This window comes from Caproicibacterium sp. BJN0003 (assembly GCF_026314295.1).
Classification (GTDB): Bacteria; Bacillota; Clostridia; order Oscillospirales; family Acutalibacteraceae; genus Caproicibacterium.
Genome location: NZ_CP111108.1, coordinates 1 through 461,373 on the forward strand (window position 1 = coordinate 1; position 461,373 = coordinate 461,373).

Annotated in this window: 426 protein-coding genes, 4 tRNA genes, 3 pseudogenes, 2 riboswitches and 3 other annotated features (1 of these 438 only partly in view); of the genes and pseudogenes, 276 read left to right on the forward strand and 157 right to left on the reverse strand. The window is 43.7% G+C overall.

Going from position 1 to position 461,373, the window contains the following annotated elements; translation table 11 throughout:
• The first annotated feature begins 45 nt into the window (after positions 1-45).
• The 18 genes from dnaA (at position 46) to OP489_RS00090 (ending at position 16,939) form a co-directional block, all read left to right on the forward strand.
• Positions 46-1,356 carry a chromosomal replication initiator protein DnaA gene (dnaA, locus tag OP489_RS00005; protein WP_266162299.1) on the forward strand — a complete coding sequence of 437 codons (1,311 nt, stop codon included), beginning with the start codon at positions 46-48 and terminating at the stop codon, positions 1,354-1,356.
• 328 nt (positions 1,357-1,684) lie between these two features.
• Entirely contained in the window at positions 1,685-2,788 is a 1,104-nt protein-coding gene (gene dnaN / locus OP489_RS00010; RefSeq protein WP_266162301.1) for a DNA polymerase III subunit beta, read from the forward strand.
• A gap of 14 nt (positions 2,789-2,802) precedes the next feature.
• Positions 2,803-3,024, forward strand: a complete 222-nt coding sequence (locus OP489_RS00015) for an RNA-binding S4 domain-containing protein (RefSeq protein WP_266162303.1) — start codon at positions 2,803-2,805, stop codon at positions 3,022-3,024.
• Positions 3,021-4,109, forward strand: coding sequence for a DNA replication/repair protein RecF (gene recF, locus OP489_RS00020; RefSeq protein WP_266162304.1), 1,089 nt, complete (start codon positions 3,021-3,023; stop codon positions 4,107-4,109). Before OP489_RS00015 ends, recF begins: the two co-directional genes overlap by 4 nt.
• Positions 4,094-4,372: an extracellular matrix regulator RemB gene (gene remB, locus OP489_RS00025; RefSeq protein WP_266162305.1), complete on the forward strand. Its 279-nt coding sequence runs from the start codon at positions 4,094-4,096 to the stop codon at positions 4,370-4,372. The genes recF and remB overlap by 16 nt, the downstream gene beginning before the upstream one ends.
• A gap of 50 nt (positions 4,373-4,422) precedes the next feature.
• On the forward strand, positions 4,423-5,061 hold the full coding sequence (locus OP489_RS00030) for a hypothetical protein (RefSeq protein ID WP_266162306.1): 639 nt from the start codon (positions 4,423-4,425) through the stop codon (positions 5,059-5,061).
• Positions 5,062-5,389: 328 nt separating this feature from the next.
• Positions 5,390-7,327, forward strand: a complete 1,938-nt coding sequence (gene gyrB / locus OP489_RS00035; RefSeq protein ID WP_266162307.1) for a DNA topoisomerase (ATP-hydrolyzing) subunit B — start codon at positions 5,390-5,392, stop codon at positions 7,325-7,327.
• 31 nt (positions 7,328-7,358) lie between these two features.
• A complete protein-coding gene (locus tag OP489_RS00040; protein ID WP_266162308.1) occupies positions 7,359-8,072 on the forward strand; it encodes a hypothetical protein in 714 nt (237 codons plus the stop codon).
• Between the two features lie 33 nt (positions 8,073-8,105).
• The gene (locus tag OP489_RS00045) at positions 8,106-8,648 is read left to right on the forward strand and encodes a hypothetical protein (protein ID WP_266162309.1); all 543 of its coding nucleotides are present in this window, start codon (positions 8,106-8,108) and stop codon (positions 8,646-8,648) included.
• A 13-nt stretch (positions 8,649-8,661) separates the two neighbouring features.
• Positions 8,662-9,048: a YcxB family protein gene (locus OP489_RS00050; protein ID WP_266162310.1), complete on the forward strand. Its 387-nt coding sequence runs from the start codon at positions 8,662-8,664 to the stop codon at positions 9,046-9,048.
• Positions 9,049-9,065: 17 nt separating this feature from the next.
• Positions 9,066-11,567: a DNA gyrase subunit A gene (gene gyrA / locus OP489_RS00055; protein ID WP_266162311.1), complete on the forward strand. Its 2,502-nt coding sequence runs from the start codon at positions 9,066-9,068 to the stop codon at positions 11,565-11,567.
• 1 nt (position 11,568) lies between these two features.
• Positions 11,569-12,165, forward strand: coding sequence for a lysozyme inhibitor LprI family protein (locus OP489_RS00060; RefSeq protein WP_266162313.1), 597 nt, complete (start codon positions 11,569-11,571; stop codon positions 12,163-12,165).
• Positions 12,162-12,707 carry an NUDIX domain-containing protein gene (locus tag OP489_RS00065; RefSeq protein WP_266162315.1) on the forward strand — a complete coding sequence of 182 codons (546 nt, stop codon included), beginning with the start codon at positions 12,162-12,164 and terminating at the stop codon, positions 12,705-12,707. The genes OP489_RS00060 and OP489_RS00065 overlap by 4 nt, the downstream gene beginning before the upstream one ends.
• Before the next feature lie 38 nt (positions 12,708-12,745).
• Positions 12,746-13,369 (forward strand): hypothetical protein, encoded by a 624-nt coding sequence (locus OP489_RS00070; RefSeq protein WP_266162317.1) that lies wholly within the window; start codon positions 12,746-12,748, stop codon positions 13,367-13,369.
• A gap of 141 nt (positions 13,370-13,510) precedes the next feature.
• Complete coding sequence (locus OP489_RS00075) at positions 13,511-14,077, forward strand: GNAT family N-acetyltransferase (protein ID WP_266162319.1); 567 nt, start codon at positions 13,511-13,513, stop codon at positions 14,075-14,077.
• Positions 14,078-14,126: 49 nt separating this feature from the next.
• Entirely contained in the window at positions 14,127-15,071 is a 945-nt protein-coding gene (locus OP489_RS00080; RefSeq protein WP_266162321.1) for a GDSL-type esterase/lipase family protein, read from the forward strand.
• A 52-nt stretch (positions 15,072-15,123) separates the two neighbouring features.
• Positions 15,124-16,083: a tRNA glutamyl-Q(34) synthetase GluQRS gene (gene gluQRS / locus OP489_RS00085; protein WP_266162323.1), complete on the forward strand. Its 960-nt coding sequence runs from the start codon at positions 15,124-15,126 to the stop codon at positions 16,081-16,083.
• Between the two features lie 25 nt (positions 16,084-16,108).
• The gene (locus OP489_RS00090; protein WP_266162325.1) at positions 16,109-16,939 is read left to right on the forward strand and encodes a CorA family divalent cation transporter; all 831 of its coding nucleotides are present in this window, start codon (positions 16,109-16,111) and stop codon (positions 16,937-16,939) included.
• A gap of 4 nt (positions 16,940-16,943) precedes the next feature.
• Here OP489_RS00090 and OP489_RS00095 read toward each other — a convergent pair whose 3' ends face one another.
• The 15 genes from OP489_RS00095 to OP489_RS00165 all read right to left on the reverse strand — a co-directional run bounded on the left by OP489_RS00095 (position 16,944) and on the right by OP489_RS00165 (position 30,128).
• A complete protein-coding gene (locus OP489_RS00095; RefSeq protein WP_266162327.1) occupies positions 16,944-17,714 on the reverse strand; it encodes an SDR family NAD(P)-dependent oxidoreductase in 771 nt (256 codons plus the stop codon).
• 116 nt (positions 17,715-17,830) lie between these two features.
• Positions 17,831-18,340 (reverse strand): CarD family transcriptional regulator, encoded by a 510-nt coding sequence (locus OP489_RS00100; RefSeq protein WP_266162329.1) that lies wholly within the window; start codon positions 18,338-18,340, stop codon positions 17,831-17,833.
• Between the two features lie 230 nt (positions 18,341-18,570).
• Positions 18,571-19,203 (reverse strand): bifunctional 4-hydroxy-2-oxoglutarate aldolase/2-dehydro-3-deoxy-phosphogluconate aldolase, encoded by a 633-nt coding sequence (locus OP489_RS00105; RefSeq protein WP_266162330.1) that lies wholly within the window; start codon positions 19,201-19,203, stop codon positions 18,571-18,573.
• Positions 19,204-19,220: 17 nt separating this feature from the next.
• Entirely contained in the window at positions 19,221-20,177 is a 957-nt protein-coding gene (locus tag OP489_RS00110) for a sugar kinase (RefSeq protein ID WP_266162332.1), read from the reverse strand.
• 90 nt (positions 20,178-20,267) lie between these two features.
• The gene (gene kduI / locus OP489_RS00115) at positions 20,268-21,110 is read right to left on the reverse strand and encodes a 5-dehydro-4-deoxy-D-glucuronate isomerase (protein WP_266163542.1); all 843 of its coding nucleotides are present in this window, start codon (positions 21,108-21,110) and stop codon (positions 20,268-20,270) included.
• Positions 21,111-21,132: 22 nt separating this feature from the next.
• Positions 21,133-21,492, reverse strand: coding sequence for a VOC family protein (locus tag OP489_RS00120; RefSeq protein ID WP_266162334.1), 360 nt, complete (start codon positions 21,490-21,492; stop codon positions 21,133-21,135).
• A gap of 12 nt (positions 21,493-21,504) precedes the next feature.
• The gene (locus OP489_RS00125; protein ID WP_266162336.1) at positions 21,505-22,266 is read right to left on the reverse strand and encodes an SDR family oxidoreductase; all 762 of its coding nucleotides are present in this window, start codon (positions 22,264-22,266) and stop codon (positions 21,505-21,507) included.
• A 12-nt stretch (positions 22,267-22,278) separates the two neighbouring features.
• Positions 22,279-23,295, reverse strand: coding sequence for a zinc-dependent alcohol dehydrogenase (locus OP489_RS00130; RefSeq protein WP_266162338.1), 1,017 nt, complete (start codon positions 23,293-23,295; stop codon positions 22,279-22,281).
• 33 nt (positions 23,296-23,328) lie between these two features.
• Entirely contained in the window at positions 23,329-24,300 is a 972-nt protein-coding gene (locus tag OP489_RS00135) for a C-terminal binding protein (RefSeq protein ID WP_266162340.1), read from the reverse strand.
• Between the two features lie 25 nt (positions 24,301-24,325).
• Positions 24,326-25,633, reverse strand: a complete 1,308-nt coding sequence (locus tag OP489_RS00140) for a TRAP transporter large permease (RefSeq protein ID WP_266162342.1) — start codon at positions 25,631-25,633, stop codon at positions 24,326-24,328.
• A complete protein-coding gene (locus tag OP489_RS00145) occupies positions 25,630-26,163 on the reverse strand; it encodes a TRAP transporter small permease (protein ID WP_266162344.1) in 534 nt (177 codons plus the stop codon). The genes OP489_RS00140 and OP489_RS00145 overlap by 4 nt, the downstream gene beginning before the upstream one ends.
• An 87-nt stretch (positions 26,164-26,250) precedes the next feature.
• Positions 26,251-27,336, reverse strand: a complete 1,086-nt coding sequence (locus OP489_RS00150) for a TRAP transporter substrate-binding protein (protein ID WP_266162346.1) — start codon at positions 27,334-27,336, stop codon at positions 26,251-26,253.
• Between the two features lie 131 nt (positions 27,337-27,467).
• Positions 27,468-28,502 carry a LacI family DNA-binding transcriptional regulator gene (locus OP489_RS00155; protein ID WP_266162348.1) on the reverse strand — a complete coding sequence of 345 codons (1,035 nt, stop codon included), beginning with the start codon at positions 28,500-28,502 and terminating at the stop codon, positions 27,468-27,470.
• A gap of 222 nt (positions 28,503-28,724) precedes the next feature.
• Complete coding sequence (locus OP489_RS00160; RefSeq protein WP_266162350.1) at positions 28,725-29,411, reverse strand: FadR/GntR family transcriptional regulator; 687 nt, start codon at positions 29,409-29,411, stop codon at positions 28,725-28,727.
• 27 nt (positions 29,412-29,438) lie between these two features.
• Positions 29,439-30,128: a hypothetical protein gene (locus OP489_RS00165; protein WP_266162352.1), complete on the reverse strand. Its 690-nt coding sequence runs from the start codon at positions 30,126-30,128 to the stop codon at positions 29,439-29,441.
• 259 nt (positions 30,129-30,387) lie between these two features.
• Between OP489_RS00165 and OP489_RS00170 the strand changes: the two genes are divergently transcribed.
• A complete protein-coding gene (locus OP489_RS00170; protein ID WP_266162354.1) occupies positions 30,388-30,822 on the forward strand; it encodes a hypothetical protein in 435 nt (144 codons plus the stop codon).
• 90 nt (positions 30,823-30,912) lie between these two features.
• Positions 30,913-30,989, forward strand: a tRNA-Arg gene (locus OP489_RS00175).
• Between the two features lie 116 nt (positions 30,990-31,105).
• On the opposite strand, the gene OP489_RS00180 is transcribed toward OP489_RS00175, so the two are convergent.
• Positions 31,106-32,815 (reverse strand): EAL domain-containing response regulator, encoded by a 1,710-nt coding sequence (locus OP489_RS00180; RefSeq protein WP_266162355.1) that lies wholly within the window; start codon positions 32,813-32,815, stop codon positions 31,106-31,108.
• A 507-nt stretch (positions 32,816-33,322) separates the two neighbouring features.
• On the opposite strand from OP489_RS00180, the gene OP489_RS00185 reads away from it, so the two are divergent.
• The 9 genes from OP489_RS00185 to rpe all read left to right on the forward strand — a co-directional run bounded on the left by OP489_RS00185 (position 33,323) and on the right by rpe (position 41,506).
• On the forward strand, positions 33,323-33,532 hold the full coding sequence (locus OP489_RS00185; RefSeq protein WP_266162357.1) for a FeoA family protein: 210 nt from the start codon (positions 33,323-33,325) through the stop codon (positions 33,530-33,532).
• Between the two features lie 40 nt (positions 33,533-33,572).
• Entirely contained in the window at positions 33,573-33,794 is a 222-nt protein-coding gene (locus OP489_RS00190; RefSeq protein WP_266162359.1) for a FeoA family protein, read from the forward strand.
• An 85-nt stretch (positions 33,795-33,879) separates the two neighbouring features.
• A complete protein-coding gene (gene feoB, locus OP489_RS00195) occupies positions 33,880-36,300 on the forward strand; it encodes a ferrous iron transport protein B (protein WP_266162361.1) in 2,421 nt (806 codons plus the stop codon).
• A 27-nt stretch (positions 36,301-36,327) separates the two neighbouring features.
• On the forward strand, positions 36,328-36,510 hold the full coding sequence (locus OP489_RS00200; protein ID WP_266162363.1) for a FeoB-associated Cys-rich membrane protein: 183 nt from the start codon (positions 36,328-36,330) through the stop codon (positions 36,508-36,510).
• Positions 36,511-36,968: 458 nt separating this feature from the next.
• Positions 36,969-37,397 (forward strand): 50S ribosomal protein L13, encoded by a 429-nt coding sequence (gene rplM, locus OP489_RS00205; protein ID WP_266162365.1) that lies wholly within the window; start codon positions 36,969-36,971, stop codon positions 37,395-37,397.
• Between the two features lie 17 nt (positions 37,398-37,414).
• Positions 37,415-37,816, forward strand: a complete 402-nt coding sequence (gene rpsI / locus OP489_RS00210; RefSeq protein ID WP_266162367.1) for a 30S ribosomal protein S9 — start codon at positions 37,415-37,417, stop codon at positions 37,814-37,816.
• 1,038 nt (positions 37,817-38,854) lie between these two features.
• Positions 38,855-40,060 (forward strand): 3D domain-containing protein, encoded by a 1,206-nt coding sequence (locus tag OP489_RS00215; RefSeq protein WP_266162369.1) that lies wholly within the window; start codon positions 38,855-38,857, stop codon positions 40,058-40,060.
• 192 nt (positions 40,061-40,252) lie between these two features.
• Positions 40,253-40,633, forward strand: coding sequence for a hypothetical protein (locus tag OP489_RS00220; protein WP_266162371.1), 381 nt, complete (start codon positions 40,253-40,255; stop codon positions 40,631-40,633).
• A gap of 222 nt (positions 40,634-40,855) precedes the next feature.
• Positions 40,856-41,506, forward strand: coding sequence for a ribulose-phosphate 3-epimerase (gene rpe, locus OP489_RS00225; RefSeq protein WP_266162373.1), 651 nt, complete (start codon positions 40,856-40,858; stop codon positions 41,504-41,506).
• 120 nt (positions 41,507-41,626) lie between these two features.
• Here rpe and OP489_RS00230 read toward each other — a convergent pair whose 3' ends face one another.
• On the reverse strand, positions 41,627-42,094 hold the full coding sequence (locus OP489_RS00230; RefSeq protein WP_266162375.1) for a hypothetical protein: 468 nt from the start codon (positions 42,092-42,094) through the stop codon (positions 41,627-41,629).
• 256 nt (positions 42,095-42,350) lie between these two features.
• Between OP489_RS00230 and OP489_RS00235 the strand changes: the two genes are divergently transcribed.
• The 12 genes from OP489_RS00235 to OP489_RS00290 all read left to right on the forward strand — a co-directional run bounded on the left by OP489_RS00235 (position 42,351) and on the right by OP489_RS00290 (position 53,891).
• On the forward strand, positions 42,351-42,881 hold the full coding sequence (locus OP489_RS00235) for a stage V sporulation T C-terminal domain-containing protein (protein WP_266162377.1): 531 nt from the start codon (positions 42,351-42,353) through the stop codon (positions 42,879-42,881).
• Positions 42,882-43,070: 189 nt separating this feature from the next.
• Positions 43,071-43,559, forward strand: a complete 489-nt coding sequence (gene rimP / locus OP489_RS00240; protein ID WP_266162379.1) for a ribosome maturation factor RimP — start codon at positions 43,071-43,073, stop codon at positions 43,557-43,559.
• Between the two features lie 3 nt (positions 43,560-43,562).
• The gene (nusA, locus tag OP489_RS00245; RefSeq protein ID WP_266162381.1) at positions 43,563-44,663 is read left to right on the forward strand and encodes a transcription termination factor NusA; all 1,101 of its coding nucleotides are present in this window, start codon (positions 43,563-43,565) and stop codon (positions 44,661-44,663) included.
• 54 nt (positions 44,664-44,717) lie between these two features.
• Positions 44,718-44,987 carry an RNase P modulator RnpM gene (gene rnpM / locus OP489_RS00250; RefSeq protein WP_266162383.1) on the forward strand — a complete coding sequence of 90 codons (270 nt, stop codon included), beginning with the start codon at positions 44,718-44,720 and terminating at the stop codon, positions 44,985-44,987.
• Positions 44,980-45,303, forward strand: a complete 324-nt coding sequence (locus OP489_RS00255; protein ID WP_266162385.1) for a L7Ae/L30e/S12e/Gadd45 family ribosomal protein — start codon at positions 44,980-44,982, stop codon at positions 45,301-45,303. Before rnpM ends, OP489_RS00255 begins: the two co-directional genes overlap by 8 nt.
• A complete protein-coding gene (gene infB / locus OP489_RS00260; RefSeq protein WP_266162387.1) occupies positions 45,300-47,831 on the forward strand; it encodes a translation initiation factor IF-2 in 2,532 nt (843 codons plus the stop codon). The genes OP489_RS00255 and infB overlap by 4 nt, the downstream gene beginning before the upstream one ends.
• Before the next feature lie 92 nt (positions 47,832-47,923).
• Positions 47,924-48,289 (forward strand): 30S ribosome-binding factor RbfA, encoded by a 366-nt coding sequence (gene rbfA / locus OP489_RS00265; RefSeq protein ID WP_266162388.1) that lies wholly within the window; start codon positions 47,924-47,926, stop codon positions 48,287-48,289.
• The gene (locus OP489_RS00270) at positions 48,270-49,226 is read left to right on the forward strand and encodes a DHH family phosphoesterase (RefSeq protein ID WP_266162390.1); all 957 of its coding nucleotides are present in this window, start codon (positions 48,270-48,272) and stop codon (positions 49,224-49,226) included. Before rbfA ends, OP489_RS00270 begins: the two co-directional genes overlap by 20 nt.
• Entirely contained in the window at positions 49,223-50,131 is a 909-nt protein-coding gene (gene truB / locus OP489_RS00275; protein WP_266162391.1) for a tRNA pseudouridine(55) synthase TruB, read from the forward strand. The genes OP489_RS00270 and truB overlap by 4 nt, the downstream gene beginning before the upstream one ends.
• Positions 50,128-51,048 (forward strand): riboflavin biosynthesis protein RibF, encoded by a 921-nt coding sequence (ribF, locus tag OP489_RS00280; RefSeq protein WP_266162393.1) that lies wholly within the window; start codon positions 50,128-50,130, stop codon positions 51,046-51,048. Before truB ends, ribF begins: the two co-directional genes overlap by 4 nt.
• A 129-nt stretch (positions 51,049-51,177) precedes the next feature.
• Complete coding sequence (gene rpsO / locus OP489_RS00285) at positions 51,178-51,441, forward strand: 30S ribosomal protein S15 (protein WP_180341767.1); 264 nt, start codon at positions 51,178-51,180, stop codon at positions 51,439-51,441.
• 239 nt (positions 51,442-51,680) lie between these two features.
• Positions 51,681-53,891 carry a polyribonucleotide nucleotidyltransferase gene (locus tag OP489_RS00290; protein WP_266162395.1) on the forward strand — a complete coding sequence of 737 codons (2,211 nt, stop codon included), beginning with the start codon at positions 51,681-51,683 and terminating at the stop codon, positions 53,889-53,891.
• Positions 53,892-53,945: 54 nt separating this feature from the next.
• Here the strand turns inward: OP489_RS00290 and OP489_RS00295 are convergent, their stop codons facing one another.
• Entirely contained in the window at positions 53,946-54,167 is a 222-nt protein-coding gene (locus OP489_RS00295) for a DUF378 domain-containing protein (RefSeq protein ID WP_266162396.1), read from the reverse strand.
• 186 nt (positions 54,168-54,353) lie between these two features.
• Here OP489_RS00295 and proB point away from each other — a divergent pair, with 186 nt between their 5' ends.
• Both proB and OP489_RS00305 read left to right on the forward strand, forming a co-directional pair.
• Positions 54,354-55,160 (forward strand): glutamate 5-kinase, encoded by an 807-nt coding sequence (gene proB / locus OP489_RS00300; protein ID WP_266162397.1) that lies wholly within the window; start codon positions 54,354-54,356, stop codon positions 55,158-55,160.
• Entirely contained in the window at positions 55,157-56,404 is a 1,248-nt protein-coding gene (locus tag OP489_RS00305) for a glutamate-5-semialdehyde dehydrogenase (RefSeq protein WP_266162398.1), read from the forward strand. The genes proB and OP489_RS00305 overlap by 4 nt, the downstream gene beginning before the upstream one ends.
• A gap of 4 nt (positions 56,405-56,408) precedes the next feature.
• Here OP489_RS00305 and OP489_RS00310 read toward each other — a convergent pair whose 3' ends face one another.
• From OP489_RS00310 to OP489_RS00320, 3 genes are read right to left on the reverse strand one after another with little or no spacing between them, the layout of a single operon-like run.
• Positions 56,409-56,816, reverse strand: a complete 408-nt coding sequence (locus OP489_RS00310; protein ID WP_266162399.1) for a hypothetical protein — start codon at positions 56,814-56,816, stop codon at positions 56,409-56,411.
• Positions 56,817-56,852: 36 nt separating this feature from the next.
• The gene (locus OP489_RS00315; RefSeq protein WP_266162400.1) at positions 56,853-57,311 is read right to left on the reverse strand and encodes a hypothetical protein; all 459 of its coding nucleotides are present in this window, start codon (positions 57,309-57,311) and stop codon (positions 56,853-56,855) included.
• Between the two features lies 1 nt (position 57,312).
• A complete protein-coding gene (locus tag OP489_RS00320; protein ID WP_266162401.1) occupies positions 57,313-57,522 on the reverse strand; it encodes a hypothetical protein in 210 nt (69 codons plus the stop codon).
• A gap of 79 nt (positions 57,523-57,601) precedes the next feature.
• Between OP489_RS00320 and OP489_RS00325 the strand changes: the two genes are divergently transcribed.
• From OP489_RS00325 to OP489_RS00345, 5 genes are all read left to right on the forward strand, one after another.
• Positions 57,602-58,066 (forward strand): metallophosphoesterase family protein, encoded by a 465-nt coding sequence (locus tag OP489_RS00325; protein ID WP_266162402.1) that lies wholly within the window; start codon positions 57,602-57,604, stop codon positions 58,064-58,066.
• 108 nt (positions 58,067-58,174) lie between these two features.
• Positions 58,175-59,869, forward strand: a complete 1,695-nt coding sequence (locus OP489_RS00330) for a phospho-sugar mutase (protein ID WP_266162403.1) — start codon at positions 58,175-58,177, stop codon at positions 59,867-59,869.
• 310 nt (positions 59,870-60,179) lie between these two features.
• Positions 60,180-60,536 carry a stage V sporulation protein AE gene (gene spoVAE / locus OP489_RS00335; protein WP_180341757.1) on the forward strand — a complete coding sequence of 119 codons (357 nt, stop codon included), beginning with the start codon at positions 60,180-60,182 and terminating at the stop codon, positions 60,534-60,536.
• 159 nt (positions 60,537-60,695) lie between these two features.
• A complete protein-coding gene (locus tag OP489_RS00340; protein ID WP_266162404.1) occupies positions 60,696-62,096 on the forward strand; it encodes a sugar transferase in 1,401 nt (466 codons plus the stop codon).
• Positions 62,077-63,120, forward strand: coding sequence for an LCP family protein (locus OP489_RS00345; RefSeq protein WP_266162405.1), 1,044 nt, complete (start codon positions 62,077-62,079; stop codon positions 63,118-63,120). Before OP489_RS00340 ends, OP489_RS00345 begins: the two co-directional genes overlap by 20 nt.
• Before the next feature lie 130 nt (positions 63,121-63,250).
• Here the strand turns inward: OP489_RS00345 and OP489_RS00350 are convergent, their stop codons facing one another.
• Positions 63,251-63,403 (reverse strand): hypothetical protein, encoded by a 153-nt coding sequence (locus OP489_RS00350; RefSeq protein ID WP_266162406.1) that lies wholly within the window; start codon positions 63,401-63,403, stop codon positions 63,251-63,253.
• 135 nt (positions 63,404-63,538) lie between these two features.
• Complete coding sequence (rpsT, locus tag OP489_RS00355; RefSeq protein WP_266162407.1) at positions 63,539-63,802, reverse strand: 30S ribosomal protein S20; 264 nt, start codon at positions 63,800-63,802, stop codon at positions 63,539-63,541.
• 155 nt (positions 63,803-63,957) lie between these two features.
• On the opposite strand from rpsT, the gene gpr reads away from it, so the two are divergent.
• Positions 63,958-64,755, forward strand: coding sequence for a GPR endopeptidase (gene gpr, locus OP489_RS00360; protein WP_266162408.1), 798 nt, complete (start codon positions 63,958-63,960; stop codon positions 64,753-64,755).
• Between the two features lie 2 nt (positions 64,756-64,757).
• Here the strand turns inward: gpr and spoIIP are convergent, their stop codons facing one another.
• Complete coding sequence (spoIIP, locus tag OP489_RS00365) at positions 64,758-65,840, reverse strand: stage II sporulation protein P (RefSeq protein ID WP_266162409.1); 1,083 nt, start codon at positions 65,838-65,840, stop codon at positions 64,758-64,760.
• Between the two features lie 74 nt (positions 65,841-65,914).
• On the opposite strand from spoIIP, the gene OP489_RS00370 reads away from it, so the two are divergent.
• The 3 genes from OP489_RS00370 to lepA all read left to right on the forward strand — a co-directional run bounded on the left by OP489_RS00370 (position 65,915) and on the right by lepA (position 68,359).
• Positions 65,915-66,157, forward strand: a complete 243-nt coding sequence (locus OP489_RS00370; protein WP_266162410.1) for a hypothetical protein — start codon at positions 65,915-65,917, stop codon at positions 66,155-66,157.
• An 18-nt stretch (positions 66,158-66,175) separates the two neighbouring features.
• Positions 66,176-66,439: a hypothetical protein gene (locus OP489_RS00375; protein WP_266162411.1), complete on the forward strand. Its 264-nt coding sequence runs from the start codon at positions 66,176-66,178 to the stop codon at positions 66,437-66,439.
• A gap of 108 nt (positions 66,440-66,547) precedes the next feature.
• Positions 66,548-68,359 carry a translation elongation factor 4 gene (lepA, locus tag OP489_RS00380; RefSeq protein ID WP_266162412.1) on the forward strand — a complete coding sequence of 604 codons (1,812 nt, stop codon included), beginning with the start codon at positions 66,548-66,550 and terminating at the stop codon, positions 68,357-68,359.
• A gap of 172 nt (positions 68,360-68,531) precedes the next feature.
• Here the strand turns inward: lepA and OP489_RS00385 are convergent, their stop codons facing one another.
• Complete coding sequence (locus OP489_RS00385) at positions 68,532-69,890, reverse strand: sodium-dependent transporter (RefSeq protein WP_266162413.1); 1,359 nt, start codon at positions 69,888-69,890, stop codon at positions 68,532-68,534.
• Positions 69,891-70,034: 144 nt separating this feature from the next.
• On the opposite strand from OP489_RS00385, the gene mfd reads away from it, so the two are divergent.
• From mfd to hisS, 13 genes are all read left to right on the forward strand, one after another.
• Positions 70,035-73,499 carry a transcription-repair coupling factor gene (gene mfd, locus OP489_RS00390; protein ID WP_266162414.1) on the forward strand — a complete coding sequence of 1,155 codons (3,465 nt, stop codon included), beginning with the start codon at positions 70,035-70,037 and terminating at the stop codon, positions 73,497-73,499.
• Between the two features lie 144 nt (positions 73,500-73,643).
• On the forward strand, positions 73,644-74,150 hold the full coding sequence (locus OP489_RS00395; RefSeq protein WP_266162415.1) for a cell division protein ZapA: 507 nt from the start codon (positions 73,644-73,646) through the stop codon (positions 74,148-74,150).
• Positions 74,137-76,209 (forward strand): peptidase U32 family protein, encoded by a 2,073-nt coding sequence (locus OP489_RS00400; RefSeq protein ID WP_266162416.1) that lies wholly within the window; start codon positions 74,137-74,139, stop codon positions 76,207-76,209. The genes OP489_RS00395 and OP489_RS00400 overlap by 14 nt, the downstream gene beginning before the upstream one ends.
• Entirely contained in the window at positions 76,206-76,646 is a 441-nt protein-coding gene (gene dut / locus OP489_RS00405; RefSeq protein ID WP_266162417.1) for a dUTP diphosphatase, read from the forward strand. The genes OP489_RS00400 and dut overlap by 4 nt, the downstream gene beginning before the upstream one ends.
• Before the next feature lie 53 nt (positions 76,647-76,699).
• The gene (locus tag OP489_RS00410; RefSeq protein ID WP_266162418.1) at positions 76,700-76,966 is read left to right on the forward strand and encodes a DUF4321 domain-containing protein; all 267 of its coding nucleotides are present in this window, start codon (positions 76,700-76,702) and stop codon (positions 76,964-76,966) included.
• A 127-nt stretch (positions 76,967-77,093) separates the two neighbouring features.
• Positions 77,094-77,660 carry a Maf family protein gene (locus OP489_RS00415; RefSeq protein ID WP_266162419.1) on the forward strand — a complete coding sequence of 189 codons (567 nt, stop codon included), beginning with the start codon at positions 77,094-77,096 and terminating at the stop codon, positions 77,658-77,660.
• Between the two features lie 26 nt (positions 77,661-77,686).
• Positions 77,687-78,736: a rod shape-determining protein gene (locus OP489_RS00420; protein WP_266162420.1), complete on the forward strand. Its 1,050-nt coding sequence runs from the start codon at positions 77,687-77,689 to the stop codon at positions 78,734-78,736.
• Between the two features lie 100 nt (positions 78,737-78,836).
• The gene (gene mreC / locus OP489_RS00425) at positions 78,837-79,730 is read left to right on the forward strand and encodes a rod shape-determining protein MreC (RefSeq protein WP_266162421.1); all 894 of its coding nucleotides are present in this window, start codon (positions 78,837-78,839) and stop codon (positions 79,728-79,730) included.
• Positions 79,727-80,242: a rod shape-determining protein MreD gene (gene mreD, locus OP489_RS00430; RefSeq protein ID WP_266162422.1), complete on the forward strand. Its 516-nt coding sequence runs from the start codon at positions 79,727-79,729 to the stop codon at positions 80,240-80,242. The genes mreC and mreD overlap by 4 nt, the downstream gene beginning before the upstream one ends.
• Positions 80,243-80,272: 30 nt before the next feature.
• Positions 80,273-82,276, forward strand: coding sequence for a penicillin-binding transpeptidase domain-containing protein (locus OP489_RS00435; protein ID WP_266162423.1), 2,004 nt, complete (start codon positions 80,273-80,275; stop codon positions 82,274-82,276).
• 144 nt (positions 82,277-82,420) lie between these two features.
• The gene (locus OP489_RS00440; protein WP_266162424.1) at positions 82,421-83,164 is read left to right on the forward strand and encodes an AAA family ATPase; all 744 of its coding nucleotides are present in this window, start codon (positions 82,421-82,423) and stop codon (positions 83,162-83,164) included.
• Positions 83,165-83,205: 41 nt separating this feature from the next.
• Positions 83,206-83,610 (forward strand): methylglyoxal synthase, encoded by a 405-nt coding sequence (mgsA, locus tag OP489_RS00445; protein ID WP_266162425.1) that lies wholly within the window; start codon positions 83,206-83,208, stop codon positions 83,608-83,610.
• A 215-nt stretch (positions 83,611-83,825) separates the two neighbouring features.
• Positions 83,826-85,088, forward strand: a complete 1,263-nt coding sequence (gene hisS, locus OP489_RS00450) for a histidine--tRNA ligase (protein WP_266162426.1) — start codon at positions 83,826-83,828, stop codon at positions 85,086-85,088.
• 100 nt (positions 85,089-85,188) lie between these two features.
• On the opposite strand, the gene mgtA is transcribed toward hisS, so the two are convergent.
• Entirely contained in the window at positions 85,189-87,852 is a 2,664-nt protein-coding gene (mgtA, locus tag OP489_RS00455) for a magnesium-translocating P-type ATPase (protein ID WP_266163543.1), read from the reverse strand.
• A gap of 343 nt (positions 87,853-88,195) precedes the next feature.
• Positions 88,196-88,357: riboswitch (M-box (ykoK) riboswitch) on the reverse strand.
• A gap of 494 nt (positions 88,358-88,851) precedes the next feature.
• Between mgtA and OP489_RS00460 the strand changes: the two genes are divergently transcribed.
• The 5 genes from OP489_RS00460 (at position 88,852) to OP489_RS00480 (ending at position 93,791) form a co-directional block, all read left to right on the forward strand.
• On the forward strand, positions 88,852-89,712 hold the full coding sequence (locus OP489_RS00460) for a DUF6282 family protein (RefSeq protein ID WP_266162427.1): 861 nt from the start codon (positions 88,852-88,854) through the stop codon (positions 89,710-89,712).
• 19 nt (positions 89,713-89,731) lie between these two features.
• Positions 89,732-90,739, forward strand: coding sequence for a TRAP transporter substrate-binding protein (locus OP489_RS00465; RefSeq protein WP_266162428.1), 1,008 nt, complete (start codon positions 89,732-89,734; stop codon positions 90,737-90,739).
• Between the two features lie 76 nt (positions 90,740-90,815).
• The gene (locus tag OP489_RS00470) at positions 90,816-91,316 is read left to right on the forward strand and encodes a TRAP transporter small permease (RefSeq protein WP_266162429.1); all 501 of its coding nucleotides are present in this window, start codon (positions 90,816-90,818) and stop codon (positions 91,314-91,316) included.
• On the forward strand, positions 91,313-92,602 hold the full coding sequence (locus OP489_RS00475; protein WP_266162430.1) for a TRAP transporter large permease: 1,290 nt from the start codon (positions 91,313-91,315) through the stop codon (positions 92,600-92,602). Before OP489_RS00470 ends, OP489_RS00475 begins: the two co-directional genes overlap by 4 nt.
• Positions 92,603-92,825: 223 nt before the next feature.
• A complete protein-coding gene (locus OP489_RS00480) occupies positions 92,826-93,791 on the forward strand; it encodes a LysR family transcriptional regulator (RefSeq protein WP_266162431.1) in 966 nt (321 codons plus the stop codon).
• A 367-nt stretch (positions 93,792-94,158) separates the two neighbouring features.
• Here OP489_RS00480 and ilvC read toward each other — a convergent pair whose 3' ends face one another.
• From ilvC to OP489_RS00500, 4 genes are all read right to left on the reverse strand, one after another.
• Positions 94,159-95,166 (reverse strand): ketol-acid reductoisomerase, encoded by a 1,008-nt coding sequence (gene ilvC / locus OP489_RS00485; RefSeq protein WP_266162432.1) that lies wholly within the window; start codon positions 95,164-95,166, stop codon positions 94,159-94,161.
• Between the two features lie 79 nt (positions 95,167-95,245).
• Positions 95,246-95,749, reverse strand: coding sequence for an acetolactate synthase small subunit (gene ilvN / locus OP489_RS00490; RefSeq protein ID WP_266162433.1), 504 nt, complete (start codon positions 95,747-95,749; stop codon positions 95,246-95,248).
• 15 nt (positions 95,750-95,764) lie between these two features.
• Complete coding sequence (gene ilvB, locus OP489_RS00495) at positions 95,765-97,387, reverse strand: biosynthetic-type acetolactate synthase large subunit (protein ID WP_266162434.1); 1,623 nt, start codon at positions 97,385-97,387, stop codon at positions 95,765-95,767.
• A gap of 197 nt (positions 97,388-97,584) precedes the next feature.
• Positions 97,585-97,962, reverse strand: a complete 378-nt coding sequence (locus OP489_RS00500) for a thioesterase family protein (protein WP_266162435.1) — start codon at positions 97,960-97,962, stop codon at positions 97,585-97,587.
• A 73-nt stretch (positions 97,963-98,035) separates the two neighbouring features.
• On the opposite strand from OP489_RS00500, the gene OP489_RS00505 reads away from it, so the two are divergent.
• The 6 genes from OP489_RS00505 to OP489_RS00530 all read left to right on the forward strand — a co-directional run bounded on the left by OP489_RS00505 (position 98,036) and on the right by OP489_RS00530 (position 102,418).
• Positions 98,036-98,551 (forward strand): GNAT family N-acetyltransferase, encoded by a 516-nt coding sequence (locus OP489_RS00505; RefSeq protein ID WP_266162436.1) that lies wholly within the window; start codon positions 98,036-98,038, stop codon positions 98,549-98,551.
• A 97-nt stretch (positions 98,552-98,648) separates the two neighbouring features.
• A complete protein-coding gene (gene ychF / locus OP489_RS00510) occupies positions 98,649-99,743 on the forward strand; it encodes a redox-regulated ATPase YchF (RefSeq protein WP_266162437.1) in 1,095 nt (364 codons plus the stop codon).
• A 95-nt stretch (positions 99,744-99,838) separates the two neighbouring features.
• Entirely contained in the window at positions 99,839-100,378 is a 540-nt protein-coding gene (rbr, locus tag OP489_RS00515) for a rubrerythrin (protein WP_180341723.1), read from the forward strand.
• Between the two features lie 276 nt (positions 100,379-100,654).
• Complete coding sequence (locus tag OP489_RS00520; protein WP_266162438.1) at positions 100,655-100,858, forward strand: hypothetical protein; 204 nt, start codon at positions 100,655-100,657, stop codon at positions 100,856-100,858.
• Positions 100,855-101,136 (forward strand): LuxR C-terminal-related transcriptional regulator, encoded by a 282-nt coding sequence (locus OP489_RS00525; RefSeq protein ID WP_266162439.1) that lies wholly within the window; start codon positions 100,855-100,857, stop codon positions 101,134-101,136. The genes OP489_RS00520 and OP489_RS00525 overlap by 4 nt, the downstream gene beginning before the upstream one ends.
• Positions 101,137-101,251: 115 nt before the next feature.
• Positions 101,252-102,418 carry a hypothetical protein gene (locus OP489_RS00530; RefSeq protein WP_266162440.1) on the forward strand — a complete coding sequence of 389 codons (1,167 nt, stop codon included), beginning with the start codon at positions 101,252-101,254 and terminating at the stop codon, positions 102,416-102,418.
• A gap of 124 nt (positions 102,419-102,542) precedes the next feature.
• On the opposite strand, the gene OP489_RS00535 is transcribed toward OP489_RS00530, so the two are convergent.
• Positions 102,543-103,706: a hypothetical protein gene (locus OP489_RS00535; protein WP_266162441.1), complete on the reverse strand. Its 1,164-nt coding sequence runs from the start codon at positions 103,704-103,706 to the stop codon at positions 102,543-102,545.
• Positions 103,707-103,890: 184 nt separating this feature from the next.
• Between OP489_RS00535 and OP489_RS00540 the strand changes: the two genes are divergently transcribed.
• From OP489_RS00540 to OP489_RS00555, 4 genes are all read left to right on the forward strand, one after another.
• A complete protein-coding gene (locus tag OP489_RS00540) occupies positions 103,891-104,139 on the forward strand; it encodes a Smr/MutS family protein (protein WP_266162442.1) in 249 nt (82 codons plus the stop codon).
• A gap of 12 nt (positions 104,140-104,151) precedes the next feature.
• On the forward strand, positions 104,152-104,853 hold the full coding sequence (locus OP489_RS00545; protein ID WP_266162443.1) for an ABC transporter ATP-binding protein: 702 nt from the start codon (positions 104,152-104,154) through the stop codon (positions 104,851-104,853).
• Between the two features lies 1 nt (position 104,854).
• Positions 104,855-108,349, forward strand: coding sequence for an FtsX-like permease family protein (locus OP489_RS00550; protein WP_266162444.1), 3,495 nt, complete (start codon positions 104,855-104,857; stop codon positions 108,347-108,349).
• 117 nt (positions 108,350-108,466) lie between these two features.
• Positions 108,467-108,901, forward strand: a complete 435-nt coding sequence (locus OP489_RS00555) for a hypothetical protein (protein WP_266162445.1) — start codon at positions 108,467-108,469, stop codon at positions 108,899-108,901.
• A gap of 69 nt (positions 108,902-108,970) precedes the next feature.
• On the opposite strand, the gene mgtE is transcribed toward OP489_RS00555, so the two are convergent.
• Complete coding sequence (mgtE, locus tag OP489_RS00560) at positions 108,971-110,329, reverse strand: magnesium transporter (protein WP_266162446.1); 1,359 nt, start codon at positions 110,327-110,329, stop codon at positions 108,971-108,973.
• Between the two features lie 462 nt (positions 110,330-110,791).
• Between mgtE and aspS the strand changes: the two genes are divergently transcribed.
• The 9 genes and pseudogenes from aspS (at position 110,792) to OP489_RS00605 (ending at position 119,524) form a co-directional block, all read left to right on the forward strand.
• Positions 110,792-112,570: an aspartate--tRNA ligase gene (aspS, locus tag OP489_RS00565; RefSeq protein WP_266162447.1), complete on the forward strand. Its 1,779-nt coding sequence runs from the start codon at positions 110,792-110,794 to the stop codon at positions 112,568-112,570.
• A 63-nt stretch (positions 112,571-112,633) separates the two neighbouring features.
• On the forward strand, positions 112,634-113,290 hold the full coding sequence (locus OP489_RS00570) for an epoxyqueuosine reductase QueH (RefSeq protein ID WP_416232456.1): 657 nt from the start codon (positions 112,634-112,636) through the stop codon (positions 113,288-113,290).
• A 41-nt stretch (positions 113,291-113,331) separates the two neighbouring features.
• Positions 113,332-113,787: a winged helix-turn-helix transcriptional regulator gene (locus OP489_RS00575; protein ID WP_266162448.1), complete on the forward strand. Its 456-nt coding sequence runs from the start codon at positions 113,332-113,334 to the stop codon at positions 113,785-113,787.
• 205 nt (positions 113,788-113,992) lie between these two features.
• A complete protein-coding gene (locus OP489_RS00580; RefSeq protein WP_266162449.1) occupies positions 113,993-116,293 on the forward strand; it encodes an anaerobic ribonucleoside triphosphate reductase in 2,301 nt (766 codons plus the stop codon).
• An 88-nt stretch (positions 116,294-116,381) separates the two neighbouring features.
• Positions 116,382-116,501: pseudogene (gene nrdD, locus OP489_RS00585) on the forward strand (anaerobic ribonucleoside-triphosphate reductase); the annotation flags it as partial.
• Positions 116,488-117,006 (forward strand): anaerobic ribonucleoside-triphosphate reductase activating protein, encoded by a 519-nt coding sequence (gene nrdG, locus OP489_RS00590; RefSeq protein WP_266162451.1) that lies wholly within the window; start codon positions 116,488-116,490, stop codon positions 117,004-117,006. The pseudogene nrdD and the gene nrdG, both read left to right, overlap by 14 nt.
• Before the next feature lie 183 nt (positions 117,007-117,189).
• A complete protein-coding gene (locus OP489_RS00595; protein WP_266162452.1) occupies positions 117,190-117,624 on the forward strand; it encodes a cell wall hydrolase in 435 nt (144 codons plus the stop codon).
• A 15-nt stretch (positions 117,625-117,639) separates the two neighbouring features.
• Positions 117,640-118,074, forward strand: coding sequence for a hypothetical protein (locus tag OP489_RS00600; protein ID WP_266162453.1), 435 nt, complete (start codon positions 117,640-117,642; stop codon positions 118,072-118,074).
• Positions 118,075-118,240: 166 nt separating this feature from the next.
• Positions 118,241-119,524 carry a chloride channel protein gene (locus OP489_RS00605; protein ID WP_266162454.1) on the forward strand — a complete coding sequence of 428 codons (1,284 nt, stop codon included), beginning with the start codon at positions 118,241-118,243 and terminating at the stop codon, positions 119,522-119,524.
• 44 nt (positions 119,525-119,568) lie between these two features.
• On the opposite strand, the gene OP489_RS00610 is transcribed toward OP489_RS00605, so the two are convergent.
• From OP489_RS00610 to OP489_RS00625, 4 genes are read right to left on the reverse strand one after another with little or no spacing between them, the layout of a single operon-like run.
• Positions 119,569-120,990 (reverse strand): DUF4340 domain-containing protein, encoded by a 1,422-nt coding sequence (locus OP489_RS00610; protein WP_266162455.1) that lies wholly within the window; start codon positions 120,988-120,990, stop codon positions 119,569-119,571.
• Positions 120,991-122,571, reverse strand: coding sequence for a Gldg family protein (locus OP489_RS00615; protein WP_266162456.1), 1,581 nt, complete (start codon positions 122,569-122,571; stop codon positions 120,991-120,993).
• 13 nt (positions 122,572-122,584) lie between these two features.
• The gene (locus OP489_RS00620; RefSeq protein WP_266162457.1) at positions 122,585-123,289 is read right to left on the reverse strand and encodes an ABC transporter permease subunit; all 705 of its coding nucleotides are present in this window, start codon (positions 123,287-123,289) and stop codon (positions 122,585-122,587) included.
• Positions 123,286-124,308, reverse strand: a complete 1,023-nt coding sequence (locus OP489_RS00625; RefSeq protein WP_266162458.1) for an ATP-binding cassette domain-containing protein — start codon at positions 124,306-124,308, stop codon at positions 123,286-123,288. The genes OP489_RS00620 and OP489_RS00625 overlap by 4 nt, the downstream gene beginning before the upstream one ends.
• 199 nt (positions 124,309-124,507) lie before the next feature.
• Between OP489_RS00625 and OP489_RS00630 the strand changes: the two genes are divergently transcribed.
• Positions 124,508-125,779, forward strand: coding sequence for a DUF1015 domain-containing protein (locus OP489_RS00630; RefSeq protein WP_266162459.1), 1,272 nt, complete (start codon positions 124,508-124,510; stop codon positions 125,777-125,779).
• Between the two features lie 63 nt (positions 125,780-125,842).
• Here OP489_RS00630 and OP489_RS00635 read toward each other — a convergent pair whose 3' ends face one another.
• Complete coding sequence (locus OP489_RS00635; RefSeq protein WP_266162460.1) at positions 125,843-126,328, reverse strand: hypothetical protein; 486 nt, start codon at positions 126,326-126,328, stop codon at positions 125,843-125,845.
• A 183-nt stretch (positions 126,329-126,511) separates the two neighbouring features.
• On the opposite strand from OP489_RS00635, the gene OP489_RS00640 reads away from it, so the two are divergent.
• Together OP489_RS00640 and OP489_RS00645 are read left to right on the forward strand one after the other, a co-directional pair.
• The gene (locus tag OP489_RS00640) at positions 126,512-128,410 is read left to right on the forward strand and encodes a glycine betaine ABC transporter substrate-binding protein (protein ID WP_266162461.1); all 1,899 of its coding nucleotides are present in this window, start codon (positions 126,512-126,514) and stop codon (positions 128,408-128,410) included.
• On the forward strand, positions 128,397-129,623 hold the full coding sequence (locus OP489_RS00645; protein WP_266162462.1) for a quaternary amine ABC transporter ATP-binding protein: 1,227 nt from the start codon (positions 128,397-128,399) through the stop codon (positions 129,621-129,623). Before OP489_RS00640 ends, OP489_RS00645 begins: the two co-directional genes overlap by 14 nt.
• Positions 129,624-129,717: 94 nt before the next feature.
• Here OP489_RS00645 and OP489_RS00650 read toward each other — a convergent pair whose 3' ends face one another.
• The 8 genes from OP489_RS00650 to OP489_RS00685 all read right to left on the reverse strand — a co-directional run bounded on the left by OP489_RS00650 (position 129,718) and on the right by OP489_RS00685 (position 139,888).
• On the reverse strand, positions 129,718-130,083 hold the full coding sequence (locus OP489_RS00650) for a metal-dependent transcriptional regulator (RefSeq protein WP_266162463.1): 366 nt from the start codon (positions 130,081-130,083) through the stop codon (positions 129,718-129,720).
• A 67-nt stretch (positions 130,084-130,150) separates the two neighbouring features.
• Complete coding sequence (locus OP489_RS00655) at positions 130,151-131,215, reverse strand: galactose ABC transporter substrate-binding protein (protein WP_266162464.1); 1,065 nt, start codon at positions 131,213-131,215, stop codon at positions 130,151-130,153.
• Between the two features lie 36 nt (positions 131,216-131,251).
• Positions 131,252-132,229, reverse strand: coding sequence for a substrate-binding domain-containing protein (locus tag OP489_RS00660; protein WP_266162465.1), 978 nt, complete (start codon positions 132,227-132,229; stop codon positions 131,252-131,254).
• Entirely contained in the window at positions 132,226-134,055 is a 1,830-nt protein-coding gene (locus OP489_RS00665) for a cache domain-containing sensor histidine kinase (RefSeq protein ID WP_266162466.1), read from the reverse strand. The genes OP489_RS00660 and OP489_RS00665 overlap by 4 nt, the downstream gene beginning before the upstream one ends.
• Positions 134,052-135,701, reverse strand: coding sequence for a response regulator transcription factor (locus tag OP489_RS00670; RefSeq protein ID WP_266162467.1), 1,650 nt, complete (start codon positions 135,699-135,701; stop codon positions 134,052-134,054). Before OP489_RS00670 ends, OP489_RS00665 begins: the two co-directional genes overlap by 4 nt.
• Positions 135,702-135,877: 176 nt before the next feature.
• Complete coding sequence (gene mglC, locus OP489_RS00675; RefSeq protein WP_266162468.1) at positions 135,878-137,125, reverse strand: galactose/methyl galactoside ABC transporter permease MglC; 1,248 nt, start codon at positions 137,123-137,125, stop codon at positions 135,878-135,880.
• A 51-nt stretch (positions 137,126-137,176) separates the two neighbouring features.
• Positions 137,177-138,679, reverse strand: a complete 1,503-nt coding sequence (locus tag OP489_RS00680) for a sugar ABC transporter ATP-binding protein (protein ID WP_266162469.1) — start codon at positions 138,677-138,679, stop codon at positions 137,177-137,179.
• Positions 138,680-138,781: 102 nt separating this feature from the next.
• Entirely contained in the window at positions 138,782-139,888 is a 1,107-nt protein-coding gene (locus OP489_RS00685) for a galactose ABC transporter substrate-binding protein (protein WP_266162470.1), read from the reverse strand.
• 417 nt (positions 139,889-140,305) lie between these two features.
• On the opposite strand from OP489_RS00685, the gene OP489_RS00690 reads away from it, so the two are divergent.
• Both OP489_RS00690 and OP489_RS00695 read left to right on the forward strand, forming a co-directional pair.
• Complete coding sequence (locus tag OP489_RS00690) at positions 140,306-141,154, forward strand: ABC transporter ATP-binding protein (RefSeq protein ID WP_266162471.1); 849 nt, start codon at positions 140,306-140,308, stop codon at positions 141,152-141,154.
• Positions 141,151-141,798, forward strand: coding sequence for an ABC-2 transporter permease (locus tag OP489_RS00695; protein ID WP_266162472.1), 648 nt, complete (start codon positions 141,151-141,153; stop codon positions 141,796-141,798). The genes OP489_RS00690 and OP489_RS00695 overlap by 4 nt, the downstream gene beginning before the upstream one ends.
• Positions 141,799-141,874: 76 nt before the next feature.
• Here the strand turns inward: OP489_RS00695 and OP489_RS00700 are convergent, their stop codons facing one another.
• Together OP489_RS00700 and rlmB are read right to left on the reverse strand one after the other, a co-directional pair.
• Entirely contained in the window at positions 141,875-144,892 is a 3,018-nt protein-coding gene (locus OP489_RS00700) for a hypothetical protein (RefSeq protein ID WP_266162473.1), read from the reverse strand.
• A 15-nt stretch (positions 144,893-144,907) separates the two neighbouring features.
• The gene (gene rlmB / locus OP489_RS00705; protein ID WP_266162474.1) at positions 144,908-145,699 is read right to left on the reverse strand and encodes a 23S rRNA (guanosine(2251)-2'-O)-methyltransferase RlmB; all 792 of its coding nucleotides are present in this window, start codon (positions 145,697-145,699) and stop codon (positions 144,908-144,910) included.
• 428 nt (positions 145,700-146,127) lie between these two features.
• On the opposite strand from rlmB, the gene OP489_RS00710 reads away from it, so the two are divergent.
• The 3 genes from OP489_RS00710 (at position 146,128) to OP489_RS00720 (ending at position 148,615) form a co-directional block, all read left to right on the forward strand.
• Positions 146,128-146,961, forward strand: coding sequence for a DNA-3-methyladenine glycosylase family protein (locus OP489_RS00710; protein ID WP_266162475.1), 834 nt, complete (start codon positions 146,128-146,130; stop codon positions 146,959-146,961).
• An 88-nt stretch (positions 146,962-147,049) separates the two neighbouring features.
• Positions 147,050-147,988 carry a class II fructose-1,6-bisphosphate aldolase gene (fba, locus tag OP489_RS00715; protein WP_180341685.1) on the forward strand — a complete coding sequence of 313 codons (939 nt, stop codon included), beginning with the start codon at positions 147,050-147,052 and terminating at the stop codon, positions 147,986-147,988.
• Between the two features lie 159 nt (positions 147,989-148,147).
• Positions 148,148-148,615 carry a DUF4358 domain-containing protein gene (locus OP489_RS00720; RefSeq protein WP_266162476.1) on the forward strand — a complete coding sequence of 156 codons (468 nt, stop codon included), beginning with the start codon at positions 148,148-148,150 and terminating at the stop codon, positions 148,613-148,615.
• Positions 148,616-148,762: 147 nt separating this feature from the next.
• Here OP489_RS00720 and OP489_RS00725 read toward each other — a convergent pair whose 3' ends face one another.
• Positions 148,763-149,773, reverse strand: coding sequence for a GGGtGRT protein (locus OP489_RS00725; protein WP_266162477.1), 1,011 nt, complete (start codon positions 149,771-149,773; stop codon positions 148,763-148,765).
• A gap of 28 nt (positions 149,774-149,801) precedes the next feature.
• Positions 149,802-150,494, reverse strand: coding sequence for an iron-sulfur cluster assembly scaffold protein (locus tag OP489_RS00730; protein ID WP_266162478.1), 693 nt, complete (start codon positions 150,492-150,494; stop codon positions 149,802-149,804).
• Between the two features lie 370 nt (positions 150,495-150,864).
• On the opposite strand from OP489_RS00730, the gene OP489_RS00735 reads away from it, so the two are divergent.
• The 23 genes and pseudogenes from OP489_RS00735 to OP489_RS00845 all read left to right on the forward strand — a co-directional run bounded on the left by OP489_RS00735 (position 150,865) and on the right by OP489_RS00845 (position 177,612).
• Positions 150,865-151,380 (forward strand): hypothetical protein, encoded by a 516-nt coding sequence (locus OP489_RS00735; protein ID WP_266162479.1) that lies wholly within the window; start codon positions 150,865-150,867, stop codon positions 151,378-151,380.
• Positions 151,381-151,551: 171 nt separating this feature from the next.
• Positions 151,552-154,326 carry a preprotein translocase subunit SecA gene (gene secA, locus OP489_RS00740; RefSeq protein ID WP_266162480.1) on the forward strand — a complete coding sequence of 925 codons (2,775 nt, stop codon included), beginning with the start codon at positions 151,552-151,554 and terminating at the stop codon, positions 154,324-154,326.
• A 224-nt stretch (positions 154,327-154,550) separates the two neighbouring features.
• A complete protein-coding gene (locus tag OP489_RS00745; protein WP_266162481.1) occupies positions 154,551-156,617 on the forward strand; it encodes an elongation factor G in 2,067 nt (688 codons plus the stop codon).
• 146 nt (positions 156,618-156,763) lie between these two features.
• Entirely contained in the window at positions 156,764-157,219 is a 456-nt protein-coding gene (locus OP489_RS00750) for a DUF4830 domain-containing protein (protein WP_266162482.1), read from the forward strand.
• A gap of 70 nt (positions 157,220-157,289) precedes the next feature.
• Entirely contained in the window at positions 157,290-158,006 is a 717-nt protein-coding gene (locus OP489_RS00755) for a pseudouridine synthase (protein WP_266162483.1), read from the forward strand.
• 213 nt (positions 158,007-158,219) lie between these two features.
• Positions 158,220-159,305 carry a PucR family transcriptional regulator gene (locus OP489_RS00760; RefSeq protein WP_266162484.1) on the forward strand — a complete coding sequence of 362 codons (1,086 nt, stop codon included), beginning with the start codon at positions 158,220-158,222 and terminating at the stop codon, positions 159,303-159,305.
• 190 nt (positions 159,306-159,495) lie between these two features.
• Positions 159,496-160,176 carry a cell division ATP-binding protein FtsE gene (gene ftsE, locus OP489_RS00765; protein ID WP_180341676.1) on the forward strand — a complete coding sequence of 227 codons (681 nt, stop codon included), beginning with the start codon at positions 159,496-159,498 and terminating at the stop codon, positions 160,174-160,176.
• The gene (gene ftsX, locus OP489_RS00770) at positions 160,173-161,081 is read left to right on the forward strand and encodes a permease-like cell division protein FtsX (RefSeq protein WP_266162485.1); all 909 of its coding nucleotides are present in this window, start codon (positions 160,173-160,175) and stop codon (positions 161,079-161,081) included. Before ftsE ends, ftsX begins: the two co-directional genes overlap by 4 nt.
• Positions 161,071-162,252: a murein hydrolase activator EnvC family protein gene (locus OP489_RS00775; protein ID WP_266162486.1), complete on the forward strand. Its 1,182-nt coding sequence runs from the start codon at positions 161,071-161,073 to the stop codon at positions 162,250-162,252. Before ftsX ends, OP489_RS00775 begins: the two co-directional genes overlap by 11 nt.
• Positions 162,253-162,446: 194 nt before the next feature.
• Positions 162,447-162,932 (forward strand): transcription elongation factor GreA, encoded by a 486-nt coding sequence (gene greA / locus OP489_RS00780; protein ID WP_266163449.1) that lies wholly within the window; start codon positions 162,447-162,449, stop codon positions 162,930-162,932.
• 105 nt (positions 162,933-163,037) lie between these two features.
• Positions 163,038-164,534 carry a lysine--tRNA ligase gene (gene lysS / locus OP489_RS00785; RefSeq protein ID WP_266162487.1) on the forward strand — a complete coding sequence of 499 codons (1,497 nt, stop codon included), beginning with the start codon at positions 163,038-163,040 and terminating at the stop codon, positions 164,532-164,534.
• A gap of 277 nt (positions 164,535-164,811) precedes the next feature.
• The gene (locus OP489_RS00790; RefSeq protein ID WP_416232466.1) at positions 164,812-165,381 is read left to right on the forward strand and encodes a GNAT family N-acetyltransferase; all 570 of its coding nucleotides are present in this window, start codon (positions 164,812-164,814) and stop codon (positions 165,379-165,381) included.
• Between the two features lie 205 nt (positions 165,382-165,586).
• The gene (locus OP489_RS00795) at positions 165,587-166,993 is read left to right on the forward strand and encodes a zinc-ribbon domain-containing protein (RefSeq protein WP_266162489.1); all 1,407 of its coding nucleotides are present in this window, start codon (positions 165,587-165,589) and stop codon (positions 166,991-166,993) included.
• Positions 166,980-167,159, forward strand: coding sequence for a hypothetical protein (locus tag OP489_RS00800; protein WP_266162490.1), 180 nt, complete (start codon positions 166,980-166,982; stop codon positions 167,157-167,159). The genes OP489_RS00795 and OP489_RS00800 overlap by 14 nt, the downstream gene beginning before the upstream one ends.
• A gap of 516 nt (positions 167,160-167,675) precedes the next feature.
• Positions 167,676-168,497 carry a ParA family protein gene (locus OP489_RS00805; RefSeq protein ID WP_266162491.1) on the forward strand — a complete coding sequence of 274 codons (822 nt, stop codon included), beginning with the start codon at positions 167,676-167,678 and terminating at the stop codon, positions 168,495-168,497.
• On the forward strand, positions 168,457-169,395 hold the full coding sequence (locus OP489_RS00810) for a ParB/RepB/Spo0J family partition protein (protein WP_266162492.1): 939 nt from the start codon (positions 168,457-168,459) through the stop codon (positions 169,393-169,395). The genes OP489_RS00805 and OP489_RS00810 overlap by 41 nt, the downstream gene beginning before the upstream one ends.
• Positions 169,396-169,639: 244 nt before the next feature.
• Complete coding sequence (locus tag OP489_RS00815) at positions 169,640-170,314, forward strand: hypothetical protein (RefSeq protein ID WP_266162493.1); 675 nt, start codon at positions 169,640-169,642, stop codon at positions 170,312-170,314.
• A gap of 85 nt (positions 170,315-170,399) precedes the next feature.
• Positions 170,400-174,648, forward strand: a pseudogene (locus OP489_RS00820) (SpaA isopeptide-forming pilin-related protein).
• 160 nt (positions 174,649-174,808) lie between these two features.
• The gene (locus OP489_RS00825; protein WP_266162494.1) at positions 174,809-175,102 is read left to right on the forward strand and encodes a hypothetical protein; all 294 of its coding nucleotides are present in this window, start codon (positions 174,809-174,811) and stop codon (positions 175,100-175,102) included.
• Complete coding sequence (locus tag OP489_RS00830; RefSeq protein WP_266162495.1) at positions 175,103-175,702, forward strand: hypothetical protein; 600 nt, start codon at positions 175,103-175,105, stop codon at positions 175,700-175,702.
• Between the two features lie 11 nt (positions 175,703-175,713).
• Positions 175,714-177,216, forward strand: a complete 1,503-nt coding sequence (locus OP489_RS00835) for a hypothetical protein (protein WP_416232457.1) — start codon at positions 175,714-175,716, stop codon at positions 177,214-177,216.
• A gap of 26 nt (positions 177,217-177,242) precedes the next feature.
• Positions 177,243-177,464, forward strand: a complete 222-nt coding sequence (locus OP489_RS00840; protein WP_266162496.1) for a YwbE family protein — start codon at positions 177,243-177,245, stop codon at positions 177,462-177,464.
• Positions 177,445-177,612, forward strand: coding sequence for a hypothetical protein (locus OP489_RS00845; protein WP_266162497.1), 168 nt, complete (start codon positions 177,445-177,447; stop codon positions 177,610-177,612). Before OP489_RS00840 ends, OP489_RS00845 begins: the two co-directional genes overlap by 20 nt.
• 132 nt (positions 177,613-177,744) lie before the next feature.
• Here the strand turns inward: OP489_RS00845 and OP489_RS00850 are convergent, their stop codons facing one another.
• Together OP489_RS00850 and OP489_RS00855 are read right to left on the reverse strand one after the other, a co-directional pair.
• Positions 177,745-178,269, reverse strand: a complete 525-nt coding sequence (locus OP489_RS00850; RefSeq protein ID WP_266162498.1) for an ImmA/IrrE family metallo-endopeptidase — start codon at positions 178,267-178,269, stop codon at positions 177,745-177,747.
• Positions 178,270-178,326: 57 nt separating this feature from the next.
• On the reverse strand, positions 178,327-178,734 hold the full coding sequence (locus OP489_RS00855; RefSeq protein WP_266162499.1) for a helix-turn-helix domain-containing protein: 408 nt from the start codon (positions 178,732-178,734) through the stop codon (positions 178,327-178,329).
• A 154-nt stretch (positions 178,735-178,888) separates the two neighbouring features.
• Here OP489_RS00855 and OP489_RS00860 point away from each other — a divergent pair, with 154 nt between their 5' ends.
• The 11 genes from OP489_RS00860 (at position 178,889) to OP489_RS00910 (ending at position 185,245) form a co-directional block, all read left to right on the forward strand.
• Positions 178,889-180,130 carry a DNA polymerase Y family protein gene (locus tag OP489_RS00860; protein ID WP_266162500.1) on the forward strand — a complete coding sequence of 414 codons (1,242 nt, stop codon included), beginning with the start codon at positions 178,889-178,891 and terminating at the stop codon, positions 180,128-180,130.
• Between the two features lie 15 nt (positions 180,131-180,145).
• Positions 180,146-180,442: a hypothetical protein gene (locus OP489_RS00865; protein ID WP_266162501.1), complete on the forward strand. Its 297-nt coding sequence runs from the start codon at positions 180,146-180,148 to the stop codon at positions 180,440-180,442.
• Between the two features lie 4 nt (positions 180,443-180,446).
• Positions 180,447-180,701: a hypothetical protein gene (locus OP489_RS00870; protein ID WP_266162502.1), complete on the forward strand. Its 255-nt coding sequence runs from the start codon at positions 180,447-180,449 to the stop codon at positions 180,699-180,701.
• 14 nt (positions 180,702-180,715) lie between these two features.
• Entirely contained in the window at positions 180,716-181,444 is a 729-nt protein-coding gene (locus tag OP489_RS00875; RefSeq protein WP_266162503.1) for an ImmA/IrrE family metallo-endopeptidase, read from the forward strand.
• Position 181,445: 1 nt separating this feature from the next.
• Positions 181,446-181,685, forward strand: coding sequence for a hypothetical protein (locus OP489_RS00880; protein WP_266162504.1), 240 nt, complete (start codon positions 181,446-181,448; stop codon positions 181,683-181,685).
• Positions 181,686-181,994: 309 nt separating this feature from the next.
• Entirely contained in the window at positions 181,995-182,540 is a 546-nt protein-coding gene (locus OP489_RS00885) for a hypothetical protein (RefSeq protein ID WP_266162505.1), read from the forward strand.
• 99 nt (positions 182,541-182,639) lie between these two features.
• Positions 182,640-183,209: a type II toxin-antitoxin system PemK/MazF family toxin gene (locus OP489_RS00890; RefSeq protein WP_266162506.1), complete on the forward strand. Its 570-nt coding sequence runs from the start codon at positions 182,640-182,642 to the stop codon at positions 183,207-183,209.
• Positions 183,199-183,426 carry an excisionase gene (locus tag OP489_RS00895; protein ID WP_266162507.1) on the forward strand — a complete coding sequence of 76 codons (228 nt, stop codon included), beginning with the start codon at positions 183,199-183,201 and terminating at the stop codon, positions 183,424-183,426. Before OP489_RS00890 ends, OP489_RS00895 begins: the two co-directional genes overlap by 11 nt.
• Before the next feature lie 95 nt (positions 183,427-183,521).
• Positions 183,522-183,746: an excisionase gene (locus OP489_RS00900; protein ID WP_266162508.1), complete on the forward strand. Its 225-nt coding sequence runs from the start codon at positions 183,522-183,524 to the stop codon at positions 183,744-183,746.
• Positions 183,747-183,757: 11 nt separating this feature from the next.
• A complete protein-coding gene (locus OP489_RS00905; protein WP_266162509.1) occupies positions 183,758-183,997 on the forward strand; it encodes an excisionase in 240 nt (79 codons plus the stop codon).
• Between the two features lie 12 nt (positions 183,998-184,009).
• The gene (locus OP489_RS00910) at positions 184,010-185,245 is read left to right on the forward strand and encodes a site-specific integrase (RefSeq protein WP_266162510.1); all 1,236 of its coding nucleotides are present in this window, start codon (positions 184,010-184,012) and stop codon (positions 185,243-185,245) included.
• 546 nt (positions 185,246-185,791) lie between these two features.
• Here the strand turns inward: OP489_RS00910 and OP489_RS00915 are convergent.
• The 5 genes from OP489_RS00915 to OP489_RS00935 all read right to left on the reverse strand — a co-directional run bounded on the left by OP489_RS00915 (position 185,792) and on the right by OP489_RS00935 (position 191,671).
• Entirely contained in the window at positions 185,792-186,754 is a 963-nt protein-coding gene (locus tag OP489_RS00915; protein ID WP_266162511.1) for a carbohydrate kinase family protein, read from the reverse strand.
• Between the two features lie 89 nt (positions 186,755-186,843).
• Positions 186,844-187,797, reverse strand: a complete 954-nt coding sequence (locus tag OP489_RS00920) for an ABC transporter permease (RefSeq protein WP_266162512.1) — start codon at positions 187,795-187,797, stop codon at positions 186,844-186,846.
• Positions 187,794-189,302 carry a sugar ABC transporter ATP-binding protein gene (locus tag OP489_RS00925; protein ID WP_266162513.1) on the reverse strand — a complete coding sequence of 503 codons (1,509 nt, stop codon included), beginning with the start codon at positions 189,300-189,302 and terminating at the stop codon, positions 187,794-187,796. Before OP489_RS00925 ends, OP489_RS00920 begins: the two co-directional genes overlap by 4 nt.
• Before the next feature lie 269 nt (positions 189,303-189,571).
• Positions 189,572-190,582 carry a sugar ABC transporter substrate-binding protein gene (locus OP489_RS00930; protein ID WP_180341669.1) on the reverse strand — a complete coding sequence of 337 codons (1,011 nt, stop codon included), beginning with the start codon at positions 190,580-190,582 and terminating at the stop codon, positions 189,572-189,574.
• A 42-nt stretch (positions 190,583-190,624) separates the two neighbouring features.
• Positions 190,625-191,671, reverse strand: a complete 1,047-nt coding sequence (locus OP489_RS00935) for an NAD(P)-dependent alcohol dehydrogenase (RefSeq protein ID WP_266162514.1) — start codon at positions 191,669-191,671, stop codon at positions 190,625-190,627.
• 393 nt (positions 191,672-192,064) lie between these two features.
• Here OP489_RS00935 and OP489_RS00940 point away from each other — a divergent pair, with 393 nt between their 5' ends.
• Positions 192,065-193,195, forward strand: a complete 1,131-nt coding sequence (locus tag OP489_RS00940; protein ID WP_266162515.1) for an ROK family transcriptional regulator — start codon at positions 192,065-192,067, stop codon at positions 193,193-193,195.
• A gap of 69 nt (positions 193,196-193,264) precedes the next feature.
• Here OP489_RS00940 and OP489_RS00945 read toward each other — a convergent pair whose 3' ends face one another.
• Positions 193,265-196,351, reverse strand: a complete 3,087-nt coding sequence (locus OP489_RS00945; protein WP_266162516.1) for a BTAD domain-containing putative transcriptional regulator — start codon at positions 196,349-196,351, stop codon at positions 193,265-193,267.
• 145 nt (positions 196,352-196,496) lie between these two features.
• Here OP489_RS00945 and ftcD (OP489_RS00950) point away from each other — a divergent pair, with 145 nt between their 5' ends.
• A complete protein-coding gene (gene ftcD, locus OP489_RS00950; protein WP_266162517.1) occupies positions 196,497-197,393 on the forward strand; it encodes a glutamate formimidoyltransferase in 897 nt (298 codons plus the stop codon).
• A 268-nt stretch (positions 197,394-197,661) separates the two neighbouring features.
• Here the strand turns inward: ftcD (OP489_RS00950) and OP489_RS00955 are convergent, their stop codons facing one another.
• From OP489_RS00955 to gltS, 6 genes are all read right to left on the reverse strand, one after another.
• Positions 197,662-198,168, reverse strand: coding sequence for a folate family ECF transporter S component (locus OP489_RS00955; protein ID WP_266162518.1), 507 nt, complete (start codon positions 198,166-198,168; stop codon positions 197,662-197,664).
• 132 nt (positions 198,169-198,300) lie between these two features.
• Positions 198,301-199,965, reverse strand: a complete 1,665-nt coding sequence (locus tag OP489_RS00960) for a formate--tetrahydrofolate ligase (RefSeq protein ID WP_416232458.1) — start codon at positions 199,963-199,965, stop codon at positions 198,301-198,303.
• Between the two features lie 131 nt (positions 199,966-200,096).
• Positions 200,097-200,714, reverse strand: coding sequence for a HutD family protein (locus OP489_RS00965; RefSeq protein ID WP_266162519.1), 618 nt, complete (start codon positions 200,712-200,714; stop codon positions 200,097-200,099).
• 30 nt (positions 200,715-200,744) lie between these two features.
• Complete coding sequence (locus OP489_RS00970; RefSeq protein ID WP_266162520.1) at positions 200,745-201,371, reverse strand: cyclodeaminase/cyclohydrolase family protein; 627 nt, start codon at positions 201,369-201,371, stop codon at positions 200,745-200,747.
• 22 nt (positions 201,372-201,393) lie between these two features.
• Positions 201,394-202,296 (reverse strand): glutamate formimidoyltransferase, encoded by a 903-nt coding sequence (ftcD, locus tag OP489_RS00975; protein WP_266162521.1) that lies wholly within the window; start codon positions 202,294-202,296, stop codon positions 201,394-201,396.
• A 56-nt stretch (positions 202,297-202,352) separates the two neighbouring features.
• Positions 202,353-203,594 carry a sodium/glutamate symporter gene (gene gltS, locus OP489_RS00980; protein WP_266162522.1) on the reverse strand — a complete coding sequence of 414 codons (1,242 nt, stop codon included), beginning with the start codon at positions 203,592-203,594 and terminating at the stop codon, positions 202,353-202,355.
• 417 nt (positions 203,595-204,011) lie between these two features.
• Here gltS and ilvD point away from each other — a divergent pair, with 417 nt between their 5' ends.
• Positions 204,012-205,658 (forward strand): dihydroxy-acid dehydratase, encoded by a 1,647-nt coding sequence (gene ilvD, locus OP489_RS00985; protein WP_266162523.1) that lies wholly within the window; start codon positions 204,012-204,014, stop codon positions 205,656-205,658.
• Between the two features lie 123 nt (positions 205,659-205,781).
• Here ilvD and OP489_RS00990 read toward each other — a convergent pair whose 3' ends face one another.
• Positions 205,782-206,417: a Crp/Fnr family transcriptional regulator gene (locus OP489_RS00990; RefSeq protein ID WP_266162524.1), complete on the reverse strand. Its 636-nt coding sequence runs from the start codon at positions 206,415-206,417 to the stop codon at positions 205,782-205,784.
• 108 nt (positions 206,418-206,525) lie between these two features.
• Here OP489_RS00990 and leuC point away from each other — a divergent pair, with 108 nt between their 5' ends.
• From leuC to OP489_RS01020, 6 genes are all read left to right on the forward strand, one after another.
• Positions 206,526-207,797, forward strand: coding sequence for a 3-isopropylmalate dehydratase large subunit (leuC, locus tag OP489_RS00995; RefSeq protein WP_266162525.1), 1,272 nt, complete (start codon positions 206,526-206,528; stop codon positions 207,795-207,797).
• An 18-nt stretch (positions 207,798-207,815) separates the two neighbouring features.
• The gene (leuD, locus tag OP489_RS01000) at positions 207,816-208,301 is read left to right on the forward strand and encodes a 3-isopropylmalate dehydratase small subunit (protein ID WP_266162526.1); all 486 of its coding nucleotides are present in this window, start codon (positions 207,816-207,818) and stop codon (positions 208,299-208,301) included.
• Between the two features lie 178 nt (positions 208,302-208,479).
• On the forward strand, positions 208,480-209,169 hold the full coding sequence (locus OP489_RS01005) for a response regulator transcription factor (protein ID WP_180341655.1): 690 nt from the start codon (positions 208,480-208,482) through the stop codon (positions 209,167-209,169).
• The gene (locus OP489_RS01010) at positions 209,153-210,757 is read left to right on the forward strand and encodes an ATP-binding protein (RefSeq protein ID WP_266162527.1); all 1,605 of its coding nucleotides are present in this window, start codon (positions 209,153-209,155) and stop codon (positions 210,755-210,757) included. The genes OP489_RS01005 and OP489_RS01010 overlap by 17 nt, the downstream gene beginning before the upstream one ends.
• A complete protein-coding gene (locus tag OP489_RS01015) occupies positions 210,754-212,865 on the forward strand; it encodes a S1C family serine protease (protein WP_266162528.1) in 2,112 nt (703 codons plus the stop codon). Before OP489_RS01010 ends, OP489_RS01015 begins: the two co-directional genes overlap by 4 nt.
• A gap of 227 nt (positions 212,866-213,092) precedes the next feature.
• On the forward strand, positions 213,093-214,061 hold the full coding sequence (locus OP489_RS01020; protein WP_266162529.1) for a LysR family transcriptional regulator: 969 nt from the start codon (positions 213,093-213,095) through the stop codon (positions 214,059-214,061).
• Between the two features lie 72 nt (positions 214,062-214,133).
• On the opposite strand, the gene OP489_RS01025 is transcribed toward OP489_RS01020, so the two are convergent.
• On the reverse strand, positions 214,134-215,006 hold the full coding sequence (locus OP489_RS01025) for a DegV family protein (RefSeq protein WP_266162530.1): 873 nt from the start codon (positions 215,004-215,006) through the stop codon (positions 214,134-214,136).
• Positions 215,007-215,187: 181 nt separating this feature from the next.
• Here OP489_RS01025 and OP489_RS01030 point away from each other — a divergent pair, with 181 nt between their 5' ends.
• The 16 genes from OP489_RS01030 (at position 215,188) to hflX (ending at position 226,335) form a co-directional block, all read left to right on the forward strand.
• Positions 215,188-215,493: a hypothetical protein gene (locus tag OP489_RS01030; RefSeq protein WP_266162531.1), complete on the forward strand. Its 306-nt coding sequence runs from the start codon at positions 215,188-215,190 to the stop codon at positions 215,491-215,493.
• Complete coding sequence (locus OP489_RS01035; protein ID WP_266162532.1) at positions 215,453-216,724, forward strand: PBSX family phage terminase large subunit; 1,272 nt, start codon at positions 215,453-215,455, stop codon at positions 216,722-216,724. The genes OP489_RS01030 and OP489_RS01035 overlap by 41 nt, the downstream gene beginning before the upstream one ends.
• A complete protein-coding gene (locus tag OP489_RS01040; protein WP_266162533.1) occupies positions 216,721-217,866 on the forward strand; it encodes a serine/threonine protein phosphatase in 1,146 nt (381 codons plus the stop codon). Before OP489_RS01035 ends, OP489_RS01040 begins: the two co-directional genes overlap by 4 nt.
• Positions 217,859-218,728, forward strand: a complete 870-nt coding sequence (locus tag OP489_RS01045; RefSeq protein ID WP_266162534.1) for a hypothetical protein — start codon at positions 217,859-217,861, stop codon at positions 218,726-218,728. Before OP489_RS01040 ends, OP489_RS01045 begins: the two co-directional genes overlap by 8 nt.
• Before the next feature lie 27 nt (positions 218,729-218,755).
• Positions 218,756-219,100: a hypothetical protein gene (locus OP489_RS01050; RefSeq protein ID WP_266162535.1), complete on the forward strand. Its 345-nt coding sequence runs from the start codon at positions 218,756-218,758 to the stop codon at positions 219,098-219,100.
• A 20-nt stretch (positions 219,101-219,120) separates the two neighbouring features.
• On the forward strand, positions 219,121-220,134 hold the full coding sequence (locus OP489_RS01055; protein ID WP_266162536.1) for a phage major capsid protein: 1,014 nt from the start codon (positions 219,121-219,123) through the stop codon (positions 220,132-220,134).
• A gap of 3 nt (positions 220,135-220,137) precedes the next feature.
• Positions 220,138-220,473 carry a hypothetical protein gene (locus OP489_RS01060; RefSeq protein WP_266162537.1) on the forward strand — a complete coding sequence of 112 codons (336 nt, stop codon included), beginning with the start codon at positions 220,138-220,140 and terminating at the stop codon, positions 220,471-220,473.
• Positions 220,470-220,769, forward strand: coding sequence for a hypothetical protein (locus tag OP489_RS01065; RefSeq protein WP_266162538.1), 300 nt, complete (start codon positions 220,470-220,472; stop codon positions 220,767-220,769). Before OP489_RS01060 ends, OP489_RS01065 begins: the two co-directional genes overlap by 4 nt.
• A gap of 87 nt (positions 220,770-220,856) precedes the next feature.
• Positions 220,857-221,369, forward strand: coding sequence for a hypothetical protein (locus OP489_RS01070; RefSeq protein WP_266162539.1), 513 nt, complete (start codon positions 220,857-220,859; stop codon positions 221,367-221,369).
• The gene (locus tag OP489_RS01075; protein ID WP_266162540.1) at positions 221,369-222,253 is read left to right on the forward strand and encodes a hypothetical protein; all 885 of its coding nucleotides are present in this window, start codon (positions 221,369-221,371) and stop codon (positions 222,251-222,253) included. Before OP489_RS01070 ends, OP489_RS01075 begins: the two co-directional genes overlap by 1 nt.
• Entirely contained in the window at positions 222,244-222,579 is a 336-nt protein-coding gene (locus tag OP489_RS01080) for a hypothetical protein (RefSeq protein WP_266162541.1), read from the forward strand. The genes OP489_RS01075 and OP489_RS01080 overlap by 10 nt, the downstream gene beginning before the upstream one ends.
• A gap of 4 nt (positions 222,580-222,583) precedes the next feature.
• Positions 222,584-222,916: a hypothetical protein gene (locus tag OP489_RS01085; RefSeq protein WP_266162542.1), complete on the forward strand. Its 333-nt coding sequence runs from the start codon at positions 222,584-222,586 to the stop codon at positions 222,914-222,916.
• Entirely contained in the window at positions 222,916-223,968 is a 1,053-nt protein-coding gene (locus tag OP489_RS01090; protein ID WP_266162543.1) for a baseplate J/gp47 family protein, read from the forward strand. Before OP489_RS01085 ends, OP489_RS01090 begins: the two co-directional genes overlap by 1 nt.
• Before the next feature lie 2 nt (positions 223,969-223,970).
• Positions 223,971-224,537, forward strand: a complete 567-nt coding sequence (locus OP489_RS01095; protein WP_266162544.1) for a hypothetical protein — start codon at positions 223,971-223,973, stop codon at positions 224,535-224,537.
• Between the two features lie 15 nt (positions 224,538-224,552).
• Positions 224,553-225,008: a hypothetical protein gene (locus OP489_RS01100; protein WP_266162545.1), complete on the forward strand. Its 456-nt coding sequence runs from the start codon at positions 224,553-224,555 to the stop codon at positions 225,006-225,008.
• 64 nt (positions 225,009-225,072) lie between these two features.
• On the forward strand, positions 225,073-226,335 hold the full coding sequence (gene hflX / locus OP489_RS01105) for a GTPase HflX (RefSeq protein ID WP_266162546.1): 1,263 nt from the start codon (positions 225,073-225,075) through the stop codon (positions 226,333-226,335).
• Positions 226,336-226,494: 159 nt separating this feature from the next.
• Here the strand turns inward: hflX and OP489_RS01110 are convergent, their stop codons facing one another.
• Positions 226,495-226,995, reverse strand: coding sequence for a flavin reductase family protein (locus OP489_RS01110; RefSeq protein ID WP_266162547.1), 501 nt, complete (start codon positions 226,993-226,995; stop codon positions 226,495-226,497).
• A gap of 248 nt (positions 226,996-227,243) precedes the next feature.
• Here OP489_RS01110 and OP489_RS01115 point away from each other — a divergent pair, with 248 nt between their 5' ends.
• The 7 genes from OP489_RS01115 to argF all read left to right on the forward strand — a co-directional run bounded on the left by OP489_RS01115 (position 227,244) and on the right by argF (position 235,284).
• A complete protein-coding gene (locus OP489_RS01115; protein ID WP_266162548.1) occupies positions 227,244-228,491 on the forward strand; it encodes an argininosuccinate synthase in 1,248 nt (415 codons plus the stop codon).
• A gap of 118 nt (positions 228,492-228,609) precedes the next feature.
• Positions 228,610-229,977, forward strand: a complete 1,368-nt coding sequence (gene argH, locus OP489_RS01120; RefSeq protein WP_266162549.1) for an argininosuccinate lyase — start codon at positions 228,610-228,612, stop codon at positions 229,975-229,977.
• Between the two features lie 50 nt (positions 229,978-230,027).
• The gene (argC, locus tag OP489_RS01125) at positions 230,028-231,068 is read left to right on the forward strand and encodes an N-acetyl-gamma-glutamyl-phosphate reductase (RefSeq protein ID WP_266162550.1); all 1,041 of its coding nucleotides are present in this window, start codon (positions 230,028-230,030) and stop codon (positions 231,066-231,068) included.
• 13 nt (positions 231,069-231,081) lie between these two features.
• Positions 231,082-232,296 (forward strand): bifunctional glutamate N-acetyltransferase/amino-acid acetyltransferase ArgJ, encoded by a 1,215-nt coding sequence (gene argJ, locus OP489_RS01130; RefSeq protein WP_266162551.1) that lies wholly within the window; start codon positions 231,082-231,084, stop codon positions 232,294-232,296.
• Positions 232,297-232,315: 19 nt separating this feature from the next.
• Entirely contained in the window at positions 232,316-233,173 is an 858-nt protein-coding gene (gene argB, locus OP489_RS01135; RefSeq protein ID WP_266162552.1) for an acetylglutamate kinase, read from the forward strand.
• A gap of 17 nt (positions 233,174-233,190) precedes the next feature.
• Positions 233,191-234,360, forward strand: coding sequence for an aspartate aminotransferase family protein (locus tag OP489_RS01140; RefSeq protein ID WP_266162553.1), 1,170 nt, complete (start codon positions 233,191-233,193; stop codon positions 234,358-234,360).
• A 21-nt stretch (positions 234,361-234,381) separates the two neighbouring features.
• The gene (argF, locus tag OP489_RS01145; RefSeq protein WP_266162554.1) at positions 234,382-235,284 is read left to right on the forward strand and encodes an ornithine carbamoyltransferase; all 903 of its coding nucleotides are present in this window, start codon (positions 234,382-234,384) and stop codon (positions 235,282-235,284) included.
• Between the two features lie 75 nt (positions 235,285-235,359).
• Here argF and OP489_RS01150 read toward each other — a convergent pair whose 3' ends face one another.
• The 3 genes from OP489_RS01150 to OP489_RS01160 all read right to left on the reverse strand — a co-directional run bounded on the left by OP489_RS01150 (position 235,360) and on the right by OP489_RS01160 (position 238,949).
• Positions 235,360-236,595, reverse strand: a complete 1,236-nt coding sequence (locus OP489_RS01150) for a hypothetical protein (protein ID WP_266162555.1) — start codon at positions 236,593-236,595, stop codon at positions 235,360-235,362.
• Positions 236,596-236,770: 175 nt separating this feature from the next.
• The gene (locus OP489_RS01155; protein ID WP_266162556.1) at positions 236,771-237,964 is read right to left on the reverse strand and encodes a pyridoxal phosphate-dependent aminotransferase; all 1,194 of its coding nucleotides are present in this window, start codon (positions 237,962-237,964) and stop codon (positions 236,771-236,773) included.
• 13 nt (positions 237,965-237,977) lie between these two features.
• A complete protein-coding gene (locus tag OP489_RS01160) occupies positions 237,978-238,949 on the reverse strand; it encodes a hydroxyacid dehydrogenase (RefSeq protein WP_266162557.1) in 972 nt (323 codons plus the stop codon).
• 336 nt (positions 238,950-239,285) lie between these two features.
• Here OP489_RS01160 and OP489_RS01165 point away from each other — a divergent pair, with 336 nt between their 5' ends.
• The 13 genes from OP489_RS01165 to OP489_RS01225 all read left to right on the forward strand — a co-directional run bounded on the left by OP489_RS01165 (position 239,286) and on the right by OP489_RS01225 (position 250,735).
• Entirely contained in the window at positions 239,286-240,437 is a 1,152-nt protein-coding gene (locus tag OP489_RS01165; RefSeq protein WP_266162558.1) for a PucR family transcriptional regulator, read from the forward strand.
• A 617-nt stretch (positions 240,438-241,054) separates the two neighbouring features.
• On the forward strand, positions 241,055-242,212 hold the full coding sequence (locus tag OP489_RS01170) for an ABC transporter substrate-binding protein (RefSeq protein ID WP_266162559.1): 1,158 nt from the start codon (positions 241,055-241,057) through the stop codon (positions 242,210-242,212).
• Positions 242,213-242,305: 93 nt separating this feature from the next.
• Entirely contained in the window at positions 242,306-243,196 is an 891-nt protein-coding gene (locus OP489_RS01175) for a branched-chain amino acid ABC transporter permease (protein ID WP_266162560.1), read from the forward strand.
• Between the two features lie 14 nt (positions 243,197-243,210).
• The gene (locus OP489_RS01180; protein WP_266162561.1) at positions 243,211-244,299 is read left to right on the forward strand and encodes a branched-chain amino acid ABC transporter permease; all 1,089 of its coding nucleotides are present in this window, start codon (positions 243,211-243,213) and stop codon (positions 244,297-244,299) included.
• 19 nt (positions 244,300-244,318) lie between these two features.
• Positions 244,319-245,104: an ABC transporter ATP-binding protein gene (locus tag OP489_RS01185; protein ID WP_266162562.1), complete on the forward strand. Its 786-nt coding sequence runs from the start codon at positions 244,319-244,321 to the stop codon at positions 245,102-245,104.
• Positions 245,097-245,804, forward strand: coding sequence for an ABC transporter ATP-binding protein (locus tag OP489_RS01190; RefSeq protein WP_266163451.1), 708 nt, complete (start codon positions 245,097-245,099; stop codon positions 245,802-245,804). Before OP489_RS01185 ends, OP489_RS01190 begins: the two co-directional genes overlap by 8 nt.
• A gap of 17 nt (positions 245,805-245,821) precedes the next feature.
• Positions 245,822-246,652: a dipicolinate synthase subunit DpsA gene (locus OP489_RS01195; protein WP_266162563.1), complete on the forward strand. Its 831-nt coding sequence runs from the start codon at positions 245,822-245,824 to the stop codon at positions 246,650-246,652.
• The gene (locus OP489_RS01200; protein WP_416232459.1) at positions 246,649-246,978 is read left to right on the forward strand and encodes a (2Fe-2S)-binding protein; all 330 of its coding nucleotides are present in this window, start codon (positions 246,649-246,651) and stop codon (positions 246,976-246,978) included. Before OP489_RS01195 ends, OP489_RS01200 begins: the two co-directional genes overlap by 4 nt.
• Complete coding sequence (locus OP489_RS01205) at positions 246,975-248,111, forward strand: NAD(P)/FAD-dependent oxidoreductase (protein ID WP_266162565.1); 1,137 nt, start codon at positions 246,975-246,977, stop codon at positions 248,109-248,111. The genes OP489_RS01200 and OP489_RS01205 overlap by 4 nt, the downstream gene beginning before the upstream one ends.
• Positions 248,108-248,638: a 4Fe-4S binding protein gene (locus tag OP489_RS01210; protein ID WP_266162566.1), complete on the forward strand. Its 531-nt coding sequence runs from the start codon at positions 248,108-248,110 to the stop codon at positions 248,636-248,638. The genes OP489_RS01205 and OP489_RS01210 overlap by 4 nt, the downstream gene beginning before the upstream one ends.
• Before the next feature lie 5 nt (positions 248,639-248,643).
• Complete coding sequence (locus OP489_RS01215; RefSeq protein ID WP_180341615.1) at positions 248,644-248,922, forward strand: (2Fe-2S)-binding protein; 279 nt, start codon at positions 248,644-248,646, stop codon at positions 248,920-248,922.
• On the forward strand, positions 248,912-250,075 hold the full coding sequence (locus OP489_RS01220; protein WP_266162567.1) for an NAD(P)/FAD-dependent oxidoreductase: 1,164 nt from the start codon (positions 248,912-248,914) through the stop codon (positions 250,073-250,075). Before OP489_RS01215 ends, OP489_RS01220 begins: the two co-directional genes overlap by 11 nt.
• Before the next feature lie 27 nt (positions 250,076-250,102).
• Positions 250,103-250,735, forward strand: a complete 633-nt coding sequence (locus tag OP489_RS01225; RefSeq protein ID WP_266162568.1) for an AAA family ATPase — start codon at positions 250,103-250,105, stop codon at positions 250,733-250,735.
• A gap of 91 nt (positions 250,736-250,826) precedes the next feature.
• Here OP489_RS01225 and OP489_RS01230 read toward each other — a convergent pair whose 3' ends face one another.
• The 3 genes from OP489_RS01230 to OP489_RS01240 all read right to left on the reverse strand — a co-directional run bounded on the left by OP489_RS01230 (position 250,827) and on the right by OP489_RS01240 (position 254,926).
• Positions 250,827-251,606: a TatD family hydrolase gene (locus OP489_RS01230; protein WP_266162569.1), complete on the reverse strand. Its 780-nt coding sequence runs from the start codon at positions 251,604-251,606 to the stop codon at positions 250,827-250,829.
• Positions 251,603-253,531 carry a methionine--tRNA ligase gene (gene metG / locus OP489_RS01235; protein ID WP_266162570.1) on the reverse strand — a complete coding sequence of 643 codons (1,929 nt, stop codon included), beginning with the start codon at positions 253,529-253,531 and terminating at the stop codon, positions 251,603-251,605. Before metG ends, OP489_RS01230 begins: the two co-directional genes overlap by 4 nt.
• Before the next feature lie 177 nt (positions 253,532-253,708).
• Positions 253,709-254,926, reverse strand: coding sequence for an LCP family protein (locus tag OP489_RS01240; protein ID WP_266162571.1), 1,218 nt, complete (start codon positions 254,924-254,926; stop codon positions 253,709-253,711).
• Positions 254,927-255,066: 140 nt separating this feature from the next.
• Positions 255,067-255,334: a binding site (T-box leader), on the forward strand.
• A 158-nt stretch (positions 255,335-255,492) separates the two neighbouring features.
• On the opposite strand from OP489_RS01240, the gene OP489_RS01245 reads away from it, so the two are divergent.
• From OP489_RS01245 to OP489_RS01255, 3 genes are read left to right on the forward strand one after another with little or no spacing between them, the layout of a single operon-like run.
• The gene (locus OP489_RS01245; RefSeq protein ID WP_266162572.1) at positions 255,493-256,518 is read left to right on the forward strand and encodes an ABC transporter substrate-binding protein; all 1,026 of its coding nucleotides are present in this window, start codon (positions 255,493-255,495) and stop codon (positions 256,516-256,518) included.
• A gap of 52 nt (positions 256,519-256,570) precedes the next feature.
• Positions 256,571-257,488, forward strand: coding sequence for an ABC transporter permease (locus tag OP489_RS01250; RefSeq protein WP_266162573.1), 918 nt, complete (start codon positions 256,571-256,573; stop codon positions 257,486-257,488).
• Between the two features lie 4 nt (positions 257,489-257,492).
• Complete coding sequence (locus tag OP489_RS01255; RefSeq protein WP_266163452.1) at positions 257,493-258,266, forward strand: ABC transporter ATP-binding protein; 774 nt, start codon at positions 257,493-257,495, stop codon at positions 258,264-258,266.
• An 84-nt stretch (positions 258,267-258,350) separates the two neighbouring features.
• Here OP489_RS01255 and OP489_RS01260 read toward each other — a convergent pair whose 3' ends face one another.
• From OP489_RS01260 to OP489_RS01285, 6 genes are all read right to left on the reverse strand, one after another.
• Positions 258,351-260,228: a serine hydrolase gene (locus OP489_RS01260; protein ID WP_266162574.1), complete on the reverse strand. Its 1,878-nt coding sequence runs from the start codon at positions 260,226-260,228 to the stop codon at positions 258,351-258,353.
• The gene (locus OP489_RS01265; RefSeq protein ID WP_266162575.1) at positions 260,225-260,707 is read right to left on the reverse strand and encodes a hypothetical protein; all 483 of its coding nucleotides are present in this window, start codon (positions 260,705-260,707) and stop codon (positions 260,225-260,227) included. Before OP489_RS01265 ends, OP489_RS01260 begins: the two co-directional genes overlap by 4 nt.
• A 31-nt stretch (positions 260,708-260,738) precedes the next feature.
• Positions 260,739-262,025: a competence/damage-inducible protein A gene (locus OP489_RS01270; protein ID WP_266162576.1), complete on the reverse strand. Its 1,287-nt coding sequence runs from the start codon at positions 262,023-262,025 to the stop codon at positions 260,739-260,741.
• Between the two features lie 62 nt (positions 262,026-262,087).
• Entirely contained in the window at positions 262,088-263,260 is a 1,173-nt protein-coding gene (gene thiI / locus OP489_RS01275) for a tRNA uracil 4-sulfurtransferase ThiI (protein ID WP_266162577.1), read from the reverse strand.
• Positions 263,261-263,305: 45 nt separating this feature from the next.
• Positions 263,306-264,439 carry a cysteine desulfurase family protein gene (locus OP489_RS01280; RefSeq protein ID WP_266162578.1) on the reverse strand — a complete coding sequence of 378 codons (1,134 nt, stop codon included), beginning with the start codon at positions 264,437-264,439 and terminating at the stop codon, positions 263,306-263,308.
• A gap of 282 nt (positions 264,440-264,721) precedes the next feature.
• A complete protein-coding gene (locus OP489_RS01285) occupies positions 264,722-265,900 on the reverse strand; it encodes an MGDG synthase family glycosyltransferase (protein WP_266163453.1) in 1,179 nt (392 codons plus the stop codon).
• A 220-nt stretch (positions 265,901-266,120) separates the two neighbouring features.
• Here OP489_RS01285 and OP489_RS01290 point away from each other — a divergent pair, with 220 nt between their 5' ends.
• The 5 genes from OP489_RS01290 to spoVAD all read left to right on the forward strand — a co-directional run bounded on the left by OP489_RS01290 (position 266,121) and on the right by spoVAD (position 272,260).
• Positions 266,121-267,623, forward strand: coding sequence for a VanW family protein (locus tag OP489_RS01290; protein WP_266162579.1), 1,503 nt, complete (start codon positions 266,121-266,123; stop codon positions 267,621-267,623).
• Positions 267,624-267,798: 175 nt separating this feature from the next.
• Positions 267,799-268,794: a glycosyltransferase family 2 protein gene (locus OP489_RS01295; protein WP_266162580.1), complete on the forward strand. Its 996-nt coding sequence runs from the start codon at positions 267,799-267,801 to the stop codon at positions 268,792-268,794.
• Between the two features lie 11 nt (positions 268,795-268,805).
• The gene (locus OP489_RS01300; protein ID WP_266162581.1) at positions 268,806-270,716 is read left to right on the forward strand and encodes an NAD(+) synthase; all 1,911 of its coding nucleotides are present in this window, start codon (positions 268,806-268,808) and stop codon (positions 270,714-270,716) included.
• 74 nt (positions 270,717-270,790) lie between these two features.
• A complete protein-coding gene (spoVAC, locus tag OP489_RS01305; protein ID WP_266162582.1) occupies positions 270,791-271,234 on the forward strand; it encodes a stage V sporulation protein AC in 444 nt (147 codons plus the stop codon).
• A gap of 15 nt (positions 271,235-271,249) precedes the next feature.
• Positions 271,250-272,260 carry a stage V sporulation protein AD gene (gene spoVAD, locus OP489_RS01310; RefSeq protein WP_266162583.1) on the forward strand — a complete coding sequence of 337 codons (1,011 nt, stop codon included), beginning with the start codon at positions 271,250-271,252 and terminating at the stop codon, positions 272,258-272,260.
• Between the two features lie 95 nt (positions 272,261-272,355).
• Here the strand turns inward: spoVAD and OP489_RS01315 are convergent, their stop codons facing one another.
• The gene (locus OP489_RS01315; protein ID WP_266162584.1) at positions 272,356-273,882 is read right to left on the reverse strand and encodes a phosphomannomutase/phosphoglucomutase; all 1,527 of its coding nucleotides are present in this window, start codon (positions 273,880-273,882) and stop codon (positions 272,356-272,358) included.
• Positions 273,883-274,025: 143 nt separating this feature from the next.
• Between OP489_RS01315 and OP489_RS01320 the strand changes: the two genes are divergently transcribed.
• Entirely contained in the window at positions 274,026-274,934 is a 909-nt protein-coding gene (locus OP489_RS01320) for a ComEC/Rec2 family competence protein (protein ID WP_266162585.1), read from the forward strand.
• A gap of 42 nt (positions 274,935-274,976) precedes the next feature.
• Here the strand turns inward: OP489_RS01320 and OP489_RS01325 are convergent, their stop codons facing one another.
• Entirely contained in the window at positions 274,977-275,954 is a 978-nt protein-coding gene (locus tag OP489_RS01325) for a hypothetical protein (RefSeq protein WP_266162586.1), read from the reverse strand.
• A gap of 204 nt (positions 275,955-276,158) precedes the next feature.
• Between OP489_RS01325 and OP489_RS01330 the strand changes: the two genes are divergently transcribed.
• Complete coding sequence (locus OP489_RS01330; RefSeq protein ID WP_266162587.1) at positions 276,159-277,001, forward strand: DegV family protein; 843 nt, start codon at positions 276,159-276,161, stop codon at positions 276,999-277,001.
• Between the two features lie 41 nt (positions 277,002-277,042).
• Here OP489_RS01330 and dusB read toward each other — a convergent pair whose 3' ends face one another.
• Positions 277,043-278,026, reverse strand: a complete 984-nt coding sequence (gene dusB / locus OP489_RS01335) for a tRNA dihydrouridine synthase DusB (RefSeq protein ID WP_266162588.1) — start codon at positions 278,024-278,026, stop codon at positions 277,043-277,045.
• Positions 278,027-278,143: 117 nt separating this feature from the next.
• On the opposite strand from dusB, the gene polA reads away from it, so the two are divergent.
• The 10 genes from polA to OP489_RS01385 all read left to right on the forward strand — a co-directional run bounded on the left by polA (position 278,144) and on the right by OP489_RS01385 (position 289,934).
• Positions 278,144-280,768 (forward strand): DNA polymerase I, encoded by a 2,625-nt coding sequence (gene polA, locus OP489_RS01340; RefSeq protein ID WP_266162589.1) that lies wholly within the window; start codon positions 278,144-278,146, stop codon positions 280,766-280,768.
• A 10-nt stretch (positions 280,769-280,778) separates the two neighbouring features.
• The gene (locus OP489_RS01345) at positions 280,779-281,609 is read left to right on the forward strand and encodes a putative RNA methyltransferase (protein WP_266162590.1); all 831 of its coding nucleotides are present in this window, start codon (positions 280,779-280,781) and stop codon (positions 281,607-281,609) included.
• A gap of 13 nt (positions 281,610-281,622) precedes the next feature.
• Complete coding sequence (rimI, locus tag OP489_RS01350; protein WP_266162591.1) at positions 281,623-282,069, forward strand: ribosomal protein S18-alanine N-acetyltransferase; 447 nt, start codon at positions 281,623-281,625, stop codon at positions 282,067-282,069.
• A 134-nt stretch (positions 282,070-282,203) separates the two neighbouring features.
• Positions 282,204-283,028, forward strand: coding sequence for a helix-turn-helix domain-containing protein (locus OP489_RS01355; RefSeq protein ID WP_266162592.1), 825 nt, complete (start codon positions 282,204-282,206; stop codon positions 283,026-283,028).
• Positions 283,029-283,135: 107 nt separating this feature from the next.
• On the forward strand, positions 283,136-284,140 hold the full coding sequence (gene tsaD, locus OP489_RS01360; protein ID WP_266162593.1) for a tRNA (adenosine(37)-N6)-threonylcarbamoyltransferase complex transferase subunit TsaD: 1,005 nt from the start codon (positions 283,136-283,138) through the stop codon (positions 284,138-284,140).
• Between the two features lie 147 nt (positions 284,141-284,287).
• On the forward strand, positions 284,288-286,051 hold the full coding sequence (locus OP489_RS01365; protein ID WP_266162594.1) for a phosphoenolpyruvate carboxykinase (GTP): 1,764 nt from the start codon (positions 284,288-284,290) through the stop codon (positions 286,049-286,051).
• A 436-nt stretch (positions 286,052-286,487) separates the two neighbouring features.
• On the forward strand, positions 286,488-287,885 hold the full coding sequence (locus OP489_RS01370) for an NCS2 family permease (protein ID WP_416232467.1): 1,398 nt from the start codon (positions 286,488-286,490) through the stop codon (positions 287,883-287,885).
• Between the two features lie 151 nt (positions 287,886-288,036).
• Positions 288,037-288,753: a 16S rRNA (uracil(1498)-N(3))-methyltransferase gene (locus tag OP489_RS01375; protein WP_266162596.1), complete on the forward strand. Its 717-nt coding sequence runs from the start codon at positions 288,037-288,039 to the stop codon at positions 288,751-288,753.
• A gap of 11 nt (positions 288,754-288,764) precedes the next feature.
• Positions 288,765-289,469 carry an elongation factor P 5-aminopentanone reductase gene (gene ymfI / locus OP489_RS01380; RefSeq protein WP_266162597.1) on the forward strand — a complete coding sequence of 235 codons (705 nt, stop codon included), beginning with the start codon at positions 288,765-288,767 and terminating at the stop codon, positions 289,467-289,469.
• A gap of 78 nt (positions 289,470-289,547) precedes the next feature.
• The gene (locus OP489_RS01385) at positions 289,548-289,934 is read left to right on the forward strand and encodes a desulfoferrodoxin family protein (protein ID WP_266162598.1); all 387 of its coding nucleotides are present in this window, start codon (positions 289,548-289,550) and stop codon (positions 289,932-289,934) included.
• 49 nt (positions 289,935-289,983) lie between these two features.
• Here the strand turns inward: OP489_RS01385 and OP489_RS01390 are convergent, their stop codons facing one another.
• The 5 genes from OP489_RS01390 to OP489_RS01410 form a co-directional block, all read right to left on the reverse strand.
• On the reverse strand, positions 289,984-290,877 hold the full coding sequence (locus tag OP489_RS01390) for a YhfC family glutamic-type intramembrane protease (protein WP_266162599.1): 894 nt from the start codon (positions 290,875-290,877) through the stop codon (positions 289,984-289,986).
• A 156-nt stretch (positions 290,878-291,033) separates the two neighbouring features.
• Positions 291,034-292,548, reverse strand: coding sequence for a 2,3-bisphosphoglycerate-independent phosphoglycerate mutase (gene gpmI / locus OP489_RS01395; RefSeq protein ID WP_266162600.1), 1,515 nt, complete (start codon positions 292,546-292,548; stop codon positions 291,034-291,036).
• Positions 292,549-292,648: 100 nt separating this feature from the next.
• On the reverse strand, positions 292,649-293,419 hold the full coding sequence (gene tpiA / locus OP489_RS01400) for a triose-phosphate isomerase (RefSeq protein ID WP_266162601.1): 771 nt from the start codon (positions 293,417-293,419) through the stop codon (positions 292,649-292,651).
• 23 nt (positions 293,420-293,442) lie between these two features.
• The gene (locus tag OP489_RS01405; protein ID WP_323135410.1) at positions 293,443-294,639 is read right to left on the reverse strand and encodes a phosphoglycerate kinase; all 1,197 of its coding nucleotides are present in this window, start codon (positions 294,637-294,639) and stop codon (positions 293,443-293,445) included.
• Positions 294,640-294,834: 195 nt separating this feature from the next.
• Positions 294,835-295,338: a tRNA (cytidine(34)-2'-O)-methyltransferase gene (locus OP489_RS01410; RefSeq protein WP_266162602.1), complete on the reverse strand. Its 504-nt coding sequence runs from the start codon at positions 295,336-295,338 to the stop codon at positions 294,835-294,837.
• A gap of 153 nt (positions 295,339-295,491) precedes the next feature.
• Between OP489_RS01410 and OP489_RS01415 the strand changes: the two genes are divergently transcribed.
• From OP489_RS01415 to OP489_RS01435, 5 genes are all read left to right on the forward strand, one after another.
• Positions 295,492-295,674: a hypothetical protein gene (locus tag OP489_RS01415; RefSeq protein ID WP_266162603.1), complete on the forward strand. Its 183-nt coding sequence runs from the start codon at positions 295,492-295,494 to the stop codon at positions 295,672-295,674.
• Positions 295,675-295,916: 242 nt separating this feature from the next.
• On the forward strand, positions 295,917-297,560 hold the full coding sequence (locus tag OP489_RS01420; protein WP_266162604.1) for an MORN repeat-containing protein: 1,644 nt from the start codon (positions 295,917-295,919) through the stop codon (positions 297,558-297,560).
• A 24-nt stretch (positions 297,561-297,584) separates the two neighbouring features.
• Complete coding sequence (locus OP489_RS01425; protein ID WP_266162605.1) at positions 297,585-298,868, forward strand: MBL fold metallo-hydrolase; 1,284 nt, start codon at positions 297,585-297,587, stop codon at positions 298,866-298,868.
• Between the two features lie 43 nt (positions 298,869-298,911).
• The gene (locus OP489_RS01430) at positions 298,912-300,294 is read left to right on the forward strand and encodes an MBOAT family O-acyltransferase (protein WP_266162606.1); all 1,383 of its coding nucleotides are present in this window, start codon (positions 298,912-298,914) and stop codon (positions 300,292-300,294) included.
• Positions 300,295-300,306: 12 nt separating this feature from the next.
• Positions 300,307-301,512 carry a DHHW family protein gene (locus tag OP489_RS01435; protein WP_266162607.1) on the forward strand — a complete coding sequence of 402 codons (1,206 nt, stop codon included), beginning with the start codon at positions 300,307-300,309 and terminating at the stop codon, positions 301,510-301,512.
• Between the two features lie 50 nt (positions 301,513-301,562).
• Here the strand turns inward: OP489_RS01435 and spoIID are convergent, their stop codons facing one another.
• The gene (gene spoIID / locus OP489_RS01440; RefSeq protein ID WP_266162608.1) at positions 301,563-302,606 is read right to left on the reverse strand and encodes a stage II sporulation protein D; all 1,044 of its coding nucleotides are present in this window, start codon (positions 302,604-302,606) and stop codon (positions 301,563-301,565) included.
• 423 nt (positions 302,607-303,029) lie between these two features.
• Between spoIID and OP489_RS01445 the strand changes: the two genes are divergently transcribed.
• Positions 303,030-303,890 carry a hypothetical protein gene (locus OP489_RS01445; protein WP_266162609.1) on the forward strand — a complete coding sequence of 287 codons (861 nt, stop codon included), beginning with the start codon at positions 303,030-303,032 and terminating at the stop codon, positions 303,888-303,890.
• A 116-nt stretch (positions 303,891-304,006) separates the two neighbouring features.
• Positions 304,007-305,023 (forward strand): type I glyceraldehyde-3-phosphate dehydrogenase, encoded by a 1,017-nt coding sequence (gap, locus tag OP489_RS01450; RefSeq protein WP_266162610.1) that lies wholly within the window; start codon positions 304,007-304,009, stop codon positions 305,021-305,023.
• 269 nt (positions 305,024-305,292) lie between these two features.
• Here gap and OP489_RS01455 read toward each other — a convergent pair whose 3' ends face one another.
• The 3 genes from OP489_RS01455 to OP489_RS01465 all read right to left on the reverse strand — a co-directional run bounded on the left by OP489_RS01455 (position 305,293) and on the right by OP489_RS01465 (position 307,727).
• Positions 305,293-306,069, reverse strand: coding sequence for a divalent metal cation transporter (locus tag OP489_RS01455; protein WP_266162611.1), 777 nt, complete (start codon positions 306,067-306,069; stop codon positions 305,293-305,295).
• Positions 305,975-306,595, reverse strand: coding sequence for a divalent metal cation transporter (locus tag OP489_RS01460; RefSeq protein ID WP_266162612.1), 621 nt, complete (start codon positions 306,593-306,595; stop codon positions 305,975-305,977). The genes OP489_RS01455 and OP489_RS01460 overlap by 95 nt, the downstream gene beginning before the upstream one ends.
• A gap of 160 nt (positions 306,596-306,755) precedes the next feature.
• Positions 306,756-307,727, reverse strand: a complete 972-nt coding sequence (locus OP489_RS01465) for a dihydrodipicolinate synthase family protein (RefSeq protein ID WP_266162613.1) — start codon at positions 307,725-307,727, stop codon at positions 306,756-306,758.
• A 325-nt stretch (positions 307,728-308,052) separates the two neighbouring features.
• On the opposite strand from OP489_RS01465, the gene OP489_RS01470 reads away from it, so the two are divergent.
• The 16 genes from OP489_RS01470 to glgA all read left to right on the forward strand — a co-directional run bounded on the left by OP489_RS01470 (position 308,053) and on the right by glgA (position 327,031).
• Positions 308,053-309,051, forward strand: a complete 999-nt coding sequence (locus tag OP489_RS01470) for a LacI family DNA-binding transcriptional regulator (RefSeq protein ID WP_266162614.1) — start codon at positions 308,053-308,055, stop codon at positions 309,049-309,051.
• Positions 309,052-309,776: 725 nt separating this feature from the next.
• Complete coding sequence (gene ggt / locus OP489_RS01475; RefSeq protein ID WP_266162615.1) at positions 309,777-311,561, forward strand: gamma-glutamyltransferase; 1,785 nt, start codon at positions 309,777-309,779, stop codon at positions 311,559-311,561.
• An 88-nt stretch (positions 311,562-311,649) separates the two neighbouring features.
• Positions 311,650-312,300, forward strand: coding sequence for a DUF6305 family protein (locus OP489_RS01480; protein ID WP_266162616.1), 651 nt, complete (start codon positions 311,650-311,652; stop codon positions 312,298-312,300).
• A gap of 102 nt (positions 312,301-312,402) precedes the next feature.
• Positions 312,403-313,671: a TRAP transporter large permease subunit gene (locus tag OP489_RS01485; RefSeq protein ID WP_266162617.1), complete on the forward strand. Its 1,269-nt coding sequence runs from the start codon at positions 312,403-312,405 to the stop codon at positions 313,669-313,671.
• Positions 313,672-313,689: 18 nt separating this feature from the next.
• Positions 313,690-313,839 carry a hypothetical protein gene (locus OP489_RS01490; protein ID WP_266162618.1) on the forward strand — a complete coding sequence of 50 codons (150 nt, stop codon included), beginning with the start codon at positions 313,690-313,692 and terminating at the stop codon, positions 313,837-313,839.
• A gap of 19 nt (positions 313,840-313,858) precedes the next feature.
• Entirely contained in the window at positions 313,859-315,010 is a 1,152-nt protein-coding gene (locus OP489_RS01495; RefSeq protein WP_266162619.1) for a succinylglutamate desuccinylase, read from the forward strand.
• A 234-nt stretch (positions 315,011-315,244) separates the two neighbouring features.
• The gene (locus OP489_RS01500; RefSeq protein ID WP_266162620.1) at positions 315,245-316,024 is read left to right on the forward strand and encodes a succinylglutamate desuccinylase/aspartoacylase family protein; all 780 of its coding nucleotides are present in this window, start codon (positions 315,245-315,247) and stop codon (positions 316,022-316,024) included.
• The gene (pgsB, locus tag OP489_RS01505) at positions 316,021-317,172 is read left to right on the forward strand and encodes a poly-gamma-glutamate synthase PgsB (RefSeq protein WP_266162621.1); all 1,152 of its coding nucleotides are present in this window, start codon (positions 316,021-316,023) and stop codon (positions 317,170-317,172) included. Before OP489_RS01500 ends, pgsB begins: the two co-directional genes overlap by 4 nt.
• On the forward strand, positions 317,162-317,596 hold the full coding sequence (gene pgsC, locus OP489_RS01510; protein ID WP_266162622.1) for a poly-gamma-glutamate biosynthesis protein PgsC: 435 nt from the start codon (positions 317,162-317,164) through the stop codon (positions 317,594-317,596). Before pgsB ends, pgsC begins: the two co-directional genes overlap by 11 nt.
• A gap of 10 nt (positions 317,597-317,606) precedes the next feature.
• Entirely contained in the window at positions 317,607-318,671 is a 1,065-nt protein-coding gene (gene pgsW / locus OP489_RS01515; RefSeq protein WP_266162623.1) for a poly-gamma-glutamate system protein, read from the forward strand.
• On the forward strand, positions 318,668-320,062 hold the full coding sequence (locus OP489_RS01520; RefSeq protein ID WP_266162624.1) for a sensor histidine kinase: 1,395 nt from the start codon (positions 318,668-318,670) through the stop codon (positions 320,060-320,062). Before pgsW ends, OP489_RS01520 begins: the two co-directional genes overlap by 4 nt.
• Positions 320,055-320,726 (forward strand): response regulator, encoded by a 672-nt coding sequence (locus tag OP489_RS01525; protein WP_266162625.1) that lies wholly within the window; start codon positions 320,055-320,057, stop codon positions 320,724-320,726. Before OP489_RS01520 ends, OP489_RS01525 begins: the two co-directional genes overlap by 8 nt.
• A 425-nt stretch (positions 320,727-321,151) precedes the next feature.
• Positions 321,152-323,173, forward strand: coding sequence for a 1,4-alpha-glucan branching protein GlgB (gene glgB, locus OP489_RS01530; protein WP_266162626.1), 2,022 nt, complete (start codon positions 321,152-321,154; stop codon positions 323,171-323,173).
• Between the two features lie 17 nt (positions 323,174-323,190).
• Positions 323,191-324,414 carry a glucose-1-phosphate adenylyltransferase gene (locus OP489_RS01535; protein WP_266162627.1) on the forward strand — a complete coding sequence of 408 codons (1,224 nt, stop codon included), beginning with the start codon at positions 323,191-323,193 and terminating at the stop codon, positions 324,412-324,414.
• Positions 324,411-325,529 carry a glucose-1-phosphate adenylyltransferase subunit GlgD gene (glgD, locus tag OP489_RS01540; protein ID WP_266162628.1) on the forward strand — a complete coding sequence of 373 codons (1,119 nt, stop codon included), beginning with the start codon at positions 324,411-324,413 and terminating at the stop codon, positions 325,527-325,529. The genes OP489_RS01535 and glgD overlap by 4 nt, the downstream gene beginning before the upstream one ends.
• 74 nt (positions 325,530-325,603) lie before the next feature.
• Positions 325,604-327,031, forward strand: a complete 1,428-nt coding sequence (gene glgA, locus OP489_RS01545; RefSeq protein WP_266162629.1) for a glycogen synthase GlgA — start codon at positions 325,604-325,606, stop codon at positions 327,029-327,031.
• Positions 327,032-327,119: 88 nt separating this feature from the next.
• Here the strand turns inward: glgA and OP489_RS01550 are convergent, their stop codons facing one another.
• Entirely contained in the window at positions 327,120-327,833 is a 714-nt protein-coding gene (locus OP489_RS01550) for a YczE/YyaS/YitT family protein (protein ID WP_266162630.1), read from the reverse strand.
• A 121-nt stretch (positions 327,834-327,954) separates the two neighbouring features.
• Complete coding sequence (locus tag OP489_RS01555) at positions 327,955-328,638, reverse strand: helix-turn-helix domain-containing protein (protein ID WP_266162631.1); 684 nt, start codon at positions 328,636-328,638, stop codon at positions 327,955-327,957.
• Positions 328,639-328,757: 119 nt separating this feature from the next.
• On the opposite strand from OP489_RS01555, the gene OP489_RS01560 reads away from it, so the two are divergent.
• The 5 genes from OP489_RS01560 (at position 328,758) to OP489_RS01580 (ending at position 334,770) form a co-directional block, all read left to right on the forward strand.
• Positions 328,758-329,513: a histidine phosphatase family protein gene (locus tag OP489_RS01560; protein ID WP_266162632.1), complete on the forward strand. Its 756-nt coding sequence runs from the start codon at positions 328,758-328,760 to the stop codon at positions 329,511-329,513.
• 41 nt (positions 329,514-329,554) lie between these two features.
• Positions 329,555-329,784: a binding site (T-box leader), on the forward strand.
• Positions 329,785-329,908: 124 nt separating this feature from the next.
• Entirely contained in the window at positions 329,909-331,642 is a 1,734-nt protein-coding gene (gene leuA, locus OP489_RS01565) for a 2-isopropylmalate synthase (RefSeq protein ID WP_266162633.1), read from the forward strand.
• The gene (gene leuB, locus OP489_RS01570) at positions 331,639-332,709 is read left to right on the forward strand and encodes a 3-isopropylmalate dehydrogenase (RefSeq protein ID WP_266162634.1); all 1,071 of its coding nucleotides are present in this window, start codon (positions 331,639-331,641) and stop codon (positions 332,707-332,709) included. The genes leuA and leuB overlap by 4 nt, the downstream gene beginning before the upstream one ends.
• Positions 332,710-332,809: 100 nt before the next feature.
• Complete coding sequence (locus OP489_RS01575) at positions 332,810-333,832, forward strand: alpha-hydroxy-acid oxidizing protein (protein ID WP_266162635.1); 1,023 nt, start codon at positions 332,810-332,812, stop codon at positions 333,830-333,832.
• A gap of 56 nt (positions 333,833-333,888) precedes the next feature.
• A complete protein-coding gene (locus OP489_RS01580; RefSeq protein ID WP_266162636.1) occupies positions 333,889-334,770 on the forward strand; it encodes a DUF6612 family protein in 882 nt (293 codons plus the stop codon).
• Positions 334,771-334,824: 54 nt separating this feature from the next.
• On the opposite strand, the gene OP489_RS01585 is transcribed toward OP489_RS01580, so the two are convergent.
• The 6 genes from OP489_RS01585 to OP489_RS01610 form a co-directional block, all read right to left on the reverse strand.
• Positions 334,825-335,313 (reverse strand): deoxycytidylate deaminase, encoded by a 489-nt coding sequence (locus tag OP489_RS01585; protein ID WP_266162637.1) that lies wholly within the window; start codon positions 335,311-335,313, stop codon positions 334,825-334,827.
• A gap of 15 nt (positions 335,314-335,328) precedes the next feature.
• The gene (locus OP489_RS01590; RefSeq protein WP_266162638.1) at positions 335,329-335,523 is read right to left on the reverse strand and encodes a hypothetical protein; all 195 of its coding nucleotides are present in this window, start codon (positions 335,521-335,523) and stop codon (positions 335,329-335,331) included.
• The gene (rsmA, locus tag OP489_RS01595; RefSeq protein ID WP_266162639.1) at positions 335,520-336,383 is read right to left on the reverse strand and encodes a 16S rRNA (adenine(1518)-N(6)/adenine(1519)-N(6))-dimethyltransferase RsmA; all 864 of its coding nucleotides are present in this window, start codon (positions 336,381-336,383) and stop codon (positions 335,520-335,522) included. The genes OP489_RS01590 and rsmA overlap by 4 nt, the downstream gene beginning before the upstream one ends.
• Positions 336,384-336,413: 30 nt before the next feature.
• A complete protein-coding gene (argS, locus tag OP489_RS01600) occupies positions 336,414-338,108 on the reverse strand; it encodes an arginine--tRNA ligase (RefSeq protein ID WP_266162640.1) in 1,695 nt (564 codons plus the stop codon).
• Positions 338,101-338,538: a DUF1934 domain-containing protein gene (locus OP489_RS01605; RefSeq protein ID WP_180341533.1), complete on the reverse strand. Its 438-nt coding sequence runs from the start codon at positions 338,536-338,538 to the stop codon at positions 338,101-338,103. The genes argS and OP489_RS01605 overlap by 8 nt, the downstream gene beginning before the upstream one ends.
• A gap of 102 nt (positions 338,539-338,640) precedes the next feature.
• A complete protein-coding gene (locus OP489_RS01610) occupies positions 338,641-339,717 on the reverse strand; it encodes a D-alanine--D-alanine ligase family protein (protein ID WP_266162641.1) in 1,077 nt (358 codons plus the stop codon).
• A 261-nt stretch (positions 339,718-339,978) separates the two neighbouring features.
• On the opposite strand from OP489_RS01610, the gene mltG reads away from it, so the two are divergent.
• The 9 genes from mltG (at position 339,979) to rplL (ending at position 345,363) form a co-directional block, all read left to right on the forward strand.
• Positions 339,979-340,740 (forward strand): endolytic transglycosylase MltG, encoded by a 762-nt coding sequence (gene mltG / locus OP489_RS01615; protein ID WP_266162642.1) that lies wholly within the window; start codon positions 339,979-339,981, stop codon positions 340,738-340,740.
• A 167-nt stretch (positions 340,741-340,907) separates the two neighbouring features.
• Complete coding sequence (locus tag OP489_RS01620) at positions 340,908-341,726, forward strand: hypothetical protein (RefSeq protein WP_266162643.1); 819 nt, start codon at positions 340,908-340,910, stop codon at positions 341,724-341,726.
• A 153-nt stretch (positions 341,727-341,879) separates the two neighbouring features.
• On the forward strand, positions 341,880-342,029 hold the full coding sequence (rpmG, locus tag OP489_RS01625) for a 50S ribosomal protein L33 (protein ID WP_180341529.1): 150 nt from the start codon (positions 341,880-341,882) through the stop codon (positions 342,027-342,029).
• 15 nt (positions 342,030-342,044) lie between these two features.
• Entirely contained in the window at positions 342,045-342,281 is a 237-nt protein-coding gene (gene secE / locus OP489_RS01630) for a preprotein translocase subunit SecE (protein ID WP_266162644.1), read from the forward strand.
• Between the two features lie 15 nt (positions 342,282-342,296).
• Positions 342,297-342,818, forward strand: a complete 522-nt coding sequence (nusG, locus tag OP489_RS01635; RefSeq protein ID WP_180341527.1) for a transcription termination/antitermination protein NusG — start codon at positions 342,297-342,299, stop codon at positions 342,816-342,818.
• Positions 342,819-342,970: 152 nt separating this feature from the next.
• The gene (rplK, locus tag OP489_RS01640; RefSeq protein ID WP_180341526.1) at positions 342,971-343,396 is read left to right on the forward strand and encodes a 50S ribosomal protein L11; all 426 of its coding nucleotides are present in this window, start codon (positions 342,971-342,973) and stop codon (positions 343,394-343,396) included.
• A 74-nt stretch (positions 343,397-343,470) separates the two neighbouring features.
• Positions 343,471-344,163, forward strand: a complete 693-nt coding sequence (rplA, locus tag OP489_RS01645; protein WP_266162645.1) for a 50S ribosomal protein L1 — start codon at positions 343,471-343,473, stop codon at positions 344,161-344,163.
• 41 nt (positions 344,164-344,204) lie between these two features.
• Positions 344,205-344,363, forward strand: a sequence feature (ribosomal protein L10 leader region).
• A gap of 27 nt (positions 344,364-344,390) precedes the next feature.
• The gene (gene rplJ / locus OP489_RS01650) at positions 344,391-344,933 is read left to right on the forward strand and encodes a 50S ribosomal protein L10 (RefSeq protein WP_180341524.1); all 543 of its coding nucleotides are present in this window, start codon (positions 344,391-344,393) and stop codon (positions 344,931-344,933) included.
• A 49-nt stretch (positions 344,934-344,982) separates the two neighbouring features.
• On the forward strand, positions 344,983-345,363 hold the full coding sequence (gene rplL, locus OP489_RS01655; RefSeq protein WP_266162646.1) for a 50S ribosomal protein L7/L12: 381 nt from the start codon (positions 344,983-344,985) through the stop codon (positions 345,361-345,363).
• 125 nt (positions 345,364-345,488) lie between these two features.
• On the opposite strand, the gene OP489_RS01660 is transcribed toward rplL, so the two are convergent.
• Positions 345,489-345,875 (reverse strand): VOC family protein, encoded by a 387-nt coding sequence (locus tag OP489_RS01660; protein WP_266162647.1) that lies wholly within the window; start codon positions 345,873-345,875, stop codon positions 345,489-345,491.
• Between the two features lie 51 nt (positions 345,876-345,926).
• On the reverse strand, positions 345,927-347,279 hold the full coding sequence (locus OP489_RS01665; protein WP_266162648.1) for a D-alanyl-D-alanine carboxypeptidase family protein: 1,353 nt from the start codon (positions 347,277-347,279) through the stop codon (positions 345,927-345,929).
• A gap of 117 nt (positions 347,280-347,396) precedes the next feature.
• On the opposite strand from OP489_RS01665, the gene OP489_RS01670 reads away from it, so the two are divergent.
• Positions 347,397-348,542 carry an exonuclease SbcCD subunit D gene (locus tag OP489_RS01670; RefSeq protein ID WP_266162649.1) on the forward strand — a complete coding sequence of 382 codons (1,146 nt, stop codon included), beginning with the start codon at positions 347,397-347,399 and terminating at the stop codon, positions 348,540-348,542.
• Complete coding sequence (locus OP489_RS01675) at positions 348,539-350,962, forward strand: AAA family ATPase (RefSeq protein WP_266162650.1); 2,424 nt, start codon at positions 348,539-348,541, stop codon at positions 350,960-350,962. The genes OP489_RS01670 and OP489_RS01675 overlap by 4 nt, the downstream gene beginning before the upstream one ends.
• A 60-nt stretch (positions 350,963-351,022) precedes the next feature.
• On the opposite strand, the gene recG is transcribed toward OP489_RS01675, so the two are convergent.
• The 4 genes from recG to rny all read right to left on the reverse strand — a co-directional run bounded on the left by recG (position 351,023) and on the right by rny (position 357,384).
• Entirely contained in the window at positions 351,023-353,047 is a 2,025-nt protein-coding gene (gene recG, locus OP489_RS01680) for an ATP-dependent DNA helicase RecG (RefSeq protein WP_266162651.1), read from the reverse strand.
• Positions 353,048-353,084: 37 nt separating this feature from the next.
• Entirely contained in the window at positions 353,085-354,764 is a 1,680-nt protein-coding gene (locus tag OP489_RS01685) for a DAK2 domain-containing protein (protein ID WP_266162652.1), read from the reverse strand.
• A 138-nt stretch (positions 354,765-354,902) separates the two neighbouring features.
• Positions 354,903-355,670: a TIGR00282 family metallophosphoesterase gene (locus tag OP489_RS01690; RefSeq protein WP_266162653.1), complete on the reverse strand. Its 768-nt coding sequence runs from the start codon at positions 355,668-355,670 to the stop codon at positions 354,903-354,905.
• A 160-nt stretch (positions 355,671-355,830) separates the two neighbouring features.
• Positions 355,831-357,384 (reverse strand): ribonuclease Y, encoded by a 1,554-nt coding sequence (gene rny, locus OP489_RS01695; protein ID WP_266162654.1) that lies wholly within the window; start codon positions 357,382-357,384, stop codon positions 355,831-355,833.
• 154 nt (positions 357,385-357,538) lie between these two features.
• On the opposite strand from rny, the gene OP489_RS01700 reads away from it, so the two are divergent.
• The 8 genes from OP489_RS01700 (at position 357,539) to OP489_RS01735 (ending at position 365,801) form a co-directional block, all read left to right on the forward strand.
• Entirely contained in the window at positions 357,539-357,664 is a 126-nt protein-coding gene (locus OP489_RS01700) for a hypothetical protein (RefSeq protein ID WP_266162655.1), read from the forward strand.
• Between the two features lie 304 nt (positions 357,665-357,968).
• Positions 357,969-359,879, forward strand: a complete 1,911-nt coding sequence (gene thrS, locus OP489_RS01705) for a threonine--tRNA ligase (protein ID WP_266162656.1) — start codon at positions 357,969-357,971, stop codon at positions 359,877-359,879.
• Between the two features lie 444 nt (positions 359,880-360,323).
• A tRNA-Gly gene (locus OP489_RS01710) sits at positions 360,324-360,397 on the forward strand.
• 224 nt (positions 360,398-360,621) lie between these two features.
• A riboswitch (Fluoride riboswitch) is annotated at positions 360,622-360,681 on the forward strand.
• A gap of 50 nt (positions 360,682-360,731) precedes the next feature.
• Positions 360,732-361,115: a fluoride efflux transporter CrcB gene (gene crcB / locus OP489_RS01715; RefSeq protein ID WP_266162657.1), complete on the forward strand. Its 384-nt coding sequence runs from the start codon at positions 360,732-360,734 to the stop codon at positions 361,113-361,115.
• A gap of 201 nt (positions 361,116-361,316) precedes the next feature.
• Complete coding sequence (locus tag OP489_RS01720) at positions 361,317-362,099, forward strand: ABC transporter ATP-binding protein (RefSeq protein ID WP_266162658.1); 783 nt, start codon at positions 361,317-361,319, stop codon at positions 362,097-362,099.
• Entirely contained in the window at positions 362,089-364,110 is a 2,022-nt protein-coding gene (locus OP489_RS01725; protein ID WP_266162659.1) for an FtsX-like permease family protein, read from the forward strand. Before OP489_RS01720 ends, OP489_RS01725 begins: the two co-directional genes overlap by 11 nt.
• A 6-nt stretch (positions 364,111-364,116) precedes the next feature.
• Positions 364,117-364,791 (forward strand): response regulator transcription factor, encoded by a 675-nt coding sequence (locus tag OP489_RS01730; RefSeq protein WP_266162660.1) that lies wholly within the window; start codon positions 364,117-364,119, stop codon positions 364,789-364,791.
• Complete coding sequence (locus OP489_RS01735) at positions 364,788-365,801, forward strand: sensor histidine kinase (protein ID WP_266162661.1); 1,014 nt, start codon at positions 364,788-364,790, stop codon at positions 365,799-365,801. Before OP489_RS01730 ends, OP489_RS01735 begins: the two co-directional genes overlap by 4 nt.
• A 278-nt stretch (positions 365,802-366,079) precedes the next feature.
• Here OP489_RS01735 and OP489_RS01740 read toward each other — a convergent pair whose 3' ends face one another.
• Complete coding sequence (locus tag OP489_RS01740; protein ID WP_266162662.1) at positions 366,080-367,381, reverse strand: hypothetical protein; 1,302 nt, start codon at positions 367,379-367,381, stop codon at positions 366,080-366,082.
• Between the two features lie 406 nt (positions 367,382-367,787).
• Here OP489_RS01740 and OP489_RS01745 point away from each other — a divergent pair, with 406 nt between their 5' ends.
• The 4 genes from OP489_RS01745 to OP489_RS01760 all read left to right on the forward strand — a co-directional run bounded on the left by OP489_RS01745 (position 367,788) and on the right by OP489_RS01760 (position 372,061).
• Entirely contained in the window at positions 367,788-369,233 is a 1,446-nt protein-coding gene (locus OP489_RS01745; RefSeq protein WP_266162663.1) for a M20 family metallopeptidase, read from the forward strand.
• A 93-nt stretch (positions 369,234-369,326) separates the two neighbouring features.
• Positions 369,327-370,598: an SLC13 family permease gene (locus tag OP489_RS01750; RefSeq protein WP_266163455.1), complete on the forward strand. Its 1,272-nt coding sequence runs from the start codon at positions 369,327-369,329 to the stop codon at positions 370,596-370,598.
• Between the two features lie 388 nt (positions 370,599-370,986).
• On the forward strand, positions 370,987-371,370 hold the full coding sequence (locus tag OP489_RS01755) for a desulfoferrodoxin family protein (RefSeq protein WP_416232460.1): 384 nt from the start codon (positions 370,987-370,989) through the stop codon (positions 371,368-371,370).
• 178 nt (positions 371,371-371,548) lie between these two features.
• Positions 371,549-372,061, forward strand: a complete 513-nt coding sequence (locus tag OP489_RS01760; RefSeq protein WP_266162664.1) for an O-acetyl-ADP-ribose deacetylase — start codon at positions 371,549-371,551, stop codon at positions 372,059-372,061.
• Between the two features lie 13 nt (positions 372,062-372,074).
• Here the strand turns inward: OP489_RS01760 and OP489_RS01765 are convergent, their stop codons facing one another.
• From OP489_RS01765 to OP489_RS01780, 4 genes are all read right to left on the reverse strand, one after another.
• On the reverse strand, positions 372,075-374,582 hold the full coding sequence (locus tag OP489_RS01765) for a cation-translocating P-type ATPase (protein WP_266162665.1): 2,508 nt from the start codon (positions 374,580-374,582) through the stop codon (positions 372,075-372,077).
• A 172-nt stretch (positions 374,583-374,754) separates the two neighbouring features.
• The gene (locus OP489_RS01770; RefSeq protein WP_266162666.1) at positions 374,755-377,022 is read right to left on the reverse strand and encodes a hydratase; all 2,268 of its coding nucleotides are present in this window, start codon (positions 377,020-377,022) and stop codon (positions 374,755-374,757) included.
• A 70-nt stretch (positions 377,023-377,092) separates the two neighbouring features.
• Positions 377,093-378,406, reverse strand: a complete 1,314-nt coding sequence (locus tag OP489_RS01775) for an SLC13 family permease (protein ID WP_266162667.1) — start codon at positions 378,404-378,406, stop codon at positions 377,093-377,095.
• Between the two features lie 16 nt (positions 378,407-378,422).
• Entirely contained in the window at positions 378,423-379,283 is an 861-nt protein-coding gene (locus tag OP489_RS01780) for a DUF6282 family protein (protein WP_266162668.1), read from the reverse strand.
• A 248-nt stretch (positions 379,284-379,531) separates the two neighbouring features.
• On the opposite strand from OP489_RS01780, the gene OP489_RS01785 reads away from it, so the two are divergent.
• A complete protein-coding gene (locus OP489_RS01785; RefSeq protein ID WP_266162669.1) occupies positions 379,532-380,443 on the forward strand; it encodes a LysR family transcriptional regulator in 912 nt (303 codons plus the stop codon).
• Between the two features lie 167 nt (positions 380,444-380,610).
• Here the strand turns inward: OP489_RS01785 and OP489_RS01790 are convergent, their stop codons facing one another.
• The 3 genes from OP489_RS01790 to OP489_RS01800 form a co-directional block, all read right to left on the reverse strand.
• Positions 380,611-381,339, reverse strand: coding sequence for an ABC transporter permease (locus OP489_RS01790; RefSeq protein WP_266162670.1), 729 nt, complete (start codon positions 381,337-381,339; stop codon positions 380,611-380,613).
• Positions 381,332-382,186 carry an ATP-binding cassette domain-containing protein gene (locus OP489_RS01795; protein ID WP_266162671.1) on the reverse strand — a complete coding sequence of 285 codons (855 nt, stop codon included), beginning with the start codon at positions 382,184-382,186 and terminating at the stop codon, positions 381,332-381,334. Before OP489_RS01795 ends, OP489_RS01790 begins: the two co-directional genes overlap by 8 nt.
• A gap of 226 nt (positions 382,187-382,412) precedes the next feature.
• Positions 382,413-383,714, reverse strand: a complete 1,302-nt coding sequence (locus OP489_RS01800; RefSeq protein WP_323135411.1) for a Na+/H+ antiporter NhaC family protein — start codon at positions 383,712-383,714, stop codon at positions 382,413-382,415.
• Positions 383,715-383,818: 104 nt separating this feature from the next.
• Here OP489_RS01800 and OP489_RS01805 point away from each other — a divergent pair, with 104 nt between their 5' ends.
• Entirely contained in the window at positions 383,819-384,748 is a 930-nt protein-coding gene (locus OP489_RS01805; RefSeq protein ID WP_266162673.1) for a LysR family transcriptional regulator, read from the forward strand.
• Between the two features lie 52 nt (positions 384,749-384,800).
• On the opposite strand, the gene OP489_RS01810 is transcribed toward OP489_RS01805, so the two are convergent.
• From OP489_RS01810 to OP489_RS01820, 3 genes are all read right to left on the reverse strand, one after another.
• Positions 384,801-385,934, reverse strand: coding sequence for a muconate/chloromuconate family cycloisomerase (locus OP489_RS01810; RefSeq protein WP_266162674.1), 1,134 nt, complete (start codon positions 385,932-385,934; stop codon positions 384,801-384,803).
• A gap of 173 nt (positions 385,935-386,107) precedes the next feature.
• Positions 386,108-386,416: an AzlD domain-containing protein gene (locus OP489_RS01815; RefSeq protein ID WP_180341450.1), complete on the reverse strand. Its 309-nt coding sequence runs from the start codon at positions 386,414-386,416 to the stop codon at positions 386,108-386,110.
• Positions 386,413-387,159, reverse strand: a complete 747-nt coding sequence (locus tag OP489_RS01820; RefSeq protein WP_266162675.1) for an AzlC family ABC transporter permease — start codon at positions 387,157-387,159, stop codon at positions 386,413-386,415. The genes OP489_RS01815 and OP489_RS01820 overlap by 4 nt, the downstream gene beginning before the upstream one ends.
• Before the next feature lie 97 nt (positions 387,160-387,256).
• Between OP489_RS01820 and OP489_RS01825 the strand changes: the two genes are divergently transcribed.
• Positions 387,257-388,141 (forward strand): LysR family transcriptional regulator, encoded by an 885-nt coding sequence (locus OP489_RS01825; protein WP_266162676.1) that lies wholly within the window; start codon positions 387,257-387,259, stop codon positions 388,139-388,141.
• An 8-nt stretch (positions 388,142-388,149) separates the two neighbouring features.
• Here OP489_RS01825 and asnB read toward each other — a convergent pair whose 3' ends face one another.
• Positions 388,150-390,006, reverse strand: a complete 1,857-nt coding sequence (gene asnB / locus OP489_RS01830; protein ID WP_266162677.1) for an asparagine synthase (glutamine-hydrolyzing) — start codon at positions 390,004-390,006, stop codon at positions 388,150-388,152.
• Between the two features lie 215 nt (positions 390,007-390,221).
• Here asnB and OP489_RS01835 point away from each other — a divergent pair, with 215 nt between their 5' ends.
• Positions 390,222-390,677, forward strand: a complete 456-nt coding sequence (locus OP489_RS01835; RefSeq protein WP_266162678.1) for a spore coat protein — start codon at positions 390,222-390,224, stop codon at positions 390,675-390,677.
• Between the two features lie 130 nt (positions 390,678-390,807).
• Here the strand turns inward: OP489_RS01835 and OP489_RS01840 are convergent, their stop codons facing one another.
• The 3 genes from OP489_RS01840 to OP489_RS01850 all read right to left on the reverse strand — a co-directional run bounded on the left by OP489_RS01840 (position 390,808) and on the right by OP489_RS01850 (position 392,566).
• Positions 390,808-391,167 (reverse strand): NifB/NifX family molybdenum-iron cluster-binding protein, encoded by a 360-nt coding sequence (locus tag OP489_RS01840; protein WP_266162679.1) that lies wholly within the window; start codon positions 391,165-391,167, stop codon positions 390,808-390,810.
• Positions 391,168-391,250: 83 nt separating this feature from the next.
• Positions 391,251-392,084 (reverse strand): MBL fold metallo-hydrolase, encoded by an 834-nt coding sequence (locus tag OP489_RS01845; protein WP_266162680.1) that lies wholly within the window; start codon positions 392,082-392,084, stop codon positions 391,251-391,253.
• A gap of 53 nt (positions 392,085-392,137) precedes the next feature.
• Positions 392,138-392,566: a DUF134 domain-containing protein gene (locus OP489_RS01850; protein WP_266162681.1), complete on the reverse strand. Its 429-nt coding sequence runs from the start codon at positions 392,564-392,566 to the stop codon at positions 392,138-392,140.
• 247 nt (positions 392,567-392,813) lie between these two features.
• Here OP489_RS01850 and trxA point away from each other — a divergent pair, with 247 nt between their 5' ends.
• Together trxA and OP489_RS01860 are read left to right on the forward strand one after the other, a co-directional pair.
• Positions 392,814-393,188 (forward strand): thioredoxin, encoded by a 375-nt coding sequence (gene trxA / locus OP489_RS01855; RefSeq protein WP_323135412.1) that lies wholly within the window; start codon positions 392,814-392,816, stop codon positions 393,186-393,188.
• A 50-nt stretch (positions 393,189-393,238) separates the two neighbouring features.
• The gene (locus OP489_RS01860; RefSeq protein WP_266162683.1) at positions 393,239-395,698 is read left to right on the forward strand and encodes an FAD-dependent oxidoreductase; all 2,460 of its coding nucleotides are present in this window, start codon (positions 393,239-393,241) and stop codon (positions 395,696-395,698) included.
• 145 nt (positions 395,699-395,843) lie between these two features.
• Here the strand turns inward: OP489_RS01860 and OP489_RS01865 are convergent, their stop codons facing one another.
• Positions 395,844-396,530 (reverse strand): Crp/Fnr family transcriptional regulator, encoded by a 687-nt coding sequence (locus OP489_RS01865; RefSeq protein ID WP_266162684.1) that lies wholly within the window; start codon positions 396,528-396,530, stop codon positions 395,844-395,846.
• A gap of 320 nt (positions 396,531-396,850) precedes the next feature.
• Here OP489_RS01865 and OP489_RS01870 point away from each other — a divergent pair, with 320 nt between their 5' ends.
• From OP489_RS01870 to OP489_RS01910, 9 genes are all read left to right on the forward strand, one after another.
• A complete protein-coding gene (locus OP489_RS01870) occupies positions 396,851-397,360 on the forward strand; it encodes an RNA polymerase sigma factor (protein ID WP_266162685.1) in 510 nt (169 codons plus the stop codon).
• Between the two features lie 2 nt (positions 397,361-397,362).
• The gene (locus OP489_RS01875) at positions 397,363-398,151 is read left to right on the forward strand and encodes a hypothetical protein (protein WP_266162686.1); all 789 of its coding nucleotides are present in this window, start codon (positions 397,363-397,365) and stop codon (positions 398,149-398,151) included.
• Between the two features lie 19 nt (positions 398,152-398,170).
• Positions 398,171-399,052 carry an ABC transporter ATP-binding protein gene (locus OP489_RS01880; protein WP_266162687.1) on the forward strand — a complete coding sequence of 294 codons (882 nt, stop codon included), beginning with the start codon at positions 398,171-398,173 and terminating at the stop codon, positions 399,050-399,052.
• A 56-nt stretch (positions 399,053-399,108) separates the two neighbouring features.
• A complete protein-coding gene (locus OP489_RS01885) occupies positions 399,109-400,344 on the forward strand; it encodes an ABC transporter permease (protein WP_266162688.1) in 1,236 nt (411 codons plus the stop codon).
• A 140-nt stretch (positions 400,345-400,484) separates the two neighbouring features.
• Positions 400,485-400,784: a hypothetical protein gene (locus tag OP489_RS01890; protein WP_266162689.1), complete on the forward strand. Its 300-nt coding sequence runs from the start codon at positions 400,485-400,487 to the stop codon at positions 400,782-400,784.
• 1 nt (position 400,785) lies between these two features.
• Complete coding sequence (locus tag OP489_RS01895) at positions 400,786-400,980, forward strand: helix-turn-helix transcriptional regulator (protein ID WP_266162690.1); 195 nt, start codon at positions 400,786-400,788, stop codon at positions 400,978-400,980.
• Between the two features lie 528 nt (positions 400,981-401,508).
• On the forward strand, positions 401,509-403,056 hold the full coding sequence (locus OP489_RS01900) for an AbgT family transporter (protein WP_266162691.1): 1,548 nt from the start codon (positions 401,509-401,511) through the stop codon (positions 403,054-403,056).
• 120 nt (positions 403,057-403,176) lie between these two features.
• A complete protein-coding gene (locus OP489_RS01905; protein WP_266162692.1) occupies positions 403,177-404,391 on the forward strand; it encodes a M24 family metallopeptidase in 1,215 nt (404 codons plus the stop codon).
• Positions 404,392-404,445: 54 nt separating this feature from the next.
• On the forward strand, positions 404,446-405,453 hold the full coding sequence (locus OP489_RS01910) for a uroporphyrinogen decarboxylase family protein (protein WP_266162693.1): 1,008 nt from the start codon (positions 404,446-404,448) through the stop codon (positions 405,451-405,453).
• Here the strand turns inward: OP489_RS01910 and OP489_RS01915 are convergent.
• Positions 405,450-406,442, reverse strand: coding sequence for a LysR family transcriptional regulator (locus OP489_RS01915; protein ID WP_266162694.1), 993 nt, complete (start codon positions 406,440-406,442; stop codon positions 405,450-405,452). The two genes, OP489_RS01910 and OP489_RS01915, sit on opposite strands and share 4 nt — an antisense overlap.
• A gap of 76 nt (positions 406,443-406,518) precedes the next feature.
• On the opposite strand from OP489_RS01915, the gene OP489_RS01920 reads away from it, so the two are divergent.
• Positions 406,519-407,826, forward strand: coding sequence for a serine dehydratase subunit alpha family protein (locus tag OP489_RS01920; RefSeq protein WP_266162695.1), 1,308 nt, complete (start codon positions 406,519-406,521; stop codon positions 407,824-407,826).
• 234 nt (positions 407,827-408,060) lie between these two features.
• Here OP489_RS01920 and OP489_RS01925 read toward each other — a convergent pair whose 3' ends face one another.
• Entirely contained in the window at positions 408,061-408,633 is a 573-nt protein-coding gene (locus OP489_RS01925) for a helix-turn-helix domain-containing protein (RefSeq protein WP_266162696.1), read from the reverse strand.
• Positions 408,634-409,493: 860 nt separating this feature from the next.
• Here OP489_RS01925 and OP489_RS01930 point away from each other — a divergent pair.
• The 3 genes from OP489_RS01930 to OP489_RS01940 all read left to right on the forward strand — a co-directional run bounded on the left by OP489_RS01930 (position 409,494) and on the right by OP489_RS01940 (position 412,731).
• Positions 409,494-411,449, forward strand: coding sequence for an asparagine synthase-related protein (locus OP489_RS01930; RefSeq protein WP_266162697.1), 1,956 nt, complete (start codon positions 409,494-409,496; stop codon positions 411,447-411,449).
• 111 nt (positions 411,450-411,560) lie between these two features.
• A complete protein-coding gene (locus OP489_RS01935) occupies positions 411,561-412,466 on the forward strand; it encodes a hypothetical protein (RefSeq protein WP_266162698.1) in 906 nt (301 codons plus the stop codon).
• On the forward strand, positions 412,453-412,731 hold the full coding sequence (locus OP489_RS01940; RefSeq protein WP_266162699.1) for a lasso peptide biosynthesis PqqD family chaperone: 279 nt from the start codon (positions 412,453-412,455) through the stop codon (positions 412,729-412,731). Before OP489_RS01935 ends, OP489_RS01940 begins: the two co-directional genes overlap by 14 nt.
• Positions 412,732-412,975: 244 nt before the next feature.
• On the opposite strand, the gene OP489_RS01945 is transcribed toward OP489_RS01940, so the two are convergent.
• From OP489_RS01945 to OP489_RS01960, 4 genes are all read right to left on the reverse strand, one after another.
• Positions 412,976-414,763 (reverse strand): ABC transporter ATP-binding protein, encoded by a 1,788-nt coding sequence (locus tag OP489_RS01945; protein WP_266162700.1) that lies wholly within the window; start codon positions 414,761-414,763, stop codon positions 412,976-412,978.
• The gene (locus OP489_RS01950; protein WP_266162701.1) at positions 414,760-415,953 is read right to left on the reverse strand and encodes a nucleotidyltransferase family protein; all 1,194 of its coding nucleotides are present in this window, start codon (positions 415,951-415,953) and stop codon (positions 414,760-414,762) included. Before OP489_RS01950 ends, OP489_RS01945 begins: the two co-directional genes overlap by 4 nt.
• Complete coding sequence (locus OP489_RS01955) at positions 415,950-416,360, reverse strand: lasso peptide biosynthesis B2 protein (protein ID WP_266162702.1); 411 nt, start codon at positions 416,358-416,360, stop codon at positions 415,950-415,952. The genes OP489_RS01950 and OP489_RS01955 overlap by 4 nt, the downstream gene beginning before the upstream one ends.
• Before the next feature lie 674 nt (positions 416,361-417,034).
• Positions 417,035-417,123, reverse strand: a tRNA-Ser gene (locus OP489_RS01960).
• A gap of 194 nt (positions 417,124-417,317) precedes the next feature.
• Here OP489_RS01960 and OP489_RS01965 point away from each other — a divergent pair.
• Positions 417,318-418,556, forward strand: coding sequence for an ATP-binding protein (locus OP489_RS01965; protein WP_266162703.1), 1,239 nt, complete (start codon positions 417,318-417,320; stop codon positions 418,554-418,556).
• A gap of 23 nt (positions 418,557-418,579) precedes the next feature.
• Entirely contained in the window at positions 418,580-419,503 is a 924-nt protein-coding gene (locus OP489_RS01970) for an ABC transporter substrate-binding protein (protein ID WP_266162704.1), read from the forward strand.
• Between the two features lie 126 nt (positions 419,504-419,629).
• Here the strand turns inward: OP489_RS01970 and trpS are convergent, their stop codons facing one another.
• Both trpS and OP489_RS01980 read right to left on the reverse strand, forming a co-directional pair.
• Positions 419,630-420,664 (reverse strand): tryptophan--tRNA ligase, encoded by a 1,035-nt coding sequence (trpS, locus tag OP489_RS01975; RefSeq protein WP_266162705.1) that lies wholly within the window; start codon positions 420,662-420,664, stop codon positions 419,630-419,632.
• A gap of 39 nt (positions 420,665-420,703) precedes the next feature.
• Positions 420,704-421,897, reverse strand: coding sequence for a PLP-dependent aminotransferase family protein (locus OP489_RS01980; protein WP_266162706.1), 1,194 nt, complete (start codon positions 421,895-421,897; stop codon positions 420,704-420,706).
• 245 nt (positions 421,898-422,142) lie between these two features.
• Here OP489_RS01980 and OP489_RS01985 point away from each other — a divergent pair, with 245 nt between their 5' ends.
• Both OP489_RS01985 and OP489_RS01990 read left to right on the forward strand, forming a co-directional pair.
• The gene (locus tag OP489_RS01985; RefSeq protein WP_266162707.1) at positions 422,143-424,242 is read left to right on the forward strand and encodes a SpoIIE family protein phosphatase; all 2,100 of its coding nucleotides are present in this window, start codon (positions 422,143-422,145) and stop codon (positions 424,240-424,242) included.
• Positions 424,243-424,318: 76 nt separating this feature from the next.
• Positions 424,319-425,059, forward strand: a complete 741-nt coding sequence (locus OP489_RS01990; RefSeq protein WP_266162708.1) for a hypothetical protein — start codon at positions 424,319-424,321, stop codon at positions 425,057-425,059.
• Between the two features lie 76 nt (positions 425,060-425,135).
• On the opposite strand, the gene OP489_RS01995 is transcribed toward OP489_RS01990, so the two are convergent.
• On the reverse strand, positions 425,136-426,350 hold the full coding sequence (locus tag OP489_RS01995) for an AI-2E family transporter (RefSeq protein ID WP_266162709.1): 1,215 nt from the start codon (positions 426,348-426,350) through the stop codon (positions 425,136-425,138).
• A gap of 142 nt (positions 426,351-426,492) precedes the next feature.
• Between OP489_RS01995 and OP489_RS02000 the strand changes: the two genes are divergently transcribed.
• Positions 426,493-427,110, forward strand: a complete 618-nt coding sequence (locus OP489_RS02000; RefSeq protein ID WP_266162710.1) for a DUF308 domain-containing protein — start codon at positions 426,493-426,495, stop codon at positions 427,108-427,110.
• A gap of 84 nt (positions 427,111-427,194) precedes the next feature.
• Here the strand turns inward: OP489_RS02000 and OP489_RS02005 are convergent, their stop codons facing one another.
• From OP489_RS02005 to OP489_RS02020, 4 genes are all read right to left on the reverse strand, one after another.
• Positions 427,195-428,292 carry a radical SAM protein gene (locus tag OP489_RS02005; protein WP_266162711.1) on the reverse strand — a complete coding sequence of 366 codons (1,098 nt, stop codon included), beginning with the start codon at positions 428,290-428,292 and terminating at the stop codon, positions 427,195-427,197.
• Positions 428,293-428,369: 77 nt separating this feature from the next.
• On the reverse strand, positions 428,370-429,101 hold the full coding sequence (locus OP489_RS02010) for a DUF975 family protein (protein ID WP_323135431.1): 732 nt from the start codon (positions 429,099-429,101) through the stop codon (positions 428,370-428,372).
• A gap of 233 nt (positions 429,102-429,334) precedes the next feature.
• Entirely contained in the window at positions 429,335-430,717 is a 1,383-nt protein-coding gene (locus OP489_RS02015) for a glycine--tRNA ligase (protein ID WP_266162712.1), read from the reverse strand.
• Positions 430,718-430,733: 16 nt separating this feature from the next.
• Positions 430,734-431,153 carry a GtrA family protein gene (locus OP489_RS02020; protein ID WP_266162713.1) on the reverse strand — a complete coding sequence of 140 codons (420 nt, stop codon included), beginning with the start codon at positions 431,151-431,153 and terminating at the stop codon, positions 430,734-430,736.
• Between the two features lie 157 nt (positions 431,154-431,310).
• Here OP489_RS02020 and OP489_RS02025 point away from each other — a divergent pair.
• Positions 431,311-431,386 (forward strand) — tRNA-Pro (locus OP489_RS02025).
• Positions 431,387-431,915: 529 nt separating this feature from the next.
• Positions 431,916-432,152, forward strand: coding sequence for a hypothetical protein (locus OP489_RS02030; RefSeq protein ID WP_266162714.1), 237 nt, complete (start codon positions 431,916-431,918; stop codon positions 432,150-432,152).
• A gap of 140 nt (positions 432,153-432,292) precedes the next feature.
• On the opposite strand, the gene msrB is transcribed toward OP489_RS02030, so the two are convergent.
• The 5 genes and pseudogenes from msrB to OP489_RS02055 form a co-directional block, all read right to left on the reverse strand.
• Positions 432,293-433,243 carry a peptide-methionine (R)-S-oxide reductase MsrB gene (gene msrB, locus OP489_RS02035; RefSeq protein WP_266162715.1) on the reverse strand — a complete coding sequence of 317 codons (951 nt, stop codon included), beginning with the start codon at positions 433,241-433,243 and terminating at the stop codon, positions 432,293-432,295.
• Between the two features lie 219 nt (positions 433,244-433,462).
• Positions 433,463-433,705 (reverse strand): annotated as a pseudogene (locus OP489_RS02040) (IS1595 family transposase); the annotation flags it as partial.
• 166 nt (positions 433,706-433,871) lie between these two features.
• Positions 433,872-435,044 (reverse strand): M20 metallopeptidase family protein, encoded by a 1,173-nt coding sequence (locus OP489_RS02045; protein ID WP_266162716.1) that lies wholly within the window; start codon positions 435,042-435,044, stop codon positions 433,872-433,874.
• Positions 435,045-435,092: 48 nt separating this feature from the next.
• Entirely contained in the window at positions 435,093-436,508 is a 1,416-nt protein-coding gene (locus tag OP489_RS02050) for a M20 family metallopeptidase (RefSeq protein WP_266162717.1), read from the reverse strand.
• A 27-nt stretch (positions 436,509-436,535) separates the two neighbouring features.
• Entirely contained in the window at positions 436,536-437,933 is a 1,398-nt protein-coding gene (locus OP489_RS02055) for a sodium/glutamate symporter (RefSeq protein ID WP_266162718.1), read from the reverse strand.
• Positions 437,934-438,137: 204 nt separating this feature from the next.
• Between OP489_RS02055 and OP489_RS02060 the strand changes: the two genes are divergently transcribed.
• The gene (locus OP489_RS02060; RefSeq protein ID WP_266162719.1) at positions 438,138-439,448 is read left to right on the forward strand and encodes a hypothetical protein; all 1,311 of its coding nucleotides are present in this window, start codon (positions 438,138-438,140) and stop codon (positions 439,446-439,448) included.
• A gap of 65 nt (positions 439,449-439,513) precedes the next feature.
• On the opposite strand, the gene OP489_RS02065 is transcribed toward OP489_RS02060, so the two are convergent.
• Complete coding sequence (locus OP489_RS02065; protein WP_323135413.1) at positions 439,514-440,017, reverse strand: metal-dependent transcriptional regulator; 504 nt, start codon at positions 440,015-440,017, stop codon at positions 439,514-439,516.
• Between the two features lie 109 nt (positions 440,018-440,126).
• Here OP489_RS02065 and OP489_RS02070 point away from each other — a divergent pair, with 109 nt between their 5' ends.
• Positions 440,127-440,360, forward strand: a complete 234-nt coding sequence (locus OP489_RS02070) for a FeoA family protein (RefSeq protein ID WP_180341370.1) — start codon at positions 440,127-440,129, stop codon at positions 440,358-440,360.
• Positions 440,361-440,379: 19 nt separating this feature from the next.
• A complete protein-coding gene (locus OP489_RS02075; protein ID WP_266162721.1) occupies positions 440,380-441,864 on the forward strand; it encodes a ferrous iron transporter B in 1,485 nt (494 codons plus the stop codon).
• 35 nt (positions 441,865-441,899) lie between these two features.
• On the opposite strand, the gene OP489_RS02080 is transcribed toward OP489_RS02075, so the two are convergent.
• From OP489_RS02080 to OP489_RS02165, 18 genes are all read right to left on the reverse strand, one after another.
• Positions 441,900-442,853 carry a hypothetical protein gene (locus OP489_RS02080; RefSeq protein WP_266162722.1) on the reverse strand — a complete coding sequence of 318 codons (954 nt, stop codon included), beginning with the start codon at positions 442,851-442,853 and terminating at the stop codon, positions 441,900-441,902.
• 369 nt (positions 442,854-443,222) lie between these two features.
• Entirely contained in the window at positions 443,223-444,149 is a 927-nt protein-coding gene (locus OP489_RS02085; protein WP_266162723.1) for a glycosyltransferase family 2 protein, read from the reverse strand.
• Between the two features lie 2 nt (positions 444,150-444,151).
• Complete coding sequence (locus tag OP489_RS02090) at positions 444,152-445,993, reverse strand: DUF6020 family protein (protein WP_266162724.1); 1,842 nt, start codon at positions 445,991-445,993, stop codon at positions 444,152-444,154.
• A gap of 434 nt (positions 445,994-446,427) precedes the next feature.
• Positions 446,428-447,510: a glycosyltransferase gene (locus tag OP489_RS02095; RefSeq protein WP_266162725.1), complete on the reverse strand. Its 1,083-nt coding sequence runs from the start codon at positions 447,508-447,510 to the stop codon at positions 446,428-446,430.
• Positions 447,507-449,234: a hypothetical protein gene (locus tag OP489_RS02100; RefSeq protein ID WP_266162726.1), complete on the reverse strand. Its 1,728-nt coding sequence runs from the start codon at positions 449,232-449,234 to the stop codon at positions 447,507-447,509. The genes OP489_RS02095 and OP489_RS02100 overlap by 4 nt, the downstream gene beginning before the upstream one ends.
• Before the next feature lie 346 nt (positions 449,235-449,580).
• A complete protein-coding gene (locus OP489_RS02105; protein ID WP_266162727.1) occupies positions 449,581-450,045 on the reverse strand; it encodes a phage holin family protein in 465 nt (154 codons plus the stop codon).
• Between the two features lie 15 nt (positions 450,046-450,060).
• Complete coding sequence (locus tag OP489_RS02110; protein ID WP_266162728.1) at positions 450,061-451,116, reverse strand: GH25 family lysozyme; 1,056 nt, start codon at positions 451,114-451,116, stop codon at positions 450,061-450,063.
• A 14-nt stretch (positions 451,117-451,130) separates the two neighbouring features.
• Entirely contained in the window at positions 451,131-452,012 is an 882-nt protein-coding gene (locus OP489_RS02115; RefSeq protein WP_266162729.1) for a hypothetical protein, read from the reverse strand.
• Positions 452,013-452,027: 15 nt separating this feature from the next.
• Positions 452,028-453,005 (reverse strand): hypothetical protein, encoded by a 978-nt coding sequence (locus OP489_RS02120; RefSeq protein WP_266162730.1) that lies wholly within the window; start codon positions 453,003-453,005, stop codon positions 452,028-452,030.
• Positions 453,005-453,139, reverse strand: a complete 135-nt coding sequence (locus OP489_RS02125) for a hypothetical protein (protein ID WP_266162731.1) — start codon at positions 453,137-453,139, stop codon at positions 453,005-453,007. The genes OP489_RS02120 and OP489_RS02125 overlap by 1 nt, the downstream gene beginning before the upstream one ends.
• Positions 453,139-453,498, reverse strand: a complete 360-nt coding sequence (locus tag OP489_RS02130; RefSeq protein WP_266162732.1) for a hypothetical protein — start codon at positions 453,496-453,498, stop codon at positions 453,139-453,141. The genes OP489_RS02125 and OP489_RS02130 overlap by 1 nt, the downstream gene beginning before the upstream one ends.
• A 16-nt stretch (positions 453,499-453,514) precedes the next feature.
• Complete coding sequence (locus OP489_RS02135; RefSeq protein WP_266162733.1) at positions 453,515-455,071, reverse strand: siphovirus ReqiPepy6 Gp37-like family protein; 1,557 nt, start codon at positions 455,069-455,071, stop codon at positions 453,515-453,517.
• Between the two features lie 3 nt (positions 455,072-455,074).
• Complete coding sequence (locus OP489_RS02140; RefSeq protein ID WP_266162734.1) at positions 455,075-455,935, reverse strand: phage distal tail protein; 861 nt, start codon at positions 455,933-455,935, stop codon at positions 455,075-455,077.
• On the reverse strand, positions 455,928-459,443 hold the full coding sequence (locus OP489_RS02145) for a tape measure protein (RefSeq protein ID WP_266162735.1): 3,516 nt from the start codon (positions 459,441-459,443) through the stop codon (positions 455,928-455,930). Before OP489_RS02145 ends, OP489_RS02140 begins: the two co-directional genes overlap by 8 nt.
• A 57-nt stretch (positions 459,444-459,500) precedes the next feature.
• Entirely contained in the window at positions 459,501-460,091 is a 591-nt protein-coding gene (locus OP489_RS02150; protein WP_266162736.1) for a bacteriophage Gp15 family protein, read from the reverse strand.
• Positions 460,088-460,552 (reverse strand): DUF6673 family protein, encoded by a 465-nt coding sequence (locus tag OP489_RS02155; RefSeq protein ID WP_266162737.1) that lies wholly within the window; start codon positions 460,550-460,552, stop codon positions 460,088-460,090. The genes OP489_RS02150 and OP489_RS02155 overlap by 4 nt, the downstream gene beginning before the upstream one ends.
• A gap of 17 nt (positions 460,553-460,569) precedes the next feature.
• On the reverse strand, positions 460,570-461,088 hold the full coding sequence (locus tag OP489_RS02160; protein WP_266162738.1) for a hypothetical protein: 519 nt from the start codon (positions 461,086-461,088) through the stop codon (positions 460,570-460,572).
• A 1-nt stretch (position 461,089) separates the two neighbouring features.
• Positions 461,090-461,373 carry the 3' portion of a hypothetical protein gene (locus OP489_RS02165; protein ID WP_266162739.1) on the reverse strand. The gene runs 148 nt beyond the window's last position, so 284 of the gene's 432 nt are visible here — the last part of the coding sequence; its start codon lies beyond the right edge, outside the window; its stop codon occupies positions 461,090-461,092.

Here is a 461,373-nt window from a genome sequence, read left to right on the forward strand (position 1 = left end):
ATGGCAATTTTCCGCCTTACGAAGTATATGGAGGAAAAAAATCGAATGGATTTTACACCCGAAACCTGGGAATTGATCTGTAATTACTGTCGTTCCCAAATCACTGAAGTAGCCTATACAACGTGGATCAGCCGAATTGAACCGATCAATCTTGATTTTTCAACGGGAACCGCCACGCTGAAAGTTCCAAATGAATTTCATAAACAAACCATTCTGCATTATTATGCGGATCTTTTAAAGGACGCTTTTCAGCAGGTCTTTAACGGACAAACCATCAATCTCGACCTTCAGACTCTTGACGAGATAAAAGAAGCAAAGCCACAAGAGGACAAGCTCCCGATGGATGATTATGAATATACATTTGAATCCTTTATTGTTGGTTCCAGCAATAAATTTGCCCATGCTGCCTGCATGGCAGTTGCCACTCAGCCAGCCTCCCGCTATAATCCGCTTTTTATCTATGGAAATTCCGGACTTGGAAAAACACATTTGCTTTATGCAATCTGTAACCGAATCAAAAAAGATCATCCGGAAATGAACATTCTCTACATAAAGGGTGATGATTTTACCAATGAGCTGATTGAGGCAATCCGCCGCGGAAATACGGCTCAGTTTCATAACTTTTACCGCAATGCGGATATTCTTCTGGTCGATGATATTCAGTTTATTGCTGGCAAGGAATCCACCCAGGAAGAATTCTTCCATACCTTCAATACTCTTTACGAAGCAAAAAAGCAGATCGTTCTAACGAGTGATCGTCCTCCAAAAGAAATTGCAACTTTGGAGGATCGTCTGCGCAGCCGTTTTGAATGGGGACTAACAGCGGATATTCAGCCACCTGATTTTGAAACACGAATTGCAATCATCAAGCGAAAAGAAGAATTATTAGATATTCATCTGGACGATACAGTCGAAGAATATATTGCAAATCAGCTTAAAAGTAATATTCGTCAGCTGGAAGGCGCCGTCAAAAAGATGAAAGCATATTCCATCATCGATGTGCCGCCAAATATTTCGACCGCAAGAGCGGCTATCAGTGATATTATCACAAATTCTCAGCCGGTTTCCGTCACCGTCGAAAAAATTATTGACGAAGTTGCAAGAACTTATGGAGCTGTTCCGGAAGATATCCGTTCCGGAAAGAGAAATTCCAATATCAGTAAAGCACGCCAGGTTGCCATGTATGTGATTAAAGAAGTTCTTGGAATGTCCACTTCTGAAATCGGCGATGAATTTGGAGGAAGAGATCATTCTACTGTAGTCTATGCAATTCAGCAAGTCGAAAAAAATCAGGAAAAAAACAGTCAGTTTAAAGCAACGGTCAACGACATCATTAAAAATATTCGCGACCGATAAATTTTTTCTATGCTTAAAAATCGGTTTAAAATCTGTAGAACCCTGTTAATACCCTGTGAAAAACAGAGAAAAGCCCTCTTCCAACTTTTCACAGATTTCTAAACTTTTTTTTAACTTTCCCCAACCAATTTTCCACCACTTATTTTTTATTTGCAGTTTTTAAACTTTGTCCACATTTCTTCTACCGGCTGATTTTTAAAAAGTAGATCCAAAAAATTCAGTTGTTATCTGTGTTTCTTCTTACTTTCCACAAATCAACCGCCCCTACTTCTTTTACTAAAATTAAATGAATAGAAAAGAATGATTATCTTAAACGGAGGCTTTCTTCATGAAATTCACCTGCGAAAAACAAAAGCTTGTGGAAGCTGTCTCAAATATTCAACGAGCTGTTTCCGTAAAAAGTTCGATTCCTGCTCTGGAAGGAATCTTCTTAAAAGCAAAAAGTACTTCTATTTTTCTCTGCGGTTATGATCTGGAACTTGGCATGACAACCGAAATCCCAGCAACAGTATCAGAACCGGGAGAGATTGTTCTTTCTGCAAAATTATTTGGCGATATTGTTCGTCGTTTACCGGATGACGGTGTGCATGTAGAAATTGATGATCACAATGTTACTTCCATCAAAAGCGGACAAAGTAATTTTTCAATTGTGGGAATTCCAGCAGAAGAATATCCGGAGTTACCTTCTCTCTCAGAAGAAAAAAGCGTTAAAATTGGTTCTTCTGTTCTAAAAAGTATGATCAGACAAACTCTTTTTGCAGTTTCTGAAAACGATGCAAAACCAGTTCATACCGGTACTCTTTTCGATTTGAGTGAAGGAAAACTTCGTCTTGTCTCTGTTGATGGATATCGTCTTGCCATGCGGGAAGAAGCAGTCCGCGGAGAAGAAGAGATGAACTTTGTTGTTCCCGGAAAAACACTGCAGGAAATTATGAAACTTCTACCGGATGACGACAGCGAAGCAGAACTGCTCGTTGGAAGCCGTCATATTCTTTCAAAGATTGGTAACTATACAGTCATTTCTCGTTTGTTGGAAGGTTCTTTTCTTGATTATCGTGCTGCAATTCCAGCAAACAGCACTTGTGAAATCAAAGTAAAGACACGTGAATTCATCGACAGCGTCGAACGTGTTTCTCTTGTGATCACGGATCGTCTTAAGAGTCCACTTCACTGCATTTTTGATAATAATGAGATCAAACTTTCCTGTTCTACTCCACTCGGCCGTGCAAGCGATCAGTTTTCGGCAGAAATTGAGGGAGATTCTATGGACATGGGCTTTAACAATCGTTATCTTCTTGATGCTCTGCGTAATGTGGACAGCGATTTAGTAAAAATTCAGCTTTGTGGTCCGCTTTCTCCTATGAAGGTAGTCCCAGTTGAGGGGAATAATTTTCTATTTTTGGTTTTACCGGTTCGCATGAAGTCTGAATAAGAAGAGGAGTCAAGATGACTGAAAAAAAATTAGTCCCGATTGATACATCTTTTATCAGGTTGGATTCCCTTTTAAAATTTGTGGGAGCAGTTGATACCGGTGGCCGCGCAAAATATTTGATTCAGAATGGAGAAGTTTCTGTCAATCATGAGATTTGTACGATGCGCGGAAAAAAGCTTCACTCAGGAGATACTGTAGAATTTCAGAAAAATCTTTATGAGGTATGTGAAAAGTGAAAGTTCTTTCCCTAAAAACAGAACATTTTCGAAATCTCTCATCAGATTTATTTGTTCCTGGTGAGGGAGTCAATGTTCTTTATGGGGAAAATGCGCAGGGAAAAACAAATCTTCTGGAAGCTTTGTGGCTTTTTACCGGGGGAAAAAGTTTTCGCGGCGTAAAAGATTCTGAATTGATCTCTTATGGAGAGCAGGAAGCTTCTTTAATTCTTCATTTTTACAGTGAAGAACGGGAACAGACTGCTGAAATTAAAATTTTTAAAAAAAAGAGACAAGCTTTTCTCAATGAAATTCTTCTGCGTTCTCCTGGACTTCTTGTTGGAAAAATTGGAGCAGTGATTTTTTCTCCCGAACATATTTCACTTGTGAGAGAAGGTCCAAATTTGCGCCGTAATTTTTTGGATGCGGCAATTTGTCAGATCAGACCTGGATATGTGAGAATTCTCAATCGTTACTCCAGAACGCTCAATCAGAGAAATGCACTCTTAAAGGATTCTTTTCGTCATCCGGAACTTTTAGATACGATTTCAATTTGGGATGAACGTCTTTCGACAGATGGAGAGATTATAATAAAAGAGAGAGAATCCTATGTAGAATCCATGAAAGATCCTCTTTCTGAGATTTATGAAGGACTCAGCAGCGGAAAAGAATTTCTTAAAGTTCAATATAAGCGGAGTGCTGAAAATCTTTTGGAGGCACTTTTAAAAAATAGAAAACAAGATCTTCAGGTTGGTTATACCACTTGTGGACCTCATCGGGACGATCTGGAAATCTTTTTGGATGGTAAAAATGTGAGAATGTTTGCTTCTCAGGGACAAAAGAGAAGTGTTGTACTTTCTTTGAAACTGGCAGAAGCTGCACTTTTAAAGCAATATTCCGGAGAAAAACCGATCATTCTTCTCGATGATGTTTTGAGTGAACTGGATCATACCAGACAAGAATATCTTTTGAATCATCTTTCAGACTGTCAGGTTATTATTACTTGCTGCGATCCCGGACAGGCAAAAAATCTGAAAAATGGATTTCTTTTTCAGGTAGAAAACGGAATTTTGGAAAGGAAAAAAGCAGAATGTACCTCCATTTAGGGCAAAATACAATTATTCACAGCAAAGACATTGTTGGTATTTTTGATTTGGATGTCTGTACAGTTTCCAAAATTACAAGAGAGATGCTTACAGAAAAAGAAAAACAGAATCATATTGTGACTGTCTCACAGGAGCTTCCAAAAAGCTTTGTTCTGTGCAGCAGAAAGAAAAATAAAAAATTTGATTTTGAAGAAGTTATCTATCTTTCTCAGCTAAATTCGGCAACTCTTTTAAAGAGAATGGAATCTATAAAAGATAATTAGATTTTATAAAATTGATCAATATTCAAGGCAATCAAAGGAGAGAAAAATTTATGGCAACTTTACACCGGACAAAATGCCCATATTGTGGAAAAAAACTAAATTTTTTTCTGGCATGGACATTGAAAAAAGAAGGCGAATACCGTTGTACAGCCTGTAAAGGAATTTCTAATATTATCGTAGAGCCTTTTACACGTATTTTAGCAATCATTGCAATTGCTGTTTCTGCTCTGCTTTTTATTGTTTTTGGATTGATTTTGAATCATATTACATTTTGGCTTGTTTTTTCTGTTATTCTTTTATTTTTTCTTTTCTTTTTGCTGAGTAGTTTTACCATTCATCTCGAACGTCCGACCGTTAGGCGGCATAGAAGAGCTTATCATCCAGAATCAGTCAATTCGGAACCACTTTATTTGGATGAAAAAGAGCAGCCTCATTTTGATGAAGAAGAATCCGGATTTACAAAACAAATGGATTCTATTATTCTTCCAGAACCAGAGAAAACAAATGAATCGGATCAAACAATTCAAATAAGTCCTATTAAAGAAGCAGATTCCGTAAAATTAAAACCCAGTTTGCCTCGTCATTATCGACAAAAAGTAAATACTGCTTTTCAGGATGAGACAATTCGCCGCCAGATGCAGAACCCTTACGGAGAGTACATGAAAAATGATGATAAAAAAGAACCATAAAATTTGTCCTTATTGTGGAACAGAATTTACTATGAAGGAAAGAAAAACACTTTTAAGAGAAAAAAGCTTTTTTTGTGTGCATTGCAAAAAAAAATGTACCGTGATTTATAAAAAGCAAATGACCGTCTATTTTCTTTTGGCTTTTCTCCTGCTTTGTCTTCTGAATTGCTTATTGATATGGACAACAATGAATTTCATTTTGATGGCGACTGTTACTTTTTTTTGTGTCGCCGCCGTTTATGAATGCAGAATTTTTCTCATCAGAATTGTAAAAGTATCGCAAAAAGAATAAATGATGCTTTTTAGTTGAGGAACAGGAGGATCAGAATTGGAAATCAATCAAGTAACGCAGACACAAGAAGCTTATGATGAAAATCAGATTCAGGTGTTGGAAGGTCTAGAAGCTGTACGGAAACGTCCGGGAATGTATATTGGATCAACCGGAGAAAGAGGACTTCATCACCTTGTTTATGAAATCGTAGATAACTCGGTGGATGAAGCACTGGCAGGATATTGTAATCAGATCGATGTTATCATCGAGCCGGGAAATATTATTTGTGTAAAAGATAATGGACGTGGAATCCCGGTCGGAATTCAAAAAAAGACAGGTTTGCCCGCTTTGACGGTCGTCTTTACTGTGCTGCATGCCGGCGGAAAATTCGGCGGCGGCGGATATAAAGTAGCGAGTGGTCTGCATGGTGTTGGTGCTTCTGTTGTAAATGCACTTTCGACCTGGTTGGAAGTAGAAGTCTATCATAAAGGAAAAGTTTATTTTCAACGGTTTGAACGCGGCAAAATAGTTGAAAATATGAGTATAAAAGGGGATTGTCCAAAAGAGAAAACCGGCACAACAGTTCGTTTTCTTGCTGATCCCGAAATTTTTAGAGATACAACTGAATATCAATATGAAGTTCTGCAGAAAAGACTGCGGGAACAGGCTTTTCTAAATGCTGGAATTAATATTATCCTCACAGATGAGAGAAATCCTGAAAATAAAATTCAAAATCAATTTTGTTATGAGGGCGGTCTTTCCAGCTTTGTTCAATTTCTGAATAAAGAAAAAGAGCCGGTCCATCCGGATATTATCCATTTTTCAGCTCCTGCACCAGATGGAAATTCCAATGCCGAAGTTGCGATGCAGTATACGGATTCCTATAACGAAATGATGCTCTCTTTTGCAAATGATGTTCATACAACGGATGGCGGTACTCATGAAGAAGGCTTTAAACGTGCACTTACCCGTGTTATGAACGATTATGCGAGGACGCACAATATTTTGAAAGATAGTGACGAAAATCTCAAGGGCGACGATGTCCGGGAAGGTTTGACAGTTATTATCAGCGTAAAAATAAAAGATGCGCAGTTTGAAAGTCAGACAAAAGCAAAACTTGGAAATACCGAAATTGCAACGCTTGTTAATAATTTAGTCAGCGATAAACTTTCTACTTATCTGGAAGAACATCCGAATGTTGCAAAGGCAATTTTTGAAAAAGCAATGGCAGCTTCCCGTGCAAGAGAAGCTGCAAGAAAAGCCAGAGATCTTGTCAGAAGAAAATCCGCTTTGGAAAGTGCTTCTCTGCCTGGAAAGCTTGCAGATTGTCAGAGTCGAAATCCGGAAGAGACTGAAATTTATATCGTCGAAGGTGATTCCGCCGGCGGCTCTGCAAAAGGCGGTCGGGATCGGAAATATCAGGCAATCCTGCCTCTTTGGGGCAAAATGCTGAATGTTGAAAAAGCACGTCTTGATAAAGTTTACGGCAATGAAAAACTGATGCCGGTCGTTACTGCGTTAGGTACCGGAATTGGAGAAGAATTTGATATTTCAAAATTGAGATATGGAAAAATCATTATCATGGCTGATGCTGATGTTGATGGATCTCATATCCGTACCTTGCTTTTGACCTTCTTTTTCCGTTTTATGAAGCCACTGGTTGAACAGGGACATATCTATCTTGCTCAGCCGCCGCTCTATCGGCTTACGAAAAATAAGCAGCATTATTATGCTTATTCTGATGAAGAACGTGACCGATATATGAAACAGCTTGGTCAAACTGAAATTCAGCGATATAAAGGCTTGGGCGAAATGGACGCCGAACAGCTTTGGGATACTACAATGAATCCTGAGACTCGGATTATGCTGAGGGTAGAAGTGGAAGATGCCGCTGCTGCCGATGAAGCATTTACAATTTTAATGGGAGATAAAGTAGAACCACGCCGCGAATTTATTGAACAGAATGCAAAATATGTTCAAAATCTTGATGTCTAAATAAGAGGAATAAGAGGAGGGAATATTTTAAATGGAAGAAAAGAAAATTCCACAGGAAGATTCCACAGAAAAACCTAAAAAAGTGGAAACAGCAGAAGATGTTTTAAAGAGAATCGAAGAAAATTATGATTTAGATGAAGATCTGGATGAAACTTCGGATGATGAAGAAGACGAAGAAAATCAGGAAGAATTGCAGGAATCTTCAGAACAGCAGGAAAATGGGGAGGAAGAAGTAGAAGAAACAGATCCTCCAATTCTTGATCTCTCTTATGAGGTCAATCAGAAAGAAATGAGCACTTCATTAATTCGCAGCAATTTTTCGGGAGGAAATCTTATTATGTCAATTGTCGCCTGTACAATTGGCGGAATTGGATTTATTTATTATTTTATCAAAGCTATTAGCAGCGGAATTAATAATTATTATCTTCTTTCATTAATGTGCCTTGGAATTATTTTTATTGCAACTATTTTTCAGATTTATATGATTAATTCTCATGTAAAAAAGATGAATGATAAATTTCCATTTCGCATGAGAGTTTATTCTGATCGGATCGAAATGGGTCCAAAAGAAAATGCTTTTGTTATGGAAATGAATGGGCAGTATCAAAGCGAGATTTATAAAGAAATCATGATTATTTATGTGAAACGCAGTATTGTGATTCTTCCAAAACGCTGCTGCGATGAAGAGACTTTTGAAAAAATTTATGAGATCGTAAAAGCGGGCACGAAACCCCGCAAAAAATAAATGACAAAGAGATTTTTAGGAGATCCACTTTTAGTGCTTCGACAGACTTGTTCCCGCGAAGATTATGTAAAAGCTTTTGTGCGATGGGAAAATAATCTTTCTATTTGGCATCGCCGAGAATTGACTTCTTTTTTAATGCTTGGGATTGCAGTAATTTTGACCGCCGGAATTCCAATTTATCGTCTTTGGTCGGTCACCTTTTTTATTCCAGGCCTCCTTATTCTGCTTGCTTTAATGGGAAGCTTCTACTTTTGGAAGCTAAAACCGAAAGAAATCGAACAATGGGGACAATCCACTTTTCAGGAAAATGCGTTATTGGGACTTTCTACGCAGTATTTTTTCTATTTTGAAGGGATTTTCTTTGAGAATGATTATGAAGAAGTTCGTGAATATTGGTCTGATTTTGAAAAATGTGTGGAGGATGATCAATATTTTATTCTTTCCGGCGGAATGGAACGAGGTCTTTTGATTCTTTGCAAAAAAGAAATGACGAAACAAGATTTTATAAAGACCAGACAATGTCTCAGACAGGCATTTGGTCCACGTTATTTTAAAAATAAGATTGATAAAAGATAAAGGGGGAAAAATTTTGAAGATTACTGTGAGCTATCGTCCCACGGCACAGGATTGGGCAGATTATAGAGCCGGACTTTGTCTTACAGGTCAAGGAACGATTATTTCATGGTTTCTCAAAAATTTTGTTCTTTATTGGGTAAAAAAACATGCGATGGAATGGTACGATCTTCATAAAGATCAGATATTTGCCTATCGAATGACTTTTTCCGAAAAATCGATTCTCATTGAAACGGATCGTTATCGGGGAAATATTCCGAAAAATTTGTTCAGCTTTTTCTGGGCAAATGATAAAGTCTTAATTTTATTTACCGGACAGCAGGAATCTCGGTTTGTCCCCCGCAGGGCCTTTACTGAGCAAGAGTGGAATCAGATCGAAAAAGTTTATTTAGAGAGTGAATAATAGGAGGGTATCCGTTGATGGATGATTTAGAGCAGCAAAAACAAAATATTATACCGGTTGATCTGGAAAAGGAAATTCGAAAGTCTTTTTTGGATTATTCTATGTCGGTAATCGTCAGCCGTGCCCTACCGGATGTGCGGGATGGATTGAAGCCGGTTCATCGCCGAATTCTTTATACAATGTATGAAGCGGGATTAACACCAGATAAAGCCTATAAAAAATGTGCAGCAACAGTCGGTGATGTTTTGGGAAAATATCATCCTCATGGAGATGCTTCCGTTTATGATGCTTTAGTGCGTCTGGCACAGGACTTTTCTATGCGTTATATGTTGGTGGATGGGCACGGAAACTTTGGTTCTGTTGATGGAGACCCACCGGCTGCCTATCGTTATACAGAAGCTAGAATGAGTAAAGTTGCAGTAGAGATGCTGCAGGATATTGATAAAAATACCGTTGATTTTTGTCCAAACTACGATGATAGCCGAAAAGAACCAACCGTTCTGCCCAGCCATTTTCCAAACCTTTTGGTTAATGGTTCAACTGGAATTGCCGTTGGTATGGCAACCAATATTCCACCTCATAATATGGGAGAAGTCATCGACGGCATGTGTGCATTGATCGATGATCCTGAAATTGAGCTGGAAGGCTTGATGCAGTATATTAAGGGCCCTGATTTTCCGACTTCCGGCATTATTATGGGCAGAACTGGGATTCGTGCAGCTTATGCAACAGGCCGCGGCAGAATTATTGTTCGTGCAAGAGCAGAAATTGTAGAAGAAAAGAACAATAGATTTTCCATTGTTGTAACGGAGCTTCCCTATCAGGTCAATAAAGCAAGACTCATCGAATCTATTGCAGATCTGGTCAAAGATAAAAGAATCGAAGGAATCTCCAATGTAGAAGATCATTCTGACCGCAATGGTATGCATATGACGATTACGATTAAAAGGGATGCATCTCCGCAAATTGTTTTGAATCAGCTTTATTCCTTTACCCAGATGCAGACAACATTTGGAGTTAATATGTTGGCAATTGTCAACGGAGAACCAAAATGTCTGACTTTAAAACAGCTTTTGGAAGAATATATTAAGTTCCAGAAAGAAGTCGTTATTCGCAGAACTAAATATGAACTTGAAAAAGCGATGGCAAGAGCTCATATTTTGGAAGGTCTCAAAATTGCAGTTGACAATATTGATGAGATCATTTCAATTATTCGTTCCAGCAAAGATCGTTCTACTGCCCGCACAAGAATGACCGAACGATTCGGCTTAGATGATATTCAAACACAGGCAATCGTGCAGATGCCTTTGGGCGCACTTACCGGTTTGGAACGTCAAAAACTGGAAGAAGAACTCTCTGCTATTGAAGTAAAGGTTGAAGACCTAAAGGATATTTTGGCGCACGATGAGCGTGTCAGCTCAATTGTAAAAGAAGAAGCACTCAAAATTAAACAAAAGTATGCTGATGAACGCAAAACAGAGATTATGGCGGTTTCTGGAGAAGTGGATATTGAAGATCTAATTCCAGAGGAAGAATGCGTTTTGACCATGACCCAGTTTGGATATGTAAAGCGTCTTGCTACAGATACTTATCATATTCAAAATCGAGGTGGTCGTGGAATCAGCGGCATGACTCGTCGCGAAGAGGATGTTGCCACCGAAATGTTTGTCTGCGGCAGTCATGACTATGTGTTGTTCTTTACAAATTTTGGCAAAGTGTATCGACTCAAGTGCTATGAGATTCCGGAAGGCAGCCGTACGGCAAAAGGCGTTAATATTGCAAATTTGCTGCCGATTACACAAGACGAACGGGTTACCTCAATGATTCGAGTTCCATCGTTTGATTTTGGTAAATACCTTTGCATGGTGACGAAAAACGGGATCATTAAAAGAACGGAACTTTCTGCTTTTGATACCGCGAGAAAAGGCGGATTAATTGCATTGACTCTTGAAGACGGCGACGAACTTTCATGGGTGCGTTTGACAGATGGAGATAGTGATCTTTTGGTCGGAACATATCTCGGTATGGCAATTCGGTTTAATGAAAATGATGTGCGTCCCATGGGAAGAACTGCTCGCGGAGTTAAGGCAATTAACCTCAAAGAGAGTGACTATGTAATCGGAATGAGTACGCTCAGAGAGGGTGCTTATATTCTTACGGTAAGCGAGACCGGTTTTGGACGGCTTTCTCCGATCGACGATTATCGGCTTCAGACAAGAGGCGGAAAAGGACTTACCAACTATCATATTGATGATTATGGTTGTGTTGCCGCAATTAAAACGGTCGATCTCCATGATGATATTATTTTGATTGCTTCTGATGGAATTATTATTCGAATTCCAGCAGAGAGTATCCGAATTTGTGCAAGACCTAGTAAAGGAGTTCGTTTGATGCGTTTGATCAACGAAAGCAAAGTCGTTACAATCGCAAGAACCGCTCATGAAGAGGATGAAGAAATCGACGAATTACCCCAAGATGACGCAGATTCTTCAGAAGAAGACTGCGAAAAGGAAGAGTAAAATGAAATTGAAAGAAAGACTTTTTGTACTTTTCTTAAGCTGCATTTTGTGTGTATCCCTTTCGGGCTGTGGTGAGGCTGTAAAAACGACTTCTTCCAGTGCCGCTCAAACGACGTCGTCAACACAGAGCGCGGTTTCAACTGTTTTAAGTGAAGGCGAAACTGTGAGAAGCAATGCTTCTTCCCAAGCACTTAGCCCGTTTGAACAGAAGTTTTCACAAAATCCAATCGATGCAGATTATCAAGCTGACAGCAAAAAAGCATTGAGTATGGTGGATATGGTCGCACTGGCAGACCGCTATTCAGAAATTTGGCTCAATGAAGAAACCGCTGCCTATGATTTTTTGCTCGAAAAATCTTCTGAGAATGACAAAGAAGCAGTTAAGAAAGAACAGGAAGATTGGGTCAATCAAAAGAGTCAGGATCTTTCTCAGATTCAAACACAGACTTCCAGTATGGGAAATATGGCTAATTTGGAATATTCCAGCCGTACACTTTCGTATTATAAAAATAAAACGAAGGCACTCTATGAAAAAATTTATCAGATAGATCCGAACTTTTCCTATCATTATGCTGGAAAAGGAGCGGCCGTGGGATGAAATTACAGGAGATTACCAAAGAAGAGAAAATCCTTTACGAAGGACATATTCTAAAAATGCACGTTGATACTGTTGTTTTAGAGAATGGCAGAACGGTAAAGCGAGAATGTGTGGATCATCCTGGAGGAGTCAGCGTTGCTGCACTGACCGAAAAAAATGAGATGCTTTTTGTAAGACAGTTTCGCTATCCATATCGACAGATAGTTTTGGAAGCACCTGCCGGAAAATTAGAGCCGGGAGAAGATCCATTTGAAGCGGTCAAGCGTGAGCTTCGAGAAGAGACCGGTTCTGAAGGAAAACAGTATCTTGAATTGGGAGAGATTTTTCCCTCTCCCGGATATACAAATGAGAGGCTTCATCTTTATGCCTGTCGGATTAATTCCACCGGAGAACAGAATCTGGATGAAGATGAATTTTTGGAGGTAGAACGGATTCCAATAGAAAAAGCAGAGAAAATGGTGGAACAAGGAAAGATCCCAGACGCAAAAACACAGATTCTGATATTGAGAGTACTTACACTTTTGAAAAATAAAAAAATTTAGAGAGAATATCGGGATAAAACGCTGGGAGGCTCTAAAATATGGAACGGCAGGAAATCATTCAGCAACTCAAAAATGCGGAAAAATATTTTTCTTCCCATGAAGAGCTTTTTTCGAAAATGCGGAAAGAACAAGAAAATCTTACGATTTTGCAAGAGAAAAGACAATATATAAAAAATATCCCTAGAAAATATTTTTGGATGTTTTGTGTCTCTGTTTATTTGCTGTTGATTTTATTTTTGGCTCCATGGATTTCAACGGTTCTCAATGATGTTGATCAAAACTTTACCCCACTCAAATGTAATAATGTATTTACATGGGCTGGACTTGGAATTCTTGGAATTTTTGTTTTAACAAAACTTATTTTTGCACTGGTTGAGAGACTGGTATTTAAAAAATCTCTGGTTGAATGGGAAAAGAAAATTGAGAACGAGCAACAGAAAATAAAACCTTTAGAGGAAAAAATCCATCAAATTTTTGATTTTTATCAAACAGAGAGCAAAACAATTTGTCTTATTCCAGAATCGGATTGTGACCCGGCAATTATTCGGCAGATCATTTCAATGTTCGAACTTGATAATGTAGATTCCATAAAAGATGCTCTCGACGAAATTCATCGAAAAGAAAAATTGGAACTAAAAGAACAGGTAGAAAAAATATTATAAAATGATTCTTGATTTTGAAAAAGCAGGGGGTTATCTCTGCTTTTTTCTTTTTGTAAAATGATATTTGAAAAGTAGATTTTTGTCGAAAGATAGATTATAATAAATAAAAATCTATCAATCTTTTAAGAAAAGAGAAAGCAAATGATCCGAATTGCAAGGGTGGAAGATGCGCCGAAGTTTGCAGAAATTTATCGGCCATATGTGGAAAAAAGTGTGGTTTCTTTTGAAACGGAAGCACCGGATGCAGCGGAATTCTGCCGTCGAATCAAAGAAACCGAAAAAGATTATCCATGGATTGTTTTAAAAGAAAACGGGAAAATTTTAGGATATGCTTATGCACATCGCTATCGGGAACGAAAGGCTTATGATTGGGCAGTGGAATCCAGTATTTATCTTGCAGATGAGGCGAAGCATCAAAAAATAGGGGATCGGCTTTATAGAAGTTTAATGGATATTTTGAAAAAGCAAGGGGTCCTTCTTGTGTATGCTTTTATTACGAGTCCAAATCCTGAAAGTGAGAATTTTCATCTGAGATTTGGGTTTCAAAGAGAATCCCTCCAGAAAAAAATTGCTTACAAAAACGGCGCTTTTCGTGATTTAGCAGTGATGAGATATCAGATAGGGCCGTTTCCAGAAGTTCCGCAGCCGTTGGTTCCTTTTGAAGTTTTGAGAAAAAATCCAACATTTCGGTTAGAAGAAATTTTTTGATTTAATAAAATAAGATAAAAAGCGGGACAAAAACAGGAGGCATTTTTTTATGGACGAGGAAAAAAAAGATTCAGAAGAACAAGCTCAAAAAGAAAAAGCAAAACCCGCTAAAAATGAAAATTTGAAGAAACAAGACGAAAATGAGGCTTGGAAAAAAGTTTTGAAGCAGGACGAAAGAAATTTTGAAGAAAAATATGATTTTTGCCCGACAGAGAACCCCGAAAATAAAGCGGAACAAGTAATCCGTCATGGAAAAAAATCCACTGCAAAAGAAAAATACCGCAGAAAAGTTTTAAAAAGAAGAGTTTTAATCGTTGTAATATGCATTTTAATTTTATTGCTCCTTATTTTGCTTTTTACAAAAGCATGCCATCAAGGCAATGAATCCCCTCAAAAAGTGGATGCAGTATCTTCGCAGTCGGAAGAACCGGTCTCTCAGCCTTTTGATTCGATGATCAATTCCGATAGCAGCAACATTTTTGACCATGCAGCCTTTTTGGGGAATTCTTTGCTAGAAGATCTCAATACATATGGTTTGGTTGGAAACAGTGATTGCTTTTTTAAAAAAGGATTAAATGTTTCTACAGCAATGGATGAGACGATGGTGGGACATAATATTCCGGTTGTAGAGGAACTTAATAACGGAAAAAATTATGACCGAGTCTATTTGGTCTTTGGAGAGAACGAACTTGGCTGGTCCAGCCGCGATACCTTTATTTCAGAATATAAAACTTTGATTCAAAAGGTTAGAGAATACCAGCCAAATGCAAAAATCTATCTGACTTCTCTCTTTCCAGTAGCGAAAGCAGTCAGTGATAATCCAGATGAACGAAATCTTACCAATTCTGCAGTAGACAGCGCCAATGAGGAGCTAAAGGAAATCGCCAAAGATACAGAATGCACCTTTGTTGATGTTGCATCTGCCGTTAAAAATTCCGAAGGGGCTTTGCCGGACGATGCCAGCACGGATGGAATTCATCCCAATATGGAATAATGCCAGAAATGGGTAGATTATTTGGTGAACCTCGGGTAAAGAAGGGTTGAATTTGGATTCAACAGAAAATCTTATTTTGCGGGGAAGATTTGCACCGACGCCGAGCGGAAGAATGCATTTGGGAAATCTCTTCTGCGCACTTTTAAGTTGGCTTTCCATTCGCTCTAAAAATGGAATTTGGGTGCTTCGGCAGGAAGATTTGGACCCGGAGCGAACTAGCCGAAAATTTGCAGAACAATTGGAAGAGGACCTTTTATGGTTGGGACTTTCTTTTTCTGAAGGTGGAACAAAAGGCGGAAAATATGCACCGTATTTTCAAAGCGAATGCGAAAAAATCTATCGGAGAGTATTTTTAAAGCTGCAGCAAAGCGCAAAAATTTATCCTTGTTTTTGTACGCGCTCACAGCTTCATGGTGCAAACGCCCCCCATCTTTCAGATGGACGTGTCGTTTATGATGGTCGCTGTAAAACGCTTTCACCGGAAGAAATTGATCAAAAAATGAAAAAACATTCACCAGCTTATCGAATTGAAGTGCCGGATGAAGAAATTTCGTTTGAAGACGGCTGCCTTGGAGAATGCCGCGAGAATCTTGCGCGAGAGTTTGGCGACTTTGTTGTACGGCGTTCTGATGGCGGTTTTGCTTATCAGCTTGCGGTTGTTGTGGATGATATCCGCATGAAAGTGACGGAGATCGTGCGGGGGCAGGATCTTCTTTCTTCCACTGCACCGCAGATCTACCTTTATCGGCTTTTAAAAGCACCTGTGCCGCGCTTTTATCATATTCCGGTGTTACTTTCCCCAGACGGAGAACGCCTCTCTAAAAGAGATCATGATGTAAGTCTCGAAACGCTGCGCAAAAAATATACCGCCCCAGAGATTCTGGGACGGCTTGCATATCTGGCAGGTCAGTTAAAAGAGCCGAAAGCAATCTCTGCAGAAGAATTGGCGGCACATTTTGACTGGAGTCGTGTTCCGCGGGAAAATTTAAGAATTCCGGCGGGACTTTTCTAATTTTGGAAAAAGGAAGATAAAATTCATGATGACGATTTTTAAATCCGGAAATCCGGAAGCTTTGGAGCCTTATATTGGAGAAGAGCTGCAGAAAAGAATTCATTCTGCAAGGCATATTTGTGCGTTGCTTCCGGACAACGCCTATTATCTTACCTTTTTCTGGCGCGATATAAAAAATTGCAAAAAGAACGAAGAAAGGCAGCATTTTTATTGCAGCCAAGAAAGATTGATCTATTTAGGGGAAAGTGTTCGGTGTATTTCAATTTTAAAAGAAATGCCGCAGGAATGGGACCCCTTTTATCAGCTTTCGGAATTTTTTTTCCAGTTAACCGCCGATGATTTGGACACGCTCCAACGTTTTGAAAATTCTATCAGTGAACTGGAAACAGGGCTTTTGGAAACACAGAAACCCGTAGAAGGAGCGGTTTCCCGCATTGTCGAAATGCGCAGGGAACTTTTAAAGATAAAAAGATATTATGAGCAACTGCAAACTATCATTGACCGTCTGGCGGAAAATGAAAATGGGATTATCCCGAAAGAAAGCAGCCATCGTTTTGATGTTTTAAGTAAAAGAATAGAAACCCTCAAAAAGTTTGTGCTGGATCTGCGTGAGCTTTTGACTCAGACAAGAGAAGCATATCAGTCAAAAATTGATATCGAGCAGAACCAGATCATGAAAGTATTCACGGTTCTAACAGCGGTATTTCTCCCACTGACGTTGATTGTCGGCTGGTTCGGAATGAATGTGAAGATGCCGGAATATAGTTGGACTTATGGGTATCCGTATGTGATTGTTCTGAGTATCGTGGTTTGTGGAATTTGCGGATGGATTTTCAAGAAGAAAAAATGGTTCTAAAAAATCAGATTCTGCGAATTAAAGACCACATTCCCATCATCAGTTCATGCGGAATGAATTTTGCAGTGATTCGGTGCAGAAAACAGACCGGCCCGGGAGTAGAGACCGCAAAACCAAGCTTTGCATCCTGAAATGCCCATTTGACGACGGTCTTTTCCTTGGAGGCAAGCGGAAAACTGTGAATATAGGAGCTGTTCTGCGTTTTCTTTGCAGTATCGATAAATTCGGTATCCTTTACCCAATAAGGGCAGATAGCTGTCACAGAGATTCTGCGGGAGAAAAGCTCAACACGCAGGGCACGGCTGTAACGATATAAAAAAGCTTTGCTGGCAGCATAGACATTGAGATAAGGAAACGGCTGAAACGCCGCAGTGGAACAAATCTCAAGGATATGGCTGCCTTTTTTCATAAATGGAAGAACGCCCTGCGTCATCGAGACGGCAGCACGGCAATTAAGATCGATCATTGTTTCACAGTCTTCGAGAGAAAGTTCACGATAGCTTCCGATTTTTCCCATGCCGGCGGCGTTGATCAAAAATTCTACCTCGGGATTTTCCTTTTTTAAAAGGGCAGTGACTTTTCGAATGGATTCCTTCTCTGTTAGATCGAGAGGCAAAATCCGCAGGGGTGTGCTGCAGCCGATCTGCAGTTCCCGCAAACGATTTTCCCGCCGGGCAATCACCCAGATTTCGTTTAAACATTCTTTTCTGTCTAAGATTTTTACAAATTCTTTTCCGAGCCCGCTGGAGGCTCCTGTAACGATTGCAATTTTCAAAGAACCCCACCCCTTTTTAACGATAATCGAATTATAGCACAAACAAGAAAATGAAAAAAGGAAAGCCTGCAGAAATTTTCTGCAGACTTTCTGTTTTTATTTATTTTATAATCAAATTAAGCGTTGACGACGGAGCGGATATAAGAATCTACTTTTTCGGGAGCAATCTCAAGAGAATAAGAAATTTCTTCCCGAATCAACTTTTCGGCAGATTTTAAAACGGTCTCGTCTGTAGAAGAAATCTTTTTTCCATCTTTCTGAAGGTTTTGTTTCCGCAGGAAGATACACCGCACCATGCAGATCAGCTTTTGGGGAATACATTCACGGATAATTTTAGAAAAACAGGCATTTCGCTCATTTTTGTCTTCAATCCAGTCTATCTTTTCACCGGTCGCTCCGGTCAAAATATCTTCAATTTCCTGTTTCTTAATAATCGGGCGAATCTTTTTGGTCAGATCTTCATTTTTAATTGGAAGAAAGATCTTTGAAGAATGATCGACCGGATTCAGAATATAGTAGGACTGTGCCGGAGAGGAAGATGAATACCGAAGCTTTTCAATCCCCTCGATTAAACAAACACCGTTATTCCCATAAACGACAGGATCCCCTTTTTGAAATTGCTGCATGAAATAATCTATCTCCTTTAATGAATCAGTGGCAAATGTTATTTTGCACGAAAAATAAATTCCTATATATACATTATAACGGATCTCAACGAATTTCTCAAAGGACAAATTGAACAAATTTATCCTTTTTTAAATAATAATTTCTAAAACAGAAAAAACAGTCATTTAAAAATGACTGTTTTCTCTGTTTTGATTTTATTTTTTAAGGAGGAAAAAAGAAAATCGCAGTTTTATCTGACTTCGTCCCGCAGCGCTGCAGCTTCTTTTGCAAGTCGTTCGATCTCTTCAAAATTTCCGGCTTTTAAGAGATCGCTCGGAACAATCCATGTTCCACCACAGGCTAATACGTTTTTCTGGGACAGATAGTCTTTCACATTATTAGGCTTTACGCCGCCTGTCGGCATAAAGCGCATAGAAGCATAGGGACCGGAGAGTGCTTTGAGCATTGCTACTCCGCCTACAACTTCCGATGGGAATAATTTTACAAGATCTAATCCTTCGCGCATACAGGCTTCTACTTCGGAAGGAGTGGCACACCCCGGAATTACCGGAATGTTTTTTTCTTTGCACCAGCGAACGGTTTCAAGATTTGTGCCCGGGCTGATGATCACTTTTGCGCCGGCGTCCACCGCCTGCCGTGCAAGGGAGGGAGTTAGGACGGTTCCGGCACAAAGGAACAGATCGGGAACTTCTTTAGAGATCGCACGGATAGACGCTTCGGCGGCTTCGCTGCGAAAAGTGATCTCTGCGGCGGGGAGTCCACCGTTTTTGAGCGCTTTAGCGAGCGGGACTGCATGAGCCGCCGTATCAATTTTAACAACGGGGACGATTCCCACCTTTTGCAGAGTTTCATAAATATTCATTTGGGAATAATCTCCTTTCAGAAGCTTTTCGGTTGATTTTCTGTCATAAAACGGCTGAGTTCTTCCCGAGTGGGAAGTCCTTCGTTGTCACTGACGTTCATGATTTGAATTACACCAATGGCATTGCCACGCAGAATGGCTTTTTCGAGGGGAAGTCCCTCTAAAACAGCACTGATGACGCCGGCTGCAAAACCATCTCCTGCGCCGACTGTATCCACAATCTTTTTAGGGATATAGGCCGGAACATGGAGCTTTTGCTCTTTTGTAATTGCCCATGCTCCATCTGAGCCAGTCTTGACAATTACTGTTTTTGCACCGTTTTGAAGATAAAAATCTCCAATTTTGGCGGGGTCATCACTGCCGCAAAGTATTTTTCCTTCATTCTCTCCCGGCATCACATAGTCTGCCATCGAGGCGAGATGATTGATGCTTTGTACCATTGTTTCACGGTCTTTCCATAACTGCTCACGCAGATTCGGATCGAAAAAGATCGGGATGCCGGCTTCCTTTGCTTTTTTCATTAAGCAAAGTGTCGTCTGATGAGCAGATTCCGAGATCGCCGGAAGGATGCCGGTCAGATGAATTGCGTCCCACTTTTTTAAGTCGAGCCCTTTTACGTCATCGGGACAGATCGTGGAAGCCGCTGAGTTTTTGCGGTAATAATAAATATCCGGATCACCATGGACGGTCTTGCTTTTGAGCATAAATCCGGTAGCATGATCGTCCGAAGTTACTGTCAGAGAGGTATCAATACCATTCTGATTCATAACTTTGATAATCTGGCGACCAAAGGGATCACGGCCGAGTTTTGTAAGATAACCAACGGTATGCCCTAATCTGGTAAGACCTACGGCTACGTTAAATTCCGCACCGGCGACCGATGTGGAAAAATGCCTGACATCTTCAAGGAGCGCTTCTTCCTCGGCGATAAAGAGCCCCATTGGCTCCCCAGAAGTCAGAATTTTTTTGTTCATTCGATGAAAACACCTCACAAGCAGAATCTCAAAAATGAAATGACTGCTTTAATATTGCAGGAAATCGCTTCGTTCTTTTTATCAGAAAAATTATCGCATATCTGGAATCGCAATATCATCCATATCATCGAACGCTTTGTTTTCGCCGCCCATTGCCCAAATAAAGGTATAATTAGAGGTTCCACAGCCAGCGTGAATCGACCATGCGGGAGAGATCACAGCATCATAATTCTGCATGACGATATGGCGGGTTTCCTGCGGCTGTCCCATCATGTGAAAAACGACGTTGTCTTTTGGAATGTTAAAGTAGGTATAAACCTCCATGCGGCGCTCATGAGTATGGGCGGGCATGGTGTTCCAGACGCTGCCGGGCGCTAACTGGGTAAGACCCATGGAAAGCTGACAGGTTTCCAGAACATCCGGATGAATAAACTGATTGATGACGCGCTTGTTTGCAGTTTCTTCACTGCCGCAGGGGCGCTTGTTTGCTTGGTCAAAAGAAATAAAAGTTGTTTTGCAGGGTTTATGTGCCGGAGCGGAAACCAGATAAAATCTTGCGGGATCTTTCGGATCAGCGCTCTGGAAGGTGACTTCTTTTGTTCCCATGGTAATGTAGAGGCAGTCCTCAAATCCCATGGGATAGCTTTTGCCGTCGGCAGTGATCGAGCCTTTACCGCCCAAATTAAAGACACCGGCTTCACGGCGCTCCAGAAAATAATGGGTGCCGAAATTTTTCCAAATATCGATGCCCTGATCAATGGAGACTTTCTGATTGACAGGGTAGATCCCGAGGACGACCATGCGGTCAACATGGGAATAAGTAGCGGTAACCTGATCTGGAACATAAAGATTTTGAATCAAAAATTCATTCCGCAGCTCGTCGGTTGTATAGCGTTTGACGTCGCGCGGATTTGTGCTGTAACGAATATCCATCATAAATAACCTCCTTGATCCATTATTTTCTGCGAACAAGGTGGAAGGCAAATCCGGCAATATCCTCTGCAAAATAGATGGTATTGAGTTTGCCGTCGGGGCCGTAGTTCGCGGAGCTTTCGTTAAATTTGATGCCCTTTTCTTCGAGATACTTGCGCGCTTTTTCCGGGTCATCCGTGCGGATCGCGATGTGTCCAAGCTTCCCGAGGAAGGGGGACTTCATCACTTCAAACTGCTCGTTAACAAAGATAGAGCCGTCTGTTTCCCTTGTGGGAAATCCAAAAAGAGCGTTTAAAAGAGCAGCTGTTTTTTTGGCTTCTTCGGCATTTCCCTGATTGATGCCGATATGTGCCATTTCGAAATTGAAATCTTTCGCTTCCATTTAAAGTCCTCCTTATTTTGCCAAATAGCCGCCGTCCAGCGGAATCACGGCGCCGCTTATATAATTGGAGGCGTCGCTTGCTAAAAATACCGCAAGGCCCTTCATATCTTCAGGGGTGCCCCAGCGACCGGCTGGAATTCGGGCCAAAATTTCAGTATTGCGGCCATTGTCATTAATGAGGGCAGTATTCATCTCGGTTGCCATATAACCGGGAGCAATGGCATTCACCTGAATATTTTTGCCTGCCCATTCATTGGAGAGTGCTTTTGTCAGCTGAGCAACAGCACCCTTGCTGGCAGCGTAGGCCGGGACGGTAAATCCACCGAAGAAACTCAGCATGGAAGCCATGTTAATAATTTTTCCGCTGCCTTGTTTGAGCATTTCACGTCCTGAGAGCTGACAGAGCACAAAAACAGCGTTCAAGTTCACATTAATAACGGTATCCCAATCTTCCAGGGTAAAGTCTTCACAGTGATTTCTGCGCTGAACACCGGCGTCGTTTAAAAGAATATCAATTTTACCGCCAAGCATTTTTAATGCTTCCTGAAACATAGCGGGAATTTTGTCGCGCTCCCCTAAATCTGCACGGATTCCTGCAACGTCAAGCCCTTTTGCACGCAGTTCTTCGGCAGTTTTCAAAACACCTGCGGAAGAACCGACAATTACGACTTTTGCGCCTGCTTCGGCAAGACCTTCTGCCATGCCGCGGCCCAATCCCCTGGTACCACCGGTAACCAGAGCGGTTTTTCCGCTCAAATCAAACATATTTTTCATAATAGCCTCCACTTAGTCAAAACAAAACATTACTTTAATCGCGCCGCTGCCCTTAGTGGTAACAAGGTCAAATCCTTTTTGTGCCTCGCTTACCGGAAGAACATGAGTGATGATTTTTTCAAACCCGGGATCTTCCGCTACAATCTTTGCTGCAATAGCAAAATCTTTTTTGCGGTAAACCCTTGTGAACTGAATGTTTGTCTCTTTAAACATGCCTTTAATAAGCGGCAAAGTGGCAGGCTTTGCGTAAGCGGCAATAATCAAAATGGTGCCGCGTACCTTTACTGCATCAAGAAGGAGACTTGCAACCGGCTGCACGCCTGCACAGTCGATTACCCAGTCAAAACCGTTTCCATCGGTGCGGTCTTTACAGTAAGCTTCCATATCTTTCGGAAGCTTTGTGGGATCGACCACTTCAAATCCCATGGAACGGGCGTACTCAGCACGCAGAGAATCGGTCTCCATCATCAGAATGGAAGAGGCACCGAAAACGCGCAGGGTCATCGCAGTAGCAAGACCGATGGTGCCGCAGCCAAAGACGAGAGCGTTATCTCCGGGGCGGAAATCGCGTTCCCGCAAAGCATGAACACAGACAGCGACCGGCTCCACAAAAGCGCCCATCTTATTGGAGACTTTATCGGAAAGAGGAATGATACTTTCTTTCGGAGCTTCTACGTATTCGGCGAAACCGCCGTCACAGTCGATCCCAACAAGTCCCAGCGTGTTGCAGACGTGCATATTGCCGGTTTTGCAGGGTTCACATTTGCCACAGGAAAGCAGCGGATAAACGGTGACCCGTGTTCCTTTTTTGATTCCGGGTACGTCGTCGCTTTCGAGCGTGCCGGAAAATTCGTGACCCATAATCAGCGGTGCTTTTGCACGGGGATGGGTGCCGTGATAAATATTTTGATCGGTGCCGCAGATTCCTGCATGCGAAACTTTTATAAGTGCCCAACCTTCGCGGGGCTGAGGTTTTGGTACATCTCGGACACTAATGGTATTGGCCCCTTCATAAACGATTGCTTTCATTTTAGAACGTGTACTCCTTTCAGAGAGAGATACTTAAATGTGATTGATTGGATAACGAACCGGCTCTCCGTTTAAGAAGCGAACGGCCTCTTCGGCACATTTGCGTTTAAGCTCCAGAGCAGCCTCTTCTGAATACCAAGCCATATGGGGAGTAATGATCAGATTCGGATGTTTAAAGAGCGGGCTATTGTGATCGAGTGGTTCTTTATTGACAACGTCGATTCCGGCGCCTGAGAGCTTTTTGGAAGTGAGCGCTTCGTCCAACGCATCTTCATCCACAAGCCCTCCGCGGGAAACATTGATAAAATAGGAACCATCTTTCATTTTCGCAAATGCTTCTTTGTTCATCATATGGTGATTTCCAGCATTTAACGAGCAGTGCATCGAGATGACATCAGACTGTTTTAAGAGTTCATCAAGAGAAGCACAGTAGGTAATATCCTGCGGAAAATGACGGCTGGGGCTCTTATAATCAGGGTCAAATGCAATGATCTTGCAGCCCAGAGCTTTTACTCGTTTGGCAAATTCAGAGCCGATCCGGCCGGTGCCGACGATGCCAACTGTTAACGTTGAGAGACGGTGAACCGGAATGGACTCTGCATAATTCCAGGCACCCTCCTTAGTACGGTTGCCGAGAAGCCATGCTTTGCGCACACAGGCGAGCATCAAAGTCAATGCGTGGTCGGCGACCTCGTTCATACCGTAATCCGGCACGTTGCAGATTTGAACACCGTATTTGTCGGCATCTTCCAAATTGACATTATCGACGCCAACGCCGTAACGCACAATCATTTTCAGCGACGGAACGCCTTTAAAAACTTTTTCGTTCATCGGTGCATATTGGTTTAAAAAACATACGGCACCCTGACATTCTTTAATCACTTCGTCTTCGGTGTGGCAGTGCAGCCATTTAAAACCGCAGCCTGCCTTATCAAAAACGGATTTTTCCATATCGATATTGTTGTGATCACAGTCACAAATGATAATTTTAGGATTTTGTTCCATGATACTGTTCCTTTCCAAAAAGAGATTACGCGATCAGACCAAGTGCAGAGGGGATTGTCAGAGATAATCCCGGAATGAAGGTGACCATCATCAGCGTGATCACCACGACCGCGAAGAACGGCAGCAGCAGACGGATAACCTGTTCGATCTTGACATTGCCGATCTTGCAGCCTGCGAATAGGATTGCACCGACCGGAGGAGTGATCGTGCCGACACAAAGGTTCATAACCATCATCAGTCCGAAATGAACGACACTCATGCCCCAGCCCTGTACGATTGGGAGGAAGATCGGGGTAAAGATCAGGACTGCCGGGGTCGGATCCATGAAAGTACCGACAATCAGAAGGATGAAGTTCATGATAAGCAGAATGACGACCGGATTGTTGCTGATTCCTAAAAGTCCATGTGCGATCATCTGCGGAATCTTGGTGAAGGACATAACCCATGACATAATGGAGGAAACGCAGACCAAAAATTCTACGATTGCGGTAGTTTTAACAGAATCAAGCAGAATTTTGGGAAGATCACGAATTTTCAGGTTACGATAGATAAAGCTCAGAATTAAAGAATAGACAACGGCGATTGCAGAACCTTCGGTTGCGGTGAATACACCGCCGAGGATACCGCCGATGACGATAACAATCAGAAGCAAACTTGGGATGCCCTGCCAGAGAGTTTTGAGAACTTCTTTAACATTGTAACGTTCCGTATCGATATAACCGCGCTTTTTGGCCATAAATCCGGTAAGAACCATACAAGCAACGCCCCAGAGAATACCAGGAATATAACCTGCCATAAAGAGGGCAGCGATGGAAACGGAACCGGCAACTGTGGAATAAACGATCATGATATTGCTTGGAGGGATCATCATGCCCGTAGGGCCGGAAGCAATGTTAACGGCTGCGGAGAATTCTTTGGAATAGCCTTCTTTTTCTTCCATTGGGCCGAGAATAGAGCCCATAGCGGAAGCAGCAGCAACGCCGGAACCTGAAATTGCGCCGAAGAGCATATTTGCGACGATGTTTGTCTGTGCAAGGCTGCCGGGCAGACGATGCGCAATTAACTTTGCACAGCCGATTAGTCGCTTGGCGATACCGCCGTTATTCATGATATTGCCCGCTAAGACAAAGAATGGAATGGCGAGCAAAGAGAATGAATTGGCGCCGGTAAACATTCGCTGTGAAGCGGTAATCATTGCCTTATCAAAAGGAAGAATCACCATGATGGCAGCGGCGGAACTAATTCCGATGGAAAGACCAATCGGGAAGCCGAGACAAAGGGTGATAACAATGCCGACGACCATAATCAATGCGGCAAGTGTAGCGCTGTTCATGTATCAGATTCCCCCTTTCCTGTGGTTGGAGCCGGCTTTGCGGCAACTTTTTGATGATATTCGACAACTGCGAGGCAGATGTTATAGACTGCATAAAACAGCATTACAAAGCCGCAGATCGGAATTGCTATGTAAATGATTCCCATGGGGATTTGCAAAGAAGCATCTACTGTGGTCATTTGTTTGAGTGCGCCCTGATAACCGCCGACAATCATAATGCCCCAAGAGAAAATGAGCAAAACAAGATTGGTAAGAATCTCGACGACTAGATAAGGCGTCGGGGATAATTTGTCTTTGATTACCGTGATGTTCAGATGCTCACGCAGACCAAAAACATAGGCACTGCCGAACATGATCATCCAAACGAAAAGGTACTGTGCGAGTCCTTCGGAAATAGCACTCGGCTTGTTGAAAAAGTAGCGTGTGATTACCTGATAGGTAACAAGGATCGTCATAATGGCAAGAATGATAATGTTGCACCATTCCATAATCTTGTCAATGACCCTTTTTACCGCTGTAAAAGCATGCATTGATGTAGAACCTCCTGTTCTCTTTTCCCTCTTTAGCAGAAGAGACCCGCAGGAGCCTGCGGGCCTCTTTTGACATTCTCAAAAGGGTTATTTCAGCTTCTGAATTTCTTGATAGATAGATTTTGTCATATCACTGCGGTTGGAAACACTGTCGATCAGGGGCTTCATAGCATCCTGGAAAGGTTTAATATCAACGGTGGTGATGGTGACACCGAGTTCATTCTTGCACTTTGTGAGATACTCATCGCGGAGTTTCGCAGAAAGGTTGAACATCGTATCAACGGATTCGTTAGCAACTTTCTTCAGAGCCTTTGCATCATCTTCGGACATGCCCTTAAAGAGGCTGGAGCTGATAATCAGTTCATCAGGGATCATCAGATGATTTGTCTCGGAGAAAAAGGGAGCAACTTCGTATTGTTTCAAATCAACATAAGTAATGATATTGTTCTCAGCGCCGTCCAGAGTACCTGCCTGAATTGCAGAGTAAACATCGCCCTGGCTCATCGGGGTTCCTACGCCGCCCATGTATTTGAGCATCTGAACCATGGTATCGGACTGCATAACACGAATCTTTTTACCGGAGAGATCAGCTGGGGTTTTTACCGGAGCACTCTTTGTGTAGATGCAGCGAGCTCCAAGGCTATAAGCTGCAAGAACATCAAATCCTGCACTCTCAGTTGTTGCATACAAATCATCAAGTGCGCCAGACTGGAACAGTTTCTTCTGATGATCGATAGAATCGAACATGTAAGGGCAGCCGATAACCGCAAAGTCAGGGTTTACATTTTCTACCATGGAGTTTGCGACAATTGCCATATCGATTGCACCATTTTCGACTAGTTCCAAAGAATCCTTCTGGCTGCCGAGCAGTTCATTCGGATAAACTTCAATGGAATAACGGCCATCAGTTGCATCATAAAGCTTATCGCTCATCTCAACAACAGTCTTAGCCTCCGGGTTATCAGCTGACTGATTGAAAGAACACTTGAGGACGGTTTTTCCGACCTTCGTGCCGGTCGCAGCGCCGGAAGCACTGGATGAAGTAGCAGCCGCTTTGGAAGCGGTACCGGAAGCTGCTGCAGAAGAACTGCTGGAGCTTCCGCCGCAGCCTGCAAGACTAAATGTCATGCCTGCTGCCAACGCAAGAGCAAGGATCGATTTTCTTTTGAACATTCTGTATTCCTCCCATAAATAAATGATTTATGCTGACTGGTACGTTACCAGTAAACAACCATTAAAAAACCACTATGGAACCGGTTCCATAAAATTTAAAAAAAAATCAAAATAAAAATTTTTTGATTTTTTTAAGAAGAAACAGTGGAACCGCGGATTTCAAGTTTATTGGGAAGCTCTTCATAAACCGGGTCTTTGGGACCTTTCCCAGCAATACGCTCGAGAAGAAGCTGAGCGGCGTGTTCTCCAACCAATCTGGAATCCTGGGTAATTGTGGTGATCCCAGGTGGAATCAAATCGGCCCAGCCCCAATTATCAAATCCGCAGACGCCAAAATTGGCACCAATCGAAATTTTCAAAGTCTGTACAGCGTTAAGAACGCGCAAAAGCGTTACACCGTTTACTGCAAAGAGCGCAATTCGTTCTTTTGGATATTTGTTGCAAAACTGCTGAACCTTCTCGGTACAGTCTGCTTCTTTTTCCAAAGAGAAAGTATAAGTGTTTTCCTCACCGGAATATCCAAATACTTCATGGAGCGCATCACAAAATCCTTGATAACGGAGAATTCGAGGGGCAATCATTCCGTTGCCTGGAGTAAAAAAGGCAACTTGCTCATAACCTAGCTGTTTTAAATAAGAAATGCAGTTATATGTAATGTGGTAATTCTCTGTCGCAACGGTATCAATGATACCGGGTGCCGAAAGGCATCGATCAGCGAGAACGAGAGGAACTTTTTGTCGTTTTAATTCCAAAAGATAGGGATCATTTTGTCCGGTGGTGTTGATAATTAACCCATCCACCTGATTTTCCAAAAGATTTTGAATCGCACAGCGTTCGTTTTCCGGATCATCGCCGCTGTCTACAAGGAGCAGCTGATAGCCAACTTGCGTGCAGACACTGTTGATTCCTTTTACTAGAATAGAAGAAAAGGGGCTGCTGATATCACTGACGAGACAACCCAGCATTTTGCTATTGCGGGATTTTAAGCTTTGGGCAATTCGATTTGGACGGTAATTGAGTTCTTGAATCACCTTTGCAATCCGAACTCTGGTTTCGTCAGATAAAGCATCGTACCGACCGTTAAGATAGCGGGAGACAGTCGTCTTAGAAACGCCTGCCAGCGAAGCAACATGATCAATGGTAACTTTTTTTCCGTCCGTTGTCACATTTGCTTCCTTCTTTCTACTCCCCCGTACTTTCAAATTCATCATATATTGATGAAACCGGTTTGTCAATATATTTTATGCAAATTGACTCAAAATCGTCAATTGAGCAAGATATTAATAAAAATATTGTGCAGTTTTAACACTGAGCTCTTACATCAAGGGGGATAAGTTGTCCTACCAATTAAAGAAGCATAAAAAGACTCTGACCAAAATTGTCAGAGTTTAGGGGGTTGGCTCGTTTGGAAATAGATATTGACGATTTGTCGCTAGATGTAAAATCATAGCATAACGGGCACCGTAAGGGTCGTGGCGAGAAATTGCGTTTACCAGCGCTCGATGGTACCGAATCGTATCGCCTTTGAGACTGTTTTTTGTTAAATCGATGTTTAGAGTTGCTGACGAATGAATCACCGGGACCAATGTACTGACTACTTGATTATGGCTGGCCTGGGCAATTCGCCGATGAAATTCCACGTCGGCCTGCTGATATGGTTCTTCTTTTTCGATCAGTTCCTGTACCGTATCGCATTGCTGTTCAATTATCCGCAGTTCCCGGGCTGTGGCACGGATTGCCGCAAGTTCAGCAATGTCTGGTTCCAACATCAGACGGACATCTAAAAGATCCAAAGCGAGCTGCTGATCGTGTTTTAAAAAAGTAAGCCCGAGAGGATCACTTGAGACTCCCTGCCGGGGTGAGATAAATGTACCGGATCCTTGCCGAACGACTAAAACGTTTTGGGAGATCAGCGCTTTTACCGCCTCACGAACAGTGCCGCGGCCAACGTTAAGTCTACGGCAAAGCTCTGATTCGGTTGGCAGACGGTCGCCAGGTTTCATATCATTTTTTAGAATCATATCAATGATTTGTTTTTGCACAGCCGCACTAAGCGGTGGGGTTCCCTGTTTCAATCATTTTCCTTCTTTCGATGATGACTTTCAGATTATTTTTTCCACAGTCAGTATGGAGGTCGGTCGAAAAATATGCAGTAAAGGTTTTAGGTCCTTATCTTTTAATCTAGCTCGGTTTTCCATCATGATGCAGCAGTCCATCCAAAACAGATAGAGACATTTTTCAAAAGGGGTACAGAGAAATGCCGGCGTAAATTCAGCAGGAATCAGATAAAAAGAAAGTTTACGCTTTTTAAAGCCATGAAAAGAACTTTCTATCCGTTTATTTCCATAGATTACCTGCAGCGGCGGTGGGAATCCGGGAAGAGAGCATACAAAGATTTCGGTTCCGTTTTCAGGGATAGACGGCTCTGCGGCAGTGGAATTATAATGAAACGGAGAATCATGGAAGGAAAGCTCTCCAGAAAGGCCGCGGGTGAGATCTTTTGAGATAAAAACCCGCCGCTCTTTTCCAAGGGAGTCTTGTCGGAACCAATCAAGAAGTTTTTCCTGGTCAAAATGAAAAATAATGTTTCCACCATGAAAACTGCATGAAACCGGAAAAATTGTCTCCGCATTTTCTGGAAGAATATTTTTTTCACTGCGGACATTTGTGCGCAGAACTCGGTGCCATTTATTGCGGAATTCTTCTGCAAAGCTGCAGCGCTGCATCCATTTTGAAGAAAAAAGTTCCGTTGCCGATTGGAATGCATCTTCATAATTTTGCTGGATTTCCATTTTTATCTCCTCGTTTTTATAACTTGTATAATAGGATAATGTATCACAACTTTCAAAAAATTTCTACATGTTTACTGAAATTTCAAGGATAAAATCATTTTTTTCCTAAAATGATAATACATTCCATAAAAATGAATTCGATTAAAATCCCAACAAAATCATGTTTTTGGGAAGATGCTCTTCCTTGCTTTTCTTCTGAAAAATCATTATAATGAAACTATTCTCCATATGAATATGAATTTTAAAGGAGAGACTTTCTATGACAAAATCACCACGACAGATTCGCATCGCATCGGTTGTCTTTGAAGCTGTTTTTTTGGTCTTTCTTTTTGTACCAGCTGCTTTTGAAAAAAACAATGCACTGACAACGCCGGAAATTGCAGTCTATGCTTTGGCAAATCGTTTTTTTGAGTGCGATTTTTTTCTGTTTGTTGCATTTACGATTCCAGTTGTAATTTGGCTGATTTTATTTTTAGTGAAACCTTTGCGCAAGGCATTTGGAGTCTGTGTATTTTTATCTGCTTTTCAGGGGATTTTTATGGCCTGCTTTTTTAGCTCTATTCGGCTGATCATTCCACAAGTAAATTGGATTCAGTATGTGCTTTCTTATCTGCCGATTGCTTGTATGATTCTGCTGATTTTAGGCTTTTTACTGTCATGGGAGGGAAAGCCCGTTGACAAAAAACAAATTTGAGCCGTATAATGAATACTTAAAGGAAGAAGCCTTTATAGCGAAAATTGACAGATCATTCGAATAATTTATTTTGTCTTTAATAATGTATTTGTCTTCGTAGCTCAGCTGGATAGAGCGACCGCCTCCTAAGCGGTAGGCCAGCGGTTCAAATCCGCTCGAGGACGCCAAAAACAAAGCCGCAAGCCTTGATGATTCAAAGTTTGCGGCTTTGTTAGCTTTATTTTCATGTTTTATAAAAGCCATAAACGGTTCCTATAGCGATGGGATATGTTTTAAAAATTTATTAGCAATTGGGAGGAATCGATGGGATTTCTATATCTGAATTATTTAGAAGTTTGGTAAATTCATCGACCGGCATAGGTTTTGCATAATAGTATCCCTGCGCATAGTTGCATCCGAGTTTACATAAAAAGTCAGCTTGCTCTTTGCTTTCAACACCCTCCGCAACGACCTGTAAATTAATCCATTTTGCAAGACTGATAATAAATTCCAAAATATTATGTTTGTTTTTTTGTAATGCTCCTTTTTTGATGGAGTTCATAAAGCGCATATCCAGTTTTAAAATATCAATCGGAAGCTCAGAGAGCATGTTTAAAGAAGAATATCCGGTTCCGAAATCGTCCATTTCAATTAAAAATCCAATTTTTTTGAGCTCATTGACAACGCTTATTAATTGTCCAGCATTTTCTGTATAAGCAGTTTCTGTAATTTCAAGATGGAGTTGACTCGGTTGAAGTTCATGTCTTTTAACGATGTTCCAGATAATTTCCGGAAGGTTTTCTTGATAAATGTCTTTTCGGGAAACATTTACGGAAACCTGAATATGCGGTAAGCCTTTTTGATTCCAGCTTTCCAAAATTTCGCAGGTGTGGTTCCAGACATATTCGTCTAGTTCCGTAATAAACCCGGTATGCTCAAAAAGCGGAATGAATTCACCTGGATTCAGTGCGCCAAGTTTTGGGTGGGTCCAGCGCACAAGAGCTTCTGCACCAACAATTTTTTCATTGGTCAGATCGTATTTTGGTTGCAGAAAGACTTGAAATCGATTCTTTTCTAAGGATGATTTCATTTCATCTATAATCTGCTGTTCCCGAACAAGACGTTGGCGAATAGAGTCATCATAGTAAGCGTAGGATTTTTCATAATGTCCCTTTACACTTTCAGCTGCCAAGAGAGCACGGTCACACATAATCGGAACAGGAGTTTGTAGATTCTTTATTAAGTACACCCCAAATTTCAGAGAAATCTTCATGTTCAAGGGAAATTGATTTAATTCTTTTTGAGCTGCGTCAATAAATGAATGCATATTTTCGTCATCTGCGCATTTTGGAACTAAAATCATAAAGTGATCTTCACTGTGGCGTGCGCAGATTCCGTGAAGTTGAAGGGAATCATGCTGTAAAATTTTTGCAATATACTGCAAAAGCTCATCACCTGTAGCAGAACCAAAGCTATCATTTACCAATTTAAAACGTTCAATGTCAGTAGCAACCAAAGTAAAAGGTGTTGTTGGATTGGAGCCTAAAATTTCTGTCGCATGACGATAAAAAGCGTCTTTGGTATAAATACCGGTGAGCGTATCGCGTTCAATATGCCCAATACAAAGATTGGATTGATATAATTCAATCAAATTGGAAAGTCTGCGGCGCAAGATTTTTGGGTTATAAGGGGTGGAAATAAAATCTCTTGCCCCCATTTGCAGTGCTTTTATTTCACTATCCTCTTTGTTGTCCTGGGAAATCACAATCACCGGAATAGCGGCCATTTCTGGATTTTTGGACATTTCTTTTAAGACATCATAGCCATTCATAATCGGCATAATCGGGTCCAAAAGAACGGCAGAGATGGTTCCTTTTTGTGAACGTAGAGTAGCAAGAGCGGATCTGCCATTCTCTGCTTCTATAATCTCGTAAAAATCAGAAAGAAACCTGCTTAGAATTTTTCGATTAATTTTTTGATTGTCTACAATCAGAATTTTCAATTTTGGTTTCATTAGTTCTCTCCCATTTTTCATTCTGCCATTCGTGTAAAAGCAGAAAAATTTCTCCCTACATAGAAATCTTAGCCGTTCAATCTTATCAGCATAAAATACAAATTCTTAATTTTTGATAGGAGATTTTTATGAAAAAATAATTGCCTAATTGCATTATAATTCAACTTATAAAACGAATCAATCTTTTAGAAAACGTTTAACAGAGATAACTTTATAATTTGTATTTTAATTTTTATAAGCCAAGATTTACCCTTTTAAATTCCATATTTAGTATACTACTTTCTTTATTACGATTACAATATAATACCATTAAATGGAATTTTAAAAAATATTGTAAAATCGCACAACATTATATTAGATTACGTTAACTTAAGATTGCATAGTCCTAAAATTGTAAAAGCAAGACTTAATTTTGAAAAAATTCCATTGACTTTTCAATTAGCATATGCTAATATAGCATTTAGTTAGCGAATGCTAACAACGGACAACAGAAAGGGAGCGGTAAAAATGCCATTAACGCTTGCGAACATTGGAGAACGAAACACGATCAAACGAATTGGAGGAAAACCCGAGGTCAAAAAGCATTTGGAAAATTTGGGATTTGTGGTTGGAGGAAATGTGACGGTTATCACCACGATGGGTGGCAACGTGATTGTCAATGTGAAAGAAGCAAGAATTGCAATCAGCCAGGAAATGGCACAGAAGGTCATGGTTTAAAGAGCAGCAGTCTATTTACTGAAAGGAAGGGATAGCAAAAATGAAAACATTGAGAGAAGCAAAGGTCGGAGATACCGTTACGGTAGTAAAACTTCATGGAGAAGGTGCAATTAAGCGGCGCATTATGGATATGGGGATTACCAAAGGGCAGCAGATTCATATCCGCAAAGTTGCACCGCTTGGAGACCCAATAGAGGTCACTGTGCGAAACTATGAACTCTCTCTTCGAAAAGCAGATATCGGAATGATTGAAGTCGAATAAATCAAATGACCAGAAAGGGGAACGCCCCTATTTTTTTAGAACAGTTAATTAGCATATGCTAATTATGAAAGAGAGGAATATGGACATGACATTGAGAATTGCCTTAGCGGGAAACCCAAACTGTGGCAAAACAACATTATTCAATGGGTTGACCGGTTCTAATCAGTTCGTCGGCAACTGGCCGGGAGTAACGGTTGAAAAAAAAGAAGGAAAATTAAAAAAGCACGAAGATGTGATCATCACTGATTTGCCGGGAATTTATTCGCTTTCTCCTTATACGTTGGAAGAAGTGGTTGCGCGTAACTATTTGGTAGGAGAAAGGCCGAATGCAATTTTAAATATTATTGATGGGACCAATTTGGAACGGAACCTTTATCTGACCACGCAGCTTGTTGAATTAGGGATTCCGGTTGTAGTGGCTATTAATATGACGGATCTGGTAAAAAAGAACGGGGACAAAATCAATTTACAGGAACTTTCGAGAGAACTTGGCTGTAAAATCGTTGAGATCTCCGCTTTAAAAGGAACGGGTATCATGGAAGCCGCAGAAGCAGCGATTTATGCGGCAAAGAATTCAAAAACAATTCCGATGCATACTTTTTCGGGAGCGGTAGAACATGCGCTGGCCCATATTGAAGAGGCTGCTTTAAATAGTGTTCCGGCAGAACAGCAAAGATGGTATGCAATTAAGATTTTTGAGCGCGATGATAAAGTGCTTGCACAGCTAAAATTAGGAAAAGAAGTTTTGGATCATATTGAACAGGACATTAAGGCCGCAGAAGAAGAATGCGATGACGATGCCGAAAGTATTATCACGAACGAACGCTATTTGTACATCGCATCGATTCTAAAAGGCTGCTATCATAAGAAGAGCGCAGGAAAGCTTTCAATTTCCGATAAAATTGATAAGGTCGTTACGAACCGTTTTGCGGCACTGCCAATTTTTGCAGTTGTAATGTTCCTTGTTTATTTTGTCTCTATTACAACGATCGGCGGCTGGGCAAATGATTGGGTAAATAATGGTGTCTTTGGAGACGGCTGGCATCTATTTGGAGTGGGAACTTCCTCTTATGAAGAAGCAAAGGATGTTTATCAGGAACCGGGTGCCATCAAAGAAGCTTTTGAAGCTGCCGCGGAAGATGCAGGTAAGGACCCACAAGAAGCAGTTGACTTGACAACGACCGCGTATATTCGCAATGAGGATGATGGAAGTATTGATCAGGAAATTCCGGTAAATTATGATACCTATATGGCAGCTGCAGATAAAGAAGAGCCGGATCCGGCCAACTATGGCATTTGGGTACCGGGACTTCCTTCGCTAATCAAGAGCGGATTGGACAGCGTGAATTGTGCGGATTGGCTGGAAGGACTGATCCTGAACGGAATTGTGGCTGGCGTTGGAGCGGTCTTGGGATTCGTTCCGCAGATGCTGGTTTTGTTTTTCTTCCTTGCTTTTCTGGAAGCTTGCGGATATATGTCCAGAATTGCGTTTGTAATGGACCGGATTTTCCGTAGATTTGGCCTTTCTGGAAAGTCATTTATTCCAATGCTGATTGGTACAGGCTGTGGTGTCCCGGGAATTATGGCCTCCCGTACGATCGAAAATGAAAGAGACCGCAGAATGACGATCATGACGACGACATTCATTCCATGCAGCGCAAAATTGCCGATTATTGCTTTGATTGCAGGTGCACTGTTTAATGGAGCGCCTTGGGTAGCACCGAGTGCGTATTTTGTTGGAATCTTTGCCATCATTCTTTCTGGCATTATGCTGAAAAAGACGAAAATGTTTTCCGGAGATCCGGCTCCATTTGTTATGGAACTGCCAGCCTATCACTGGCCGACTGTTTCTAATTTGCTCCATTCCATGTGGGAGCGTGCCTCTTCCTTTATTAGAAAAGCCGGTACCGTGATCTTGTTGGCAACTATTTTAGTTTGGTTCACTTCAAACTTTGGTTGGGTGGATGGTTCTTTTGGAATGGTTGAGGAAGCCGACAGCATGCTTGCGGCGTTTGGCTCTGTAATCTGTGTAATCTTTGCACCGCTTGGTTGGGGCAACTGGCAGGCAACCGTTGCAACATTGACCGGACTAATGGCGAAAGAAAATGTGGTTGGAACCATGGGCGTTTTGTTTGGAGGATTTGACGAAGTTGCAGAAAACGGCTGGCAAATTTGGAACAATATGCAGTCTACCTTTACTTCGCTTTCTGCCTATTCGTTCTTAGTCTTTAATCTTCTTTGTGCCCCATGCTTTGCAGCAATGGGTGCTATTAAGCGCGAAATGAATAGCACAAAATGGACCTTTTTTGCAATTGGATATCAATGTGTATTCGCCTATGCAGTTTCACTTTGCATCTATCAGCTTGGGATGCTTTTCTCGGGAGCCGGAAATTTAGTTGGCTCCGTTGCGGCGTTTGCGATTGTGGCGCTTTTCCTTTATATGTTGATTCGTCCCTATCAGGAATCTAATACACTACGACAGCCCAATGTACGGGTACACACGTAAAATTAAAAAAGGCAGGAGGAATTTAAAATGTTTGAGTGGTTTGTAAGCAATTTGGCAACCATCGTGATTTTGATAGCTCTGGTATTAGTTGTAGCAGCGATCGTTTTTAAGATGATCAAAGATCACAAAAGAGGGAAATCCTCCTGTGGCTGTGGTTGTGCTAACTGTCCGATGAGCAGAGAATGTCACCGCAAGACGACAGAAAAATAAAAAGTACAGAGCAAATCCTCCAATAAAAGGCGCAAAATTTTCAAAAGTCATAAAAAATGCTAAAATACGATTTAATTTGTAAATCATAATTTCAAATTAAAACAGTAAATAAATATAAAATTGGAATTTGTGATTTTAACTTTTACAGGAATCGTCAGAAGAAAATACAATGCCTAAAGAATTGATCATTCAATACTGCTCCCGTTTATTTTAAAAATGAAAGCATAGAATACTCATGTAAATGGCTGAAAACAAGAGAAAATCAAAGAAAGTACGAAACTAAATAAAAAAATCCGAGAAATTGGCTTGACTTTCTGAAACTGCTGTGTTACTATCATACATGCAATTCCTCTGCGCAGGATTTTTTGCGCGCTTTTTTACTTAATTTAAAAGAGCAAGAAGCAGCCCCGCTGGGGCGGGGCGATTGTAAATATAATTTCTGAACTGGAGGTTCTGTTATGTCCACTTATATGCCGAAGGCAGAGGCTGTCGAGCGCAAGTGGTATGTGATTGATGCAGCGGGAAAACCCCTTGGCCGTGTTGCTTCACAGGCAGCTCTTTTGCTGCGTGGAAAGCATAAGACGACTTTTGCTCCCCATGTAGACTGCGGTGATCACGTAATCATCGTCAACTGCGCAAAAGCAGTGCTCACCGGAAATAAACTTGAGCAGAAACATTATTATCATCATACCGGCTATATCGGCCATCTGAAAGATGTCAAATATGACACCATGATGCGGGAAGAACCCTGCAAAGCCATGGAGTTGGCCGTTAAGGGAATGCTGCCGAAGAATACCATCGGTCGTACTTCCATCAACCGTCTTCGTCTATTCGAAGGGGAACAGCACGGACATATTGCCCAGCAGCCAACTGCATGGGAATTTTAAGGGAGGAGGACTGAACTATGTACGAGAAAGCACCTTATTTTTATGGTACCGGTCGCCGCAAGAGCAGCGTTGCCCGAGTTCGTTTGTATAAGGGCACCGGAAAGGTCACAATTAATGATCGCAGTATTGATGATTACTTTGGCCTTGATACACTGAAGGTCATTGTTCGCCAGCCTCTCGCGCTGACAGAACTCAATGATAAATTTGATATCGTCTGCCGTGTTGCCGGCGGCGGTGTTTCCGGACAGGCCGGGGCAATTCGCCACGGCGTTGCCCGCGCATTGCTCCAGTATGAGGATGGAAGCCTTCGTTCTGCTTTGAAAAAGGCCGGTTTCCTGACTCGTGATCCGAGAATGAAAGAACGTAAGAAGTACGGCCTCAAAGCTGCACGTCGTGCTCCGCAGTTCTCAAAGAGATAAATTGCATCTTTCAACGCTGTTTTACAGTGCAAAAAAATCCTTCCGAATATTTTCGGAAGGATTTTTTATTTTCCCTTTTTTCGCCATGTTATTCGAAAAGTTAGGATTAAAATGGGGCTGTAATAAATTTAGACACAGATATTGTGAATAAAATCGTCAGCGTTTTTTCAAAAATGAAATTTGTTTATTAGAAGTAAAAATCAAGAAAATCCGCTGAAAAACAGAAAAAAGCGTCAAATCAAATCACCCTTTTAAAGGCAAAAGTAAAAAATCTCATCTCGAAAATTATGGAAGAATAAAGTCCAAAATTAAAATAAAAACAGCAATAGTCGGAAAATCACCCACAATCAACAGACTTTTTTTGATTTACTGCGATAACTCTATTATTTTTTTTACATTATATATGTTTAAATACATATATATAATTACTTCTTAAAAAATGAAGTTTAAAAGGGAAAAAATAGGAGGACAAATTGTAAAGGGATTGACTGTTTCCAAAAAATGTAAGAAAAAATTTTTAGAATTTGGTGACAAGGGATATGCCATTACAATTCTAGGAATAGTGGACAACCCCTATTTTGGCGGTATAGAGTGTGGAGGTTATACTTTGATGTAAAGCGATTTGCTTTACACTTGATTAGAAAGGACCTTCTGTATTAGAAAGGTCTTCCCTTTTACTTGTAAAAATGATAAATGGAAGAACAAGTAAAAAGCGGGGACCCAAACGTAATTTCCCCTCCACATCAGCCACTAAAATCACAAAAAATTGGGATTGAAATGATTATGTTAACTTTATTACAAAATGGTTACAAGCAAATTCTTACATAATGCACAGAAAGTAAATCCAACAAATCCCATTTTAACCACTTTTCTCGAAAAAAAAGGAGCCCTTTCGACTGGAAACGGGGGGGAGCCTTTGTACATAATGCTCAAATTCAGAACTTTTTGAAATTTGACAATGAGCATTTTTATTCGTATCATGAGACCCATAAACCTGTTGAGCAGTTGGTAAGTTATCAGAAAAGGGTGATTAAGATAATGCTGAAACCAATCAAGATGATTGCTGCGCTGAGTGCGGCACTAGTAATATCGGGAACGGCGATGACCGGTACGGTATTTGCGACAACTCACAATGCGGTCGTTACTGTGAATGGCAAAAGCACAACCCTCCGAATGCTGCAAAACGGAGAGACTCAGTCCATTCTACAGATGGCCGGTGTAGAACTTGCCCCAATGGATCGTGTGGATCGCGAGACGAATACAAATGGTGACATTCTTTTGAATGTAACAACCGGGCGGGCTGTGAGTGTGCAGGACGGAAATAAATTTTCTTCTTTGGTGGTTAACGATGGAACTACGGTAGAAGAAGTTTTGAATCAGTTGGGAGCGGATCCGATTGGCGAGTCCGATACGGTCACTCCTGGATTGCAAGAAAAAGTTCAGGATGATATGCAGATCACCGTTGAAAGACGACAGCATGTTTCAGTTTCGGTTGACGGTGAGACAAAAGATATTTTGGTTTTAAAAAATGAAACCGCGGTACAGGCGCTTCGTGAAGCGGGCATCAATCTTGGAAAAGATGATGAGTTGAATTTACCTTCCAATAAGCCTCTCGAAGAAAATGCACAAGTTGTTATAAACCGGATTACATATCAGGAAACCACCGAGACCAGAGCACTGGACTTTACGACCTCGGAACAAGAGGACGCAAGTTTAGCCAAAGGAACCAGACAGGTTCAAACGGCTGGTCAGAAAGGCGAAGCCTCTGTAGTGGTTCGTACCAAGTATGTAAATGGACAACAGGATTCTCAACAGGAATTGTCCTCTACCGTGACTAAACAGCCAGTTAATGAAGTGGTCCTTGTAGGAACAAAAGTGCAGGCTTCTCAGCCGACACAAAACGCTTCTTATTCCGGAAACTCAGGAGGCAATACCATTGCGGGTCTCTCTTATTCAAGAGTGATCAGTGGCGTATGTACGGCTTATACAAACGATGGAATATGCAGCACCGGAGTTCCGACCATGGTTGGACGGGTTGCAGTTAATCCGGCAGTGATTCCTTATGGCACGCGGATGTATATTACTTCTGCAGACGGCAGCTATGTTTACGGCTATGCAGTGGCCGCCGATACCGGTGGATTTGTTTCTAACGGAAGCGGTGTTATGATTGACCTTTATATGAATACCATGGGTGAATGCACTAGCTTTGGCCGCAGATCAATGAATATCTATTTTCTCAATTAAATCATAGGCAGTAAGGCTTTGATAAAAAGCTTTGCTGCTTTTTTATTAGTTAATCATAATACAAGAGGGACAGATTTGTCCCTTGAAGAATAAAATAATGAGAAAAAGATAAAAAATCTATTGCAGATTAAGAACATTTGTGCTAATATAAGAATCAAGGATTTGAACAAATGTTTGAGGTGAAAAATGAAAATGTCTATAATTTTTGGTGGGATTTTGTTTTTGATATCATTGCGGTTAGCACTGCATTATCATCCAAAAGGAAAAGTGGAACGGTTGATGATTGGGCTGGTGGCAGCAATGTCGCTTTTTGCGTTCGCTTTCGGAGAGGGAAACTTTCTGTATTTTTTAATAGAAGGAACTTTTTCGGGAGTCGTAATTTGTTGCACCAGAAAAGTTTTGAGGGACGAAGCTAAAATGCGTATGTACCGTTACTGCGTCGAGCAGTACACAAAACAGGAAAAAACCAGGCAGGCACGTGTTGCTGTGCGCAGCAGAATGCAGGAAGATCGCGTTGCGGCAGCATATTTTGGGGGCCATTCTGAATTGACCTTTTTTGGACGTTGCGCGTAGAATGCATTTGCACGGAATAGTGATTTTCGCATAGACTGAGGGTGCGGGAGGCAGCTGCCTTTTCCCCCGCTTATTATAGATGAGAGCTCAGCTTTCGTACGGTGATTGGTACGAAGGCTGGGCTTTCTCATTTAGCGGATTGCCCTGATAGATCTTCCTTTTTTGGGAAAGATGGTGTATGATAAAAAAATAAATGCAGTAAAATTTTGGAGGAATTGAAGCATGCTGATAGCACCATCTATTTTATCGGCTGATTTTGCAAAACTAGGAGAAGAAGTCGAAGCGATTACGAAGGGCGGAGCGGATTGGATTCATATTGATGTGATGGATGGACACTTTGTGCCAAATATCACAATCGGGCCGTGTGTTGTAGGAGCAATCCGTTCCCATACGAATTTACATTTTGATACACACTTGATGATTGATCATCCTGAGAGATATGTACCGCAGTTTTTAAAAGCCGGAAGTGACCGGATCTGTTTCCATTTGGAAGCGGCACAAGATCCGGCAGCAACCTTGGAAAAGATTCATGAGGGCGGCGCAAAAACTGGAATTGCTTTAAAGCCCGGGACCCCGGTGGAAAAAGTGTATCCCTATTTGGATAAGACCGATATGGTATTGATCATGACGGTTGAGCCTGGTTTTGGCGGGCAGAAATTTATGGCGGATATGATGGATAAGGTGAAAGCAATTAAAGAAAAATGTCCGCAGATGTTGATCCAAATTGACGGCGGGGTCAATTTGGAAACGATTGGGGCCGCAGCACGTGCCGGCGTTGATGTTTGTGTGGCGGGAACTGCAGTCTTTGGAAAAACAGATTATGCAGCTGCGATTCATGAACTAAAAGAGAAAGCACATGAAGCGCTCCTTTAAAAATAATGAAAAGCCGTCCCTTTCTTAGAAAAGGACGGCTTTTTTATTTCTTCAGCTTTTGCGCTGTAATATCAATCAAAAGCTCCCTGCTTTATTAATTAGCAGGGAGCTTTTTGTAATTTAATATTTTGTGTTTTTAAAGAGCGTGTCTGCAGCGGCTTTATCTGAAATGGTCCCTTTTGCGTAAAGAACAGTGCCGCTGATCCTTGAAAGCCGGTAGTAAAGATCACCGCCCTGAGCAGTCATCGTAGTGTATGTATCGGAGTTTGTCTCTTTAATTTCCAACCCGGCGCGGGAAGAATAAGCATCGCGCATCTGTGAGTAAAAATCCTTTGCATCACTTTCTTCTTTAAATTGAACGAAAGCCATTTGCAGAGAAGAATCACTTTGCTGTGTACCTGCCAGGTAAGCATCCAGTTTGGAAGATGATGAAATGTCTTGGCTGCTTACGGTATATCCGGCAGATTCTGCCGCTGATTTGATCTCATCAGATGAGAGCGCTGTTCGTGCGGAACCGCATCCGCTAAAAAGAAGAGCTGCCGATAGAAAAAGCGGAGCCACAATCTTAAAAAATGACTTTTTGATCATTGAGAAACCTCCAAGTTTTTTAAAATGAAATCCGAAAAAATAATAATTTTATTTTATTCTTTTTTCAGCCCAAATGCAAGATAAGAGAAGCTTTTCGGATGAAATCAAAGAGATTTGTCCGAATCGACATTTATTTCCAGATCATGTTAAGCAAAAATTCGGCATAGCAGGGAAAATATTGCAGATACTAGTTCCTGTAATAACCACAAACATTTCTTTTTCAAAATTGAAAAAGATTCATAGGAGGTAATCGTCGGTGAAAGCAACAGGAATTGTAAGAAGAATTGATGATCTGGGACGGGTGGTAATCCCAAAGGAAATCCGGCGTACGCTGCGAATTCGCGAAGGGGACGCATTGGAAATTTATACAGATAATACTGGTGGTGTAATCTTTCGCAAATATTCTCCAATAGGAGATCTTTCTCAAACGGCAGATCAATATGCTGAAGTTCTGTTTCAGACCTCTGGGCATCCGGTTCTCATCTGTGACAGAGACCATGTGGTGGCAGCAGCGGGCGTTTCTCGTAGAGAGTTTTTGGAGCGCCGCGTTTCTGCGGAACTGGAGGACTGCATGCAGAATCGCCGCCCCTATCTTTCACAGTCAAAAGACGGAATTCGGCCAGTAGAGGGAATGGACTATCATGCGGATACTGCATGCCCAATTCTTGTACAGAGTGATGTAAATGGCGCAGTGGTACTTTTGGGAGGAGAGGCCCCTGCAGATGAGACAGAGAAAAAATTAACACAGACCGTGGCAGCGCTCCTTGCAAAACAGATGGAAGCGTAAAGAAAAAGAGAAAAAACCTGTTGTGCAGGAAAAATTATTAGAAACATGGATTTTCTAAGGCGGAATGCCATTTCAATGGTAAAAAAGCCTTGCTTTTTAAAGAAGGCTGTGCTATACTCAAAACGTAATATTTTGTAGGATGAAAGAGTGGGGCGACCCGCTCTTTTGTTTGCATTAGAGGTGTATCACTTGGCAGCAAAGAAAAAAGGCGGTATTGCACAACAGGTTCGCAGCTTTGTAGAGCCTTATGCCCGTGAGTTAGGACTGACTGTCTGGGATGTTCGATATTTAAAAGAGGGAGCAGATTGGTTCCTGCGTATCTTTATCGATAAAAAGGGCGGCGTTTCAATTGATGACTGCGTTGACCTGACCCATGCGATCAACGATCCTTTGGATGAATTGGACCCGGTATCCGAGGCTTATACGCTGGAAGTGTGTTCCCCAGGAATTGACCGCGAGCTGACTCGCCCTGAGCATTTTGCAGCTTATCTGGGAGAACCGGTTCGCGTGCGCCTGTTTCATACACTGCCTTCAGGGGAAAGAGAACTTTCCGGAATCTTAAAGAATTTCGAAGGGGAAAATGTGACCCTGCAGCTTTCGGATGATACCGATTTTATATTTTCCAAAAAAGATGCTTCATGGGTGAAGCTCGACGATGACGCTATTGGAGGGAACTAAAGCATGAATAACGAGATCATGGAGGCTTTAAAAATTTTAGAAAAAGAGCGGGGCCTCCCCATGGATTATATGCTGGATCGAATTGAAAAGGCAATTACCACGGCGTGTAAAAACAGCTATGGAAACGAGAACGCAAAAGCAGTTCTTGATGAAAAAAGCGGCGAGTTTAAGGTAACTCTGCGTAAAACCGTTGTAGAAAACGTAGAGCAGCCGGGCACCCAGATCACATTGGAAAAAGCACGTGCAATCGATCCCACAGTAGGAATCGGTGATGAAGTAGAAGTTTCTGTTAAAACGAAGGAATTTGGAAGAATTGCTGCCCAGACTGCCCGGAATATTATTCGGCAGGGAATTAGAGACGGAGAGCGCGGTCAAATGCTGCAGGAGTTCCAGTCAAAACGGCAGGAACTTGTTACCGCCCTGGTTGATCGGGTAGATCCCCGCTCCGGTGCTGTCTCTTTGCGGATTGGCCGTAGTGAGGCAACTCTTCCCCGCAGTGAAATGGTCGGAAATGAGCAGTTTCGTGAGGGCGAGCATATTAAAGTGTATGTGGTGGATGTCCGTGATACAGAACGTGGACCAAGAGCAATTCTTTCCCGCACACATCCTGATCTTGTGAAACGCCTTTTTGAGATGGAAGTTCCGGAGATTTACGATGGAACCGTTGAAATCAAGGCGGTTTCCCGCGAAGCTGGTTCCCGTACGAAGTTGGCAGTCATGTCTCATAACCCCGATGTGGATGCGGTAGGTACCTGCATCGGCGCGAGAGGTGCAAGAGTCAATGCGATTGTCGATGAGCTTTCCGGAGAGAAAATTGATATTGTCGAGTATAGTGATGATCCCAAAAAGTTTATTGCCAATGCACTTTCTCCGGCGAATGTTCTCGATGTCGAAATCTCAGAAGACGGTTCGCATTCTTGCCGCGTAACGGTGCCGGATGGCCAGCTTTCTTTGGCAATCGGCAATAAAGGACAGAATGCCCGCCTTGCAGTAAAGCTGACTGGGTGGAAGATCGATATTAAGCCGGAAAGTGGATTCTATGGAGAGAATCCACTGGAACATCAAGAAAAGCCTGCAGAAGATCAAACTGCAGAGAATGAATAAAGAAAATTCTTAAAACATAAGTGAGCAAATCAATTCCCCAAAAGGAGGTCTCCCATGCGTCCAAAAAGAATCCCCATGCGTATGTGTACCGGCTGCGGTGAGATGAAACCTAAAAAAGAGCTGGTACGTGTTGTAAAATCACCGGAGGGTGAAGTTTCTCTGGATCTCACCGGAAAAAAACCGGGCCGAGGTGCATACGTTTGCAAAAGTGCCGAATGTTTGCGTAAGGCGAGAAAATCCCGGCGCTTTGAAAAGGCATTTTCCATGAAAATTCCGGATGAGATTTATGACGCCATGGAGAAGGAGTTGACGGAGAATGAGTGATAGACTGCTCCCCTTTCTAGGGCTTGCCCGCCGTGCGGGAAAGCTGAGTTTGGGGCATGATCCGGCGTTGGATCAGATCCGTCATGGAAAGGCAAGGCTGGTTCTTTTAGCATCCGATTTATCGGAAAGGACTGCAGCTAGCATCCGCGAAGAAGCGGATATGATGAAAATCAGCGTTCGGCCTTTACGGGAGAATATGGATGAAATCGGCAGCGCGCTTGGCCGACGCACCGGTGTAATTGCAGTAAACGATGCCGGTTTTGCAAAGAAGTTAGAGACGCTGTGCGCAACCGATGAGGAGGAATGTAATTTATGATGATTAAATACAGAGTTCGCGAGGTAGCAAAAGACTTGAATGTTCCGAATAAGGATGTTCTGGACGTCCTTGAAAAATATACCGAAGGGCAGAAAAAATACATGACTGCTCTGACAGAACCGGAATTGGACATTGTGTTTGAATCTTTCACACAAAAACATTCCTCAGAAAATCTAGATGAATATTTTGCCCAGAGAGATCTGAAAAAATCAAAAGAACCCGAAAAAGAGGCGAAAAACGTGCAGCCAAAAGCCAATGCACCACAAACAGAAGAAAAAGCCACACCTCGTCCGGTCGCACAAAAGCCGGGAAAGATCACACCGGTAGCTCCCCGCAATGATCATTTTGTCAACCGCAATAATCAGCAGAACGGAAGACCGAACCGCGAGGGAAATGACCGTCCGCCTTTCCGTAACAATAATAACAACAATAGCAATAATAACAGACGCCGGGACGACAAAAGGGAGCTTTCTCCTGCACAGAAAATGGCGCAACAGAGGCGCCCGATGCAGAATCGCCCTTCTACACAGGTACAGTCGGATCAGCCAATTTCACATCCTGAAGCACGGATTGTAGATACCCGTGCCCATACGGTCGAACTGGATAAATACAACGAAAAGTATGATCGTCTGGCAAGCGACAGATTTAAGACCGACAACATGGTCCATAAACAAAAGCTTACCCAGAAACGGAACCAGTATCGTAAGCCCAGAGGGGCCCGTCGTGAGACAGAAGCAGAGCGTATGCGCCGAATTGCATTGGATCGTAAAAACAAACCGATCACCGTGCAGATTCCAGAAGAGATCACCGTTGGAGAACTCGCAATGCGTCTGAAGGCAACTGCCGCAGAAGTTATCAAAAAGCTGATCGGCTTAGGCGTTATGGCCGGCATCAATGATACCATCGATTTTGATACTGCTTCTCTTGCTGCAATGGAATTCCATGCGAAGGTGGAAAAAGAAGTTGTTGTCACGATCGAAGAGCAGATCATTGACGACAGCGAAGATAAAGATGACCAGTTGGTTCCCCGTGCACCTGTTGTAGTCGTTATGGGGCATGTCGACCATGGTAAGACGAGCTTGTTGGATGCGATTCGTCATACCAATGTGACGGAAAATGAAGCCGGCGGCATTACACAGCATATCGGCGCTTATCAGGTCAAATTGGGAAAACGGGATGTTACCTTCCTTGATACACCGGGTCATGAGGCGTTTACGACCATGCGTGCCCGTGGTGCACAGGTAACGGATATTGCAGTTTTGGTAGTCGCTGCGGATGATGGTATTATGCCGCAGACAATCGAAGCAATTCACCATGCAAAAGCGGCAAAAGTTTCGATCATTGTTGCAATCAATAAAATGGATAAACCCGGAGCCAATCCGGATCGAGTTCTCAAGCAGCTCACAGAATATGAACTGGTTCCGGAAGAGTGGGGCGGCGATACCCCCTGCATTCGGGTTTCAGCAAAGCAGAAGACCGGCATTAAGGATCTTTTGGAAATGATCCTTCTTGTTGCCGATATGAAAGAACTCAAAGCGAATCCTGACCGTGCTGCTAAAGGAACTGTCATTGAAGCACGTCTGGATAAAGGGCGTGGACCGATTGCGACCATGTTGGTACAAAACGGTACGCTTCGTATCGGAGATATTATTGTTGCCGGAACAACGGTCGGCCGTGTGCGCGCAATGACCAATTTCTGCGGCAGACCGATTGAGCAGGCAGGACCCAGTGTCCCAGTGGAGATCACCGGTCTTGATGATGTTCCAACAGGTGGAGATATCTTTAATGCTGTTTCGGATGAACGGCTTGCCCGTCAGTTGGTGGAACAGCGCCGTACTGCTCAAAAAGAAGAGACCTTTAATGCACGGACCAAAGTTACGTTGGATAATCTCTTTGAGCAGATGCAGGAAGGCGATATGAAAGAACTGCAGATCATTGTAAAAGCAGATGTACAAGGGTCTGTAGAAGCAGTTCGCCAGTCATTGGAGAAACTCAGCAATAGTGAAGTGCGTGTAAATGTAATTCACGGCGGCGTCGGTGCGATCAACGAAAGCGATGTTATGCTTGCAACGGCCAGCAACGCAATTGTTGTAGGATTTAATGTCCGTCCGGACCCGGTAGCGGAGGAAAATGCAAAGCAGAACGGCGTAGAAATGCGGCTTTACCGCGTAATTTATGACTGTATTGCGGATGTGCAGTCTGCAATGAAGGGAATGCTTGCTCCGAAAGTACGCGAGATTCAGCTGGGCCGTGCCGAGTGCCGTGAGGTTTATAAGATCAGCAGTGTCGGTACTGTAATTGGTGCACATGTAATGAGCGGAAAGGTTTTACGTTCGGCACAGATTCGTGTTGTCCGTGACGGAATCGTCATTACAGAGGATCAAATTTCCTCTCTGCGCCGGTTTAAAGATGATGTAAAAGAAGTAGCCGAAGGCTATGACTGCGGTATTTGCCTTGAGAAGTTCAATGATGTAAAGGTCGGCGATATTCTCGAAGCTTTCCAGATGGAAGAATATCGCGAGGAATAAAAGGGAAAACCAACAAGAAGGGACCGCCCTGCGCCTGATTTGTGGTGCGGCGGATCCCTTTTTGCAAGATTAAGAAAGGAGGCTTTGCCTCAATGCCAAGCCATCGTATGGGACGCACGACGGAGGATATCCGCCGGGAGCTGACTGCAATTTTCCGTGAACTCAAAGACCCGAGGGTAACTTCTACCCTCCTTTCAATTGTGCGGGTAGAAGTTACCTCTGATCTTTCATATTGTACGGTTTACGTCAGTGATATGGAAGGACTTCCCCGTGCCAAACGTGCCGTTGAAGGACTAAAATCCGCCTCCGGATTTATTCGCCGTGAATTGGGAGAACGGCTCTATTTGCGTCATGTTCCGGCACTGCTTTTTAAAGCAACAGATTCGATTGAATACAGTGCGCACATCTCAAAAATGCTCAATGATTTGGAGGAAAAAGATGACCATCACGCTGAATGAAGCTGCCGCTTTTTTAAAAAGTCGGGAGGATATTCTGATTCTTTGCCACGCTTCTCCTGATGGCGATACTTTGGGCTCTGGGGCAGCGCTTTGCCTTGCTCTGCGCAGCCTTGGGAAAAGAGCACAGGTTCGCTGCAGTGATAAGATCGGGAAAAAGTTTGAATTTCTGTTTCAAGAACTTCCGGAGCAGGATTTTATCCCTAAAACCATCGTTGCCGTCGATGTGGCGGACGAAAAGCTTTTGGAAGAACCGCTTTTGTCTCAATGGGGCGGAAAAGTGGAACTTTGTATTGACCATCATCCCAGCAATATGCACTATGCAAAACAGTATTATGTGGATCCTAAGGCAGCAGCAACCTGTGAGATCATTTATGATCTGCTTAAATATCTAGAAGTTCCGCTTACTTTGCCGATTGCAACTGCAATTTATACCGGAATTTCTACCGATACCGGCTGTTTTCGGTATATTAACGTGACTCCGAAAACGCACCGAATTGCGGCAAAGCTTTTGGAGTGCCATGTAGAGGCATCAACAATCAATCATTTGATGTTTGAAACAAAAAGCCGTGACCGAATTCGTCTGGAACAGCAGGTTTTGGGAACTTTGGAGTTTTTCTCTCAAAATAGAATTGCAGTGATTGAAATCGCTAGAAAAATGGTGGAAGCTTCGGGGATTTCAGAAGAAGAAACCGAAGGCTTAGCTTCCCTCCCGAGACAGATCGAAGGAGTTCGGATCGGGGTTACTTTAAGGGAAAAAGCAGATGGTTCCGTTAAGATTTCTCTGCGTGCCCTGCACCCGCTCAATGCCTCCAATATCTGTGCGAAATTTGGCGGCGGCGGTCATCCGGGGGCTGCCGGCTGTTCGCTCGAGTGTTCTTTGGAAGAAGCGAAAAAACAGATTGTCAGTGCCTGCGAAGAAGCGTTGGATTCAGAATGAATGGTGTATTTATCCTTGATAAACCGGAAACGTTCACTTCATTTGATGCAGTTGCAGTGATGCGCCACCTTTTGGGAGAGCGGAAAATTGGACATACCGGAACACTTGACCCTATGGCGACCGGCGTTTTACCGCTGCTTTTGGGGAAAGGAACCCGGGCGATTCCTTTTTTAGAAGAGCGGCCAAAAACCTATCGTGCAGAATTTTTGCTTGGAAAGCGAACCGATACGCTGGATCGTACCGGGCAGTTTCTCCAGGCAGATGAAAAATCGGTGTCCGAAGAAACTTTGCGGGAGACCATGCAAACTTTTGAAGGAGAAATTTTGCAGGTGCCGCCAATGTACAGCGCAATCCGAAAAAATGGAGTGCGGCTTTATGATTTGGCAAGGCAGGGGGTCGAAGTGGAACGCTCTGCCCGCCCGGTTACAATCTATCGGCTAAAGCTTTTGGAATATGATGAAAAAACCCGGAGCGGCGCTCTGGAACTCACCTGTTCAAAAGGGACTTACGTCCGAACGTTGATTGATGATATAGGGAAAAAATCCGGATGCTGCGGCGGAGTGATGGTGAATCTGAGAAGGCTTGCGGCTGCTGGATTTTCGATTGATATGGCGACCCCGCTTTTAGAAGCAAAAACAATGAAAAAAGAAGAACTTTTAAAAAAAGTGCTGCCCATAGAAGCTCTTTTTAGGGAATATCCTAAAGTCATTGTAAGTAAAGCGCAGGCAAAGCGCTTTTTAAACGGAGGCTGGCTTGACCCCAAACGTTTTGGAGAACAAAAATTTCCAAAAGACACTCCTCTTCGGATAAAAAGTCCCGAAGGACAGTTTCTAGGGCTGGGAGAATGGCAGGAAGACGCTCTTCGGGTGTTGAAAATTTTTATGGATCAGGAGGAACTCAAATGAAGGTATATGAATCGCTGAAAGAATCCCCGGTGGCTACTGCGGTGGCATTGGGCTCATTCGATGGGATTCATCTGGGGCATCAGAAGGTAATCGCTCAGACAATGGATTTGCCTGGACTTTTGCCGACTGTGCTGACCTTTGCGGAAAATCCTCTTTGTGATCTTGGTGGACATGCCGGCGGAGAATTAATTACCAGGCAGCAGAAAATTCAGATTCTGGAGTCTCTAGGCGTAGAACAGCTTTACATTTTAGAATTTCGGGATATCATGCACTTTTCTCCGGAAGAGTTTGTTGATGAAATTCTGCAAAAAGTCTGCCATGCAAAAAAAGTGTGCTGTGGCTTTAATTATACATTTGGTGCCGGAGGGCGCGGCACGGAAAAGACTTTGGAAATCCTCTGCGAAAAGCGCGGAATCGAAACTGCGGTGGTGCCGGCGGTGCTGGAAGGCGGCGAACCGATCAGCAGCACGAGAATCCGCGGCCTTGTGTCAAAGGGCAATATGGGAGAGGCCGCGAGACTTTTAGGGCGTCCCTATGGGTATTTCGGTACCGTCTGTCACGGAAGGCGTTTAGGGCATTCTTTGGGAACACCCACCCTGAATCAAAGGGTGCCCCAAAGTTTTGTTCTGCCTCGGTTTGGAGTTTATGTATCACGTGTCTGGTTTGATGGAAAACATTACTGCGGTGTGACGAATGTAGGAATTAAACCGACAGTTGGTTCAAAAGAGGTGCTGGCAGAAACATGGATGCCACTTTATGAAGGTCCGGATCTCTATGGAAAAGAGATTCAAACCGATTTATTGCATTTTCAGCGCCCGGAACAAAAATTTCCGAGTATCGAAGCTTTGAAGGAGCAAATTCAGAAAGATGGAAAAGCGGCACTGGAGTTTTATGCCCGAAATCGGAATTTTTCTTGATAATCGAAAAACTCTGTGTTATACTAAATCCTGCACCCCATTTCTCGGAGAATCGCGTCTGCCCCAAAAAGGGAAGCCACATGGCGTTTCTCTGCGAATGCGGGAATTTTAAAAAAGGTGGAAAAAACAATGCTGAAAGCAGAAAAACAAGAAATCATCAAAGAATACGCTGTCCATGAGGGCGATACAGGTTCTCCGGAAGTTCAGATCGCTGTTTTGACAAAGCGCATTAACGATCTTACCGAGCATCTGCGCACTCATAACAAGGATCATCATAGCCGCCGCGGCTTGCTGAAGATGGTCGGTCGTCGTCGTAATCTGCTCAATTATCTGCAGAAAAATGACATTGAGCGCTATCGTACCATTATTGCAAAACTTGGAATTCGTAAATAATCAAAAGAATTTAAAAGCCTGCCTTCTAAAAAAGGGCAGGCTTTTTTGTATGTTTTACCATAAAAAATAATTACCTTAGATTAATTGGAAAAAAATGAGTGGCAAAAGCGTCAAAAACAATCGGAAATTTTGCAAAATAGGCTATAAATTTTTTAAAATGTGTGCTAATATTATGAAATATAAATGAATAATCTATTAATTGGCAGTCTGAGGAAGCTGGCCGCGGGAAGGAAACGCACATGTTTGAAAATTTTAAAGTTTTTGAAACCGAATTTGCCGGTCGCCCACTACGGGTAGAGACCGGAAAGATGGCTCAGCTTGCTAACGGTGCCTGCATGGTTCGCTACGGAGATACTGCGGTCCTTTGTACGGCAACCGCCAGCCCAAAGCCCAGGGAAGGAATGGACTTTTTTCCACTGTCCGTGGATTTTGAAGAAAAACTTTATTCGGTCGGCCGAATTCCGGGCTCATTTTTGCGCCGGGAAAATAAGCCCCCGGAGAAGGCAATCCTCGCAAGCCGTTTGATTGACCGCTCCATTCGTCCCCTTTTCCCGAAGGATATGCGCAATGATGTAACAGTTGTCTGCACTGTAATGAGCGTAGACCAGGATTGTTCACCGGAAATTACGGCATTGGTAGGGGCTTCGATCGCACTTTCTATTTCCGATATTCCGTGGAAAGGGCCAATCTCTGCCGTATCGGTTGGACTAATTGATGGACAATACATTTTAAATCCGACCAGCAAGCAGCGCGAACAAAGCCGTATGGCGGTCACCGTTTCTTCTACCGCTGAGAGAATCCCTATGATTGAGGCAGGTGCTAAGATCGTTTCTGATGAAGAAATGTACGAAGGAATTGCTTTTGGGCATGAAGAGAATAAAAAGATTGTCACTTTTATTGAGTCAATTCAGGACGAAATTGGAAAAGTAAAATTCACATATGAGGCAGTTCATGCAAGCGATGAAATGCAAAAGGATGTTATGGATTATGCCGGTGAAGCGATAAAGGCTGCACTGGATACCAATGATAAGAATGTACGAGACGCCCGGTTGGAACCTATTTATGACGATGTTTTTGGGCATTTTGCAGAGAAGTATCCGGACAGCGAAAAGCAGCTTGACGAATGTCTCTATAAAACACAAAAGTATATTGTGCGGCGCTGGCTTTTGGATGAGCAAAAGCGCGTGGATGGACGAGGCATGGATGAAATGCGTCCGCTTAATGCCGAGATTGACCTTTTACCGCGCGTTCACGGCAGTGGTATGTTTACCCGCGGTCAGACGCAAGTACTGACAGCTCTGACGTTGGGCTCTGCGAGCGATGCACAGCTTCTGGACGATATTGGGGAAGAAAAAGAAAAGCGTTATATGCACCAATATAATTTCCCGAGCTACAGTACCGGCGAAACAAAGCCGAGCCGGGGTCCCGGACGTCGGGAAATCGGACATGGCGCATTGGCGGAAAAAGCTCTTTTGCCCGTGATTCCTTCGCAGGATGAATTTCCGTATACTTATCGTTTGGTGAGCGAGGTGCTTTCGAGCAATGGCTCTACCAGTCAGGCGTCTATCTGTGCGAGCACATTGGCATTGATGGCGGCAGGTGTCCCAATTAAGGCACCGGTAGCCGGAATCTCCTGCGGCCTTATTACGGAAGGCGAGCGCTGGATGACAATGGTGGATATTCAAGGGTTGGAAGACTTTTTCGGCGATATGGACTTTAAAGTAGCCGGAACCAAAGAAGGAATCACCGCCATCCAGATGGATCTTAAAATTAATGGCCTGACCCTTGCAATGGTAAAAGAAGCACTTTATAAGACCCATAAAGCGCGCAATTACATTATTGATGAGGTGATTTTGAAGGCAATTTCAGCTCCTAGAAAAGAACTTTCTCCTTATGCACCTAAGATGATGAGTACTCAAATCCCGGTCGATAAGATTCGTGAAGTAATCGGTACCGGCGGAAAAGTAATCCATCAAATCTGCGATGAATGTGATGTAAAGATGGATGTACAGGAAGACGGCCATATTTTTGTGACTGGCCTTAGCTATGATAATCTCAAGCGCGCAATGACGATCATTGACACAATCGTACATGATCCGGAACCCGGTGCAATCTATAACGGCAAAGTGACCAGATTAATGGATTTCGGCGCTTTTGTAGAAATTGCTCCCGGAAAAGAGGGGCTTGTGCATATTTCACAGCTTGATGTAAAACATACAGATAAAGTGACGGATGTCGTAAAGGTTGGAGATATTGTGATGGTAAAAGTGCTCGGCACTGATGACCGCGGAAGACTGAACCTATCGCGCAGAGAGGCATTGATTGAAGTCGAGGGGCTTGTGCCGGAGAATAATCTTTCAGAAGAACAGCAGAATCGGCGTCCACCCCGCCGTGATGACCATCGCCCCGGACGTCCTGGAGGGCGCCCATTTCACCGTGAACACGAATAAATAATAAAAAAGCGGAGAACGTTTTGTTCCCCGCTTTTTTAGAAAAGATAAAACTTAGGCTTGATGCGCGTGATGGTACTCATCACTTTCAGTGTGGGTATGAAATAAGAGAGAGATACAGTAAACTGCACACAGCGCAATTAGAATATAAACGGTTCTGGCGGGCCATGTTCCAGCACCGCCGAAGAGCAATGCAACTAGGTCTACTCCAAAAATTCCAACACTGCCCCAGTTAAGACCGCCGATAATTACCAGACAAAGCGCAAATGTTTCCATTGTTTTCTACCTCCTTTATGGGAATAGATTTTCCAAAGGTTAGAAATTTTATACATTTTTTAAATTCATTTTTTAAGAAAAAATAAAATTGTAAAAATATTTATAGACTGGATTTTTTTCAAACTGTAAAATGTGATATAATAATATTTAATAAATTGATTTAAAAACAGAGGGGGTACCTCCAAAATGTCGAAGATTACGCAGGCAAAACGGATTGTTCTGAAAGTCGGCACCAGTACGCTGACTTACGAAAACGGCAGCCTGAACCTCAGGCGCTTTGAAAGACTCTGCAAGGTGCTGAGCGGACTTTGCAACGAGGGGCGGGAGATCATTTTGGTCACCAGCGGAGCGATGGGAGTCGGCGTCGGCAAAATGGGACTTTCCAAAAAGCCGGAAGAGACGGAAAAACGTCAGGCGGTAGCAGCTGTTGGACAGTGTGAGCTGATGTTCATGTATGATAAATTTTTTGGAGAATATAATCATATTGTGGGGCAGGTTCTTTTAACCCGCGATGTGGTGGAGTATCCGCACAGCAAAAAGAACACCGAAAATACATTTGAAGCATTGCTCCAGATGGGTGTGATTCCGATTGTAAATGAGAATGATTCCGTTGCGGTAGACGAATTGGTCGGTAAAAAATTTGGGGATAACGATACGCTTTCTGCTACGGTCGCGGTACTGACAAAAGCGGATCTTCTGATTATTTTAACCGATATAGACGGCCTTTATGACGCAAATCCTCAAACAAATCCGAATGCGAAAAAGATTCCGGTGGTAAAAGGAGTTACGCCCCAGGTAGAGGCTCTGGCGGGCGGTGCAGGCAGCAATCTTGGTACGGGAGGCATGGCGACCAAAATTGCCGCAGCAAAAATTTCTACCGAAAAAAAGATTCCATGCGTAGTAATGTCCGGCGGAGATCCAGAAGATATTTATCGTCTGCTTGATGGAAAACCTTTGGGAACTGTCTTTTATGAGGAGGGAGCGGCAGAATGAGCAAAACGCTTCTCGAAATGGGAAAAGCTGCAAAGGAAGCAGCAAGAATCCTTGCCAATGCGGGTCCTAAAAAAGATCAGGCGCTTTTGAAGATCGCAGACGCTTTGGAAAACAATCAGAAAAAACTTTTAGAAGAGAATCAGAAAGATTTAAAAGCTGCAAAAGAAAGCGGGATGACCGAGGCGCTTCTTGACCGGCTTACTTTAACGGTTCAACGAGTTCACGAAATGGCAGAGGGCGTACGAAAAGTAGCGGCTCAGAAAGACCCGATCGGCTCGGTTGTAGAAGGTGAAGTCCGTCCAAACGGTCTTGAGATTCGGCGGGTAAGAGTGCCGTTGGGCGTGATCGGAATTATCTTTGAGGCACGCCCAAATGTCACTTCTGATGCGGCAGCACTTTGTTTAAAGGCCGGAAATGCTGTAATCCTGCGCGGAGGGCGCGAGGCAATCCACAGTAACCTATGTGTAGCCGATTTGATGAGAGAAGCGGTAAAAGAAGCAGGTTTGCCGCAGGACAGCATTCAAATAGTAGAGGATACCTCACATGAGAGTGCAAACGAGATGATGAATCTTACAGGTTATTTGGATGTCCTGATTCCCCGCGGAGGCAGAGGCCTGATTCAAATGGTGGTAAAAAATGCGCGGGTCCCGGTGATCGAAACCGGCGCCGGAAACTGCCATGTTTACGTAGATGATTCCGCTGATCTCGATATGGCAGCCAATATTATTTATAATGCGAAGACCAGCCGCCCCAGCGTCTGCAATGCGATTGAGACGATCCTTGTCCATGAAAAAGTGGCGGAGGAAGCGCTGCCGAAAATCAAGGTGCTCCTCGATCGAAAGCATGTGGAGCTGCGCGGCTGTCCAAAAACGAGAGAAATCCTCGGCGACAGTGTGATTCCCGCAACGGAAGAAGACTGGGATACCGAGTATGATGATTATATTTTGGCAGTGAAAGTTGTAAAAAATATGGAAGAAGCACTTTCCCATATTGCGCGTTATAGCACTGGCCACAGCGAATGTATCGTGACGGAAAGCTATGAGCATGCCCGAGAGTTTACACAGCGGGTCGATAGTGCTGCTGTTTATGTAAATGCCTCTACCCGCTTTACCGACGGTGGAGAGTTTGGACTGGGTGCAGAAATTGGGATCAGTACGCAAAAACTCCACGCCCGAGGACCTATGGGCGTGGAGCAATTGACAAGTACGAAGTTTTTGATTTTTGGGAATGGGCAGGTTCGTTAAAGCTTTATAACAGCATATAAAGAAATGCCAAAAGAAGACTCGGATCGCTTTTTTCTTCCATCAGGAGAAGAAGAATGGATAAAAGAAGATTTCGTTCTCCATCCTTTAAAATAGCCGAGAAGGCGCTTTCCTGTGGCTCAGAAGACGTATCTAAGTTTGGAGGGCTCTCAGATACAGAGGAATGCTCAGAAACGTTAGAGGCAGGCCTCTTTTGTTGCTGGACGTTTCCGGCGGGTTCTTCTGCTCTTTGCTGCGGATATGACTGTCCGGCATTATTATTATGAGGGGAAGCGACAGGGATAGAATTGGGTGCCGAAAAATGGGCATTTTGGATGCGGCTTGCTTGCCGCTGCATTTCCTGTGCACGCCGGATCGCTTCCTGCTGAAGTTTTTGAAAGTTATCCGTTTCCAAATCCGCCGTCTCCTTTTTTTGAAAATTTTTTGAATTTTACAGTATTCCACCTAGATTACCTAGGATTCCGGAATTCTTCAGCGCCGGAAGCATGCGCATCATTTGCAGAAGGCGAACTGCTTCATCCAGCTTTTTTTGGCGCGCTTCTGAGAGCATGGGGCGCAGTGCATGCAATAGACGAGTACTGTTGTCTTCGGTCTGAAAACTTTGCATCATTGGTGCAAGCTTTGCGATGAGTCCTAGTGTGTTCATATCGAGTCCGCCTAAGATTCCCGCAAGATTTCCAAAGGAGGGTCCATTCGCCGGAGGCCCGCTGGTGCCGGATGAAGGGGCAGGACCTGAAGAAACAGAAGGCGCAGTAGAAACTGGATTTTGCTGTGAGGACTGCTGCGAAGCAGAGTTTCCTCCTCCCATGGAATTAAGAACACTCTGCACCTGTGACATTATATTAGGGTCTTTCAGCATGGCAGAGAGTTTTTGCGAGAGATCATCCATTTTATTTGCCTCCGAATTTTTTCATGAGTTCCTTCGCCTGCGGCGTGGAGAGCAATTGTTCCAAAGCAACTTTATTATGCAGAATGCTTTGCACTTTTTGTGCGTCTTCTTTAGAGAGCTTCTGCATCATTTGCTGTACTTTTTGTTGACCATTGGTATTATTTCCGGCAGAACTATTTTGATTGGGGCGGTTTTGGTTATTTCGATTCATTTTTTCAACCCCTTTCCTGTAGAATATATATGAGCCTGCATGATAAAATATGATGAATTACGAAGGAGGGTTCGGGCGGATGAGAATTCTTGTCGTTTCTGATACACACCGCGACAGCTGGTCTTTGCAGGAGGCAATTTTGAGGCAGCCAAAGGCCGAAGTGGTGATCCATTTGGGAGACGGCGCAGACGAAGCAGAAATGATAAAGCATAAATTCCCTGAAAAACAGTTTTATATGGTGCGTGGGAACTGTGACTGGAGCTGCAATCTTCCGATGGAGCAGATCGTAACGATTGAAGGAAAACGGATCTTTTTTACCCACGGCTATGCGCAGAATGTAAAGTATGGATTATACCAATTGAAGAGCGAAGCGAGAGAACAGGGCGCAGATGTGGCTCTGTTTGGACATACACACGAAAGCATGACCGATTATGAGGACGGGCTTTATTTGATGAATCCCGGCTCTTTACATGGAATGGATGCGACTTATGGGATTCTTGACTTGACTCCCGCGGGAATCGTAACCAATATTATTCGGCTGTAATGCCGGTTTCGTTGACAGAAATACGCAATCATGCTATTCTTTTGGAAAAATCAAGAATAAAAAACTTTTTTAGTTTGGTAATTTAAATGAAAACGGGAGGAACCGACCATGAAGGAATATGACAGATGGCTCAGCCGGAATCTGGAAGATCCCGATCTGACAGAAGAACTAAAAAAAATTAAGAATCAGCCGGAAGAAATCAACGACCGGTTTTACCGGGATTTGGAATTTGGTACCGCTGGGCTGCGGGGTGTTTTAGGAGCAGGGACGAACCGTATGAACATTTATACGGTCCGTAAGGCGACACAGGGACTTGCAAATTATCTTTTAAAACATCAGGGAAAATCGGCGGCAATCGCTTACGACAGCCGCATTAAGAGCACGCTTTTCGCAAAAGAGACTGCGTCGGTGCTGGCGGCAAATGGAATTAAAGCTTATATTTATCCGTGGCTTTCCCCTACCCCAACGCTTTCCTTTGCAGTGCGCTATCTTCATTGTGATGCCGGCGTCTGTGTGACCGCAAGTCACAACCCTGCCAAATATAACGGCTATAAAGTATATGGTTCTGATGGCTGCCAGATTACAGCAAAGATGGCAGACGATGTGATGAACGAGATTGAAGCACTCGACCTTTTTGAAGATCCAAAGACTATGAATTTTGAGGATGGATTAAAAGAGGGATGCATCAGCTATATGGGCGAGGATGTGATTGAATCTTTCCTGCAAAAGGTGGAAGCGGAACGAATCCTTTCAGACGACTGCGACAATCTGAAAGTCGTTTACACACCGCTTAACGGAACTGGACTTGTCTGCGTAAAGGAGATTCTGCGCCGTATCGGAGTCAAGAATGTCACGGTCGTTCCGGAGCAGGAAAAACCCGATGGCAACTTCCCTACCTGTCCATTCCCGAATCCGGAGATCCGCGAGGCACTTGCAACCGGACTAGCACTCTGCGAAAAAGTGCAGCCGGATCTGCTTGTTGCTACAGATCCGGATTGTGACCGCTGCGGAATTGCGGTCAATCAGCAGGGGGAGTTCCATCTGATGAGTGGAAATGAAGTCGGTGTTTTGCTGCTTGATTTTATTGCCCATGTCAAAAAAGAACGCGGAATTCTGCCAAAAAATCCGGTGGCGGTCACTACGATCGTCAGCACAGATATGGTGGATCCTGTTGCAAAAAAATATGGCATTGAGCTGCATCGCGTGCTTACCGGCTTTAAAAACATTGGGGATCAGATTGCCTCTTTGGAAGAAAAAGGCGAAGAAGATCGCTATCTTCTTGGATTTGAAGAGAGCTATGGATATCTTTCCGGCGGATATGTGCGTGATAAAGATGCTGTTAATGCGAGCATGCTGATCTGCGAAATGGCAAGTTGGTATAAGAAAAAAAATATGACGCTTTTAGATGCGATGGAAGCACTCTATCGCGAGCATGGATTCTATCGGAACGATTTGCTGAATTTTGCTTTTGAAGGCGAAGACGGCATGAAGCAGATGAAGAAAATCATGGATCACCTGCGGGAAGAGCCGCCGAGATCACTGGGAGGATTCCCGATATCTTGCTGGAGCGATTATGAGATGCGCATCCGCCATGATAAAGACGGTGAAACCCCGATTGACTTGCCAAAATCAAATGTGTTGGAGTTCCGTATGGAAGGTGACTGCAAGATTATTGTGCGTCCTTCCGGGACAGAACCCAAGATCAAAGTTTATCTTTCTGCAAAAGGAAAAGACTTGCAGGAGGGGATTAAGTTGATCGAAATTTTGAAAAAAGCGGGAACGGATTTGATTCAGCCAAAATAATTTGGTAGAAATGATATAATTTGTGTACGAAATAATAAATTTCTGTGAATTATACGAAACTTGATTGACATAATTGTTTAGACAAGATATAATCAAAAACAATACAGGACTGGACCAACGGGGTCCGCGTGATATATTTGAATGAGCGCCGTGCATTTTTTTGCACATCTTGCTTTCTAGGAGTAAGAAGGATCTGTATGAGACGAGAGGCTGAGGGTTTTTTCTCTCAGCCTCTTTTTCTGTAAAAAAGAATTTTTGTTTTAGGATAAGCGAAAACACCTTGGCAAATACTAACGCTGAGGTGAATAAAATGGATATTTTACGTGCTTTTTTAGTAGGCGGTTTGATCTGTGTTGTTGGACAGCTTCTCATTGATTTTACCAAACTGACACCGGCGAGAATTTTGGTGAGCTTTGTTGTGGCGGGCGTTGTGCTGGGTGGATTGGGAATTTATGAGCCGCTTGTTAATTGGGCGGGCGCCGGAGCGACAGTGCCGCTCACTGGGTTCGGATATCTGATGGCAAAAGGAACGCTTCAGGCAGTGCGGCTTTATGGCCCACTCGGAATTATTACCGGAGGATTGACGGCTGGTGCCGCAGGAATTGCGGGCGCAGTTATATGCGGATTTTTGGCAGCGCTCTTTGCACGGCCTGGGGATAAAAGCTGAAAATGTATGGGAAAGCGGGGCTAAAAGAAAATGACAACTTGAATTTTTGGATAAAGATATTGTAAAAGTTTGTCGTGTTTGGTATAATAAAAAATGTTTATTAATTGTCGGCCCCGTTTATAGATGGGCCGGACTCGTTTCTTTTAGGGAGGTTTTCCTTTGCGAATCCTGAAAAAATGCGAGGCCACCATTGTACTTCTGTTGAAGCTTTTTCTGTTTGCAGCATTATTTTTGATTTTCTTTGTGATTTTTGGACAAGAAAATCCCTGGCTTTGGCACCCTTCCCGTACAGCGGCTGTAACGATGATTACATTTACGCTTTTTGGCGGACTGATGATTGTAATTTACGGCGGTTTTCGGATTGGTGAACAAAAGAGCAAGGAGCTTGCACGTTCGATGGTACTGGCTGCCCTGATGACAGATTTGGTGACCCATTTAATGCTCTGCATTATGAATACAAATGATGGAAATAACTCTTCATTTGTATATGAGAACCCACAGCTTTTACTTTTGGTGTTCCTTCTGCAGATCCCCGTAATTGTTCTTTGGACTTATTTTGGAAACTTTATTTATTTTACCATTAATCCTACAGAGGATTGCTGTGTCATAACCGGCGCAAAGGGTGTAGGCGACTTATTGCCAAAAATTGGACGCTATCATAAAAGATACCGTATTAATCAGGTGATTTCGTTTAGTAATCCAGACGTGCTCCAGCTTATTGACCAGAATGATACTGTGTTTCTCTATGAGGTTCCCCCGGAGGAACGAGCTTATTTGGTAGAATACTGTTATGCTGCCAATAAAAACATCTATTATGATTTTGAAATTCGCGATGTTGTTTCTTTGGGGGCAAAAGCCACCACTATGGATGATACACCGATGGTGACGTTTCAGGTAAAAACGCTTACCTTGGAACAGCGCTTTGTGAAAAGAACCATGGACTTGATCCTTTCTATTATCGCGATGGTTATCACAAGTCCTTTGATGCTCGCTAGTGCAATTGCAATTAAAGTCTGCGACGGCGGTCATATTATTTTTAAACAAAAAAGAATGACAAAAGATGGAAGAGTCTTTTCTGTTTATAAATTTCGTACCATGCGGGAGGAAAATTGTGTAAATCGTTCTGTAACAGAGGATGATGAACGTATTACCTCTCCCGGAAAGTTTCTGCGCAAAACCAGAATGGACGAGTTGCCGCAGATTTTTAATATTATTAAGGGAGATATGAGTATTGTCGGGCCGCGGCCTGAGATGCTGGAAAATGTTGAAAAATATACGAATGCTTTACCGGAGTTCCAATATCGGCTGCGTGTAAAAGCTGGATTGACCGGACTCGCACAGATTCAGGGAAAGTATAATACTTCACCCAAAGATAAACTGATGATGGATCTTATGTATATTCAGCAGTATAGTATTTGGCAGGATCTGAAGCTGATTTTCCAGACGCTCACGATTTTTCTAAAAGCTTCTGAAAGTACGGAAGCCTTTAAAAAATCACCGCAAATAGTCAAGACCAAAAATGAGAAAAAAGGTGAAAAAGATGAGTCAGAATCGCAATAATCGGTCTTATCGGCCCGATACATACGAATCCCGTTCTTCATCAAAGCGAAAAAAGATGCCGATTTCAGCGGGCAGAGCAGTGCTTTTAACGCTTTCAATTTTGTTTGTTGTATTGGGAACCATTACTGTGGTTGCTTACCAGTATATGTTTGCACCACTTACCGTTAAGGCGATTGACCGCAGTGCTTCGGCATTGGGCATTGCCTCAAATGCGCAGGACGATATGAAAGAAACCGGTGTGACTAATATCGCTTTATTTGGTGTGGATTCCAGAGACGAAAGCTCCGACGATGGCCGTTCAGATTCGATGATCATTCTCTCCATCGATAAAACACATTCTAAAGTGAAACTAACCTCCATTTTACGCGATAGCTATGTGCCGATTGATGGTCATGGAAAAGAGAAAATTACGCATGCTTATGCTTATGGCGGGGCTCCTCTTGCAATTCGCACTTTAAATGAGAATTACAATATGGATATTCAGGATTATGTGACAGTTAATTTTGCACAATTTGCGGATCTGATTGATTCCGTCGGTGGAATTGATATGGATATCTCTGATACCGAAATGAAGGAAATGAATGATGTAATCTGGGGTTCAGAAACCGAACAGGAGAGAAATACTCAGATGATTAAAACAACAGGTCAACAGCATTTAAACGGCAATCAGGCAGTTGTTTATGCTCGAATCCGTGAAGATGACAGCGATAATGCCCGTGCAGACCGTCAGCAAAAAGTGCTCGGCTATCTTTTGGACAAAGTAGAAGCAATGCCTATGACGGAATATCCAGCGCTGGTGCGCACCGCTATGGGAATGTGCGAGACAAGTCTTTCTCAGGATACCATTTTGAGTTATGTGCCATTCTTGGGCAGTAAACCGTCGTTAGAGAAAATTACAGTCCCAGATATTAAGTATGAGACTGATGTACAGTCTGGTATTTATGGGGATGCCGGATGGGTTTGGCGCTATAATTTGAGCAATGCCGGCAAACGAATTCGTTCTTTTATTTATAACGAGACATAAGAAAGAAAATAAAAAGCTGCTGCTCCAATTTGGAGTGGCAGCTTTTTTGCAGCCGTTTTTGTAAGGATGAAAAAGGCCCTGCATCGAAATTTTTCCGATGCAGGGCCAAAATTGAAAATACTGATTTAAATTACTGGATGGAGCAGTCTAAATAATGATCCAACTCTTCTTCATCTTTTTTCTTTTTTTCAAAGAAGAGGACCACTGCGACAGTGGCAGCGGCAATCGCTGAAACTGCTGAGATAATTGCGATCAGTACAGAGTATTTATTTTCTGTTCTCATAATGGACACCTCCCGATAGTCGATTCATTTCTTTTATCATATCCATTTGATGGAGAAAAGTCAAGTGTTCGTTGTCGAGGGAAAAAAGCAAAAAGAAAAAGCAAAGCCAAAGCTCTGCTTTTAGATTCTTTTAAATCAAGCATTTACAGCATTCAGCTTGCGATTCAAGCTGGACTTTTTGCGGGCAGCGGTATTCTTTTTCAAAATGCCCTTTGCAGCTGCTTGGTCGATAGCTTTTACGGCGACACGCACGGCCTCGGCACGATCTTCTGCTTTGGCGTCAACGGCGGCATTTGCTTTCTTTATATCGGTCTTAAGTTCAGAATTAATCGACTTGTTGATCATCGTTTTTGTAGCGATAACCTTTACGCGCTTCTTCGCGGATTTAATGTTCGGCATAGTTGCACCTCCTTTTACGGTCGTCACATATTATTAATGATAGCATTGTGACCATGAAAAAGCAAGCAAATTTCTCGAAAAACATTGGTTTTTGAAAAAATAATCTACAAAAATCCGCACAGACTATAAAAAACAAAGACAGGAGGAAGATTTTAATGGCATATCGAACAGATCTTGCAATGGAACGCAACGGAAAAACAACACAAAAAGAAAATTTGCGTGGATTCCCAGTGCGCAGATCAAAAGAAGGAGAAGTCTGTTATGTGACGATTGAAGCACCACGGATTGGTGGTGGAGATGATGAAGAAGCGTCTCTAAGACGGCTGATAACGGACGAGCTGCAGAAACTTTTACCCCCAAAAGGAGAAATTTTGGTAGCAGGCCTCGGAAATGCAGATATGACGCCGGATGCACTTGGTCCTATTTGTGCAGATCAAGTTTTTGCGACTCGTCATATCAAAGGTGCAGTCGCACACGAAGTCGGTTTAGGAGAGCTGCGTTCGGTCGCAGTGGTAAAGCCCGGTGTTTTGGGAACGACGGGAATTGAAACAGCGGAACTTTTGCGCGCATTAGTACAAAAGATTCATCCGGTGGCGGTAATCGCCGTGGATGCACTGGCGGCAGGCAGACTGCATCGGCTTTGCAAAACGATACAGATTTCTACCGGCGGAATCGCACCTGGTTCCGGCGTGCGCAATGATAGGCCGCGCCTTGATGAAGAAACAATAGGGGCTCCGGTGATTGGACTTGGTGTGCCGACTGTGGTGGATGCAGCGACACTCTGCGAGGACCTCTGCACCGGAGAGGTAGAAGGTGCCGGCACTATGATGGTAACGCCCCGCGGCATTGATTCGCTTGTGTCACGTGCGGCAGGACTTTTGGCGCTTGCAATCAACTGTGCGGCAAATGATTCGATCGATCCCGAAACGTATGAACAGCTTATGCTTGCTTAAAATTATCCCGCATCCTGTGCTATTTTTGAAAGTTCCTGTGAAAGCACTTGACCAAAGAGATGGCCGGAATAAACCGCTTCATCCAGTGTGTTTACCTCTGTGCCGAATTCACAGAGCAGAGAACCGTTGGTGAGTTCTTCATTGTAGCGGCGGTTGGTAAAATCGAGTGGACGCATCAGTTTTGAAAATTGTGCGCCGCCTGATTCCAGACGAACTGCTAACTTTAGATTTTCCGCCCAGTTTGGAAAATTGAGCGTGCCGTCGTCGCATCCTGAAATGATCATGACCTGTGCAGCCCGTTTTCCATTGATGATAGCGGTTGGTTTATAGCGGATTCCATCCTTTGTCGTCATGGAATCTCGATGAATGTCCAGTGTTACCTGAATGCTGGGATATTGAGCAAGATTTTTTTGAACGGTAGCACAGCTGCGGTCATAACAGCCATCATAATTAGGGCTGTCGTGGATTGTGGTATCATGGATGACGCCGATCCCTGCTGCTTTTAATTCTTCGGCAATGGCATCCCCTACCGCCACAACGCTGAGAGTTGGATCATCGCTGCTGGTAACGCCCGCATATGCTTCGCAGGTGTGTGTATGGTAGATCAATACCATTGGGCTGCCGTCTTTATGAATGTTCAGAGTCGTTTTTTGTGAAAGAACATCTGCTACATCAACGGAATTCCCGGCAGTTGAATTTTTGATAAAGATTCCATTTTGCTCTGTTCCACCTTGAGAAAGATCAGTTTCGAGAATGTTTCCGTCTAAAAGAGAATCAGAAAGGGAATCCGAAGGAAGACTTCCAGAAGCAGCTTCAGAAGATTCATTAGTTGCTGCTGATGACTTGTCTGAAGAAACGCCGGAATTAGAGGAAACCGGCGGAATATAAACGGATTGAGGCAAAGAATTAAGTGCCTCCGGTTCATGTGGATTGACGACTTCATGATAAAAACCCAGCGGCAGAGCCGTATCTGCAGCGGCAACGGCAGCCTGCTGAGCGGAAAATTCCGGCAGCCTCGAAAACACACAGGCGAAGGAAAAAATAGCTAGGAGTGCGGTTCCGGCTGTACGAAGGTATTTGCCCAATAAGAATCCCTCCCTGTCCTTGTTTTGTTGGAGTATATGGGAAAACTGGGGAAAATATGAATGGGGGAATGGAAATGCGGTCTACTTGGAAAATCGTTTTATGCTCTTGCGGAATAACCCTTTTAGTGCTGGGAACAGGACTTTTGCTGATGACGGTGGACGTAAATTGTCGATGGATTGGTTTTGGGGATGCACATACGCTTTATCTTGACAGGGTGCGTCCCATGACAAAACGCCTCGGACCCCTTTCTTTCGCAACAGATGTATGGTATGATCAATTTGTTGAATTGATATGTCCGGAATCACTGGAATCCTGAAAGAAAGAAGGCGGCAGAATGAAAAAGCAGGCGGAAATTGGGGCTTTCGCTTTTGGTACTTTTATGATGTCGCCTTTTTCTGCTGCGGCTGCTGCTCTCGAGGCACCGAAAGATAGCTCTAGAGACCTGCTTTTAAATACGTTCGGAATTTTAGGCTGGATTTTACTTTTGGTGATTTTGGTCGGGACAATGATTGTGGCGGTTAAAAACCCGTTGAGCCGTCAAGGATTTGTTGCTCGCCGCCGTTATCATCGTCCGCAGAGAAAAATCCGTAAAAAATAAAAAAGACGGAACTGCAAGAGAAGAAAGGCAGTTCCGTTTTTTTAAGGTTTATGGTATAATAAAATTTACTTTAATGATTCATTTTAAAAAGAAAAGGAGCGGTGATCTTTGAAAATCCCACGGGAAAGAATCCGCAATTTCAGTATTATCGCACATATTGACCATGGCAAGAGCACACTTGCCGATCGAATTTTGGAGCAGACAAAATCGGTCCCTCTGCGCGAGATGGAAGATCAGATCTTGGACGATATGGATCTGGAGCGTGAGCGCGGGATTACCATCAAGGCACATGCGGTTACGCTGGTCTATACAGCAAAAGATGGGCTCGATTATGTCTTTAATTTGATCGACACCCCCGGTCATGTAGACTTTAATTATGAAGTCAGCCGATCCTTGACTGCGTGCGAAGGCGCAGTCCTTGTTGTGGACGCTTCACAGGGCATTGAGGCACAAACACTTGCCAATACTTATCTCGCGGTAGACGCCGGATTAGAGATCGTACCGGTCATCAACAAGATTGATTTGCCGAGCGCCGATCCCGAACGGGTAAAAGCTGAGATCGAAGATGTGATTGGAATCCCCGCAGAGGATGCACCCTGTATCAGCGCAAAGCTGGGGACAAACATTCCCGCAGTTATGGAGCAGATCGTTTCACTGATTCCGCCACCGCAGGGAGATGAAACGGCACCGCTGCGGGCACTGATCTTCGATAGCTATTACGATGCATATAAAGGCGTGGTAGCGCATATCCGTATCATGTCCGGCACCGTAAAGAACGGCGATGTAATCCGTGTAATGTCTACCGGCGGCGAATTTACCGTAGTGGAATGCGGCTATATGCGCGCGACTTCTTTTGAAAATGCAGGGGAACTGCAGGCAGGCGAAGTGGGGTATCTGACCGCTTCCATTAAAGAAGTGCGTGAAGCCAGGGTAGGCGATACTATCACGCTGAGAGACAATCCTGCAAAGGAGCCGCTGCCTGGCTACCGAGCAGCTCAGCCGATGGTTTTCTGCGGTATTTACCCCGCAGACGGCGCAAAATATCCGGATTTGCGAGATGCACTCGAAAAGCTGCAGCTCAATGACGCCGCGCTTTCCTTTGAACCAGAGACCAGTGTCGCGCTTGGCTTTGGATTTCGGTGCGGTTTCTTAGGGCTTCTGCATATGGAGATTATTCAGGAACGGCTGGAGCGGGAATATCATCTTGATTTGGTCACGACAGCGCCCAGCGTTATTTATGAAATTGTCAAAACGGATGGACAAACGGTTTATATTGACAATCCGACAAATTATCCAGATCCTTCTCTGATTGCCGAAGCACGCGAACCTATGACGGATGCACATATTTATTCGCCCAGCGAGTATGTAGGCAATATTATGGAACTATGCCAAGATCGGCGCGGTGTCTTTCAAGATATGCAGTATCTGGATACGGACCGGGTCGATATTCATTACATTTTGCCGTTAAACGAAATTATTTATGACTTTTTTGACGCACTTAAAAGTAAAACCCGCGGTTATGCGAGCTTTGATTATGAGGTAAAGGGCTATCAAAAGAGCAGCCTTGTCAAACTCGATATTATGCTCAACGGCGAAGTCGTGGATGCACTTTCTTTTATTATTCATTCCGATAAAGCTTATTCACGTGCGAGGAAAATGGCAGAAAAACTCAAGGATAAAATTCCTCGCCAACTTTTTGAAATTCCGATTCAGGCTTGTGTTGGCGGGCGTATTATCGCAAGAGAAACGGTTAAGGCGATGCGTAAAGATGTTCTTGCAAAATGTTACGGCGGTGATATCAGCCGTAAGAAAAAGCTTCTGGAAAAGCAGAAGGAAGGCAAGAAGAAGATGCGCAAACTTGGCACGGTAGAAGTCCCGCAGGAAGCATTTATGGCAGTCTTAAAATTGGATGATGATTAAAAACTGCTTGACTGAGAAATCCTATATGGGATTTAATAATAAGTTTAAAAAGCCCTGCATGTAAAAATGCGGGGCACTTGTGTTGCCGTTTAATCCCATGTTTTAGATAACAAAAAACCGCCCCCAAATTATGAGGACGGCTCAAATTACTAAGAATGCATTTTGGAAAAAATTAGATTGTGATGATTCCCAGAGCACTCATAACGCTGGAAATAAGAATTGCTACGATACAGACCGGAGCGATCCAGCGAATTGTTGCATTGTACATTTTCTTTTCCCGGAATTTTCCGGAAAGGCTGATTTCGTCTTCCACAAACTTTGGACCAACAACATGACCAATGCAGATGCAGGTAAGCAGAGCAACGATTGGCATCAGAACACTGTTGCTGATAAAATCAAAGAAGTCCAGAATATCCATACCAATGATCTGAACCATTGACCAAGGGCCAAATCCCAGAGAGGATGGAATCCCAATGGCAATTGCACCCAAAAGAACAACCAGACAGGTTCCGCGACGTTCCCACCCGAGTTTGTCCTGGAAAATGGAAACGACAGTTTCCATCAACGAGATCGAAGAAGTTAATGCTGCAAATAAAACCAACAAGAAAAAGAGAATACCGGCAACAGTACCAAAGCCCATATTCGCAAAAACTTGCGGAAGAGCTTGGAACATTAAACCAGGACCTGCTTTTTTAGGAGCTTCTCCTGTAAAGGCGAAGACAGCCGGAATAATCATCAGGCCGGCGATAAAAGCAATGCCGGTATCGAAAATATCAATCTGACGGGCAGACTGCACAAGGTCTACATCCCGCTTCATATAGGAGCCATAAGTAATCATGATGCCCATAGCAAGACTCAAAGAATAGAAAAGCTGTCCCATAGCACCGAGAACGGTATTGATGGAGAATTTGCTGAAATCGGGCAGCAGATAATATTTAACACCCTCCATCGCACCGGGCAAAGTGACAGAGTAGATTGCTACTGCAACGGACAAAACGACCAGTACCGGCATCAGAATTCGACTGGCTTTTTCAACACCTTTTTGTACACCGAACAGAACAATGATTGCGGTGAGGCCGATAAAGAACAAGAACCAGAGAACCGGTTCAATTGGTTCACTGATAAAGTTGCCGAAGAATTTTGCCCCAGCAGCTTCATTCCCCTGACCAGCAATGTAGACCGCCAGATATTTCATGACCCAGCCGCCGATTACGCTGTAGTAAGGCAGAATGATGATTGGCACCAGAGAAGTAAGAACACCCAGAAATTTAAATTTCTTGTTGATAGCGCCATAGGCTTCGATCGCAGAAAGACCGGTTTTCCGCCCGATTGCAATTTCTGTGATCATCAGCACAAAACCAAAGGTGACCGCAAGAATAATGTAAACAAACAGGAAAATACCGCCGCCGTATTTTGCGGCAAGATATGGGAAACGCCAAATGTTCCCCAGGCCGACTGCACTGCCCGCTGCAGCTAATACAAATCCGACTTTACCGGAAAAAGTGCTGCGGGTTTTTGTTTCTTGATTCATAAGATCTATTTACCCCCTCATTTGAAAAAAAATTAAAATGCTAATTTAGCACTTTAAATTTTTGAATAGATAAAATTATTATAGCATTTATTTTGACGAAAAACAATCGATTCTCCCTAAAAATGCAAAACAGGAGCAAATTTTATGAAACTTTTAACCAATGCTTTTCAAAATCTTCCCGAATACACGGCTTTAATAACAGCTTTAAGAGAAAAAAGGACTCCGATTGCCTGTACAGGACTTACTGGAATTCACAAGGCGGCACTGATTAGTGCACTCTGTGAGCAGAGTGAAAAACCAGCAATCGTCGTTTGTGGGGATGAGAGTGAAGGGAATCGCCTGCAGTCCGATCTGGAATCATTGGGAATCGAGACCCTTTTTTATCCTGCAAGAGATTTTACATTTCTCAGTGGAACTGCTTCTCACGAATATGAGCATCAAAGGATCGGAGTGCTTTCTCGCTTTTTGGAAGGATCCTGTAAGGTCTTGGTTTGCAGCATCGAGGGGGCTTTACAGCTTACCCTGCCGCCGGAAGTTTTAAAAAATCATACCAAAAAATTTTGCTCCGGAGAGGACGTTTCTCCGGAATCTTTGGAATCTTTGCTTTTGTCCTGTGGTTATGAACGGGCAGAACAGGTGGATGGCTCCGGGCAATTTTCCCGCCGTGGTGGGATCTTGGATCTTTATCCGCCGGAGTCTGTTTCTCCGCTGCGAATTGAATTTTGGGGAGATCAAATTGATACCATCTCTCATTTTGATGCGGTTACTCAAAGACGTACGGATTCTGTTGAAGAGGTAACCATTGTGCCGGCGGTAGAAGCTTTAACCGACCATCCAAAAATTTTTGCGAAGACGCTCCAAAAGTTGATGTCATCTCTACGCGGAAAAGCAGCCCCAAAGCAAAAGGTAGTTTTAAAAGAACAGATTGATGGGCTTATGAATGGAATTCGGCTTTCCTGTATGGATAAATTTCTCCCGATTTTGTATCCGCAGAAAGCAACGCTGCTTTCTTATCTGCCGGAGGATGGATTTCTCTTTTTAAGCGAACCGGCGCGGCAAAAGGAGCGTCTGCGCGCGCTTACCACACAGTGGGGAGAAGATTTGAAAGCATATCTCGCAGAAGGAACGCTCTGCCGTACCCTTGACTCATTTTCTATTTCCTATGAAGATTTGCTTTCTAAAGCAGAGAACAGCAGTTCCGTATTCTTGGATGTTTTTGCTCATGGCAGCTATGATGTACCGCTTCGCGTCCTTTTAAATTTTACAGCGCGACAGTTAGCAGCTTGGGGCGGCTCTATGGAGCTTTTGCAGGAGGACCTTTCGGCGATGCTTCATCAAGGAGAGGCTTGTATAGTCCTAGCGGGTACTGAGCGCAGTGCAAAAACAGTTGCTTCTGATTTGGCAGCACTTAACATGCCGGCTTATTATTCCGAACAACCAACAGAAGTTCAAAAAAATATGATTGCGGTGATGCCGGGAACTCTTTCTGCAGGCATGGAATGGCCTGGGATCGCATTGGGAATCATTACCCACGGAAAACTGATGCAGGGAAATCATCAGCGTGTAAACAGCAAAAAAGATCCGAATAGGCAGGCAATCAGTTCCCTTTCAGAGCTTTCCGTCGGGGATTACGTGGTACACGATATCCACGGAATCGGCGTCTTTGATGGAATCCATAAAATTGATACACACGGAATTGTCAAAGATTATATCAAGATTCGCTATGCTAAAAATGATATTCTCTATGTGCCTGTTACACAGCTCGATTTGGTGAGCCGGTATATCGGGCCCAGAGAGGATTCTACGGTAAAGCTCAGCCGTCTAGGCGGCAGTGATTGGCAAAAAGCCAAGACGCGAGTGCGCAGTGCTGTAAAAGATATGGCGAAAGAGCTGATCAAGCTTTATGCTGCGAGAATGCAGGCCAAAGGGCATGCTTTTTCCAAAGATACCGACTGGCAGCGGGATTTTGAATCCCATTTTGAATTTGATGAGACGCAGGATCAACTGCGCTGTATTGAAGAAATCAAAGAGGATATGGAACGTCCTGTGCCAATGGATCGACTGCTTTGCGGAGATGTTGGATTTGGAAAGACCGAAGTGGCACTGCGCGCAGCGTTCAAATGTGTTACAGATGGGAAGCAATGTGCCCTTTTGGTGCCGACTACAATTCTTGCTTGGCAGCATTATCAGACGGTGACGAGGCGAATGGAAGGGTTCCCTGTCACGATCGAACTGCTGTCGCGCTTTCGTACGCCGAAGCAGCAGGAAGAAATTTTACAGAAATTGAAGCGCGGGGAAGTTGACCTGATTATTGGAACGCACAGATTGATCAGTAAGGATGTAAAATTCCGGGATTTAGGGCTGGTCATTATTGATGAGGAACAGCGATTTGGTGTCGCACAGAAGGAAAAATTAAAAAAGCTTTGTAATAATGTCGATGTGCTGACCCTTTCGGCAACGCCGATTCCCCGTACGCTTAATATGGCGATGTCTGGAATACGGGATATGAGCGTAATCGAAGAAGCGCCTCATGACCGTCATCCGGTACAGACCTATGTATTGGAATATGATGCGGGAGTTCTCGGGGAAGCAGTGCGTCGGGAGCTTCGCCGCGGCGGACAGGTTTATTGGCTGCATAATGACGTAGCTTCGATCACTCGGGTGGCCGCTTCTTTAAAGCAGCGGATTCCCGAAGCTAGGATTGGGATCGGGCACGGAAAAATGAGTGAGCAGGAGCTTTCAGAGCAATGGCGTCAACTAATTGATCATGAGATCGATGTACTTGTCTGCACAACCATTATTGAGACCGGTGTAGATGTGCCGAATGTCAATACCCTGATTATTGATAATGCAGATCGAATGGGGCTTTCACAGCTGCATCAGATTCGCGGCAGAGTCGGCAGATCAAATAGGCGCGCCTATGCTTATCTGACCTTCCGGAAAAATAAAGTTCTCTCAGAGATTGCGCAGAAACGACTTTCGGCTATTCGGGAATTTACGGAATTTGGTTCCGGCTTTAAAATTGCCATGCGGGATCTGGAAATTCGTGGAGCGGGCTCTATCCTTGGCGGAGAACAGCATGGGCACATGGAAGCGGTAGGCTATGATATGTATTTAAAATTGCTTTCGGATGCAATCGCGGCGGAAAAAGGAGAAGTACCTCAAACAGACGAAGAGTGTGTAGTTGACTTGCAGGTGGAGGCACATATCCCGGAAAGCTATATCGAAAGTCTTTCCGGCAGATTGGAAATGTACCGCCGCATTGCAGATATCCGCAGCGAAGAGGACGCAATGGATGTGACGGACGAGTTGATCGACCGTTACGGGGATGCGCCAAAGAGTGTCGGTGGATTGATACAAGTGGCACTTTTGCGCAATCAAGCAGGAAAAATGGGATTTTCCGAGATTAAACAGCAAAATGGCGGCTTGTATTTTTACAGCAAAACGCTCGATATGAAATGGATCGGAGAAATCTCTGATCTCTTTAAGGGAAGAGTGCTGGTCGGTGCCGGCGAAAAGCCGTATGTCAGCTTGAAATTGCAGCCCGGAGACGAAATTCTGGTGGCCCTTAAAAAAGCCCTTTTGGTAGAGAAAAAAACAAAAAATTGAAATTTATGCAGACTAGACGGAGGGAACGATCCGTGATACAATAAAATCATCCGTAGGCAGTGAAAATCTGATTTTTCTGCAAATCTTTTTGTAAGGATTATTTCTTGCAAAGGAGTAGGATTTTTGGGAAAGGAGAGCCTTCTCATGAGCAAAAACAGTGTCCGGTTAAATATTTGCGGAATTGAATGTGTGGTCGGAGCGATGGACAGCGAAACCTATGTAAAAGGAATCGCAAAGGAAGTTGCCGATACGATTGAACATCTTTCGCAAGAGAATGAACACGCTTCCGCAACGGTAACCGCTACGGTGGCGGCGCTTTCGTACTGTGATGACTATAAAAAAGCTGCGGCTGATGCAGAAAAGCTGCGCGCTCAGATTAAGGACTATCTGGCAGATACTTCCCGTGCCCGCCTAGAAGCGGAAGAAGCTCAAAAAGAGATTGGACGGCTGAAAAAAGAGGTCGCATCTCTGCGCGCCCGTTTAGGTGAAAAACCGGTTGACCAGCCTGCTCCTCGAGCCAATGCACCGATTCAGCGAACCGGGGCTTATACAAAGACAAACGAAGAGATACCGGAGCAGGAAGGCTTTGTAAACCTGTTCCAAAAAACAGGCTCTAAAAGGAGTAAAGAGGACAAGCATGATAAAACCTGAGGTTCTTGCACCCGCCGGAAAAATGGAAACCCTGATTGCTGCGGTACGAGGCGGTGCCGATGCGGTATATCTTGGTGCGCAGAGCTTTTCTGCGCGGGCAGGCGCCCAAAATTTTACAAAAGATGAACTCTCAGAAGCGGTTAAACTTTGTCATCAGCGGGGAGTACGAGTTCATTTAACCGTCAATACATTGCTACATGAAGAAGAATTGCCGCAGGCGCTGGAACTTGTAGAGTTTGCTTGCTCTTTGCCGGTAGATGCCGTTTTGGTGCAGGATTTAGGGCTTTTTTATCTTCTTAGAAAATGCTGCCCAAATTTGCCGCTTCATGCGAGTACGCAGATGAGTATTCATACTCCCGCAGGAGTTCGATTCTGTAAAAAGATTGGATTTGAGCGGGTGGTTCTTTCGAGAGAAATGAGTCTTTCGGAAATTGCCGCCTGTAAAAAAGAAAATCCGCAGATCGATCTGGAGGCGTTTGTGCATGGTGCTCTGTGCATGAGTGTTTCCGGACAGTGCTATTTTAGTGCCATGCTTGGTTCCCGCAGCGGAAATCGAGGCCAGTGCGCACAAACCTGCCGGCTGCCGTTTTCTGCACCGGGTGGAACCGGACATGATCTGAGCTTAAAAGATCTTTCCATGATTTCGCGGGTCTCTGATTTAACAAAAGCCGGCGTGATGAGCCTTAAAATAGAAGGACGAATGAAGCGCCCTGAATATGTTGCGGCCTCTTCCCGTGCCTGCCGATTTGCAGCAGACGGAGAGAAAATTCCGCAGGAGCTCCAAACTGATTTAGAGCAGGTCTTTTCGAGAAGCGGTTTTACAACCGGATTCCCGGATGGCAGGCGTGATCGTTCCATGTTTGGGACAAGGCAACCGGAAGATTCCCAAAAAGCGAAGGCGGTTTTTCCAAAACTGCATGAGCTTTATAAAGGGGAATATCCGCGGGTGCCGGTTTCTTTTTTTCTAAAGATCAAGAAGAACGTTCCGGTGATCCTTTTAGCAGAGGATGAAAATGGGCATCGGGCAAAAGTAGACGGCCCTATCCCGGAAGATGCAAAAATAAGAGCAATTTCGGAAGAACGCTGCAAAGAGCAGCTTTGTAAAACCGGTGGTTCTCCCTTCTTTGTTAAAAAGATTTCTACCGAAATTGAAGAGGGTCTTTCGGTCCCAATGAAAGAGCTCAATGCTTTGCGGCGCCAAACCCTTGAAATTTTACTTGATGAGAGAGCGGATTTTCCTAAAATTCCGTTTGAATATAGATTCCCTCAAAAAATGCCCCATCACGCAGAAAAGGCTTCTTTTCGGGCACATTTTCCGACCGGAGAAGTTCCGCAGGAAGCAGATTGCTGTGAATTGATCTATGTTCCGTGCGGTGTACCGCAGGAGACCCTTATCGCTCTGCAAAAGCGGGGCTTTCGAGTGGGGATTGAGCTTCCGCGGGGAATGTTTGGAATCGAAGAACAGCTGAGAAAAGAATTGCAGGAAGCAAAAAAAATCGGAATTCTAGATGTCTTTGCGGGAACACTCAATGCAGTGGCGTTGTCGCAGGAAGAAGGAATGAGGATTCACGGCGGATATTCACTGAATGTTTTTAATACACAAGCACTCAACTTTTTGAAAGAAGAGGAACTTTGTGATACGGAATTGAGCTTTGAACTTTCTTTGCAGCAGGCATGCAGCTTAGGAGGACAACTTCCCCGAGGAACGATGGTTTATGGACGGCAGGCATTGATGCTGACTCGGTGCTGTCCAATCGCAAACGGCGGCTGTCCGGGAAGGAAAAATCCATGGGGCGGCTGCGGGGACCCGCGGACACTTATTGACCGTAAAGAAATTGAGTTTCCTGTTAGCTGTGTAGGAGCGTGCAGCGAAGTTTATAATTCGGTTCCGCTTTCGCTTCTTGGCAGACAAAGAGAACTTTCCAATTTGGATTTTGTTTCTGTACGTTTTACGACGGAGACTATAGAGGAAGAATGTAACATTTTGGCGCATTTAAAAGAGGATAAGCCGATTTTAGGTGCGCTGACCCGTGGACTATCTTATCGAGGTGTTTTATGAAACTGGTATTTAAAAAATTAAATGAACAGGCGATTTTGCCTACTAGAGGAACAAAAGATTCTGCAGGGCTGGATCTTTATGCTTGTATGGAAGAACCGGTCACGATTGCGCCTGGAGCGCTCTGTCGCATTCCCACAGGTGTAGCGGTAGCTTTGCCGGAAAATAGTGTTGGCTTGATCTGCGGGCGCAGCGGATTGGGAGTTCGCCATGGGATTACCCCCTCGAACAGTGTCGGCGTGATCGATTCCGACTATCGCGGAGAGTTGATCGTCGGGCTTTGTAATGTTGGCAGCGAGCCATGGACCATTGCGCCGAATGAGCGTTTTGCACAGCTTTTGGTGCTCCCGGTTTTGATGCTGGAGCCGGAATTTCGGGAGAAACTAGATGAGACCGTCCGCGGAGATCATGGGTTTGGTTCTACGGGAACTTCTGTCTGAAAATACGGTTTTGGCAGAGTTTAATCATATTTTAAGGAGTTCCATCATTTGTTATGAAGAAAAAATTATTACGCACAATCCTTTTGATTGTGATATTGCTTTTGGCAATTGTGCTCGGAAAAGTCGGCGGAGATTCAGCGCTCACCATCCCGTGGGTTTCCTTTCTCGGTGCCGGAGCCAGCTTTGGATTGGAACCGACAGTTGTTGATCTTTATATTTTAAAGTTTACGTTTGGACTCACTGTCAACATTAATGTTTTACAGGCAATTTTGATTTTGGTTGGCATTCTCCTTTATTCTCATATTAAGATTCATGAATAAAGAATAAAATAGAAAGATAAAATAGAAAATATTCGACCGGATTTTCGGTTTTCATCATTTAGAATAAAAACGAATTGTAAAGGAAAAAATTCTTTTTACAATTTTGTCCTGAAAGGAGTACTTTTTGATGTTCATATTGGCCTCTTCTTCTCCAAGACGTTCTGATTTGCTGCATCAGGCAGGCTATGACTTTGAGGTAATCCCGGCGCAGGTAAATGAAGCCTGCCCGCATGGAACCCCTCCAATGCAGCGGGTAGAACAACTGGCACGCCGTAAAGCAATCGCAGTTGCGAAACAGCATCCTGGAGATGCGGTCCTTGCCGCAGATACGCTGGTGGCTTTTAAAGGGAGAATCCTTGGAAAGCCCCAAACCCCCGAAATGGCAAAAAAGATGCTCGAACTGCTTTCCGGGCAGGTGCATCAGGTCTATACGGCATTCTGTTTAATTGCAAATAACGAGGTTTATGAGGATAAAGACTGTACGAGTGTAGAATTTTATCGGATTGAACCGGAGGAAATTGAAGCTTATATCGCTTCGGGCGAACCCCTGGATAAAGCAGGTGCATATGGAATTCAGGGGCGCGGCGCCGTTTTTGTAAAACGAATTGATGGAAGTTTTACCAGCGTGGTTGGACTTCCGCTTGGAAAAATTCATAGGATTCTGAAAAAGGTTGGAATCCATCCTGAAAAGTAGGATAAGGGAAAGGAGCTTCTCCAATTATGCGCTTGAAGAATATTGCGATTGATCTTGGTACGGTCAATACGCTTGTTTATGGAAAAGGCAAGGGAATTATATTGAGAGAGCCATCGGTTGTTGCGGTGGATGTCGAAAGCGATGTTGTGCTGGCAGTCGGAGAAAAAGCACGGGAGATGATCGGCCGCACGCCGGATACCATTGAGGCTGTTTGTCCGCTTCATGACGGTGTCATCGCAGATTTTGACATTACTGCGACCATGCTCAAACATTTTATTCAGGAGACTTTGGGGAAGCCTTCTCATTTTTCCAAACCTAAAATCGTAATTTGTGTGCCATCCGGGGTTACCGGAGTAGAACGCCGTGCAGTGGAAGATGCGATGGCGGATGCCGGTGTGCGTCAGGTAGAAATCATGACGGAACCGATGGCTGCTGCGATGGGCGCAGGGTTGCCGGTGATGGACCCGATCGGCTCTATGGTTGTGGATATTGGCGGTGGGACAAGTGAAGTAGCGGTGATTTCTCTTGGAGACATTGTTACAAGTACCAGCGTTCGGGTAGCGGGAAATAAATTTGATGAATCCATTAGCCAATATGTGAAAGATAAATATAATCTTTTGATCGGCGAGCGCACGGCAGAAGAATTAAAATTACAGATCGGTTCGGCCTATCCTACTGAGGAATCAAATGGTCTTTCGCTGAAGGTTAAAGGGAGAAATCTTGCAGATGGTCTGCCTGCTTATATTACGATTACAGCTGCTGAAATTCGCGAGGCGATCTCTGACCCGCTCTCTGAAATTATTGATGCGGTTCGCAATACGCTGCAGAAGACGGAACCGGAGCTTGCGGCAGATGTCATTGACCATGGAATCACACTTACAGGCGGCGGTGCACTGCTGCGAGGGATCGACGAATTAATCAAGACAGAGACTTCCCTGCCGGTTCGGATTGCGGATTCCCCTTTGGATTGTGTGGCGCTTGGGGCGGGGATGCGTTTGCAGGGAATTGAGCAGGCAGAACGGCAGAAGCAACAGCCGGAGCCGAAGAAAAGCGAGCCGAATGATTCGAAAGAATGAGAATTCGAAAAAGCAGAAAGACTTCGGACAAACAAGGATCCGCAGATCTTTTCTGCTTTTCTTTTTCCGACTTTTATGATGAAAGAAGGAGGCGGCGGAATTGAAAAAAGAATCTCACAAAAAAGGTCTTGGAAAACTTCTAATGGTATGTGCTTTAATGGGCTGTTTGATGCTCTCTACCGCCGCATTTAGTTCCAGCGGTGTTGGAGGCGTTGTTAATTTGCTCTTGATGCCAATGCAGCGAGTGAGTGCCGCTTTGTCAGAGCAAATGACTGCAAACGCAGAGGAAACAGCAGCCTCAAAAGAAGATCTTCTCAGTGAAAATAAGGACCTCAAGGCACAGATTAATGATTTGAACCGTCAGCTGATCAATTATGATACGCTTAAAAGAGAAAACGAAGAATATAAAAAATATCTGGGGCTTAAAGAAGAAAATCAGGACTATCAGCTTTTGGCAGCAGAAGTGATTGCAAAAGATCCGGATGACTTGTATGGAAGTATCACGATCGATCAGGGATCTAGAGATGGGGTCTCCAAAAACGATCCGGTCATAACAGATGCAGGACTTCTCGGTTGGGTGAGCGAGGTGTTCCCCACTTCCAGCCGCGTGACAACGCTGTTCCATGCGGATGCAAAATTTGGGGCCCGTGACAGCCAAACGCAGGAAACAGGAATTATGAGTTGTACAGTTCAATCAGCAGATGAAGGATATCTTCGAATGAATTATTTGGATTCCACAACAAAGGTGCAGGAAGGCGACTTGGTCGTTACGAGCGGTCTTGCAGTAGAAAGCGGATTTGGGGGGCTTTTCCCCAGAAATCTGACGGTGGGAACGGTGAAGTCTGTTAGCCGCAGTGAATCAGATGCCTCCCTTTATGCACTTGTGCAGCCTGCAGTAGATTTAAAGAACCCAAAAGATGTGATGGTGATCACTAATTTTGCAGGAAAAAGTGCAGCCGGAGAAGATACGGCTTCCTCAGGAGGAAACTCATGAGACGGGCAGGAGTTCTACGGGGAATGGCTTATGGCGCCGAATTTTTGCTCTTGTATCTATTGCAGCAGGTTCCAGGACTTTTTCCGGAAATATCTCATTCTCTGCCGGTACTTTTGATTCCGGCGGTCGTTACAGCAGCCTTCTTTGAAGAGGAAGTGCCGGCAATGGTCTGCGGCCTCTTCTGTGGGTTGCTGATGGATTTTGGCAGCGGCAGCTTTTTGGGAGCAAAAGCATTGGAATTTGCGGTTGGCGGATATTGCGTGAGCTTTCTCGCCAGTCAATTTTTAAAGACAAATCTTTTGAGCGCTGTCGTTTCCACTTTGGCGTTGGGAGGAATATTAGCACTTTTACAATGGATTTTTACCGCCCTTTTTCCAGGAAATTCTGGGAGTGGGTATCTGTTGTTTTATCATCTTTTGCCGCGGGTACTCTATACGGCAATATTTGCAGTGCCTCTTTATTATTTGAATCGGTTTTTAGCGACAAGGCTGAGAGCACCTGCTGATATTTAATAAAGAATTTCAGAAAGGAAGTGGGATCACTTGAGGTTGTGGAAAAAACAGTTGTCCAGAAAAAAAGTTTGTATGGGACTTCTTATTTTAGTCTGCGGTATTTTTGCCGTTCGGCTGATAGAGTGGCAATTTGTGGATGGACAAGAGCTTTCGGCTCTTGCGGAACAATCAGTCAGCACAACACAAACGATTCCCACTGCCCGGGGAGAAATTGTGGATATTAATGGAGTCGGGCTGGCAACCAATAAGATTTCTTATGAGATCCGGTTTAATTTGGGAGAAATGTCGGCGGCATCGATTAATAAAATTACAGGAAAATTGATTTCGCTTTTAAAAATGCGCGGAGAATCATGGAATGATACTCTGCCTATTTTATATCAAAACGGGGAATATGAGTTTCAAGCAGGTGCAGAAGATGCGATTACATATTTAAAATCCGATCAGTTCTTGAAAGTAGGACAAGATGCCGACCCTCAGACTTGTATCGATGCGCTTTCAAAACGATATTTCGCGGGGAGTGGAAACGATGCTTCAGAGTATACTCCTGAGCAATTGCGCGATATCTTGTCCGTGCGTTACGGCATGACAATGAGCGGATTTTCTCTGGGGGTTCCGTATATCTTTTCCAGCAAGGTCAGTCAGGAAACAGTAGCAATCATCAATGAGAACAGTGATGATTTGCCTGGCGTATCTACACAAATCACATCGGTCCGGCAATATCCCGAGCCAACTTTGATGCCTCATATTTTAGGAAATCTGGGGGCGCTTTCTGAAAAGCAGTATGAATCTTTAAAATCAGAAGGATATACGCTCAATGATACAATCGGAAAATTTGGAATTGAAGCTGCGATGGAATCCACACTGCGGGGTTCCGCAGGAGAAAAGAAGATTGAGTACAACAGCAACGGAGAAGTTCAGCAGGAGACTGTGACCAAAGAGCCGCAGGCGGGAAATACCGTGTTTCTTACCATTGATTCCAAAGTACAGAAGATTGCCGCCGATTCGCTTGCCAAAAATGTACAGGCGGCACATGCGACGACCAAAGATTGTGTCGGCGGCGGAGTGGTAGCACTGAGAGTTTCTGATTTTTCGGTGCTGGCTGCTGCAAGTTATCCGACTTATGATCTTTCTCAATACAGTAACGCTTCTTATTTTAATTCTCTTTTAAAAGACTCTTCCAATCCGCAAGTCGATAGGGCTTTCGGAAGCGCATTTACCCCTGGCTCTGTTTTTAAACCATGCGTTGCACTGGCAGCTTTGCAAGAAGGAGCCATTACGGATACAACGAAAATTGTTTGTAATCATGTTTATGATCGTTTTAAGCCGAGCTTGATTTTGACCTGTATGGGGTGGCACGGCCCTATGGATGTTCGTTCTGCCTTGGCACAGTCTTGCAACGTGTTCTTTTGTGAGACTGGATATCGCTTGGGAATCACAAGCATGGATCTGTATGCGAAAAAACTGGGACTCGGAGTAAAAACCGGAGTAGAGATCGATGAAACGGAGGGAACACTTGCCGGCCCGGAATCCAGAACCGCTGCGGGTGGAACCTGGTACGACGGCGATACCGTACAGGCGGCAATCGGGCAGAGCGATAATCAGTTTTCTCCGGCTCAGCTTGCCGATTATGTTGCAACCATTGCAAATAACGGAACTCGAAAAAAAGTACATTTGGTTGATCATGTAACCGATTATAGCCGTCAGAACACCATTTCTTCAACACAAGGAGAGACACTAGTGGATAATTCTGATTACAGTTATCTTTCTGCAGAAAATTTAAAGACAGTACAAGAAGGAATGAGAGAAGTCGTGACTTCCGGTACTGCAAGGACACTCTTTTCTAACTATAAGATTGCGATTGCCGCTAAAACCGGAACGGCAGAAACAAACGGCAGCGATAACGTTACGTTTATCGCCTATGCGCCTTATGATAATCCTCAAATCGCCGTGGCGGTGGTGCTGCCGCATGGTGCAGCAGGCACTTATGCTCAAAATATTGCAAAAGATATTTTTGACGCATACTTTCAATCATGAATTTGTTAAAAAAAGTCTTGAGGTAGAATAAAAAACAGTTATTTTGACTGTATTTTAGCTTGTATTAACAAATATATGTTGATTTTAGATAAAAAAATTGACTATTTAAGAGTCTTGTGATACTATGAAAATGAGGTTTTTAATATGGGAGCAGTAACAGTTATTACATCGGGAAAAGGTGGCGCAGGAAAATCCACCACAACAGCGCATGTTGGTCTGGCATTGGCAGCAAGAGGGCGTCGAGTGCTTTTAGTTGATTGTGATGCGGGGCTAGGATGTCTTGATTTGCTTCTCAATATTGCGCAGGAGCAGGTCTTTGATCTTTCCGATGTGGTTTCCGGTACTGCCACACCTGCACAGGCGATTTATCCCAGTCCTTATCAGGAAGGCCTTTATTTGATGCCGGCTCCATTTCGGGAAGAAGACTTGGTCAGCCCTGAAATCATGCGGGAGCTTATCGGTGCCATCGCATGTTATTTTGATCATGTGTTGATTGATTGTCCTGCGGGGATCGGGGCGGGTTTTCGCAGTGCTGTTTCGGCGGCAGACAGGGCCCTGGTAGTCAGTACCCCGGATAAAGTTTGCACATTGGCTTCTTTTAAAACCCGTGCGCAGCTTTTAGAAGCAGGTATAACAGAACAAAGGCTTGTGATCAATCGGTTTTCATCTTCTTTTTTTCGAAAATCGGGATTTTTTACCGATGTAGATGATATGATTGACCAGACTGGAATCCAGTTGATTGCAGTAATTCCGGAGGATGAGGAGCTTCGTGCAGCAGCGGTGCGCAGATTGCCTCCGCAGAAATGCCCTGCAGCATTAGCTTTTGCTCGACTTGCCATGAGGCTAGAGGGACATGAGGTTCCGCTGCCGCCTCTGCAAAAATTTTAAAAATATCGAAAAATAACAAATGATATAGGAGAGTGTTAAAAATGAATATTGCATTGATCGCACACGATGCAAAAAAAGAATTGATGGTCCAGTTTTGTATTGCATACTGTGGGATTTTAAGCCGTCATGATTTATGTGCTACTGGTACGACAGGAAAGCTGGTCAGCGATGCGACTGGTCTTAAAATACAACGTTTTTTAAGCGGGAGTCAGGGCGGAGATCAGCAGATTTCTGCGCGAATTGCTTGCAATGAAGTGGATATGCTGTTGTTTTTTAGAGACCCGCTTTCTGCAAAACCGCATGAACCCAATGATAATAATATGCTTCGTCTCTGTGATACTCATAATATTCCGGTTGCTACAAATATTGCAACGGCGGAAGTTTTGATTCATGGTTTGGAGCGCGGCGATTTGGATTGGCGCAATATTGTAAATCCATCCCGCTGATTTTATCAGTGGGCCTCTTTGTGCGAATCATTAAAAAAGTCCCGCCTTTGCCGTATCTCTCCGGCAGGGCGGGATTTCTGCTTTTCTTTTAGAGAAAGCTGTTTTCGGAACGGTCGATTTATGGTATAATAAAAAATAATATTTTTATTTGATAGGAAGGCCGAGGCTTTTATAGCTTTTGATGGCTTTTGAAATGATGCAGGAGGAAAATTCTTATGGAACTGATTACGCAGGCACCTCGCGGAACGGAAGATATCTTGCCGGGACAGAGCGAAAAATGGCAAACAGTAGAATCGGTTGCACGAAATGAAGCTGAAAAGAATGGGTTTTCAGAGATTCGTACACCGGTTTTTGAACATACAGAACTTTTTTTGCGCAGTGTAGGAGAAACTACCGATGTGGTGCAAAAAGAGATGTATACATTTAAAGATAAAGGTAACCGCAGCATTACCCTTCGCCCGGAGGGAACAGCCGGTGCCGTGCGTGCTTTTTTGGAGCATGGCTTACTTTCTGCCGGAATGCCGCAAAAGTTCTATTATCTGACCAGCTGCTATCGCTATGAAAAAGCGCAGAAAGGCAGACTGCGGGAATTTCATCAGTTTGGAATCGAGATGTTTGGTTCCAATTCTCCTCTTTCGGATGCCGAAGTGATCGGCGTTGGATATTCTGTTTTGCAGAGACTTGGAATTGACGGCATTTCGCTTGCGATTAATTCAATTGGCTGCCCTACTTGCCGAGCAGCTTATACAAAGGCACTGAAAGAATATTTTTCTGCTCGCAAAGGAGAACTATGTGAAACCTGCTTGTCTCGTCTTGAACGGAATCCGATGCGGATTTTGGACTGCAAAGAGAAAGAATGCCAGGAGATCGCAGCAAATGCGCCGAAGATTTTGGATTTCCTTTGTGAGGATTGCCAGAAACATTTTGATGGGGTAAAGCATGCGCTGGAGGCAATGGGGATTTCTTATACCATTGATCCTTCTATTGTCCGCGGATTAGATTACTATACAAATACCGTTTTTGAATTTCTCTATAAAGGAATGGCGATTTGTGCCGGCGGCCGTTATAACGGGCTTGTAGAAGAAATGGGAGGAACTCCGACACCTGCATTGGGATTTGGAATGGGACTCGAACGCGTAATCCTTGCGATGGAAGAGCAGAAGGTTGAATTTCCACCGAAGAAACGTTGTGATCTTTTCTTAGCATCTCTTGGGGATGCAGCACGGGAGAAGTCATTCCTTTTGGCGCAGAAGTGCAAGGAATCCGGTCTTTATGCCGAATTTGATGAGATTGGGCGTGGACTCAAGGCACAGATGAAATATGCCGATAAAATTGGGGCACGGTTCAGCCTTGTTCTAGGCGATAATGAGATCGAGAGCGGCCGGGTCATGATTAAGAATATGGCAAACGGAGAAAAAACGGAAGTTTCTCTGGGAGATGAGTTCTTAAAAGAATTCTGTGTCTTGGAAAACAGCTGATTGTATCGACGCGAATATCATTAAATTCATTTTTATTGATTTAATTAATTATAAAAAAGCCCACGCGAATTTCGCGTGGGCTTTTTTATTCTGAAATACCTTAAAGTAACTCTCCATATCTTTTAATATATAATTTTTTGACAATGGTCGCGAGTATCATATAACCGAGAACAATCGCGGAAAGCCATGCAAAATAAATCGGGGGGAGGGGAGAAAATCCTAAAAATGTTCCCAAAGGAGTAGATACGATCAGTGTTGCCGTTAAAATGGCAAATGCGGTTAGGGACAGCACAGGCGCAGAAGCACGGCTTTGTAAAAATGGAATTTTAGGGGTGCGGATCATGTGAACCACTAAAGATTGGCTCCACATGGATTCCACAAACCATCCGGATTGAAAAGTCGAGATATAAAGTAGTTTTAAGGAGGGATCCGTAATTTGAGGAAAGAGCTGTCCGCCGCAGATCATCGGACAAATAACAAAATACATGAGAAGGTAGGTGGCAATATCAAATACCGAGCTGGTAGGTCCAATCCATAGCATGAATTTGCTGATAGAAGAAGCATCCCATTTTCGTGGCTTTTGCAGATATTCCCGATCTACATTGTCCCAAGGAATCGCGGTGCAGGAAATATCATAAATGAGGTTCAAAAGTAATAGCTGAATCGAGGCCATTGGAAGAAAAGGAAGAAACGCACTGGCGGCCAAAACGGAAAACATGTTCCCGAAATTAGAAGAAGCAGTCATCTTGATATATTTTATCATGTTTGCGTATGTTTTTCTTCCCTCAATGATTCCGTCTTCCAAAACCATCAAGTCTTTTTCCAACATAATAACATTTGCAGATTCTTTTGCGATATCTACAGCAGTATCAACAGAAATGCCTACATCGGCAACTTTCATGGCGGCAGCGTCGTTAATGCCATCCCCCATATATCCGGTGACATGACCATTATCGCGGAAAATTTGGATCACACGTGCTTTCTGAGTGGGAGACAGTTTTGCAAAGACCATTGTCTTTTCTGCTTTTTGGGCAAGCTCAGCATCTGTCATATTGTCGAGATCTTTTCCTAAAAGCATACGATTATCAGGAATCCCCACCTGACGGCAGATACTGCAGGTAACTTTTTCATTATCTCCGGTCAAAATTTTGACTGCAACACCGTGTTCGTTAAGGGCACGAATTGCTTTGGCAGTTGTCTTTTTCGGTGGATCTAAAAAGGCAAGAAATCCAATCAGAACCATGTTGTCTTCGTCTGCTGCTGAAAATTCACCCACTGGGGCAGGATTTGTTTTGTGCGCGACCGCAATCACACGCATGCCGGAGGCGTTTAGTTCGTCAGACTTGGAAATGACGAAGGAACGGACTTCTTTTGTCAGCGGTTTCACTGTCCCGTTAAGTTCAGCATAGGAACAGCATTTGAGCATTTCTTCAATGGCACCCTTTGTAATCATTTGCGTTTTTCCGTTTTTATCCGAGACCACAACGCTCATTCTACGACGGTTAAAGTCAAATGGGATTTCATCCACTTTTCGATAGTCTTTTTCGATGGGGACAGGCTCTAATTCATTCTGCTTTGAGATAATTGCAAGATCGATTAGATTTTTAAGCCCTGTTTGAAAGTAGCTGTTTAAAAAAGCATGACGCAGTACACGGGAGTCTTCATTGCCCTCAATATCCAGATGGGACTCTAAAATCACGCGGTCCTGTGTGAGAGTTCCGGTTTTATCAGTGCAGAGCAAATCGATAGAGCCTAAATTCTGAATGGAATTAAGACTTTTGATGATTACCTTTTTTTGACTCATTGCAACAGCACCTTTTGCAAGGCAGGTAGTCACAATCATGGGCAGCATTTCCGGTGTAAGACCTACTGCAACGGAAATTGCGAATAAAAATGCTTTGAGCCAGTCACCCTTTGTAAATCCATTAATGAAAAGGACAATCGGTACCATAACCAGCATAAAACGCAGAAGAACCCATGAAACAGAGTTGACTCCTTTTTCAAAACTGGTTTTTGGCGGTTTTTCCGTCAGACTTTTTGCGATGCGGCCGAGCATGGTATCATTCCCGGTAGCAACCACAACAGCTTTTGAGCTTCCGCTGATCACGGTGCTTCCCATAAAAGCAAGATTCGAAATTTCCGTCAAAGAGTTCTGCTCACTTACAGGAGCGCCATATTTTTCAACCGGCTGGCTTTCCCCAGTTAGGGCGGATTGGCTGATAAACAGGTCTTTTGCTGAGAGAATCCGCAGATCGGCTGGGATCATATCGCCGGCGGAAAGATAAATTAAGTCGCCGACTACTACATCTTCCAGGGGAATTTCGTGTTTGCCGGAGTCCTGCCGCTCGACGCAAGTCGTTGTATGGATCATTTTGGAGAGGCTTGCAGCCGCGTTTCCACTTTTCGTTTCTTGAATAAAGCGCAGGACTCCAGAAATCATGACCATCGTTACGATGATAATGACGGTTGTATAATTTTGCTCACCGGGTTCTGTAAAAAGAATATCAGTAAATACCGAGATAATGGCAAGCGTAAATAAAATTGCTGTAAAAGGGTTGATAAAAGCGCTGCAAATTCTTTTAAAAAGAGATTGCTTCTTTTTATGCATGACGATGTTGCTGCCAAAAGATTTTCTTGCGGCTTCAACCTCTTCTTCATTTAATCCAGCAGCCTCGGTACCAAGCGTTTGCAAGACTTCTGCTTCATCGTGAGTTGAAGCAAATAAAAGACGATTTTTAACTTCTGTACTACACGAATCTGCCATAGAAAGATTTTTTTTCGTTAAAACTGTTTTTAGATTTTTTTTCATCGCTCGTACCTCCATTTTTTCAAATTGACATGTGCTAAAAGGAGGAAGTATGGCACTTTTTATAGGACGGAGGATCAGCTACAGAGAAGAATGAAATCATGGTTTGACTTTTTCATGATTTTCATTTGTGATGTAGGCCATCCGTCGGGGACTGTGCCGCTGCTACTCCCAGAGTCCATTCTTCTCACCTCCGTTTAAATCAAAGATTGTTTTCAATTTTTAAAGATGTCAAAACATGCTAAAAAATAAAAAGCTCCCATATATTCGGTCAAGAATATATGGGAGTGTAAAAAAGCACTTCTGACTTCTTCGTTTGAGCTTTAGCTTTGCAGGGCAGTGAAACTGTATTATGCTACACCTTAGGTTCGATATAGCTTGCTCCAACCTTCTCCATGGTGTCTCCACCACTCTGCGGCAACAATCCATATCCCTGCAAAAACCTCACCTACCGAATCTTACTTATTATAAGTATATTCAAATATGATGTCAATGGTTTTTGACATTTTTTTAAACATTAGAAAAATTTTATACTTTTCTGTCCAAAAAGATCTCCGGCGGAAAATGGTGACTGCCGATAAGAAAGGGCTCCAAGATTGTCTAAAAGGGAGTTAATCATAATGTACAAACATTCGGGTCCTTTATTAGGTAATTATTTTTTATAAACGAGAAACAAAATGCTTTAAAAAAAATAATCAATAAATATCATGAGAAAATTACAGCAATATTATACGAAAACCTTGAAAATAAATTTCACAAAAATCCTATATTTACTATTTATTATATAAAATATGGGCTAAATGGAAACAAATAAACAAGGAGTTTCTTGTGAATATTCTGAAAATACTTGTTTTACCTTGTTAAAACGCGATGATATACTTTAGCCAACAAAGCAAGAATCAGGCCGGCCTCCTGCTTCTTTGGAAATAGATTCCATAATGGAGGAAGCAGATAGGTGTGAAAAATTTTGATGATAAAGCAAGTGAATTAATGAAGGGAGGGTATGATTTACATATTCATACATTACCCTCGGTGTTTCCGCGGTCGCTGGATTGCTTTCAGCTGGTAAAAGAAGCCAGCGAAGCGGGAATGAAAGGAGTTGTTTTAAAGAGCCACTATGAATCAACAGTTGCTCGTGCCATCTTGGTGAATCAGTATGGACACGCCGAAGCAAAGGCGTATGGTGCCGTTGCGTTAAATTGGCCCGTAGGGGGACTAAACGTTTACGCAGTGGAAAATGCACTCAGATTTGGAGCCAAAATTATCTGGATGCCAACACGGGATGCGGCCAACAGTTTGACTTTTGGAAATATGTCGGGAGACTTTTTTGATCGCCCAGGAATTACGATTCTTGACCAGAAAGGTCATCTTAAAAATTGTGTCTATGAGATTATGGATGTTGTTAAACGGTATAATGCAACGTTGGCAAGTGGGCATTTAAGTCCGGAAGAATCCGTTATTCTCTGCAAAGAAGGTAGACGCAGAGGGGTTCGCATGGTTTTGACACATCCGGAGTTTTCCCGTACGATTGTTCCGGCGGAGATTCAGGAGGAACTTGCCAAAGAAGGAGTTTTCATTGAGAAGGTTTGGCTTAATGTCGTTCAGAAATCCGTATCGATCGAGCAAATGGTGAGTACCATTCGCCGAATTGGTTCGGGCAGTGCATTTATTACAACAGATCGTGGACAAAAAGGAAGTCCGCATCCGACGATCGAAATGCATCGGTTTGTTTGTGCGCTGCTGGAACAAGGATTGAAGGATTCTGAGATCCGGGATTTAATTCATAATGTTCCGGAGGTTATTTTAGGGTTAGAGTAGAAATGGGGGAAAATCGAAAATGAAACGTTTCATTGCCGCAGTAGTGGTATCTGCTATGGTGTTTAGTCTGGTTGGATGTGGAGAGACAAGTTCTGCTCCGAAAACAGTACTCAGCATCGGCTATACGACTGCTTCGAATCCAAATGATCCTTATGCGCTCACTGCGCAGAAGTTTAAAGAAGTTGTGGAAGAAAAAACACAGGGGCGCATTACGGTGAACGATTATCCGAGCAGTCAGCTTGGTTCGGAACCGGAAATGTGGGAAGGAATGCAGATTGGCACCTGTGATATGGCCGTTATGACAAACGCGTATGTTTCTACTTATGTTTTGGCAAACGGCGCTTTGGATCTTCCATTTATTTTTTCCGATTCCAAACAGGCAAGAAAAATCTTGGACGGCGATTATGGACAGAAGCTGGCAAAAAATGTAGAGAGTGCAGGGGTAACAGTTCTGGGATGGTCTGAAGGTGGGTTCCGTCAGCTGGCCACGGGCAAAAGAAGCATTAAGGAGCCGTCCGATCTTGCGGGAATGAAAATTCGCTGCATGGAGACAAAAACATATCTTGCAGCTTATGCTGCTCTGGGGGTTAATGCGACCCCGATGGCGTGGAGCGAAGTCTTGACCGCTTTACAGCAGGGAACCATTGACGGGTGCGATGCACCATTGAGTGTGCTGTATACAAATGGATTCCCGGATGTCAGCAAATACATCAATAATGTAAATTTGTTTTATTCCCCATTGCCGATCTGTATTTCGAGCAGAGTCTTGGAATCTTTCTCTGAAGAGGATCAGCAGATTATTCGCGAAGCTGCACAAGAAGCCGTTGCTACCGTTCGCAAAAACAATGATGATTCTGCGGAAACGATGGAAAAGGATTTGATCTCCAAAGGAATGACCGTGGTTCCCACTAATGAGGTGGATTCAAAGGCCTTCCAGGAAGCCGCAAAGCCTGTCTATCAAAAAATGGAATCTTATATTGGCGGAACATGGGTTTCAGATTTGGAGAAGGAAGTTGGAAGCAAATGATGATTTTGAAAGGGCTTTTGCAGGGCAGCGCAAAAATCAGAAATTCTGATCAGAATGAGAAGGGGTGGAAATGTAAATGAAAGGGTTAAAACGCGTTTCTCATAGGATTAATCAAGCGGTCAGCTATACGGGAATCGGAATGTTTGTGGTGCTTGTTTTGGCATGTGTTATGCAGGTGTTCTTCCGCTTTGTGCTGAATAATTCGCTTTCGTGGACAGAAGAATTGGCAAGATATTTATTTGTTTGGATGCATCTGATCGGCGCATCTCTTTTGATTGAGGATAACGGGCATGCGACTGTGACGGTGATTCTGGACCTTCTTCACGGCAAGGCACGCAAAGCCGTCAATATCCTAATAGAGGCAATCATTTTGATTGACGGCACTTTGATGCTTTATTCCGGAGTGATTGTATCTTATCGCTCCCGTACAAACGTCAGTACGGCCATGTCGATCCCGATGTGGGTGATCAATTTGTCGGTAGCCGTAAGCGGCGCACTTCTGATGTTTCAGGCCATTGTGCAGATTGCGGTTTATCTTTCTGATAAAGCAGAAAAGAAGGAGGGGACTGCAGAATGACACTCGTATTTATTATCTTGTTTGGACTAATGCTGGTCGGAGTTCCAGTCGCATTCGCAATTATTTCTTCCGGCGTCGCATATCTTGCCACCAATGGAATGAGTATCCTTACTCTTTCTCAGCGCTTGATTTATGGGCTGAATTCTTTTACGCTTCTGGCAGTTCCACTGTTCATTTTGGTAGGAAATCTGATGGATTTTGGCGGGATTTCCAAGCGCCTGACCGATTGGGCTAAGAGCCTTTTGGGGTGGATGCCGGGCGGACTCGGGATCGTAACGGTTTTTAGCTGTGCCATTTTTGCGGCATTGACCGGTTCCGGCCCGGCAACAGTTGCAGCAATCGGCAGTATCATGCTGCCCTCTATGCTCAAGTCCGGCTATTCCAAAGAGAGCAGCGCCGGTTTGGTTGCTGCGGCAGGTGCTCTGGGACCCATTATTCCTCCGAGTATTCCGATGATTATTTACGGCGTTACCATGAGTTTGTCCATTCCGGCGATGTTCGCTGCCGGAATTGTTCCCGGCCTTTTAATTGCAGTTGTTCTTTGTTTGGTCAATGTTTATTTTTCTTTTAAAAATCCCGAAGTTCGTAAACGGGCGGGCGAGGTAAAATTTGATTTTAAATATTCTCTTAAAATGTTCTGGAAAGCTTTGGGTGCTCTCGGATTGCCAGTTCTGATTTTAGGCGGCATTTACGGCGGGATTTTTACGCCGACTGAATCCGCTGCTGTCGGTATCGTTTATGCGCTGATCCTCGGATTTGCACTTAAGGAACTCAAAATCAAAGACATGCCGAAAATTCTGATTTCTTCTCTTAAAACTTCCACAATGGTAAACTTTATCATTGCGGCCGCATCTTTGTTCTCTTGGGTGGTTTCCAGATCTCAGGTTGGAAAAGTGATTTCGAAAGGCTTCATCAGCATGGTTGGTGGAAACAAAAATGTTTATCTTATTTTGTTAATCCTGATCTTACTGGTTGTTGGATGCTTAATGGATAACGTGGCTGCCACATTAATCCTTGCTCCAATTTTAATCCCGATTGGCGTTTCTCTCGGATGCAATCCGCTTCATTTAGGCGTACTGTTCTGCATTTGCCTTGTAGTCGGTTTTGTAACGCCTCCGTTCGGATACAATCTTTTTACGGCTGTTTCTGTATCGGGACTTAAATTCAATCAGGTTGTCAAAGGAGTTATCCCATATGTGATAACAGAAGTGGTTTTGCTGGTACCTTTGGCATTTTTCCCAGACATTATTTTATGTTTGCCGCGTGCCATGGGATTTAGTTATTAAAGAATTTTAAAAAGCAATCGATACAAATCATATACATATATAAAGGAATAAAAAGGCAGTGCCCTGTTTTTATGCAGGCACTGCTTTTTCTAAAGGATTTCGCAGGCAAAAATCGTGACGATTTCTTATGATTGCGGATGATCAAAAATGATAGTATGATGAAATAAAGAAGTTTTATTTGCATGAATGAAAAGGAGCTAATTCATATGGAAGGGGATTCTTCATGAAAACAGGATATGAAATCTTTTTGATAACGGCAGAGGAGAAAAATATTTCCCGTGCCGCAGAAAGAGCATTTGTTACCCAGCAATGTGTCAGTGACCATATCAAGCGGCTGGAAAAAGAATATGGGGTTCAACTTTTTGAACGGAGGCCGAAGTTTAAGCTGACGCCGGCAGGAGAAGTGATGCTTCAGAATGTTAGAAATATTCAGATCCTAGAAAAACGAATGAACAGTGATTTAAAAGATATGGCACATGGAGAAGTTGGAAAATTTACACTTGGAATCAGTACATCCCGAGCACCGGTGATTCTTCCGGCGGTTTTGTCACACTATCATGAAGCTTTTCCGAAGGTGAAAATTTCTTTTTGTATAGAGGATACGCAAGTTTTAGAGGAAAGACTGCTGCGTGGGGATATTGATCTTTTTATCGGTGTGAATACAGACCCAAATCCTGAATTTTGCATTCAAACGATTGCTTTAGATGAAATTGTGTTGGTGATTTCTTCGGAACTTCTGCATAGCTATTTTCGTGTGGAAGAGATTAAAATGATGCAGAAAGGGGTGGATATGGAAAGGTTCTGTGATGTTCCTTTTACGCTTAGTTTTAAAACAGGAAAAGTAAATCGAGTGATTCAAGAATACCTGAATGACAGAAAGCTTCAGCTAAAGGTCATGTATAATATCAGCGATAGTGAGACGCAAATCCTTCTTTGTGCAGAGGGAATCTGCGCATCACTCTGCCCCAAAATGCTGCTCACGACTGCCTATCGACATAATCTCACCTGTAGTGAAAATAAAAAGCTTTACATGTTGCCCATTAATCATTTGGACCGAAAATTGCACATCGATCTAGTGACGCACAGCCATATGAGTCAGCCGATGTATGTTCGTGTATTTATTGAAACATTGAGAAAAGAGGTTGCGGAAATTTCCAAAAGAAATTTTTTAGCGATTGGACAAGATTAGTTGTTTAAAAATGTAGAAAACTTAAAATACAATAGATTTTAAAAGTTAGTCAGTTTTTCATCCCATTTTTTGACGGGATCCAGAGAGCTCTTTTCGCCGCTGTTCAAAAAATATTAGAGCATTACCATAGAATAATTTCATTTCTCCTGCATTTGCACTTTATACCAATTAGAAAAATTCAGATAAATAGGCAGAGTAGAATCCGCGTGCAACTTGAGCATTTAAGAGCCCTGCACCTTTTTGTCTAGCATAAAAAATACCCCTTCCATACAAACAATTAAAAAAAGGAAGACTCCCAATACCAATTTGGTACAGGAGCCTTCCTTTTTCACTTTATATAGCGAATTATGCCGCAAATTTTAAAAAATTAGTCGGCGTATTTATCGTCGTTCCAAGCGTACATTTTACGCAGCTCTTTACCGACTTTTTCCAGCTGGTGAGAAGCAGCTCTTTCACGGCATGCGTTAAAGTGTGCACGGCCGCCTGCTTTGTTCTCTGCAATCCATTTGGAAGCAAAGGTGCCATCCTGGATCTCGGTAAGAATTTGCTTCATCTCGGCTTTCGTTTCTGGAGTGACAAGACGTTTGCCAGTCTCATAATCGCCGAACTCAGCAGTGTCGGAGATGGAGTAGCGCATGAAGCTGAAGCCGCCGGTGTAAATCAGATCGACAATCAGTTTCATCTCATGGATACATTCGAAGTAAGCATTCTCTGCCGGATAACCAGCCTCAACCAGTGTTTCAAATCCAGCCTGCATCAAAGCGGTAACCCCGCCGCAGAGGACTGCCTGCTCACCGAACAGATCAGTTTCAGTTTCAATCTTAAAGGTGGTTTCCATCAGAGCTGCACGAGCTGCGCCCAAACCTGCGCCATAAGCCAGTGCGGTGTCGAGGCAGTGACCGGAAGCATCCTGGTAAACCGCAACCAGAGCCGGGGTGCCTTTGCCTTCGACAAACTCAGAACGGACGGTGTGACCCGGTGCCTTCGGAGCGATCATAAAAACATCAATGTTCTTAGGCGGGACGATCTGTTTAAAGTGGATGTTAAAGCCATGGGCAAAGGCAAGTGCTTTCCCTTCAGTCAAGTAGGGAGCGATGTCTTTCTTATAAATATCCGCCTGCTTTTCATCAGGAGTCAGCATCATAATGATATCTGCCTTCTGGGTGGCTTCTGCAGTGGTCATAACATCAAAGCCCATCTCTTTTACATGATCCCAGCGCCGGCTGCCTTTATAGAGGCCGACAATTACATTTACACCGCTGTCACGCAAGTTTAGAGCGTGAGCATGACCCTGGCTGCCGTAGCCAATAATTGCAACGGTCTTCCCCTTGAGAACGTTGATGTCGCAGTCTGCGTCGTAATAGATCTTTGGCATATGTTTTTTCCTCCTTGCCTTTCTCAGGCTTAAAATTTATAAACGGAACTCTGAAAAGAGTTGGGTTAACGTAAAAGAATCAGGGATTTACTTTACTCCTTGTGATTTGAGCACCCTTTTCAATTGCGATTGCACCGGTTCGGACAATTTCTTTAATTCCATAGGGATGTACCAAATCAATCAAAGTTTGGGTATTTTCCTGTGTATCCGAAATTTCCAAGGTCAGGCTGCTGGGCGCCACATCTATAATCCGAGCTTTCATTAGCTCAGCAATCTTCATCAGGTCGATCCGGTCCTGTGTGCGGCAATTGACCTTGATGAGAGATAACTCTCGGGAAAGAAAATTGCCGGGCGTTAACACTTTTACCTTAATAACCTGAATCAGCTTATTTAATTGTTTTTCCACCTGCTCGATGATGGATTCATCGCCGTCCACTACGATTGTAATGCGGGAGATGGTGGAGTCTTCCGTAACGCCCACCGCAAGAGAATCAATATTGAATCCCCGCCGGGCAAAAAGGCTGACCACTTTTGAGAGCAGGCCAGGCTGGTTTTCGACCAGTACAGAAAGTGTAGATTTCATTAAAACTGCCCTCCTTTAAATACTTGGGGTATCCGGATCAACTCGGCATACCAAAATATAGGGATCAGGACTTTTGAGCATTCGTGCGGCGGCTTCTTTCGCTTCTCGGTTGGAAAAAGCGTATTCTGCTTTGATTCCATAGCTTTTTGCCAAAAGAACAAAATCCGGTTCGCCGCCTTTTAACTGTGTTGCAATATAGTGGCTGTGATAAAGTTTATCTTGAAATTCTTTGACCATACCAAGAGTACCATTTTGCATGATGATAATTTTAATTGGAATTTGATACTGCATGATGGTGCCAAGTTCGCACATTGCCATCTGAAAGGAGCCGTCTCCGCAGACGGCGACAACCTCTCGGTGAGGCTTTGCGAGTTTTGCACCGATTGCCGCTGGAATGGAATATCCCATGGTGCCAAGGCCACCGCTTGTTAGAAATCTGCCCAGCTTTACATTAAAATTGCGTGCCGACCAAATTTGATTTTGCCCTACATCAGCGACAAGAATCGCATTTTCTTCCATCATAGAAGAAAGGTCGCGGATAAAGACCCGGGGTTCTACCGCATCCTCCCGGGGGACTCCACGGAGCGGATACTGATTTTTAAGCTCTAAGACTTCTTCTTTCCACTCTTCCGGAACCGTATCAGTGATTTCTTCTGCCATCGTGTGCAGAACACCACGGATATCGCCGACAATCGGAATATCTACCTGCATATTCTTTCCAATTTCTGCGGGGTCAATGTCAATATGAATAATCACGGCTTTATTGGCGATTTGTTCCGGAGAACTAACAGCACGGTCCCCCACTCTTGCGCCGCATAGAATTACCAAGTCGGCTTTTTTTAGTGCCCGATTGGCGCTTTCTCTGCCGTGGGTTCCGATCATTCCGAGATAATGATCACTATTCATCGGAATTACGCCGATCCCCATCATGGTTGCACAGACGGGAATTCCGCTGTTTGTTGCAAAGGCAATCATTTCTTCTCTGGCGCCCGAAAGCACCACGCCGCCGCCGCAGCAGAGGATGGGGCGCTTTGCTTTACCGATAGCAGTGAGCGCTTTTTTGATCTGCATAATATGTCCCTGGGTGCGGGGCTTATAACCACGGATCTGTGCTTTTTCCGGATAGTGGAAATCTTCTACCATCTGGTTTTGAATATCGGTGGGAATATCGATCAAAACGGGACCGGGACGTCCGGTAGAGGCAATATAGAATGCTTCTTTAAAGATATGGGTTAGATCATTTGCGTCTTTTACAAGATAACTGTGCTTTGTAAAACTTTCACAGGCACCGGTAATGTCGGCTTCCTGAAAAACATCGCGCCCCAAAAGCCATGAATTCACCTGGCCGGTGATAATGATCAGTGGAATTGAATCCATATAAGCAGTTGCAATGCCGGTAATTAAATTAGTTGCACCGGGGCCGGAGGTCGCAACACAAACACCAATCTTTCCGCTGGAGCGGGCATATCCGCTGGCCTCGTGTGCCGCATTCTGTTCTTCCCGACAGAGAATATGCTGGATCTCAGATTCGAAAAGGCAATCATAAAAAGGGCAGATTGCGGCGCCCGGATAACCGAAAACAAGATTAACATTTTCTTTTTCCAGACACTTTACCATAATCTGTGCGCCGCTAAACATAAATATTTCCTCCTCTTTTGCTGATAAACCGCTAAAATATTCTTAATAAAAAAGCCGATCCGGAGAAAGGATCGGCAAAACTTTTTCCGAATTTAATTAGTAATTATACGATAGAATAACAAGAAGGTCAATAAAAAGTTTAGCAATTTAACTCGGAAAATTTATTTTTTAAATTATTTTTTTCAAAATGGTATTTTTTATAGCTTGGAATCGGCTTTTTCCTGGAAACGGTTGGAAAAAACGGAAACGCGCTGATGAACTCCAGTGGCAACTTCACCTTTATTATCACTCGCAGTCAAAGAGAAATCGAAAAAGCGTCCCTCATGTTTTGTTAAAACTGCCGTTACGGTAATTTCGGCACCTAAAGGAGAGGGGGCATTGTGATTGACTGTGATGGAACAGCCGACCGTTGTGGAGCCCTCGTCCAAATATTTGGCAGCGAGATTCATGGAAGCGTTCTCAAAAAGGGCAGCCAGAGTTGGAGTGGCAAGTACCCGCAGACTGCCGGATCCAACATTTACAGCGAGCATATCTTCGGTTACGGTTTTTGTGATGGTCAATTTTGTTTCTTGCATTGTAATCCCTCCTAGAATCATGTTATACTTACTATATCATATTTTCTGAAAAAGGGACAAGGAGAACTGTAAATTGGAGCTGCAAATTGTAAAAGCAGAAGAGGAAGATTTACCTCAGGTTGCTGCTTTAGCAAAAGAAATCTGGGAAGAACATTTTACGCCGATTATCGGAGAAAAACAGGTGGCATATATGGTGGAAAAATTTCAGTCTCTCACCGCGATGCGCCGCCAGACGAAAATGGAAGGATACCGCTATTATCGTTTCTTAAAAGAGAGAGTGCTGATTGGCTATACGGGAGTTGCGGTGAATCCTGGTGACGAAGAACGGCTTTTTTTAAGTAAACTGTATCTTAAAAAAGAAGAAAGAGGACAAGGCTTTTCCACCAGAGCTTTTGATTTTCTCGAAGATCTTTGCCGAAAAGAAGGACGCCGGTCGATTTGGCTTACTGTCAATAAATACAATAAAATTCCCCTTGCAGTTTACCAGCATCGCGGATTTCAGATTACCGACAGCGTTGTCACCGATATTGGCGGCGGATTTGTGATGGATGACTACATAATGGAGAAGATTATCTCAAAAACAAAATAAAACATGCAGAAAAATAATAATTATTATTAAATTTACATTGACTTTCCAAATTCTTCATGATATTATAAAAAACGAAAAGACAAAGAGGGATCACCGTATGAAATTAGGAATTGTAGGACTGCCGAACGTAGGAAAGAGCACCTTGTTCAACGCGATTACAAATGCAGGAGCACAGAGCGCAAACTACCCGTTTTGTACTATCGAGCCGAATATTGGGGTCGTGGCGGTACCGGATAAGCGTCTTAACTGGCTTTCGGATCTTTATCATCCGAAGAAGTTTACGCCGGCTAGCATTGAGTTTGTAGATATTGCGGGCCTTGTAAAAGGAGCCAGCAAAGGTGAAGGACTCGGCAATAAATTTCTTGCCAACATTCGAGAAGTGGATGCAATCGTCCACGTTGTCCGCTGTTTTGAAGATGACGATATTGTTCATGTAGAGGGCAGCATTGATCCGAAGCGTGATATTGAAACGATTAATGTGGAATTAATTCTTTCGGATTTGGAAGTCTTGGACCGCCGAATTGATAAGACCCAGAAGATGATTAAAGCAGATAAAAAATACCAGATTGAACTTGACTTTTTTAAACGGGTCAAAGAAGCTTTAGATGCTGGAAAACCTGCACGCAGTGTCGAATGTAACGAAGATGAAGCGGCGCTTCTTTCCACCGTCAATCTTTTGACCAATAAACCAATTATCTATGCTGCCAATATGAGTGAGGCGGATTTTAAAGCTGATATTCATCAGAATCATTTCCTTGCAGAAGTCGAAACGATTGCAAATGAGGAGCATGCGGCGGTATTGCCGATCTGTGCAGAGATGGAAGCAGAAATGGGCGATATGGAGCCTGACGAAAAAGAGTTGTTCCTTGCGGATTTGGGGTTAAAGGAATCTGGGCTGGATCGTCTGATTCGCGCCTGCTATTCCCTCTTAGGCTTGATCAGCTTTTTGACTGCCGGAGAACCCGAAGTTCGTGCATGGACCATTAAAAAAGGAACAAAAGCACCGCAGGCTGCGGGAAAGATTCATACGGATTTTGAGCGTGGCTTTATCCGTGCCGAGATTGTTTCTTTTAAAGATTTGGTGGAGTGTGGTTCCATTGCCGCGGCAAAAGAGAAAGGTCTCTACCGCAGTGAAGGCAAAGACTATGTGATGCAAGACGGAGATGTAGTCCTTTTTAGGTTTAATGTTTAAGGAATTCTTTTTTTGGCAATTCTTTTTGAGGAAAAGAAAATTTTTCTTTTCTTTAGAATTTGCATAAATCAAAATGAAATTAGGAGGTAATTCGTATGGAATTCAAAGGAAGTAGAACAGAAGCAAATCTGGCGGCTGCATTTGCCGGCGAGAGTCAGGCACGTAATAAATATACTTACTATGCAAGCCGGGCAAAAAAAGATGGATATGAGCAAATTGCAGCCATCTTTGAAGAAACAGCCAATAATGAAAAAGAGCATGCAAAACTTTGGTTTAAACTTCTTCATAATGGTGAGATCCCGGATACCATGACCAATTTGGCCGATGCGGCTGCCGGTGAAAATTACGAATGGACCGATATGTATAAGCATTTTGCAGAGGAAGCTGATAAAGAAGGTTTTGCGCAAATTGCACAGACGATGCGTGACATTGCGACGGTTGAAAAATCACATGAGGAGCGCTATCGCAAGCTGCTTTCTAATTTGAAAGAGGATATCGTTTTCAAATGCGACGAAGAAACAGTCTGGGTATGTCGGAACTGTGGTTATATTTATGTTGGCAAAGAAGCTCCAAAAGTATGCCCTGCTTGTAAGCATCCACAAGCTTATTTTGAGCGCCGCGCAGTTAACTATTAATTGATAAATTGAATTTTTAATCTTACAAAACTTACAAAAACCGGCAAACCATTTTTGGCTTGCCGGTTTTTCTTGTATTTCCATGAAAAAACAGACAGAAAATTAGCACTAAATTTGTGAATATTTAATCCAATGTCCCATTTTTGGGACATGACCCCAAATTGAAAGAATAAATGTTCGAATAATTATTGCGCTTGTCCGCAGAAGCTCATAGAATAAAAAGAGGAGAGAAAATTTACCCGACCGAGAAATTCAGGAAAGCGAGTGGATAAACGAATGGATTATTTAGCATTATCAAACGAATACTTAGGCGAGGCCCAAAAACTGAAGGAGGCAATCGTACCGATTAAAAATCGACTGAAACAGAAAAGGCTTGGCTTTGAAGAAACGATTTTTCTGCAGCGGCGGCAGGCAATGCTTTATCAGATGTATCTGGAGTGCCGGTTTACCGGTCTCTATTTGAAAAGGCATTACGCATGAGGACAAAGCTGCTTAGTCTGGAGGCCCTAAAAAAGGGAATCGCAGCACAGGAGCCGGAACAGGAAGACCCCAGAAGAGAAAGGCTTTGTCAAACAGTAAAACTTGCGATGGAGGAGGAACTGACTGAGCGGCAGAGAGAATGTCTTTGGCGCCGATGTGAGGGTGAAGCAATTAAAAAGATAGCGGAAGATCTGGAGATTACACCGCCGACAGTCGAAAAACATATCGGCGCAGGTTTGCGCCGTCTACAGCGGATTTTTCGCTATTATCCTTTCTAGGAAATTCGACTTTTTAGAACAAGAAAGGCGGTAGACAAATTGTGTAAACAAGGCTATAATGAAAACAATTCTAATTTGTTAAAAAAATACAAAATTAATTTTGGAGTGTGAAACTATGAAGTCTAAAAAGATTCTCGCAGCCTTAATGGCGGGTGCAGTGGCGCTTTGCAGTTCAGGCTGTACGATCGGAGGGGACAAGTCCTGGTGTGCAAAATCGGGAGATACCCAACTTCCGGCAGGCGTTTATATTTATGAACTTTTCAGTGCTTATAATCAGGCAAAAACAAAGGCGGGATATACCACCTATATGGATATGAAAGCCCAAACAATTGATGGCAAAGATGCATTTACATGGACGAAAGATACCGCTAAGAATAGCATTAATCAGATCTTTGTCATTGATGATATGATGAAAGACCTGAATCTGACCCTTTCTGATGATGATAATAAAACAATTAGCACGGAGATGGACTCTGCTTGGAATGGCTCTTCTTCCAATGCAGGCTATGGTTCCACCTTGGAGAAATATAATATTGCAAAGTCGTCTTTCCAGATTGCCTATGCTGAATATTATGTCAAGTATGAGAAGGTCTTTGAAGCAATCTATGGACAAGGCGGAAGCAAAGAAATCAGCGCAGACGATCAGAAGGCATATTTTGAAAAGAACTTTGCTTCTTTTGAGATGGTTCCTGTTTCTCTTTATAGCATGGATTCCTCAACCGGATCTTACAGTGTTATGAGTGATGATGATAAAGCAAAGATCAAAGCAGAGCTGGAAGGTTATGCAAATGAAGTAAAAAGCGGCAAAAAGTCCATGTCTGATGTGGGAACGGATTATATGAATGCACACTCCGATACCGTTACCGCTTCCCCGTATCAGGATGTAACAACAGATTTGGAAACCAGCGGACTTCCCACAGACGTGGTTACAGGGATTCAGAATATGAACGGCGGAGATGTACAGGTGCTTGATATTGGTTCCTATTATATCCTTGTCAGCAAGCGCGATATTAAGACCCAAACAGATACAGAACTGCAGAAAGAGCAGACAAAACTTTCTGTTTTAAATGGACTCAAAGGGGACGAATTCCAGCAGGACATTGAACAGAAAGCGGAAAATTATACGAATGCAACCTATAATATAGCCTGCATCAATGCGTATACGCCGGATCTGTTCTATACAGCTCCATCCAGCAGTGCGGCAGCTTCTTCGGAAGATACTTCTTCAGAAGGTACCTCAAGTACTTCTGATGCGGTAAGCAGTACCAGCTCTGCAGCATAACAAAAGAGGACGAATATGGAGCTAGCCTCTATATTATAATGTATAACGGATTTTTATAAAAGGCAGCGGCACAAGTAGAAATGCTTGTGCCGCTGCCTTTTTATTTTAAAATCACTTTGTCAATTTAGAATAGGACGACCATATCTCCGCGGACTGCACAATCCCCTTCATAACTTTGTGTCTTTCCGGTTTTTAGATCATAAAGAGAATAAAAAACAAAGGTACTTTTTTCATCCGTCATTTCATAGCGGGCTAAAAGGTAACGGTCATCAAGGCAGGTGATAAAATTCCCCATTTCAGTGTTGTAACAGGCATCTACTGAACTGTGGAGAATTCCTTTTACATGAATTCCATCTTTGCCGTGACTAATTTGAAAAACCCGACATTCCCCGTCAATCTGAAATTGTGCATCTTTCTCATTCCCGGCAAGAGTTAGGTTCGCGGCAACTGTTTTATGTCCGGTTTCTTTATCAACCGCAATCAGCCGTTGGTCATTTTTGGGAAAATATAAGGCGCGGAAATAGAGAGATTTTTCGTCCTGACCGGCATAACGAACAAGCCCGTCGGTACCGGCGCGAAGAATGCATTCCATCGGCAATTCACTTTTTCCATAATGAATTGCATCCAATATTTCGCTTTGCATCCCAAGCCAAACAGAATCAGAAATATCATCTCCAAGCCATCGCTTATCCTGATAGCATTTTCGTTTGTCTTCCTCTGTACCATGAGGCTGCAGCAAAAGAAGCTGCGGAATTTCTCCGCCGATAAATGGAATCAGCGCTGCACCCGCACAGATCCGCTTATCCCGAATGCTCCGGCAGCGGCTGGTTTCCAAATCGTAAAGATAAGCCGCCCGAGAGTTTCCGGTATGCAGCTGATATTCATGAAACAGCGCTTCGTCCCGATCGTTTTCTTCCACGTAAAAAAGAATGTGGGATTCATCAATCGCAAAACTACCGGAGTAATTTCCTGCAAAAGTCACCTGATCAAAATTCTTTTCTTTGCCTTCTTTACTCAGACGCAGAACCCATGCTTCTCCACTGCCGTTTTCCATTACAACGAGAAAATCAGTGGGAAACGAAAAGTAGTGCATCATATAGCCAGGTTTTTGTACCAGATAATTTGCGAGTAGATCTTCTTTTTGGGTGGCACTGTTGTAGCGCAAAAGGAAAAGACTCTGTTTGCCGTCCTCTATTTTTTCTTCCGCATAATAGATTAGATCACCGCAGATATCGATCAAAACATCATTGCAGTTTGTAAAAATGTTGCGTAGGTCAATCAATTTCATGTTCTGCGGTGCTCCTTTCTAAAAACTTACTTTTCTATTTTATCCTACCTTTCTATCTTTTTCAAGCAAATGGGAAGGACTTTTCCTGAGAAAGTCAAAAGCCCCTTTGAGATAAAAAAGTTCATACACTTTTTATCTTAAATGTGTATAATAATATCAATATGCGAAAGGGGCATCATTTATAATGGTAGAGCGAGGAAGCGGCCCGGTGGTGGAACTGGATTTTCATAATACACTGGTCAAAGACGCACAGCGGGAGTTGACCTCTTATCTTTCTCATGCGCCGAATTCTGTCCGCGAGGTGCGCGTAATTCACGGGTATCACGGCGGGACGGCTCTTCGAGATATGATTCGTTACCATTTTCATCACCCTCGCATCAAGACAAAGATGATCGCGCTAAACCCCGGGGAGACCCGACTGATTTTAAAATAACGGGAGAATCATATGGCTTTTGTAGAATTTCATGATGTGACCAAGTTTTATCAAATGGGTGAAGTTTCAATCCATGCGGCGGACGGTGTTGATTTTTCCATCGAAAAAGGAGAGTTTGTTATTATCGTTGGTCCAAGCGGTGCGGGAAAGACTACCGTGCTCAATATGCTGGGGGGCATGGATTCTTGTACGAGTGGAGAGATCCTTTTAGATGGGAAAAATATCAGCAGTTATAATCAAAAACAGCTTACGCAGTACCGGCGATACGATGTAGGGTTCGTTTTTCAGTTTTATAATCTGGTGCAGAATCTGACGGCGCTCGAAAATGTAGAATTGGCGTCTCAAATCTGTAAGGATCCGCTGGATGCGATGGAAGTTTTGCGGGAAGTGGGACTCGAAGAGCGGGCGGATAATTTTCCGGCACAGCTTTCGGGCGGCGAGCAGCAGCGGGTTGCGATTGCCCGCGCTCTTGCAAAAAATCCAAAGTTGCTGCTCTGTGATGAGCCGACCGGCGCACTGGATTACCGCACCGGAAAGGCAGTCCTTCAGCTTTTACAGGATACCTGCCGCAATACCGGGAGAACCGTGATTGTCATTACGCATAATCAGGCATTTACTGCCCTTGCAGATCGGGTGATTCATATTCATTCAGGAAAAGTTCAGAAAATGGAGCTGAACGAAAATCCAATGAGCGCTGAAAGGATTGAATGGTGAGATGAAAGCTTTCAGAACTGAAATCCGCCGTTCCATTTCGCGGTCAAAGGGTCGATTTTTTGCGATCTTACTAATCGTAGCGTTGGGTGCAGGATTTTATGCCGGCTTGCGGTCAACGGCACCGGATATGCGCAGAACGGTTGACCAATATATGAAAGACGGCAACCTGATGGACCTTCAGCTTTTGTCCACCATGGGATTTTCGGATTCGGATGTGGAAGCTGTTTCTCAGGTCGAAGGCGTCGAAGCGGTAATGCCGACCTATTATACCGATGCCGTCACAACGGTAGATCAGAAAGATATTACGATTAGAATTCATGCGCTCCCACCGTTGGGGGCAGAAGATACGTCGACGGAATCGATGAACCGTCCGACTTTGGTCGAAGGACGCTGGCCGCAGAACAGCGGAGAATGTGTTGTTGAAAAAGGGAAAGACATCAAGAATAGTATCGAGTTAGGCTCAACCATTACAATGCAGTCCTGTACAGGCGGGCTTTCGGATACCTTGAAGACAGATACGTTTACAGTGGTTGGCTATGTGAATTCTTCGTATTACGTTAGCTTTTCAGTCGGGACGACAACCATTGGGAATGGTCAGCTTGACCGCTACGCCTTTATTTTGCCGGAAGATTTTAAAAGCAGTGCTTATTCGACGCTCTATCTCAAGGTAAAGGGCGCAGATTCAGTCAGCACTTTTTCAGATCGGTATGATGAGATTGTCGGTGCGGTGAGTGATCATCTGGAGGACATCCGGGAGTCGCGGCAGGATGATCGCTTGCAGGAAGTAAAATCAGATGCAGAGCAGACACTTTCCGATGCTCAGAAAAAATATGATGATGCAAAGGCCGATACGGATACGCAGCTAAATGAAGCGCAGCAGAAGCTTTTGGATGGGGCGGCGCAGATTGCCAAAAATGAGCAAACACTGGAAGATGCAGAAGCAAAGCTTGCTGCAGGGAAGCAGGAGTATGAGAGTGGACTTGCGGCTTATCAGGAAAAAGCGGCGGAGATGATTCCGCAGCTAAATGCTGCGCAGGACCAGATTGATGCAGGGAAAGAAACCCTAGCAGAAAAAAAGCAGCAGTTAGAGGATGCAAAGAAAAAGCTGGAAGAAGGAAAAGATCAATTCTTTCAGGCAGAACAGCTGGTGCAAAGTATTCCGCAGCTGGAAACCGGCATCAAGCAGGCACAGCAGACAATCAATGATCTAACCGCAAAACAGAAACCTTTGGAAGCTCAAGTCGCGGGGCTAAAAGCCCAGGCAGAAACGCTTAATGCACAGATAAATGCGCTGGATCCAAAAGCTTCTGATTACGAAAATCAAAAAACGAAACTGCAAAATCAACTCGATCAGGTAAATGCAGGGCTTTCTGAGGGGGAAAGCGGTTTGCAGCAAGTGAATGACGGGATAACCGCCGCAAATTCCGAACTGCAAAATTTTAGTGCCCTTCTTGTGCAGGCAAATACGCTTTCTCCACAGCTCGATTCTATGAGGGCACAGCAGACTTCTGCGGAGCAACAGATTTTAGAGGGACAAGAAGCGATCACTTCCGCCGAAACGGAGATCGCTGAGAATCAACAGAAAGTAGATTCCGGATGGGAACAGCTTTCTGCGGCAAAAGAAAAACTTGACAGCGCTCAAAAAGAGATTTCTGCAAATGAAACACGTTTGGCACAGGGAAGACAGCAGTTGGAAGAAGCCAAAAACAAGCTTTCTGATGGACAGAAATCTTATGACGATGCAAAAAAAGAGGCAGAAGAAAAGCTTTTAAATGCGAAACAGGAACTCGACGACGGGAAAGCAAAATTAGATGGACTGAAAGCGCCTACATGGTATATCCTTGACCGCCACAAGAATCTTGGATTTGCAAGCTTTGAAAGCGATGCAGATCGAATGGATTCCATTTCCACCGTGTTTCCGGGTCTATTCTTTTTAGTTGCGGCGCTTGTCGCACTTACAACAATGACCCGTATGGTGGAAGAGGAGCGGGTCCTTATCGGAACCTATTTTTCTTTGGGATATTCTAAACATACAATCCTGAAAAAATATCTGTTCTATGCGGCAGTTGCAGGAGTGGTAGGCTGTGCAGTGGGAATTCCTTTAGGAATGTATGTTTTGCCGCCGATTTGTTGGAACAGCTATCGCCTGATTTATGTTGCACCGCCTGCGATTTTGGAGTTTAACCTTAAGTATACGGCGATCGGATTTTTTGCTTCTTTGGGAACTTCTTTGGGGGCGACTGCTTTTGCAGTGGTTTCTTCTCTGAAAGAATCCCCAGCCTCTCTGATGCTGCCAAAGGCACCGTCGCCTGGAAAGCGAATCCTCCTTGAGCGGATTCATCCGATTTGGCGCCGTATGAAATTTACCAGCAAAGTGACTGCGCGGAATATGTTTCGCTATAAGCGGCGTCTCATTATGACGATTGTTGGAATTGCCGGCGCGACGGGGCTTCTTTTGACCGGATATGGAATTAAAGACAGTATTTCCGACATCATTACGAATCAGTATAATGTGCTTTATTCTTATAACGTGGTGGCACATCTGAAAGACGGGAACGTTTCTGAGGAAGCGAAAAAAGTTTTGGAAGATCCCCAAAAGACTTCCGGCTGGATGAAAGATGAGCGCCGTAATATTGATATTGACAATGAAAGCGGAAAGAGCATTTCCGGCTACCTTTTTGTACCGGAAACAGCGGATGAACTTCCGAATTTTGTGAACCTGCGTTTGAGAAAAACCCATGAACAAGTGCCTTTTGGAAGCAATAGCGTTGTTCTTACTGAAAAAGCTGCCGGTCAACTGGGGGTTTCTGTGGGCGGAAAAGTAATCATTAAAAATAATGAGGGAAAAGAAGTTTCGTTTACGGTAACTGGAATTACGGAAAACTATCTTTATCATTTCCTTTATATTGATCCTGTGCTTTATGAATCTGTCACAGGAGATCAGCCTCAATACAATGAATTGTGTATCGAAGCGAATGCTCCGGATAGTGTTGCACAGAAAGCTTATAGCGATGAGCTTTTAAGTAGCGATGGAATTTCTATTGTTACGTTTTTGAGGGATACAACAAAAGCATTCGAGAAGATGATCGAATCGCTGAATAATATTATTTTGGTTCTGATTTTCTGTGCTGGGATGCTGGCGTTTATCGTCCTTTACAATCTGACGAATATCAATATCACAGAGCGACAGCGGGAACTTGCGACCATTAAAGTCTTGGGATTCTATGATCGTGAAGTCAGTGCTTATATTTATCGGGAGACCAGCTGGCTGACAATCTTAGGGTGCGGAGCAGGACTGCTTTTGGGAATTTTAATGCACGCTTATGTCATTACAACGGTAGAAATAGATGTGGTGATGTTTGGCCGTGAAATTGCACCGCAAAGCTTTCTCTATAGTGCTCTCTTAACCCTACTTTTCTCTGTGATTGTTGATTTGTTTATGAACCGAAAACTCAAACGAATTAATATGGTGGAATCTTTAAAATCGGTTGATTAAATAGAATAAAAAATAAAAAGCTGAAACAACTTGACTTGGAGGAAAAGTGTTTCGGCTTTTTTGCATAAAGAGCGCTCCAAACGGGAACTTTACAGAAAAAAGGAGCGTGAAAGCAATATGAATGGAGACGCAGAACTGCTGAACTTTATTTATCAGAATTCACAGATGGGGGTGGAAACACTGGGGCAACTGATTCCCATGGTGAAAGATTCTCCGGAATTTGAGAAACAACTCGAAGGACAGAAACGGGAGTATGATTCGATTCATAAAGAGGTAAAATTACTTCTCGAGAACCACGGAAAAGAGGAAAAAGGGCTGGGTGCTTTTGAAAAAATTCGCACTTATCTGATGGTGAATTTGGAAACCCTGACTGATCGTTCGGTATCTCATATTGCCGAAATGCTGATGATCGGCAGCAATATGGGGGTAATTGATGCAATCAAAAATCTCAAAAAATATGAGAGCGGAGTTTCTCCAGAAATAAAAAGTCTAATGGAGCGCCTGAGAAAATTTGAAGAGAATAACGTGGAACGTCTTAAAAAATATCTGTAAGGATCAAAAATAAAAAAACGGCATCGGAAAAAATTCCGGTGCCGTTTTAAGTGTAGCTATAAATAATTTTTATACGTGAAGAAGTTGTGCTGCAATCGAGAAATAAATAATCAAGGAAACCGCATCCACAATCGTCGTAATCAGCGGTGCCGCCATCAGGGCAGGATCCAGATGCAGTGCCTTTGCAATCATTGGCAGTACACCACCGATGGATTTTGCCATGATAACGGTGCAGATCATGGCAAGAGATATGGTCAGTGCAATTAAAGGCTGGTCAGGATAAAGAATGATCAGACGAATAAAATTGATTGCGCTTAAAATAACGCCCACCATGATACTGACTCGAATTTCTTTCCAGAGAACTTTCCAGAAGTCGTGCATTTGGACTTCTCCAAGTGCCATGCTGCGAATGATGATGGTACTCGACTGACTGCCGGCATTGCCGCCGGTATCGGTAAGCATCGGGATAAAGGAGACCAGGATCGGCATTGCCGAAAATGCAGCCTCGTAGTTATTAAGAATGGACCCGTTAATCATGCCGGAAACCATCAGAATCAGAAGCCATACAATTCGGTTTTTAGCGAGGCGAAAAACGCCGGTTTTGAGATAGGGCGTCTCTTCTGGCGCCATAGCGCCCATGACCTGCATATCTTCGGTGGCCTCTTGCTCCATGACGTCCATAGCGTCGTCAACGGTGATAATGCCTACCAGACGGTTTTCTTTATCGACTACCGGCATGGAAAGAAGGTCGTATTTACTAAAATTATTGGCGACATCTTCTCGATCATCTGTTGTGGTGGCTTTGATGATATCTTCGTCCATCAGTTCTTCGATCGGACAGTCGTCATTTGAAAGCAATAAATCTTTTACAGTAACAATTCCCTGCAGGATTCGCTGATCATCGATCACATAGCAGGTATAAATAGTTTCACTATCTTCTCCTGTACGGCGGATTTTGCGGATGGAATCTTTGACTGTCATATTCCGCCGCAAATCCATAAATTCGGCGGTCATAATGCTGCCGGCAGAATTTTCCGGATACTGCAGGAATTTATTGATCAGCGTACGGGTATCTTTAGAAGCGACTTTTAAAACACGTTTGACCATGTTGGCCGGCAGTTCTTCGACCATATCCACTGCATCGTCAACCGAAAGGTCTTCCAGAATTTCGTGCAGCTCCTGGTCGGTAATGGATTCCACCAAATATTGTTGGGTATCCGATTCCAAATTGGAAAAAACTTCGGCTGCTACCTCTTTTGGCAGGGTACGGAATGCAACAATCGATTTTTCAGCCGGTAATTTTTCCAACAGTTCAGCAATATCTACTTCGTTTATATCGTCGAGCAGTTTGCGTACGGCTGCAAAGTTGCGCTGGCTTAAAAATTCCAGGAGCTGATTTTTGAGTTCTTCATTGTTAGAAATGTCCATATGGGAGGTCCCTCCTTCGCTTTTTTAAGTAAAGAGACAGAGAACCCCAAACAGCGAAAAAATAGCTATGCGCAAATCACTTTTTAAAAATTGCGCACAGCCATAACGAGCCCTTATGGAAAACGAACACCAAAGCCGATGATTCATTAAAAAATCAATCGAGCTAAAATGGTCGTCCATAAAGGAACGTCATCGTCATTTTGGGCGCTTCGGTCATAGATGTCCACTTGGTGCTCCTCCTTATTTTAAATTTTTTTGAATCTCTGCATGAACACTCTTATTATAACACACAGTCTTTTAAAATGTATATAAAATCGTGCAAAATTTTAAAAAAACAGAGTTGAGAAAAGCAGAATTTTGAAAAGTTGATTTCTTTCTGAAGACGGCTGTGCTATAATAAAAAATGATTTAGAAATGCAGGACTTTTAAAAAAAGATCTGCAATCTTGGAGGGTTATAAACCATGGCAGAATTTATGACAGGCTTAAAACGAAGCTGTTACTGCGGTGAAGTGCGCCTGAGTGATGTTGGAAAAAAAATTACGGTTTGCGGCTGGTGTCAGCGTCAGCGCGATTTGGGACAACTGATTTTTATTGATTTAAGAGACCGGACTGGTATTTTGCAGCTGGCTTTTGATGAGAGCTGTGATCGGGATGTATTCCAAAAAGCATTTTCCGTGCGTGCAGAATATGTGTTGGCGGCAGTCGGCGTTGTACGGGAGCGAACCAGCAAAAATAAAGAAATTTCTACCGGCGATGTGGAATTAGAAGTGCAGGAGCTGCGTATCTTTTCGAAGAGTGAAACGCCGCCTTTTGCGATTGAAGAAAATTCCAATGTAAAAGAAGATACTCGCCTAAAATATCGTTATCTGGATTTGCGCCGTCCGGATATGCAGAAGAAAATTATCGGCCGTCATCGGATTGTTAAAGTCGCACACGATTATTATGATGAAAACGGCTTTGTTGAGATTGAAACGCCGGACCTGATTAAATCCACCCCGGAAGGCGCAAGAGATTATCTGGTTCCTTCCCGGATGTTCCCCGGCAATTTCTTTGCATTGCCGCAGAGCCCACAGCTTTATAAACAGCTTTTAATGCTTTCAGGATTTGACCGCTATATGCAAATTGCCCGCTGTTTCCGCGATGAAGATCTGCGTGCAGACCGTCAGCCGGAATTTACGCAGATCGACTTTGAGATGAGCTTTGTCAATCAGGAAGATGTCATGGGGATTGCAGAGGGCTTTATCGAGAAAGTTTACCGTGAAATTCTTGGAATTAAAATCCCGCTGCCGCTGCGCAGAATGACATGGCAAGAAGGAATGGAGCGTTTTGGCTCCGATAAGCCGGACCTGCGTTTCGGAATGGAACTAACTGATGTGAGTGAATGCCTGAAAGACACGGAATTTAAAGTGTTCTCCGGTGCACTGAAGACCGGAAGCGTTCGCGGAATCAATCTGAAGGGACAGGCGCAGGCACTTTCCCGCAAAGAAATTGATAAACTGGGCGAATGGGTGAAGTCTTATGGAGCAAAGGGTCTTGCATGGACTCGCCTTGCTGAAAAAGAGACAAGCAGCTTTGAAAAGTTTTTGAAGGCAGAAGAAGTCGAGGCGCTGCGTAAAAAGATGGATGCACAGCCCGGAGATGTACTGTTCTTTGTTGCCGATCCGAAAAACAAAGTGGTCTTTGATACGTTGGGCGCTCTGCGCTGTGAGCTTGCGCACAGATTTAACCTGATTGATGACAGCAAGCCATGCCTTTTGTGGATTACTGATTTTCCGCTCTTTGAGTACAGCGAAGAAGAGGGAAGATTCATGGCAATGCACCATCCGTTTACGATGCCGAATCCACAGGATCTTGATCGGCTCGAAAGCGATCCTGGTTCGGTGCGTGCATTAGCTTATGATATGGTTTTGAACGGAAATGAAGTCGGCGGCGGTTCCATCAGAATCAATGATTCCGAACTGCAGCGCCGCATGTTTAAAGCACTTGGATTTACACCTGAAGAAGCACAGCGCCGGTTTGGATTCTTGATTGATGCGTTCCGCTATGGAGCACCGCCGCACGGTGGTATGGCCTTTGGCCTTGACCGCCTTGTCATGCTGATGCTGAACTGCGATTCTATTCGTGATGTGATTGCGTTCCCGAAGGTTGCTTCTTCTGCAGAACTGATGTCGGAAGCACCTACCGAAGTCGATCAAAAACAGCTGAACGAACTTGGAATTCAGGTTGTAAAACAAAAATAAAGCCGATTTTTCCGAACCTTTTTTGGAGAGAGGCCGGATCATTTCAGAATAGAGGGATTGATTTTGGCGCCAAAAGAAAATTATCAGTTGGTTCTGGATCGAACCTTGCAGAACTTAAATGGCAGAAAAAAGCTGCTCCTTCATGGGTGCTGTGCTCCCTGCAGCAGTTATGTTCTGGAATATCTCAGCCGCTATTTTGCGATTACGCTTTATTATTATAATCCGAATATTTCTCCAAAAGAGGAGTATGAAAAGCGGGTACGGGAAGTAAAGCACCTATTAAAGGAGATGCCGTTTTCGAGCCCTGTGGAATTTTTGGAAGGTCCTTATGACCCGGAATGCTTTTTTGAAATGGCGAAAGGGATGGAAAGTCTCCCAGAGGGCGGCGAACGGTGCCATAGATGCTATCGTCTGCGCTTGCTTCAGGCGGCACAGGTCGCTAAGGAAAACGGCTTTGATTATTTTACAACGACCCTTTCAATCAGCCCATATAAAGATGCGCAAGCTTTAAATGCGATCGGAAAAGAACTCAGCGAAAAAATTGGGATTCCTTATCTTTTTAGTGACTTTAAAAAGCGCGGAGGATATAGCCGAAGTATTGCCCTTTCTAAGGAATATCACCTTTATCGGCAAAACTACTGTGGCTGTGTCTTTTCTGCAGCGCAGGCAGAGAAAAAAAGAGAAGAAAAAGCAATTTTACAGAATGCTCAGTCCGAATAATTTTAGAAGCTGAATGAAGATTATAAGGAGAAGGATCACATATGAAAAAAGATAAAGAAAAAAAGAAAAAGCGCAGCCGAGAAGAAACGGCTTCTTCTAAATCTTCCAAAGACCTAAAAAAGCAGGCGGTACAACAGGAAAAGCAACCGGTTGTTTCTCCTAAAGAAGAGGAAAAAGTTTCGGAAAATGCGGATAATGCAGATTCCCTTTTGGCACTGGCTCTTTCAAAAGTCGGAGGAAAGTGGAAGCTCCGTATTCTTTTGGCACTGGAGAATTCCGCACAAGACGCTTTGCGCTATGGAGAAATCAAAAATATAGTTTCCGGTATCACAGATATGATGCTCAGCCAAAGTCTGCGGGAGTTGACTGCAGATGGACTGATTGAGCGCAGACAATACCAGGAGATTCCGCCAAAGGTTGAGTATCGGCTGAGCCCCTCTGCAAAAGGGGCTGTTCCAGCTGCTCAACAGATGGCAGAATGGGCAAAAACTTTTTAAAAATAATCTCCATTAAGATCCGCAGGCGCTAATCAAAAGCGTTTGCGGATCTTTTTAATAATCGCTCCTACTTTAAAATAGCACAATATATAGATTTATAAACAAAAATATGTCAATATAAAGTGTCATACTGCTTGACTTCCTAAAAGAGCAGTGCTAAAATACAAACTAGTACAGATGAAACAGGAGAGGAGATTTTCGGGAAATGGTCAAGGAAATTATTAAGAGGAATGGCAGCAAAGTAACTTTTAATGCGGATAAAATCCGTACAGCGATCAAAAAAGCGAATGATGCAGTGTCGTCAGAGACAATGACTCCAAAGGCACTGGATGCATTAACTGCTTCGGTACTCAATTCTCTTTCTGAAAAAGAAATACCAAATGTAGAAAAAATTCAAGATTTAGTAGAGGAAAAGCTGATCAAGGCAGATTATGCGCAAACGGCAAAAGCATATATCCTTTATCGGGCGGAGCACACAAAGATTCGTCAGGCCGAAGGGGATTTGATGAATATTTACCGGCAGCTGACCTTTCAGGATGCGAAAGATGCGGATATCAAGCGTGAGAACGCCAATATTGATGCAGATACAGCCATGGGGACGATGCTTAAATACGGCAGTGAAGGCAGTAAATACTTTGTCAACAATTATATTCTGCCAAAAGATATCGCTGCGGCACATATGAATGGAGACATTCATATTCACGATGAAGATTTTTATATGCTGACCGAGACCTGCTGCCAGATCGATCTGCTGAAACTTTTTAAGAACGGATTTTGCACTGGACACGGCAACCTGCGGGAGCCGAACGATATTCGTTCCTATGCGGCCCTTGCCTGCATTGCGATTCAGGCAAATCAGAACGAGATGCACGGTGGACAATCTGTTCCGAATTTTGATTATTCAATGGCGCCTGGTGTTGCTAAAACATACCGAAAATCTTATTTCTATGGGCTGAAAAATTATTTTGAAATTGCTTTTGGGATGAATCAGCAGGATGCGCAGCTCTTGGTTGAAGATTTGAAAAAGAATCTTATGGAAACAATTTCTATGAGCAACGGAGAAAAAATGGAGAAAGCTCTTTGTGATTATCTGCCGCGCCATCAGGAAGAGAATGGATTCCAGAAAATTTCTGAGGAGGAAGCCAAAAAAGCAAACGCTTTTGCAGTGAAGTCCGCATTATCCGATACAGATCGAGCGACTTATCAGGCAATGGAAGCTTTGATCCACAATCTTAACACCATGAATTCCCGCGCAGGTGCACAGGTACCGTTCTCCAGCCTGAATTACGGAACGGATACAAGTCCCGAAGGGCGTATGGTCATGAAAAACCTGCTCAAAGCAACCGAGGCGGGGCTTGGCGCTGGTGAGACGCCGATTTTCCCGGTGCAGATTTTTAAAGTAAAAGATGGCGTCAATTATTCCAAAGGCGACCCCAATTACGATCTTTTCCGGGAATCAATGAAATGCAGCGCAAAGCGCCTGTTCCCCAATTTCAGCTTTCTGGATGCTCCTTTTAACCTTCAGTATTATGATGGAAGCTATGACAGCGAAGTCGCTTATATGGGCTGCCGTACCCGTGTAATGGGAAATGTGCATGACCGCACAAAGGAAGTTACCTGCGGAAGAGGAAACTTAAGCTTTACCAGTATTAATCTGCCGAGAATCGGAATTGAATCGAAAGGCAGCGAAAAGAAGTTCTTTGAGATTTTGGATCAGCGGATTGACCTTGTGATCCGTCAGCTGCTGCACCGCTTTAAGATTCAGTGCAGCAAAAAAGTTTATCACTATCCGTTCCTGATGGGACAGGGGATCTGGCTGGATTCCGAGAAGCTTGGGCCTGAGGATAGTGTTGCGGAAGTTTTAAAGCATGGAACACTTTCAGTTGGCTTTATTGGGTTGGCAGAATCGTTGGTCGCTCTTACCGGAAAACACCACGGAGAAAGTGCAGAGAGCCAAAAGGTGGGACTAAAGATTATTTCTCATATGAGGCAGCGCATGGATGAGGAAAGCGAGAAAACGCATCTCAATTTTACACTTCTTGCAACGCCGGCAGAGGGACTTTCCGGAAGATTTGTGAAGATTGATAAGGTGAAATACGGAGTGATTCCAGGCGTTACCGATCGGGAATATTATACCAACAGCTTTCATGTGCCGGTTTATTATCCGATCAGTGCTTTTAAAAAGATTCAAACCGAGGCCCCTTACCATGCGATGACGAATGCGGGACATATCTCTTACGTCGAACTCGACGGCGATACCTGCAAGAATCTGGATGCTTTTGAATCGGTGATTCGCTGCATGAAGGAATCGGGAGTCGGTTATGGCAGTGTCAACCATCCTGTAGACCGTGACCCGATTTGTGGGTATAATGGTGTCATTGATAATGTTTGTCCGCGCTGCGGCCGCCGTGAAGGAGAGCCGGTCAGTGTTGAACGTCTTAAGGAACTGCGCAAGAAATATCCGGATATGCCGATTATTCCGGGCTGCGGCTGCGATGGATGTTAATAGATCAAATAATTAAATTTCTATATTTTTAAAGGAGGAAATTACGATGACTGGAACAACACAAACAGAAGCAGTCAGAGAAGTAGGAGAGGGCGTTGGATTTGAGCGGATTCGCAGGATTACAGGATATCTTGTGGGAACACTTGACCGTTGGAACGATGCAAAACTCGCAGAAGAGCGTGATCGGGTAAAGCATGGACTCAAATAAGCTGATTCGATTAGCCGGCGTAGAACCGGAATCGATTGTAGATGGGCGAGGATTTCGCTATGTGATTTTTGTACAGGGATGTCCTCACCACTGCCCCGGCTGCCATAATCCACAGACTCATTCGTTTGAAGGCGGTATTCTGGAATCCCCTGAAAGATTTCTCAGTGAGATGAAGGAAAATCCTTTGCTGCGGGGCGTTACTTTTTCCGGCGGAGAGCCATTTTGTCAAGCAGAGGCACTTTCTCATTTGGCAAAAAAGATCAAAGAGGAGACGAATCTTGATTTGACCGTCTTTTCCGGCTGGACTTATGAAGAGCTGTTAGCCAAAAAAGATTACTGGACGGATCAGCTGCTTGCTCTTTCAGATTATCTGATTGATGGGCCCTTTATTAAGGAACAGATGGATCTTTCCCTGCAGTTTCGCGGCAGCAGCAATCAGCGAGTGATCGATTTAAATGCGACTAGAAAAGCGGGCTGTGTAGTACTTGACAATTTAGATGAATAGAAAACGGTTGCAAAAACTTTTTCTTATGAAAAGCGGTGCAGTGAAAGCTGCACCGCTTTTTTTGTGTGTGAAAATGGCTGTATGAAAGCGACTTTTTTATTGGTTGATGTTGTTGGGACACGCATAGAGAGGGAAAGAATTCGCATAAGAATAAAAGGAACTTTTTGAAAGGGGGAAAAGCGAATGGCATTTTCCGATCGGGAAATTTTGGCACGAATCATTGAGTGCGAAGCCGGTGGCGAAGGAGAAACCGGGATGAAAGCGGTTGCTTGTATCGTGATGAACCGGGTGCAAATTACCTATGGGGAATATGCAAGCTTACATACGATTCGGGCGGTCGTTTATCAAAAAGGACAATTTGTTTGTGTGCGCGAAACCCTTTATGGAGCGCAGAATCTGCAGAATATTTACAATATGCGTCCAACTGGTGTCCATTATAATATTGCAGATTGGGCAATCGCGGGGAACCGATTGAATAGTCTTGGATTTGCGCTGTGGTATTTTAATCCATATAACCCGGTCTGTAAAGCCAACTTTCCCTCAAATGTTGGAAGATTTGCAATCCGTATCGGTGATCATTGCTTTTATAATCCGACACCTGTTTATGCAACAACCTAAAAGGAGGCACTCTCTATGGCTAATACGACAAATAACCAGTCTAGCCAAGTCGCTGGCAGCAGCCGTCAGAAGCAAGTAGAACAATATGATTGGCATCAAGGGTCTAGTGAAAGTGTAAAGGAACTACTCCAGAATAACCGATTTTATCTTCCGCCACAGGAAAAGTTTGACTCGGAAGAAATGCGCGGTACCGTGCAAAAGACGCTTTCTGAAAACATCGGTGAATATATCGTTGCCGAGTTCTTGATCGGAACCGATCTAATTATGCGTAAGCAGGGAGTGCTTGTTCATGTAGGACGTACTTTTATCACTATTTTTGATGATCAGTCCGATTTCTTTATTACCTGCGATATTTTCTCTATCAAGTTTGTTTATTTCTATCAGCCCGGAAAACGGCCTCAGCATAATTTTAATCATCTACGGGATAATCAACAGCGTAGGTTAATTTAAATTTTATTTGTATTTGTATAAAAAGGCAAAGTCTTTTATTTTGGAAAGACTTCGCCTTTTTTTAATGGAAAAAATGCTGAATCAAAAGGATAGATGTGGAATACTTGTTTTTTACGGAAGACTACTCTATAATAAATTTAGAACTTATTAAAGGGGATGCGAGTTTTTGCGGATTAGAGAGGAGCATAAAGAATATTTGAAGGAAAAGACCCATCATGTAAAAGAATATATGGGAATCTTTTTTCGCTGGGTATTTTTAAGTGTGATTATTGGAGTTTTTATTGGCGGTTTGGTCGGAACGCTTTTTTATTACGCACTCGAATGGTGCACAGATACAAGAAGTACGCATGAATGGCTGCTGTATTTTTTGCCTCTGGGCGGCCTTCTGATTGTTTGGTTATATCGTTCCTGCGGTGTAGAGAAAAGCCGTGGGACGAATTTGATACTGCTATCTATTCGAGAGAAAGAACCATTGCCTGCTAAAATGGCACCGCTGATTTTTATTTCGACCAGTATCACTCATTTATTTGGCGGTTCTGCCGGCAGAGAAGGCGCTGCATTGCAAATCGGCGGCAGCTTAGGCTATCGCTTGGGACGTTTAATGAAGTTGGACGAGAATGCACTGCATGTGGTAACCATGTGTGGAATGGGCTCTGTTTTTTCAGCGCTGTTTGGAATGCCGGTAGTTGCGGCTGTTTTTGCGCTGGAGATAACCAGTGTTGGGGTAATGTATTATTCGGCATTGGTCCCAGTTTGTATTTCCTGCTTACTGGCATCTGGAATTGCAGAGAGCTTTGGTGCGATTCCAACTCATTTTGTACTGAACGCATCGGAGGAAGGGATAAGTTTGCTTCCGGCGTTGCAGATTGCGGTTCTTGCAGGACTCTGTGCTTTGGTCGCAATTCTATTTTGCAGAACGCTTCGTCTCTTTGGAAAGCTTTATCAGCGCTTTTTTCCGAATCCGTATATCCGCGTAGCAGTCGGAGGAGTTCTTGTTATTTTGGTGACGCTTTTGACAGGCGTTCATGATTATGAGGGGGCCGGCGGCGATATTATTGAGCGTGCAATCGGAGGCGAGGCCAGACCGGAAGCGTTTCTATTAAAAATTATTTTGACAGGACTCACCTTAGGCGCAGGGTTTAAAGGCGGCGAAATTGTGCCAAGTTTTTATATTGGTGCAACCTTCGGCTGTTGGATGGGTGGCCTTTTAGGGATTGACCCAGGGATTGGTGCAGCAGTCGGTCTAGTTTGCCTATTCTGTGGCGTAGTGAACTGCCCGATTACAGCTTTGTTTTTAAGCTGTTCTCTTTTTGGATATGATACAGCCCCGTATTTCTTTCTTGCATGTGCAATTTCGTACATGCTGTCTGGTTATACAGGTCTTTATTCCGAACAGACTATTCTGTATGGAAAATTCCATGCAAAGTTTATCAATAAAAAAGCAGAATAAAAAAAGGCACTCTCCTATTGATTACAACGAGGAGAGTGCCTTTTTTATTTGCAGGAGGTAAGCGCTTCGATTACAGGGGTAAAATCAGAACGGTCTAAGTTGCCAAAAACAGTACCGTTTACGGCCACTGTTTCCTGTGAGTCGGAGACTTTATAAAAGGTATAAATAGTTTTGCTGCCGTCATATCCGGTTAGCGTGAAAGTCCATTCTGGCGTTCCGGAAATAGGAGATCCTTCGTCGGTAATTTTCAGATTCTGAAAACTGCTCCAGAAAGAAAGGTAATTGTCACTGCTCGAAAGTGTGGTTCCATTTAAAGAATAAGTGTACTTATAAGTGGAATTATCTTCCGTAGAACTGTTTTCATCAATTTCACGGGCTGCAGAAAAGTTATAGACGGAGCTGTTTCCTTCCGCTTTCAAAGAAGCGGTGTCTTCCTGCTTTTGAGAGATCGGATTTAGCTGCCGATAGGTCAAAGCAGAAGCAGTAATCCAAGAAGCTCCGCTAGCAGAAAGCTGATAAATAACCGGTCGGTCGTCCATCATCAGAGCATAGCGACTGTCGGCGAGATTCCCGATTTTAAAGGTGTGGCTTTCGCCGTTGATCGTAAAGGAAACGACGGAAGCAGGGGAATCAAGGCCATAGCTTTTTAGCTGATCTGTTGTGGGATTCATTACGGTAACGCTGACAGCGGAAGTGTCCCCTAGTTGATTCCCAAGAGCGGCGATCTTATCGTGGTCGCCCGGCTGTCCGTTTACTGTATAGCTATCTCCGGAGGAAGTAGGCAAAATTTCAATCGTGCCGTTTTTATTTTTAAGATTCAACTTTTGAACGGAGACGGAACTTGATGCAGAAGTAAGATTTGTAAGCTGCTTTGAGAGAAAAATCGATTTATCCCCAAGGATGGCATCTTCAATTCCGGCAATATAAATAGTATCGCTGCCTTCAAGCTGTACATATCGGCTGGATTCCGAAAGCGGTGGTTGACCGCCAATCAAAAGGGTGGCACTGGATCCGTCCTCATAAGTCATTTTCATGGTTGCCAGCGGATTTTCCAAACCAAATCCGGAAGTGCCCGAAGAGCCGGAAGATATATCGATCGCTTTAGAGGCGGAGAGCGCACAGCCATTTTGTGCTGCTGCTTTTACAGCAGTAGAATCAAGATCATAACCGGCGAGCTCTTTGATTGTAAAGACAGGATCGGTGCTGCCGCCGGATGATGCGGACTGTGCTGCTTCGGTTGCTGATTCGTCACGGACTAACGTATAACTGCCGTTGGAATTTTGCACCTCTATCTGTTTCAGGTTAGAAAGGCCTTGATTCAAAAGCGAAATTTCGGTGGTGGAAACAGAGGAAGAAGCAGAATTGCCTGAACGGTTTCCTGAAAAGTTCAGAGCAGCAATTACAGCGATCAAAGCCACCGCCAAAATTCCAAGGATCACAAATTTGTTTTTGGGGGAGGATTTCACTTATAGACGCCTCCTCTTGCGGTAAACCACAATTCCGGCAACGGCAAAGCACATTGGAATCAGGAAGGTAAAGACACCGACTCCCAAGAAATTAATTACACCGGTAGGAATCGAAATATCCATGGTGTTTGTTTGTACGGATTTTGTGGGGATCGTGCCGCTGTCATTGCTGCCGGTCATGTAGCGTGCAAGATCAGCGGTCCAGGTTGAATTATTAAAGGTACTGGAGTTAACAATCCCATCTACAAAGAAAGGCGAACTGCCAAGGGCTACTACGTTTGCGTGATAATCATTTCCGTTAGAAGAAACAGTGCTCTGTGCGAGAACGGCAATATCAAATGCCTGTTGGTTGTTTTTCTCCTCACCGGTTGCCTGCTGATCCATGCTCAACGCGTAACAGGTGGATGAAGTTTTCATGAGCGAATAGGTTTTAATTCCGTTTTGCTCGGAGAAAAGTAAATTAAAAGGAACGCTCGCAGGAGCAATCAAGAGGTTGTAGGAATGGTTGCTGTTAAGCGTTACACTGTTCTGCGCCTGTGCCAAAAGATAAGTCGGGTCTTGGCTCAAATATTTTTGTGAGTTGCTTTCAGCAACGTAATTGCGCTGCGGTTCAATCCCCCATTCTTTTAAGAGAGAAGTCAGGTTCGGCATGGCGGATTGATTGGGATAGAATGTTACCGCAAGACCACGGTCGACAGCACGGGAAGAATCTTTCAAATAAGACTGCAGTTTTTCGACTTCATCCGCTGTCAGATCGTTTGAAGGAGTTGCGAGAATAATTAATTGAGTATTGTCTGGGATTGCATCCGTCAAAAGATTGAAAGATTTTGTTTCAAAGTTGCTGCCAGAGAGAATTTTTCCCATTGCGGTAGTATCCAACTGTTCCTGGTGTCCTGTATCAATGGCAACAATGGGCAAAGTGTTTGCATTTACATTGTTGATTGCACTGGCTAGTGTAGAATCCACCAGAGAATAAATGGCGGTAGAACCGGTGTAATCAGAGCTGATATTGAATAAGTCGGTATAAGCGATATGGCGATATCGGCTCGAAGTTTTAATAATGATATCTCCGGCGGAAAGCTTTTCGCTGGAATATCCGGAAGCAAAGCTGGGGTCGGTGTCGAGATCCTTATATGAAATCTTGATATTGGGATTCATCTCTGCCATTTTGGCGCAGAGATTTGCAACTTGGCTGTATTTGATGCCATAGTTTGAGAGAATCTGATCCCCTTTTACTTGAGCTTCCGAAGCTAAAATATAAATATCAGTTTCCTGAGAAACATTTTTCACAACATCTTTTGTGGTGTCGCTTAGAGAATTAAGACCGCCTGTTGTCATATCTAAATTGAGGCTGGGATATTTTTGAACAAGGGTGCTGGCAAGAATATTCACCAATACCAAAACGATAAGAAGTCCAACGGTGAATACATTGGCCGCGGTTCCATGGCGAAATTTCGGAGAGCGCAGAGTCTCTTTTAAAGGCTTGTGAAAGGCTTTCTTTTGTGCCTTGACCGCTTCTTTTTTTGCTTTCTTAGCTGCCTTCTTTACTGCTTTTTCTTGAGGATCTTTTGTACTTTTCATCGAGTACACCTCCTTAGTTCCAGCGGCGGCCTTCGAGACGACGTGCCGTCAGGAAGAGAAAAGCCGCAGCGACCGACAGGAAAAAGACCAGCGAAGAAAGGTCAAAGACGCCGGAAGTAAATGTTTTATAACGGGTGTTAAAGGAAATCCAGTTAATAATCTGAGTAACGACTGAATTGCTGACGATCGAACCAATTTGATCGATCACCATCAAAAAGACTGCAACCCCCATCGAACTGATGGCGGCGACAATCTGATTTTCAGTCAGCGAAGAGAGAAACATACTGATAGCGATCATGGCGGCGCCATAAAAAAGGGTGCCGAGGATGTCGCCAAAAATAATTGCCCAGTTAGGCGATGAAAAAATACCAATTACGAAGGCGGGAATTAGAGACCCTACTAGAGAAACGGCAAACACCAATAATGCTGCCAAAAATTTTCCGAAAGCGATTGCATAGGTGCCGACCGGTGCTGTTAAAAGTGCCTGATCGGTTTTGTTCTTTCGCTCTTCACTGAAGCTTCGCATCGTAATGATCGGAATGACCAGCATGTTAAAAAGAAACATGGAACTGTATACACTGGAGATATAAGTAGAAGTCTGCAAAAGCAAAACATTGTAATAAAAAAATCCATAGAGCGCCAACAAAACGCCGATACAGACATAGGCAATCGGAGAATGAAAATAGGAATTCAGTTCCCTTTTAAAAATGGCTTTCATTCTTTATCGCTCCCTTCTTTAGAATCGGCAGAAGCATCCGCAGCGGCGGAAGATACAGATGGAGAATCATTTTTTGGCAGTAAATGTCCATCATCATATTCACCGCTTGTCAGGCGCAGAAAGACTTCTTCCAGACTCTGCTCATGAGAATGAAGCTCCAAAATAGGCCAATCCTGCTCTTTGCAGAGAGAAAAAATCTCCTTGCGAGCGTCGTCTTTTTCTTCGATTGAGAAAAGGCAAGTGCCGTTTTCCCGACGTTCGGAGCAGACCGCCACTTTTACGGAAGGCAGCTTTCGTAAAGCGGAAAGCGATTCGTCACGCGGCGCTTGTAGAATCAGCTGTAAATGAGGCTCTTCCATATTTTCAGAGAGTGATTCCGGATTTCCATCAGCTACAAGACGCCCGTGATTGATGACGAGAATTCGAGAACAGGTCGCTTCAATTTCCGGGAGAATATGGGAAGAAAGCAATACGGTATGTTCTTTTCCAAGCTCTTTAATAAAATTTCGGATCTCAATAATTTGCTTTGGATCAAGCCCGACAGTGGGTTCATCCAAAATTAAGAGCGGAGGATCACCGAGCAGTGCCTGTGCAAGTCCTACCCGCTGACGATATCCTTTGGAAAGGTTCGCAATCAGCCGGGAGGAGACATCCCAAATACCGGATTCTTTGCAGATCTTTTCAATATGTTCTTCTTTTGGCATCCGAATTTTTTTGAGGTCAAAGATAAAGCTGAGATATTCGCGCACGGTCATATCCATATAGAGCGGGGGCATTTCCGGAAGATATCCAATCAGCGATTTTGCTTGGTTGGGTTCGTCCAGAATATTATGACCGCCAATAAGAACCGTTCCGTCGGTTGCAGAAAGGTATCCGGTCAAAATATTCATGGTGGTGGATTTTCCTGCACCATTTGGACCTAAAAAGCCGACGACACCACTGCCTTCCACTGAAAAGGTGATATCGTCGAGGGCCGTAAAAAGGCCATATCGTTTGGAAAGGTGACTGACGTTAATCAATCTGGAATTCACTCCTTTTTGATGTGGGGAAGCTTTATAAAAGTTTCGGACACAGATTAGTTTCTATTATAAAAATACTATCTGAACATTATGTGAAGATTCCGTGATTCCTAAAGTTGGGTTTTGCTTGACGGAAACAGTGTCACCGTTTAAAATAGAGTGTATAAAAGTTCAAAAAACAGTAGGAGGGTTACAGTGTATGGCAATTATCAAACCATTTCGAGCACTTCGCTATACAGATAAGGCAGGGGAAATTGCGGAATTAACCTGTCCACCTTATGATATCATCAGTGAGGAGCAGCGAAAAGCCTATCTTGACGAAAATTCCAAAAATGTGATTCGTCTGGAACTGCCCAAAGGTGAAGATCCTTATGGAGAGGCCGGACGCACGCTTGATACATGGCTCAAAGACGGCATCCTCCGCGAGGATACTCAGCCCGGAATTTATATTTATGAGGAAGAATTTAAAGCTTACGGTGAAACAAAGAAAATTAAGGGCCTGATTTGTCGGGTTAAGCTGATTGAATTTGATAAAGGCGTCATTTTACCGCATGAAGAGACGCTCAGCAAGGCAAAAGAGGATCGCTTCCATTTGATGAAGGCGACATATTGTAACTTTAGCCAAATTTATTCCCTTTATATGGATGAACAGCACAAAACGAAATCCAGAATCGATGCACTTTCTAAGGATACACCGCGGTATGAATTTTCTGATGGAAACGTGACGCACCGGATGTGGATCGTCAATGATCCGGTGGCGATCGAGGCAATTTGCGACGATTTTTCTATGAGAAAACTCTATATTGCAGACGGTCATCACCGCTATGAAACAGCGCTTAATTTCCGTAACTGGTGCCGGGAGCAGGGTGTGATTTCACCGGAACCGGATTATTGCATGATGATGCTGGTGGATATGGAGAATGAAGGCCTAGTCGTTTTCCCGACCCATCGTTTAATCCATGACCTTCCGAATTTTGATGAGAAAAAGCTTCTAAAGGACTGTGAGCAGGAATTTCGAGTGACCTCTTACGAAAGGACCGACAAAATTCAGGCAACGTTGACTGAGTGCTATCAAAAGGGCGAAAAAGCGTTTGCTTGCTACTGCGGCGGCGAAAGCTGGAATCTGCTTGTCTTAAAGGATCCTGCCGTGATGAAAACTTATCTGCCGGAAAAATCTAAGGCAAGTCAGGAGCTTGATGTTGCTGTGCTCCATACGATGATTCTTGAAAAGTATCTTGGAATCGACAAGGAAAATATGGCAAAGCAGATTAATCTATCTTATACTCGTGATCTGGATGAAGCACTCGAAAGTGTGCGGCAGAAAAAGAGCCAGTGTGCATTTTTGATGAATCCTACCCGTGTAACGGAGATTCGTGACGTAGCGGCTGCCGGAGAAAAAATGCCCCAAAAATCCACTTATTTTTATCCGAAGCTGATTACCGGCCTTGCGATGAACAAGATGGATTTCTAATCATGAAAAAATAAAAAGTCTCTAAAGAGCGTGTGTCGATTTTGGCACATGCTTTTTTATTTTTTAGCCTTTGTCAGATGATTTTGAAGTCTCTTCCCAATAATCCGACATGGTAAATCCGGGGACTTCGGTGACCTCCCGCCCTAAAAATTCAGGCGGAATAAACGCATTTGCATCTTCTGTTGAAGAAAATTCTACTTCTGCATAGCAGAAAGAAGTTAGTTTCCCAGAATCGACTACGCTGTATTCTAGCTTTTTTCCATCGGGCAGCGCATAGACGGTGTAATCTTTTCTTACCATCTCACGGGAAAGAAGTCCACAGAGTTCGGTGAACTGCTGCTCTGTAAGATCAGTCTCCACTTCGGTACGGCATAAAGTGCCCTTTCCTTTAATGCAGAGCCGAAAGGTAGGAACGTTATTCGCAACTTGTTTTTTCCGAATGCGCACAGTCGGCTTTGTACAGAGATAGCCTTGGTAAACAACTGCTTGTTCCAAAATGGGAAGTCCCTGAGGTTTTTGTTCCATTAAAAATTTTCGCTCAATTTCCATTTTTTGTCTCATCCTCTTCCTTTTGATAAATCGATTATACACACCCCATCAAAAAGGTACAAGATTGTTTTAAAACTTCTAATTTTGAACAATTTTTAAATAAAAATGGAAAATAATATTAAGACAAAATTTTATGGTATAATTAAATAATACCATTTAATTTTTTTAAAAGGAGGAGAAAAAATGAAAAGAGTGCTGTCGGTACTGTTGACTGCCATTTTGGCTGTAGGAATTTGCGTACAATTTACTGGATGCGGCAATTCTTCCAGCAGCAAAGGAGAAATTAAATTTGCAGATGTTGGCTGGGACAGTGTCCGTTTTAACAATGCGGTCGCGGGTTTGATTGCGCAATCCGGGTATGGGTATACATGGTCGGAGACTTCCGGTTCTACACCGATTATGCATGAGGCACTCACAAAAGGTGAGATTGATGTGAACATGGAAGAGTGGACCGATAATATTCAAAGCTATGCGACTGATTTAAAAGCCGGTCTCTTTCAGGAGATGGGAACGAATTTTGATGATAATATTCAGGGGTTCTATGTGCCGCGCTATGTGATCGAAGGTGACGCCTCACGTGGGATCGAGCCTATGGCGCCGGATTTGAAAACGGTGCAGGACCTGAAAAAGTATGCGAGTCTTTTTAAAGACCCTGAAGACCCTTCTAAGGGCAGAATTTATGGGGCAATTCCCGGGTGGGAAGTAAATGAAATCATGAAGAAAAAGGTTTCATTTAATGGCCTTGATGCTATGTATAATTATTTTCAGCCCGGTTCGGATTCGGCACTTTCGGCAGCGTTTACTTCTGCTTATCAAAAAGGAGAGCCCATTGTCGGCTATTATTGGAGTCCCACATGGCTTTTGGGAAAGCTTGATATGGTGCTTTTGGGGGATGTTCCTTATACAGATGCTGCGAGCTATAAAGAGGGACGTACAGCTTGCCCATCCGTCGATGTAACGATTGCGACAAGCAATTTATTTGCAAACAATCCGAACAATGCAGACTACTGTTCTTTTTTAAAACGTTATCGTACTTCAAGTGCGCTGATTAACGAGGCACTTGCTTATATGCAGGACAACCCTGGTGTCAGCTATACGGATACTGCTAAATGGTTCTTAACGAAGCACCAGGATTTGGTTAATCAATGGGTACAAGATCCTGACAAAGCGGAAGCGGTAAAGGCTTCACTGGGGCTGACAGAAAAAAAGAAAAATTATTTTTTGCAGTTCCCATTTCAGCTTCCGATTGATGTTACCTCTTTTGATACTTCGGTTAAATCGTTTGCCTCGTCGGGCGCTGCTTTCTTTAATGCACAGAAGAACGGAATTAACAGTTTGATTTCTGCCATTTCTGGAATTCTTTCAATTATTCCATGGTGGCTGATGATGGCCTTGGTATTTGTTGCCGGCTGGAAAATGAACCATAAGATTCGTACCGGTGTTTTATATGCAGTCTTGCTCTCTGTGATTGGTATGATCGGATTATGGGATATGATGTATGAGACGCTTTCCATTGTAATTGCTTCTGTACTGATTTCACTTTTGCTGGGGTTGCCTATCGGAGTTTTAATTTCGGGCAGTGACCGTGCCAATCGAATTGTTCGGCCAATTCTGGATACGATGCAGACCATGCCTGTCTTCGTTTATTTGATTCCGGCAGTCCTGTTTTATGGATTGGGAAAAGCGCCGGCAGTTATTGCAACTTTGGTTTATGCGATTGTGCCGGTTATTAGACTCACTAGCCACGGAATTCGTCAGGTTGATCCTGAAGTGGTGGAGGCAGCAAAGTCATTTGGCTCTACCCGTATGCAGACTTTATGGAAAGTGCAGATCCCGCAGGCAATGCCAACCATTTTAACCGGTGTCAATCAGACGCTGATGATGGCGATGTCTATGGTGGTCACTTGTTCTATGATCGGGGCTTCCGGACTTGGAATGGAAGTTTTGATCAGTGTCAACCGGATTGAGATTGGACGTGGCTTGTTGGCAGGCAGTGCGGTTGTTATCGTTGCAATTTTGATGGATCGCATGACGCAGGGAATACTCAAGAAAGGGGAGAAAAAGACAGATGGCAAACAATGATTTAATAATTCAGGAGAACCAGATGGAAGAATCCCCTCAAAGTGAGGATATTATTCGGGTTAGTCATCTAACGAAACTTTATGGAGCGAATAAGCAGGAAGCTGCCAAGATGGCGGAAGCCGGCGCCGGAAAAAATGAAATTTTTGAAAAAACCGGTGTGACTATGGCTTTGTGGGATGTTAGCTTTTCAGTCAAGAAGAACAGCATCTTTGTAATTATTGGTCTGTCGGGTTCTGGAAAGTCTACACTTGTTAGGACGCTCAATATGCTGCATAAGCCCACTTCTGGAAAAGTGATTTTTGAAGATAGCAAAATTGGCGAGTTTGGGAAAAAGGATCTAATTAATTATCGTCGGGATAAAATTTCAATGGTATTTCAGAATTTTGGGCTGATGTCACACCGCGATGTAATGGGAAATGTCGCTTATGGACTGGAGGTAAAAGGCGTTTCTCGGGTGGAGCGGGAACGCAAAGCTGCCGAAATGATAGAGATGGTTGGATTAAAGGGGTTGGAACATTCCTCTATCAATGATCTTTCCGGCGGCATGAAACAACGCGTGGGAATTGCCCGAGCACTTGCAAATGATCCGGAAGTTCTTCTGATGGACGAACCATTTTCCGCTTTGGACCCATTAGTTCGAAAAGATATGCAGTTTGAACTTTTATCGATTCAGCGCAAGCTTAAAAAGACGGTTATTTTTATCACGCACGATATTGATGAAGCGTTTAAGCTTGGAGATCAAGTCGCCATTATGCGAGACGGGCGTCTGATTCAAATCGGAACACCGGAGGAAATGAGCGCTCATCCGGCAGATGACTATGTGCGTGAATTTATTGGCAGCGCCGATAAGACAAAGGTTCTTACGGTAAAGCATATCATGATGACTCCCTCTTGTGTTGTGCGGCTGAAGGACAGCCCGCAGTTTGCAATTCAGGAAATGAAAAGGAACGGGACTTCTACTGCGTATGTGGTTGATCATGAAATTAAATTGCAGGGGATCGTTAACATCGAGGGTGCAGTCAGAAGCAGCCGAGAGCGTCTTTCTCTTGCAGAGGTACAGCTTCATGATGTAGAGACGACAACACCGGATACTTTGATTAGCGATATTATGCCGGTAGCTGCTAAGGCAAAATATCCGCTTGCGGTTTTAGGCGAAGACGGAAGACTTTTGGGAATTGTAACAAAAGCTTCTGTGCTTTCTTCCATGTTGTAAAGAAGAGAAACAAATCCCCCAATCGTAGAAAAATAAAACTACGGTTGGGGGATTTGTGATGTTAAAAAGGAATATAAGGAAATTTAGCGAACCTTTATTTCTGCGAAAAATGTTCTTGTAGACGCGCAAAGGTTTCTTCACTGATATCATGTTCAATTCGGCAGGCATCGGCTGCGGCAACCTCTGGAGTTACGTCGATAGAGATCAAAAAATTTGTTAAAAAACGATGCCGCGCATAAATATTATCTGCAATTTTTTCACCGGAACTGGTCAGGGTAATCTGCCCGTCTTCTGCCATTGTCAAGTGACCTGCTTTTCGAAGAACTGAAACAGCTCTACAGACACTTGGCTTTGAAAAATTCATCTCTCGTGCAATATCGACAGAGTGAACATTTCCGGTACGTTCCTGAAGAATCAGGATGGTTTCCAGATAGTTTTCTCCGGATTCCTGAATTTTCATCTGTACTCCCACCTTTTTATAAAAAATTTTTATACTATTTTATCACACTTGAATGATTTTTACAAGTTCAACCAACTGAGGAAGATGACGTAGTAGTTTCTAAATTTTGAGCGGTTATAATGGAATGCGGAATACGCACATACTGACCATCTGTAACCGGATAAGACTGGGAAGGATCGCCGTCGGCTGAAAGGATACAAGCCATTCCGACAATGGTTTCGGCCTGCGCGTCGGCGTCATTTTTAATGGTTCCGTAAAGAGACCCATCCCGAATGGCATCCAAAGCCGGTTCAATTGCATCAATTCCTACCACCAAAGGTCCGCCGTTTGAATACAAAAGATTTTTCTTCTTGAGTGCCTCGATTGCGCCCAACGCCATATCGTCATTATTGGAGATAACGACTTCAATCTGATCGCCTAAGCCACTGTCCAACCATTGCTGCATCTTAGAAGAAGCCTGATTGCGCTGCCAGTTTGCAGAGGCATTCGCAAGCTTTTCCATAGGGACACCGCCGTCTGTGATTGATTTTACAGAATACTCGGTTCTCAACACGGAATCCTGATGAACAGGTTCCCCTTCCAACATCACATACTGCAACTTTCCATCCCCATTTTTGTCAATGGAGGGGTTCCTTTTAAGCGCATCCAAAACCATTTGCCCCTGTAGCATGCCGGACTGTTTGGCATCAGTGCCTACATAATAGGCTTTATTCCACATTTGCAGATCCTCTTGAACCGGTTCACGGTTAAAAAAGATAATCGGAATATTGGCACGCTGGGCTTTATCAATAATGACTGCCGAGACGGTGCGGTCTACTTCGTTTACACAGATCACATTGTAGGCTTGATTAATGAAGTTATCAACCTGATCATTTTGAATAGACTGATTGTCTTTTCCATCCGCAATGGTAAGAATGATTTTCTTTCCCAGAAGAGACTCCTGTTTTTTAGCATACTGTTCCATATTATCACAGAGTGAGGAAATAAAAGCGTCATCCATACGATAGGCAGCAATGCCGATTCGAATTGTTTCAATGGACTGAGATGATTTTTTGTTGTCTGAACAGCCGCAGATAGAGAGAAAAAGTCCGGTCACAATCAGTAAAGGAATGGTACGTTTCCAGAATCTCATAGTAGAAGCCTCCTTTTTCACGAGAATTAGTTGCAATTATTGGGAGAATGGAAAGAGCAGACGTTGATTTTCTTTCGTATAGAGATCCTCTCCGTTTACAATGGAATAATCAATGACGGTGTTCTGTAAAGATTGTTTATTTAGGATATTTACAGCTTTCTGTAGACCAAGATAGCCGATATTAAATTCATTTTGAACGCCCAGAGCAGAAATAACATGATCTTCCAGATAGGAGACTACCTGACGAGTAGAGCCGACGCCAAAAATTTGTACAGAGGTAACGCCGGAGGGGGATAACTCTTGTTCTGCTTTGGCCACAAGCTCGGATGTGTCGCTGTCAAACGCAGCGACTTTGCTCACCGATGGTCCGTGCAAAAGGGTAAGCAGTTGATTATAAGCTTCAGTAGAATCTTCCGGAAGAGGCCATTCTACGAATGAAACGTTTTCTTCCTGCAGCTTTGATTTAGCCCCCTGATAACGTTCAGCGCAACTGGTCCTGGAAAGATTGCGACTTACAAGCGCAATCGGCTTTTCAGCTTTTGCCGGATCATTTAGCATTCGCTCGGATAATGTTTCTCCTAAAGCGGTATTATCACAGCGAATATAAGGAATATCATCAGCGCCTGCAATCTCGGAATCAATTGTAACAACGGGAACTGAACGGGCAGCTTTTCGAATTGGTTCCTCCAGGTCTTCCGAATTAACGGGGGCGATCACAATGGCGTCTGCGCCGTTTTCCACTTCACGTTCCAGCATCTGAATTTGTTCTTGCACATCATCTTCTTTGGAAAGATAAACCGGGGTGAGTTCTACTTTATAATCAGATGCCGCCTGCGTAATTCCCTGCTCCATTTTAGACCAAGTCTCTCCTTTTTTTCCGCCCGCAAGAAAAGAAATTTTTCGGATCTCCGGTTGGGACTGAGAAAAAGTAATGCCTTGGGAAATAATTGCGAGAAAGATCAGAAAAAAGATAAGAATGACTGAAAAGATAATGAGACTGCGATGCTTTTTCAAACGGGATCGCCCCCTTCTCCGGTCACTTCGGCGATAGTTTTAATGGGAAGATGAATCCTTGCAAGTGTTCCTTCGTCCGGTTGGCTCAGAATTTTTAGGCCATATTCTTTTCCAAAATAAAGCTGAATGCGCTCGTTGACATTTCTTAAGCCAACACCGGAACCTTTTCCTGTCTTTGGCTTTTGAGCGCTGTCCAGAAGAAGAGACTGTGCTTGCTCTGGGGGCATACCGGGGCCATTATCCACGACATCGATAAAGAGATCTTTTTCTTTTCGGTAAGCACGGATATGAATTTCGCCATCGCCGTCCATAAATTCCATGCCATGATAAATTGCATTTTCCACAAGTGGCTGGACGATCAGTTTAATAGTTGCACAGGAAAGAACTTCGGGCTCTGCTTCCATCGTATAGATAAATTTATTTTTATAGCGTGTTTTCTGAATGGTCAGATAATTACGCACATGCTCCAGTTCATCCTTTACCGAAATCACGGTTTTTCCTTTGGAGAGGCTAATGCGGAACAGTTTAGCGAGTGCGGTGACCATTTCAATTGCGCCGTCATAGTGTTCATTTTCGATCATCCAGACAATGGAATCCAGGGTATTGTAAAGAAAATGCGGATTGATTTGGGCCTGCAGTGCATCCATTTCACTTTTACGTTTACTTTCCTGTTCGGCAACGATGTCATCCATCAGCTTTCGCATCTGTTCTGCCATCGAACGAAGTGCGGAACCTAAATGGCGTACTTCATAAGAACCTCCAATAGAAATCGGTGCAGAAAGATTTCCTTTTTCCAATTCTCGAACGGATTGTTCCAATTCTTTAATTGGGTTTGCAATTCTTGAGGATAAAAACAAGTTTGCAGAAGCCAAAAGAAAAATGGTAAAGAATGCAAAAAACCAGATATAAGTTTGCAGTTCTGTATAATTGGCAGTGATATCTTTTATTGGAACAACGCCGACGATTTTCCAACCGGTATATCCAACCGTTTTTACCGAGACCATGCGCTCTTCGTTTTCAAAAATTTCTGTATGATTTCCGTCACTGTAAGTTGCAGCGGCCAAGTTGTTTTCGTGAATTAGGTTGGAATAAATTAACTGCTGGCGGGGATGGTAGATGATTTCGCCGTCATTGCTGATTAAATAAATATAGCCTGATTCTCCTAAATCTGCATTTTTGCAGATCTGTTCAATTCCGCTGAAATTCATATCGACTAGAAGAACGCCGTGGTAAATAGAACCGCTGCGGGTCAATTCTACCGAGCGGCTAAGAGAGACGACCCATCGATAAGGATTATTCGAATCCACAAAAAGATTCTGTACATGCGGCACCGAAAAATGTACATTTTCAATTTTTTCCTTAGCGCTTTGAAACCAATCCTGATCTTTTACGTTAACGTTGCTCTTTAGCTGCTGCAGTGGTTCGGAGGATAAAACAGTACCGTCATCTGAAAAAAGAGAGACTGAAACCAGAAGATCGCTGTAAGTATTGTAGAAAAGCGTCATGTCCTTATTGACGGCGTCCATATCGGAAGCAGTATCCAAATTTGCGCTTTTGATGACGCGGTAGTACATGGAATCAGAAACACGCATAATGTTGTGCAGATAATTATCAAGATTTAGGTTGATTCCGCTTAAAACTCGCTGATTGTCTTCGGAAATCATTTTTTCATTGGTTTTTGTGAAGCGAGCAGAAAGAGTCAGTGTGACAACGATCATGCCTGCAATCGCAACCAGAGTAAAAGTGAGCGAGAGCGTAAACTGAAGGCTTCGCTTTTTTAAAAGATGTCCAAATTTATCGAGTAATTTGTGTAGACGCTGCTTCATGATTCAGCACTCCGATTATTCGAAGGATGTTCTTGATTGGAGCGATACTTAGAGGGCGAAACGCCAAACCGTTTTTTAAAAACATAGCTGAAATAGTTGGACTCTGTATAGCCCACTTTTTCCGCAATCATATAGGTCTTATCGTTGGTCGTATCGAGAAGATTGAGTGCATTTTGGAGTCGGACATCTGTTAGATAGGAAACAAAGCTCTGTTCTGTTTCGCGTTTAAAAACCGTTGAAAAATAAGCGGGACTCACATGCAGAAAAGAGCAAAGAGTTTCAACAGAAATGGATGGATTGCTGTAATGCTCCTGAATAAACTGTTGAGCGTTCTGTGCCAGAAGCTTCGAAGAATCTACACGTTCCCGCTTAATACAGGCGCTGAGTGTTAAACAGTGTTCCGTTAGCCAGCTTTTCATGGCCGCAGGTGTGTGCAGAGAAGAGAGCGCGTTCAGAAAATCCATATCTTTTCCAAAAATATCTTCTGGAGAGATGGCATAATCGTGTGTGATTTTCATGAGAGTCGTGATGACCTCCATGATGTAAATCTGATACTGCGTCATTGAGAGCGGCTGCTTTTCCAGTTTGGAAAATAAATAGTTGAGTACCTGACGAATTTCATTTTCACTGCCAAGTTTGATAGCACTGATCACAGTGCGCTCTTCTTCTTCGCCAAACTGCAGTTGCATTGAAGTGTTGGGCTCTACGTCCTTAATATAATTTGCGCGGCTGTATCCGTGAATACAACCATAGTCTAAAGCATTCTGGGCTTCCCGATAAGAAAAATGGAGATTAGAAAGGCTGTAGGGACTTCCGATTCCGGCAAAAATTCGCATGCCCAGGATAGATTCCCCTCTTTTGCAAATTTCATTTAATCGGCTGACGGCAACGCCGATGGAGCCAGGTTCAGAAAAATCAAAGAGCAGCGCTACATCTTCAGAATAAAGAAAAGATTGAAATTGGCAATAGGAACCCAAAATTTCCTCGGCGGTACGCAGCAACGAAATTGGGACCAGTTCTTCTTTTCCATGCAGTGCAGAAGGAATACTGTTTTCTGTTTGGTGAGAATTGAGATCAGCGTGAATCAGACCGACTGCCCAGCAGGAGCGGTCGGTAGAAAGCTGAAACAGCTTTGCTTGCGATTCAAGCCGTGACTTTGAAACGCGGCCTTCCAAAAGGCTTACAAAGAACTGCTCCTTAATGACCGGAAGGCTCTCTTCATAATGACGACGCAGTGTCTCTACATCTCGCCGACTTGCGGATTCATCGTCCAGACGAACTTTTAAACGCTGTAAAGCTTTTGTAAGATCGGCCGCATTTACCGGCTTTAAAAGATATTCCACTACGTTTAGTTGGATGGCTTTTTGTGCGTATTCAAAATCATCATAGCCGGAGAGAATAATAAATTTAACAGAGGGGAGCAAAGCTGCCGCTTTAGCAGCCATCTCTAATCCACTCATAAAAGGCATACGAATATCGGTTAAAATAACGTCTGGATGCAGCCGCTCTGCCATTTCCAATGCTTCCAGACCATTTTCAGCGGCGCCGGCGATCTCAAATCCAAGAGACTGCCACGCAATTTTCCGAATAATACCTTCCCGGATCTCTTCCTCATCATCCGCGAGGATAATACGATAGTATGACATTTTCAGTCTCCTAATAATGTATAAAAAATTCAGTCAGAAAAGTTTATTTTTCTCTATTTTATCATTAGTCTTCCTTTTCTGCAATTGTAGCTTTTCTTATAAATTTTATTTTAGAGTATAAAAAAGGCGAAGCCAAAGCTTCGCCTTCTAAGAGATTTTTGAAAAAGAGGAAAAGATTATCTTCTGCGGTATTTGCCCATATCAATTGCAACAGCAACGGCAATAATAATGCCTTTGATCACTTGCTGCCACATGGGGCTGACACCGATGAACTGAAGACCATATTGAATAACGGTAAAGATCAGAACGCCGGAGACAATGCCGCCGATCTTGCCAATGCCGCCGTTTAAGGATACACCGCCGACCACGCAGGCGGCGATTGCATCCAACTCGTAGCCGTTGCCGTAGTTATTGGTAGCGCCTGCTGTACGGGCAGCTTCCAGGACACCTGCAATGCCATAAAGGAATGCTGCCAAAATAAAGATCAGCATAATGGTTTTAAAAACATTTACGCCGGAAACGACAGCAGCTTCACGGTTGCCGCCGACTGCATAAACATTTTTGCCAAACACTGTTTTGTTCAAAACGAACCAAATGATTACGCAGGTGATGAGTGCAATCGGAATCAGTACTGAAATGCCTACAAAGGTGCTTCCACCAATATTTTGGAAGATCTTTTTCTGGCCAATTACAGTAAAGTCCGGACGAACACCACCGATTGGCTGAGAGTTATTCGGCGGCATATCGAAATAAAGGCTACATGCACCATAGATCATAACCTGAGTAGCTAGTGTTGCAATGAAGGGGTGCATATCAAATTTTGCAACAAGGAATCCGTTTAAAACACCGAACAGAACGCAGGCAGCTACCGCAGCCAAAATTGGCACAATAACCGGAAGTGCCGGTAGATTCGGGAAAAAGCGGTTTGCATAAGTTGCGGTCTGCAGCATGGAGGTGGAAAGCACAGCGGCTAAGCCAACCATACGGCCTGCAGAAAGGTCGGTACCTGCAATTAACAGCGTAAAGCAGATGCCTAGTGCGATGATCAGACGGGGGGAAGCCTGTGTCATAATATCAAGCAAAACCTGATATTTCATGAAACGAGGTTCCTTGATCATGATAAATACGACTAGCGCCAGAAGAGCAATCATAATCGCATTATTTGTTAGGAATGTTTTTGCGTTTGATTTGGTGAATTCAACAGGAACACTGTGCTGATCTTTTCGTAGCAGCTGAGAAATTCCATATGCGCTGGTAGCGATGCCAACCAGCAAAATGTACACCCAAAGATCGTAAACTTGATCCTTTGGTGCGGCAACTGCAACAATGATAGAAATTAGAATCATTGCAGCACCTATTGACGCAAAAATTGTTGCATATTTTTTGCGAGTGATTGTGTTTGTGGCTTTTGCGGTTGCTCCCATATTGGACCTCACTTCCTTTTCCATTTTGTGCAATGGGAAATCACAGAAATTTTACATGAACTTCGTTGCAAGTTCCATTACTTTTATCGAGTCGCATTCATTTGCATGCAGAATTCCTGTTACACGACCCTCGCACATAACCATGATCCGGTCAGACATTCCAAGTAACTCTGGCATTTCGGAGGAGATCATGATTACCGATTTTCCTTCTTTAATTAACTGTTGCATAATTGTGTAGATTTCATATTTTGCACCGACGTCGATTCCTCGAGTAGGCTCATCCAAAATTAAAATATCCGGATCGGTTAAAAGCCATCGAGCAATTAGAACTTTTTGCTGATTGCCGCCGGAGAGATTTTGCATCTGTTCCGCCATGCTTGGAGTCTTTGTACGCATAGAAGCATTGCTGTCCGTTGCAGCTTTTTTGCGCGCAAAATCATTAATTACGCCGTGATGAACCAATTTCCCTTCATTTTCTGTAGCGAGTACAGTATTGTCCAATACCGAAAGAGTGGGAAAAATTCCGGTAGAGCGACGTTCTTCTGTCAAAAGTGCAAAACCGTGCTTCATGGCATCTCGTGGACTTTTGATTTTGATTTCTTTGCCGTCTTTATAAATTGTCCCGGAAGCAATCTGACGCAGTCCAAAAATTGCCTCTACGGTCTCGGTACGCTGTGCGCCAACAAGGCCGCCGATCCCAAAAATTTCACCGCGATGAACTTCAAAGCTGACATGCTGAAAAGAACGCGGCAGAGGGGAGCAGATATCATCAACTTTAAAAACAACATCTGTACCCGGAGTGTACTCCTTAGGTGGAAAACGATTGGTCATATCACGACCGACCATTCGGCTGATAATCAGATCAGTGGTTAATTCGTTTGCCGGCCAAGTACCAACGCATTGACCGTCTCGCATGATGGTTACTTCGTCGGAAATCTTTAAAATCTCTTCCATTTTGTGCGAGATATAGATGATCGCGCGTCCTTCCGATTGAAGCTTTTTAATGATCTTAAACAAATGTGCCGTTTCGTTCTCCGTTAAGGAGGAGGTAGGTTCATCCATGATAATGATCTTTGAATTATAGCTGACTGCTTTTGCAATCTCAACCAACTGCAGCGTCGAAGCAGAAAGATTTCCTGCCAAGGTTTTGGGATTTACATCCAGATCGACTTCTTTAAAAAGTTCCTTGGTCTTTTCATACATGGCTTTATGATCAACCGCAGGTCCTCTCTTTGGGAAGCGTCCCAGCCAGATGTTTTCCATGACCGGCCGAAACCGGATCGGATGCAGTTCCTGGTGGATCATGGAAATCCCAAGATCCAGTGCCTGCTTGGAACTGTTGATCTTTTGGGGCTTTCCATCTAGAATGATCTCTCCGCTGTCTTCTGCATAGATGCCGAATAAGCATTTCATCAATGTGGATTTTCCGGCTCCATTTTCACCCATTAGTGCGTGTACACTGCCGGGACGAACTTTTAAACTGACGTTGTCCAACGCCTTTACTCCGGGGAACTCTTTGGTGATATTGTTCATTTCCAGTACATATTCACCCATCAGCGATCCTCCTTCTCTTATAAAATAACGGGGAACGGAAAGCGCCTGCTTTCGCGTTCCCCGTGGACAGACTTAGATAGAAAATTCAGTCAATGCTGAATTTTAGAGATAATCTTTGTAGTTATCAGCAGTAACCTTTACATAGTTAATCCAAACGTAATGTCCATCTGTTTGCTCTTTGCCGGTAGCATCATAGAGTTTGTAGCCAACGTTTTCTTCATTGATCGTTTTACCCTGTGCAGCAGCAGCAGCAATATTGACAGTTGCTTTTGCCTGGTTCTTTGCATCATTCAGAACAGTGCCCAGCATGGAACCATCTTTCATTGCTTCCAAAGCAGGAGCCGTTGCATCGACGCCGACAACCGGAATATACTTGGAGCTGTCGCCGGTGTTGTAGCCTTGTGCTTTCAAAGCTTCAATTGCGCCCAGTGCCATATCATCGTTGTTTGCAAGGATTGCTTCGATCTTATCAAGACCGACAGACGTGATCCAAGTGTTCATCAGGTTTGTTGCCTGTGCTTTATCCCACATTGCGGTATCTTTTGCAAGAGCCTCGGTCTGGAATCCAGCAGCTTCAATAGCAGCCGGAGCGGCCTGAGAACGAAGGGTTGCATCCTGATGTCCGGGTTCGCCCTGGAGCATTACATACTGAATTTTGCCGTCTTTATTTTTATCAGCCTCTTTATGAGCCTTAAAGTAATCGGCAATAATTTCACCGGACATGGTGCCGGACTGTTTTGCATCCGCACCGACATAATATGCTTTGTCATAAGAGGCAATATCGGTATCGGAAGGCTGACGGTTTAAGAATACGATTGGCAGGCTGGCAGCTTTTGCTTTTTCGATCAAAGGAGCAGCGGCAGTCAGATCAACAGGGTTGATTGCCAGTGCATTAACGCCCTTAGTAATGTAAGTATCGACTTGTTCACTCTGGGTAGCTTGCTTGTTCTGGGAGTCCACCAGATCAAGTTTTGCACCGATTTCATTTGCGCGGGCAGTCATTGCATTACGGACGCCGGTCATAAACGTATCATCGAATTTGTAGATACAAGAACCGATGTAAACGTCTTTTGCGCTGGCGGTAGATGCGGCGCCGGAAGCCGCACCAGATCCGGATGCAGCTGCTGAGCTGCTGGTGCTGCTGCCACAGCCGGTTGTAGCGGCTGCGATCATGGCAGCTGCCATGAGTACTGCGAGAATCTTTTTCATACAAAAACCTCCTGTTTTTCTTTTGGCTTTTGAGAAACCACTTGTACCTTTGCACAAATATTGATGTTTCTCCGCCTTACTATTGGATAGTATAATTGGAATTGCGGACAGAATCTATAGGATTTTCTTTCGAAAAGCATCAAATATCTTTTCAAATGAGGCAAATTTTAAAAAGATAAATAAGAATTTTTGTATAAAGTGTTTAAATGGGTCTGCAAAATGAAAATAAAATAATTTTTAATCAACGAAATAAAAAAGAAAAGTGAAGGGAATGGGCTCCTTTGTGCGCTTAAAATTGGAACGATTCAAAAAACAGATCAATTTGTCGAAAAAGTCTGCTATTTTTTCTTGACTTTTAAAAGGGCACGAGTATAATTAGTCTTACAAGTAATACCGAATTGGAAAGGGGAGACTAGAATGTCAGTTTTATCGGTTTCGGGACTTTCGAAATCTTATCCGTCTTTTTCGTTAAAAAATGTTAGTTTTGAACTGCAAGAGGGTGCCATTACCGGATTCATTGGGAGAAATGGTGCAGGAAAAACCACAACTCTAAAGTCTTTGCTTAATTTTGTTCATCCGGACAAGGGGGAGATTCAATTTTTTGGACAGTCCTTTCAGGAGCATGAATTTGAAATTAAGCAGAAAATCGGTTTTGTTTCTGGGGGGATTTCTTTTTATCCGAAAAAGAAACTGCGTACCATTACTTCGGTTACAAAAAGATTTTATCCACAGTGGGATGAAGCGGCTTATAAAGAATATTTAAAACGCTTTGAACTGGATGAAGATAAAGTGCCGGATTCCCTTTCGGCAGGCATGAAAGTAAAATATTCTTTGGCACTGGCACTTTCTCATCGGGCAAAACTGCTGCTCCTCGATGAACCTACCAGTGGACTGGATCCGGTTTCTAGAGATGATTTGCTGGATGTGTTTTTAAATCTTGTCGAAGAGGACGGCGTTACGATTTTGTTTTCGACCCATATCACCTCTGATTTGGAAAAATGTGCAGAAGAGATTCTCTATTTAAGAAGAGGGGAAATAATTGGAAGGGGAAAATTAAAAGAATTTCAAAATCAATTTGTTCTCTGCAATTTTTCCAAAGAGCAAATGACAGAATCATTAAAACCATACCTTGCGGGATATAAGCGCGAAAAACAAGGATTCAGTGCCCTTTTTTATAAAGATCATCTGCCAGAGGGCAATTTTGATTACTATCCGGCGGATTTGGAATCCATTATGATTCATTTGGAAAAGGGGGAATTCGCATGAAAAATTTGATTTATAAAGAGATCAAGATTGCACTGCATCCCACAGCTCCTTTGTTTTTACTGCTGTCAGCGCTGCTGCTGATACCGAATTATCCTTATGAAGTTATTTTCTTTTATACCTGCTTAGCTGTCTTCTTTCATTGCCTTAGCGGGCGGGAAAATCATGATATTGAATATTCATTGTTGCTGCCGATTCAAAAAAAATCTATTGTACAGGCAAGATTTCTGTTTGTGATCCTTTTGCAGATGATACAAGTTTTAGTGTCGATTCCGTTTGTGTTTTTAAGAAACTATTTAATTCCGGAAGGCAATCAAGCGGGGATGGATGCGAATGTAGCGCTTTTTGGGAATGTATTTTTCTTGATGGGGATTTTTAACCTAATCTTTTTTGTGCTTTATTATCGGAAACCCGATAAAGTGGGAAAAGCTTTTGGAATTTCCAGCATTATATTTTTTGCGGTAATGGTGATTTTGGAGGTACTCGTTTTTGCAGTGCCGTTTTTTCGCGATCAGCTGAATACGAGAGATCCCATGTATCTGTCCCAGAAACTGATCATGTTGTTGGTTGGGTTCGTACTTTATGTAATTTTCACAGGAATTGCTTACCGAAAATCAGTCTCTACTTTCGAAAAATTAGATTTTTAAAATATAAGAAGCTGAAAAAAGGTCCTGTGTCGTTCTAATGACACAGGACCTTTTGGTTGTTCCTATTTTAAAAAGATTAGGGCTTGCGTAGCTTTGGTACAAGCCAAATCACCATTGCCCAGAAAAATTCATAGACAATCAGGCTCATGGTAGAAATTTGCTGTAAACCCGAATAGCAGGTAAGTAATGCTACCATTATGAAACCGAGTACAACAGCGACATTTTGAAGAACAATGGCAATGGAGATATTTCCACGCTCTCGCACACAGGCGGTCACCAGACGCATCAGTGCTGTAGGACGCCCCTTTGTAGCAATCATGGCTGGTTTCTCATTACATGCCTCGCGGGTACGGCTAACATAAAGTGCCCCTAAGCGTTCCGGCAGGACTCGAATGCCATGTGGATCCAAGCCGAAAAGTTCGGCCAGAAAAGTTGGGGTGATATTTGGGTCACAATTGCGTAAAATCAAAGAGATTCCATTATTTTCCATTCTGCGCAATTCCTGAAGGCGACGGCGGTCACAGCTATAGGTGATGATCAGCATAGCAATTAATTCTCCGCCAATTGCAAGATAAACCAGCTTTTTTCCGCCCTGAATATATTTTTGTTCAATAGCTTCTTCAGGTGGCTCAATTTTATGAGCAGAGAGCAGTTCACGGTTTCCAACAAAAACTCGATGACCATTAATCCAACCACTCAAGCCCTGCCCGTCTGTATAAGAAAATTTTTCAACTTCCGGCAGCTTTTTGTGCTGTGTATGAATTACTTGATCAAACAAAGAAGAAAGCGGAGAATGAGCGGCAATCATCAGTGCTGCTGCCTCCATAAGAGAATCGTCAATGGAAGTGTTTTTAAAAGTTTTGATTCCATTTAGGATCACTGTATTTTTGGGGAACAGATCCTGAGAATCCATCATCACTGCATTTGATTCGCAGAAATGCTGAACAGCAGGAAATCCGATTACCATGCCGCCGCACTGAGCAGCGATTCGGCTGATTCTTGCAAGAGGAAGATTTACGGCCAGCAAATTCATAAAAGGAGTCGTAATACAAGTTGCCGCTGCAAATGCAGTAAATGCGGTCGCAACATCTTTTGTCAGAACTAAAGTAATAATACAGAGGACCAAACTTGCCAGAAAAGCAACAGGTGCAATCGTTTGATTGGCACGATCGCTTGGGTCGTCTTCGTAAGAAAGACGAAGAAAATGTGATAAGAAATTGGTTTCGGTCTGGTAAGCAATCACGGGGGTATCCATTGTACAGCCGTCTGCCAACTGTAAGCCGGTATTATAGTCTTCAAACAACGTCACGGCATATTTTTTATCCGGCGAAACGACAAAGTGAAAGTTCTTGTTAATCCGTTTGATCATGCTGAATTTTCCTAATGTATTGAGAAACAATGCAGCGGTTGCTACGCTTGCATAAAGATTGAGAGAACCAGAGGAAAAACGTGTCTGCATGAAAAACGCCAGAATGGATTGAACAAGAGCGGCAATTGCAGCGATCGCAACCGCACTATCCGAATTGGCATGAAATCGGAACAGTGCTTTTAGTCCGTTCCAAATGGTTGCTCCGCAGAATGCAAAGGCAACCGTAGTAAAGATTACATTACAGATAAGGTAAACAGTAATGTTCAGCCGTTCGAAACTAAAGAATCCGAATTCACCAAGCCAGCCAAAGATCAGCAGCAGGATGGTCGAAATTCCGGTAACACCCAAGCGCAAAGAAAGTTTTCTTAAATTTGCATTTAAATCATGAAAAATGGCAGGAGCATCATTGCTGTTGCTGTAATCTTCTACTTCTTGGGCCTCTTTGGGCAATGTTTCTTCCGATGGATCATTTTCCGGTTCGTCCATGCCTGAAAGATGGAAAAGAGAGCGTTTTTTTTTCTTTGGCTTTTGGGAGGGCTGAGAAGTCTGTCTCGGTTTGTCGTCCGCTTTGATAGGTTCTGTCAGTTTTTGCTGGGCTGGCTTTTCTTTCGGAACTTCAATGGACGGAATCGGCACAGGGATAGAGACCTCTTTTTTAGAAGGCTCAATTGGATCGATTTTTTCCCGGTCTTTTCTGCGGGCTGATAAAAAATCAACGGCATCATCCTGCGGCATGCCATTTTTAGAATAAGTTTTGGCCGCTTCTTTTAGAGGGAAAGAAAGATCGTCAACCTCAATAAAATGAATGGGAGCAGTGTTATAGCGGTAAGAAACTTTTTTATTAACAGGTTTAATTGCAAAATCTGAGACCAAGAGAGGAGAGGCTTCTTCCCGTACCGGCTCTGGCCGCGTGACGGGTTCTTCCACTTTTGGCGCAGAAGACTCTTTATGAGGCAGCGGGGAGGCTATTGTGGGCTCTTTTACCGGAACTGGTTTTTGATTAACAGAATCGGAAGTTGTTAAAGGCATCGTCGGTTTATGAAAAACTGGCTTTTCCGTTGTGGCTGTTTTGGCTTTTGCAGCTTTTTCTTCGATGGGCTTATACTGCATTTTGGAACCACGTTTAGCAGCGGCTTCCTGAATCTCTTTCAAGCTGATTGCAGTGGTAATGGAAAAAATATCTTCCTGCTCAGGATCTTGTACGACTTTTTCAACTCGTTTGCGGCGCTCCTGATGAAGCTTGCGAAATCGTTCTTCAAGCTCGGGATCGCGTTCTTTTGCACGTTTAGGATCGAACAAATAAGAAAAAGTCCCTGTAGCGCCTTTCGGATTTTCTTCCGGACGGATCGGCTTAAAAGACATGGTCTCTTCATATTCCCGTTGATATTCTTCGCGGGATTTTAATTTTAGGCCATAATAAATATCATTTTCGCCGGAAGTTATTTGGTCCTTAGAATTTTTTTTCTTTTTCTTTTTCTGGCTTTGTGTCTCATTTTGCTTTTCCACAGGCGCTTTTGAAAGCGTTGGAGTTGGCTTTTGAGAGGATGGGCTTTCGCTTCCTTTTGCATAAGGATTGCGGGAGATCTCTTCTAAAGGTACTTTATGAGTCGAACTTTCTGCTTTTGGAGCAGGAGCGGCCGACTTTTTGGCGGCTTCTTTTTTAGCCGCGGTTTCTGCTAAAATTTCATCCAGGGAATAACCTGGGTTTTGTTTCTTTTCGTCCATCGTATCCCCTACTTTCTACTTGGATTTAAGGCCGGATCGCTGCCGCGCAATTTCATAACAGATAATTCCACAAGCAACAGATGCGTTGAGGGAGTTGATTTTTCCTTTCATGGGAAGAGAGACAATAAAGTCGCACTTTTCCCGTACCAGTCTTCCGATACCGAACCCTTCACTTCCGATGACAACTGCGCAGGGACCACGGTAATCGAGAGTACACCATGATTCGCCGTCCATATCAGCTCCATAGAGCCAGCAACCACGACTTTTTAGTTCTTCCAGAGTGGCAGAAAGATTGTTGACGCGTACAACCGGCACATATTCGATTGCACCGGCGCTCGATTTTCCTACTGCATAAGAGAGACCAACGCTTCTGCGTTTTGGAATAATAACACCATGGGCTCCTGCACATTCGGCTACCCGCAGAATTGCCCCCAGGTTATGAGGATCTTCCAGTTCGTCCGCCACAATCAAAAACGGCGGTTCATTACGGGATTTGGCCAGCGCAAAAACATCGTCGAGTGTAGCGTATGCTTTAGCGGCAGCAACTGCCACAACGCCCTGATGTGCACATCCCCCACAAAGGAAGGAAAGCTTTTTGGGGTCTGCCTCTTTAATGACAGCACCGCGTTTCTTGGCTTCGGCAATTAATGCACCAAGACTGCCGCTGTGTTCTCCGCGGACAACAAACAGCGTATCAATTTCGCGGCCGCTGTTGAGCGCTTCTTTCACTGCGTTGCGTCCGGCAATTATTCCTTCTTTTTTGGAATCATTTTTGTTGTCGATTTCTAGTTTTGCATCCGTTTTCATGGGCGCTCCTTTACCTTATCTAATAGTTTCTTCATTATAACACAAGTTGACAAACCTTGCACTTTTTTTCTATAAAATTCTCGCTTTCAACTTCTTTCCTCCTCTTTCTTCAAAAAGAACAAAGAATCTATGAATTATACAAATTGTATTTGCAGGCGTTTACATAATTTTTTAGGAAAAGCGGGGTGAAACCGGTGGAAAACCCTGTTGAAAGTGTTGATAAGTGGCTCAGATAGCGAAAAAAATCAAAAATTCATTTTGTGGAGATAATTTTTTATGTTAACAACGGTTTTGACAAGGGGAATCAACTGTCTGTATTTTTGTATACAAAGAGTAATTTCTTGCAGATTTTTGCCGCAAAGGGCATTCAACTTTTTGTATTTTTATGGTATGATTTTCTAAGAATCATACCGAAAGGAGAAAAGCTGATGACAGCTTCTGATCTCGATTTACGGCAGACATTATTTTGTGGACAATGCTTTCGCTGGGAGGAAGATCCAAACGGCGTTTTTTCTGGAATCGCATTTGGAAAAAGATGCGTTGTAAGACAGGAAGAGAAGAATTTTCTCGCAAAAAATCCAATCTGGAGAACTTATTTTGACTTGGATGCAGATTATGGACTTTTGCAAAAAAAGCTCAGCTGCATAAGTCCGGTTTTAAAAGAAACCATTCGATATGCACCCGGCATCCGAATTCTGCGGCAGGATTTTTGGGAGGCACTTGCTTCTTTTATTATTTCTCAAAACAACAATATTCCCAGAATTCGCGGGATTATTGCCCGGCTGTGCGAAAATTTCGGAGAAAAATTCGACGATGGATATGCGTTTCCCCAACCGCAAAAACTTTTAGGCCTTTTACCGGAAGATCTTTCATGCCTTCGATGCGGATTTCGTGCGCGCTATCTTCTGGATGCTGCACAAAAAGTCTGTGCCGGAGAGATTGATCCTGTTTCTCTTCAAAAAATGCCGCTGGAAAAAGCAAGGGCTCAGCTGATGACGATTTGCGGTGTTGGGCCAAAAGTGGCAGACTGCGTTTTGCTTTATGGATTGCACCGAATGGAAGCTTTCCCGATGGATGTCTGGATGAAACGTGCAATGAAGACTCTTTTTCCTGGCATGAAACCGGAAGATTTTGGAGAAGGCGCAGGGCTTGCTCAGCAGTATATTTTTTATTATTCCCGGCAGCACCCCGAACTATTTTTGGAGAAAAAATCTTTGGAATTATCGGATCAGAAGAAATTCTGCTCTGGAAGAAAACTTTAAAAATACGTTCTTTTTGTTTCTTTTTTCATTTAGATGCGTTATAATCAAATACAGAAATTTTAAAACGAAGGATTGGAGAGTGATATCCATGCCATTAGTTAACACAACGGAAATGTTTAAAAAGGCCTATAATGGCGGTTATGCAATCGGCGCGTTTAACGTCAACAATATGGAGATCATCCAGGGAATTACCGAAGCAGCAGGAGAATTGAAATCCCCTGTGATTCTACAGGTTTCCAAAGGAGCTCGTGCTTATGCGAACCCTACTTATTTGGTCAAACTGGTAGAGGCGGCTGTCATTGAGCATCCGGAAATTCCGATTGCTCTGCATCTGGATCACGGTCCCTCTTTCGAAATGTGCAAAGCCTGCGTCGATGATGGATTTACCTCCGTCATGTATGACGGCTCTTCCAAGCCTTATGAAGAGAATGTGGAAGAAGCTTCCCGCGTGGTCGAATATGCACATAAATATAATGTAACGGTTGAAGCAGAACTTGGTACTTTGGGCGGCGTTGAAGATGAAGTTTCGGTAGAAGCGGATAAAGCAATGTATACCGATCCGGATCAGGTACAGGACTTTGTTACCCGTACTGGGGTAGACAGCCTTGCGATTGCCATTGGAACCAGCCATGGCGCTTATAAATTTAAACCTGGTCAGAATCCAAAGCTGCGTCTTGATATTTTGAAAGAAGTCAGCGATCGGCTGCCGGGATTCCCGATCGTTTTGCATGGTGCTTCCAGTGTTCCGCAGAAATTCGTCGAATTGATCAATCAATATGGCGGAAATATGCCCGGTGCAATCGGAATTCCGGAAAGCGAACTCAGAAAAGCCGCTGCAATGGCAGTTTGCAAGGTCAATGTGGATTCCGATATTCGCCTTGCAATGACCGCTTGCATTCGGCAGTACTTTGCAGAGCATCCCGATCACTTTGATCCTCGCCAATACCTTGGGCCTGCTCGTGAAGCAGTTAAGAATATGGTGGCTCATAAGATTACTGACGTGATGGGCTGCGCAGGCAAAGCTTAAAAATTCGTTTTCATTCAATTAAAATACTTTTAAACCGCCTGCATTTTAAAATGCAGGCGGTTTTTTGTAAAAAATTGAAATGATTTTGTAACTGTATTTTGTTTTCAGTATGAGGTATAATTAATTCCAGTTAACATAAATCAAGGGAGAGGCTATTTTATGATTCGAGGGAAAAGGGTATTTGTTTTACTTTGCTGTGTTTTTTTGCTGCTATTGGGCGGATGCGGAGCGAAAGAAATAAAATTGGATGCTGCCGCAACAGCCGATAAGTTAGCTTCTGAAGTGGCGTTTAAAGATCAGCTTTCGCCCCTAAATGATAAAGCAGCCTTTAAACTCTTTGGGCTGGATGATTCCACGGTCGTCAGCCAGAAAGTTTATGCGGGGACCGGCGCGACCGCAGAGGAAATCGGCGTTTGGGAATGCAAGGATGAGACTGCCGCTAAAACGGTGCAGGGTGCCGCACAACAACGGGTAAAAGATCAGACTCAAGCATTTGCAAACTATGTGCCCGGCGAACTGACAAAACTGAAATCACCATTTATCAAAACTTATGGGAAATATGTTGTTTATGTTTGCTGCGACGATACGACTCAGGTGCAAAAAGTAATAGACAGTTTTACAAAATAAAAATGATACAAATCAAAAGGCCGCTTTCTCTGCAATAAAAACTGCATTGAGAGCGGCCTTTTTTAGATTTACTTCGTCTTAGTTTCAAAAAAGCCTCTGCGAATTTTTTCGCAGAGGCTTTTATAAGTAATAATGAATGATCAGCGGTTAGCCTTTGAGTGCTTCATAAGCGGCAACCGCACAAGCAACAGTCGCACCAACCATTGGATTGTTGCCCATACCGATTAATCCCATCATTTCCACGTGAGCAGGGACGCTGGACGAACCCGCAAATTGAGCATCACCGTGCATACGGCCCATGGAATCGGTTAAGCCGTACGAGGCAGGACCTGCGCCGACGTTATCCGGATGAAGGGTTCTGCCGGTGCCGCCGCCGGAAGCAACTGAAAAATAGTGCTTACCGTTTTCTATTGCCCATTTTTTATAGGTACCAGCAACCAGATGCTGAAAACGAACCGGATTAGTGGAGTTTCCGGTGATGGAAACATCAACGCCCTCGTGCTTCATGATTGCTACGCCTTCCAAAACGTCATTAGCACCATAGCATTTCACTGCGGCGCGGTCACCATTGGAATAAGCATGGGTATTGACGACTTTGAGCTCGTCATTATAGGGATCATACTCGGTTTTTACATAGGTAAATCCGTTGATCCGGGAAATGATGAAAGCAGCGTCTTTTCCCAGACCATTTAAGATAATGCGCAAAGGCTTCTTGCGGGCACGGTTTGCAGTGCGGGCAATGCCGATAGCGCCTTCGGCTGCGGCAAAGCTCTCATGTCCTGCAAGAAATGCAAAGCACTGGGTCTCATCCCGCAAAAGACGGGCGCCAAGGTTGCCGTGTCCCAATCCGACTTTCCGGTTTTCGGCGACAGAACCCGGAATGCAGAAGGCCTGCAGACCAACGCCGATTTTTTCAGCGGCATCGGAAGCAGAAGCTGCGCCTTCTTTTAAGGCGATCGCGGTGCCAAGGGTATATGCCCACGAAGCGTTTTCAAATGCGATAGGCTGAATGCCCTTCACAATTTTATCAACATTGATTCCTTTGGAAAGGCAAAGATCTCTGGCTGCTTCGAGACTTTCAATCCCGTATTTTTTCATGCAGACCTTGATCTTTTCCATTCTTCTTTCTTTTCCTTCAAATGTTACATCATTGGACATTTTGCTGTGTCCTCCTTTATCTCTCAGATTATTCTTCGCGGGGATCAATGTATCTGGCCGCGCCGTCAAACCGTCCATATTGCCCGATATTATCTTTATATGCCTGATCCGGCGATTTTCCATGGCGGATATCTTCCAGCATTTTTCCGACTTTAACAAACTGGTAGCCGATGACTTCATCATTTTCGTCCAGAGCCATCTTTAGCACATAGCCTTCGGTCATCTCCATATAGCGCACGCCTTTTGCATTCGTGCTGAACATCGTACCAACTTGGCTGCGCAGACCTTTACCCAAATCTTCGAGGCTCGCTCCAATGGGAAGTCCTCCCTCGGAAAACGCGGTCTGGCTGCGCCCATAAACAATTTGCTTAAAAAGTTCCCGCATGGCAACGTTGATTGCATCGCATACGAGATCGGTGTTTAGGCATTCCAAAATTGTTTTTCCCGGAAGAATCTCTGCCGCCATAGCAGCAGAATGGGTCATTCCGGAACAGCCAATGGTTTCCACCAATGCTTCTTGTACAATGCCATCCTTAATATTAAGAGTTAGTTTACAGGTGCCCTGCTGCGGTGCACACCAGCCCACACCATGAGTCAATCCCGAAATATCTTTGATGTCATAAGCCTTTACCCATTTTCCCTCTTCTGGAATCGGAGCGGGGCCGTGCTTTGGTCCTTTTGCTACGGTACACATTCTTTCCACTTCTGCGGAATAGTTCATCTTTGTTCTCCTTTCAGCATCCGGCGCCCACTTTTTTAGGGGTACCTCCCGCATGTCATTTCTATATGTTCATTATAGGGGATTCAAAAACGTTGTGCAAGCTGAAAAAAACAAAAAAGATAAAAATTTAACAATCTTTTTATGACGGATAGAACCAATCAAATTCTAAAAATATCAATGAAAAGAAAGAAGGAAAAGCCTTTTTGTGAAAATCAGTGAAGAGGAGGGATCTTTGGAAGAATTATCAGAGATGAAAATCCGAAATGAAGGGAGTTAAAGTGCTTTCTTCGTACTTTTTTTCAGTTTTGGACCGTTAAGATGGAGATACAGCCTTTGAAGCGGACAGGCTTAAAAACGGAGGATTGAAATTATGACAATGAAGCGCTGGAAAAAGATATGGAATATTTTGGGTGGATTATTGTTAGCGCTGGCAGTGGCAATTTTTGTAGTGCCAAGATTCTTTGGATATGTTCCGCTGGGAATGTGCGGCGCAGGGGTTCGATGTGAATATCCTCAGGGGAGCCTTTTATACATACAAAAAATACAACCTGAAAAGCTGCGGGTAGGAGAACCAATCGCCTATTATAGAGGTAATTTAAAAAGACAGCCTGTTGTCCGCAGAATTACCCGAATCGATTATTCTAACGGTCAGTTTATGGCAAATCAGGACGACTCCGATTTTGCCGCGGATATAGTGCCGTTTTCAGACCTGTATGGAGCTCCGGTTTCCTTTTATCTGCCGGGGTTAGGAACAGCATTTACAGAATTGCAAACACTGCCTGGAATGGTGATCTTGTTTTTTTTGGTCGGTACTTATCTGGTACTCAATTATTATTTTGGTGCTTTGGCAAAAGGAGAATGGCCGCCGCCGACAGAATTTCGCTGAATCTTAACTTTACAGGGAAAATTTATGAAATGTTACAAAAATTTAAAAAAGCCTTCTTTCCACCGGAAGGCAAATATGATATAATCACTTTCGTATACTGAAATACAGGAAACTTTTAATAAAAACGGACCAGGAGTGAAAATTTCTCCTTGGTATGAGGTGGAAAACATTATGGCAAATATCCTGAAAGCACTTTTTGGAAATTACAGCAAACGAGAGCTCAAACGGGTACAACCGATCTGTGATGCTGTGATGAAACTGGAAGAAAAATATGCAGCCCTTTCAACGCAGGATCTGCAGGCGCAGACGGGCATTTTAAAACAGAGACTTAGAAACGGCGAGACACTGGATCAGATCCTTCCGGATGCTTTTGCGGTTTGCCGAGAGGCCAGCTGGCGGGTGCTGGGAATGAAACATTTTCCAGTACAGATTGTCGGCGGTATTATTCTGCATCAAGGACGTATCGCCGAGATGAAAACCGGTGAAGGTAAAACATTAGTGGCAACGCTGCCTGCCTATTTGAATGCACTTTCCGGAGAAGGAGTCCATATCGTTACGGTCAACGATTATCTGGCTCGCCGCGACAGTGAATGGATGGGAAAAGTCTATCGTTTTCTGGGCCTTTCTGTAGGACTGATCGTTCATGATAAAGAAGGGGCAGAACGAAAAGCTGCTTATGAAGCCGACATCACCTATGGAACCAACAATGAATTTGGATTTGATTATCTGCGGGACAACATGGTCCTTTATAAAGAAAATAAAGTGCAGCGCGGACACCATTATGCAATCGTCGATGAGGTGGACTCAATCCTGATTGATGAGGCCAGAACACCGCTGATTATTTCTGGTCAGGGAGATGAATCCACCCAGCTTTATACGATCGCAGACCACTTTGCTCAGACACTGAAAATGACAAAGGTGGCAGAGGTCGATAATAAGGAAGACAACGACGAAATTTATAAAGATGCCGATTTTGTGGTGGATGAAAAGGCAAAAACAGCTACGCTGACGCCTTCTGGTGTTAAAAAGGCAGAAGCATTTTTCCATTTGGATAATCTGACCGATGCCAACAATATCACGATTCAGCACCATATCAATCAAGCGATCAAGGCTCGCGGTGTGATGCAGCGCGATATCGATTATGTGGTAAAAGACGGAGAAGTCATTATCGTCGATGAGTTTACCGGGCGCTTAATGTATGGCCGTCGCTATAATGAGGGACTGCACCAGGCAATCGAGGCAAAGGAAAAAGTAAAGGTTGCCCGCGAGAGCAAAACATTGGCAACCATTACGTTCCAGAACTTCTTTCGTTTGTATGACAAGCTTTCCGGTATGACCGGTACCGCCATGACAGAGGAAGACGAATTCCGCGAAATTTATAAACTGGACGTTATTGAGATTCCTACTAACAAGCCCATGATTCGCGAGGATTTACCCGATGTCATTTATAAGACGGAACGTGCAAAATTCAATGCGGTAATTGAAGATATTATCGAGCATCACAAGCAAGGACAGCCGGTATTGGTCGGCACGATTTCGATTGATAAATCTGAAAAACTTTCGGCTCTTCTTAAAAAGCAGGGGATTTCCCACGAAGTTTTGAATGCAAAGTATCATGAAAAAGAAGCTGAGATCGTTGCGCAGGCAGGTCATAAAGGTGCAGTGACAATTGCTACCAACATGGCTGGCCGTGGTACGGATATCGTACTGGGCGGCAACAACGAATTTATGGCAAAAACCGAGATGCGCAAAGAAGGGTTCTCTGAAGAGCTGATCGAAGAAGCTAATGCTTATGGAGATACCGAGGACCCGGAGACTCTCAATGCGCGTAAGGTATTCCGTGAACTGGAAGAAAAATATAAGGAAAAAATTGAGGCGGAAGCAAAAGAAGTACGCGCAGCCGGCGGCCTTTATATTATCGGAACAGAGCGCCACGAATCTCGCCGAATTGATAATCAGCTGCGTGGCCGTGCAGGTCGTCAGGGCGATCCTGGTATGAGCCGGTTCTATATCTCGCTGGAAGATGATCTGATGAGACTCTTCGGCGGAGAACGAATCACTGCACTGATGGAAAAACTCAATGTGGACGAGGATACCCCGATTGAAAATAAAATGCTCACGAATACGATTGAATCTGCCCAGCGTAAAATTGAAGGCAGAAACTTCGGAATCCGGAAAGATGTTCTGCAGTATGATGATGTTCTTTCCCGTCAGCGTGAAATTATTTACAGCCAGCGTGATAAAGTGCTGGAGGGCGAGAGTGTTCACGAGCAGGTCATGCAGATGATCCGTCAGGCAATCGAAGCAAAGGTAAAACAGTATCTGCCAATGGATGAGAACGATCTTGACGATCCCCGTTCCGGCTGGAACTTGAAGGGCCTTAAAGAGCATTATTACCGCTGGCTCCTTGGAGACAATGATCTCAACGATACTGCCGAAGAACAATCTCAGAAACAACCGCAGGATTATGTGGATTTCCTTTATCAGAAAGCTGAAGAAGTCTGTAATAATCGGGAAACTCAATTTGGTGATAAGATCTGCAGAGAACTCGAACGCGTAATCCTGCTGAAGAATGTTGATGCACAGTGGATGGATCATTTGGATGCTATGGAGGAACTGCAACGCGGAATTCGGCTGAGAGCTTATGGACAGCGTGACCCGGTAGTGGAATACCGCATGGAAGGCTTCGATATGTTTGATGCCATGATTGCGACAATCCGTGAAAATACTGCGCGTATGATGTTGACAGTTAGGCTCCAGACTCGTACTGAGCCTAAGAGAGAACAAGTCGCTCAGCCGACAGTCGCAAAAGGAGCTCCTGACGGGAGCGAAGAAAAAAATCCAACGGTAAAGGGCAAGAAAATCGGGCGCAACGATCCGTGTCCCTGCGGCAGCGGATTAAAATGGAAAAAATGTACTTGTGAAAAGTATCATCCAAAAGCATAAAAATAACATGAAAAGAGAGTTTGTGGTTCTGCCGCAGACTCTCTTTTCATTATTATAAATAGAGAAAATCAAAAGATGACGTCAAATTTATTCGTGAAAATTGAAATCCTTTTCGAAAAGGGTTGTATTTTTCGTAAATATACGCTATAATCTCATTAAAAATTAGATAAATATTAGGTAATTTGATGTCGTTTTTTGCAAATGACCGAAGGGATGCGAGCGATTTGAAACAATACCATGCAAAAGAAATTTTGAATTTGGCCATCGCCGGACACAGTGGTTCCGGAAAAACCAGCATCGCAGAGGCAATGCTGAAACTTTCCGGTGCAACCGATCGCTTGGGAAAAATCAGCGACGGAAACACGGTCTGTGATTATGATCCGGAAGAGATTCGCCGGAAGACGAGTGTTTCCGCAAGTATTGCCCCGCTGGAGTGGAAAAACCGCAAGATCAATCTGATTGATGCACCGGGTCTTCTCGATTTTGCCGGTGCCGCAGCAGAAGCATTTCGCGCAGCAGACAGCGTGCTGATTACCATCAGCGGGAAAAGCGGAGCTGCAGTCGGAACTGAAAAAGCAGTGGAAGCGGCGGATGAGCGCGGGCTTTCCAAAGTATTTTTCGTAAACGGGCTGTGCGACGAGAGCGCACGGTTCTACCGGGTTTTTGAAGACTTAAAAGCGCGTTTTGGTCCAAGCGTCTGCCCCCTTGTGGTGCCTTACATAGTAGATGGAAAAGCCAATATTTATGTTAATGTTCTGGAGTATAAAGCTTATGATTATTCCAAAGGCGCGCCGGTAGAAGTAAAAATGCCGGATATGGGTGAGCGTTTGGAAGGTTTGCGCACTGCTATCTATGAAGCAGTAGCTGAGACCAGTGACGAGATGTTCGATAAATATTTTTCCGGAGAAGCGTTTACGCCGGAAGAAGTGATCGTTGGTGTTTCTAAGGGTGTCAAATCCGGTGCAATTATTCCGGTATTCTGTGGGGATGCCCTTTTAATGCGCGGCATGGAACAGTTTTTGAATGGACTTGTATGGCTTTTGCCAACGGCTGTCGACAAAGCGGGAGAAATTGCCGCAGATTTAGATGGGAATCCTGTGGAACTGGCCGTCAATGAAGATGCAGCAGCGGCGGCATTGTGTTTTAAGACCATTGCCGATCCTTTTGTTGGAAAAGTATCTTTTCTCAAAGTGATTTCCGGAAAAATTGCTACCGAAGATCAGCTCTTTGATATGCGTACCGGCGCAACAGAGCGAATCGGAAAAGTTGTCAAGATGTGCGGGAAAAAACAGGAAGAGATGAAAATAATTCCCGCAGGAGATATTGGAGCGGTCTTGAAGCTTTCCGGTGTTTCTACCGGTGATACGCTTTGTGCGCCGAGCAGAAAAGTTACATTGGATGGCATTCGTTATCCAAGATCTACTCTGCGAATGGCAATTCTCCCAAAGACAAAGGGGGACGAAGACAAAGTTGCGCAGGGAGTCTTTAAACTAATGGAAGAAGATCCTACGATTTTGTTCGAAAATAATCCGGAAACCCATCAGATGGTAATCAGCGGTTTGGGAGAACAGCATTTGAATTTGGTTGTTTCGCGGCTGAAAAACCGTTATGGTGTGGAAACAATTTTACAAACGCCGAAAGTGCCATATCGTGAAAAGATCCGTAAGAAGGTACAGGTGCAGGGACGCCATAAGAAGCAGACCGGCGGACATGGACAATTCGGCGATGTTTGGATTGAATTTGAACCCTGTGACAGCGAGGGGCTGGAGTTTGCTGAGCGTGTGGTTGGAGGAAGTGTTCCAAAGGGATTTTTCCCGGCAGTGGAAAAAGGGTTGCGAGAATGCATCCAGAAAGGTCCGCTGGCGGGATACCCGGTGGTAGGATTGCGCGCAACCTTATATGATGGCTCCTATCATCCGGTGGACAGTTCCGAGATGGCCTTTAAAATGGCAGCTTCCGTTGCTTATAGAAATGGAATGCCGCAGGCCGATCCGGTTTTGCTGGAACCGATCGGACATTTAAAAGCAACAGTGCCGGATACCAGCATGGGCGACATTATGGGCGAAATCAATAAACGCCGCGGTCGCGTTTTGGGCATGGAACCTGCAGAAGGTGGGAGTCAAACGATTGATGCGGAAGTCCCGGTGGCAGAGATGAGTGACTTTTCTACTTATGTACGTCAAGTGACACAAGGACGCGGCACATTTCAGTTTGAATTTGAACGCTATGAGGAGTGTCCGCCGCAGATTGCGCAGAAGGTCATCGATGAAAGTAAACAAGAAGAAACATAATCTTTGGTGAATTAAAGAGAAAAAGGGACTTTCCGCGATACGGTTCGGGGAGCCCCCTTTTTGTCGAAAAATTTGCCGAGATGTTCTTTCCCTGTTCTGTTTTTAAAAGAGATCTCATAAACTTGTTCTGACAGGGGGAGATTTTTATGCGTATGATTTCGGTGCGGCTTTCTAAGAAAAAAGGGCTGCTTTTTCTGGCCGTCCTGCTTTTGGCAGCGGGATTGATCTTTGTAATGGCTTTTTTAGACGGCGCGTGGAAAAATCCCGGTGGAAAGAATGACCAGCGGATCAGCTTTTTACGAAGCTGTGGCTGGGAGGTAGAACCGGAACCTGTTGAAACACGCGAAATCCAAATTCCGGAAACATTTTCGCAGGTTTATAAAAATTATGCGCAACTCAACGAAAAGGCAGGGTTTCATTTGGAAGCAGTTGCAGGGAAAAAATGTATGCAGTACGTCTATAAAGTGAAAAATTATGATGGGCGAGATGATGTTTATGCTCATCTTTTGGTCTGTGACGGCAAAATTTCCGGAGGGGATCTTTCTACAGCAGCAATAAATGGATTTATGGTTCCGCTGCGGATACTGGCGCAAAAAAATTAAAAATGGTATACTAATATAATAAAGATTAAGAAAGGAAGCCTGAAAAGAAAATCTTTTCAGCAGAGACAAAGTGGAACGGATTGATAAAATTTTATCATCTGGTGGGACGATGAGCAGGAAAGAGGCTGGACTGGCAGTTCGAAAAGGGCGGGTCATGGTCAATGGAGCTCTTGTTCGTTCTGCCTCAGAAAAAATAAATCCCGATACAGATCAGATCATGCTGGATGGAGCTCCCTTCCTTTATCATAAGGTGCTTTGGCTGATGCTGAATAAACCTGCCGGGGTCCTTTCGGCGGCACGAGATCCAAAACAGAAAACGGTACTTGATCTGGTGCCGGAAGAACTGCGTCGGAAAGGACTTTTTCCAGCCGGCAGATTGGACAAGGATACGACGGGTTTGTTGATTTTAACAAATGATGGAGAGGCGGCACATCATATGTTGGCACCTAAGAGCCATGTGACAAAAAGGTACCGCGCCCGTCTGGATGCTCCCCTCCCTTCGGATGCAAAGGAACGTTTTGCAAAAGGAATTGTGCTGAGTGATTTCACAACGCTTCCGAGTAAACTAAAAATTTTGGAAGAGGAAAATCAGCCGCTTTGTGAAGTCGAAATTCATGAGGGAAAATTCCATCAGATTAAACGAATGTTTTTGGCCCTTGGCTGCACAGTCATCCAACTGAGCCGTATTGCGATTGGAAGTTTAGAATTGGATCCTTTGCTGAAGTCGGGTGAATGCCGGCAAATGACAGAGGAGGAAGTCGGATTGGTTTTTCGAGAACCAAAGTGATAAAAAGCTTTATTAAATGGAAAAGTAATTTAAAAATGGATATTTATAGAATTGGATTCGCTAAAAATATTGGCAAAAATCATAAAAAAAAAAATTTTTTTCGTCAAAATGGTTGATATTAAAATGAAAGATATGTAAAATATACTTAGCTTATTCTATTTTGGACTTATTTTTTGTTTAAACTTCTAAATATGAAAAGAGAGGATCAAAACTATGTCAAACAGATTGTTTCAAGGCGTGATCCATCAGATGCGTGACGCCATCGACCGGCCAGTTGGTGTGATTGATGAAACATCTACTGTAATTGCTTGTAGCGAACTTGGAAAAATTGGAGAGAAGACCGGCAGTATTTCTCCGGAAATGATGGCCTCTCAGGAACCTTTTGTGGTCAATGGCTATACGTATTGCCCATTTGGTGGCCTTCCTCGCGCAGAATATGCCATTTTTGTCCTTGGAAATGATCAGGAAGCCGCTCACTATGCAGCTCTTTTGGCAGTTTCGCTTAACAGCATTAAGCAGTACTATGATGAAAAATATGACCGTGGTAATTTTATCAAGAATATTATTCTAGATAATATTTTGCCCGGCGATATTTATCTCAAAGCTCGTGAACTGCATTTTAATGCAGACGTTACCCGCGTTTGCATGCTGATCAAAATTGTTGCAAACACCGATGTAGCGGTCTTTGATGTGGTCCAGAACCTTTTCCCGGACAAGTCAAAGGATTTTGTTGTAAACATTAATGAAGACGATATTGCAATTGTCAAAGAGATTCAGCCCGGAATCGACGCAAAAGATTTGGAGAAATTGGCCAGCTCCATTGTCGATACGCTTTCGGGAGAATTTTATGTGCACTGCGTAGTGGGTATTGGTACGCCGGTAGAAAATTTGAAGGATCTTGCACGTTCCTTTAAAGAAGCGCAGGTTGCTTTGGAAGTTGGAAAAGTTTTTGATACAGAACGCAGTATCGTCAGCTACGATAATCTTGGAATTGCTCGTTTGATCTACCAGCTGCCAACGACACTCTGCGAAATGTTCCTGAAAGAAGTTTTCAAAAAGGGCGGAATCGACAGCCTTGATCACGAAACGCTCTTTACGATTCAAAGATTTTTTGAAAACAACCTGAATGTTTCAGAAACAAGCCGTAAGCTTTTTGTTCATCGAAATACCCTTGTTTACCGTCTGGAAAAAATCAAGAAGATCACCGGACTCGATTTGCGCGAATTTGAAGATGCCATTGTGTTCAAAGTGGCTTTGATGGTTAAAAAATATCTTTCCAGCAACCCAACAAAATTTTGATTGAATCAAAAAAAACGGTAACTATTTCCTTTTTCTCAAAAGTGACAAATAGTTTAAAATAGTTACAAAATAATTGCAATTTATTTCTTATTTAGAATTATAAAATTGAGGCTTGTTGGTATGATGATAGCATGTCAGCAAGTCTCAATTTGTTTGTGGACATTGATTTTTGGAAATGGAGCGTGTTTTTGTGATAGAATTCGACCATGTAAGCAAAACCTATCCAAACGGCACTCATGCATTATATGATGTCAGCCTGAATATTGAGAAAGGGGAATTCGTCTTTATCGTCGGTGCTTCCGGCGCGGGCAAAAGTACCTTTCTTAAGCTGATTACAGCAGAGGAACGTGCGGAAAAAGGACAGATTTTTGTAAACGATATTGATGTGACCCATATCAAGCGCAGAAAGGTACCTTATTTGCGCAGAACTTTAGGAACGGTCTTTCAGGACTTTCGCCTGATCCCGTCGATGTCCGTTTATGATAACGTGGCGTTTGCCATGCATATCGTTGGCACACCGACAAAATCGATCAAAAAGCGTGTGCCGTATATTTTGGGCCTTGTCGATCTGCAGGATAAGGCAAAGTGCATGCCGGCAGAACTTTCCGGCGGCGAGCAGCAGCGTGTGGGCCTAGCAAGAGCGCTGGTCAATAATCCTTCGCTGATTATTGCCGACGAACCCACCGGAAATATTGACCCGGCACTTTCTTTTGAGATCGTTGATCTTCTTAGTGAGATCAATCTGCGCGGAACAACTATTTTAATGGTTACCCATGAACATAGTTTGGTAAAACACTTTCAGAAGCGTATTGTGGAAATTAATGATGGCCGGATCGTGGCCGATACCAAGCAGCTGGAGGTGGGACAATGAAGCTGGGATATTTAATTAAAGAAGGCTTTAAAAATGTCCTGACCAAACACCGGACGATGAGCCTCGCCTCGATTGGTGTTCTGACTTGCTGTATTTTAATGACGGGCGCTGCGGTATTATTCAGTATGAATATGAACGCGGCGATGAGCACCGTAGAGGGAAATAATTCGATTAAAGTTTTTATTAAGCGGGATGTTTCTTCGGATGATGCGATTAAAATCGGCGATCAGATCAAACAAATGGATAATATTGATTCCTGTGAATACATATCAAGACAAGATGGCCTTAAGGAAATTCAAAACATGGTTGGCGCAGACAATTCCAGTCTGCTTAACGGTCTTTCTGATGATACCAGCTGGCTGCCGGATTCTTTCCGGATTTCGATGAAGGATCTTTCACAGTATCAGGATACTGCAAATCAGATCTTGAGTATTCAGGGCGTTGAAAAAATCACAGATTATACTGCTCTTGCGGACAAGCTGACCAGAATGGATAAAATTGTTACAAACGTCGGTTTGGCAGTCGTAATCATCTTAAGTGTTGTTTCTCTATTTATTATTGCAAATACGATTCGTGTTACGATGTATTCCAGACGTCTGGAAATTAGTATCATGAAATCGGTTGGCGCTACCAATGGATTTATCCGAGTTCCATTTGTTGTAGAAGGAATTATTCTCGGAATTGTTTCAGGTGGACTCGCGGTTGCTCTGCTTTATCTGCTTTATCAGAAGATGGTGAGCTTGATTGCAAATCTCGCCGTTTTTCAGGCGATTAATATTCACCCATACCTGCCCTGGATGATTCTCATTTTTATGGGCATTGGCGCTTTGTTTGGAACTTTAGGAAGTATGATCTCAATGGGAAGATACCTCAAAAAAGAAGGGGGTTCCATCGTTGGCTGGTAAACATTTTTGGCAGCGTGCCGCTGCCGCAGTAATAACCGCTGCTCTTATAGTAGTGCCTGCTGCGACCACAGCTTTTGCCGAGAATACGAATGTGGATACACTCCGACAGCAGCAGAGTGATTATCAGAACCAGCAAAAAGAAAATCAAGCGAAAATTGATCAGCTGAAATCAGATCAAACTCAGAAGGAAGCCTATAAAGCTGCTTTGCAGGATCAGGTTTCTAATTTACAGCATCAAATTGATACTTACAATCAGCAGATTGGGGATCTTGATCAGGATATTGCTGCAAAACAAGATCAGATCCAATCCAAGCAAAAAGAAATCGATTCCGGTTTTGCACTGCTGAAAGAGCGTCTGCGTGCACTCTATATTTCCGGAGAAGCAAGCAATTTGGAAATCTTGCTTTCCTCTAAAAGTCTTACCGACTTGGCAGATAAAACGGAAGCAATCAAAATGGTGTCGGACCACGATAAACAGCTGATCGATACCCTAAAAAATCATTTAACAGAAATTGAAGCACAGAAAACAGAAATCGAGCAAAGCCGACAGGAAGTTTCCGATGCAAAGAATGCACTGGATCAAAAGCGGACAGAACTCGATACCGTGATGGAAGAGACTCAGCAGGTAATTAATGATCTTGCCGGCTCTGCCGAAGCTCTGGAAGAACAAAATAAGGAAATTGCTCAAAAGGAAGCTGCTACTGCAGAGCAGATCGACTCTTGGTATGCAAATTATTATTCGCAGAAGCAATCTTCTTCAGATGTCGTTGTAATGCCTTCCGGTGGTGGACAGTTTGTTTGGCCGGTTCCGTATACCATGAATGTTACTTCTGGATTTGGCCCTCGCTGGGGAACAAACCATAAGGGAATTGATATTTCTTCCGGCGGCGTTTATGGACAACCGATTGTAGCTTCTGCTTCCGGCACTGTCATTGTTGCAGATGCAGGTGGCTGGGGTGGTGGCTATGGAACTTGGGTCTCCATTGACCACGGAAATGGATTCTCTACCGTTTATGGCCATATGTCCAGCCTTTGTGTCAGCGTTGGGCAGGCTGTTCAGCAGGGTCAGGTGATCGGTTACGTCGGGAGTACCGGGGATAGTACCGGCCCTCATTGTCATTTTGAGGTGCGTGTAAACGGTGTTGCACAAGATCCGCTTAACTATGTTTAACTGAATTTGCTTTTAATCGGCTCGGCTTTTTCGAGCCGATTTTTTTATTAGACTAAAATTAGTGCCAATTTTAAAAAGTCTGTTTCCCCTATGACAAAATATGGTTGACAGAAAGCAATTGCAACTCTATAATACTAACTGTATATCAAAAAAAATCAGGCGAGTACTCGCCTATGAAATTAAGGGATGATACCATGGTAAAACAAACTGTTTTGACACAGGAAGGCCTCGATAAACTTGAAAAAGAGCTGGAAGAGCTCAAAGGGGTCAAGAGAAAAGAAGTTGCTGAAAAAATTAAGGTAGCGCTGAGCTTTGGTGACCTTTCTGAGAACAGCGAATACGACGAAGCCAAAAATGAACAGGCAATTATGGAAGCCAGAATTGCCGACCTCGAAGTAACGCTGAAAAATGTAAAAGTCATCGATGAATCCGAATTGAGTAATGGTTTGATTCATGTTGGCTCAAAAGTTCAAGTTTCTGTAAAAGATGAGAAAACTCAAAAAGTACGGGAAATGAATCTTAAAATTGTTGGCAGTAATGAAACAGATCCAGTACAAGGATTTATCAGCGATGAATCTGCCGTTGGAAAAGCGCTGTTGGGACACGCGGTTAATGACGTTGTGGAGATCGAAGTGCCTGTTGGAATGAAAGAATATACCATCCTTTCTATTTCCAAATAACACCGTCTTTTTAAGGGTGGGGTGTTTTCATCCCGCCCTCTCTTTTTGAATTTTAACAAATTGAGCAAATAATTCACCGATGATAAATAAAAGGTAGGGAAAAATATGAGTGAAAAGAATCAGGAACAGCAGCCAGAACAGAATTTGGGAGAATTGCTGCAGATTCGCCGCGATAAGCTGACCGCTTTGCGCGAAGCAGGAAAAGATCCCTTTAAAATCACAAAATGTGATCAAGATAGTTTTGCATCAGAAATTCATGCGCATTTTGAAGATTATGAGAATAAAGACGTCTGTATTGCCGGAAGAATGATGAGCCGCCGTAATATGGGAAAGGCTAGCTTTATTGATCTTTGCGATAAAACAGGCCGAATTCAGGCTTACGTTAGAATTAACGATGTCGGAGAAGAAAGCTATTCCGATTTTAAAAATTATTGGGATTTGGGCGATATTATTTGCCTTAAAGGGTTTGTCTTTAAGACTCGTCGCGGAGAGATCAGCGTCCATGCAAAAGAAATTCAGCTGCTTTCAAAATCTCTACTTCCGTTGCCGGAAAAATTTCACGGATTGAAAGATACTGATTTGCGTTATCGTCAACGCTATCTGGATCTGATTGTTAATCCGGAGGTCAAAGAGACTTTTGTTATGCGCAGCCATATTATTACGGCGATTCGTGCTTTTATGGACAGCCATGACTTTTTGGAAGTGGAGACTCCTGTTTTGCATACAATTGCAGGCGGCGCAGCAGCACGGCCGTTTGTCACACACCATAATACGCTCGACATTGACCTTTATTTGCGTATCGCTTTGGAGCTGCACCTCAAGCGTTTGATTGTCGGTGGTTTTGACCGCGTTTATGAGATTGGACGTGTGTTCCGCAACGAGGGCATGGATACCCGCCACAATCCGGAATTTACACTGATGGAATTTTATCAGGCTTATACGGATTACCACGGCATGATGGACTTGATCGAAGATTTGATTCGTACCGTTTCCACAAAAGTAAAGGGTTCTTCTAAAATCACCTATGACGGGGTGGAACTTGACTTTGGCAGCCCGTTTTGCCGCATGACGATGGTAGAGGCGGTTAAAAAATATTCCGGTGTTGACTTTAATGAAATCAAGACGCTGGATGAAGCGCGCGCTGCTGCGAAAGAACACAATCTTGCATATGAGGAACGTCATAAAAAGGGTGATATCCTGAATCTGTTCTTTGACGAGTACTGCGAAGAAAAGTTGATTCAGCCCACTTTTATTACAGAACATCCGGTGGAAATTTCACCGCTTGCAAAGCGCAAAGAGGATGACCCAAATTATACGCAGCGCTTTGAGCTCTTTGTTATGGGACGTGAACTTGCAAACGCATTTTCTGAATTAAATGATCCGATCGATCAGCGCAAGCGTTTTGAAGCACAGGCTGCTCAGAAAGCCGCTGGAGATGATGAGGCCTGCGATGTTGACGAGGATTTCCTTACAGCTTTGGAATATGGAATGCCGCCTACAGGAGGATTGGGGATCGGCATCGATCGTCTGGTCATGCTTCTTACTGATCAGCCTTCTATTCGCGATGTGTTGTTGTTCCCGACAATGAAGCCCATCGACTGAGCAAAGCGCCGAAAACCCAGTGTTTATGCGGGTTTGCGTACTTTGTAAAAGCCCGAAAACTACATCTTCACATCAAATCTACATCAAATGGTGCCAGGATTTGTGCAGAGGTAGAAAAATCGCATAATTTACGGAGCAAACAGCGGCAGCATCGGAATGAAGCTGTCGCTGTTTTTGAAATAACAGAGCGTACCCATGGAAGGGTATTTATATAATCCATCAGCATGACAAATCGAAAATTTCTTGTAAATTTGTTTAATTATAGAGAGAAGGGCTAATTGTGAATGAAACAATAATCAGAAATGCTACGCTTGAAGACGCAAGCCGCATTCTGGAAATCTACGCATATTACGTTAAAAACACAGCAATTACTTTTGAATATGATACGCCTACACTTTCTGAGTTTCAGGTGCGCATGAAAAGCACCATGAAACGTTACCCCTATATTGTCATAGAAAAGGATGGAGAAATTCTGGGGTATGCTTACGCAGGTGCTTTTGTAGGTCGAGCCGCCTATGACTGGTCATGTGAGATGACTGTTTATCTTGACCACACCGCCCAAAAATGTGGACTGGGGCGAAAAATATATGAAGAGCTGGAAGGCAAGCTAAATAGCATGGGAATTTTGAATCTATATGCATGTATCGGCTACCCAGAAGCAGAAGATGAATATCTTAACAAAAACAGTGCTGAATTTCATGCACACCTCGGATTCAAAAAAGTCGGAGAATTCAAGAAATGCGGATACAAGTTCAACCGCTGGTATAATATGATTTGGATGGAGAAAACCATTGGAGATCACTATTTAAATCAGCCTCCCGTCTGTTTTGCTGACAATTTGAGATGACATCTAATTCCCGTTTGTTGGGGAGATTATGAGCATACATCGCCGCTTGGCTTATTGAGCGCATATCAAATCACATATTTTAAGACCTTGAGAGAGTAATAACTTTCAAGGCCTTTTTTGTTTTATCCGACAGACAGCTTCGCAGACTTCAATGGTTCCTCGATTTCCTATATACTGTGTTTGTAAAGGAGGTCGAGGATTTGATATGAGCAACAGTTTAGCGTCAATGCACCCTGAGCTTGTGCCGGAATGGTCTGAACGAAACCTTCCGCTTACACCGGATAAGATAACCTATGGCTCAAATAGATTCGTATGGTGGAAAGGCTCTTGCGGACACGAATGGCAGGCAAGTCCGAAAAGCCGTTCAACCGGAGAGAAATGCCCAATCTGTTCTGGAGTAAGGGTTATTGAAGGAATAAACGACTTGGCGTTCCTGAAACCGGAACTGGCGAAGGAATGGTCTGATAAGAATCAAAGCTTGAAACCGACAATGGTAAGCGGCGCTTCTCATAAAAAAGTGATATGGCAAGGAAAATGCGGTCACGAATGGATCGCCTCAGTTAAAAGCAGATCAGTGAATGGTACAGGATGCCCATATTGTTCTCACAATGCAGTATTGGAGGGCTTCAATGACCTTGCTTCTGTGTTCCCGAAAGTGGCTGCCGAGTGGTCGGACAGGAATCTGCCGCTGCTGCCTACACAGGTAACCGCATTTGCAAATAAAAAGGTCTGGTGGAGATGCAGCAAAGGTCATGAGTGGAACACCCTGATTTCAACCCGTTCATGCGGAAGTCAGTGCCCATATTGCAGCGGTCAAATCTTATTGAAGGGCTTCAATGACTTGGCGACAGTGTATCCCCAGCTTGCAGAGGAATGGTCGGAGCGCAACTTCCCATTAATGCCGGATACAATCAATGAAAAGTCACGCAGAAATGTATGGTGGAAATGCAGACAATGCGGATATGAATGGAAGTCCGTTGTTCATGCCAGAGTAAAAGGAGCAAATTGCCCGGTTTGTGCCGACAGAGCGGTGTTGACCGGGTATAATGACTTGGCTACCACCGATCCTCAATTGCTTGACCAGTGGGATTACCTGAGAAACTCAGGATATAACCCAAATAAGCTTTCCAGAGGTTCAATGCAGAGCGTCTGGTGGAAATGTTCATGCGGACACAGCTATAAGGCAAAGGTGTCCGAAAGGACGATAGAAGCAAAGGGCTGCAGGGTGTGTGAGCAAGAGTACCGAAGTGTTCTGCCACGGTTGCTTGTCATGTATTACGCAAAGAAAAACTGCTTAAAGGTTGAAACCAATACCGAGACAATAATCGGACTGCCCATAGAAACATACATAGCCGATGAAAAGCTGGCAATTGAATCAGAAATTCAGGCTGAGGATATAGAATGCCTGAAAGAGCATCTCTGTAAGCACAGAGGGATTATACGATTGGTAATCCCGTATGGAAAAAATGATACAGGGACAGAGTACGCCGTAAAAATAAAAACAGCATTTCAAAGCAGACATATCTTTATAAAGTCGGATGCGGCTCAAGATGTGATCGCTGTACGACGAGCCTATTTTGAATGGAGGACACACCAAAATGAAAACAGATAAATATTATCTCTATCTCAGCGAGGAAGAATACCGCAGAGTAATTGAGAATCTGATTGGCTTTAAGAATAAGCTGCTTCAGGAAGGCAGATACACGGATGCTGTAGATGATGTCATATATAAGTTTGCCAAAGCAAAAAGAAAGAAGCTGAAAGTAGTCTACAAGTAGTCTACAAGTAAATAAACATGACGATTGCCGTCTGTTCCCTAACAGGAGCAGGCGGCTTTTTTTATTTTTTTGAAAAAGTTTTGAAAACAGGGGGTACAAAAGTGCCCTCCCATTGCAAATAGGTGAAAGGGGTATTTCAGACCGAAAGGTCAGAAGCCTTTTCACAGTTCCTTGAAAATTGAATATACAGGCACTTAGGACATTATTTCTGATGCTTAGCCCAAAGGTGGGTACGCCTTGACCTCTCTTTGCGAGAGTGAGCGAGAACTCCCGACCCAAAACACGGATTGCCTCCGTGACGGCGATGAAAGTCAGAAGGATAATGATACTTCTCTACGGAGCTGGCGGAGAACCCGGCAGAGGTGAGATTCCTATGATGCGGTGCAGCACACCGCAACCTGAGTGCTTCCCATACAGCGCAAGCTGTCCGCAGGGGTAGTTGAGAACAAATACTGCGGATATACATAGCCACATCAAATATATGGTTATGAATTTTTAGAAAGGAGGGCAAAACGAATGCCAAACTGCAAAACCATTGCAATCTGCAATCAGAAGGGCGGCGTGGGCAAAACGACCACTACCGTAAATCTTGGTGTCGGTCTTGCAATGCAGGGCAAGAAAGTATTGCTTGTGGACGCTGATCCACAGTCGGACTTAACGGCTTGTCTTGGATGGAGAGATACCGACAACTTGGAAGAAACTCTTTCCACAAAGCTGTCAGAGGTGATTCGAGAAGAAAACGCAAACCCGGCATCTGTCATTCTTCATCACGAGGAAGGCGTTGACCTTGTTCCAGCAAATCTTGACCTGTCTGCAATGGAGATGACGCTTGTTACCGCTATGAGCAGAGAAACCGCACTGCGGACTTATCTGACCTCGCTCAAACAGCATTACGACTATATCCTGATCGACTGTATGCCGTCACTGGGAATGATTACGCTAAATGCCCTGACTGCAGCTGACTCGGTGATTATCCCTGTTCAGGCGCAGTATCTGCCGGCAAAAGGAATGACGCAGCTCATGCAGACCATTTCAAAGGTCAGAAAGCACATAAACCCAAAACTCAAAATTGAGGGTATGCTTCTTACCTTGGTGGACGGCAGGACGAACCTTTCCCGCACGGTTGTGGATTCACTGCAAAGGAATTACGGAAGTGTAATCAAGATGTATCGCTCCACCATTCCGGTTGCCGTGAAAGCCGCCGAGAGTGCTGCGGAGGGCAAGAGCATTTATGCTTACGAACCCAACAGCACGGTATCCAAAGCCTATGCAGAACTGACAAAGGAGGTGCTTAACGATGGCAAAAAAGATAGAGTTAGGGCTTCCGACGCTCGATGACCTGTTTTCCTCTCAGGAAGAACGGGATGATGTAAAGCTTCAGAAAATCAGAGATATTCCCATAAGCGAAATCGACGACTTCCCCGACCACCCGTTCAAGGTGCGTGATGATGAGGACATGATGCAACTTGTGGACAGTATCAAAGAGCGTGGGGTTATCACTCCGGCGACCGTCCGGCAGAAAGAGGACGGCAGGTATGAGCTTGTATCAGGACATCGCCGGAAACGAGCCTGTGAACTTGCAGGCATGGACACGCTGCGATGTGAGGTTGTAGACCTTAACCGTGATGAAGCCACAATTCTGATGGTTGAAAGCAACTATCAGCGGTCGCAGATACTTCCCTCGGAGAAAGCCTTTGCTTACAAAATGCGTTTGGAAGCTATGAAAAGACAAGGACAACGCAAAGATTTAACTTGTGACCCACTGGGGCACAAGTTGGTTGGCGCAAAAACAGTTGCGGTGATTGCTAATGAATCTGAAGACAGTAAAACTCAAGTCCAGCGTTATGTGCGCTTGACAAACCTTGTTCCCGAACTGCTCGAATGTGTCGATGACGGTAGAATGAAAATGCGTCCAGCGGTGGAACTCAGCTATCTTGATGAGGACTCCCAGCGGGATATTGTCGATGAAATCGACATGAGCGAAAGCACCCCGTCCCATGACCAGACCATCCGTATGCGAAAAGCGTTTGAAGAAAATAGGCTCACAACGGAGGTTGTCCAAGAAATCATGCGGGAAGAAAAACCGAATCAGCGTGAAAAAATCGTCTTGCGTGGGGACAGACTGCGAGAGCTGATCCCGAAGAATATACCGCTCAATCAAACGGAGGACTATGTTTGCAAGGCACTGGAGCATTACCAGAAGTTTCTCCGCAGTCGTGCAGACCGTGGGCGCTGACCTTCCCCTTCCTCACACTCCTACCTCTTATTTACAAGCTATCTCTCCGAAAAGAAATACTATCTCCTAAACTAAATCTATCTCTTAACCTAAATCAATCTCTTTAAGGCAAACACATCGCAAAATTCAAAAGCAAAGCAGTAAATGCTAAACTAAAAGATTGCGCCTATGAAATCGCACCTTTGTCGAAACGAGGTTTCTGTTCTACACTGAAGCCAAGAAAATAAACAGAGGAGTGATTCAGGTGAAAAAACAGATATTTGCATGGATGCTTGCAGTTGCGATGGTACTTGCTTTATCCGGTTGTCAGGTTAATGAGCAAACAAACGAGGAGCAGACAAATTCTTCTTTTTCGGAAAGTAGTCAGGAAGATTCGACTTCAGCATCAAGTATCGGAGAAAGCTCCGATACTATCCCTGACAGCACTGCTCAAAGCACGGATACGGAAGAAAGCGACACAAGTAATACGGCTTCGCCTGTATCCGACACAGAGAGCGATGCACCGGTGACGGAAAAGCCGGTGGCAACAGTGAAACCGACTGTACCTGCCGAAACAGAAAAAGCCACAGAACAGTCAACTCAGACGCCGACGCCAACAGAACAACCTGCAACGGAACCGGTAAACCCGGCTCCACAGCCAACCGAAACACCTACACATGAACCCGAACCGTCTTTTGACATCAACTATTGGATTTCCTATGCTAAAAGCTATGCCGAAAGCTGCGGTTTGACTCTGGATGGCTCAGCTGTGGAGTGTTGGGACAATCCAATCAGCGCAGGTCCGAAATGCACAAGTACAGAGAGCAGCATTACCAGCCGAATCAACCGATATGCAAAAGATGGGGATATAACTTCGGTTTGGGTATGGGCGGAGAGTACCGGAAGCGGCAGCTATGACTTGTATATCGGCTATGCTTAATCAATCAACAATTCAATAACACCACAGAGCGCATCGTGAATTTGAACACGGTGCGTTTTTCTATTTCAAGGAGGTAAAAAACAGAATGAACAAGAACATTTTCAAGCGAGGCGCTTCGGCGTTGCTTGCAGTGGTTATGTGCCTTACCACACTTGTGGGAATCGGCGGCATGACCGCCTACGCAGCAGGTACGGAGTCAACTGCCGTTATGATTGGCTTCCCCCGTGACGGAGATAACAACTATAACGGTACTTGGGGACACGGTTATCTGTCCTTTATGAACGGCTGGAGTGCCAGCGCAACCAACTATACGCTTGTGTACGGCGTCGGTTCCTATACCGGAAACATCTGCTACTGTATTGAACCCGGTACACCGCTTCAGACAGGCAACAACCTGACAAGCCGTGATGAAAACTATTGGGATAACTATCCCTCATCCTACAATCACACGATCAGTGCAGATGACATCAAGCTGTTTGTAGGTCGTATTATGCAGTACGGCTACACCGGCACGATCAGTACGGACTGGCGCAGTCAGAACAGCGGCGGCGATACGCTTGCTCAGGCAAGAGCGACGCAGCTCCTTATCTGGGAAACCGTGGTCGGCGAACGTGATGAAAAACTTCAATCATGTCAGCCCCGGCGGGTACAGCGCAATTCTCGATCAGATCAGTACAAACCATCCGCTGTACAGTCAGATTATGAGCTACTATAACCAAATTGTTTCAGATGTCCAGAACCACACCAAAGTGCCCAGCTTTATGGCGAAGTCCACAGGCAGTGCACAGACAGTCGAGCTTGACTGGAATGGTTCTGCCTATACCACGACACTGACCGATACCAATGGCGTTCTTAGTAATTACAACTTCAGCTGTTCACAGTCGGATGTTTCATTTTCCGTCAGCGGCAATCAGCTGACGATTACCGCACAGACAGCTCTTGCTGACGGACTGAGAATCACTGCGGAAAAGGCAAACTCTCAGCGAAAAGGAATTATCACTTGGACGGATGGTAAATATGTTCCCGGCTCCGGTGTGCAAGACCTTGTGACCTATACGCAGTCCGTGAATGACCCGGTGAAAGGCTTTGTGAATATCAAGGTCAGCTTCGGCTCCGCTAAAATCGTAAAGACCAGTGAGGACGGAAAGGTGGATAACATCTCCTTTACCATCACCGGTGACGACGTAAACCAGACGGTAAAAACAAACAGCAGCGGCGAAATGCAGATTGATAACCTGCTTCCCGGCGTATACACCGTCACAGAGCTTGCAGTGGATAAATACGAACCGCAGGAAGTGCGCCGTGTAACGGTCGTCAGCGGTCAGGTGTCCACCGTAAACTTCAACAATGTTCTGAAGCGTGGCGACCTGAAAGTCATCAAAAACTCAGAGGACAAACTTGTGGAGGGTGTGACCTTCCATCTGTTCGGTAGGTCACTCTCCGGTATTGCCGTTGACGAATATGCCGTGACGGATTCCACAGGCACAGCAAACTTCAAGGATGTCCTTATCTCCGGCAGTACACCATATACCATTGAGGAAGTGGACACAGCCATTCGTTATGTCGTTCCTGAAAATCAAACGGCAGCGGTGGAATGGAAAACCGTGACTACACGCACCTTCAACAACATTCTGAAAAAGTTCGCAGTCACTGTAACCAAAAGCGACGCAGAAAAAGGCTTGGCGCAGGGCGATGCAACCCTTGCCGGAGCGCAGTACGGCATCTACAAGGGCGAAACGCTGATTGACACCTACTACACCGATGAAAACGGCCAGTTCACCACAAAGGAATATGTCTGTGACAGCGATTGGAGCGTCCGTGAGATTGCCCCATCTGAGGGGTATCTGCTGAATAGCGATACTCATAAGGTCGGCGCAGAGCCGAAGCTTTATACCATCGAGCATAATCAGACGGCGAATGATGTGACAGAGCAAGTCATTAAGGGCAATATCGCCATTATCAAACACACAGACGACGGAGAAACACAGATTGAAACGCCGGAAGTCGGCGCAGAGTTCCAAGTTTATCTGAAATCCTCCGGCAGCTATGAGAATGCCAACGCAGATGAAAAAGATTATCTCACTTGCGATGAGAACGGCTTTGCTCAGACGAAGGATATGCCGTATGGCGTTTACACCGTTCACCAGACCGTTGGATGGGAAGGTCGAGAGCCTATGCCAGACTTCGATGTCTTTATCTCTCAGAATGCAGCCACCTACCGTTATCTCATCAACAATGCTAACTTTGAGAGCTATATCCAAGTCATTAAAGTTGACGCCGAAACAGGAAATACGATCCCGTATGCGGGCGCAGGTTTTCAGATCTATAACCCGGACGGAAACCTTGTAACAATGACTTTCACCTATCCTACCCCTACGACAATCGACACTTTCTACACGGATGCAAACGGTTCGCTTGTCACTCCTGAGAAGCTCCCCTATGGTAAGGGCTACTCTCTTGTAGAGGTTCAGGCTCCGTATGGCTATGTGCTGGACAGCTCTCCTGTGTACTTCGATGTCGCAGAGGAAAAAGCTACCGAGGAAAGCGGTGTTACTGTGATTAAAGTGGATAAACCCAATATGGCGCAGAAAGGCACAATCTCTATCGAGAAATCCGGCGAAGTGTTCTTTGGCGTTTCTGTCAGCGGTGCTGAGGGTGAAGAAACCATCTATCAGCCGCTGTATCAGCTCGCAGGGCTTCCCGGTGCAAAGTATGAAATCCGTGCAGCCGAGGATATTGTCACGCCTGACGGAACGCTGAGAGTCTCTGAGGGCGAGCTTGTAGATACTGTCGTTACAGACAATGACGGACTTGCCGAAAGCAAAGAACTCTATCTCGGCAGCTACGAGGTCAAGGAAATTAAAGCTCCCTACGGTATGGTGCTGAACGATGAAATCCACACCGTTACCCTTGTTTACGCAGGACAGAATGTAGCCGTGACTGAAACAGGCACAAGCTTTGTCAACGACCGTAAGAAGGTGGAAATCAGCCTTGAAAAAGCAATGGAGACAAGCGACCTTTTCGGTATCGGCAATAACGGCGAGGTTAAAAATGTCACCTTCGGTATCTTCGCCGCAGACGAGCTTATTTCCGCAAGCGGTACGACTATTCCGAAGGATAGCTTGCTTGAAGTGATTACCCCTGACGAAAGCGGCAAAGCCACCTTTAAGACCGACCTTCCTATCGGCAGCTACTATGTAAAGGAAATTGCAGCCGACAGCCACTATATCCTTTCGGATGAACAGTACCCGGTGGTCTTTGAATACGCCGGACAGGATACAGCACTTGTTCAGCTTGCAGTGAATGACGGTAAGCCTATTGACAACGAACTGAAATATGGTTCTGTATCCGGCATTAAGACCGATGAGAACGGCGATGGTCTTGGCGGTGCGCTCATCGGATTGTTTAAGACGAATGACGGCGAGTTTACAACCGAAAACGCTATCCTGACTACCACATCGGGCGATGACGGTAGTTTTTCTTTTGCGAACATCCCATACGGCACTTGGTATATCCGTGAAATCAGCCAGCCGACAGGGTATGTGCTGAATGACACCGTTTACGATGTCACCATTGCGGAAAATGAACAGGTAGTTGAAATCAGCATTGAGAACCGCCTGATCCGTGGAAATATCACGCTGACTAAGATGGACGCTGACTACCCAGAAAATAAGCTGACAGGCGCAGAGTTTGAAGTCTACAAGGACATGGACGGCAACGGTAAGCTTGACGACGGTGATGAGCTGCTCGGAAAGCTCACAGAAACCGACACGGGCATCTACACGATGAATGACCTTTTGTACGGACAGTATCTCGTGAAAGAAACAAAAGCACCGGACGGTTTCGTCCTTGACACGGGCGTTTACAGTGTGAACATCGACACAGATGGTAAGACCTACTCCGTGGAAAACAAGGCAGGCATCGGCTTTATCAATGAAGCGCAGAAAGGCTCTCTTATAATCGTCAAGACATCTTCTGACAGTAAGGTCGAAGGCTTCTCCTTCCGTGTAACGGGCAGAGATTACGATCAGACCTTTGTCACCGACAAGAATGGTGAGATTGTCATTGACGGACTTCGTATCGGTGAATATACCGTGTCTGAGGTCAGTAACAGCGCATCCGCTTCTTATGTGCTTCCTGCCGATAAGCAGGCAACGGTTCAGGTGGGAGCAACCACCATCGTTCAGATGCACAATGAGTTCCGTGACACGCCGAAAACCGGAGACAACAGCAATCCTGCTCTTTGGATTGCACTTGCCGGAGTTTCCGCCATCGGCATTGCCGTGTGCGGAATCATCGGCTTCAAGAAAAAGAAAAAGGAGGACAATGACTGATGGATGCTAAAACAATTGTAGCAATCGTTCTGGTCGCCCTTATCATAGGCGGCTGGATTTTCCTGCAGGTCAGGAACCACAACAAAAAGAAATAAGGAAAGGCATAGCGAGGGCGGGCAGTAAAATGTCCGCCCTTATTCTATTTTAAGGAGGAAACCGAATGGAACAGCTAAGAACGATTGAAAGCAAGGTTCTTGAAATTCTCAAAGACGATGAAGTCGCCCGTTATGACGATATGCGGCTCATTCTCCGCTACTATAACCGTTTTGGATTTATCCGTGCCGGAGATTTACCCTTTGAGGATGTTATCTACAACTACAAAGGCTACGGGCTTCCGTGCTTTGAGTCAATCCGCAGAGCAAGACAGCGTGCGCAGTCCTGCTATCCAGAATATTCCCGAACGCCGCAGCCAAACGCAGGCGGAAGCATCCGTATTGTGATTGAGGTGAACTGAATGGACAACGAGAAACGAATAGCCGGTGATTACGAAATCACCGCCGCCCTCTTTATTGGGGACGGCGAGGTTGTCATCGGTGAGAACACAACTGAAAATGGCTGCCGCTTTATGATGGCGGTTTGCCATCAAAACGATTTGTTCGCTCAGTATCAGGTAATGCAGGAAAGCGACAACTACGCTGAAATCGTACAGTCCTTTGGCGAGCGCGTTGCTCTGCAGGCAAGGCAGATACAGGAAGAAGTAAAAGCACTGAATATTCCGACAGAGGTCATCACCAAAGAGGATTGTATCCCTGACAGCTTCGACAGGAGCATAGACGGAAAGATCATAGCGATTAACCCAGAAGTGCTTCGCAGCGAATATCGGCGGGCTGACCGACAGCTTTACCTTGTGACAGGCGGCTTCGGAGCGTCCGCAAATTCCCGTGGAAGCGCCGTATTTTGCAAGAACCTGCACACGGGCGAACATACTCGCTTCGAACGCCGTGATGTGCTGGGCGAAGTGAAACCCGAAAGGCTTCCCGATTGGGCGAAAAAGAAAAGCGAGGACTTGCCCAAACAGGACAAGCCGAAAAAGTATAAATCCCGTGAACGATAAGGAGGCTCACTATGGCAGATAAAAACGCACTGAATCAGAAAATCAAAGTCCTCAACAATGTATTCCAGATTTGTACGCTGAAGCATTCTGACAGCACCACGGCAAAACGGCAGGAAGTGGGGCGTGGTTTACGTCTTTGCGTGAATCAGGACGGAAACCGTATGGATGCTGAGTCCTGTGGTGACAGTGTTCAGAAAATCAATGTCTTAACAGTCATTGCAAGTGACAGCTATAAAGACTTTGTCGGCGGACTGCAAACCGAGATTAAATCGGTTCTTTATGACCGTCCGACGAAAGCTACCAGCGAATACTTTAATGGCAGATTCATAAAGACACCGGATGGATTGAGCCACCAGATTGACCGGAAGTCGGCAGATGCAATTGAGTTTTATTTGATTGCCAACGGCTATGTTGATATGGACAGGAAGGTAACGGACAAGTATCGCACGGATGTGCAGATGAATACGCTTTCTCCGCTACCAGCTGACTTGCAGCCGATTGCAGATGGAATTCACACGCTTGTGCAGGCGGTCTATGACGACAGTGTTCTCGACAGCATGATCGAGGACGGTCACAAGGCAAAAATTCAGGACAACGATCTGAATGAGAACTTCTATAAGAAAGAATTTCAGACTTTGTGGGGCTATATCAATCATAAATATGCCTATGCCGTTGACTTCGACAGCAACGAACTGATTGAAAAGGCAATCAAGCATATTGACGAGAAGTTGTTTGTCGCTGAGCTTCAGTACACCACTACAACCGGAACGCAGAGAGAAAGCATTGATAAAACCGATGTGGCAACCGGAAGCGCATTCGGCTCTGAAAAGACAAGAACGCAGACCTTGAAACACGCAGAAACAAGCAGAATCAAATATGATCTGGTTGGCAAGGTGGCAGAAGGGGCTTTGCTGACACGCCGGACTACAGCTGCAATTCTGAAAGGAATATCCCCTGCAAAGCTTATCATGTTCAGATATAACCCTGAAGAATTCATCTCGAAGGTGATAAAGCTGATTAACGAGCAGAAGGCAACTATGATCGTTGAACATATTTCATACGACCAGATTGACGGCAGCTATGACAGCACAATATTCACAGCCGAAAAGAACACACAGAGTTTTGATAAGGCGTTCAGAGCCGAAAAGCACATTCAAGACTTCGTGTTTACCGACGGCACCGCTGAACAAAGCGTAGAACGCAGATTTGCGCAGGATCTGGACGCAGCCAAAGAAGTGTGTGTATATGCAAAGCTTCCGAAAGGCTTCCATATCCCTACTCCGGTTGGCAATTACTCTCCCGACTGGGCAATTGCTTTCAATAAGGGAATGGTTAAGCATATCTATTTCATTGCGGAGACAAAGGGAACAATGGAAACCCTGAGTCTTAGACCAATCGAGCAGGCAAAAATCTCATGTGCGAAGAAGCTGTTTAATGAACTTTCTACCGATGATGTCGTGTATCACGATGTGGATAGTTATCAAAATCTGCTCAACATCATGAATTCGATTTAATCCGTGGAAGAAGGAAGGGCGAATCAATGAGCGGACAGAATAGAGCCGACATTCATATAGGTGATAAAGTAAAAATCGTACTAAAGAAGGATCAACCTACCGGGAAGCTGACTGAAGGCATCGTTTCACGCATCTTGACGAATAGCAGCCATCATCCACACGGAATCAAAGTCATGTTGGAAGACGGACAGGTCGGACGGGTTCAGGAAATCGAGAAGGAATCGGCAAATGGAACAACAGGAGAATGAACCACACCGGATGACAAACAAGGAACTCTTTGAGCGGCAAAAGCAAATGCTGCTTATGTTCGCTGAAAAAGGTGCCATCTCGGAAGCTTACTGTGAGCAGGAAATCCGGATTTTGTCCGAGAAGATGCACATCGACACTGAGGAATAATAAGCATATCATTTGACCACATAATTAAAAGCAACAGCTATCGAAAGATAAAGCTGTTGCTTTTGCTTTTAGAAGATTGTCCGTTCAACAATGATACTCATCGATGTGCGCGTTTCATTTTTTGCTTTGCTCTTATTGGTGAATCTTCTTGAAAAAGGTACTGTCGGCGTCAAAAGGAATTCTAAAGTCATATCCGAGTTTGTTCATCTCCTGCATTTTTATCAGCATCAAATTGACATTTGAGCCCATCGTTCTTGCCATTTGAACGACATCGTATCCTTCACGAGCAAGAGAATAAACCCGGTCATCATCAAGAAGAACGTGAGCTGCATAAGCGTTTGCTTCATACTCCGTATGGTTTATCATATTAAAGAGGACGAACTCCTGTATACCGTCGTCCTTCGCAAGATCACGGTGAAAAACATCGTGACCCAATTCATGGGCGCAAACCATCTTCATCATGTAATCGTCTAATCGGTTATTCAATATAATAATGCGGTGCTTCCATTTGCAGGTGTACATACCGAGCAAATTGCCGAAGTCGCCGGAATAGCATACTTTGATTCCACGGTCACGGGCTATTTGAAAGGGATTTCTTGATTCACTGAAACGAACAGCGGCATTAGCCGCTCTGTAGATGCCTTCGGAATCGATCACTAATACCACCTCCCATGATAAGTCTATCATAAGGCGTGTCCCATAAAACGGACACGCTTATTTTTTATATTTCTTGGGCGTGTATTTCTGAACATTTTCTTCTTTGCACTCCCAGTAAGCCTGCTGCAAAGCCTTCATAACACCGTCCTTGTCAGCTTCAGAAAGCTCGCCGCCTGCAAATAAGCCGTGTACTTCGGAAATAAGCTGCTCTGCCTGTTTTGCACCCCGTGCGCCATATTTTGCAGAGGCATCCACGACAAAATCTTCATCCTCGGTCATCAGGTAGTTTATATCGACACCTAATACCTCAGCAAGTTTCGCATACACCTCACGCTTTTTGGGGTATCGGTTCTGTACTTCGTAGTTCGTTATCGTTCTGAGTGAAACGCCGATTTTTTTCGCAAGGTCTTCTTGGCTCAATCCGGCGTCTGTGCGTGATTTTTTGACCTTTTCACCGAACTTCATTATTTATCCTTCCTTTCGCCCGAAAAAATTAAGAAAATATATTTCGCAGTCTCTATTGACAAGCGCAACATAAATGCGTATAATAAGGGCACGCAAATATCTTTCGTGTTTATATTAACTTAAGTTGCGTATAAAGTCAAGAGGTAAACGGAAAATGTCACGAATTATTTTACACTGCGACATGAATAACTTCTACGCCTCCGTCGAATGTATGCTGGATATGAGCCTGCGAGGGCATCCAGTAGCAGTAGGCGGGGATGTGGAGAATCGTCATGGTATCATCCTTGCCAAAAACTACGAAGCAAAGAAGTACGGCGTTTCTACCGGCGAAGCGTTGTGGCAGGCAAAGCAGAAGTGCCGGAACCTGATTATTGTTCCGCCTCACTATGAGCAGTATTTGAAGTATTCAAAACTGGCGCGTGAGATTTACGCAGACTATACGGATCAGATCGAGCCATACGGAATGGACGAGTGCTGGCTTGATATAACCGGCAGCGTACCGCTCATGGGTTCAGGAGAGGAAATCGCAAATGAGATCAGGGAGCGTATGAAGTTTGAGCTTGGCTTATCAATCTCGGTTGGTGTCTCCTTCAACAAAATTTTTGCGAAGCTCGGCAGCGATATGAAAAAGCCTGACGCTACGACGGTTATTCCGAAAGCTTCTTTTCGGGACAAGATATGGGACTTGCCCGCGTCAGATATGCTTGGCGTCGGACGAGCGACCGAAAAGGTTTTGACCTCATACGGAATCCATACTATCGGAGAGCTTGCGAAAACGCCGCCTGGATTGCTGCAAAGCCGGCTCGGAAAGTGCGGGTTGCAAATCCTCCGATATGCGAACGGAGAGGATTGCTCACCCGTGGCAAAACAGGACTATGAGCCGCCGATCAAGAGCATTGGGCACGGAATCACCACAAAGGAAGACCTTGAAAACGCAGCCGAAGTCTGGAATGTCATACTTTCACTCACACAGGACATCGGGCACAAGCTGCGGGTATATAACAAGGACGCCGGTGGAATTGCAATAGATATTCGTGACAACCAGCTTGAGCACCGGCAATGGCAGTGTCAGTTTCCGGCCCGGACGCACAGTACATCCTATATCGCAAAGGCAGCTTTTGATTTGTTTGCAAGGTCATATCAATGGAGTAACCCGATCCGTTCCGTGACTGTCCGAGCAATCAATCTTACCTCTCAAGACCTGCCGGAGCAGATGGACTTGTTTGTAGACCGAACGCAGATAGAGCGCCATGACAAGCTGGAATCTGTTGTGGAGCAGCTTCGGGATCGTTTCGGTAAATACGCGGTCATACCGGCAGCACTCTGTTCCAAGAACAGTAAAATGCCGACCGACCGTGAAATTGAACTAAAAATGCCGACTGGAATGGTCAGCTAAAAGGAGAGAAAAATCATGTCTGTATTACAGGAATCGCAAATCAAAGCCTACTGTTCGTTTCCGGCCTGCCTTTTGCCAAATACCACTGATGAGATATTCTTGGCAACTGCTGATGGCGGTAATCACTTTCTTGATTTCGGTATCCATGAAGGTATGGAGCTTATATTTGATGCTAAAAAGGAATTCACCGACGGCGAACCGTCTTGCTTCGTCAATAAAGAGACGCACAAAATCAAGCTGCTGCTTCACGCTGAGGAAGGATATGAACATGCAGGGAAGTTGATTGCGGCTATTACCTATTACGGAGGTTAATGTTATGGAACAGGATTCAAAATTCAAAAAAGTATTTGTCGGGGTGATGGTCAAGGTATCGCCGGAAGGAGAGATACGACCGATAAACATTACCTACACAGATGGTATCACCTACGAGATAGACCGTCTGAAGCAGCGCTGCCGTGCTCATGCTACAAAGGTCGGCGGAACCGGCATACGCTACACGATTGTCGTAGGAAAAAAAGAAACATACCTTTTTGAAGATGAGGGTAAATGGTATGTTGAAGGCAAAGTGTAAAGGAGGATCTGCCATTGAAATGTTTGTCACGCACTGATATTGAATCTATCGCCGAACGAGTGTTGAAAGCCTATTATCAGCTTCCGCAAAACAGGGATGCGGAAATCTACCGTATTGACCCGGAACAGCTTGTAACAGAATTATTGGGGCTTAAAGTCGAATATGAGCACCTCTCATATGACCGCCACATTCTCGGAGCGACAACGACAGCCCCTATGATAATTGAAATTTTCATGGGAGACGACACCGAGCAGCACTACGAGCTGGACGGTAATACGATATTGATTGAACGAGATCTGCGGGACGACTGCACTCAACTTGGACGCTGTAATTTCTCGCTTGCGCATGAGGGCAGTCATCAAATCCTGAAAATGCTGTACCCACTGGACTATGACGCTAATCCGCAAATACAGAAGATACACTATTATCAGGCAAATTCAGAGAGACGAAAACCTATTGCCGATTGGTATGAGTGGCAGGCTAATGCGCTGGCATCTGCAATACTGCTGCCGAAAGACCTGATATGCCGTGGAATGTTTATGTTCTCTCTCGGCGATAAGATCGAAACGCTTAACAAGTTGTTCTTTCCAAAGGTTTATGACCGGTTTTCAGATTTGGCGTCATTCCTTGGCGTATCAAAGACCGCATTGGCAATCCGAATGAAGCAGCTCGGCCTTTTGGTAAACGATCAGCTTGATAACCCATATAGCATCATAGATGTTGAATATGAGGGAGGTATGTAAAATGGCAAAAGTAGATGTTCAGCGTGCTAACCCGGAGCTTTACGAGCAGGTAAAGACCGAGCAGGAAAGGCTGAAAATACATTGCAGGGCGCAGATGAAAGTAGCAAGGCTCTGCCCCTATTGCGGGCATAAGATAACGACGATTTACAAGGGAAACCACGGATATGCAGATGAGAAATGCCCGAACTGCGGAGAAGAAGTAATCTTCCCACCTATATCATTCCGCTTGTCATCGAAGTGAAGCGGTGAAATTACATTACAACTGAATAATTGAAATAAAGCAAGCTTAGTGCCCCGGAGCCGCTTGATGCGTTGACTTCCCATGTGCCACTTGATTTAGAACCATAGTATCAGCCTTTATAGGCTGACTGGTTCTATTCGTGTGGCATTATGGCAACGCATCAGGTGGCTTTATTTTTTACGCTCATCAGGTTCCGAGAAAGGAATTCTGATGAGCATTTTTTATTGGCAGAGCGCCATTGCACGGTATCCGTAATCTCCGATTTTGATTGACCGAAAACCAAAATCAAAATTTTAAGGAGATTACAATATGGCAGACCACAACATGACGAACATCAACCTTGAAGCCGCCTTTGCAAAGGACTGCAAGGTCATCAACCTGAAGTATGAATATCCGGGATTTTCAGAGAAAACGCAATGGGCGATTGTAACCGCCTTGACAGAAAAAGAGATCAACACGAAATATGCCGATTTCATTGAGAAATATACGCCTTATATTGTCTTGACCCCAGAGCAGGGACAAACGATACATAAGTTCAATCAGAATGAGCACAAGCATGAAATGCGCTCAAAGCTCTTTCAGGATCAATACAACGCAACAGATGAACTCTCCGGTTTTTTTCACCCTGAAATGACGGTGGACAATCTATTTGAAAAGGTAAATCTGAGAATTTGGACAGAGAAGTTACGTATCGCCATTGCACGATTAACGCCTATCCAGCAAAGAAGGGTTTACGCATACTACTTCCAAGGGAAAACAATGCGTGAGATTGCTGAAGATGAGGGAGTTGGCTTCACCAAAATTCAGAAATCCATTGCCGCCGCTGTGGAAAATCTAAAAAAATATCTTGCTTGAGGGGGTACAAAAGTGGTCTCCCATTGCAAATAGGTGAAAGGGACAATTTCTAATCCGGATATGAAATACCCTTATCTTAAGCATTGAGAGGCAAATACAGTGGACATTACATCAACAAACAAAATCAAACGAGGAGACATCTATTTCTTTGATTATGGAGTGAGAGAAGGCTCTATTCAAAGCGGCAAAAGACCTGTTTTAGTGCTTCAGGCTGACAACTTCAATGTAAAGGCACCGACTATCATCGTTGCTGCCATTACTACCGTAATAAAGAAGCAGTATCTTCCTTCCCACATTATCTTGGGTGAGGCATTCGGTCTTGCAAAGCCATCGATGGTTATGATTGAACAAATCAGCGCTGTGAACAAGTTGCAGCTCACAAACCATATCGGCTTTGTAGATGACGAGTACATCTGGAAAAAGATCAACATCGCACTGAAAAAGACCTTTGGACTTTGGTTTTACAACCGTGAACGGGCAGGTGACATACGCTGCCTATGTCCTAAGTGCCTGAAAGACTATATGGGCGACAGCAACTTGGTAATACGCAGACTTGATCCGCTTGCGGCTGCAAAAGAAAAATGCGATAAGTGCGAAAATATGGGCTGGGATTATGTCGTGTACGATAAGCGTACCGCTTTTGAAAGGGGATATGGAAATGAGCGATAACAATAATAGCAGTAAACGCCCAAAGTACGATGTCCCATTGTGGCATAAAACCAACCTGTCAATTGAAGAAGCTGTCGCCTACACGGGCATTGGCAGAGACAAACTACGTGAGATGACGAGTCGTGAAAATTGCCCATTTGTCCTATGGATTGGGAATCGAAGGCTGATAAAGAGGATGGTCTTTGATGAGTACATTGCGAAGATGTATTCAGTCTAAAGGTCAAGTATGCGATCAAGATAATCGCATCATTAACACAATCTGATTTTTTCTGTATGCTGTAGCCACAAAACCAAAGGAGGAGGTTACGGCATATGGAAGAAGCAATTCATTCATCAAGGAAAAGGTACGAAGTCCCAATCTGGCACAAAACCAACCTGTCTATTGAAGAAGCAGTCGCTTATACAGGTTTAGGTCGAGACAAGCTTTATCAGATGACAAACAAAGAGGATTGCCCCTTTGTTCTATGGGTCGGTGAACGACGAATGATAAAAAGAATGAAATTTGACGAGTACATCGCAAAAGCATACTCAATTTAGGAGGTAGCCGTATGGAGGAAGAACTGGACAGGTATATTCAAAAGTTGAAGCAGCAACGAAAGGACAAGCCAATATGGGAAAAGGATTGCCTTTCCATTGAGGAAGCTGCTGCGTATTCAGGAATAGGACGCAACAAATTGCGACAGATAACCGGCAAAAAGAAGTGCCCGTTTGTTGTCCCTCTGGGGAATCAAATCTTTGTGAACCGCACCAAATTTGATGAGTTCATCAAAAACCAAAAACACATTTAGGAGGCACAAGTCATGGCTAAAGAAAAAAGGAAGGATAAAACAAGGGTTGTTCTGCGTACCGGAGAATTACAGAGAACTGACGGAAGCTATCAGTTCACGTGGATGGATGAAAACAAGAAAAGGCGTTATGTGTATTCTCGGAATCTGGACGATCTACGGGAAAAGGAAAAGCAAATAGCTAAAGACAAGAGCGACGGCATCAAAACCGAAGCACGATATACAACAGTCAACGACCTGTTTGAACTTTGGAAAGTGTTAAAGCGTGGATTGAAGAACAACACCTTTGAGAACTACAAATATATGTATGGAACCTTTGTCCGCCAGAATATCGGCGAGAAGCGTGTCACCGTTCTGAGAAAGTCGGACATTAAGCGATACTACAACTATCTTGCCGACGAGAGACACTTAAAGGCGGCTACGATAGACAGTATCCACACGGTACTGCACCAAATCTTTGACATGGCTGTAGACGATGATTATATCAGAAATAACCCTACGAACAATGTTCTCAGAGAACTGAAACAGTCTCATGTCTTTCAAACCGAAAAACGCCGTGCCTTGACACGACCTGAACAAGAGCTGTTCCTCACCTATCTGAAAAGCACACCAAGCGCACAGCACTGGTATCCTGTCTTTGCCGTAATGGTGGGTTCAGGGTTAAGAGTAGGCGAAGTAACCGGGTTAAGGTGGTGTGACATAGATTTGGAGGAAGGCGTTATTGATGTAAATCACACACTGGTCTATTACGATCACAGAACCGATGAAAGTAAACAGGGCTGCTATTTCAATGTAAATACAACAAAGACACCGGCGAGCAACAGACAAGTCCCTATGCTCGATTTTGTTAAAGAAGCATTTCTGATGGAAAAAGAAAAGCAGGAGCTACACAACCTGCACTGCGAGGCAACGATAGACGGATACAGCGATTTCATATTCATCAATCGTTTTGGTCAGGCTCAGAATCAGGCGACACTCAATAAAGCAATCCGTCGTATTATTCGTGACTGCAATGACGAGCAGTTGCTGAACGACGAGAACGCAACGGTATTGCTTCCGCATTTCAGTTGCCACTCACTCAGGCACACTTTCACCACACGAATGTGCGAAGCAGGAGTCAATGTCAAGGTGATACAGGATGCGCTTGGACATAAAGATATTTCGACTACGCTGAACATCTATACCGATGTGACCAAGGAACTGAAGCGGGCTGAGTTTGAAGGTCTTGACAGCTACTTCAAAAATGAGTAGAATAAATAAAGACATTGGCGTTCCTTTGGGGAAATGTCAATGTCTCTTGTTTTATAATAATGTCTGTTTAAGCCGTGTAATATGGAATCTACATCATTTACATCAAATTATACACTTCTGCGGTCGAAAAATACCGTCAATGGATGGCAGAGAGCATTTTGAAAATTGGCGATATATACGGTTAAGAAAGAAACAGCCCATCATAGTAAAGTCTGCAAGTTTGGACGATTTCGTCCCGACAATGAAGCCTTTGGACAACTAAAGGCTACGAATCTTTATAATCAGGTACAACTTGATTTGTACTTTAAAAGCCCGCTGAGAAATCAGCGGGCTTTTTTGCGTCTACCTTTTTTCTGATTGGACAAGACAGATCTTTTTATTTTGCAGTCTTCACGTAAAAAACTATTTTGATATAAATTGCAATCAAGAAAGAAGCTAAAAAGTTTTTACAAATATGAAAGCAAAAAGATAGGCAGCCGCTTTTAAAAAGTGGCTGCCTATCTTTTTAGGAGGACAGAATCAAATGAAATTTGATGAAGTCTTTTCTCAGACAGTGGAAAGACGCTGGTTGATTTCTTCCAAAGTGGGCATGGAAGGAATTGCGCCATGCTTTTCGATGCAGCAGCTGGCGGCTGCGTTTGCAAAATGCGCATATTGAGAAAGCTCCTTCAGAGAGAGATCGTCAAGCAATTTTGAACTCTCACAGATGCGGGATAAAATACCGCTGCAGAAGCAGTCTCCGGCGCCGTTAGTATCAATGGCATGCCCGGGAACCGGTGGCGCAAAAACGCAGCCTTCCCGGTTAAAAACGTAAGCTCCATTTTTGCCAAGGGTGATAAAAACCGCTTTCACCCCATAGTCGATCAAAAATTTTCCGGCTGCTTTGGGATCTTTTTTCGGTGTGACAAAATCGGTCTCTTCTTCGGATAGTTTGATGACGTCAATATATGGCAGTACCGAACGGATTTCTTCTTTGGCTTTTTCTTCGCTCGGCCACAAAGATGCACGGTAGTTAGGGTCGTAAGAGATGATACAACCGGCTTTTTTAGCAGTTTCCAAAGCAGAAAAGGTGGCAGTACGGGAGGGTTCATTCGTCAGAGAGAGAGACCCAATGTGAAAAATCTTAGTGTTCCGGAGAATATCGTCCTTTACTTCTTCCCGGCGGAGCATTGTGTCTGCACCGGGTTTCCTGGCAAAAGAGAAGCTTCTCTGTCCGTCTTCTGAAAGGCTTACAAAGGAAAGCGTGGTAAAATAGTTCGGGTCGACAATTAGACCGGAAGTGTCCACATGTTCCCTTTTTAAAACAGATTCCAAAAAGCGGCCGTTAAGATCGCTGCCGACTTTTCCGATAAAAGCGGTTTGAAAGTGCATCCGGCTAAGTCCTGTAAGGACGTTCGCTGGCGCTCCTCCCGGATTCTGCTCAAAAAGATGCATCCCGTTTTGAGAGATTCCGGCGTCGGTAAAATCCACCAAAAGTTCTCCTAAAGCTGCCACATCATACATTTTCATATCATCCCTTCTTTGTCTTTAAAAGTTTTTCATCAGAAAACAGATTGAAAAATCCTAGATAGGAAAATTCACTTTTAAAAACAATGTGATCAGTGGTTCTGATATCCAAGTTTCCGCTTTTGCAGGCAGTCAAATCCAACTGCCAGAAGAAGGATCACGCCTTCTACCACCATCTGAACATATTCGCTGATATTCAAAAGAACCATGCCATTTTTCAGGATTCCCATGATGAAAACGCCTGCCACAACGTTAGAGAGTTTGCCGGAGCCGCCTGAAAGGCTTACGCCGCCAAGGGCCACTGCGGTAATTACCTGGAATTCATAGCCTTTGCCTGCGGTAGGCTGGCCGGAATTAGTGCGTGCCAGCATAATAATACCTGCGATGCCTGCAAAGAGGCCGGAAAGCGCAAAGATCAGATATTTGACTCTCTTTACCCGGATACCTGCCATCTGTGCGGCGGTCTCGTTTCCGCCCAATGCATAAAAATATCTGCCGAAATAGGTTTTGTTAAGAATGAATCCGCCAATGAGAAAAATAACGATCATGACGATCACGGGAATCGGAATAAAACCGACATATCCCTGCCCGATGGTTGCAAATCCTTTCGGAAAGCCAAAAATCGGCATTCCTTTTGAAATAATGTACGCGAAGCCTTCAAAAATCGTTTGAGAAGCGAAGGTTACGATAAGGGAGGGAATATTCATATTAGCGACCAAAAGGCCGTTTAAAAATCCGATCGCGGTACTAGAAAGCAACGCAATCAGAATTGCGAGCCACATATTCATGCCCATATTGACCATCAAATACGCTGCGATAATATTAACAAACGTGATAATGGAGCCGGTGGAAAGATCGATTCCGCCAATCAGGATCACATAAGTCATACCGACGGAGGCAATCCCAAGCACGGCGATTTGCCGGGCGATGTTGATTAGATTATTGGGGCTCAAAAAGTCACTGCTCAAACATGAGAAAATAATAAACAGGGCAATGAGCGCAACATAGATTGCCCGTTCTTTTAAAATAGGAATAACCTTTTTCATGCCGATTTCTCCTTTTTCACGTTGGAAGCAAAATTCATAATCGTTTCCTGACTAAAAGAATCTTTCTCCAATTCACCGGTAATTTTTCCCTCTGCCAAAACCAAAATTCGGTCGGACATTCCCATCAGTTCTTCCATTTCGGAAGAAATTAAAAGAATGGTTTTGCCCTGCTCGACGAGGTCGTTAATAAGTTTATAGATTTCATATTTTGCGCCGATATCGATTCCGCGTGTAGGTTCGTCAAAAATAATGAGTTCTGAATTCGCTGCAAGCCATTTTGCAAGAACTACTTTTTGTTGGTTTCCACCGCTTAGGTTCTTTGCAAGCTGATGAATGCTGGGAGTCTTGATCTCAATTTCCTTAATGTATTTTTTGCTGATCTCCCGCTCCTCTTTCTCGTTAATGACAGAGTCTTTTGAAAGCTGGCGGTAAATTGGCATATTGATATTCTGATTAATCGAAAGTCCCAACAAAAGTCCCTGCAGCTTTCGGTCTTCGGGGACCAGCGCAATTCCTAAATCAATGGCGTTACGCGGATCTTTCGGATTAATTTCTTTTCCCTTGAAAAAAATCTGACCTGAGGTTTTCGGTACCATGCCGAAAAGAATTTGTGCAAGCTCTGTACGACCTGCGCCGATGAGGCCTCCAAATCCAAGAATTTCTCCCTTTTTAACCGAGAACGAAATATTTTGGTCACCATTTCCATATAGATTTTTCACTTCAAGTAAGGTTTCGTCCTGAACGCAGTCTTTTCTAGGTGGAAATTTTTCCTGCAGTGTTCTACCAACCATCAGATTTACCAATTCGTCAACATTGGTATCTTTAGTGTTGACGGTTTTTATGTAGTTGCCGTCGCGCAGGACGGTAACGCGATCTGACAGGCGGAAAATTTCTTCCATCCGATGAGAGATATAGATAATCGAGACCCCATAGCTCTTAAGCGCATCGATAGTTTTAAAGAGGCCTTCAGTTTCACCGTTAGTTAGCGGGGCCGAAGGTTCATCCATAATGAGCAGCTTTACATCCTGCTGGATGGCCTTTGCAATTTCTACCATCTGCTGATAGCCTACCGAAAGATTGCGCACAAGGGTGTTGGGGTTAATATGAATGTGGAGACGCTGGAATACCTTTTCGGATTCTTCAACCATCTTTTTGCGGTCAATCATGATACCGTTTCGGATAGCGCGGCCCAGAAAAATATTTTCCGCTGCGGAAAGGTCTCCAACCAGATTAAACTCCTGATAAATGATGGCGATTCCGTTTTGGATTGCGAGCCGGGGAGTCATGGAGTGAAAAGTTTGTCCGCCGGTGATGATTTCTCCGGAATCCGGGACCACAGCGCCGCTGCAGCACTTAATTAGCGTTGATTTTCCAGCGCCGTTTTCTCCGATCAGGGCGTGAATTTCGCCTTTTTTGACATCGAGGGATACGTCATTTAGAGCGACCACGCCGGGATAGGTCTTTTTAATATGATTTAATTGCAGAACATATTCAGAATCTTCCATAAAAGCGATCCTCTTTTCTTTGACAAATCATCATCAGTTCACGAAAACAATTTTACAGCATTTTAGCGAAAAAGTGATAAAAAAATCAAATTTTTATGATGAAGAATGCCCCCGAAAGACACGTAAAGAGTATAAGAACGTGTTTTGTGGGGGGCACTCGTCTTCATCATCTTGCATTCGGAAAACCGGCCGGACGATCAGACGCCCACTGGTTCTACCGCTGTTCTTTCAATGCACTGAGGGATTTTAGTCCGATGTACCGGCAGATTTTATTTTGAATAATACTGCGAAGCATTTTCAGCCGTTACAGGGAAGATATCTCTGTAAACATTGCGGCTGTCAAAAGTACCGCCTGTGCCGAGCTTTGTGATCAACTGATAGCAGTTTTCACCGATAACTTTCGGGGTTCCGGTTACCATAACGGACATTCTGTTTGCTTCACCGTTCAGCATGGCTGCCAGTTCCTGGTCGGTTGCATCTGCTGCAAAAATGCCTACGTTATCGGCAATTTTGTTGGCGGATTTCAAAGCTTCGTTTGCGCCAACAGCGCCGCCGCCGCCGATGCAGCAAACGACTTTCACATCGGGATGTGCCTGAAGAATTGTCTCCATAGCGTCCTGACCTTCTGTTGCGTTAATAGCCGGCTGCTGTGCAACTACTTCGGCGTTGGGGGCTTTTTCTTTGAGTGCTGCCAGAATTCCGTTTTCTCTTTCAAGAAGGATTGCGGTCTGAGGATAATCCAGCACGGCGACTTGGCATTTGCCGTCGGTAAACTTATCGTTGATGAATTTGCTGGCCTGCTCACCAATCATGTAACCGAGTTTCTGGTTATCAATGACCCAGTTGATATCGGTGTTTTCCATTTCGTTATCCCAGCACATTACTTTAATGCCGGCGTCGCGTGCCTCTTTGCAAACATTTTCGATCGCGTTCGGATCAGAGGGATTTACCATGATGACGTCGCATTTGCTGCTGATAAAGTTCTCGATTTGCTCAATCTGCTTTGATGAGGTATCTCCGCAGTCGGTGTAGGTCAGGGTGTTTCCGTCTTTATCGGCCATGTCTTTCATGGTGGTGCATGCTACGGACCAGACCTGATTGCTAAGACTCTGGACGGTAATGCCGATTTTGAGCTTCTTGCCTGCTGCCTGCGACGTGGATGTTGTTGAAGCAGCACCTGAAGCTGCTTGGCTGCTTGCTGTAGAGCTGCTGCCGCAGCCACCCAGCAGGGATGTGATAAGCAGAGCGCTCATCACGGTTGCTAATAACTTCTTTTTCAATGTGATTTCCTCCCACTAATAATTTTTAAAATAATCTGCTCATCAGATTATTTTAATGACTGATTTTACAACGGTATCTTTATTGTGAACACTCTCATCCATGGCTCTTTGAATATCATCAAAGTCATAGACATTGGTAACAACGCCTTTCAGATTTACTTTTCCACTGGAAACAGCATCGATTGCAACAGGATAAATATGTCTATAGCGGAAAACTGTTTTAAAAGTGAGCTCTTTATCAAGTGCCATGCTCATGGGCAGGGTGATTTCTCCGCTCTTGCTATAGCCTACAAATACGATCGTGCTTCCCTTTTTGGCAACTTTGATCGCTTGGCGGGATGTAATTTCGGTTCCGGCTGTTTCAATCGAAAGATCAATTCCCTTTTGATGTGTCAGTTCCATAATCTTTTGAACGGCGTCTTCGTCTTTTCCATTGATGACTTCGGTTGCGCCCAATTCTTTGGCTTTATTGAGGCGGTTCTGCATCACGTCGACTACATAGACGGTGGAAACTCCCATGGCCTTTAAAGCCAGCATGGACATCAGCCCGATGCAGCCTGCGCCAAATACCGTTGCGGTCTGGCCCAGATGGGCATCGCCCTGTCTTGCTGCATGGAACCCGACGGAAAGCGGTTCAATTAAAGCTCCTTCCATGGTATCCATGTTATCCGGCAGTTTAAAGCACAGGTCTGCTTCATGAGCAACATACTGCTGAAAAACGCCGTTTACGGGCGGGGTGGCAAAAAAGATCACATCGGGGCAAAGATTATAGCGGCCGGTTTTGCAAAATTCGCAGTGCCCGCAGGTCTTTCCGGGTTCCAAAGCTACCCGGTCCCCGATTTTTAGATTCGTAACATCTTTTCCCACTGCGACGACCGTGCCGCCAGCCTCATGTCCTAAAACATAAGGCGGTTTTACAATATAATCGCCGATTCTTCCAAATTCATAATAATGAAGATCAGAACCGCAGACGCCTACGTACTCCACTTTGACAAGAGCTTCGTTATCCTTGGGCTGCGGGATATCACGTGATTCAAATCCCATTTTTTCGATGTCCAGCATAACGGCAACTTTCATTTTTTTATCCATAAAATCGCTCCTTTTTTCAAGAACATTAAAGACTTTAATAAAAAGATTTAATAATCTATTAGCAGAATACATCTACAAAATCATTTTGTCAATATCAATTTTATTAGGAAAAACAACCAAATTATTTTGAATAAATTATCTAAAATAAAAATCAATTCTGAAAAGAGGCTTTTAAAAACAAAAAATCATGTGGTTTTTAGGAAAAAAGATGTTTGTTTTTACTAAACGATCCAAAAATTTTTATTCTATTTCTACAAAAATAGAATAATCAAATTCTAAGATTGTATTTTTTTAAAATATAGAATACAATAATTTTATTAAATGGTTTTATAAAACGGTTAATTAAATGACGAAATTTTTATTGCTATAAAAAAGAGAGCTGAATTTTGTAAGATGGAAAAAGCACCAAAGGAAGTCCAAACAAAGCGAAAGAATAAAATTAAAATTGTCCATTATATCTATCGGCGCGGCCACGCTTCAAAGGTGGATATTGCAAATGATTTGGGGCTCAGTATGCCTACGGTTCTTCAGAATATCAAAGAGCTGAGCGATGCGGGCTTCGTGGAAGAAATAGGAAATTATCAATCCACCGGCGGAAGAAAGGCAAAGGCGCTGTCGATTGTCCCCAATATTTGTTATGCAGTGGGGGTGGATATTACCGCCAACCATCTAGGGCTGGTAATGATTGATGCAAAAGGTACCATACTGTCGAATACCCGGCAGAGAATGCGGTATGAAGATACGTTTTCCTATTATCAGGAGATTTCCGAGAGGATTCAAGCCTTTATCGATGATACGCTTGAGAACCCAGAAGAACGCGAAAAGATCGCCGGAATTGGCGTTTCCATTCCCGGAATTATCGATAAAGCGAATCATATCCTTTTAAAATCACATGCGCTCAATGTTTCTAATATTAGCCTTTTAAAGATGAGCCAATTTCTCCCCTATAAAGTTATCTTTGATAATGACGCAAATTGCGCGGCTTACACCGAGATTTCTGATCCTGATAAAAATGTCATTTATCTTTCTCTCAATAATACCGTCGGAGGTGCCATTAGCTATAACGGAAAATTATATGAGGGCGATCATTTAAAAAGCGGAGAGTTCGGCCATATCATCATTGTTCCGAACGGCGAAAGATGCTATTGCGGAAAAAGAGGATGTGTTGACTGCTATTGTTCGGCCTTGCGCCTTTCTTCTCATACGGGCGGCAATCTGGAAAAATATTTTATCGAGCTAAAAAACGGCAACCACGATTTTGAAAAAATATGGGACGATTATCTTTATACGCTCGCTTTGACCGTATCCAATCTGCGGATGGCCTTTGACTGTGATATCATTATTGGCGGCTATGTAGGCGGGTATCTTAAAGACTATCTCATCGATCTTAGCAAGCTTGTGATGCAGATGAATAAATTTGATTTTGATACCTCTTATCTGCGGTGCAGTAAATATCATATGGAAGCTTCCGCATATGGTATTGCCATGTGGCTGATTCAGAAATTTTACGATACCATCGGATAAAAATAGCGCAGCATCAAAGAAGGGACGGCACATGTTTTACTCATGTGCTGTCCCTTCTTTTTGAGAAGTTTATTCCGTCATAAAATGCTTATTTTTGCTATAGAGCTCTGATGCATGAAAATGTTGCTGATCTGTGATACCGTCACGCAGACTCTTTGATAAAAGCTGTGCTTCCGCCACATCCGGAATCCCCGAGAGCAGTCGAAGTCCCTGACGCGCATAGCTGGCAGAAGAAAAAGTCAGTAAAGTTTCCAATTCCCGATTATGTTGCTGTGTGCGTTCCAGATATTGGCGGATAGCCATGCTGACAAAACAGAGAATGGCACCCTCTAAAGGAGACTGCAGTCGGATATTGCTTTTTTGCGCATCTTTGAGACTATTGATTGCAGCTTCAAAGTTTCCATCCTGTATCTGATAATAGGCGGTAAAAGCGGCCGCTGCGGTACAGCCCCAAAGTTCTCCGGTAAGCTGAGACAATTCGTATCCGCGCAAAAATAGCTGCTGCGCCCGCGGATGATCTTCCATAAAGAAAGTCGTCCTCCCATAATGGATATAAACCCAAACAGCTCCCGGCCACGGATCTTTTTCGGAACTATCCAGCGTATCCAATGCTTTTTTAAAATAGGAACAGGCATTCGCATAGTTCTGCCGTTGGCGGAACAGTCTTCCGCAGGCACTGTTTGCCGCGGCAAGTTGAATCCGCGCCGCAGTGGAGGGAAGCTGCTTTTCAAGTTTTTCAATGGCCTCTAAAAAATAGTACCCACTTTTATCGTAGTCGCCGCGCAGACAGAAGCAGGCGCCCCGCAGACGCTGAAATTGTGCGGAAAGCACGGGGTCTTCGCTTTTTTGAAGAAGGCGCGTTCCTGCAGCGGTATAGCGTTCCGCAAGACTGAGAGATTGCCGGTAAAGAGCACAGGAAGCCAGTAAGTAGCAGGCACGGATCATCATCACATTGTGATTCCGGTCTTCACTGCCTGCGGCACTGAGAGTCCCCAATACCGCGCTTCCTTTTTCAAAATCTCCATGGAATAAAAGCAGCCGTCCGCGGATAAGAATCAGCTGGTTCTCCAAAGCTGGCAGAGTGCTTGCTCCTTGTGCAGACTGCTGAAGATCAGAGAGCTCTTGTTCGCACTGTAAAAGTTCTTCTTGAAGTTTTTCCGAAGGGACAAACGCGATCTTTTCGCAGGGAATGCAGGGAAAGGGCTCACAACTGCGTGTGCTTTCTAAATCGAGGGCGCGAATCCGACAGCTTAGAGAGTGAACGAAATCGCCTCCCAAATGAAAATGCCGTGCTGCACGACGGCAAATATCGCTTTGTACCGGCAGTCCGTCTCCGGTAAAAAGCTGTGCAATTTGCAGATGCAGGGGACTGCGCTGAAAATAGTTGAGCCGGTCATAGACTAATTTCCGGATACGCTCATGAAAAAACCGATAAGTAATTTCACTGCCGTCCCGGTATTCTTCAATCAGATGACGGCGCAGCAGCTCTTCCAATCCGGAAGAAAGGGCAGCTTCGTTGCCACCGAGAAGTTCCAGCAAAATTTCACAGGGAGCATCCTGCTGAAAAACAGAGATGAGCTCGGCAATGTGAATGGTGTTTTCATCCAGCCCAGATAGACATTCCATCAAAATATCGTCAAGGCTGTTAAGAGTCTCTTTGGTGCTTCCATTGCGGAGAAAAGCACGGGTTAGTTTCATCAAAAGAGAAAAATTTCCGCCGGTTTCATCATAAAAACAGCTTTGCAGCTGCAGGGCGGCTTCTTTACCGAGTTCATTTTGGATGAGCATGTCGGTCTGTTCCCGTGTGAGAGGGAGCAGTGAATGCTCCTGCAGAAGATTATCCGCAGTATCGCACCGCAGAGATTTCTGTAGAGAGGGGCTTCCGCCGCTGCTGCAGGTTAAAATCATCATTAGGCCGCCCGTCCCGAGATGCCGCATAACGGTATCCATCAGAGAAAGACTGTCTGAGTCCATCCACTGTAGATTTTCGAGAATCAAAAGGATTTTGTGCCGCCTAGTAAGCATTTCCATCATCATCATCAGGCTGTCTTTCAGGGGTTCGTCCAATTTTCGGAGCAGACGCGTAGCCCCTGCTTCTCCACCTTCGCGGAAAACCGAAAAAACTTGGCCGAGGCGCGCCCTTATTGGCTCTGAAAGAGAGAATTTTTCCCGCTGAATCAATTCTGCAAGAGGAAGCATTACACGGTCCCAAGGGGCAAGCGGCATCAGCTTTTCGGATTGCAAACAAGCACAGCGAATCACAAGAAAAGAAGATAAATCAATACTTTGCAGCAGATAATCGATCATTTCTCCTTTTCCGGAGCCTACATCTCCCATTAAAAGCTGGGAACAGTGGCGGGCAGCCTCTAAGCGAAAAGAATCCAGCGCAGCCCGCAATTGAGCGTAGATATTTTCGCGCCCCACCAGAACAGGTGCAGAAGAGGAATGTTCGGGGGGAAGCGTAGTATCGTTCCATTCATTCATGATCTCATAATAAAGGACGGTAGTCGCTTCCATGGGTTCGGTGCCCAATTCCTCTGAAAGACGCTTCTTTAAATCCTGATAGATCTGGGTAGCGCGCACATATTGCTTTTCCTGCCGGTGAAGTTCCATGAGAAAAGCGCACATGGTTTCGTCGAGGGGTTCTTCCCGCAGAGATTCTTCCGCCCAGCAGATGGCCTGCTTACGGTCGCCGCATTTCAGGCAGGCCTGTGCCTGATCCGAAATTTTATGTAGATATTGTTCATGCAGTTTATCACGGGTACGGCTGAGCCATTCTTCATAGGAAAAAGCGTGCTTTACGGAAAAGCCCTGCAAAAAAGGCCCTGCATAAGCGGAAAAATCACCATCCCGTATAAAGCGGTCGTAATCGCAGGTGTATTCCCAATCCGGGTTAATAATGACAAGAGATTTCTGGGGAGAAATTAAAAATTCACCCCCCAGAACTTTTTTCAGAGTATAAAGTGCATTGCGTAGATTTTTAAGTCCCGTAACGTCATCGTAGCTTTCCCAAAGAAGAGCGATCAGCTCTTGCCTGGTGGCGCTGTGCTGCACAAGCATATAGTAAAGCAGTGCTTCCGCTCGCCGATACGGGAATGTGAGCAGCTGACCGTTCAGTTCTACAGAAGGGCTTTTTAAAAGAGTGACTTTCAGCATATGAATCCCCCTCTATTTATTCTTGATATCAGTATAATAAATTAAAAACTTTTGAGCAATAAAAGATTTTGTTTTTGTTGCAGAGAAGGGGGCCTGCCTATATAATAGACACTGTAGAAAACCGTCTGAAAGGGGTGCGTTTTGATTGAAATTAGAGCAGATTATTGAATCGGTTCCAAATTTTAGCGAGGGCAGAGATCTGAGCAAAGTCGAAGAGATCGTCGATTGTTTTCGCGCAAAACCGGGTGTTAAGCTGTTGGATTACTCTACAGATCCGGATCACAACCGTTGCGTTGTGACGGTATTGGGCAATCCGGAGTCGCTTAAGGAAGCGATGATTGAGGCGGTAGGAGCGGCAGTACGTTTGATCGATATGACAAAGCATGAAGGAGCGCATCCGAGAATCGGCTGTGTGGATGTGATTCCGTTTATTCCGGTACGTGACTGTACCATCGAGGATGCGGACCGCCTGGCAAAAGAGGTGGCAAAAGAAGCCGCCGAGCGGTTTGGACAGCCATTTTATCTTTATGAAAAATCCGCTTCTGCTCCCTATCGTGCAGACCTTGCGGCGATTAGGCAAGGCCAGTTTGAGGGCCTTGCGGAAAAGATGAAGGATCCCCGTTGGAAACCGGATTTTGGTCCTTCTACCATGCATCCTACCGGCGGTGCCACGGCAATCGGTGCAAGGATGCCGCTGATCTGCTTTAATGTGAATCTCGATACGCCGAATGTGGAAATTGCGAGAAAGATCAGCAGAAGAGTGCGCAGCATTAACGGCGGATACCGCTTTGTAAAGGCTATGGGAATTTCTTTGGATGAACGGGGTCTTGCACAGGTTACCATGAATTTGACCGATTATACGAAAAGCTCTATGTACAGCGTTTTTGAAGCAATCAAAATGGAAGCCAGAAGATATGGAGCCCGGATTCTTAACAGCGAGATCGTGGGGACTATACCCATGCAGGCGCTGGTAGACTGTGCCCAGTATTATCTTCAGATCGATGATTTTTCTATTGATCAGGTTTTGGAAACCCATTTGTAAGGAAAAAGGACTGCAGAATTACTGCAGCCCTCTTTTTATTAGGAATTATTAGGGAAAAATTGTGTTAGTTGGTTTTCCAAAAATAATTTCAGATGTCGCCAATCTGATAAAGAGAATCGCAGATGAAGACGGTTCCGTTTTTGGGGCAGCAGTTAAATACAAGTTTTCGAATCACATTGGTGTGATTTTTGCAGTCATTATGCCAAACAAAAAATGATTTTGCAGTTTGAAAAAATGGAAAGCCCCTAGAAAAAGCGTTTTTTTAGCATCATCCCATCACCTGTTTTTTATGAACCGAAAGTACCTTCGAAACCACGCCCAGCGTTAAAAATTGAGCGATTCCCACCACAAAGGTTTGAACTGATCTGGTCGCTAAAAGTGGCAAATACGGGGAAGAATACCAAATGGAAATCCAGAATGAATTGAGAAAAAGGCTTAAAAAAAGTTGATTTACGGCTACACAGCCCAAAATGCGAAGGGGCGTCTGCTTTTTATGCAGAAATATTGCATAGACAATTCCGGTGAGAAAGGCAGTCAGGGTGAATCCCGGAAAATAGGGCCCCACTGGAAATAAGATCGTGCCGATGATATCGCTCAGTGCCGCCACGGTGCAGGCTCCTTTCATGCCGAAAAGGATCGCCGCTACGGCCACCGGCAAAAAGCTAAAGCCGATTCTGATATTCCATGCGGAGATCGAGCAAAATCGGGCCAGAAACACGGTCATTGCAATGAGAAGCGCAATCGTTGTCATGGTTCGGGTATCAAATTTTTTCATGAAAGTCCCTTTCTGTGCAGATTGCCACAGCAGGAGAGAGGAAGCTCTTACTGATAGCAGTGAATGCAAATGCAGTATCGTGCAAGAAAATGGTTTTTCGTCTTGTGCAGCCCCTATTCTGTGTGACTTTTTTTAAAAGAGACCGGTGATCTTTCCGGATTCATCGATGTCGATTTTATCTGCAGCGGGAACTTTTGGTAAGCCCGGCATTGTCATGATGTCACCGGCCTGCGCCATCAAAAATCCAGCGCCGGCGTTGACTTTCAGGTTTTTCACCGTGATGCGGAAACCGTTGGGTGCGCCGAGAAGCGTTGCATCGTCCGAGAAGGAATACTGGGTTTTTGCCATGCAGATCGGCAGCTTGTCAAAATGGAGATCGGTAAGGAGTTTGAGCTGCTTTTTGGCAGGACCCGTCAGGTCAACGCCGTCTGCGTGATAAATCTTTTTTGCAATGGCGTTAAGTTTGTCGGAGATCGAATCGTTTACATCATAACAGAACCGGCATTCGCTCTTTATTTCGCAGAGCCGCAGAACTTCTTTTGCCAGCGCTTCTCCGCCTTTTCCGCCTTTTGCCCAGACTTCGCTCAATGCTACATTGACGCCTAATTCTCGGCATTTCTGCTCGATGAGGTTTAATTCGGCAGGAGTATCGGTGGGGAAGGCGTTAATTGCGACTACGCAGGGCAGCCCAAAGACTTTTGTGATATTTTCCACATGGCGCAGAAGATTCGGCAGTCCCTTTTCCAAAGCAATGAGATCCTCTTTTTCGAGATCTGCCTTTTGTACGCCGCCATGATGCTTTAATGCGCGTACAGTAGCGACGATCACCGCTACATCAGGAGTGAATCCACCGGCGCGGCATTTGATATCGATGAATTTTTCAGCGCCTAGATCGGCACCGAATCCGGCTTCCGTGACCACATAATCGGCAAGCTTTAATCCAGTCTGTGTGGCGGAGATGGAATTGCAGCCGTGGGCGATATTGGCAAAGGGGCCGCCATGAATCAGTGCGGGTGTATGTTCAAGTGTTTGTACAAGGTTTGGCTTGATAGCGTCCTTTAAAAGAGCCGCCATGGCACCTTCGGCATGAAGATCGTGGGCTGTGATGGGTTCGTCATTTCTCGTATAGGCGACCACCATCCTTGCAAGCCGCGTTTTGAGGTCTAAAAGGCTGGTAGAGAGGCACAGCACCGCCATAATCTCCGAAGCTACCGTGATATCGAAGCCGTCTTCACGGGGAACGCCGTTGGCTTTTCCGCCAAGACCGCAGACGATGTGGCGAAGCTGGCGGTCGTTCATATCGACGACGCGTTTCCAGACAATTCTGCGCACATCAATATTGAGTGCATTTCCCTGTTGGATATGGTTGTCAATCAGGGCAGCCAAAAGATTATTCGCAGCGCCGATGGCATGAAAATCGCCTGTAAAGTGGAGGTTGATTTCTTCCATAGGGATGACCTGCGCATAACCACCGCCGGCAGCGCCTCCTTTTATGCCGAATACTGGTCCGAGGCTGGGTTCACGCAGGCAGACGACAGTAGATTTTCCGAGTCGGGAGAGAGCATCTGCTAAACCAACACTGGTGGTGGTCTTTCCCTCACCTGCAGGGGTTGGATTGATGGCGGTGACGAGAATTAGCTTACCTTTTCTGGGCTTTTCTTTTAACGAATGAATGTCGAGTTTTGCTTTTCCGCGCCCGTATAATTCCAGATTGTCTTTCGAAATCCCCAGCTTTTCTGCGATTTTTTCGATCGGCTCCATAGTTGCTTCCTGGGCGATTTCTATATCGGTCTTCATAACGATAATTCCTCCTTTTGTCGGCCTTATAAATGAGTGCCGGATAAAAAATGATGAAGATAATGCCCAAGAGCGAAATCATTTTCGGACCCGGGCATGGTAATCTTCTGATGAAATTGTGGAAATGATTTTTAAATCGGAGCTGAGAGTGATGTGTCTATTTCGGCGATTATAAAGATGGAAAATTCATGGCTCTTTAAAAGTAGAGGCGCAGAAAATTCCGAGATCATCACAGCTTCTTTGCAGGAAAAAACTTGAGAAGCAGTTCCCACAGAGAGTGTGCCGGTGCCTTTTGCCGCATAGACAATCGTCGTATGGTGATGACCATTTGTGAAGGGGGCAGCCGGGATAGTTATTTCTGCATTTTCGGCCAGATGCAGGCAGAAAAGATTTCCCTTGCAGGCTCCTTTTCGCAGCATCAGATTAAAATCTACACAGGTTCCTTCCGAATGGGTGGTACTGCCACCGTCAAATGCGTGAATCTCATAGGGGGAAAGCGAGAGAACTTTTCCGCCGTCATGAGAAAGATATATTTTTCCTTTTAATAGGGAAATATAGCGGGCATAATCCGGCAGCATGGTAAAATCCGATTCCTCAACATTAACGGTGGCGGTGCTGAGACGCCAAAGAAAATCACGTTTGGCGTATTGCGCATTTTGGGGGCCGATCGCAATCTGCGAAGTGGTTCCGCCGCTCCAATTGCTGACGACAAAATCGGAGGGGAGAATATGACGGATCAGCGGTTCCATAGAAAGCCTTCTTTCCAAAAATCAGTTGGTTTAAAGAGAAGTTACAACGTTTAGGTAGATGCTGTCAGCTGCTTTTATAGCTTTTTCCAACAAAGCCGCTCCGTTTTTTCGATAGGTATCAACAAATTCGGAATCTTTGATTCCCCCCAGATTGATGAGAACGTTGAGCCATGCGCATTGTGCAGCCGATTTGAGGCTGAGCGCGGCGCAGCCAAGGTCGCTTTTGGCGCTCACATTGGAGCAATCTAAAATGCCGGTCACAAGATCCAGCGTTTCGCAGGCGAGTTCCATTATTTCAAAAGGAGTCTCGGTGCAGCCTTTCAGAGCCTTTTGCATGGCTTCGCTGCGCGCTGCTTTTTCATTGTCGGTATTTTTCGGCATGGCAAAAACAGCGCTGACCTTATGAAAAGCATCGGTATCCCGGTCAAGAACGTCCAAATAGCGTTCTTTGAGCACATTGGCTTTCTGTTCGGTTTCTTTTGCCAAATCCTCAAATGCAGCGTATTTTTTCTTCCCCTGTGTCAGAGCGCACACCATTGCGGTAAGAGCCGCACCCAGAGCCCCTTCCAGTGCAGCAGCGGAGCCGCCTCCTGGGGCTGGCTCGGAAGAGGCCATTAGATTAGTAAAACCGGTGACGGTATCGTCAACAAGCTTCATTTTTATATTCTCCTTTATGGATTTAACTGTTGATGAGATGATTTTCCATGACCTGTTTGTGATAGTCAAAGTTTTCGATCTTTAGATAATATTCCGCGCAGTCCACAAGGGCCTTTGCAGGAGTCAGACCGACAACTTCGCTGCCGATAATCGGAACACCCCAGCGCTGTGCTTCGGCACGAATGACTTCGAATACCCGGTAGAGTGGAGTGCCTTCGTAGTTTACCATGTTCATGGAGACTTGTGCTATATTGCGGTCTTCCAAAAGCAGGCCGATTGCTTTGCAGTATTTGAACCCGCCGGAAGAAGCGCGGACAACCTTTGCAATTTTCTTGGCAATCTGTACGTCGGAGGTGCCAAGGTTCACATTGAACGCAACCAGCGGCATCCGGGCACCGATTGCGGTAATGCCGGCTGTCGGATGAATTTTGCGCTCGCCGTAGTCGGGCTTCCATTCGGGCAGTAGAAGTTTTTCGGGCATCCCTTCAAACTGGCCTTTGCGAACGGTAGCTAGATTTTTGCGCTCAGGCGTTGTAGCGGAATCTTCGTAGAGAAAGCTCGGAATCTGCAGCTCTTCCCAGATACGTTTTGCAACGCGTTTTGAAAGCTCGACGCACTCTTCAACGGTCATGCCGATTGTCGGCACAAACGGGATGACATCGGTAGCACCCATGCGGGGATGAGCGCCTTCATGCTTTCTCATATCAATGAGTTCTGCAGCTTTTTTGCAGAGCTGAAAGGAGACTTCTTCGATTCCTTCGGGGGAACCTACCAGAGTAAATACGGAACGGTTATGCGTTGGGTCGGACTGAACATCCATCAAGGTGCAGCCGGGGACACTTTTTGCAACAGCGACTAAAGCGTCGAGAACTGCCTGGTTGCGCCCCTCACTAAAATTCGGAATGCATTCAACAAGTTTTGCCATTTTTAATGATCCTCCTATGATTTGGTTTTATCGAAAAAAGTATTTCGCAACAGGAATCAGCCGGTGATCGCATGAACAAATGTCTTAATAAACCAGATCGTTTGCGGTTGATAGATAATGTCTACGAGGAATGCGCCGACGATCGGGACGATCATCATTGCGCGGCGGGACATTCCATAACGTTCATTAATTGCAGTCATATTGACAATGGCAGACGGGGTTGCGCCAAGTCCGTGACCGCAAAGGCCGGCACACATAACAGCGGCATCATAGTTTTTACCGAGAATGCGGAAGATAATAAAGTAGCTGACAAGAACCATAAAGATTACCTGGCAGACGGGGATGACCAGCACGCCGCCGACGAGATCTGCAAGCTCCCACAAACGCAGAGTCATCATTGCAATCGATAGATATAAGTTCAGCATGACGTCGCCGATACCTTCGACCAGCGAAAAATCAAATTTATAAAAATGGGTTTTTTCATTGATATTGCGCAGAATGACCGCGATAAACATTGCGCCAACATAAGTAGGAAAGCTCATGCCGATCAGACTGCCGATCCATCCGGAAACCACCATACCGAGAGCCATGCAGACGAGAATAGCGGTTACGTTTTTCATAACGTCGAGGCCGTTGCGCTTTTCAGAGGTCATAGCGTTTACAGAGGTGACGTCGGTATCGAAGTTTTCACTTTCGTCAGGCTTGAGGTGATATTTTTCAATCAGCCTGCGTCCGACCGGTCCGCCGACCAGAACGGCCGAGATCAATCCGAATGTAGCGGTGGCAGCGCCAACTAACGGGGCGGGGGCATAGCCCATTTGCGCGAATGTACTGCCATAAGCAAGCGCTGCGCCGTGGCCGCCGATCATGGAGATTACACTGGCTAATAAGGAATAGGGTGCCTGCAGGCCGACTGCAGAACCGACTGTAATACCGATAATGTTTTGGAAAATGGAAACAACGCCTGCGCAGAGCCAGTAAACAATCAGAAGCAGGCCGCCTTTTTTGAGCAGTGCAAAGCTTGCACCCAATCCGACTGTGGTAAAGAATGCCAGCATGAACGGATCCTGAAAAGATGAGTCGAACTTAAAGGCAAACGTTCCGCTCGTATGGCCCAAAAAGGTGATAAACATAAACAGAAAACCACCTACCACCGGCGCGGGAATACAGTATTTGCGGAGGAAACTGACTTTGCTGTTTACAAAGTAGCCGATCAGCAGAAGAACTGCCGCCATAGCGATGGTCATAACGGAGTTGGTACTGATCTGAAGGACATTGTCGATGGTTTCAAAAGTCATTCTAAAAAATACCTCCCTACATAGTTAAAATCCCGTGTTTTGTAGACTCGGCTTTGATGACCAACCGAACTCTACTGCTTTCTACTTGAGTATAGCAAAGGTCCGTCAAAGAAACGTCTAATTTTATTTAGAGATCCCATCAATTGGATTTTTATAGGGGCTTTTTTCCTTGATCTTTGACATAAAAAAGCGGTATCACTTAAAATTTAAGCAATCCTGATTCATTTTACAATGAAATGAAAAGAGCTGGAGACTGATCACTTTGTTTTGTGTTGCTTTTTCTGTGGAGATCAAAATACTAATTCTTTTTAAGAGAGTGTAACGCTTGTTGTTTACAAGTGCTTTTTTCTTGTGCTATAATCGAAACAATAAAAATTTCGGGGGGATTTTCCGAAAAAATCAAAGGAGTGTAGAATCATGAACAGTGATGCAGTCAGAAATGATATGCCTAAACGTGCGCTTTTCCATGCGCTGGGTTTAACCGATGAAGAGATTGAGCGGCCTCTGATCGGAATTGTCAGCTCACAAAATGAGGTTGTTCCGGGACATATGAACCTGGATAAAATTGTGGAGGCTGTTAAAATGGGCGTTTCCATGGCGGGTGGAACCCCCTTGGCCTTTCCAGCGATTGCGGTTTGCGACGGAATTGCTATGGGACACCGTGGAATGAAATATTCTTTGGTTACCCGGGAACTGATTGCCGACAGCACAGAAGCAATGGCTTTAGCCCACGCCTTTGATGCACTGGTAATGGTGCCGAACTGCGATAAAAATGTGCCAGGACTCTTGATGGCGGCAGCGCGGTTAAATCTTCCTACCATATTTGTTTCCGGCGGCCCGATGATGGCCGGCAGAGTAGATGGGCAGAAAACAAGCTTTTCCAGCGCAAGTGAAGCGGCAGGCGCCTTTGCTGCTGGAAAAATTGATGAAGCAAAACTCAAAGATTTTGAATATCATACCTGCCCGACCTGCGGTTCCTGTTCGGGAATGTATACCGCAAATTCGATGAACTGTCTGACGGAAGTTCTTGGAATGGGACTGAAAGGAAACGGAACCATTCCGGCAGTTTATTCCGAACGTCTAATGCTGGCAAAGCACGCCGGAATGCAAGTTATGGAGCTCTTAAAGAAAAATATTCTGCCCCGGGATATTATGACAAAAGAAGCGTTTGAAAATGCTTTAACAGTGGATATGGCTCTCGGCTGCAGTACAAACAGTATGCTGCATTTGCCGGCGATCGCCCATGAATGCGGAATTGAGATTGATCTCTCGATTGCAAATCAGATCAGTGACCGCACGCCGAATCTTTGCCATTTGGCTCCGGCCGGCCATACTTATATGGAAGACCTTAATGAGGCAGGCGGCGTTTATGCGGTGATGAATGAGCTTACGAAAAAGAACCTGCTTCATACCGATTTGATGACGGTTACCGGGAAAACGGTCGGAGAAAATATTGCGCCCTGTAAAAACCGTGATCCCGAAGTCATTCGTCCTATTGACAATCCTTACAGCACGACCGGAGGAATTGCCGTTCTGCACGGCAATCTTGCACCGGAAGGCTGTGTGGTAAAGCGTTCGGCAGTATCGCCTTCTATGCTCGCACATGAAGGACCTGCACGCGTTTTTGAATGTGAAGAAGATGCAATGACGGCAATTACCGGAGGCAAGATTCATGAGGGAGATGTAATTGTTATTCGCTATGAAGGCCCCAAAGGCGGACCTGGAATGCGCGAAATGCTGAATCCCACCTCTGCAATTATGGGGTGCGGCCTTGGAGAAAGCGTTGCGTTGATTACAGATGGACGTTTTTCAGGCGCGACCCGTGGCGCTGCGATTGGCCATGTCTCTCCGGAAGCAGCAGTTGGCGGCCCGATTGCTTTGGTGAAAGACGGAGACCTGATTTCAATTGATATCATGAAAAATACACTGGAAGTGCGCGTCTCGGAAGAAGAAATGGCAAAGCGCCGCAAAGAATGGCATGCACCCGAAAAGAAATTAACCGGGTATCTGAAGCGCTATGCAAAATTGGTAACAGACGGAATGCATGGTGCAGTTGTTGATTAAATAAAAAATTAAAAAGAATAGAAAAATCCGGCTGACTCGTTATGAGAAAATCAGCCGGATTTTTTTATCTGTTTTTACGATTTTACATTTGGTTTTCATATTTATTAATATTAAAAATAGTACTTATAAAAGTCCTTCTAATGCTTCCGGGTCCAAAATACAGATGGAGCGGTAGCTGCAGTGAATCCATCCTTTTTCAGAAAAGTGGCGGATTACCCTACTGACCGTTACACGGGAAGAGCCGGTCAATTCTGCTAGATCCTGCTGCGTACAGGTAACACAGCCATTCTTTCGGGGAAGTGCTAAAAGCTGCTGAGAGACGCGCGTTTCTGCAGGCAGAAAGCTGATCGTATCTACTTGAGAAGAAAGCATTCGCACTGTCTTTGCCAGGAATTGCAGCATCTGCAGTGCAAGATTCGGAGATTCCCGGAATCGGGCAACTAATTCCGCACGCCCGATCGGAATGACTTCGGCATCTTCGGTCACTTTTGCTGAGGACATTCTCGGAAGACCATCCAAGAATGCTGCTTCTCCGAAAAGACTATCCGGGGAAAGCTGTGTCAGCGTTTTCTCCATGCCCTTTTCTGAAGTCAGAAAAATTTTTACCTTTCCTGACTTGAGATAGTAAAAATAAGAATCCTGCTGCCCTTGAAGATAAAGGATTTCTCCTTTTTCATAAGTCTTTGCAGGAAGCCCTTTAATTAGATCCGACCAGCCGTTTTTGGGCGTTTCAAAATGGAAATCCATTCCTTCTTGCATATCAATTTCCCCCTTAAAAATTCTTCTTAAATTGTATCATAGTTTACAATTTAATCAACAAAAATCTGTTATACTCAAATCATTCAAAATAAAGGGAGGTCTTGAACCGTGGGAATGACCATGACGCAGAAAATTTTAGCAGCGCATGCCGGCTTGGAAAGTGTAACCGTCGGACAGCTAATTGAGGCAAAACTGGATCTGGTTTTGGGAAATGACATCACTAGTCCGGTTGCAATTAATGAATTTGAAAAATGCGGTGCACAGAGCATTTTCGATAAGAATCGCATTGCACTGGTTCTTGATCATTTTGTGCCAAATAAAGATATTAAAGCTGCGGAACAATGCCGGCAGACTCGTGATTTTGCTGGAAAATATGATATCAAAAACTTTTTTGATGTAGGCAGAATGGGAATTGAACATGCTCTTTTGCCGGAGCAGGGTTTGGTGGGTCCCGGAGACTGTGTAATCGGTGCAGACAGTCATACCTGTACCTATGGCGCTTTAGGCGCATTTTCCACCGGCGTTGGAAGCACCGATATGGCAGCAGGCATGATCAGCGGAAAAGCATGGTTTAAAGTACCTTCTGCAATCAAGGTCGTACTAAAAGGGAAGCTTCCGCCTTATGTTTCAGGAAAAGATGTGATTCTGCACCTGATTGGAGAAATCGGTGTGGATGGTGCCCTGTATCAGTCTTTGGAGTTTACAGGGGAGGGGGTCAAGGCACTCTCGATGGACGACCGCCTCTGTATCTCAAATATGGCAATCGAAGCCGGCGCGAAAAACGGAATTTTTCCGGTGGATGATGTGACTTTGGCTTATGAAAAAGGGCGTTTCGAGAGAGAACCAAAAATTTATTCAGCCGACCCGGATGCCGAATACACCCGCGAAGTAATGATCGACCTTAATACACTTCGGCCGACTGTAAGTTTTCCGCATCTGCCGGAAAATACAAAGACGATCGATGAAGCGGCGGGAGTGAAAATGGACCAGGCGGTGATCGGTTCCTGTACAAATGGCCGAATGGAGGATATGCGTACGGCGGCGGCGATTCTGAAAGGACGCAAGGTCGCAAAAGGATTGCGCTGCATTGTGATTCCGGCGACACAGCAGATTTATCTGGACTGTCTGCGGGAAGGACTTTTGGAAATCTTTATTGAGGCGGGAGCAGTTGTCAGTACGCCTACCTGCGGCCCCTGTCTTGGCGGTTATATGGGAATTCTCGGAAAAGGGGAACGCGCAGTTTCTACAACGAATCGAAATTTTGTCGGGCGTATGGGTCATGTAGAAAGCGAAGTTTATCTGGCAAGCCCTGCGGTTGCAGCAGCAAGTGCGGTGACCGGAGTTCTGACTGATCCAGCCAAACTGCCTGCGGTTGACTAAAGAAGGGAGCGTGTTTTTATGATTGCTAACGGAACGGTTCATAAGTATGGAGACAATGTAGACACAGATGTTATTATTCCGGCCCGATACTTGAATACGGCTTCTCATGAGGAGCTTGCAAAGCACTGCATGGAAGATATTGACGCAACATTTGTATCAAAAGTAAAGGCTGGTGATATTATTGTTGCAAATAAAAATTTTGGCTGCGGCTCTTCTCGAGAGCATGCCCCAATTGCGATTAAAGCGAGCGGAATTTCCTGTGTAATCGCTAGTACTTTTGCGCGGATTTTTTATCGCAATTCCATTAATATCGGTCTGCCGATTTTGGAATGCCCCGAGGCTGCTCAGGAAATTAAAGACGGCGACGAAGTGGAAGTGAATTTTAATTCCGGAAAAATTTTAGACAAAACCCTCGGAAAAACTTTTCAGGCACAGCCTTTCCCTCCATTTATTCAGAATATTATTGAAAAGGGCGGTTTGCTTAATTCTTTAAAAGATCGCTGAAACGATTCCCAATCAATCTAAGCGCTAAAATTTCTTTATTGGAAATTTTGGCGCTTTTCTTTTAAAAAATCTTCAAAAAAAGCGGAAAATTTTATCTTTTTATAGAAAATTCATTACTTCTCAAAAAAAATCAAGTATAATAGAGACAATTAAAGCTTTCTCTATTGGAGGGATCAGAATGTCACAAGGAAAAATACTGGTCGTTGATGATGACCAGAATATCTGCGAATTACTCCGCCTATATATTGAAAAAGAAGATTTCGACGTTGTGATTGCAAATGACGGCCGCAAGGCCTTAGCAATGTTCGATGCACAGGCCCCTGATTTGGTCCTGCTCGATATCATGCTTCCAGAACTTGACGGCTGGCAGGTCTGCCGTGAAATTCGAAAAAAGAGCCAATGCCCGATTATCATGATTACCGCGAAAGGGGAAGTCTTCGATAAAGTGCTTGGTCTGGAGCTTGGTGCCGACGATTATGTCGTGAAACCTTTTGAAGCCAAAGAAGTTGTTGCCCGTATTAAAGCGGTCATGCGCAGAATCGGAAAAACGGAAAATAATACCGTAAAAGAAGTTAAGTATGATAAGCTTTCTATTAATCTTACGAATTATGAATTAAAGGTCAATGGAAAAGTAATTGATACACCGCCTAAGGAGATGGAACTGATCTATCATTTGGCAAGCAATCCAAACCGCGTCTTTACAAGAGATCAACTATTGGATGAGGTTTGGGGATTCGATTACTACGGGGACAGCCGTACGGTCGATGTGCATATTAAACGTTTGCGTGAAAAATTAGAGGGCGTTTCAGATCAGTGGTCTTTAAAGACGGTATGGGGAGTCGGATATAAATTTGAAGTCAAAGAATAAATGCGGAAGCCCTTTTGGCGACCGAACGATTTTTAAAAAATATCTGCGGGTCACGATGCTGCTGATCCTTGTCAGCTTCATTTTCCTTGGCCTTGTAATGATGATGTTTGTCAGCAATAACTGGAGACAGGAAAAACGGGATATTCTTGAAAAAGGTGCCCGCAATATTGCCGATATTGCATCCAGACAGGTCACCCAAGATGAAGATGGAGATTATCAGCTTGCGACCGAAAGTGTAAATGCTTTTTTAAAGGCATTTAGTGAAAATTCTCAGTCCGATGTTTTTATTACGGATAATAGCGGCAATATTTTGCTTGTTTGCCGCGGAACTTCCGATACTTTTCAAAAACAGGCGATTCCGGAAAACGTGATGGCTCAGACTCTTTCGGGAATGTATGACGGGCAATCTACTTTGGGCGGGGTTTATGAGAAATCTTGTTATGTTGTGGGAATCCCGATTACGGTTGCTACAGAAAACGGGACAAAGGCAGTCGGAGCTGTTTTTAACTCTGTCAGCGCTTTGTCACTAAGCATGTACCGCATGGATATGCTTAAAATGTTTGTTTTTGCCGCACTGGCTGCCTTTTTGATCAGCTTTTGTGTCGTATGGCTATTCTCCTATAATCTCGTCAAGCCATTGCGTGATATGGCAGCGGCAGTACGCAGCTTTGGAGAAGGGGACTTTAGCGTACGGGTACCGGTTACGACTCGTGATGAAATGGGAGAACTGGCAGTGGCGTTTAACCATATGGCGGATTCGCTTGCTACTGGAGAATCTTCCAGCCGCAGTTTTATTGCCAATGTGAGTCATGAACTTAAAACACCGATGACGACTATTTCAGGATTTATTGATGGAATTTTGGATGGTACAATTCCGCCGGAAAAACAAGAACATTACTTAAAAATTGTTTCTTCTGAAGTAAAACGTCTTTCAAGATTAGTAAAAAGTATGCTGAATCTTTCTCGCATTGACAGCGGAGAACTTAGGCTGCGACCGGCGACTTTTGATATTAATCAGACTGTTCTGGATGCCATGCTTTCGTTTGAAAAGCCGATTGAGGATAAAAAATTGGAAGTTCGGGGTCTGGAGGACAGTGTCAGCATAAAAGTTGACGGAGATCCTGATATGATTCATCAGGTAGTCTATAATCTGATTGAAAATGCGGTTAAGTTTACAAATGAAGGCGGCTATATCGAAGTTCGTACGGAAGATCTAAAAGATCGGGTGGTCGTCCATATTAAAAACAGTGGCGAAGGAATTGCGCCGGATGAAATCACACGGATTTTTCAGCGGTTCTATAAGACGGATAAATCACGCTCAAAAGATAAAACTGGGATGGGATTGGGCCTCTACATTGTACGTACAATTATCAAACTGCACGGCGGAGAAATTACAGTCAGTTCCGTTCAAGGAGAATTTAGCGAATTTTCTTTCTGGCTGCCTAAGCAGCATTACTTGGAGGAAAACCAGAAACATTCAGAAAAACGGTTGGACAAGAAAACGGATTCCAAAAAACATTCGTCTCTGAAAAAATCTAAAAACAAAAAGAACAAAACAGATTCTCACCATACAGGAGGAAATGTATGACGGATGATCAGAAAACAAAATCTTTGAATGATGAAGCAGAACAGCCTCAGGACATTTCTCCGGAAAAATCAGAAAATCATGAAAACACACAGCCTGAAGTTTCAGAAGACTGTCCCAAGGAAAGAATGCCTGTGGAAGATCATGTGGAGATACCATCGGATGAAATAAACTCCTCTTGTTCTAAAACATCTGAAGAAGAAAATCATTCTGAAATCAATGTGACCCCGCAGAATCCTAGCCCGAATGGCTTTGGTTATGGAACTGGCACAATGTCGCAAAAAGGCACTTACGGAAACAGAGCGGAGCCGCAGAATCCTAGCCAGAATGGCTTTGGCTATGGAACTGGCACAATGCCGCAAAAAGGCACTTACGGAAACGGAGCGGAGCCGCAGAATCCTAGCCCGAATGGCTTTGGTTATGGAACTGGCACAATGCCGCAAAAAGGCACTTACGGAAACGGAGCGGAACCGCAGAATCCTAGCCAGAATGGCTTTGGCTATGGAACTGGCACAATGCCGCAAAAAGGCACTTACGGAAACAGAGCGGAGCCGCAGAATCCTAGCCAGAATGGCTTTGGTTATGGAACTGGCACAATGCCGCAAAAAGGCACTTACGGAAACAGAGCGGAGCCGCAGAATCCTAGCCAGAATGGCTTTGGCTATGGAACTGGTACGATGCCGCAAAAAGGTGCTTACGAAAACAGAGCGGAGCCGCAGAATCCTAGTCAGAGTGGGTTTGGTTATGGAACTGGCACAATGCCGCAAAAAGGCACTTACGGAAACGGAGCGGAGCCGCAGGACCCGAGTCAGAATAGTTTTGGCTATGGACAGAGGAATGGAGCTGGCGGAAATCCGCCACCTCCTGGTGGGTTTTATGCACCTCCGGGAGCACCAATGCCGCGTGGGCCAAGACCTAAGATGAGCATGCAGACTAAAGTGATTTTGGGAGTTTTTATTGGCTTAGCAGTCATCTTTTTGGCTGTCGGAATAGGAGTATCAATCTTTTATACAGTAAACCATACAGATTCCGGCGTAGTACAGAATCCCTCTTCTTCTGAATCTGGAGGAAAAGATCCTTCTTCTAACAGCAGTGAATTTGAAACACCGGAACATCCTTATATTGAAGACGGAGAGACTTCTAATGCAAAAATTACAATGGTACCTAAAACCGGCAGCCCAATGGATGCAACTGAAATTTTTCAGAAAGTTAGCCCCAGTGTTGTTGGAGTCGTTGCAGAAGTTTCTGACGGCAGCGGAAATACCGAAACCAGTCAGGGAACTGGGATCATTGCCAGCAGTGACGGCGTGATTTTAACGAACTCTCATGTGATTAATAATTCCAAGAAGACCAAAGTAAAAGTCATTTTACAGGACGGCAGCGAATATGAAGCAAGTGTAAAAGGGTATGATAAAACCAGCGATTTAGCTCTGCTTAAAATTAGTGCCCAAAATTTACCTGCTGCTGTCTTTGGAAATGCTGACGAAATGCAGGTGGGTGAAAAAGCTTATGCAATCGGGAATCCCGGCGGAATTCAATATGCGTATTCTATGACGGATGGGATTATTTCTGCATTGCATCGGCCTATTACCAGCCATTCTGAAAACGGGATTACCTATATCCAGACAAATGTTGCCATTAACCCTGGTAATTCCGGAGGTCCACTGATCAATGACTACGGACAGGTGGTTGGAATTACTTCCAATAAAATTATTGCAAGCGGCGTGGAAGGTATGGGCTTTGCGATTCCGATTAATCAGACTGCTGATATTATTAACCAGCTGATTTCTAATGGCTATGTCAATGGCCGTGGCCGCCTTGGGATCACCGTTAAAAATCTTAGTGGTTGGGAACAGAATGCCTATGATATTGACGGTGGTGTCTCTATTTATTCAATCAACGATGACAGCCCTCTTAAGGGGACCAAAATAAATGCCGGAGATATTCTATTACAAATCGATGGGGAACAGGTCGATTCTTTCAGTGATATGACAAATATGATGGGAAAATATCATGCAGGAGATTCTGTCACTTTAACGGTCTTTTCGGTTAATCAAGGAGAAAATGTTGATGTGCAGGTCACTCTTTTAGAAGATAAAAGCGATAATTAGAAAGAAACTAAAAAGGCATTCTATCCAAAGGATAGGATGCCTTTTTAGCTGATAAAAAGATATTGGAAGCGAGTCCTTATAATCAATGTAAGACGGCCAAGGAATGGGAAAAATCTATTCGTAAGAAGTCACTCCTTAACTGCACCTTGATTATACAATGAGTTGCTGATATAATCAAATACATATATTTGTATATCAATTATAGTAAAATGTTATGGGGCGATTCTATGTTGCAGGAAATGGCTTATGTTTATGAGGTCTATCGTGAGCGGAGTTTTTCTAAGGCTGCAAAAAATCTATATATTTCCCAACCTGCTCTGAGCACCTATGTCAAGCGGGTTGAAAATCAGATCGGACAAAAAATTTTTGATCGGAATGTAACACCGATTGAACTGACCGAAGCCGGACGAGCTTATATCGATACGGCGGAAAAAATTTTAACCGATGAAAAAGATCTGATTCGTTATCTAAACGATCTTTCTGATATGAAAACTGGAACGATTACAATCGGCGGAACCCATTTTTATTCCTCTTATCTTTTACCGCCGATTATTAAGGAGTTTAAACGTCGTTTTCCTGGAATTCAGGTACAGGTAGTGGAAGGAGACTCGGTATCTCTTTACGAAAGAATTAAAGAGCATCCAATTGACCTGATTATGGATGGCGGTACCGTAAAGGAATCTGCTTACGAAATGGTTCCTTTTATTGAAGAGACCGTTTTGCTCTGTGTGCCTCAAGAAAATCCCATCAATCAAAAATTACGCAAGTATCAGATGACCGCGAAGGATATTCATGAGAATCGATATCAACTTTCCAAAATGCCGGCAGTTCCTTTAAAGTGCTTCTCGGAAGAACTTTTTGTTCTGATGAAACCAGGGCATGATCTCTATGCAAGAGGAGTGGAAATTTGTGAGGAAGCAGGCTTTGTGCCCCGTTCTTCTATGCGGCTAAGTCAGATGATGACTGCCTATAATTTTTGCAGTCAAGGATTAGGCGTTACGTTTGCTACTGATTTATTAGTAAAAATGCAGCCGGGAAATTCTCATTTGGTTTTTTATCGAATTGGAGATCCGCGCTCTAAACGTCCAGTATTTCTGGCTTACCGGAAAGGCGCTTATATGACAAAATCAATGGCGTCGTTTATTGATATTGCACGCAAACAACTTTTTCTTGATCCACAACAAAGTCTTCTGTAATTGTTTTATGAATATAAAAAAGACCTGCCACCGAATGATTTTTCGGGACAGGCCTTTTTATTATTCTTACATTTAGCGGTTGGTTCCAAGAAAAAACAAAGCAATGGTTCCTGGACCTGCATGGGCACCAATCACGGGGCCTATAAAATTGATAAAAACCGTTTTTGTTCCCAATCGCTCTTTTATCTGATTTGCTACATATTCTGCATCTTCTTTGGAATCCCCATGGCTGATAAAAACCGTTTGATTTTTTGGGTCAGTGGCGGTTTGAGCCATATGATCAACTAAAGAATCCAGAGAAGCTTTGCGGCCGCGTACCTTACTAATCGGAATTAAGTGCCCATTATTATCTACATGCATGACCGGTTTAATGCCGAGAACAGTACCAAACAGTGCCGCGGCACTATTGACTCTTCCGCCACGCTTGAGGAAATTTAAATCATCAACCGTAAACCAATGGCAAAGATGAAGTTTGTTTTTTTCAATCCAATCCCGTACTTCGTCAATTGATTTTCCATTTAAACGCTGGTTAGCAGCATACCAAATTAAAAGGCCTTGCCCAAGCGATGCACAGAGAGTATCAATTACATAGATTTTTCGCTCCGGATAAAGAGCAGTCAGCTCTTCTCCAGCCATTTTGGCCGCTTGGTAGGTACCGCTTAATCCTGAAGAAAAGCAGGGACATAAAACATCCAGACCCTCTTTTAAATAGGTTTCCATCAAATTTTTAAAAGATTCCATGTTGACGGCACTAGTCGTACAGGACGAACCTTCACGCAGCTTTTTGTAGAATTTTTCCGGTGTAATTTCTGGCCAGTCTAGCTCGTTTTTATGCTCTTTTCCATCAAGATGAAACGAAAGCGGCAAAACCTTTAGCTCCAACTGTTCGGCTATCTCTTGGTTAAGATCACAGGAAGAATCAGTGACAATTACGTAATTGGGCACAGAAGGAAACCTCCCCTTTACATTTTATTAAAATGATTGTATCACGCTTTGAAAACAAAATCAATTCGTTTTTAAAACCAGGTCAAACATTTTGATAAAAGAATATTAATATTTTGAAAGAATTCGCTGATTAAGGCGAATTCTTTTGTTTGTTTTCCGGTGAAATGAAAGGAGGAATGAAATGAAATATCCAAAGACCGTGGAAGACGGCTACCGGAAACTGGCCTTCGGCGGAATCGGAAGTGCAGTACGGCTGCTCTTTTTACGAGAAGAGGAATCACTGCCAAATTTTGATAAGCTGGATCTTTATTGTGTGCAGGAGATTCGCAGAGGAAAAGATGGTATTTTGGAAATCAAATTCTACGATCGGCTGCGTGCAATGGAATGCCTGGAAGCTTATCAAAACCATTCGGAAGGAGAACCACTGCAGGAAGCTTTATCAGCCTGTGCGAAAGCGCTCAATCACGATCATGATTCTGCGGTTTAGCAAAAAGCAACTGACGGCGATGACATGGTGGTGCAGAGAAAGCAAGACCGAAAATTTTGATGCAATTATCTGTGACGGTGCGGTGCGCAGTGGCAAGACACTGTCGATGGGACTGGGTTTTATCTTTTGGGCAATGAGTACTTTTAACCATGAAAGCTTTGCATTCTGTGGAAAAACGATTCGCTCCCTTTGGAGAAATCTAATGGGAAACCTTCTTCCTATGCTCAGTACCGCCGGCTTTTCGGTTTCACTTCGCCGGAGCGAAAATAGGTTTCTCGTAAAAAAGGGAGACAAGGAAAACTACTTTTTTCTCTTTGGAGGCAAAGATGAAAGCAGCGCCATGCTGATTCAGGGATTGACACTTTGCGGAGTCTTTTTTGACGAAGTTGCCCTAATGCCGCGTTCCTTTGTGGAACAAGCACTGGCGCGCTGCAGCGTGGATAATTCTCGCTTTTGGTTCAACTGCAATCCAGAAGATCCTACTCATTGGTTTTACCAGAAATGGATCAAAAAATGCAAAGAAAGAAATGCTTTTTATTTGCATTTTACAATGGACGATAATCCGGGGCTCTCAAAAAAGGTGCGTTTACGCTATGAGCGGCTCTATGAAGGTGCTTTTTATGAGCGCTTTATTAAGGGACGCTGGGTATGCGCGCAGGGATTAATTTATCCATTTATGACTTCGCCGCAAATGATCTTTTCTCCACCGGGAGTTTGCTCTGAATATGCGGTTAGCTGCGATTACGGAACCAGAAATCCAAGTTCTTTTGGCCTTTGGGGGAGAAAGGAAAATGTTTGGTACCGGGTGGACGAATATTACTATGATGGCCGCCAAAATGATTCCCGCACTGATGAGGAACATTATAAAGCATTAGAAACGCTTTGTGAGGGAAAAAAGATCCATTGGATTACAGTAGACCCTAGTGCTGCCAGTTTTATAGAAGTGATTCGCCGCCACGGGAAATTTCGTGTGATTCCTGCTAAAAATGATGTGCTCGAAGGAATTCGAAAAACAACCCTTGCTTTAAAAGAAGGCAAAATTCGAATTTGCAGCACCTGCGGCAATACCATTCGGGAATTTTCTCGATATCGCTGGCAGGAAAGCCGTGAGGCACCGGTGAAAGAGGAGGATCACGCGATGGACGATATCCGGTATTTTGTTATGAATCTATTGGGCAGAGAAGAAAATGCATGGGCGTTGGCTCTGCCTCGCGGAAAGGAGGATTCATGAAATCCTTATTCAAAAAGAAACAGGAACCTTCGGCAATTGCAGTTCAGACGAGAAATAGCTTCTATTCTTTTCCATCTTTGCGAGACTATATTCCACAAAATTTCGGTGAGCTGCAACTTTATGACCAACTGCGCCAAATGGTCCCTATTATTGATGCTGCAATCGATAAGATTCTGCGGCTGATGGGCTCGTTCCAGGTACATTGCAGTGATGCTGACAAAGAAGCACCTTTGCAGAATTTTTTGCAGACGGTACAGGTAAACGCTACGAGCTGCGGGCTAGAACGCTTTTTGTTGGAGTATCTTGACCAACTGCTTACTTACGGCAATGCGGTGGGAGAAATTGTTTTGCAGAATGGACAAATTGCGGCCCTTTACAACGCATCTTTACGGGATGTGGAACTAGTTGCCAAAACACCGCTTTCTCTGGAGGTGAGAAGGCGGACTCTTTCCGGCAGCGAACCGGTTCCCTATCCGGAACTGGTAATGGTAACAGCACTAAATCCGTCCCCAGGTTCGGCAAAAGGGGTAAGCCTTTTGAGAAGTCTGCCGTTTGTAACGGGAATTTTATTGCAGATTTTTCACACATTGGGAGTTAACTGGGAACGTATAGGAAATGTTCGATTCGCTGTGACCTGTGAGCCGGGACGAGATGGGGAACCATTTGCAAAAGAACGTGCCGAACAGATGGCAACTCAATGGAAACGGGCGATGACTTCTAGAGAACCAAGTGATTTTGTGGCGGTTGGAAATGTCCATATTCAGGCGATCGGTGCGGATAACCAGATCCTTGACAGCGAAATTCCAGTGAGACAAATGTTGGAACAAATCGTCGCAAAGTTGGGAATCCCTCCGTTTTTACTCGGACTTTCTTGGTCCAGCACAGAACGAATGAGCAGCCAGCAGGCCGATCTTCTTACGAGCGAACTGGAATCCTACCGAAGACTTTTGGAACCGATCATTCGAAAAATCTGCACACTTTGGCTGAGACTTTCCGGCAGCTTCGGAACAGTCTCAATTGACTGGGATGATATCTCGCTTCAGGATACAACAGAACTTGCAAATGCGGCGCATTTACGCGCACAGACAAGTCTTTTGGAGGAACAAATTCGAAAACTGAAAAAGGAGAATGCAAATGCGTAATGGAACCGTTTTAAAAAGCGGTGCTCTGCCGGACACAGACGCGCTGAATAAAATTAATCAATACACTCGAAGACCATTTTCTGCAGAGGAAGTTTATACCTTTCGGGTGGCATTGTGTGATAACGAAATCGACAGGGATTATGAGCGCTTTACCACAAAGGCTCTTTCTGATCTCGGGAGACTGTTTCTAGGAAAAACCGGAATTTTTAATCATAGTATGGACGCTTCTACACAGGTTGCCCGTATTTATGATACGGCATTGGAAACAGATCAGAGCCGGAAAACAATGGCAGGAGAGCCATATTGCAGACTGGTCGCAATGGCGTATCTGCCGCGATGCGATAAAAATCGCGATTTAATGTTGGAAATTGACAGCGGAATGAAAAAAGAAGTCAGCGTTGGCTGTTCCGTTGGAAGTATGAACTGCTCGATCTGCGGGACAGATTTACGGGAAAAATCCTGCGGTCATCAAAAAGGAGAACTTTATAATGGAAAAGTTTGCTGTGCAGTCCTTTCTAATCCGCAGGACGCCTATGAATGGAGCTTTGTAGCGGTTCCTGCACAGAGAGAAGCAGGGGTAACAAAAGGATTTAAAAATTCTGGAATGGAAGATGACGCAGCGTGGGGAAAACGGTATCGTGAAAAATTGATGAAGAAAACAGTAAAAGCAATTTCTTTACTGCATCCGGAAATTGAGGGCGATACGGTACGACGAATGGCTCTGGCGCTTTCTCCGGAGGAATTGGAGCAGGTAGAAGATTCTCTGCAAAAAAATCTGCAGGAAAAATTACCGCTTGCACCTCAGCTAATGTGCAGAGAGAAAAAAGCGCAGAAAAATGACAATGAACCCTATTGTATTTGATTTTGTAGCAAAAAGGAGAGAGAAAAAATGAAAGTTTCTATGAATGGATTTGGAGAAAATATGGTGACCTTTGCATGCGATGATACCACAGCTTATGGCAGCCTGGTAAAAATGAGCGACAATGGAACCGTTGTTCCCTGTGTAAATGGGGATGTCTTTTGCGGTGTTGCAAATTCCGTAAGAAACGGATTTACGGCAGTTCAGCTCAACGGATATCGGGAGATTCCTTATACGGGGACAGCGCCAAAGGTAGGATATCAGACCTTAGCAGCTTCCGGAGCGCAAAGCGTTGCAACTGTTTCTACGGGTGGGAGAAGCTATTTAGTTATCGATGTAGACTCCAACGCTAAAACAATTGGCATTATGCTTTAATTAAGAGAGGAGATTTTATTATGGCTTTTTATGAAAATCTGCGATTGGAAAAAGGAATGTATGGTACCGGAAAGTCTTTTACGGATGTGCTGGAATCTTTGGATCATTCCGAAAACTATAAAGGGACGTCCCTCGAAAATTTGGATGCTTATCAAAGACAGCTAAAACGTTTTGATATTCGAGTAAGCGGACGAACCAGCGATCGGGTGGAAAAATTTTTTCAGTCCGGCGATAGTGCCGCTCTTTTCCCGGAATATGTCTGCCGGGCTGTCCGTCAGGGGATAGAACAGGAAAACCTGCTTCCTTCGATTGTAGCGACGACCACACAGGTAGAAGGTCTTGACTATCGTACCATTACCAGTACACCGACGAACGAGGAAAAGTCATTTAAGCCGGTAGCGGAAGGTGCAAAAATTCCGGAAACCGTTGTTCACGTACAGGATCATCTGGTAAAACTCCAAAAACGTGGTCGCATGTTGGTGGCAAGTTATGAAGCTTTACGATTCCAGCGGCTGGATCTTTTTACAGTTACGCTGCGCCAAATCGGTGCCTATATTGCCCGCGCACAGCTTGGTGACGCGGTAGATGTTTTGCTCCATGGAGACGATGGAAAAGATAATGCGGCTTCTATTAAAGCTTCTGGGACTAGCGGAGTCGCTTATAAAGATCTAGTTTCTCTTTGGGCTTCGCTTTCTCCTTATCAGATGAACACTATTTTGGCGGGAACTGAAGCGGTTCAGGACCTTCTGAATATTTCCGAATTGAAAGATGCGAAAGCGGGACTGAATTTTCAGGGAACCGGAAAATTGGGGACACCGGTTGGTGCAAATCTTTTGCATGTGCCGGATGTGCCCTCTAAAACAGTGGTTGGTCTTGACAGTACCTGCGCACTGGAAATGGTTCAGGCCGGTGATATTGTCACCGATTATGATAAGCTGATTGACCGTCAGCTGGAACGTGCTTCCATCAGCATGATTGCAGGCTTCACAAAAATCTTTGGCGGCGCCGTTAAAACGCTGACCTATCAGGCTTAACATATGGACGAAATGGCAGTAATGGAGCGATTCGCTTTTTATCGGGGATTGAGTGAGGAAGAAGCACAACCTTATTTTACCTTGGTGAGAGACGCGATTGCTCAGATTGAAGAAGCGCGGAGAAAAGATATTTCAGGGGGAGAGATGCTGCTCTGCGCCGCTGCTGCCGCCTTAGCAAACTGGCAGGCATCGCTTTTAAATGGCGGCGGCAGCTTCTCCGCAGGAGAAATCCGGATGCAATCCGGTTGCGGCGCAACGGAAAAAACTTTATGGGAGCAGGCAAAACGCGCAGCGTCCCCTTTTCTTCAAGACAATTTTTATTTTGGGAGGATATTATGAGCCGTTCGGAATTGGTAAAAAGTCTTCTGCAACGATATGGAAATGAGTTTTTTTGGAATGGAAATTCTTATCGCGGACTTTTTCGGACGCTCGACCAAAAAGTGCAGGAAGGCAGATGCTACCGCTTGATTGCATCTGCAGATTTTTTACCAATGATTGGCGATGAAGTGAGAGATGAAAAGTATTTTTATACGATTCTTCGCGTAGATGGCGTATTCCTTTCAGCAAAACGTCTTTATACCTGGTGTATTGTAGAACAAAAAGATGGTTGGGAGAGATCAGAAAATGACACTTGAACAAATAGAAAGCCTCACGGAAAAAATCAGCAAAGAGCTTGAGATGGAGGTCTTGCGCGGAGAGCATTCTGTTGAGGGGGATACAGAATGAGTGAAACAATGAGTTTTCGTGATTTTTATTGGCCGCGTTTACCGGATCAAGTGGAAATTAAGGCTTCTCGGCGAGTACATGCTTTGGAACAGCCATATGGCGGAGAAGTTTTGCAGGAACTGGGAGGAAAAGGTCGGGAAATTTTGGGCAAAGGAATCTTTTTAGGAGAAAATGCCAGGGTGGTTTTTAATCATTTAGCCGAACTTTTACAGGATCCTAAAGGGATTTTATCAGCGCCGGGCTTGTCTGTTCCGATTGAGGCGATTTTTGAGGAGCTCAAATTAGAGGGAACTCCGCGATCGGACCGGATTGCTTATTCGTTTCATTTTGTTGAAATCCTGCAGAGCGAGTCGGTTGAAAAGCCGAGAGAAACAATCATTGGGAAAGAAGGTTCCCTCTGGGTCGAAGCAATTCGCAATCATACAACGGTTGATCTTCTTTTGGAAAAAAATCCATGGATTTGTAGACCCGATCAGCTTCCGGTAGGAAAGAAGTTGATTCTTTTCTGATGATTTATGATTATATTTCCGGGAAGGGGCAGCACTGGCGGCTGCCTCAGCCCGTTTCAATACAAATAGACTGGGAGGAAGATTCCCCGGCAGCTTCCTTTAAAGGAACATTTCCCATGGGGAATGAAAAACTTTTTGGCGGAAAAATTCAGGTGACGAATGACAGTGGGAAAACTGTTTTTATAGGAATGCTTGATGAGATACGCACGTTCCTTGGGAATAGTGCTGAGCTTTTTTTACAGGCAAGAAGCCCTATTGGGATTTTACTTGATAGTGAAGCAATGCCAATAACTTATCCTAACCCCAGTTTGCAAATCCTATTTTCTGCCTGTGCAAAGCCTTATGGATTTCATCTTTCTGAAGAAGAAAATGAGTTTATGAAAACCCCTTATTCGGTGGAAAAGGGAAAAAGCGAATGGCAGGCACTTAACGGATTCTGCAAAAAGTTTCTTGGCAAACCCCTTTTTGCAGATGGATGGACTCTTTCTATGGAAAGATCCAAATGTCCGACTCTTATTTTAGGAGACAATGGGAAAACAATTTTGGAGGAAATACAGAGGCAATCCATTTATCAGCGCGTTTCTGCAGTTTACGGTAAAGAGCAAAACAATTGGAAATTGGCGGAAGAAGATACCGAGACGAAATCGATGGGAATTTTGCGCAGACGATTTTCTGTCGATCCACAGGCCACTTTGCAGAAAGCACTCAAAAAAGAGGAAACTATGCAGGTGCTTTGTGCTGGAGCGGTTGCTGCGCATCCGCTGCAGTCCGTTTGGCTTCATGGAAAATCTGATTGGGTCGTTTCTGCAGTCCGTTACTGCTTAAATGGACAGGGAGAATCAACTCGGCTTACCCTGCGAAAGGAGAAGTTAAAATGTGGTTGACGGAAAAAATGCGTGATTTTGCGAAACAGTCGCCCGCAGGCAAAGTAGCAGATGTAATAGGAGACGAAAGCTTTCAGACGGATTCCGAATATCGAAATGTTGCGCAAGTTGGGCCATGGGGAATTTTTTGGAAGGCACCGATTAGTGCGCAGACAATTTTGGTCGATACCAATTTGGGGAAAACTTCAATCGGGGCAGTCCAGAGTGAAAAAAATTTGGAACCGGGAGAGCTACTTCTCTTCTCACAGGGAGGAGCGGAAATTTATTTGAAAAATAACGGCGAAATTGTTCTAAATGGGCAGGTATTCGCAGCAAAAAAGGAGTGACTGTGTGGAGGCAGCTTTAAAAGATGGAGATATTCTGCAAAATGCGGCCGGTCAGTTTGAAATGCTGGAGGGAATCAATGCACTGTTTCAGCGGGCGGAATTTCATTTAAATGTGAAAAAGGGAGACTTTTGGTATGCGCCGGAGTTTGGAAGCCGCTTGTTTGAGTTGGATCGTTCAGCTCCGGAAAGCGAAAATATTGCACTTTCTATGGCGGCTGAAGCACTGCTCCCTATGCCGGAGGCGAAAGTGATCTCAGCAGAAATTTATGAAGATAGGATCTCTTTTATAGTAGAAATCTTTAATGAACGCAGAAAAATCGAGGTGAAATATTCTTGATGATTACTTATGAAGACTTAGTGGAAGAAATGAAAAATCTTTATTTTGAAAAATCAGGGACTTTCCCGGATGAAGCTTCTGATTTAGGAATTCGGTTCCGCGTGCTGGCAGGAGAGTTATATAATCTTTTTGCAGAACTTGATTGGATGAAGAAACAAATGAACTTTACAACTGCAGATGGGGAAGAACTCGACAAACATGCACTGGCACGCGGATTAACAAGAGCAGAGGGAACGGCGGCTTCTGGCACTTTACAGTTTAAAAGGGGAAAAGCCCTTTGGTTTGATGTTGCAATTCCAAAAGGAACAATTTGCCAGACACAGGATGGCACCACCTTTGAAACGATAGAACAAGGGATCCTCGGAATTAACCAACTTTCGGTTTTAGTCAAAGCAAAAGCTCAAAAAGAGGGAATTTCAGGCAACGCAAAAGCGGGAACAATTACCCGCTTTGTTACGGCTGTGCCAGGGATTGAAACGGTTATAAATTTGTCTGACTTTTTCGGAGGGAGAGATACGGAATCCGACGAGATGCTGAGACAGAGGATCGAGGATAGTTTTAGCCGAATCAGTACCGGCAGCAATGCAGCATTTTATCAAAATAAAGCAATGCAGCATGAAGGAGTCAGGGATGTTTATGTAGTACCAAGAGAAAACGGAGTGGGAACAGTTGGCTTATATCTTGCTGCAACAGGCGGAGTCCCCTCGGATGCACTTCTTTCGGAAGTGGAGCAGGATCTTCAAAAATCGCGTGAACTCAATGTGACGGTTCTGACTCATCCAATTTCTGTTATTTCCCTTGACGTGGAAGCACAGCTTGTATTTGCAGAAGGCGTCGATAAGCAGGCAGCAATCACTCAATGCAAGTCCATAATTCTTGATTTGTTTGCTTCTTTAAAGATCGGACAGCCGCTTACTTATAGTGCTGTTTATGCTGCTATTTATGGGACTGGAACAGTTACGGATATGACAATTTATTTTTATGGGACACCAGTCCCAGCCAAAAATAAGCTCCTGATCGCCGGAACAATTACGGTGAAGGAGGAAAGCTAAAAATGGGCGCATTAGAACGAATGAAAGAACAGATGAGAGCGGTTCCGCTTTATCGTTTAGACGGGACTACGACTGTTGACCACGAACTAGAAGCATATGCTGCTGTACTGGATCGATGTGAGCAAGCCCTTTTGGAGCTTTATCGGGAAAATTTTGCAGCAACCGCAGAGAGTTGGGGGCTGGAGCTTTTTTCAAAAGAACTTAGAACAGCAGATGGAACACTTGTGGAACAGCAAAGTGCTGCAAAAGTTCTTTTTTCGCTTGACGATGACGATTTTGCAAAGTGTGATATGGAAAAGATTGCACAGGCGGTAGGGCTTTCCTGCAATGTAGAAGAGTATCCAAAAGAAAGTGTGGTTCGTTTTGTCCTTTTGGGAGAACCGCGGAATCTGACTCGTTCCATCCGAATTTTAAGGCGCTTTTTTCCGGTTCATTTGATTGGTTTGGTTGATCATCGAAAAGAAACTTGGAAAGCTTTAGATGATCGAAATCTTACGTGGTCCGATTTGGACAAAAGAGGACTTTCATGGAACCAAATGGATGGGACAGATGATGTGATTGAAATTTAAAGGGGGAAAATAAATTTGTCAAATCAAAATAAAACTTCTCTTGGACTGCATGACTGGAAAGCGGATGATAAGCCTGTTCGTTTGGATTTTGCACAAGATAATCAGTTGCTTGACAGTCTCTTGACCGCACATTTTAATGATAATAGTCGTCATAAAAATGCAAATGATCCAGTGCCGATGACAATCAATTCCTATGTGGGAGATGGTAAGGCACAGCAGGTAATCTCATTGCCGTTTGCAGCAAGACTGGTCCTTGTTTATTGCGAGCATTTATCTGCAGTTAGAGTGCGTACCGGCGGAGAGTTAGGGGCTTATTGTGCATTTGCGGTTCCATCGGAAGGCGCGATGGCAGGATTGTCCCTTGATGGGACCAGCCTTACCGTGATGCAGGATTCCGATACAAGCACTGCGAAGGTTCACAATTCTTTTAACGAATCAAATATAGAATATGAATACATAGCTTTTCGATGATTTGCAATACTAAAATAATTGCAGTAAAATAGGAAATAAAAAATTGCGCAGTCGGAGGGTTCTTATGCTGGAAAATGAAGAAAAAAAGGTAAAAGTAATTCTGGTGGAAGTTGATACCGGGGAATATGATGTGGAATCTTCTCTTGCGGAACTGTATGAATTAGTATACAGCGCAGGCGCGGAACCTTTTGGCACAATTACGCAAAAACGTCCTGCACCAGATCCGGCAAGCTGTGTTGGTTCGGGAATGCTGCAGCAGATTGCTGATTTTTGCGCGGTTCATGAAATTGATCTGGTTGTATTTGACCGGGATCTTTCTCCGACTCAAATTCGGAATGTGGAAGAGGCGACAAAGGTTCGGGTAATTGACCGAACTATGCTAATTCTCGATATTTTCGCGAGCCGTGCAAGATCCAGTGAAGGAAAATTACAGGTGGAACTGGCACAGCTTCGCTATCTTTTGCCTCGCCTTTCCGGCAGAGGAAAAGAGCTTTCTCGGTTGGGCGGCGGAATCGGAACTCGTGGACCCGGTGAAACGAAGCTGGAAACAGACAGACGTCATATCCGTGCACGAATTGAAAATCTCAAGGCACAGCTGGAAGATGTAGAAAAACACCGGGCACAAATTGACCGCCGTCGTAAAAAAGAGGGCGTGATCACGGTTGCACTAGTTGGCTATACAAATGCCGGAAAGAGTACTTTGATGAATGCTCTGACTAATGCCGGCGTACTTGCAGAAGACATGCTTTTTGCAACACTGGACCCGACCGCCCGTGCCTTAAAGCTTCCCAATGGAGTTACAGTTATGCTGATCGATACGGTTGGTTTTATTCGAAGACTGCCGCATCATCTGGTGCAGGCATTTCATTCTACACTGGAACAAGCGGTTCAGGCCGATATTATTTTAAATGTTTGTGATGCCTCCAGCCCGGAAGCACAGACCCATTTGAAAGTGACTCAAGAGATTTTAACGCAGCTTGGCTGTCGGAATCGTCCAGTGATATCGGTCCTTAATCAATGTGATAAGGTACCGGAGCTTTCCGAGATCCCAATGATTGGGAATGCGGTGCGAATTAGTGCCAAGACTGGTGCAGGTTTGGATTCCCTTTTGAAAGCGATCGAACAGAATCTGCCGGTGAATGTCAGAAAAGTTTCTTTGCTTTTACCTTTTGACAAGGCTGGTTTGGCAGCAAAAATTCGAAAAGAAGCAACTTTGCTTTCAGAAAGCTATGTAGAAGATGGCCTTTGTATTTCTGCTGTGGTAGGAGAGGAACTTTATAATCTTTTAAAAGAATATGAAGTTAAAGATCCTCAGGAACAACCATAATTATAAACAGTGGCTTTAGCCTTTTTATCCGGCAGTAAGATCACTCTATTTCCTATTTAACATGACGAATGCCCCAATCGTAGTTTTATTGCTACGATTGGGGCATTTTTTGCTTGCTTAGCTTTTTAGAGCCGGTTTCAAATTTAAAAGCGAAAATTTTTAGTCATTAGAAAAAACACGTACAATTTCGCCTACAAACATATTGTGGTAATCTTTGTTTGGGTACCAGCGCTCGTCAAGTGACTGATCAAGCAGATATTTTGGTTCCAGAGGCTGGCGATAAAGCTTTTTGCAAATAAAGGTGAGCGAAGCTTCTTTAAAAATCGGTGCCTCTTTAAATTCTGCCAGATGCAGACCTGCTTCGGTAATCTTCTGATTTTCTCCGCCGGAGTGACTTCCACAGTAGTTAAGTGCGTCACGATAGCCGTCTTTTAAAAAGGTGATAGAAAAATAATCTTCTTGGTCAATGAACTTTAATGTGTGACGCTGTGGCCGAATAAAGGAAAATACCACATCTTTTCCCCAAAGTACACCAACACCGCCCCAGGAGGCTGTTAAAGTGCTGCAGGATTCCGGAGTGCCGGCAGAAACCAGCATCCAGTCCTTTGCGATTTTGTTAAAAGGCGAGAATTCAAATTTGTCCAAAGAAATTTCTTTCATAGCAGATAACCTCCAATCATCTGTAAACATACATTTTATTTGATTTATTATACCATATTGCGTAAACTTTGAAAACTCATTATTCCGATAAAATCACGTTTTTAGAGGGATTGCACATCCTTTGTCAGGTTATTTTTATACAAAACTGTGAAAACTGTGGAATATGAATATTTATGCAATAAATCCTTGATTTTATGAATAATAAGTGTATAATAAGAGCCACAAAGAAAAACAACGGAGGCTTTATCATGGATAAGAAAAATATTAAAAAAGTGGTTCTAGCTTATTCAGGAGGCTTAGATACCTCTATTATTATTCCCTGGCTGAAAGAAAATTATAACAACTGTGAGGTCGTTGCAGTTGCAGCAGATGTTGGACAGGGAATGGGCGAACTGAATGGCCTGGAGGAAAAAGCAAAGAAGACGGGTGCTTCCAAACTTTATATTGCCGACCTTAAAAAACAGTTTGTTGAGGATTATATCTGGCCGACACTTAAGGCAGATGCCGTGTATGAAAATAAATATCTTTTAGGAACCAGTTTTGCCCGTCCGCTGATTGCAAAGCGTTTGGTGGAAATTGCAGAGGCCGAGGGCGCCGACGCAATCTGTCATGGCTGTACCGGCAAGGGCAATGATCAGGTCCGTTTTGAACTTTCCATCAAAGCCTTTGCTCCTAATATGCCGATCATTGCTCCGTGGCGTGAATGGAACTTAAAATCCCGTGATGAAGAAATTACTTATGCAGAATCCCATAATATTCCGCTTAAGATTACACGGGAAACCAATTATTCGAAAGATAAAAATCTGTGGCATCTTTCTCATGAAGGACTCGACCTGGAAGACCCTGCAAATGAGCCGCAGTACAATAAACCCGGATTCTTGGAATTGGGGATTTCACCGGAAATGGCACCGGACAAAGCCACTTATGTGACGATCCATTTTGAAAAAGGCGTTCCCACTACACTGGATGGTCAAAAACTCTGTGCGGTCGATTTGCTCAGCAAGCTCAATGAACTGGGCGGCAAAAACGGAATCGGCATCGCCGATATCGTAGAGAATCGGCTGGTCGGTATGAAGAGCCGCGGCGTTTATGAAACTCCCGGTGGAACGATTCTTTATCATGCACATAACAAATTGGAAGAAATCTGCCTCGATAAAGATACTTATCATTATAAGCAGGGTATCGGTGATAAAATGGCGGAATTGGTCTATGACGGCAAATGGTTTACTCCTTTGCGGGAGGCAATCAGCGCATTCGTAGACAGTACGCAGGAGCATGTAACGGGCGATGTGAAGCTGAAGCTCTATAAGGGAAATGTGATTGACGCCGGCGTTAAGAGCCCCTACAGCCTTTATGATGAAGAAATCGCAACCTTCAGTGAAGACGAAGTATATGATCAGGCAGAAGCCAAAGGATTTATTGATCTGTTTGGATTGCCGATTAAGGTGCAGGCACTTAAAAATTTAAATCATCAGGTGATTTCCTCTAAAAAATGAGGAATCCCGGAAGAGGATCGGAACGTAAAGTTCCGTCCGGTCTTTAAGACTTGGAAGGGCGGGCAAAGGTTCGCCCTTTTGCTTATTTTAAAGGAAAACAGACAACCGGAGGAGTTTTATGAAACTTTGGGAAAATAAATTTCATAAGGGCCTGGACGAAAGGACAAATGATTTTAATTCCTCTATTTCGTTCGATAGCCGTATGGTACAGGAAGATATCGAGGGAAGTATCGCTCATGCAACGATGCTTGGAAAAATCGGGATTCTTAAAAAAGAAGAAGCCGAAGAGATTTGTGCAGAGCTAAAGAAAATTGCAGAAGAAGTAAAGAGCGGCACACTTTCGATCGATCCCACTTGTGAAGATATTCATACTTTTGTAGAGGGAGAATTGACGAACCGCTTGGGGGATGCCGGAAAACGGCTCCATACCGCGAGAAGCCGAAACGATCAGGTTGCGCTGGATATTCGGCTTTATCTAAGAAATCAGTGCGATTCTCTGGAGGAAGAGATAAAAGAGCTTGTCAAAACCCTTGGAGAGCTTGCACTCAAATATAAAGATGTCGTTATGCCGGGCTATACGCATCTTCAGAGGGCACAGCCAATCGTTTTTGGGCATCATCTTCTTGCCTATGCTGAAATGTTTCTGAGAGATATTGATAGAATAAAGGATACCAGACGACGCATGAATGTTTGTCCGTTAGGTTCCGGAGCTCTCGCGGGAACAACATATCCGCTGGATAGAAATTTGACGGCTTCGCTGTTGAAATTTGATGCACCGACACATAATAGTCTAGACGGCGTTTCCGATCGGGATTTTTGTTTGGAACTGCTTTCTGATATTTCGATCTGTATGGTTCATCTTTCCCGCTTTTCAGAAGAGATTATCCTCTGGTGTAGTTGGGAATTTAAGTTTATTGAGCTGGATGACGCATTTTCCACCGGTAGCAGCATTATGCCGCAGAAGAAAAACCCAGATATTGCCGAATTGATCCGCGGAAAAGCCGGAAGAGTGATTGGAGATCTGACAGGACTTTTGGCTACTATGAAAGGTCTTCCGCTCGCTTATAATAAGGATATGCAGGAAGATAAAGAGCCGGTCTTTGATGCCTGTGATACCCTGCATATGTGCCTTACCACTTTTATTCCGATGATTAAGACCATGCGCGTTTTGCCGCAGAATATGCGCAAAGCTGCCGCCGGTGGATTTATCAATGCCACTGATGCTGCCGATTATCTGGTAGAAAAGGGAATGCCTTTCCGGGACGCCTATCGGGTTGTCGGAGAATTGGTCGGCGAGTGTGTAGAAAAGGGAACTACACTGGAAGCACTGCCTTTAAAAAATTATCAGGCACATTCTGAACTCTTTGATGAAGGAATCTATGATGCCATCAGCCTCGAAAAGTGTGTAAACGGCAGAACAGTTTTAGGCGGACCTGCTCCGCAAAATGTCGAAAAAGAAGCAAAACGTATCTTAGCAATGGTATAAATAAAAAAACAGCTTTTTTGGAGCGCGCATAAAAAAGGGGGAACCAATCGATGAAATCTATTAAAGTCGGCGTCGTCGGCGCCACCGGATATGCAGGTGCGGAATTGTGCCGCATTCTTGCAAATCACCCGCAGGCATCTCTTAAAGCCATCAGCAGTGTGAGTTTTGAAGGAAAAGCACTGAGCGAAGTATACCCTTCCTATTATGGCTTGTGCGATATGATTTGCGGTAACCAGCAACAGGTTGTGGAAAAAAGTGATGTGATTTTTGCCGCTTTGCCGCATGGACTTTCACAGGCGCTGGGAAAAGAGTGTTGGGATCAGAATAAAGTCTTTATTGATCTTGGCGCAGATTTTCGATTGGAAAAAGCGGAAGATTACGAGCTTTGGTATAAGAATACGTTCCAGTATCCAGAGCTCCACAAAGAGGCGGTTTATGGACTGCCGGAACTTTTCCGCGAGGAAATCAAGGGAAAGCACCTGATCGCAAACCCCGGTTGCTATACTACGGCCGTGCCTCTGGCACTTGTTCCGGCATTAAAGGCAGGATTGATTGAGCAGGACGGAATCATTGCCGACTGCAAATCCGGGGTGACCGGAGCGGGGCGGAACAGTACACAGGATACCCATTATCCGGAACTCAACGAAGGCATGCATGCCTATAAGGTCGCTGCGCACCGTCATACACCGGAGATTGAACAGAGCCTTTCTAAAATTACGGGAAACTCAATGAAAGTGCTGTTTGTTCCGCATCTTCTGCCGGTTAACCGCGGAATCCTTGCAACTTGCTATGCAAAGCTAAAAAATGGCACAACGCTTTCACAGCTTCAAGAGGTTTATGAGCAAGCCTATCAGAATGAATATTTTATTCGTCTTTTGCCGAAGGGAAAAGAAGCGGATATTCATAATGTGCGGTATTCTAATTTTTGTGATATTTCTCTTCATATTGATCCGCGTACCAATACGTTTATCGCGGTCAGCGCGCTTGATAACATGGTAAAAGGAGCGGCGGGTCAGGCAATTCAAAATATGAATCTGGCATTCGGACTAGACGAAACAGAGGGTCTTACCGCATGGCCCCCGGCATTTTAAGGAGGGCAAATCCATGAAGTTTATAGACGGCGGAATTACAGCACCGAAAGGGTTTATGGCAGGCGGAATGCACTGTGGGATTCGTCCCAATAAAAAGAAGCCGGACCTGATGATGCTTAAAAGTGAAGTCCCCTGTAATGCGGCCGGCGTTTATACCAGTAATCTGGTAAAAGGCGCATCGATCGAAGTTTGCAAAAAGCATTTGACGGATGGAATTGCCCAGGCTGTGATCGCTAATTCCGGCAACGCCAACACCTGTAATTCAGATGGAGTGGAAAAGGCCGAAAAAATGGCAGAAGCCGCCGCAAGTGCGTTAAAAATCAAAGCACAGGATGTTTTGGTCGCGAGTACCGGAGTTATCGGACAGCCGCTGCCGATTGAGCCGATTATAAAGGCATCACCTGTTTTGGCAAAGAAACTCAGTAAAGAAGGCGGCGATGATGCTGCGAAAGCGCTGATGACGACAGATACGGTCCCTAAAAATCTTGCGGTAGAGTTTATGCTCGGGGACAATGTGGTACGTTTAGGCGGCGCCGCAAAGGGCAGCGGAATGATTCATCCGAATATGTGTACCATGCTCTGCTTTTTGACAACAGACGTTGCAATTTCAACGGAAGCACTGGAAAGTGCTTTGCAGGAGTCGGTGAAGAACAGCTTTAATATGATCAGCGTGGATGGAGATACCAGTACGAATGATACCTGCTGCATTATGGCAAACGGCCTTGCAAAAAATGAGCCAATCACAACGGACGGAGAGGATTATCAGACCTTTTTAAAGGCAATGAAAATGCTTTGTACCGCACTTTGTAAGATGATGGCAAAAGACGGAGAAGGCGCAACAAAGCTTCTTGCTTGTCGGGTAACAGGAGTTTCTTCCGATGAAAATGCGAGAATCGTTGCAAAGACCATTATTTGTTCCTCTCTGGTAAAAGCTGCGATGTTCGGAGCAGATGCCAACTGGGGACGGGTGCTTTGTGCGATTGGATATTCCGGGGTGCCGGTGGATATCCATGCGGTCGATGTTGCGTTCCGTTCTAAAATGGGTGCAATTAATGTCTGCAAAGATGGCGCCGGAATCGATTTTGATGAAGACACTGCTAAGAAAATTCTTTTGGAAGACGAAATCGGGATCGATGTAACGCTCCATGACGGTGATTTTGAGGCAACTGCCTATGGGTGTGACCTCACTTACGATTATGTGAAAATTAACGGTGATTATCGGACCTGATGAGAAGGAGGAATCCCCCTTGAATATTTTAGATGCAGATCGGGCACAGGTTTTGGTGGAGGCGTTGCCTTATATCCAAAAGCTGGCGGGAAAAACAGTTGTTGTTAAGTACGGCGGAAACGCAATGATCGATGATCATCTGAAAGACGCTGTGATGAGCGATTTGGTTCTGATGCAGCTTGTTGGAATCCATGTGGTTTTGGTTCATGGCGGCGGCCCGGAAATCAATGCAATGCTCAAAAAGATCGGAAAGAAAAGCGAATTTATTAAGGGAATGCGTGTGACCGATCAGGAGACAATCGACATTGTTCAAATGGTCTTAGCAGGAAAAGTCAATAAAGACTTGGTGCAGCTTTTGCAGCGCCATGAGGGCAAAGCAATCGGACTTTGCGGCCTGGATGGCGACCTGATGCGTGCAGTAAAGAAAGTTTCTGAAGATGACCTTGGGTTTGTCGGAGAAATTACAGAAGTCAAAAATGACGTGATCAATGATGCAATCGAAAAAGGATATATTCCGATTATTTCCACGGTAGCCGGCAGTCAGGAGGGTCAGGTATTTAATATCAATGCAGATATTGCCGCAGCACATATCGCGGCGAGTCTTCATGCTGAAAAGCTGATTTTGATGACGGATATTCGAGGACTTTTACGAGATAAAGACGATGAGGAAACCTTGATCCCGGTTGTCAATCTCTCTTCTGTGCCAAAACTGCAGAAAGATGGGGTTATCTCCGGCGGGATGATTCCGAAAATTGACTGTTGTGTAGAGGCAGTTCGCCAAGGTGTTAAGCGTGCGCATATTATCGACGGCCGGGTTCCGCATTCCATTTTGGTGGAGCTCTTTACTGATGCCGGTATTGGCACGATGTTCTGTTAATATAGAGGAGGCACTTTATGGAATTTGAAAAAATCAAAGCACAGGCAGATCAATATATGATGCACACCTATCATCGCTTTTCTGCAGCGCTGGTAAAAGGAAAAAATGCGACCGCATGGGATGCAGATGGAAAAAAGTATATTGATTTTACTGCCGGAATCGGTGTAAACAGTCTGGGATATGCCGATCCAAAATGGGTTGCGGCAGTTTCAAAACAGGCGGGAGAAATTCAGCACACCTGTAATCTGTTTTATAATCCGCAGGTTACGTCATTAGCAGAGAATCTTTGTAAAACAGCGGGATTTTCAAAAGTGTTTTTTGGAAATAGCGGTGCAGAAGCAAACGAGTGCGCCGTTAAGGTTGCAAGAAAATATAGTTCTGATCGGTATGGCTTTGACCGCTGCGAAATAATTACCCTTCAAAATTCTTTTCATGGCAGAACGCTGGCAACTCTAGCTGCCACCGGACAGGAACATTTTCATGAGCTGTTTATGCCGCTGCCGACAGGATTTATTACCGCGGAGCCAAACCTTCAGAGCGTCATGGAGAAGCTCAGCGATAAGACCTGTGCAATTTTTTATGAGCCGATTCAGGGAGAGGGCGGCGTTTTGCCCCTGACTGCAGAGTTTGTAAAAGCGCTGCGGAAACTTTGTGATGAAAAGGATATCATTTTGGTGGCGGATGAGGTACAGACCGGTGTGGGGCGTTCCGGAACTTTTTATGCGACAGAGCAGTTTGAAGTAAAGCCGGATGTGCTTACCAGTGCAAAGGGGCTCGGCGGCGGTTTGCCGATCGGAGCGTGTTTGGTTGGCGAAAAGTGCGCAGAGGTCCTCGGTGTTGGTGATCATGGAACCACTTTCGGCGGGAATCCGGTGGTTTGCGCAGGCGCAAATGTGGTTTTGGAGAGACTAAACACACCGGGATTTTTGCAGGAAGTCGTACAAAAAGGGGCCTTTTTGCAGGAATCGCTTCGTGAAATGAAAAACATTGAAAACGTGCGTGGTATGGGATTGATGGTTGGCGCGAAGCCAACCGGAAAAACGGCTGCCCAAATTGCAGATCAATGTGTGGAAAACGGATTGCTGGTGCTGACGGCAAAAGATGTTTTGCGCTTTTTACCGCCGCTTACCATTACGATTGAGGAATTAAAAACGGGCCTTTCTATTTTGGAAAAGGTACTGGCTTAAAATTTTTGAGGAGGCTTATCGATGAAACATCTTTTAAAAATGCTGGATCTTTCTTCTCAGGAGATCACAGAGATTCTGGACCTTGCCGATCAGCTCAAGTATGAGAAAAAGCATGACATTGCGCATCCGCGTCTGGCAGGAAAAACATTGGGAATGATTTTTGAAAAGGCCAGTACCCGTACGCGTGTTTCTTTTGAAGTTGGTATGTATCAGCTGGGAGGACTGCCGATCTTTCTTTCTTCAAAAGATATGCAGATCGGCCGCGGAGAACCGGTGCAGGATACCGCAAGGGTTCTTTCCCGGTATCTGGACGGAATTATGATTCGTACCTTTAAACAGAGCGAGGTAGAAGCGCTGGCTAATTTTGGGACTATTCCGATCATTAATGGTCTGACCGATTTATCTCACCCATGTCAGGTGCTTGCAGATCTGATGACGATCCGTGAGAAGCATGGCAGTTTGGACGGCCTTAAAATGTGCTTTATCGGCGATGGAAATAATATGATGAATTCCCTGATCGTCGGTGGCCTTAAGATGAAGATGGAAGTATCGGTTGCCTGCCCGCAGGGGTACCGCCCTGCAGCAGAAGTGCTGGATTTTGCACAGGCCTATCCGGCGTTCAGCATGACGACCGATCCGAAAGAAGCAGCTGTTGGAGCAGATGTCGTAATTACAGACGTCTGGGCTTCAATGGGGCAGGAAGATGAAGCTGCAAAACGCCGCAAAGCGTTTGAAGGATTTCAGATAAATGCAGAAGTGATGGCAAAAGCCAAAAAGGATGCCATGGTACTGCATTGCCTTCCGGCACATCGCGGAGAAGAAATTACTGCGGATGTATTTGAAAAACATTCCACAGAAATCTTTGAAGAGGCTGAAAACCGTCTACATGCTCAAAAAGCAGTCATGGTAAAACTGCTCGGCTGAGATTTCTCTCTGATTCAGTGTAAATAAAAAGTGCTTCAGAAATCGTTTCTCGGTTTCTGCAGCACTTTTTTGTAGTTATAAAGCTTTTATCATCTTTTTCCATGCCTTTTGCAGGTCATGAAATTGCTGATTATGGGTTGGTACGTTCTTAACGTATTTTTCCATTTCATAAAATAAATTGTAGTACCGTCTGTCATTAAAATAAGAACAGACATATGGCAGACATTCTTGAAGATTTTGTAAGGACTGATCCATCATTTCTGTAAAAGAATCCGGTTGGGTCAGGTAAGTATATAGGGGCTTATAGCGAGCCCAGCCGAGGCAGGCTTTATAAAAACGATTATTAACAGCAGCAGAATCATAAAGCGAAATCTGTTTCAGCTTTAAAGGAAGGACCCCGCGAAGAAGGGTTCCATAAAAGGAGAACCCATCGTGAAATGTATAAACAGGAATCCACTTGACGTTATATTCTTTAAGGCAGGTGCTGAGAATACTGTCTTCCCCCCGTGCCCCCGGCGGATTATAAAATGGCAAAACTTTTGTCCGTTTTGTCAAATTGATTCCAAGATTTCCTCCGCTTATAAATTTTGCACCATTTGCTTCTAAAGCGAGGTTTGCCTGATGTTCGCTCAAAATGGTTTTATCTGCATATGTAACTCCGCCGGATGCAATCAAGCGCTCAACCTCGTCCCATTTTAAGACATCACTGCTCAGAGCATCTGTGAAGCGGTGAAAGATTTCTTTTGAGAGAATCCCATCGAAATCGATAGAAGGAACAGGCGTTAGATAGCCGCAGTGATATCCGTTTGTGATATCGGAAAATTGCAGATAACGGATATGTTCTTCCAAGACGTTCTGACCGCTCCAAAGAGAAATTCCGCTTGATTCTGTTACCGCCATGGGATATTCATCGTCATCAAGAAAGATAATTCCATCAACGTTTTCACGCAGAGCTTCATATAAAATAATATTTCGCTGCATAGCATAGCCGGTTCCAAATACGCCGGCAGCTTCTTCTTTTGTTAAAATGGAGTCTTTCACAAGCTTCTGCTTTTCTTTTTCAATGTCATCCGGACCAATAAAGCGGCATAGATAAAATGCTTCTCGGTCTTCTGCACTAAGATTGTCATAGTCTTCTTTTTTGGTATTATTATAGCTGGGATCATACGCGACAAATAAAGATAAAAGGAACCGCTTATCAGATAAGAAATGGGATTCTTTTAGATGATAGATATAAGCACGCAGTACATTTTTAAAGCCAATTCGTCCAGTTGCAAACCCGATTGCAATGTGCTTTTTCCCATCTGTCATAAAATCCTCTCCCATTCTTTGTGGTTTGATGTATTTAATTATTATACCATTATTTAGCCTGGAATGCAAAAAATTGGACAAGCTCATTTTAGGATGATAATCGCTGTTGTACAAAAACAAAAAGTCCGACTCGAAAAAACGAGTTGGACTTTTTGCTTATAAGGAGATAAATCTTTTATGCAAGTGATTTTACAAAATTGGCCATCCGATTGGTTGCTTCCAAAATGTTTTCATTAGAAGTCGCATAGGAAAGACGGACAAAATCCCCGCATTCTTTTCCAAGACCAATTCCGGGAACAGTACCAACGAGCTTTTCTTCCAGCAGCCGTTCGGAAAATTCCTGTCCGGAGAGTCCGGTATCGGAGACATCAATAAAAACATAAAAGGCGCCGGAGGGGCGAACATAATGAATCTGTGGAATTTTATCAAGCTGTTCCATGATTAACTTTCTGCGTTCCTTAAACTTTTTCTGCATTTCTTTTACGGCTGCTTCTGTTTCAGGGAGATCTACAGAATTTGCAAGACCAATTTGCAAAAAAGTGGGGCAGCAGGTGGAAGAATACTGATGAAATTTTAAAATATAATCCATATGCCGTTTGTCAACTGCTAAATATCCAAGCCGCCAGCCGGTCATGGCATAGGTCTTCGAAAAACCGCACATGATAAGCGCCCGTTCCCGCATTCCGGGAAAAGAAGCCATCGAGCAGAAAGGTTCATCATAAGTTAGACGGTCATAAATTTCGTCCGAAAAGACGAGAAGATCATATTTACAGGCAAGTTTTGCGAGACCTTCCAAAATTTCGCGGTGATAAGCAACACCGGTTGGATTGCAGGGATTATTGAGAATAATCATTCTGGTACGGTCGGTGATATGAGCTTCGGTTTCAGCAAGATCGATCTGAAAGCCATTTTCTTCTTTTAAAGGAAGCGAAACGACAGTGCCCCCTGCTAGATGAACCAAATTCTCATAGCTCACAAAAGCAGGGGAAAAGATGATAACTTCATCTCCCGCACTAATTGTAGAGAGCAACGCATTGTTAATTGCTTCTGCACCGCCGCATGTCACAAGAATTTCGGTCGCAGGGTCGTAATGAACTCCCATATCCCGCTCCAGAATTTTCGAAATCTTTTCGCGTAGTTCCGGCATGCCGCGGTTGGAACCATAATGTGTAAAGTTGGCTTCCAAAGCGGCGATCGTTGCTTTTTTAATTGGTTCCGGCGTATTGAAATCCGGTTCCCCTGCTACCAGAGGAATTACTGTTTTGCCGGCGTCTTTCATGGCACGGACTTTATCGAGCATGACGCGAATTAAAGAGGAAGAAGTGGAATCCATACGTTCGGCGCCTGCAAAAATCTCTCTTTTTTTCATAAGAAATCCTCCTTTAGCTGGCTTTGTCAATCGGGTTTGGGTTGTTTACAGGAAAAGTAGGAACCTGACCCTTGAGTGTTTCGACAATTCCCAAAGCAGCCTGATAACTCATTCGTTCCAGAGAACGTCCAGTAAAGGCTGCGGTATGCGGAGAGACAATTACATTATCCAAATGGAGAATGGGGTTATTCATATTTGGAATCCCACCATCAAAAACATCGATAGCAGCACCGGCAATCTTTTTTTCTGCCAATATTTTAGTCAATGCTTTTTCATCGGTCACTTCTCCGCGGGCCGTGTTGATCAGGTAAGCGGTTGGCTTCATCAAAGCAAGCTTTTCCGCGCTGAGAAGATTCCTGGTAGAAGAGGTGAGCGGTACATGAAGGGAAAGGAAATCAGCGGAGCGGATCACCTCATCCAGATCATTTGTGAGAATTCCGTATTCTGTTTTCATTGGCTTAGTTAAACGACGTTTATGGCCGATAACGTTCATGCCAAGTCCGTAAAATGCTTTTTTGGCGACCATGGTACCAATAGTTCCAACACCAATAATTCCAAGTGTTTTGCCCTCTAGGTCCATTCCGCAGATAGAACGAATTTCCCAGTTCCCTGCTTTGAGTCCTTCGTTATATTCAAAGGTACGTTTAGCAAGAAGCAAAATCAGACCGATTGTATATTCTGCTACGGAATTTTGATTTGCCTTAGCAGCATTTGTAACTTGAATCCCAAGTTCAGTAGCACTTTTTACGTCAATTCCATTGACACCGACTCCATGCATGGAGATTGCTTTCAGTTTTGGGCAGTTTTCCATAATTCTGCGGCTGATTGTTGCGTTGCGGGTCAGAATTGCATCGCAATCCGACGCTTCTTTTAAGACCGTCTCTTCATCAATTCCCGTTCCCATTCGGATTTCATATCCCTGTTCTCGGAGAAGTTCTTTTCCGGATTCGTTGATATCTTCTGTAATTAGCACCTTATAACTCATATATGCCATCTCCTTAAAAGCACAGCGTGTACTAGCTAGTATGAAATTTAGAACGTGTAATCCTGCATTTGAGAACATTTTAACAAGTCTTTACTGCTTCTGCAATCGACGATCAGTCCAGAAAACATGAAAGTTATGGACGATAAGTCCATCTAAAAAGTAAAACCTTATATGAACAATTTTTTTTAAATAATTCATTATAAAATTTTTATTTATAAAAAATCATTGACAGAAGTATTTTGGCATTATTATAATAAGGGAAACGACGATGTTTTTCTTTGTATGCAAAGAGAAGCATCGCCGTTTTTTTACAAGCTTTAAGGAGGTGTATGAGTTTTGCCACTGCGTATAAGAGAGATTGTTGATCGTCAAATCCTAAATGGAATTAAACTAGTAGCAGGGGCCTCTGGAGCAGAAAATTCAGTTCTATGGGTAAATGTAATGGAAATTTTGGATACCCCTGATTCTCTGCAAAAGGATGAGTTACTGGTGACGACTGGATATCAGCTTGCAAATGAAAAGCGATACAGCGATTTAATTCAAAAACTGGAACGCAGAGGGATTAGTGGAATTTTAATTCAGCTTGGCTATTATGTAGATGATGTGCCGGATTATATTATTCGGGAAGCAAATCGCTTGCATTTGCCGATTTTAACGATTCCGCCTCATTTGACCTTTTCGGCGATCATGCACATTCTAATTGGAGAAATTCAGCGTCAGACTGCAGCACAGGAAGATGAGAGTACAAAAAAGTTGTTGCCTCTTTTAAAGAAGCACATGGAACAGAATCAACCATCAAAAGAATTGCCTGGATATATTTTTGTAGCGGTCCCTGCTCCGGACCGTCAAGTTCCGCCAAAAGAATTGCAGGAGGGAATTAACCGTATTTCGTCTTACCTGTATTCGCAGGCTGCATGGTATATCCGGTCGCAGCTTCCGGATGGAAAAACGGTTTTTTATCTGAATTTAGCGGAAAAAAATACGATTCAGGATGTTATTTTTGAGCTGACGATTCTTCTTACTTTTTTATCAGAAGAGCAGAGAATTAGCTATTATGTAGGGGAATATGACTTGGAAGACACTGACGATTTAGAAAAAAGTTTCTTTGCAGCTGCAAAATGCTGTAAAGCTTTAGAACAAATTGGCGCAAAACGAGGCGTCTTTCGCAGCAAAAACATGTCGTTTTTTTCTATTTTCAGCAGTTTTCATCAAAACGGGGAAGAAATTTTGCGCAGTCAGCGACCAGAGCTGCAAAAGCTGCTTGATTATGATCGCACTCATAGTACGCACTATGTTCATACACTTCGGGTATATCTTGCACATGAAGGCAGTCAGGCAAAAGCCGCAAGCAGACTTTTTATTCACCGCCATACAATGGCAAAGCGGCTCGAAAAAATCTGTGAATTGGGGAATTGGGATTTGGAAGATTATTATACACGTACCTATCTTTCGCTTTGCTTGATGCTGCATGATTATTATGGAGTTTAAAAATGCAGGAATCAATTAGGCTAAATTCAAATACTCAATTTATGGAAAAAGAATTATAAAAGAGAATTTATACAGATATAGAGAATAAAAGGGAAAATGCGGTGGACAAAAAGTCCATTTAAATCGCAAATTATGGACCAAAAGTTTACGGGATACAAAAAAGATTTCAATTTTAAAAAATATAGTTACTTCTTAACAAAATAAAAAAGAAGCAAAAAAATCGATTGACAAAGCGGATTATGTGCCGTATCATGTTATCAAACAAAGGCGTTGACCTCCTGGCTTACAGAAGGTCAACGCCTTTCGTTTATTTTTTAAAAGAGGAGGGCTACTTTGAACTTTGTTTCTATAAAATGAAAGCACAAAAATTTAACTTTTAAAGAGAGTGAATATTTAAACGATTATAGGATGCTGAAAAGAAAACGTTAAATTTTAAAATTGAATTTTATAGAGAGAAATAATTCATAATGGCGATTTTAAATCCGAAAAGTTATAAAAATGTGTATCCTGCTTTTTTTCGGAGAGAACAAAATTGCTCAAAGGCCCAAATCGTTTTATTTTGAAAATAGTGTCCGTTGGTTTTTATTTTTTGCTTCAAAGTTAAAGGAGGGTACATTATGAAAAAAATTCGCATTCTTGCACTTGCTCTTGCAGCAACGATGGTGACGGCGAGCGTGACCGGCTGCGGGAGTGGGAGCAGCTCAGGTTCTGCTTCCACGGCAGCAGCTTCTGGAGGAAGCATTAAGATCGGGTTAGTTGCTCCTCTTTCAGGAGACAGCGGCGTTATGGGCGAGAGCCAGCAGCACGGCTATGAGCTTGCAATCAATGAGATCAATGCAGCCGGCGGCGTCAATGGAAAGAAACTGGAATTAACCACTTATGATGATCAGGGCGATCCGCAGAAAGCAGCTTCCGGCGCTCAAAAGTTTGCGGATGATGAATCTATTTTGGCCATTGGCGGTTCCTGCAACTCTTCCGCTACTTTGGCGATGGCTCCGATTATAGATGCTGCAGGACTTCCGGATTTGGTTGTTAGCTCCAGTTCACCTGCTTTAACAGGCTGCAGCGACTATTTCTTCCGGATGGCTGTGCAGGATAACGCTGTTGGTCCGCAGATGGCACAGGCTTTGTTGGATCGGGGCAAAAAAAATATTGTAGTATTCTATCCGAATAACGATTATGGCACAGGCTTAAATACAAATTTGAAAAATTATATGGAGCAAAAAGGTGGAAAGGTACTTAACAGTTTAACTTATCTTGCTACCGATCAGGATTTTACTGCTCAGATTACGACGGCAAAAAGCTTGAATCCAGATGCAATTGCACTTTGCGGAACTCCGGCGGATTCCGGCTTGATTATTAAGCAGCTCAAGCAGAATGGAGTAAATGTTCCGATTATCGGTGGTACCGGTCTCTACAATTCCAAAACAGTTGAAATTGCAGGAGATTCCTGCGAAGGCATTTATGTGATCGGCGTTTATGTTGCGAATAATCCGGATCAGAAAGTACAGGATCTTGTAAAGAAATTCCAGGAAAAATATGGCTCTGTACCAGACGGATTTGCAGCACTTGCTTATGATCAGATGTATGTCATTGCAGAAGCAGCAAAGAAAGCCGGCGATAAGTTGTCCCGTGATACTTTAAAGGATGCACTCAAAGAGACAAATTATAATGGCGTTACAGGGACGGTTAAATTTGACAGCAATAATGACTGGGTTCGCGATTATCTGACTTTGACCGTTAAAGACGGAAATTTTGTTATGGCAGATAAATAAACCACAGCGGTTGGAAGCTGGAAGAAGGACAGCGGCTGGAGAAAATTTTCCAGCCGTTGTTGTTCTTTATCAAAGCTTTGGGGGTGTAAGAATATGGATTTTGTACAGCAAGTAATTAACGGCTTGGCACAAGGCGGTATTTATTCGCTGATTGCCATTGGCTGGACGACAGTTTTTGGAATCGTGGGTGTTATGAACTGGACTCACGGTGAAGTTTATATGTTGGGTGCTTTTGCAGGGTATTTCCTTTGTACTATGGGAATGCCGTTTATTCCAGCATTGCTTTTATCTATGCTGATTGGTTCGGGAATTGCAATCGCAATTGATGAATTTGGATATAAACCGCTTCGTAAAAAAGGAAAAATGGCAGTTGCAGGATTTATCACTGCACTGGGCCTTTCCACATTCCTCCGCTATAGCGCCAATGCGGCATTTACGCCAAATCCGCGTGCATATCCGGACGTAATTGATTATCAGCTCATTCCGATTTTGACAGTTGACGGTAAAACGTTGACGATCAGCTCCATTCATTTGACGATTCTTGCGGGAACGATGCTGATCATGGTTCTTCTGGAACTCTTTATCCGCCGTACCATCACCGGAAAAGCGATGCTGGCAGCCTCTCAGGATATGCAGACGCTGGGATTGATGGGTGCGAACAGCGAAGTTCTGATTAAAGTCACTTTTGCAATCAGCGGCGCCTTGGGTGCGGCTGCCGGTGTTTTTGTCGGCACGATTTATGCGATTAACCCAATGATGGGTGCACTTGCAGGGCTCAAAGGCTGGGCTGTTGCAATTCTTGGAGGAATTGGTTCCATTACCGGTTCTTTAATTGGAGGACTGATCCTCGGAGTGGCAGAAAACTTGACGGCCGGATTTATTTCTACCGGCTATAAAGATGCAATCGGCTTCATTATTATGATTGCAGTTCTTTTGATTAAGCCGACCGGTTTGCTTGGCTTTAAGTTTGATGAAAAAGTTTGAGAGGAGGGCTATACATGAAAAACGATTCGGCAGCAAGTGAAGTGCTGACGGCAGGAATCGAAAGTGTTCCTGCTGATGTGCCTACAAAAAAGAAGTTTGCCCTCCCCAAGGGGAACTCAAAATGGTTCTTTGGAACGAGTGGAAAGACCACTTTTATTGGAGCAACAATCTTCTTATTGGTGATCTGTTTTTTGGATAGTTTTACGCCGGTTAAAGTGATTCCGGCTTATGCTAAGCATATTCTGGTGAGCTGCTTGATTTATGCAATCCTGGCGCTTGGTCTCAACTTCGTTTCCGGGTATATCGGGCAGACTTCTTTAGGCCACGCGGCTTTCTTTGGAATCGGTGCCTATGGAACGGCAATGTTGATGAAATATGCCGGAGTGAATTTTTGGCTTACCATTCCAATTGCCGCCTGTATCGCCGCTTTGGCGGCTCTTCCGTTGGCAGCTTCTGCATTGCGCGTAAAAGGTTCCTTCCTCGTCGTCATTACATATGGCTTCGGTGAAGTGCTGAGATATGTCGCAATTAATACGGATTCGCTCGGAGGATCTTCCGGTATTCCGGGAATTAAAGTTCCAACTATTTTTGGAATTAAAATGAGCAAGATTGGGCCTACTGGAAAAGAAGGATATCTGATTCTTTGTTTCCTCATTGTTGCTCTGCTTGCTTTCTTTATGAATCGGATTGAAAAATCCTGCACCGGATATGCGTTTGCGGCAATTCGGGAAGATGAAATTGCAGCGGTCGCTATGGGAATTCACACCAAATATTATAAGATACTGGCGTTTGTTATTTCGGCCTTTATCTGCAGCATTGCGGGCAGTATTCAGGTGGCTTATTCTTCATTTGTCAGTCCGGAGCTTTTAACTTCCACACAGTCCATCCTGATTCTTACCATGGTAATCGTCGGTGGACGCAGAAGCATTAAAGGCGCAATCCTTGGAGCGGGGCTGATGACGATTTTGCCGGAAATTCTTCATTCTCTCAAGGATGCAATCGGGCTTTCGTTCGATCCTTGGTATATCCTCTACGGCTTGATTCTTGTGATTGTGATGCGTGTACGTCCTCAGGGATTCTGGGGAAACAGCAGCGATGCCTGAAAGAAGGGAGTGAATTCTGATGCCAGTATTACTTGAAACGAAAGCGGTCACCAAATCTTTTGGGGGCCTGCTTGCAAACAGTGAAATTGATTTTCATATTGATCAGGGAGAGATCGTCTCTATTATTGGGCCGAATGGTTCCGGAAAGACCACTTTTTACAATCTTCTGACGGGAATTGCTCCGGCAACTTCCGGGCAGGTGTTTTTTGAAGGGGAAAATATTACGCATAAAAAACCGGATCAGATTACAAAGATGGGGATTTCCAGAACTTTTCAGAATATCCGCCTTTTTGGAGATTTGACGGTAGAAGAAAATATTATAATTGCACGTCACTGCCGTCGAAAGACAGAAATAATGGGTGCTTTTCTAAATACACCGACCTATAAAAACGAACTCAAGACCAACGATCAGTTTGTCAAAGAATGCCTGAGCTATGTCGGTATTTATGATAAAAAGGATTGGAAGGCAAAGAATCTGCCTTATGGAATGCAGCGCCGCCTGGAAATTGCCAGAGCTTTAGCGACCGAACCAAAACTAATTCTTTTGGATGAACCGGCTGCCGGAATGAATCCTCACGAGACAGATGAGCTGATGGAAATTATCCGGAGACTGAAAAACGATCAGTATTCTATTATCCTAATCGAGCATGCAATGCGTCTTGTAATGAAAGTTGCCGAAAGAGTGGTTGTATTTGATCACGGGCAGAAGATTGCAGATGGACTTCCGAAAGAGGTCAGCTCAGATCCGGTCGTCATCGAAGCTTATCTCGGAAAGGATGATGATGATGATGATGAAATTGCTTGAGGTTGAGAATTTACATGTTTATTACGGAAATATCCATGCCCTGAAAGGTTTGAGTCTAGAGGTAGAGGAGGGCGAGATCGTTTCTTTAATTGGTGCTAACGGCGCCGGAAAGACGACTTTGCTCACAGCCATTATGAGTCAAGTCAAAAAATCGGAGGGCAGTGTCTCCTTTATGGGAAAAAGCTGCGAAGGAATGCTGCCGCCGCAGATTGTGCGGGAAGGCATGACTATGGTTCCGGAGGGCCGCCGTGTGTTTCCGCGCAGCAGTGTGTTGGATAATCTGCTCTTGGGGGCTTATTTTCGAAAAGACCGAGCTCAAATTAAAAGTGATGTTGAAAGCGTTTTCAATATTTTTCCCAGACTGGAAGAACGAAAAAGCCAGCTTGCCGGAACCCTTTCCGGCGGCGAACAGCAGATGCTTGCAATGGGGCGTGCACTGATGAGCTGCCCGAAGCTTTTGCTGCTTGATGAGCCTTCAATGGGGCTTTCTCCTTTGATTGTAAAGCAAATATTTAAAACAATCCGTGATATCAATCAGAAATCCGGAACAACGGTGATGCTGGTAGAGCAGAATGCAAATCAGGCACTAAAGGTTGCCAGCCGCGGATATGTTATTGAGACCGGCGAAGTTGTTTTGGCAGATACCGCAGCCAACTTGCTTTCTAATCAGCAAGTTAAAGAGGCTTATCTTGGAAGTTGAAAAGGAGACATGTTTTTATGCGTGGGGCTGTTTTTGCAAACGACGAACGAATTTATTTTGCAGCGGAAGCTTTAAAAAAACTAGGAATCGAAATTGACTGCGCAAACGATTACTCAAGAGGACAGAATCTTCTGGTGAAAAATCCCCAAAATTATGATTTTGTTTTGCTTCCGGTTCGCGGAACAGAAGATGGAACCATTTTGCAGTCAGCAGGAACATCGCTTTTTATCGGAGACTTTCTAAAAGGGCTTCCAGAGGGGACGCCGGTTTTTACCGGGAGACAAACAGAATATCTTCGTCAATTAAATTTAACCCTCTATGACCCATTTAAAGATCCGGAGGTTTCCAAAAAAAATGCGGAGCTTACAGCCGAAGGCGTTTTGTGGTTTCTTCTGGAGTATACAAAGAAAAGCCTTTTTGAAAATTCTTATGATGTGATCGGTGCCGGTCATACTGGAAAAGCCATTACGGAGATTTTAAGAAAGCTGAGACTGCCGGTAAGACAGGCTGCACGGAATGGACATCTGGATACGATTTCTATGGAGCAATGGGAAAGAGAGACCCCGTCTGATGTAGTAATTGTTACAGTTCCGGCGTTGGTGCTGCCGGTGGAACTTGCAGAAAGCTGGAAAAAACCAGTTTTTGTACTGGATATTTCCAGTGGACAGGTGGGAGCAGATCCAAAGATTGCAGAGCTTAAAAATATTACTTATTATGCGGCACCACCGTTGCCGAGCAAGGTAGCTCCGGAGTCGGCAGGAGTATTGATTGCAAATTATATTGGTTGGATAATGTCTGACAAAAATATCCGGAAAGCAGATATTGCTCCGGCAAAGAACGAGGGATGATTTTGAGAGTAATCGAACACCCAATTTTGGGTACGTTGACAGATCTTAAAAAAGTCACGCTGTATTTTAATGGAGAGCCAATCGAGGCTGTCGAAGGGGAACCAATTGCAGCGGCACTTTTAAATGCGGGCATAAAAGTATTCCGTACAACGGCAAAACGCCATGAACCGCGCAGCGTTTTTTGCGCCATCGGGCGTTGTACCGACTGTATGATGATTGTAGATGGAGTCCCCAATACGCGCACTTGTGTAACGCCGGTTCATGACGGAATGCATGTGGAGCGGCAGGAGGGACTCGGTGTAGTTCGAAAGGAGGCAGACAAATGAAAACACTGGAAACAGAGGTTGCGATTGTCGGAGCCGGTTCTGCCGGACTTTCAGCTGCCTGTCAGGCACGCAATGCCGGAGCAAAGGTATTGGTCATTGATGAAAACAGCCGCCCCGGCGGGCAGCTTTTTAAACAGATTCATAAATTTTTTGGTTCTCATGAACATCAGGCCGGAACCCGTGGTTATGTGATCGGGCAAAAACTTCTGAAAAAAACGCAGGACTGCGGAGCAGATGTCATGCTCAATAGCCTCGTTTATGGAATTCAGCCCGAAGATCTCACGATGGGCATTATCCAGAATGGGGAAAATTGTCAGCTGCACGCAAAAAAAATCATTATTGCAGCGGGCGCAAAGGAAAACTATTTGCCGTTTCCCGGTTCTACGCTGCCGGGCGTAATGGGTGCGGGCGCTGCACAGACCATGATTAATGTGAACCGGGTCCTTCCCGGTAAAAAAATTGTAATGATGGGTTCCGGAAACGTAGGTTTGATTGTTTCTTATCAGTTGATGCAGGCAGGCGCAGATGTTCTCGGAATCGTGGAAGGCGCTTCAAAAATCGGCGGATACGGCGTCCATGCCGGAAAGATCCGCAGAGCGGGGATACCGTTTTATCTGGGACATACGATCAAACAGGTATATGGAAAAGATTGTGTGGAAGCGGTCGAAATTGCAAAGGTAGATGAAAAGTTTAATCCGATCGACGGGACTGAGATGACGATTGAAGCGGATACCGTTTGTATGGCAGTAGGTCTCAATCCTATGACGGAGCTTGCATGGATGGCGGGCTGTCAGTTTGATTTTATTCCTGCTTTCGGCGGACATGTTCCGCTGCATGATTGGAATATGGAAACGACGATTCCCGGTGTTTACGTCGCCGGAGATATTACCGGCGTGGAGGAAGCTTCTACCGCTATGGAAGAAGGAAATCTTGCTGGAGTTGCTGCAGCCGAAGCTTTGGGCTATCTGAGTGAGAAGGATGCAGCAGAGAAAAAAGCCGCAATCGTAGAACGGCTCAATACATTGCGCTGCGGACCTTTTGGAGAAGGACGCAGAAAGTTTAAAGAACATCAGATTGCAGATATGGAAGCGCTCAAATGCGGTGAATTTGTGGGGAGGTGCATTGAGAAATGATTGAGAAACAAGGAATCATTTATACCGGGTTTCCGTCAAAGGAAGAACTCATGTCCTGTCCTGGAGTTCCCAGTGAAGAGCGAATGAAAAAAGGGCGTGTAGCGGTCATTGAATGTGTTCAGCAGATTCCCTGTAATCCCTGCGCCAGTGCTTGCCCTATGGGTGCGATCACAATTGGGGAAAACATTACGAATCTTCCACATCTGAATGAGGAAAAATGTACCGGCTGTGGGCTGTGCATTGCGAAATGTCCTGGCCTTGCAATTACGGTCGTCAATAAGGCTTTCGGAGAAGGAGAGGCTTCCATTGATTTTCCATTTGAATATTTGCCGCTTCCTAAAGAGGGCGATATTGTGGATGCGGTTTCCCGTGCAGGAGAGCCGGTCTGTAAAGGCAGAATTCTCAAAGTGAAAAATCTTGCAGCTTATGCGGGAACAACTGTTATCTCCATGGCAATTCCGGTGGAGTTTGCTGATACGGTTCGCAGCATGAAGCGCCTGCCGAATCCGGCAGTGGAAGGAGCGTGAACAAAATGAATGATGATGTTCTGATTTGCCGCTGTCAGGAGATTACCCGCGGAGAGATCATTCAGGCGATCCATGATGGCGCGACGACAGTAGACGGTGTAAAACGCCGCACCAGAGCTTGTATGGGACTTTGTCAGGGAAAGACCTGCGAACGTCTGATCCAGGGAATTATTGCGGAGGAAACGGGGAAAAATCGTGCGGAAATTCAGCCGCAGAAAACCCGTATGCCGGTGCGTCCGCTGAAATTAAGTGTGCTGGGAGGGGACGGAAAAGATGAAGTATGATGTCATTATCGTCGGCGGAGGCATTATTGGTTGTTCTGTCGCCTATTATCTTTCCAAACGGAATCAGAAAGTTCTGCTCCTTGAAAAGCGTGATCATGCACAGGGCTCTGCCGGTGCTACAGATGGTGTTGTCAGTTATCATACCAAAAAACCGGGAGCGCAGATGGATTTGGCAGTTCAGTCTTTAAAGCTCTACCAGACGCTGGAAAGGGAACTGGGAGAGTCCATTGAGTTTGTTCCTGACTGCGGCGGAATGCAGTTGGCAGAAAACAAGGATCAGTGGGATATGCTCAGTAAGATTGCAGATAAACAGCGCGAAAGCGGTGTGGATATTCGTATGATTTCAGTCGATGAGGCAAGAAAGATTGAACCTCAGCTGGCACCTGATCTTTATGGAGTGCTTTATGCACCATGCGGAGGCAAAGTAGAGCCGATCAAGCTCACAATGGCATTTTTGCACGCGGCAAAACGGCAGGGAGCCGAAGTGAAAAACCATCTGGGAGTTACCGAAATCAAAAAAGACAGTGCAGGCGAAGTAACGGGTGTTGTGACCGAAGACGGTAGCTTTTATGAAGCGCCGAAAGTGGTGATTTCAAGTGGCTCCTGGTCGGCTGAGATTGGAAAAATGGCGGGACTCGATCTGCCGATTAAACCTCGCCGCGGACAGCTTTTAATAACAGAAGCGGTTGGTCCGTTTATGCATTGCACAGCACAGTGTGCTTTATATAATGTAATCAAATTTATGCCGGAAACAATTAAAGACCCTAAAATTCTTCATATAGGTGCTTCTCTAAGTATCCATCAAACGAAAAATGGAGGGCTTTTGATCGGGGGTACCCGCGAATGGGCCGGATTTGATCGTTTTAATTCTTTGGAAGCAGTGGAAGCAATCGCACATCGGGCACTGCGCTTTTTCCCGGCTCTTAAAGATGTCAGCGTCATTCGTGCGTTTGCAGGATTGCGTCCCTATACGCCAGATGGCAAGGCATTGATTGGCGGAACAAAAAAAGTGCCGGGTCTTTATCTGGCTGCAGGTCATGAGGGTGATGGAATTGCTTTGGCACCAATTACCGGAAAATTGCTTTCTGAAGAGATTGTAGACGGAAAGTCTTCCTATTCGTTGGAGCCGTTCTCCCCGGATCGGTTTTCCTGAATAAAAAAGAGAAAGGGTGGATTTACATTGAAACAGTTTGTGATAGCCCTTACCAGACGATGCGGCGCCGGAGCAACCCCAATTGGTAAAATCCTCGCTAAAAATCTCGGCGTACATTTTTATAATCGGGATCTTTTGCGGTTGGCTTCGGACGATAGCGGGATTAGCGAAGAACTTTTTGCCAAGGTGGATGAAGAGACCAAAAAAAGTCTGCTTTATAGAGTTTCGAGAAAGGTATATGACGGTACCATAATTCCGCCGGAAAGTGATAATTTTCTTTCAAATGAAAATCTTTTTAATTATCAGGCGAAAGTGCTCAATGAGCTTGCAAACAGAGAATCTTTTGTGGTGGTTGGCAGAGCGGCAAATTTTGTGTTAAGAGACCGCCCTAATGTCATTTCGGTTTATCTTTATGCACCGGAAGAGATTTGTGTCCGCCGCAAGATGAATTTGATGAATTTTTCCTATGATGAGGCAGTTCACTATGTTAAGAAACAGAATAAGTACCGCCGCGGTTATTTTACGCATCACACCGGACAGATCTGGGAAGATATGCGCAATTATGCACTTTGCATCGATACCAATGAGCTGGGAGATGAAGGGACCGCAAAACTGATTGAAGATTTCCTTATGCAGCGTATGGAACGAATTCCATTTTGATTTTTAAAAGGTAATAAAAAATAAAGGTTTATAGCAAAAAAGGTTGCTCTCCAAAATTTTTTAGAGAGCAACCTTTTTTATTTTTAAATATTTAAAGAGCAATATGAAACAGTCTGCAGGCATTTTCAATTCCTAATTGAAGCACTTCCTCAGTTGTACAGTTGCGGGCCTGCGCAATGACTGCCGCTGATTTTGGAATCATGGTACTGTCGCAGCGCTTTCCGCGGAAAGGGACCGGCGCCATGTAGGGACAGTCGGTTTCTGTTAAAAGCCGATCAGAAGGAACCGCTGCTGCAACCGCAACCGGAACCCTCGCATTTTTAAAGGTGACAGCTCCACCCAATCCTACATACATTCCGATTTTTACCAGTTCCCGCATCATTTCAACACTGCCGGAAAAACAGTGCATAACGCCGCGCGGACGATATTTTCGCAGAATTTCCATCGTATCGCCGTGCGCCTCGCGGTCGTGAATGATAACCGGAAGATCATATCTTTTTGCAAGCTCCAATTGTGTGATGAAAGCTTTTTTCTGATCTTCTCTCGAAGCGTTTTCGGCAAAATGATAATCGAGTCCAATTTCACCGATTGCAATCAGCTTGGAGTCCTTTTTTTTCAACATTTGTTCTAATTCGGTCAGCCAATTTTCCGGCGCTTCTTTTACTTCTTCCGGATGAAGCCCAATCGCTGCATAAATATAGGAATATTTCTGAGCAAGCAAGAGTGCTTTTCGGCTACTCTCAAGAGAAGCACCGCAGTCAATTAGACCACAGACACCATTCTGAGGTAAAAACGTATCCAAAACCGTTTTACGGTCAGAATCAAATGCCGCATCATCATAGTGCGCATGGCTGTCAAAAATTTTGTTCATCGAATTCGGCTTCCTGCCGGGACACCATCTAGAAATACAACTTTTACTTCATCACCGGCATCCGCTGCTAAAAGCATTCCCTGGCTTTCTACGCCGCAGAGTTTTGCAGGCTTCAGGTTGGCAACAAGAACAATGGTTTTTCCAATCAAATCTTCCGGCTGATACCATGGCGCAATTCCGCTGCAGACTGTGCGTCCCTTTTCTCCATCGTCCAAAGTTAATTTCAACAGCTTTTTTGCACGTTTGATATGCTCGCAGTTAACGATCTTTGCAGCACGCAATTCCACTTTCTGAAAATCATCGATCGTGATCTGCGCAAGTCCTTCAATCTTTGGTTTCTGCTGCGCAGCGGGATTCGGAATCAGTTTGTTGAGTTCCTCGATTTCCTTGTCAACGTCAATACGGGGGAAAAGAGTATCTCCTTTTTGTACGGTCACATCAGAAGGAAATTCACCAAACTTTGCAGCACTTTCATAACTGCATTGATCACCGCTGATCCCAAGCTGCTCCTGAATCTTTGGCGCTGTTTCGGGCATAAAAGGCTTAATCAAAATCGAGACAATGCGCAGACTTTCGCAGAGGTGTGCCATAACGCAGGCAAGTCGATCTTTTTTAGATTCCTCTTTCCCAAGAGCCCATGGGGTGGTTTCGTCAATATATTTATTGGTGCGTGCAATAAAACGCCAGATTTCTTCCAATGCTTTGCTAAACTGATAGCCGTCAATATTTTGGTTGCACTTTGCCCGCAGCTCGTTGCCCATCTTTTCTAGTTCGCCGTCGGGATCGGAACTTTCCCGCTGGGCAGGAATTTTGCCGTCAAAATATTTTTGCACCATTGCGGTCGTACGGGAAAGCAGATTTCCAAGATCGTTCGCAAGATCGGCATTGATTCGTGAAATAAGTGCTTCGTTTGTAAAGACACCGTCACTGCCAAATGGAATTTCGCGCAGCAGAAAATAACGAATCGCATCTACGCCGTAACGTTCACAGAGAATATAAGGGTCTACAACATTGCCCTTGCTTTTACTCATTTTTGTGCCGTCGCCAAAAAGCAACCATCCGTGACCGTAAACTTGTTTCGGCAGAGGAAGATCAAGCGCCATCAACATGGCGGGCCAGATGATGGTGTGGAATCTAACGATTTCTTTTCCAACAAAATGGACATCGGCCGGCCAATATTTACGGTAAGCACTGTCATCGTCGCTTCCATAGCCCAGCGCAGTGATATAGTTCGTCAAAGCGTCCAGCCAAACATAGACAACATGTTTGGGGTCAAAATCAACCGGAATGCCCCAAGTGAAGCTGGTACGGGAGACGCAAAGATCCTGCAGACCCTGATTGATAAAGGCAATCATTTCGTTCTTGCGGCTTTCGGGTTGAATGAATTTCGGGTGATCCTGATAGTATTGCAACAGCCGGTCCGCATATTTGGAGAGTTTAAAGAAATAGGCTTCTTCTTCTGCCCATTTGACTTCGCGGCCGCAGTCCGGACATTTGCCGTCTTTCAGCTGATTTTCTGTCCAGAAGGATTCACAAGGGGTGCAGTACCAACCTTCATATTTGCCCTTATAAATATCACCCTGATCGTGTAGTTGCCGAAAAATTTTCTGAACTGCCTTCACGTGATAGTCATCCGTTGTGCGAATAAAACGGTCATTAGAGATATTGAGCAGTTTCCAAAGGTTCTGAAAGACTTTGGAAATACGGTCGACATACTGTTTTGGAGTGATGCCTTCCGCTTCTGCTTTCTGTTCAATTTTCAGACCATGCTCGTCCGTTCCAGTGAGAAACATGACGTCATAGCCCTGCATGCGTTTATAGCGAGCGATCGCGTCGCTCGCTACGGTACAGTAGCTGTGGCCGATATGCGGATTGCCGGACGGATAATAGATCGGCGTTGTGATATAAAATGTTTTCTTTTCCATATTGAGAACCCTCCATGCGGATTTTACTAAGCAATAAATAATATTATTATATATCGAATGAGGAGGAATTACAAGAAAAAGCCATTTTCATGGGATTTGCATGTGTATTACATACTGAAAGAAGCAGCATCAAAAAGATAAAACAAATTTGGAAAAAGTTCAGTTCACTTTTTGATTTTAAGAGGTGCTGTCAGTCTCATAAATAAATTTCCGGACTGCAAGACAGTTTTGTGTCAAATCGGGGACCAAAACCATTCCAACGTCTACGGTAGCGTCCTTCCAGGAGCCGTCTAGAGGGACATAAAAAGTCTTTGTGGAATAAAAGACTGCCGGAGAGGAAAGAAACGTGATTCCGGTGAGCTCAATTGCCGGGATGTTCGTACGCAGTTTTTTGAGAATATCCGGAAGTTTGGTGATTCCAGAGGGGCTGAAAACTTTTTTCAAGAGCTTTTGAATCACTTCACGCTGTCTTGTTGTTCTGCCAAAATCAGTACCGACTTTTCGGATACGGGCATAATAGACGGCATCAGCGCCGGTTAGATGGAGATTGCCGGCAGGGTAAGAAGTTCCTTGATCGTGATTGAGCTGATCGACCAGATCCTGATCCATGGTAACGTCAATTCCGCCAAGATCCGTGATGATATCGGCAAGCCCATCCATATCGACAGCAATGTATTTATCTATTTTAATGCGGAAGTTATTTTCAATGGTCTGCATGGTTAACGCTGCACCCCCATAGGCATAGGCGGCGTTAAGCTTGTCCATCCCGTTTTCGGGGACAGCGAGATAAAGATCCCGCAGAAAGGAAGTCAACTTTATAGTGTGATGGTGATGATCAATCGAGAGCAGCATGATCGAATCACTGCGCTGTGCGCCTGCATTTAATTTGTCGAGCCCTAACAGCAGAATATTTGTGACAAATGGGTCGGACATGACGCTGTAGGTGGGCGCATTTGTAGGCTGCGCTACATATTTGCTCTGATCGGTGTTCCCAGACCGATCCATTTGAGAATAGAGCATTGTTAAAATAACGCCGATAATGATTAAAAAGACCAGCAGAATGCCGAGAATTCGGCGAAAAAGATGGTGGTGCCGACGACGGGGCTTTTTGTGATTGTCCAAATCGTCTCGGTCATTTCGGCGAAATGGGTGATTCCTTTCGGAGCGAGAGGCCTGATTTCCCGGTGCCTCTACATAATTATAACAGTCAATCGGCAGTGTTTCTTCCTGCGTTTTATAGCGAGAGGAAGGAGATGCTTTTCTACTTTTTTGAGAGCCTTTTTCGGCAGCAGAGGAAGGCTTTTTTGTGGAGGAATAGATATCTTTTGCTTTCCCTTTTCCTTTGCTGTATGAATAAATATCCCGGTCTTTTTCGGGGTGGGATGAATCAGTCATCGGGAGATCCTCCTTATGGTATTAATATAGAATCATTCTAACTGTTTCCCAAAAAACTGTCAAGTTATGTAAACTTTTGAAGAAAAATTTTCTTGGCAGTTGACTTTTTAAAAAAGCAAGCATATAATAACACCAAATATAAAAAACCGATGAGAAAGAATAGTAACTCTGAATATCTTTTGCAAAGAGAGCCGCAGAGGGTGTGATTGCGGTAAAAAGAGGTAGAGCGAATGGGCTTTTGAGGGCAGGATGAAAAGCGGATTTTGAACCGTTTAGTAGTTCCTGACGGGGACTTTACCCGTTATCCGGAAAGCGTGTATATTATGAAGTACATGAAATTGAGTGGGCGTTTTTTTGAAACGTCAATTTGGGTGGTACCACAGGAGTTTTAGAGCTCTTGTCCCTGTGTTTTTGCAGGGACAAGAGCTTTTTTGATGCAGAGAAAGGGGTGGGGCAGATGCCGGATGGTTGGTGGCAAAGCTTTTTGCCAAAGAAAGAAAATCTTTGTACGAGGGTAGGCATTTGCCTAGATCAGTGATTGAGTGACAGAATTTGGAGGAATTAAAATGAAAAAAAATCTTTTGAAAAAAATATCCGCATTTGTAATGGCAGCATTTTTAGCGACGGCAGCTACTGGTTGTGGAAGCAGTTCTTCTTCCACCGGTGCTTCTTCAGAGGCTTCTGGAAAAAAGACAATCGGGGTCATTCAGTTTGCGACGCACCCATCTCTTGATAATTGCTATGAAGGCTTTAAAGAAGGGCTCGCCGAAGGCGGATTTAAAGAGGGCGAAAATCTGACGATTGATTTTCAGAATGCACAGGGAGAGACCGCCAATGCAGATATGATTGCAAAAAGTCTTGCCGCCAAAAATTATGATATGATCGGCGCAATCGCAACGCCTGCAGCGCTGAGCGCATACGGAGCCACCAAAAATGCCGGAACACCGGTAGTCTTTACAGCGGTCAATGATCCGGTCGGGGCACAGCTCGTTAAAAGTCTTGACAATCCAGGAACCAGTTGTACCGGGAGCAGTGATGTACTTCCCTTGGAAGCACAGGTCAAGATGATTCGTGCATTTTTGCCCAATGCGAAAAAGATTGGAGTCCTTTATACGACTAGCGAGCCGAATTCGGTTTCTATGTTGGAAAAGTTTAAGGGAGTTGCGGCAAACGAAGGCTTTGAGGTTGTCGAACAGGGCGTAACCAATTCCAGCGAAGTTGCTTCCGGTGCAACAGCATTGGCTGCAAAAGGAGTGGATTGCTTTAATAACTTTACGGATAATAATGTTGTTAACAATCTTTCAAGTGAACTGCAGGCTGCCAAAAAGGCTGGAATTCCGGTATTCGGCAGTGAAGTGGAACAAGTGAAGAACGGCTGCCTTGCAAGCCAGAGCATTGACTATGTGGCACTTGGCAAACAAACCGGCCTCATGGCGGCAAAAATTCTTAAAGGAGAAGCAAAAGCTTCCGACTTGCCGGTTTATACGGTAGAAGATGCTACCCCTGTTTATAATGAAACAGTACTGCAAGAAATGGGACTGAGCCTTCCGAGTGAATATCAGACAGCGGAAAAAGTGACTTCTGCAAAATAAAAAGCACTTTTTTATAGAATGGGATTTTTGGAAAGAGAGCTGAAAAGAGAGCATGAATGTGTTTTTTAATCTGATTTTGGCAATCCTCGAGGAGGGATTTATCTACGGAATTATGGCAGTCGGTGTTTATATCACCTATCGCGTTCTGGATTTTCCGGATTTGTCTGTAGATGGAACTTTTCCAATGGGAGCCTGCCTTACGGCGGTGTTGATTTCGCATGGAATGAATCCGTGGCTTGCGTGTTTGTGTGCATTTTTCGCTGGAACAATTGCAGGCGGAGTAACAGGACTTTTGCATGTAAAGCTTCACATTACCGATCTGCTCTCTGGAATTTTGGTTATGACCGCTCTTTGGAGCATCAATCTGGCAACCATTATGGGTGGAAAAGCAACGGTTACGATCTTTAATTCCGACACGATTTTTAATTCAGGGCTTGCGATGCTTTTGCCGAATGGAGCCGCACAGTTTCGGGTTGTTATTTTGGCAGCAGCTGTTTGTCTCTTGATTAAATATTTGACGGATGCCTATTTACGAACACGTTCTGGATTGTTGCTGCGCGCGGCAGGGGATAATGCCCAGTATGTGATTTCGCTGGGAAAAGATCCGGGCAGCATGAAAATCCTGGGATTGATGATTGGAAATGGCTGTACGGCACTTTCCGGCAGTATCTTGGCACAGCAGGCAGGTTCCGCCAATGTAGCGAGCGGAACCGGTATGGTTGTAATGGCGCTTGCTTCGGTAATTATCGGAACAACGGTCTTTAGAAAAGTCAAATTCATGCGTGCAACGAGCGCAGTCGTCTGCGGTGCGATCCTTTATAAGGCCTGTCTTGCAGGAGCAATGCAGATGGGGCTCGATACCAATTATTTAAAGCTTTTGATGGCGGTCATCTTTACGATCGCTTTGGTGGGGAATCAAGTTACTTTGGGAAGGAGGAAAAAGCAGCATGTCGATCCAACAAAAATCTGAGCCTTTGGTTCGAATGGAACACATTGCTAAAGTTTTTCACCCAGACGAGGTGAATGAAGTTGCTCTTTTCCAAGATTTTAACTTGACTATTCGTGAGGGCTCTTTTGTCTCAGTTGTGGGGAGCAATGGTTCCGGAAAAACGACCATCCTTAATTTGCTCTGCGGCTCCATTCCGGTGGACAGCGGAAAAATTTTTGTGAGAGATCGCGAAATTACGAAGCTTTCCGAATATGCGCACAGCCGGTTTATCGGGCGTGTGTTTCAAGACCCTGCGAAGGGAACCTGCCCGCAGCTGACCATTCTCGAAAACATGGCGCTTGCCGACCAAAAAGGAAAACCATACGGCCTTGCCCATGGGGTAAACCGCAAACGGGTGGATGCTTATCGCGGTCAGTTAGAGCTTTTAAAGCTGGGATTGGAAGATAAGCTGGAGGTGACGGTTGGGAGCCTTTCCGGCGGACAGCGTCAGGCTTTGGCACTTTTGATCGCCACGATGACGCCGATTGATCTTCTGATCCTTGATGAGCATACGGCAGCGCTGGACCCGCGTTCCAGTGAGACGGTGATGGAGCTCACCGAACGGGTGGTTAAAGAAAAACATTTGACGGCGCTGATGGTTACGCATAATCTGCGGTTTGCAGTGCGTTACGGAGACCGTCTTCTTATGATGCACCGCGGAAAAATCGTTTTGGATCATGAAGGGGCAGAGAAAAATGCCTTGGAAGTTCGTGACCTGACGGATCGGTTTAACGAGATCTCAATTGAAGATGGAAATTGATATAAAACTGCAAAAAGGACACCTTCCTAATTGAAAGGCGTCCTTTTATTTTATGATTAAAGATAGAATAAGACGAAAGAAAATTTATCCTTCAACCTCATTCTTTTTGGATGACTTTTTGAGCTCATCCGAAATCAAGGTCCCTTTTACACGGGGACGCATGATTTCTTTTGCACGCTGCCGCAGACGATTTTTGGAAATGGCCTCCATCGTTATCTCTTTGAGACTGCCGCTTCCGCTGTCTACTAAGCCAAAGAGCATTTCGGTAGCGGTTTTAACGCTTGGGAGTTCATCCATCCGCAGGAATACTTTGTGACCGCCTTTATAGAAAATAAATTTCATCAGACGCGTACAAGGCGTTTGTAGAAAATGAATATACAGTTTTAGAACGGTACGGTCTTCCTCATCCGTAGTGAGTTCTGCAGAAGAACCGATAAAATAATCTTCGCCGCCTAATTGAATCCAACTGCGAATGGCACTTGTCTGCAGACCTGCATCAATCGTAATCTCGGATTCGCCACAGAGAAAGGTGCAACGACAAAGATCCGGTTCAAAGGCAAATCGGACTGCCTTTGGAGAAGATGGAAAATTATTTGTAACACTGCGCAGAATGAGCGGCATCAAAGAAGCAAATCTATCTTCTAATAAGAAATCACCCTCCGGAATTGTCTTTGCGAGCGGTGGAATCGAAGGAACATGCTTTGGCTCCGGAGAACTTTTCAGTGCATGAAATAAACGGGAAAGCCCTTTTTGAGGAGGCTCTTCCTGAGAAGAAGCCTGTTTTGGATGGTTCGGCTCTGCATAGAGATGGTCAATCACGTCTAAAAGCTTTTTGACAGCCATTACATCATTCGGAAGCGGCATTTCTGCAAGAGGCTCAGCCTGATCTCCAAAGAATTTTTCAATAATTTCCAGAGAGGAATCATGAAAAAGTTGGCCGCTTCCGCTGGTGATAGCGATTACCATATCGCGGGCCGGAAGAACAACCACATATTGTCCAAAGACACCATTAAACTGATAGGCATCTTTTGCAGGAAAACGCCGAATCTGATATCCGTATCCGGTAGAGCGGTTTCCCTCTTGAAAAGGAATCCAGTTCGAAGTACTGTCAATTACCCATTGTTCGGGGATAACCTGAATCTTTTTATTGCCTTTTTTCCAAGCACCGTGCTGCAGATAAAGCTGACCGAGCTTCAGCATATCGACTGAGCGCAGATAGAGTCCCCAACCACCTTTTTCAATTCCCATAGGGCAGGTTTCCCAGCGCGGTTTCGGAATTCCAAGTGGAGAAAAGAGACGCGGCATCAAAAAGTCGACAAGGGACATTCCTGATTTTTTGCAGATAAGCGCCGAAAGTATGTAGGAATTCATACTGTTGTAGTAGAATGCGGTTCCAGGTTCGAAAAGGCAGTCGGAAGACAGAAAGCCTTTTACCCAGTCTTTATCGGTAATGCTGAATACCTCGTTATATTTGACGCCGGAAGTCATAGTCAGAAGATGGCGTACAGTAATATTGTTAAAACGAGCACTGCGGAACGGCGGCCGAATCTCAGGGAAAAGATCAACCAGTTTGTCATCCACTGAAAACAGATTTTCTTTTATAGCAAGTCCCACAGCCATGCCGACGACACTTTTGGAGAGGGAAAACATCATATGGGGGCATCCGCTGGAATAGGGCTGAAAGCTGCTTTCTGTAATCATTTTTCCATGGCGCATAATGGCCACGCTGTGTACCCGGATATCCGGACAATCACGAAGCGCTTTATAAAAATCGGCGATCGTGCGGCTAGGAACCCCTTGTGCTTCAGGAACCTCGCGTTCCATGCCATAGATTTCAGCATCCGGGTTCTGACGGTTTGGATAAGGAACAAACGGATAAGGCGAAATCTGTTCAGGGGTTCCCTGTAAGAAATGGATTAATAAATTTGCAGTTTTCACCTGCGGCATAAGATCTGGAATCATAGGGATTCCTCCTTCTGGTCCATGGAATTTGTCACAAGATTTTGATAGTCAAGATGTAATTCCGGCTCAGGAGCCGGAAGGCTGAATTTGTCCCGCAGCCGACGGTTTAAATCAGGAAGCATTGCTCCCAAAGAATCCGGATCGTCCGGAAGAAGTGCAATCGCTTGACTGAGGCTTTCGATCAGATAGCCTTTTGTATTTTTCTGTCCGTGGAGCTTTAAAACACCGTCAGGGCGACCGCCTTTTGTGGGAACCCCTAAAATCCGGCAAATCTCCAATGTGCATTCCGGCTGTCCGCCCTCAGCAGGGCCAACGATTAAAACGATGGGGCTTTCATTTAAAAGCTCAGCTAAAGCGGCATGCAGACGCTTTAGATTCGTTGCAGTGCGGATTGCAGTAAAAGTGATTCCGCTGTGCCCTAGAAGTTCCTGGCAAATGCTGGTGCGGTGTGCTTCGTAAAAAATAACAGCGGTATCCATTTTGGCAGATCTTCCTTTCTGATTGTAAATTTTATTTACGGCGGCGCTCGTGATGGAAGGCCGGCACTTCGATGTCGGGCAATCCTAAAAGACGGCGGCGCAGCATATCAAGTGCATTATTGGCGGCGGCTAAGCGCAGGAAAGAACGCTCTCTAATATGGCCGTTTTTCGGATTTAGTTCCCGAATCCAAGTGCTGTAGCCATCACAGAGCCCGATATAAATCAGTCCGACCGGCTTTTCGGCAGTTCCTCCGTCGGGCCCGGCAATTCCGGTAATCCCAATGCCAAAATCGGCACCTGCTTTTTCCCGAACGCCTTGTGCCATTGCGGCGGCAACTTCCGGGCAGACCGCACCTTTTTTGCGCAGTAACTCTTCCGGAACACCCAATAACATCGTTTTAATATCATTGGAATAGGTGACGGCTCCCATATGAAAGACTGCAGAAGACCCCGGAATATCCGTGATTCGTTTTGCCACCAGCCCGCCGGTGCAGCTTTCTGCTGTTGCTAGTGTCATTTTCTGCTCTGTGAGAGATTTGACGACTACTTCTTCGAGGCTTTTTACATCAATTCCATAGACCGCGTCTCCGAGGCGATTGCAGACTTCATGCACCATGGGTTTACATAATTTTTGTGCTTCCTCTTTGGTAGAAGCTTTCGCGGTGACCCGGACATACATTTCATTGGTCTTTGCATAAGTTGCGACAGTTGGATTTTTGTTTTCGGTTAAATCTACAATTCGTTCTTCGGCGGCACCTTCTCCGATTCCATAAACGCGGATATCGGTGCTCCAAATAATGCTGTCCGTTAATTTGGAAAGAAACGGAATTGCATAATTTTCCATCATAGGAACCAGTTCTGACGGAGGTCCAGGCAGCATGACGACCACTTTTCCGTCTTTGGTGGTAAATCCACATCCGGGAGCGGTACCGTGATCATTTTGAAGGACGGTGCAGTCTTCCGGCAGCATCACCTGTTTTAGCTGATTAGGACCGCAGTCCCGGCCTTTAAAATATTCTTTGAGGCGCTCAAGACTCTTTTTATCCTGTACGAGGTGACGCCCTGCAAGACGTGCACAGGTTTCTTTTGTCAGATCGTCTCCGGTGGGCCCAAGGCCGCCGGTGGTAACGATTAAATCTGCGCGGGAAAAAGAATCGGTGAGTGCAGTGGTAAGTCTTTCGGAGTTATCACCGACAATACTGGAATATTGTACATCAATGCCAAGAGCAGCTAGACTGCGTGCTACATAAGCAGTGTCGGAGTTGATCACCTGACCGAGAAGAAGTTCTGTGCCGACCGAAATAATTTCAGCTTTCATAGTAAAGAGATCCCTCCTAATTTTTAATAACGGCTGATTTTACAGCCGAAAGAATCAAAATTTTAAACGGGAATCCGGCGAACGGTTGTATTTTGTACACATTCGTCGAGAAGTGCTTCAACGGGAAGTACGGATTCCGCTTGTAAAACATCTTTCAGATTCGGACGAGTACGGGGATGTTTTGGAGTAAAGACAGTGCAGCAATCTTCAAAAGGCTCAATAGAAGTTTCAAAAGTGCCGATTTTCTGAGCCATTGCAACGATATCCCGCTTGTCGTCCCCAATCAGCGGACGAAAAACAGGCATCGAACAAGCTTCATCAGTGCAGCAGATTGCCTGTAGAGTCTGGCTTGCTACCTGGCCGAGACTTTCTCCGGTAATCAGTGCGCGGCAGTCCTCTTTTTGCGCAATTCGTTCTGCAGCCTTCATCATAAAGCGGCGCATCAAAATGGTAAAATATTCTTCTGGACAATGGTCGCGGATCGCTTCTTGAATATGCGTGAACGGGACGGTAAACATATAAATCCTACCGGCGTAAGCGCTCACTTCGGTGAGCAGATCGACTACCTTCTGTTCGGCACGCTCGCTGGTGTAAGGTGGACTTGCAAAATGTACGGCGGAAAGTTCCAGCCCGCGGCGTGCCATCATCCATGCGGCAACGGGACTATCGATTCCGCCGCTGATGAGAATGGCAGCTTTTCCGCCGGTACCGACAGGAATTCCGCCTGCACCGCGCAGCGGTTCACCATGGATATAAGCTGCAAAATCACGCACTTCTACGCGCACGATTAAATCGGGATGATGAACATCGACCGAAAGATTCGGAAATTTTTCCAGTAAATAAGCGCCGGTCTCAGCACTGATCTGCGGAGAATTGAGCGGAAATTTTTTATCGCTGCGCTTTGCTTCCACCTTAAACGTTTTGGCACAAAGCAGCTGATATTTCAGATACTCGGCGCAAGCGGGCAAAATCTTTTCCATGCTCTTCTCGGTAACGCAAGCTCTGGAGTAGGTGGCGATACCGAAAATCTTTCCAATTCGTTCGGAGGCTTCGTCCATATCGCAGTCGTCGGAAAGCGGGGTTACCGTAATGGTAGACTGTAGGGAACGTATTTCAAATTTTCCGGCGGGCGCAATTCTTCTGCGAATATTTTTGAGCAGAGTCTGTTCAAAGGTTTGGCGGTTGAGCCCTTTTAATACCAATTCGCCTAATTTAATTAGAATAATTTCTTTCATGATCAGAATCCGTTTCTATGTTTATTTTGAATTTATTGAAAAATTTTATACATGCTGAAGGGAACGAATTCCTTCCTTTACAGCGTTGCAGAAAGTGAGAACGTCTTCTTCCGTATTATAGCGGGAAAAACTAACTCGCAGAGCAGAATTGATTCGCTCGCTTGAAAGCTTCATGGCAGAAAGGACGGGACTTTTCTTTCCTTTGGAGCACGCAGAACCGGAGCTGACATAAATATTTTTAGAAGAGAGAAAATGCAGCATCGTTTCTGCACGAATTCCAAGGACAGAAAGATTGCACACAAAGGGAAGTGCATCAGAGGGACTGTTGCGGACGACTCCCGGCACCGGTGCCAATGTCTCAAAAAGGAGATCAGAAAGGGCCTGTGCTTTTTTGCGGGAGACAAGAGGGTTCGGTAAAACGGAACAGGCAGTCCCGAAAGCACCGATAAGAGGCATTGCCTCCGTGCCGGGACGAAGATTTCTTTCCTGTCCACCGCCGAAAGTATGGGGCCGAATCGTAATGCCCTTTTTCAGGTAAAGAGCGCCGACTCCTTTTGGTCCGTGAATTTTATGAGCGCTGATTGATAAAAGATCAATCCCTAAATGCTTTGGAGAAATCGGAAGTTTTCCGAATGCCTGTACCGCATCCACATGAAGGAGCGCAGGGGCACCGGAAGATTCAATTGCCATATGGGCAGCTTCAATTGGAAGGATCGTTCCGACTTCGTTATTCACCGCCATCATGCTGACGAGAATGGTGTCCGGGGTGACAGCTTCAAAGACTTGTTCCGGAGAGATGTGGCCCTCTTTGTCCGGCATGAGATAAAGGACTTCAAAGCCTTCTTCCTCAAGAGCATGTAACGTATTAAGCACAGCCGGGTGTTCGATCGCGGTAGAAACAATGCGTTTTCCGCGTTTCTTTCTAGCATGTGCTGCTCCAAAAAGAGCAAGGTTGTCCGCTTCGGTTCCGCCGGACGTAAAAATGATTTCTTCCGGTTGGGCGCTCAAAACTTTTGCAACCTGTTCGCGCGCAAGGCGCAGAGCTTTCTCTGCTTCAAACCCCATTTTGTGCAGAGAAGAGGGATTTCCATAAGTTTCTGTCATGAGGGAAAATGCTGTTTTAGCGGCTTCTTCGCAGACCTTGGTGGTAGCCGAATTATCAAGATAAATCTCCTGCAAGATGATCCTCCTGTTTTGTATATGATTGAATCTTTATTATACACCCACAAAAGTTTGGAAGCAACTGAATCAAAGACAATCAAATTGGCTGCTTTTTGTTTGTGCTTGCGGCGTCAGAAAGAAAAAATGAGCAAACACATATGGAGTCATTTATTTGCAGAGTTTCGGATTTCATACAGATAAAATGAAAAAAGGATCGACTTTCCAACAAAAATTTGAACGGAAAGTCGATCCCCTTTTGTTTTCATGGAATGATTTTGGACAAAGCAGCATAAAACTCGATTAGGTGGGATTGTTGAGAGATTTAAGCCGCTCCTGCGGAGAGAGAACTTCTGCATAGGGACCGGTGTGATAGACCTTCATAAGATCTTCCATGAGTGAAAAAATCTGCTTTTTGGAGTCGGTCTTATCGAATTCTTCGCAGGAAGCGCGCATCTTTTTCAGTTCCTCTTCGTTGCTGAAAAGGTCCGAAATAATCATGGCGCAGTCTTTTCCACTGCCCAATTCCACTGCCATATTATGGTTCAAAAGGAAATCGGCATTGTCTTCTTCCTGACCGGGAATTGCATCAAACACAGCCAATGGGATCCCACAGGCAAGCGCTTCACTGACGGTTAGACCACCAGGTTTTGTAACCAGAAGATCCGAAGCATGCATATAGGATTCCACTTCATCTGTAAAGTAGATAAGCTCTGTTGGCTTTTTGCTGTGAGGTATGGCTTTTTCTTTAAACATTTCATAGAGCTTTTCATTTTTGCCGGTGATTACAATAATTTGAAAATCCTGTGGCAGAGCAGTGATTCGTTCATAGATTCGCAGAACGCGTGTCACACCAAAAGAACCTGCCATAATTAGGATCGTAGGTTTGTCCGGATCAAGGTCCAGACGGATACGAACAGAACGGCGATCTTCTTTTTTAAAGAAGGCATCCCCTACTGGAATCCCAAAAGGATGAACCAGTACCCGTGGAACTCCCATCGTTTCCATTTCATCAATCATATCTGCGGTGCTGACAACATAGGCATCTACATTGGAGGCAATCCAGGCCATGTGCGGACCGTAGTCCGTCATCAGGCAGATAAGAGGAACTTTTAAGATTCCCTCTCGCTTCAGATTCGAAATCATCTCAGTTGCAAAAGGATAGGTGCTTAAAATCACATCGGGATTTTCTTTTTCTAATAGAGGAATCAGCTTTTGTGCCGCACTGTGATTAACACGGACCATTAGGCTGTTGAGCGGGGTATCTTTATTTGTTGCTTTATAGAGAGAGCCAAAAAACTTTGGCGCTTTTTTGGCGATCAGTTTGTAGCCGTCACAGCAGGTCCAGTCCAGTGCTGCACTGACATTTTTAAGTGCATCTGCGACCAGTACTTCAGCGTTTGGTACATTCTGTTTGATATATTCTTCTACTGCATGAGCTGCACGTAAATGTCCACCGCCTGCTGCGGCAGAGAGAATCATAATTTTCAAATCATCACTCCTTTAAAATATTCATAAAAATTATAGCATAAACTTCCTGATTTTTCTACATGGCGTTTTCGCCAAAAAGGTACTTGTTTGCAAAGCTGTAACTTTACACGCAATCTCAAAGTTACTATAATGAAAAAAGAAGAAAATTGGCATAAAATGTGTTTTTTAAGGGGAATCCGGAAGGATTCCGTTTTTTGGGAGGATCTATATTATGCAGCATTGCCAAGAGGAACCTGTAAGAAACATGATGAAGCCCAACAGACATAAAAAAAAGGTTACTTTTATCTGTTTGGCTTCTGTTGTTGGCGTTTTGATTATCGTTGGTGCCATTGTATTTATCTTGATTCAACAGGGAAAGCTTGCAAATCCATGGAGAAGTGCGAATACTTTTGCAAATGGTGTAACCGTAGAAGGAATTGATTTGGGCGGCAAAACAATGGAGCAGGCAAAAGATGCACTTGCAGATACAGAAAAGCAAAAAACTTCCGGATATCGATTTGAACTCAAATATCAGGATCAAACTTTTACTGTGTCGGACCAAGATTTTAAGGTCACCTGTAATACGGATGAAGTTCTGCAAGAGGCAATCAAAGTGACGAAGGCGGAAAATTTTTCTCTTTCAACCACGGTTGATCAGTCGACTTTAAAGACTGCTTTGGAAAATGCGGTGGCACCTCTTAATAAAGAGGCAAAAGATGCACAGGCAAAATCATTTGATCCTTCTTCCGGAAAAGTTACCTGTGATGCGGCGCAGACGGGTGTAGAAGTACAGAACGATCAAGTCTTCCAAGATGTTCAGAAAATTTTGGATGAGGGAAATAAAACCGGCAGCGTGACTTTAACAGTGAAAACGGTAGATCCGCAGGTTACAGCCGATGATATTCAGAAAAACACTGTAAAATTGGGAACTTTCAGCACGGTTTCCACGAATAATGCGAATGGTACGTTTAATATGGCACGCGCCTTGGAAACGGCTAACGGAACGGTTATTCAGGGTGGAGGAACATTTTCTTTTCTTAATACGGTAGGAGCTTGTGATGAAGCTGCTGGATATAAGCCGGCCGGAGCAATCGTAGATGGGAAAGTGGTAGATTCTTATGGCGGTGGGATCTGCCAGGCGAGCACGACAATTTATGGTGCTGCGCTGCGTTCGGGATGTGCCATCACTGTTCGCTACAATCATACCTATGCTTCTTCTTATGTGCCTTTGGGACTGGATGCGACGGTCAGCTGGCCGAGTGCGGATTTACAGTTTACCAATCCGACGAAATATCCGATGTTCATAGTGAGCGGTTCTAACGGGAATACAATGTTCTGCACCATCTATGGATATAATGACGGAACGTGGGATAATATAGAAGTTTCTTCATGGCAGGCCAGTAAAGATGACAAAGGCGCCATAACAGCAGATGCACAGCGTACTTATTATAAAAATGGTGCAAAAGTGCGCACAGAACAGCTGCCGAGTTCTTATTATTCCAACAAAGAAGCAGCTTCATCCGGTTCTGCACAAACAAATAATGATGTCGAAAATAATACGAGCCAGACGCAGCAGCCTTCGGTAGGAACAGCGGGAACGGTTTCGCAAGGTTCCGATAATAATAATGTAGGGCCTTCTTCCAGCAACACGGGGAGCAGTACAAAGCCGCCGCAGGGAGAAAGTTCCTCGGTTTCCCAAAGTCCTTCGGTTTCTCAAAGTTCAAAAGCTGCCTGAAAATGATTAAAAAAATATTAAGATGGGCTGAACCGAAAATAACGGTTCAGCCCATTTTACGGGCAAGAGAAAAGCTTGACTTTTTAGCTTGAATTTGAGAAAATAACTAAATATAGTATTGCACATGCTTTTAGCAAAAAATCCGGAAATATTGGAGAAGAAAGGACGGATCACAGTGGCGTTTTGTGTTGAAAATCCCGAGATCAGCGTCATCGTGCCGGTCTATAATGTGGGAGAATTTGTTGAGAAGTGCATTTCTACGCTTGCAGAACAGTCGATTAAGGTTCCTTATGAAATTCTTGCAGTGAATGACGGAAGTACAGATCAGTCTTTAAAAATATTACAGGAACTGGAACAAAAATACTCCAATGTCTGCATCTTGAATCAGAAAAATTCAGGGGTTTCAGTTGCACGGCAAAGTGGCCTCAAGCAGGCGCGGGGAAAGTATATTTGCTTTGTAGATGGAGATGATTATGTATCGAGGAAATACCTCGAAAAGCTTTATCAGGCGTGCAAAAAGAACCATGCTCAGATCGCTTGCTGCTCTTATGATTGGCATTTTGTTTTTAGTGGATTTTATTTGCCATATCCATTTCGGGCTTATCGTGTGATGAATACTGAAAAAGGATTGCGCACGCTGATCCGTGATTATCAGATCCAGAGCTTTTGGTGGAGCAAGATGATAGAGAAAAGTGTGATCCTTGCGTCTCATGTGACTTTTCCGAAAATGTGCTTTGAGGATTTAGCGGTTCTGCATAGGGTTTTTGCCTGTGCGGACAAAGTCGTTCTGATCCCAAATGGACTTTATTATTATAATGTCCATACGGAAAGCACACTCGGAACCATGAACCCGCAGAAAATCTGTGATTACATACGGGCAGTGGCTATGGTTCGGGAAGGCTTGATGCAGAAGGGACTGTATAGTGGAAAATATCGCAGTGCCCATAATGCTCTCGCGAGTAAGTCACTTTCCTGCTGCCAATGGAATGTTATGAAAATGCATATAGAGGCGCATCACCTGAAAGGCGCCATGACAAATTTGCATCGCGTTCACTTGTTGATGAAGCAGGTGACGGCAGATGAATTTAAACCGAATACTTTTTATGAGGAATTGTCAGGAGAAATTTTAACTCCTTCTGAGAGAAAAGAAGCGGATGATACCATTTGCTGAGGAGGCATAAAATGAAGGACGGCTTTTTAAATGTTGCGGCGGTGACTCCCGCACTTCGGGTAGCCGATTGTGACGGAAATGCTGAAAAAATTTTGGAACAATTAAATCTCTGCGCACAAAAGGGAATCTCTGTGGCAGTTTTTCCGGAACTTTCCCTGACAGGCTATACCTGTGGAGACTTATTTCATGATGCTGCGCTTTTGCGTTCGGCAGAAGAAAATTTAAAGATGGTGATCCAAAAAAGCAGCAGTCTTTCCATTTTGGCAGCAGTAGGAGTGCCGGTTGCTGTAGGGGCAGCGCTTTATAATTGTGCCGCTGTTTTTTGCAAGGGAAAGCTTTTGGGGCTGACCGCGAAAAAATTTATTCCGAATTACGGAGAATTTTATGAGATGCGTCAGTTTACCTCGGCGCCGGAGGAGCCAATAACGGTTTCTTACTGCAATACAGAAGTCCCATTGGGGAGCGGCCTTTTATATCAATGCCAAAATAATCCACAAATGACTGTCGGTGTAGAAATTTGTGAGGATCTTTGGGTGCCGGAGCCGCCTAGTGTGCAGATGGCAAGAGAGGGAGCGCTCCTGATTTTGAATCTTTCTGCCAGCGATGAGACAATCGGAAAAGCGGAGTATCGAGAGAGCCTCGTCGGAAATCAGTCTGCACGGCTTTACTGCGCTTATGCCTATGCAGACGCAGGTGAAGGAGAATCGACTACCGATATGGTTTTTGCTGGCCATGATCTGATTGCCGAAAGCGGTGCAATTTTGGGTGAAACCAAACTCTTTTCCGGCGCCTGCGCAATGGCACAGGTGGATTTGGAACGCCTTTTGCAGGAACGTCGTCGTGCGACTACGTGGACAGATTTCCCTGCTCAAAAATCCAAAATTCTGTTTTCGATGGATTCAGCGGAGACGGGGCTCTTGAGACGATTTTCTCAAACACCGTTTGTGCCGGAGGATCGAGGAGATTTAAAACGCCGCTGCGAGTTGATTTTATCAATTCAGGCAAACGGACTCAAAACCAGACTAAAGCATACGGGAATCAAAAATGTCGTGATCGGTGTTTCCGGCGGATTGGATTCGACTTTGGCTTTGCTGGTTGCGACAAGAGCTTTTGAACTCTTGGGTCTTCCGAAAAAGGGAATCTTTGCAGTTTCCATGCCGGGATTTGGGACCACCAGCCGTACGCGTTCCAATGCAGAAGGGCTGGCAGTTGCCTTGGGGGCACAATTTAAGGAGGTGCCGATCGGAAAAGCTGTTCGGCAGCATTTTTCCGATATTGGACACGATGAGTCTGTGCAGGATGTTACCTACGAGAACAGTCAGGCAAGAGAACGCACACAGGTGCTGATGGATTTGTCTAATCAGGTCAATGGCCTTGTGATCGGGACGGGAGATCTTTCCGAATTGGCGCTTGGCTGGGCGACTTATAACGGGGACCATATGAGTATGTATGGAGTGAATGCTTCTATCCCCAAAACGTTGGTGCGCCATCTTGTGCGCTATGCTGCAGAGGATTTTGGCGGTGAGATTGGGAGAATTCTGCTTGATGTACTGGATACACCGGTGAGTCCGGAGCTTCTGCCTCCGAAAGATGGTAAAATTGCGCAGAAGACGGAAAATTTGGTGGGACCCTATGAGCTTCATGACTTTTTCCTTTATTATATGCTTCGCTTTGGATTTGCACCGGATAAAATTTATCGGATGGCCTGCCATGCTTTTGAGGGTCAGTATGGCCATGAGACGGTTCTTAAATGGCTTAAGACTTTTTACCGCAGATTCTTTACTCAGCAGTTTAAACGCAGCTGTCTGCCGGATGCACCGAAAGTCGGCAGTGTGACACTTTCACCAAGAGGTGACTGGAGAATGCCGAGTGATGCGGCGGTTACTTTATGGATGAACATTCTCTCCAGTTTGGAATCCTAGTAAAAGGACAAAAATTTTTTAGAATATTGAGTGCCCTCTTCGGAAAGAATAAAAATCCGAAGGGGGCACTTTTGATGAAATTGACCGATAAGGAATATCAAAGCCTATACGAGAAGGCATCACCGAACAGCAAGTGGGGCCAAAATTGCCTTTGGGCATTTTTTGTCGGCGGAGCAATTTGCGCTGTTGGACAGATGCTTTGTAATCTTTACGTAATGTTGGGAGAAGATCTCTCGGATGCGCGTACGTGGGTCAGCCTTTCGCTGGTACTTTTTTCTGCGCTGCTCACTGCATTTCAGGTTTATGATAATTTGGCAAAGCATGCAGGTGCTGGTACTTTGGTGCCGATCACCGGCTTTGCCAATTCGATTGTTTCCCCAGCAATCGAATTTAAAAGTGAAGGATTTGTTACCGGAATGGGTGCAAAAATGTTTGTCATTGCAGGCCCTGTTTTGGTATATGGAACGGTTGCATCAGCAGTTTATGGACTGATTTTGGTGCTTTTCCATTTGTATTGAGGGGAGGAAAGCACGATGCGCGTTGGCACTTATACACTGAGACTTAAAAATCATCCACGGATTGTATCAGGAGGTTCAGCAGTCGGCAAAAAAGAGGGAGAAGGCCCACTGAAAAATTATTTTGACCATTGTTTTACCGATACGACCTTAGGGGAAAAAAGCTGGGAAAAAGCGGAAAGTGATCTGCAGCAGGAAGCGGTAAAAAGTGTTCTAGAGAAATCGGGAATTAAGGCTAGTGAAATTCAGTACTTGTTTGCAGGAGATCTTCTCAACCAGTGTATTTCTTCTGTTTTTGGATTGAGAAGTATGAATATCCCGTTTTTGGGACAATATGGCGCCTGTTCTACTATGGCGCAGACGTTGGGGCTTGCGGCGGTCTTTGTAGATAGCGGTCTTGCACAGAATGCACTGGCAGTGACCAGCAGCCATTTTTGTTCGGCAGAGCGGCAGTTTCGATTCCCACTGGAATATGGAGGGCAGCGAACCCCCACCGCACAATGGACGGTAACCGGTGCGGGAGCAGTTTTGGTAGGGCAGAAGGGAAATGTTTCCATAGAAGAAGTGACTTTTGGCAGGATGGCTGATCTGGGAGTCAAGGACGCTGCCAATATGGGAGCGGCAATGGCACCGGCCGCGGCGCAGACGATTGAAGATTATCTAAAAGATACCGGAAAAAAGCCCGAAGATTTTGATTTGATTCTTACCGGAGATTTAGGGCAGGTCGGAAGTACTTTGCTGAGAGAGATTCTCAATCAAGATGGAATCAATGTTGAACGTCAGCAAAATGATTGTGGGTTGATGGTTTACGACCGTCAGAATCAAGATGTCCATGCAGGAGGTTCCGGCTGCGGATGCAGTGCTGCGGTTTTCAGCAGCTATGTGCTTCAAAAAATTGCTCAAGGAGATTTGAAACATGTTCTTTTTATTGGTACCGGAGCATTAATGTCACCAACTTCTTCCCAGCAGGGGGAGACAATCCCCGGAGTTGCTCATCTAGTGCATGCTGCATGGAATCCGCAGGCATAAAAATAAAAAAGAGCTGATTTTATAGAATCAGCTCTTTTTTTATTGCGTTTTTGGGCCTTTCTTAATGTTCGTTTCAAATTCGAAAGGATGATTTCTTATTTTCGTAAAAATTTTTCCAAAGGAGAAAGGTCGATCCCGAATTCTTTTTCTAAAAAGGCGGTTGCTTCTTCAGCAATCGTGCGAACACCGCCTTTAGAGTCACTTTCCATGTTGAGTGGCAGAATTGGATCGTGAACACTTAGACGCAGAAGCATCCAGCCGTCACCGTGAGCTTTGTCAAAAGAGATGCGGATTCCTTCTCGATTATCCGGTGCAATCGACCAGCCTTCCTGCTTTTTGGCGTAATCGGTTAGATGGTCAATCACAATCTGACCTGCTTTGCGTGCATCTTCTTGGGTAATGGGAATTCTGATTTCAGAAGCTTCCTGTGGTTCTGCGAGCGGCGCAAGCAGGTCTTCCAGTGACTTTCCTTCCCGACGAAGCGCTGCCGTTTTAATAATAATTTTTGTCACCAAATAAGCGCCGTCATCCAAAAAGTAATTTTCGCGCATGGCAGCGTGTCCACTGGTTTCGATTGCCAGAGGGCAGTCAATGCCATCGTTGTTTAACCGGATCGCTTCATTAATTACATTTTTATAGCCGCGTTTAAAGCGATGATGAATGCCTCCAAGTGTCTTTTCAATATAGTCTTTAAGACCGGTGCTGGTGATAGAATCGGTTACGATGGTTCCGCCGGGATGATTTTCGAGGGCAATGGCACTGGCGACGGCCACGAGACGGTTTCGGTTGATTTCTTCTCCCGAAGCATCAACAGCACCGCCGCGATCCACGTCGGTATCAAAGATTACGCCGAGGTCTGCTTTGACATTGCGTACTGCTTTACAGATGGATGCCATTGCTTCTTCATTTTCCGGATTTGGGATATGATTAGGGAAATGACCGTCCGGTTCCAAAAACTGGCTGCCGGAAATATCAGCGCCAAGAGGGGCAAGAACATCGGTTGCGTAAAACCCTCCTGCTCCATTACCGGCATCGACAACGATATGCATATTTTTTAGTGGTTTCTCTGATTCAGCAATTCCAATTCCATCACAGATCATTTTGCGAAGATGGGCGGCGTAGGTTTTCATATAATCGCAGGGAACAGCAGAACCCGTCTTTTCAGGCGCTTTTTTGTCCGCCTGTGCGAGAGCCAGGACTTCTTCCAGATCAGAAGAATCCAGCCCGCCGTTCCGGGTGAAAAATTTTAAGCCATTGCGGTTCCATGGATGATGGCTTGCGGTAATTTGAATTGCACCATCGCAGGAAAGGTCAACAGTTGTCATAAACATACTGGGAGTCGAAGCAAGTTCGCAGAGAAAAATCTTTATACCGGCTCGCTTTAGTGCCTTAACGACTGCCTGCTCAATCCGATCAGCGGAGATACGCGAATCATGTCCCAGAGAAATCGTCAGTTTATCCGGCTCCTTTTTGACTTTTTGAGAAAGCCAGACGACGAAAGCCGCTGTGATCCGTTCGATAACGGAATCCGTCAAATTGATCTTTTCATTTGGAACGCCTTCACATGCTACACCACGTACGTCGGTGCCGCTTTTTAATTCTTTCCATAAGGGATCGAGCATAAAAATTCCTCCTATTTTGTTATCCTCTCTATTATAGAGGATTGTTGCCCTTTTCTCAACTTTTTCTGCAAGGGGACCAAATTGACAAAATGTCGTTTTCAAGCCTATAATGAAAGCCAAAACAAGAGAAGAGGAGAGATGATATGCGATTTTTTGATCGGTTGCGCCGAATTACTGCGGCGGCCGTATCAGTGTTGTTTTTAGGCAGTTGTGCAGCGCCGGGAGCTGTGCAGCAAACATCCTTAGGCACTTCCTCAAATATAGACATAGAGGAAAAAAGCCAAATTTATTATTTTGATGTGGGCCAGGGTGATAGCGAGTTTATTCAGCTTTCAGACGGAAAAAACATATTGATTGATACTGGAACACCAGATTGTGCAGATCAGTTGGTTCGAAGACTTCAAAAATTGGGAGTCAAAAAGCTGGATGCTGTGATTGGAACGCATCCACATGCAGATCATATTGGTTCTATGGCAAAGATCATTGACAGTTTTGAGATTGGAGAAATTTATCTGCCTCGTCTGCCGAAAAGTCAGACACCGACAACAGCGACTTATACAAAACTGCTGGAAGCTATCTCAAAAAAAGGGTGTCACATTACACAGGCAAAAGCGGGAGTGGAAGTTTTAAAGGAAGGTTCAATTTCCATGGAGATGTTGGCGCCGAACAGTGAAAACTATGAAGACATTAACAACTATTCGGCAGTCTGCATGCTGCAGATCGGAGAAAAGAAATTTCTTTTTACTGGAGATGCCCAAAAAGAAAGTGAAAAAGAAATACTTGCTTCCGGAAGAGATTTAAAGGCGGATGTGCTCAAAGTTGGCCATCATGGCAGTACCACCAGCACGACGGCGAACTTTTATGAAGCAGTATCACCGAGTATAGCGGTGATTTCTTGTGGAAAAGACAACAGCTATGGACTCCCAAAAGAAAGTGTTTTAAAGCGCCTTTCGAGTGGGAATACAGAAATTTACCGAACAGATACCAGCGGGACAATCCGGGCTTCGACTGATGGAACAAATATACAGATAGAAACTCTTCCGGATTTTTAAGCTAAAAAAACTCCGGCCGCTAAAAACGGTCGGAGTTTTTTATTATTTATTTCGGTTACTATTCAAAAATTGATCCCAGTCAAAATTATCGTTGTTTTGTGGCTTTTTAGGAGAAGCTGCGCGTGCAGCTGCGTCTAAATGGTGGGAAGGAGTATATTCTTCATAATCCTCTCGGTGTCTTTCGTCATTACTGTAGGACTGAATATCTTTATATTGAGTTTGTTGAGGAGAAGAGGGACGAGGAGCAGCAGAGGAATGACGAAGCGGAATGGTATGAGTAGATTCCTCTGCATTTGCGTCATTATCGTAGAAATTTTCACTGGGGTAATCAGAGTCGTTGTAATCCTCTTCTTCGTCGTCATAGTAATCGTCTTCATCATCATAGTCTTTATTTCGTCCTTTTCCGCGGGGAGAACGGGAATACCGTATTTTTGCGCGGTGGTGCAGAATAATAAAGAGAATGATGCCGATAACGCCGACTGCAACTAGAATAATCCCGACCAGCATAATTGTTGGCAATTTGGTAACGATCGTTCCTGACAAGAATCCGGAAGAGACGGAAGAATTGACTTCGCTGGAACTAGAAGCAGTTTGGCTTACCGTGCTTGAAGAACTGGTTATTTTGCTGCTTGAAGAAGAACTCGAAGTAGCACTGCTACTGGACGAAGTCGTTTTACTAGAGGTGCTTGAACTAGTCAGCGATCCAATATAGGTACCGGTTTTATCATCGTATCCATCATGATCTTGGTCGGTATAGTTTGGAGGGCCAATGTAAACATTCGTATTGTCGTCATATCCGTCGTGATCCAAATCGGTGTGGCCATTGACTGCTGCACCTGTATTATTATTCTGGGTAACGGTTTCGGCACCATTTCCGGCTTGAGCGGTTCCAATCGCGGAGTTTTGATATCCGGCACCTGGCTCTTGAGTCTCGACTGCAAATGAAGGAATCTGCATGGTACTAACCGAAAAAATAAAAATCAATGTTAGTATAAAAATTGAAAAAAACTTTTTTCGCATATCCTCTTTTAACCTCCGATTCTTAATATTTTCTTTAAATTCGATAAAACTCCATAAATCTCTATCATATTTTTTAATATTAACACAAATAAAAGGTAAATTACAAGAAAATTTGCAGAAAAAGCGGTTAAAGATAGTTTGATTGCAATTTTATCTTTGTTTTGGTATAATAATAAAACCCTGTACAGAATGGAAGTGGAGAATATGTCTACTGCGATTACAACAGATTCCGGCTGCGATTTATTCCCAGATTTATATCTGGAAAAAAAGGTGGATGTCATTCCGCTTTATATCACGATCGGTGATCGCACTTCCCGCGATTTTTTTGATATTAAACCACAGGATGTTTTTCAGGATTTTGCGGTTACAAAGAAGCTGCCGAAAACGGCGGCTCCTGCACCTACGGATTTTTATGAAGTCTTTAAGAAGCATGTTGATGCAGGAGAAGATGTTGTTCATCTTTCCATGAATTCAAAAATGTCTGCGTCCTATCAGAATGCTGTTATTGCTGCGCAGGAGTTTGAAAATGTCTATGTAATTAATACATTTACCATTAGTTCCGCCGAAGGGCTGATGGTTTTAGATGCCTGTGATCTAAGAGATCAAGGAAAAAGCGGGCAGGAGATTGCTGCTTTAATGGAGCAGGAAAAAGATAAGGTCCGTACTTATGTTTTACTCGATACATTGGAATTTGCTTATCGCGGCGGTCGTGCCAGCAAACTGCAGACAATGGGAGCAAATCTTTTAAAACTGCGTCCATGTCTGTTTTTAAGTCCACGAGGAGAACTTTCCATACACAAAAAGTTCCGCGGAAATTATCCCCAGGTATGCAGAGAATATGTGCGTCATGTTTTGGAAATGCCGAATATTTGCAGAGACCATGTGATGGTTTCCACAACCGGTATGGATCAGTCTTTATTGGAGAGTCTCGTGCAAATGATCAAAGACTCCGGAATTTTTAAGGAAGTTTTGCTGACGTATGCTGGCTGTACTACGACGGTGCATACCGGTCCAAATACGTTTGTGGTGTTTTATAAAGAAAATTAAAAACAAATGGCCCCGATACTTTTACAGTACCGGGGCCATTTTTAGCTTTCAGAAGAGTTTGAAAGATTTTCGGCCAGAATATCTTTCGAGAGCATCACGAGATCCTCATAGGTGTTGAGTCCGCCGGCTTTGCGCCGAAATTCTGCGGCGCCGCGGAGCCCATGAAGATACCATGAAACGTGTTTGCGCGCTTCCTGCATAGCGCGGTGTTCTCCTTTGTATTCTACCATCTTTTGAATATGCTGCAGCATAACGAGCAAACGCTCATGAATTTCAGGCTCGGGAAGAATCCGGACATTTTCCTGAAGACAAGCGTTAATTTGAGCAAAAATCCAGGGGTTTCCCATGGCGGCTCGTCCAACCATGACGGCGTCACAGCCGGTTTGTTCCAGCATCCGCGCGGCGTCGTCGGCGTGAATAATATCTCCATTCCCGATTACCGGGATGGACACGGCCTCTTTGACTGCGCGGATGATCCGCCAGTCGGCAGAGGGTGCATACATCTGGGTTTTGGTTCGCGCATGAATTGCGATTGCACTCGCGCCTGCTTCTTCACAGATTTTGGCTACTTCTACAGCGTTTTCATGGGAGTGATCCCAGCCTTTGCGGATTTTTACGGTGACCGGAATATCAACGGCATTTTTAACAGCTTTTACGATTTCACCGCAGAGCTGCGGCGTTTTCATCAAGGCACAGCCGCTGCCGGAAGCATTGATCTTAGGAACCGGACAGCCCATATTAATATCGATGGCATCAGGAGAAAATACCTGTGCTTTTTTTGCGGCAATCGCCATCGAAGCCGGCTCGCTGCCAAAAATCTGAATCGCACAGGGATGATCATTTCCAAGTTCCATCAGAGAAGGCGTGCGTTTGTCACCATATTCCAGCGCTTTGGCACTGACCATTTCAGTGGTGCAGAAGGCTGCACCGAAACGCATGCAGAGTTCCCGGTATGCAAGGTCGGTAACGCCTGCCATTGGTGCCAAAAATGCTTTTCCATTTAATTCGAGAGTTCCAATTTTCAAAATTCGGGTTCCTTCCTAAAAGTTTTCTTAAGAGCAGTAAAAGAAGTATAACACTTAATTTTTCGCTTGAAAAGTGGTATAATGATTCAAAATTGAACCTTTCAAACGGAGGACTGTATGAAAATTCTGGTATTGGATGGAAACTCCATTTTAAATCGTGCGTTTTACGGAATCAAAATTCTAACGACCAAACAAGGACTTTACACCAACGGAATCTATGGATTTTTGATGGTGCTGCAAAAGCTTTTGGATGAAGTGCAGCCTGATTCGGTGGCGATTGCTTTCGATTTAAAAGGCCCAACATTTCGGCACAAAAAATATGCGGGATATAAGGCAAACCGTCACGGGATGCCGGAAGAGCTTGCACAGCAAATGCCGACGCTTAAGGAGCTTTTAAAAGATTTGGGCTATCATCTGGTAACCTGTGAGGGATATGAAGCCGATGATATTTTGGGGACTTTTTCAAGAGCCTGTACGGAAAAAGGAAATACCTGTGTCATTGCGACCGGGGATCGTGACAGTCTGCAGCTTGTTGGTCCCTATACCAGCGTGCGTCTTGCTTCCACAAAATTCGGTCAACCGCAGGTAACGATTTATACGGAAGAAAAAGTAAAGGAAATTTACGGGGTAACGCCGAAAGAAATGATTGAAATTAAGGCGTTGCAGGGAGATTCTTCCGATTGTATTCCGGGAGTTCCGGGGATCGGGCCGAAAGGGGCCGGGGAACTGATTCAGAATTATCATTCGATTGATTATATTTACGATCATTTGGACGAGCTGCCAATTAAAGAGGGCATGCGCAAAAAGCTGCGGGAAGGAAAAGAAAATGCCTATCTTTCGAGAGAATTGGGGACAATTTGTCTGAGTGCACCGATCGATACCGAGATTTCACATTATGTGCCGTTTCCAATTAAAAAAGAGGAAACGACTAGGCTTATGACAAAACTGGAGCTTTTTAAACTGATGGAAAAGCTTCAGCTGCAAAATCTTCCGGATGAGTCCCCTAAGAAGCAAGAAAAGATAGATCATGCGGTTCTTTTCCGCAATCCAGAATCGGATATGTATCTGCCGGAGCTTGAAAAAAAAGGGGAAGCGCCGGTCTTGGCTTTTTATCGAAAAGACGGCTCGATCGAAACATTAGCTGTCGCAGTTGAACGTGGCGCCTGTCTTTTAGAAAAGCCGGAAGAAATTCGTAGCCTTTTGGAAAATCCAAACATTCCGGTCATTACCTATGACGTGAAGTCTTTGCAGAATGCTGCTGCAAAAGATGGGATCTTTTTAAAACATGCAAAGATGGATGTGCTTTTGGCGGCATATCTTTTGGACCCCTCTGCTGCGGGATATGATTTTGATCGCCTATGCCAGGAATATGGGGTATCAGTCTGCGAAGTATGGAAAATGGAGAATCCGGTACCGGAAGACCTTTTGCCCGAAAATCAGAAGAAAGCAGAACGCTTTGTGCGTGCGATTTCTCTGCCGGGACTATTTGAGGCACTTTCTAAAAAAATTGCCGAAGCCGGACAGGAAGAGCTTCTCTCCAATATTGAACTGCCGCTTGCGTGGGTGCTTTCCTGCATGGAGCGGGAGGGATTTGCAGTAGACGCTGAGGGAATCAAAAAATACGGCGAAGCCATGCAAAGCGATATCGAAACCATTCAAAAAGGAATTTTTGAGGAAGTCGGCTATGAGTTTAATCTGAATTCTCCCAAACAATTGGGGGATGCTCTCTTTGTGAAATTGGGACTGCCGCATGGAAAAAAGACAAAGAGCGGTTACTCGACCAGCGCGGCGGTGCTGGAATCTTTGCAGTATGAAAATCCGGTCATTTCGGAAATCCTTCGGTATCGAAGTCTCTCTAAGCTCAAATCAACTTATTGTGACGGCTTGTTAAAAGTGATCGGTGCCGATGGGCGAATTCATTCCAGCTTTAATCAGACCGAGACCAGAACGGGCAGAATTTCGTCGACTGAGCCGAATTTACAGAATATTCCGGTGCGTTCCGATCAAGGCCGAGAACTGCGGAGATTCTTTGTGGCTCGTCCCGGGTGGGTACTTGTCGATGCCGATTACAGCCAAATTGAATTAAGAGTGCTTGCTCATGTTGCAAATGATGAAAATATGCGCAAGGCGTTTTTAAACGGCGATGATATTCACCGTGCGACCGCTTCGCAGGTGTTCCATATGCCGGAAGAATTAGTAACGCCCTTAATGCGTAGTCGTGCTAAGGCAGTCAACTTTGGCATTGTTTATGGAATCGGCGCTTTTTCCCTTTCGAAAGATATCGGTGTTTCCCGCAGAGAAGCCGATCAGTATATTAAAGATTATCTTGCCCACTATAGCGGCATTGATGAGTATATGAAAAAATCGGTAGAGCTCGCTAAAGAACGCGGCTATGCGGAGACAATCTTCGGCCGTCGCAGGTATCTTCCGGAGCTTCGGAGCAGCAATTTTAATCTGCGTTCCTTCGGGGAGCGGGTCGCACGGAATATGCCCATTCAGGGGGCTGCAGCAGATATTATTAAAATTGCGATGATCAAAGTGCAGGATCGGCTTGAAAAGGAACACTTGAAATCGAAGCTGATTTTGCAGGTACACGATGAATTAATCGTGGAAGCCCCCCGTGAAGAAGCGGAAAAGGCTGCATCTCTTTTAAGAGAAGAGATGGAAGGAGCAGTTTCACTTTCTGTCCCAATGGTAGCAGAAGCGAAAATCGGGAAAACATGGTATGAAGCAAAGTCCTAAGGAGAAGAATATGGGGTTTATCTGTCCAATCTGTAAAGGTCCGTTGTTTTATGCGGAGAAAGAGCATGCTTTTCGCTGCCCAAAAGGGCATAGTTATGATCTTGCTTCAGAAGGTTATCTTTATCTTTTGCCGCCAAATCGGAAACACAGCAAGATGCCGGGCGATGATAAAAAAATGGTGGCAGCCCGCAAGAGATGTCTGGAACGGGGAACCTATCAGATCTTTGGGGATGCTCTCAACCAAATTGTTTGCCGCTATCTTTCTCATAAGGATTCTCCGGTGATCCTGGATGCCGGCTGCGGGGAAGGATGGTATACGAACGGCTTAAAAGAGGCACTCTTGAAGGAAGGAAAAACCCCAGAAGTCTTTGGCTTTGATATTTCTAAGTTTGCCGTCAAAGCAGCTGCAAAGCAGTATCCTGGGATTTCTTTTGCAGTGGGGAGCAGCTTCGAGATTCCATTTCCAGATTGTGGTACCGCCCTTTTGTTGGATGTCTTTTCTCCGGTGATGCCGCAGGAATTTTTGCGGGTAGTAAAGCCAGGCGGAATCTTTCTTTTGGCAGTGCCGGGAGAACGCCACCTTTTTGGCTATAAAGAGATTTTGTATGAACACCCCTACGAAAATGAGCACCGAGAAACGGAATATGATGGGTTTTCGTTTTTGGAGCGGATTCCGGTGCGCGGAGAACTGGAACTCAACGACAAAGAAGCAATCATGGATCTGTTTGCAATGACGCCTTATGCGTGGAAAACACCAAGGGAAGGGATTGAACGTTTGGAGCAAACAGAGACTCTCAAAACAGAGATCGCATTTGATTGGATCGTTTACCGGAAAGATTAGGAGGCAAGAGAGATTGATTCGATTGAAGCCGATGGAGGAAAAACACATTCCGGCTCTTGCCAAAATAGAAAAGCAATGTTTTTCCGCACCATGGACAGAGGCAGGACTGAGGGCGGAATTAGAAAGCAGTACGGCTGTTTTTCTGGTAGCAGAAGAAGACGAAATGGTCTGTGGATATGGTGGGATGCACTTTGTTTGCGGAGAAGGATATGTAGATAATATTGCAGTACATCCGGATTTTCGCCGAAAAGGCATCGGAGAAATGATTACGAAAGGGCTTCTTCAATACGGAAAAGAGCATGAGGGCAGTTTTATTTCATTAGAAGTCAGGCCGTCTAATCTGGTGGCAGTCAGCCTTTATCAAAAACTGGGATTTCAAAAGAATGGGATCCGAAAACAGTTTTATACAAATCCGCCGGAGGATGGGTGGATCCTTACGAAATTCTTAAAAAAGGATTGATTTTGGCTTTAAACCAGGATTTGCAACCAGAAGTTGCGCTATTTGAAAAGTAGAATTGCTGGTCGCAACCGGATCTTTTGTGTTATTTTTAAAACACAAAATCAATTAGAAAAATCAGGAATGGAGTACAATCAATGAATATTGAGATTGCAAACCGAATGGTGCAGCTGCGGAAGAAAAAGGGCCTTTCCCAGGAAGAATTGGCAGAAAAACTTGGAATTAGCCGGCAGGCGGTTTCTAAATGGGAGCGGGCGGAATCTTCCCCCGATACAGACAATCTGATTTTGCTTGCACGACTGTATCAGATTTCTCTCGATGATCTGCTTAAAACAGACGATCCCGTTGAAAATCGTGATCCGGAAGGAATCGTGGGAGAAAAAGAAGAAAAGATTTCTTTGGAACTGCCGAAAGTGCCGGGCCAAGAAGAAACTTCTGCTGCGGAAAGTTCACAAAAAGAAGAGCAGCCGACTCTCGAGATTCCTTCCCAAGAATCGGTAAAAGAAGCGGCAGAGCGCCTTCAAAAACAGGCGGAACAAATGAAAAATATGGCAGCTAATCCTTATGGGGAAAATGCGGAACAATCACAGCCGCAACAGCCGGCAGAAAAATCAGAACCGGATTTTTCTCAGGAATCGGTTGTTTATTCAGATCCTATTCCTGAAGAACCTCACAGGCATTCTATTTCCAATCAGATGATTGGAATGTGTGTGGTGGCGCTTTTGATTTGTATTGTGCTGTGGATATTTTTAAATATAAAATGGTTCTTGGTCCTCGGCTGCATCGTCCTTTGCCCGATTATTGCTAGAACTTGTCATTTGGAAGGCGTTTATCCCGTCTTGATCACAATTCTTTATTTGGTGCTTGGTTTTCTTTTTGATCTCTGGCATCCGGGCTGGATGTTATATCTGACCATTCCGATTTTTTATGCATGGGTTGGCAATCAGAAAAAGAAAAATTGATTTTCTGGTCATTCCTAAAAGAATATGATAAAATAAAAACCGAGTATGGAGAAAAACGCATACTTGGTTTTTATTTATTTTGAGCAGAATAAAGGAGATACGATCCTATGAGGATTTTAGCATTGGAAAGCAGTTGCGATGAAACTGCCGCAGCAGTTGTAGAAGACGGAAGAAAGGTGCTTTCGAGCGTAATAGCGTCGCAGGTGGAGGAGCATAAGCTCTATGGCGGAGTTGTGCCGGAGATTGCCTCTCGCAGACACTGTGAGGCGGTGGTTCCGGTAACAGAACAGGCACTGGAACAGGCGGGCATGACGCTTTCCGAAGTAGATGCGATTGCCGTGACCTATGCGCCCGGATTGATTGGCGCTCTTTTAGTCGGGGTCAATTTTGCCAAGGGACTTTGTATGGCTTCCGGAAAGCCACTGATTCCAGTTCATCATCTCAGAAGCCATATTGCGGCAAACTATCTGACTTCACCGGAGCTTACTCCTTCGTTTCTCTGTTTGGTGGTTTCAGGGGGACATACTCACCTAGTAGAAGTTCGGGATTATACGGATCTTCGTGTTTTGGGACAAACAAGAGATGATGCTGCTGGAGAAGCGTTTGATAAAGCTGCCCGTGCAATGGGACTGCCCTATCCCGGCGGAATCGAACTGGATCGGCGTGCAGAACAAGGAAACGAAAAAGCTTTTCGTCTGCCGCACCCAAGAGTAGACGGGGCCCCGTTGGATTTCAGCTTTTCCGGATTAAAAACGGCGGTTATCAACTTACTGCATAACGCAAAACAGCGTGGAGAAGAGATCAATCTGACGGATTTGATGGCATCTTACCGTAAGGCGGTCGTGGATTGTTTGGAAGAAAATACAGTAAAAGCAATGGAGCAGACCGGCAGTCAAAAATTAGTGATTGCCGGCGGAGTGAGTGCTAATCGCCTTTTGCGCCGCCGACTGCAAAGCGTGAGCGACAAGCGTCATTGGCAGTTTTATTGCCCTGAAATTCGCTATTGCGGAGATAATGCGGCCATGGTTGGTGCGCAGGCGTATTATGAGTATCAGGCGGGGCATACTGCGGGGCTTGATCTGAATGCAAAACCGGAACTTTCTATTTCTTAATCATTATCTGGTGGATTCTGCATTTTATAAAGGGACCCTCTGGGAATTCAACAGAATTTGCATTGATTCTGGATATCTTTTGTATTATAATGAATTACCGGGTAATCGAATTTGAAAAGGCTAAACGAGCTGGAAGGAGATTGGACTATGACTAAAAATCAGTCCGTATTGAAATGGATCGAAGAAATGAAAGCGCTGGTAACGCCGAAGGACGTCGTTTGGATTGACGGTTCCGAAGAGCAGTTGGAAGCGCTTCGTAAAGAAGCATGTACGACCGGCGAAATGATCAAACTGAATCAGGAAAAACTGCCGGGTTGCTATCTGCACCGCACCGCCGTCAACGATGTTGCGCGTGTAGAGGACCGCACGTTTATCTGCTCCAGAAAAGAAGAGGACGCAGGCCCTACCAACCATTGGATGGAACCCCAAAAATGCTACAAGATGCTCTATGATATTGCACGCGGAAGCTATAAGGGCCGCACCATGTATGTGATTCCTTATTCTATGGGGCCAATTGGTTCCCCATTTTCCAAAATTGGCGTAGAGTTGACCGATTCCATCTATGTAGTGCTCAATATGTCCATTATGACTCGTACAGGCGATAAAGTCTGGGAGTCTTTAGGCGACAGCAGTGACTGGGTCAGAGGATTGCATGCAAAGTGTGACATCGACGCCGAAAAGCGGTATATCTGTCACTTCCCGGAGGACAATACCATTATTTCGGTTAATTCCGGTTATGGTGGAAATGTGTTGCTGGGCAAAAAATGCTTTGCTTTGCGGATTGCTTCCTTCCTCGGAAAGAACGAGGGCTGGATGGCCGAACATATGCTGATTCTGGGAGTACAGAATCCGAAGGGCGAGATTAAATATATCTCTGCCGCATTCCCGTCTGCCTGCGGTAAGACGAATCTTGCCATGCTGATCCCGCCGGAGGTCTATCGCAAGAAGGGCTATAAGGTTTGGACAGTTGGAGACGATATTGCATGGATGAGAATCGGACCGGACGGCCGTCTCTGGGCGGTCAACCCTGAAAATGGTTTCTTTGGTGTAGCACCAGGTACCAATGCAAAATCGAATCCGAATGCGTTGGAATGCACACATAAAGGTACGATCTTTACAAATGTTGCCGAGAATCTCGATGACAAGACTGTTTGGTGGGAAGGCCTTGACAAGAATCCGCCGGAGAATGGAGTGGATTGGAAAGGAAACCCATGGAACGGAAAGACAAGCACCGAAAAGGGTGCACATCCAAACAGCCGCTTTACTGCACCGGCAAAGAACTGCCCGTGTGTCAGCCCTGAATTTGATAAGGGAACTGGGGTACCGATTTCCGCAATTATATTCGGTGGTCGCCGTGCACAGACAACGCCGCTTGTTTATCAGTCCCGCGACTGGAATAATGGCGTGTTTGTAGGTTCTATCATGGCTTCTGAGACCACTGCAGCTGCTACCGGCGCAGTTGGTGTTGTCCGCCGTGATCCAATGGCGATGCTGCCGTTCTGCGGATATCATATGGGAGACTATTTCCAGCATTGGATTGACATGGGCGAGAAGCTTGGAGACAAAGCCCCGAAGATTTTTAATGTTAACTGGTTCCGTTTGAATCAAGATGGACACTTTATCTGGCCTGGATTTGGTGATAACCTTCGTGTACTCGAATGGATTCTTGCACGCTGCGAAGGAAAAGCTGATGCAGTAGAGACGCCAATCGGATTTGTGCCGAAGGCTGAGGATATTAATCTGGATGGCCTTGATATGAGCCGTGAGACTCTGCAGTCTATTTTGAACGTGAATAAAGAGCAGTGGGCAAAAGAGGCAGAGGGAATTTCCGAATTTTATAAGAAATTCGGAGATAAGATGCCAAAGACACTGAAAGAAGAACTAAACGGACTTCAAGGTCGTTTGAAATAAAGTTTCAAGTAAAAAATGATAAAAACAGCTTTCTATCTTTATAGATAGGGAGCTGTTTTTTATTGTGGAAAAAAGAAAAGCATTCCGTTTCTAAGTGCTTTTTATAAAAAATGGATTTTTAGAATGGGACGTTATGAATGGGGTATCTTATTTTTTGTAGAGCAAGTTGAGCCGTTTTTCAAACTTTTTTGAAGTAGCGTTTGCTTCAAAATTGTTTTAATGACTGCGATATTGGCGATGTAACGGAACATAAAAAGATAATTTTGTGAAATTCTTGCTCATCTTTACCAGATTGCATGCATAATTTGAGGGATTTCCTGTAATTATGAACGATTTATGAATAATCTGTTGATTTTTTTGTCAAATAGGGTATACTTAAATTTGTAATTCTTGCGGAAAATCCGCAAAAAAGATCGAGAGTGAAAGAGGAGCGTGAATACTTTTGGAAAAAATCTTCAAACTAAAAGAGCACGGTACCAACGTAAAAACTGAAATCCTGGCCGGCCTGACAACCTTCCTTGCGATGGCTTATATTTTGGCGGTAAACCCCAGCTTGTTGGGACTGACAGGGATGGATCAGAACGCGGTATTCGTTGCCACAGCGCTGTCTGCAGCAATTGCAACTTTTGTGATGGGCTTTTTCGCCAACTATCCGGTAGCTTTGGCTTCCGGCATGGGACTGAATGCCTATTTCACCTATTCCGTATGTCTTGGTATGGGGTTGGGAGATGGCGCCTGGAGAATCGCCTTGACTGCGGTTCTGGTAGAAGGCTTTATCTTCATTTTGCTTTCCCTTTTTAAATTCCGTGAAAAGATTGTAAACGGAATCCCGGAAAACCTGAAATATGGAATTACTGCTGGTATTGGCCTTTTTATTTCGATGATCGGGCTGAAAGGTGCAGGAATCATTCGGTCGGATGCTTCTATTGTTGATGGAAAAGTTTCCTCTTCTACTTTGGTTGCACTCGGTGATTTTGCTTCTCCTACCGTTGTTCTCGCTTTAATTGGCGTTATTTTGATCGGTGTTTTGACTCATTATCATGTGAAAGCTGCTATCCTTCTTGGAATTCTGGCAACTTGGATCCTTGGCATTTTTGCAGAACTTTCCGGTTGGTATGTAGTCAATCCTGCAGCGGGAGTTTATTCCAATATCCCATCTTTTGCAAATTATACCCCGTTCCCGTCGCTGGCGCCGACTTTTATGCAGTTCGATTTTAATTATGTCACACACAATCCGATGAATTTTATCATCGTTATGTTTGCGTTTTTATTTGTTGACTTGTTTGATACGGTCGGTACTTTGATTGGTGTTGCTTCCAAAGGAAATTTGCTGAACGAAAAAGGAGAGCTGCCGAGAGCAGGCCGTGCACTTCTTTCCGATGCAGTCGGCACTGTTGTGGGTGCATGCCTTGGTACTTCTACCGTCACCAGCTTTGTAGAATCTTCTGCAGGTGTGGCAGAAGGCGGACGTACCGGTTTGACAGCAGTGACCAGCGGCGTTTTGTTCCTGGTTGCAATTCCGCTCTATCCGATCTTTACTTCGATTCAGGGATTTGCAACAGCACCGGCTTTGATCTTTGTTGGTTTGCTGATGATGAGCAGCGTTCTGAAGATGAAGTTCTCCGGAGATCTCGCCGATGCAGTTGGCGGATTCCTTGCAATTATCATGATGCCGTTTACTTATTCCATTGCAAATGGCATTATGTTTGGAATGCTTTCTTGGGTTATCATCAAGATCTTCACTGGCAAGATCAAAGATATTTCTCCCATTATGTATGTTGTTGGTGGTCTGTTTGTCCTGCGTATTATTACGCTGGCAATGCATATCGCATAAAAAGCAGTCTTTTGAAATAATCCGTTTAAAACGATGCTGTTTTTACAGCATCGTTTTTTGTTTATAAAGTTAAAAACAGAAATCTACATAGCAATCAAAATGGCTCCATGCTATAATTACTTTAGAACAAAAGCGACAGGAGAGAGATAAAATGCCACGTTTTTTCATTGATACAATTCCTGACGATGAAGCGATTATAAAAGGCGAAGATGCAAAGCATATTGAGAAGAGTCTGCGCATGACCGTGGGAGAAAAAATCACGCTGTGTGATTGCTTAGGAAATGACTACCTAGGAGAAATTGCCCAGATGAGCTCAGACTTTGTGCGAGTGAAAATTATGGAGATCCAAAAAAGCTTTGCGGAACCGACTGTAAAAGTGACCCTTTGTCAGGGACTGCCGAAAAATGATAAGATGGATTGGATTATACAAAAATCGGTGGAACTTGGTGTAAGTCAAATTCAGCCGATGGAAACTTCCAGATGTGTATCGAGACCGGATCGAAAAGCAGCGGAAAAGAAAATTGCACGTTGGCAGAAAATTGCATTGGAAGCTGCAAAACAGAGCGGACGAGGAATCATTCCCAAAGTGAAACCAATTGTTTTGTTTAAAAAAGCAATTCAAAATGCAGAAGGAAAGAAAGTCCTTTTTTATGAAGGCGGCGGAGAAAAAATTCGAACACTCTTAAGTCCACAAGATCAGAAAGTGACAATCTTTATTGGGCCGGAAGGCGGATTCTCACAAGAGGAAGTCCAAATGGTAACAGAGTCCGGAGGCGTTCCGGCGACCCTTGGCCCCCGCATTCTCCGTACAGAAACAGCACCGCTTGCGGCACTGACAGCAATTATGATGGCAACAGATAATTTATGAGGTGAGAAAATATGAAAACGGCATTGGTAACGGGCGGCAGCCGCGGAATCGGTGCGGCGTGCTGTCGGATCCTCGCAAAAAAAGGATTTCGGGTGGCGATCAACTATCAACACAGTAAGGAACAAGCATTGAAATTGGCGAAAGAAATTGATGGAATTGCAATTGAAGCAGATGTGTCCGACCGTGCACAGGTGATCAAAATGTTCCAGAGGGCAGGCGGTGTCGATGTTTTGGTGAACAATGCCGGAATTGCCCAGCAAAAACTTTTTACGGACTTGACCGAGGAAGATTGGAGAGGGATGTTTGCCGTCGATGTAGACGGCGTGTTTCATTGCTGCCAATGTGCGCTGCCTTATATGATTCATGAAAAAGCAGGAAGTATTATCAACATTTCATCCATGTGGGGACAAGTGGGCGCCTCCTGCGAAGTACATTATTCTGCGGCGAAAGCAGCAGTGATCGGCCTGACGAAAGCGTTGGCAAAGGAACTTGGACCCAGCCATATTAGAGTGAATGCAATTGCTCCAGGAGTTATCCTTACGGAGATGAATCAACAGCATAGTGCTGAAACGCTTCGGGAACTCGCAGAGGAGACACCGCTGGAACGTCTGGGAATGCCCGAAGAAATTGCGCAGGCAGTTGCTTTTTTGGCAGATGAGACTTCTTCTTTTATTACCGGTCAAATTTTGGGAGTGAACGGTGGATTTGTAATCTAAATTCGAGGATTACAACGCACTTCCTTTGGAACAATCGTAGGGAGCAGCATAGATTGTTTTAGAAGGAGGTTTACGAATATGAATTCATCGAAAATTAAATTTTATCAATGTAAAGGCAAAAGCAATTTGGTTTATCTGCAAATGCATCCAGGCTCAGTTCAGAATGAATGCGAAAACGCTTTGGAAGAAGCTCCATCCAACGCAAAGGGAAGCGCCGAAAGGCATTTGCCGGTTATTACTGTCACTGGAAATACGGCCAAAGTGCATATCAGTGTGCAAGATCACCCAATGGTGGACGCGCATTATATTGAGTGGATTTTTCTTGAAACGAATCGTGGAGGAAAGCTTCATTGGCTTTCTCCGGGAGATAAGCCGGAAGCGGAATTTTGTCTTTCAATAGGAGAAAAAGTAACAGGTGCAGATTGTTTTTGCAATTTGCATGGGCTTTGGAGAAAAGAATTATAAAAAAATCCCCGACAGGAAAAACTCTGTCGGGGATTTTTTATAATGAAGTTTATTTTTTTGCTGAAGAATCAGCTTTTTTAGAACTGGAAAGAGCTTCTTTTCTCCCAGAAGTTCGTGCTTGTTCCGTAATCGGCGGAACGGAATCCCAGTATTTTTTATAAAGCCAGTAGGTAAGAAAAACAACTGCAATTACAATGAGTGCAAATAAGACCTCTGCTACGATCAAATCCAGAGCGTTAATTGCAGAAAGTGTAGTCGGAAGTAAAGCAAACATGTGTAGTACAATTGCAATCGGGAAAAAGTACCATTTTAACCGGCGTGTAATAACCATCCAGACCAGCACTGCCAGTGCGATCTGAAGAGAGATCATAAAAATTTGCTCTATACCGGTAATAAAGTACAGATAAGGCTGGGTATTAGCAATTGCCTGAATTTGTTCCTGCGCTAAAATTTTTTCGTCATCTGTAAAATTTTGAAGCAGATTGTCTATGCCCTGACTATTGATTGCGGCTGCAACACGAAGTGTTGAAATCTGATAGAGCCCAAACTCCAATGCTGATTTTAATCCGCCAAAGGCGATTCCAAAGCCGATTCCAATACCAATTTCAGAAGCGGGGGTTTCGTCCCGGCAGATTTTCCAGCGCAGCAGAAAAGCAGAGGTTAACATGCCAGAGCCTTCGATCAGACCAGCCATCAGCAAAATCGTCACTACATAAAGTGTTGGGTTGGTAGTCGGGAATGCATTTAGAACAGACAGTAGTTGCTGCCCCATAATGGATTCAATGGCATAGCCGAAAAGCAGATATGCTGCAAGCCCAAAAACAACCGGATAAATTCGGAAGTGCCGCAGTCGTGCATAAAAATAAAAATAAAGGCCGAATGGTAAGACCAAAGATGCCAGTAGAATAAATCCCATGCCGGCAATGTTTATGCTTGGAATCATGTTTTAAACTCCTTTTGGGAAAGACTCCCCGAAAAAATCATAACATAATAAAGAATAGGCGATTTTAAGTAAAATGTCAAATTAAAATATTTTAAAAAAGCAATAAAAAAGATCGTACAAGGTTGAGCCTGTACGGTCCATTTTTAAAATTGCATTTTAGACAATCAAACTTTTTCCTGTCATTTCGGGAGGCTGCGGCAGGCCCAAAATCTTGAGCATTGTCGGAGCAATATCTGCAAGGCGACCATCACTTCGCAGCTTGCAGGGATATCCGATGACACAAAATGGAACCGGATTAGTGGTATGTGCTGTAAAGGGGGTTCCGTTTTCGTCTACCATTTTATCAGCATTACCGTGGTCTGCGGTGATAAGGGCAACGCCGTGCATATCGGAGATGGCACTGATTACTTTTCCGACGCATTGATCGACCGCTTCTACAGCAGCTTTTGCAGCTGCAAAAACACCGGTATGCCCAACCATATCACAGTTGGCGTAATTTAAAATGATGACGTCGTATTTTCCGGAATGGATAGCATCTACCAGCTTGTCTGTGACTTCATATGCACTCATTTCAGGCTGTAAATCATAGGTAGCAACTTTCGGCGATTTGACAAGAATGCGGTCTTCGCCGGGATATTGCTTTTCTACACCGCCGTTAAAGAAAAATGTAACATGGGCATATTTTTCGGTTTCTGCAATCCGAAGTTGTGTCATCCCATTTTTCGAGAGGTATTCTCCCATTGTATTTTTAAGACTTTCCGGTTTAAATGCGACCAACACATTGGGCATGGTCGCATCATACTGCGTCATGCAGACGTAAGTGAGCGGGAAGAATCCTTTTTTGCGGGCAAAGCCGGAAAAATCGGGGTCAACAAAGGTGCGCGTAATTTCACGGGCACGGTCAGGACGAAAGTTAAAGAAGATTACGGAATCACCGGATTTTATACAGCCTTTCTTGTCAATGACCGCGGGAATCACGAATTCATCCGTTACCTTTTCCTGATAGGATTTTTCTACTGCTTCTTCGGCAGAATTAGCAAAGTTGCCTTCTCCATAGACCATGGCGGCATAAGCTTTTTCCACACGCTCCCAGCGATTATCACGATCCATCGCATAATAGCGGCCCATCACAGTTGCAATTTTGCCGACGCCGATCTGTGCGAGCTTTTGATTGCAGGCAGCTACAAAACCTTTGCCTGAGGTCGGAGGAACATCGCGGCCGTCCAGCAGTGCATGGATATAAACATTCTTTACATTCATGCGTTTGGCCATTTCTACAAGCGCATAGAGATGCTCAATATGACTGTGAACACCGCCGCTTGAGAGCAGGCCGACCAGATGAAGGGCTTTTCCTTCTTGCTTTGCATTTTCCATGGCAGAGAGCAAAGCTGAATTTTGAAAGAAGTCACCGTCTTGAATTGACTTCGTAATGCGGGTCAGCTCCTGATAGACGATACGGCCGGCACCAATATTGGTGTGACCGACTTCACTGTTGCCCATCTGACCATCCGGCAGCCCAACGTTTAGCCCGGAAGCGCCGATCTGCGTGATTGGGTTTTCTGAAAAGAAACGATCAAGATTCGGCTTATTGGCAGCGGCAATGGCATTTCCGGTGGGAGGGGCAATTCCGAAACCGTCCAATATCATTAGAATTAAAGGCTTTTTTGCCATAAAATAGTTCCTCCTTTAAAAGAATCCTTTTTCTGCTTTGATATACAGAGCGCGGACAGGGCTAAAACGCCCGGTCCGCGCCGGAAGTTTATAATTATGATTAGCCTTTTGAAGCAGCGTCTACGATTGCAGCAAAATCATCCGGCTTTAAGGATGCGCCGCCGATGAGACCGCCATCCACATCAGGCTGAGCCAGAAGTTCCGCAGCATTTTTTGCCTTCATGGAACCGCCGTATTGAATAGTAGTTCCTTCGCTTACCTTTTCACCGTAAAGAGATTTCAGCGTATTGCGAATGACCGAGCAAACTTCATTGGCCTGCTCTGAAGTTGCGGTTTTTCCCGTTCCAATGGCCCAAAGAGGCTCATAGGCGATAATCATTCGCTTCATTTCTTCTTCGGAAACGCCGTTTAAAGCGATCTTTGTTTGCATAGAAACCAGTTCTGAAGTGATTCCTTGTTCCCGCTGTTCCAAAGATTCTCCAACACAGACAATGACGGAAAGTCCAGCATCCAGTGCAGCGCGAATCCGTTTGTTAACGGTTACATCAGTTTCACCAAAATAGGTTCGGCGTTCGCTGTGACCGATAATCACGTAGGGCACTTCCATAGAAGCAAGCATATCGGCGGAAATTTCACCGGTATAGGCACCACTTTTTTCCCAATGGCAGTTTTCAGAACCGACCTTTACGTTGCTTCCATTAGTAAGCTGCAACGCTACAGGAAGATCAACATAAGGAACACAGCAGATGACTTCGCAGTCTGCATCTTTTACAAGCGGCAGAATTCCACGGATCAGTTCTTCTGCTTCTTTCGGCGTTTTATTCATTTTCCAGTTGCCGGCAATGATTGCCCGGCGGCACGATTTTTTCATGGAAAAATCTCCTTTTTATCTGGTTAGTCTTTATCGTTTAGGCAGGCAATTCCCGGCAGAATCTTCCCCTCAAGAAATTCAAGGGAAGCGCCGCCGCCTGTGGAAATATGAGTCATCTTATCTGCAAAGCCAAATTTCTCGACTGCCGCAGCAGAGTCGCCGCCTCCGATAATGGAAATTGCACCGCTGTCGGCAACTGCCTGTGCAATTGCTACCGTGCCGGATTCAAAGTTTTTCCATTCGGAAAGTCCCATAGGACCGTTCCAGACAACGGTTCCGGCTCCGCTGATAGCAGAGGCAAAAAGCTGTTGCGTTTTGGGGCCGATATCGAGACCCATCCAGCCCTCTGGGATCTGATCGGAATCAACAATCTTTGCTTCGGTATCCGGTTTAAATTCATGCCCGATCTTGTTGTCTACAGGGAGCAGAAGTTTGACGCCCTTTTTTTCAGCAGAAGTCATAATCTCTTTTGCAAGATCGACTTTATCTTCTTCGCAGAGAGAAGTTCCGACGGAATAGCCTTTTGCGCGCAAAAATGTATAAGCCATGCCGCCGCCGATAATTAAAGTATCGACCTTTGTGAGCAGGTTTGTGATAACGGAAATTTTATCTGATACTTTTGCTCCTCCCAAAATTGCAACAAAAGGACGTTTGGGATCGGAAAGCGCTTTGCCCATAATGGTGATTTCCTTTTGAATCAAAAAGCCGCAGACAGCCGGAAGATAATTGGCAACGCCTGCTGTAGAAGCATGAGCACGGTGTGCAGTTCCAAAAGCGTCGTTTACATAAATATCTGCTAAAGAAGCCAACTCTTTTGCAAAAGCAGGATCATTTTTTTCTTCTTCCTTATGGAAGCGAACATTTTCGAGCAGTTCCACTTCACCGTCTTTTAAAGAAGCGGCAATCGAACGAGCGCTTTCTCCAATGACATCATCTGCCATTTTTACAGGAAAACCAAGTTTTTCCGAGAGGCATTTTGCGACGGGTTTAAGGGAATACTTTGGATTGAATTCTCCCTTTGGACGCCCGAGGTGAGAGCAGAGAATTACTTTTGCCTTGTGACCCACAAGGTAAAGGATCGTTTTCATTGCACCATCAATGCGCTTGGTATCGGTAATGTTTCCCTGATCATCGAAGGGAACGTTGAAATCGCAGCGGACAAGAACTCTTTTTCCGGTTACATCAATGTCCTCAACTGTTTTTTTGTTCAGATAGTTCATGGTGTTTCTCCTTCCGTTTTTTCGCTTCCAGATAGGTAAAAAAATCTTTTAAATTGGTTTTATTATACAACGCCCCAAAAGGGTTTTCAAGCAAACAAAGAGCAATTTGGAAAAGATAATTAAAAATTTAACAAACTTTTTATTGAAACAATCGTTTTATTTTTTGCTGAAAACGGGATTTCATTCACTGCCGTTTTACCAGTGCAGCCGATGAAGTTCTCCTTTGACGAGAAGTTCCGGATATCCCCACTGCCGCAGACATTCATAGACTCCGATTGCAACGGAATTGGAAAGATTGAGACTTCTGGCATCGGGATTGTTGAGCATGGGAATTCGTACGCAGGATTCCGGATTTTTGAGCAGCAGCTCTTCGGGCAGACCGGCGGTTTCTTTTCCGAAAACCAAATAGCAGTTTTCCGTTGGATAGGAAATATCACTGTGGATATGTCGGGCTTTTGTGGAAAAATAGAAAAAATTTCCGTCGTTTTTCGCAAAGAAATCGGCAAGACTATCGTAATAGGAAATATCAAGCAGATGCCAATAATCAAGACCGGCACGCTTTAATTTTTTATCATCAATTTTAAATCCCATGGGGCCGACCAGATGGAGCCGGGCACCGGTCAATGCACAGGTGCGTGCAATATTTCCGGTATTCTGTGGGATTTCGGGTTCGACAAGAACAATATTGAGTTTCGACATAAAGGGAACTTCCTTTCGCTTTTATTTATTTTAACAGGAGATGGCAAATATTTCGCCGAATGTTTCAAGCCATAAAACCATTCTAGAAGGGGATGATAGAAAATGGGACTTGTCTTTTTGGGTTCCGCAATTTTATTCGGGAGGTTGTATTTAATGTATAAGAATACAATGGGCTTTGTAAAAGGAATCGCCGCCGGCGCAGCTGTCGGTGTTGCCGCTGTGGTTATTGGAGGAAAGGCAATGGAAAATAACCGTCAGCTAAGAAGAACTGCTCATAAGGCAGCGCAAGCTGTTACTGGCTTTGTTGATGAAGTCGGCTCGGCGATTCGCGGTTAATCAAATGAATTTTTCCTTTGGCATCAGGCTGTCCGGCAAAACCGGATGGCCTTTTTATTTTTTTAGGAAAATATAGAATTGCTTTTCTAAAGATTAAATATATCATATTTTTTTAGGATGGTCTATCTTCCTTTCATTTAAAAAAGGAAATTCTGCAAAGTGGTTGCATTATGCAAACGCTTTTCTTATAATAAATATGGATTATTTTGTTGAATTTTGGTTTTGAAAGGATGGCGGCAGCGGTGAGTGACCCGGTTTTTTATTCAGTAACCTGTGCACGCTTCTGCGAGGACGGACAGGATCTTTTGGGGAAAGTGCGCCAAAACTGGTTCCGGGAAAAAATTGCCCAGCGTGGAGAGATCAGTTCAGAGGAATTTGGTGCAGACTTAAGCGCCAAATATCACCTTGCTGACCATCACTTTTTATGGAAAATGAAGAGCTCTAGAGAAATTTTTCAGAAAGCGATTCCGCAAAAAAACGGTTGGGCAGTGATTTCTTGGTATCCATCCGGCGCTGTTCGATCAAAAACTACTTTTAATGAGCAGCAGCAATGGGAGCGTACGGCATATTATGCCGGAGACTTTGAAAGGCCGCAGGTAGTGCTGATGCCTTCTCAAGAGAGAATCTCTATGCTGGAATATGATCGAACGATACAAAAGTACCATAGAAGAGAGCTATATCCCATTAAGTTGGAAGAGGGGACAGCCCGTCGAAGCTTAGTGGATACTGTTGCAGGAAGTCCGCGAGTAATCGCGTATACGCAAGATGGAACTTTTGGTTATGAAACACAGGAAGAGCTGGAACGCCGAGCGGCCGTAGAACGAGATTTTTCCAAAGGTGATTACAGCGAAGAACCAGATTGGAAGCCGGTAAAAACAGCGCCGATTGATTTCCAGTTTGTGCCCAATGATCATGCGCTGGATCCGGTTCAGCCTGCAGAAAAAGAGCATCTTGAAGCAAAAACAGTGCCGTTGACGGTAGAGCAAGAAGATCAAGATGAAAATGAGGATGTTATTGTTGAAGCAGTCCCACCTAAAGAATCTGCAGCGATTGAAATTGCAGATTCGGAAGAGGAAAAGGAAGAAGAGAAGATAGAAACACTTTCTGAAGAGAAAGTAAATATAGAACCAGCTGCGGCAGAGACGAAAGAAGCACTCGAAGATCATTTGCCCAAAACGGAAGATCAAAAAATACAGCCGGAGAAAAAGCAGCAACTGCCAGCGAAGGAAGCAGAACCTGAGATGGCCGAGATGATTCCGGCAAAACGAATTGTTGTAAGCGCAAATGAAGATTATCGGTATTTTGGCCGTGTGATCGATGGTTTGCGGCAGGGTAGAGGCCGAACCGCTATGGAAAATGGAGATACGGCCTATGAGGGAAATTACAGAGACGATAAGCGTGACGGATTTGGAACTTATTATTATCGTTCGGGAAAAATCTGTTATGTCGGTTCCTGGAAAGAAAATCTCCGCGAAGGAATGGGAGTCAGCTTCAGTGCAAAGGACGGCTCTGTTTTTGTAGGCCGCTGGAAGGATAATATTCCGACCGGAACGGGTGCTGCCTTTGATTCAGAGGGAAATTTGACCTATTCCGGCATGTGGAAAAATGGAAAGCGCTGCGGGCAGGGAACGGAATATCAGAATAGTATGGTCCGCTATGAAGGCAGCTTTCAAAATGATGTATGGGAAGGCCGCGGAATCCAACATCTTTCCGGAGGAGGAAAACTTTCGGGAAACTTTAAAAATGGTATGGCGGACGGTGTCTGTGAAGAACATAGCGGGAATGGGCAGCTTTTGCGCACCGGTGTATGGAGAGCAGGAAAATTTGTTTCTGGCGTGCTCTATCAAGATGGTCGTCCGATTGATCTGGTTACGGAGAAAAAATAAAAGAATCGAGGGGAAAAAAGCGCGATGGAATGGCTCGAAATGCACAATGTGGAATATGGAGAATGTATTGTGCTGGGAGGCCATCACAATGATCTTCTAATGGTTGACTGCGGTAGTACCAACCGAAAAATTCGAGAGGGAGAGACGGATTTTCGCAGCTATGTGGACCCGGCGCTTCTCAATCGTTATGATGGCTTTTCAAATCGTGCTTTTCTTTTGACCCACTACCACAGAGATCATCTCTGCGGCATGCGGGAAATCCTTGATAAAAGGCCGGGATGGTTTTCAACGTGTTATCTTCCATGTACCCCTGCAGATGAAAACGGAAAAGCATTATTGCTTGATTTTTCTTTGATTGCATATGCTTTTATGACCAGGCGTACGGGTTATGGACAGGTGAACACGGCGGCAGTTAAAATCTTTTTTCAGACGATGCGCGCTCTTTTGGGAGGAAAACTTTATGCGCTGGGAGAAGGGGACCGATTCCTATTTGATGATGTAGAATATGAGGTGCTTTGGCCCAAACGGAGAGGGTTTATCTTTGAGGAAGCGTTCCAGGAAATTTCGGAAGAACTCAACGTGATGCTCGCTTCCCCTTTTTTGCCGGATTGTGTGCGGGATTTTGTTGATCTAAAAGAAGATTTCTGCAAGGCTTATTTGGAGATGTGCGGTCATGCTCCAGTAAGAGAGGCTGACGTTGCTCATACGATGGCAATTTTAAATCGGATTGACGATTTGATTCCGATTTTGCAGAAGCAGCCGGTGGCTTTAGATATTTGTGAGTATCTGGAAAAGCCGCTTGTCCGCGAAGCTTATTCTGAACAGATCAATGCGGCAGGGATTATTTTTCAGAATGTTCGCAAGCATCAGGCGACTTGTGATGATATTTTGATGACTGGAGATGCCCCCGCGGAAGTGATCGATTTCATTTCGGATTTTCTTTATTCGGATTATTATATTTTAAAAGCACCCCATCACGGTATGGAGTCTGGATGGAGTACCCACTTTTTAGAACTGAATCCTGCACATATCTTGATTTCGAATGGAGAAAGTCCGGCGGGTGGAAAAATCTCACCGAAATATGCAGAGCTTTCTGGTGTAAAACACTGTACAAATTGCTCTGCCTGTGCGTGGTATCAGACGACCGGCTGTTCCTGCAACCGCGTTTCTACCTGTTATGATCAGGAACGCCCCGGTTTGGCACTGCGCTGTCCCGGTAATCAGAAAGGATTTAGCGGGGAAAGACATCTGCCTTGTGGGATTTATGTGATCGGACCTTCCACGCTGCGCGGATGTCTATGTGATTGATAATATTGAAAGCTGAGAGATCGAGAAAGGAACCTTTTAGGATATGACACTGAGTACATTGCCTTTTCTTGCGTTATTTTTACCGATTTCTTTGATAGTAGCACTGCTTTTGCCGGAACGTTTTCGGAACGGCGGTCTATTTTTGCTTTCTTTGATCTTTTATGCATGGGGTGGTATTTGGCAGCTGCTTCTCCTTCTGAGTGCTGTGTTGGTAGATTATTTTTGCGGAAGATTGATCGGAACTTTTCAGAAGACGCCCAAAAAAGCAAAAGTGGTTTTGGTTTTTAATGTAATTTTTAGTGTGCTTTTGCTTGGTGTCTTTAAATATAGCTCCATGGCGGTGGATACCGTCAATCACCTTTTTGATCTTTCGGTTCCAACATTGATTTTGCCGTTAGGAATCAGCTTTTTTACATTTCGCAGTATCAGCTATGGGGTGGATGTTCTGCGGGGTGATTCACCGGTACAGAAAAACCTACTTGACTTTGGATTATATCTTACATTCTTTCCGCAAATTACGGCAGGCCCGATTGTTCGCTATCGTGATTTTGCACCGCAGCTCAAAAATCACCCGGTTACTCTTCAAAAAGTGTCCCATGGCCTTACTCGATTTGGAATCGGTCTTTTTAAAAAAGTTTTGATTGCCGATTTACTGGCACAGATTTCTGCGCGGGTACAGTTTTATGAAGAGCCAAGTGCTTTAGCCGCGTGGATTGGAGCGCTAGCGTTTACATTTGAAATCTATTTTGATTTTTCCGGTTATTCTGATATGGCGATTGGACTTTCCGAAGTCTTTGGATTTGAGACGCCGGAAAATTTTTTGCATCCTTATGAGAGTCTTAGTGTTTCGGAATTTTGGCGCCGCTGGCATGTAACTCTTGGCGCGTGGTTTCGAGAATACATTTATATCCCTTTGGGTGGAAATCGCCGGGGAACAGCGCGCACTATCTGGAACCTGTTTGTCGTGTGGCTTTTAACGGGGTTCTGGCATGGAGCCAGCTGGAATTTTGTCCTTTGGGGCCTTTATTACGGGATTTTGATTATGCTGGAGAAATTCCCCCTCAAGAATTTTTGGGGCAGGCTTCCAAAAGGAATTTGTTGGGGTTACGCATTTTTAGCGGAAGTTTTGGGCTGGGTGCTTTTTAGCCATACCGATCTTGTGCGTGCAGTCGGTGCTTTGGGAGCAATGTTTGGGAGTGCATCTGGGATCGATTCTTTAGGGCTGTATCTCCTTTCCACTGCTTGGCCATTATTATTGATCAGTGCCGTTTTCTGTACGGAATTTCCGCACAGACTGTTTTTAAAGATGTGTCGGTCGGTACCGGGAAAAATCCTTTGGAGTGCCGGATTTGCAGTCCTTTTCCTGTTGAGCCTTTCTGCAATGGCTGGCAACGGATTTATGCCATTTCTTTATGCAAAATTTTAGGAGGTGTGCGGATTGAGCCAAAAAAAGAAGGGCCGCACATTTTTTGCCGCAGAATCCGGCAAAAAGCCCTGCAAAGAGCAGCTCTTTTCTATGGGATTAATTCTCGCTGTCTGCTTTTTTTCGCTTGGTTGGATTTTGTTTGGGCCAAAAGAGACTTATTCGCAGGAGGAAAATCGTTCGCTGATGAGTTCCTTGCAGTGGGATTTGTCTAAGATCTCGGATGGAAGTTTTCAAAGAAGTATCGATGATTTCGTAAACGATCAGTTTTTTGGGAGACGGAAGCTGGTAGAACTTAATGCCGATGAAAAGGCAGCTTTGGGCCAAAAAGATCTAAGCGGCAATTATATGCAGCAGCCACCGGAAGGCGGCGTCTATCTCGGAAAAGAAGGCCATCTTTATGAAGTCTTGCTGCCTCCCGACCGTACTCTTCAGAAAAATGTGCAGGCGTTGACAGACTTTGCTGAGGAAACAGGGCTTCCATTTTACATGATTCCGGTGCCTTCTGGTGCGCAGGAACAGGCAGAATGGCTTCCGGAAAATGCACCGAGTTACGATCAAACACAGGCATTAAGCCTTGTGCAGACTAAATTTGGTGGGATCCCTAACGCAAAAGTTTTAAATCTATTTGATACGTTGAGTTTACATAAATCAAGTTATGACTATTATTTTAAGACGGATCATCATTGGAATCTTTATGGGGCATATGAGGGATATTCTGTTTTGACAAAGGCAATGGGGGAAACGCCGATTCCGCTTTCTTCCTACACACTGAAAGATCAGGGGGACTTTTACGGGACACTCTATTCCCAAGCACTGCTTACAGCACAGGGAGCAGACCACTTTTTGCTTCCCTATTATCAGGGAGAAGAAAATGTGACTCAAGAGACAAATGGACAGACAAGGAGCGGACTTTACTGGGAAAGCTATCTTAGTGGAAAAGATAAATACAGCACTTATCTCGGCGGCAATCATAATCTGGATGTGATTCAAAATCCCAAGGCCAAGAGTTCAAAAAAGCTGTTGGTTTTGCGGGACAGCTATTTTAACTCAATGGCACCATTTTTGGCGGATCAGTTTTGCGAGATTGATGCGGTCGATCTGCGGCACTATACGGGAGATCTTTCTCAATATATACGAGAAAATGGAATTACAGAGATTGCGGCTGTTTACAGCATCAAACAGCTCTGTGACGTGAATATTTCGAGACAACTTGGATAATCTGAGAATAAAGAAAAAGAGCGGAAAACCGAATTTGGTTTTCCGCTCTTTTAAACAGATTCCAGTGAAGACCCAGGGTAGTACCACGAAAGAATTTCCTCATAAGAGTTTCCACTTTGTGCCATTGCTTTGGCACCCACCTGACTCATTCCAACTCCATGCCCATATCCTTTTACGGTAAAGGTAAAAGTATTATTTTCATAAGTCCATGTAAAATTTGCACTGCGCAGACCCAGCGCAAAGCGCAGATCTTGTCCCTTTACTGTTTGATTCCCAAGCGTTTGGGTTAAAATGTTTCCGGCTTTGCTGCGATTCGTTTCACCAAACCATGAAGAGGGGTCCCCGTCCATGGTACAGCCTAAAGATTCCGCTGCGGTTTTTACTTCGTCAGAGGAAAGGGCTTTTGTAGATAGAAAACCGGGATCAAAGCAATCTTCGGGACTCGCAACGCTGACGAGACAGGATTGTCCGCCGCCCCAAAGATCACTGGCGTTTTCTGTTTCGCCGGAACTAATTGCAAAGTAGGTGGCATCCACAAGTTGTCCGTCTATTTTAAGTGTTTGGCCTATGGTGGCGTCTACGGCATTCTCTACGGCTGTTTCATAATTTTGATAATTGTCACCCCAGCGATCCTTTCTCTGCTGCTCATCGGCATAGGTGAGCCATTTCCCTGTCTCACAGGAAAAGTCTGCTCCTGAGAGGGACGGATCGGGATTTGCCTGATGAACCTGCTGCTGCCGAAGATAATAGGTATTGGCGGCAACCGCCTGTGCTTTTAAAGCTTCTGGGGGAGAATCGGGACTCATTTCGGTGCTGACAGTGCCGATTAAAAATTCTCTCTGAGAAATGGATTGTACGCTTCCACTCGTTTTATCAAGTACCGAAAAGGTTGTTTGTCCCGTTTCTGCCTGTGGAGCTGCGGAAGCTGGTGCACTGCTTTCTGAAGTCTGCAAAATGGTGGAAGAGGGGACACTGCTTGAGACGCTTGGATTTTCTGAGGAAGAATTTCGAGAACCATTTCCGAAAAAGACAAGACATGGTAAGAGTAGCAGCAACAAAAAGAACAAGACAAGCAAAGCAATGGTACCTTTCAAAGTAAAATCAGGCTCCTTCCTTTTTTTATTCATGAATCACATGAGGTTCCTTTATTTTTGGTAATAAAATTTCAAGAACAAGCAAAAAAGAAAAATAAATGAATGAATCAGTCGAATGGAATTCATTTTGAGATAAGCAGCATAAAGAGATCATATTGACTTTATCAGGGGGCTGCTATAAAATTATTACATTCTTTAGCCGGATATTCCTGATATCCGGAAAATCTCATGAAAAAGGGTAGAAGTTGAGCATACTGGGCAGACACCTTTATGATGGATAAAGAGGGACACCTCCTGTGAAAAATTTTGAATAAGCGATGACATTGACCAAAAGAAATTTGGTTTGTATAATGATATGGAAGAATTGGAAGTTGCAAAGCGGCATGAATGCTGCCTAAGTTGACGACGATAGGAGTTTTTGTGATGATAAAATCAAAGAAAGCAGGATTTACCAGCTTCTTTTTAGCAGTTGTCCTGACTTTTGGACTGCGTATCGCTATTTTTTTGCAGAAGGGAACTGCCGGGACTCTGTTTTTTTCTGACGGAGGAATCCTTTCTCTGCTCGCAATTATTTGTCTTTTTGTTGGGACCGTTTTAATTTTTGTCCTTTTTCGTGGAACCAAAAGAGAAATCTGGCGTGCCGAACGCAGCGTTTTGCAAGCAGGTGCTGCCGTTTTATGCGGTGCGTGTCTGATTATTCAGTCTATCTATGCAGCTGTCGGTTCTTTTACGATAGAGACAATCCTACTCCTGATTTTTGGAATTGCAGCCGGACTTTCGCTGGTAGTCCTTGGCTGTGCAAGTGGTGCCGGGCAGAATTTTTATGAAAATCATCCCTATCTGGCATTATTGCCATGCCTTTGGTGCGCAGCAGTTCTGATTGTTCAGTTTCGTAAAAATTCCGCACAGATTCTTTTGCCGGAAAGTCTCTTCTTGACGATCGCATTTTGCTTTTTCTTGTATTTCTTTTTTGAACAGGCAAAAATTCTTTGTGGAATCGGGGCACCGTCTCTCCCTACGTTTTATCGTGCAGGACTTGCAGCAGCACTTTTTGGATTTTCTACTTCTTTGCCGGAGCTTTGTGCAATGTTGTTTTCCTGTAATCCTACTGGTGAAACCTTGCCCGGTATGCATGGGCTGTTGTTCCCAATGTCTTTCTACGTGATTGTGATTCTGAAAACTTTAAAAACAACGCCGATCTCTTCTTATGAGACCGTTCTTGATTTTTTGCAGAAGGAATATGAAGCAAAACCGAATTTTTTATTCAAAAGTGGGAATCATTAAATACGTAAATAAGCATTGATAAATTTTAGACAATCTGCTGATTCCACCGTAAATACTTGTAAATTACCAAAAAATGCGATACACTAATGGCAGAAATTAATTCGGGAGGTAATCCAATGATTAAAATCGGTATCAATGGTTTTGGCCGCATCGGTCGTCTTGTTTTTAGAGCTGCGGTTGCACAGCCGGACAAATTTGAGGTCGTAGGGATTAATGATCCTTTTATGGAGCCGAACTACATGGTATATAACGTAAAGTATGATACCATGCATGGTCGCTTCCATGGTGACATCTGTGATGATGGGGACAAGCTTATTGTCAATGGAAAGAAGATTGCTGTTTTTGCAGAAAAAGATCCGGAAAATATTCCGTGGGGAAAAATTGGCGCTGAGTATGTGGTAGAGTCCACCGGCGTTTTTGCAACCACTGAAAAGGCTTCTGCACATCTGAAAGGCGGCGCAAAGAAGGTTGTTATCTCTGCTCCTGCAAAGGACAAAGATACCCCGACTTTTGTTTGCGGCGTTAACCTGGATACCTACACCTCCGATATGAAGGTAGTATCCAATGCTTCCTGCACTACAAACTGTTTAGCTCCGCTGACCAAAGTAATCAATGATAACTTTGGAATTGTTGAAGGCCTGATGACAACGGTACATTCCACCACAGCAACCCAGAAAACCGTCGATGGACCTTCTAAGAAAGACTGGCGCGGTGGCCGTGCGGCTTCCGGCAATATCATTCCTTCCTCCACTGGTGCTGCTAAAGCATGCGCTTTGGTTATTCCGGATGTAAAAGGAAAGTTGACCGGCATGTCCATGCGTGTCCCCACTTTGGATGGTTCTGTAGTTGACTTGACCTGCCGCCTTGCAAAATCCACTACTTATGATGAGATCTGCAAGACTATTAAGGAAGCTTCCGAAGGAGCAATGAAGGGAATTTTGGCTTATACGGAAGACCCGATTGTTTCCTCAGATATTTTGGGTGATCCGCATACCTCCATTTTTGATGCTGGTGCCGGGATTATGCTGAATGATCATTTTGTCAAATTGATTTCTTGGTATGATAATGAATGGGGCTATAGCAACAAGGTTCTTATGCTGATTGAGCATATGAGCAAAGTTGACCATGCTTGATAATGGCTTGTGATTGACCTTTTTAAGTGATTCACTTGGTTGGTAAAAATGTTTTGACAAGAAACTTGTGTTGTGAACAACATGAATTTGTTATCCTATAGTAAATGATCGACACCCTTTATTAGAGTATAAAAATACTCTAATAAAGGGTGCTTTTTTATCTTATTGAAGCCGCATGCTTATTTCTCTGATTTATAAAAATAAACCGTCACCTTTTAAGAAGGTGACGGCTTAAAGAAGGTTAAGTATGGTGTATATCCTCGCTACTTTTAGAAGGATTGGATGAGCTTCGGAATCTGAACCATCAGTGCGTTAATGGTCATATAAACCGCGAAAAGATAGCAGACGGTCATAGAAATCTGCAATGCTCTCGGAGCCTTATAGCCGTTGAACAGTTCCTTTTTCCAAAGAATCAAAACCATGAAAAGTCCAGCGACCGGCGTTGCGACTGAAGTTGCAACATTTGCGATAAAGATTAGCTGTGTTGGAGAGCCACCGTACGAAAAACAAATTACAGATGCGACGGCAAGGCACACAAAGCAGGGGATTTTGACAGCCTTAGAATCCAACGCAGTTTCCTTATTGACACCAGCATTAAACAGAACAACACCGCGCTGAGTGTTTCCTAGTAAGGAAGAAAAACCGGCACCGATGATGGCAATGCCCATAATAATGGGAGCGGCATTGCCAAGGAATGGGCGAAGCAAATCTCCTAGCTGTGCAGGAGCTTTAATGGTTGTACCGCTTGGATTCAGAACAATAGCACCGACCAAAACAATAGCACCTGAGATCAGGACGACGGTTGTGATGTGGAAAATCGCATCTGTGCGCATTGCACCATTAAAAAGGTCCTCTTTTTTCCAGTTCTTTTCAAAGCCGAGATAAGTTCCGTAAATACCCGCTGTGACGGCGGCATTAGTACTGATGTAGCCGAGCGCTGTAGTAAAGGAGTTATCCGCAAACTTCCAGTTGGTTAAGCCTTGGCCGAATGCGCCCCAATTTGGACCGCCGGTCGCGACTAGTGTTGCGAAGAAGGAAATGATCATTCCAATAATGCAGATTCAGAATGCCCTTTTCAACTTTGCCGTAGACACCCTTGGATAGGTAGCAGAATGCAAGCACAGCGAGCATAATGAGCGCACCGATTCTCCAGTCAAAACCGAAGATCAGGGTCATGCCTGCACCGGTACCTGTAATGTTGCCAAGCGTAAAGAAGAAGCAGGCGAGAAAGAGTGCTGTACCGCAAAATGCGGCAGCAACACGACCAAAATAATGGTCAATTGCGTGAATGACAGGCATTCCAGTCATAGTAGAAATCCGATACGATGCCATGGTGAAAGTGATGCCCATAACAATGACGGGAATCAGCAGCCACATCATTGTATATCCGTAATTTGCGCCCATCATAGCAGAGGTCGTAATATTTCCGGGGCCTATAACAATGCCGGTTGCGACAATTCCAGGACCGATCTTTTTGAGCATTTCTAGGAAGGAGAGCTTTTTTACATCTTTAGGATCAAAGCCAAGCCGCTCGGGCACTGGTTTGCTCATATCTACTTTTTCGTAAGCCATAGTGCACTCCTCTTTCTTGTTTGTTGAGAAAAAGGGCAAAAACAGGCGTGCATGGAAGGAAATGCGTTTTGATATATGCCTGCTTTTTCATTGCCGATTTTACTCGTTTTCAGAACTGCGCATATCTGGTTTCAACCGCAGACCACGCAGTATAACCATATTATTTATATTGTTCCATGTCAACCTTTGGCAGATCGCTGAGCTTCAGGCCATTCGCAACCCAGTTAATCTGATTCTGGTCCAGAGGAAGGACAGGTTTTCTCATAAGAGCAGACGTGAAGATACCGCGCTGCTTGAGGGCTTCTTTAAGTCTTGCATGTGCTTCGCCGGAAGGCTGACCACCGCCATAAATTGCCTGACTGATCGGATAAATGCGGTTGGATGCGTCTTGTGCTTCCTTAAGTGTATGCTTCTCGGGATTCTTGAAAACATCCCATGCTTTAGTGATCAGTTCAGGTACGCAGCCTGCAAAGCCAATCAGTGCGCCGTCCATGCCGGGGAACCAACTGACACACAAGGTTTCGTCATGGCAAGTAATTAAGGAAATGTCTGGGCACTGTTTGCGCAATTCACGGACATCATGCTCATAAATGGAGGTAACACGTGTGCCCATCTTAATGCACTTCACATGCTCAATTTCCTTGCACATTTTGATCAGGGTTTCTACTGGATAGAATGCCTTGGAGGTGGCAGGATACAAATGAATAATGATATCAATGTCTGCGCCTTCAGCAACATCTTTGACGTATTCAAACGGAGCATTGGGGTTCATGCCAAAACGCAGCCACGTGTGAGGGGGCATCAGCAAAATGCCATCCGCGCCAGCATTTTTTGCGTCCTTTGCCATCTCGATGGTTTCTGCTGTATTTTCGCAGTTGACGCCAGAGATGATTGTCATCTTATCTCCGCACTCTTCAGCGCAGATTTCAACGACTCTTTTTCTTTCGGCTCTGGTCAGACCGGTGATTTCACCCGTATGTCCGTTGCAGACAATTCCCTGAATTCCTTTGTCATAGAAGCTCTTGATCCACCGAAGGTATACGCGAAATTCTTCTTCATTGATGGAGTAGTCATCATTTAGGGGAACAGAGACCGCCGGGAAGATCGTTTTAAAAGTTTTTACCTTAGCCATTTGAATAATCTCCTTATCATATTGTTTTGAATTGGTTGTGCAAGCGATTGCACCTTTATTAATTATTTTTTACCACAAGCGAATCTAGACGTCAATTGTTTTTCTTTCTTCTGCAAGTTATTGCATATTACATGCAATAACTTGTATAACTTATCTATTTATAACAGATAAGTTTAAAAAATTTAGTGATAATTATCTTTTCGCGTTTAAAAGAAGCCACGAGCCAAAAATTAATTTCATGCAAACGATTGCACATAAGCAATTATTTGCTATAATATTGGTGTCAGTCAAAGAAATTGGAGGTTTCATCAAAGGAGTTGTGAATATGGCTACTTTAAAGGATGTTGCAAAGCTTGCAAATGTGGATGTTAGCACAGTGTCTCGTGCGCTAAACAACACCTCCTATGTGCATCCGGATACTCGAGCGCGCATTATAAAAGCAGTAAAGGAGCTTAGCTATCAGCCCAATATTCTTGCGCGTGGTTTGCGGCAGGGAAAACGGAATACGATTGCGGTCATTGTCCCAAAGTTGTCCTTTTCGATTTTTGAGGAGTTGACTGCCGGAATTCAGGATGAAGCTCAAAAACGTGGCTATTCGACGATCCTGTGCAATACGGATGACGATAAGATCACGGAAAAAGAAAGCCTAAACCGTCTCAGAAACACTTTGGTCGATGGGATGATTATTGCGGGGACCGGATACAACAAACGGCTGGTTCGGGATATGAGTGCTGATGGGATGCCGGTTGTTCAAGTGATTCGGCAGCTGGATCCAAATCTTTGCAGTGTTACAGTTGACAATGTCAGTGTTGGTTATCAAGCAGTTGGACATTTGATCAGCAAGGGCTGCCGGAATATTGGTCTGATAAACGGCTCTATGCAAATTTCCCCCTATGTTGAACGTTATGAAGGCTACAGTAAGGCTATCCGCGAGAATAAGCTAAAAGAGATTACAGTGGAGCTTCCTTCTAAGAACCGTGGGGCAATCTACGGGCATGATTGCACGGAGCGTTTGCTCGATCAGAATGCAAAACTGGATGCCATTCTTGCGGCAACGGATGCTCAGGGGATGGGGGTTCTGCGTGCGCTAAAGGAAAACGGTCTTCGGGTACCGCAGGACATTCGGGTTGTTAGTATGACTGGATACCGGATAGGTGAAATGCTGGAAACGACCTTGACTTCTATGGAGCTTCCGGGTTTTGAAATCGGTGTTAGCGCTGCAAATATGGCAATTGCTGCGATTGAAGCTGACAAATCTCAGCCGATTGTGGTTCGGCATGTCAGCTTTTCAGCGGTGTTGACACCACGGGAATCAACAATGTAAGGAACTTTGATTTTTAACAGTTTTAGAAATGCAAATTGAATTACTATAACATTTATGATTCTTTCGTAAAAGGGTGTACTTAAATCACGGAACCGAATAAAAAGGGATACCACCTATTTTGTAGGTGGTATCCCTTTTTTATAGTAACGCAGTGCCTTTATGCAAACAATTTGTCGAAGGTACATTTCGAACTGGAACGACTCGATGTAGAAAAGGGTTTACTTGATGGATGGTTATTAATACTTTAAATCCGTCATATTATACAAAACAATCTAATTGACTTTAAACGAATTGCATTGGTACATTTAATTGATTTTGCATAAATTATAAAATTAATTGCAAATTGTTTAATTTTAAAAAGAATTTTTTTAAAAGACTTGGCTTTTATATGGTTGTGATATAGCTATTAATATTAAATAATAACATTAAATTAACGATAAAATTGGGGAAATAACGAATAAAATAGCCATAAATTATTAACATTTTAAAAATATAATAACGCATTACATAACTATGTGAACGCGAGGTGTAATTCGTGAAGAAAGTGTGAATTATTTTTGAGATAAATAAGAGAAAAAATATCTTTCAAAAATTCATTGTGATATACTGAACTCACAATAGCACGTGAAAGGGCAATTTGCTGGTTTTAAGCAACCGAATCCTTTCCAAATCTATGATACCCATTTAGGTTTACTGGGCGCCCAATATAGAAAAGGAGGAAATTTATGAAAAAGACTCAGAAATCATTATCCCTGCTTATGGCGTTTGCCATGTTACTCTCTGCTACAAGTTGTGGTACGAATCCCAGCACTTCATCAGCATCCTCTACTGCTTCTCAGGGCAGTAGTGCTTCCTACACATCTTTGGATGACTTTAAGCTGTTCGATGCCGATAAACAAATGATTCGTACCGGGCGAAATGATACCGGCGAAAAAGGTGTTGTTTCTACCGGTAAGTATGAAGCTTCCAAAATTGGCCGCCAGGTTATGGAAGAGGGCGGCAACGCAGTTGACGCTGCAGTCGCAGCGGCTTTTACTTTGGGCTTAGTTGAACCCAATTCCTCCGGCCTCGGCGGTGGCGGTTTTATGACCATTCATCTGGCTGATGGAACCAACCACTTTGTCGATTTCCGTGAAGTTGCTCCTCAGGCTGCTACTCCTGCAATGTGGGAAGTAGGCTCAGACGGCAAAGTCAAAGACAACGCCAATATGGTCGGTGGCAAGTCGACTGGTGTTCCTGGTGAAGTTGCTGGTATGCTGTATGCTTTGGACAAATACGGAACTAAGAATCGTAAAGATGTCATTCAGCCTGTTATCGATTTGGCTAATAAGGGCTTTACCGTAACCCCTACCCTAGCCGATGATATGACGAACTGTTATGAAAACATGCAGAAGTTTCCAGAGTTTGGAAAATTGTTCCTTAGCGAAAATGGTATGCCCTATGAGGTTGGACAGAACTTTGTAAATAAAGATTACGCCAAGGCTTTACAGATTATTTCTGACAAAGGGGCCGACGGATTCTATAAGGGAGAAATCGCCCAAAAGGTTGTTGAGATGAACAACAAGTATGATGGTTTGCTCTCCATGGATGATCTGGCCAACTATAAAGTAAAAGATGTTGATCCTGTTGAGGGAACCTACCGTGGATACAAAGTCATTTCTTCTCCGGCTCCGTCCTCTGGAGGAACGATTATTATTGAGATCCTTAACATCCTCGAGAATTTTGATTTGCCCAAAATGCAGGCAAACTCCGCTGATGAGCTCCACTTGTTCTCTGAAGCTTTCAAGCTTGCTTATGCAGACCGCGCTAAGTATATGGGCGATCCGAAATATGTCGATGTTCCGCTGAAGGGACTTATGAGCAAAGAGTTTGCAAAGACACGCGCTCAGCTCATCGATACCAAGAAGTCCGCTGATCCAGTCGATGCCGGCGATCCTTTCGCTTATGAACATCAGGAAACGACTCATTTTTCCATTGCTGATAAAGCAGGCAACATGGTTTCTGTTACTCAAACAGTAAACGGATATTTTGGTTCCAGTGTATGTGTTGATGGCTATGGCTTTATGCTCAATAACGAGATGGGTGATTTCTCCCCCGATGCTAAGAGCCCGAACTGCATCGCCGGCGGCAAATGCCCACTGTCCTCTATGAGTCCAACTGTCGTTCTGAAGGAAGACGGTACTCCGCTGATGGTTCTTGGCTCTCCTGGAGGCACCACCATCATCTCCACCGTTGCTCAGACAATTTCTAAAGTGGTTGACCATGGCATGGGCATGCAGGAAGCTGTTGATGCACCTCGTATCAGCGGCTACAGCAAAAACACAAATAGTTATGAAACCCGCCTCAGCTCCGATGTAGTAGACGCTCTCACGAAACTTGGTCATACTATGAAAGCGTCGGAAGAGTGGAATCGCGGCATGGGTTCTGTTCAGGCTGTTTTGTACAAGAATGACGGAACTCTTGAGGGCGCGGCTGATCCTAGACGTGACGGTAAAGCTTTAGGATTTTAAGCACTCTGATCTTAAATAGGTTTCCTGTAAAAAGGGAAAATTTATGGCATCTTTCGGCATTTAGTAAAATCTCAGGAGGAAAACAATTATGAAACTCAAAAAAGGTTTAGCGTTTGTGGCAGCTCTAATGATGGTCGTCTCTATGGCGGCTTGTGGTGAGTCTGGTGGTACGTCCTCTGCAGCACAGAGCGCAGCACATTCCACGGCTTCTTCGTCTGCTGCTTCCGGTGCTGCTTCTACCAGCGTACAAGGCCTCAAACAACCCATCGCGGAGCAGCCTATCCTGCTTACCTCTGTTGGACAGAGTGCTGATGTAGAAATGGTAAAGACTTTATTTAAGAAGATTAACATAGATCCTACGACTGACCATTTAGCTACTGCGGATTCAATTGGAAATGCCAAAACTTTGGTTTTAGCAATCGGCGGTTCCTCAAAAGGACTTGGTGCTGCTGGTATTGATGCAGATCAGGAATTAGCCCGAGTTGCAAAATTGGTTGACGCTGCGAAAGCTAAGGGATTGACGATTATTGCTATGCATACTGGTGGCCAAACCCGCCGCGGCGAATTGTCCGACAAGTTTATTAAACCCGCTTTTGAGAAAGCCGACTATGCAATTGTAGTAGCTGACGGAGATAAAGACGGGATGATGAAAGGCCTGGCGGCTTCCGAATCCATTCCGATGGATACTGTTGATAAAATAACGGATGTTCCAGATGTTCTTAAAGCTGCTTTCAAGTAAAACTTCTTCTTATATCTTCTCACTATATCCCTAGAATGAAAATCTGCCACTGCATCAGATGGATGAACGGCGGCAGATTTTCTTATTAAAGGAGGTCTTTGCATGTGCATTGAATTGATTATTTTCATCGTCATGGTCGTCGTATTTATCGCCGGCTGCTTTTGGCTAAAGCTGCCGGTGAGTATCTCAATGGTGATTTCTGCCATTGTAGGTGCTTTAGTTGGCGGCCAAGGAATTCCACTTCGCCACTTGGTTGAAGGTACATTTTCTTATGTGGATACAATCCTGGTAATCGCCTGTGCCATGATCTTTATGAAAGTCCTGCAGGAAAATGGGTCTCTTGACGCACTATCTTGTATGATTGTGGAGCGTTTTCACAAAGTTCCAGCATTGCTTTTGTGCCTGATTATGTTGGTAATTATGTTCCCTGGTATGATTACAGGTTCTTCCACTGCAGCAGTTCTCTCTGCCGGTTCCATTATGATGCCGGTTCTAATTTTGATGGGAATTCCAAAGCTGGAAACCGGTTGTATCATTGCCATGGGAGGAATCCTAGGAATGATCGCTCCTCCGGTCAATATTCCGGCAATGTTGATTGGCGGCGGCGTCGATCTCCCTTATGTGGGCTTTGAAGGTCCGCTGGCACTGCTCACTTTCCCACTGGCTTTCCTATTTGTACTGATGTTTGGGTTCAAATATGTCAGACATCTGGACTATGAGGCAATTCGGCAGCGGATGAATACCGAATCCCGTGAAAAATATGGATTCCGAAATTATATTCCGATTTTGGTTTGTGTATTCCTCATGATTCTGAACAAAGCCGTCCCTGCTATCCCGGATTTGGGGATGCCGTTAGTTTTCCTTATAAGCGCTATTGTGGGACTGTTTACCGGTAAAAAGGTTCCTGTACTTAAGACCGCCAAAGAAGCTATTAATACGGTCCTTCCCGTGCTTGGCATTTTAATGGGCGTAGGAATGTTCATTCAGATCATGACTTTGACTGGCGTACGTGGTTTTATCGTAAACGTCTGCCTAAGTATTCCGGATGCATGGCGTTATTTGGCCATGGCAATCTCCATCCCATTGTTTGGCGCGGTATCTTCTTATGGTGCATCTTCTGTTTTGGGTGTTCCGTTTTTGCTTGCCTTTTTGGCGAAAAATCAGGTTATCACCGCGGCGGCCATTTCTCTTATCGCCTCTTTGGGAGACATGATGCCTCCTACTGCGCTGGCTGGTATTTTTGCAGCGCAGGTTGTCGGCGTTGAGAAGTATACGGACATCCTCAAAAAATGCATCGTTCCCGCTATCATTATGATCGTTTGGGCAACCGTTATCATTATATTTTCTCCACAACTGGCGAAGATTATATAAGGAAGGATCTGAAGCGATATGATAATTACACTGATCTACCGTGCAATCGTAGCACTTGTTCTGATTTTTACGATTTGGAATCTATTCACGGAAAAGAAAGTTGCGCTCCAGGCAAACGCCGCTCTTGTGGTGATTCCGTTAATCTTACGTTTTCTAATGATTAAATAAGAAAGGAGAATTTGACTTTATGGGTAAGAAGAATGTTATTTCAGCTACCATCTGCCTTGTGGCAGCGCTTACAATTGCGGCTGTAACCGGTAAAAACTTCATGGATATTAAAAAACCGGATACGCTGTATCCCAGTGCTAATGTCACGGAGACAAAAATGCTGAGTGACTACTTTGGAGATTTGAAAGGTACCTATGGAGATACGCCGGTTTATGTGTTCAAAGGTTCTAAGCCCGGTGGTTCTATGCTGCTTTTGGGTGGTACTCATCCGAACGAGCCTGCCGGCTATTTAGCGGCTGTCACGTTCCTGGAAAATGTTAAAGTGGACCAAGGAACCGTCTATGTTATCCCCAGAGCCTGCAACAGTGGCTTTACAAACAATGATGCCCAGGAGGCTTCTCCACAGTATTTGCACATTACAAATAAGAATGGGCAGGTACGTCAGTTCCGTTACGGCTCTCGTGCGGCAAATCCTGTTGACCAGTGGCCTGATCCGGATGTGTATATCCATGCAGGTTCCGGCCAGCAATTGTCCGGTTCCGAAACTCGAAACTTGAACCGTTCTTATCCTGGTAAACCCGATGGAAATCTGATGGAGAAAACCGCTTACGCCATTGTACAGCTGATCAATAAAGAGGGTGTCAACCTGACATTTGATTTGCATGAGTCATCTCCTGAATACCCGGTTAATGATGCAACGGTTGCCCATGAAAAGTCCATGGACTTCGCTGCACAAGGTATGTTGGAACTGGAAATGGAAGGTATCACTATGAGCTTGGAGCCTTCGCCTACCAACTTACATGGCCTGAGTCATCGGGAACTCGGTGACTACACAGATACCTATCCAATTTTGATGGAAGCTCCGAATGCTTCTCAGGGCCGTCTGCGCGGTGCTACCAACGAAGAAATGGCTTTGACCGGCAAGGATAAATTTTATGTCAGTGCTGCAAAGCAGGGATTCCTCTATGTTCCTTATGATGAAACAGGCCATCCGATTGAAGAACGCGTCGGTCGTCATCTGCAGGGAATCATCGAATATACAAAAGCTTTTAGCTCTATCCATAGCGATAAAGCAGTCAGCTTTGAAAATGTTCCTGGATATGAGCAAATGTTTACGGATTCCGATCCCTCTCAACTGGGTGGTCCCCATTTGGGTTCTTTCTTAAACTGAGTACAACTTTATTCTTGTAAAGATTTCATCCTTTTTCATCCTTACCGTGCCGGTGTGAGTCCAGAATTTTAAAATCCTGGGTTCACACCGGTTTTTATAAGGAAAATAAATACTTTATTGATACTAATTGGATATTGTACTATAATGTAATATAAATAGTTAATAAATGGCTTTTACTTTGTAAAAGTATCCGGAATCCCCATTAAGGAATCATTGGATGGAGGTGAGATCACAGTGAATCAAAATGTTCTCCTGCATAGAGGTGGCGTTTTACTGTGTTTTCTGTTATGCTTGATCTTGACCGGGGTTCCGGGTGGTTCTGCTCCTTTTTCAACAATTTCTAGAAGTCTGTTGGCTCAAGGAACAGACATGGAAACTGAGCTTGTGACCCTTAAAGGCAGCAGCCCTGGACCCAGTTTGGTGGTGGTTGGAGGGCTTCACGGCGACGAGACATCCGGCTGGGAAGCCGCCGACCAGCTAAAACATACAGCTTTGATTAAAGCTGGCACGCTGTACATTTTGTCACCCGCCAATGTTTACGGTGCCAAACATAATGTTCGCTATACGGCACAAAATTGGGATTTAAATCGCCTGTTTCCGGGCAACCCAGAGGGAGACCCCAGTGAGCAACTGGCGGCAGAGCTGTGGGAGCTTATTCAGCGAGAACAACCTGTACTGGTGGTGGATCTCCATGAAGCTTTGCCTAAGGAAAAAAATTGGGATTATCTGGGCAGCTCTATTATTGTTACAAAAATGGATGGGATCGAAGATTTAGTAGACGCAATTTTGTCCGATACTGCCGCCGGAACCTTGTGCTCTGAACCCTATAATTTTTACGGCCCTGGGATGCCTGGAAGTATCAATCGAACCGTTACCGAAAAATTGAATATTCCAGCTCTAACGATAGAAACGTTCCGAGGGGATTCTCTGGAGCGTCGGGTAGGAGATCACTTGGCCCTGATCCATTTCATTCTGAACTGGTATGGGATGGAGGAAAAGGAGGTACTGCGATGACAAAGTCCATCGGGGTGGTTTTGGCTTTGGCAGCTGTTTTTTTCGGTTACTTAATCTGGGAAAACCAGCGTGCTATAAAGGACCGCTATGCCATAAAGCATGTAGTCTATGTGAACGGAACCCGTGGAAAGTCCAGTACGACTCGTCTGATCGACGGCGGTTTACGGGCTGCAGGGCTGCGGGTGTTCTGCAAGACGACCGGAACCTTACCCATGACCATTAATACGGACGGGGTGGAGCAGCTGATTCACCGACGAGGGGCAGCTAATATTCGCGAACAACTGCAGATTTTACATAAGGCGGCTAAGGAGCACGCTGATGTGCTTGTGATCGAATGTATGGCTGTGAATACAGCATATCAGAATATTTCCCAACACCGGATGGTGCGCGCAGACATCGGTGTGATTACGAATGTACGGTTGGATCACACGGATGTGATGGGGGAAACGTTGCCGGAGATTGCGGAGGCGTTGTCTAATACAATTCCTAAGGCAGGTATTTTGTTTACTGCCGAACAGGAACAATTTGACGTGCTGGCAAAAAATGCGCAAGCTCTTGGGACAAGGATTTTTCAAGTTTTACCGGAAGAATCTTTGGCGACGATTGATTGGCCGGACAATGTGGCTTTAGCGTTGGCGGTCTGTACCCAGTTGGGAGTAAGCCGAGACACGGCCCTCTTCGGAATGAATACTTTTTATCAAAAGGACCCTTATGCCTTGTCTTTTTATCGGGTTGGGAATGGGACGCTCTTTATTAACGGGCTCTCTATTAATGATTCACAGTCTACATTGAAGGTCTTTGCAACTTTGCAGAAAAAGCTGGAGTTCGGAAAAGGAAAATTTATTTTGCTTCTAAACAGTCGGGCAGATAGGGCTTCCCGTACGATCCAGATGGCAGAGCTGGTGCGTGATTTGGCGCCGGATTCCTTATGGCTTTTAGGATCTGGACGAAAACTTCTAAATCATACTCTGCCTCGGCGCATCCCTAAAGAGAAGATGCCGGAGATACAGCGTTATACCAGCGCCGCAAAGCTTGACTTTTCTGGTTTGCAGCCGGAGGACATAATTTTTGCGGCAGGGAATATTGCTATGGAAGGCAAAAAACTAATGGATCGAATTCGTAAGGAGGGAACCCCTGATGTATTATGATATTGTAGTCCTTGGAGTGGTCATCAGTGTTCTTTTTTCCGAATTGACTCAACTGTCTCCAGCAGGTCTGGTGGTTCCCGGCTACATCGCCCTGAACCTAAAATCACCGGAGCGCATTTTTTACACACTGTTGATTGCTCTGCTCACCTGGGGAATTGTAAAACTGATGGGCAACGTAATGATCCTTTATGGGCGTAGAAGCTTTGCTGCCTCTATTCTGGTAGCTTTTTTGATTGACTGGCTTGTAACATTAAGCGGTCTGTTTTTAGGACACCCTAACATGATCGGCTGTTTGGTAGCGGGGATCATGGCTCGGGAATTCGAGCGTCAGGGCCTTTTAAAATCCACTTTATCTCTTGGAATTGTGGTGGCTATTTTGGCGCTCATTATGTTCCTAATTGGGCACCCGGCGTTGGGCTTGTAGGGGGTGCGCCATGAAGCAAAGGCTGACACGGCGGGAAATCCCCCTCGTCTTTCTATTCCTTGTTCTCTGCTTGGCAGTTTGGTGGATCAGTGCCAGCGGACAGTCGGTGAAAACTTCGGATTATGAAGTGAGGCTGGCGGCCGCTCGGCGTATGCAAGCCTGTATGGATGCGGTGAAAAATTATAAGCAGGAACGAAACATTCCCTTAAATCCTGAGGATATTTTTGGGACAGGTATGTTGGGAGAAGAATACAATGGAATCACTACCACCTTAGGGGATTTGCAAGCGAAACGCACGACTGCGAACAGTGACATGGCTGCTTTATGTGTAGCGCTTTTGGAAAAGGCTGGAATTAAGCAAGGCGATACGGTAGGGGTAGGGGTCTCCGGTTCTTTCCCTTCCATGAATCTGGCAGTGCTTTGTGCCTGCGAGGAGATGAAGGTTAAGGCTCTGACGATTCCTTCCGTGGGAGCTTCTACATATGGGGCCAACAACCCGGAGTTGACTTTCCCGGCTATGCTAAAGTTGTTGACTAAAGATGGACTGCTCACGGACAACGTACTAAGAGTGACGCTGGGTGGTGACAGTGACTGCGGTCTTAGCATGGATCCAAAGCTAAGAAATCAGGTGGAGCAGAGTCTTCATAATTTGGGGATTACTCTTTGGAAGGAACCTGACTTTCAGAAAAATCTTCAAGAACGCATGGCTCTCTATGAAGAACATGGTCCCATTTCCTGCTATATCGGTGTGGGAGGCAACATGACTTCTATCGGTATAAGCGGAAAGAAAATGGTTTATGGTGTTACGGGGCCAAAAACGGTGTTGGCGCCGGTAACGGAGAAAAGTGGCCTATTGGACCTTTATCATGATAAAGGATTGCCGGTCATCAATCTGCTCGATATTAAAAAGTTGTGTACCGATTATGGCCTGCCTTTTGATCCTGCTGCATTATCGGAACCTGGAACCAGCGCAATTTATTATGTAACAACCTATTCTGTTCCGGCGGTGATAATCACTTTGCTGTTAGCTTTGGTGATCTTGATTTTATATTGGAGCGGGAGGAAAAAGCGATGAGTAATCTGCAAATTAAGCATATGGACCGACGCAATCTGGTCATCGGAATTTCTCTTGTTCTGTTGAGTCTTCTAATGCCGAATCTGGTAAATGTGCAAAACTTTCAGATTTACGAAATTCTGTACCAATCCATTGCTACTCAGGAGCGGGTTTATATCATTTATGCGGCGCTCAAACTGGTAGCTTTAAATGCGATCCGCTGTATTCCGCATTATGTGGGTGCTTTTTTCATTGGCGAGGCCATCGAGATGAGCTACAAAGGAAAGCCTGTTGCTTTTTTGCGGGCACTTCTGATTTGTACCATTATTCCCATCGTCTATTTTTTAATTGGACAAATTTATCATATTCGATATGACTTTGGTGGACCGGCTTTAATGCTAATTGCCATGCTCGTCATGCTGGAAAAGATCAATTTTAACCTCGTGAATCTCTCCAAAAAGACGCTAATGGTAATCCTGATGATTATATCTTTACAGTTCCTGGATGTAATGCCGGATTTGGATGAATTGCCCTTTGGCCGCGGAGAAACTTCTACGGATATCAAGGTTATTTCTCATTTTATGGGGGCAGACACCTATTTGCAGTTTGCCGCAACCCTGCTGTTTTTTCTGCTCTTTGCCGGGTCTATTCTGATGTGCAAGTTGATTCTGGATGAAAATAACCTGCGCCAAATGAATGAGATTAAAGAACAAAATGAGAAAATGCACACAAAGCAGAGACTGCAGGCTATGGAAGAACGTACTCAGCAGGAGCTGCGCCATTTGGTCCATGACCTTAAAACACCGCTGACTAGTGCGCAGGCTTTGGTGAGTGTAGTAAAGTTAAGCTGTCCGCAAAATAACCGAGAGTTGGAATATCTAACTCGGGTGGAAGATTCTATGGATCACATGAGTTCCATGATTTCGGAAGTGCTGTATGAAAACCGACGATCTGTGGTGACGACTGAACATATCATACGAGCACTTTTGGCACAAATTTCAAACGCGGAGTATGCAACGCTAGTACATACTCGTAATTCGATACCTGAAATTAAGGTCGAAGTCAACGAGATTCGATTTCTGCGGGCGCTAATTAACCTAATAGAAAATTCATACTATGCATTAGAGCCTGGCCGAGAAGGAGATATCTGTGTTTTAGTAACGCTGGATGCTGAAAGCCCTAATGGGGACGTATGCTTTCAAGTGAAAGATAACGGAAAGGGGATCCCGGCAGAAATTTTAAATTCCATCTGGGAAGACGGCTTCTCCACACGAAACTCCCATGGCTTGGGCTTGAGCTTTGTGCATCAAGTGGTAGAACAGAATCATGGAACCATTGAAATGGCCAGTGAAGTGGGAAAGGGATCCATTGCGACCATTCGAATTCCAGAAAGTGAGGAGAATTATGCATAATCCAATCAGAATCCTATCCATCGATGATGAGCCGGATATCCGCTATGCTCTAAAGGCAATTTTTGACTTTGAGGGTTGGAGTGCCTTGATGGCACCGGATGTTCCAGTGGGGCTGAAACTGTTTCGGCAGTATCAGCCAGACCTCGTTTTAATAGATTATCATCTGCCTAATGTCAACGGGATTGAAGGAGTACGCCGCTTGCGGAATCTTTCTTCTACAGTGCCGATCTTGGTTTTCACCATCGATGAGAGCCAAGAGGTGGCTAACCGCTTTTTGGAGGCGGGAGCCACGGACTTTGCTCTTAAACCTATTAAGGCTCCGGATTTAATCTCCCGCATCCATCTGCATATTCGCTTGTTGGAAAGTGAAAGAGCGCCAGACACTTTAGAAAATTTGCCTCTCGCCAAAGGGATCGGACTCCCCACTCTCCACCGGATTATGGAATTTTTTCAAGGACAGAAAATGTTTCTTACCGTGAATCAAGTTGCGGATAGCACGGGTTTTGCTTACCAGACCACCTACCGCTATTTACAGTACATGGTATCTGTTGGTCTAGCAGAGATCTGCAACACCTACGGAAAAATAGGCCGGCCGAAGCAAGGTTACCGGTTAAAGAGTCAAGCCCATAGAGAAAATCATTTGCAACATGCGTCAGAATGCTGATACGCTGGCAATGCTATTTTTAAATAAAACAGATGCTGGTGTTTTATGGAGTGATATAAAAACTGTCATCATAGAAACATTGGATTTTGTCGAATATTAAGAAAAGCGCATTAGGAAGAAATTTATCTTCTTGATGCGCTTTTTAGGCTTAGAAAACCGTAAAAGTTTTACTCAAAGCAGACCAATTTGGACAAGGTTTTTAATTCTGCTCTGTTATTCTTAAAACGCACGCGAAAAATCCGAAAAGTTTTTTATTTTTTTACAGACTAAAAAAGGAATGATATTTATCAATATAACTAAAAAATTAAAAAATAAGTCCCCTTAAAGTCTAGAAGTCTTACAAAATGCTTGAATTTTTTGGGATATGTGATATGATGAGACTATAAATAATACCTAATAAAAAGGTGGAAAAGAGGTCCGTTAATATGCAAAAAAGCAAAAAAGAAAATGATTTGCCTTTGTATCTTTTTCACCAAGGCACGAATTGCCGTACATATCAGTATCTAGGTGTTCATAAAAAGCTAGAATTGGGAAAAGAAGTAATGCAGTGCCGCGCATGGGCGCCAAATGCAAAAGCAGTTTCTATGGTAGGCGATTTTAATAACTGGGATCCTCTGGCAGCGCCGATGGAAAAGATTAGTGATGGAGTTTGGGAGTGTACGCTTCCGTTTGTCTTACAAAAGTATGAACGATATAAATTTTGTGTGACAACGGACGAGGGAGAAGAGCTTTATAAGATCGATCCCTACGCATTCCATTTTGAAACCCGTCCCGGCACAGCCTGCCGCTATTATGAGATTTCTGGATATCAATGGCATGATGACGACTGGCAGAAACAAAAGTTCCGTCATCCGCATGATACGGCTCCCGTTAATATTTATGAGGTACATCTCGGTTCATGGCGGCGCTATCCGGATGGAAATCCATTCAGTTACGAAAAACTTTCGGAAGAATTGATTCCCTATGTCAAAAAGATGGGCTATACGCATATCGAAGTGATGCCTGTAACAGAATATCCATTTGATGGTTCGTGGGGATATCAGGTAACTGGATATTTTGCACCGACTTCCCGATACGGAACGCCGCATCAGTTTATGAAATTGATAGACGATTGCCATAGAGCTGGAATCGGTGTCATTATGGATTGGGTTCCGGCACATTTTCCAAAGGATATGGCAGGACTTGCTCGTTATGATGGTACGCCCTGCTATGAGTATAGCGACCCAAGAAAAGGAGAACATAAGGATTGGGGCACACTGGTCTTTGATTATGGCCGCAGTGAGGTTATGAGCTTTTTGATTTCCAGCGCGGTATTCTGGCTGACAGAGTATCATATCGATGGAATTCGAGTGGATGCAGTTGCTTCGATGCTGTATCTGGATTATAGCCGAAAAGAGGGAGAATGGCTTCCGAATAAGGATGGCGGAAGAGAAAATCTGGAAGCGGTCGCTTTTTTGCAGCGGCTGAATCAAACGGTTTTCAGAGAATGTCCGCAGGCGATGATGATTGCAGAAGAATCAACAGCATGGCCGCTTGTGAGCAAACCTTCCGAAGTGGGCGGTCTGGGATTTAATTACAAGTGGAACATGGGCTGGATGAATGATATGCTGCGCTATATTTCGCTTGATCCCATCTATCGAAAGTTTAACCATGACAGTCTGACGTTTTCATTTTTCTATGCATTTTCGGAAAACTATATTTTGCCGATTTCTCATGATGAGGTCGTCCATGGAAAATGTTCTTTGATCAATAAGATGCCTGGAGACCGACAACAGAAATTTGCAGGAGTGCGGGCATTTATGGCTTATATGATGGCGCATCCAGGCAAAAAGCTCAGTTTTATGGGGAATGAATTCGGCCAGTTTGTCGAATGGAATTACGAAAAGGAGCTGGACTGGGGACTCCTGGAAAATCCGGAACACCAGCAACTGCACCGCTTTTCTCGGGAACTCAACTTGTTTTATCAGGAAATGTCGCCCCTTTGGGAGATTGATTTCAGTTGGGATGGATTTTCATGGATCAGCAATGATGATTACACCCAGAGCGTGATTGCTTTTCAGCGTTTTGACAAGAAGAAGAAAAATTTGATCGTCGTTTGTAATTTCCTTCCGGTAGATCATCCGGATTATAGGATTGGGGTTCCCGAAAGTGGGATCTATGAGGAAATCTTTTCGACAGACCGCACAGAATACGGCGGCAGCGGCGTGACAAACGGCAGCGGAATCAGAAGCAGCAAGAAATTTCCGATGCATCATCAGGAGCAATCAATTTCACTTCATTTGGCGCCGTATGCGGTAATCTATCTAAAACTCAAACGCCACAGTCCTCAAAAGAGAATGCCAACTTTAAAAAAAGGAAAAAAGCAGAAATTGCAAAATTTAAAAAAGTCAAGTAAAACAACTTCCCAAAAAAGTGCTGCACGGTTGCATAGCAGTAAAGAGGTTTGATAGAAGGAGGAATTAACATGTTACCTAAACAAGAAGTCGTGGCAATGCTTTTGGCAGGAGGTCAGGGAAGCCGCCTTGGTGTTTTGACCAAAAAGCTGGCAAAACCGGCGATTCCCTATGGAGGAAAATATCGGATTATTGATTTTCCTCTCTCCAACTGCGTCAATTCAGGAATCGAAACAGTCGGCGTGTTGACTCAGTATCAGCCGCTGATTTTAAATGAATATGTAGGCTCCGGTCAGCCATGGGATCTCGATCGTATGAATGCCGGGGTTACGGTGCTTCCCCCGTATCAGCGCAGTAAGAAGTCGGATTGGTACAAGGGTACTGCCAATGCGATTTATCAGAATATTCCGTATATTGAACGGTATAATCCGGATTATGTTCTGGTCCTTTCCGGCGACCATATTTATAAAATGGATTATTCGAAAATGATTGCGTATCATAAAAAGATGGAAGCGGCATGTACAATTGCTGCTCTCGAAGTCCCAATGGAAGAGGCTTCTCGCTTTGGAATTCTCAATACCAATGAGGATGGTGTAATCGAAGAATTCGATGAAAAACCAAAAGAGCCAAAGAGTAATCAAGCTAGTATGGGCATTTATGTGTTTACTTGGAGCAAACTGCGGCAGTATTTGGAAGAGGATGAAGCGAATCCTAAGAGCAGCAATGATTTCGGACATGATGTACTGCCGGCGATGCTGAGTGCCGGCGAAAAAATGGTTGCATATCACTTTGAAGGATATTGGAAAGATGTTGGCACCATCGAAAGTCTCTGGGAGTCTAATATGGATCTGCTCAATCCTAAAATGCAGATGGATCTTGCACAAGAGGACTGGAAAATTTATTCCCGAAATCCCGTAATGCCGCCGCATTATATCGCAAGGGGTGCAAGAGTGCAGAATTCTATTGTTGCAGAAGGCGGCAATGTTTATGGCACCGTTGATTTCTCAGTGCTGTTTTCCGGCGTTTATATTGCGCCGGGAGCGGTTGTGCGGGACTCCATCATTATGCCTGGGACTCGTGTTGAAGAGAATGCGGTGGTTCAGTATGCGATCGTTTCAGAAAACTCTGTAATCGGGAAAGGCTCTGTTGTTGGAGAACGGCCGGAAGATATGAAAGATAAATCGGCGTGGGGTGTCGCAGTTGTCGGGGATAACTGTACGCTTGCTCCTAATTCGGTCATTCCTCCCAAAGCAATGGTGGATTCGGAAACTTTGGAAGAGGTGGAGACAAAATGAATGGGAATAATGTATTGGGAATTATTTTCTCCAACGTTCATGAGGAAAAACTGAGAGAGCTGACAGAGATCCGTACGATGGGCAGTGTCCCTTTTGGCGGCAGGTATCGTCTGATCGATTTTGGACTTTCAAATATGGTGAACTCTGGGATCAATAAAGTCGGTGTTATCACGAAGGCAAACTATCAGTCTTTAATGGACCATCTTGGCTCTGGAAAAGCATGGGACCTTTCCAGAAAACGCGAGGGATTGTTTCTTCTACCGCCGTTTTCTGCAAATTCTTCTCAATATTCCAGCAGCCGGGTAGAAGCACTTTCTTCCATTCGCCGTTTCCTTCAAAATTCCAAAGAAGAATATGTGGCGTTGATGGATGCGGATTTTGTCTGTAATATTAAATTTTCCGATGTGATGGCATCCCATCTTGACAAAGAGGCCGATATGACGATCGTTTATCGTTACGGTGAAGTCCCCAGCGGATTGCCGGCGCCGTTGGTTTGCGATGTGGACCCGGATGGGGTAATTCAGGACGTATTGGTGGATCCAAAATTGCAGGGAGCCTGCAATTATGCGATTGGCCTGACCATTCTTCGCCGGGAGCTTTTGATGGAACTGGTAGATGACTGTGTCAGCCGCAACCTTTATGATTTTAAACGTGATTTTATTCAGCGCAATGTACGCCGCCTTCGAGTCTGTGGATATGCGTTTACCGGATATATTCGTCATCTTTGCAGTATCAATGAATATTTCGAAGCAAGTATGTCGCTGATGCAGCCGGCAGTTCGTGCTGAACTTTTTAATGCGGAGCGCCCGATTTATACAAAGGTGCGGGATGATATGCCTGCACGGTATGGCCTGGAGTGTTCCGTGCAGAACAGTATTGTAGCAGATGGCTGTGTAATTGAAGGAGAAGTTGAAAATTGTATTCTGTTCCGCGGAGTCCATGTAGGGAAAGGCAGCCAGATACATAATTGCGTAATTATGCAGGATACAAAAATCGGACCTAATTGCCAGTTAAATTATGTGATTACCGATAAAGATGTTGTCCTAAAAAATGATCGCTCTTTACAGGGCTATCAGTCTTATCCGATCTTTATCAGTAAGGGCAGCATTGTCTAACCACTTTTATCTTTTCGTGATACAAAAAGCGCTGAAAAGTTCCCTCAAAAGGACAGAAGGAGGTTCTTTAGAAGATGAAAGTTCTTTATTGCACCAGCGAGGCGAGACCTTTTGCTGCGACCGGAGGGCTTGCGGATGTAGCGGGCTCTTTGCCGCAGGCACTCCGTCAGCGTTTGGTCGGCTGCCGGGTTGTAATGCCTCTCTATGAGGATATTCCCCAGAATCTGCGCGAAGGAATGCGCTTTCTGACCAGCCTTTCGGTGCCGGTTGCGTGGCGCCGCCAATATTGCGGTATTTTTGAAGCCCGTTCCGGCGGAGTGATCTATTATTTTATTGATAATCAGTATTATTTTAAGCGTCATGGACTTTATGGACATTATGATGACGCAGAACGGTTTGCATTTTTTTCCCGTGCAATTCTTGAAATGCTGCCTTATATTGATTTTAAACCAGACATTATTCATTGCAATGATTGGCAGACTTCTATGGTGCCTACTTATTACAGCATTTTCTATGCGAATAATGATTGGTATCGCGGAATTAAAACGGTGATCACCATTCACAATATTCTTTATCAGGGAAAATACGGAAAAGAATTAGTAGAAGACGTATTAGGAATTCCAAACAGTGATTTTTCCATTCTGGAATATGATGATTGCGTTAATATGCTTAAAAGTGCGATCGAAACGGCCAACCGTGTGACGACAGTCAGCCCGACCTATGCGCAGGAGATTTTAGACCCATGGTTTTCCAGTGGACTCGATGCGATTTTGCGGGAGCGGCAGTGGAAGCTTTCCGGGATTTTAAATGGAATTGATACAAACTCCTATAATCCTGCGACTGACCCCAATATTTATCAGAATTATACGGTGGACGATATCTCTAAAAAAGCAGAGAATAAGCGTGCTCTGCAGGAACGTTTAGGACTTATGCAGGACCCAAATGTACCGATGATCGGGATGGTTACCCGCATGGTGAGCCATAAAGGACTGGATCTTGTAAAAGAAACACTGGATGGGATCATGTGGAAGTCGAATATCCAGTTTGTCATTCTGGGCAGTGGTGATTGGGAGTATGAAAACTTTTTCCGTGACATGCAGAATAAGTATCCTGGAAGACTCTGTGCCTGTATTGGATTTATTCCGGAACTGTCTCGTAAAGTCTACGCCGGAGCTGATCTTTTCCTAATGCCCAGTAAAACAGAACCCTGCGGCCTCTCGCAGATGATTGCACTGCGGTATGGGACGATCCCGATTGTCCGTGAAACAGGCGGGCTCAAAGATTCTGTCCAAGACAGTGGAGATGGCAAAGGCAACGGTTTTACCTTTCAGAATTATCAAAGCGGAGATATGGTCAATGCAATCAACCGCGCTTTGGAAGGCTATCAGAATCAAGAAGGTTGGCAGCTGCTGGTGGAACGCGCAATGCGCTGTGATATGAGCTGGGGATGTTCTGCAAAAGAATATATCAAGTTGTATCGCGGAATGCTTCAGGAAAAATAATTTTTAAATCTTTATTTTATAAAAGAAGTCCGACTTCCCTTTTTTGAGGGTGTCGGACTTTTTATGTATTCTTGTGCATTTTTATAGATTAATTTTTAGAATTTGTTTCAAAATTATTTTCCTGGTTACGTTGTCGATGAATATCTGCACTTCTCATTCGGATTAAAAGAGGATCCCATAGCTTTTCGTTAAAAAACTGCAGAAAAGGGCCCATGCAGAAAGCGGTAAAAATAGTACCTATGCCGATGGTGGCACCGAGAAGAAAGCCAATCAAAACACAGAAAAAGTCGGTTAAGACTCTCCAAAAACGAAACTGAAGTGGTGTTTTTAATTTTGCAAGGGAGATTGCAACCACGTCGTAGGTAGAGACACCTAAATCACTGGTCATGTACATCGAGGCGCAGATGCAAAGAATGATCATTCCGATTAATAGATAGAGAATCCGTGCCATAAAGTCGGGCGTGGGGGTAATTTGTAACAGCAAGCTTTTAGATAGATCGGCCATAAAACCAATTCCAATGATGTTGATAATCGTGGCAATTCCGATATAATGACGCCCATAAAAAAGCATGGCAATCAGCAAAACTAAATTGAGCCATGGATACAGCGTGCCATAGGATACATGAAAGAGGTTAGAGATCCCGGTAGCAAATGCGGTAAAAGGATCGGTCCCAAAATTTGCTACTTGAAAGAATCCAACAGAAAATCCGCAGACCAAAACACCGATGAGAGTCATCACAAGGCGGCAAATCCATTCATAAGAGCAAAATTTATGAAAGATGGACTGGAAAGGGAGACTCATGAAAAAAATCAATCCTTTCACAATACTTTTTAAGAGGTTCTTGGCTTTTGTAAAATCCATGAAGAAGCTTCATTTACAAGAGAAACAAAAACCGTTATAATAATAAAGATATTTTATTTTTTTAGGAAAAATGATTTTCTGTTTTTTGAAGTAGGGAAAAAAGAGCCGGTGCAAGATTCGGATAGGCAGCAGAAAGCTTTTCCGGCGTTAGCTGCGGAAGATGGTCTTTGGAAAGCCCCTTTTTATCTTCGATCGTTTCTCCCAGCGCAAGGCATTGCGCAGCGTTCAAAGCAAGGACCATAGAGGCTTCTGCTTTTCCGGCTGCTTGATTTTGCGAAATAGTAAACATGGCCTGAGGATTTTTGGGGTTGCTGGAATATAGAAGCCGAAAAGTACGGTATATGGAGGTTTCCAGATAAGCAGTTACCGAAGAGGTCAGCGGCTCGCAGCTACAGCTTTTTAAAATTTGATATAAAAGGCTCAGGGAACTTACAAGTAGTTTCCGATCGGGATTGTCATCTGCATCGTCACGTTTTTTGCGTGAATTTGGTTTCGCATCATCCGAAAGATCAGAAACTTTGATCGTTGCACCATTTTGATGGGGCGATAATCCCAAAAGATAATCGCAGGAAACTTTATAGTATTCGGCGACTTTTACCACGAAATCCAGTCCGCATTCCCGAATCCCTTTTTCGTAGTGAGAAAGAAGTGCTTGTGAGATCTCCAGCGAGGCTGCAACCTCCTTTTGGCTGAGCCCTCGTTCTTTTCGCAGAAGAGTTAAAATACGCGGAAAATGATTGTTCATGGTAAAATCTCCTGTCAGCTTTTGTCGATTATAAATGACATAATGTATATTATATCGTAAGAATAACAATGTGTAAACCCACTGTATTTTGTAGTCAAATCACTAAAGGAGCAGAAAGTATGCAATCTTATACAATTCATTTGATCCGGCATGGTTTAACCGAAGGAAATCTTCTCGGACAGTATATTGGCAGTACCGATTCTTCGCTTTGCAAAGAGGGAATTGCGGAACTTAAAAAGTTAAAGCAAAACTATGATTATCCGAAGGCACAGGCGTATTTTTGCAGTCCGCTTAAGCGCTGCAAAGAAACCATGAAGATCCTTTATCCGGAGGCGAAACCAATTTTAATCCGTGACCTGAGAGAGATCAGCTTTGGAGAATGGGAGGGAAAGACTGCAAAGGAGCTTGCAGCGAAAGACCCGCATTTTGCAGAATGGATGGAGTCGGGAAAAGCTTATACCCCAGAGGGAGGAGAATCCGGAGGCATTTTTATGCAGAGAACCTGCCTTGCCTTTGAAAAGATTGTAAACGGAATGCTTCGTTCTGGAACTACCAGCGCTGTTATTGTGGCACATGGCGGCTCTTTGATGTCGATTCTCAGTACTTATGGCTTGCCTCGTGCAAAATTTTATGATTGGATGACACAAAGTGGCTGTGGTTATACGATGCAGGTTATTCCTGGACTTTGGATGCGTTCTATGGTGGCAGAGGTCTGCGAAACAATTCCACCGCGGGAAAAGGCTGATCCGGATGATATATCCCGCCAGATCATTAACGCAGCGCGGGAAGCTGCCGATGAGGCTTTTGGAGAAAAAGACAAACAGAAAGAGGATTCTCAGAAGGAAACCCCAGAAACTCCCAAAAAAGACTCTTGACAAAGTAAGGTCAGGTGTTATAATAAGACAAATTCAATTTTTAAAAGGCAATGACGGGAATAAGGCATGAGCCCCTTTTTCAGAGAACCGGCGGATGGTGTGAGCCGGCAGAGGGATTGATGCGGATAGCTCATCCCTGAGCCGCCGGTTCCGATTCAGTAGGGCCGGACGCAACGGCAGCGTTATCAGAGCCGTGGCCTTGATAGAGGCTGCTGAGGGTTCCTTTGTGGAACTGAACTTGGGTGGTACCACGAATTGATTCGTCCCAAAGACAGAATAATTTCTGTCTTTGGGACTTTTTTTGTGGGAAAATCCGCACAGTCAATGAAATTCTCGGTTGGTTTTAGAGAAGGCCGGTAAACCAGTTTGATTGATAGAAAAGGAGCTGTTTTAAGATGATGTATGAGGGTTGTAAAAAGTACATTCCGTTTCAGCCGGTTTCTCTGCCGGACCGTACGTGGCCGGATCAGATACTCAATAAGGCGCCGGTTTGGTGCAGCGTAGATCTGCGTGACGGAAATCAGGCATTGGTAGATCCGATGAATCTGGAGGAAAAACTGCTTTATTTTAAAACTCTGGTTGAAATCGGTTTTAAAGAGATTGAAATTGGATTTCCGTCTTCTTCGGAGACCGAATATGAAATTTGCCGGACGCTGATCGAAAAGAATCTGATTCCGGACGATGTGACAATTCAGGTATTGGTGCAGGCCAGAGAGCATCTGATTCGTAAAACCTTTGAGGCAATTAAGGGTGCTAAAAATGTGATCGTGCATTTTTATAATTCCACTTCTACCTTACAGCGTAAAGTGGTTTTTAAAACGGATATGCAGGGAGTCATCAACATCGCAGTGGAGGGCGCAAAGCTGGTTCGTCGCTTGACGGAAGAAGAGATCAAAAGGAGCGGGGCCAATATTCGCTATGAGTATTCGCCAGAGAGCTTTTCAGGCACTGAGATGGATAACGCGGTCAAGATTTGCGAAGAAGTGCTGGATACTTTGGGGGCAACACCGGAGAAAAAAGTGATTTTGAATCTGCCCAATACGGTAGAAATGTGTACCCCCAATACCCACGCAGATCAGATCGAATATTTTATCCGCCATTTAAAGGGACGCGACCGCGCAATTATTAGTCTGCATCCGCATAATGACCGCGGCACCGGCGTTGCAGCGACAGAGCTTGCTCTGATGGCGGGAGCGGAGCGGGTAGAAGGAACCCTCTTCGGAAACGGGGAGCGTACCGGCAATGTAGATATCATGAATCTTGCGATGAATCTTTACAGTCAAGGGGTTGATCCGCACCTCGATTTTTCCAATATTCGTCATATTCGGGACGTCTACGAAAAATGTACCAATATGCGGGTGCATGACCGCCATCCTTATGCGGGAAATCTGGTCTTTACTGCATTTTCCGGATCTCATCAAGATGCGATCAAAAAGGGAATCGATTATATGCATACACATGAATCTTCTTATTGGGAGGTTCCGTATCTGCCGATTGATCCTGCCGATGTAGGCAGAGAATATGAGCCGATCATCCGTATTAACAGCCAGTCCGGAAAAGGCGGAGCTGCTTTTGTAATGCAGCAGAGCTTCGGATTCGATCTGCCAAAAGCGATGCATCCGGAATTTGGTGCAGCAATTAAAGAAGCGTGTGATGCTGCCGGAAGAGAATTGATCCCCAGCGAGATTTTTCATATTTTCCGCAAAGAATATTTGGATCTGCAGGCGCCTTATCATCTCAAGTCTTATAAGCTTTATGAAGAACGAATGAGCGATGATGAAAGCGATTCTGATGAGGAGACTCCTTCTGCAGTTCATTTTGAAGGAAATATTCGTTTTCATCACGAAGACCATCCGGTCAGTGCTATTGGGAATGGCCCGATCGATGCTTTCTTTAAGGCATTGGAACAGGTCGGAATCAAGAATTATCGGTTTGTAACTTATCGTGAACATGCAATTGACGCCGGTGCGGATAGTAAGGCAGTTTCTTATATTCAGCTTCAGGATCCCAAGGGACGCGATATTTTCGGCGTTGGGGTGCATCCGAATATCAGCATGGCATCGATCAAGGGAATTATCTGTGCGGTAAACCGTGCAGTGCTGCGGAATCAGAAGGAGGCAGAAGAATGAATACGTATCATATCACAGTCCTAAAAGGGGATGGAATCGGCCCGGAGATCGTAGAAGAAGCAATGAAAACGCTCAAAAAAGCAGGCGAAAAATATGGATTTTCGATGGAGTTTAGGGAGGCGCTTTTAGGTGGAAGCGCGATTGATGCGACAGGTGTTCCGCTGCCGCAGGAAACGATCGATTGCTGCAAAGCGGCAGACAGTACCCTTTTGGGTGCGGTTGGAGGCCCTAAATGGGATAATCAGCCCGGAAATAACCGCCCGGAAGCGGGGCTACTTGGGATTCGCGGAGCCTTAGGACTTTTTGCCAATCTGCGCCCGGCGGTTATCTTTCCACAGCTGAGAGAAGCTTCTCCGCTCAAGAGCAAAATCATTGGAGAAAATCTTGATATTCTCATTGTGCGGGAGCTTACCGGTGGAATTTATTTTGGCGAGCGGGGCCGCGGAGAAAAAAATGGAAACATTTATGCCTATGATACCGAAAAATACTCGGTATCGGAAATTCGCAGGATTGCACGCAAGGGCTTTGAAATGGCAATGAAGCGCAATAAAAAGCTTTGCAGCGTCGATAAGGCAAATGTGCTGGAATCATCCCGTCTGTGGCGCAAAACAGTTGCTGACATGGCAGAGGAGTATCCGGAAGTGGAACTTACCAATCTTTATGTGGATAATTGTGCGATGCAGTTGGTTTGCAATCCGAAACAGTTTGATGTGATCGTAACTTCCAATATTTTTGGAGATATTCTTTCCGATGAAGCTTCTATGATTTCGGGTTCTATCGGAATGCTGGCTTCGGCAAGCCTGGGTGCCGGCAAGTCAGGCCTTTATGAACCGGTTCACGGTTCGGCACCTGATATTGCGGGAACCGGAAAAGCAAATCCTCTCGCAACGATTCTTTCAGGCGCTATGATGCTGCGCTATTCTTTAGAGGAGCCGGAGGCGGCAGAAGCGATTGAGTCAGCCGTCACAAAAGCATTAGACCACGCACGTACGGCGGATATTGCTTCGCCACAGCTTCCGCAGGTGTCCTGTAAAGAGATGGGCGAATTGGTGCGGAAATTCATCTGAATAAATTTTTGCGGTGTCGAAAAGCGGCACCGCTTTTTGTTGCCATCAAAGAGAAATTCTGGTAAAATAAAAGTAACTTTATAGAGATGGAGTTAAAAAAATGACATACAAAGAAATTTTAAAAAGTGCGCAGGGACAGATGGGGCCTTTTTGTAAGGCTTGTCCTGTTTGTAATGGCTTTGCCTGTAAGAATCGGATCCCTGGTCCCGGTGCGAAGGGTACCGGCAGTGCTTTTATTCGAAATTATCAGAAGTGGCAGGAAATTTGCGTCAATTTGGATACGATTGGAGATCATGCTCCGGCTGATCCCACATTTTCCCTTTTTGGCAAAGAATTTTCTTTGCCGGTTTTTGCGGCACCGGTTGGTGCAATGCAGCTGCATTACGGCGATAAATATGACGATCTTGCTTACAATAAAATTCTGGTCTCCGCATGTGCGAAAAATGGAATTGCTGCTTTTACCGGAGATGGAACAAATCCGGCAGTCTTCGAGAGTGCGGCAAAAGTAATCGGGGAAAATAGAGGAATGGGGATTCCTACCGTAAAACCGTGGGATTCTAAAACGTTAAATGATCGGCTGAAGCTTGCAGAGAAAGCCGATCCACTTGCGATTGCGATGGATATTGATGCGGCGGGCCTTCCGTTCTTAAAAAATCTCAATCCTCCGGCAGGAAGAAAAACGGTCGGAGAACTTAAAGAAATCATCCATATGACACAGAAGCCGTTTTTTCTAAAAGGAATTATGACGGTAAAAGGTGCAAAAAAAGCGCTGGAAGCGGGTGCTTCCGGAATTGTTGTTTCGAATCATGGGGGTAGGGTGCTGGATGGGTGTCCTGCTACTGCCGAAGTTTTGTCACAGATTGCAGATGCAGTCGGTGATAAAATGACGATTCTGGTAGACGGAGGAATTCGGAGCGGCCTTGATGTTTTTAAAGCACTTGCTCTCGGTGCAGATGGTGTTTTGATTGGACGTCCTTTTGTCACCATGGTTTATGGAGGCGGAGAAGAAGGGGTCAAAACCTATGTGGAAAAGCTCAGAGCAGAACTTTGTGACACAATGGAACTTTGCGGAGCGCATACGTTGCAGGAGATTGATCGCTCGATGATTTTTAAAACAGTGTAATCTTTAATTTGTTTATATTGGGAAAAATTTATGAAAAGAAAAGGGTTGTGATAAAAATGAAGAGAGTTATCACTGGAATTTTAGCATTAGCGTTCGTGGGGACAATGTTGTCTGGCTGTGGAAATCAACAGACGCCCGCAGAAAAATTGGTGGCAGCGGCAGAAAAAACAAATCAAGCACAAAGCGTCAACAGCAAGCTAAACGTGGATTTTGGAATTGGAGCCTCTGCTAGAGGTATGAATATGAATTTGGATATGAAAATGAATTTTGATTGTACTTCTTTTAAGGATCCTCAAAAGACCAAAGCAGATGGAACACTTGATCTGGGTATTTATGGAAAACAAACAATGCAGATTTACAGCGAGAAAAAGGATAATCAGATGTTGGTTTATTCCAATACTGGTTCCGGTTGGGAGGCTGCTTCTGCTGATACGGTAAATCAGATGGATCCGTCGAAAGACTTGGAACTTTATACAGAAATCGCGCAGGATTTTAAAGAAGCTGGCACCGAAAAAATCAATGATCAGGATGCAATTAAAATTACGGGAACCATCTCCGGAGAAAATTTAAAGAAGATTTTCGATAGCAATGAATTGCTTCAAGAAGTAGAATCAATTGCTGGAGATGATGAGGAGAAGCTTGAACAGCTTTATAATAATCTCGGGAGCATTTCTGTGAATTTCTGGATTGACTCCAAGACCGGGTATTTGGTCAAAATGCAGATGGATATGGCAGATGTTATAAAGAATCTATTTTCAGAGGCAACGACACAGTCAGGGGCTCCTTCTGAAGTTGGACTCGATGTCAGTACAGCGAATATTGAAATCAGTTTCGCGAATTTTGATAAAGCAGATGACTTTACAATACCGGATGAAGCGCGCGCATCTGCGAATGACAACAATGCGAATAGCTCAAGTTCCACTGCATTAGCAGCATAAAAATAGAAAGATAAAGAAAATGCCTTTGCTAGGTTAACCCAGCAAAGGCATTTTTTAATATCCAAATGTACCACTTAAAGACTCATCGTTTTCGATCCAGTCATGAACCGGAAAGGCTTTGTATTCTGTCCGATTAATTCTGACAATCACCTGTAAAATTCCCGCGTTAATTACCATGCGTTTACACATGGAACAGGAGGATGGATTTTCTACATATTCTTTAGTGGAGGCATCGCGTCCCACCAAATAAAGAGTGGCGCCGATCATATCTCTGCGGGAGGCGCTGATAATCGCGTTTGCTTCCGCATGGACGGAACGGCAGATTTCATAACGTTCTCCACGCGGAATTTTTAACTTTTCACGAATACAGACACCGGTATCCAAACAGTTGGCGCGGCCTCTTGGAGCACCATTATAGCCGGTGGCAACGATCTCATCGTTATTGACGATGATTGCGCCCCACATCTTTCTCAGACAAGTTGAGCGTTCCGAAACTGTTTCGGCGATGTCTAAATAGTAGTTGATCTTATCTTTTCGCAGCATAACGATTTTTCCTCCTTATTGGTTTTGAGAGTGCTTAAGAGACTCGAATGCGAGAAAAATCCCGCCGAGTGCAATAACCACCGCGATCATGGAAAAAGTAATCGAGAGTGCCTCTTGTTCAAGAGGACTCAAGATCATTCCAATCAGTGCACAGACGCAGGCAATCGCAAAGAAAATCCAGCTAAGCTGTTTGTCCGATTTCTCTTTCATATGAAATCTCCTTTTGAAAGTGCGCGTGTAAGAGCCGCAAATTCATCCATTGAAAGTTGTTCAGCACGGCGGTTTTCAAGAATTTTTGCTTCAAAAAGCGCTTGCCTGGTTTTTTCTTTCGGAAGGGATAATCCTGCCGAAAGTGAATTCAGCACGGTTTTGCGACGCTGGGAAAAACAAGCGTGAACGGTCCTGAAAAAAGCTTTTTGAGAAGGAACATCGATCAAAGGCTTGCTGCGAATTCTTAACTGAATGACAGTGGAATCTACTTTTGGACTGGGCAGAAAACAATCTCTTTTTACCGGAAATAGAATCTCAGGCTCGGAATAAAACCAGACAGCTGCACTGACGGAACCGCAAGCTCTTGTCCCAGGAAGAGCACAGAGCCGCTCAGCTGCTTCTTTTTGAACCATGACAGTCAGAGCATCAATAGGAAGATCCGCTTCCAGAAGGCCCATAATGACCGGAGAAGTAATATAGTAAGGAAGGTTTGCACAGACTTCAATTTTTAAACCGGGAAATTCTGTCTTTAATAGTTCTGGAAGATCCAGCTTTAAAATATCCCCTTCCATTACATGGAGATTGGAAAAATCAGAGAGCGTTTCGGAAAGAACTGGTAAAAGCCGATGATCAAGTTCTACGGCAGTTACTTTTTGTGCACGAGAGCAAAGCTCCTTTGTTAGAACACCGATTCCCGGTCCAATTTCGAGTACACCAACTCCCTTATCTGCACCGCAGGCTTCTGCCATCCTTGGGCAGACAGAAGGGTCAATCAGAAAGTTTTGCCCCAGCCCTTTACTAAACGAAAATCCGTGACGAGATAAAATCGATCGAATCGTTTGAGGGTCTGAAAGATTCATCGGCAAAATCTCCTTTCTGTGCGATCAAAATTACATGGATTCCGGAGCGTTGATTTTTAAAAGTGCCAGAACGTTCTCCAAAACAATGGCGGTGTCGTGGCAGAGGAACAGGCGTGCTGCAGAGAGGTGTTCTTCTTCGCCCTTTATGCGGCAGGCGGTATAGAATTTATGGAACAGCGAAGCAAGGCTGAGCGCATACCGTGTGATTCTGGTAGGGTTCAGCTCTTTTGCAGCTTCTATAATTTCGTCCGTATAAGAAGAAAGAATATTAATGAGTTCCAGCTCTTCGGGAGCTTTCAGAAGCGCAAGTTCCTCTTCTGTGCAGGGGCGTGGAACCATATTTTCTTCTTCTTTGAGTTTCTTCATTACGCTGCAGATGCGCGCGTGTGCGTATTGCACATAATAGACGGGATTCTGGCTGTCCTGCTGAACTGCAAGGTCAAGGTCAAAATCGATCTCGGAAGTTGGTTCACGCAGATTAAAGAGAAATCGTGCAGCGTCTACAGGGACTTCATCGAGAAGTGTGACAAGCGTAATCGCTTTTCCGCTGCGTTTGCTGGCTTTAATCACTTCGCCGTCGCGCATCAAGCGAACCATTTGCATCAGGACGACATCCAGGCGGGAAGTATCTACCCCTAACGCCTGCAAAGCGCCTTTTAAACGCGGAACATAACCGTGATGATCGGCGCCGAATACATCGACAGCGTAATCAAAATTTCGGGTAACGAGTTTGTTGTAATGATAGGCAATATCCGGAACGACATAGGTAGGAATCCCATTTTTACGCACCAGGACAAAATCTTCGGATCCGTAATCTTCCCCTTTAAACCAAGTGGCGCCTTCTTTTTCATAAGTGGCGCCCTTTTCTTTAAGCAGCTCGACCACTTTTTCAACTTCACCGTTTTTGTGAAGTGTGGATTCTTTAAACCAGTTGTCATAGCGAATCCGATATTTGAGAAGATCCTGCTTTAATCCTTCGATATTGAGCGGCAGAGCATATTCAATTAACGCTTTGCGACGCTCTTCAGAAGAAACTTTTACATATTGATCGCCGTATTTTTGGGCGAAGCTTTTTGCGTGCTCAATAATATCGACTCCCTTGTAGCCGTCCTCCGGAAAAGGTACAGCGTCCTCTCCTTGATAAAGCTGCAAATAGCGTGCTTCCAGAGAAGCGCCGAATTTATTGACCTGATTTCCGGCATCGTTGAGATAAAATTCCCGTTCTACCTGATAACCGGCTTCTCCCAGTACGGCGGCCATGGTATCGCCCAGAACGCCTCCGCGGGCGTTGCCGACGTGCATAGGACCGGTGGGATTGGCAGATACGAATTCTACAAGGACTCGTTTTTTACCGCCAAAGTTGCTTTTTCCGTAATCTTTTCCGCAAGCATTGATGTCATTAAGGACCGCTGCGTAAAATTTAGGCTTATAAAAGAAATTCAGAAATCCGGGGCCGGCGATCTCGCAGTTTTCGAAGAAAGTATCGGAAAGAGAAATGTTTTCTTTGATCGCTTCTGCAATTTTGCGGGGAGCCATATGAAAAGTTCTGGCAGATACCATAGCGGCATTAGAGGCCCAGTTCCCATGGCTGTGGTCAGCGGGGATTTCCAACGCAAAAGCAGGAGCATCTCCTTTTGGCAGAGCCCTTTTTTCCTGCGCTTTTGCAATTGATTCGAGAATAGCTGTTTTAAGTCCTTCGGTTGCGATTCCTACATATTTAGACATCTTTGCTTTCTGCCTCCTTGACGGTAATATAAAGTTCATTGCTGCTTGCAAGACTGGAGTTGATATCCAGCGTATATTGAACCTTCAGACTGCCGCCCTTATCGGTCAGAAGATTTTGCAGTTCCGAGGTTGAAATGCCGAGCATTAAATTCCCATAGCCGGTATTGTACTGGCAAAGATACCGCTTGCCGTTTTCCAAAATCAGGTGAGTGCCGTCTGTTCCTCCGCGCATTACGGTGAGGCGGTTATTCCCTTCTATTTTTAAGATATTGGTTCTGGTGGGCTGGGAATTTTCATCATATTCTTTATACATAATATAGCGCTTATCGCCTTTGCGGACGTAAGTGCCTGTTGTGTTGACTTCAATTTCATCCGACTGTCCATTGACCTGTTGCTTGCCGAGGACGGAGATCAGATAGTTTTCTTTCATAGGTATAATTGACTCCTTAAAATGCTTCGATATCAATCAGATTATGATTCGGATTCATATCGGGCTGCAAAATGATGGATCAAAAAGCGATGGAATATAAAATCATTGATAATGCTTGCGTTCAAACGCTAAATTAATTAAATCCGTCAATAGCTCGCTGAATGATTTTCCGGCTTTTTCCCAGAGCTTTGGATACATGCTGATGCTCGTAAAGCCCGGCAAGGTATTGAGCTCATTTAAGATGACTTCTTTTCCGTCACGCACAAAGAAATCTACCCGGGCAAGGCCCGTGCAGCCTAAAAGGCGGTAAGCACGGCAGGCAGTATGACGGATTTCTTCGGAGACTTCCTCAGAAAGATGTGCTGGAATATAAAGTTGACTTTTTCCATTTTTATATTTGTCATCATAATCATAAAATTCGGCAGCCGCTGCAATTTCTCCAACACCGCTTGCCTGCGGATTTTCATTTCCGAGAACAGCACACTCCACTTCTTGACCGACTACTAAGCTTTCTACAATAATTTTGCTGTCTTCATGGGCAGCTTTTTGGACGGCAGCATCCAGTTCTTCTTCAGAATTCACGCGGCTGATTCCAACGGAAGAACCAGCGTTGGCAGGCTTTAAGAAAACTGGATATCCAAGCCGCGCTTCGATCTTTTGGCGGATCTTTAAACGTCCTTCTCCTTGATATTTATCGGCAAAGAACCAGAGGTATTCCGCTTGCCCGATTCCCCAGCTGGAGAGCAGCGTATGTGTGACCGCTTTATCCATGCAGACAGCACTAGAAAGTGTCGCACACCCCACATAGGGAATTCCGCTTAAATGGAGAAGCCCCTGCAGAGTTCCGTCCTCTCCATTTTTGCCGTGAAGCACCGGGAAGATGCAGTCGACTTTAATTACATCAAAAGAATTTTCACCTTCGAGAACGATTCCTTTGAGAGAAGTATCGGGGGAGATAAAGGCTTTTCGGTTCAGCTCATTATTTTCCCATGAACCGTCCCGCATTTCATCGGTAGAGCCGCTGAAAAGATACCAGCGGCCGTCTTTTGTAATACCCAAAAGCCGTACATCATAGAGCTCGGGGGAAAGGTGGTCGGCAACGGCGGCTGCCGAAACACAAGAAACCTCATGCTCAGAAGAGCTGCCTCCGAATAGGATCGCAATCGTTTTTTTTGCCATATCAGGAATGCCTCCAATTTTGTCAGAATTGTTTTTAAAGACAAATAATTATAATTCTTGAACTTATATGATACCACAAGAACTTTTGATGCGCAATGCTGAATTGTAGCCCCTTTTGAAAAACAAAATCTTTTTAAAAAGGGCTTTGACAGGAAATTCTTCAGCCGGTATAATAAACAAAACGAAAATTTTGCATGTTTTGCATATTTATATTTAGAAGTGATTGATTACTCTTACTAGGATAGCAGAAAGAGGCCGTCTATGAAACACAAAACTTTATTTTTCAGGATGTTCTTACTGGGGATCTGTTTATCAGTTGTTCTGCTTTGCGGCTGTCAAGCAAAAAACGTTGGCCTTTCTTCGTCCGAAAATTATGTGAAGGTGACGATTCCGTCTGGGAATACCTTTGAACAGACTGCGGAGTTGTTGGACGAAAATGGGATCTGCTCTAAAGAGGAATTCTATACAGCCTGTGAATCGTATGAACCTCAGACATTTACGATTCCGGATGATCCCAAATGTGCATTTCGAATGGAGGGATATTTGTTCCCTTCTTCTTATCTGTTTCAAAAAGGAGAAAATGCTGAGATGGTTCTAACTCAGATTTTAAAGGCCTTTGAGACAAATGCGGGAGATTTATCAAAAGATGAGTTAACCTTAGCTTCTCTGGTGCAAAAGGAAACCAAAATATCGGATGAGATGCAGATGATCGCAGGGACGTTGCAGAATCGGCTGGACAGCGGAATGATGCTGCAGCTGGACTCTACCAGCATGTATGCAGATTCGATTTCTCAAAGCAGCCTTTTACCCCATTCGGAAGATTACCAAGCCTACTATAATACGAATCAAAAAAAGGGACTTCCACAAGGACCGATCTGCAGCCCTGGAGTTGTGGCAATCGATGCGGTACGCAATCCAGCGGGAACAGATGCGCTGTACTTTTTCTTTGGCAACGATGGGAAAAGTCACTATTCGAACACATTGGAAGAACATTTGAAAGCAATGGAAAAATATGGTGTATAAAGTTTACTGTAAAATTTCCGGAGTCCTTCGGATTTCGGGGGTGACAAATCCATAATCATATAGTATAATCAAATCAATCCGGACTTTTTTAACGGTATTTTTTAGATTAGAATTAAAAAATAGTCCTAAAAATTTTGGGACTTTAAAAAAACAGGAGTGATATCATTTTGGAGCAGAGCGTTTATAATCCGCAGAACGTGTTTGAGCAAGTGAATTCCCGCGTAGGAGAAGTTCTTAACAAGAATCATTTTGAACGTCAAGGCGAAATTACTACGGAAGATGACGGCTATAGCACTGTTTATATCAAAGATGATTTGGCTTATCAGATTTATATGAATAATGAAAAGCATCAGTTTCTGCTGCGTTACTGCGGGGTAGAAAATGATGAGGTCGATGGAAAATGGCGGACACGTTCTCTTCTTTTGTTTGAACCCGAAGATGAGTCACAGATTAAAAGGGAAGTCGAAAGTGTTGTCAATGATTTTACAGAAGAGATTGCCGGCCCTTCAAAGGCTGCGATTGTTCTGAATCAGGTTCAGAAGCGCCACCGTGGCACGGAAGAAAATACAACCGATCCGGTTTTCTTTTTTAACCGTCTTGTTCCGCTCTGCAAAGATCTGCGTGATGACCTTCTGAAAGAGCGCGTTACTTACGGAGAAGTGCGTGGGGCAACATTTGCAAAAGAAAAGGTACTGCCAAAAGTTCAGTTGCTTCTAGAGAGCGGCAGCCAGTCTTCTGTTGAGAGACTTGCCAATATCTTCAGCGATTTGTATGAGGTGGGCGATCTGGATGTACGCTCCATTATTACGCTGGTTCTGATTAATGGCCTTACGGAGCAGGAATATCAAAAATTGGAGCCGCTTTTTAGCGATAACCTGAAAAAGGGCGCAAAAGCGGGGCTTGGTATGAAGGGTAAAACGGTAAAACCAGAAAAGAAAAAGAAGGCAACCCGTTATGTAGCGGATAACCTTAATGAGACTCGCTGATTATTTTTAAATTTAAAAAAGAAGTTGACAAAATACCTCTCTTTGTGGTAAACTTTTATTACCTCAAAAAGGGGTATTTTTTTTGCGCCCTTTTCGAGGGAGGCCGGAATCCCAAAGATTCCAATATTTTTCCGTACAACGGGAGGTGCCGTCATGAGAGTAAAAGTCGTATTGGCCTGCACAGAGTGCAAACAGCGCAATTACAACACGAAGAAAAACAAGAAGAATGATCCGGACAGGCTCGAGATGAATAAGTACTGCAAATTCTGCAGGAAGCATACACTTCACCGCGAGACCAAATGAACGGGGTGACAGAGAATGGCTGAAAAAGAGATGAAAAAAGGGAACGCACTGAGCCGTGCGGGCAAGCGCGCTTCTCAGTTTTTCAAGGACACCAAAGCCGAAATGAAAAAGATCGTATGGCCGACGCCACAGGCAACCTGGAAAAACACAGGTGTTGTCATTGCGTTTATCGCCGTAGTTGGTCTGTTCATTTTCCTATTGGATACGGCGTTTCTTTCCCTACTCCGTCTGATCATGAATGTTGCAGTTTGAAGGTGAGGTTTGAAGATGCCAGAAGAAGCACGTTGGTATGTAGTTCATACCTATTCCGGCTATGAAAACAAAGTTGCCTCAAACCTTGAAAAAACAGTTGAAAACCGTAATTTGCAGGATCTAGTTCAGGGGATTCGAGTCCCTACCGAGACCGTCGAAGAAGTAAAAGATGGAAAGACTCGTCAGGTAGAACGTAAAATCTTCCCCGGCTATGTTCTTGTGAAAATGGTTCTCACAGATGAATCCTGGTATGTCGTGCGCAATATTCGCGGCTGTACAGGCTTTGTCGGTCCATCCAGCAAGCCGGTTCCCCTTACAGAGGAAGAGGTCGCTTCGATGGGAATCGAAAAACGCAGCGTAGAGGTTTCTTATCAGGTGGGCGATACCGTCAATATTATTGATGGACCGTTCGATGGCTTTGCCGGTCGTGTTGAAGAAATCGATACCGAGAAAAATCGTCTGCGCGTAACGATCAATATGTTTGGGCGCGAGACTCCGGTTGAGCTGTCGCTTGACCAAGCGGAAGCTGCAGAATAATTTTGTAGCAGATCCGTTCAAAATCATCAATTTTTAGAAGATCCGCGGAGATATTCCGCTGATTTTGGGGCGCAGAGGTGCCCCAGTGGGAGAAACAGGAAAATCTATTATCCCCGTTTCGCTTTTACCACAAAATTTGGAGGTGCAGTAAAATGGCTCAAAAAGTTACCGGCTATATCAAGCTCCAGATCCCTGCCGGCAAAGCAACCCCGGCGCCGCCTGTTGGACCGGCTTTAGGCCAGCACGGTGTTAATATCATGGCGTTCACAAAAGAATTTAATGAGCGCACCAAAAAAGACGCAGGTCTTATTATCCCTGTTGTCATTACGGTCTATGCGGATCGTTCTTTCACTTTTGTCACCAAGACTCCTCCGGCTGCAGTCCTGATTAAAAAGGCTTGCAAGATCGAGACAGCTTCTGGTGAACCGAACAAAAAGAAAGTTGCAAAGATCACCAAAGAACAGTTGAGAGAGATTGCCGAAAAGAAAATGCCTGACTTAAACGCTGCAACTGTAGAAACTGCGATGAGTATGATCGCAGGTACTGCGCGCAGCATGGGCGTTGAAGTAGTCGAATAATCCGCAGATCAAATGAAACCCGGGTGGGAGGAACCCGAACAATTCCGCCATACCACTCAATAGGGAGGATTACAATGAAACATGGTAAGAAATACGTTGACAGCGAAAAGCTGATCGACCGTTCCAAATATTACGATTCAGCGGAAGCAGTGGAACTTTGCGTTAAAACCGCTACCGCAAAATTTGATGAAACCGTTGAAGTCCATGTAAAGATGGGCGTTGATGGACGTCACGCAGACCAGCAGGTCCGTGGTGCTATTGTTTTGCCGAATGGAACCGGAAAAACAATTCGTGTTCTGGCAATTTGCAAGGGCGATGCTGCAAAAGATGCCCAAGAGGCTGGTGCCGATTTTATCGGTGCTGAAGAAATGGTTCAAAAGATTCAGGGCGGCTGGATGGACTTTGATGTCCTCATCACCACTCCGGATATGATGGGCATGGTTGGCCGTCTTGGTAAAATCTTAGGACCCCGCGGTTTGATGCCTAACCCAAAGGCGGGTACTGTTACTCGTGAAATCGGAAAAGCAATCAATGAGGCAAAAGCCGGTAAGATTGAATACCGTCTGGACAAATCCAATATCATTCACTGTGTAATTGGACGCGCTTCTTTTGGTGCTCAGAAGCTTCAGGAGAACTTTGATGCTTTGATGGGCGCAATCGTAAAGGCAAAGCCTGCCGCCGCTAAAGGCCAGTATATCCGTTCTTGCGTAATCGCAACAACGATGGGCCCCGGCGTACGTCTTAACGTCAACCGTTTTGGTGCGTAAATATTTTTGATCCTTGACATACGGGAAATCGTGTGTTAAAATAATAAAGCTGTTTTTATTCAAAGACAGCAGGTGCATTTTGCATAAAGGGGAATCCCACCTGCCGAGGATAAAGCAAATACGTTTATTTATACAATTTGTATAGAATGTAATTTTGCCTTCTCCGCGGTCAACGTGGAGAAGGCTTTTTGTATAATGCGGGATTCGTTTTATGGAGGTGAAATCATTTGCCAAGTAAGAAGGTTCTGGAAGAAAAACAGCAGGTCGTAGCAGATCTGGCTGAGCAGCTGAAAAAATCCTGTGTCGGCGTTGTCGTTGACTATAAGGGAATTTCTGTTGCCGATGACACAAAGCTTCGTAAAGAATTGCGTGAAAGCGGCGACCAGTATAAAGTCGTCAAAAATACGCTCTTGAAGCTGGCTTTAAAAGAAGCTGGAATCGACGGTCTTGATCCGGTTCTGGAGGGAACAACTGCAGTCGCTTTGAGTGATAAGGACTATGTCCATGCAGCAAAAACGCTCTATACTTTTGAGAAGAACAACAAAGGTGCTACTCTGAAAGTAAAAGCTGGATTCATTGACGGAAAGGTTCTGAGCAAGGACGATGTTGCTGAACTGGCAACTCTGCCCAGCAAAGAGGAACTGGTTGCAAAAGCACTGGGAAGCCTCAATGCTCCAATTACCGGATTTGTTACCGTGTTGAACGGAACAATGAAGGCTCTTGTAATTGCGCTGAATGCAATTGCAGAAAAGCAGGGCGTAGAAGCATAATGCGCTCTTTATAAAAAATGATTATAATTTAATTTTGGAGGTATTTATCATGTCTGAGAAAGTTACAAAGCTGATTGAAGATGTAAAATCCCTGACCGTTCTGGAACTGAACGAACTCGTTAAGGCTCTGGAAGAGGAGTTCGGCGTTTCTGCTGCTGCTCCTGTTGCTGTTGCTGCTGCTCCTGCTCCTGCTGCCGCTGCTGCTCCTGCTGAAGAGCAGACTGAGTTTGATGTTGTTTTGAAGTCTGTTGGCCAGAACAAGATCGCTGTTATCAAAGTTGTCCGTGAGATCACCGGACTTGGCCTGAAGGACGCAAAGGCTGTTGTTGATGCTGCTCCTAAGGCTGTTAAAGAGGGCGCTTCCAAGGAAGATGCTGAAGCAATTAAGACAAAGCTGACTGAGGCTGGCGCTGAAGTCGAACTGAAGTAATTTCGCTTTTCCATAAAAACGAAATTTGTCTGTTGGCAAAATGAAAGAGGTACTGCAGAAAATCTGCAGTACCTCTTTTTTTACGAAAAAACACAGAAAAACAATCAATTTACTGTTTTAAAAATTCAAATGGTAATCTCGATTCGGATTTGTTCAGGGCCAAGAATGCAGCTTTCGTAATAGCCGTCTCCGGTAGTCCGAGGGCCGCTGATGGTAGGATAACCGTCTTTTTTGAGCACAGCCGTCAACTGATCAACTTTTTCTTTGCTTCCAACTGAAAACGCCAAATGATCGAGTCCAGGACAAGCAGTGCCGTTTTCTTTAGACAAAAGTTCATGGAGATTCATTAATTCTAATCGTGCACCGCCGTCATTAAAAGATAAAAAATAACTTTTAAATCCGGTCTTTGTGTTATGGTAAAGTTCAGAAGTGCTCGCCTGAAAATAAGTTTCAAAAAATGATCTCATCTGTTCCAAATCGAAAGCATAAAGAGCCAAATGTTCTATTCTCATGAACATTCAATCCTTTCAAAATATAGTCAAATCACTTCAAAAACTTCTAATTTACATTTTACGATAGCGATGAACTTTTCGCTTCGCAGTTTTCTTTTGATGACTGAGCAGTGTTAAAACGATGTAGACGATAATTAGCACCGCCAAAATAGCGGCAATCAAAACGAACCAGCGGGAAGTAACAATCCGTTTGGCAAGCGTAATAATATGAACCCATTCACTGCGGTCGACACTTTCGCTGGAAACCAGATTGACAGAACCAATTTCTTCTCCGTTATAAACCAGTTTTGCTGTTCCAACTTGGTCTCCACGTTTTACCGGTGCTGCAACCGATTGCGGTAAATTCGGCACAATTTGTACATTGCTTGGGTCAACATCATTTGGAAGAATAGCAGATACCGTTGTTTCAGGGCTTAGGAGCAGATGGTCTTTGTTCCACGCATAGTCGAGCGGAACCTCCATGGTTGCCTGCGAAGCGGACAAAACCTGTTTTAGCTGAAAGTTCTTATAGGCCCAGCGATATAGCTGACGGGTATCAAGCATTTCTTGGTGAATAACAGCTCCACTGCTGTCTGTACCGGGACTTTTGGTATTCATCATTACACACAGATAGGAGATCCCTTCTGCCCGGGCTGAACTTACCAGGCAATAGCCAGCTTCATCAGTATGTCCGGTTTTGATGCCCCGTGCGTATTGATAGTAATAAGCAGTGGCACCAATCAGGTTCTGATTAATGAGGAAGTTGGTGGAATCTACCCAGGTGCTAGTTCCTTTGCGGGGGCCATCTTTAATGGTAAAGGTATATCGAAGAGTATTTGTGATCTCATCAAAATAGTTCATCTTCATTGCGTACTGTGCGATCTTTGCGAGATCGGATGCAGTTGTATAATGGTTTTCATCCTGTAAGCCATGGGGATTCATAAAATGTGTATTGGTGCAGCCTAGATCCTGCGCTTTTTGGTTCATCATATCGACGAATTTTTGAATATCTCCGCCGCCGACGTAAGTCGCGAGTGCAACTGCCGCATCATTGCCGGAGGGTACCATCATGCAGTAAAGCAAATCGTGAGCGGATAAAACATCGCCGACTTTTAAACCAGCAAGAGAACTGCCGGATCCCGTAAGAGTATCCGACATTTGTTGTGTAAAAGTAATCATCGTATTATCAAGGTCAGGAATATTTTCAACAGCGATGATGTAGGTCATAATTTTAGTGGTAGAGGCGGGGTAGACCTTAGCATCCGGCTGCTTAGAATAGATGGTCGTATTTGTATCCAAATTGATCATCAAAACAGACTGCGCTTGTGGCTCAAAATCGGGAGAAAACGCAGCATTTGCTGAGATCGTACAGAAAAAGACTGTAAAGATGATGAAAAGAGGAAGGAGGAAACTCCGTTTCTTCATAGAACTTTTGCCTCCAATGTGATAAAATAAAAATTAATAATATTTAGTATACCAGTATTTCGAGAAAAAGGAAAGTATGAAACAAGGATTTTTCAGAGAGAATGGAGGAAACACCAAATGAAAATTCTGCATACGGCAGATTGGCATCTTGGAAAGAGCCTATACGGAAGATCCCTTCTGGAAGATCAGAAATGGTTTTTAAATTCGTTTTTATTACCTTTGCTGGAGCGAGAGCACCCAGATGCCCTTGTTGTAGCTGGAGATCTTTTTGATCGGCAGGTGCCGCCCGTAGAAGCCATTACGCTGCTGGATGATTTTTATACGCAGCTTCATAAAATGGGGATTCCGTTGATTGCAGTTGCAGGGAATCATGACAGCGCAAAACGATTGTCTCTTGGGAGCACTCTTTTAAGAGAAAGCGGAATTATTTTGGCAACTCGTCCGGAAGAGCTTTTTCATCCGATAGAACTCACAACCGCATCGGGAAAAATTTGCTTTTGGACCCTGCCATTCTGTGAACCCGCACAGATAAGGGAGTTGTTGGGGCAGGAAGAAATTCATTCTATGGATGAAGCATTTCGTGCGATGATCGAAAAAGTGGAGCCAAAAGAAGATGCCGTGAATGTTTTGGTGACGCATTGCTTTGCGGCGGGAGGACAGATCGGTGCCAGTGAAAGTCCGGCATTTGTGGGCGGGAGCGCACAGGTAGGAACGGATCTGTTCGAAAAATTTGATTATACGGCTTTAGGACATCTTCATGGGCCGCAAAAAGCGGGCAAAGGACGATATTCCGGTTCACCGCTCACCTATTCTTTTGATGAAGCGAATCAGAAAAAATCGGTGACCATGGTAGAATGGAAAAATGGAGGACAAGAGATTACGGAAATTCCGGTTTGCCCGCCCAACAAAGTCCGGGTGATTTCTGGAGATTTTGAGGAACTTTTGGAAGAAGCCAAAGAAAATCCAAGTGAAGATTACCTTTTTGCCGAGCTTTGTGATACAAAACCGATTTATTTGCCGCTTGACCAGCTGCGCCCCTATTATCCAAACCTTCTTGGACTTTCGAGTCAATGGCTTCTTTCCAAAGGAGAAGGAGATAATCAGAAATTGCGGGAACAGATTCATCACAGAGCGGATGATTTGACGATTTTTGAGGAATTTATGGAACAAATCTGCGGAATAGAGGCAGATGAAGAAGATAAAAAATTGATTCAGAAAATGCTTCGCATAGATTTAGAAGAAGAGGAGGAGAAAGCCGAATGAAAGCACTTTTTTTGCGTATGAAGGCATTCGGCTGCTATCTGCACGAAACCAGTCTTAACTTTGAAAGTCTCGGGGAGCACCCGCTGTTTTTGATTACCGGAAATACCGGCGGCGGAAAGACGACAATTTTGGATGCAATGTGCTTTGCACTTTATGGAAAAGCAACCGGAGGGCAACGCAGTTGGGATAGTATGCGCAGCCTTTCCGCTGCGATGAAAGAGGAGACCTTTGTGGAATTTACGTTTGCTCTTTCAGGAAAAGTCTATAAATTTTATCGTGAACAAAAACATTATGCCGGGCGCGGTACCGGAGAGGAAAAGATCAAAGAGACAAACGAGTGCTGGACGAAAGATAATACAGGAGAGTGGAAGCTGCTGGAATCTGGTTCTGACAAAGCAATTCGGGAATGGGCGGAAAAGCTTTTGGGATTAAATTGTGAGCAGTTTTCTCAGGTTGTAGTGTTGCCGCAGGGCGATTTTCTGCGGCTTTTAATGTCCAATTCCATGAAAAAGGCTTCGTTGCTGCAAACCCTTTTTCATGCGGGAAAATGGAAAATCCTGACGCAGAGAATGAGGGAAAAGGAACGTGCACTTTCTCGGGAAGCAGGAGAAAATTTAGCGTCTAAAAATTCTATTTTGGAACGGGAATCTTCTTCTAGCGGAGAGGAACTGGGAAATTTCTGTAAAGAACAAAAAATTAAGATCAGCGAACTGATTAAAGAACATGAAAAAGCGCAGACAGAACTTGAGAGACAGAATCGTGCATATCAACTGGCGTCTGCCCTCGATACTTCTCAGAAAATGTTAGTTAGCTGCCGCAAAGAGCAGGAAGAATCCTCTCAGCGAGCAAAAAATGCGGCAGAGAAAAAGAGGCAGGCGGAAGCTTTTTTACCAAAGGCAGAAGAAGCAAGAAAAAAGGCAGATTCTCTGAGGGAAAAGCGAGGCAGTCTCCGGATGGCTTTGGAAGGAGTCAACAGACTGCAGTCCGTTGAAGAACATTGTCAAAAGCTAAAAAAGCAGGTAGAGGAACAGAGAAAAGTAAAAGAGGCAGCGGAAAAAGAATGGAATGAAACCTCGGCTAGATGTGAAAAGGGAAACGCTTACATTGAAAAAATGAGTGAGACAGCTTCTTTTCTGCCGTCTTTATCAGTTCAAATAGAACAGGAGATTAATAAAAATGCAGCGGCGGCGGTAGCAATTCATCTTGAAAAGGGAAAACCATGCCCGGTCTGTGGCTCTTTAGAGCACCCCATTCCTGCAGAACCTTCGATGATTTTGCAGGCGCTCATAAAGCGTCGGAAGGAGACCGAAGAGGCTGTAGAAAAGCTCCAAAAAGCGCGTAAGAAATTAAAGCAGTTGGAGCAGGAACGGGAAAAAGCCCGGGATCTGGTACAGTCGGCAGAAAAAGAACAGAATCTGCTCGGGCAGTCTTTAGCGGCAGAAGAAGCAAAAATTGAAGAGCTTTCTAAAACGGTGCAGGGGAATTCTTCGGCAGCAGAATTAAAATCCGTTTTGGAGGAAATAGAAAGATCAATTTCTGACTGTGAAAAGATGGAAAAAAAGATTACGGAGCGGATGCAGTTGGCGCAGCGTTCCATGGCAGCGGCGGCAGCTGCACTGGAAAGTGCAAAAAAAGCGTTCTTGAGTGCACAGGAAACAGACCGCAGAGCACTAGAAGCATATCATATGGCTTACGGAGAACAGGCAGAGCGCCCGAATGTTGAAGCGATTGGAAAGACTCGAAAAGAAGCACAGGATCATGTGGCTGAACTTTCAGCTCAAAAGGGTGCCGCACTAGAACGGCTGCAGAGTGCGGAAAAGTCTTTGGAGCAGTTAAAGCAGTTGGAAACACAAGGCGAAAAGCTTCAGGAGCAGTATGCAAGAGTAAGCCGCCTTGCTAAGTTGCTTTCGGGAGATTCTGCAATGAAAATACCCATTCAGAATTTTGTATTGGGTGTAATGTTGGACGAAATTCTGCAGAGTGCAAACCTCTTTTTTGCTGATCTTTCCGGAAATCGTTATCAGCTGATTCGAGCGACAGAAGAAAGCAATGGGAATGCAAGGGGCGGGCTTGACTTACGCGTTCTGGATGCCGCGGCAGGCGGAGCAAGAGAAGTAGCAACGCTTTCGGGCGGAGAGCTTTTTCTAGCATCTCTTTCGCTGGCATTTGGGCTTTCCGATGTGGTGCAGAGCACCTCCGGCAGTGTTCGTTTGGATTCCATTTTTATTGATGAGGGATTTGGAAGTTTGGATCAGGAGACGCTGGATACCGCTATGAATGCGCTTTTGCGCCTTCAGCAGAGCGGCCGAACGGTAGGAATCATTTCTCATGTGACCGAATTAGAGAGTGCAATTCCCCTACAGGTAAGGGTCGGAAAACTTTCTGATGGGACAGGAACTTTATGTGTAAAAACTTTATAAACATAAAAAACGGGCTGCCAAAGATTTTGGGCAGTCCATTTTTATGATTTTTCATTTATTTTAAGAAGACTCAAGAGATTGGAAAAGAAGCCGCACTTCTGCGCAAAGACCGCGGTGATCTTCATTTTTAAGCTCAGGATCTTCCGCTAAAAGAGAGCGGGCAATCGTTTGCGTTCGCTTGAGAACTGCCAAATCGGTGTTGATGTCGGCGATTTTTAATTGAGGAAGACCATGCTGTCGGTCTCCAAAGAAATCTCCGGGGCCACGCAGCTTTAAATCCCGGTCGGCGATCTCAAAGCCGTCCTGCGTTTCGCACATTGCCTTCATCCTTGCCTGTGCATTATCGTTTTGCGCGTCGGAAATTAAAATACAATAAGATTGAAATTTACCGCGCCCGACTCGTCCGCGCAGCTGATGCAGCTGTGAAAGCCCATACTGTTCTGCATTCTCAATCAGCATAACGGTTGCATTCGGAACATCTACGCCAACTTCTACGACGGTTGTTGAGACAAGAATATCAAGGTTTCCGGCAGAAAAATCTTCCATGATTTTATCTTTTTCTGTTGCTTTCATTCGCCCATGAAGAGCACCGATTCGGCAGGAAGGCAGTTCCTTTTTTAGCTTTTTTGCATATCCTGTGACGCTGGCTTTTTCGCTCCCGTCCTCAATCATGGGACAGATCACATAGCATTGCCGATGAAGCTTTACCTGCTTTTCCAAAAAACCGATTGCACGCCGACGTTTGTCTCCGGTAATCCAAAAGGTTTTTATTTTTTGTCTGCCGGGAGGAAGTTCGTCAATCACTGAAAGGTCTAAGTCTCCATAAATAATAAGCGCCAGTGTCCTTGGAATCGGCGTTGCACTCATGACAAGCACATGGGTGCCTTTTGATTTTTCTGCAAGTTCCGCCCTTTGCCGAACCCCGAACCGGTGCTGCTCGTCCGTGATGACAAGGCCGAGATTTTGGAACTGCACATCCTGCGTGAGAATTGCATGGGTACCGATCAAAACATCAATTTCTCCCGAAAGCAGGGCGGATTTTATTTCTCGTTTTTCTTTTGCTTTCATCGAGCCGGTCAAAAGGCCAACTCGAATTCCACATCTCCCGAGAAGGGGAGAAAGCGAAGCAAAATGCTGATGGGCAAGAATATCGGTCGGGACCATCAGCGCCGATTGAATCTTATTTTTCGCCATTGTATGGCAAAGCGCAGCTGCAACAACGGTTTTACCACTGCCAACGTCACCTTGAATCAGACGATTCATTGGATTTCCGCTCATTAAATCCGCAATCGATTCTTCTACGGCGCGTTTTTGCGCATTGGTAGGGGAAAAGGGAAGAAGACCCCAAAATTCCTTTGTGTATTCAGCCTTGACACAAAATTTGCTCTTTTCGCGGGTATGGCTTTTCATAGAAAGAAGCCCTAATTGCAGCACAAGAAGTTCTTCAAAAATTAGCCGTCTGCGTGCAGTTTCCATGGATTCGGTGTCTTTGGGGCAATGAATATTTTCGAGAGCAAACCGCAGATAGCAGAGTCCTTCTTCCTTGCGCAGAGGAGAGGGAATTGGATCTTTGATCGTTTCCGGCAGCAGGCGCAAAGCTTCGCGGACTGCGTTTTCGATCATACGGCTGGTGAGACCCTTTGTCTGCGGATAGATTGGCCGAAGCCCTGTACAGCGTTCTTCTAAAAGAAATGCAGGAGAAGCCATTTCTTTGTGCCCGAAATTTTCCGTTACTTTTCCGTAGAAAATATAGGTGCTGTCAGGAATCAAAAGGTGTGGAATATAGGGATTATTAAAAAAGGTCAGATTCAGAATCCCAGTTTCATCTTCTGCAGTGCCCTTAATCAGAATCATTCCGCCATGAACCCGGACAGGAGAACCAATCGAAGAAACTGTTGCCCGAATGGCACAAACAGTCCCTGGAACAGCATCAGAAACGGTAGAACGGTGGTTCCAATCTTCATAGGTACGTGGATAAAGGCGCAATAAAGCGCCGACAGAAAGCGCTCCGATTTTTTGGAAAAGAGGAGCACGTTTTTTGCCGACGCCTTTTAAATTTGAAATTGGAACCGAAAAAAGAGACACGAAAAACCCCAACCTTTTTGGTGGTTTTCAATTGGAATTATTCAACTGAAATGATAAAGTAATAAACCGGCTGACCACCGTTTACTAAAGTGACTTCAATATCGGAACTTACATGGGATTTGATGCGGTTATAAGCATCATTTGCCTGCTCTTCGGTTACATCCTGGCCATAGATAATGGTGATAAAGGAGGTAGCACGATTTACCATGGAGCGGGTTAATTTGCTGCAAGTATGAACATAATCTTTTTCAATCAGCTTCATTTTGCCGTTTTCAAGGCCAAGAATGTCGCCTTGTTTCATCTTATGGCCACCGAACTCACTATCACGAGCGGCAAAAGTAACCATGCCGGTATTTACATTCCCGGCAGCTTCCATCATTTTAACGGAATTTTCTTCCGTAGTGGATTCCGGATCATAAGAAAGCATGGCAGAAAGTCCCTGTGGAATCGTGCGGGTGGGCAAAACAATAACTTTACGGTCGGTGACGAGCGGAATGCACTGTTCAGCGGCCATAATAATATTTTTGTTATTCGGCAGAATCATAACATTTTTGGCCGGAGTTGCTTTGACAGCTTCCAAAATGTCTTCTGTACTGGGATTCATCGTTTGACCGCCGCTTACAACATGAGTGCATCCAAGATCTTTAAAGAGGGTTGCGAGTCCTTCTCCTGCAGCTACAGAAATAAATCCGATTTCTTCCGTAGGTTCTACAGATTTCAACTCTGCTTTTTTGAGTTCTTCTTTTTTAGCAGCTTCTGTCGCCTGTGCTTTGCGGTGCTGTTCTTTCATGTTGTCAACTTTTACAGTCAATAGCTGACCAAAGACAAGAGCAGCTTCCAAAGCGTTTCCTGGATCTTCTGTATGCACATGAACTTTGATGATCTCATCGTCTGAAACCACTACAACACAGTCGCCCATGGTTTCGAGGAAAGTACGAAGTTCTTCTGGGTCTTTCTGAATCTCGGGATTACGCCCAACAATAAATTCGGTGCAATAAGTGTAGTGAATTTCCTGATCAAATTCAGCTGCAGCATTGCGGAAGAAATCATCGCTTAGAGAAGCAGAAGCGTTTTTTTCCTCTTCATCCCCATCGTTTTCGATGATGACGCCGTCACGGAAAACACTCATCATGCCTTCAAAAATATAGCAGAGCCCTTTTCCGCCTGCATCCACAACACCAGCTTTTTTAAGAACCGGTAAAAGTTCAGGCGTGTTTTCCAGAGCCTCTGCAGCGCCCTTACAAACGGCACTCCATACATAAACCGGATCATCATCGATTGCTGCGGCAGCTTTTCCTTTTTCGCAGGCAACGCGGGAGACGGTTAAGATTGTTCCTTCAGCCGGTTTCATGACTGCTTTATAGGCAGCTTCCACACCGATTCCCAGTGCGTTGACAAGATCGCTTCCGCCAAGCGTGTCCATTCCTTCGGTTCCTTTTGAGAACCCACGGAAAAGCAAAGAAAGAATGACTCCGGAATTTCCACGGGCACCACGCAATAGAGCACTTGCTGCAATGTGGGTTACTTCGCCGGCTGTTTTTTCTTCTGTTACTTTTTCAAGTTCAGCGGCGGCATTTCCGATAGTCATAGACATATTGGTTCCGGTATCTCCATCGGGGACCGGAAAAATATTCAGTTTATCAATGCTGGATTTATGCTTTGCGATATTGTTCGCAGCTGAAATCATAGCGTTGCGAAGATCAGTTCCGTTGATCATATCGACACTCCTCTTCATAAGGCGGTTCAGACCGCTTCCATGCTTTTAATATCCAATATTATATCACAATCGATAAACGGATTCAACCTGAATCTTTTCCGCTGTGATGGGACAATATGTGTAAAAGATAAAACACTTTTAAGTGAGCTCAATTCGCTCTGCAGAAAGGCAGCGCCCGGTTTTTTCATCGATGCCAAAGAGACATCCGTCCATTTTACAGGGACCTTCCTGCAAAAGATCAAAGCGAACCGGCATTTTGGTGCGGGCTTTCTCAATCGTCAGTTCCGGCTTGACTCCCAATACAGATTCGATCGTACCGGTCATTCCGAGGTCGGAAATATAGCCTGTGCCTTTTGGTAGCAGGCAGTCATCGGCTGTTTGAACATGAGTATGAGTTCCCCAAATTGCGCTGACTTTTCCATCCAGATAATAGGCGAGACTGCGCTTTTCTCCGGTTGCTTCTGCATGAAAATCCACCACGGTAATCTTAGGCGCATTTTTTAAAAGACGATCAGCACAATCATAGGGGGATTCCAAAGACTCCAGATAGACAACCCCCATTAAGTTGAGAACTCCCACCTGAATGCGGCCCATATCAACTACGGTAAATCCTCTTCCAGGAGCGGAAACCGGAAAGTTTGCGGGCCGCAAAAGCGTTTCACAGGTGTCATAAAGCTCATAGCTTTCTTTTCTGCGAAAACTGTGATTGCCGCCAGTAAGCACATCGACGCCGCTGTCAAAAAGATAGCGTGCAGAGGAAGGAGTCAGGCCATTGCCGTCGGCACTGTTTTCGCCGTTAGCAATTACCAGATCGATCCCTTTATATTTTTTAAAAGCGGGCAGTTTTTCCCGAAGAAATCGGCATCCAATACTGCCGACGACATCTCCGATTGCAAAAAGATTCATTTTAGAATTCCTCGATTCTATTTTCAACTGTTTCCTATTATGGCGGAAAAAATTCCAAAAGGCAAGAGCAGTGCAGCTTTAAAGCATAAAAAACGCCCGTCTGAAAAGTCAGACAGGCGCAAGATTTCAAAAGAAAAGCATGCGGTTTAACCGCAAAAGTTTATTTTGCATAGTCAGAAGCGCGGCTCTCACGAATAATGTTTACCTTGATCTGACCGGGATATTCAAGCTCATTTTCAATCTTGTTACAAATTTCGCGGGCAAGCAGAACCATCTGATCGTCGCTGATGACTTCAGGCTTTACCATTACGCGGATTTCGCGACCTGCTTGGATGGCATAGCAGCTTGCAACCCCTTCAAAACTGGAAGCGACTTCTTCAAGCTTTTCAAGGCGCTTGATGTAGTTTTCCAGATTCTCTCTCCTAGCGCCGGGACGAGCGGCACTGATTGCATCGGCAGCCTGAACAAGACAGGCAATTACCGTTTTAGGTTCAATATCATTGTGATGTGCGGCAATCGCATGAATGATTGCTTCGCTTTCCTTGTACTTACGGGCGACATCAACGCCGATATCTACATGGGAACCTTCCATCTCGTGATCCAGGGATTTTCCAATATCATGTAAAAGACCGGCTCTTCTCGCAACAGTCGGATCCATTCCGAGTTCGCTTGCCATAATTCCACAAAGGGAAGCAACTTCAAGAGAATGATTGAGCACGTTCTGCCCATAGCTGGTACGATAACGCAATCGTCCCAGAAGTTTGATCAATTCAGGATGCAGACCGTTTACACCGGCCTCAATAACAGCTCGTTCACCTTCCTGCTTAATGGTCGCGTCCACTTCATGGCGGGCTTTATCCACCATTTCTTCGATTCTGGCTGGATGAATCCGGCCGTCGGAGATCAGTCTTTCCAATGCAATTCGTGCAATTTCGCGGCGAACCGGGTCAAAACTGGAAATGGTAATTGCTTCTGGTGTGTCATCAATAATCAGATCGACTCCGGTCATCGTTTCAATTGCCCGGATATTGCGTCCCTCACGGCCGATAATGCGGCCTTTCATTTCATCATTTGGCAGCGGAACAACACTGATGGTCGCTTCTGCTACATGGTCTGCAGCACAGCGCTGAATTGCCATAGAGATAATCTCTCGAGCCATTTGGTCGGAATTATCTTTCATCTGCTGCTCCATGGTCATCAGCTTGGCTGCTTTTTCGTGGGTCAGTTCATTGTCAAGGTCTTTGAGCAGATATTCTTTCGCCTGATCTGCTGTATAACCAGAGATCTTTTCCAACATTTCCAACTGACTCTTTTTAACCTCTTCTGCATCTGCTAGCTTTTGATCTGCATCTTTAAGCTTTTGCTGCAGAGTTTCGGATTTTGCATCAAATGTTTCTGATTTTTTGTCTAGAAATTCTTCCTTTTGCTGGATCCTTCGTTCCTGTCGCTGTACTTCTTTGCGGCGGTCGTTAATTTCCTTTTCCGCTTCTGAGCGCAGTTTATGCAACTCGTCTTTTCCTTCCAGCAAGGTTTCTTTCTTTTTGGATTCTGCATTTTTTAGAGCATCGCTTACGATCCGCTTGGCTTCTTCTTCTGCAGAGCCAATCGCAGCTTCAGCTGCCTTTTTTCGATGTGCAGAACCGGCAAAAAAACACACAACACCAGCCACCGCTGCACAAATTGCTGCGATGAGGATTGCTGTGAAAGTATTCAATTTTAGGGGCACCTCCTTTTAATAAAGATTTTTTAAGAAATTGATTTTGAAAATATCAAGAGAATTGGGTGCGTCATTCCCAAAAATGCAGTCATGAATATTCCAATCGTGCATTCTTTATAATTGTATACCGCAAAGAGGGGGATTGTCAAGAATGGATCGTCCTTTTCCAAAGGGTTCTGCAGCCAAAAGAATTTGGAATAAAAATTCTGATCGCTTGACAAGGAAAGAAAACGGTGATAACATGACTCTTATCCGGGGATTACCGGGTGATATTTAAATAAAAAGCGATGACGAGGAAGCCGCAGATTGGCTTTGGATCAGAGAGCAAAAGTCTTAGGCTGAAAGCTTTTGCACCGAACACAACTGCAAGGACTACCACCTCCGAGCTGCATGCCGAAGAGGAATGCCGGAAAAGCACCGTTAGAAGCTTTTTTAATGAGTCCCGTTTTAAGCGGGAGAATATGGGTGGAACCGTGAGACAAATCAAGTCTTGCCCCATTTTAGGTGGGGCAGGGCTTTTTTATTTTATCAGCTGCCTCTCTAAAAACATTATATATTATATAAAGAAAAGGAGCAGAAAAATGATTCAGGTATCTTTAAAAGGCGAACCAAGGGAGTTCGAATCCGGAATCACAGTTGCAGAAGTTGCCAAAAGCATCGGAATGGGACTTTATAAGGCTGCCTGCGCTGGAAAGCTGAATGGAAAAGTAGTCGATCTGCGGACTCCACTGACAGAGGACTGCGAGCTGGAGATTTTAACGTTTGACCAGGTGGACGGGAAACGTGCTTATTGGCATACTACTTCTCATATCATGGCGCAAGCGGTTCAGCACTTATTCCCTGATGCGAAATTTGCGATCGGGCCTGCGATCGATAATGGATTTTACTATGATTTCGATCTGCCCAGAACGCTCACTCCGGAAGATCTCACTGCGATTGAGACTGAGATGAAGAAGATTATCAAGGAAGATATTCCACTAAAGCGGGTAGAGATGTCGGCACAAGATGCATTAAAGCTGATGAAAGATTTACACCAGGATTACAAAGTGGAACTGATTGAAGAACACAGCGGCAAGGGTGAAAAAATCACTTTCTATAAGCAGGGCGATTATATTGACCTTTGCGCCGGTCCTCATCTTTTGAGCACCGGAAAAGTAAAAGCAGTGAAACTAACGAACTGCACCGGCGCTTATTGGCGTGCAGATGCTAAAAATAAGATGTTGCAGCGTGTTTATGGAATTTCCTTCCCGAAGAGTGCGGACCTTGATACCTATGTAAAGATGCTGGAAGAAGCAAAGAAGAGGGATCATCGTAAACTGGGAAAAGAACTGGAGCTCTTTACGATTATGGATGAAGGCCCCGGATTCCCGTTCTTCCTGCCAAAGGGAATGATTCTCAAAAATCTGCTGCTGGATTACTGGCGCGAAGTGCATAAGAAGGCCGGCTATCAGGAAATCAGTACGCCGGTGATTTTGAGCCGGAAGCTTTGGGAGCGCAGCGGCCACTGGGCACATTATAAGAATAATATGTATACTACGGTGATCGACAATGAAGATTATGCAATTAAGCCGATGAACTGCCCCGGTGGAATGCTGGTCTATAAGACAAAGATGCGTTCCTATAAAGATCTGCCGCTGAGAATGGGTGAGATTGGTCTTGTTCATCGTCATGAACTTTCCGGTGCTTTGCATGGCTTAATGCGTGTGCGCTGCTTCAATCAGGATGATGCGCATATCTTTATGACGCCCGATCAGATGAAAGACGAGATCAAAGGTGTGGTGCGCTTGATCGACAGCGTTTATAAGACTTTTGGATTCCCGTATCATATTGAACTTTCGACCATGCCGGAAGATCATATGGGAGATAAGGCGACTTGGGATAATGCGACGAATGTTTTGCGCGAAGCGATTACGGAACTCGGGTATGACTATGACATTAATGAGGGCGATGGCGCATTCTATGGACCGAAGCTGGATTTCCATCTGCAGGACTGCTTAGGCCGTACATGGCAGTGCGGAACCATTCAGTTGGACTTCCAGCTGCCAGAGCGTTTTGAACTGGAATATACAGGCGCAGATGGGCAAAAGCATCGTCCGATTATGATTCACCGTGTTGTATTTGGTTCGGTGGAGCGCTTTATTGGAATTCTTACCGAACACTTTGCCGGTGCATTCCCGATGTGGCTTTCTCCGGTGCAGGTACAGATTCTGCCGATTAGTGAACGCCATCACGATTATTGTGAAAAGCTGCAGAAAGAATTGGAAGATGCCGGTCTGCGGGTAGAAAGCGATATGAGAAATGAAAAGATTGGTTATAAGATCCGCGAAGCGCAGCTGCAGAAGACTCCTTATATGTTGGTAATTGGCGATAAGGAAGTTGAGAGCGGAGAAATTTCTGTACGTCATCGTAAAGAGGGAGATCTCGGAACAATGGCTGTCAAAGATTTTATTGCGCGTGCACAAAAGGAAGTTGCAGATAAAAAGCTGGATTGATTCTCATTGAAATTGAGATAAAAAAGCCGTAGGGATTTTGTCTTTATTGACGAAGTCTCTGCGGCTTTTTACAATTATAAAGACGATTATTTAGAAGGCTTAAATATCAAGAGTAAGCTGTTCTGTCAAACACATAATTTTAGTTTTTTAGAAACTTATGTAAACAGTTTGTCCGGGGAAAGTTTTGACAGCTTGGCGGTGGAAATTGTGGAAAACCACCCCTCAATCGGCTGATTTTCGCCCTTTCTTCGAATTGATTTGTGGAAAAGCCAGTGGAAAGTGTGGAATACTATAGGGGAAAAACAAAATCATAAAAATATTTTTTTGTATTATGTAAATCAGCGAAACTAGAAAGAACCCTTTTTCCATGAAAATCATTATAGGATTCCCTTGCATTGGGGACTGTTTTATGTTAAAATAACAACCATAGTTCCACCAAATTATGCAGGAGTAGTTCAGTGGCAGAACATCAGCTTCCCAAGCTGAATATGGGGGTTCGATTCCCCTCTCCTGCTCCAAGTAAAACTGAGTCTGAGCGCATTTCGCGTTCAGACTTTTTTCTTTTTAATGGCTTATCGCTTGTGTTTGCCTTTTTATCTAACATTAAATAAAAAGGCTTTTAGGCTCAAAGAGCTTGTGAGTCAGCAAAAGTGTGATAAAAACACAAAATCTGATAAAAAGTGTGAGAATATTTTTAACTTTTCGATATTTACAAAAGGCCCCAAATTGTATACTCTTAATAGAGTGATTTGGTGATGAGGCTCACTATAATGCAGTTATTGCTAATGGCTTCTACTTTAAGGGATTGAGGTAGGAGCCTATATTTTTGTCTTGAGGGTTGGTATTATTGTTATGAAATTAAGTAAAGTTTTGATCGTTGGGCTTGGGGGATTTCTTGGTGCAGCACTGCGCTATGTGATTTCGACCGCTACAGCTAAATATTTTGGGGATTTTCCTCTGGGAACTCTGATAGTAAATATCTTTGGTGGATTCGTTATGGGATTTATTATGGAGGCAAGTTCCAGTACTTGGCCTATTTCTGCAAATTCCAGAATGTTTTTGACGACCGGAATGATGGGCGGACTTACGACTTTTTCCACCTTTAGTTATGAAACCATTTCCTTCTTTTCCGACGGAAAATATCTGATGGGAGGAATGAATGCTGGATTAAATCTTTTTTCAGCATTGTTTGCCTGCTGGCTTGGAACGATAGTTGCCCACTTATGGTTACGCTGATGTACTCTTTGCCCTATTTTTCGAATCACTTTCAATATTATAATGCAGACTCACCATTTTAAAATGGTGGGTTGTTTTTTTGTAATACAACAAAAAAGTTCTATAGTTATTTAGGGGAGCTTACCTTACAGCAACTGTAAGTGGTATTTGACTGTTCTGAATGCTACAATGAAGACAATCAATGAGCAGGAGGAATTTACCATGAATGCAAATGATCGAATCTTACAGGTGGAAGGTCTGACAAAGAGCTATGGAAAAGGCAGCACCAAAACAGAAGCCCTAAGAGGGATTAGTTTTGATGTGTTGGAAGGGGAATTCCTTGGAATCATGGGGGTCAGCGGTTCCGGAAAAACGACACTGCTAAACTGCATTGCGACCATGATCAAGCCGAGTTCCGGTAAAATCATTCTGCATGGCAAGGATATCTCGACCTTTAACGGGACGCAGCTAGCAAACTACCGCGGCAAAGAGATCGGCTATTTGTTTCAGGAGTTTGAATTGCTCGATAATCTAACAGCAAGAGAGAATATTACCCTCCCACTGGCTTTGCACGGAATCACTGGGGAAAATGCGGAAAATAATATTCGGCAGATTGCCGCAAAATTGGATATTACAGACGTTTTGGATAAATTCCCTTCACAGATGTCCGGCGGACAAAAGCAGCGTGTTGCAGCGGCAAGAGCTTTGATTTCCGATCCGAGCATCGTTTTGGCCGATGAGCCTACGGGCGCTTTGGACAGTAAAAATTCTAAAATTTTAATGGATAAACTTTCCTTTATTAATAGCGAACAGCATAAGACGATTATGATGGTTACTCATGATGCCAATGCAGCAAGTTATTGTTCCCGTATCCTCTTTATCCAGGATGGCCGTCTGTTCCACGAGCTCAGAAGAAACATGGCAGCGGAAATACCTGCTTTCTTCTACGAACGGATTGTAACAGTGATGGCTCAGCTGGGAGGAGGAAGCGCAAATGTTCTTTAAGCAGATTCGGCGCAATGCTGCCAGAAATCGCAGGGGGAACGGTTTGTTCTTCGGCTCTCTCATCATTGCTATTGTTGCTTTCTATACGCTTCTTTCATTGGATAAACAGGATGTTATGCGCTTCTTGAGCACGATCGAGAGCGACGCTGTTCATAAGCTGATGATGCTGATTCCATTTGTGTATGTGATATCGTTGTTTTTCGTATTTTTTCTGGTATACTTTGCTTGTAAGTATCAGATAGATAGCCGGCGCCGTGAATTTGGCATGTATCTTATGCTGGGGATGAAACGCAGCCGCTTATTTTTCCTCCTGCTGTGTGAAACACTATGGAGCAGTCTGATATCCCTGCTGATCGGATTGCCGGTGGCCCTGTTTCTCACAGAGGGAATCAGCCTTGTAACAGCGAAACTTATTGGCTTGGGGATTATCGGTCACAGAATTTCATTTTCCGGGGATGCCATCCTATGGACAGTCTGCGGCTTTGTCATGGTACAGCTCCTTTCCATGCTGATTATCTGTATCCCGTTAGGAAAAACAGAACCGGCAAAGCTTTTAAGTTCGGATGCTTCCGAAAAACAGGAACCAATGTCGAAGAGAAAAAGCAGCACTTTTTTTATTTTCGGAATATTGTTATTGCTGATTGCTTATTATTTCGCAATTTTCCAGCTGAGCAGCACGGAGTTATCTGCTTTGATGATTTCTGTTCTTATACTTTTCGTGTGCGGCATTTTAGGAACTTTTTTTCTATACCGCGGACTTGGTGGTTTTATCGGCAAGCGAATCAGCCGCAAAAGCCAAAATGCAACCGGGCTTGCAACTTTTACCGGACGTCAGGTTCAGGAAAATGTACTGTTTGAGCATAAGTCCCTCGCAGTATCGTCCTTGCTTCTGTTGATTGCACTTTCCTGTATCTCTTATGGAATTGCCATGGGGATCGGCCGAACAACAGAGTCGAGAAGCACCGATTTTTCGATCATGGGAACAGAAGCGGATATTTCTGCCGTTTTAGAAAATCCAAAAATCAATGAAATGATAGAAACTTCGTACCCCGTTTATCTGTCTATGACAAAGACGAAATTTGATACAAACCGTATGATCGATGCGTTAAAGAAGATTCCGAAAGCTGATAATCTTGTGCAGAACTTTCATTTGGAATACATTCTGTCAGAAACATCTTATAATCATATGATGTCTGCCATGGGAAAAGAGCCGATCGACCTCAGCGAAAACAAAGCGGCGCTTTATTCGACGATGGGCAGCGGAGAAGGCAGCCTCTATGATCTGCTTAATGAAGCGCTGAAGAGCAAGGTGACTATAGGGATCAACGGAGAAGAATACAGCCTTTTGCCTCAACTGTATCACGACAACATTGTCGCCAACCGTTCCATTACGCTTTATACCGCATTGATTGTTCCCGATGAGCTGTATCAGAAACTTACCGAAGATACACAACCGTTTTGCCAAAATATACACCTAAAGAAGAGCCTAACGGATGAGTTGGGACTGATGCAGGCAATTCAAAAAATGGACGGCTGCCTTGCGGGAACGGGCCTTCAATATGACAGCTATCTTGGCGGCATCGGAAGGAATCTGTTTTATACTGTGGCTGCAAGCTATCTGACGATTTATCTTGGCATTCTGTTTTTGTTGATTTCCAATACTTTGGTCGGTTTAAAATATCTGATTCAGCAGCGGAAGAATAAGCACAGATATATTACCCTGCTGATCCTTGGTGCAGATACGGAAGATTTATGCTGTTCTGCAAAAAAACAGATTCAGATGTTTTTTACACTTATGCTCAGTGTTGCGGTCTGCAACAGTATTGTTGCGATCTTTGTCATGTTTACAAATCTTACACGACTGCCGACCGGCACTCCAATCGCTACCGTTGCTGCGCTTGCGGCGATTGCACTCATTGTCTTTATTATGACGGAGATCATTTATATATCCATTGTAAAACGGACGGCCTGCCGAGAAATCAGGATGCTTGAAATTACGGATCGGGGGTAAAGCCGATTGATAAAAATTGTCATAGTGGAAGACGATGAATATTTGTGCGAAGAAATTGTGATGACCTTTCAAAAGAAGGGATACTCGGCCTCGGGTATCTCTTCCTTTGCTGCTCCTCAAAAGGAGATCCTTGATCTTCATCCTGATCTTGTTGTGCTGGATGTTAATTTGCCCGGTGAATCAGGATTCGAACTCTGCAAGTGGCTAAAAGCAAGAACCTCTTTCCCAATACTGATCCTAACTGCCCGTGATACGCTAAATGATGAACTGACAGCGCTTGGCCTTGGAGCGGACGATTTTTTGATAAAACCGTGTCATCCGGATCGGCTGCTTGCCCGTGCAGGAAGACTTTTGCAGACCTATGGCAAGGTGAAGAATGTCATTCAGTGCGGCAAATTGTCGCTCGATACCGATACCTATAAACTGGTTTTAAAAGACAGATACCTGATATTGCCAGAAAGGGAGGGCAAAATTCTTCGCTTCCTGATGGAGAAGCATCCTGAGCCTGTTTCTCGTACGGAATTAATCTCTTTTGTATGGGGTACAGACGAATTTGTGGATGAAAATATTCTGCAGGTCAACATGACGCGGCTTCGCAAGGACCTTAGCAAAATAGGACTTAAAAATACAGTCATGACGATTCGGGGAAAGGGCTATCAGCTGGAGGTTTCAGATTTATGAAATTGTTTCTAAAAAGAATTGGGTGCTGGCTTATTCTGCTGCTGTTAACGGATTTGACCTTTATCCTGATGACATGGCTGCTTCGTCCGGATGCGATGAAAAGCATAGGCCTGTTTATTTTGCTTTTTACAGCGATCATTATTGGGGTTGGTTATTTTTTGCAGTGTCGAACTCAAAAAAAAGAGATCAATGCGGTTGAAAGTTTTCTTAATGATCCAAATGAAGCTACAAAAAAGGCCCTTGTCGTTACACTTGACGATCCATGGGCGCATGTGATTGAAACGGTGTATGCAAGGCTTAAAAAGCAAAATGCTGATCTTAACGAAAAACAGCTTAATTTGCAGAATTATCAGGAGTATATAGAGGCATGGACGCATGAAATCAAAACGCCGATGTCTCTGATGACTTTGGTGTTGGAAAACCATAAAGACGAAATGAGCCCGTATGTTTACAGCAGGATGGAGCATTCGAGGTGGCAGATCAGTGAAGATGTCGAAAAAATTCTCTATTATGCCCGCTTACAAACGACTCATGTGGATTACAATTTTACCCGGTTTAGATTGGATGAGTGTGCCCAAGAAGTCATCAGAGAATTTGTATCTCTTATAGAAGAAAAGCAGATAGACCTTGTGACGAAATGGAGTCCCGCAACAGTTGTTTCAGATAGAAAAGTTCTTGCCTTTATGATTACACAACTGCTCAGTAATGCCGTCAAATACGCAGCAAAAAAAGGCGGACAAGTTTTTGTATCCACCTGGCAGGACGATGATGATCATAAAATTCATCTTTACGTGAGGGATAACGGAACGGGGGTTCCGCCGGAGGATGCACCGTTTATTTTTGAGAAAGGGTTCACCGGAAACCACCCTGACCGTCAAAAAGCAACCGGAATGGGTCTTTATTTAGTGAAAAAATACGCTGAGGCGCTTTCCGCTGAAGTAAACTTGAAAAATGGATTCTCGGGAGGCAGCGGGTTTGGCATTGAACTGATCTTTCCTTGTGTATTATAAACAATTAATAGCTGCAGTTATGACGGGATTTTAATTGAAAAGTTATAGAATATTACGAATGAAAAAATAAATTAATTAAAATATTTCCCTAATTAGTTAGGGACTTATACTACAATAAAGGCAAAATATAAAATGAAATCCTTATACTGTTCCATATTGTGTCTTTAAATTCTTGAAAAAATATTTGACACGTGTCTTTTTATAGTGTATAATTCGACACATAACAGCAAAGGCGCTGCGGGTTTTTCCCGCAGCGCCTTTTTTGTTAGCGTAATTTGTTATGGTAATTTTTGAAAAAGGATCTTATAAATCTTGGCAGGCCGTCCCCGTAAATTAAGTTGGCGATTATATTGAACGGTCGCAGCCCCTCCGGCTTCCAGCTTTGAAAGAATACGGGATGCGCTACGGGTAGTAACGTTCAAAAAGAAGGCTAACTCTTCTGCAGACAAAGTATCACTGCCCTTCTGATTGAGAACAGAAATGATTTTGCTCAGATAAAGTGGGGAAACAGAAAGGCTTTTGCTTAGATTTGAAAGATGCTGATTCGGAGAATCTGTATAACTGATTCTCCGAGCGCTGGAAAGCGGCCCAATGATTACATTATCCGCGGTGACAATAAAAGCAGCAGAACCTTTGCGCAGAAAAGCTTCTTTTATTGCTCGCTGCGCGTTACGGTGTGCGTCGATCACGTTATTGGAGCAGCCCCAGCCTACACAGACTGGAAAATCCAGATTATTTTGCAAAAATGTCATAACAGGACAGGTGGTGTATTGCTGAGACATTTCTTTTAGAACTGCAATATTTGTGGTTAATTCATAATGGTTTCCATGCTCATAAATAAGAAAAGGCATACCAAGCTGCTTATTGCAAATCTGTAACTGCGCAGATAACGCGACGCGTTGTGCCTCTGTCATAGTGTGTGCCGTGCCAACCAGCCCGATACAGGCTGCGGAGTCATGCATAGAAACAGCACTGAGCTGCATAATTAGGCCGCGAAAAGTTTCTATCATAGATTCAGTTGAAGGGTATAAAAACTCATGCCGAATATGATTTTCATTGAAGTATTCGTCCATACTGCCGAATCGAGTGACTAATAAATCAGCCTTGCCACTGTCCCAAACCTGGCGATAATATTCGCGTAAGGGCTTGTACCACTCAACAGCATCTACTGTATCCCAATCAATGGGAGCCGTACCAAGGAGAGGCATATCTGGTTTGTTAAAAATAGAAGTAAAATCAACCGGTATTTGTGGCCGATCAAAATAGACCCGCGAAAAATCTAGCTGTGGGTTTTGTATCGCCAAACGCGCAATCAGTTTGTAATAATCGCGGTCAGTAATATTGAAATAGGTAAAAGGTTTTAGAAGATTATTATACTTTTTAACAATGATTTCATAAGGATAGGAGCCACTGAATAAAAGCCCATCAAACTGGTTAGCATTTTTTTCATATAAAAATTCCAAATGCTCCAGAGAAGAATAAGGCAAATAAGTGATGTTGCTGTATGTGCGCATTTCCTTATCAATGCGCATGATATACCGCAGAGACTGCTCCGTAGTGAATACACCAATAAAATACATGAAAACGTCCTCTCACTATACAACTATTATTCATTATAGTTATATACTACAAAAATGATAAAAGCAAGACAAATGTCCAAAAATACGTCTAAAAATTTTAAAAGAGACAAATAGGATATAAAATGTCTGAAAAATAGTTTCTTTATTAAATAATGACCAAGTCTTGAATTTATCCTTTGTAGAAAAGGGAAAAGATTGTTTTTAAGCATAAATTTTGCTTGACCGAGTGATGCCTTAATGGTATATTTTAATTGAAATTTCCGAAAGGTGTCTGAAAATATAGTAAAAATTTCGTTTATTAGTTTAATGATTTTAGATTCAGCATCTTTTACTTTATTTGAGAGTCCATGGGTAACTACTTTAAAAAGCAGCAATTACAGCATAGACGGAAAGGACCACAAATATTATGTCAACTCGTAAAGAACAAGCAATTAATTTTATTGATGAAAAGGAGAAAATGCTCACTGGAATGAGCGACTTTTTATGGGATCATCCGGAAATCGGATACCATGAAACGAAGGCCGCCAAATTGTTTTGCGAGACCTTGCAGCAAGAAGGGTTTACAGTCGAACGTCCATTGGCCGGAATCCCGACTGCATTTTCCGGAACATTTGGTTCAGGAGCACCTATCATTGGATTTTTGGGAGAGTTTGATGCACTGCCTGGTCTGAGTCAGGTTTCCCAATGTCCGGAAAAAAAGGCGATTGAAGTTGGTGGAGCCGGCCACGGCTGCGGACATAATTTGTTGGGGGTAGGATCCCTTGCGGCGGCAATCGCAGTAAAGCATTATCTGGAAGAAAGCGGCTTGCCGGGAACTGTCAAATTTTTTGGGTGTCCGGCTGAAGAAGGCGGTGCCGGAAAAGGGTTTATGGCGCGTGACGGTGCTTTTGATGAATTGGATATTGCCTTTAGTTGGCACCCTGGAGAAGTGAATAGCGTGGCACGTGAAAGCACGATGGCAAACTATCAGGCCTGTTATCACTTCTATGGCGTTTCTTCTCATGCCGCCATGTCCCCGGAACTTGGACGCAGTGCATTGGATGCTTTGGAACTGATGAATACTGGCGTGCAGTATTTGCGCGAACACATGCCAATGGATAATCGCGTTCACTATGCAATTACGGATACAGGCGGTACACTCCCGGGAGTCGTTCAGCCTTATGCTGAGGGATTATATCTAATGCGTGCACCGCAGCTTGGACAAGCGAAAGACCTGTATGAAAGGGTCAACCGTATTGCTAAGGGTGCGGCAATGATGACGGATACACGGGTGGAAATTGAATTTGTAAAGGCCTGTTCCAATACTGTACTCAATACCAACCTGCTTCAAGTTTTACAAAAAAATCTAGAACAGATTTCTGTACCGGAATTTTCAAAAGAAGATTTTGCGTTGGCAAAGGCTATGCGTGCAACTCAAAAAGGGAGTGCTTCCTATTTTGATGAGCTTCTTCTGGATGTCACTGACCCGGAAGAACAGGAAAAGCTTTCTCAAAATTCTGACAGCGATATACATAATGTGGCGATGCCTTTCCCAATGGAACATCAAGGCTTTGCCTCTTCGGATGTGGGAGATGTTAGCTGGGTGTGTCCGGTGGCTCAGTTGAATATAGCCACGATGCCCGCAGGAACTGCCATGCATTCCTGGCAAGAAGTTGCGGTAGGAAAAAGCGGAATGGCGCATAAAGGAATGCTCTATGCCGGTAAGGTACTTGCAGGTGCAGCGATCGATGTATTAAAAGACCCTGCTGTTATTGATCGCGCTAAACAGGAAAAGCTGAAAAGAACAAAATCCCAGGTGTATTGTGCTCCTATTCCAAAAGAGATAAAACCAAAGATTCCTCAAGACGTATAAAAACAGATTCAAAATGGTCAAGTTGCCTTTTCTGTGCAGAGAAGTTCAACAATATTAATTTGGTTTAATAAGGAGGAAGAAGAAATGTCCCAGATGACAATATGTTTATTAATTTTTGCATTTATGATTGTCTCGTTTTTTATGAAAAAGATACCAATGTCAGTCACCTCAATGCTGGTTATGGTGCTTTTAATTATCACTGGATGTATCGACGTAAAAACAGCATTGCCGTCTTTTGGCAGCACAACTGTCGTTACAATGGTTTGTATGTTTATCGTTGCTGCGGGTTTAAGCCGTACCCAGATGATCGCTCATCTATCTAAAATGCTTTATAAGGTGACCAAAGGTTCCTTTACGAAAGTTCTCGCTACTTATGTTGTAATGACTTGCATTCTGGGACAGTTTATTCCCAGTATCGTAGCACTTTTTGCTTTGGTTTATCCGTTGGTGCAGGGCATGTGCGACGAAATGCATATCAGTCCGTCTAAAATGATGTATCCAATTGCAATCGCATCAGTGTCCTGCGCATTTATTATAGAGCCTATCGGCCCTTATGCAGCATGGTATATCACTGATAACGGCTACCTGCAATCCTATGGTTGGACTGCTACTCAGTTTAACATGTGGACAGAAACATCTGTTATATTCCCAGTTGGAATTATCACCCTTTTGTTAGCAATCTTTGTAGTTCCAAAATTTTTACCGGAACAGCCGGAAATGCCAACCAGCATGGTACAAGGTCATGAACTCAAGCATCAGGAACCACTTAGCCCTGTGCGTGAAGTTTTGGGATATGGCGTGTTTGTAGCAGTTATTATTGCTTTGATGTTGGGTGTTCCTTCTTGGGAAGCTACCATGATTGGTGCTATCGTGATCGTAGCGAGTGGTGTTTTGACCGAGCGTGAAGCAATCAATAACATGAATATGGACATTATCCTGCTGTATGTAGGCGTAGTTGTTATGGGCAATGCATTGGGTCAGACCGGTGCTGCAGACATGTTAGGAAAATGGCTTGCTTCTATACTTGGCCATACAACCAATGGCTATCTCATTGGAGCGGCATTCTATATTGTTGCTTTCTTAATGACCTCAGTACTGTACAATCGTGCTGTTACGACAGTGCTGGAACCGTTAGCTATTATGACCTGCGTTTCTATGGGCTGCGATCCGCGCGGACCAATCATCCTGTGCGCACTGGCATCCATGTCTTCACTGATTACCCCGATGGCAACTGCCGTTGTGCCAATGGCTATGGGCGCTGGCGGATACAGCCAGAAAACTATTTTGAAAGCTGGGCTGCTTCCTGGTGTTATTCGTGGCGTGGTTGGTGTCTTAATTGCAATGACATTATACCCGATAGGATGATTTGTTTGATCTGCACAGAAACAAATCTTGATATAAGAAAAATGGCTTAATAATAAATACTGACAGAGCAATCCATCAGAATCGTAATATAGACGAAAATGTGGCAGCAAAGAACAGAGCGATTTTAATACCATTGGGTATTTTGATTGCTCTGTTTTTCTATAAATGGCTAATTAGTATAAATATTGAAAAGATAAAAAAGAAAATATCTTAATAATAATTTTTTAGTCATATTTTAGAATAAAACCAAATTTTTTAACAGATCATTAACAGATTACTGGAAAAATATGATATACTAAAAGCAAGAATTTAGTCATTTGTCGGATGATAAAAGAGAATCAGCGCAGATGGTTGAATCCAAAAAATCAAAGAAAAAGGAGTGTTTTTTATGTCCAAACTGAAGTTCTATATTTGCCGTCATTGTGGGAACATTGTCGTCAAAGTACATGATAGTGGAGTTCCGGTTGTGTGCTGCGGAGAGAAGATGCAGGAGCTTGTTCCGAATACGACAGACGCAGCTGTTGAGAAGCATGTTCCAGTGATCGAAGTTTCAGGCAGTACTGTTACGGTCAAAGTTGGCAGTACTCCGCATCCGATGACCCAAGAGCATTCAATCCAGTGGATCTGTTTGGAAACCAAAAATGGTTATCAGCACAAGGCATTGCACCCCGGAGAAGAGCCGAAAGCAGTGTTTGCACTGACATCAGACGATCAGCCGACCGTAGCTTATGCTTATTGCAATCTGCATGGACTCTGGAAAGCAGAAGCTTAAATGGCAGCCAAAAATGCAGTCAAGGGTAAATTGACTGTGCAATAATAAGCTGAAATTTTTATTGTGAAAGAGCCGATCCCTTTTGCTTCCTGCAAAAGCGATTGGCTCTTTTTTGTATGATACGAGGGAAAATATATGCAGATTTTAATCCAGCAAAATCTTAAAAGGAGGAATTTCCATGTCAAAGCTGCAGATCGTTTTAGGAGATATTACGAAAATGCAGGTAGATGCAATCGTTAATGCTGCTAATACAACTCTTTTGGGAGGCGGCGGAGTAGACGGTGCAATTCATCGTGCGGCAGGGCCAAAACTTTTGGAAGAATGTCGGACGCTGGGCGGCTGCTCTACCGGTGAAGCGAAAATCACCGGCGGATACCGGTTGCCGGCAAAGTATGTGATTCATACGCCGGGACCTGTTTTTCACGGGGGAAAGAGTGGAGAAGTACAGCTTTTGAAAAACTGCTATCGAAATTGCCTGAGCTTGGCGCAGAAAGCGCATTGTCACACCGTTGCTTTTCCATCAATCAGTACTGGAATTTATCGTTTTCCACTCTCAGAGGCAGCAAAAATTGCGGTTTCTGAGATCTTAGAATTTTTAAAGTCTGATTGTGGCATTGAAACGGTTTATATGGTCTGTTTTGATCCTATTACGGAGAAAGCCTATCAGAAGGCGTTGCAAGAATTATCCTAATCACTTTTGTTATTTAATGAGAAAGATGTTTAATAGGTTCATACCAGAAAACAGAAATTGCCGCGAGAAAAATGCATACAAAAAACTGAGAAATCGGCAGAGGAGAGAGCTTTAAAAAAGTGCATAAGGGAGAATTAAGCATTAGAAGAATGAGAAGAAGTGTCCCGAGAGCGGAAAACTGTATGACTCGATCTCGCAGAAACGTTCCCATTTCTTTAAAAGTCCAGCCTCGGTCGAAAGCGGAGAGCAGCACCAAAAAGAAATTGGCAGCCATTAGAATGCAGAGCCCAATGGAGCGGGCAAAGGCGGCATTTTCGTGTAAATGATTCAAATAAAAGACGTAAGAACCGAACGATACCAGAAACAAAATAAATCCCTGTAAGAAACTTTTTCCGAGAAGATGGTGCGAAAGCAGAGAGCTTTCTCTTTTTCTTGGGAACTGTTTCATAAGATTAGGCTGTGCCGGCATGCGCTCTAAGACTAAAGAACAGGTTGGATCGATTAAAAGCTCTAAAAGCATAATGTGGACGGGCAGCAAAAAGAGAGAGTCAGGCAGGATCCTCAGAACCGGCATAAAGATCGCCGAAAGCGCAATTGGAATGTGAATGGTAAAGATATAGCTTACAGCTTTGCGAATGTTCTCATAAATTCTGCGGCCGTCGTGAATTGTTTCAACAATAGTAGAAAAGCGGTCATCCATTAAAATTAGATCGGCAGCTTCCCGGGAGACTTGATTCCCCTTTTTCCCCATGGAAATACCAATATCTGCATATTTTAGAGCTGGTGCATCATTTACTCCATCCCCGGTCATCGCAACGACTTCCCCATTTTTTCGAAGTGCCTCTATAATTCGCATTTTGTGGGAAGGAATCGTACGGGCAAAGACAGAACTTGTTTTGACAACTTCTAAAAGTTGCGCTTCGTTCATTTGATCCAACATGGCTCCGGTGATAGCGTGATTCGTACTTTGTATCCCGACTTCTTGAGCAATTGCGCAGGCAGTTAAGGGACTGTCTCCGGTAATCATTAAAACACGGATTCCTGCGCTGCGGCAGTTTTCAATATCCTGCTTGATGGATTCCCGCGGTGGGTCACAAAGCCCAATCAGTCCAGCAAATTGGGGGCGGCATTCTAAAATCGTTTTTGGGACCAGTTCCGATTCTTCTAAAATTTGAATGGCAGCTGCAATGACCCGCAGACCGGATTTTGAAAGAGCTTCATATTTTTTGCGGGCGGCTTCAAGAGTCGTCTGAGAAGGTTGGCAGAGCTTTAACATTTGTTCCGGACTGCCTTTTAATGCAATTTCAATGTGACCGTTTCGTTTCCAGACGTGTCCCATGATTTTGAGATGGTCAGTAAGAGAGTATTCTGCAAGAAGTTCTCCGCGGGAAAAAGGATCAACTAAAATATTTTGTTCTCTGCAGAAACGCAGCATTGCTTTTTCCATCGGATCATAAGGCGGTGTTTCACATCCTAACCCCATGATTTCGGCAAGATAAGACTGATTTATGTTAACTGGCCAAAGTGTTGTTACCTTCATTTCATTTTTTGTGAGGGTCCCGGTTTTATCTACGCATAAGACCGAAACGGCGCCTAGCGTTTCTACGCTGGAAAGCTTTCGCACCAGTGCATGTTTTTTGGCAAGCCGCCATGCGCCCATTGAGAGAAAAACCGTTAAAACGACGGGAAATTCTTCCGGAATCATTGCCATCGAGAGCGTGATGCCGGAGAGCAGACTTTCCGTTAAACGCTCACGTAACGAAAAATCGGAAAGATTCCAAAAGGTTAAAAGAGTGACCAGAACAAAAAGGCCCATGGTAAGGATGGCACAGCTTTTGATTAGTTTGGCAGTTTGAGATTGAAGCGGCGTTGGCTTTTCCGGTGCCTGAGAAATGGCGGTACCGATTTTTCCATATTCCGTAAAACGCCCTGTGCGTTCTACAAAAACAGCAGCGCTTCCGCGCGTTACCAGAGTTCCTGCATAGCAGCTGTCTCGGCGAAAATAAAATTCGGAAAAATTATTTTCCAAAAATGGAACTTTTGATATTGCTTCTGTTTCTCCGGTCAGTGTCGATTCATCTGTCATAAAATCGGAACATTCTAGAATTCGTCCATCCGCAGGAATTTTATCTCCTTCGAAAAGCAGCATCCGGTCACCGGGGACCAAATCACAGCTTGAAATTTTTTGCTCCTTTTCGTCCCGAATGACCGGAATTTGGGGCGCTGAAAGTTCACGCAAAGCAGAAAGTGTCCGATCGGTTTTCCATTCTTGGATACTGTCGATTGTGATCATGCCGCCTACAAAGATCAGCATGGTTCCGCCGTCCTGTGGCTTTCCGAGAAAAAAATACAGCGCTGCTGTTATAAGGAGCAAAAGAAACATCGGTTCTTTTAAAACTTTTAAAAATTTTCGCAAAGGACAATTTTTTTGCGAAATGGAAAGTTCGTTCTTACCATAAATTTTAAGTCGCTTTTCAGCTTCCTCGGAGGAAAGTCCTCGGTACTGCGAAAAGTCATTCATAAAAAAACCTCCGGAAGTTTGGTCGTTTTAGTTAAAAAATTTCCATCTATCTTATGCGGAAACTTTTTAAATGGTATCTTGTCCGGAGTTTTTATTTAAAGCCAAGGAAGCCCACAACTGTAATACAGCTGTGGGCTTCCTTGGTACAAAAAAAGGTAAGAAGAAGGCTAAATTAATGGTTGCGGTAGTAATTGATCAGGCAGCCGGCGACAATAATTTGACGTTCGGCTTCAGTTAAAACACCGGTGGAGACGGAAAATTTGGTAACAGTGCCGTCAGTTTTGACAGCATATGCTGGAAAACTGGGCTTGTTTTCAAGAACAGCCTGCCGTACACCGGGAACAAAGAGATAATCACCCAGCTCGAATACCTCAGGATTTTCTACGAGGAAGGGAGTCATACCCCAGTTGATGCAGTTGGAGCGATAACGCTTGGTGGCATAGGCTTTAGCAAAGTTAGCAAACGCACCCATCACTCTCTGACAGGAGGCAGCTTGTTCACGTGCAGAGCCATCACCGGGCATATTGGCAAAGATTGTGGAGCCAATATCGGTGTTCTCGGGGTCGTTTTTGATACCGGCTGCAGTTAGAGCAGCGTAAACTGCTTTTACTTCATCGGAGAGACCTTTGCCGGTTTCACGGTCACGTTCCTGCTGACGCATTACCTTACTACGGGAGACATATTGAGGATCACGACGAGATAAAGCAAATTCGGAAAGACGCTCAGGATTGGAGCGGTAGGAAGAAGTTTCGCCTGAGGGGATCAACTCGTCAGTAGTGGTAACAGGATCAGTAATGTAAGAACAGACTTTTACCAGCAAATCATCGGTCAGAGGAGGCTGTGCAGGCCAATCCTTAATGTTGGGGCCGAATTTCAATTCAGTCTTAGGTTCAGGCTTTGTCCAGCCGTTGTAAACCCTCTTTTTATAGATGTTGCCATCAAATTTGTACTCAGGATTGGTATACTCAACCTCGATATCGGTTGCGGCGGTCAGTTTACCGCCGTTTGCGGCAGTGGCTGCAATAGAGCGTGCGTCCATAAGAGCAACAGCTGCCATCTGACCTTCGCCAGGCTTGGAGCCTTCGCGGTTTGGAAAGTTTCGCGTGGTATGGCGGATGGAAAACTCGCCGTTTGCAGGGGTGTCACCTGCACCGAAGCAAGGCCCACAGAAGCATTCGCGCATGATGGCACCGGCAGAAACGAGATCGGCAGCTCTGCCGTTCTTTATAAGTTCAGCCAAAGCAGGCATGGAGCCTGGGTAGATACTTAGCGTGAAAGCACCGTTTCCGCAGCTCTTGCCTCTGAGAATGTCGGCGGCAGCACAGATATTATCAAAGGTACCACCTGCACAGCCTGCAATTTCGCCTTGTTCTACCCAGATAGCACCGTCGTGGTACTTGCTGACAATGTCCATTTTTGCGCCCTTTATCTGCTTGTTGGCATTCTCCTGAACAAGATGCAGAATGTCCGCGGCATTTTTCTGCAGCTCATGGATGGTGTAGGTGTTGGAGGGGTGCATGGGCATTGCAATGGTGCATTCCACTGTGGAAAGGTCAATGTAAACACAGCCGTCATAATAGGCAACGTCAGCGGGTTTGATTTCTTTATAAGCTTCGGGACGGCCATGAATCGTAAAGTACTTCTTTGTTGTTTCGTCCGTGACCCAGATGGAGGACCAGCAGGTAGTTTCAGTGGTCATAACGTCAATGGCGTTGCGGTACTCAATTGGAAGATTTTTAATACCGGGGCCGACAAATTCCATGACTTTGTTCTTTACATATCCGTTCTTATAAACAGCGCCGCAGATCGAAAGTGCGACATCATGAGGGCCCACACCGGGCTTGGGGGCCCCGGTCAGATAGATCGCAACGACACCTGGACGGGCAAAGTCATAGGTTTTGCCGACAAGCTGTTTTGCAAGCTCACCGCCGCCCTCACCAATCGCTAGAGTGCCAAGAGCACCATAACGGGTATGAGAGTCGGAGCCGAGGATCATACGTCCGCAGCCTGCCATGGTTTCGCGGTTGTAAGAGTGAATGTTTGCCATGTTGGTGGGAACATAGATACCGCCGTACTTATGAGCAGCAGAAAGGGCAAACTTGTGGTCATCCTCGTTGATCGTACCGCCTACAGCACAGAGAGAGTTGTGACAATTTGTCAGAACGTAGGGCAGTGGGAACTCGGTCATTCCGGAGGCACGGGCAGTCTGGATAATACCAACATAAGTAATATCGTGTGATGTCATAGAGTCGAACTTCAGCTGAAGTTTATCCATATGATCGGTGGTATTGTGGGCTTTAAGTATGCCGTAGGCCATGGTGCCTTTGGTGGCTTCTTCCTTAGAGACGGTCTTGCCGACAAGGCTGGGAAGCGCTGCACTGTCGGTGACGATGGTTTCACCATTTACGAGGTAAATACTGGATTCATATAATTTAACCATTGATTTTTTTACTCCTGTAAGATAGTTTTTATTTTCTGCTCAAAAACAAATTCGGACAGAAAATAAAGGATCACATGACCAGAGAAACAATCAGATTATAGACTGCACTGAGGCCAACGCTGACGGGAACAGCTACGAACAGCAAACGATTAAAGAGAGCGTTGCGTTCTTCCTCGTTGCCGCAGGAACCAAGGATCAAGCTGCCGCCGGAGGAGAAGGGGCTAATTGCAGAGCTTTGCGCACCGAGAACCGTGCAGGTGAAAAGGACTGCAGGGTTCAGACTGGTAGCAGCTGCCAGCGCGGGAATAAGTGGGAACAAAGCCGGGCAGACAACACCAGTAGTAGAACTGAAGAAGCTCATAATTGCCGCGACGATGGACAATGCCATAGGAATGAGCCATGTAGGAACGTTGCTGCCGATCCAGTTGGAGAGCATGGTGATAGTACCTGCTTTAACTGCAACAGCAATCAGCATACCGGCACCGGCAATCATAAGAATGGTATTCCACGGAATCTTTGCAATGATTTCTTTCTGAGGAGCAAGCTTCATCAGAAGAGCGATGACGGCAAAGATGATTGCAACAAGGCCGACATCTATCTTGCCTGCGATGACAGAGAAGATCTTGACGCTGGGGGCAAGAAGCTTGAGAATGGGGAAGACCAGGACGACTGCCATCATGATAAGGATGAGAGCCAGGGTCTTCCGCTGAACCTTATTATAGGCTTCGGGTTTTTCGAAAGCAACACCTTTGCCGATGTTGCGGTTAGACTTAAAGGCAAAACGGAAAAAGGTAATAATGATAAGGCTGGATATAATTGCGAGACCAAACATGGTCAGAGTGGCGGTAAAGTCATCAATGGGGGTAAGGTCGGGAGCGCCTTGATAAGCGGTGCCCATCAGACCGCGGAATATGACGCCAAGGGCTGCGGTTGGAAAGTCGCCGCCAGCGAGAGCGCCGCAGTTGATTGCGATAGCACCGGTGAGCTTATCCATGTTTGCTTCTTCGCAAATCATAAGGGTGATAGGAGCGAGGAAGGCAAGAACGGTAAAGTAGGCAGCGCCCATAACGGAAAGAATAACTGCAACAGCAAACAGTGCATAGGGTAAAATGCCGGGAAAGTTACGGCATGCATAAAGTAAGCTGCGTGAGATCTTTTCGAGAGTGCCGTTGGCAGCTGCCACGTTATAGAAGAGAGAAACTGCCAAAATGACAAACATCGTGCTGGTAGGCCAGAAGGCAATTAGGTCCTTAGGCTTGAGGCCCATCCAGAAGCAGCCGATGAGGTATGCAAAGACAAAGCAGAAAAAGCCGGTGTTGATATTTGTCTTGTAGCCAAGGTATACAGCTAGAGCAATGGCCAGGACGATTACTAAGCTCAGCATTTTTGATTCCTCCAGATTATTTTTCTATCCCCAGCAGATTGCAGGGAGTATCATGAGTCATATAGCGGACCTGTTCTTCGGGAATACCATGGTCATAGAGATACTGCATGTATTCGTGCATTGCAATTTCCCAGTGGGGATTTTCAGTTTGACCGCCGTCAGTATCTACCATTACGTTTTTGTAGCCAACGGTTTTGATAAGCTCAAGGTTGTCGGGTAGGTTGCTGCGATACTTGCCGCCGCCCATGTTCTGCGCATAACAGCGTTCAAGGATTACATCATAGTCTTTGACAAGGCGAACCTGATCTTCAATGCTCATACCGACAACCCACCATTCGGGATGAGTGATAACGATCTTTTTGACTCCAGCGTTGCGCGCGGCCTCTACAACTACAAAAGCTTCTTCGGGGGAGATATGGGCTGTGCCCAGTACAGCATCATAGTCGTTAATGAGTTTAAAGACGTCCAGCATTTCGGGGACAACTTTGCCGTTCACAACGGTATCTACACAGCCGTCGGTAGGTTTGCCCATCTTGACAAGGTGATTGCGGGCAGATTGAGTAGGCAGCCATACTACCTTTGCACCCAACTTAAGGGAATTTTCCACTGCAACGGGGTTAATGCCGCCGACACAGCGGTTGAGAGTGACAGCACCGAACATAGTAAAATCATTTTCTCCATGAACGATCTTGTTGTAGTGATTCACCAGCGCAGCACGACAGGAGGTGTCACCAAGATGTGTTTTGATGACAATGGCGCGCGCACCGACTTTTACGGCGGCATCACACAGCTCAAAGTCATCATAGGCTCGCAAACGCAGGTCTGGATTTGTGTGGACGTGCATATCGATCACGCCCTTCATTGAAAGTTCTGGCATTTTTTTCCTTTCTCACAATTGGACTGATATTTGAAAAAACGATAGATTTTCTAGAAAGATCAAATATCAATCGGCTTTTTACCTAAAAATAGTATTGAAACTCTAATAATTTTATTATATACTAGGGAAAAGTATTGTCAATTAAGACTTTAACATGGCACCAATCGGAAAAACCGATATTACATGTAAGGCCTCACAAATAAAAGTCCTTGCTTTTGTGCAACAATTAAAGAAAGGGGCAAATGAATATGGAATTGAAAGAATTGGAGTATATTGTAACGATTGCAGAGGAAGGCGGAATTAGTAAGGCGGCACAAAAGCTATATCTTGCACAGTCAAGTCTGAGCCAATTCTTGGCTCGCTATGAGGCAGAGTTGGACACGAAACTTTTTGTTCGCACAGGCTCCGGCGTGCGTCCTACCATTGAGGGAGAAATATTTATTCGCAATGCGCGGCAAATGCTTCAGCAGTATCGACGTGTCAAAGAGGAACTTCGGGAGGCAGAATTGCCGAATGGCGGTCAGCTGATTTTTGGAATAAGCAGTTTTCGTGGAGCGGCGCTGATTCCCCCAGTGCTGCAGCGGTTTCGTACAGAATATCCAACCGTAAATGTGATTATTTCTGAGCACGACAGTATTGTTCTGCAAAAAAAAGTTGCAGCAGGTGAGCTTGATATGGCATTGGTTGCATTTCCGGCTAATGAGTGTCCTCGAAAGGATTCAACTGTTTTGCAGGATGAGGTTTGCCTTGTTGCCAATCGAGCACATCCCGTTATGGAGTTTGCCCATTATGGCCAGCTCAGCCGTCCGTGGATCGATTTGAGGGATACTGCTAATTTTGAGTATTTGCTGTCTAAACGCAGCAATGTGCTGGGAGCAGTGGCCCAGCAGCAATTTAAAGAATATGGAATAAATCCTCCTGTTATCAATGAAAATTTGACGGCAGCCTTTGCCCAGTCCATGGCGGTTCATGGGCTGGGGTTGGCATTTACTTACGGCTCGTGTGCGGTACCTAGCGCAGATGTGGAATATTTTAGCTTGGGGAAAGAACGATATTTTGTAGATCTTGCTCTGATGTTTCCCCCGGATGGTTACCGCAGCCGTTCCAATCGAGCGCTTGAGGAAATGATTCGCGAATTCTTCAATAATGGAGATGTATGAATACGGCTGTATAGTTGAGAGAAACACTAGAATTATATAAAGAAATGCGCCTGATTGTTTTCATAACGATCAGGCGCATTTTTCTATAATTATGAAAAGCCTTTTTAAGGGCTGTGCATACGATGCATTTAACAAAAGACTTTCATTTTAGTACGAAATTTCAGCAATCAGTTAATTTCCTGTCGGCGGAAAATTAAGAGCCCAGCAAAGAAGAATACGACTAAGTGAATGGCAGCGACCCATACAATGTTGATCAGCTGTTCTGGAGCAGTCGTTACAATGCTGTTTGTTTGCATAAAGAGGGTCAGTTCTTCAAACTTTAAGAAAATCGGATTTGCATAGTTCAAAAGTCGGAAGAGCAGTGCTGGAAAAACCAAAATTCCAAAATAGGAAATGCTGAACAGTGCATTCTTTTGGATAATGAAAGCTAAAGCAGTCGACAAGAAGCAGGCAGCAATATAGCACAAAAAGGCAGTTCCAAGGTAGGGCATCAAATCAGAAAACGTCTGAGAAAAACTGCCGTCGGAGCGCATCAGCAGAAAATCGCTGGCCATATATGCTCCGATCGTGATAATTCCGGTGATAAGACCAATGATAAGGGTACTGATTTGTTTTGCAAAATAGACTTTGCTCCGGGAGACTCCGGCTGCAATTGTATTTTTTAGAGAATGCTCTTTATTTTCTTCTGCAGTTGTCATGTCGGAAAAAAGACAGACCAAAAACAGAGGGTAAACGAGAAGTTCCGAAATTAGTTGTAGTGCCTTTTCAACGGAACAGTCCGATTGAGCAACAATCACATTAACAAGAACGGCCAAACCAGCAAGGCAGATGATGATTACATAAAGATAGGCTCGATGAAATGACTTATAAAGATCAGCTTTGATCAGATTAAGCATGCTGCATTCCTCCCACAAGATTGATAAAGTATTCCTCCAAATTAAGTCCGGCTCGCTCTACGCCGGAGACCATCACATCGTTTTGGACCAGCTCTTTTACAACAATCTCTGGGGTATCAAGGAAAGCGTCCAAATGAATTTCTCGTTCATTTTCCACCTGAAACTCATTGCATGAAAGATTTTGTTGCAAGATTTTGGCAGCACGTTCAGTATTGTCTACGGTCAGCTTTAGATTCATTTTACATTTTTCTTCCAGATCGGCGGCACTGATGTGTTCAATCAGTTTTCCGTCATTCATAAAACCAAAAGTAGTTGCGATCTGAGAAAGCTCGCCGAGAATATGGCTGGAAATCAAAACCGTTGTGCCTTTTTCGTGGTTAAGCGAAAGGATCATTTCACGGAATTCTGCAATTCCCATAGGGTCAAGGCCATTGATCGGTTCATCCAAAATTAGCAGTTCCGGGTCATCTAAAACGGCAAGAGCAAGCCCGAGACGCTGTTTCATGCCGAGAGAGAAATTTTTGAATTTTTTAGTTCCGGTTTCCGAAAGACCGACAAATTTCAGTGCTTTTTGAACGCAGCTTTTGTCTTTCATTCCTCTTTGTAAACGATAATATTCCAAATTATCGTTTGCGGAAAGGTAAGGCAAAAATCCGGGAGTTTCAATCATACAGCCGGTTTTCGCACGGGCCTTTTGGAATCCGCTTTCGGTGGTTTCTCCCAAAAGCCGCAGGGAGCCACTGCTTGGTTTAGAAAGCCCGCTGATCATTTTGAGCAGGGTCGTTTTTCCAGCTCCGTTTTTACCGATTAAGCCATAAATTTCACCGCGGCGAAGTTCAAGATCCAAATCGGAAACTGCTTGAAAATTGCCGAATTTTTTTGAAATTTTGTTTGTGCTAAGAATATTTTCAGACAACATCCTCATCTCCATAATGTATTATTGTATTAAGTCTTTAATACAATAATACAACACTTTTGCAGTTTGTCAAGACAAAAATAAAAAATTTTTAAAATGTAAAAAATAAAATGGGGCGCTCTCCTTTCTGCTATGAAAAAAGGAAGCGTCCCATTTATCATTGATTGGCTCGTTTTTTGTAAGTAATTTTAAAAAAGTTCCATAGAGGAATCAGGTATAAATAGAAGGCAAATAAAAGACTGATTTGGGGTGCACCTACTGCAGCCAGTGGAACTCCTCCTGCGATGGACCAGGGGATAAGGGGGGCTAAAACGACTACGGTGTTTTCAAGATTGATTGCCATTTCTTCATGGTCAGAAATCATTTCGTTGCAAAGCTGATGGGTCAGCATAATGGAAAGGGTTTGGTTGCAGGCAATCATTGAAGTGCCGATGGAAGTGCAGAGCAGGCTGCCATAGGGAGAAATCTTTTGGCCAAGTCTTCGAATTTTCTCTTTCAAATTGATAAGAAGACCGGTTCCATTAAAAATTCCGGCATAACAAGAGGAAAGACAAACAATCGCGGTAACATTCACCATCGAAAGGATACCGCCCCCATCAATTAATTTTCCAAGAACAGGGTCTTGTGCATGATAGCCGAAAATCAGCAGGTGAAATAATTGGGTGGGTTCTAGGACTTGTATCCAAAAAGCAATTCCAACGGCAGAAAGAATGCTTAATGACATCGTGATTTTAACTGAAATTTTAAAGCAAGATAGCACTAAAATTAAGATTGCAGGAATTAAGGTTAAAAAGGAGAGATTAAAATTTGTTTCGAAAATTTCTTTTATCCCAATCGAATTAGATTCTGAATTATTAGTAAATCCTAAAAATATATATAATATGCAAGAAATAGAAAAGGGAACAATAGAGGTAAAAAACATTTTACGGATATTTGTAAAAAGGTTTGTTTTAGTCAGTTCACTGACTAAAAGTGCACTGGTAGACATTGGAGAACAGCGATCTCCAAAATAGACGCCAGAAAGAATGGCTCCTCCGAGGAAGGCAGGATCTAAACCCATCGCGTTTCCGATTGCCATCGTGATTACTCCCATGGTAGCTGCCGATCCGAAGGCAGTTCCCGTTAAAAAGGAAACCAAACAATTTAAAAGGAATGTGATTACAAGGAAGAAAGAAGGAAGCATTAGTCCGAAAGAATCAGAAATAATGGCGGGAATTGTCCCTGCTGCACGCCATAAGGCAGTGATCATTCCAATTAATAGGAAGACGATCAAAATATTTTTAACAGTTTTAATTCCTGTAAGGGACATTTTCAAAAGTTCCTGTGGCTTTTTCCCTTTTCGCAGTCCATAAAAGCAAAATAAAAAGTATCCAAAGACCAACGCATATAAAATCGGGAAATTAAAAAGGACACAGCAAAATAGAGCAGCTGCAAAAAGCAGTAAAGTAGCAGTTTCCATCAGAAAGCCTCTTTTCAATTCCAGTATAAATTTTATAAAAACCATTGTCAAACTGTTATTTACGATATAAAATACAGCTAAAATACTGTAATAGGAGAAAGAGAATGAATTTTTTAAATATACACTATTTTTTAATGGTCGCGCAGGAACGCAGCTTTACAAGAGCCGCAGAGCGCCTTTATATTACGCAGCAGACTTTAAGCGCCCAGATTGCCTCTATTGAACAGGAATTGGGATGTAAACTGTTTCAAAGAAAAATTCCACTGGAATTGACTTATGAGGGCCGGATATTTTTAAATTATGCAGAAGAATTTTCGGGAAAATATGAAGAAATGCAACAAGAATTTGGAGAGATCTCCGGCAATCAGAAAGGCTGTCTCCGCATTGGGATTGCCTATACAAGGGAGCATGCGCTGATGCCGAAAATTCTCAAAACATATCAAGAGCGATACCCTAACATTGAGATTCAATTGGTGGAAGATCTGAACGATATTTTACAGCAGAAACTTTTAAAAAGGGAAATTGATTTGGCAATTGCAGGTTTCCTGACTCCTTTAAATGAAGTTCAGATGCGTGATTTCTATGAAGAAGAGGTCGTACTCTTAGTAGGAAAAGAGCTGTTGTCTCAACTTTATGGAGATCATGTAAAGCAAGTGATTCAAAAAATCAAGGAGGAAAAAAAGGTTACCCCATTGGAAAAATGTCCGTTTTTAATGAATGGGCAAAAAGATATTGCCGGAAGAATTGGTCGGCATTTGATTGCGCAGGCGGGCTTTATTCCGGATATTAGAGTAGAGGGGGGGAATATCGAAACACTTTTGGAACTTTGTGCAAAAAATATGGGAGCTTGTTTTTCTCCCAAGATTTTGGCACAGGCGGTTCTTTCCGAAAAGCAGCTTTCAAAAATGGAAGTTTTTCATTTCTCCGAAGATACATGGTATTGGATTCGATTTGCTTGGCTGAAGCAATCCTATGCACAAACTTTAATTACCCATTTTATTGAGATCACAGAAAAATCATGTGTTGAAAAATAAAAATCGGTCCATAGAAGGTTTCTATGGGCCGATTTTATGCTGTTTTAAGATTTCATTGAATGATAATCGGGTCAGCAACCGTATAACGCTTAAGCTGAGAAGCATCAATTTCCACACCAAAACCAGATTCTGTTTCTGATAAGAAAATGGAGCCATCCTGATAATTTGGTTCTTTCGTGGTGATAGTATCTGCCAGCAAAAGTGGCCCAAACAGTTCGCATCCGAGGGTTACTTGAGGAGTGGATGCTGCAAAATGAAGATATGCGGCAGTTCCCAAGCCGGTTTCAATCATACAGCCTACATAGCAGTCCATATGAGCCGCTTCGGCCAGAGAGGCAAGACGTTTTCCACCGAGCAGACCGCCGATCTTTGTAAGCTTGATCCCGAACAAATGGAAAGTGTGGGCACGAATCAGATCCATGGCATTTTGCAGAGAGTCAAGGCTTTCGTCGGCTAAGAGTGGAACGGGTGTTTTTTGGGTCAGAATGGAAAGTCCTTCCCGATCGTCTTTCGAAAGCGGTTGCTCGGCAAAATCAAGATGATAGGGTGCCATTTTTTGTAAAGCTTCCAAAGCCTCAAAGAAACTCCAACCTTGATTAGCGTCAATTCGAAGGTGAAGGTCTTTGCCGAAATGTTCCCGAATGGCAGCGACCCGCGCAATATCCTGTTCCAGAGAGAGAACGCCGGTTTTGAATTTAAAAATCCGAAATCCCTGTGCATATTTTTCTTCTGCTTCCTGAATTTCTTTTTTGATGTCTCCGGTTGCGAGGGACCAGCTCATAGGAACGCTGCTGCGGACTTTTCCACCCAAAAGTTCATAAACGGGCAGATGAAATGCTTTTCCAGTCAGATCAAAAAGTGCCATCTCTACGGCAGCTTTGGCAAAATGATTGCCGCGGACTAATTGTTCCATCCGCATGCGCAGAGATTCTAATTGGGTTCCTTCCTGCCCGATGAGATAGGGCGCGAGATATTTCTGCACCACAGCGGCAGCACTTTCTACACTTTCTTCCGACCAAGTGGGGCCGCCTAAAAAGGCAGCTTCTCCCCAGCTTTCCAATCCCTGTTCTTCTGTGATTTTTACAAGTAGAAAATCGACGTGCTTTACCGTCATCAGGCTCATTACATGAGGGCGCTTTAGTGGGATCTGTACAATTTGCGCAGAAATTTTTTTAATTCGATGCATTTTTATCCCCCTTTTTAAAGAAAAAGGTGTTTCATTTTTCGCTTTTTCGAAAAATGAAACACCTTTGTTATTGCTTTTTATCATAAGAATTCTTTGAGAAAATGTCAACCATTTAAAGGTTTCTTTTCAATGTTATTTTACTGGATAACTTTTTTATTTCTGTAAAAATTCTTTTAAAAAAAGCAGAGGATTTGTTCGGTTAAAAAAACCGCAGCGCAGCTGCAAGCGGCTACCATAACCAGACTTTTCCCCCAAAAGGATACAATGATAGCGACCAAAAAGCCAATCAGACCGCTGATAAGAGAATTTGTAGAGTAAAGAATCGACGGAAATGTCATGGCAGTCAGACAGGCACAGGGGACATAAGTTAGAAAAGACCGCAAAAACCGATTCTTGATCTTCTTTTGAAAAAGTGTTAGAGGCAGCATGCGAATCAGATAAGTTGTCAAGGCCATTGCAAAGATACAGATATAAATATTCACGCCAAGGCCTCCTGCGCATTTTCCTCATCACCTATCGGAAATAAGAGCGCACCAACCGCTGCGGAGATTACCGTGCATAAAATGACCGAGAGGCTGGAAGAAATCCCGTTCAGCACTGGAATCCAGTAAAAGAGGCAGCTGAGAATAAGAGAAATCAGCGTGACGGCCAAAATGGATTTTTGTGCGCGTGCCTGGGGAATTACAATGGCAATGAACATTCCATAAAGAGCAACGCCAAGAGCGGTACGAATCATCAGCGGCAGTGCGGAACTTGCCAAGGCACCGGCGAGCGTTCCACCGGTCCAGCCGATCATTGGAGTTAGGCCGAGGCCCAACAAATAGGGAACCGTCAGAGGCTTTTGGCGTGCCATTGCCAGAGCAAAAATTTCGTCGGTGTTAAAAAATGCAATAATGAGTCTTGGCAGCGTACCGATGCGGCTGCCCATTTTTTGACTGAGAGAAAGGCTCATTAGGGCATAACGACTGTTGATGACTAACTGTGTCAAAATGAGTTCCCAAAGAGAAGCTCCCGCTGTAATTGCAGTTAATCCTGCAAATTGACCGGCGCTCGTCAGATTGGAAAAGGAAATTACTGCTGCATCCCATGCACTGATTCCGTGGGAAGCTGCCAGAGCGCCAAATCCAAAGCTGACGGAAAAGTACCCGATTCCAACAGGCATCCCGTCCCAGACTCCAATTTTATATTCCATACCATTCATATTTTTAGTTAACTTCTTTCCCATTTGTTTTTCTCAAAAATAGTATACCTGTTTCTTTACAATTAGTAAAACAAATTGTTATAATTGATTCATTAGAGAAACTAATGGGATGGGTGAAAATATGACGAGATATGAAGTCTTTTTACAAGTGGTCGAGACCGGAAGTTTTACAAAAGCGGCTCATCAGCTCGGTTATACCCAATCCGCAGTAAACCAAAACGTAAAAGCTTTGGAAGAAGAGCTTTCCACGGCGCTTTTGCAGCGGACAAAAAATCGGGTAGAGCTGACAGCGGATGGAAAAGAATATCTGCCTTATCTGCAGGCGCTTTGCGCGGCACATCGACGCCTTGAGGGAAAAGTGCTGGAGATGCATGGTCTTCAAAATGCGGTGGTTCGGATCGGAACGTTTACTAGTGTAAGCCGCAGCTTTTTACCGCGTGCAATGAAAGAATTTCGAAAACTTTATCCAATGGTGCAGTTTGTATTGGACCAGGGAGAATATACAACAATTGCCCAATGGATCAAAGAAGGACGCGTGGACTTTGGTTTTCTCAATCCGGATGCAGTCAGCGGTTTGGAGACTATCCCTCTTTGTGAAGATGGGATGATGGCGGTATTGCCCAAAAATCATCCTTTGGCTTCCTTTTCCCATGTTGAAGTGAAAGAGCTTGCGCAAGAGCCGTTTATTCTTTTGGGAGAAGGGGAATACAGTGTGCCGCTCAATGTTTTTCGAAGCCTTTTGCTGACTCCGGATATCCGTTATCGCGTGATTGATGATGATACGATTATTGCGATGGTAGAGCAAGGGCTTGGTGTTTCTGCATTGTATCAGTTGGTGCTGAGAAAGATCGATCACAAAAATGTTGTGATTCGTCCGATCAGACCAGTCATGAAACGAACGATTTCCCTTGCGTTTCGAGACAGGAAGACACTGCCGATGGGAGCACGTTATTTTGTGAATTTTTTACTGCAAAATCTAGAACAGCATCAGAAAGAAACTTTATAAAATCGAATTTAAGAGAGACATGGTTGAAGGTGATATTTTTCCATCCAGTCTTCGATCTGCAGAATATAGGCCATCATTTGAGGAGCTGCCATCAGCTGTCCAAACCATGGTTTTCCGTAATCTTTTGGAGAGGATAAAAAGAGGTCTGCCTTTTTGGGGTCAAGAAAAGCATTTACCGGTGCATTGGAATTTTTTAAAAGTGCCGAAAACCGCTCGGCTAAAAGCTTTTCATAATTTGGACTGTACATTTTTGGATAGGGGCTCTTTTTGCGATGAAGAATTTCGTCCGGCAAAAGATCTTTGCAGGCATCCCGCAAAAGCGCTTTTTCTACTCCATGCTGATATTTCATGTTCCACGGCACATTGTAAAGATATTCAATGATGCGGTGGTCTGCAAACGGCACTCTAGCTTCCAGTCCATAGGCCATACTGGTTCGATCCATGCGGTCGAGAAGCGTTTGCATAAACCACCGAATATTTAGAAAGCTAATTTCACGCCGCCGTTTTTCTTCCGCCGTTTCTCCCTCTAGATAGGGAACATCGTGCAGGGATTCTTCGTATCTGCTGTGAGAGTATTCGTCGATTTTCAATTTCTTAATAAAATCGTCATTTAAAAGAACGATTCTTGCAGATGAATCTTTGGACCACGGAAATCCATCGGCTTCAAAAAGATCTTTGCGATAAAACCATGGATATCCACCGAAGATTTCGTCGGCGCATTCGCCGGTAAGTGCAACTTTATTCTGCTGCTTTACAAGAGAGCAAAAATAAAGAAGAGAACCGTCTACATCGGTCATACCGGGAAGATCCTTTGCGGAGACGGCGTCAAATAGAGAATCGACCAACTGATACTCATCGCACTCCAAATAGGTATGATGAGTGTGACAAGCTTTGAGCATTTTATCTACGAATGGGCGATCCTGTGCCGGCTGAAACGAATTGGAACGAAAGTTTTTATCATTGTCCACAAAATCAAAAGAAAAGGTATTGAGAAGAGAACCGTTCTTTTGCAAAAAATCAGCTGCGACCGCGGTGACAATGCTGGAATCGATTCCTCCGGAAAGGAAACTGCAGACAGGAACATCTGCCACCATCTGTCTGGTAATTGAATCTCGGACCAAAAAAGAAACGGTATCCACCGTCTTTTCATAACTGTCCGTATGCTCTTTCGCTTTCAGTTTCCAATAAGCGAATTGGTGAAATCCGTCTTTTGAGAAGAGAACACAGGTTCCCGGTTTTACCTCACAGATCCCTTTGAATACGCCGCAGCCTGGAGTCCTTGCAGGCCCAATTCCAAAAATCTCTCGGAAACTATCGAGATTCACTTCTGGTTTTACATATGGATGACAGAACAAAGCCTTTATTTCGGAACCGAAAACAAGAGAATCATTCTTTAACGTATAAAATAATGGTTTAACTCCTACGCGGTCCCGATATAAAAGAAGCTGATTCTTTTTGCCATCCCAAATTCCAAAGGCAAAGATTCCATTGAGTTTCGTAACAAAGTCCATGCCGTATTCCATATAGGCGTAGAGGATCACTTCCGTATCGGAAGTGGTTTCAAAATGATATCCTGCTTGTTCGAGAGCTGGCTTGATCTCTTCTGTATTATAAATTTCTCCGTTGTAGACGATTGCATATTCAAAGTCGCCTGCTTTTCGGATCATCGGCTGAGCTCCACCTAGAATATCACGGATCGAAAGTCTTGCGTGGGAAAATCCAATGTTTTCCCGTAGATATTCTCCTGATTGATCGCTGCCACGATGGGCAACTGAAGTCCGCATATCAATTAAAATCTGATTCCACTTTTCCTGTTCTGTTGTAAAATTTTTTTGAAAATCACAAAATCCGGCAATTCCACACATAAATACACCCCGCTTTTGCAAAATAAAAAGGGAACGCTCTAAAAAGTAAATATAATTGTTCTGTTCTTTATCTTATTCAGAAAGTAGGAAAAAGGGGTACGAATTTCCGGCAGATAAATAAATTCCTTATTTTGTTAATAAAAACAAATGAAAAATAAATTTGGTGCATAAATTGATTTCTTTTTGTGAATATTAAAAACGGAAGGTGATTTATTATGCAGTTAACACAAAAAGAAACAGGACTTTTAAAAGACTTAAAAGAACAGGAAAAACTTCTTACCGAAAAGTACCAAAAAGAATCTAAAAAAGCAACCGACCCGCAGCTTCAGAATTTGTTTACGCAAATTTCAAAACAAGAACAGCATCATGGAGAGCTTATTCAGGAGATTGAGAACGGAACAGTTCCCACGGCCATTGATAGCAGTTCTCAAGGGCAGCCGACATTTACAGCTACCTATGGAATGTCTCAAAACCAAAACAAAGATGAGGACACCTTTTTGTGCACAGACGCACTTTCAGGAGAAAAATATCTCTCTCATTCTTATGACGTTTGTGTATTTGAATTCAAAGAGGAAAATGTCCGAAAAGTACTGAATCAGATTCAGGCTGAAGAGCAGGAACACGGAAAAATGATCTACGATTACATGAATAAAAACGGCATGTATTCCTGAGATCATTTTTGTGTTACAAAAAGGAAATCCCTCCGATGCGTTTTCATCATCGGAGGGATTTCTTTATAAACTGATATTTGGGGCTCAATGTTTGCTTCATTTACATCATGTTTTTCGCTTTTAAATGTCTTTATTCGCCGCATTCGTCATGATGCTGATGTTCGTGGCAGATGCTGCCGGTCGATTTTAGCTCGCCCTTTAGGTAACGTTCCACTGCCGTTTTTGCGTCACCGGATGCGCCGGTAATCACTTCAACATTTCGCTCATTAAAAATGTCTACAGCGCCCTGACCCATGCTGCCGCTGATGATAACATTTACGCTTTTATCAGCAAGAAAGTTGGGCAGGAATCCGGGCTTGTGGCCGGGATTAGCCACTGATTCTTCTTTTACAATCTTGTCGTTTTCTACGTCATACAACAGAAAGTTGTCACAGTGTCCGAAATGTCCCGTTACATTTTTGTTGTTAGAAGCAACTGCAATTTTTGTCATTTTCTTTTCCTCCAAGTTAATAAATTATTCCGCCAACTGTTCGCCGACGGTATCAAACCAGTTTTAAAGAAGTTTTTGACTCTTTAAAAATTGATGACCAAATGGCTTCCGGCTGACAAATAACCGATCTGATCTTCCATGATTGTCTTCAGTCGGTGGTAAGCTTCTTCCCCTGTACAGTGGCAGGTGTAATACTGCGTGCCGGTTTTTTTAAGCTCCCGTGCAAGAGTGTCCACAGCTTGGGGCGCTTCATTTTTTCCAGATCCACGGCTAAAAAGATGAAATCCGCCGATCACGACATCGGGAAAACGACCATTGTCCTCTCTAAATTGTCGGACAATGTTGAGAATTCCGCGATGGGCACATCCCGCAATCAGCAAAGCTTTTCCATTTTGCCGGATGACCAAATTTTGCTCATGGGCAAAATCGTCCGGTAAAAAAGTATCCCCAACTTTTTGATACAAATCCGCATTTCCAGAGGGGATGGGTGCTTTTTCTTGGACTTTTGAGAACAGCTCCAATTCCTCATCAATTTTACGGGTTGCTCCGCAGAATACAAAACGTTCATTAGGCAAAAGTGTAGCATCTAGGCCAATATATGCATTGGTTCCATCGGGTCGATGAGCATAATACGGCTCAAAGGCTCGTTCGTTTGCATATACTTTTGCCTGGCTGTTTTGCTGTAAAAAAGTTTTCAGTCCACCGCCGTGGTCATAATGCCCATGGGATAGAATGGCAACGTCAACCCCTGAAATGCCGACCTTTAGTTTTGCAGCGTTTTCTGCGAACAGGCCGCTGGCTCCGGTGTCAAACAGTAGGTGGTGTTTTGGGGTTTCGACATACAGGCTCAGTCCGTGCTCACATCCAAAGTCTTTGGATGCCGCAGTGTTTTCAGTCAGAACTTTAATAATGATCACAATTTTCCTCCATTTCGATCAAGGCCGAAGTTAATCTGCAAAAAATTCACATCTTAAATGTCGGGATTGTCGGAAGATTTTGTTTCGCTACTTTCAGGCGAATGGCTTTCATTTGTATCCATATCTTCAAAGCATTTTCCGCATCTGCATCTTGGACATCCGGCTCTTCTGCAGCCATGTTCCTGGCCGTTGCAGAGACGGTATTCACCGCCTTGAATCAAAAGAATTTTTCCGTTTACCAGTGACTGCGCCAGTTTATTCCGTGCGCTGTCATAGATTCCCTGCACTGTAGTGCGCGAAATCTTCATCTGCGCCGCGCATTGCTCTTGGGTAAAGTTATCTAAATCGATCAGTCGGATGGTTTCATACTCGTCTACCGTCATCGTGACAATGTCGTCTTTTTGCGCACACAGATCCAGTGGGCCAAACCGGCTGTTTTCAGGGAGGCCGCAAACCCGTCTCCATTTTCTTGGCCTTGGCATTATTTCACCTCGTTTCGCAACAAAACAATAAAAAATCTTTGCATGATTTTTGCTTACTTAATTGCAGATTGATCATGGCAAGCTTCGTATTGTCTGCCTTTTATAGTTTCCAACATATGCCGCTTATAATCTTTATTATAATTCATTTTAGACATATGTCAATAACTGCGGCAAAAAAGTAATCAAAAAACCGATCCCAAATATTTTGTTGTTTTGTGAGTAAGTCACTGAAATGAATTTTTAAAAGTTGTATAAAGTTTATAGAGTAAGACAGAATAAAAATTCAGAAACATATGAAAGGAGAATTCCTATGTCTGTAACTACAATTACAAAAAACAATTTTGCTGCCCAAGTACTTAATTCCGAAAAACCGGTGCTCTTGGATTTTTGGGCCAGTTGGTGCGGTCCATGCAGAATGCTTTCTCCGATTGTGGATAAAATAGCTGATGAAAATTCTTCTATCACGGTTGGAAAAGTAAATGTGGACGAGCAGCCGGAATTGGCCCGTCAGTTTGGTGTCATGAGTATTCCAACTCTGATTGTTTTTAAAAACGGAAAAATCACACAGCAATCAGTTGGTGTTCGTCTAAAGGGTGCCATTTTAAAAATGATTGAGGCATGATGCAGAAATCTGAAATTCTTTTGATTCGTTTGATACGTTAGGAGGCAACTATGAAAAAGGTCGTTATAATTGGCGGTGTAGCAGGAGGAGCAAGCTGCGCAGCTAGGCTTCGCCGGTTGGATGAAAGCGCCGAAATTGTTGTTTTGGAGCGTGGCGAATACATCTCCTATGCGAACTGCGGGTTGCCGTACTATGTTGGTGATGTAATCAAATCCAGAAATGCACTGCTTTTACAGACCCCGCAAGCAATGAAAGAGAAGTTCCGCGTTGATGTTCGCGTAAAAAATGAAGTAATCAAAATTGACAGGGAAAAGAAAGTCGTCCAAGTTAAGCGACTGGAAGATGGAAAGACCTACGAAGAGTCTTATGATACGCTCGTGATCTCTACCGGTTCGTCTCCGGTTCGTCCTCGAATTCCCGGGATTGATTCTCCGAGGATTCAAACCTTATGGACGGTTCCGGATACAGACCGCATTCGGAAGATGATCCATGAGCAGGGGGCGCACTCAGCCGCAGTAATCGGCGGCGGATTCATCGGCTTGGAAATGGCGGAAAATCTCAGCCATGCAGGGCTTGAAGTATCCGTGATCGAAGCGGCCGATCAGGTCATGGCTCCGCTCGATTATGAAATGGCACAGCTTCTGCACGAAAATCTGCGGGAAAATTGTGTTAATTTGTATCTTGGGGACGGTGTCAGCGCATTTCACGAAGAAAAGGATGCAGTAAAGATATCCTTAAACAGTGGAAAATCGGTTACAGCTGATATGGTACTTCTTTCGATTGGCGTACGCCCGAACGGAGAACTGGCAAAAGAAGCAGGACTTGCTGTCAATGCACGCGGCGGAATTGTTGTGGATAAAATGCTTCACACTTCTGATCCTGACATTTTTGCGGTCGGTGATGTAATAGAAGTAGAGGATTTTATTTCGAAAAACCGCACCATGATTCCATTGGCAGGCCCTGCAAACAAACAAGGACGGATTGCAGCCAACAATATTGCCGGTGGGCGTGAGGAATATAACGGTACAATGGGGACGTCGGTAGCGAAAGTATTTGATCTTACGGCTGCATGCACCGGTGCAAATGAGAAAGCGCTTACAAAACAGGGAAAAGTAAAAGGGAAAGACTACGAAAGTATTCTTATTACACAGAACTCTCATGCCGGATACTATCCTGGAGCAGTGCCGATGACATTGAAGCTCATTTTCAGCATGGATGGGGCACACATCCTTGGTGCTCAGATTGTAGGGCGGGATGGTGTCGATAAGCGAATTGATACGATTGCTGTTGCGATTCGGATGGGTGCCGGCGTGGGGGACCTTAAGCAGCTTGAACTTGCCTATGCGCCTCCGTATTCCTCTGCAAAAGATCCGGTAAATATGGCTGGTTTTGTTGCAGAAAATGTTTTGTCCGGAGTAGTATCTTTTACCCCATGGAATATTGAAAAAACGAATCCTGACGCTTTGCTGCTTGATGTGCGGGAGGATGCAGAGCTTCTTGCGTTTTCTTTACCGCAGGCAGTGCATATCCCGCTCGGACAGCTGCGTGACCGCCTTAATGAGCTTGATCACAGCCGGGAAATCATTACTTTCTGTGCCATTGGAGTACGCTCTTATAATGCAGCTCGTATTTTGATGCAGCATGGATTCGGCAATGTAAAAGTGTATCCTGGTGGAATGCGATTTTATCAGTCCACACATCCGCAGGAAAATTCTCCGGCGATTTGTTGTCGGCCTAATTTGTCCGAGCATATGGAAGAGAAATCACCTTCTCAGACGGATATTTCGCTGCGCATTGACTGCAGTGGAATGCAATGCCCCGGTCCTATTATGAAGGTATATGAATCCATGCAAAAAATGCGGGATGGAGAAGTGATGGAAGTATCCGCCTCCGATCCGGGATTTGTTCGTGATATCAATGCATGGTGCCGCAGAACCGGCAATGAGCTTCTTTCAAAGGAGCAGCGCGGTTCAGAGTATGTTGCCCGCGTGATGAAAAAGAGCGGTAAACCTGCTGGGATGACTTCTGCAAAAGAAGCTCCAGAGGGGAAGACGCTGATTGTATTTTCTGGAGATTTGGATAAGGTTTTAGCCAGTTTTATTATTGCCAACGGTGCCGCTGCTATGGGACGGCCGGTTACGATGTTCTTTACTTTCTGGGGCCTGACAGCGCTTCGGAAAGAAAAGAAGCAATCTGTCAGTAAGACGATGATGGAATCATTGTTTGGTACCATGCTGCCGCGTGGGAGCAAAAGACTGAAGCTTTCGAAGATGAATATGGGCGGACTTGGGACCGCAATGATGAAAAGAATCATGAACGACAAAAACGTTGATTCTTTGGAAGCTCTTATCGAGAAAGCTATGAAGGCCGGTGTAAAGATCGTTGCCTGTTCAATGAGTATGGAAATTATGGGGATCAGAAAAGAAGAACTGATCGACGGGGTAGAAATCGGCGGTGTCGGGACTTATCTGGGAGATGCCGAAGAGTCCAATGTAAATCTGTTTATTTGATTTTTTGATCATTCGTTTGTACTTTAAATAAAAAACGAATCCACATTTAGAAAATAAAAAATCCGCAGTTGCTTTCACGAGCAGACTGTGGATTTTTTTGTTTGTAATAAAATATTGACGCGTTGATGCGAAAAAGCATGCCACTTTATTTTTCTGTCGGAATGATGCTTCTTAGTTTTTCTTTATCTATGACTTTTACGCCGCCTCTATAGAGTTCTACAATACCTTCGCCCGCAAAATACTTCAGCATGCGGGAGACTACTTCGCGTGCAGTTCCCATATATTTGGCAATTTGTTCATGAGTCAAAGGAATTTTATCTGTATGGTTCTTGTTGCATTCATCCCATAAAAAGATGGCTAGCCGTTTGTCAATTCCCATAAACAGGATCTGTTCCATCGCCCACATCACATCTGAAAAACGTTCCGTTGCAGTTTGGTAGGTAAAGCATTTTACATAGATATTCTTTTCTGCCATCTCGTGAAATGCAGACGAGTTCACAAGCAGCACGTCGGTATCTTCCTCGGCATCAATGAATACATCAAAAGTAATCGTATCCAGCATACAGGAAGCGGAGAGAACACAGACATTTCCGGGAAACAGGCGGAAAATCGTGACGTCACGTCCTTCTTCGGATAATAAATAAGTGCGCAGCTGCCCTTTTTTGACCAGGAGAATTCCAATACAGTCTGCATTTCCGTTATGAACACAGGTCCCTTTCTGATAATGCATAGAAACCGTGTTTTCTAAAAAGAATTTTTTTTCGGCACCTGAAAGATGTTCCCAAAAAGAAAAGTGTTTAGAGAATAGGTCACTGTAGTTTTCTGATGTCATGTTTGTCTCCATTTCTATAGAAAAAGATGGCATATTTCAATCAATAATCTTTGGATAATTTGTCGCAATATAAATTATCATATGCAGAAGAATCTAGACTGTCAAGAGTTCTATTCGTAAATATTACGAAATGTACTGTGATTTTTTTGCAGTGTCGGGACTACCTTGCCTGTAAAGCACTCACCTGCTAATATAAGTGTTAGCTGAAGGGCGAAAAAATTATCTCAAAAGTTGATTAACAAAAAAATTAGGACAACCCCTAACTTTTTTAATTAGTGAAGCGTTATATATCAATGGACGGATAAAAAGGAAGTGCTGCAGTGGAGGACGAAAATCTGATTCAGCGCATAAAGACAGGCGATGTCGATGCGATGGATCAGCTGGTTCAAAAATACTATGGGGCGGTTTATACATACTGTTACCGTAAGGTGGGAAACAAAGATGATGCCCAAGATCTAACACAGGAAACCTTTCTGCATTTCTGCCGGAATTTTGACAGTTATGCGCAAAGAGGAAAAGTGAAAAATTACTTATATACGATTGCTCACAATCTTTATGTGAGTATGATGCGGAAAAGTGTTCCGATCCGATTGGAAGAATGGGGGAAAGAAGAGTCCCATAATGATGTAGATCAATTTGAAGCAGCGGATTCTATCCGAAAGGTATTGTCCGAATTGCCGGATGAGCAGAGAGATGTCATTTTACTTCGGTTTTATCAGGATTTAAAAATCAAAGATATTGCACGGATTACAGGTTCCGGATTATCTGTCACGAAATACAGACTCAGTCATGGCATAAAAACCATCAAAAAACTTATGAGGGGAGATTAATTATGAATCGAAACGATCAAGAAATCCGTAATTATCTGCAGCAGGATTCGGTTCCCTCGTATGACCCGGAAAAAATGCAGCAGACGGTTCGCCTTGCACGACAGGCATATTGTAATCGCATATTATCCAAACGGATTGGTTTTGGAGAGTTTATACGAATGCAGATGCATTTTATTGGGCATTGGGTATGGTTTACCCAGGCTGCACTTGTGTTTGGATTTTTGATCCTCCTTACAAAATGTGATTTTGAGCAACCCGATTTACAGCACGTTCTGCTGCTCTTTTCGGCCGTTTCGCCCATGATTGCCCTTGTTGGTTTTCCAGAGCTTTTGAAAAGCTATTCTCATGGGATGGAAGAAATCGAATCCTGCACCCGATTTTCTATGCGGAAACTGATGGGGGCCAGAATGCTGATCCTTGGCCTGACGGATTTGTTTTGCCTTACAGTGATTCTGGCAGTGTCCACTGCACATAGCGGCGAACTTCTTCTGAGAATGATCTTATATCTGTTTGTACCGTTTAATCTGACTTGCTGTGGGTGTCTTACCGTGCTGAGCCATGTAAAAAGCAGACAGAGCGGGTATTACTGCGGAGCAATCTGTGCTTTATGCGTCGCTGTTTTTGTCAGTCTGTCTTTTATCAAGCGGTATTATGAAGCGGCAGCAACGGGAACTTGGGTGATTATGTTTATCCTAACACTCGTTTATCTTGCTGTAGAGGTTGTGCAGACATTTCAAAGTTTTAATCGCTTTTACGCAAAAGAAGAAGCGATTTCGGTAACTTGGCAATAAATTTATGGAGGAAGCAAAAATGGAACTAACATTTAGAAATCTAACGAAAAAGTACAAAGATAAAACAGCGGTAGATGCGCTTTGTGTTACGCTGACACCTGGAATCTATGGGCTTCTTGGCGCGAACGGTGCCGGTAAAACCACATTGATGCGCATGGTCTGCGGTATTTTGAATCCGACTTCCGGGAAAGTCTTGTTTGACGGGAAAGATGCACTTCGTATGGGCGAAAATTACCGCGATCTATTGGGGTATCTTCCGCAGCATTTCGGGTATTATCCTGTTTTTACCGCATTGGACTATTTGCTATATATTGCAGCCTTAAAGGGACTGAGTGCAGGCGCCGCAAAAGTGAGAGCAAATGAACTTTTGGAACTCGTATCGCTTCAAACGGTAGCTAAAAAGAAAATAAAAACGTTTTCCGGCGGGATGAAGCGGCGCCTCGGCATTGCACAAGCACTTTTAAACGATCCTAAAATACTGGTGCTTGATGAACCGACGGCTGGACTCGATCCCAAAGAGCGTGTCCGTTTTCGTAATTTAATTTCTGATATTTCCAAAGATAAAATTGTAATCCTGTCGACCCATATTGTATCGGATGTAGAGTATATCGCGGATACCATTCTGATGATGAAAGACGGAAAACTCATTCATCAAGGCAAACCGAGTGAAATTACCGCCTCTATCAACGGATATGTTTGGGAGTGTCAGGTTGACCCGATGCAGGCAGAAATGCTCAACAGTGAATATACGATTTCCAACCTGAAGCACGAAGGCAATGTGGACATGCTCCGGATTGTTTCTGAACATAAGCCAACCGAAAATGCGGTGCAAACAGAGCCTACATTGGAAGATTTATATCTTTTCTATTTTTCAGAAGAAGTCTGTCATGAAAAAAATTGAAATCGACGAATGAAAGCAAAACCCTTAAAAGAAAAAATAAAGGAGAGATTATGATCATGCGCATATTTATGATGGAACTTAAACGTATGAGCAAAACACGTGCAACGTGGATTTCAGCAGTCGTTGCCGTTGCCATGTCGATTGTTCTTGCGTTTTCTGTATTTGCCAGCGAGGAATATGAGACCGTCGATAAAGACGGAAATACAGAAAGAATCACCGGCATATCTGCTATTGCTGTCAATCAAGAGCGGATAGCGCCATATGAAGGAGAAGTAACGGTGAGCAAACTTCAATCGGATTTGGAAGTGTTTCATAGTCTGTTTGATCAATATGGAGGAAATATTCCATTCGATCTTTATAACAAAGAACTTTCTCCAAGGTTTCAACGGCTCAATCTGATTGCTTCTGCGTATTCGGATAATCAAGATATTTTCACCGCTTTGGAAAAAGTTCAGCCTGATGATGTACAGAATTTTTATGCTCAGCGAAATCAAAAGTTAGAAGAAACAATAGAAGCGAAATATCCTCATAATTCCGATGTGAAAAATCAAGTGATGCGATCAAACAGTCAGGTAAAAACGCCGCTTACTTATTTTTATGGACTTCCAAATAACAGCTTTTTTATTCTCGACTTTTTAATTTTTATTTTATTGCTGATCTGCATCATGATCAATGCGCCTGTTTTTTCGGGGGAATACCAAACTGGGTCGGATGACATTCTTCGAAGTACTCGAAATGGAAGAACAAAATTGGCAGTCAGCAAACTTTTGGCTGCCCTGTTGATTGATCTTATTCTATTTACCGTCAGCATTGCAATTTTTATTTTGGTGGTGGATAAAACGTTCGGTTGGGAAAGGCTTGTTAGTTCTGCACAAATTCACAATCTCTTTTTGTTCCTGCCGATTACAGTTGGTCAGGAGCAGGCACTTTTGGTTGTGGCAGGCTTTTTAACGATTTTGGCTACTGCCTGTTTTTCAATGTTCCTGTCGACCAAATGCCATAGTTCGACAACTACGCTGATTATTGCTATCGCGTTTTGTTTGTTACCGGATATTTTACACCAGGTGATACAGGGAGCGGGGAACTTTGCTGGATTTATAGGCTGCATTTTGCCGTCCAGCGGCCTTGGCATCAACAATAATCTTTTTTATCAATTGGGGAATATGCTGTTTTTACAAATAGGACCATTCAGTGTTTGGTCTCCATATCTGATTATGGGTGCCGCAGCAATCGAAATCCCCTTGTTCTTTATTCTCGCTGTTCGGGCCTATTGCAAACATCAGGTATTTTGAATGCTTAAAGTTTGAACTCAGGGGATCGGTCTGACGAAAGCAAAAATAAAAGCACAAAATGTAAAAAGTATTTGACATTTTTATGTAGTGGTGTTATACTTCGAAATGTAAAAACAATTTGACATTTTGGAGGCCAAACAATGAGAAAAATGGATGAGATGGAGTTGGCGATTTCTCTGCGGGCAATTCGCTGGGCATATCTGTTTACCGTACTTGCGCTATTCGTGTGGGGGATTCGGGATTTTATCTATCAGGGCAAGGTTACGATGCCTATTTATTTGCTGATTTTTCAGAACTTGGTTTATTTCTTTTCCACTAATATTTCAAAAATTAAAGTTGGAGATGAAGAAGGAAAAAAGACTTTTATTGCATTTCCAATTTTGCTAGTAGTGTTTTTAATCGCATTTGGAGTACTTCTTCTGCTGTTTCCGGGTAAATAAAATGGAAAATAATATCAGAGAACGGCGAAAAGCACTCGGTATGCGGCAAGAAGACCTTGCAGAAAAACTTGGAGTTACCCGGCAAACAATCAATGCCATTGAAAACAACAAGTATAATCCAACATTGGAACTTGCGATGAAAGTAGCTCGTTTGTTAAATGCATCCGTAGAAAGTATTTTTCGCTTGCCGGATTAATTCCTATTGATCAACTGCGAGTTTAAACAACGGAATTTTAAAGAAAGAGCAGCCTTTGGGCTGCTCTTTTTTTATCCCAAAGACTAAAAAGAACTTTTAATACAGAAATCCTCCAAGCTTTCACAGGGCTGGACGATTTTTTGAATCTGTTTATTTTACTGTTTTCTATGTTACCTTGCGCAACCAACAGATAGCAGCTTTTATCCAATTAGCATTGATGCTTAAAAAAGCTCTTGATAAAAACCAGCAAAAATTGTTTACTATTTTAGTCAATAGTGAATTAATTTTTATTAAGTTTTATTGCAATATTAAAAAATTAAGCCTTGTATTTGTAGAATTAGATTTTATTAACAACTAAATAATTGTACATAAGAGCAAAAAAGCTGTTGGACTTTATTAAGACTTTTTTCTATTCTTAAGCTACACCATCAAAACGAATGACGGACAGACTCGAGTCGCTGAATTTTTGTTTTGGAAATGGGGACTTTTATGATAAGGCCCACAATCAAAAAACGGGGAGTTGTGATTATGGAAGAAAATGTTCAAAAACGATCGAAAGGCTTCGAAAAATTTCTGCAGCATGTCGAAATTGTTGGCAATAAGATTCCACATCCGGTCTCACTATTTATTTATTTATCCATCGCAGTGATTCTTTTATCTTTTATATGTGCAAAAGCAGGTCTTTCTGCAATTAACCCTGCTACTGGCAAAGAGGTTGTCGCTTTTAACTTGTTGTCCGTTGACGGTTTCATTAAAATGCTGACACAAGCGGTTAATAATTTTACAACTTTGCCTGCCTTGGGGTTAGTGTTGGTTTGTATGATGGGCGTTGGACTATGTGACCATTCAGGTTTGTTTAATGTAGCTTTAAAAGGTCTTGTAGAACGCTCAAATGCATCTGATACCAAAATTATAGCAATTTTCTGCTTCCTTTGTGTAATGGCTGATTGTACCGGTGGTGCAGGATTTGTGGTCATGCCGCCTTTAGGTGCAATTATTTGGGCAAGCATGCGTAGAAATCCGATGGCAGGTATGTTTGCAGCATATGCAAGCGTTTCCGGCGCATTTGCATCCAATTTGATGATAACTTCTATGGATGTGGTAAATGTAAGTTTTACAGAGACTGCTGCGCAGCTTGTAAATCCACAGTATACGCTGTCCCCCGCAATTAACTGGTATTTTTCAGCGTTTTCGGTTCCGGTTCTGACCATTGTATCGGTACTTATTACAATCAAGTTTGTAGAACCTCATCTTGGAAAATATAACCCTGCATATGCTGATTCTGATAATGACAGTTCTGATTCTGCAACTTCAGAGCAAGAATTAAAAGCATTGAAAAGTGCAGGAATTTCTTTGGTGATCTTTGTAGCAGTTGTTGTTGCATTACTCGTTTCTGGTATTTTGAATGATCCCAAAACAGGATCTGCAATTGCATCTTCTGCTCCCTTTATGAAAGGGTTGACGGTGCTGATTGCTTTTATGTTTGGAATTCCTGGAGCGGTATATGGATTAAAATGCGGTAAATTTCATGGAATTGCCGGCATAGCAGAAGCACTTGGAAAAACGATGGCTGGTATGGGCGGATACATTGCATTGATGTTTTTCATTGCACAGTTTCTTAGTTATTTTAGCTGGTCTAACCTTGGTATCATTTTTGCCATCAATGGTTCTGTACTTTTGAAATCTTCTGGCCTGCCAATCTGGTTGGTATTAGTCCTTTTCGTTATCATGTGTATGATTATCAATCTGCTGATTGGCAGTGCATCTACGAAATGGGCAATTCTTGCACCGGTTTTTGTCCCGATGTTTATGCTGTTAGGCTATCATCCGGCTTTAATTCAGATGGCTTATCGAATTGGCGATGCAATTACGAATCCAATCTGTCCTACATTTGCTTATTTTGGTATGTTAGTAGCTCTGGCTCAGCGTTATGACAAGAGAAGCGGTTTTGGAACATTGATTGCGAATATGTTGCCCTACTCGATTGCATTTTTTGCCTTTATGATGGTACAACTGCTTGCTTGGTTCTTCCTAGGGATTCCTTTTGGACCAGGGGCTCCACTCCTTTTGAATTAAATAGACGAAGAGTGCAAAATTCCATATGATCGATTATTACGAATTTTATTGTTTAACTGTAATGAATAATAAAAGCCCCCTATTTTATTTGGGGCAATTTTATGAAGGAGATCATGATCTTTGAAGAATGACATTATTGAAGGGAAGCGTGCTTCTGCGAAGCTGCGCGGCTACATAAAAAAACGAATTGAAACGATGCAGACTACAATGTCTAGAAAAGGCCTGGATGCAGTCATTATGACTCGCCCCGAAAATGTTTTTTACTTTAGCAATTTTAATCCAATTATTATTAGCAACACACCGTATTTTGTGATTACCCCTGACCGTGGATTTCTGTTAGTACATTGTATCAGGCATGATCACGCGGTCAATGAAGGCGCAGTTGAGGATGTATTTTGCTATGGTAAATGGGGTGCAACAAAATCTGTTGCAATGAACGAATTTGATGCATTAAAAGAACTTTTGGGTGACGGGGAATTAGCTGTTGGAGTTGAAGGCGATTATGCCAGTATGAATTGGCTAAATTCCCTGAGCTCAAAGCTGCATGTGAAAAAGTTCGTCGATATTGCTCAGGATGCTGTTAATCAGCGCTTGATCAAAGACTCGCATGAAATTAAAATGTGTCGGATTTCCGGGCGTTTAGTCGACCTCGGCGTTACCACGGCAATCAAAGCACTCGACAACGGCGCAAGTGAAGCAGAGGCGTGCACGGAAGGCCAATACGCAATGCGTCAGCTTTGGCATAGCGACTATCAGCAATATGAAGTTTCGGGCTTTTCCAATACCGAAACTGCCCAAATTGATACGTTATGCGTTTGGTGTATGTCAAATGAAAGGCTAAATTATGGATGTGACTGTCCTAGTGGTTATGTCCCAAAACACGGAGATCTGACAATGCCGATGAGCTGGGCTCGTGTGTCCGGTTACAATGTGGAAAATGAGAGAACCGTGATTGTCGGCGGCCTGGATGAGATGCATCAGCGTGCCTATGACGCGATGCTTCGGGCCCGCCAGCAGATCTTTAAACAGCTTCACCCGGGTGCAATCTTTGAAGATTTATACTTTTCCGCGATGAAAGAATATGAAGACGCTGGTTTTGGCAATATCTTGCCGGGACGGTGTGGACATGGAATGGGACTTTCTTCCCATGAGTTTCCGTCCGTCACAAAGGGGAATAAGGCGTCTTTGGAGCCCGGCATGGTTTTGACGGTAGAACCAGGACTAATGAGCGCGGAATTAGGGGCGACTCGTAATAGTGATACGGTTTTAATTACCGAAAATGGGTTTGAGTTTTTAACAAATTCGCCGAGAAATCAAATTGTTATCAAGGCGTAAATATGATGCAGCCTGGATATTTTGCCAGGCAAATGAAAGGGGAATCGTTTAGTTATGAGTATGACGAAAAGAGAACGAATTGAAGCAGCAGTTAAAGGGGAAAAACCAGACCGTGTACCTTATTCTTTGTGGAGCCATATGCCTGGAATTGATCTGGATCCAATTGCTATTACGGAAAAGACCTATGACTTTTACAAGACCTATGATATTGATTTTATCAAAACGATGAACAATGGAATGTATGCCATTGAAGATTTTGGCTGTGCAATTGACTATTCCGATATTGCAAAAGGCGGAGTTGCCAAAGTTGTGAAAACGCCCATTAGTAAACCGGAGGATTGGGGCAAATTGAAAGTGTGCCCAATTGATCAAGGCAGTCTCGCAAGAGAATTGAGCTACTTAAAAATGCTTCTGAAAAAGTTAAAAGACGAAGGCGAAGATGTTCCTGTAATCTTTACGGTGTTTAGCCCCATTACGACAGCTGATAAATTAAGCGGTAAAAAAGCGTTGGAACACATTCGTTCCGGTCACGGCAATCAGGTAAAAAAGGCGTTGGAAGTGATTACGGAAACTACCGAGAACGTCGCGCGCGAAGCAATTCGTCTAGGCGCTGATGGAGTCTTTTTTGCAAGTCAGATGAGCAGCTACAATGTTATGACCGAACAAGAATATCTGGAATATGGAAAACCGTATGATGTTCGTGTCCTGAACGCAGCAAAAGATGGTTGGATGAACACCATTCATTGCCATGGAGAGAATATTATGTTCAATGTTCTCAGAGACTACCCCGTTCAGGTTTTCAACTGGCATGCATGGGAAAGTCTCCCAGAGGTTGACGAAGCGCTTGCATTGAGCGGAAAATGCCTCATGGGAGGAATCGATAGGACGGATATTACCCGCTGCAATCGAAACGAAGTTCGCCATCAGATTTACGAATGCTATAAGATGACGGATGGAAAACATTTGATTTTAACACCAGGCTGTGTCATTCGTTGGCCATTAAACGACGAAATGCTTGCCTATGTTAAAAATGCTAAAGATCTCGTGGAGTCATTTCTTTAAGTTTCAGAGGGCTGAATATTTGGCTGAAAATACATTGCTTTCGCCAAATCAATAAATTTTTGGCCTGCCTGAGTGAGTGTTTTTGTACATAATCGGTTGATTCCGACGGGCTTGGAGCCAATGGTGCTTTCCATTTGGAAGATTGTGACTCGAGACCAGCTTTCCTGCCCAAAAAGACTCGAGCTTTGAACTTGGTGAAAGCTTGAAAAATACTTTTCATTCAGTACAAAGGTACTTGGAATCGTACAGACGCCCATCCCTGCGATGCACAGAGCAAGTTCGGTGAGCAGATTTTGAGTAGTCATGACGATATAGGGATTTAGTTTGCTTTCATCACAGATTGCACGAAAAATCTGACCACCCATGGTATTGGGTGCTTGTGCGACAAAAGGGCAGTTGGCAAAGGTCCGCATTGACTGCGGATGCTGATGCATTTGAAAAATCTGATTGGAAGAAAAATAATTTTTAAGCAGCTGATTGGGCGCAACCAAAACGTATTTTTCTGTAAAAAGAGGCACACTGACAATGTGGTTGGGATGAAATGACGTGTAGCCGATCATTAAATCAATTTTGCCCTGAAGCATCGCTTCTTTTACTTCTTGTGAAGTACGTCCTTCATAAATTTCCAGGTGTACTTTTGGATACATCTGATGAAAAGCGGAACACAGATTCGGCAGCATAGCAGTTCCACGCGTGACAGGAATTCCGATGCACAGCTTTCCCATTGTGAAATCCTTCATATCTTGCAGTTGACGCTCACACTGTTCCATGGTTTCGAGTGCTTCTTTGGCGGATTTGTATAAGATTCTGCCGGCGTCTGTAAGCGTCATAGGACTCCCACGGTCAAACAAGGCAATTTGATATTGCCGTTCTAGTTTGGCAATATGATTGCTCAGCGCCTGCTGAGAAATGTACAGGCGTTTGGATGCACGCGTAAAGTTTAGTTCTTCGGCTGTCACGATAAAATACTTCAGGTTCGTTAAACTCATTTTTCATCCCACCATAGTTAACTTTAAATAGAGTATAAACAAATTATTTGATTCTTACAAGACTTAGGGGCACATTATGAATACAAAATTATATGAAAATCACCTTGCTATTTTAAAAGAAGAATTGGTTGCAGCTATGGGCTGTACAGAACCCATTGCAGTTGCTTATGCCGGTGCGAAAGCACGAGAAATTCTAGGGAAAATGCCGGAACATTGCTGTGTAAAATGTTCGGGAAATATTATTAAAAATGTTAAAGGCGTTACAGTGCCAAAATCCGGAGGCATGCGTGGCATTGACGTCGCAGCTACAATGGGGATTGTTGGCGGGGATGCGTCCCGCAAACTTGCGGTCCTTCAGACGGTTACCCCTGAAGATTTAGAGCAGATCCGGAAAATGTTGAAAGAGAATTTTTGCACCTGTGAACTGATTGAAGGCGTTGAAAATCTCTATATTATAATTGAATTGACTGCCGGCGATGAAAATGCAGTGGTAGAAATTAAAGATCACCATACCAATATTACCCGTATTGAAAAAAATCATAAAGTATTATTCGAAAAAAAAGAAGATTCATCGGAAATGGAAACAAAGAAGGAAATCGGAAACCGAGATCTTCTGAATTTGCATAACATTATTGAGTTTGCGGATGAAGTTAAAATTTCTGATCTGGAACCGATTTTAAAGCCTCAGATTGAGTTTAACACGGCGATTGCGCAAGAAGGATTAAAAGGCGAATGGGGTGCTGAGGTCGGAAAAATACTTTTGGAACGGGCGAAGGGGGCTGAGCGAGCCAGACTGCTTTCTCGTGCTTATGCTGCTGCCGGCAGTGATGCGCGTATGAGCGGATGCGCTCTTCCAGTGGTCATTAATTCAGGCAGTGGAAATCAAGGGATTACTTTGACGATGCCAGTTGTGGTCTATGCGAACGAGCTGGATGCTAGTGAAGAGCTCCGTTATCGTGCTCTGGCAGCAGCAAATTTAATCTCCATTCATCAGAAAAAATATATTGGGAGCCTTTCGGCCTATTGTGGAGCTACCAGCGCTGCATGCGGCGCTGCATGCGGGATTGCATATCTAATGTATAAAGGAAAAATTTCTGAGGAAAAGTTTTATCAGATGATTGGGAACACCATCACAAATTCCATCTGCACAGTTGGTGGAATGGTTTGTGATGGAGCGAAGTCTTCCTGCGCAGCAAAAATCAGCATTGCGGTAGAAACTGCACTTCAGGCTCTTGATATGAGCATTCATCAGTGTGTATTTCAGCCTGGAGAAGGCCTTTCCATGAGTACTGCGGAAAAGACAATTGCCACGGTGGGGCGGATGGCTCGAGTTGGAATGAAAAGCACAGATGTTGAAATCCTAAATATTATGCTTGGCAGTTAAAGTAATTTATCTTTCTATTTCTTCCTATTAATAATCATCCATGTGATTGATGCAGCGGTAAAAAAAGGATGGATTAAAAAGAGGACCTTTCTAAAAATTTTTAGAAAGGCCCTCTTTTAGTGTCATTGTATAAGCCGAATCATTTTGCTTATCAAAATAGAAAATCTTCTGAATATGTTTTTCAAAGGATGGTATTCAATTTAGATATATACTTTGAATACGAAAGATATACAATTAACGGATGTTGCTAGTCTTAATAAAAACATTATTTTCAATCACACATTTCTTTCCGGTGAATTTTACATTCAGTTGCTTACCTTCAATATATGTTTTGGTTACCTGTACCAATAGCTGCTTTGTATCCGTTTCAACAAGATAATATGCACTCATATCATTTAATGAATCTGCGGCCTGCAAGACTCCGGGCTGAACAATGAAATCAATCATTGCCTCTGCTTTACTCAATTTCTTTTTTCTGATCAGAGGATAAATTGCTTTTGCCATAGGCCATTTGTCCTTGACTACGGAATCGTACTTCGATCCGAACTTGCTCGCTTTCTGATATTGGTTTAGATCAATTTGTTCTCTTATGGTTGTAATTACAACATCCTCATTACACTCCAATAATGAATCCACGCTGATGTCAAAGAGCTTAGCGATGCACTGCAAATTGTTGATGTCAGGTGTACCATTGTCAGTTTCCCACTTTGTGATTGCCTGCCTTGATACACATAATTTTTCTGCCAACTGTTCCTGAGATAAGCCGGCATTTTTTCTAAATTTTTTTATTTTTTCACCTACAGTCATTTTGACTCCTCCTCATATTTGTCTGTTATAAAGAGCATATCTTTTTATATCCTAAAAGACAAGCAATGGTCTTTTACATTGATGCTACTTTCCGTAGCATCTCAAAAATACAGGATCTATCAAGAGGAGGCTGAACGGAATGCCAAGTATAGATGCAAGTTTTAAGAGTGAACTGGTAAAGTGCATAAAAGAAAAGAGTCTGGCGGAAGCAGTGGGATTAGAGCTCATGAGACTTTGCAGTCTACCTAGCTTCGAGTCTTTTTGAGTGAGTGTTCATTATTCTTTATCATAATTGATACATAGCACGGCTTAATATGTCATCTTTCTATAAAAATTGCAAATTTCTATAAAGATTTTTTAGCGAAAAATGTGGAAATTAACAAATAATCATCATATAATAACACCATAGATGATCTTTGTAATAAGGGATCAAATGCTTACGGATTTTATGTAAATTTAGGGGAGTGATGTGAACGTGAAAGAAACAAAGAAAGAGTGGAAAGCTCCGGAGATTACTGTTTTGTCGGTGAATAGGAATACTGAAAATGGATTGTCAGGTAGTTCGGATGACAATGACATTGGCAGTTGACAGCGATATCAATTATTCTGAACAAGCGCATAACAGCTTGGTATGCTTTCAACCAGGCATTTTGAAATCTATTTAAGGGAGTGATGTGAACATGAAAGAAACAAAGAAAGAATGGAAAGCTCCGGAGATTACTGTTTTGTCGGTGAACGAGGATACGGAAGGTAGCACTGGTCCCTCTTGGGATATGTTTGATAATTCTTCTCCGTCGTAATGCCCATCATTGTGATGATTTCTCTTTCATCGATTGATATCCTTAAAAAGTGGTGATATTTTGAGCGCAATTTGCGGCATTTTTACAAAAAACAAAGCTTTAAATCATGAGAAAGCTCAATCTGTATTGAGAGATTTGGGCAAGTACCGCCATGATAGAACGGGGAACTTCACGGAAGGCCCCGTTTTTTTGGGTTGTCACCAAAACTATGTAACGCCCGAATCCTTCAAAGAGAGGTTACCTTATGAAGATAAAGAAGCGGCCCTTGTTATAACGGCGGACGCGATCATAGATAACCGCGATGAGCTTTTTGAGATATTTTCCGTTCCAGTCGAAGAACAGGCCTTGCCGGACAGCTTCCTAATTTTAAAAGCCTATAAAAAATGGGGAATAAAGTGTCCGGAGTACTTAATTGGTGATTTTGCTTTCGCAATCTGGGATAAGCAAAATAATGAACTATTCTGCGCACGCGATCATGTCGGGAAAAGGTCGCTTTATTATTATGATTCACCGGAGATATTTGCTTTTTCAACGCTGATGGAGCCGTTATTTGAGATCGACGGCATAAAAAAGCGGTTGAATGAAACTTATATTGCCGATTTTCTCTCGATTACCAGTGTACGTCATGAACTTGGAGATGAAATCACAATCTACGAGGATATCTTCAACCTGCCTCCCGCCTGTGCTATGCTTCTCAATAAAAACGGTTTGAAAAAATGGCGCTACTGGGAGATAAAAAAGGCAAAAGAGATACATTTTGACACAGACGAAGAATATGAGGAAGCTTTTAGAAAGGTCTACTCTGAGGCAGTCAAGTGCCGTTTGAGAAGCACGAAAAAAGTCGGTATTCTACTGAGCGGCGGACTGGATTCCGGTTCAATTGCCTGTCTCGCAGCGCCGGAACTGAAAAAACGAAACCAAAAGCTGTATAGCTTTACTCAGGTGCCTATGGAGGGCTACAAGGAATGGCTCCCTGAAAACAAACTTGCCGATGAGCGGGAATATGTGGAAGAGATTTGTGCCTATATGGGCAATATCGAGCCACACTATATAACATCGAAAGGGAAAAGCCCATTGACCGAAATTAATAAAACACTCGGTACGTTGGAACAGCCGTATAAGACGTTTGAAAACTCTTATTGGGGTAATACGTGCTATAAAACAGCGAATGACATGGGCATAGGAGTACTAATGAGCGGACAGACCGGTAACGCCACTGTTTCCTGGGGGAATTTCAGCCCTTATATGATATATTTATTAAAAAACATATATCTGAAGACTTTTTTTAAAGAGATTAAAGCTTACTCAAAGCGACAGAAAACAAATCCGCTGCGACTGATTCTCTCCATCGGGTTTAATTTCATGCCGCGCGGAATAAAAAAGTACAGATATATTAAAAGAAACGGAAAAAATTTTACAGAGCTCCTTTCTCCGATTAATCCAGAATTTGCTAAAGCTATGAAGGTTCAAAAAAGATTTAAAATGTATAAAAATGATCCCTTGTTCATCGAACACGGGGATTCGTTGAGTGAGCGTATGAAGATGTTGGGAAATTCCGGATTTTCGCATTTGGGTGCTATTGAAACAAAAAGTTCGCTTGCGTTCGGCGTTGAAAAAAGGGACCCGACAAGGGACAAAAGAGTGATCGAATTCTGTATCAATTTGCCTGAGAACCAGTGGGTACGCGACGGAGAGGAACGTAGGTTTATTCGCCACGTTATGGAGGGCTATATGCCGGATATGGTGCGGTTGAATACGACTGTGCGCGGAAGACAGGCGGCGGACTGGATGCAGCGAATAGCCCCTGAATGGGCCGAGGTTTACGAGGAAATGGAGACAATCGGAGATAATGAGCTTGAAAAAAAGTATCTTGACATACCAAGAATTAAGCGCTTTTTAGCCGCAAACAAAGAACTTTCTCCCGATGACAATGACGGAACAGAAACCGGCGTAAGGCTTCTTATAAGAGCGTTGATATTCACAAGGTTTTTGCGGAGCTTTGAAGAACAAAAATGACTTTTGGCTTAAAAAACAAGATGAGCCTTATTTCTTATAAATAGTTTAAATTACTATGGAAAATTGTGTAAAAACAATGTAAAATAATTTCAATATCTATTAGGAGATTGCATGAAAGAGTTTTTCCTTTATAAAGCATACGGATTGCTGTTTTCATCTGAAATACCGTTGCCTGAATTGCAAATATCCGAAGGACATCCCGATGTTTCCATACAGCTCGGTACGGTTCCCGAGATGGTATCAGATTCCTCAACAGTGGAAAATCAGGCATCCCGGCAGGAATTTTTACTTCATGTCAACAATGTCGCGTTTTATTATATTACCAATGGAAACAAAATCATCATTGAGCCGAAGGGCGATTATGATGAAGCCGGAATCCGGCTTTTTCTGCTGGGATCGGCGTTTTGTGCGCTTCTACAGCAGAGAGGTTATCTTGTGCTGCATGGGTCGGCTGTGCAAATTGGTGGTCGAGGGGTCCTTTTTACTGGCACTTCCGGCATCGGTAAATCCACGCTGGCAGCCGCCTTTTGCGAAAAAGGGTATCAAATTCTGACGGATGATGTCTGTGCCGTCAAAATTGACAAAACGGGGACCCCTTCTGTTATTCCGGCATTTCCAGGCGTTAAGCTGTGGAAAGATACAGCCAAATGGTTTGACATAGATATACGGGAACTTGAACCGGTAAGAAGAGATATTGAAAAGTTTCGGGTGGGAGCGGGCAAAAACTTCCTTGATCGTATAGTCCCTCTAAATGGAATTTACATTCTGAATGCTGCTGACATTCAGAATATTGACATAAAAGAGATCAAAGGGCTTCACAGATTAGAAGCAATTATTGAAAATACCTATCGGTATCATTTCCTGCAGATGCAAGGGGTCAAATCACTGCATTTTCAGCAATGTGCGGCAGTCGCCGATAAAGTTTCAGTATTTACTGTTATGCGTCCACGGTCTGGCTTTTTGCTTGATGAGCTCGTATCTGCTATAGAAGGGAATGTCGTTTATGGTAATCGATAAAAACACAATCGTTGAGAAAAGAGAAGACATCATCACCGCTGATTTAGACGGAAACGTCGTCATGATGAGTGTCGAGAATGGCAAATATTACGGCATGGATGAGATTGCCACGGCAATTTGGAAGAATATCGAACAACCGATCCGTGTGGAACAACTGGTTCATATCCTGATGGATGAGTTCGATGTTTCGGAAGAACAATGTCAGAAGGATGTCATTACCTTTTTGACAAAGCTTTATAATGAAATCCTTATAAAGGTAAATTAAAAGAAAGGGGGCAATACAAATGAAGAAAAAAAATGAATGGCATGCTCCGGACATTACAGAATTATCTGTAAATGAAGACACACAATACGGTCAAGGTTCAAATAATCTGGATGACAATTATGAGAATTCCTGAGAAGCATGAAAATCTATGCTTTTTATAAATTCCTCTGTGACTACTAAGTTTGCAGAGGAATATTTTTATTTGCAGGAATCGATGTGGCCCAAGCGTGTGGACAGTTTACTTTTATGCCCGATTATAATCCAGATACTTTTTGAAATAGCCATCCTCAATTTTAGCCAGTGATGCATAGGTACCTTGTTCAACAATGCGGCCGTTATCCATCACGAGTATATTATCCGCGTGGACAATTGTTGACAGACGGTGCGCGATCACGACAATGGTCATGCTTTCGGCGAGATTTTCAATGGCTTCTTGTATTTTGTATTCGTTTTCAGTATCCAGCGAACTGGTTGCTTCATCAAGCACAAGAATCCGGGGATTTCGTAAAAGCGCTCTTGCCAATACAATCCGCTGCCGTTCTCCGCCCGACAATCGAACTCCACTATCTCCGATTACCGTATCCAGCCCGTACTCGGTCTTTTCGATAAAATCCTGTGCGGCCGCGAGCTTCAGTGCTCGAACGACTTCTTCTTCTGACGCATTTGGATTGAATCTCGTGAGGTTTTCCCGGATCGTTCCATTAAACAGAAATGGGTTCTGCGGCACATAGCCGATACATTTGCGCCAACTTTTTATATTTAATGCATTTATCGGAGTTGAATTCACACAAATTTGCCCCTGCGTTGGGTGTATCAGTCCCAGCAAAAGGTCAACGACCGTGCTTTTTCCGGCGCCCGATTTTCCAACGAGTGCCGTCATACCTTTATCAGGAATTGTAAATTCAAGATCGGTCAACAAAAATCTATCGCTGTTTTTATAAGCAAAGCTGACATCAAGAAAGGAAACACAAAATGAAGGCTGTTTCAAAAAAGTATCCTCGCTGTAATTGCCACAGCATTCTTCGTTTGCTTTAAAATCTGCGATGGTATTCATCAGTGATTCAAAGGAGGGAAGCATGGACAGTACATTTTGAAGATTGTTTTGAAAAGAGGTAAACGTTGGCCATAACTGCGCAAAAATATAGATTAATATAAGCAGTGTCGCCGGATTTGTTTGAAAATATATCAGGGAAATATAAAATAAAACGGCAATTGCGGCTGCGGCCGCGATTTTGTACAGCATGGAGGCTTTTGTCTGAAGTCTTGTAAAATCAATCACATTGTTTTTCGTATCTTCCGTTGTCTGGTTGATACCAGCAATTTGATCGTTTTCGATGCCGTAGCTTTTAATTTCCTTAATGCCGTCTAGCTGTTCTTGTATCCTACGCATCAAATTTTGATTAGAAGAGCGAAGCGATTCGCCCAACGTTTTCGACTTTTTAAATGTGGATTTTGTACACAAAAAGATAACGGCGGCACATAGCAGGACAAACAGTGTCAGCGGAACCGACATGAGTAAAGCGACGGCTATCTGAAAGGCGGACAATAGGATTTGTGAAATGATCCGCAGGAAAAACAAAGTTCCTCCTGCAATGCGGGTAATTTCATTTGAAAAGTCGCTGGTAATATCGGACTTCCTTTTTTCGTTAAAACAGGAATATTCTGTTTTGACGATGGCCGCAAATAAATTATCCCGCAAATATTTTGTATATCCCTGTACGATGACGGTATTTAGAATCGACATTTTTCGGCTGACTGTGGTTTGGATAATGATGAGGAACAAATATATCGCCAATATGGCAATTAGCCGTACCTTAATATCCACTGTGTTTAGTAAGGCCAGGCCATCGTTGACAAACGGAATCGAAGAAGTCGTTTGTCCGGTAATCCCTGTCAGCGACAAAAGTGGCACCAGCAAAACTAAACCGATACTGCTCGTCACGCCGTCGATCAATATAAACACCAGATTCATGATAAATTGACTGCGTGAGTAGGCATATAAGTTTTTTATATAGCTTATGATCAATTTCATTTTATTTTCCTGTAAATCAATTTTTTGAAGATGGTGTACAGACGAACAGCAAAATAAAGAAAGAAAAGACGGTCAGAAATTGTATAGGAGGAAAAATCATCTATTGTGGGCGTCACATTTGCCATAAAAAATGAACGCTTTCTTTGCAAACCGTGTTTCTGTAAAAAATCGTATTTTTTCCTCTGCAAAAATAATGAATCCTGTTCTCCGTTCTCTTCTGCTGATTCGAAAAAAGGGATACATAATATTGAAAGCTGTCGGGCAAGCGCTGTCTCTTTCGTCTGTCCAATCAGTTTAGGAGGCAGCTCTGTTCCGTAAAGTGCATGGGAAAGAATCAGAGCTTGAATCAACATATATTCCTGCTTACGCTTAACCGATTCCCTTTGAATATAATCCCAGTCCAGTAGGTTTCCTCGAATCAGTTCGGCAACGTCATTCAGCCACCGCAGCCGTTTCCAGGCATGCTTTGAACCGTGAAAAACAAGATATAAAAAGTTTTCTTCAGGATTTAGAATATGGATTTTTGTACCGAATAAATCCGCGTCGGTTTTGTTCGCCCATACCCTGTCAAAATCAAAACGGTCATAGCTTGTTTCAAATCTCCAGTGTAGTTCAAGCGTAGTACCATTGCTTATATAGCCCAGATGATGTGCTCGTTTCTTATAATAGGCAAGCTGTTTTGGAGTCAATTCCGCAAGAGATTTATCCAACACATACCCTAAATCCAAGAGTATGTCGACCGCCTTATCCAATTCTTTCTGATTGACTAATACGTCCAGATCTCTCGATACCCGGGATGAAACGGAATGATAAATAGACATAGCAAGAGCAGGGCCTTTTAAAGAAATCATACGAACGCCCTGGCTTTCGAAGGCGGAGGCGACTCTGCAAAGCTCTTTTGTCAGATTCAGTGAATTCATCATATTCATCGTGCATAACTGCTTTAGGTACGTTAAAGCCTGTTCGTCTTTATGTATACCCTCAATTGCCGTCAGATTTTTATAGACATAAGGGTAAACCCGGTGCTTTTTGACCAACCGGCAGAATCGTTCCCAGTCAAAGGGCTGATCGGTCAGCTCCGCAATTGCTTTTCTATCCTCACTGTATACTGATTTTTGAGAACATAGACAAAGCAGTTGAAGTTCAGGAGAAAATCCGCAGCTATTGAAATAACTTTCGGTTCTGATCATATGGTTGTCCTTCTATTTTTTGATACATCCGAAAAACGGTTCGTTATGGAAAAATTTTTCTGACCGTTTCCGCCGGTTACAAATATAGTACCGCAACGGAGCCAGGCATGCGCAATCATGTTCCCTTGCTCATCTTTAGACACACCGAGATAAACGGTGGCTTTTTGTTTTCGTTTCTGAAGCATCCTCTTTGCGGCATAGGCTTGTACTAGACATTTGCTTTCCCAAAAAGTATGTCTGCTCATTATCCTGACCGCTGCTGAAATTCGTTTGACTGTTGTGATATCCACGCCTTCATCGGATACAGGCGTCTCCGTATTTCCTTCACCGAGAAAGTGGGCTGTTTTTCGAAATGGACAAATCAAAATCAGCAACCTGTAATATCCAAGATACCATAATGCTTCCATAAATAATATTTTATTTTTGAACGATAGTCTAAAAAATTTTTGTAATATCGTCATATTAAATCCTTTGATTTATGGGATTGTAGACAATTCATAATTAGACAAAATATTTCTAAAATTATACCATATGATACAAATAATTTCTACTATTACATTACAAGTAGAACTCTTTTGATATGTGAAACTTTGATGCCATTACTTTTATATAGTCATCGCATATTTCGTTTCTGTAAGTGTGGTGCCACGTTCCTCTTTTGACAATGAAGTAGAGATTTTTTATGTCATACAGAGTTAGAATTGAATTTATAATTTATGACTTTGTATTTTTCTTACGAAATGCCCACACATATGTTGGTTACAGCACTTTGCTGAGTAAAACTTGCTCTGTGAATTGGGATAATAGGGATGCATTACGGTCGCAAATATTTACTCTCATTTGGATTTCAACTTAAAGTTACAGTCGGAAAAGGCTATTGGGAAACTGCTGGTCGGAGCTGTACCGGAAACTGAGACAAAAATTTCATCGGAAAAACCGCTGTTGTTCCCTGAAAAAGTGCCATCTAACAGAATGCCCATAAATGAAAAGTTAGGTTATAAAAGATGCAGGATAAAAACGCGAGCAAAATGGTTCCAATAAAAGAAAAGAGTCCGGACGCGAATTGCGCCCAGACTCAGTTTGGCGGAAGCGGTGGGATTCGAACCCACGAGACCTTGCGGTCTACCTGATTTCGAGTCAGGCCCGTTATGACCACTTCGATACGCTTCCATCTTGATTCAATTGCAGATAAACGCAGAAGCTCTAGAAACCTTCCGGCAGAAGTCTGCATTTTTTATTCTAAAGAATTTGCCTAAAAAAGTCAAGGGCGAAATCTGGTTTTTGCTTGACTGAAAATCAGTCAACAGGTAAAATAATAGACATAATGAGCAGATTTTCTATTATTTTGCAAAAAGAGGTATATTATGAACCGCATGAAACAAGCCGCTGCAGAGCTAGCTTCTCTGTCTATTTATCACGGCATCTTAAATCGAACTGTACCCAAGGCACTTTATCGCCTGCTTTGGGCTGATACAAAAGAAACTTTTCTCAATGCGTGGGGGGAATTCTTTGCTGTCCTTTGCGAGAGAGAGAGCAGTGAAAACTTTGCCGGGCATCTAACCAGCACAGCACTATACGATGAAAATGCGTTTTCGCTAGCTTCAGCTGCAGGGAATGTGGATTTTTCTAATTGCATGCAGGCAGCTGTAGAGCGTGACCTCGAAATCATTTTGGATCTTTCCCGTTTAACCCCCGATGATCTTTTAGAAAGCTGTGGCTTTGAAGATCTTCCGCCGCTGCCGCGTTGGGAAACGGGAGAACCGGTGGAACTGCTGCGCGGAGATGCAAAGACCTGCGCACAGCAGATGGCTCAGTATTATCAGAAAAACGGATGCGGAATGTATGCGCGGTATCGGGCATTTATTTGGAGAGATAAGCGGATTTTGCCGGTAGCGCATCCGGACAAGCAGAAAATGAACCAGCTCAAAGGCTACGAAGTACAGCGCCAAATGGCGATTGATAATACAGTTGCATTTTTAAAAGGGTATCCGGCGAATAACTGTTTGCTTTATGGCGATCGTGGTACCGGAAAGTCTTCTACTGTGAAGGCGCTTTTGAATGAATTTTATCCGCAGGGACTGCGTGTGATTGAAATGCCAAAAGAATATTTGATGGATTTTCCATATTTAGTCGATCAGATTGCGGAAATCCCGATGAAATTTATTATCTTTATTGATGACCTTTCTTTTTCACAGCAGGATAGTACCTATGCAGCACTAAAGTCCGTTTTGCAGGGAGGATTGGCAGCTAGGCCGGATAATTCTCTGATTTATGCCACCAGCAACCGCCGTCACCTTCTGCGGGAAAGCTTTTCAGACCGTGATGGAGATGAGGTGCATCAGAGCGATACCATTCAGGAAAGTCTGTCTCTTGCAGATCGTTTTGGACTTTCTATTAATTTTATGCTTCCTGATAAAGTGCGTTTTCTGGAGATCGTTGATCAGCTTGCCTATCAGCTTGACCTCAAAGAATATATTCCTTTGTTGGAGTCCGGTGCGGAACGTTGGGCGACTGTTCATGGAGGCCGCTCTCCCAGAGTTGCTCAGCAATATATTCGCGATGCACAGGCAAAATTAAGCTTGGGAAAATCATTGGATGACTGAGATCCTTAGAAAGAGAGGATTTTATGAAAAAAAGATGGCTTGCAGGCTTTCTTTGCATTCCCCTTTTTTTAATGATGGTTACCGGCTGCGCGCGGGCACAGATATCTTCTGTAGTTTTCGGGGCTGCAGCTGCCGATTGGCCCGTAAAGGTAGCGAATGTTATTCTTGCAAAGGAACCTGCTGGTGTTGCGGTACTTTCGGGAAATATTGCCGATATTCTTTTAAAGCTGCGGTATGAGACTGTTTTGAAAGCCCGCAGTGAAGACTGTAGTCAGAACGAGCTGTCTTCGCTTCCAGTATATAGTTTGGATCAAGCAAAGGAGCTCAAAAATTTGGGCGTTGATCTAGCTCTTACGGATCAGACCCCAACACAGGATCAAACCAAAGCTTTTTCTGATGCGGGAATTATTTTGCTTAGCCTTTCGCCGGCAAATGGAAGAGCAGATCTCTGTCGCCTTTATACAGAAGTTGGAACCGCAGTGAAAGGCGAACGAACCGGATACGAGCAGGGAGCTAGAATGGCAGAACAGGTTTTGATGGGGATTGATTCTGTTGCACGGATTATTCCCGATAAAAACGTTCTGCTGACTGGAATTTATGTTTCGGATCTTGGTGGATCAACGGTTACTGGGGATATGTTTCAGAATTCCATTCTGGAAAGTGCCGGCATAACCAATGTGGCCGCAGACTTTAAAGGTGGAAAAATGGATTTGACTGCTCTCAAAAGAGAAAATCCGCAGGTGATTTTCTGTCCGATTGGGTTAAAGGAAAAGCTCGAAAGTGCGGATATCTTTGAGGACCTTTCTGCAGTGAAGGAAGGTCGCGTCTATGAAATTGATCCCAATTATATGAAATGGCAGGGGGAGACCGTGATTTTTGCAGTAACGGAGATTGCAGGATTCGCTTATCCGGAATTAAAGCAGACAGGTTCTTTGTCTGCTTTATAAATTGCGGTTTCGTAAGGAGCCTAATTCAATCAACAAAAATCAAAAAGCAGTACAGTCTTTTGGCTGTACTGCTTTTTTTATCGTGATCTAAATTTGTCCTTTGCTAAAACAAATAAATTCTTTTTATTAAAGTTCGCGGGGAAGAAAACCAACCTTCCGCATGACTTTACTAAGGGTGCGGTTTGCAATCCGTGCTGCTTTTTCAGCACTTTCATTCCAGCAAGACTGCAGAAAAGCTTTGTCTTTGCTGTATTTTGCATACCGCTCTTGAATCGGGCGAAGATGCTCTACAACTGCTTCTCCAACGGCTGTCTTAAAATCACCATAACCGCGTCCGGAAAATTCTGCTTCAATTTCCTGATAATTTTTGCCGGTGACACAGCTGTATATATCCATTAGATTATTAATTCCATCTTTTCCTTCGCCATAGTGGACACAGGCTTCACTGTCTGTGATGGCACGCTTAAACTTGCGCATGATATCTTCCGGCTTGTCCAATACATAAATACAACCATTTACATTTTCATCGGATTTGCTCATCTTTTTGGTGGGATCTTGAAGGCTCATGATTTTGCCGCCCTGCTTCATGGTATAGCCTTCTGGAATTTTAAAAGTGGGGCTGTAAAGACCATTAAAGCGAGTTGCAATATTACGGGTCAGTTCCAGATGTTGCGTCTGATCAGCACCAACTGGAACTAAGTCGGCCTGATAGAGCAGAATGTCTGCTGCCATCAAACTCGGATAGGTAAAAAGTCCAGCATTAATATTATCCGCGTGTTTTTTAGACTTATCCTTAAACTGCGTCATGCGGGAAAGCTCTCCAAATTGTGTATAGCAGTCAAGGACCCATGCAAGCTGTGCATGAGCGGGAACATGGCTCTGAAGGAAGAATAGACTTTTTTTAACATCAATTCCGCAGGCGAGAAGAAGCGCATAGGCTTCCAATGCATGTTTGCGGAATTGTGCCGGTTCCTGCCGAACCGTGATTGTGTGTAAATCTGCCAAAGCAAAAATACAGTCAAATTCATCCTGTAAGCTAATCCAATTTTTAAGTGCCCCAAGATAATTTCCCAGTGTAATATTTCCACTGGGCTGGATAGCACTGAATATGCGTTTTTTAGGTGCTTCGGAATTCGTTGTAGTAGGATTGGTAATCTCCATATTTGTTTTTATCTCCTCATAAAATGGTATCAAAAAAAGTCAGCCGCGATCTTTCCAGCCTTTTGCAAGTTCTCCCAGACGGTGAATTCCTTCTGCGAGTTCTTCATCGGTAGGAGAAGAATAATTAATGCGGAAGCTCTGGCATGGCATCGTATCATCAGTGTAAAATGCGTTGCCAGGTACAGCACAAACTTTGCATTCCTTTACGGCAGCAGCGCAGAAATCGAGCATTGGAATGGAATTCGGCAGTGTACACCAGATAAAAAGTCCGCCTTCAATTGCGCGGTAAGGCATCAATTCCTGATAGGGAGCCAAAGCTTCCTCTGCAATGGAATATTTATTGCGGTAAATCGTGCGCAGTGCGGTTAGATGTTCCGAAAGATCGTAATGAGTCAAAAAGCGGTGGATCACCATCTGACTCCAAATGTTGGTATGGACGTCCTGTCCCTGTTTGCAGACGACCATTTTTTGAATCAGTTCATTGCCGCAGACCGCATAGCCGACACGCATGCCGGGAGAAACGATTTTGCTGAAGGTACCGCAGTAAAGGACGCGGTTGTCAGTATCCAATGTTTTAATTGCAGAAATCGGTTCGCCGGCGAACCGGAGTTCTCCGTAAGGATTGTCTTCGATAATAAGAATGTCATATTCCTGCGCAAGCCTGTAAATTTCTTTCCGCTTTTCCCAACTGGTTGTGATGCCGGTAGGATTCTGAAAGTTTGGAATAATATAAAGGAATTTAACGCGGCTTTCTTCTTTTAGCGCTTTTTCAAGTTCAATCAAATCGAGTCCGTCGTCCTGCAGAGGGATTCCGCGCAGACGGGCATTATAAGAGCGAAAAGTATTAAGAGCCCCTAAAAAACTGGGCTCTTCACAGAGAACCACATCGCCTTCATTTAAAAGAGATTTGGAAACGAGATCCATAATTTGCTGTGCACCGCTTGTGATGATGAGTTCGTCGTTTTCATGATAGATATTTCCTTTTCTCAAAATCTCGCGTAGATCCTCACGCAAAGCGGGTAAACCCTCGGTGACACTGTACTGTAGTGCATCAATTGGGTGGTCTTTCATAATGGCGGTACTGCATTCCCGCAGTGGGACAACCGGGAAGGCTTCCGGTGCAGGATTCCCAGCAGAAAGAGAAATGACATTAGGGTCACTTGCATACTTTAAAATTTCGCGAATAGCAGAGGGTTTTAACCCCATTACGCGGTCAGCAAATTGATAATCCATATAAATTAGCCTTCTTTCTTTTAAACTCAAGCGTATATTTTATTTCAATGATTACTTTAAACTTTATTCTATCACAGAACGGCCGATGATTCCAGAAAAAAGTTCATCTTTCCGGCGGTTTCTGACAAAGTTGTAAAACCGGATTTCCTTATAATGGAAATATCACAATCCCTGTGTTTTTCGGGAAATTTGGAGTCGAAAATCATGCCGAAAAACGCGGAATAAGAAAGGATGGCTTTCTCTCTATGACAACGACGAAAAGCAGAGCAGCGGACAAGCCTCAGGAAGACGCACTTTTTCGGAATCTGTGCGGTCAGATTGTCTTTTTTGCCTTAGGGTTGCTCTGCTCAAAAGCAACTGTATTTGGGGAATATGCCCCGTTTGGGGTTGCGTTGGCGGCGGCAGCGCCCGGAACCCTGATCTGGGGAGGTACGGCGGGTGCCCTTTTGGGGTATCTCCTTCCGGGAGTCGCAAGAGTTCCGGTGCATTATCTAGCGGCGCTTTTGGCTGGCGGAGCACTCAGATGGGCTTTAAATGACTTGGTTAAACCAAGCCAAAAAGCATTGCTTTCGGGGGGAGCTGCAGGACTTTCAGTACTGTGTACAGGGCTTTGTGTTGCAGTTGTCAATGGGGCCTCCGGAGGAAGCACAGCCCTTTTTGTGGCAGAGTCTCTTTTAAGCGGCGCATGGGGCTATTTCTTTGCCCGCACTTTGGAGGTGCTTTGGGACAAGCCTTCTACCGCCGGCCTTTTGCCGCAGGATCTTTGCTGCTGTGCGTTTTCGGCCGGAGCTATATTGCTGGCGCTTTCCGGTGTTGCAGTGGAGGGAGTCTCTCTTGGAAGAATCTTGGCCGTTTTATTTATTCTTTATGCGGCACGGTTTGGCGGCGCTGCAGGAGGGGCTGTCTCTGGAATAGGAGCAGGAGCAGCCTTTGCACTTTCTACAACCGGACTCAATTATCTTTCCGGCGCTTATGCACTTGGAGGTTTGATGGCAGGCTTGTTTTCGCCTTTGGGAAAGCTTGCAGGAGCTTGTGCCTTTGTAATGGCAAATGTGATTGCTTCTTTGCAGGTGGGTTCGACGCCGACTGTTGTTGCTGGAATTTATGAAGTCGCAATTGCGACGGTTGTTTATATGATATTGCCCTCTCGCATCGGTGCCAGATTCTTGCGCTTTTTTGCGAGAAAAGATGATGCTCCCCGCACGGATGGGCTAAGGAGATCAATTGTTTCTCGGCTGGATTTTACGGCACAGACTATGGAGAAAATATCAGATACGGTAGAGCAGGTTGGGGATAAACTGGATGAAGCAGACCAGCTTGAAAGTGCGCGAGAACATACCATGCCGATTCTGCCGGGAAAAAATCTTGCACGCGGTCTTCTAATCCAACAATTTTCAACTGTAGGAACTGTTTTAGAAGAGATGGCTTCTGATCTGGAAATTTATGAACGCTGTGATTATCAGACCGCGAGGGCGGTTCGAGAAGTGCTGCGGGATTTCAACCTGACCCCGGTAGATGTAAATTGTATGGTGGATCGATTTGGTCGGATGAAAGTAGAAGCCCTAGCAACGCGCAGTGGAGCGGGAGTCGTTAATAAAGCACAGCTTGCGCAGGAAATTTCGCGCACCTGTAGTCGACGTTTTAATTCACCGGTCATTGTGCGTGTCGGTGCCAACTGGCGGATGGTTTTTAGCGAACGGGTTCGCTATCGTGTATTGGCAGGATGTGCACGTCATTCGTGTGATAATCAAAAGCTCTGTGGGGATAGTTATCAGTATTTTTCAGATGGACAGGGGCATGAGATTGCCGTTTTAAGCGATGGAATGGGGACCGGAGGCCGTGCTGCTGTTGATGGAACAATGGCCGCCGATGTTTTTTCAGATTTGATGAAAGCGGGAATTGGATTTGACAGTGCTCTTAAAATAGTCAATTCTGCGCTTGTGGTTAAATCTGTTGATGAATCGCTGGCAACGCTGGATGTTTTGAGCCTTGATCTTTATACCGGTTCGGTAGAATTTTATAAAGCAGGCGCACCAATGAGCTTTGTGCGCAGAGATGGGGATGTAATTCCCATTGATGCGCCTGGAGTGCCGGTAGGAATTTTGGAAGAAGCAAAGTTCCATAAAATCAATGAAGAAATAGACGCAGGCGATTTAATTATTCTTTTGAGTGACGGAGCGCTTTCTTCAGGAGCTAACTGGATTGCGGATAAAATTTCCGGCTGGGATGATCGCATGCCGCAGGAATTGGCAGAATCTATTGTAGCGGAAGCGGTTGCCCGGCGAGTGGATGGACATGATGATGATATAACGGTGCTTGTATTTAAATTGATTGACAATCACTGACCGAAAAGTTGCAATTTGCTTGATGTCATGATATGATTCTCCTTGCTAATTGTTTTAAAAGCAGGGGGATTGCGGTATGCTGTTTGTTTCTGGGGTATTGTTTATTTTAATTGGCATTTATGTTGGAATCAAGATTTACCGAAAATCACAGAATCAGGAAGAAGAAAAGTTCGGAAGGATTCCCAAATTTTTAACTTTGCAGGAGATATTCGAAAAGTTGGGGGAGCATCCGGATTTTAAACGAAATGAGGTCGTTCGTTTGCAGGGGACCCTCTATTGTGATCATACGGAAGAAACACCGCTTTCCGGGACTTCGGCGATTTATTATGAAAGCCGGGCGGACGCAATGGAAAAGGGTGGAATCGAAAAACCGATTTTTGAACGTTCCAGCCAAAATGTTCTTTATTTCGAAGAGAAAACCTCAGGCAAACGAATTTATTTAGATTTGAAAAACTATGGAAAATATGCACAGATTCTTCCAGCATGTTTTGAAACGGTCTTGGTTGATTCTCCCGATTACGAAAAATTTCAGGACAAGCTTTCTTATCAGCCGGAAAATCCGGATAATTTCAGAGGCTTTAAGGTAACGGAAGGATATCTTCCAGAAGGACAAACCGTCTTTGTAAAAGGCAGACTCATAGAAAAAGAGGGAAAGATATGGATTTTCCCGAATGCAAGAGATCCTTTCTTCTCCTATCATCAGCAATGTGTATCGAAAAAAGATAACTCCATGAAAGTGGCTGCAATTGGAACGACAGCTGTTATGGTGATTTTAGGAGTCTTTTGCCTCATTACGTATTTTCAGCATGGCTTATAAAAAATGTAAGAACTAAAAAAGGAATCTCCTCTGTAACGCCCGAAAAAGCTGTAGAGGAGATTCCTTTTTTAAACATTTAAAGAACCTTTTTACGATCAATCTTACTCATTGTGAGACGGCGGCTAATATTTTTACGTAAGAGCGTATAAATAACGGAGCCAAGAGGAATTGAAAGAAGCATCCCCACTAGGCCCATTGAGTTTCCACCCACTGTAACTGCAAGCAACACCCAAATAGGAGGAAGCCCAACACTGTTTCCAACAACGTGAGGATAAATGAAGTTTCCTTCGAGCTGCTGCAGAATCAGGAAAAAAATCACATAGTAGATTGCCTGAATAGGATCTACGGTTAAGATCAAGAGGCCGCCGATGACTGCGCTGAAGAAAGAACCGAAAATTGGGATCAGAGCCATAAAGGCAACAAAAACCGAAATTAAAGAAGCATAAGGAAAATGGAAGATATTCATTCCGATAAAGCACAAAAAGCCCAAAATACATGCTTCTGTGCATTGACCTGCAATAAAATGAGAAAAAGTGCTGTTCGTTAGCCGACAGAGATTCAAAAAGCGGTCAATCTTTTTTTCCGGCAGATAAGCATAAAGAAGACGCCGGATTTGCCGCTGCAGTTTTTCTTTTTGAGCCAATGTATAGATTGCAAAAATACAGCCCATGGTAAAGGTGAAGATTCCGCTGAAAACATTTGTGGCAACTGTAATGGTGGAGCCCATAATATCGGAAAAAGAAGAAACAACTTTTTGTCCCATCTGAGTAAAGACTCGGCTAATACTGGACCAATCAATTTGAATTTGTCCCAATTCTTGTTGAATTTTGGGGAAGTTCTTTCCCAGATCCTGAATCCATATCTGCAGCTGATTAAAAAATGTAGGCGTATTTCCAATAAGTGTTTCAAAGGTGTGCAGAAGTTCCGGCATTACCTGAAAAATGATTGCAGCGATCAATCCTAAAATTAAAACAATTGTCAGGATAAGGCATAGCGGACGGCGAAGATGCTTCCATGTTTTGGAGTTTGCATACTTCCGGTTAATGCCTGCAAAAAGCCGGGTCTCGATTGCTTTCATTGGAACATTGGCAACGAAAGCAAATGCGAGACCTAAGAGAAATGGCTTAAATATATTGAAAATCCACCAAAAGACATCAGAGGCGTAGCGGAGATTCATAAGAGCCAGAAACAGCACAATTGCAAAAGCAATTAAGAACATTAGCTGCTTTGTATTTTGCCGATTGAATTCCACAATACCAATCCTTTCTCCAAGAGATAAAACCCATTTCAATTTCTTTATTGTACTCCATTTTAAGGGGCATTACAACTGATATCTTTTTTAGAACAGAAATGAAATCTCTTGTATCTATCTGCTATCATTTTGTTGTAAAAAGGCTTATAATAATCACAAATTAAAATAAAAAGGAGAGATTATGATGCGGAAAATGACGGCTGTGAATACAAGAGTGATGCTGCTTTGCATCTCGGCGGCATATATTGTTCTAAGTTTAGTCTTACTTTGCAACAGTAAAATTTCCATGCAAAATGTCTGCTCTGTTTTAGGGATGATCCTTCTTGCAATGGGTGCGGTCAGTATTATTTGGTATTTTTTAAAAAAAGAATATCTTGATTCCAGCCGCTTTGGATTTGCAATCGGAGTAGGGGAAGGAATGCTGGGCTGTTTTGCATTATTTCGGGGAGAAATGGGTGCAGCCGTTATACTGCAGATTTTGGCTTTCTGTATTTTATTGGATAGCCTTTTAAAATTGCAGTATTCTATGAATCTGCTGCAGATGAAATTTCGCTTTTGGTGGGTTGCTTTGCTTTTGAGTTTTGTAACAATTGGATTAGGAATGGCAGCTTTAAACTATCCGTTTGGAGATGAGACCTTTCACGCAAAGTTTACTTATATTTCATTGATTCTGGATGCTGTAATCAATGCTATCGTTGTTCTCTTCCAAAAGCTTGCACAGAAACAGGTTGAAAAATCATTAATTCCGGCTGGACTCCAAAAAGAAGATAACGATTTCACAGAAGATGAAACAAAATAAGAATAATGTTTTTAAAAGAAGAAAAAGCTTTGTCATAAGGGAAAATTTCTCTTGTGGCAAAGCTTTTTTATTTGTTTTTTAATTTTACAGTTCTGACTGTAAGATCTCTTCTACTTGATTGCGGCGTTCAAATAAAACACATCCGCCTGCATGTTCGTCTTTTAAAACATCATGCTGTTTTAAATCTTTAAAAAATGGACTTTCGAGTGCCTCCAAAAGGGAAATCTCTTTTAAATTACGGTCGCTGTAGGGAGAAAAAGGACACGGTTGTACATCGCCGCAGGGATCAACGTGAAAAAATCCTCTTCCGGCAGCTAAACATCCTCCGGAAGATTTTTCGTCGCCCGGAAAGGAAATTAGAACGGGACTAAAATCGCTATTTCTAAGCATTGAAAGTCTCGAGCTTAGATAGGCACGCTCGTTTTCTCCCGGGGCAAGTGCCCTGGAATCTTCGGTAACAGGCACATATTCGACGAAGATAATAATTTTGCAGCCGCAGGATTCGAGATCTTGGAGAAATTTGTCTCCGGTTACTTCAGTAAGATTTTGTGTTGTTACGGTAACGGAAGCGCCAAAAAGCAGGCGCTCTTTTTTCATGGTTTCCATAGCGTCGGTGACTTTTTGATAGACGCCATCCCCGCGCCTTAGATCGTTCTTTTTTTGCTCTCCTTCTATGCTGAAAATGGGAACCAGATTTCGGCAGCGTTTTAAGAGGGTTAGAGAGGATTCATTCATCAAAGTGCCGTTAGTAAAAATTGGGAAAAGAATATTGGGAATTTTTCCGGCTTCTTCTAGCACATCTCGGCGCATAAAAGGTTCTCCACCTGCTAGAAGAATAAATCCGATTCCAAGGGATTCTGCTTCTTTAAAAATTCGCTGCCAGTCTTTTGATGACAAAAGACCAGCGGGCAAATCCTCTGTACAGGTCCCATTGGAACGGGCATAGCATCCCTTGCAGTGCAGGTTACAAAGGCTTGAAATGCTGGCAATTAAAAAAGGGGGGATATGATGCCCCTGTGCTTCTAACTCTTCGCGGCGGGCGGTACCCGCCTTGCTGGAGCGGGCAAAAGCTGCCATAAAAAGGCTTTCTTTCGGATCTTTCAGCGTGGCACGCAGGATTTCTTTTACGATTGATTCGACCCCGTTTGCCAAATAGGTTTCCAAATTCCATGAAGATTCCATTCGATTTTCCCCTTTTGCAAAAAGATGCCCCATACAAGTTGCTTTGTATGGGGACGTCTTTTAAAGATTCAATAAAATTAATAAGCGCTTGTAGAAGTAGGCGGAACCGGATTCTGAGGAGCATTCAGACCAAGCTCCGAAGGATCCAGCATTCCGTTTTGAATTGCACGATCCCGCAAAAAGATATAAAGTTCCGCACCGCTTGCATGTGTATAAGGCCGCAGAAAGATAAACCCAATTCCAAAAGTCATCCCGCAGAGAATAATCCAGCCGATGAAAGATAGTCCAAACACGAAAATGGAACCCTTTTCTCCCATTGTGAGCTGATTGCTGATTTCCCGTGCACGGGCACCAGATAAGTTTGGATTGTCACTGAGAATATAATTGATCATGCTGTAGCGAAGAGAAGCAATAATTCCAGGGACTACAAACAAAAGAGTCCAGCCCAAAATGATCAGATTGGTAACCAGTTTTACACCGACGGTATTGAGCCAGTTAGCAGTAAATCCACTGAAGATTGCAGAAAAGCGGGTATCTCCGAAACGATTATGTACATAAAAGCGGCTTTCACCGATTTCGAATGCAGGGCTTACAAAGATGCTGTAAGCGATCATAAGCATCAAGATAGGAATCACAAAGATGAAAATTAAAGGCAAAAGGTGGTTAATTCCGAAAAAGTGAAGAAAATTATAAAAAGCGTCTCTAAAGTCATGCCTACTCCCATAATAAGAATAGGAATTAAAGTTATCCGGAATCTGATAGACCGTTTTTACGGATGATCCCTGTGAAAAAAAGCTTCCTGTTAAAATAGCGCAGACAAGTGATGCCGCAAGGCATAATCAATAGCGCCCCCGCAGGGCAAGTTTAGCATTCGATTTAATAATACTGCGATCCCACATGGCTTTTCCCTCCTTGTATTTTAGGATGTTTTGTCGGACAGTCAAGTAAGTATTTTTATTATATCAAAATTGTTGGAAAAATCAATTCAAAATAAAAAAAGCCTCTTTGAGAAGATCAAAAAGGCTTAGATCATTCATCTAGATTAAAAATCCATTTTAGGAGTCAAATATGCAACTAATTCATCAATCTTGATACGTTCCTGCTGCATCGTATCACGGTTACGAACAGTGACGCAGTTGTCTTCTTGTGAATCAAAATCATAAGTGATGCAAAATGGTGTGCCAATTTCATCTTGACGGCGGTAACGCTTGCCGATGGAACCTGTTTCGTCAAAGTCGACCATAAAAGATTTTGAAAGGGTCGCATAGACTTCATGGGCTTTTTCAGAAAGCTTTTTCGAAAGAGGGAGAACAGCAGCCTTAAATGGAGCAAGAGACGGATGCAGATGTAAAACGACACGGACATCTTTCTTCGCTTCGTCAATGACTTCTTCGTCATAGGCGTCGCACAGAAAAGCTAACGCGACGCGGTCAGCACCGAGAGAAGGTTCTACAACATAAGGAAGGTAATGCTCACCGGTTTCCTGATCAAAATAGGTAAGATCTTTGCCGGAATGTTCCTGATGACGCCCTAAGTCATAATCGGTACGATCAGCAATCCCCCAGAGTTCCCCCCAGCCAAATGGGAAGAGATATTCAATATCAGTTGTCGCTTTGGAGTAGAAGGAAAGCTCTTCTTTTTCATGGTCGCGCAGACGCATGTTTTCTTTTGTAAGCCCCAAAGAGAGCAGCCAGTTTTCGCAGTAATCTTTCCAGTAGTGAAACCACTCAAGATCGGTATTCGGCTTGCAGAAAAACTCACATTCCATCTGCTCGAATTCGCGGGTGCGGAAGGTGAAGTTGCCGGGAGTGATTTCATTGCGGAAGCTCTTGCCGATCTGGCAGATGCCAAAAGGCAGCTTCTTGCGGGTGGTGCGCTGAACATTTTGGAAGTTTACAAAAATTCCCTGTGCGGTTTCAGGGCGCAGATAGATTTCATTTTTAGCATCTTCGGTAACGCCCTGAAAAGTTTTAAACATCAGATTGAATTGACGGATATCAGTGAAATTTTCGCCCCCGCAGTTTGGACATTTGATGTGATTTTCGCGGATGAATTTCATCATCTTTTCATTGCTCCAGCCATCTGCCGGTTCGCCGGTAAAGTCTTCAATCAGTTTATCAGCGCGATGGCGGGCTTTGCAGTCTTTACAATCCATCAGGGGGTCGGAGAACCCTCCAACATGACCACTTGCGACCCAAACTTCTGGATTCATCAAAATAGCGCAGTCTAACCCAACATTATAGGGACTTTCCTGAACGAATTTTTTCATCCATGCTTTTTTGACATTATTTTTAAATTCAACGCCGAGAGGACCGTAATCCCATGTGTTGGAAAGGCCGCCGTAGATTTCGCTGCCGCTGTAAATAAAGCCGCGGTTTTTGCATAAGGATACGATCATGTCCATCGTTTTGTCGGTTGCTTTCATTTTAATAATTCTCCCTTTATTTTTTCTTAAAAATAACCAATTTGCTTAGAACGTAGTTAATGATAATAACAAGAATATTTGAGATGATCTTTGCGCTTAGATTAGAAGTATGCAAAACCTCAAGGAGTAACCACATGGTGCCCATATCGACACCTAAAGATAAGAGCCGTGCTCCAACGAAAGTTGTAACTTCCCATAAAAGCTTTTTGGGAGTGGCTCTGCGACTTTTAAACACAAATAGTTTATTGGTGATAAAAGCAAAAGCGACGCTGAGAATCCATGCCAAAAGGTTACTGGGTTCCCATGCACAGTGCAATATATCAGCCATTAACCAGAAAACTACAATGTTGATGACTGTTGTGCAGACGCCAAAGAATAAATAGGAGAGCATCTCTGGGGAAGTGAAAAACTTCCATAGTTTTTTGATTTTTTCCATATCCCAGCTCTTTTCTGATAAAATTGCTTAGATATTCAGTTTATCATTAACAAAGTCTGCTTTCAAGAGCTGATAGATGATTTTTGTATTTTGTCACTTGACTTTTACAGTCGTTTTCTTATATAATAAATAAGCTTCCTATTGAACAACAGAATTTCGGGGTGTAGCGCAGCTGGTAGCGCGCCTGCTTTGGGAGCAGGATGCCGCAGGTTCAAATCCTGTCACTCCGACCAAAATCCTTAAAAATCTTTGAAGTCATGTGATTTTTAAGGATTTTATTTTTTACACGTTTTATGTTTAGTTGTATTTTTGAAAGCATCTATTTGCTTTATTAGTAGGCTCTTGTTATAATTAGGAGAATAGATAGAACCCGGTTGAAGACAATTAACCTCTGATATGTTATGCTTTTTTTCGGAGATGAGATATGGACATATGGGAGAAAATCAATGCCGCACAGCGAATGCAGGACTACATACATCAACATATTGACGAGGATATTTCGCTAGTGGATATTTGCAAAGCAGCCTGGTATTCAAAGTGGCATTCCTTCCAAATCTTTAAAGAATTTTTCAATAAAACGCCATTTGAGTACATTTGAGCATTTCGGCTAACAAATGCCGCGCATAACATCAAAAGCATTATCAGCGCTCGAGGTTCCCGTTGATTACAGCGGGAAGATACCAGATGGTTTTGAGGTAATTGGTTTACCATCGCATTTTTACATGTGGTTCAGCGGCGCTCCTTATGAGGATGAAAGTATGTTTGGAGGGGCTCGTGAAGAATTATATCGTGCCATTGCCAATTACAAGCCAGAGTTGTATGGATATCATTTTTCTGCGCGAGTTGTATCATAAAATCAGCGATGTGGTGGGAGAAGAACCGATGGAACGATTAAATCAACTGACTCAGCAGCGGTTCCTGATTGGCGCGCCGCTGTTCTGCTTTGCACAAGGTTATGACAAACGATTTGCTGTATTCGCTGCGGTGGCGAGATATTGAAACCAATAAAAACGGTTCTTCAACTGATTTTAGACACTACAGACAGTGAATAGATATTTTTAAATCAAGCACAGCCGGTGAACGCTCATCAACGTTCACCGGCTGTTTTTCATTTCCTTTGATTTGAATAGTCAGCTTGTTCAGTCGATTATCCCTAACAGATACCCATAGCCTTCTTGTTCTATCTTGTCTTTTGGGATAAAGCGAAGCGAGGCGCTATTGATGCAGTACCGTAATCCACCCGATTCTTTTGGTCCATCGTCAAATACATGTCCGAGATGGGCGTTTCCAACCCGGCTTCGTACTTCGGTTCTTTGCATTCCATGAGAAGTATCCCGCTTTTCATGAACCACGCTTGGATCTATCGGCTTTGAAAAGCTAGGCCAACCGCAGCCGGATTCAAATTTATCGTTTGAAGCAAAAAGTGGTTCACCGGTTGTAATATCCACATAAATACCGGACTTGAAAGAGTTCCAGAACTCATTTTGAAACGGCGGCTCGGTGGAGTTGTTTTGTGTAACCTCATACTGTGTTGCCGTCAGATCTTTTCGCAGTTCACTGACATCCGGCGCTTTATAGGCGACAGGGCTTACAACAGCTTTCGCCGCCTTTTCAAATTTAGCCTTTGAAATATGACAATATCCACCCGGATTTTTATCCAGATATTTTTGATGATATTCTTCCGCAGGACTGAAATTATGAAGCGGCTCACCCTCTATCGCAATCGGTTTGTTATACCGTTTTTGCAGTTGTGCAAGGGAACGCTCAATGATCTGACGGTCCTCGTCATTGATATAATAGATACCGGTTCGGTATTGCGTTCCGACATCACCGCCCTGTCGGTTCACGGAAACCGGATCAATCGATTCATAAAACAGTTCCAGTAAAAATTCCAGTGGAAGTACCGCAGAATCATAAACGACACGCACGGTTTCAGCATGTCCGGTGTCATGATGACAGACATCCTCATACGTAGGGGCTTTCGTTTTCCCATTTGCATAGCCAACCTGCGTGGACAGGACGCCCCGAATTGATGAAAGATATTTCTCACTTCCCCAAAAACAACCGCCTGCAAGATAAATCTCTGACATGTCGCACCTCTTCTCTTTTTATATATACGCCTGTTCCAAACAAAAATCACTATGTAATTTTTCCACTAAAGTTAGCTGTTATTCAATCGACGAAGACGAGACAGCCGGTGTGAGATTCCGGCTTGTTTTTAATAATTATAGCTACGCCCATAGTCTCACGTGGGCACTGCTTAATGTGAAAGCATCTCTTTAATTGACTATGATTGGAGATGGTAAAAGAGTTTCATCTGCCTGAAAAATGCCGTCCACGGATACATCATCTGCTATATTTTGAAGTGCATTCAGTGCATTCAAAATCTTATGTCTCCAAAGAAATGCTGTATTTCTGTGAATGCCACAAGCAGTTGCAGTTTTGCGAATGGATAAGCCATTCATCATGCAGTCAAGGTGTTTTTTCCACACGGATAAATCTTTTCGTGTGCCAGAGACAATAAAGTTGGTGGCAATAACAAAGGATTTACCACTAGTATACACTATTTATCAGCAAAATCAGCCATATGTCGTGACATAGCCTAAGAAATAAAAATCGTGTAGGCGAAGGCATAAGGCAGACCTATCATATGCCATATATAAAGAAAAAGGTTCCGAAAAGACGGAACCTTTTTCAATGAGATTTCTATAAAGAAGATTAGCCTTTGAAATTTAACGCCAAAGAGGCAAGCAGTGCTGCACCACGCCATAAGATGTCTTCGTTGGCTGTAAAATGAGAACTGTGCAGCGGCCAGATTGGATCTCCTTCTTTTGAAGTGCCGATCCAGGCGAAGGCACCTGGAACATGATCGAGATAAAAAGCGAAATCTTCTGCGCACATGGAAGGATGGGGAACAAGAACGGATTTTTCTGCTCCAAACAAAGAAGCCGCGGTTTTATGGACGTAATCAGACATCGCTGCATCATTATTAACGGCCATATAGCCCCGTTCATAATCAAGCTCTCCGGTACACTGTGATAAGGTGCAGATTCCCTTTAATACTTCGCCTAGACGTCGCTCTGCAAGGTCTCGAACATCAGGGTCAAAAGTGCGGCAGGTTCCCTCTAGAGCACATTCTTCTGCAATAATATTATAGCGCGTGCCGGCTTTAAAGGTTCCAATGGAGATGACTGCCGATTTAAGGGGATCTGTGTTGCGGCTGATAATCGACTGTGCTGCAGTTACAAATTGAGCACCGGCGAGCAGTGAATCGATTCCCGCTTCAGGAGTAGCTGCATGACCGGATTTTCCGTGAATCTTAACATAGAAATGATCAGAAGCAGCCATCAGCGGACCGGCCTTTACACCGAAGGTACCAAGCGGAAGTCCCGGCCAGACATGCAGACCGAAAATTGCGTCGATTCCTTTTAATGCACCGGCTTCAATCATAGAACGGGAACCGCCTTTTGGAGAGAATTCCTCGGCAGGCTGAAAAATGAGCCGTACTGTTCCAGAAATTTGATCTTGAAACTGTGCGAGTAAACGCGCTGCACCCAACAGCATCGTAATATGATTATCATGACCGCATGCGTGCATCATACCCGGAGTTTGAGAACAAAATGGCAGCCCTGTTTCTTCTGGAATCTGAAGAGCGTCCATATCGGCGCGAAGTGCAACCGCTTTGCCGGGCTTGTTGCCGTGAATTTCTGCAAGAATTCCATGTCCACAGATGTTTTCTGTAATTTGGTAGCTACCGATTTTTCGCAGTTCTGCTGCAATCAAAGCGGAGGTCTCTTTTTCCTGAAAAGCTGCCTCCGGATGGCGATGGAATTCTTCCCGCAGCTCGGAAAGATGTGATTCTATCTTTTGCGCGGATTCAAGAATTGTCATGAATAAAATTGCCCCCTTTTCTATTGGAGAAAGCTAAATGAAACGATCTTATTTTTTTGCATTACTATTTGGCATGATTTCCGGCGGGATTGGACAGCGATAAGGTTTTCCATCTGTTTCGGATAAAAATTCTTCCTTAGCCTTTGGAAGAATGGTAGGATCGTCAATCAGCCTCTTTGCCGTGTCAGCGAGAACTCTTGCAGCATAAAGCATCCCTTTGACCGCTGTGCCTGAAATTCCCTGTGCTACGGCTTGCCATGAGTGTGCCGGTGTACCAGGCACAAAACAAGCACCAATAAACTGAGCGGTAGGGACGACGTGACTGCAGTCACCGACATCTGAAGAACCCGGAATATTAATATCCAGGTGCTTGTGAGGCAAAACAAAATTCATCATTGGCAGTGCTTGACATTTCGCAATCATTTTGCGCTTTTCTGCGGCAGAAGATGCTGTCAAAGAGAGATCGCTTGCCATATCTATTTCTTTAACCGTCTTTTTGATCTCTTTTGCAAAATGCAGTTCCTCTTCAGTATAAACGGGAAGAGGAACACTCGTCATACTCTGATAAAGAACCTCTTCCAGTACGGAGTTTGAGAGCACATTCGAACAGGCTTTATCAAATCGGATTTCCACTTCGGTTTCTGTCATCAAGGCAGCACCCTTTGCAATCTTGCAAACACGGTCATACAGTTTCTGTACTTTTTCAGAATCAGTCGAGCGGATCAGATAGATGACCTCTGCGTGGTTTGGTATTACGTTTGGAGAAATTCCGCCGGTGTTGGTAATTGCATAATGAATCCGATCGGTTGGCTCAATATGTTCCCGCAGATAGTTAGCGCCAACGTCCATCAGTTCCACGGCGTCCAGAGCACTACGCCCTAAATGCGGGGCACCGGCAGCGTGAGCAGAGATTCCTTTAAAGCGGAAATAAGCCTGACAATTTGCCTGCATGGAGCCGGTCGCAACAGCGTTGCCTCCACCGGGATGCCATGTGATGGCAGCGTCTAGATGATCGAATGCACCGGCTCTCGCAAGATAAGCTTTTCCGGAGCCGCCTTCTTCTGCAGGACAGCCGTATAGAACCACGGTGCCGGATTCTTTGGTTTCTTTCAGATAATCCCGTACCATCAGTGCAGCACCGACAGAGCCGCTGCCCAGCAGACTGTGTCCACAGCCATGCCCATTTGGTGTTTCTTCTCTGGGAGAAGGAGACGCCACGTTGGCTTTTTGACTGAGCCCCGAAAGTGCATCATATTCGGCTAAAATGCCAATAATAGGATGACCGCTGCCAAAGGAGGCAGTAAAAGCTGTATCCATTCCGGCTAGACCGGATTCTACTGAAAACCCTTCTTTTTTAAGAAGATCGATGATTGCTCCTGAAGAACGATATTCACAAAATTTCAATTCTGAGAAATCCCAGATTTTCGCATTCAACTGAGTAAGCAGCTTTTCATAAGTTTCCATATTACGTTTCTTCCTTTATGTAGGAAATCAGTTTCCTTTAAATTCTTTGCCAAATGCGATACGGCTCGAAATGATAGCACCAAGCAAAGAGACAACGCCAATGCCAAGACCAACAAGTGCGGTAAATCCTGCACCGTTGCTCATTGGCAGAACGATAAACATGTTAAGTAGCGCAAAGTAAATAATACTGGTAACGGTGTAAGAGAGTGAATAGTTTGCAAGAGCAGGGCTCTTGAGGTCCGGATCGCAGATTCTGAGAAGCAGAACGCCTGTTAGGAAAACACCTGTTGCCATGCCGAAGGTGCCGATCATCTGCTCAAACCAGTAGCCTTTCAGCAGACGTTTGCAGAAGAAGAACAGAACCGCGGTGGTAACGATGTAGCCGATGACGACCATGACGAGAATTGGAACGATATAAGTGGCAACTGCTTTGAGAGGGAGGCTGGCAATTGCTGCGATGACAGCAAATTCAGTGCAGGAACCGGAAATCTTGCTCTTTACGCGATCATCGACCAAATAATCGATCTTCAATTTGCACATAATTCCCCAGATGAGGAACATGACGAGCATGCCGTAAGCCCATACGGAAATACTGCTTAATACCGGAATCTTAAAAGCTTTGGTTATTTGAAGAATCCAATAGGAAATTCCACAGGCGAGAAAAATGAGAGCCATATGAAATGCAAATGCATCAATAGAGGAAGACATTGTGGTTTCACGGCCAATAGAAGCTTGCTTTGCAGGATCTTTTTCAAAGCCTACACGGAGCGGCTCCGGAATATCTGCTGGCTTCTTTAGCATAGCGGTCTGACCATGACGGGCAGCCCAGTTGATCATTGCGATGCCGATCAGAATGCCGCCGACAAGACCAAAGGTTGCCGTGGTGATTGCAACGCCCTGAGAAGTTTGCCAATATGGTAAATTCATTTCGTTGAGCATATTGCCGAGGGTACCTGCGGTGCCATGACCTCCGACAAATCCAATCGCAAGTTCGATTCCGAAAACGTCATAGAGATTCTGATTGCTGAAGGCGACATGCGTGCCATAACCGACTGCAAATTGTAGCATGCTGGCACCAAGTCCGATAAACATCAGAGGAACAATGTTCTTGAGGACACTGGCATCTTCTCCTGTAGAAGCATCTTTCCCTGTTCCAATGCGCAGACCAAGAGGTACAGATGCGACAACAGGAACGATTAAAATGCCTGGTAATAGAGAATAGATGTTAAACCAATCGGTAGGAACCGGAAGAATGTTAAAGCACTGCGGCCCTAGGAGTAGGAGCAGAAATCCGCCGATCACGGAAGCCGGAATAAAGGCTTTCTGAAAGACTTTGACTTTGGCGCGTAAAAACACACCGATTAGTAAGAATGCGCCTAAAAGTCCCAAACTTTTAAGCAGGTCGGTAAGGATAGCACTGGTCATTAGGTATTCCCCCTCTAGTTTTATTTAAGGACTTTGATTTTTAAGTCCTTAATTATGCATTCACAATATCATCAACAGCAACAAAAGTCAATTCTTTTTTTGACGAAATAAAATCTTTGTGATATATTAAAGAAAATCCACGAAAAAGTTTGTGATAAATTAATTTTCGACATAATAATCTTAAGAAACGGATTGGGAGATTTTATGATTTCTGTTGCGATTGTTAGCCCAAAGCGTTCGTTGGAACCGATCAATAAAGTCATTGAAAGTTATGATTTTGGGTGTGAATTTCACAAATATATCTATAACGAGCTGTCTGATATTGATTGGATTTATGAGGACTGCAAAGATCGGTGCGACGTGATTTTCTTCTCTGGAGAGCTGGGATATCATTATATTCATAACCATATCCCCAATATTGCAATTCCTTGTGCTTTTACTGCTTATGGAACCAAAGACATTCTGGGAATTCTGCTGAATTTTTGTATTGAACATCCAGAGGTCCCCTTAAATCGTGTGTTTGTGGACTTTTTGACCCCGCTTAATCATTTTATGGATGTGCAGCGGTATATTGATCCGAAAAATATGCCTTATTTTTATGAAGATAAAATCTATGACTATAAACGGATTACTGCCCGTACCCAGGAACTTTGGGATGCTGGAAAAATTGATCTGGTTATCAGCCGAAGCATCAATAATCTTAAGGCATTGGACGAGCTGAAGATTCCCTATCTTGCAGTTTTTCCTTCTGCTATTATGATTCAGGAGTCAATCGAAGCTGCAGTAAAAGAACTGCGGCTTTCTCAGGCAGAAGAGATGGATCACCTAGTCGTTATTTTGCGGCTGCCTATGGAACGAAGCTGCAATGGAGAAGAGCGCGAGTACAGAGAGGCAACACTGCATAAGCTGCTGGTGGATTTTCGCCGAGATAATGGAATGGACTTTTTGATTACCGCTGGATTTGGGCGTTTTGAACTCCAGACGCAAGCACCGATTCAGACAATCTCGGTGGAGAGGATTCAAAGATTGGTGCGTTATCTGCAGGAACATTTGAATTTTCCATTCCGTATTGGAGCGGGACTCAATCCTTCCGGAGACCGCAGCCATTATTATGCGGAGGTTGCATTGCTGGAAGCTTTAAAATACGGCGGAAACGACGGCTTTTTGGTTAGCGGAGACAATGCGGAGATGACAGGCCCCCTTTCTGCTACACATGCGGTTACTTATAGCTATGAAAATCAGAATGCGGTTTCATTTGCAAAAAATAGTGGAATTAACCAGACCAATTTGCTAAAGCTGGTTGGGCTGTTTCAGCTCAATGAGTCGGCACATCTGACAGCGGCTTCCGTCGGAAAACTGCTGAATGTAACTTCCCGCAGTGCAAATCGAATTTTACAGCAGCTTTTAGAAGCACAGCTCATTCATGAAATTTCGATTTCAGGACCAAATAAAAAAGGAAGACCAACGAGGACGTATGGTTTTTCAGCGGAAAGTTTCAGAAAAAGACTTTTATAATCAGAGGAAAGATAAAAAGACGTACTGCGAATTTTCGCGGTGCGCCTTTTTTATGTTCCTGAATCCTATGGAGGAGGTCCTTTTTTGATTAAACCTGTTTGTTCTTTTTGGGAGAGTTCGGCAGACGGTTTTCCTCTTGCAATTTCCAGTTCTTGTGTCAATTTATCAAGTCTGTGAATTGTAGCAGGAGTTAAAAAATGCTCGATTTTTTCCGCTTCTTCCAATTCGTCCTGAGAATGGTTGAGGATACAGAGAAAACGAAATAAAACGTCATGACGGTAGAGTAGATATTCTCCAACTTGACTGCCTTTTTGAGTTAAGCAGATCAATCCGTATTTCTCTGAACGGAGATATCCGGAGCTGGTCAGCTGCTGAACCATTTTTGTAACGGATGAAGGCTTTACGTGGAGCCTTTGGGAGAGCTCTCCTACCTTTACGGTTTCCCCTTGCTGCAAAATTCGGCAGATCATTTCTAAATAATCTTCCATTGCAGAGGTCATATCTGCGCTGTCGTTTTTTTGATAGCCTTTCAGAGTATAGAATCCATTTTGCTCTTTCATAGAATTCACCTTATTTTTAATGATTCAGCTTTTGGAACGAATATTTTGGAAGCTGAATAATCTGTTGATAGACCAAAAGTTTCCTTCTCCTAAAATTTATTCGAAAGGTGTCATTTCTATGAATCAGCAACTTTGCTTAAATGATATTGTACCGGGACAGCACGCAGTTGTCCGTTCATTAAATTCCAAAGGCAGCATGAGACGCCGACTTTTGGATATTGGGCTCATCGAAAATACAGATGTGGAATGTCTCGGAAGAAGCCCGGGAGGGGACCCATCGGCATTCCTGATTCGGGGAGCGGTAATTGCCATCCGTTCAGAAGACTGCCAAAACATCCTGATTAAAGCTTAGTCGGAAAGGGGCTTTCAGAATGGGGTTAACAAATCGTTCGGTTGGAATTAACGCCGTGGATTCCGGGTTAAAAATTCAAAAGCATACACCGCTTGATCGGGTGATTGCGTTGGCAGGAAATCCAAATGTGGGGAAGAGTACCGTCTTTAATGGGCTTACAGGCATGAATCAGCATACCGGAAATTGGCCGGGAAAAACGGTCACCAATGCGCAGGGGTATTGTGGAACAAAGAAACATTCTTATGTGATGGTGGATATTCCGGGAACCTATTCTCTGATGGCGCATTCTGCAGAAGAAGAAGTCGCCCGAAATTTTATCTGCTTTGGGGATCCAGATGCAGTGGTCGTTGTCTGTGATGCGACTTGTCTGGAACGTAATCTCAATCTGGTTTTACAGACGATGGAGATTTCTTCAAAAGTAGTTGTGTGCGTCAATTTAATGGACGAAGCCAAGAAAAAGAACATTTACATCGATTTAAAAATGCTCCAAAAGCGTTTGGGAGTACCGATCGTCAGTACCGTAGCCAGAAAGAAAAGTAGCCTACAAAAGCTAATGAATACTTTGGATAGTGTAGTTGATGGGAAACTTTCAGCTTCTCCGCTAAAAGTTAGTTATTCAGAAGAAATTGAAGAAGCAGTTGCGATGATACAGCCGCTGCTCCAAAAAAAATTAAATGGAAAGTTAAATAGTCGGTGGTTGGGTTTAAAGCTGCTGGACACAGACGTATCTTTAATGAAAGAGATTGATTCTTATTTAGGAGAAAATTTTCTCAAGGACCCAACTCTTTTTGCAGGGGTTATGCGGGCAAAAAGTTTCCTTAAGGAAAAAGGATTTAGTAAAGATGGGTTAAAAGATCAGATGGTTTCTTCTTTGGTAACTGCTGCCGAAAATGTATGCCGCGGCGCGGTTACATACGAGAAGGAAAAATATAGCGCATTTGACCGTCGACTGGATCGGATTCTCACAAGTAAAATGACTGGATATCCAATTATGCTTGTACTTTTGGCTTTGATTTTCTGGATTACGATTACAGGCGCCAATTATCCATCAGAACTTTTATCAAATGGCTTATTTTGGGTACAGGATCGGCTGACAGATTTCTTTCGTTCTATCAATGCGCCGGAATGGTTTTATGGAGCGCTGGTATTTGGAGTTTATCGGGTGCTTGCGTGGGTCGTTTCGGTGATGCTTCCACCAATGGCAATCTTTTTCCCGTTATTTACGCTTTTGGAAGATGCCGGATACCTGCCTAGAGTGGCTTATAATCTCGATAAGCCGTTTAAACGCTGTTGTGCCTGCGGAAAGCAAGCACTTACTATGTGCATGGAGAGTATAAATTTGTATTATAAGAATGTGAATTATATTCACACAGAAAAATCACCATCAACTGCCGTATGTTGGACGGGTGGTGGTGATTTTTTTAGTTGGAAAATATTAAATATGAAGTCAAAAAAGTACTGCGTATTAAATTGTGTACTCATAATGCAGACAAGTTATTTATAAACAATCTGACATAACAAAGGCTCAATGAATTATCATCATGGTAAGATAACTTTTGGAGATTGTGCGCTATTGAAATCTATAAAGTCGATAAGGCTATTAATGCAATCATATATTGCTTTATGTACGTCTTTTAGTACAAGCAATGAATCATCCAGATCAATTTCTATTGATTCGAAGTTAGAAGATTCAGCGACAATGTTTCCTTTTGTGTCAGTCATACTCATATGAAATGGTTCAGGGGGATTAAGCCCCTTAAAAGATATTCCACCTTTATGTTTTATATAATTGGCCCATGAATTAATCTCAGACAATGCATTATAACATTTGATAATAATTTCCCACAGCGCCTTATAATTGGGGACTGTCTTATATTGGCTATATATTTTCCCCATAGTATCATAAGTACATTTTTTCAACAAATCTTCATGAGATGTCTGATCGGTATATTCATCAGTCTTTTTATAAATACCAAAAGCAAAATAGGCTACCTGCAGTATATAATCAAAGCATGAATTATACCACACAACTGCTGTCGTAAAATCCATTGTCCTTAATAAAAACTGGGGAACATATCCGGAGGACCAATTAACTTCAAAATCCGTTTTTAGCAAATCGTAACTATTCAGTAAATAGTATCTCGCTGTTTGAAAGCATTGTTCTGTTTTCTTAATGTATTTAGCAGCTTTATAATAATCACTATTTCTCATAATGAGGAGGTATTCTAAAGGATATATTTCTTTGTTGTATCTATCTACAAATTTTAACTCTTCGCCAAAATCGTGGTTTGCTTTACAAAATTCGTCATAGGTCATTCTTTTGCCACGGTATACAATAGTAGACTCTTTAAGCTTCTTATCGAGTGAAAAATCATTGGTCTTATATTCCTTAGCAAATTCCTCAAGTAAATATTTTTTATCATCGTAAATTATATGCAAGAAATCTTGACATTCTGATATTGTTTCAGAGGTAATCGTTACATTCATACTCACTTTTCGTATCCTCCTACGTCAAAAGATATTATTTATCGCGTTAATAATACTCTTAACTCCTACAGAGTTGTTGCACTTTGGTTCTCCTTTTCAATTAGACTAAATTGCTATTTTATATAATTGAGTACCGCTTAGAGAGTTCCATTTTGACAAGTCTTGAATTTTTCATTTAACGTCACTTTTATCGTGCAAAAAAGAAGAGGGCTAGGCACAAGACATTGTACTTAGTAGGAAATCTGTTGAAAGTCGTTTCTTCAAATTTCTTAGATTTTTGTCAATTTTAAAACATAAAAAAGCAGAGCTGATTTCTCAGACCTGTTTTATGTATGGCAATAGTAGCTGTTTCAACAAGTAGTAAGCTACTAATCTTTAATTCTTATTTTTATGAATCATATTTCGTAAAATCTCAAATGTTCGCTTGGCGTTTTTCTCCATATTTGACAGAATTAATCCTGAGAAGAATGATAAAAACGCTGCTATTGCGATAAATCCACATGTAATTAATGTGGGAAATTTTGCTACGAGACCCGTCTTAACATAATCTGTTAAAACCGGTATAACGTTCAATGTTGATACCACAGCTAATATTGCTGCAAATATACCGAAAAATCCCAATGGTTTATAATTTTTATACAGATTGAAAATAGTCTTGAGTACCTTAAAACCGTCCGAGTAAGTGTTTAGTTTCGATATGCTTCCTTCCGGACGATTGCGATATTCAATAACCACGTTATCGATCTGCATATTATTATAAACCGCATGAATCGTCATCTCAGTTTCAATTTCAAATCCTTTTGACAGGACTGGAAACGTCTTTACAAAATCATAACTGAACGCACGGAATCCGGTCATAATATCTTTTACATCGCAACTAAATAATTTGTTAATACTCTTTCGAACTAATGAGTTACCAAAATTATGAAATGGACGCTTGTTTTCTGTGAAGTATGTGGAGGATAACCGATCTCCTACCACCATATCTGCATTATGGTGAAGAACTTTGTCTGCCATTTCTGGAACAGCGTCTATAGGATAAGTATCATCTCCGTCTACCATGATATAGCACTTTGCGTCAATTTCTCGAAACATACGTCGGATTACATTCCCTTTACCTTGCATGTATTCATTTCGTACGATAGCACCTGCTAGTTTAGCAATTTCAACAGTTCGATCCTGTGAATTATTGTTATAAACATATACTGTTGCTGATGGCAAAACGGCTTTTGTGTCTGCTATTACTTTTCCTATCGTTTTCTCCTCATTGTAACAGGGAATTAAGACTGCAATTTGATCCATATTCAATCGTCACCTAATTTTAATATATTTTGTTCATTTTTTAAGATAAGCCCTAAAAGGACAGGTGTAGTTATTACAAGTGGGTAAATATATCTATATAAAACAACTGGTCCTAATAATAATGTGAGCCATAATGCAAATAGGAATGCTGCCGGAAATAAAAGTTGATAGCTATGCTTATAAAATGCATAAGTTATATAGAGTAGCATGTTCCACACAAAAAAGCCAGAACTAAATAGCATTGAAAATATAGGCATAGACTGATAATTATTGTTATAAGATAAATTATGTAACCATTTTTCTAGCCATTGGAAAGATGTAGGTGTTTGTCTTGTAATCAAAACCCAATTTTTATTATTTTGTGAAGTATTATCATATTCCCAATATGGGTGATATGCTTGTGGATCACGGTAATTCATATCTGGATACCATAGACCAATAGTCAAGCGCAAGAACGCATCTACATATGAAGTTGGGCATTTTTTCCCGACTTTTATCCATAAAGCTATAAACCTTTTTGGATCTGACTTACATAAATCGGAATTAAATGTCTGTTTCATAAGGTCTGAGATACCTTGTTGATTATTTGTGTATTTTGAATAATCAGGTATGTATTCAGCTATTTCACTAATATCTTCAGAGTTTAGCTGAGGGGATCCAACGGTTGCCGCACGTGACAACTGCATAATTGGAACGCTCAACATCTCTTGGAGTGAATCGGACTTTACGCCACCAGCGAGTGCTGTAATTGGTCCTGAATAAACTCCAAAAAGGACACATGAGATGATTCCAATTGATAAGATCTTTTTATTAATCTTCCATTTATGAAAAATTAATAAGCCAATGATCATTGCCATAATATTTACATATATAGCATTATTCCTAAAAATTAAGTTTATGAATACAATAACAATTGTCAATGCGACGCTTTTTTTTGATTCAAGATACTTGTTATTGACAACCAGTTTTGCCCACTGCAAAACCATTAGTAGAAATGTTGCAGAATAAATAATATCTTTCGTTGAAGAAAACGACATTATGGAATTTGTCGGTAGGAACATGAAGAGAAGCAGCATTACTAGTTGTACAATAAAAGGCAAATGCCAATTACGCAGATTTCTTATGGTTTCAGCAAATGCAAAAGAAAGAATGGCCATCTGAATAAGAATATACAGTAAAAATCCTATTTGTCTATTTCCTATAGCATCGCCAACTGTGATTGTGAAAAAGCCAAGAAGATATGAATGAATGATTGGGTGATGTAAACTAAATCGATGATTGATATAAAAATTTATCTGGTAAACACTATCATATCCATAAATTCCTGGAAAAGATGCTATGAGGTTTGGCACCCATGATAAGAAAATAATAATCCATACTATTATTTCAAATAGTATAGGGAACTTTTCTGAGAGTTTTGTTATACATTTGGGTTCTTTAAATACTTGTAGATTTAAATTTATTTTAGAAATAGACTTGAGTGCGATTGTGATCAATGGATACCACAAAAAGGTGCCTGAAATGATTGCTACCCATGTTTGTCCTTTGTTCGCTTGCGCATATCCACTTTTGATGATAATTGAGCCAAAAACAAGCGAAGCAGAAAAAAATAGAGCGAGAAGTATTCTTATAGCAAGTGCATTAGAATTATCAATTTCTAACGTTTTATACCAAAGAAACATTAGTATAACAAACCAGATCCATGAAAAAATACTATTAGAATATGATAAAAGCGTTAGTTCACCTTTTATCATATTCTGAATTCCCCATGTTGCTATTGTAGCAAAAATTATAGACATAATAATTTGTTTATTTGATGCCAATTTATTCAAATGCAATTTCATATTTACCTTTACTTTCAATCGTTTTTATACAATAATCTCTTTACATCGCTATAACATAAATTTCTATATTACTATATTATATTAATAATACTCTTAAATACCATAAAATGGAACGCTTTGTATGAAAATTCGTCAAGATTCAACATAATTGAAATAATACAATTAGACGTATTAACAACAAAAAATCCCTCAACCGTCTCATAACCGGTTGGTGCTGGGTTCGAGTCCTAGATGGCCCACCAAACAAAAACCGTGTCAGATAGCCATTTGTTGGCATTCTGATGCGGCTTTTTTATATCTTAAATTAACGCAAAAACACGCAAAATAATGGTAAAATTCGAAAACATGCAAGTCACATGCAAGTCAAAATATGCGTTGTAATATGCCAAAAACATGAATTAGATTCACAGTGGTGTTACAAAAATGCTTGACCATTACGATTTAAAAAAAATATATCTCTGCTGTATATGGTAACTAACAAAAAATAAAATAGTGTCAATGATTATCTTAACCACGACTTCTGGAATTACAGAAAAAATTCTTACAAATGTGGTAACAAGAAAGGCGCTCATACTCATTTGTACTGCTGCTAGCATCGCATATTTAATACCAGAGGTTTTAATTGATTCACTGCTCTTAAAAACGACCTTATAATTCATAAAATAATTATATGTTGCAGATATTATTCTTGCTAGTACCGTTGAAATTGCAACATATAAATTCAAATTTTTATTTTTAAGTATCAAACAAAAAAATGAAAACAAAATTAAATCTATAATGCTTGATGAAAATGATGAAAAGATATATTTTAAAATTTTTTTTCCGAGAATCCTATAGATTTTAATAGAATCTTTTATTGGGTTAAAATGTGTCTGATGATTTTCTTCTGAATCATAAACTGTTTTTATTGGTATTTCAACTATATTATATTTACCTGCACTTTCTAACAGCATTTGCATTTCAAATTCAAATCTATCGCCTTTAACTTCAAGAAGTTGTTCCATAAATGAAATAGGAATCCCACGAAGTCCTGTTTGTGTATCACTTACATGAACGCCCGATACCACTGCAAATACTTTCTTTGTCAAATTATTGCCAAATCGGCTTTTCCACGGTATTCCAGCTCCATTAAATTGTCGCACCCCTAATACCAAACATTTTGGTTCATTGTAGAATGCATCCATAACAGCTTTTATACATTCTACGGTATGTTGTCCATCTGAATCAGCTGTAATAGCCCCTATTGCATTCTGATAATTGTTTATAATATAGGAAAATGCTGTTTTTAGAGCTCTCCCTTTTCCCATGTTTTGTGGATGTTTCAATAAAACACCATCATGCTCATTTAAAAGTCTTTCTGCTTTTTCAAAAATAGGATCATATTCATGACAGCTACCATCATTAACCAATATAACTGGACCAATATCATTTTCATTAAATTCTTGTAACAATTTGATCAATCTATTATCTGGTTCATAAGCAGGAATTACTATTGGTATTTTTTCCATCTTTATCATTTTCTAATAATTACCTCGTTACCAACTTGTCCAGGGTAATTTGTGGAGATCCATCCCTGCACAGAAGTATTTTCTTTATCGTAAACCAAAATATATTTTGAACTAATGGTATCCATGTCCTCTTTGCTCGGACTAATGAGAGTCAATATATCATTTGTCTGAAATATATATTTTCCCAAATAATATGTGTAGCCCGAATCACTCGAACTAATTACAATGCAACAAGATTCCCCCATAGGTATTCCATACTGATTTTTAACATTTTGGATCCAATTACGTTCTGATGCATTAGGTACATCTGAAAATACGGTTTTAAATGTCCCTAATGTTCCCTTCATCGCTACGAACATTACAACTACTAATGTCAGAATACTGATAATTCCTGTTATCCTTTTTAATTCAATATCAGAGATAATTTTTAAATAGAGAAGTATTGTCCCGTATACAATGGCTATTAGTATCGTTTTACAATAGCGGGATGAACTGGAAAGACTTGTAGCTTCATCTCCTGGCATGGAATAAAGATACATAACAAGCGTTCCTACTTGGTACATGATATACATTACCAAGTTAAAAATAAAAATTTTGATAAAAAATTGTCGATTTGCTTTTGCGACAGTAAAGCACACAATCCCTGCAAATATCAAGCATAAGAAAATAAACCATACATCTTTATAGGTCAATGAAAATTTTAACATAGCGTGACATATTGTTCTAACATCTTCCGCCGTTTTTGATGCAAAAACATTTTTGTAATTTGCTACCGTCATAGCATGCTTGGAAGTTGCAGAACTAGCATACACATAACTGCAGTGATTCTGCCATAATTTCAAAGTGATGTATGGCAATAATGCTATAGCCAATCTAGAAATGATAGCCTTATCGTTCCTTATCCTAATTAAAATCCATATTGAAGCGATTGCAGAAAAGAAGATCCCAGAATTCTTTATTTGTATTATTTGAATCATGTAAAAAATTGACAGCCATAATTCAATGTGATACTTCGCAAAATTAACGGAATAACGATATACATATAAAAGCGCACACATCGATACTAATGGCAGCAATGTATCAACCAACAAATCCGTTACATTTATATTGTATAAAAAAAGAAAATTTGTAACAAAAAACATTATGCCACATGATAAAATCTGATTTTTCTTTGTATAAGTGAATATTGGTAGCAAGCATGTAAGCATCGTGTATATTTGTGCAAACATCTGTAGCGATTCATTCTTTCCCACAAGTTTAGCAAAATAGTAAATATAAGTTGAACTTCCTAATGGATACTCTTGAAACATAATAATTGTATCTTCGAAATTTGGATATCTGTTGGTAGACAACATCTGCTTGACAACTAATGCCCAATGTGAGAAATTATCATAATGAGTAAATATTTTCCCTCTCACATAAAAAAGCATAATTGCTGCCGAAATAACCAGATAAACAAAGCCAACCTTTTTATAATTGTTAATAAATTTTACGTTTCTGTCATTTGTGATAAAAAATATCAATAAAGCCAAGCCACACCCCCATAAAAGATAAGTAGTTCCCTTAAGAATATTAAGTAACCCAGCAAAAAACAGGATTGTAGTCTGTACGGCTATAGTTAAACTAGGTAAGAAATAAATATTAATTTGAGTCTTTCTTCTTAATAATTCCCAAAATCCCAGATTAGATAAGAAAAAAGCTGTCAACTTAATAAAAAGAACCAGATAATGCATTGGACCCATGCTCCTTCATCTAAATTATTGCTCCTTTTTGAATTTTATGATACACAAAAAGACACCATATTATAGCACTTATTCGACAAGAATGGTAGTAAGATCCAATTGCTTTTATGCTTTTGTAAATGTTAGTTTCTCAAAACAATTAGATTGTGAACTATATTTACACTGGATTTTTCACATTTTTAAATCAAAGCAAAAAAAATAAGCCCATCGAGGATTTTTGAACTGCCCCCAATTGTAGTTATATTATCCTACGATTGGGGGCCTTTTGTCATTGTCCGTTTTTTACGGACCTGTTCATTTCTCCTCGATAGGCTTATTTTTTATAAGTTATATTTTATTACTTTTGATTGCTGGCATCATCCGGTACCTGAGAGTCGACCTTACTCTTGAGCATCGAAACGAGGCGCCCTAAGAAACCAGGCAGCGGAATTCCGATATCTCCAATGTTTTCGAGAATGCTGATTAATTCGTTGCAGATCAGCCAGACAGCTACAAGCGACGCGATCAGCATCGGCAGATGAATGGTCATTCCGAGCTTGTCACCTGCATAAGAAAGAAGCCAGTCAAGCACTGCACCGACCGCTACCAGCAGCCACATACAAACCTTTTTCGCAATACCCTGAATGCCTCGATAGCTACTGATCTTTTGGCCACGCTTTGATGCTGCGGCTAAGCCGGTCACATAATCAATCAAATTACAAATGACTAGTACCAACATCGGCACGGCAAGTTCTCCGAGCCAAGACGCCAGAACTCCTACGATGGCAGTAAATACCGCCTTCGTTTTTGTTAATGTATCCATTTTATTTTTCTCTCCTCATGCTCTATAAAGATTGTTGATGTTTACAGCGGCCGTGACATCTCCGCCAATGCCAATAACTGCGCGGTCGCCGGAAAGTTCTAGAATGTTGTAGGTGGTCTGGTACACAAAGTCTGCAAGGTTGTTTCCGTCATAATCGCAAGCGCCGGATTGTACCTTGACGTTGTCACCTATTCCGATAGCAGCTGCAGGAGCAGAGCTGTCACTATACTGTTCGCGGATATCTCCATCGTTTACCCAGCACATCCCGTTGTCCAAAAGGTATGGGTTTGCGGCGCCTTCTGCGATGTATGTAATGACGCCATGATTTTTGAGCATATCTTCTGCTAGAATTGCTTTGCTGTTTGGTGCGGTGCTGGACGTATAGCAGGTAGAAAACACAACGTCCTCACCGATGCCGTGTGCATTACCGGACGGCTGTTCCGCCGATGCCTCCGACTGCTGCGGGGCAGGAGAGGGAGCGCCTTCCCAAAGAGGACACTTGTCCGATTCGTTGCCGTCGAAGTTTCGACCGCAAATGTTAAGGCAATCCGTAAATTGCCAAAGGTGATGAGATGCGGGGCTGGTGCAGTGGTCAGCCCACTGTGCAATCCACTTGTCGTAACGATCAAGCCGGCCGCCGGCAAGACAGCCATCGATCCAAGACTGGCTTGCATAAATACCGGAATAGTTTCCATCTGCCTCCATGGCACTGCAGAAGATATCACAGATGGACTGCAGCTGATCATTAGACGGAAATCCGTTGTTGCGTTTATATCCGTCCGCATCCTCCATGTCGTACCAAACACCCATAGGCGGGACTCTGCCGGCCAAAATCCGACGGGCATGAGCTACCTCACTTCGGGCGTCGTTATCGTTGAGGGCATATCCGTAAAGATAAGCGCCCCAGGGCTTTCCCATTTGTTCGCAAAGTGCAACGGTATTTTCAAATTCGCTGTCGTCCTGCGACTGGATATCAGATCCAAACCCGAGTCTGATTATTACAAAGTCCACATTTTGCAGCACATCACGGGTGATTCTCCCATTGTGCTCGCTTGTGTCAATTCCTCTCATGATTTTTATCCTCCTTATTGTGTATCGTGCCTTTTCCCGCTGGAATCGTAAGCTGAGATCAAGACAAAGTGGGGCTTTCCACTTGCATCATAGGCAGTCACGAGTCCAACGTGTTTTTTGCCGGCTGAGTCGTACACCGTGATCACACCGGATTTAACCTCCACGCCAATCCAGCAAATGGGGGAGGATGGATAAGATCCGTACCACTCGTGTACTTCCCAGACAGCGTAATAAACCCAGCCTTTTTTAAAGTCCTTGTTGGCTGCTATTATCCGATTGTAGTAATTATCTTTGCCATACTGATCAAGTATTTTGCTCGGTACCGTCTGAATACTTGTTCCGGATCCAACGTACAGCCGCGCACCGAGTCCGTCGGTAACTTCGAAGTGGTCAAAGTTTGCATTGCCCTGTGTGCTGGATTTGCTCCACGATAACGTGATCGCCATTCCGATCGGCACTTGTGTTTTAGATACATTTGCGGACGGAGCGCCGGCAGGATAATAGGGGCGTGCGGGAATTGTAAGAGTCCCGTCGACTTCGCCGTTGTTGCCGGCAGGACCGTATCCGTTGACCGTATCGCCCCAGTATTTTCCGAATACGGTAACGTTATAATCACTGGAACCCCGGCTAAAGTCCCAGGAACCTTCTACTTGTCCGACCCAGTTTCCGTTTCCGCTGTAAATTCCTTCTCCGTCCGCGCTGTAGTTTTCAACACCGCACTGCGTATGAACACCATATTCACTCATTCCACCATTGATACAGGCAGTGGATGTATGTACATGAACTCGTGCCGTATATTCGCTGATAATTTCGACATATGCGGATAAGTATGCTTGGGTTGTGCTGCTACCCCAGTAATAACTGTAGTCACTATTGCCGCCATACCATTCAGCCACCTAAATCACTTCCAATCATAATAGTTGAATATAAAAGCTGTTGGCGGCTGCGGTGGTAGGCGCTGCCGAGGTGCCCCAATTAATCCCCATTGCATGCAGACCATCTACACGGTTATTACATCCGTGACCGCCGTTTGCGATTGGCAGCGGACCGGTTGTATTGCCTAATCCAGCCGCATTGCGAAAAGCAGGAAGTGACTTCTGCCCGGTACCGCCCTGCTCCAGAGGGACAACACCGTTACTGTTCAGTCCGGCAATTCCGTTTGCCTGACCTTTGCTGTCTGATATGGCATTGATCAGATTCAGTAAATGCCCTGCCGTATCGCTGCCAAGTGTGTTTTTAATTCCTGCAAACCAGGTATCAAAATTACTTTCCGACTGTGCGGTAAATGTATCGTACCAGTGTTTGAAATCTGCTTCGTTTGCTGTCTTCTTGTCAGCAAACCATGATTCCATCTGAGAGAGTAAAGTGTCTGTTTTTACCTGATTGATGACCCCTGTTACAAGGCCGCAGAGATTTGTATCCAGCCTGGTGTCCCGAATATTTGACTGCGTGATTTTTGTAACTCCTCTGGAAAGACTGATTTCAGCGAGGCAAAGTTCATATATGTCTGACGTTCGCTCTAAAGCGGGGGCAGCCCCGTTCGATCCGGCCTTCACTTCGAAATGAATATCCCGGTCTATTTGATCCAGCTGTGCTACAATGCGGTATATCGTCGTAGCATCGGGGGTTGGGACAGTCAAAGTGCTGCTTCCCAAATCATACGCATACCAGCCGTTGATAAAAATATCTCCCGGCTTTAATGTCACAACTAAGCCGTCCCCGGCGACTACCTGAAAATTATCAGATGTCTTTCCATAAACACCGTTCGAAAGAAACATGGAATGATATCGCGCGAAGTATTGATCATCAACAGCACGGTCTGAGATCGGAAGTCCGTCTGTTGTTTCTCCTGTTTTAATACCGGGAAAGATTCCGTATTTTAGTGCCATTATTTTTCACCCCCTGTAATTTCATCGGCTTCCGCCTGTGTCAGATTTTTCCCAATAAGAGAGTGAATCTGATCGACGGTAACGCGCCCTAGTTTATACTGAAGCATTAAAAAATTGGCGCTCGCACTCATCATTACGCATTACCTCCAATCATCTGGGACAACAGTAATTCTTCTACCGCCGCCAGTCGATCAGGAATAGTCGGCGTGCTTTTTTGCTTTTCGATTGCTGCCAGTTCGGCAGCGGTATAGGGGATATAGCGCTTTATATCCTCGTACGTGTCATAAGCGTCGCAGCCCAATACTCCCGGTACGTCGATAACTTTTTCAACATCTTTTCCGCCGTTTTCATATTCTTTTATAACTTCAATATGCGACTGCTCTGCAACAGCCGTCACGGCGTCATGGTGGATTGTCAACTTGTCCAGTTCCAGGTGTCCTTTTTCTAAATCTGGATTCAAGATTTCATTGCCATGCTGATCTAAAATTTTCATAACTTTTATTCTCCTTTTAAGACAACCGTTTCCACATATGAACACCAACATATGGAGGCATAATATCCATTGCTTTTCCACCTCCGCCTAAAGCTCCAATCCAATCAGTCGGATCGTTTGTAAGATAGTCTCTGGCTCGTACTTGTACGGTGCTGCCATCGTGATTATTGTCGACTGTATAATATCCGTGCGTATAGAGTCCTACATTGGGTAGATTGTCTTGCGAGATGGTCTTTGTTTTGCTGCCGCCGTAATATGTTCCATTCTTCATTTCATCTTGAGTTGAGCCATAAAGAAAAACATCTTCCTGCCGCATCCATGTACCGCCTAAAAAAGATGCAGGACTCACATTTTTAAAAGAAATATAATAAGTACCGACTGGAAAAACATATGTTAATAAGTCTGCTTTCGTTAAATAGCCTGTGGGAATTCCTTTTAAGTCTGAATATTCTCCGGAACGCGCAACTGGTGAAAGCTGCGGAGTTTCAGCGCTCTTGCCGACTTCGTTTACCTCGCGTTTGACCTTTCCTAATATGGTAGACGGAGATTTCCCCAGTGTGGGGGTGACGGTATGAGAGCCGTTCTCCCAAACTTCTTCAATTTCCTCCACTCGGGCAGTATATTTAATCCCGGTCTCCTGATCGATCACCGTTCCGAGATCGCCCAAATCGTAATCTTCACGGTAAACCAGGGTGTTGGAAGTCAGCACCGAGAAATCAGCGGATTCCGCAATCGGATATTGGGTGAGCTTTTCCTTTCCTCTCTGAATGAGTTTTGCTTGGTATGTGGTATCGGTATCATCTTTTTCCCGCTGTAAATCGCGGGCATCAACCCAAAGCTCCTTTCTCGGATTGCCGTTTGTTTGGTCAACGGTCACGATAATACGGTCAGCATCTTCACCTTCACCAGCGACATATGCAAAGTTGCGGTAATCTCCGGCGCTGCGGGTATAAGTGGATAGGGAGGATGTTTCCTCTTCGTCTGAGAACACTGCGAGCGAGTGAACGGCTTGATTTTCCGTGCGGTCAAGCCCCTGCCATATTTCGGCGTACATTTGGTCATGAGGATAATCGTACAGAATCCGGAATCCACATTCCTGCGGTGTTGCAATCTCTCTGATTTTTGAAAGCAGATCGTCCCCTCTGGTTTGCACCGGTACCGGCGTTCCGAGACCGTGCATTGCCCCTAGAGACAGCTTGGCTATTTTTCGCTTGCTGTCAGCCGGGGTAATGCAGTAGTTTGTGATCCATTCCCGCGCCCAGACTTCCGGTGTCTTGGTACCTGTGACGATGTCGGTAATTAAACGGCCGCAAAGGATATCCTCTAAGAAATGACCTTTTACAATGGTGTCGTGTTTCTCTTTATCGTAGGACACATCTTGAATGATCCCGGTTTCAACCAGTCCCTTAGACCAGATGTATTCTGCTCCCATAAAAAGCGGAAAATATTTTGGAGAACAGTGAAGTTCAAAATTTCCCGTTTCATAATATTTGCGGTCCCAGATTAAAGAAGAGAAATCATCGAGCGCACCGAGCTCTGCGAAATCAGCATTTAAGATAATTAAATCGATCAATCTTTACACCCCCAAATATTTTGCAGACCAGCGGGGATATACCTCTAAATTGGTATACCCATCATCTGCGGTATAAGAAAGCGTATTTTCTCCTTCCAAAATCTGAAAGAAGGTACTGGTGCGGTCTTTTTTCTGACTGATGTTGACCCCGTTTAACTCAATGCGTTTATTTCCGTGTTCGGTCGTAACGACTAAATGATCTCCGGCTTTCATGTCTACGATTACTCGTAAAAATTCTCCGGTTGTCAAATTGTCTATTCGTGGGTTCTTTACGACGTTTGTTGCAATGAATTCTATTTCGAGTCCGGTCGATACGGCGCCGGGATTTATGACAGTTAGTTCATTGTTGTATTTGCGGTATGCCAAAGTAAGGTTTGTTCCCTTGAAAATCGAAAACGGCGTCAAGAGTACCGGCACTTTCCCGGCGATATTGTCTGAAAACTCATCCCCGATAAAATAGGGGTTGGGGCAGGTAAGCTCAAAATAAAAAGCGAACGGATCGTAAAGATTCGCTCGCTTATCTTTAAAAACGGTTGTCCGATAGGAAATATGACGTTCTGTTCCGCAGTAATTTACAGTTAATACACCGGGATGATGTACTACAAAGAAATCCTCTATTTGATGACGTATTAATTCCGTATCGCCGCTACCGCGATATTCTGCCTCTATTGCAACTACTCGTGGTTCCACACGATATCCGAGTTCCTGACTTCCGTCGAATTGGGCGTTTGCTTTTAAATTGTAGGTAATATCAGAAGATTCAATCCCTTCAATGGTTAGAATGCCGTAGTTCGTTCCGGTACCCATGGACAAGGTGTGATTGTTGCTTTTAAGTGTCAATGTGAGCTGCTTTTTATCAATCATAGGCTAATTCCCTCTTTGCGCGTTTTACGGCTCTTGCATGAGCCTGTGGGGTAGGAACCGGTTCGTAGAAATTAAAGGTATCATTGCTGGAAACGTTGGGAGTGCTGCTTTCTGATCCTCGGGAAGGAATACGATAATAGTCAGCGGCTCCTACAACTGCAGCGGAAGTGTTTGCAGACTCTGACCGTACAGATTCCCGCATAGCGGTAATAACACCGGAAAGCTTTGCAGGGGAGAACTGCCGCACAATTCCCTTTGCAATCTCGTTATATACGGACTGCTTTAAAGGTAAAAGTGCTTCGTGCCCCTTTTCTCCGTACTCATTGACACCGGTAACCGGATCCCAAAGCCTAGTTCGGTGTGTAAAAACGCCGACGGCACCGTCTGCATGTTTGCTGATCTGATATCCACCGTTTGCGTATCCGGTAACGCCGCCGTTTGCTCGTCTTACATAGAGTGGACCTTCCTCTCCTCTGGCTTGCGGATTATCATATACGACTTCACCCTGAACTACAATCCGACTGGTAGCGTTAGACTTAACATAATTGTTGAAGGCCCATAAATCATTGGAAAGTTTGTCCCAATCAACTTCTGATGCAATTGTTACCGTTATGGGTGATTTAGATTGTGCCGTTTGATTCATTCCATCGATTTTTGCCCCAGTGGCTTGACGATCTTGGGCGTCTGTAGCGCTCCACCCATCAAGGAAGGCCTGGCCTTCTTTATCGCCACCGGTGTACATCAATCCAACACCGTCATCAATTTTTAAGCCCATACCTTCCAAAGCTTTATTCACGGTATCCTGTGCGCCGGGGGGCAGCTTTGTAAGGGACAGCAGAAAGGAATCAACCATTTGTTGAGCAGACGAATCCATTTCGGAAAATTTTCCACCGCTGTCGGCCACCATCTGAGTGAGGGTCCCAAGCTGTTTTTTTGTTTCAGCATCTAAGTCGGATGATAATTGGGAATTAAGATCAGTAAGAACATTATTATGACGATTGTTTTCCTGCTCTTCTTCCAGATGTATTTTACCGGTTGCATATCCCTCAGCAGCTCTTCTTGTATAGCCCTTATTCATATAATCTTGTGTATATTCGTCATATTTGGCGTCAATAGCTGCTAGATTATCAGTGTGTTTCTGATTTTCTTCTTCTTCCTGTTGATTGATAGCAACTTGTTTGCTGAGCCAGTCTTGGGCAGCAGACGCACGAGAGGAATAGCCGTCAGCTACAATCGACCCTACCTGATCCTTTTTGCTTTCTGCGGCAGAGACAGCATCCTGACATTCTTGCGCAGCCTGTGCATCTGCAGTTTTTAACCATGCTTCGCCGTCTGCTCCCATTGTTTCAGCAGCCTTTTTATTTGACGCCACTTTTGACATATAAGCATCTTCGGCGTATTTTTTAGTGCTTTCGCATTCTTCGTCGGCAGCTTTTATCATTCTATCGGATTGTGCCTGATATTCGTCTGCAGTTCCGGTAAAGCTGTCTTTTAAAGCCTGCGCCTGGTCAATTACAGCATCTTGCCGCCCTTTATGCAGTTCCAAAAACTGATTCGTGATGTCTTCCATCTGCTTTAATAAATCCTGCAGGCTCTGTACTTCTGCGCTGTTTGCATCGATTCGCCCGGCAGAATAATCAGCCGCGATTTGAGATATTTGCTGCTGAATCGAACTCATTTTATCTTTGAGCTCCACCTGCTTATCGGAAGCCATTAAGGTTGCATCATTAAATCCATCCATGGAACTTGTAGCGCTGTCCACTCCGGTTTGATAGTCCTTCATATACTTTGCTACTCCGGAATAAGCTTCTCCCAGCTTATCCTGGGAGTCGGCGAGTAAATCTGCACTGCTGGCAGCTTTTTGCTGTGTGGCAGAATAAATCGCGATTCCTGCGCCGACGGCGGCGATTAGGGTAATCACCACGCCTAGAGGACCGCCAAGAGCAGCACAAGCCGCGTCCCATGCGGCAGTTGCAGCAGTCGCAAGTGTGATTTTGCCAGTTAAGACACCAACGATCCCCTGCATGATTGTCATTTTGCCAGAAGTGGCATAGGTTGCGATCGCTGCGGCGTCCTGTGCTTTCGAAAAAGTATCCCACATTTTAGCGGCGTCTTTGATTTTGGCAATGATTTTCACGAACTCGGATACGGCTTTTCCTGCTGAAGATAAATCCTTCGTAGTGCCTTTGATTGCAGACCAAGTCTTAAAGCCGACTCCTACGGATGCAATTAGGGGCAGCAGATTGTTAATATTTCCTGCAAGGAAGGACACGGCAGAAGAAACGACCGGCAATAAAGCATTGACGATTTTGCAAATATCCGCTATTACATTTTTGACGGTAACCCCTAAACCAGGGAGGGCGGATTGCACGGATGCGGCAATTTGAGAGAATCCTGATTTTACGGTGTTCCCGACTTGAGTAATGTCCCGCCCAATATCGTACCCGAATAGTTGCTTTGCAAAAGCGGTAATCATATCAAGACCAGCCTGCCCGACTGCTGGAATAACGGTTGTAAGGGCCGAAAGAATGGACTGCCCAATGCTGATTGCCGATGCCGTGATCGTATCACTGTTGCTTGTAAGACCTTTGATAAAGGCTACAAGTACCGTGGTGCCGGTTTGCAGAAATTGAGGAGCATACCCTGCAGCCTTTGCGATTGCTTGCGCTAACACATCACCGATTGCCGGTATTAATTCAGTAGTTCCTCCATGTTTAAATGCAGCGGAAAGCTGAGATACCCACCCACTGGCAGTAGGAAGCAAATCGTTTTTTAAAGTGTCCTGCATGCCCTGAGAAACATCACCGAGAAGAGTCATAACGTTGTCTTTCAGGGTGGAAAGCTGGCCATTAAAGGTTTTGCTTTGTGCTTCCATCGCACCGTAGAACTGTCCGCCCTCGCTGGTAGCGGATTTGAACGCCTCTGCGACTTCCTGCGCAGAAATACCGCCGGCCTCCATACGCTTACGGAGATCGCCCATGCTTTCGCCGGTCTTTTTGGAAATCTCACTCAGCGGGTTGAATCCGACGTTGATGCACTGAAGTAAATCTTGACCGGAAAGTTTTCCGGCACTGGAAATCTGCGAGAAAGCCAAGGTTAGTCCATCAAATTTTGCTTTATCGCCCTGAGAAATATCACCCAGCATTTTTAAGTCGGGCATGATGTCATTTGCGGAAGTCCCAAATGCAAGTAACGTTTGTGCGCCTTTTGAAAGATCAGACATTTCAAAAGGTGTTTTATCTGCAAAATCTTTAAGATTTGCAATCATGCTTTGTGCTTTGCCGGCGGATCCCAGCATGGTTGTAAAAGAGGTTTGGTACTGTTCCATTTGGGCGTTGTACTTAATAATGGTACCAAGTGAAATCCCGCCGATCGCTGCAGAAATACCGCTGATTGTTTTTGTGATCCCGGATACTCCGGATTTAACGGTAGAGCCCAAATTGGATAAGCCTTTTTTGATCCCGGCCGTGTCTAGGTCCGTTAGAATTTTGATTGTACCGTCTGCCAAATAATCACCTCCATTTGGGCATAAAAAATCCATGCCCGGTTAAAGGCATGGAAAAAGTTAAAATAACGCAGAAAACGAGTCCGCAAAGTCTGCGTCTTTCTGTTCAGCAGATCGCATGTCGGGGAGTCGATAGATCCTTTTTAGCTTTCGTAGCTGCTTTGCCTGCTCTTTCGGCATATCTCGGGTGATCTCCGCTTGTCTGATCGACATGATCTTTACGATTTCGTTATTCTCTCCAAGACCTGAAAACAACGCCCGGAACTTCCACCAGTGCAGATAGTCGATCAAATTAAGATCGATTCCATACTGAGTGAGGAAGGCAGCGTAAATGTACGGCGCATCGTATTCGTATGAATAGATCTCCGTAGCCTTTTTTCCTTTTCCGGTATCTTCAGATTCAGGCTCTCCGCAGCGGTAAAACCACATAAGGGCATCGATTGTCTCTTGTAGATTCTCAGTGACATATTCAATATCATTAGGGAAGAAAAGAGACAATATTTTTAGAAGTAAGTCATTTTCTGATAGTTGATCAAGCTGCTTTGTTAATAGCAGTTCATACCGGATCGAGGTTCGAAAATTAGTGTCAATCGGAACCGCTTTGCCTCCGATTTTGACAGTATCGGGGAGAGAATCAATCAATAGGCTCATTTCACGCGCCGAAGCAAGGCGCGCATTTTATCGTAGTCTTCGGCTGTTAACTGGGGAAGTCCTTCGGGTGCTTTGGGCGGTTCCTCCGGTTTAACGGGCAGCAGTGCCTTATTGTTGGATTCAACCGTTTTGGTGATTCCCTGTACCTGAGCCTGTAATTCCGCGTCGAAATTTCGAATGAACTCATAGAATACGCGGAGACAGTCTTTTAAATTGCCCTCCGTATACGGCCTGCCGAAGATGTTTTCAGCAGATCCTGCGCCAAGAAAAGTATCGAAGAAGTCATAGAGGTTTTTGCACTGGCGTTCGATCAGCACAAGCATACTGTCGATTTTACCTGTCCTGGCTTCGCTTTCTATCTCGTTTTGCGCAGCATTACATGTGCTTTTTGCTTCCTCAATATTGCGTAAAACACGCAGATCGGTAAGATCCAGATTGATTTCCTTCCCGTTGATTTTCATTGTTTAAATCCTCCTAATTAAGCAGTTTTTTCTGCACCGGCAGTGAATGTACAGGTGTTTGCCGCGTCGTCAACAACGGCGAAACCTTCCTCTTTGCTGCCTTTCACTTTGAAGTTTCCACTATATGTATAGGCATCAAGGGATCCGCCTTCTGAATCGGGAATCACGGCAAACGGACGCTTAATTGCGGCATAGGTGTTTGCACCTGTTCCGGGATGACTGAGATCAACAATGACGATTGACCGAATAGCGTCATTCCCAATCAGTTCGTCGTCTGTGATCTTGACAATATCGTCGTGTACGGCGTTCCCTTTGTACTGATCAAAACCGTATGATTCGGACGGGGAATAGCCGGTCACGTCAGTCTGCTCGAAAGATTCATCTACATACTGACGGTTATATTCTTTTGAATTTTTGCTGGTAGCTAGATCGGTAAATCCCTGCATCCGGTGAAAAACAGGATCTCCGGTTCCGCCTGCAGCAGGAACGCCATAATAAGCGCGCTTTGCTGCTCTTGCTACAAGAACTCCATCCATATTAAAAAGCCTCCTTAAAATAAATCAGTTTGCACTGAATTTGATAACGTTGTGTTTTGTTCTGCTCGTCCGCAGAAAAGGCATACCCGTTTGTGATAGCTTTCACGCTTTGAGCAGTGCAGCCGGCCGGCAGAGAAGGAAGATGATTTAGTGCGGTTTCCTGTTCCATCCAGTCGGAGAGAGATTCAAAAAATTGAGACGCAGCCATGTTTTTGACTGCGTCTCTGCTGTATGCATCTTTACTTGCTAGAATGAAAAGCGTTTGTCGGCGTGAACTGCCGTCAA

What these genes read in the sequence shown, in the direction of transcription:
- OP489_RS01250 (WP_266162573.1), top strand. Translation starts at nt 256,571, where the DNA reads ATGAATGTGTTTTTTAATCTGATTTTGGCAATCCTCGAGGAGGGATTT.
- OP489_RS01355 (WP_266162592.1), top strand. Translation starts at nt 282,204, where the DNA reads ATGAATATTGAGATTGCAAACCGAATGGTGCAGCTGCGGAAGAAAAAG.
- OP489_RS01685 (WP_266162652.1), bottom strand. Translation starts at nt 354,764, where the DNA reads ATGATCAACGGAACTGATCTTCGCAACGCTATGATTTCAGCTGCGAAC.
- OP489_RS02160 (WP_266162738.1), bottom strand. Translation starts at nt 461,088, where the DNA reads ATGGATGGAGTTCTTGTAGCAAGAGCAGCAAAGCGCGCTTATTATGGC.
- OP489_RS02095 (WP_266162725.1), bottom strand. Translation starts at nt 447,510, where the DNA reads ATGATAAAGATGGAAAAAATACCAATAGTAATTCCTGCTTATGAACCA.
- OP489_RS00520 (WP_266162438.1), top strand. Translation starts at nt 100,655, where the DNA reads ATGGATTATTTAGCATTATCAAACGAATACTTAGGCGAGGCCCAAAAA.
- asnB (WP_266162677.1), bottom strand. Translation starts at nt 390,006, where the DNA reads ATGTGTGGAATTGCCGGATTTTGTGATTTTCAAAAAAATTTTACAACA.
- OP489_RS01610 (WP_266162641.1), bottom strand. Translation starts at nt 339,717, where the DNA reads ATGGCAAAAAAAACGATTGCGATCCTATTCGGAGGCAGCTCTTCTGAG.
- OP489_RS01575 (WP_266162635.1), top strand. Translation starts at nt 332,810, where the DNA reads ATGACATACAAAGAAATTTTAAAAAGTGCGCAGGGACAGATGGGGCCT.
- OP489_RS01115 (WP_266162548.1), top strand. Translation starts at nt 227,244, where the DNA reads ATGGATAAGAAAAATATTAAAAAAGTGGTTCTAGCTTATTCAGGAGGC.
- OP489_RS01585 (WP_266162637.1), bottom strand. Translation starts at nt 335,313, where the DNA reads ATGCTGCGAAAAGATAAGATCAACTACTATTTAGACATCGCCGAAACA.
- OP489_RS01260 (WP_266162574.1), bottom strand. Translation starts at nt 260,228, where the DNA reads ATGATTCCAGATCTTATGCCGCAGGTGAAAACTGCAAATTTATTAATC.
- secA (WP_266162480.1), top strand. Translation starts at nt 151,552, where the DNA reads ATGGCAAATATCCTGAAAGCACTTTTTGGAAATTACAGCAAACGAGAG.
- OP489_RS00320 (WP_266162401.1), bottom strand. Translation starts at nt 57,522, where the DNA reads ATGAATCGAAATAACCAAAACCGCCCCAATCAAAATAGTTCTGCCGGA.
- pgsB (WP_266162621.1), top strand. Translation starts at nt 316,021, where the DNA reads ATGACAAAGTCCATCGGGGTGGTTTTGGCTTTGGCAGCTGTTTTTTTC.
- mltG (WP_266162642.1), top strand. Translation starts at nt 339,979, where the DNA reads ATGAAACACAAAACTTTATTTTTCAGGATGTTCTTACTGGGGATCTGT.
- OP489_RS01060 (WP_266162537.1), top strand. Translation starts at nt 220,138, where the DNA reads ATGGACGAAATGGCAGTAATGGAGCGATTCGCTTTTTATCGGGGATTG.
- OP489_RS01490 (WP_266162618.1), top strand. Translation starts at nt 313,690, where the DNA reads ATGATAATTACACTGATCTACCGTGCAATCGTAGCACTTGTTCTGATT.
- crcB (WP_266162657.1), top strand. Translation starts at nt 360,732, where the DNA reads ATGAAATTAAGTAAAGTTTTGATCGTTGGGCTTGGGGGATTTCTTGGT.
- OP489_RS00905 (WP_266162509.1), top strand. Translation starts at nt 183,758, where the DNA reads ATGGAGGAAGAACTGGACAGGTATATTCAAAAGTTGAAGCAGCAACGA.
- OP489_RS01140 (WP_266162553.1), top strand. Translation starts at nt 233,191, where the DNA reads ATGGAATTTGAAAAAATCAAAGCACAGGCAGATCAATATATGATGCAC.
- OP489_RS02110 (WP_266162728.1), bottom strand. Translation starts at nt 451,116, where the DNA reads ATGAGAGGAATTGACACAAGCGAGCACAATGGGAGAATCACCCGTGAT.
- OP489_RS00130 (WP_266162338.1), bottom strand. Translation starts at nt 23,295, where the DNA reads ATGAAAGCAATCGTTTATGAAGGGGCCAATACCATTAGTGTCCGAGAT.
- OP489_RS00140 (WP_266162342.1), bottom strand. Translation starts at nt 25,633, where the DNA reads ATGAACAGCGCTACACTTGCCGCATTGATTATGGTCGTCGGCATTGTT.
- OP489_RS01095 (WP_266162544.1), top strand. Translation starts at nt 223,971, where the DNA reads ATGGGCGCATTAGAACGAATGAAAGAACAGATGAGAGCGGTTCCGCTT.
- mgtE (WP_266162446.1), bottom strand. Translation starts at nt 110,329, where the DNA reads ATGGACATTTCTAACAATGAAGAACTCAAAAATCAGCTCCTGGAATTT.
- OP489_RS00910 (WP_266162510.1), top strand. Translation starts at nt 184,010, where the DNA reads ATGGCTAAAGAAAAAAGGAAGGATAAAACAAGGGTTGTTCTGCGTACC.
- OP489_RS00030 (WP_266162306.1), top strand. Translation starts at nt 4,423, where the DNA reads ATGGCAACTTTACACCGGACAAAATGCCCATATTGTGGAAAAAAACTA.
- OP489_RS00800 (WP_266162490.1), top strand. Translation starts at nt 166,980, where the DNA reads ATGAAAACAGATAAATATTATCTCTATCTCAGCGAGGAAGAATACCGC.
- OP489_RS01055 (WP_266162536.1), top strand. Translation starts at nt 219,121, where the DNA reads ATGGCTTTTTATGAAAATCTGCGATTGGAAAAAGGAATGTATGGTACC.
- OP489_RS01760 (WP_266162664.1), top strand. Translation starts at nt 371,549, where the DNA reads ATGTCAAAGCTGCAGATCGTTTTAGGAGATATTACGAAAATGCAGGTA.
- OP489_RS00370 (WP_266162410.1), top strand. Translation starts at nt 65,915, where the DNA reads ATGCGGTCTACTTGGAAAATCGTTTTATGCTCTTGCGGAATAACCCTT.
- OP489_RS00415 (WP_266162419.1), top strand. Translation starts at nt 77,094, where the DNA reads ATGTTCATATTGGCCTCTTCTTCTCCAAGACGTTCTGATTTGCTGCAT.
- OP489_RS01180 (WP_266162561.1), top strand. Translation starts at nt 243,211, where the DNA reads ATGAAAAACGATTCGGCAGCAAGTGAAGTGCTGACGGCAGGAATCGAA.
- OP489_RS01290 (WP_266162579.1), top strand. Translation starts at nt 266,121, where the DNA reads ATGCAGCATTGCCAAGAGGAACCTGTAAGAAACATGATGAAGCCCAAC.
- rpe (WP_266162373.1), top strand. Translation starts at nt 40,856, where the DNA reads ATGCTGATAGCACCATCTATTTTATCGGCTGATTTTGCAAAACTAGGA.
- OP489_RS01665 (WP_266162648.1), bottom strand. Translation starts at nt 347,279, where the DNA reads ATGAAGAAACGGAGTTTCCTCCTTCCTCTTTTCATCATCTTTACAGTC.
- OP489_RS00185 (WP_266162357.1), top strand. Translation starts at nt 33,323, where the DNA reads ATGCCATTAACGCTTGCGAACATTGGAGAACGAAACACGATCAAACGA.
- OP489_RS02105 (WP_266162727.1), bottom strand. Translation starts at nt 450,045, where the DNA reads ATGGATACATTAACAAAAACGAAGGCGGTATTTACTGCCATCGTAGGA.
- rplM (WP_266162365.1), top strand. Translation starts at nt 36,969, where the DNA reads ATGTCCACTTATATGCCGAAGGCAGAGGCTGTCGAGCGCAAGTGGTAT.
- OP489_RS00735 (WP_266162479.1), top strand. Translation starts at nt 150,865, where the DNA reads ATGACAATGAAGCGCTGGAAAAAGATATGGAATATTTTGGGTGGATTA.
- OP489_RS01800 (WP_323135411.1), bottom strand. Translation starts at nt 383,714, where the DNA reads ATGGAAACTGCTACTTTACTGCTTTTTGCAGCTGCTCTATTTTGCTGT.
- rpsT (WP_266162407.1), bottom strand. Translation starts at nt 63,802, where the DNA reads ATGCCGAACATTAAATCCGCGAAGAAGCGCGTAAAGGTTATCGCTACA.
- OP489_RS01925 (WP_266162696.1), bottom strand. Translation starts at nt 408,633, where the DNA reads ATGACTGTAGGTGAAAAAATAAAAAAATTTAGAAAAAATGCCGGCTTA.
- OP489_RS00945 (WP_266162516.1), bottom strand. Translation starts at nt 196,351, where the DNA reads ATGCTGAAAGTCACTCTTTTAAAAAGCCCTTCTGTAGAACTGAACGGT.
- proB (WP_266162397.1), top strand. Translation starts at nt 54,354, where the DNA reads ATGTCGAAGATTACGCAGGCAAAACGGATTGTTCTGAAAGTCGGCACC.
- OP489_RS01690 (WP_266162653.1), bottom strand. Translation starts at nt 355,670, where the DNA reads ATGAATCTTTTTGCAATCGGAGATGTCGTCGGCAGTATTGGATGCCGA.
- OP489_RS02055 (WP_266162718.1), bottom strand. Translation starts at nt 437,933, where the DNA reads ATGACCAGTGCTATCCTTACCGACCTGCTTAAAAGTTTGGGACTTTTA.
- OP489_RS00270 (WP_266162390.1), top strand. Translation starts at nt 48,270, where the DNA reads ATGACCATCACGCTGAATGAAGCTGCCGCTTTTTTAAAAAGTCGGGAG.
- OP489_RS00615 (WP_266162456.1), bottom strand. Translation starts at nt 122,571, where the DNA reads ATGAAAAGTACAAAAGATCCTCAAGAAAAAGCAGTAAAGAAGGCAGCT.
- OP489_RS01210 (WP_266162566.1), top strand. Translation starts at nt 248,108, where the DNA reads ATGATTGAGAAACAAGGAATCATTTATACCGGGTTTCCGTCAAAGGAA.
- OP489_RS02075 (WP_266162721.1), top strand. Translation starts at nt 440,380, where the DNA reads ATGGGGTTAACAAATCGTTCGGTTGGAATTAACGCCGTGGATTCCGGG.
- OP489_RS01755 (WP_416232460.1), top strand. Translation starts at nt 370,987, where the DNA reads ATGTCCAAACTGAAGTTCTATATTTGCCGTCATTGTGGGAACATTGTC.
- OP489_RS00700 (WP_266162473.1), bottom strand. Translation starts at nt 144,892, where the DNA reads ATGGACGAAAAGAAACAAAACCCAGGTTATTCCCTGGATGAAATTTTA.
- OP489_RS01385 (WP_266162598.1), top strand. Translation starts at nt 289,548, where the DNA reads ATGAATTCATCGAAAATTAAATTTTATCAATGTAAAGGCAAAAGCAAT.
- OP489_RS00190 (WP_266162359.1), top strand. Translation starts at nt 33,573, where the DNA reads ATGAAAACATTGAGAGAAGCAAAGGTCGGAGATACCGTTACGGTAGTA.
- OP489_RS00840 (WP_266162496.1), top strand. Translation starts at nt 177,243, where the DNA reads ATGAGCGGACAGAATAGAGCCGACATTCATATAGGTGATAAAGTAAAA.
- OP489_RS02070 (WP_180341370.1), top strand. Translation starts at nt 440,127, where the DNA reads ATGAATCAGCAACTTTGCTTAAATGATATTGTACCGGGACAGCACGCA.
- rbfA (WP_266162388.1), top strand. Translation starts at nt 47,924, where the DNA reads ATGCCAAGCCATCGTATGGGACGCACGACGGAGGATATCCGCCGGGAG.
- OP489_RS00915 (WP_266162511.1), bottom strand. Translation starts at nt 186,754, where the DNA reads ATGAAAATGTATGATGTGGCAGCTTTAGGAGAACTTTTGGTGGATTTT.
- mgsA (WP_266162425.1), top strand. Translation starts at nt 83,206, where the DNA reads ATGAATATTGCATTGATCGCACACGATGCAAAAAAAGAATTGATGGTC.
- OP489_RS00100 (WP_266162329.1), bottom strand. Translation starts at nt 18,340, where the DNA reads ATGCAGCAATTTCAAAAAGGGGATCCTGTCGTTTATGGGAATAACGGT.
- spoVAC (WP_266162582.1), top strand. Translation starts at nt 270,791, where the DNA reads ATGAAATTGACCGATAAGGAATATCAAAGCCTATACGAGAAGGCATCA.
- OP489_RS01890 (WP_266162689.1), top strand. Translation starts at nt 400,485, where the DNA reads ATGAGAAAAATGGATGAGATGGAGTTGGCGATTTCTCTGCGGGCAATT.
- OP489_RS01985 (WP_266162707.1), top strand. Translation starts at nt 422,143, where the DNA reads ATGACAACGACGAAAAGCAGAGCAGCGGACAAGCCTCAGGAAGACGCA.
- OP489_RS01030 (WP_266162531.1), top strand. Translation starts at nt 215,188, where the DNA reads ATGAAATATCCAAAGACCGTGGAAGACGGCTACCGGAAACTGGCCTTC.
- OP489_RS01070 (WP_266162539.1), top strand. Translation starts at nt 220,857, where the DNA reads ATGAGTGAAACAATGAGTTTTCGTGATTTTTATTGGCCGCGTTTACCG.
- OP489_RS00555 (WP_266162445.1), top strand. Translation starts at nt 108,467, where the DNA reads ATGAATGGAGACGCAGAACTGCTGAACTTTATTTATCAGAATTCACAG.
- OP489_RS00255 (WP_266162385.1), top strand. Translation starts at nt 44,980, where the DNA reads ATGAGTGATAGACTGCTCCCCTTTCTAGGGCTTGCCCGCCGTGCGGGA.
- ftsX (WP_266162485.1), top strand. Translation starts at nt 160,173, where the DNA reads ATGAAGCTGGGATATTTAATTAAAGAAGGCTTTAAAAATGTCCTGACC.
- leuB (WP_266162634.1), top strand. Translation starts at nt 331,639, where the DNA reads ATGAATACGTATCATATCACAGTCCTAAAAGGGGATGGAATCGGCCCG.
- rsmA (WP_266162639.1), bottom strand. Translation starts at nt 336,383, where the DNA reads ATGAATCTTTCAGACCCTCAAACGATTCGATCGATTTTATCTCGTCAC.
- argF (WP_266162554.1), top strand. Translation starts at nt 234,382, where the DNA reads ATGAAACATCTTTTAAAAATGCTGGATCTTTCTTCTCAGGAGATCACA.
- OP489_RS00350 (WP_266162406.1), bottom strand. Translation starts at nt 63,403, where the DNA reads ATGAGAACAGAAAATAAATACTCTGTACTGATCGCAATTATCTCAGCA.
- greA (WP_266163449.1), top strand. Translation starts at nt 162,447, where the DNA reads ATGGTAAAACAAACTGTTTTGACACAGGAAGGCCTCGATAAACTTGAA.
- OP489_RS01560 (WP_266162632.1), top strand. Translation starts at nt 328,758, where the DNA reads ATGCAATCTTATACAATTCATTTGATCCGGCATGGTTTAACCGAAGGA.
- OP489_RS00860 (WP_266162500.1), top strand. Translation starts at nt 178,889, where the DNA reads ATGTCACGAATTATTTTACACTGCGACATGAATAACTTCTACGCCTCC.
- OP489_RS01670 (WP_266162649.1), top strand. Translation starts at nt 347,397, where the DNA reads ATGAAAATTCTGCATACGGCAGATTGGCATCTTGGAAAGAGCCTATAC.
- OP489_RS00665 (WP_266162466.1), bottom strand. Translation starts at nt 134,055, where the DNA reads ATGAAGCAGCGTCTACACAAATTACTCGATAAATTTGGACATCTTTTA.
- OP489_RS01110 (WP_266162547.1), bottom strand. Translation starts at nt 226,995, where the DNA reads ATGAAAGAAATTTCTTTGGACAAATTTGAATTCTCGCCTTTTAACAAA.
- OP489_RS01865 (WP_266162684.1), bottom strand. Translation starts at nt 396,530, where the DNA reads ATGACATCAGAAAACTACAGTGACCTATTCTCTAAACACTTTTCTTTT.
- metG (WP_266162570.1), bottom strand. Translation starts at nt 253,531, where the DNA reads ATGGAAAAGAAAACATTTTATATCACAACGCCGATCTATTATCCGTCC.
- rpmG (WP_180341529.1), top strand. Translation starts at nt 341,880, where the DNA reads ATGAGAGTAAAAGTCGTATTGGCCTGCACAGAGTGCAAACAGCGCAAT.
- OP489_RS00655 (WP_266162464.1), bottom strand. Translation starts at nt 131,215, where the DNA reads ATGAGATTCTGGAAACGTACCATTCCTTTACTGATTGTGACCGGACTT.
- OP489_RS00180 (WP_266162355.1), bottom strand. Translation starts at nt 32,815, where the DNA reads ATGAAACCAAAATTGAAAATTCTGATTGTAGACAATCAAAAAATTAAT.
- OP489_RS01720 (WP_266162658.1), top strand. Translation starts at nt 361,317, where the DNA reads ATGAATGCAAATGATCGAATCTTACAGGTGGAAGGTCTGACAAAGAGC.
- aspS (WP_266162447.1), top strand. Translation starts at nt 110,792, where the DNA reads ATGGCAGAATTTATGACAGGCTTAAAACGAAGCTGTTACTGCGGTGAA.
- argC (WP_266162550.1), top strand. Translation starts at nt 230,028, where the DNA reads ATGAAATCTATTAAAGTCGGCGTCGTCGGCGCCACCGGATATGCAGGT.
- OP489_RS01590 (WP_266162638.1), bottom strand. Translation starts at nt 335,523, where the DNA reads ATGAAAGAGAAATCGGACAAACAGCTTAGCTGGATTTTCTTTGCGATT.
- OP489_RS00865 (WP_266162501.1), top strand. Translation starts at nt 180,146, where the DNA reads ATGTCTGTATTACAGGAATCGCAAATCAAAGCCTACTGTTCGTTTCCG.
- OP489_RS01195 (WP_266162563.1), top strand. Translation starts at nt 245,822, where the DNA reads ATGCGTGGGGCTGTTTTTGCAAACGACGAACGAATTTATTTTGCAGCG.
- OP489_RS02085 (WP_266162723.1), bottom strand. Translation starts at nt 444,149, where the DNA reads ATGGATCAAATTGCAGTCTTAATTCCCTGTTACAATGAGGAGAAAACG.
- OP489_RS01550 (WP_266162630.1), bottom strand. Translation starts at nt 327,833, where the DNA reads ATGAGTCTCCCTTTCCAGTCCATCTTTCATAAATTTTGCTCTTATGAA.
- rbr (WP_180341723.1), top strand. Translation starts at nt 99,839, where the DNA reads ATGGAATTCAAAGGAAGTAGAACAGAAGCAAATCTGGCGGCTGCATTT.
- OP489_RS01410 (WP_266162602.1), bottom strand. Translation starts at nt 295,338, where the DNA reads ATGTCGAAACTCAATATTGTTCTTGTCGAACCCGAAATCCCACAGAAT.
- OP489_RS01935 (WP_266162698.1), top strand. Translation starts at nt 411,561, where the DNA reads ATGAAAGAGTTTTTCCTTTATAAAGCATACGGATTGCTGTTTTCATCT.
- spoVAD (WP_266162583.1), top strand. Translation starts at nt 271,250, where the DNA reads ATGCGCGTTGGCACTTATACACTGAGACTTAAAAATCATCCACGGATT.
- OP489_RS01675 (WP_266162650.1), top strand. Translation starts at nt 348,539, where the DNA reads ATGAAAGCACTTTTTTTGCGTATGAAGGCATTCGGCTGCTATCTGCAC.
- OP489_RS01005 (WP_180341655.1), top strand. Translation starts at nt 208,480, where the DNA reads ATGTCACAAGGAAAAATACTGGTCGTTGATGATGACCAGAATATCTGC.
- OP489_RS00600 (WP_266162453.1), top strand. Translation starts at nt 117,640, where the DNA reads ATGGCTAATACGACAAATAACCAGTCTAGCCAAGTCGCTGGCAGCAGC.
- OP489_RS00540 (WP_266162442.1), top strand. Translation starts at nt 103,891, where the DNA reads ATGGTAGAGCGAGGAAGCGGCCCGGTGGTGGAACTGGATTTTCATAAT.
- OP489_RS01040 (WP_266162533.1), top strand. Translation starts at nt 216,721, where the DNA reads ATGAAATCCTTATTCAAAAAGAAACAGGAACCTTCGGCAATTGCAGTT.
- OP489_RS01740 (WP_266162662.1), bottom strand. Translation starts at nt 367,381, where the DNA reads ATGTATTTTATTGGTGTATTCACTACGGAGCAGTCTCTGCGGTATATC.
- OP489_RS01555 (WP_266162631.1), bottom strand. Translation starts at nt 328,638, where the DNA reads ATGAACAATCATTTTCCGCGTATTTTAACTCTTCTGCGAAAAGAACGA.
- OP489_RS00695 (WP_266162472.1), top strand. Translation starts at nt 141,151, where the DNA reads ATGAAAAATTTGATTTATAAAGAGATCAAGATTGCACTGCATCCCACA.
- OP489_RS01150 (WP_266162555.1), bottom strand. Translation starts at nt 236,595, where the DNA reads ATGACAGATGGGAAAAAGCACATTGCAATCGGGTTTGCAACTGGACGA.
- ymfI (WP_266162597.1), top strand. Translation starts at nt 288,765, where the DNA reads ATGAAAACGGCATTGGTAACGGGCGGCAGCCGCGGAATCGGTGCGGCG.
- OP489_RS01605 (WP_180341533.1), bottom strand. Translation starts at nt 338,538, where the DNA reads ATGAAAGAAAACTATCTGATCTCCGTCCTCGGCAAGCAACAGGTCAAT.
- OP489_RS01750 (WP_266163455.1), top strand. Translation starts at nt 369,327, where the DNA reads ATGACAATATGTTTATTAATTTTTGCATTTATGATTGTCTCGTTTTTT.
- OP489_RS01900 (WP_266162691.1), top strand. Translation starts at nt 401,509, where the DNA reads ATGGAAGAAAATGTTCAAAAACGATCGAAAGGCTTCGAAAAATTTCTG.
- OP489_RS00330 (WP_266162403.1), top strand. Translation starts at nt 58,175, where the DNA reads ATGAAGGAATATGACAGATGGCTCAGCCGGAATCTGGAAGATCCCGAT.
- OP489_RS00465 (WP_266162428.1), top strand. Translation starts at nt 89,732, where the DNA reads ATGAAACGTTTCATTGCCGCAGTAGTGGTATCTGCTATGGTGTTTAGT.
- OP489_RS01915 (WP_266162694.1), bottom strand. Translation starts at nt 406,442, where the DNA reads ATGAGTTTAACGAACCTGAAGTATTTTATCGTGACAGCCGAAGAACTA.
- OP489_RS02045 (WP_266162716.1), bottom strand. Translation starts at nt 435,044, where the DNA reads ATGACAATTCTTGAATCCGCGCAAAAGATAGAATCACATCTTTCCGAG.
- OP489_RS00895 (WP_266162507.1), top strand. Translation starts at nt 183,199, where the DNA reads ATGAGCGATAACAATAATAGCAGTAAACGCCCAAAGTACGATGTCCCA.
- OP489_RS00395 (WP_266162415.1), top strand. Translation starts at nt 73,644, where the DNA reads ATGAGCAAAAACAGTGTCCGGTTAAATATTTGCGGAATTGAATGTGTG.
- trpS (WP_266162705.1), bottom strand. Translation starts at nt 420,664, where the DNA reads ATGGAGATTACCAATCCTACTACAACGAATTCCGAAGCACCTAAAAAA.
- OP489_RS00595 (WP_266162452.1), top strand. Translation starts at nt 117,190, where the DNA reads ATGGCATTTTCCGATCGGGAAATTTTGGCACGAATCATTGAGTGCGAA.
- OP489_RS00535 (WP_266162441.1), bottom strand. Translation starts at nt 103,706, where the DNA reads ATGAAATTGATTGACCTACGCAACATTTTTACAAACTGCAATGATGTT.
- OP489_RS01090 (WP_266162543.1), top strand. Translation starts at nt 222,916, where the DNA reads ATGATTACTTATGAAGACTTAGTGGAAGAAATGAAAAATCTTTATTTT.
- OP489_RS00200 (WP_266162363.1), top strand. Translation starts at nt 36,328, where the DNA reads ATGTTTGAGTGGTTTGTAAGCAATTTGGCAACCATCGTGATTTTGATA.
- OP489_RS00575 (WP_266162448.1), top strand. Translation starts at nt 113,332, where the DNA reads ATGAAAAAAGATAAAGAAAAAAAGAAAAAGCGCAGCCGAGAAGAAACG.
- OP489_RS00810 (WP_266162492.1), top strand. Translation starts at nt 168,457, where the DNA reads ATGGCAAAAAAGATAGAGTTAGGGCTTCCGACGCTCGATGACCTGTTT.
- OP489_RS00580 (WP_266162449.1), top strand. Translation starts at nt 113,993, where the DNA reads ATGGTCAAGGAAATTATTAAGAGGAATGGCAGCAAAGTAACTTTTAAT.
- OP489_RS01780 (WP_266162668.1), bottom strand. Translation starts at nt 379,283, where the DNA reads ATGCCAGAACTTTCAATGAAGGGCGTGATCGATATGCACGTCCACACA.
- ftcD (WP_266162521.1), bottom strand. Translation starts at nt 202,296, where the DNA reads ATGGCAAAACTTGTTGAATGCATTCCGAATTTTAGTGAGGGGCGCAAC.
- OP489_RS00990 (WP_266162524.1), bottom strand. Translation starts at nt 206,417, where the DNA reads ATGCAAGAAGGAATGGATTTCCATTTTGAAACGCCCAAAAACGGCTGG.
- OP489_RS00730 (WP_266162478.1), bottom strand. Translation starts at nt 150,494, where the DNA reads ATGAACTATTCCGCAGAAGTGGAAAGAATGTGTACCGTAGCAAAAGGA.
- gyrA (WP_266162311.1), top strand. Translation starts at nt 9,066, where the DNA reads ATGGATGATTTAGAGCAGCAAAAACAAAATATTATACCGGTTGATCTG.
- nusG (WP_180341527.1), top strand. Translation starts at nt 342,297, where the DNA reads ATGCCAGAAGAAGCACGTTGGTATGTAGTTCATACCTATTCCGGCTAT.
- OP489_RS02050 (WP_266162717.1), bottom strand. Translation starts at nt 436,508, where the DNA reads ATGGAAACTTATGAAAAGCTGCTTACTCAGTTGAATGCGAAAATCTGG.
- OP489_RS01445 (WP_266162609.1), top strand. Translation starts at nt 303,030, where the DNA reads ATGATAAAATCAAAGAAAGCAGGATTTACCAGCTTCTTTTTAGCAGTT.
- argS (WP_266162640.1), bottom strand. Translation starts at nt 338,108, where the DNA reads ATGTCTAAATATGTAGGAATCGCAACCGAAGGACTTAAAACAGCTATT.
- OP489_RS01820 (WP_266162675.1), bottom strand. Translation starts at nt 387,159, where the DNA reads ATGGGAAAGAAGTTAACTAAAAATATGAATGGTATGGAATATAAAATT.
- OP489_RS00410 (WP_266162418.1), top strand. Translation starts at nt 76,700, where the DNA reads ATGAAGAAAAAATTATTACGCACAATCCTTTTGATTGTGATATTGCTT.
- OP489_RS01455 (WP_266162611.1), bottom strand. Translation starts at nt 306,069, where the DNA reads ATGATCATTTCCTTCTTCGCAACACTAGTCGCGACCGGCGGTCCAAAT.
- OP489_RS00880 (WP_266162504.1), top strand. Translation starts at nt 181,446, where the DNA reads ATGGCAAAAGTAGATGTTCAGCGTGCTAACCCGGAGCTTTACGAGCAG.
- OP489_RS01785 (WP_266162669.1), top strand. Translation starts at nt 379,532, where the DNA reads ATGGAATTGAAAGAATTGGAGTATATTGTAACGATTGCAGAGGAAGGC.
- OP489_RS00090 (WP_266162325.1), top strand. Translation starts at nt 16,109, where the DNA reads ATGATGACGATTTTTAAATCCGGAAATCCGGAAGCTTTGGAGCCTTAT.
- kduI (WP_266163542.1), bottom strand. Translation starts at nt 21,110, where the DNA reads ATGGATATTCGTTACAGCACAAATCCGCGCGACGTCAAACGCTATACA.
- mreD (WP_266162422.1), top strand. Translation starts at nt 79,727, where the DNA reads ATGAGACGGGCAGGAGTTCTACGGGGAATGGCTTATGGCGCCGAATTT.
- hflX (WP_266162546.1), top strand. Translation starts at nt 225,073, where the DNA reads ATGCTGGAAAATGAAGAAAAAAAGGTAAAAGTAATTCTGGTGGAAGTT.
- OP489_RS01920 (WP_266162695.1), top strand. Translation starts at nt 406,519, where the DNA reads ATGAATACAAAATTATATGAAAATCACCTTGCTATTTTAAAAGAAGAA.
- OP489_RS00165 (WP_266162352.1), bottom strand. Translation starts at nt 30,128, where the DNA reads ATGGAAATCCAGCAAAATTATGAAGATGCATTCCAATCGGCAACGGAA.
- polA (WP_266162589.1), top strand. Translation starts at nt 278,144, where the DNA reads ATGAAAATTCTGGTATTGGATGGAAACTCCATTTTAAATCGTGCGTTT.
- ilvN (WP_266162433.1), bottom strand. Translation starts at nt 95,749, where the DNA reads ATGAAATCTACACTTTCTGTACTGGTCGAAAACCAGCCTGGCCTGCTC.
- OP489_RS00690 (WP_266162471.1), top strand. Translation starts at nt 140,306, where the DNA reads ATGTCAGTTTTATCGGTTTCGGGACTTTCGAAATCTTATCCGTCTTTT.
- OP489_RS00040 (WP_266162308.1), top strand. Translation starts at nt 7,359, where the DNA reads ATGGAAGAAAAGAAAATTCCACAGGAAGATTCCACAGAAAAACCTAAA.
- OP489_RS01265 (WP_266162575.1), bottom strand. Translation starts at nt 260,707, where the DNA reads ATGGATACCGCTGTTATTTTTTACGAAGCACACCGCACCAGCATTTGC.
- OP489_RS01875 (WP_266162686.1), top strand. Translation starts at nt 397,363, where the DNA reads ATGAATCGAAACGATCAAGAAATCCGTAATTATCTGCAGCAGGATTCG.
- OP489_RS01525 (WP_266162625.1), top strand. Translation starts at nt 320,055, where the DNA reads ATGCATAATCCAATCAGAATCCTATCCATCGATGATGAGCCGGATATC.
- ribF (WP_266162393.1), top strand. Translation starts at nt 50,128, where the DNA reads ATGAAGGTATATGAATCGCTGAAAGAATCCCCGGTGGCTACTGCGGTG.
- OP489_RS00215 (WP_266162369.1), top strand. Translation starts at nt 38,855, where the DNA reads ATGCTGAAACCAATCAAGATGATTGCTGCGCTGAGTGCGGCACTAGTA.
- OP489_RS00795 (WP_266162489.1), top strand. Translation starts at nt 165,587, where the DNA reads ATGAGCAACAGTTTAGCGTCAATGCACCCTGAGCTTGTGCCGGAATGG.
- OP489_RS01955 (WP_266162702.1), bottom strand. Translation starts at nt 416,360, where the DNA reads ATGGAAGCATTATGGTATCTTGGATATTACAGGTTGCTGATTTTGATT.
- OP489_RS01175 (WP_266162560.1), top strand. Translation starts at nt 242,306, where the DNA reads ATGGATTTTGTACAGCAAGTAATTAACGGCTTGGCACAAGGCGGTATT.
- OP489_RS00315 (WP_266162400.1), bottom strand. Translation starts at nt 57,311, where the DNA reads ATGGATGATCTCTCGCAAAAACTCTCTGCCATGCTGAAAGACCCTAAT.
- OP489_RS01365 (WP_266162594.1), top strand. Translation starts at nt 284,288, where the DNA reads ATGACTAAAAATCAGTCCGTATTGAAATGGATCGAAGAAATGAAAGCG.
- OP489_RS01315 (WP_266162584.1), bottom strand. Translation starts at nt 273,882, where the DNA reads ATGCTCGATCCCTTATGGAAAGAATTAAAAAGCGGCACCGACGTACGT.
- OP489_RS00955 (WP_266162518.1), bottom strand. Translation starts at nt 198,168, where the DNA reads ATGAAAAAATTTGATACCCGAACCATGACAACGATTGCGCTTCTCATT.
- OP489_RS01660 (WP_266162647.1), bottom strand. Translation starts at nt 345,875, where the DNA reads ATGAGAATAGAACATTTGGCTCTTTATGCTTTCGATTTGGAACAGATG.
- OP489_RS01465 (WP_266162613.1), bottom strand. Translation starts at nt 307,727, where the DNA reads ATGGCTAAGGTAAAAACTTTTAAAACGATCTTCCCGGCGGTCTCTGTT.
- OP489_RS00940 (WP_266162515.1), top strand. Translation starts at nt 192,065, where the DNA reads ATGGAAAAAGCACCAAAGGAAGTCCAAACAAAGCGAAAGAATAAAATT.
- thiI (WP_266162577.1), bottom strand. Translation starts at nt 263,260, where the DNA reads ATGAAAGAAATTATTCTAATTAAATTAGGCGAATTGGTATTAAAAGGG.
- truB (WP_266162391.1), top strand. Translation starts at nt 49,223, where the DNA reads ATGAATGGTGTATTTATCCTTGATAAACCGGAAACGTTCACTTCATTT.
- OP489_RS00150 (WP_266162346.1), bottom strand. Translation starts at nt 27,336, where the DNA reads ATGTTCAAAAGAAAATCGATCCTTGCTCTTGCGTTGGCAGCAGGCATG.
- OP489_RS00120 (WP_266162334.1), bottom strand. Translation starts at nt 21,492, where the DNA reads ATGGAAGCGAAAGATTTCAATTTCGAAATGGCACATATCGGCATCAAT.
- OP489_RS00725 (WP_266162477.1), bottom strand. Translation starts at nt 149,773, where the DNA reads ATGTCCAATGATGTAACATTTGAAGGAAAAGAAAGAAGAATGGAAAAG.
- dut (WP_266162417.1), top strand. Translation starts at nt 76,206, where the DNA reads ATGAAACTGGTATTTAAAAAATTAAATGAACAGGCGATTTTGCCTACT.
- OP489_RS00545 (WP_266162443.1), top strand. Translation starts at nt 104,152, where the DNA reads ATGGCTTTTGTAGAATTTCATGATGTGACCAAGTTTTATCAAATGGGT.
- OP489_RS01075 (WP_266162540.1), top strand. Translation starts at nt 221,369, where the DNA reads ATGATTTATGATTATATTTCCGGGAAGGGGCAGCACTGGCGGCTGCCT.
- OP489_RS01485 (WP_266162617.1), top strand. Translation starts at nt 312,403, where the DNA reads ATGTGCATTGAATTGATTATTTTCATCGTCATGGTCGTCGTATTTATC.
- OP489_RS01200 (WP_416232459.1), top strand. Translation starts at nt 246,649, where the DNA reads ATGATTTTGAGAGTAATCGAACACCCAATTTTGGGTACGTTGACAGAT.
- OP489_RS01910 (WP_266162693.1), top strand. Translation starts at nt 404,446, where the DNA reads ATGAGTATGACGAAAAGAGAACGAATTGAAGCAGCAGTTAAAGGGGAA.
- OP489_RS01470 (WP_266162614.1), top strand. Translation starts at nt 308,053, where the DNA reads ATGGCTACTTTAAAGGATGTTGCAAAGCTTGCAAATGTGGATGTTAGC.
- OP489_RS02015 (WP_266162712.1), bottom strand. Translation starts at nt 430,717, where the DNA reads ATGAAAGCAACCGACAAAACGATGGACATGATCGTATCCTTATGCAAA.
- OP489_RS01020 (WP_266162529.1), top strand. Translation starts at nt 213,093, where the DNA reads ATGTTGCAGGAAATGGCTTATGTTTATGAGGTCTATCGTGAGCGGAGT.
- OP489_RS01860 (WP_266162683.1), top strand. Translation starts at nt 393,239, where the DNA reads ATGAAAAAGGTCGTTATAATTGGCGGTGTAGCAGGAGGAGCAAGCTGC.
- mgtA (WP_266163543.1), bottom strand. Translation starts at nt 87,852, where the DNA reads ATGGCAGATTCGTGTAGTACAGAAGTTAAAAATCGTCTTTTATTTGCT.
- OP489_RS00420 (WP_266162420.1), top strand. Translation starts at nt 77,687, where the DNA reads ATGCGCTTGAAGAATATTGCGATTGATCTTGGTACGGTCAATACGCTT.
- spoVAE (WP_180341757.1), top strand. Translation starts at nt 60,180, where the DNA reads ATGGATATTTTACGTGCTTTTTTAGTAGGCGGTTTGATCTGTGTTGTT.
- rpsO (WP_180341767.1), top strand. Translation starts at nt 51,178, where the DNA reads ATGCTGAAAGCAGAAAAACAAGAAATCATCAAAGAATACGCTGTCCAT.
- pgsW (WP_266162623.1), top strand. Translation starts at nt 317,607, where the DNA reads ATGAAGCAAAGGCTGACACGGCGGGAAATCCCCCTCGTCTTTCTATTC.
- OP489_RS01160 (WP_266162557.1), bottom strand. Translation starts at nt 238,949, where the DNA reads ATGAGTTATAAGGTGCTAATTACAGAAGATATCAACGAATCCGGAAAA.
- OP489_RS00870 (WP_266162502.1), top strand. Translation starts at nt 180,447, where the DNA reads ATGGAACAGGATTCAAAATTCAAAAAAGTATTTGTCGGGGTGATGGTC.
- OP489_RS00960 (WP_416232458.1), bottom strand. Translation starts at nt 199,965, where the DNA reads ATGAAGACCGATATAGAAATCGCCCAGGAAGCAACTATGGAGCCGATC.
- OP489_RS00750 (WP_266162482.1), top strand. Translation starts at nt 156,764, where the DNA reads ATGCGTATGATTTCGGTGCGGCTTTCTAAGAAAAAAGGGCTGCTTTTT.
- OP489_RS00060 (WP_266162313.1), top strand. Translation starts at nt 11,569, where the DNA reads ATGAAATTGAAAGAAAGACTTTTTGTACTTTTCTTAAGCTGCATTTTG.
- OP489_RS01965 (WP_266162703.1), top strand. Translation starts at nt 417,318, where the DNA reads ATGAACCGCATGAAACAAGCCGCTGCAGAGCTAGCTTCTCTGTCTATT.
- OP489_RS01245 (WP_266162572.1), top strand. Translation starts at nt 255,493, where the DNA reads ATGAAAAAAAATCTTTTGAAAAAAATATCCGCATTTGTAATGGCAGCA.
- OP489_RS01375 (WP_266162596.1), top strand. Translation starts at nt 288,037, where the DNA reads ATGCCACGTTTTTTCATTGATACAATTCCTGACGATGAAGCGATTATA.
- OP489_RS02005 (WP_266162711.1), bottom strand. Translation starts at nt 428,292, where the DNA reads ATGGAATCTTCATGGAATTTGGAAACCTATTTGGCAAACGGGGTCGAA.
- OP489_RS01345 (WP_266162590.1), top strand. Translation starts at nt 280,779, where the DNA reads ATGGGGTTTATCTGTCCAATCTGTAAAGGTCCGTTGTTTTATGCGGAG.
- OP489_RS01215 (WP_180341615.1), top strand. Translation starts at nt 248,644, where the DNA reads ATGAATGATGATGTTCTGATTTGCCGCTGTCAGGAGATTACCCGCGGA.
- OP489_RS00480 (WP_266162431.1), top strand. Translation starts at nt 92,826, where the DNA reads ATGAAAACAGGATATGAAATCTTTTTGATAACGGCAGAGGAGAAAAAT.
- OP489_RS00440 (WP_266162424.1), top strand. Translation starts at nt 82,421, where the DNA reads ATGGGAGCAGTAACAGTTATTACATCGGGAAAAGGTGGCGCAGGAAAA.
- OP489_RS00375 (WP_266162411.1), top strand. Translation starts at nt 66,176, where the DNA reads ATGAAAAAGCAGGCGGAAATTGGGGCTTTCGCTTTTGGTACTTTTATG.
- OP489_RS02150 (WP_266162736.1), bottom strand. Translation starts at nt 460,091, where the DNA reads ATGAGCCTATTGATTGATTCTCTCCCCGATACTGTCAAAATCGGAGGC.
- OP489_RS01050 (WP_266162535.1), top strand. Translation starts at nt 218,756, where the DNA reads ATGAAAGTTTCTATGAATGGATTTGGAGAAAATATGGTGACCTTTGCA.
- OP489_RS01840 (WP_266162679.1), bottom strand. Translation starts at nt 391,167, where the DNA reads ATGACAAAAATTGCAGTTGCTTCTAACAACAAAAATGTAACGGGACAT.
- rplL (WP_266162646.1), top strand. Translation starts at nt 344,983, where the DNA reads ATGTCTGAGAAAGTTACAAAGCTGATTGAAGATGTAAAATCCCTGACC.
- OP489_RS01880 (WP_266162687.1), top strand. Translation starts at nt 398,171, where the DNA reads ATGGAACTAACATTTAGAAATCTAACGAAAAAGTACAAAGATAAAACA.
- OP489_RS00830 (WP_266162495.1), top strand. Translation starts at nt 175,103, where the DNA reads ATGGACAACGAGAAACGAATAGCCGGTGATTACGAAATCACCGCCGCC.
- OP489_RS00805 (WP_266162491.1), top strand. Translation starts at nt 167,676, where the DNA reads ATGCCAAACTGCAAAACCATTGCAATCTGCAATCAGAAGGGCGGCGTG.
- OP489_RS01430 (WP_266162606.1), top strand. Translation starts at nt 298,912, where the DNA reads ATGACACTGAGTACATTGCCTTTTCTTGCGTTATTTTTACCGATTTCT.
- OP489_RS00525 (WP_266162439.1), top strand. Translation starts at nt 100,855, where the DNA reads ATGAGGACAAAGCTGCTTAGTCTGGAGGCCCTAAAAAAGGGAATCGCA.
- OP489_RS00295 (WP_266162396.1), bottom strand. Translation starts at nt 54,167, where the DNA reads ATGGAAACATTTGCGCTTTGTCTGGTAATTATCGGCGGTCTTAACTGG.
- OP489_RS01300 (WP_266162581.1), top strand. Translation starts at nt 268,806, where the DNA reads ATGAAGGACGGCTTTTTAAATGTTGCGGCGGTGACTCCCGCACTTCGG.
- OP489_RS01580 (WP_266162636.1), top strand. Translation starts at nt 333,889, where the DNA reads ATGAAGAGAGTTATCACTGGAATTTTAGCATTAGCGTTCGTGGGGACA.
- OP489_RS01745 (WP_266162663.1), top strand. Translation starts at nt 367,788, where the DNA reads ATGTCAACTCGTAAAGAACAAGCAATTAATTTTATTGATGAAAAGGAG.
- OP489_RS00920 (WP_266162512.1), bottom strand. Translation starts at nt 187,797, where the DNA reads ATGAAAAAGGTTATTCCTATTTTAAAAGAACGGGCAATCTATGTTGCG.
- rpsI (WP_266162367.1), top strand. Translation starts at nt 37,415, where the DNA reads ATGTACGAGAAAGCACCTTATTTTTATGGTACCGGTCGCCGCAAGAGC.
- OP489_RS00885 (WP_266162505.1), top strand. Translation starts at nt 181,995, where the DNA reads ATGGCAGACCACAACATGACGAACATCAACCTTGAAGCCGCCTTTGCA.
- mglC (WP_266162468.1), bottom strand. Translation starts at nt 137,125, where the DNA reads ATGGGAGCAACCGCAAAAGCCACAAACACAATCACTCGCAAAAAATAT.
- OP489_RS00075 (WP_266162319.1), top strand. Translation starts at nt 13,511, where the DNA reads ATGATCCGAATTGCAAGGGTGGAAGATGCGCCGAAGTTTGCAGAAATT.
- OP489_RS01535 (WP_266162627.1), top strand. Translation starts at nt 323,191, where the DNA reads ATGTTACCTAAACAAGAAGTCGTGGCAATGCTTTTGGCAGGAGGTCAG.
- ilvD (WP_266162523.1), top strand. Translation starts at nt 204,012, where the DNA reads ATGAACAGTGATGCAGTCAGAAATGATATGCCTAAACGTGCGCTTTTC.
- rnpM (WP_266162383.1), top strand. Translation starts at nt 44,718, where the DNA reads ATGCGTCCAAAAAGAATCCCCATGCGTATGTGTACCGGCTGCGGTGAG.
- OP489_RS00855 (WP_266162499.1), bottom strand. Translation starts at nt 178,734, where the DNA reads ATGAAGTTCGGTGAAAAGGTCAAAAAATCACGCACAGACGCCGGATTG.
- OP489_RS00900 (WP_266162508.1), top strand. Translation starts at nt 183,522, where the DNA reads ATGGAAGAAGCAATTCATTCATCAAGGAAAAGGTACGAAGTCCCAATC.
- OP489_RS01270 (WP_266162576.1), bottom strand. Translation starts at nt 262,025, where the DNA reads ATGAAAGCTGAAATTATTTCGGTCGGCACAGAACTTCTTCTCGGTCAG.
- OP489_RS01950 (WP_266162701.1), bottom strand. Translation starts at nt 415,953, where the DNA reads ATGATCAGAACCGAAAGTTATTTCAATAGCTGCGGATTTTCTCCTGAA.
- OP489_RS00670 (WP_266162467.1), bottom strand. Translation starts at nt 135,701, where the DNA reads ATGTCATACTATCGTATTATCCTCGCGGATGATGAGGAAGAGATCCGG.
- OP489_RS01520 (WP_266162624.1), top strand. Translation starts at nt 318,668, where the DNA reads ATGAGTAATCTGCAAATTAAGCATATGGACCGACGCAATCTGGTCATC.
- mfd (WP_266162414.1), top strand. Translation starts at nt 70,035, where the DNA reads ATGAAACTTTTAACCAATGCTTTTCAAAATCTTCCCGAATACACGGCT.
- OP489_RS00080 (WP_266162321.1), top strand. Translation starts at nt 14,127, where the DNA reads ATGGACGAGGAAAAAAAAGATTCAGAAGAACAAGCTCAAAAAGAAAAA.
- argJ (WP_266162551.1), top strand. Translation starts at nt 231,082, where the DNA reads ATGAAGTTTATAGACGGCGGAATTACAGCACCGAAAGGGTTTATGGCA.
- OP489_RS01170 (WP_266162559.1), top strand. Translation starts at nt 241,055, where the DNA reads ATGAAAAAAATTCGCATTCTTGCACTTGCTCTTGCAGCAACGATGGTG.
- OP489_RS01045 (WP_266162534.1), top strand. Translation starts at nt 217,859, where the DNA reads ATGCGTAATGGAACCGTTTTAAAAAGCGGTGCTCTGCCGGACACAGAC.
- OP489_RS00720 (WP_266162476.1), top strand. Translation starts at nt 148,148, where the DNA reads ATGATTCGAGGGAAAAGGGTATTTGTTTTACTTTGCTGTGTTTTTTTG.
- OP489_RS00290 (WP_266162395.1), top strand. Translation starts at nt 51,681, where the DNA reads ATGTTTGAAAATTTTAAAGTTTTTGAAACCGAATTTGCCGGTCGCCCA.
- OP489_RS00470 (WP_266162429.1), top strand. Translation starts at nt 90,816, where the DNA reads ATGAAAGGGTTAAAACGCGTTTCTCATAGGATTAATCAAGCGGTCAGC.
- OP489_RS01940 (WP_266162699.1), top strand. Translation starts at nt 412,453, where the DNA reads ATGGTAATCGATAAAAACACAATCGTTGAGAAAAGAGAAGACATCATC.
- OP489_RS01065 (WP_266162538.1), top strand. Translation starts at nt 220,470, where the DNA reads ATGAGCCGTTCGGAATTGGTAAAAAGTCTTCTGCAACGATATGGAAAT.
- OP489_RS01405 (WP_323135410.1), bottom strand. Translation starts at nt 294,639, where the DNA reads ATGAACTATCTGAACAAAAAAACAGTTGAGGACATTGATGTAACCGGA.
- rlmB (WP_266162474.1), bottom strand. Translation starts at nt 145,699, where the DNA reads ATGAAAACGGATGCAAAACTAGAAATCGACAACAAAAATGATTCCAAA.
- OP489_RS02000 (WP_266162710.1), top strand. Translation starts at nt 426,493, where the DNA reads ATGATGCGGAAAATGACGGCTGTGAATACAAGAGTGATGCTGCTTTGC.
- OP489_RS00630 (WP_266162459.1), top strand. Translation starts at nt 124,508, where the DNA reads ATGGCAATTATCAAACCATTTCGAGCACTTCGCTATACAGATAAGGCA.
- OP489_RS01495 (WP_266162619.1), top strand. Translation starts at nt 313,859, where the DNA reads ATGGGTAAGAAGAATGTTATTTCAGCTACCATCTGCCTTGTGGCAGCG.
- leuD (WP_266162526.1), top strand. Translation starts at nt 207,816, where the DNA reads ATGATTGCTAACGGAACGGTTCATAAGTATGGAGACAATGTAGACACA.
- OP489_RS00015 (WP_266162303.1), top strand. Translation starts at nt 2,803, where the DNA reads ATGACTGAAAAAAAATTAGTCCCGATTGATACATCTTTTATCAGGTTG.
- thrS (WP_266162656.1), top strand. Translation starts at nt 357,969, where the DNA reads ATGATTCAGGTATCTTTAAAAGGCGAACCAAGGGAGTTCGAATCCGGA.
- OP489_RS00845 (WP_266162497.1), top strand. Translation starts at nt 177,445, where the DNA reads ATGGAACAACAGGAGAATGAACCACACCGGATGACAAACAAGGAACTC.
- OP489_RS00220 (WP_266162371.1), top strand. Translation starts at nt 40,253, where the DNA reads ATGTCTATAATTTTTGGTGGGATTTTGTTTTTGATATCATTGCGGTTA.
- OP489_RS01770 (WP_266162666.1), bottom strand. Translation starts at nt 377,022, where the DNA reads ATGGTTAAATTATATGAATCCAGTATTTACCTCGTAAATGGTGAAACC.
- nusA (WP_266162381.1), top strand. Translation starts at nt 43,563, where the DNA reads ATGAATAACGAGATCATGGAGGCTTTAAAAATTTTAGAAAAAGAGCGG.
- OP489_RS00935 (WP_266162514.1), bottom strand. Translation starts at nt 191,671, where the DNA reads ATGGATAAAAAAATGAAAGTTGCCGTTATGCTGGACATCGAAAAAATG.
- OP489_RS01415 (WP_266162603.1), top strand. Translation starts at nt 295,492, where the DNA reads ATGTATAAGAATACAATGGGCTTTGTAAAAGGAATCGCCGCCGGCGCA.
- OP489_RS01990 (WP_266162708.1), top strand. Translation starts at nt 424,319, where the DNA reads ATGCTGTTTGTTTCTGGGGTATTGTTTATTTTAATTGGCATTTATGTT.
- OP489_RS00685 (WP_266162470.1), bottom strand. Translation starts at nt 139,888, where the DNA reads ATGAAAAAGATTCTCGCAGTACTCATGGCAGCTGCCATGATCGCAGCC.
- msrB (WP_266162715.1), bottom strand. Translation starts at nt 433,243, where the DNA reads ATGTCAGAGATTTATCTTGCAGGCGGTTGTTTTTGGGGAAGTGAGAAA.
- OP489_RS01835 (WP_266162678.1), top strand. Translation starts at nt 390,222, where the DNA reads ATGCAGTTAACACAAAAAGAAACAGGACTTTTAAAAGACTTAAAAGAA.
- OP489_RS01155 (WP_266162556.1), bottom strand. Translation starts at nt 237,964, where the DNA reads ATGAAAAAAAGAGAGATTTTTGCAGGCGCCGAACGTATGGATTCCACT.
- OP489_RS01325 (WP_266162586.1), bottom strand. Translation starts at nt 275,954, where the DNA reads ATGCGAAAAAAGTTTTTTTCAATTTTTATACTAACATTGATTTTTATT.
- glgD (WP_266162628.1), top strand. Translation starts at nt 324,411, where the DNA reads ATGAATGGGAATAATGTATTGGGAATTATTTTCTCCAACGTTCATGAG.
- OP489_RS01895 (WP_266162690.1), top strand. Translation starts at nt 400,786, where the DNA reads ATGGAAAATAATATCAGAGAACGGCGAAAAGCACTCGGTATGCGGCAA.
- OP489_RS02120 (WP_266162730.1), bottom strand. Translation starts at nt 453,005, where the DNA reads ATGGCACTAAAATACGGAATCTTTCCCGGTATTAAAACAGGAGAAACA.
- ychF (WP_266162437.1), top strand. Translation starts at nt 98,649, where the DNA reads ATGAAATTAGGAATTGTAGGACTGCCGAACGTAGGAAAGAGCACCTTG.
- OP489_RS00345 (WP_266162405.1), top strand. Translation starts at nt 62,077, where the DNA reads ATGAGTCAGAATCGCAATAATCGGTCTTATCGGCCCGATACATACGAA.
- OP489_RS02130 (WP_266162732.1), bottom strand. Translation starts at nt 453,498, where the DNA reads ATGAAAATTTTAGATCAGCATGGCAATGAAATCTTGAATCCAGATTTA.
- infB (WP_266162387.1), top strand. Translation starts at nt 45,300, where the DNA reads ATGATGATTAAATACAGAGTTCGCGAGGTAGCAAAAGACTTGAATGTT.
- OP489_RS02100 (WP_266162726.1), bottom strand. Translation starts at nt 449,234, where the DNA reads ATGCATTATCTGGTTCTTTTTATTAAGTTGACAGCTTTTTTCTTATCT.
- OP489_RS01460 (WP_266162612.1), bottom strand. Translation starts at nt 306,595, where the DNA reads ATGGCTTACGAAAAAGTAGATATGAGCAAACCAGTGCCCGAGCGGCTT.
- OP489_RS00065 (WP_266162315.1), top strand. Translation starts at nt 12,162, where the DNA reads ATGAAATTACAGGAGATTACCAAAGAAGAGAAAATCCTTTACGAAGGA.
- hisS (WP_266162426.1), top strand. Translation starts at nt 83,826, where the DNA reads ATGGAACTGATTACGCAGGCACCTCGCGGAACGGAAGATATCTTGCCG.
- OP489_RS01320 (WP_266162585.1), top strand. Translation starts at nt 274,026, where the DNA reads ATGCGATTTTTTGATCGGTTGCGCCGAATTACTGCGGCGGCCGTATCA.
- OP489_RS00125 (WP_266162336.1), bottom strand. Translation starts at nt 22,266, where the DNA reads ATGAAAAATATGTTTGATTTGAGCGGAAAAACCGCTCTGGTTACCGGT.
- OP489_RS00970 (WP_266162520.1), bottom strand. Translation starts at nt 201,371, where the DNA reads ATGAAGCTTGTTGACGATACCGTCACCGGTTTTACTAATCTAATGGCC.
- OP489_RS00680 (WP_266162469.1), bottom strand. Translation starts at nt 138,679, where the DNA reads ATGGGTGAATATGTACTGGAAATGAACAATATCACCAAAGAGTTCCCC.
- OP489_RS00710 (WP_266162475.1), top strand. Translation starts at nt 146,128, where the DNA reads ATGACAGCTTCTGATCTCGATTTACGGCAGACATTATTTTGTGGACAA.
- nrdG (WP_266162451.1), top strand. Translation starts at nt 116,488, where the DNA reads ATGGACTCAAATAAGCTGATTCGATTAGCCGGCGTAGAACCGGAATCG.
- OP489_RS00530 (WP_266162440.1), top strand. Translation starts at nt 101,252, where the DNA reads ATGAAGTCTAAAAAGATTCTCGCAGCCTTAATGGCGGGTGCAGTGGCG.
- OP489_RS01805 (WP_266162673.1), top strand. Translation starts at nt 383,819, where the DNA reads ATGAATTTTTTAAATATACACTATTTTTTAATGGTCGCGCAGGAACGC.
- tsaD (WP_266162593.1), top strand. Translation starts at nt 283,136, where the DNA reads ATGAGGATTTTAGCATTGGAAAGCAGTTGCGATGAAACTGCCGCAGCA.
- OP489_RS01080 (WP_266162541.1), top strand. Translation starts at nt 222,244, where the DNA reads ATGTGGTTGACGGAAAAAATGCGTGATTTTGCGAAACAGTCGCCCGCA.
- OP489_RS00925 (WP_266162513.1), bottom strand. Translation starts at nt 189,302, where the DNA reads ATGGAAGATTCTGAATATGTTCTGCAATTAAATCATATTAAAAAGACC.
- OP489_RS01700 (WP_266162655.1), top strand. Translation starts at nt 357,539, where the DNA reads ATGGATCGTCCTTTTCCAAAGGGTTCTGCAGCCAAAAGAATTTGGAAT.
- OP489_RS00170 (WP_266162354.1), top strand. Translation starts at nt 30,388, where the DNA reads ATGACAAAATCACCACGACAGATTCGCATCGCATCGGTTGTCTTTGAA.
- OP489_RS00385 (WP_266162413.1), bottom strand. Translation starts at nt 69,890, where the DNA reads ATGAATCAAGAAACAAAAACCCGCAGCACTTTTTCCGGTAAAGTCGGA.
- rplK (WP_180341526.1), top strand. Translation starts at nt 342,971, where the DNA reads ATGGCTCAAAAAGTTACCGGCTATATCAAGCTCCAGATCCCTGCCGGC.
- feoB (WP_266162361.1), top strand. Translation starts at nt 33,880, where the DNA reads ATGACATTGAGAATTGCCTTAGCGGGAAACCCAAACTGTGGCAAAACA.
- fba (WP_180341685.1), top strand. Translation starts at nt 147,050, where the DNA reads ATGCCATTAGTTAACACAACGGAAATGTTTAAAAAGGCCTATAATGGC.
- OP489_RS01885 (WP_266162688.1), top strand. Translation starts at nt 399,109, where the DNA reads ATGCGCATATTTATGATGGAACTTAAACGTATGAGCAAAACACGTGCA.
- OP489_RS00230 (WP_266162375.1), bottom strand. Translation starts at nt 42,094, where the DNA reads ATGATCAAAAAGTCATTTTTTAAGATTGTGGCTCCGCTTTTTCTATCG.
- glgA (WP_266162629.1), top strand. Translation starts at nt 325,604, where the DNA reads ATGAAAGTTCTTTATTGCACCAGCGAGGCGAGACCTTTTGCTGCGACC.
- OP489_RS01945 (WP_266162700.1), bottom strand. Translation starts at nt 414,763, where the DNA reads ATGAAATTGATCATAAGCTATATAAAAAACTTATATGCCTACTCACGC.
- gpr (WP_266162408.1), top strand. Translation starts at nt 63,958, where the DNA reads ATGGCATATCGAACAGATCTTGCAATGGAACGCAACGGAAAAACAACA.
- ggt (WP_266162615.1), top strand. Translation starts at nt 309,777, where the DNA reads ATGAAAAAGACTCAGAAATCATTATCCCTGCTTATGGCGTTTGCCATG.
- ilvB (WP_266162434.1), bottom strand. Translation starts at nt 97,387, where the DNA reads ATGTTTAGCGGCGCACAGATTATGGTAAAGTGTCTGGAAAAAGAAAAT.
- leuA (WP_266162633.1), top strand. Translation starts at nt 329,909, where the DNA reads ATGATGTATGAGGGTTGTAAAAAGTACATTCCGTTTCAGCCGGTTTCT.
- OP489_RS01205 (WP_266162565.1), top strand. Translation starts at nt 246,975, where the DNA reads ATGAAAACACTGGAAACAGAGGTTGCGATTGTCGGAGCCGGTTCTGCC.
- OP489_RS01425 (WP_266162605.1), top strand. Translation starts at nt 297,585, where the DNA reads ATGGAATGGCTCGAAATGCACAATGTGGAATATGGAGAATGTATTGTG.
- ilvC (WP_266162432.1), bottom strand. Translation starts at nt 95,166, where the DNA reads ATGCCAAAGATCTATTACGACGCAGACTGCGACATCAACGTTCTCAAG.
- OP489_RS01850 (WP_266162681.1), bottom strand. Translation starts at nt 392,566, where the DNA reads ATGCCAAGGCCAAGAAAATGGAGACGGGTTTGCGGCCTCCCTGAAAAC.
- OP489_RS01735 (WP_266162661.1), top strand. Translation starts at nt 364,788, where the DNA reads ATGAAATTGTTTCTAAAAAGAATTGGGTGCTGGCTTATTCTGCTGCTG.
- OP489_RS01725 (WP_266162659.1), top strand. Translation starts at nt 362,089, where the DNA reads ATGTTCTTTAAGCAGATTCGGCGCAATGCTGCCAGAAATCGCAGGGGG.
- OP489_RS01970 (WP_266162704.1), top strand. Translation starts at nt 418,580, where the DNA reads ATGAAAAAAAGATGGCTTGCAGGCTTTCTTTGCATTCCCCTTTTTTTA.
- remB (WP_266162305.1), top strand. Translation starts at nt 4,094, where the DNA reads ATGTACCTCCATTTAGGGCAAAATACAATTATTCACAGCAAAGACATT.
- OP489_RS00135 (WP_266162340.1), bottom strand. Translation starts at nt 24,300, where the DNA reads ATGGAACAAAATCCTAAAATTATCATTTGTGACTGTGATCACAACAAT.
- gap (WP_266162610.1), top strand. Translation starts at nt 304,007, where the DNA reads ATGATTAAAATCGGTATCAATGGTTTTGGCCGCATCGGTCGTCTTGTT.
- OP489_RS01220 (WP_266162567.1), top strand. Translation starts at nt 248,912, where the DNA reads ATGAAGTATGATGTCATTATCGTCGGCGGAGGCATTATTGGTTGTTCT.
- secE (WP_266162644.1), top strand. Translation starts at nt 342,045, where the DNA reads ATGGCTGAAAAAGAGATGAAAAAAGGGAACGCACTGAGCCGTGCGGGC.
- OP489_RS01810 (WP_266162674.1), bottom strand. Translation starts at nt 385,934, where the DNA reads ATGCATCGAATTAAAAAAATTTCTGCGCAAATTGTACAGATCCCACTA.
- OP489_RS00070 (WP_266162317.1), top strand. Translation starts at nt 12,746, where the DNA reads ATGGAACGGCAGGAAATCATTCAGCAACTCAAAAATGCGGAAAAATAT.
- dnaN (WP_266162301.1), top strand. Translation starts at nt 1,685, where the DNA reads ATGAAATTCACCTGCGAAAAACAAAAGCTTGTGGAAGCTGTCTCAAAT.
- OP489_RS01775 (WP_266162667.1), bottom strand. Translation starts at nt 378,406, where the DNA reads ATGCTGAGCTTAGTAATCGTCCTGGCCATTGCTCTAGCTGTATACCTT.
- OP489_RS01230 (WP_266162569.1), bottom strand. Translation starts at nt 251,606, where the DNA reads ATGAACAAAATTTTTGACAGCCATGCGCACTATGATGATGCGGCATTT.
- OP489_RS01480 (WP_266162616.1), top strand. Translation starts at nt 311,650, where the DNA reads ATGAAACTCAAAAAAGGTTTAGCGTTTGTGGCAGCTCTAATGATGGTC.
- OP489_RS01185 (WP_266162562.1), top strand. Translation starts at nt 244,319, where the DNA reads ATGCCAGTATTACTTGAAACGAAAGCGGTCACCAAATCTTTTGGGGGC.
- OP489_RS00635 (WP_266162460.1), bottom strand. Translation starts at nt 126,328, where the DNA reads ATGGAAATTGAGCGAAAATTTTTAATGGAACAAAAACCTCAGGGACTT.
- OP489_RS00620 (WP_266162457.1), bottom strand. Translation starts at nt 123,289, where the DNA reads ATGAAAGCCATTTTTAAAAGGGAACTGAATTCCTATTTTCATTCTCCG.
- OP489_RS02140 (WP_266162734.1), bottom strand. Translation starts at nt 455,935, where the DNA reads ATGATTGATAAAAAGCAGCTCACATTGACACTTAAAAGCAACAATCAC.
- OP489_RS00475 (WP_266162430.1), top strand. Translation starts at nt 91,313, where the DNA reads ATGACACTCGTATTTATTATCTTGTTTGGACTAATGCTGGTCGGAGTT.
- OP489_RS02090 (WP_266162724.1), bottom strand. Translation starts at nt 445,993, where the DNA reads ATGAAATTGCATTTGAATAAATTGGCATCAAATAAACAAATTATTATG.
- OP489_RS01390 (WP_266162599.1), bottom strand. Translation starts at nt 290,877, where the DNA reads ATGATTCCAAGCATAAACATTGCCGGCATGGGATTTATTCTACTGGCA.
- OP489_RS02155 (WP_266162737.1), bottom strand. Translation starts at nt 460,552, where the DNA reads ATGAAAATCAACGGGAAGGAAATCAATCTGGATCTTACCGATCTGCGT.
- dnaA (WP_266162299.1), top strand. Translation starts at nt 46, where the DNA reads ATGGATTTTACACCCGAAACCTGGGAATTGATCTGTAATTACTGTCGT.
- OP489_RS01765 (WP_266162665.1), bottom strand. Translation starts at nt 374,582, where the DNA reads ATGAATGACTTTTCGCAGTACCGAGGACTTTCCTCCGAGGAAGCTGAA.
- rplA (WP_266162645.1), top strand. Translation starts at nt 343,471, where the DNA reads ATGAAACATGGTAAGAAATACGTTGACAGCGAAAAGCTGATCGACCGT.
- OP489_RS00110 (WP_266162332.1), bottom strand. Translation starts at nt 20,177, where the DNA reads ATGAACAAAAAAATTCTGACTTCTGGGGAGCCAATGGGGCTCTTTATC.
- gltS (WP_266162522.1), bottom strand. Translation starts at nt 203,594, where the DNA reads ATGACTTTTGAAACCATCGACAATGTCCTTCAGATCAGTACCAACTCC.
- glgB (WP_266162626.1), top strand. Translation starts at nt 321,152, where the DNA reads ATGCAAAAAAGCAAAAAAGAAAATGATTTGCCTTTGTATCTTTTTCAC.
- OP489_RS00760 (WP_266162484.1), top strand. Translation starts at nt 158,220, where the DNA reads ATGTCAAACAGATTGTTTCAAGGCGTGATCCATCAGATGCGTGACGCC.
- OP489_RS00640 (WP_266162461.1), top strand. Translation starts at nt 126,512, where the DNA reads ATGAAAAGAGTGCTGTCGGTACTGTTGACTGCCATTTTGGCTGTAGGA.
- OP489_RS00105 (WP_266162330.1), bottom strand. Translation starts at nt 19,203, where the DNA reads ATGAATATTTATGAAACTCTGCAAAAGGTGGGAATCGTCCCCGTTGTT.
- lysS (WP_266162487.1), top strand. Translation starts at nt 163,038, where the DNA reads ATGAGTGAAAAGAATCAGGAACAGCAGCCAGAACAGAATTTGGGAGAA.
- OP489_RS00400 (WP_266162416.1), top strand. Translation starts at nt 74,137, where the DNA reads ATGATAAAACCTGAGGTTCTTGCACCCGCCGGAAAAATGGAAACCCTG.
- tpiA (WP_266162601.1), bottom strand. Translation starts at nt 293,419, where the DNA reads ATGAAAAAATCGTGCCGCCGGGCAATCATTGCCGGCAACTGGAAAATG.
- OP489_RS02020 (WP_266162713.1), bottom strand. Translation starts at nt 431,153, where the DNA reads ATGGAAAAAATCAAAAAACTATGGAAGTTTTTCACTTCCCCAGAGATG.
- OP489_RS00305 (WP_266162398.1), top strand. Translation starts at nt 55,157, where the DNA reads ATGAGCAAAACGCTTCTCGAAATGGGAAAAGCTGCAAAGGAAGCAGCA.
- OP489_RS00965 (WP_266162519.1), bottom strand. Translation starts at nt 200,714, where the DNA reads ATGGAACCGCTGATCCGTCATATTCTCCCCTCCGATTTTGTCGTCAGC.
- OP489_RS01015 (WP_266162528.1), top strand. Translation starts at nt 210,754, where the DNA reads ATGACGGATGATCAGAAAACAAAATCTTTGAATGATGAAGCAGAACAG.
- OP489_RS02125 (WP_266162731.1), bottom strand. Translation starts at nt 453,139, where the DNA reads ATGATGAGTGCGAGCGCCAATTTTTTAATGCTTCAGTATAAACTAGGG.
- OP489_RS00650 (WP_266162463.1), bottom strand. Translation starts at nt 130,083, where the DNA reads ATGAAAATTCAGGAATCCGGAGAAAACTATCTGGAAACCATCCTGATT.
- OP489_RS01790 (WP_266162670.1), bottom strand. Translation starts at nt 381,339, where the DNA reads ATGCTTAATCTGATCAAAGCTGATCTTTATAAGTCATTTCATCGAGCC.
- OP489_RS01285 (WP_266163453.1), bottom strand. Translation starts at nt 265,900, where the DNA reads ATGATTCTCTCTGCCGCAGCAGGCGGTGGACATTTACGTGCAGCTCAT.
- pgsC (WP_266162622.1), top strand. Translation starts at nt 317,162, where the DNA reads ATGTATTATGATATTGTAGTCCTTGGAGTGGTCATCAGTGTTCTTTTT.
- OP489_RS00145 (WP_266162344.1), bottom strand. Translation starts at nt 26,163, where the DNA reads ATGCATGCTTTTACAGCGGTAAAAAGGGTCATTGACAAGATTATGGAA.
- OP489_RS00325 (WP_266162402.1), top strand. Translation starts at nt 57,602, where the DNA reads ATGAGAATTCTTGTCGTTTCTGATACACACCGCGACAGCTGGTCTTTG.
- gpmI (WP_266162600.1), bottom strand. Translation starts at nt 292,548, where the DNA reads ATGGCAAAAAAGCCTTTAATTCTAATGATATTGGACGGTTTCGGAATT.
- OP489_RS02060 (WP_266162719.1), top strand. Translation starts at nt 438,138, where the DNA reads ATGATTTCTGTTGCGATTGTTAGCCCAAAGCGTTCGTTGGAACCGATC.
- OP489_RS00645 (WP_266162462.1), top strand. Translation starts at nt 128,397, where the DNA reads ATGGCAAACAATGATTTAATAATTCAGGAGAACCAGATGGAAGAATCC.
- OP489_RS00550 (WP_266162444.1), top strand. Translation starts at nt 104,855, where the DNA reads ATGAAAGCTTTCAGAACTGAAATCCGCCGTTCCATTTCGCGGTCAAAG.
- OP489_RS01825 (WP_266162676.1), top strand. Translation starts at nt 387,257, where the DNA reads ATGACGAGATATGAAGTCTTTTTACAAGTGGTCGAGACCGGAAGTTTT.
- OP489_RS00825 (WP_266162494.1), top strand. Translation starts at nt 174,809, where the DNA reads ATGGAACAGCTAAGAACGATTGAAAGCAAGGTTCTTGAAATTCTCAAA.
- OP489_RS01980 (WP_266162706.1), bottom strand. Translation starts at nt 421,897, where the DNA reads ATGGATTATCAATTTGCTGACCGCGTAATGGGGTTAAAACCCTCTGCT.
- OP489_RS00500 (WP_266162435.1), bottom strand. Translation starts at nt 97,962, where the DNA reads ATGCAAGAAACAAAATTGACCATCACAAAAACCGTAACCGAAGATATG.
- argH (WP_266162549.1), top strand. Translation starts at nt 228,610, where the DNA reads ATGAAACTTTGGGAAAATAAATTTCATAAGGGCCTGGACGAAAGGACA.
- OP489_RS00835 (WP_416232457.1), top strand. Translation starts at nt 175,714, where the DNA reads ATGGCAGATAAAAACGCACTGAATCAGAAAATCAAAGTCCTCAACAAT.
- OP489_RS01240 (WP_266162571.1), bottom strand. Translation starts at nt 254,926, where the DNA reads ATGACTGATTCATCCCACCCCGAAAAAGACCGGGATATTTATTCATAC.
- OP489_RS01330 (WP_266162587.1), top strand. Translation starts at nt 276,159, where the DNA reads ATGTCTACTGCGATTACAACAGATTCCGGCTGCGATTTATTCCCAGAT.